The organism is Aeoliella sp. (genome assembly GCF_965227375.1).
GTDB lineage: Bacteria > Planctomycetota > Planctomycetia > Pirellulales > Lacipirellulaceae > Aeoliella.
Genome location: NZ_CBDDFX010000001.1, coordinates 403,700 through 865,072, shown reverse-complemented (window position 1 = coordinate 865,072; position 461,373 = coordinate 403,700). Strand labels below are relative to the sequence as shown.

Annotated in this window: 354 protein-coding genes, 4 tRNA genes, 2 other RNA genes and 4 pseudogenes (2 of these 364 only partly in view); 185 read left to right on the top strand and 179 right to left on the bottom strand. The window is 59.2% G+C overall.

Annotation, left to right across the window (positions count from 1 at the left end):
• The 7 genes from ACQK2L_RS03515 to ACQK2L_RS03485 form a co-directional block, all read right to left on the bottom strand.
• A protein-coding gene (locus ACQK2L_RS03515) for an endo-1,4-beta-xylanase (RefSeq protein ID WP_425395547.1) crosses the window boundary here: on the bottom strand, window positions 1-1,032 show its 5' portion. It extends 594 nt beyond the left edge of the window; the window shows 1,032 of its 1,626 coding nt (coding positions 1-1,032); it begins with the start codon at window positions 1,030-1,032; its stop codon lies beyond the left edge, outside the window.
• 99 nt (window positions 1,033-1,131) lie between these two features.
• Window positions 1,132-1,557 carry a hypothetical protein gene (locus tag ACQK2L_RS03510; protein ID WP_425395546.1) on the bottom strand — a complete coding sequence of 142 codons (426 nt, stop codon included), beginning with the start codon at window positions 1,555-1,557 and terminating at the stop codon, window positions 1,132-1,134.
• An 84-nt stretch (window positions 1,558-1,641) separates the two neighbouring features.
• Window positions 1,642-2,022, bottom strand: coding sequence for a DUF1559 domain-containing protein (locus ACQK2L_RS03505; protein WP_425395545.1), 381 nt, complete (start codon window positions 2,020-2,022; stop codon window positions 1,642-1,644).
• Window positions 1,980-2,735 (bottom strand): DUF1559 domain-containing protein, encoded by a 756-nt coding sequence (locus ACQK2L_RS03500; protein WP_425395544.1) that lies wholly within the window; start codon window positions 2,733-2,735, stop codon window positions 1,980-1,982. The genes ACQK2L_RS03505 and ACQK2L_RS03500 overlap by 43 nt, the downstream gene beginning before the upstream one ends.
• A 56-nt stretch (window positions 2,736-2,791) precedes the next feature.
• The gene (locus tag ACQK2L_RS03495; protein ID WP_425395543.1) at window positions 2,792-4,633 is read right to left on the bottom strand and encodes a hypothetical protein; all 1,842 of its coding nucleotides are present in this window, start codon (window positions 4,631-4,633) and stop codon (window positions 2,792-2,794) included.
• Window positions 4,634-4,912: 279 nt separating this feature from the next.
• Window positions 4,913-5,626, bottom strand: a complete 714-nt coding sequence (locus ACQK2L_RS03490) for a PEP-CTERM sorting domain-containing protein (protein WP_425395542.1) — start codon at window positions 5,624-5,626, stop codon at window positions 4,913-4,915.
• A 55-nt stretch (window positions 5,627-5,681) separates the two neighbouring features.
• Window positions 5,682-6,737 (bottom strand): LacI family DNA-binding transcriptional regulator, encoded by a 1,056-nt coding sequence (locus tag ACQK2L_RS03485; protein WP_425395541.1) that lies wholly within the window; start codon window positions 6,735-6,737, stop codon window positions 5,682-5,684.
• A gap of 416 nt (window positions 6,738-7,153) precedes the next feature.
• Between ACQK2L_RS03485 and ACQK2L_RS03480 the strand changes: the two genes are divergently transcribed.
• On the top strand, window positions 7,154-9,202 hold the full coding sequence (locus ACQK2L_RS03480; protein WP_425395540.1) for an endo-1,4-beta-xylanase: 2,049 nt from the start codon (window positions 7,154-7,156) through the stop codon (window positions 9,200-9,202).
• A gap of 53 nt (window positions 9,203-9,255) precedes the next feature.
• Here the strand turns inward: ACQK2L_RS03480 and ACQK2L_RS03475 are convergent, their stop codons facing one another.
• From ACQK2L_RS03475 to ACQK2L_RS03435, 9 genes are all read right to left on the bottom strand, one after another.
• Window positions 9,256-10,923: a GH3 auxin-responsive promoter family protein gene (locus ACQK2L_RS03475; RefSeq protein ID WP_425395539.1), complete on the bottom strand. Its 1,668-nt coding sequence runs from the start codon at window positions 10,921-10,923 to the stop codon at window positions 9,256-9,258.
• A 1-nt stretch (window position 10,924) separates the two neighbouring features.
• Complete coding sequence (locus ACQK2L_RS03470) at window positions 10,925-11,599, bottom strand: hypothetical protein (protein ID WP_425395538.1); 675 nt, start codon at window positions 11,597-11,599, stop codon at window positions 10,925-10,927.
• A gap of 71 nt (window positions 11,600-11,670) precedes the next feature.
• Entirely contained in the window at window positions 11,671-12,786 is a 1,116-nt protein-coding gene (locus ACQK2L_RS03465) for a hypothetical protein (RefSeq protein ID WP_425395537.1), read from the bottom strand.
• A complete protein-coding gene (locus ACQK2L_RS03460; RefSeq protein ID WP_425395536.1) occupies window positions 12,746-14,128 on the bottom strand; it encodes a B12-binding domain-containing radical SAM protein in 1,383 nt (460 codons plus the stop codon). The genes ACQK2L_RS03465 and ACQK2L_RS03460 overlap by 41 nt, the downstream gene beginning before the upstream one ends.
• Before the next feature lie 18 nt (window positions 14,129-14,146).
• Window positions 14,147-15,505, bottom strand: coding sequence for a B12-binding domain-containing radical SAM protein (locus ACQK2L_RS03455; RefSeq protein WP_425395535.1), 1,359 nt, complete (start codon window positions 15,503-15,505; stop codon window positions 14,147-14,149).
• A gap of 16 nt (window positions 15,506-15,521) precedes the next feature.
• Window positions 15,522-16,130, bottom strand: coding sequence for a YybH family protein (locus ACQK2L_RS03450; RefSeq protein WP_425395534.1), 609 nt, complete (start codon window positions 16,128-16,130; stop codon window positions 15,522-15,524).
• Window positions 16,123-16,857: an acyltransferase gene (locus tag ACQK2L_RS03445; RefSeq protein ID WP_425395533.1), complete on the bottom strand. Its 735-nt coding sequence runs from the start codon at window positions 16,855-16,857 to the stop codon at window positions 16,123-16,125. The genes ACQK2L_RS03450 and ACQK2L_RS03445 overlap by 8 nt, the downstream gene beginning before the upstream one ends.
• Window positions 16,835-17,740 (bottom strand): fatty acid desaturase family protein, encoded by a 906-nt coding sequence (locus ACQK2L_RS03440; protein ID WP_425395532.1) that lies wholly within the window; start codon window positions 17,738-17,740, stop codon window positions 16,835-16,837. Before ACQK2L_RS03440 ends, ACQK2L_RS03445 begins: the two co-directional genes overlap by 23 nt.
• Window positions 17,737-18,756: a Rieske 2Fe-2S domain-containing protein gene (locus ACQK2L_RS03435; protein WP_425395531.1), complete on the bottom strand. Its 1,020-nt coding sequence runs from the start codon at window positions 18,754-18,756 to the stop codon at window positions 17,737-17,739. The genes ACQK2L_RS03440 and ACQK2L_RS03435 overlap by 4 nt, the downstream gene beginning before the upstream one ends.
• Before the next feature lie 152 nt (window positions 18,757-18,908).
• On the opposite strand from ACQK2L_RS03435, the gene ACQK2L_RS03430 reads away from it, so the two are divergent.
• Complete coding sequence (locus ACQK2L_RS03430) at window positions 18,909-19,460, top strand: phosphatase PAP2 family protein (RefSeq protein WP_425395530.1); 552 nt, start codon at window positions 18,909-18,911, stop codon at window positions 19,458-19,460.
• Window positions 19,461-19,600: 140 nt separating this feature from the next.
• On the opposite strand, the gene ACQK2L_RS03425 is transcribed toward ACQK2L_RS03430, so the two are convergent.
• Both ACQK2L_RS03425 and rfbB read right to left on the bottom strand, forming a co-directional pair.
• A tRNA-Met gene (locus ACQK2L_RS03425) sits at window positions 19,601-19,674 on the bottom strand.
• 711 nt (window positions 19,675-20,385) lie between these two features.
• On the bottom strand, window positions 20,386-21,444 hold the full coding sequence (gene rfbB, locus ACQK2L_RS03420; RefSeq protein WP_425395529.1) for a dTDP-glucose 4,6-dehydratase: 1,059 nt from the start codon (window positions 21,442-21,444) through the stop codon (window positions 20,386-20,388).
• A 133-nt stretch (window positions 21,445-21,577) separates the two neighbouring features.
• Between rfbB and ACQK2L_RS03415 the strand changes: the two genes are divergently transcribed.
• The 5 genes from ACQK2L_RS03415 (at window position 21,578) to mch (ending at window position 28,027) form a co-directional block, all read left to right on the top strand.
• Entirely contained in the window at window positions 21,578-22,303 is a 726-nt protein-coding gene (locus tag ACQK2L_RS03415; protein WP_425395528.1) for a hypothetical protein, read from the top strand.
• A 7-nt stretch (window positions 22,304-22,310) separates the two neighbouring features.
• Window positions 22,311-24,587 carry a multiheme c-type cytochrome gene (locus ACQK2L_RS03410; protein ID WP_425395527.1) on the top strand — a complete coding sequence of 759 codons (2,277 nt, stop codon included), beginning with the start codon at window positions 22,311-22,313 and terminating at the stop codon, window positions 24,585-24,587.
• Window positions 24,588-24,719: 132 nt separating this feature from the next.
• Window positions 24,720-25,229 (top strand): TIGR03546 family protein, encoded by a 510-nt coding sequence (locus ACQK2L_RS03405; protein WP_425395526.1) that lies wholly within the window; start codon window positions 24,720-24,722, stop codon window positions 25,227-25,229.
• 5 nt (window positions 25,230-25,234) lie between these two features.
• The gene (locus tag ACQK2L_RS03400; protein WP_425395525.1) at window positions 25,235-26,989 is read left to right on the top strand and encodes a TIGR03545 family protein; all 1,755 of its coding nucleotides are present in this window, start codon (window positions 25,235-25,237) and stop codon (window positions 26,987-26,989) included.
• Between the two features lie 21 nt (window positions 26,990-27,010).
• The gene (gene mch, locus ACQK2L_RS03395) at window positions 27,011-28,027 is read left to right on the top strand and encodes a methenyltetrahydromethanopterin cyclohydrolase (RefSeq protein WP_425395524.1); all 1,017 of its coding nucleotides are present in this window, start codon (window positions 27,011-27,013) and stop codon (window positions 28,025-28,027) included.
• Between the two features lie 4 nt (window positions 28,028-28,031).
• Here mch and ACQK2L_RS03390 read toward each other — a convergent pair whose 3' ends face one another.
• From ACQK2L_RS03390 to ACQK2L_RS03370, 5 genes are all read right to left on the bottom strand, one after another.
• Entirely contained in the window at window positions 28,032-29,132 is a 1,101-nt protein-coding gene (locus ACQK2L_RS03390) for a prenyltransferase/squalene oxidase repeat-containing protein (RefSeq protein ID WP_425395523.1), read from the bottom strand.
• Between the two features lie 113 nt (window positions 29,133-29,245).
• Window positions 29,246-29,434: a hypothetical protein gene (locus tag ACQK2L_RS03385; protein ID WP_425395522.1), complete on the bottom strand. Its 189-nt coding sequence runs from the start codon at window positions 29,432-29,434 to the stop codon at window positions 29,246-29,248.
• Window positions 29,431-29,892, bottom strand: a complete 462-nt coding sequence (locus tag ACQK2L_RS03380) for a Minf_1886 family protein (RefSeq protein ID WP_425395521.1) — start codon at window positions 29,890-29,892, stop codon at window positions 29,431-29,433. Before ACQK2L_RS03380 ends, ACQK2L_RS03385 begins: the two co-directional genes overlap by 4 nt.
• Window positions 29,893-29,949: 57 nt before the next feature.
• A complete protein-coding gene (locus tag ACQK2L_RS03375; RefSeq protein ID WP_425395520.1) occupies window positions 29,950-30,816 on the bottom strand; it encodes a PSP1 domain-containing protein in 867 nt (288 codons plus the stop codon).
• A gap of 152 nt (window positions 30,817-30,968) precedes the next feature.
• A complete protein-coding gene (locus ACQK2L_RS03370; RefSeq protein ID WP_425395519.1) occupies window positions 30,969-31,565 on the bottom strand; it encodes a response regulator transcription factor in 597 nt (198 codons plus the stop codon).
• 499 nt (window positions 31,566-32,064) lie between these two features.
• Between ACQK2L_RS03370 and ACQK2L_RS03365 the strand changes: the two genes are divergently transcribed.
• From ACQK2L_RS03365 to ACQK2L_RS03355, 3 genes are read left to right on the top strand one after another with little or no spacing between them, the layout of a single operon-like run.
• Entirely contained in the window at window positions 32,065-32,424 is a 360-nt protein-coding gene (locus ACQK2L_RS03365) for a 4a-hydroxytetrahydrobiopterin dehydratase (protein WP_425395518.1), read from the top strand.
• Between the two features lie 7 nt (window positions 32,425-32,431).
• Window positions 32,432-33,439: a YhdH/YhfP family quinone oxidoreductase gene (locus tag ACQK2L_RS03360; RefSeq protein ID WP_425395517.1), complete on the top strand. Its 1,008-nt coding sequence runs from the start codon at window positions 32,432-32,434 to the stop codon at window positions 33,437-33,439.
• Between the two features lie 12 nt (window positions 33,440-33,451).
• Entirely contained in the window at window positions 33,452-33,862 is a 411-nt protein-coding gene (locus tag ACQK2L_RS03355; protein ID WP_425395516.1) for a hypothetical protein, read from the top strand.
• Here ACQK2L_RS03355 and gluQRS read toward each other — a convergent pair.
• The 4 genes from gluQRS to ACQK2L_RS03335 form a co-directional block, all read right to left on the bottom strand.
• On the bottom strand, window positions 33,855-34,802 hold the full coding sequence (gene gluQRS, locus ACQK2L_RS03350; protein ID WP_425395515.1) for a tRNA glutamyl-Q(34) synthetase GluQRS: 948 nt from the start codon (window positions 34,800-34,802) through the stop codon (window positions 33,855-33,857). The two genes, ACQK2L_RS03355 and gluQRS, sit on opposite strands and share 8 nt — an antisense overlap.
• Window positions 34,803-35,508: 706 nt before the next feature.
• Window positions 35,509-35,970 carry a dual specificity protein phosphatase family protein gene (locus tag ACQK2L_RS03345; RefSeq protein ID WP_425395514.1) on the bottom strand — a complete coding sequence of 154 codons (462 nt, stop codon included), beginning with the start codon at window positions 35,968-35,970 and terminating at the stop codon, window positions 35,509-35,511.
• 99 nt (window positions 35,971-36,069) lie between these two features.
• Window positions 36,070-36,987, bottom strand: coding sequence for an alpha/beta hydrolase (locus ACQK2L_RS03340; RefSeq protein WP_425395513.1), 918 nt, complete (start codon window positions 36,985-36,987; stop codon window positions 36,070-36,072).
• Window positions 36,988-37,034: 47 nt separating this feature from the next.
• Window positions 37,035-37,685: an RsmD family RNA methyltransferase gene (locus tag ACQK2L_RS03335; protein WP_425395512.1), complete on the bottom strand. Its 651-nt coding sequence runs from the start codon at window positions 37,683-37,685 to the stop codon at window positions 37,035-37,037.
• Between the two features lie 102 nt (window positions 37,686-37,787).
• On the opposite strand from ACQK2L_RS03335, the gene ACQK2L_RS03330 reads away from it, so the two are divergent.
• The 3 genes from ACQK2L_RS03330 to ACQK2L_RS03320 all read left to right on the top strand — a co-directional run bounded on the left by ACQK2L_RS03330 (window position 37,788) and on the right by ACQK2L_RS03320 (window position 40,744).
• On the top strand, window positions 37,788-39,002 hold the full coding sequence (locus ACQK2L_RS03330) for a peptidylprolyl isomerase (RefSeq protein ID WP_425395511.1): 1,215 nt from the start codon (window positions 37,788-37,790) through the stop codon (window positions 39,000-39,002).
• A gap of 194 nt (window positions 39,003-39,196) precedes the next feature.
• Window positions 39,197-40,252: a hypothetical protein gene (locus ACQK2L_RS03325; protein ID WP_425395510.1), complete on the top strand. Its 1,056-nt coding sequence runs from the start codon at window positions 39,197-39,199 to the stop codon at window positions 40,250-40,252.
• 57 nt (window positions 40,253-40,309) lie between these two features.
• Entirely contained in the window at window positions 40,310-40,744 is a 435-nt protein-coding gene (locus ACQK2L_RS03320) for a DUF423 domain-containing protein (protein WP_425395509.1), read from the top strand.
• A gap of 72 nt (window positions 40,745-40,816) precedes the next feature.
• Here ACQK2L_RS03320 and ACQK2L_RS03315 read toward each other — a convergent pair whose 3' ends face one another.
• Both ACQK2L_RS03315 and ACQK2L_RS03310 read right to left on the bottom strand, forming a co-directional pair.
• Window positions 40,817-41,392, bottom strand: a complete 576-nt coding sequence (locus ACQK2L_RS03315; protein ID WP_425395508.1) for an RNA polymerase sigma factor — start codon at window positions 41,390-41,392, stop codon at window positions 40,817-40,819.
• Between the two features lie 190 nt (window positions 41,393-41,582).
• The gene (locus tag ACQK2L_RS03310; RefSeq protein ID WP_425395507.1) at window positions 41,583-41,885 is read right to left on the bottom strand and encodes a hypothetical protein; all 303 of its coding nucleotides are present in this window, start codon (window positions 41,883-41,885) and stop codon (window positions 41,583-41,585) included.
• Between the two features lie 505 nt (window positions 41,886-42,390).
• Between ACQK2L_RS03310 and ACQK2L_RS03305 the strand changes: the two genes are divergently transcribed.
• Window positions 42,391-43,398 carry a DUF1559 domain-containing protein gene (locus ACQK2L_RS03305; protein WP_425395506.1) on the top strand — a complete coding sequence of 336 codons (1,008 nt, stop codon included), beginning with the start codon at window positions 42,391-42,393 and terminating at the stop codon, window positions 43,396-43,398.
• Between the two features lie 18 nt (window positions 43,399-43,416).
• On the opposite strand, the gene ACQK2L_RS03300 is transcribed toward ACQK2L_RS03305, so the two are convergent.
• A complete protein-coding gene (locus tag ACQK2L_RS03300; RefSeq protein WP_425395505.1) occupies window positions 43,417-44,367 on the bottom strand; it encodes a hypothetical protein in 951 nt (316 codons plus the stop codon).
• A gap of 472 nt (window positions 44,368-44,839) precedes the next feature.
• The gene (locus ACQK2L_RS03295; protein ID WP_425395504.1) at window positions 44,840-46,915 is read right to left on the bottom strand and encodes a carboxypeptidase-like regulatory domain-containing protein; all 2,076 of its coding nucleotides are present in this window, start codon (window positions 46,913-46,915) and stop codon (window positions 44,840-44,842) included.
• 323 nt (window positions 46,916-47,238) lie between these two features.
• Here ACQK2L_RS03295 and ACQK2L_RS03290 point away from each other — a divergent pair, with 323 nt between their 5' ends.
• Entirely contained in the window at window positions 47,239-48,393 is a 1,155-nt protein-coding gene (locus ACQK2L_RS03290) for a hypothetical protein (RefSeq protein ID WP_425395503.1), read from the top strand.
• Between the two features lie 48 nt (window positions 48,394-48,441).
• Here the strand turns inward: ACQK2L_RS03290 and ACQK2L_RS03285 are convergent, their stop codons facing one another.
• Window positions 48,442-51,402, bottom strand: coding sequence for a fused MFS/spermidine synthase (locus ACQK2L_RS03285; RefSeq protein WP_425395502.1), 2,961 nt, complete (start codon window positions 51,400-51,402; stop codon window positions 48,442-48,444).
• Window positions 51,403-51,662: 260 nt separating this feature from the next.
• On the opposite strand from ACQK2L_RS03285, the gene ACQK2L_RS03280 reads away from it, so the two are divergent.
• The 4 genes from ACQK2L_RS03280 (at window position 51,663) to ACQK2L_RS03265 (ending at window position 57,467) form a co-directional block, all read left to right on the top strand.
• Window positions 51,663-53,258 carry a hypothetical protein gene (locus tag ACQK2L_RS03280; protein WP_425395501.1) on the top strand — a complete coding sequence of 532 codons (1,596 nt, stop codon included), beginning with the start codon at window positions 51,663-51,665 and terminating at the stop codon, window positions 53,256-53,258.
• 128 nt (window positions 53,259-53,386) lie between these two features.
• Complete coding sequence (locus ACQK2L_RS03275) at window positions 53,387-55,207, top strand: HSP90 family protein (protein WP_425395500.1); 1,821 nt, start codon at window positions 53,387-53,389, stop codon at window positions 55,205-55,207.
• Window positions 55,200-56,285: a hypothetical protein gene (locus ACQK2L_RS03270; protein ID WP_425395499.1), complete on the top strand. Its 1,086-nt coding sequence runs from the start codon at window positions 55,200-55,202 to the stop codon at window positions 56,283-56,285. Before ACQK2L_RS03275 ends, ACQK2L_RS03270 begins: the two co-directional genes overlap by 8 nt.
• Before the next feature lie 96 nt (window positions 56,286-56,381).
• Entirely contained in the window at window positions 56,382-57,467 is a 1,086-nt protein-coding gene (locus ACQK2L_RS03265; protein WP_425395498.1) for a hypothetical protein, read from the top strand.
• Between the two features lie 138 nt (window positions 57,468-57,605).
• Here the strand turns inward: ACQK2L_RS03265 and ACQK2L_RS03260 are convergent, their stop codons facing one another.
• Complete coding sequence (locus ACQK2L_RS03260) at window positions 57,606-59,102, bottom strand: multicopper oxidase family protein (RefSeq protein ID WP_425395497.1); 1,497 nt, start codon at window positions 59,100-59,102, stop codon at window positions 57,606-57,608.
• 139 nt (window positions 59,103-59,241) lie between these two features.
• Window positions 59,242-60,642: a carbohydrate porin gene (locus tag ACQK2L_RS03255; RefSeq protein ID WP_425395496.1), complete on the bottom strand. Its 1,401-nt coding sequence runs from the start codon at window positions 60,640-60,642 to the stop codon at window positions 59,242-59,244.
• A gap of 458 nt (window positions 60,643-61,100) precedes the next feature.
• Between ACQK2L_RS03255 and ACQK2L_RS03250 the strand changes: the two genes are divergently transcribed.
• Window positions 61,101-62,078, top strand: a complete 978-nt coding sequence (locus ACQK2L_RS03250) for a UDP-glucuronic acid decarboxylase family protein (protein ID WP_425395495.1) — start codon at window positions 61,101-61,103, stop codon at window positions 62,076-62,078.
• On the opposite strand, the gene ACQK2L_RS03245 is transcribed toward ACQK2L_RS03250, so the two are convergent.
• Entirely contained in the window at window positions 62,069-62,482 is a 414-nt protein-coding gene (locus tag ACQK2L_RS03245) for a VanZ family protein (protein WP_425395494.1), read from the bottom strand. The genes ACQK2L_RS03250 and ACQK2L_RS03245 overlap by 10 nt on opposite strands.
• A gap of 95 nt (window positions 62,483-62,577) precedes the next feature.
• Here ACQK2L_RS03245 and tadA point away from each other — a divergent pair, with 95 nt between their 5' ends.
• The 10 genes from tadA to ACQK2L_RS03195 all read left to right on the top strand — a co-directional run bounded on the left by tadA (window position 62,578) and on the right by ACQK2L_RS03195 (window position 69,320).
• A complete protein-coding gene (gene tadA / locus ACQK2L_RS03240) occupies window positions 62,578-63,087 on the top strand; it encodes a tRNA adenosine(34) deaminase TadA (RefSeq protein ID WP_425395493.1) in 510 nt (169 codons plus the stop codon).
• Between the two features lie 268 nt (window positions 63,088-63,355).
• The gene (gene rpmJ, locus ACQK2L_RS03235) at window positions 63,356-63,469 is read left to right on the top strand and encodes a 50S ribosomal protein L36 (RefSeq protein ID WP_425395492.1); all 114 of its coding nucleotides are present in this window, start codon (window positions 63,356-63,358) and stop codon (window positions 63,467-63,469) included.
• A gap of 164 nt (window positions 63,470-63,633) precedes the next feature.
• Window positions 63,634-64,005 carry a 30S ribosomal protein S13 gene (rpsM, locus tag ACQK2L_RS03230; RefSeq protein ID WP_425397410.1) on the top strand — a complete coding sequence of 124 codons (372 nt, stop codon included), beginning with the start codon at window positions 63,634-63,636 and terminating at the stop codon, window positions 64,003-64,005.
• Between the two features lie 67 nt (window positions 64,006-64,072).
• Window positions 64,073-64,462, top strand: coding sequence for a 30S ribosomal protein S11 (gene rpsK / locus ACQK2L_RS03225; protein ID WP_425395491.1), 390 nt, complete (start codon window positions 64,073-64,075; stop codon window positions 64,460-64,462).
• Between the two features lie 173 nt (window positions 64,463-64,635).
• Window positions 64,636-65,265, top strand: coding sequence for a 30S ribosomal protein S4 (rpsD, locus tag ACQK2L_RS03220; RefSeq protein WP_425395490.1), 630 nt, complete (start codon window positions 64,636-64,638; stop codon window positions 65,263-65,265).
• An 88-nt stretch (window positions 65,266-65,353) separates the two neighbouring features.
• A complete protein-coding gene (locus ACQK2L_RS03215; protein WP_425395489.1) occupies window positions 65,354-66,346 on the top strand; it encodes a DNA-directed RNA polymerase subunit alpha in 993 nt (330 codons plus the stop codon).
• A 39-nt stretch (window positions 66,347-66,385) separates the two neighbouring features.
• Window positions 66,386-67,099, top strand: a complete 714-nt coding sequence (locus ACQK2L_RS03210) for a bL17 family ribosomal protein (protein WP_425395488.1) — start codon at window positions 66,386-66,388, stop codon at window positions 67,097-67,099.
• Window positions 67,100-67,265: 166 nt separating this feature from the next.
• On the top strand, window positions 67,266-67,619 hold the full coding sequence (locus ACQK2L_RS03205; RefSeq protein ID WP_425395487.1) for a PadR family transcriptional regulator: 354 nt from the start codon (window positions 67,266-67,268) through the stop codon (window positions 67,617-67,619).
• A 2-nt stretch (window positions 67,620-67,621) separates the two neighbouring features.
• Window positions 67,622-68,137: a permease prefix domain 1-containing protein gene (locus ACQK2L_RS03200; RefSeq protein ID WP_425395486.1), complete on the top strand. Its 516-nt coding sequence runs from the start codon at window positions 67,622-67,624 to the stop codon at window positions 68,135-68,137.
• Between the two features lie 52 nt (window positions 68,138-68,189).
• Window positions 68,190-69,320 (top strand): hypothetical protein, encoded by a 1,131-nt coding sequence (locus ACQK2L_RS03195; protein WP_425395485.1) that lies wholly within the window; start codon window positions 68,190-68,192, stop codon window positions 69,318-69,320.
• Here the strand turns inward: ACQK2L_RS03195 and ACQK2L_RS03190 are convergent.
• From ACQK2L_RS03190 to ACQK2L_RS03175, 4 genes and pseudogenes are all read right to left on the bottom strand, one after another.
• Window positions 69,289-70,218 (bottom strand): dockerin type I domain-containing protein, encoded by a 930-nt coding sequence (locus tag ACQK2L_RS03190; RefSeq protein ID WP_425395484.1) that lies wholly within the window; start codon window positions 70,216-70,218, stop codon window positions 69,289-69,291. The two genes, ACQK2L_RS03195 and ACQK2L_RS03190, sit on opposite strands and share 32 nt — an antisense overlap.
• 87 nt (window positions 70,219-70,305) lie before the next feature.
• A complete protein-coding gene (locus ACQK2L_RS03185) occupies window positions 70,306-70,986 on the bottom strand; it encodes a hypothetical protein (protein WP_425395483.1) in 681 nt (226 codons plus the stop codon).
• Between the two features lie 476 nt (window positions 70,987-71,462).
• Window positions 71,463-71,768: pseudogene (locus ACQK2L_RS03180) on the bottom strand (DUF1559 domain-containing protein); the annotation flags it as partial.
• Window positions 71,769-71,827: 59 nt separating this feature from the next.
• The gene (locus ACQK2L_RS03175; RefSeq protein WP_425395482.1) at window positions 71,828-72,439 is read right to left on the bottom strand and encodes a hypothetical protein; all 612 of its coding nucleotides are present in this window, start codon (window positions 72,437-72,439) and stop codon (window positions 71,828-71,830) included.
• A 181-nt stretch (window positions 72,440-72,620) separates the two neighbouring features.
• Here ACQK2L_RS03175 and ACQK2L_RS03170 point away from each other — a divergent pair, with 181 nt between their 5' ends.
• Window positions 72,621-73,631 carry an arabinan endo-1,5-alpha-L-arabinosidase gene (locus ACQK2L_RS03170; RefSeq protein ID WP_425395481.1) on the top strand — a complete coding sequence of 337 codons (1,011 nt, stop codon included), beginning with the start codon at window positions 72,621-72,623 and terminating at the stop codon, window positions 73,629-73,631.
• A gap of 10 nt (window positions 73,632-73,641) precedes the next feature.
• Here the strand turns inward: ACQK2L_RS03170 and ACQK2L_RS03165 are convergent, their stop codons facing one another.
• Window positions 73,642-76,212 carry a hypothetical protein gene (locus ACQK2L_RS03165; RefSeq protein ID WP_425395480.1) on the bottom strand — a complete coding sequence of 857 codons (2,571 nt, stop codon included), beginning with the start codon at window positions 76,210-76,212 and terminating at the stop codon, window positions 73,642-73,644.
• A gap of 218 nt (window positions 76,213-76,430) precedes the next feature.
• Here ACQK2L_RS03165 and crcB point away from each other — a divergent pair, with 218 nt between their 5' ends.
• The gene (gene crcB, locus ACQK2L_RS03160; protein WP_425395479.1) at window positions 76,431-76,835 is read left to right on the top strand and encodes a fluoride efflux transporter CrcB; all 405 of its coding nucleotides are present in this window, start codon (window positions 76,431-76,433) and stop codon (window positions 76,833-76,835) included.
• A gap of 66 nt (window positions 76,836-76,901) precedes the next feature.
• On the opposite strand, the gene ACQK2L_RS03155 is transcribed toward crcB, so the two are convergent.
• The 4 genes from ACQK2L_RS03155 to ACQK2L_RS03140 form a co-directional block, all read right to left on the bottom strand.
• Entirely contained in the window at window positions 76,902-77,336 is a 435-nt protein-coding gene (locus tag ACQK2L_RS03155) for an Hsp20/alpha crystallin family protein (protein WP_425395478.1), read from the bottom strand.
• A 232-nt stretch (window positions 77,337-77,568) separates the two neighbouring features.
• The gene (locus ACQK2L_RS03150) at window positions 77,569-78,126 is read right to left on the bottom strand and encodes a YiiD C-terminal domain-containing protein (RefSeq protein WP_425395477.1); all 558 of its coding nucleotides are present in this window, start codon (window positions 78,124-78,126) and stop codon (window positions 77,569-77,571) included.
• A gap of 54 nt (window positions 78,127-78,180) precedes the next feature.
• Window positions 78,181-79,182, bottom strand: a complete 1,002-nt coding sequence (locus ACQK2L_RS03145) for a DUF481 domain-containing protein (RefSeq protein ID WP_425395476.1) — start codon at window positions 79,180-79,182, stop codon at window positions 78,181-78,183.
• A 187-nt stretch (window positions 79,183-79,369) separates the two neighbouring features.
• Complete coding sequence (locus tag ACQK2L_RS03140) at window positions 79,370-80,890, bottom strand: hypothetical protein (protein ID WP_425395475.1); 1,521 nt, start codon at window positions 80,888-80,890, stop codon at window positions 79,370-79,372.
• 733 nt (window positions 80,891-81,623) lie between these two features.
• Between ACQK2L_RS03140 and ACQK2L_RS03135 the strand changes: the two genes are divergently transcribed.
• The 3 genes from ACQK2L_RS03135 (at window position 81,624) to ACQK2L_RS03125 (ending at window position 84,535) form a co-directional block, all read left to right on the top strand.
• Window positions 81,624-82,106, top strand: a complete 483-nt coding sequence (locus ACQK2L_RS03135; RefSeq protein WP_425395474.1) for a TadE/TadG family type IV pilus assembly protein — start codon at window positions 81,624-81,626, stop codon at window positions 82,104-82,106.
• A gap of 38 nt (window positions 82,107-82,144) precedes the next feature.
• Complete coding sequence (locus tag ACQK2L_RS03130) at window positions 82,145-82,648, top strand: TadE family protein (protein ID WP_425395473.1); 504 nt, start codon at window positions 82,145-82,147, stop codon at window positions 82,646-82,648.
• Between the two features lie 69 nt (window positions 82,649-82,717).
• Entirely contained in the window at window positions 82,718-84,535 is a 1,818-nt protein-coding gene (locus ACQK2L_RS03125) for a pilus assembly protein TadG-related protein (RefSeq protein ID WP_425395472.1), read from the top strand.
• Window positions 84,536-84,663: 128 nt separating this feature from the next.
• Here ACQK2L_RS03125 and ACQK2L_RS03120 read toward each other — a convergent pair whose 3' ends face one another.
• From ACQK2L_RS03120 to ACQK2L_RS03080, 9 genes are all read right to left on the bottom strand, one after another.
• Window positions 84,664-92,121 carry an SDR family NAD(P)-dependent oxidoreductase gene (locus tag ACQK2L_RS03120; protein WP_425395471.1) on the bottom strand — a complete coding sequence of 2,486 codons (7,458 nt, stop codon included), beginning with the start codon at window positions 92,119-92,121 and terminating at the stop codon, window positions 84,664-84,666.
• 237 nt (window positions 92,122-92,358) lie between these two features.
• Window positions 92,359-93,051 carry a PEP-CTERM sorting domain-containing protein gene (locus ACQK2L_RS03115; RefSeq protein WP_425395470.1) on the bottom strand — a complete coding sequence of 231 codons (693 nt, stop codon included), beginning with the start codon at window positions 93,049-93,051 and terminating at the stop codon, window positions 92,359-92,361.
• A gap of 485 nt (window positions 93,052-93,536) precedes the next feature.
• Window positions 93,537-94,310, bottom strand: coding sequence for an FkbM family methyltransferase (locus tag ACQK2L_RS03110; RefSeq protein WP_425395469.1), 774 nt, complete (start codon window positions 94,308-94,310; stop codon window positions 93,537-93,539).
• Between the two features lie 13 nt (window positions 94,311-94,323).
• A complete protein-coding gene (locus ACQK2L_RS03105) occupies window positions 94,324-95,160 on the bottom strand; it encodes a glycosyltransferase family 2 protein (RefSeq protein WP_425395468.1) in 837 nt (278 codons plus the stop codon).
• A 176-nt stretch (window positions 95,161-95,336) separates the two neighbouring features.
• Entirely contained in the window at window positions 95,337-95,693 is a 357-nt protein-coding gene (locus ACQK2L_RS03100) for a cupin domain-containing protein (protein ID WP_425395467.1), read from the bottom strand.
• A 163-nt stretch (window positions 95,694-95,856) separates the two neighbouring features.
• Complete coding sequence (locus ACQK2L_RS03095; RefSeq protein ID WP_425395466.1) at window positions 95,857-96,999, bottom strand: Gfo/Idh/MocA family protein; 1,143 nt, start codon at window positions 96,997-96,999, stop codon at window positions 95,857-95,859.
• A 54-nt stretch (window positions 97,000-97,053) separates the two neighbouring features.
• Window positions 97,054-97,380, bottom strand: coding sequence for a prepilin peptidase (locus ACQK2L_RS03090; RefSeq protein WP_425395465.1), 327 nt, complete (start codon window positions 97,378-97,380; stop codon window positions 97,054-97,056).
• 227 nt (window positions 97,381-97,607) lie between these two features.
• The gene (locus tag ACQK2L_RS03085; protein WP_425395464.1) at window positions 97,608-99,470 is read right to left on the bottom strand and encodes a UbiD family decarboxylase; all 1,863 of its coding nucleotides are present in this window, start codon (window positions 99,468-99,470) and stop codon (window positions 97,608-97,610) included.
• Between the two features lie 84 nt (window positions 99,471-99,554).
• Window positions 99,555-100,169: a class I SAM-dependent methyltransferase gene (locus tag ACQK2L_RS03080; protein WP_425395463.1), complete on the bottom strand. Its 615-nt coding sequence runs from the start codon at window positions 100,167-100,169 to the stop codon at window positions 99,555-99,557.
• 152 nt (window positions 100,170-100,321) lie between these two features.
• Between ACQK2L_RS03080 and ACQK2L_RS03075 the strand changes: the two genes are divergently transcribed.
• The 14 genes from ACQK2L_RS03075 to ACQK2L_RS03010 all read left to right on the top strand — a co-directional run bounded on the left by ACQK2L_RS03075 (window position 100,322) and on the right by ACQK2L_RS03010 (window position 116,369).
• A complete protein-coding gene (locus ACQK2L_RS03075; RefSeq protein WP_425395462.1) occupies window positions 100,322-101,482 on the top strand; it encodes a Gfo/Idh/MocA family protein in 1,161 nt (386 codons plus the stop codon).
• 106 nt (window positions 101,483-101,588) lie between these two features.
• Window positions 101,589-102,011, top strand: coding sequence for a hypothetical protein (locus ACQK2L_RS03070; RefSeq protein ID WP_425395461.1), 423 nt, complete (start codon window positions 101,589-101,591; stop codon window positions 102,009-102,011).
• A 285-nt stretch (window positions 102,012-102,296) separates the two neighbouring features.
• Entirely contained in the window at window positions 102,297-103,685 is a 1,389-nt protein-coding gene (locus ACQK2L_RS03065; RefSeq protein WP_425395460.1) for an MBL fold metallo-hydrolase RNA specificity domain-containing protein, read from the top strand.
• A 71-nt stretch (window positions 103,686-103,756) separates the two neighbouring features.
• Window positions 103,757-104,647, top strand: a complete 891-nt coding sequence (locus ACQK2L_RS03060) for a TIGR00730 family Rossman fold protein (RefSeq protein WP_425395459.1) — start codon at window positions 103,757-103,759, stop codon at window positions 104,645-104,647.
• A 352-nt stretch (window positions 104,648-104,999) separates the two neighbouring features.
• Window positions 105,000-106,196 carry a TlpA family protein disulfide reductase gene (locus tag ACQK2L_RS03055; protein ID WP_425395458.1) on the top strand — a complete coding sequence of 399 codons (1,197 nt, stop codon included), beginning with the start codon at window positions 105,000-105,002 and terminating at the stop codon, window positions 106,194-106,196.
• Window positions 106,197-106,243: 47 nt separating this feature from the next.
• Window positions 106,244-107,335 (top strand): M28 family peptidase, encoded by a 1,092-nt coding sequence (locus ACQK2L_RS03050; RefSeq protein WP_425395457.1) that lies wholly within the window; start codon window positions 106,244-106,246, stop codon window positions 107,333-107,335.
• Window positions 107,336-107,341: 6 nt separating this feature from the next.
• Window positions 107,342-107,743 (top strand): hypothetical protein, encoded by a 402-nt coding sequence (locus ACQK2L_RS03045; RefSeq protein ID WP_425395456.1) that lies wholly within the window; start codon window positions 107,342-107,344, stop codon window positions 107,741-107,743.
• 48 nt (window positions 107,744-107,791) lie between these two features.
• The gene (locus ACQK2L_RS03040) at window positions 107,792-108,457 is read left to right on the top strand and encodes a hypothetical protein (protein WP_425395455.1); all 666 of its coding nucleotides are present in this window, start codon (window positions 107,792-107,794) and stop codon (window positions 108,455-108,457) included.
• Window positions 108,458-108,598: 141 nt separating this feature from the next.
• Window positions 108,599-109,288, top strand: coding sequence for a hypothetical protein (locus tag ACQK2L_RS03035; protein ID WP_425395454.1), 690 nt, complete (start codon window positions 108,599-108,601; stop codon window positions 109,286-109,288).
• Between the two features lie 141 nt (window positions 109,289-109,429).
• Window positions 109,430-109,502, top strand: a tRNA-Gly gene (locus tag ACQK2L_RS03030).
• A gap of 295 nt (window positions 109,503-109,797) precedes the next feature.
• On the top strand, window positions 109,798-111,264 hold the full coding sequence (tig, locus tag ACQK2L_RS03025) for a trigger factor (protein WP_425395453.1): 1,467 nt from the start codon (window positions 109,798-109,800) through the stop codon (window positions 111,262-111,264).
• A 296-nt stretch (window positions 111,265-111,560) separates the two neighbouring features.
• Window positions 111,561-112,217 (top strand): ClpP family protease, encoded by a 657-nt coding sequence (locus ACQK2L_RS03020; protein WP_425395452.1) that lies wholly within the window; start codon window positions 111,561-111,563, stop codon window positions 112,215-112,217.
• Window positions 112,218-112,316: 99 nt separating this feature from the next.
• A complete protein-coding gene (locus ACQK2L_RS03015) occupies window positions 112,317-112,901 on the top strand; it encodes an ATP-dependent Clp protease proteolytic subunit (RefSeq protein WP_425395451.1) in 585 nt (194 codons plus the stop codon).
• Window positions 112,902-113,144: 243 nt separating this feature from the next.
• The gene (locus ACQK2L_RS03010) at window positions 113,145-116,369 is read left to right on the top strand and encodes a beta strand repeat-containing protein (RefSeq protein WP_425395450.1); all 3,225 of its coding nucleotides are present in this window, start codon (window positions 113,145-113,147) and stop codon (window positions 116,367-116,369) included.
• Between the two features lie 76 nt (window positions 116,370-116,445).
• Here the strand turns inward: ACQK2L_RS03010 and ACQK2L_RS03005 are convergent, their stop codons facing one another.
• Window positions 116,446-116,886, bottom strand: a complete 441-nt coding sequence (locus ACQK2L_RS03005) for a VOC family protein (RefSeq protein ID WP_425395449.1) — start codon at window positions 116,884-116,886, stop codon at window positions 116,446-116,448.
• A 274-nt stretch (window positions 116,887-117,160) separates the two neighbouring features.
• On the opposite strand from ACQK2L_RS03005, the gene ACQK2L_RS03000 reads away from it, so the two are divergent.
• The gene (locus ACQK2L_RS03000; protein WP_425395448.1) at window positions 117,161-117,754 is read left to right on the top strand and encodes a hypothetical protein; all 594 of its coding nucleotides are present in this window, start codon (window positions 117,161-117,163) and stop codon (window positions 117,752-117,754) included.
• 203 nt (window positions 117,755-117,957) lie between these two features.
• Window positions 117,958-118,731 carry a hypothetical protein gene (locus tag ACQK2L_RS02995; protein WP_425395447.1) on the top strand — a complete coding sequence of 258 codons (774 nt, stop codon included), beginning with the start codon at window positions 117,958-117,960 and terminating at the stop codon, window positions 118,729-118,731.
• A 32-nt stretch (window positions 118,732-118,763) separates the two neighbouring features.
• Here ACQK2L_RS02995 and ACQK2L_RS02990 read toward each other — a convergent pair whose 3' ends face one another.
• From ACQK2L_RS02990 to ACQK2L_RS02980, 3 genes are all read right to left on the bottom strand, one after another.
• A complete protein-coding gene (locus ACQK2L_RS02990; protein WP_425397409.1) occupies window positions 118,764-120,431 on the bottom strand; it encodes an alkaline phosphatase in 1,668 nt (555 codons plus the stop codon).
• An 85-nt stretch (window positions 120,432-120,516) separates the two neighbouring features.
• Window positions 120,517-122,136, bottom strand: a complete 1,620-nt coding sequence (locus ACQK2L_RS02985) for a DUF2961 domain-containing protein (RefSeq protein WP_425395446.1) — start codon at window positions 122,134-122,136, stop codon at window positions 120,517-120,519.
• Between the two features lie 216 nt (window positions 122,137-122,352).
• Window positions 122,353-124,491, bottom strand: coding sequence for a hypothetical protein (locus ACQK2L_RS02980; RefSeq protein WP_425395445.1), 2,139 nt, complete (start codon window positions 124,489-124,491; stop codon window positions 122,353-122,355).
• Between the two features lie 459 nt (window positions 124,492-124,950).
• On the opposite strand from ACQK2L_RS02980, the gene ACQK2L_RS02975 reads away from it, so the two are divergent.
• On the top strand, window positions 124,951-126,633 hold the full coding sequence (locus ACQK2L_RS02975) for an amidohydrolase (protein ID WP_425395444.1): 1,683 nt from the start codon (window positions 124,951-124,953) through the stop codon (window positions 126,631-126,633).
• 47 nt (window positions 126,634-126,680) lie between these two features.
• Window positions 126,681-127,442 carry a hypothetical protein gene (locus ACQK2L_RS02970; RefSeq protein WP_425395443.1) on the top strand — a complete coding sequence of 254 codons (762 nt, stop codon included), beginning with the start codon at window positions 126,681-126,683 and terminating at the stop codon, window positions 127,440-127,442.
• A gap of 134 nt (window positions 127,443-127,576) precedes the next feature.
• Here ACQK2L_RS02970 and ACQK2L_RS02965 read toward each other — a convergent pair whose 3' ends face one another.
• The 6 genes from ACQK2L_RS02965 to ACQK2L_RS02940 form a co-directional block, all read right to left on the bottom strand.
• On the bottom strand, window positions 127,577-129,334 hold the full coding sequence (locus tag ACQK2L_RS02965; RefSeq protein ID WP_425395442.1) for a HEAT repeat domain-containing protein: 1,758 nt from the start codon (window positions 129,332-129,334) through the stop codon (window positions 127,577-127,579).
• Between the two features lie 72 nt (window positions 129,335-129,406).
• Window positions 129,407-130,129 (bottom strand): hypothetical protein, encoded by a 723-nt coding sequence (locus ACQK2L_RS02960; RefSeq protein ID WP_425395441.1) that lies wholly within the window; start codon window positions 130,127-130,129, stop codon window positions 129,407-129,409.
• Between the two features lie 468 nt (window positions 130,130-130,597).
• The gene (locus ACQK2L_RS02955) at window positions 130,598-131,080 is read right to left on the bottom strand and encodes a DUF1569 domain-containing protein (protein ID WP_425395440.1); all 483 of its coding nucleotides are present in this window, start codon (window positions 131,078-131,080) and stop codon (window positions 130,598-130,600) included.
• A 2-nt stretch (window positions 131,081-131,082) separates the two neighbouring features.
• Window positions 131,083-131,415 carry a PAS domain-containing protein gene (locus ACQK2L_RS02950; RefSeq protein WP_425397408.1) on the bottom strand — a complete coding sequence of 111 codons (333 nt, stop codon included), beginning with the start codon at window positions 131,413-131,415 and terminating at the stop codon, window positions 131,083-131,085.
• Window positions 131,416-131,504: 89 nt separating this feature from the next.
• Window positions 131,505-132,062 (bottom strand): hypothetical protein, encoded by a 558-nt coding sequence (locus ACQK2L_RS02945; protein WP_425395439.1) that lies wholly within the window; start codon window positions 132,060-132,062, stop codon window positions 131,505-131,507.
• Between the two features lie 115 nt (window positions 132,063-132,177).
• Complete coding sequence (locus ACQK2L_RS02940; RefSeq protein WP_425395438.1) at window positions 132,178-133,479, bottom strand: sulfatase-like hydrolase/transferase; 1,302 nt, start codon at window positions 133,477-133,479, stop codon at window positions 132,178-132,180.
• 301 nt (window positions 133,480-133,780) lie between these two features.
• Between ACQK2L_RS02940 and ACQK2L_RS02935 the strand changes: the two genes are divergently transcribed.
• The gene (locus tag ACQK2L_RS02935) at window positions 133,781-135,193 is read left to right on the top strand and encodes a hypothetical protein (protein ID WP_425395437.1); all 1,413 of its coding nucleotides are present in this window, start codon (window positions 133,781-133,783) and stop codon (window positions 135,191-135,193) included.
• A gap of 97 nt (window positions 135,194-135,290) precedes the next feature.
• Here ACQK2L_RS02935 and ACQK2L_RS02930 read toward each other — a convergent pair whose 3' ends face one another.
• Both ACQK2L_RS02930 and ACQK2L_RS02925 read right to left on the bottom strand, forming a co-directional pair.
• A complete protein-coding gene (locus ACQK2L_RS02930; RefSeq protein WP_425395436.1) occupies window positions 135,291-135,818 on the bottom strand; it encodes a hypothetical protein in 528 nt (175 codons plus the stop codon).
• A gap of 289 nt (window positions 135,819-136,107) precedes the next feature.
• Window positions 136,108-136,950 (bottom strand): TIGR04255 family protein, encoded by an 843-nt coding sequence (locus ACQK2L_RS02925; protein WP_425395435.1) that lies wholly within the window; start codon window positions 136,948-136,950, stop codon window positions 136,108-136,110.
• Between the two features lie 847 nt (window positions 136,951-137,797).
• On the opposite strand from ACQK2L_RS02925, the gene ACQK2L_RS02920 reads away from it, so the two are divergent.
• A complete protein-coding gene (locus tag ACQK2L_RS02920; protein WP_425395434.1) occupies window positions 137,798-138,658 on the top strand; it encodes a hypothetical protein in 861 nt (286 codons plus the stop codon).
• Window positions 138,659-138,926: 268 nt separating this feature from the next.
• Window positions 138,927-139,290: a transfer-messenger RNA gene (ssrA, locus tag ACQK2L_RS02915) on the top strand.
• A 258-nt stretch (window positions 139,291-139,548) separates the two neighbouring features.
• On the opposite strand, the pseudogene ACQK2L_RS02910 reads toward ssrA, so the two are convergent.
• A pseudogene (locus tag ACQK2L_RS02910) lies at window positions 139,549-140,145 on the bottom strand (tyrosine-type recombinase/integrase); the annotation flags it as partial.
• Here ACQK2L_RS02910 and ACQK2L_RS02905 point away from each other — a divergent pair.
• Complete coding sequence (locus ACQK2L_RS02905) at window positions 140,068-140,697, top strand: hypothetical protein (protein ID WP_425397439.1); 630 nt, start codon at window positions 140,068-140,070, stop codon at window positions 140,695-140,697. The pseudogene ACQK2L_RS02910 and the gene ACQK2L_RS02905 overlap by 78 nt on opposite strands.
• On the opposite strand, the gene ACQK2L_RS02900 is transcribed toward ACQK2L_RS02905, so the two are convergent.
• The 12 genes from ACQK2L_RS02900 to ACQK2L_RS02845 all read right to left on the bottom strand — a co-directional run bounded on the left by ACQK2L_RS02900 (window position 140,614) and on the right by ACQK2L_RS02845 (window position 153,916).
• Complete coding sequence (locus ACQK2L_RS02900; RefSeq protein ID WP_425395433.1) at window positions 140,614-140,829, bottom strand: helix-turn-helix transcriptional regulator; 216 nt, start codon at window positions 140,827-140,829, stop codon at window positions 140,614-140,616. The genes ACQK2L_RS02905 and ACQK2L_RS02900 overlap by 84 nt on opposite strands.
• Window positions 140,822-141,067: a hypothetical protein gene (locus tag ACQK2L_RS02895; protein ID WP_425395432.1), complete on the bottom strand. Its 246-nt coding sequence runs from the start codon at window positions 141,065-141,067 to the stop codon at window positions 140,822-140,824. Before ACQK2L_RS02895 ends, ACQK2L_RS02900 begins: the two co-directional genes overlap by 8 nt.
• A 94-nt stretch (window positions 141,068-141,161) precedes the next feature.
• Window positions 141,162-141,566: a hypothetical protein gene (locus ACQK2L_RS02890; RefSeq protein ID WP_425395431.1), complete on the bottom strand. Its 405-nt coding sequence runs from the start codon at window positions 141,564-141,566 to the stop codon at window positions 141,162-141,164.
• Window positions 141,567-141,835: 269 nt separating this feature from the next.
• Window positions 141,836-144,148 carry a hypothetical protein gene (locus tag ACQK2L_RS02885; protein WP_425395430.1) on the bottom strand — a complete coding sequence of 771 codons (2,313 nt, stop codon included), beginning with the start codon at window positions 144,146-144,148 and terminating at the stop codon, window positions 141,836-141,838.
• Window positions 144,149-144,158: 10 nt separating this feature from the next.
• Window positions 144,159-144,899 (bottom strand): hypothetical protein, encoded by a 741-nt coding sequence (locus ACQK2L_RS02880; RefSeq protein ID WP_425395429.1) that lies wholly within the window; start codon window positions 144,897-144,899, stop codon window positions 144,159-144,161.
• Window positions 144,900-145,893: 994 nt separating this feature from the next.
• Window positions 145,894-146,139, bottom strand: coding sequence for a hypothetical protein (locus ACQK2L_RS02875; protein WP_425395428.1), 246 nt, complete (start codon window positions 146,137-146,139; stop codon window positions 145,894-145,896).
• Window positions 146,140-146,191: 52 nt separating this feature from the next.
• The gene (locus ACQK2L_RS02870; RefSeq protein WP_425395427.1) at window positions 146,192-147,211 is read right to left on the bottom strand and encodes a hypothetical protein; all 1,020 of its coding nucleotides are present in this window, start codon (window positions 147,209-147,211) and stop codon (window positions 146,192-146,194) included.
• Window positions 147,208-148,059, bottom strand: a complete 852-nt coding sequence (locus ACQK2L_RS02865; RefSeq protein ID WP_425395426.1) for a protein phosphatase 2C domain-containing protein — start codon at window positions 148,057-148,059, stop codon at window positions 147,208-147,210. Before ACQK2L_RS02865 ends, ACQK2L_RS02870 begins: the two co-directional genes overlap by 4 nt.
• The gene (locus ACQK2L_RS02860) at window positions 148,056-148,652 is read right to left on the bottom strand and encodes a hypothetical protein (RefSeq protein ID WP_425395425.1); all 597 of its coding nucleotides are present in this window, start codon (window positions 148,650-148,652) and stop codon (window positions 148,056-148,058) included. Before ACQK2L_RS02860 ends, ACQK2L_RS02865 begins: the two co-directional genes overlap by 4 nt.
• A gap of 1,230 nt (window positions 148,653-149,882) precedes the next feature.
• Window positions 149,883-150,716: an FCD domain-containing protein gene (locus ACQK2L_RS02855; RefSeq protein WP_425395424.1), complete on the bottom strand. Its 834-nt coding sequence runs from the start codon at window positions 150,714-150,716 to the stop codon at window positions 149,883-149,885.
• A gap of 2,155 nt (window positions 150,717-152,871) precedes the next feature.
• Window positions 152,872-153,636, bottom strand: coding sequence for an AAA family ATPase (locus tag ACQK2L_RS02850; RefSeq protein WP_425395423.1), 765 nt, complete (start codon window positions 153,634-153,636; stop codon window positions 152,872-152,874).
• 130 nt (window positions 153,637-153,766) lie between these two features.
• The gene (locus ACQK2L_RS02845; protein WP_425395422.1) at window positions 153,767-153,916 is read right to left on the bottom strand and encodes a hypothetical protein; all 150 of its coding nucleotides are present in this window, start codon (window positions 153,914-153,916) and stop codon (window positions 153,767-153,769) included.
• A gap of 662 nt (window positions 153,917-154,578) precedes the next feature.
• On the opposite strand from ACQK2L_RS02845, the gene ACQK2L_RS02840 reads away from it, so the two are divergent.
• Window positions 154,579-156,030: a replication initiator protein A gene (locus ACQK2L_RS02840; protein WP_425395421.1), complete on the top strand. Its 1,452-nt coding sequence runs from the start codon at window positions 154,579-154,581 to the stop codon at window positions 156,028-156,030.
• Window positions 156,031-157,042: 1,012 nt separating this feature from the next.
• On the opposite strand, the gene ACQK2L_RS02835 is transcribed toward ACQK2L_RS02840, so the two are convergent.
• The gene (locus tag ACQK2L_RS02835; RefSeq protein ID WP_425395420.1) at window positions 157,043-157,345 is read right to left on the bottom strand and encodes a hypothetical protein; all 303 of its coding nucleotides are present in this window, start codon (window positions 157,343-157,345) and stop codon (window positions 157,043-157,045) included.
• 1,856 nt (window positions 157,346-159,201) lie between these two features.
• On the opposite strand from ACQK2L_RS02835, the gene ACQK2L_RS02830 reads away from it, so the two are divergent.
• The 3 genes from ACQK2L_RS02830 to ACQK2L_RS02820 all read left to right on the top strand — a co-directional run bounded on the left by ACQK2L_RS02830 (window position 159,202) and on the right by ACQK2L_RS02820 (window position 163,744).
• Complete coding sequence (locus ACQK2L_RS02830; protein ID WP_425395419.1) at window positions 159,202-159,876, top strand: hypothetical protein; 675 nt, start codon at window positions 159,202-159,204, stop codon at window positions 159,874-159,876.
• 403 nt (window positions 159,877-160,279) lie between these two features.
• The gene (locus tag ACQK2L_RS02825) at window positions 160,280-161,266 is read left to right on the top strand and encodes an AAA family ATPase (protein WP_425395418.1); all 987 of its coding nucleotides are present in this window, start codon (window positions 160,280-160,282) and stop codon (window positions 161,264-161,266) included.
• Between the two features lie 15 nt (window positions 161,267-161,281).
• The gene (locus ACQK2L_RS02820) at window positions 161,282-163,744 is read left to right on the top strand and encodes a S8 family peptidase (RefSeq protein ID WP_425395417.1); all 2,463 of its coding nucleotides are present in this window, start codon (window positions 161,282-161,284) and stop codon (window positions 163,742-163,744) included.
• A 64-nt stretch (window positions 163,745-163,808) separates the two neighbouring features.
• On the opposite strand, the gene ACQK2L_RS02815 is transcribed toward ACQK2L_RS02820, so the two are convergent.
• Window positions 163,809-164,636: an ArdC family protein gene (locus ACQK2L_RS02815; protein WP_425395416.1), complete on the bottom strand. Its 828-nt coding sequence runs from the start codon at window positions 164,634-164,636 to the stop codon at window positions 163,809-163,811.
• Between the two features lie 299 nt (window positions 164,637-164,935).
• Here ACQK2L_RS02815 and ACQK2L_RS02810 point away from each other — a divergent pair, with 299 nt between their 5' ends.
• From ACQK2L_RS02810 to brxL, 9 genes are read left to right on the top strand one after another with little or no spacing between them, the layout of a single operon-like run.
• The gene (locus ACQK2L_RS02810) at window positions 164,936-165,166 is read left to right on the top strand and encodes a helix-turn-helix domain-containing protein (protein WP_425395415.1); all 231 of its coding nucleotides are present in this window, start codon (window positions 164,936-164,938) and stop codon (window positions 165,164-165,166) included.
• The gene (locus ACQK2L_RS02805) at window positions 165,156-165,719 is read left to right on the top strand and encodes a BrxE family protein (protein ID WP_425395414.1); all 564 of its coding nucleotides are present in this window, start codon (window positions 165,156-165,158) and stop codon (window positions 165,717-165,719) included. The genes ACQK2L_RS02810 and ACQK2L_RS02805 overlap by 11 nt, the downstream gene beginning before the upstream one ends.
• Window positions 165,716-166,495, top strand: coding sequence for a BrxA family protein (locus ACQK2L_RS02800; protein WP_425395413.1), 780 nt, complete (start codon window positions 165,716-165,718; stop codon window positions 166,493-166,495). The genes ACQK2L_RS02805 and ACQK2L_RS02800 overlap by 4 nt, the downstream gene beginning before the upstream one ends.
• The gene (locus ACQK2L_RS02795) at window positions 166,492-167,079 is read left to right on the top strand and encodes a BREX protein BrxB domain-containing protein (protein ID WP_425395412.1); all 588 of its coding nucleotides are present in this window, start codon (window positions 166,492-166,494) and stop codon (window positions 167,077-167,079) included. The genes ACQK2L_RS02800 and ACQK2L_RS02795 overlap by 4 nt, the downstream gene beginning before the upstream one ends.
• A 14-nt stretch (window positions 167,080-167,093) precedes the next feature.
• The gene (brxC, locus tag ACQK2L_RS02790) at window positions 167,094-170,639 is read left to right on the top strand and encodes a BREX system P-loop protein BrxC (protein WP_425395411.1); all 3,546 of its coding nucleotides are present in this window, start codon (window positions 167,094-167,096) and stop codon (window positions 170,637-170,639) included.
• 20 nt (window positions 170,640-170,659) lie between these two features.
• Window positions 170,660-174,745, top strand: a complete 4,086-nt coding sequence (gene pglX / locus ACQK2L_RS02785; protein WP_425395410.1) for a BREX-1 system adenine-specific DNA-methyltransferase PglX — start codon at window positions 170,660-170,662, stop codon at window positions 174,743-174,745.
• Entirely contained in the window at window positions 174,742-176,097 is a 1,356-nt protein-coding gene (locus tag ACQK2L_RS02780) for a hypothetical protein (protein WP_425395409.1), read from the top strand. Before pglX ends, ACQK2L_RS02780 begins: the two co-directional genes overlap by 4 nt.
• Window positions 176,098-176,118: 21 nt before the next feature.
• Complete coding sequence (locus tag ACQK2L_RS02775) at window positions 176,119-178,662, top strand: PglZ domain-containing protein (RefSeq protein ID WP_425395408.1); 2,544 nt, start codon at window positions 176,119-176,121, stop codon at window positions 178,660-178,662.
• A 16-nt stretch (window positions 178,663-178,678) separates the two neighbouring features.
• Window positions 178,679-180,730 carry a protease Lon-related BREX system protein BrxL gene (gene brxL / locus ACQK2L_RS02770; RefSeq protein WP_425395407.1) on the top strand — a complete coding sequence of 684 codons (2,052 nt, stop codon included), beginning with the start codon at window positions 178,679-178,681 and terminating at the stop codon, window positions 180,728-180,730.
• 66 nt (window positions 180,731-180,796) lie between these two features.
• On the opposite strand, the gene ACQK2L_RS02765 is transcribed toward brxL, so the two are convergent.
• Together ACQK2L_RS02765 and ACQK2L_RS02760 are read right to left on the bottom strand one after the other, a co-directional pair.
• Window positions 180,797-181,780 (bottom strand): tyrosine-type recombinase/integrase, encoded by a 984-nt coding sequence (locus ACQK2L_RS02765; protein ID WP_425395406.1) that lies wholly within the window; start codon window positions 181,778-181,780, stop codon window positions 180,797-180,799.
• A gap of 57 nt (window positions 181,781-181,837) precedes the next feature.
• Window positions 181,838-182,449, bottom strand: coding sequence for a hypothetical protein (locus ACQK2L_RS02760; RefSeq protein ID WP_425395405.1), 612 nt, complete (start codon window positions 182,447-182,449; stop codon window positions 181,838-181,840).
• A gap of 347 nt (window positions 182,450-182,796) precedes the next feature.
• Here ACQK2L_RS02760 and ACQK2L_RS02755 point away from each other — a divergent pair, with 347 nt between their 5' ends.
• Window positions 182,797-184,287 (top strand): PcfJ domain-containing protein, encoded by a 1,491-nt coding sequence (locus ACQK2L_RS02755; protein ID WP_425395404.1) that lies wholly within the window; start codon window positions 182,797-182,799, stop codon window positions 184,285-184,287.
• 375 nt (window positions 184,288-184,662) lie between these two features.
• Window positions 184,663-185,532 (top strand): class I SAM-dependent methyltransferase, encoded by an 870-nt coding sequence (locus tag ACQK2L_RS02750; RefSeq protein WP_425395403.1) that lies wholly within the window; start codon window positions 184,663-184,665, stop codon window positions 185,530-185,532.
• Window positions 185,533-185,909: 377 nt separating this feature from the next.
• Here ACQK2L_RS02750 and ACQK2L_RS02745 read toward each other — a convergent pair whose 3' ends face one another.
• The 5 genes from ACQK2L_RS02745 to ACQK2L_RS02725 form a co-directional block, all read right to left on the bottom strand.
• On the bottom strand, window positions 185,910-186,143 hold the full coding sequence (locus ACQK2L_RS02745) for a hypothetical protein (RefSeq protein ID WP_425395402.1): 234 nt from the start codon (window positions 186,141-186,143) through the stop codon (window positions 185,910-185,912).
• Window positions 186,144-186,410: 267 nt separating this feature from the next.
• Complete coding sequence (locus ACQK2L_RS02740; protein WP_425395401.1) at window positions 186,411-186,869, bottom strand: hypothetical protein; 459 nt, start codon at window positions 186,867-186,869, stop codon at window positions 186,411-186,413.
• A gap of 47 nt (window positions 186,870-186,916) precedes the next feature.
• A complete protein-coding gene (locus tag ACQK2L_RS02735; RefSeq protein ID WP_425395400.1) occupies window positions 186,917-187,591 on the bottom strand; it encodes an NYN domain-containing protein in 675 nt (224 codons plus the stop codon).
• 280 nt (window positions 187,592-187,871) lie between these two features.
• Entirely contained in the window at window positions 187,872-188,450 is a 579-nt protein-coding gene (locus ACQK2L_RS02730) for an MT-A70 family methyltransferase (protein ID WP_425395399.1), read from the bottom strand.
• A gap of 515 nt (window positions 188,451-188,965) precedes the next feature.
• Complete coding sequence (locus ACQK2L_RS02725) at window positions 188,966-190,876, bottom strand: GDSL-type esterase/lipase family protein (protein WP_425395398.1); 1,911 nt, start codon at window positions 190,874-190,876, stop codon at window positions 188,966-188,968.
• A gap of 337 nt (window positions 190,877-191,213) precedes the next feature.
• On the opposite strand from ACQK2L_RS02725, the gene ACQK2L_RS02720 reads away from it, so the two are divergent.
• The 7 genes from ACQK2L_RS02720 to ACQK2L_RS02690 all read left to right on the top strand — a co-directional run bounded on the left by ACQK2L_RS02720 (window position 191,214) and on the right by ACQK2L_RS02690 (window position 201,822).
• Complete coding sequence (locus tag ACQK2L_RS02720) at window positions 191,214-191,903, top strand: PEP-CTERM sorting domain-containing protein (protein ID WP_425395397.1); 690 nt, start codon at window positions 191,214-191,216, stop codon at window positions 191,901-191,903.
• A 173-nt stretch (window positions 191,904-192,076) separates the two neighbouring features.
• A complete protein-coding gene (locus ACQK2L_RS02715; protein WP_425395396.1) occupies window positions 192,077-192,766 on the top strand; it encodes a GntR family transcriptional regulator in 690 nt (229 codons plus the stop codon).
• 127 nt (window positions 192,767-192,893) lie between these two features.
• Complete coding sequence (locus ACQK2L_RS02710) at window positions 192,894-197,972, top strand: DUF1559 domain-containing protein (RefSeq protein WP_425395395.1); 5,079 nt, start codon at window positions 192,894-192,896, stop codon at window positions 197,970-197,972.
• A 22-nt stretch (window positions 197,973-197,994) separates the two neighbouring features.
• Window positions 197,995-198,423, top strand: a complete 429-nt coding sequence (locus ACQK2L_RS02705; RefSeq protein ID WP_425395394.1) for a hypothetical protein — start codon at window positions 197,995-197,997, stop codon at window positions 198,421-198,423.
• A 72-nt stretch (window positions 198,424-198,495) separates the two neighbouring features.
• Window positions 198,496-199,752, top strand: coding sequence for an SGNH/GDSL hydrolase family protein (locus ACQK2L_RS02700; protein ID WP_425395393.1), 1,257 nt, complete (start codon window positions 198,496-198,498; stop codon window positions 199,750-199,752).
• Window positions 199,698-200,816, top strand: a complete 1,119-nt coding sequence (locus tag ACQK2L_RS02695; protein ID WP_425395392.1) for a dihydrodipicolinate synthase family protein — start codon at window positions 199,698-199,700, stop codon at window positions 200,814-200,816. The genes ACQK2L_RS02700 and ACQK2L_RS02695 overlap by 55 nt, the downstream gene beginning before the upstream one ends.
• Before the next feature lie 457 nt (window positions 200,817-201,273).
• Complete coding sequence (locus ACQK2L_RS02690) at window positions 201,274-201,822, top strand: hypothetical protein (protein WP_425395391.1); 549 nt, start codon at window positions 201,274-201,276, stop codon at window positions 201,820-201,822.
• Window positions 201,823-202,005: 183 nt separating this feature from the next.
• On the opposite strand, the gene ACQK2L_RS02685 is transcribed toward ACQK2L_RS02690, so the two are convergent.
• A complete protein-coding gene (locus tag ACQK2L_RS02685) occupies window positions 202,006-202,230 on the bottom strand; it encodes a hypothetical protein (protein WP_425395390.1) in 225 nt (74 codons plus the stop codon).
• Window positions 202,231-202,767: 537 nt separating this feature from the next.
• Between ACQK2L_RS02685 and ACQK2L_RS02680 the strand changes: the two genes are divergently transcribed.
• The 5 genes from ACQK2L_RS02680 to ACQK2L_RS02660 all read left to right on the top strand — a co-directional run bounded on the left by ACQK2L_RS02680 (window position 202,768) and on the right by ACQK2L_RS02660 (window position 209,733).
• The gene (locus tag ACQK2L_RS02680; protein WP_425395389.1) at window positions 202,768-205,092 is read left to right on the top strand and encodes a transglutaminase domain-containing protein; all 2,325 of its coding nucleotides are present in this window, start codon (window positions 202,768-202,770) and stop codon (window positions 205,090-205,092) included.
• A 65-nt stretch (window positions 205,093-205,157) separates the two neighbouring features.
• Entirely contained in the window at window positions 205,158-206,957 is a 1,800-nt protein-coding gene (locus ACQK2L_RS02675) for a sodium:solute symporter family protein (protein WP_425395388.1), read from the top strand.
• Window positions 206,954-207,724: a copper homeostasis protein CutC gene (locus tag ACQK2L_RS02670; protein ID WP_425395387.1), complete on the top strand. Its 771-nt coding sequence runs from the start codon at window positions 206,954-206,956 to the stop codon at window positions 207,722-207,724. Before ACQK2L_RS02675 ends, ACQK2L_RS02670 begins: the two co-directional genes overlap by 4 nt.
• 110 nt (window positions 207,725-207,834) lie before the next feature.
• Window positions 207,835-209,064, top strand: a complete 1,230-nt coding sequence (locus ACQK2L_RS02665; protein ID WP_425395386.1) for a XylR family transcriptional regulator — start codon at window positions 207,835-207,837, stop codon at window positions 209,062-209,064.
• Window positions 209,065-209,088: 24 nt separating this feature from the next.
• On the top strand, window positions 209,089-209,733 hold the full coding sequence (locus tag ACQK2L_RS02660; protein WP_425395385.1) for an SGNH/GDSL hydrolase family protein: 645 nt from the start codon (window positions 209,089-209,091) through the stop codon (window positions 209,731-209,733).
• On the opposite strand, the gene ACQK2L_RS02655 is transcribed toward ACQK2L_RS02660, so the two are convergent.
• The 7 genes from ACQK2L_RS02655 to ACQK2L_RS02625 all read right to left on the bottom strand — a co-directional run bounded on the left by ACQK2L_RS02655 (window position 209,722) and on the right by ACQK2L_RS02625 (window position 225,130).
• Window positions 209,722-211,476 carry a sodium:solute symporter family transporter gene (locus ACQK2L_RS02655; RefSeq protein WP_425395384.1) on the bottom strand — a complete coding sequence of 585 codons (1,755 nt, stop codon included), beginning with the start codon at window positions 211,474-211,476 and terminating at the stop codon, window positions 209,722-209,724. The two genes, ACQK2L_RS02660 and ACQK2L_RS02655, sit on opposite strands and share 12 nt — an antisense overlap.
• Before the next feature lie 33 nt (window positions 211,477-211,509).
• Entirely contained in the window at window positions 211,510-214,263 is a 2,754-nt protein-coding gene (locus tag ACQK2L_RS02650; RefSeq protein ID WP_425395383.1) for an FAD-dependent oxidoreductase, read from the bottom strand.
• Window positions 214,260-217,094, bottom strand: coding sequence for an FAD-dependent oxidoreductase (locus ACQK2L_RS02645; protein WP_425395382.1), 2,835 nt, complete (start codon window positions 217,092-217,094; stop codon window positions 214,260-214,262). The genes ACQK2L_RS02650 and ACQK2L_RS02645 overlap by 4 nt, the downstream gene beginning before the upstream one ends.
• Entirely contained in the window at window positions 217,084-218,103 is a 1,020-nt protein-coding gene (locus tag ACQK2L_RS02640; RefSeq protein WP_425395381.1) for a zinc-dependent alcohol dehydrogenase, read from the bottom strand. Before ACQK2L_RS02640 ends, ACQK2L_RS02645 begins: the two co-directional genes overlap by 11 nt.
• 12 nt (window positions 218,104-218,115) lie before the next feature.
• The gene (locus tag ACQK2L_RS02635) at window positions 218,116-220,242 is read right to left on the bottom strand and encodes a hypothetical protein (protein ID WP_425395380.1); all 2,127 of its coding nucleotides are present in this window, start codon (window positions 220,240-220,242) and stop codon (window positions 218,116-218,118) included.
• 63 nt (window positions 220,243-220,305) lie between these two features.
• The gene (locus tag ACQK2L_RS02630) at window positions 220,306-224,244 is read right to left on the bottom strand and encodes a LamG-like jellyroll fold domain-containing protein (protein WP_425395379.1); all 3,939 of its coding nucleotides are present in this window, start codon (window positions 224,242-224,244) and stop codon (window positions 220,306-220,308) included.
• A 280-nt stretch (window positions 224,245-224,524) separates the two neighbouring features.
• Window positions 224,525-225,130 (bottom strand): PEP-CTERM sorting domain-containing protein, encoded by a 606-nt coding sequence (locus tag ACQK2L_RS02625; protein WP_425395378.1) that lies wholly within the window; start codon window positions 225,128-225,130, stop codon window positions 224,525-224,527.
• A 523-nt stretch (window positions 225,131-225,653) separates the two neighbouring features.
• Here ACQK2L_RS02625 and ACQK2L_RS02620 point away from each other — a divergent pair.
• From ACQK2L_RS02620 to ACQK2L_RS02550, 15 genes and pseudogenes are all read left to right on the top strand, one after another.
• On the top strand, window positions 225,654-226,616 hold the full coding sequence (locus ACQK2L_RS02620) for a DUF1559 domain-containing protein (RefSeq protein WP_425395377.1): 963 nt from the start codon (window positions 225,654-225,656) through the stop codon (window positions 226,614-226,616).
• Window positions 226,613-227,077 (top strand): carboxypeptidase-like regulatory domain-containing protein, encoded by a 465-nt coding sequence (locus ACQK2L_RS02615; RefSeq protein ID WP_425395376.1) that lies wholly within the window; start codon window positions 226,613-226,615, stop codon window positions 227,075-227,077. Before ACQK2L_RS02620 ends, ACQK2L_RS02615 begins: the two co-directional genes overlap by 4 nt.
• A 261-nt stretch (window positions 227,078-227,338) precedes the next feature.
• Entirely contained in the window at window positions 227,339-227,878 is a 540-nt protein-coding gene (locus tag ACQK2L_RS02610; protein WP_425395375.1) for a sigma-70 family RNA polymerase sigma factor, read from the top strand.
• On the top strand, window positions 227,878-229,452 hold the full coding sequence (locus ACQK2L_RS02605) for a hypothetical protein (RefSeq protein ID WP_425395374.1): 1,575 nt from the start codon (window positions 227,878-227,880) through the stop codon (window positions 229,450-229,452). The genes ACQK2L_RS02610 and ACQK2L_RS02605 overlap by 1 nt, the downstream gene beginning before the upstream one ends.
• Before the next feature lie 69 nt (window positions 229,453-229,521).
• A complete protein-coding gene (locus tag ACQK2L_RS02600; RefSeq protein WP_425395373.1) occupies window positions 229,522-230,463 on the top strand; it encodes a LamG domain-containing protein in 942 nt (313 codons plus the stop codon).
• A 136-nt stretch (window positions 230,464-230,599) separates the two neighbouring features.
• Window positions 230,600-232,876, top strand: coding sequence for a LamG-like jellyroll fold domain-containing protein (locus ACQK2L_RS02595; protein ID WP_425395372.1), 2,277 nt, complete (start codon window positions 230,600-230,602; stop codon window positions 232,874-232,876).
• A 54-nt stretch (window positions 232,877-232,930) separates the two neighbouring features.
• On the top strand, window positions 232,931-233,911 hold the full coding sequence (locus tag ACQK2L_RS02590) for a DUF1559 domain-containing protein (RefSeq protein WP_425395371.1): 981 nt from the start codon (window positions 232,931-232,933) through the stop codon (window positions 233,909-233,911).
• Window positions 233,908-234,543, top strand: coding sequence for a hypothetical protein (locus tag ACQK2L_RS02585; RefSeq protein WP_425395370.1), 636 nt, complete (start codon window positions 233,908-233,910; stop codon window positions 234,541-234,543). Before ACQK2L_RS02590 ends, ACQK2L_RS02585 begins: the two co-directional genes overlap by 4 nt.
• 234 nt (window positions 234,544-234,777) lie before the next feature.
• Window positions 234,778-235,875 carry a hypothetical protein gene (locus ACQK2L_RS02580; protein ID WP_425395369.1) on the top strand — a complete coding sequence of 366 codons (1,098 nt, stop codon included), beginning with the start codon at window positions 234,778-234,780 and terminating at the stop codon, window positions 235,873-235,875.
• Between the two features lie 90 nt (window positions 235,876-235,965).
• Window positions 235,966-236,868, top strand: a complete 903-nt coding sequence (locus tag ACQK2L_RS02575; protein ID WP_425395368.1) for a LamG domain-containing protein — start codon at window positions 235,966-235,968, stop codon at window positions 236,866-236,868.
• A 185-nt stretch (window positions 236,869-237,053) separates the two neighbouring features.
• Window positions 237,054-240,104 (top strand): LamG domain-containing protein, encoded by a 3,051-nt coding sequence (locus ACQK2L_RS02570; RefSeq protein ID WP_425395367.1) that lies wholly within the window; start codon window positions 237,054-237,056, stop codon window positions 240,102-240,104.
• A gap of 121 nt (window positions 240,105-240,225) precedes the next feature.
• Window positions 240,226-241,278 (top strand): DUF1559 domain-containing protein, encoded by a 1,053-nt coding sequence (locus tag ACQK2L_RS02565; RefSeq protein WP_425395366.1) that lies wholly within the window; start codon window positions 240,226-240,228, stop codon window positions 241,276-241,278.
• Between the two features lie 48 nt (window positions 241,279-241,326).
• Window positions 241,327-241,746 carry a hypothetical protein gene (locus ACQK2L_RS02560; RefSeq protein ID WP_425395365.1) on the top strand — a complete coding sequence of 140 codons (420 nt, stop codon included), beginning with the start codon at window positions 241,327-241,329 and terminating at the stop codon, window positions 241,744-241,746.
• 198 nt (window positions 241,747-241,944) lie between these two features.
• Window positions 241,945-242,724 (top strand): annotated as a pseudogene (locus tag ACQK2L_RS02555) (PQQ-dependent sugar dehydrogenase); the annotation flags it as partial.
• 742 nt (window positions 242,725-243,466) lie between these two features.
• Window positions 243,467-243,757 (top strand): zinc-ribbon domain containing protein, encoded by a 291-nt coding sequence (locus tag ACQK2L_RS02550; RefSeq protein ID WP_425397407.1) that lies wholly within the window; start codon window positions 243,467-243,469, stop codon window positions 243,755-243,757.
• An 18-nt stretch (window positions 243,758-243,775) separates the two neighbouring features.
• Here the strand turns inward: ACQK2L_RS02550 and ACQK2L_RS02545 are convergent, their stop codons facing one another.
• From ACQK2L_RS02545 to dxr, 8 genes are all read right to left on the bottom strand, one after another.
• Window positions 243,776-244,198 carry a hypothetical protein gene (locus tag ACQK2L_RS02545; RefSeq protein ID WP_425395364.1) on the bottom strand — a complete coding sequence of 141 codons (423 nt, stop codon included), beginning with the start codon at window positions 244,196-244,198 and terminating at the stop codon, window positions 243,776-243,778.
• 106 nt (window positions 244,199-244,304) lie between these two features.
• Window positions 244,305-245,075, bottom strand: a complete 771-nt coding sequence (locus tag ACQK2L_RS02540; RefSeq protein WP_425395363.1) for a hypothetical protein — start codon at window positions 245,073-245,075, stop codon at window positions 244,305-244,307.
• A 30-nt stretch (window positions 245,076-245,105) separates the two neighbouring features.
• Window positions 245,106-247,031 (bottom strand): sulfate adenylyltransferase subunit CysN, encoded by a 1,926-nt coding sequence (cysN, locus tag ACQK2L_RS02535; protein WP_425395362.1) that lies wholly within the window; start codon window positions 247,029-247,031, stop codon window positions 245,106-245,108.
• A 211-nt stretch (window positions 247,032-247,242) separates the two neighbouring features.
• Window positions 247,243-248,163 carry a sulfate adenylyltransferase subunit CysD gene (gene cysD / locus ACQK2L_RS02530; RefSeq protein ID WP_425395361.1) on the bottom strand — a complete coding sequence of 307 codons (921 nt, stop codon included), beginning with the start codon at window positions 248,161-248,163 and terminating at the stop codon, window positions 247,243-247,245.
• 150 nt (window positions 248,164-248,313) lie between these two features.
• Complete coding sequence (locus ACQK2L_RS02525; protein WP_425395360.1) at window positions 248,314-248,715, bottom strand: hypothetical protein; 402 nt, start codon at window positions 248,713-248,715, stop codon at window positions 248,314-248,316.
• A 57-nt stretch (window positions 248,716-248,772) separates the two neighbouring features.
• Window positions 248,773-249,831 (bottom strand): DUF1559 domain-containing protein, encoded by a 1,059-nt coding sequence (locus ACQK2L_RS02520; protein WP_425395359.1) that lies wholly within the window; start codon window positions 249,829-249,831, stop codon window positions 248,773-248,775.
• A gap of 192 nt (window positions 249,832-250,023) precedes the next feature.
• Window positions 250,024-252,165, bottom strand: a complete 2,142-nt coding sequence (locus tag ACQK2L_RS02515; protein ID WP_425395358.1) for a site-2 protease family protein — start codon at window positions 252,163-252,165, stop codon at window positions 250,024-250,026.
• The gene (gene dxr / locus ACQK2L_RS02510; RefSeq protein WP_425395357.1) at window positions 252,156-253,343 is read right to left on the bottom strand and encodes a 1-deoxy-D-xylulose-5-phosphate reductoisomerase; all 1,188 of its coding nucleotides are present in this window, start codon (window positions 253,341-253,343) and stop codon (window positions 252,156-252,158) included. The genes ACQK2L_RS02515 and dxr overlap by 10 nt, the downstream gene beginning before the upstream one ends.
• A gap of 365 nt (window positions 253,344-253,708) precedes the next feature.
• Here dxr and ftsH point away from each other — a divergent pair, with 365 nt between their 5' ends.
• The 3 genes from ftsH to ACQK2L_RS02495 all read left to right on the top strand — a co-directional run bounded on the left by ftsH (window position 253,709) and on the right by ACQK2L_RS02495 (window position 259,077).
• Window positions 253,709-255,793, top strand: coding sequence for an ATP-dependent zinc metalloprotease FtsH (ftsH, locus tag ACQK2L_RS02505; RefSeq protein WP_425395356.1), 2,085 nt, complete (start codon window positions 253,709-253,711; stop codon window positions 255,791-255,793).
• 134 nt (window positions 255,794-255,927) lie between these two features.
• On the top strand, window positions 255,928-256,605 hold the full coding sequence (locus ACQK2L_RS02500) for a hypothetical protein (RefSeq protein WP_425395355.1): 678 nt from the start codon (window positions 255,928-255,930) through the stop codon (window positions 256,603-256,605).
• A 144-nt stretch (window positions 256,606-256,749) separates the two neighbouring features.
• A complete protein-coding gene (locus ACQK2L_RS02495; RefSeq protein ID WP_425395354.1) occupies window positions 256,750-259,077 on the top strand; it encodes a sialidase family protein in 2,328 nt (775 codons plus the stop codon).
• Window positions 259,078-259,585: 508 nt separating this feature from the next.
• On the opposite strand, the gene ACQK2L_RS02490 is transcribed toward ACQK2L_RS02495, so the two are convergent.
• Window positions 259,586-262,162, bottom strand: coding sequence for a leucine-rich repeat domain-containing protein (locus ACQK2L_RS02490; protein ID WP_425395353.1), 2,577 nt, complete (start codon window positions 262,160-262,162; stop codon window positions 259,586-259,588).
• Between the two features lie 1,240 nt (window positions 262,163-263,402).
• Here ACQK2L_RS02490 and ACQK2L_RS02485 point away from each other — a divergent pair.
• Window positions 263,403-265,103 (top strand): S41 family peptidase, encoded by a 1,701-nt coding sequence (locus tag ACQK2L_RS02485; protein WP_425395352.1) that lies wholly within the window; start codon window positions 263,403-263,405, stop codon window positions 265,101-265,103.
• Between the two features lie 138 nt (window positions 265,104-265,241).
• On the top strand, window positions 265,242-265,994 hold the full coding sequence (locus ACQK2L_RS02480) for a hypothetical protein (protein WP_425395351.1): 753 nt from the start codon (window positions 265,242-265,244) through the stop codon (window positions 265,992-265,994).
• 13 nt (window positions 265,995-266,007) lie between these two features.
• Here the strand turns inward: ACQK2L_RS02480 and hemP are convergent, their stop codons facing one another.
• Window positions 266,008-266,169: a hemin uptake protein HemP gene (hemP, locus tag ACQK2L_RS02475; protein WP_425395350.1), complete on the bottom strand. Its 162-nt coding sequence runs from the start codon at window positions 266,167-266,169 to the stop codon at window positions 266,008-266,010.
• Window positions 266,162-266,887 carry a tetratricopeptide repeat protein gene (locus ACQK2L_RS02470; protein WP_425395349.1) on the bottom strand — a complete coding sequence of 242 codons (726 nt, stop codon included), beginning with the start codon at window positions 266,885-266,887 and terminating at the stop codon, window positions 266,162-266,164. Before ACQK2L_RS02470 ends, hemP begins: the two co-directional genes overlap by 8 nt.
• Window positions 266,888-267,233: 346 nt before the next feature.
• Between ACQK2L_RS02470 and ACQK2L_RS02465 the strand changes: the two genes are divergently transcribed.
• The 4 genes from ACQK2L_RS02465 to ACQK2L_RS02450 all read left to right on the top strand — a co-directional run bounded on the left by ACQK2L_RS02465 (window position 267,234) and on the right by ACQK2L_RS02450 (window position 271,950).
• Window positions 267,234-268,001 carry a PEP-CTERM sorting domain-containing protein gene (locus ACQK2L_RS02465; protein ID WP_425395348.1) on the top strand — a complete coding sequence of 256 codons (768 nt, stop codon included), beginning with the start codon at window positions 267,234-267,236 and terminating at the stop codon, window positions 267,999-268,001.
• 37 nt (window positions 268,002-268,038) lie between these two features.
• Window positions 268,039-269,301, top strand: a complete 1,263-nt coding sequence (locus tag ACQK2L_RS02460; RefSeq protein ID WP_425395347.1) for a hypothetical protein — start codon at window positions 268,039-268,041, stop codon at window positions 269,299-269,301.
• Window positions 269,302-269,303: 2 nt separating this feature from the next.
• Window positions 269,304-270,218 (top strand): DUF1559 domain-containing protein, encoded by a 915-nt coding sequence (locus ACQK2L_RS02455; RefSeq protein ID WP_425395346.1) that lies wholly within the window; start codon window positions 269,304-269,306, stop codon window positions 270,216-270,218.
• A 67-nt stretch (window positions 270,219-270,285) separates the two neighbouring features.
• Window positions 270,286-271,950, top strand: coding sequence for a kelch repeat-containing protein (locus ACQK2L_RS02450; protein WP_425395345.1), 1,665 nt, complete (start codon window positions 270,286-270,288; stop codon window positions 271,948-271,950).
• A gap of 5 nt (window positions 271,951-271,955) precedes the next feature.
• Here ACQK2L_RS02450 and ACQK2L_RS02445 read toward each other — a convergent pair whose 3' ends face one another.
• Together ACQK2L_RS02445 and ACQK2L_RS02440 are read right to left on the bottom strand one after the other, a co-directional pair.
• Complete coding sequence (locus ACQK2L_RS02445; RefSeq protein ID WP_425395344.1) at window positions 271,956-272,576, bottom strand: hypothetical protein; 621 nt, start codon at window positions 272,574-272,576, stop codon at window positions 271,956-271,958.
• 134 nt (window positions 272,577-272,710) lie between these two features.
• On the bottom strand, window positions 272,711-273,100 hold the full coding sequence (locus ACQK2L_RS02440) for a hypothetical protein (protein ID WP_425395343.1): 390 nt from the start codon (window positions 273,098-273,100) through the stop codon (window positions 272,711-272,713).
• Between the two features lie 323 nt (window positions 273,101-273,423).
• Between ACQK2L_RS02440 and ACQK2L_RS02435 the strand changes: the two genes are divergently transcribed.
• Together ACQK2L_RS02435 and ACQK2L_RS02430 are read left to right on the top strand one after the other, a co-directional pair.
• Window positions 273,424-275,568, top strand: a complete 2,145-nt coding sequence (locus ACQK2L_RS02435) for a GH25 family lysozyme (protein ID WP_425395342.1) — start codon at window positions 273,424-273,426, stop codon at window positions 275,566-275,568.
• Window positions 275,569-275,666: 98 nt separating this feature from the next.
• The gene (locus ACQK2L_RS02430) at window positions 275,667-278,360 is read left to right on the top strand and encodes an alkaline phosphatase family protein (protein WP_425395341.1); all 2,694 of its coding nucleotides are present in this window, start codon (window positions 275,667-275,669) and stop codon (window positions 278,358-278,360) included.
• 25 nt (window positions 278,361-278,385) lie between these two features.
• On the opposite strand, the gene ACQK2L_RS02425 is transcribed toward ACQK2L_RS02430, so the two are convergent.
• The gene (locus tag ACQK2L_RS02425) at window positions 278,386-278,805 is read right to left on the bottom strand and encodes an NUDIX hydrolase (protein ID WP_425395340.1); all 420 of its coding nucleotides are present in this window, start codon (window positions 278,803-278,805) and stop codon (window positions 278,386-278,388) included.
• Between the two features lie 129 nt (window positions 278,806-278,934).
• On the opposite strand from ACQK2L_RS02425, the gene ACQK2L_RS02420 reads away from it, so the two are divergent.
• Entirely contained in the window at window positions 278,935-279,210 is a 276-nt protein-coding gene (locus tag ACQK2L_RS02420) for a hypothetical protein (RefSeq protein ID WP_425395339.1), read from the top strand.
• Window positions 279,211-279,219: 9 nt separating this feature from the next.
• Here ACQK2L_RS02420 and ACQK2L_RS02415 read toward each other — a convergent pair whose 3' ends face one another.
• Window positions 279,220-280,119: a hypothetical protein gene (locus ACQK2L_RS02415; RefSeq protein WP_425395338.1), complete on the bottom strand. Its 900-nt coding sequence runs from the start codon at window positions 280,117-280,119 to the stop codon at window positions 279,220-279,222.
• Window positions 280,120-280,312: 193 nt separating this feature from the next.
• Between ACQK2L_RS02415 and ACQK2L_RS02410 the strand changes: the two genes are divergently transcribed.
• On the top strand, window positions 280,313-280,732 hold the full coding sequence (locus ACQK2L_RS02410; RefSeq protein ID WP_425395337.1) for an ester cyclase: 420 nt from the start codon (window positions 280,313-280,315) through the stop codon (window positions 280,730-280,732).
• A gap of 83 nt (window positions 280,733-280,815) precedes the next feature.
• Complete coding sequence (locus ACQK2L_RS02405) at window positions 280,816-281,742, top strand: DMT family transporter (RefSeq protein ID WP_425395336.1); 927 nt, start codon at window positions 280,816-280,818, stop codon at window positions 281,740-281,742.
• Between the two features lie 46 nt (window positions 281,743-281,788).
• On the opposite strand, the gene ACQK2L_RS02400 is transcribed toward ACQK2L_RS02405, so the two are convergent.
• The 3 genes from ACQK2L_RS02400 to ACQK2L_RS02390 all read right to left on the bottom strand — a co-directional run bounded on the left by ACQK2L_RS02400 (window position 281,789) and on the right by ACQK2L_RS02390 (window position 286,476).
• Complete coding sequence (locus ACQK2L_RS02400; protein WP_425395335.1) at window positions 281,789-283,534, bottom strand: ammonia-forming cytochrome c nitrite reductase subunit c552; 1,746 nt, start codon at window positions 283,532-283,534, stop codon at window positions 281,789-281,791.
• Window position 283,535: 1 nt separating this feature from the next.
• Entirely contained in the window at window positions 283,536-284,057 is a 522-nt protein-coding gene (gene nrfH, locus ACQK2L_RS02395; RefSeq protein WP_425395334.1) for a cytochrome c nitrite reductase small subunit, read from the bottom strand.
• Window positions 284,058-284,274: 217 nt separating this feature from the next.
• Complete coding sequence (locus ACQK2L_RS02390) at window positions 284,275-286,476, bottom strand: DUF2961 domain-containing protein (protein ID WP_425395333.1); 2,202 nt, start codon at window positions 286,474-286,476, stop codon at window positions 284,275-284,277.
• A gap of 300 nt (window positions 286,477-286,776) precedes the next feature.
• Here ACQK2L_RS02390 and ACQK2L_RS02385 point away from each other — a divergent pair, with 300 nt between their 5' ends.
• The gene (locus ACQK2L_RS02385; RefSeq protein WP_425395332.1) at window positions 286,777-288,471 is read left to right on the top strand and encodes a hypothetical protein; all 1,695 of its coding nucleotides are present in this window, start codon (window positions 286,777-286,779) and stop codon (window positions 288,469-288,471) included.
• A 23-nt stretch (window positions 288,472-288,494) separates the two neighbouring features.
• Here ACQK2L_RS02385 and ACQK2L_RS02380 read toward each other — a convergent pair whose 3' ends face one another.
• Complete coding sequence (locus ACQK2L_RS02380; RefSeq protein ID WP_425395331.1) at window positions 288,495-288,992, bottom strand: phosphatidylglycerophosphatase A family protein; 498 nt, start codon at window positions 288,990-288,992, stop codon at window positions 288,495-288,497.
• Between the two features lie 212 nt (window positions 288,993-289,204).
• Between ACQK2L_RS02380 and ACQK2L_RS02375 the strand changes: the two genes are divergently transcribed.
• Together ACQK2L_RS02375 and ACQK2L_RS02370 are read left to right on the top strand one after the other, a co-directional pair.
• Window positions 289,205-291,028 (top strand): NADPH-dependent assimilatory sulfite reductase hemoprotein subunit, encoded by a 1,824-nt coding sequence (locus ACQK2L_RS02375; RefSeq protein ID WP_425395330.1) that lies wholly within the window; start codon window positions 289,205-289,207, stop codon window positions 291,026-291,028.
• Window positions 291,029-291,222: 194 nt separating this feature from the next.
• Window positions 291,223-291,912 carry a PEP-CTERM sorting domain-containing protein gene (locus ACQK2L_RS02370; RefSeq protein ID WP_425395329.1) on the top strand — a complete coding sequence of 230 codons (690 nt, stop codon included), beginning with the start codon at window positions 291,223-291,225 and terminating at the stop codon, window positions 291,910-291,912.
• A gap of 363 nt (window positions 291,913-292,275) precedes the next feature.
• On the opposite strand, the gene ACQK2L_RS02365 is transcribed toward ACQK2L_RS02370, so the two are convergent.
• Window positions 292,276-293,523 (bottom strand): dockerin type I domain-containing protein, encoded by a 1,248-nt coding sequence (locus tag ACQK2L_RS02365; RefSeq protein ID WP_425395328.1) that lies wholly within the window; start codon window positions 293,521-293,523, stop codon window positions 292,276-292,278.
• A 275-nt stretch (window positions 293,524-293,798) separates the two neighbouring features.
• On the opposite strand from ACQK2L_RS02365, the gene ACQK2L_RS02360 reads away from it, so the two are divergent.
• Complete coding sequence (locus ACQK2L_RS02360; protein WP_425395327.1) at window positions 293,799-294,866, top strand: DUF1559 domain-containing protein; 1,068 nt, start codon at window positions 293,799-293,801, stop codon at window positions 294,864-294,866.
• 61 nt (window positions 294,867-294,927) lie between these two features.
• Window positions 294,928-295,395 carry a hypothetical protein gene (locus tag ACQK2L_RS02355; protein WP_425395326.1) on the top strand — a complete coding sequence of 156 codons (468 nt, stop codon included), beginning with the start codon at window positions 294,928-294,930 and terminating at the stop codon, window positions 295,393-295,395.
• Here the strand turns inward: ACQK2L_RS02355 and ACQK2L_RS02350 are convergent.
• The 8 genes from ACQK2L_RS02350 to ACQK2L_RS02315 all read right to left on the bottom strand — a co-directional run bounded on the left by ACQK2L_RS02350 (window position 295,385) and on the right by ACQK2L_RS02315 (window position 306,117).
• Window positions 295,385-296,107, bottom strand: coding sequence for a phytanoyl-CoA dioxygenase family protein (locus ACQK2L_RS02350; RefSeq protein ID WP_425395325.1), 723 nt, complete (start codon window positions 296,105-296,107; stop codon window positions 295,385-295,387). The genes ACQK2L_RS02355 and ACQK2L_RS02350 overlap by 11 nt on opposite strands.
• Before the next feature lie 236 nt (window positions 296,108-296,343).
• Window positions 296,344-297,453: a peptidylprolyl isomerase gene (locus ACQK2L_RS02345; RefSeq protein ID WP_425395324.1), complete on the bottom strand. Its 1,110-nt coding sequence runs from the start codon at window positions 297,451-297,453 to the stop codon at window positions 296,344-296,346.
• 78 nt (window positions 297,454-297,531) lie between these two features.
• On the bottom strand, window positions 297,532-300,795 hold the full coding sequence (gene mfd, locus ACQK2L_RS02340; protein WP_425395323.1) for a transcription-repair coupling factor: 3,264 nt from the start codon (window positions 300,793-300,795) through the stop codon (window positions 297,532-297,534).
• A 70-nt stretch (window positions 300,796-300,865) separates the two neighbouring features.
• Window positions 300,866-301,108: a hypothetical protein gene (locus ACQK2L_RS02335; protein WP_425395322.1), complete on the bottom strand. Its 243-nt coding sequence runs from the start codon at window positions 301,106-301,108 to the stop codon at window positions 300,866-300,868.
• Between the two features lie 406 nt (window positions 301,109-301,514).
• Window positions 301,515-302,906: an L-serine ammonia-lyase gene (locus ACQK2L_RS02330; RefSeq protein ID WP_425395321.1), complete on the bottom strand. Its 1,392-nt coding sequence runs from the start codon at window positions 302,904-302,906 to the stop codon at window positions 301,515-301,517.
• A gap of 194 nt (window positions 302,907-303,100) precedes the next feature.
• Complete coding sequence (gene folD / locus ACQK2L_RS02325; RefSeq protein WP_425395320.1) at window positions 303,101-303,964, bottom strand: bifunctional methylenetetrahydrofolate dehydrogenase/methenyltetrahydrofolate cyclohydrolase FolD; 864 nt, start codon at window positions 303,962-303,964, stop codon at window positions 303,101-303,103.
• A 194-nt stretch (window positions 303,965-304,158) separates the two neighbouring features.
• The gene (locus tag ACQK2L_RS02320) at window positions 304,159-304,371 is read right to left on the bottom strand and encodes a hypothetical protein (protein ID WP_425395319.1); all 213 of its coding nucleotides are present in this window, start codon (window positions 304,369-304,371) and stop codon (window positions 304,159-304,161) included.
• 354 nt (window positions 304,372-304,725) lie between these two features.
• A complete protein-coding gene (locus tag ACQK2L_RS02315; RefSeq protein WP_425395318.1) occupies window positions 304,726-306,117 on the bottom strand; it encodes a HEAT repeat domain-containing protein in 1,392 nt (463 codons plus the stop codon).
• 633 nt (window positions 306,118-306,750) lie between these two features.
• On the opposite strand from ACQK2L_RS02315, the gene mutS reads away from it, so the two are divergent.
• Together mutS and ACQK2L_RS02305 are read left to right on the top strand one after the other, a co-directional pair.
• Window positions 306,751-309,411 (top strand): DNA mismatch repair protein MutS, encoded by a 2,661-nt coding sequence (gene mutS, locus ACQK2L_RS02310; protein WP_425395317.1) that lies wholly within the window; start codon window positions 306,751-306,753, stop codon window positions 309,409-309,411.
• A 20-nt stretch (window positions 309,412-309,431) separates the two neighbouring features.
• Entirely contained in the window at window positions 309,432-309,779 is a 348-nt protein-coding gene (locus ACQK2L_RS02305) for a hypothetical protein (protein ID WP_425395316.1), read from the top strand.
• Here the strand turns inward: ACQK2L_RS02305 and ACQK2L_RS02300 are convergent, their stop codons facing one another.
• The 4 genes from ACQK2L_RS02300 to ACQK2L_RS02285 form a co-directional block, all read right to left on the bottom strand.
• On the bottom strand, window positions 309,780-310,379 hold the full coding sequence (locus ACQK2L_RS02300) for a peroxiredoxin family protein (RefSeq protein WP_425395315.1): 600 nt from the start codon (window positions 310,377-310,379) through the stop codon (window positions 309,780-309,782). It lies immediately after the preceding gene.
• 170 nt (window positions 310,380-310,549) lie between these two features.
• Window positions 310,550-311,176, bottom strand: coding sequence for a glutathione peroxidase (locus ACQK2L_RS02295; RefSeq protein ID WP_425395314.1), 627 nt, complete (start codon window positions 311,174-311,176; stop codon window positions 310,550-310,552).
• Between the two features lie 95 nt (window positions 311,177-311,271).
• Window positions 311,272-312,402 (bottom strand): 5-(carboxyamino)imidazole ribonucleotide synthase, encoded by a 1,131-nt coding sequence (locus tag ACQK2L_RS02290; protein ID WP_425395313.1) that lies wholly within the window; start codon window positions 312,400-312,402, stop codon window positions 311,272-311,274.
• A 105-nt stretch (window positions 312,403-312,507) separates the two neighbouring features.
• On the bottom strand, window positions 312,508-313,803 hold the full coding sequence (locus ACQK2L_RS02285) for a hypothetical protein (protein ID WP_425395312.1): 1,296 nt from the start codon (window positions 313,801-313,803) through the stop codon (window positions 312,508-312,510).
• Window positions 313,804-314,078: 275 nt separating this feature from the next.
• On the opposite strand from ACQK2L_RS02285, the gene ACQK2L_RS02280 reads away from it, so the two are divergent.
• Both ACQK2L_RS02280 and ACQK2L_RS02275 read left to right on the top strand, forming a co-directional pair.
• Window positions 314,079-315,707, top strand: a complete 1,629-nt coding sequence (locus ACQK2L_RS02280; protein WP_425395311.1) for a glycoside hydrolase family 43 protein — start codon at window positions 314,079-314,081, stop codon at window positions 315,705-315,707.
• A 93-nt stretch (window positions 315,708-315,800) separates the two neighbouring features.
• On the top strand, window positions 315,801-316,313 hold the full coding sequence (locus tag ACQK2L_RS02275) for a hypothetical protein (RefSeq protein ID WP_425395310.1): 513 nt from the start codon (window positions 315,801-315,803) through the stop codon (window positions 316,311-316,313).
• A gap of 2,088 nt (window positions 316,314-318,401) precedes the next feature.
• Here ACQK2L_RS02275 and ACQK2L_RS02270 read toward each other — a convergent pair.
• Complete coding sequence (locus tag ACQK2L_RS02270) at window positions 318,402-320,213, bottom strand: hypothetical protein (protein ID WP_425395309.1); 1,812 nt, start codon at window positions 320,211-320,213, stop codon at window positions 318,402-318,404.
• 688 nt (window positions 320,214-320,901) lie between these two features.
• Between ACQK2L_RS02270 and ACQK2L_RS02265 the strand changes: the two genes are divergently transcribed.
• The 3 genes from ACQK2L_RS02265 (at window position 320,902) to ACQK2L_RS02255 (ending at window position 323,971) form a co-directional block, all read left to right on the top strand.
• On the top strand, window positions 320,902-322,194 hold the full coding sequence (locus ACQK2L_RS02265; RefSeq protein WP_425395308.1) for a hypothetical protein: 1,293 nt from the start codon (window positions 320,902-320,904) through the stop codon (window positions 322,192-322,194).
• Window positions 322,195-323,252: 1,058 nt separating this feature from the next.
• Window positions 323,253-323,558, top strand: a complete 306-nt coding sequence (locus tag ACQK2L_RS02260; protein ID WP_425395307.1) for a hypothetical protein — start codon at window positions 323,253-323,255, stop codon at window positions 323,556-323,558.
• A gap of 212 nt (window positions 323,559-323,770) precedes the next feature.
• The gene (locus ACQK2L_RS02255; protein ID WP_425395306.1) at window positions 323,771-323,971 is read left to right on the top strand and encodes a carbon storage regulator; all 201 of its coding nucleotides are present in this window, start codon (window positions 323,771-323,773) and stop codon (window positions 323,969-323,971) included.
• Between the two features lie 86 nt (window positions 323,972-324,057).
• Here the strand turns inward: ACQK2L_RS02255 and ACQK2L_RS02250 are convergent, their stop codons facing one another.
• Window positions 324,058-324,183 carry a hypothetical protein gene (locus ACQK2L_RS02250; RefSeq protein ID WP_425395305.1) on the bottom strand — a complete coding sequence of 42 codons (126 nt, stop codon included), beginning with the start codon at window positions 324,181-324,183 and terminating at the stop codon, window positions 324,058-324,060.
• Between the two features lie 195 nt (window positions 324,184-324,378).
• Here ACQK2L_RS02250 and ACQK2L_RS02245 point away from each other — a divergent pair, with 195 nt between their 5' ends.
• From ACQK2L_RS02245 to ACQK2L_RS02200, 10 genes are all read left to right on the top strand, one after another.
• Window positions 324,379-325,683: a DUF1501 domain-containing protein gene (locus ACQK2L_RS02245; RefSeq protein ID WP_425395304.1), complete on the top strand. Its 1,305-nt coding sequence runs from the start codon at window positions 324,379-324,381 to the stop codon at window positions 325,681-325,683.
• A gap of 45 nt (window positions 325,684-325,728) precedes the next feature.
• The gene (locus ACQK2L_RS02240) at window positions 325,729-328,041 is read left to right on the top strand and encodes a pre-peptidase C-terminal domain-containing protein (RefSeq protein ID WP_425395303.1); all 2,313 of its coding nucleotides are present in this window, start codon (window positions 325,729-325,731) and stop codon (window positions 328,039-328,041) included.
• A gap of 30 nt (window positions 328,042-328,071) precedes the next feature.
• Entirely contained in the window at window positions 328,072-330,522 is a 2,451-nt protein-coding gene (locus ACQK2L_RS02235) for a DUF1549 and DUF1553 domain-containing protein (RefSeq protein ID WP_425395302.1), read from the top strand.
• A 27-nt stretch (window positions 330,523-330,549) separates the two neighbouring features.
• The gene (locus ACQK2L_RS02230) at window positions 330,550-332,958 is read left to right on the top strand and encodes a c-type cytochrome domain-containing protein (protein ID WP_425395301.1); all 2,409 of its coding nucleotides are present in this window, start codon (window positions 330,550-330,552) and stop codon (window positions 332,956-332,958) included.
• A gap of 42 nt (window positions 332,959-333,000) precedes the next feature.
• An RNA gene (gene ffs, locus ACQK2L_RS02225) (signal recognition particle sRNA small type) lies at window positions 333,001-333,099 on the top strand.
• 125 nt (window positions 333,100-333,224) lie between these two features.
• Window positions 333,225-335,063, top strand: a complete 1,839-nt coding sequence (gene dnaX / locus ACQK2L_RS02220) for a DNA polymerase III subunit gamma/tau (RefSeq protein ID WP_425395300.1) — start codon at window positions 333,225-333,227, stop codon at window positions 335,061-335,063.
• A gap of 131 nt (window positions 335,064-335,194) precedes the next feature.
• Window positions 335,195-335,566 carry a YbaB/EbfC family nucleoid-associated protein gene (locus ACQK2L_RS02215; protein WP_425395299.1) on the top strand — a complete coding sequence of 124 codons (372 nt, stop codon included), beginning with the start codon at window positions 335,195-335,197 and terminating at the stop codon, window positions 335,564-335,566.
• Between the two features lie 139 nt (window positions 335,567-335,705).
• Window positions 335,706-335,990, top strand: a complete 285-nt coding sequence (locus ACQK2L_RS02210; RefSeq protein WP_425395298.1) for a hypothetical protein — start codon at window positions 335,706-335,708, stop codon at window positions 335,988-335,990.
• 410 nt (window positions 335,991-336,400) lie between these two features.
• A complete protein-coding gene (gene rpoN, locus ACQK2L_RS02205; RefSeq protein WP_425395297.1) occupies window positions 336,401-337,945 on the top strand; it encodes an RNA polymerase factor sigma-54 in 1,545 nt (514 codons plus the stop codon).
• 161 nt (window positions 337,946-338,106) lie between these two features.
• A complete protein-coding gene (locus tag ACQK2L_RS02200; RefSeq protein WP_425395296.1) occupies window positions 338,107-338,367 on the top strand; it encodes a hypothetical protein in 261 nt (86 codons plus the stop codon).
• 14 nt (window positions 338,368-338,381) lie between these two features.
• Here the strand turns inward: ACQK2L_RS02200 and ACQK2L_RS02195 are convergent, their stop codons facing one another.
• From ACQK2L_RS02195 to ACQK2L_RS02165, 7 genes are all read right to left on the bottom strand, one after another.
• Window positions 338,382-339,947, bottom strand: a complete 1,566-nt coding sequence (locus ACQK2L_RS02195; protein WP_425395295.1) for a BNR-4 repeat-containing protein — start codon at window positions 339,945-339,947, stop codon at window positions 338,382-338,384.
• 34 nt (window positions 339,948-339,981) lie between these two features.
• Entirely contained in the window at window positions 339,982-342,471 is a 2,490-nt protein-coding gene (locus ACQK2L_RS02190; protein WP_425395294.1) for a BNR-4 repeat-containing protein, read from the bottom strand.
• A gap of 47 nt (window positions 342,472-342,518) precedes the next feature.
• Window positions 342,519-342,956: a hypothetical protein gene (locus tag ACQK2L_RS02185; protein WP_425395293.1), complete on the bottom strand. Its 438-nt coding sequence runs from the start codon at window positions 342,954-342,956 to the stop codon at window positions 342,519-342,521.
• Window positions 342,946-343,911: a DUF1559 domain-containing protein gene (locus tag ACQK2L_RS02180; RefSeq protein WP_425395292.1), complete on the bottom strand. Its 966-nt coding sequence runs from the start codon at window positions 343,909-343,911 to the stop codon at window positions 342,946-342,948. The genes ACQK2L_RS02185 and ACQK2L_RS02180 overlap by 11 nt, the downstream gene beginning before the upstream one ends.
• Window positions 343,912-343,967: 56 nt before the next feature.
• The gene (locus tag ACQK2L_RS02175; RefSeq protein ID WP_425395291.1) at window positions 343,968-345,731 is read right to left on the bottom strand and encodes a PEP-CTERM sorting domain-containing protein; all 1,764 of its coding nucleotides are present in this window, start codon (window positions 345,729-345,731) and stop codon (window positions 343,968-343,970) included.
• Window positions 345,732-345,798: 67 nt separating this feature from the next.
• Entirely contained in the window at window positions 345,799-346,833 is a 1,035-nt protein-coding gene (locus ACQK2L_RS02170) for a PEP-CTERM sorting domain-containing protein (protein WP_425395290.1), read from the bottom strand.
• Between the two features lie 57 nt (window positions 346,834-346,890).
• The gene (locus ACQK2L_RS02165) at window positions 346,891-347,940 is read right to left on the bottom strand and encodes a PEP-CTERM sorting domain-containing protein (RefSeq protein ID WP_425395289.1); all 1,050 of its coding nucleotides are present in this window, start codon (window positions 347,938-347,940) and stop codon (window positions 346,891-346,893) included.
• A gap of 466 nt (window positions 347,941-348,406) precedes the next feature.
• On the opposite strand from ACQK2L_RS02165, the gene ACQK2L_RS02160 reads away from it, so the two are divergent.
• From ACQK2L_RS02160 to ACQK2L_RS02145, 4 genes are all read left to right on the top strand, one after another.
• Window positions 348,407-348,958: a sigma-70 family RNA polymerase sigma factor gene (locus tag ACQK2L_RS02160; protein ID WP_425395288.1), complete on the top strand. Its 552-nt coding sequence runs from the start codon at window positions 348,407-348,409 to the stop codon at window positions 348,956-348,958.
• A gap of 4 nt (window positions 348,959-348,962) precedes the next feature.
• Window positions 348,963-350,729 carry a FecR family protein gene (locus ACQK2L_RS02155; RefSeq protein WP_425395287.1) on the top strand — a complete coding sequence of 589 codons (1,767 nt, stop codon included), beginning with the start codon at window positions 348,963-348,965 and terminating at the stop codon, window positions 350,727-350,729.
• 268 nt (window positions 350,730-350,997) lie between these two features.
• The gene (locus ACQK2L_RS02150; RefSeq protein WP_425395286.1) at window positions 350,998-352,380 is read left to right on the top strand and encodes a BNR-4 repeat-containing protein; all 1,383 of its coding nucleotides are present in this window, start codon (window positions 350,998-351,000) and stop codon (window positions 352,378-352,380) included.
• Window positions 352,381-352,987: 607 nt separating this feature from the next.
• Complete coding sequence (locus ACQK2L_RS02145) at window positions 352,988-353,848, top strand: PEP-CTERM sorting domain-containing protein (RefSeq protein WP_425395285.1); 861 nt, start codon at window positions 352,988-352,990, stop codon at window positions 353,846-353,848.
• A 77-nt stretch (window positions 353,849-353,925) separates the two neighbouring features.
• Here the strand turns inward: ACQK2L_RS02145 and ACQK2L_RS02140 are convergent, their stop codons facing one another.
• From ACQK2L_RS02140 to prfB, 3 genes are all read right to left on the bottom strand, one after another.
• Window positions 353,926-354,333 carry a hypothetical protein gene (locus tag ACQK2L_RS02140; RefSeq protein ID WP_425395284.1) on the bottom strand — a complete coding sequence of 136 codons (408 nt, stop codon included), beginning with the start codon at window positions 354,331-354,333 and terminating at the stop codon, window positions 353,926-353,928.
• 1 nt (window position 354,334) lies between these two features.
• Window positions 354,335-354,856, bottom strand: coding sequence for a hypothetical protein (locus ACQK2L_RS02135; RefSeq protein ID WP_425395283.1), 522 nt, complete (start codon window positions 354,854-354,856; stop codon window positions 354,335-354,337).
• A gap of 121 nt (window positions 354,857-354,977) precedes the next feature.
• Window positions 354,978-356,100, bottom strand: a protein-coding gene (gene prfB, locus ACQK2L_RS02130; protein ID WP_425395282.1) for a peptide chain release factor 2 whose coding sequence is annotated in 2 segments (ribosomal slippage) — window positions 354,978-356,030 and window positions 356,032-356,100 — 1,122 coding nt in all. Because the reading frame shifts where the segments join, the coding sequence is not laid out codon by codon here.
• Between the two features lie 152 nt (window positions 356,101-356,252).
• Between prfB and mnmA the strand changes: the two genes are divergently transcribed.
• From mnmA to ACQK2L_RS02115, 3 genes are read left to right on the top strand one after another with little or no spacing between them, the layout of a single operon-like run.
• Window positions 356,253-357,401, top strand: a complete 1,149-nt coding sequence (gene mnmA / locus ACQK2L_RS02125) for a tRNA 2-thiouridine(34) synthase MnmA (protein ID WP_425395281.1) — start codon at window positions 356,253-356,255, stop codon at window positions 357,399-357,401.
• A 12-nt stretch (window positions 357,402-357,413) separates the two neighbouring features.
• Entirely contained in the window at window positions 357,414-357,986 is a 573-nt protein-coding gene (locus ACQK2L_RS02120) for a hypothetical protein (protein WP_425395280.1), read from the top strand.
• A 40-nt stretch (window positions 357,987-358,026) separates the two neighbouring features.
• Complete coding sequence (locus tag ACQK2L_RS02115; RefSeq protein ID WP_425395279.1) at window positions 358,027-360,099, top strand: thioredoxin domain-containing protein; 2,073 nt, start codon at window positions 358,027-358,029, stop codon at window positions 360,097-360,099.
• A 295-nt stretch (window positions 360,100-360,394) separates the two neighbouring features.
• Here ACQK2L_RS02115 and ACQK2L_RS02110 read toward each other — a convergent pair.
• Together ACQK2L_RS02110 and nrdR are read right to left on the bottom strand one after the other, a co-directional pair.
• A tRNA-Ala gene (locus tag ACQK2L_RS02110) sits at window positions 360,395-360,467 on the bottom strand.
• Between the two features lie 70 nt (window positions 360,468-360,537).
• A complete protein-coding gene (nrdR, locus tag ACQK2L_RS02105; protein ID WP_425395278.1) occupies window positions 360,538-361,011 on the bottom strand; it encodes a transcriptional regulator NrdR in 474 nt (157 codons plus the stop codon).
• Between the two features lie 174 nt (window positions 361,012-361,185).
• Between nrdR and ACQK2L_RS02100 the strand changes: the two genes are divergently transcribed.
• Window positions 361,186-361,860 (top strand): PH domain-containing protein, encoded by a 675-nt coding sequence (locus ACQK2L_RS02100; RefSeq protein WP_425395277.1) that lies wholly within the window; start codon window positions 361,186-361,188, stop codon window positions 361,858-361,860.
• Window positions 361,861-362,098: 238 nt separating this feature from the next.
• On the opposite strand, the gene ACQK2L_RS02095 is transcribed toward ACQK2L_RS02100, so the two are convergent.
• A complete protein-coding gene (locus ACQK2L_RS02095) occupies window positions 362,099-363,211 on the bottom strand; it encodes a DUF1559 domain-containing protein (RefSeq protein ID WP_425395276.1) in 1,113 nt (370 codons plus the stop codon).
• Between the two features lie 271 nt (window positions 363,212-363,482).
• Between ACQK2L_RS02095 and ACQK2L_RS02090 the strand changes: the two genes are divergently transcribed.
• Window positions 363,483-364,352, top strand: a complete 870-nt coding sequence (locus ACQK2L_RS02090; protein WP_425395275.1) for a phosphatidylinositol-specific phospholipase C/glycerophosphodiester phosphodiesterase family protein — start codon at window positions 363,483-363,485, stop codon at window positions 364,350-364,352.
• An 18-nt stretch (window positions 364,353-364,370) separates the two neighbouring features.
• Here the strand turns inward: ACQK2L_RS02090 and ACQK2L_RS02085 are convergent, their stop codons facing one another.
• The 3 genes from ACQK2L_RS02085 to ACQK2L_RS02075 form a co-directional block, all read right to left on the bottom strand.
• A complete protein-coding gene (locus ACQK2L_RS02085; RefSeq protein ID WP_425395274.1) occupies window positions 364,371-365,318 on the bottom strand; it encodes a hypothetical protein in 948 nt (315 codons plus the stop codon).
• Window positions 365,319-365,525: 207 nt separating this feature from the next.
• Window positions 365,526-367,205 (bottom strand): tetratricopeptide repeat protein, encoded by a 1,680-nt coding sequence (locus tag ACQK2L_RS02080; RefSeq protein WP_425395273.1) that lies wholly within the window; start codon window positions 367,203-367,205, stop codon window positions 365,526-365,528.
• 234 nt (window positions 367,206-367,439) lie between these two features.
• The gene (locus ACQK2L_RS02075) at window positions 367,440-368,261 is read right to left on the bottom strand and encodes a class I SAM-dependent methyltransferase (protein ID WP_425395272.1); all 822 of its coding nucleotides are present in this window, start codon (window positions 368,259-368,261) and stop codon (window positions 367,440-367,442) included.
• 148 nt (window positions 368,262-368,409) lie between these two features.
• On the opposite strand from ACQK2L_RS02075, the gene gap reads away from it, so the two are divergent.
• From gap to ACQK2L_RS02055, 4 genes are all read left to right on the top strand, one after another.
• Window positions 368,410-369,429 (top strand): type I glyceraldehyde-3-phosphate dehydrogenase, encoded by a 1,020-nt coding sequence (gene gap / locus ACQK2L_RS02070; RefSeq protein ID WP_425395271.1) that lies wholly within the window; start codon window positions 368,410-368,412, stop codon window positions 369,427-369,429.
• 208 nt (window positions 369,430-369,637) lie between these two features.
• A complete protein-coding gene (locus ACQK2L_RS02065; protein WP_425395270.1) occupies window positions 369,638-370,240 on the top strand; it encodes a sigma-70 family RNA polymerase sigma factor in 603 nt (200 codons plus the stop codon).
• A complete protein-coding gene (locus ACQK2L_RS02060; protein WP_425395269.1) occupies window positions 370,237-370,527 on the top strand; it encodes a zf-HC2 domain-containing protein in 291 nt (96 codons plus the stop codon). Before ACQK2L_RS02065 ends, ACQK2L_RS02060 begins: the two co-directional genes overlap by 4 nt.
• A 233-nt stretch (window positions 370,528-370,760) precedes the next feature.
• Window positions 370,761-371,576 (top strand): spondin domain-containing protein, encoded by an 816-nt coding sequence (locus ACQK2L_RS02055; protein WP_425395268.1) that lies wholly within the window; start codon window positions 370,761-370,763, stop codon window positions 371,574-371,576.
• Window positions 371,577-371,666: 90 nt separating this feature from the next.
• Here ACQK2L_RS02055 and ACQK2L_RS02050 read toward each other — a convergent pair whose 3' ends face one another.
• The 7 genes from ACQK2L_RS02050 to ACQK2L_RS02020 form a co-directional block, all read right to left on the bottom strand.
• On the bottom strand, window positions 371,667-372,770 hold the full coding sequence (locus tag ACQK2L_RS02050; protein ID WP_425395267.1) for a hypothetical protein: 1,104 nt from the start codon (window positions 372,768-372,770) through the stop codon (window positions 371,667-371,669).
• A 299-nt stretch (window positions 372,771-373,069) separates the two neighbouring features.
• On the bottom strand, window positions 373,070-374,434 hold the full coding sequence (locus ACQK2L_RS02045; protein WP_425395266.1) for a DUF1015 domain-containing protein: 1,365 nt from the start codon (window positions 374,432-374,434) through the stop codon (window positions 373,070-373,072).
• A 65-nt stretch (window positions 374,435-374,499) separates the two neighbouring features.
• The gene (locus tag ACQK2L_RS02040; RefSeq protein ID WP_425395265.1) at window positions 374,500-374,832 is read right to left on the bottom strand and encodes a hypothetical protein; all 333 of its coding nucleotides are present in this window, start codon (window positions 374,830-374,832) and stop codon (window positions 374,500-374,502) included.
• A gap of 321 nt (window positions 374,833-375,153) precedes the next feature.
• Complete coding sequence (locus tag ACQK2L_RS02035) at window positions 375,154-375,666, bottom strand: hypothetical protein (RefSeq protein ID WP_425395264.1); 513 nt, start codon at window positions 375,664-375,666, stop codon at window positions 375,154-375,156.
• A 242-nt stretch (window positions 375,667-375,908) separates the two neighbouring features.
• A complete protein-coding gene (locus ACQK2L_RS02030; RefSeq protein WP_425395263.1) occupies window positions 375,909-377,219 on the bottom strand; it encodes an MBL fold metallo-hydrolase in 1,311 nt (436 codons plus the stop codon).
• A gap of 152 nt (window positions 377,220-377,371) precedes the next feature.
• A complete protein-coding gene (ahcY, locus tag ACQK2L_RS02025) occupies window positions 377,372-378,733 on the bottom strand; it encodes an adenosylhomocysteinase (RefSeq protein WP_425395262.1) in 1,362 nt (453 codons plus the stop codon).
• 139 nt (window positions 378,734-378,872) lie between these two features.
• Entirely contained in the window at window positions 378,873-379,550 is a 678-nt protein-coding gene (locus ACQK2L_RS02020; protein WP_425395261.1) for a phosphoribosylanthranilate isomerase, read from the bottom strand.
• A gap of 329 nt (window positions 379,551-379,879) precedes the next feature.
• Here ACQK2L_RS02020 and ACQK2L_RS02015 point away from each other — a divergent pair, with 329 nt between their 5' ends.
• The 4 genes from ACQK2L_RS02015 (at window position 379,880) to ACQK2L_RS02000 (ending at window position 385,250) form a co-directional block, all read left to right on the top strand.
• Complete coding sequence (locus tag ACQK2L_RS02015; protein WP_425395260.1) at window positions 379,880-381,628, top strand: ExeA family protein; 1,749 nt, start codon at window positions 379,880-379,882, stop codon at window positions 381,626-381,628.
• Between the two features lie 89 nt (window positions 381,629-381,717).
• Entirely contained in the window at window positions 381,718-382,656 is a 939-nt protein-coding gene (locus tag ACQK2L_RS02010; protein WP_425395259.1) for an SDR family oxidoreductase, read from the top strand.
• A 231-nt stretch (window positions 382,657-382,887) separates the two neighbouring features.
• Window positions 382,888-384,084 carry a 6-phosphofructokinase gene (locus tag ACQK2L_RS02005; protein WP_425395258.1) on the top strand — a complete coding sequence of 399 codons (1,197 nt, stop codon included), beginning with the start codon at window positions 382,888-382,890 and terminating at the stop codon, window positions 384,082-384,084.
• Between the two features lie 167 nt (window positions 384,085-384,251).
• Window positions 384,252-385,250, top strand: coding sequence for a DUF6807 family protein (locus tag ACQK2L_RS02000; protein WP_425395257.1), 999 nt, complete (start codon window positions 384,252-384,254; stop codon window positions 385,248-385,250).
• Between the two features lie 139 nt (window positions 385,251-385,389).
• Here the strand turns inward: ACQK2L_RS02000 and ACQK2L_RS01995 are convergent, their stop codons facing one another.
• Complete coding sequence (locus ACQK2L_RS01995) at window positions 385,390-387,003, bottom strand: PEP-CTERM sorting domain-containing protein (RefSeq protein WP_425395256.1); 1,614 nt, start codon at window positions 387,001-387,003, stop codon at window positions 385,390-385,392.
• Window positions 387,004-387,486: 483 nt separating this feature from the next.
• On the opposite strand from ACQK2L_RS01995, the gene ACQK2L_RS01990 reads away from it, so the two are divergent.
• The 3 genes from ACQK2L_RS01990 (at window position 387,487) to acs (ending at window position 391,941) form a co-directional block, all read left to right on the top strand.
• Entirely contained in the window at window positions 387,487-388,617 is a 1,131-nt protein-coding gene (locus ACQK2L_RS01990; protein WP_425395255.1) for a 6-phosphofructokinase, read from the top strand.
• Between the two features lie 42 nt (window positions 388,618-388,659).
• Window positions 388,660-389,862 carry an aldo/keto reductase gene (locus ACQK2L_RS01985; RefSeq protein ID WP_425395254.1) on the top strand — a complete coding sequence of 401 codons (1,203 nt, stop codon included), beginning with the start codon at window positions 388,660-388,662 and terminating at the stop codon, window positions 389,860-389,862.
• A gap of 120 nt (window positions 389,863-389,982) precedes the next feature.
• On the top strand, window positions 389,983-391,941 hold the full coding sequence (gene acs, locus ACQK2L_RS01980; RefSeq protein WP_425395253.1) for an acetate--CoA ligase: 1,959 nt from the start codon (window positions 389,983-389,985) through the stop codon (window positions 391,939-391,941).
• A gap of 244 nt (window positions 391,942-392,185) precedes the next feature.
• Here the strand turns inward: acs and ACQK2L_RS01975 are convergent, their stop codons facing one another.
• Window positions 392,186-392,551, bottom strand: coding sequence for a hypothetical protein (locus tag ACQK2L_RS01975; RefSeq protein WP_425395252.1), 366 nt, complete (start codon window positions 392,549-392,551; stop codon window positions 392,186-392,188).
• Between the two features lie 404 nt (window positions 392,552-392,955).
• Between ACQK2L_RS01975 and ACQK2L_RS01970 the strand changes: the two genes are divergently transcribed.
• The 6 genes from ACQK2L_RS01970 (at window position 392,956) to ACQK2L_RS01945 (ending at window position 402,286) form a co-directional block, all read left to right on the top strand.
• Window positions 392,956-393,813 (top strand): hypothetical protein, encoded by an 858-nt coding sequence (locus ACQK2L_RS01970; RefSeq protein WP_425395251.1) that lies wholly within the window; start codon window positions 392,956-392,958, stop codon window positions 393,811-393,813.
• A 145-nt stretch (window positions 393,814-393,958) separates the two neighbouring features.
• Window positions 393,959-395,140, top strand: coding sequence for a VWA domain-containing protein (locus tag ACQK2L_RS01965; RefSeq protein ID WP_425395250.1), 1,182 nt, complete (start codon window positions 393,959-393,961; stop codon window positions 395,138-395,140).
• A 167-nt stretch (window positions 395,141-395,307) separates the two neighbouring features.
• Window positions 395,308-395,556 (top strand): hypothetical protein, encoded by a 249-nt coding sequence (locus ACQK2L_RS01960; protein ID WP_425395249.1) that lies wholly within the window; start codon window positions 395,308-395,310, stop codon window positions 395,554-395,556.
• A 161-nt stretch (window positions 395,557-395,717) separates the two neighbouring features.
• Window positions 395,718-396,071: a BlaI/MecI/CopY family transcriptional regulator gene (locus ACQK2L_RS01955; RefSeq protein WP_425395248.1), complete on the top strand. Its 354-nt coding sequence runs from the start codon at window positions 395,718-395,720 to the stop codon at window positions 396,069-396,071.
• A 16-nt stretch (window positions 396,072-396,087) separates the two neighbouring features.
• A complete protein-coding gene (locus tag ACQK2L_RS01950; protein WP_425395247.1) occupies window positions 396,088-399,702 on the top strand; it encodes a carboxypeptidase regulatory-like domain-containing protein in 3,615 nt (1,204 codons plus the stop codon).
• A gap of 166 nt (window positions 399,703-399,868) precedes the next feature.
• On the top strand, window positions 399,869-402,286 hold the full coding sequence (locus ACQK2L_RS01945; RefSeq protein WP_425395246.1) for a sucrose synthase: 2,418 nt from the start codon (window positions 399,869-399,871) through the stop codon (window positions 402,284-402,286).
• Between the two features lie 20 nt (window positions 402,287-402,306).
• Here ACQK2L_RS01945 and ACQK2L_RS01940 read toward each other — a convergent pair whose 3' ends face one another.
• The 6 genes from ACQK2L_RS01940 to ACQK2L_RS01915 form a co-directional block, all read right to left on the bottom strand.
• Window positions 402,307-403,398 (bottom strand): DUF1559 domain-containing protein, encoded by a 1,092-nt coding sequence (locus ACQK2L_RS01940; protein WP_425395245.1) that lies wholly within the window; start codon window positions 403,396-403,398, stop codon window positions 402,307-402,309.
• 89 nt (window positions 403,399-403,487) lie between these two features.
• Window positions 403,488-403,691 (bottom strand): hypothetical protein, encoded by a 204-nt coding sequence (locus ACQK2L_RS01935; RefSeq protein WP_425395244.1) that lies wholly within the window; start codon window positions 403,689-403,691, stop codon window positions 403,488-403,490.
• A 68-nt stretch (window positions 403,692-403,759) separates the two neighbouring features.
• Window positions 403,760-405,757 carry a tetratricopeptide repeat protein gene (locus ACQK2L_RS01930; RefSeq protein ID WP_425395243.1) on the bottom strand — a complete coding sequence of 666 codons (1,998 nt, stop codon included), beginning with the start codon at window positions 405,755-405,757 and terminating at the stop codon, window positions 403,760-403,762.
• A gap of 5 nt (window positions 405,758-405,762) precedes the next feature.
• Window positions 405,763-406,662: a PEP-CTERM sorting domain-containing protein gene (locus ACQK2L_RS01925; protein WP_425395242.1), complete on the bottom strand. Its 900-nt coding sequence runs from the start codon at window positions 406,660-406,662 to the stop codon at window positions 405,763-405,765.
• A gap of 160 nt (window positions 406,663-406,822) precedes the next feature.
• Window positions 406,823-407,500 carry a PEP-CTERM sorting domain-containing protein gene (locus ACQK2L_RS01920; protein WP_425395241.1) on the bottom strand — a complete coding sequence of 226 codons (678 nt, stop codon included), beginning with the start codon at window positions 407,498-407,500 and terminating at the stop codon, window positions 406,823-406,825.
• Between the two features lie 154 nt (window positions 407,501-407,654).
• Window positions 407,655-409,202, bottom strand: a complete 1,548-nt coding sequence (locus ACQK2L_RS01915; RefSeq protein WP_425395240.1) for a matrixin family metalloprotease — start codon at window positions 409,200-409,202, stop codon at window positions 407,655-407,657.
• A 506-nt stretch (window positions 409,203-409,708) separates the two neighbouring features.
• On the opposite strand from ACQK2L_RS01915, the gene ACQK2L_RS01910 reads away from it, so the two are divergent.
• The 9 genes from ACQK2L_RS01910 to ACQK2L_RS01870 all read left to right on the top strand — a co-directional run bounded on the left by ACQK2L_RS01910 (window position 409,709) and on the right by ACQK2L_RS01870 (window position 425,031).
• The gene (locus tag ACQK2L_RS01910; RefSeq protein ID WP_425395239.1) at window positions 409,709-410,341 is read left to right on the top strand and encodes a sigma-70 family RNA polymerase sigma factor; all 633 of its coding nucleotides are present in this window, start codon (window positions 409,709-409,711) and stop codon (window positions 410,339-410,341) included.
• A 1-nt stretch (window position 410,342) separates the two neighbouring features.
• Window positions 410,343-412,142, top strand: coding sequence for a hypothetical protein (locus tag ACQK2L_RS01905; protein WP_425395238.1), 1,800 nt, complete (start codon window positions 410,343-410,345; stop codon window positions 412,140-412,142).
• A gap of 5 nt (window positions 412,143-412,147) precedes the next feature.
• Entirely contained in the window at window positions 412,148-413,167 is a 1,020-nt protein-coding gene (locus ACQK2L_RS01900) for a DUF1559 domain-containing protein (RefSeq protein WP_425395237.1), read from the top strand.
• Between the two features lie 12 nt (window positions 413,168-413,179).
• Entirely contained in the window at window positions 413,180-413,665 is a 486-nt protein-coding gene (locus ACQK2L_RS01895) for a hypothetical protein (protein ID WP_425395236.1), read from the top strand.
• Between the two features lie 133 nt (window positions 413,666-413,798).
• Entirely contained in the window at window positions 413,799-414,848 is a 1,050-nt protein-coding gene (locus ACQK2L_RS01890; RefSeq protein WP_425395235.1) for a PEP-CTERM sorting domain-containing protein, read from the top strand.
• Window positions 414,849-414,917: 69 nt separating this feature from the next.
• Complete coding sequence (locus tag ACQK2L_RS01885) at window positions 414,918-416,666, top strand: PEP-CTERM sorting domain-containing protein (protein WP_425395234.1); 1,749 nt, start codon at window positions 414,918-414,920, stop codon at window positions 416,664-416,666.
• Window positions 416,667-416,732: 66 nt separating this feature from the next.
• The gene (locus ACQK2L_RS01880; RefSeq protein WP_425395233.1) at window positions 416,733-417,611 is read left to right on the top strand and encodes a PEP-CTERM sorting domain-containing protein; all 879 of its coding nucleotides are present in this window, start codon (window positions 416,733-416,735) and stop codon (window positions 417,609-417,611) included.
• A 250-nt stretch (window positions 417,612-417,861) separates the two neighbouring features.
• Complete coding sequence (locus tag ACQK2L_RS01875) at window positions 417,862-423,516, top strand: DUF1553 domain-containing protein (protein ID WP_425395232.1); 5,655 nt, start codon at window positions 417,862-417,864, stop codon at window positions 423,514-423,516.
• 225 nt (window positions 423,517-423,741) lie between these two features.
• A complete protein-coding gene (locus ACQK2L_RS01870; protein WP_425395231.1) occupies window positions 423,742-425,031 on the top strand; it encodes a DUF1501 domain-containing protein in 1,290 nt (429 codons plus the stop codon).
• Between the two features lie 301 nt (window positions 425,032-425,332).
• On the opposite strand, the gene ACQK2L_RS01865 is transcribed toward ACQK2L_RS01870, so the two are convergent.
• Window positions 425,333-425,899 carry a hypothetical protein gene (locus ACQK2L_RS01865; protein WP_425395230.1) on the bottom strand — a complete coding sequence of 189 codons (567 nt, stop codon included), beginning with the start codon at window positions 425,897-425,899 and terminating at the stop codon, window positions 425,333-425,335.
• A gap of 32 nt (window positions 425,900-425,931) precedes the next feature.
• Window positions 425,932-426,141 carry a hypothetical protein gene (locus ACQK2L_RS01860; protein ID WP_425395229.1) on the bottom strand — a complete coding sequence of 70 codons (210 nt, stop codon included), beginning with the start codon at window positions 426,139-426,141 and terminating at the stop codon, window positions 425,932-425,934.
• Window positions 426,142-426,535: 394 nt separating this feature from the next.
• Between ACQK2L_RS01860 and ACQK2L_RS01855 the strand changes: the two genes are divergently transcribed.
• Both ACQK2L_RS01855 and ACQK2L_RS01850 read left to right on the top strand, forming a co-directional pair.
• Window positions 426,536-426,685 (top strand): hypothetical protein, encoded by a 150-nt coding sequence (locus tag ACQK2L_RS01855; RefSeq protein WP_425395228.1) that lies wholly within the window; start codon window positions 426,536-426,538, stop codon window positions 426,683-426,685.
• A 555-nt stretch (window positions 426,686-427,240) separates the two neighbouring features.
• Window positions 427,241-428,644, top strand: a complete 1,404-nt coding sequence (locus ACQK2L_RS01850; RefSeq protein ID WP_425395227.1) for a mechanosensitive ion channel domain-containing protein — start codon at window positions 427,241-427,243, stop codon at window positions 428,642-428,644.
• Window positions 428,645-428,710: 66 nt separating this feature from the next.
• On the opposite strand, the gene ACQK2L_RS01845 is transcribed toward ACQK2L_RS01850, so the two are convergent.
• Both ACQK2L_RS01845 and ACQK2L_RS01840 read right to left on the bottom strand, forming a co-directional pair.
• Entirely contained in the window at window positions 428,711-430,690 is a 1,980-nt protein-coding gene (locus ACQK2L_RS01845; RefSeq protein WP_425395226.1) for an ATP-binding protein, read from the bottom strand.
• On the bottom strand, window positions 430,677-432,194 hold the full coding sequence (locus ACQK2L_RS01840; protein ID WP_425395225.1) for an ATPase domain-containing protein: 1,518 nt from the start codon (window positions 432,192-432,194) through the stop codon (window positions 430,677-430,679). The genes ACQK2L_RS01845 and ACQK2L_RS01840 overlap by 14 nt, the downstream gene beginning before the upstream one ends.
• A 275-nt stretch (window positions 432,195-432,469) precedes the next feature.
• Here ACQK2L_RS01840 and ACQK2L_RS01835 point away from each other — a divergent pair, with 275 nt between their 5' ends.
• Genes ACQK2L_RS01835 through ACQK2L_RS01820 form a run of 4 tightly spaced genes read left to right on the top strand, consistent with a single transcriptional unit; the run spans window position 432,470 to window position 437,398 of the window.
• Window positions 432,470-433,099, top strand: a complete 630-nt coding sequence (locus ACQK2L_RS01835) for a biliverdin-producing heme oxygenase (RefSeq protein WP_425395224.1) — start codon at window positions 432,470-432,472, stop codon at window positions 433,097-433,099.
• Window positions 433,092-435,338 carry an ATP-binding protein gene (locus ACQK2L_RS01830; protein WP_425395223.1) on the top strand — a complete coding sequence of 749 codons (2,247 nt, stop codon included), beginning with the start codon at window positions 433,092-433,094 and terminating at the stop codon, window positions 435,336-435,338. The genes ACQK2L_RS01835 and ACQK2L_RS01830 overlap by 8 nt, the downstream gene beginning before the upstream one ends.
• Window positions 435,338-435,724 carry a response regulator gene (locus ACQK2L_RS01825; protein ID WP_425395222.1) on the top strand — a complete coding sequence of 129 codons (387 nt, stop codon included), beginning with the start codon at window positions 435,338-435,340 and terminating at the stop codon, window positions 435,722-435,724. The genes ACQK2L_RS01830 and ACQK2L_RS01825 overlap by 1 nt, the downstream gene beginning before the upstream one ends.
• Window positions 435,725-435,778: 54 nt before the next feature.
• Window positions 435,779-437,398: a response regulator gene (locus ACQK2L_RS01820; protein WP_425395221.1), complete on the top strand. Its 1,620-nt coding sequence runs from the start codon at window positions 435,779-435,781 to the stop codon at window positions 437,396-437,398.
• 69 nt (window positions 437,399-437,467) lie between these two features.
• On the opposite strand, the gene ACQK2L_RS01815 is transcribed toward ACQK2L_RS01820, so the two are convergent.
• The 6 genes and pseudogenes from ACQK2L_RS01815 to ACQK2L_RS01790 all read right to left on the bottom strand — a co-directional run bounded on the left by ACQK2L_RS01815 (window position 437,468) and on the right by ACQK2L_RS01790 (window position 442,257).
• The gene (locus tag ACQK2L_RS01815; RefSeq protein WP_425397406.1) at window positions 437,468-438,859 is read right to left on the bottom strand and encodes an alanine racemase; all 1,392 of its coding nucleotides are present in this window, start codon (window positions 438,857-438,859) and stop codon (window positions 437,468-437,470) included.
• A 107-nt stretch (window positions 438,860-438,966) separates the two neighbouring features.
• On the bottom strand, window positions 438,967-439,482 hold the full coding sequence (locus tag ACQK2L_RS01810; protein ID WP_425397438.1) for a hypothetical protein: 516 nt from the start codon (window positions 439,480-439,482) through the stop codon (window positions 438,967-438,969).
• A complete protein-coding gene (locus ACQK2L_RS01805; protein ID WP_425397437.1) occupies window positions 439,479-439,703 on the bottom strand; it encodes a hypothetical protein in 225 nt (74 codons plus the stop codon). Before ACQK2L_RS01805 ends, ACQK2L_RS01810 begins: the two co-directional genes overlap by 4 nt.
• Window positions 439,704-440,112: 409 nt before the next feature.
• A pseudogene (locus ACQK2L_RS01800) lies at window positions 440,113-440,667 on the bottom strand (FAD/NAD(P)-binding protein); the annotation flags it as partial.
• A gap of 8 nt (window positions 440,668-440,675) precedes the next feature.
• Complete coding sequence (gene sbnA, locus ACQK2L_RS01795; RefSeq protein ID WP_425395220.1) at window positions 440,676-441,710, bottom strand: 2,3-diaminopropionate biosynthesis protein SbnA; 1,035 nt, start codon at window positions 441,708-441,710, stop codon at window positions 440,676-440,678.
• A gap of 465 nt (window positions 441,711-442,175) precedes the next feature.
• Window positions 442,176-442,257: transfer RNA gene (locus ACQK2L_RS01790), tRNA-Ser, on the bottom strand.
• 305 nt (window positions 442,258-442,562) lie between these two features.
• Here ACQK2L_RS01790 and ACQK2L_RS01785 point away from each other — a divergent pair.
• Complete coding sequence (locus ACQK2L_RS01785) at window positions 442,563-442,859, top strand: hypothetical protein (protein WP_425395219.1); 297 nt, start codon at window positions 442,563-442,565, stop codon at window positions 442,857-442,859.
• Between the two features lie 138 nt (window positions 442,860-442,997).
• Here the strand turns inward: ACQK2L_RS01785 and ACQK2L_RS01780 are convergent, their stop codons facing one another.
• On the bottom strand, window positions 442,998-443,615 hold the full coding sequence (locus ACQK2L_RS01780; RefSeq protein ID WP_425395218.1) for a hypothetical protein: 618 nt from the start codon (window positions 443,613-443,615) through the stop codon (window positions 442,998-443,000).
• A gap of 287 nt (window positions 443,616-443,902) precedes the next feature.
• On the opposite strand from ACQK2L_RS01780, the gene ACQK2L_RS01775 reads away from it, so the two are divergent.
• Together ACQK2L_RS01775 and ACQK2L_RS01770 are read left to right on the top strand one after the other, a co-directional pair.
• Window positions 443,903-444,172, top strand: coding sequence for a Trm112 family protein (locus ACQK2L_RS01775; RefSeq protein ID WP_425395217.1), 270 nt, complete (start codon window positions 443,903-443,905; stop codon window positions 444,170-444,172).
• Between the two features lie 17 nt (window positions 444,173-444,189).
• Window positions 444,190-444,528, top strand: coding sequence for a histidine triad nucleotide-binding protein (locus tag ACQK2L_RS01770; RefSeq protein ID WP_425395216.1), 339 nt, complete (start codon window positions 444,190-444,192; stop codon window positions 444,526-444,528).
• Between the two features lie 135 nt (window positions 444,529-444,663).
• On the opposite strand, the gene ACQK2L_RS01765 is transcribed toward ACQK2L_RS01770, so the two are convergent.
• The 4 genes from ACQK2L_RS01765 to ACQK2L_RS01750 all read right to left on the bottom strand — a co-directional run bounded on the left by ACQK2L_RS01765 (window position 444,664) and on the right by ACQK2L_RS01750 (window position 449,299).
• The gene (locus ACQK2L_RS01765; protein ID WP_425395215.1) at window positions 444,664-444,954 is read right to left on the bottom strand and encodes a hypothetical protein; all 291 of its coding nucleotides are present in this window, start codon (window positions 444,952-444,954) and stop codon (window positions 444,664-444,666) included.
• A gap of 170 nt (window positions 444,955-445,124) precedes the next feature.
• Window positions 445,125-446,582, bottom strand: a complete 1,458-nt coding sequence (locus ACQK2L_RS01760; RefSeq protein ID WP_425395214.1) for an NADH:flavin oxidoreductase — start codon at window positions 446,580-446,582, stop codon at window positions 445,125-445,127.
• A gap of 107 nt (window positions 446,583-446,689) precedes the next feature.
• The gene (locus tag ACQK2L_RS01755; protein ID WP_425395213.1) at window positions 446,690-447,709 is read right to left on the bottom strand and encodes a lipase family protein; all 1,020 of its coding nucleotides are present in this window, start codon (window positions 447,707-447,709) and stop codon (window positions 446,690-446,692) included.
• 81 nt (window positions 447,710-447,790) lie between these two features.
• Window positions 447,791-449,299 carry a hypothetical protein gene (locus ACQK2L_RS01750; RefSeq protein WP_425395212.1) on the bottom strand — a complete coding sequence of 503 codons (1,509 nt, stop codon included), beginning with the start codon at window positions 449,297-449,299 and terminating at the stop codon, window positions 447,791-447,793.
• 128 nt (window positions 449,300-449,427) lie between these two features.
• On the opposite strand from ACQK2L_RS01750, the gene ACQK2L_RS01745 reads away from it, so the two are divergent.
• The 6 genes from ACQK2L_RS01745 (at window position 449,428) to smc (ending at window position 456,965) form a co-directional block, all read left to right on the top strand.
• Window positions 449,428-450,411, top strand: a complete 984-nt coding sequence (locus tag ACQK2L_RS01745) for a DnaJ C-terminal domain-containing protein (RefSeq protein ID WP_425395211.1) — start codon at window positions 449,428-449,430, stop codon at window positions 450,409-450,411.
• Entirely contained in the window at window positions 450,405-450,725 is a 321-nt protein-coding gene (locus ACQK2L_RS01740; RefSeq protein WP_425395210.1) for a hypothetical protein, read from the top strand. The genes ACQK2L_RS01745 and ACQK2L_RS01740 overlap by 7 nt, the downstream gene beginning before the upstream one ends.
• A gap of 28 nt (window positions 450,726-450,753) precedes the next feature.
• Window positions 450,754-451,086, top strand: a complete 333-nt coding sequence (gene rnpA, locus ACQK2L_RS01735) for a ribonuclease P protein component (protein WP_425395209.1) — start codon at window positions 450,754-450,756, stop codon at window positions 451,084-451,086.
• A 5-nt stretch (window positions 451,087-451,091) separates the two neighbouring features.
• The gene (gene yidD / locus ACQK2L_RS01730; protein WP_425395208.1) at window positions 451,092-451,328 is read left to right on the top strand and encodes a membrane protein insertion efficiency factor YidD; all 237 of its coding nucleotides are present in this window, start codon (window positions 451,092-451,094) and stop codon (window positions 451,326-451,328) included.
• Window positions 451,329-451,518: 190 nt separating this feature from the next.
• The gene (locus ACQK2L_RS01725; RefSeq protein ID WP_425395207.1) at window positions 451,519-453,279 is read left to right on the top strand and encodes a flagellar basal body P-ring protein FlgI; all 1,761 of its coding nucleotides are present in this window, start codon (window positions 451,519-451,521) and stop codon (window positions 453,277-453,279) included.
• Between the two features lie 86 nt (window positions 453,280-453,365).
• Window positions 453,366-456,965 (top strand): chromosome segregation protein SMC, encoded by a 3,600-nt coding sequence (gene smc, locus ACQK2L_RS01720; protein ID WP_425395206.1) that lies wholly within the window; start codon window positions 453,366-453,368, stop codon window positions 456,963-456,965.
• Between the two features lie 289 nt (window positions 456,966-457,254).
• On the opposite strand, the gene ACQK2L_RS01715 is transcribed toward smc, so the two are convergent.
• The 4 genes from ACQK2L_RS01715 to ACQK2L_RS01700 form a co-directional block, all read right to left on the bottom strand.
• Entirely contained in the window at window positions 457,255-457,572 is a 318-nt protein-coding gene (locus ACQK2L_RS01715) for a hypothetical protein (RefSeq protein ID WP_425395205.1), read from the bottom strand.
• 12 nt (window positions 457,573-457,584) lie between these two features.
• The gene (gene sdhB, locus ACQK2L_RS01710) at window positions 457,585-458,427 is read right to left on the bottom strand and encodes a succinate dehydrogenase iron-sulfur subunit (protein ID WP_425395204.1); all 843 of its coding nucleotides are present in this window, start codon (window positions 458,425-458,427) and stop codon (window positions 457,585-457,587) included.
• Between the two features lie 93 nt (window positions 458,428-458,520).
• Window positions 458,521-460,545: a succinate dehydrogenase flavoprotein subunit gene (sdhA, locus tag ACQK2L_RS01705; RefSeq protein WP_425395203.1), complete on the bottom strand. Its 2,025-nt coding sequence runs from the start codon at window positions 460,543-460,545 to the stop codon at window positions 458,521-458,523.
• Window positions 460,546-460,550: 5 nt separating this feature from the next.
• On the bottom strand, window positions 460,551-461,373 hold the 3' portion of the coding sequence (locus ACQK2L_RS01700) for a succinate dehydrogenase cytochrome b558 subunit (RefSeq protein WP_425395202.1). Its footprint extends 59 nt past the window's final position; 823 of the gene's 882 nt are visible here — the last part of the coding sequence; its start codon lies off the right edge, out of view; the stop codon is at window positions 460,551-460,553.

Below are 461,373 nucleotides of genomic sequence, written 5' to 3'. Positions count from 1 at the left end.
GCCCCAGAGCGTGATGGCTTCGACCGTAGGGTGGCTAAACATAACAGTCAGATAGTCGTTGACCAGCGTGCCTTGATACGCTTCGTTGCCGTCAACATCCACATCGAATTCCGTAACCCGCAATCGAAGTCCTTTGTCGGCAAAGCGATCGATGCGATCGAATAGCACGGCCGCCGGGGTGGCCGACACACGGCCCCACTCTTCGATAAAGTGTCCCTGGAAGCCAATTCCATCGGGCGATGCGTTGTTCGCAATGAGGTCGTCGATAATCCGTTCGTAGTCGGCAGCGCGGGAGTTGCCAGCGATGACGTCGTCCTCGTTGATCCACATCGGCATGCCCTCGGGCGCAACCGAACGTGCGTGATTCACAATTTCTGCGTAGAAGTCCAATCCCGATGCGATTCGGTTCTCGTACGTGTCGTTCAGCCATCCCACTGGGTGGTTGATCACGTCCCATTCAAAGACCCGGTCGCCAACGGTTGTTGCGACATCCGTAATATGGTTTTCCAAACGCGTTGGCAGGGTGGTGGTGTTCTGCGAACTGCCCCAGGCGTCGTTGCCGCTCCAGGTGGCCCACGACAGATAATGACCCCGCGCCGGAAGGTTGTTCTGATCCAACCAGTCGAGCGCCTGCTGTGTTTGCTGCCAGTTGAAGTTGTTCCCCCAAAGCCCGTCCCAGGCGGGCCACTTCATGTCGTTTTCGAAGACGACTTGATTGAAGTTCTCCAGCAGCTTCTCTCGAAACATGTCTCCATTCGCGGACTGTTCGACGATTCGCGCCGCGGGTACAGCTGTGCCGAAGCCAAAATCGTGAGCTTGCATCAGCACCTGCACCTGGGCGCCTTCAATCTTGTTGCCCAACGTGTCCACAACTTCGACGTTGAGATTCGCCTTGCGGTGCTGCTCGATGCGTTGATTTGCTTCCGTGCGCCACTGCTGAGCAGATGAATCAATGCCCACCGCGCAAAAGAACGTTACCAGCACACCGAGCCACCATGTAGATGTGTGGAAGCGATATCTAGGAGTGAGCATTTGGGTGTGGCTCCTAGTGCTGTGCTGAGACGCACGTAGCGAAAGAATCGGGTCGTGCTTCGATGTATCGCGCATTCGCTTGGTCGGTATGTAAGGACGTTAGCTGGATGTCAATGCCAGGTCGATGGTCTGTGTGCCGTTGGCTACGTCCTTTGTAATGCCCGACGTTTCTGTGCGAAGGTACTTTTTGGGCACCAGCGGTTCGGGGGTTTGCGTCGACCGCTGCCCAGCCGGCACCGGTTCCTCTGGCTCGTAGACCTTAATGGCCACTTTGTAGGTGCCGACGTTAAGTCCTCTCTCATGTTTGGTCATCAGCAGGTAGTTGCCGTCGTCGTCGATCGCCCCGACGGCCGGGTTCGACATTCCCTCCACGGGGGCGAACGTCACCACACCAGGTCCGATTGGCTGACCGTCTAGTGTTACTTGCCCCGACACGTCAGCGTCGTAGGGGCTGCCGCCGCAGCCGATGGCAGTAATCGCAACGAGCGCCAGCAAGCACCCATAGTTGGTCGATGAAATCATCATACGTTCATCCAGGAATCAGCATGCAGGAACGGGGAGGCCGACTTCAGGCGTACAGTCGCGACATCGGCTGTACGCCTAAGTGGGTTACTCGGAAGTCACTTCGCCGCCTTCGCGAGTCGACAGGGCGCGGTAGGTTGGGTGGTCGATGTCGTCGGATACAAAACTCACCGAACCATCGCACTTGGCGAAGTTCACCCCATTGGGATGAAAACTGCGAAAACCGCGAATCCGGGGCCAGCAACTCGATCCGCCGGTGCCGTTAGTGCCGGTGCAGTAGCCGGAATTTTCGAAGTCCCAGTTTAGTTCGATGCCGGTAATCGCCCAGTCGCCGTCGCTCGACCATGCGGCGCTGTTATTATCAATGGGCGATGCTTCGCCCACCATGAAGGTGTTGCTGGTGCCATCGGGAATCTGCTTGAGCTTCACGCCGCCTTTGTAGTAGCTAGTCCGCCAGAAGATTCCCATGCAGTTGGTGCGTTGTAACAAGCGAACGGCGGATCGTAGCTCCAGAAGCCCGCGGGTTCGTCGGGCTCGAATTCGAAGTGTCCGTCGCCCGCGTTGCCCTTGTAAGAGGTTGTCGCTACCAGCACTGGTCCGCCAACGATGTTCGATCCGGCTCCACCACTAAAGGGATACTGATCCTGTCTGGGGCCAGTGTTTGCATCGCTGGGGCAGTTCAACACCTTCGGTTGGCTAGCGAGCGCCTCGCGAAGTACCGGATCGGTGCTATTGAGTCCGGTGCGAAGGGAGGTCCACCTACCTGCCAAGAATGGTTCGACAATGTCGAACAAAGCTTGCTCTTCCAGATGAGGCAGTACCCGAACAATCCAGCCTCCACCATCCGTGCCACGAATGCCTGTCGCGGGATCCGGTGGAAGCACATTGTACGCCTCGGTAACGTTGAACCAGCCGCCCTCACTCCTGTCCGAAAGGTTCACGCGACGCATGCTACCTTGATAGTAGTCTTCATCGACAGGGAAATGTCCGTGCGTGTCGTGGTAGTTGAGGGCTGCCAGCGCAACGTTCTTCATGTTTGATACGCAATTCGCGCGCCTGGCGGCCTCTCGAGCCGCTTGCACCGAAGGCAACAGCAAGGCAACTAGTATGCCGATGATTGCGATGACAACCAGCAACTCGACAAGCGTGAAGGCACCGTTCTTGGTCGTGCGGAAGTTCATGAATCCCGTCCTCCCGTTTCCTTATGTAAGTTCCCCTGGCAATAGGAGGGCCAGGGCTAAGAGTGGTTGGTATATGCAAACGCGTACTTCCAAGTGCGAAATCCGCCCAGGGTCGCGATCACGATCGCCAGTATCGACAAACCGCCTGGTTCAGGCACACCTCCGCTGGACGACAGTGCGGCGGCGCCGGCCCCGGAGCCAAAGTTGTCTTTCCACAATTGATAGTCGCCTTGGTCGACGACTCCCGACCCATCGCCGGTGCCATTCAGCACGCTCTCGTCCGCGCCCAGTTGATTTCGCCAAGCCGTGTAATCGGCGAGGGTGACGCTACCGTCGCCATTGAAATCCCCAGGCAGTCCGCCAGGCACTCGGATCTCGATGTACTCGATTTCTACTCCCACGAGCCCGCCATCCTGTGCGGTCACGATACCTAAGTGGTAAAGGTTGAAATCAGTGAGCAGTCCGTCGCCGGCGAATTCGAACTCTGTGGGCGTGATCGACTCGTCAAAGTCCGTCAATGGAATCGATAGGTCGACGAAATCCGTTTCGTTCCACGTCGACGTGTCGATGTCGAAGCGGTACTCTTCGCCACCCACTCCTTCTTCGGAGTCGTCGCCATCGATGTCGTTCAGAACGATAGAGAACCCGTTGGCCCGCGTGTTTGCCTCTTGAGCATTGGGATTCAAGGGAACAAGCCTGGCGCGGATTTCGAGTGTCGCTTCCGTGCCGTCGAACGTTTGATATCCGGGTTCCTGCCAGATACCAAATCCACCGGTTTCGTCATCATCGTCTGTTTGGATGATGAGGTTCGTGAATCCGCTTTGATCAAATCGCTGCAACTGGTCGGTTTCGAGCACCGAAACCAGATTGCCTTCGTGCAGGAACGGGTTTTCGATGGCGCCGGAGCCGTCTGGGTTCGTCGTCGTGGCGAACGGGGTGCCAAAGCGTCGGCCGATGCCGCTTCGTGCATCGAGTCGCGCCACCAACGAGGGGTCCGGATTGATCGGTACGACGCTGATCCGCTTTACTTCGATGTGTAGTCGACCAAGATTAGGGTCTTCCGGGTCGTCGATAAAGGCGCTTTGAAGGTGCATTTGCCCTACACCGTTAGGGGTCAGGTCTTCGAAGGTTCCAAAGTCGACATCGCCTTCGCCCTGGATCGTATTGAGGGTTTGGAAGTTCTGATCACCGCTATTGAACAGGAACGTGGGTCCGGTGAAGGTCCAGTCGGGACCCGTGCCACCCATGCCATCTGTCAGAGGAGTGGAGATCGTAACAAACCCATCCGCGTCCTTTGCCCCAGCGTCGTACAGTTGCTGGATGTTCATTTCCTCGCCATAGCCGAACCCCCACTGCTGCTGCTCGCCCGAGCGCTTCCCTACGCCCGGCACGAACACGCCAGGGACGTCCCTGGTTTCTTCGATAAAACCATCGTGCGTATCGAACTGCACGTTGAATACGGGTGCTTCGTTGGTTGGCAACGGCTTATAGACAACTTCGAGTTTGTACGCATTGGGGTCGAAGTTGATACCAAAGCCTGCCCGGTCGAATACTGCGTAGTCCGACGAGTCGATATCGAGCATGTGGCCGGAGAGTTGATCGAAGGGCGACTCGGAATTGACGGCCACATTCCAGCCCGATCCGCTGCCGTTCATGGTGTCGCCTCCGCTGGCGGAGGCAGAGTCGTAGACAAACGCGGCATAGGGGCCCAGCGAGCTTACCTGCGCGTCGTCGGCGCCGTTGTAGGTAAACGAACCGAATCCGTTGACCGTGTTGTTGATAATGAATCCGTTGTAGGTCAACGGTACGACGCTATCGGCGGAAGCGGTCGCGTACCCGAGCGCGAGCGTTAGACTCAACGCCATGAACGAACGACCGGAAGAGAGTAAGCCTGTCATCGAGAACTCCAAATATGTCAATGAGATGCAATGTGCGATGAGCTACTGGCCGAAAAGTACTTTGCTCGCTGTGCCTTCTTCCCGACGTCCTGTCTCCTCGCCTCGGGCATCTCGGGATCACCCCTTGGCTGAAACATCCATCTGCCACAATCTGCCCGGTCGGCTATCTTGCCGCCGACCGGGCAAAGGACTTCCGTCTTCTCGCCCCCGTGCGGGCGAGAAGTGTGTGCCCCGAATCATATCGGGACGCCTTCAGGACTTTGCTGCCCTGCTACCGACTTAGCGGCGCCGACGAAGGAGGCATGCAGCCACGCCGCCAAGGCCCAGTAGCACAAGCCCTGATGGTTCAGGAACCGTGTAGATTCGCACCCAATCAACCTCGATGTTCAGGCGGTCGGAACTCCCGTAGACGCTCTGAATCTGGATCTGGTTCAAGCCAGGGTTGTTAACACCATCGGGAGTGCCGGCGGAAGTTTGGAAGAATCCGAAGTTGGTCGCATCGACTGAAATGATGTGAAACTCGCCATCGGAGGGGATACTGGTGAGGTCGAAGTTGAATTGGAACTCTTCAGCATTCGCGCCGTCGATGGTGTCGACATCGCGGTACACGGTATTCACAGTGCTGGCCGCGTTATTCTCGAGCAGGCGAACGCGCATCTCCCACCACGAAACGGCTGGGTCGAAATCAAGTGGCAAAAGCAGAAATACCTCCGGAGCGACTTCGGTATTGATGCCGTAATCCACACCAATGCCGCCGAAAAATCCATTATTTCCGTCATCGTCCGTCTGCACGTCAAAAATCAGGCTGTCCGGGCCGTCGGTTATGGCGCCAGCCACGCTAAAGTCATCAAACGTAAACGATCCATAACCGTTCATCGGATTTGTCGGAATCGTTTCTTCCGAGAACTCGGCAACCAACACCTGCGCGTTGCCAGGAGCCGCCGACCACAGGAGCACGCTCAGTGCCGCCAAACACATACATAGAATTCGCATTAGTGCTCTCCAATTCGCCAAGGGTGTAACACTTACAACAACACGGCCTCCTCGCTTACTTATTCAAATCCTTTGGGTGCCCAACTTCTCCGCCAAAGGTATTGCCAGCAGATGGCCTGACTGAAAGTGGCGCTGTGGTGCCGCGAACAACGAGCTTCTGCCGCAGCATAACGCTACTCGGTTTTTCTTCCTTGCTGGTTCCAATCTGCGAGACCAGCAAGTTGGCTCCTATGCGGCCGAGTTCCGCCGTGTCAAAGCCAACGGTTGTCAATGGAGGTGTCATGCACTCCACCATCCGCATATCGTTGAACGCGACGAGACTCAGATCGGTAGGTATCGCCAGACCATGTGACCAGGCCGCATGGGAAATGCGTAGGGCTTCCACATGGCAATAGCCGATCATCGCGGTTGGAGCGTCGGGGCCCAGCAACCGCCCCATGGCTTCATCCGTGTCGCAATGCCACACGGCGATCTGGTCGGCCAACCCAGCCTTGGCCATGGCCTGTTCGTATCCTTGGCGCCGTTCGTCGACACTGACGTGCGGGCGAATGGTATCCGCAATGTAGAAGACGATCTTCTTGTGTCCTAACCCGAGCAGGTGTCGGGCCGCCATGTAACCACCTGATACGTCATCGGGCACCACGTGTACGCGGTCGTCCATCTTGCCGCCCAGCAGGACAACCGGAAGCCGATCGCTTAGCACCACTTCTTTGGCTTGCTCGGGTACCTCCAGCAAAAAGGCGAGACCGTCCACCGCATTGCCATAAACCAACTCCCGCCAGTCGCTCGAGTCGGTTACAGGGATCAACCTTAGGTCGTAGTTTTGCTCTTGCAGGGCGCTGGTGAACGACACGGCGATATCGTTCATCGGATCCTCGAAGATCCACTGGGGATTCGAGTAGAGTAGCCCGATCGAGTGGGTTCGCTTGCGGGATAGTGCACGTGCTCGCCAGTCGGGGCTGTAACCTAACTCATCCGAAATCCGGAGGATCTCGGCCGACTTCATAGCACTGCGCTTCTGCACCCCCTTCACATCGCCACGCAGAACACGGGCGACGGTGGAAGCTGAAACGCCGGCGCGCTTCGCAATTTGTTCAATAGTAGCCGCCACTACCTTGCCCTCAGCCCTTTGCTATCTAATTGACAGCGCTGTCAATTTGAGGGGAAAAAAAGCCCCAATGCGAGATTGGGGAAGGCAACTGATAAGTCCTGCCAACGAATTGATGTAGCATTCCCTCGATGGCTAACCACAACTTATGCAGGCGATTCCGGAATGTCAACGCTTTTTTGCCGCTTTTTCCAAAACCCGCAATTTTTGACAGGGCTGGCAAATACGTGTAGCATTCTGCGAGCAGCGGTGATTCTATGCTTTCCGCGCAACTTGTCTTCAGGAGCCAGCGTCAACGGCCCTTTTGAAGTGCGGTCAACCAATCTGGGAAGCCGAAAATGGAACCGAATCGAGACCCTTCTCACAGTACTCTCTTGCGCACTTTCGGCCTTCTTTGTCAGCCTGGAATACTCGTGCTCTTGCTCGCGCTTCCTATTGGCACAGCAAAGGCGGAATTCACGCTCTCGGACTTCAACGGCACCGGATTCGACTGGACGTTTGATAGTAATACCTTCCAACAAACGATTGGCCCTGCATCCGTTCGTTTGACGGACAACACAACCGGTTGGGGAGGCGCGGGGATCGTCGCCCCAGGAGGCGGCCTCGACTTGAGCCCCTATGGGAGTGAGCGACTTGTCATCGACATGGTGGTCGAAGCTGGCAATGGCGTCAGCCAGTTTGATATCGAGCTGATCGATCAGGTCGGCAGCGGTGGTTCAACCCAACGTAGCGGTAAGTGGACTTTCAACGTTTCAGGCCTTACTCCTGGTGTTCCTTCGAGGCTTTTTTCCACCACCACTCTCGATAATCCCCCGTCGGGCATCGGGGACTATCAGAATCTTGACCTCACGGACATCGATAGGTGGCAAGTGCTGGGCCAGTACGGTTCGAGTCAGCCCTTCGACATCAGCTTCGATCGTATCGCGGTCTCCGGCGAAACGCCACCAGCCTATCCAGGGCAAGAACTCGATGCGGAGTGGAGAACTCAAGCCGCTACCCAAATCGACGCGATTCGCAAGGCAGATGCCACAGTGAAGGTGGTCGATCTCGCGGGTAATCCAGTGCCAGGCGCGAATGTGACGATCCACCAGCAGCAACATGAGTTTGGTTTCGGGTCCGCCGTTCAAGCCTATCGCCTGAGAGACAACGCTCCGCAATACGATCAGTACAAGGACAAAGTGGCCGAGTTGTTCAATGTGGCGACGCTGGAGAACAATCTCAAGTGGCAGCCTTGGGAAGGGGAATGGGGAGGTCAGTGGACTCAGCAGGGTGCCCTCAACGCACTGGACTGGCTCGCCAGTCAGGGGATCGCAGGTCGGGGCCACGTCATGGTCTGGCCGGGCTACAACAATCTACCTAGCGACATTAAGGCCATGCTCGACAGTGGCAACACGCTGACCCCAACGGAACAGAACGAGGTGCGAATCCGCATCGCCGAGCACATTGCCGAGGTCGGTGCGGCTACCAATGGAAAAGTCGTCGCGTGGGACGTGATCAACGAAACGCGGACTAACAACGACTTGATGAATCAGCTCAGCGAAGGAAACCAGGCGATGGTTACGTGGTTGCAGCAGGCCGAGGCCGCTACGGATGCAACCGACCTCTATATCAACGACTACGGCATCCTATCGTCGGGCGGGGGGACCAACACCTCCAACCAGAATCAATACTACAACACGATTGAGTATCTGCTGGACCAAGGAGCGCCGCTCGACGGCATAGGTTTCCAAGGTCATTATAGAGCCGGTGAACTAACAGGGCCCGAACAGCTGTGGGAAATTCTCGACCGTTTCAACGAGCTTGGGCTCGAAATGCAAGTCACCGAGTTCGACTTCGAAACGACCGACGAGCAACTCCAAGCTGACTACACGCGCGACTTTCTCACAGCCATGTTCGCGCACAGCGGTGTGAGCGACGTGATTCACTGGGGTTTCTGGGAGGGCGCCCATTGGCGGCCGGACGCGGCACTCTATCGATCGGACTGGTCGATCAAACCCAACGGTCAGGCCTATCTGGATCTGGTGTTTGGGGAGTGGTGGACCGAGACCGATGGCGTCACTGATGGTCTTGGAGAAGCTATCGCAAGGGTATTCAAAGGGGAGTATTTGGTGACAGCCTCGCTTGGGGGCACGGACTATAGCCTTCACGCAGAGTTTTTGACCGATGGCGACGAGGTGACTATCACCGTTCCCATCCTTGTCGGCGACTACAACGATGACGGCACCGTGAACCTGGCCGACTACACCCTTTGGCGGAACACCTTGGGCTCGGACACGGAACTCTCCGCCGATGGCGATGGTAGTGGAAAAGTCGACGCCGCCGACTACATGTTGTGGAAGCAGAACTTTGGCAGTTCCTTGCCTTCGACGTACTACTCCACAGCGATTCCAGAACCCACCACTTGTTCGCTTGTAGTAGCCGCATCGACCGTAGGGCTGCTCTGTCGCCGGCAGCGAGTTGGTCGCTAGTCGCCGCCAATAGTCGCACCTGCGATGATGGTCGACCTCCCCAGCAGTTGCGGCTATCTCTCATTTGCTACAGGAGATGCGTTGTTCGTCATAAGAGTAAGCGTACTTGCCTTGAACCTCCCATGATGTAGCTTGGCATTGCCGCCAAGCGATACCGAGTGTGGTCCCTCCTTTTCCTGTGCGGGACTACGCGTTTCGATCTGCAGGGGGCCGAGCTGGGCAGCGTCGACCGCGTAAGCGTACTGTCGGTTCGAACGCAGGCCGAGTTCGACCTTCGCTCGCAACCGCTCGCATAGCTGGTTATCATTGTGCAACTTGCTATCCACGATCCTGAGTAGATAGAACGGCTTCTCACTCCCTTGAGCGGCCAACTCTGCGAACTGAGGTGTGATTTCGAATGCGACGAAGGCCTTGTCCAGCACCGACTGAACGAACGCGGCGTGAAGTTTTTCGCCAACCAGATCGGAGGTGCGATCGCACTTGCCGACGAAGCGAAGTAGCGGTGCTTGGTTGTTGAATCCGACCACCTCGACCTGATCCATCGTCTGGTAGCGATACAAGCCCCCGGAAGTGGTGACGACCACCCGATACTGTGCACCTGGCTTCAGTTCGTGAGCCAAGTGGGTCAAGTCTTCGAGGGGGTCCCCATGAGGGTCGACGCTCTGGAACTCAAAGAAGTGTGATCGGAAGGCCAAACTCGCACCGGGGTGGGAAAGCAAAGGAAGGCTCGTAAAGGCTTCGGTGGAGAGCAACCCTTTAGGCTGAATCTCGATTCCGGGCAGCTGGTTCTGCAATTGGGTCGCATAGGTTGATGAAGGGCCATCGGTCCAACAACTCACCAGTGCCAGATTCGGCCAAACTTCTCGCGCCCAATGAGCGTTCCGATTGGAGCCCTGCAGGATCGCTCGCAGGTGGTCCGCACGGGCGGGGTCGGGAGCGAACTCCTTGGCCAGGCAGCTTGGTACATCTGCGGAGATTTTTCCTCGCGACAGGTCGTCGCAAAGTTGCTCGCATTGAGTTTGCAACAGGTGCAGCATCCCGCTGAGAAACGTGGGACTCCACACGGAGATGAGCGATAGTTGTGGGCATCGCAGCAGAAAGAACAGCGTGGCGTAGAGAGCTGTAGAGAGGTTGCTGCAACCGGCAACCTCCGGCGGCACAGCCATGGTCTTCGACAGAAGATATTTCTCGACGTTGCCGAGATAGCTGGCATCGTCGTCGAAGCCGATCGGAACACCGCCGCTTGTATGTCGTTTTTCGTTGGCCAGCGGCGAGATAGACCAGTAAGCGTACCCCGGACGGACCGCTGGGCGATGAGTAAACAAATCGCTGATCCAAACGCGAATGGCCCGTTGGAACTCCCGCCGCAAGCCGGCGGTGTACGGAATGAGCTTTTCGGCCGACGTGCTGCCGCTGGTGGGCTCGAGAAGCTCGACCCGCTCGTCTGTCAGCACGCCGGCTTCGCCCGCCGCGATCCGTTCGATAGGCTTTTGATAATCGTCGTAGGTCGTGAGTGGGACGAGCCGGCGAAACTGCTCGACGCCGCCGATTCGTGGGAAGTGGTGCTTGGTACCGTACCAAGTTGCCTGGTTGCGCGTGACAATCTGCCGAAGTAGTCGCTCCTGCGCGTGTTGTACTCTGCGGGAGTCGCGTCTATACGCTCGAGCTTCTCTGCTGCACCACATCATCCAGCAGGAGTTCAAAAACAGGGGCGAATGCATGCTAGTGAACCGGCTGGCTGGCGGTACTGGCGTTGATCACTCGGTACGCCAGGCTAGTGAAATTGCCACGCGTGAGCGGCGCAACGCAGCATAGTTCGTCGCCTCGCGCATAGCCGGGGTTCTGTTCGACGAAGTACTGGACGTGCGGGTCGTAGCGCACTCGAAGTCCCGGATCGACTGCACGCGGACGTGCAAAGTACCTGCTAGAATCGGTGCGAACGATACGCTGTTGGCAATCATAGGCGTCGCGGGCGACGAGCTTCCCGAGGGAATCTACAACTTGGTGGTAATGTCCGGAGCCCTCGGTCCCAAGCCTGGGATAATACTGCCGAAAGAACAAGGGCAAGTAGCGATAGGTACGAAAGCCCTTGGAGGTAAGGAACCAGTAGAGCGGATCGGGGTCCGCCTCGTCGATTAACTGCAAAGCCAGTTGGCCCCACGCATTGGCAAGCGACTTGTCTCCCCAGTACGAAGGCGCCATGACGGTGTCGCCGGAGTAGAGCGCGCGAATTGGTTCGCCTTCGACCTCGGTGTGAAGCACTACCTGCGTGGAGAACCCCACAAGCGTATCGGTCGCCGGATCGTGTACTTGGATGACAAGCCACTTCTTGTCCAGATCGCGATCGAACTGTGCCCGGTGGAGGTTTTCATAACATGCTTGCATGAGATCAAACATGCGGTCCCGTTCGTGGGGTGCGATCAAGCTTGGCTGGATGAAGGAACTGCGAAGTCGCATGGAGGGTGTCTCTACAGGCAGCCCAGTTCGAGGTAAGGCACGCGGGTTGCGAGTTGGTCGATGTCTGGCGTTTCATCAGGCCAATACACAAGATACATCAGTGTAACGTACTCGCGTCCCGATAGCAGGCGCAGTTGTGGCAGTAGTGGATCGCGCTCGTGCAATCCCAGCAAGAGCAGATCGGCCTGCGATTGTCGCAGGCTCGCAGCCGCCCTGCGGACCAGATCGCTGGCCACCGAGGAATAGTCTGGCCGAACGACTGGCACGGCCGCGTAACGCACGTTCATCGGCTGGCCGGCGGGGGGTAGGCCCGGCTTCCCACGCAGCCCCGCCATCGCGTTGTACAGCGGCCGAACAAGCGACAGCCGTCGCGAGTAGGCGGTGACGAGCGCCTGTTTGAATGCAGATTGATTCCAGATGCCAAGCGTGCCGACCAGCTGCCGGTCGGTCCAAGCGAGTAGGATCGACTTGGAGTCTAGACCTTTTAGCCGCGGTGGATGCCCAGCGAACTCCTGCTCGCCGAGAACAGGAAAGAACTGCCGACGCGGCCCCTGCTCTTGGAGGAACTTGGCAATCGCGTCCGCGTCGTCGGATGTTGCGAAGCGAAGGGAGACGCCACTAGTTGTCGTTGGCGCCGTGCCGGTTCTCGCAGCGAATGTGAGTGTGTGGTACTGTCCCCATGGATGGTATATTGGCAGGCCAGCACGTTGTGAGGTAAGCACCGAGAGTGCCGCGTGGTTGTCGGCAGCGATGGTGGTCAAATAGTAGGCGACCCGGCGATCGGCGTGGAGTTCGCGAAACATACGAAAGCCACGCGCCACAAGCCCCGCCCGACTGCGGTACTCTGGCAGCAGTCTCAGTCCACTAAGGTAGCCCACGTCGGTCGGTGTCCCATCGACGTAGGCCTGGAATACGGAGCGGGAGCCCATGCCGACGATGCGCCCGGCGCGTTTGTCTCGCGCGGTGACCACTTGTACGTAGTGCCCATCGATGGCCGTGGCAGCAAAGTAGCTCGGCTGCCGCGCGAAGGCAAGTTGGATGTCACCTGACATGGGGGTCGACTCCAATAGCAATCGCAGAGCCGCGTCATCCTCGGGCGAGGCCAGGTTGAATTCGTATCGGCTCATGTTTGGCTATCGTGCTCTCGTTTCCGACTCCCAGCTGCAGGCCCTGTCGCAGGTCGATGTCGAAATGCGATCCCAGGTTCAGGCCTAGATAAACGCCTAGCATGGTTGCACTGCGCGCGTTAGCCAGCGGGTCCCGAATTCGGTCGAACATGGAACGCCAGCCGTAGAATTGCCGCCGGGCCCACAGGCAACCCTCCTGCAACTCGGCGGGGGAGAGCTTCGCAGGTCGAAACACCACGTCGCCGACGCGACCTTCGGGGTCCAGCCACCACGGATCGGACAGCAGCCTTCCCTGTTCTTGCAATCGTCGATAAAGCGGCGTCCCCGGAAATGGAACCAGGTGATTGAAGGCGGCCAGAAACAACTTGTGTTCGCGGGCGAATGCGACGCTGTCCTTGATAACCCTCCAGTCGTCTTGGCCGTAGCCAAAGACGAACGTACCATAGACCGCCAGCCCGTGCTTGCGAAACTGCCTCAGGCTGTCGGCATAGCTCATCCGCGCGGTGTTCCACTCCTTGCCCATGGCCGACAGGTTGTCCTGATTGATCGACTCCATACCAATCAGCACACCGCGGCAGCCACTTCTGGCCATCTGCTCCAGCAGTTCGTCGTCTTCGGCAATATGGATGCTCGCCTGACCCACCCAGTTGATGCTCAACGGAGTGATCTCGCGGCACAACAAGCGGGCCTTGTTTGGCTCGCTCACGATGTTGTCGTCTACGATAAAGAACCGGCGACTACCCGACTCTTCCATTTCACGGGCAACGTCTCGCGCCGGACGGTGACTTTGCGAGGCTCGGTGAAAGGCCGTGATCGAGCAAAAGTCGCAGCGAAAGTTACAGCCGCGGGCGTACTCCACCAACGTGATATTCTGGTATCGGCGATTGCCAAAGATCGAACGATCGGGCATCACGTCGCGCAGTTCTCTCCTGCCCCGTCCGTCGTACCGCGACTGCAGCTCTCCACGCCCGGCATCGTCAATTACCTGCTGCCAGACCGGTTCGGCGTCGCCCACCACGATGGCATCAGCGTGCTGCGAAACCTCCTCGGGTAGCAGCGTCGCGTGGTAACCGCCCATCACCACAGGCACTCCCCGTGCACGAAACGAGGCAGCAATGCGGTAGGCTCTCAACGCCGTGAAGGTCTCGACGCTTACCACAACCAGGTCGGTCGGGGTGTCGTAGTCGATGTCCTCCATCCGGTCGTCGAAGAACGCTAATTCCACTTCGGGTGGCATCAAGCTCGCCAACACGGCCATCGACAGTGGTTGCATCTGCCATGCGCGAACGTAAGGCTTGCCCTGCTTGCGACCAACGGACGGATAGATGAGCGTCACATGCATGATATTGAGTCGATCGGCCTAGAGCTGAATCAGTTCCGAGGGTGTGTTTGCAGGTTTCGTCGACTCTCGGTACACTCGCTGAGCTTTGTCGGGCAGGTGCCGGGCGAAGAATCGATAGCCCAGATTTGTGGAGAGCCATAAAGGTAGAATCGACCAGGGCGCTCCCGTGAGCCGATGAGCGATGGACGACCAGCTGTAGCTTTGCTCCCAACTCCACTGCAGCCCTTCCTGCAAACGCTCCGGAGTCATGCGATTCGGCTCAAATACTACATGCTCGACGTCGTACAGCGACCAGCGACGGTGCAGCAGCCGCCCTTGTTCCTCCAGTCGACGGTAGAGTGGCGTACCCGGGAACGGGGTCACCACGGCATAACGCGGTAAGTCGATCTTTGCCTTGTCGACGAACTCAACGGTCCGCTCAAACACGCTCGAGTCTTCGTCGTCGAAGCCGAAGACGAAACAACCCTGAATGCCGATACCGTGGTCGTGCAATCGCTTAACGTATTCAGCGTAGCGATCGGCATGGTGGAAGTGCTTGCGCGTGCCATTAAGCGTCTGTTGATCGACCGACTCGAAACCAATGAGCACACCGCGGCAGCCGCTCTGGGCAGCCAGCTTCAGTAGCTGTTCGTCCTCGGCTAGTCGTGTTGTGGCGAGTCCTACCCAGCGAATCTTCAGCGGAATCATCGCTCGGTACAGCGACTTCGCGTAGGCCACGTCCTCCACGGGACTCAGGTCGATGAACACCGCGTGGCGGCCCTCAAAGGTCCGTAGCTCGGCGATGACCTCCTCGACCGGCCGCCGGGCGTACACGCCGTGCCATGCGGTGGGCACCACGCAGAACTCGCATTGATGCGGACAGCCTCGGGTGGCTTCGATACTGTTTACCGTGGCGTAGCTCCGTTTCTTGAGCATGTCTCGCCTGGGGAGCGGAAGGCCACGCAAGTGTCGATCGACTGGCAAGGCATAATGGCGATCCAGTCGCCCTTCGCTAAAATCGCGGATCAACTGTGGCCAGCTGGTCTCGGCGTAGCCCGTGACGACCGTGTCTGCATGCTCGGCGGCTTCGCGCGGCATCAGCGTCGGATGAACTCCACCAAGTGCGACAGTATGCCCCCGTGATCGCAGTTGGTCGGCAATCTCATAAGCGCGCAGCGAAGTGCCGGTAATGGCAGAGATCCCCACCAGGTCGGCGGAAAAATCCAGGTCCAGCGGCTGGACACCCTCATCCTGAATGGTCACTTCCGCCCCCACGTCCTCCGGCACCAGCGCAGCGAGGGTGGTGAGCGTCAACGGGGCGTAGCGCAACGAGCGCTTAAAAATGCCCGTCGTATTGCGATGGATATCGCCGGCAGGGGATAGCAGTTGAATCTTCATGAGGATGGGTAATCCGTCAGTTCGCCGAGGTGGCGGACGACCGTCGCCGCGCAAACAGTACGCAGACAATCGTGGCGACAAGGACGCCGAGGACACCACCTATGATTCCCGATAACGTCGAGGCTCCCGAGATGGCCGATTTTACAAAGACGTTAGTCACCGCATCCATGGATCCATGAATGCGGAGGATCTTCCAGCTGCCTCCCTCTCTTCGACAGACGGCTGTCCAGTAGCCAGTGAAATCGTATTGCTTTCCCGATCCCGTAACGACTTGATCCTTCGTGGTACCAAAGGCGTAGGCAAGGTCCCCGTCAATGGTCGCAGGTTCAGCAACTTCTACCTCGACGGTGTACTTGCCTCCATCGCCCATCAAACCTTGAATCTTGTCCCAATAGGCTTGCAGAGATTGCATGCCGTCGACCTCTTCACCGGTCACCATGACCCCGGTGAAATCCTCTGACAAATAGGGTCCCAGGACGGACGGATTGGCGTCGGCAATGGCCTTTTCGTACTCGCCAACCAGTCCGCGGAGTTCTTCCCGATCGGACGCCTCGTCGGCAAGGGCGGAATTTCCGAACGCGAGGTACAGCAACATCGAGAATAAATAGACTGCATGCTTATTCATTGTCCGTTCTACCCCTTGTGAAACGCTGAGTACGGTGGTGTTTTCCATCGCGAAAGTGACCAAAAGGCGCCAGCGGTCGATAGCCGGGGGTCTGCTCGCAGGGATCGACTCGAACTCCAGCGGGCAGAAGCGACATGCCGCCGACGAGCGCGTCGTGCCCGATCGAAACCACGGCCAACACCAACTCCATTTCGCCTGATGCCGAGCGAGCGAGATAGTGAGGGCAGATTTTGGTGTCGGCACCGATGACAACCCGATCTCCAATATCCAGGAAACTACGATCGTAGACAATCACGTTGGGCGACCAGTAGACAAGCGAACCCACTTGAGCGCCCCACAGTCGCATCCACAACGAATAGAGGCCCGGCACCAAGCGGAGCAGCTCTTCGAGCAGATGCACTCGATTGAAAACAACCTGACATTGTGCCGAGAACCACCAGCGCAAGAACCCTGCAGAGCCAACGCAGTAGTGGTGATCGGTCAACGAGCTTCGCGGGGTCGCGATGCGTACGATCAGCGGCGGCAAGAGATAGATGGCAGTGAGGGCCGTGACCGTTGCCAACCAGGCAGAGCTGCGACTGGCCACGAGCACGGTAGCCACGACCGTCAGAACGACGTGCAGCAACGGAATGTAGCCGATCAAAACCATGGCCAGCCGAGCGCGGATCGACAGGTCGAGCGCGGGATCGATCGCCTGGGGGCGACTAGCGGATGATTCGACCGGCATAGCGATTCTCCACGCGTTGTTCGGTGTATCGTGGCCCACGCCACATGCGAAGGTATTGCGGAATCAGGAATCGCCGCTCGCCGCCGAACTCTGGCAGGTACTTCCACGGAACGGTGGGATGTTCGTGATGCACTTGATGCCAATTGTGATGCAGCCACACCGCATCAATCGGCCAGCCCAGCCACAGGTTTCTCGCGCCGTGTACCACGTCCCGCTCGGTGCCAAAATGATGCACGTATTGCATGGCGGACCAGGTGAACCCAAAGCCAACGTACACCACCGCGTACGACACCCATGGAATCTGCAAGGCCCAGACAATAAACAGGTGAAAAGCGACGACCGCTAAAGCTTCGAGCCGAATCCAGCGCCAGTACTTGGGGTTCAGGCTGTCCACCAAAGCGGCCGAAGGGCGGTCGAACTCGACGGTGCGTCGTCGGATCAAGAAAGGGCACAGCAATACCAGCAGGTTGGTCAGAACAATCGTCAGCCAGAAGAAGCCCGTCAGGATTCCGTACAGCTGCAACCATTTCCAGAAGAAGTTCTCCCCCTCGAAGTAGAAGTCGAATGCTTCGTCGTCGGAACGATTGCGAAGATGGTGCCCCAGGTGCCCCTGGCGAAGCAAGTGGTAAGGAGCAGGGAAGAACAGGGCCAGGTAGACCCCCACGGCGTCGTTGTACCAGCGATTCGGGTGCAGGATGCCGTGCTCGGCTTCATGCATCATCGCGTAGATCGAGTTTCCGACGATGGCAAACGCCATCGCCAGCATCCCCAGTTGCCACCACTGACTGGTGTGCGCTGCTCCCCAGAACACCGCCAGCGCCGCCAATGACTGTAGCGCAACGATCAACAGGTTCAGTCGCCATGGAATGGGGTATTGCTTCATGGGGCCAACTCCTCATAGTCGCTACGAGGCAAATCGGCGACCCAGCGAAAGTACTCGATCAGTTCGGCGTCCTGCGGCGTCAATCCGGCGGGCTGATATCGCACACCGCGGAGTTTATCGATGTCGTACTGCAGGAACGCCTGCGTGAATCGCCGCCGAGTCCGCAGGCTGAGGTGGTCGAAGAGTCGGCTGCTGGACTTCTTGGCAAACACCATGACGTGCGAAAGTGTGTTCGAAGGATCGACGGGCCGACTGGCCACCAGCAAGCGGCTATGCGCGCGACCGAACTTCCCTTCCACCAGGACGAACGGCCCTCCCCAAGAGGTAATCGATACGCGGACGAACTTGCCGACGAACCGTTTCAGCAACCGATCGAAGATGCTGTGGCCTACCACCTCGGCGTCGAAACGCATCCGCCGCGCGTAGCGGTCAGGGCAATCGACCACGGGCGGGCCTGTCAGTTTGCGATCATGCACCGACTGAAAGTGCTGACCATCGAACCCATTGCCCACCAGCATGAACCACGGGGCGTCCATCGGGAAGGTAAACGTCTGGCTGGCAACGAACTCGTCGGGATCACAGTCAGAAAAGAACGGCAAGGGAAACAGTGGTTCGGAACCAAGGAAGAAAAACACGTAGCCGTGGCGCTCGACGGCTGGGTACACGCGCAACTTGGCCGAGTCCGGAATCGACGTGGCCTGGGGAATCGACACGCATTTGCCCTGCTGGGAATAGCTCCAGTGGTGGAAGGGACATTGCAGACAGTCGCCACGAACTCGACCGCGCCCTAGATCGGCTCCCAAATGCGCGCAATGGGCGTCCAGTATCGACACGTTGCCGTGCGAGTCACGAAAGGCCACCATTCGATGGCCGAGTATGGTTTTCGATACCGGCTTGTCTCTCAGCTCGCTCGAACGGCAGAATAGGTACCACGTGGCCGGCTGAACTGGAAACTGCGACGGAGTGGGCAGCGTCGCATGGAAAATCACCGGGTTTTCGATGGCCACCTGAGACATGGTTCCGTATCCGGAGAATCGATTCAACTCAGGTCGGCATTATACCGGCTTGTCTGGCGAATGGATGAATGAAAACGGTGAAAAGCGTCCAAACATCCTTGCAGTGGCCAACCAGGGAATGCTGGATAGCATTTGTGTGCTACGGAACATTGTTGACGGGGCTATGGATCGTTGTCTACGGCGGAGCCTGCTGGGTAACTTCGCTTCATACCTACCGCGTGCAACTTCATTGTCGTGTGGACTTGCAGATACCCTTTGTTCCCGAGGCAACCTTTGTCTATCTATCGCTATTCCTGATGCTGTGGCTGGCTCCCTTCGTCCTGCAGACGCCTGAGAGGCTCAGGTCTTTTGCCGTAGCTTCGGCGGTCCTCTTTGTATGTTCGGGTGTTGGATTCCTACTGCTCCCGAGTGAAGAAGTCCGCGAGACGCCAGTTGTCGACGGCCCTGTAGGTCAGGTGTTCCGTTTTGCAGACTGGGTGAACCTCTCGTACAACAACCTCCCCTGCCTGCACGTGGGGATGGCCTTCCTGTGTGCCAGCTTCTATTCCAAGTATTTGAGTTTCCATGCGAGTGCGCTCTTATGGTTGTGGGCGCTGGCGATCAGCCTCTCGACATTGCTGACCCACCAGCACTACATCGTGGACGTCCTCGCCGGAGCGGCGCTCGCCGTGCTGGTAGCAAGTGCCTGCCGAACAGGCGTGTAGCGCTCGCGGCATTGAGTGCCACTGGCTGCAGTTGCCGACTCCGATCGGCAAGAAGACGCTTCCGAGGAGCGCAAACAAAAACCCTTGCCAGAGCAAGGGTTAGGCGTCGTTTGTCATGATCTGACAGAGCCTGACGCAAGTAGCGGAGGAGGGACTCGAACCCCCGACACGCGGATTATGATTCCGCTGCTCTAACCGACTGAGCTACTCCGCCAGGAGGAGAACTGGCGTTCTCGCTGGTCACCTATTCGACACTCCAAGCGGGCTGGGAGGTTCGGGCGGCCAGTCGTGTAATTTAGACATTTCGCGGGGGTGGGACAAGGCGGCTAGCGGCTCGCGGAGAACCGCGATTTTGGCGAACAGCGGGGTTGGTGGGTGGGCAAACGCCGGGAAACTTGAAAGCCCGCTTCGCCAGAGGTGCGAAGCGGGCTTTAGGGGTTGGTTTCAGTTTCGGTTTCGATCGGAATCTTTCCTTTCTGTTGTTCGGGGATTAGGGAAGTGGACTTTGCGGACTCGAAACAACCATCTGCACGGGCGTTGACAACACTCGAAGAACTTGGTGCCCCGATGGGCTGGGCGAGGCTGGCCTCACGTGGGCTGACTGCTCGCGGCGTTCAGTTTCGGCATTGCCTACGGCAAGTGGCCAGTCATTCGTTTCCACACCTCACACAAAATAATAGAAGTCGAAAGAAGAGGTAAAGCGCGATCGGAAGATCTCTCCTTGTACTACGAGTACCGAACCAAGCGATGCATCGCAGTTGTTGTGATCAACTCGATTCACAACAGACATGGGTTTATCAAAACGCGGCCGCGCGATGCAAAGTTATTTTGGGCAAAATGGCGTTGCCTTAGAAAATTTGGCTCGTCGTCGTTCGGGTGGCGCCGGTTGTGACACCCATGCGGCCAATTGGCACCAAGAGTTAGGCTAACAGTCGAGCCCCAACCGCCCTCGGCGATCGTTTCCGCCGGTGATTTCGTCGACCCATGCGCGATTCTCCGCGTACCAGCGGACCGTTTTGCGAATGCCAACAGCGAATTCAGTCGTCGGTTTCCAGCCGAGTTGTTCATGCACCTTCGAACTATCGAGCGCGTATCTCCAATCGTGCCCCGGTCGATCGGCAACGAACTCGATCAGCTTGCGACAGGAGTTAGGTCCAGCAGTTCCGTTGAGTTGGTCTACCGCATCGCAGATCGCATGAACGACTTCCAAGTTGGAGTGCTCGCAGTCGCCACCGATGCAGTACGTTTCGCCGGGTGTGCCTTGGTCGAGCACTTTGCGCAGCGCTTGGGCGTGATCGGCTACGTGGAGCCAGTCGCGAACCTGGTTGCCGCTGCCATACACGGGAATCGGGCGACCATCGAGCGCGTTGAGCGCCACCAGCGGCACGAGCTTCTCGGGATATTGATAAGGCCCGTAGTTGTTCGAGCTATTGGTGGTGATGGTCGGCAGGCCGTACGTACGATGATACGCACGCACCAAGTGGTCGGACGAGGCTTTCGTGGCAGCGTAGGGCGAGTTCGGCTGGTAGGGAGAAAGTTCGTCGAACGTGCCGGAGTCGCCCAGCGCGCCGTACACTTCGTCGGTCGAAACGTGCACAAAGCGAAACCGCTCGCGCTGGTCGGCGGGAAGCTCACGCCAGTACTTCCGAGTTTCGTCCAGCAGGGTGAACGTGCCGACGACGTTGGTCTCGACAAACCGCTGTGGGCCATCGATCGAGCGGTCGACGTGCGACTCGGCGGCCAGATGCACCATCGCTGTGGGGCGGTGTTCGGCCAGCAGTCGGGCGACCAGCTCGCGGTCGCGGATGTCGCCCTCGACGAACGTGTGCAGCGGGCTATCAGCCACAGTTGCTAGCGACGTGCGGCTGCCGGCGTAGGTGAGCAGGTCGAGATTCACCAGGCGCAGGTCGCCCTGGGCGACCCATTGCCGGACGAGGCAACTGCCGATAAATCCCGCTCCACCGGTGACTAGGATGGTCTGCATACTCTCTATCATAGATTGCACGTGGGGTGCGGGCCATGCAAATCGCTCCCGGCGGTTCACCCTTCAGGTCGCGAGCGTGTACACTGGAGATTTGACGTACACGAAATCCATCGTCCAAACCAGAATAGTCACCATGAAACCCGCCTGCTTGTTCCACCTGTTGATTCCCGCCGTTGTTGTCCTGTGCCTGCCAGCGATGCACGCGGCAGCGGAAGACGAGCCCGAGTTTGAGCTGGTGGTGGAGGACAACTTCGAGAAGCCCGAGAACCACAAGCAGTGGCAGATGCTCGATCCCAAGTCGTGGCAGTTTACCGAAGTGGATGGGCGGAGCGTGCTGAGTCAGTACGCCCGCAAGAGCGAGTACAAGCCACCGCATCGAAGTCCCTTCCATGTCGCGCTCTTGAAAGAGAAATCGGTCGGCGACTTCGACATGACCGCCTCGGTGCGGAGCACGGTGGAGGATTACGGGCACCGCGATGCTTGTCTTATCTTTGGTTTTGTCGACGCGGCCCACTTCTATTACGTTCACATTGGCAAGAAGACCGATCCGCACTGCAATCAGATCTTCCTGGTCAACGGCGCCGATCGTAAGGCGATTTCTCTCACCACCACCGAGGGGACGAACTGGTCCGATGACTGGCACCGCGTGAAGATCACCCGCCGCACCGACACGGGGCGGATTGAAGTGTTCTTCGACAACTTCGAAAAGCCAATCATGACCGCCGAAGACAAGACGCTGCCCGCTGGTCGCGTGGGCGTGGGCAGCTTCGACGACTGCGCCGACTGGGACGACTTCGAACTTCGCGGCACGCCTGCTAAGTTGCCCGAAGAGAAAGCGGCGGATGCCAAAGACGAGTAGATTGTCGATGTCGAAGCCGATTCCAAACGCCGGTCGCCGGGGCAAGCTGTGGTTCTGGCTCGTGGCGCTGCTTTCGTTGGTCGCCGTGAGCGGCTACGCGGCGATTGATTGGTTCTCCGCCAAACCGCCCGATGCGTTGGCGACGGCCAAGTACGTTGGCCGCTCTTCATGTACCGAGTGCCACCAAACCGAACATAACGAGTTTCTGGGGTCGGACCACGATCGCGCCATGGAGTTGGCGACCGACGAGTCGGTGCTGGGTGACTTCAACGACACGCAGTTCGAGCGGCTGGGCGTGACCACCAAGTTCTTTCGCCGTGGCGACGAATTCTGGGTCAACACCGAAGGGCCCGACGGCGAGTACCACGACTACCAGATCAAGTACACGTTCGGCATCGATCCGCTGCAGCAGTACATGGTCGAGTTTCCGGACGGTCGTGTGCAGGTATTACGGGTGAGCTGGGACACGGTCGAGAATCGCTGGTTCTACGTTCCACCGCCCGATGTGCTCGACGAGCGAATTCTGCCGGACGACCCCACGCACTGGACCAACATCGCCCAGAACTGGAACACCACGTGCGCCGAGTGCCACTCGACGGACTTGAAGAAGAACTACGACCTCGCAACCAACACGTACCACACGACTTTCTCCGAGATCGACGTTAGCTGCGAAGCGTGCCACGGCCCGGCGAGTTTGCACGTCGAACTGGCCGAGAGCAATTCGCTGTTTTGGGACCGTCGGCACGGCTATGGGCTGGCGAAGATCAAGTCGCTTGACCCGACGCCGCAGATCGAAACTTGCGCGCCTTGCCACTCGCGGCGGTCGGAAGTGCACCCCGACTTTCGCCCTGGCAAGAAGTTTGCCAACTACTACAACACGTCGCTGCTGCGCGAAGGGCTGTATCATGCCGACGGGCAGATCGAGGACGAAGTGTACGTGTACGGTTCCTTCCTGCAGAGCCGCATGCATCGCGAAGGCGTCCGCTGCTCGGATTGTCACAATCCCCATTCGCTGGAGCTGAAGTTCGAAGGCAACGCGCTGTGTGGCCAGTGCCACGTGCCGGCCAAGTACGATACGCCGTTGCACCACCATCACAAGATGGACACGCCGGCTGCGTCGTGCGTGGAGTGTCACATGCCAGAGACCAGTTACATGGTGGTCGACCCGCGTCGCGATCACAGTATCCGTGTGCCGCGTCCCGACCTCACCGTGTCGATCGGTACGCCGAACGTTTGCAATCGTTGCCACGACAAGGCGGAGGAGACTCCGGAGTGGGCAGCCGCCAAAGTGGTGGAGTGGTATGGGCCGAATCGCCCCGACGATCCCCATTGGGCGCCCGCCATTGCGGGTGGTCGAAAAGGGGACCCCGAGGCGCAAGTGTTGATCGTCGAGGCGCTGCAGCGGAAGAACACTCCGGGCATCGTGCAGGCGACGCTCTGCGAGTTGTTGGGGCAGTTTCCTTCGCAGGAGACCAACAACGCCTTGGACAAGGCGATGAAATCGCAGGACCCCTTGGTTCGAGAAGCGGCCGTGTTCAACCGGCAGCTTAACCTGCGGGAGAGGGATGTGCAGAAGAGGATATTCCCTGCCCTTGCGGATCCGGTGCGTACGGTTCGCATTGCCGCGGTGCTTCGAGTGCTCGAGTTGCCGCGCCAGTACGTTCGGCAGGAGGGGCTGCCTGCCGATTTCGCGCCGGCCCTGGCGGAGTACAAGACCCAGTTACGGCTGGCGGACGAGCGGGCCGAGACGCACCTGCGCCTGGCTGCCATTGCCGAGTGGTCGGGCGACGAGCCCGAGGCCATTGATGAGCTTCGTACCGCAGTACGGCTCGAGCCGTATCGATCGGGAACGCGCGCGGAGCTAGCACGGCACCTTTCCATGCAGCCAGGCAACGAACAAGAAGTCTTGCAGCTGCGCAAGGAGGAAATTGAGCTGCTACGGCGCGACATCGAGCTTCTGCCCGAAAGCGGCGACATTCGCTATCGGCTTGGCATGCAGCTCTACCTGGTCGACAAGCTGGATGACGCCGAGAGCGAGTTGACCGAAGCGCTGCGGTTGTCGCCGCAGAACTACTCCTTCGCGCTGGCGCTAGCACTGTTGCAGCAAAAGCAGTATCAGTTGGGAGACGAGGAGGCCATCAATCGGGCGGCCAAGACCCTCAGAATCATGCACGAGCTGAATCCCGATAGCCCCGATGCTGCGAACATCACGCGGGAACTGCTGCAGTTGGGCGAACAGCGCCGCGGCAGCGGCAGTGCACCTTCCACCGAAGAGCCGCTGTAGCGCGCTGCGTGTGGCCGTCCGCACGCTCCGCACAATCGTTAAAGTCGCTCTGACCCGACCGCCGACTGAGACGGAGGAGGACCATCCTTGTATGGGGTCCCTACGCTCATTCAACCGTGCTAGCAGGTCGGCATGTTCTCGTTATTGCTCTACCCCGTTCGGCAACTATTTGGCGCCGTGCTCGCCAACGAGTCGCCCCGCCAGGTGGCTTGGGGCTTCACCCTGGGCATGATGCTCGGCATGGTGCCCAAGGGCAACCTCATCGCCCTGGTGCTGGGGATGCTGCTCTGTGCGTTGCGGGTGAACAAGCCGGCGGGTCTGTTGGCGGTGGCCATGTTCTCTGCCGTTTCGCCACTGTGCGACGGCCTGACCCACAAGATTGGTTACAAGTTGCTTCATCAGCCAGCGTTGCAGGACTTTTACGCGTGGTTGTACGACCAGCCGTTGGGACCATTCATCGGGTTCCATAACACCGTGACGATCGGCTCGCTGCTGCTGGCACTCTACATCAGCTATCCCTGCTACTACGGCGCGCAGCAGGCATTCACGAAGTTTGGTCCGCCATTGGGTCGATGGATCGTTCGCTATCGGCTCGGTCGCGCACTTGCCGGCGCACAGTTTGCCGCACGTCTACAGGGGTAGTTTCGATGCGATTCTTACGATTCAGCTACATTGTTCCCCGTCTGGTGATCGTGGTCCTGCTTCTGGTAGGCACCGAGATTGGCAGTGGCTACTTGCTGCAGTGGGCGATGGTCTCGGGCGGCGAAGCAGCGGTCGGCGCCAAGGTGGACGTGGGACGGGTGAAAGCTTCTCTGCTCGAAACCCGCGTTGCCATTCGCGACGTGGCGGTGACGAATCCTCGTTCGCCCATGAAGAACCTGGTAGAGGCCGATCGTATCGAGATCGACTTCGACAGCGCGGCCCTGTTGCGCAAGAAGCTGATCGCCGAGTACGGTGTGATCAGCGGCCTCGACTTCGGCACCGTGCGCGAAACGTCGGGCGAGTTGCCCGAGGCGGTTTTGGCCACCGACGAACCTTCCGAGCCCGGTTGGGTGGCTCCCATGGCCTCGCAATATGCCGAAGCGTGGCTGACCGACCTGGAGAATCGTTTCTCCACCGACGTGCACCAGCAGTTGGAGTCGGTCCGCCTGGCGGAGGAACTCGCCCAACGGTGGCCACAGAAATACAAGGACTTGCAGGCGCAGGCCAAGGCCATCAAGGCGCAGGCCAAGCAACTGGAGCAGGACGTTCGCAGCGCCAGAAAGAACCCGCTGCGTCACGCGGAGTTTCTCACGCAGGTGCCGCAGCGGGCCGACGAGTTGGAGCGTTCGCTTAAGCATCTGCAGAGTGAACTCACCACGCTGCCCGACCAGTTGAAGGCCGATCGGGCGCGCATTGCCGAAGCGCGGCGCAACGATGAGCAGTTGATCCGCGAAAAGCTGCAGTTGGGCCAACTCGATGCCAAGGAGCTGAGCACTTACCTGCTGGGCGAGAAGATTACCGGGCCGGCCACCGAGGTCATCGCCTGGGTACGTTGGGCTCGCCAGTTCGTGCCCGCTCGCAGCGAGATGATTGTGCAACCGCCAGCCGACCGCGGCGAGAACATTCAGTTCGCCGGCTGTCAGCAACTGCCCAACATGCTCGTCAAGGCAGTGCGCCTGGACGGATCGGCTCGCTTGGGCGGACAGCCTGTGGAGTTGGTAGGCGTGGTGCGCGACTGGACGAACCAGCCGTCGCTGCACAACAAGCCGACCACGCTGGAACTGACGACCAAGGGCGGGTTGCCCCTGTCGATCCAAGCGAAGTTCGATCGCTCGCAGCTCACGCCCCGCGATCATTTCGAATGCACCGCTCGCGACCTGCTGTTGCCGGAGGCTTCGCTCGGTCGCGAAGGCAAGCTGCAACTGGCGGTCGCCCCGACTCGCGCCGATGTAGTGCTCACACTGCATCTGGTCGACGACCAGCTGGAGGGCAAGCTCGAAGTCACCCAAGGGGCTCTCAAGATTGAGCCTACCGTGGCCGCTGGTTCGCTAGGCGAGCGGCTCGAAGCCGCGCTGACTGCCAGCATTGGGCGGATCGACCAGGCGAGCACGACGGTCGACATCCGCGGCACGTTGAACCGTCCGGAGTTCGACCTGCAATCCACGCTCGGCGAACAACTGGCCTCCTCAATCAGCCAGGCGGCCAAGGACGTCGTCGCAGCCGAGCGGCAACGCCTGCTCGCCCGAGGGCAGCAGGAAGTCGACGCCCAGCTGGCGAAGCTCGATAACGAGTTTGCCGCGTTCCAATCAAAAGTGGCCAGCGAACTGCAAGGCCCCGGCGACATCCTGGCGACGCTGCTGGGGCAGGGGGGCGACGACTCGCAGATCGGACGATCGCCGTTTGGGCAGTTGTTCAAATAGCCTGCGGTCTGCCATACTTGCTTGCGGACAGTCCAGGCGGCGGTAAAACACTGCTGCCTTTCGCTACTAGTTTCGCAGGGGAGGATCGTCATCGCCGGGTCATTGCTGCTCAATCGTCGCGCGCACGCGCATTGCGAATCGATCGTCGACCAGGCGGCCGAACTGCGAGTCGAAACGTCCCAGGTCGCTAGTGCCAGGATCATCGACTTGGGCATCACCGTTCCTGGCGGACTGGAAGCCGGGCGGCGTATGGCCCAAGTGTCGATGGCTGCGCTGGGCGAGGTGACGTTTGCCACCAGCCCGCTGACCGGTGGCCCTGCGGTCTTGGTACGGACCGACAATCCCGTGGCCGCGTGCATGGCCTCGCAGTACGCCGGCTGGGAAGTCAAAGGCGACGGCTACTTTGCCATGGGCTCCGGCCCGATGCGCGCGGCGGCTGGTCGGGAAGAACTGTTCGAACATATCGGTTGCCGCGAAACAGCGGACGTTGCCGTGGGGTTGCTCGAGACCGACACCGTGCCGCCTGAAGCCGTGTGTGCCGACCTCGCAGCGAAGTGCGGTGTCGAGACCAGCGCGCTAACGCTGTTGGTTGCACCCACCAACAGCCAGGCGGGTAACGTGCAGGTCGTGGCGCGGAGTGTCGAAACCGCGCTGCACAAGCTGCACGAATTGGGGTTCGACCTGGCGCGCGTCGAGAGTGGTTGGGGCCTCGCCCCGCTGCCACCAGTGGCCGGCGACGTGCTGTCGGGCATCGGTCGCACGAACGATGCGATTCTGTACGGCGGCCACGTGGTGCTCTACGTGCGTGGCGACCAAGAGAGCATCGACCAACTAGGCCCAAAGGCTCCGTCGAGTGCCTCGGCCGATCATGGACGGCCGTTCAAAGAGTTGTTTGCCGCCTACGATCACGACTTCTACAAGATCGACAAGCACCTGTTCAGCCCGGCTGTGGTCGAACTGGTGAATCTCGATACCGGCGCGAACCGCCGCTATGGCAAGTTCGCGCCGGAAGTGCTCGAGAAGTCGTTCGGTACCTGAGCGGCTACTTGCAGTACGACAAGGCCAGCAGCGCGTAACCGGTCACCAGATTGGGATCGGCTTCCAGCCACCGCTCGCTTCCGGTATTGAGCCAGCTGCCATCGTCCTGCTGCAGGTCGGCCAGCGTAGCGACCAGTTCCTGCTGCCAGTCGTGCGACTTGCCATCGGAGTCAGTCACCTCGTCGACCTCCATGGCATGCAGAGCCTTGGCGAACGTGTGGTAGTAATAGAACTGTCCCGCAGCGCCCATGCCGGGATTCTCTTCGAGCGTGAAGTGCTGCTTGATCCAGTTGTAGGCGGCCTTGACGCGAGGATCGTCCTTGTCGACGCCCGCGTAGATCATGCTCTTCAGTCCCGCGTAGGTCATCGAGCCGTAACTGCGGAGGCCACCGTTTTCGGTCTTGCCCGCCTGGCTGGTGCCGCCGGCGGCGGGCGTGTAGTAGAACCCACCGTCGCCCACCTTCGCGGCGAACGGTGTCGCGTTGTACTTCGACTCGAGGTTCTGCGTCCGCGACACGAACACCAAGGCCTTCTGGATCGCTGGATCATCGGGGCCGTTGCCAGCCGCCACGAGGGCGTCGATCAGGAAGCTGGTATTAGACAGGTCGGGCCGCGAGTGACTGCCGTAGCCGCCGCCACCGTAGTAGTAACTGTCGGGGCCATGGTCCTCTTCTTCATCCCACTGGATGCCTTTGAGGAAAGCCTGGGCCTTCTCGATCACGTCGTCGTACTTGCCGTCCTTGTTGGCTTCGGTCAGGCAGAGAATCGCCAGACTCGTCTCGTAGTTCTTGTAACGCGAACCTTCGCCATAGACACCGCCGTCGTCCTGCGTGAAGCCGAGCAGGTACTCCAGGCCTTTGCTCACGGCTGGATCGCTGGTGGTCAAGCCGCTACGCAGTAGACCTGCGGTAGCAATCGCCGTGATGCCAGGGCCAGCGTGGCTGCTGAACGAACCATCATCGGCCTGCGCCGCGCGAAGATACTCCACACCCCGTGCCGCGAGGTGCTGGGCCGTGGGCGCCGGCTTGGTGGCAGTCTCCTGGGCAAAGCTCAGCGTGGAGACCGCGAGCAAGAGCGCAAGGGGAGCGAGAAAACGAACACACATAGGAAGACTCTTTCTGTTTCGCAGAGCTAGCGGGAGCGAATCGCACGCGGCAGGCCACTAGTGCCTTGTTGCCAAAGCACTCAGTTATTATAGCCCGCAGGCGGGGCTGGAGGCTAGTTGCCGTAAGTCAGCCCGATATAGGCCAATACGGCCAACCATGCCAGCACGCACGTGGCGGACAGCGCCAGCATCCAGAACCGTGGTTTGGGAGGGGGCCAGCGCTCGGGCAGGTCCGACGGCGCAGCGGGCTTGGGTTCGACTTCGGGGGCGCTCTGCTTCGAACGCTTCTTTCGGCGACTCACTCCCCGCGTTCCTTGCTAGAATCTCGCATCGTGCTCTCGAAGCCAACGCGAAACGCTTTGTCGAAATCGTAGACATTGTTGAAGTCTTCGCGGCGATCGTGATCGGTCTTCTTCATCTGCTTGATGTCGATCAGATTGAAGACGATCTCGCCGAAGTCGGACGTGCTATGAACACCCCACTCCGACAAAACGCATTGAGCCACCAGTCCATACTGCTCGAGGGCATAAAGGCGGATCGCCTCGCAAAGTTCCTGCCCCGAGACGTGATGCTCCAGTTGGTCATCCAAGTCTTCGATGTCTTCAAACTCTTCCGGAGCGTACGGCTTGCCATACTCCAAACGATTCTGCGCGTATCCCAGCGCATCGAACACAAACTGGTACGCATCGAACTTGTAGCGTTTATCCCGTTCCAGCAACTCGACGATCGGGTGGCTGGGATTGAGCATCGACTTACTCATGGCAGAGGGGGCAGTGTCGTAGAAGTGAAATCTGAGGCGACCGAGGCACGTCTATCTCTATTGTTCCTCAGAATCGCCATTCGTGCGAGACGGGGGAGCCTTTTCTGCGGCAGATTTTCCCTTTCCGAGTACGGTTAACACCTCTGCAGCGTCGATAATCACCCGCCGCATGTCTTCGGTTTCCACCAGCAATTGGCCGGCCAGGATCTCGTGCCCCAGGACCTTGGCCCGGCCATTCTCGGTGATAATGGCCGCCCCGACCGGAGGCAGCTCCCGCCGCAGCTCCTGGTAGGTGTCGTATTCGTACCGCAAACAGCACTTCAGCCGCCCGCAACGGCCGGAAATCTTACTGGGGTCGAGCGTGGCCTTCTGCAGCTTGGCCATCTTCATCGACACCGGAGGCATCTCCGACAGGTGCGTGTTGCAGCAGACGGGCTTGCCGCAATCGCCATAGTCGGCCAGCAGCTTGGCTTCGTCGCGAACGCCGATCTGACGCATCTCGATCCGCGTCTGGAACTCGGTTGCTAGCACTTTCACCAACTGGCGGAAGTCCACGCGCTCGTCGGCCAAGTAGTACACGATCACGCGTTCGCCGCCGTACAGGTGTTCGACATCCACCAGTCGCATGTCGAGGCCGAGTTCCGCGATCCGCTTACCGCAGACTTCAAACTCTTCGCGTTGCTGACCGAGCAGGCGGAAGATCTCGCGGCGGTCTTCTTCCGACTGTTCGCGGACAATGCTGCCCCGCTGTGGGTCGGTAAGCTGCGCGACGGCCTGTTCGGTGGCCTCGCACAGCACTTCGCCCGACTCCATGCCACGGTTGGTGCGGGCGATGACATCGGTGCCGCGGCGGTAGTCGGAGCCCTTGCTGGAGAACACACCCAAGTAACGCATCGAACCGTAGCGCACGACGTACTTGGGCATGACAGGCGTGGGGCGTGGGGGGCAGCGGCGGAACAGCAGTGGCCACCCTACCAGGGGCAGCCCGATCTGCTCAACCATACCCGAAACGCCCGCCGGCGGCCAGACAAGTGTCCTGGCGGAGTTTGGAACGCACTACAGATACTCGTAGCGCTCTAGGCTTCCACGATTCCCAGCCGCACGGCCAATCGCACCAAGTCGAGCGACTTGTGGATGCCCAGCTTGCGCATCAGGCGCGACTTGTGGCTGTCGATCGTGCTTTCGGCCAGGCCCAGGCTTTCGGCCGCCTCGCGCACCGCCAGACCTTGGGCGATGAGCTGCCAGACCTCCCGCTCGCGCCGCGTAATACCCAGCGTCTCGATATCGACTTCTCCATCCGTGTCGACAGAAGCAGTTGATGGCTCTCCCCCTAAGAAAGCCACCAACTCTTGCTTCTGGGATACGACAGGAAGGTGCGACAGGGTATCAGTCGCTGTTGCGCCATCTTCCACGAGCGCCACCTGCGTGGCTTGCCCGTTGCCTAGCAGGTCGGCGAGTGACGTGTCGGCACACTCTTTGGCCAATCCAGTTTCTACAAGCACTACATTCGCGCCGGCCGCTGCCGCCTGTTTGGCAAGCAACTGACCGTCGGTGGAGCGTGCCACGACTTTGGCGTGCGCCACCGTTTCAATCAACAGGGAGTAGGCTTCTAGATCAAGCGGACGCCTGACACAGAGCGCGATCCGTAGCTTCTGTGGTTTCTTCGACTTCATGTTCCTTGCGTGGTTCGACGATAGTCTGACCCTAGTTGGTTCGACAACCGTATGCATTTCTTGCCCCCTGGCCCAGTGACTTTAGTGACGAGTGGTTGGCCATCCCACAAATGTACGAGTGAGCAGGCGAACAGTATCACACGCTTCGAGGTTACAGCTCTTATCGGCAATTGCAAACAGCTAAAGCTTTCCCCTGAGGTAGCCTTCGGAGTTAGGGTATATCACCCATAAACCCAGCACAGCGATAGACTTGTGAATGCGAGGAAATTGGGTTATCCACATCGGGAGTGCCAAGCGGGTGGCACGCAAAGTAATACGTAAATCCCAGAAAACCCCCGACATTATTCCCAGGAAACCACTAAAAGACGCTGCTCTCCATGGCCACAGCCGCCTGTTGTCGCTGCGACTGCGACGGGGATAATGCATAAGGCGGGACTTGAAGAATCGCCCATGCCATGGTCGCTCGAGATCGTAAACCCTTTGCAGTAAGGACTTTGCCGTGCAAACTCAATCTGTCGCCCAACTGACTGCCAAGAAGTGCCTGCCTTGCGAAGGTGGGGTCGATCCTTGCACTTTGGAGGAAGCAACGGCCCAGCTTGCCCAGCTTGACGGTTGGGAATTGGTCCAAGGTGGACAGCGCATCCGCAAGCAGTGGCGCGTGAAAAACTTCATGGCGGGTATGGACTTTTTCAACAAGTGTGCCGAAGTCGCCGAGGCCGATGGCCACCATCCCGACTTGCACATCGAAGGGTACCGCAACGTGGCCGTTGAACTGTGGACCCACGCCATCGGGGGGCTCAGCGAAAACGACTTCATTCTGGCGGCCAAGATCGACCAACTTCCTATCGCACTCGCGTGAGCCAATCATGCCTACAGTAGCCGAACCCTTTGTGGCACTCGTGGTCGACAAGTCGCCCGATGGTGAAGTGTCGGCCAAGGTTTCCGACCTCACGCTGGCCGACTTGCCGGCGGGCGAGGTGGTGATCGAGGTGGAATATGCCTCCTTTAATTACAAGGATGCCCTAGCCTGCCAGGGCCATCCGGGGGTGGTGCGATCGCTGCCCCACGTGCCGGGCATCGATTGCGCCGGCACGGTGGCCGCTTCCGATAGCGACGACTGGAACGTGGGCGACTCGGTGCTGGTGACCGGATACGGCCTGGGGGCCGAGCAGTGGGGCGGATATTCGCAATACGTTCGCGTGCCAGCGGACTGGGTCGTGGCCATGCCCGAGGGCCTCGACGCTCGTCGCGCCATGGCGATCGGCACCGCCGGTTTCACCGCCGCGCAGTCGGTCTCGGCCATCGTCGAGCGGAACATCCTGCCGGACAAAGGCCCTGTGGTGGTGACCGGCGCGACCGGTGGAGTTGGAATGTGGAGCGTGGCGATCCTCGCTAAGTTGGGATACGAAGTAACGGCCGTCAGCGGCAAGTCCGAACAGGCCGCGCTGCTCAGGCAGCTGGGCGCTGCAGAGGTCGTTGGGCGGGACGCGGTGAACGACTCTTCCGATCGGCCGCTGCTCAAGTCGAAGTGGGCCGCAGCGGTCGACACCGTGGGCGGGGTGCCGCTGGCGACCATCCTGCGTTCCACGCTGCACCGAGGTTGCGTGACCGCGTGCGGCCTGGTGGCCGGCGCCGACTTGCCGCTCACGGTGCACCCGTTCATTTTGCGCGGCGTAACGCTGGCCGGCATCGACTCGGCCAAGTGCCCTCGCGCGATGCGGCTGGAGATGTGGAAGCACCTTTCCACCGACTGGAAGGTCGACCTGCCGGAGGAGTGCCTCACGGAGATCACGCTTTCGGAGGTATCTGATCGAGTGCAGCAGATCATGGCAGGCAAAGTGGTGGGGCGGACGTTGGTGTTACCAAAGAAGTAAAGGACATACGCAGTGCAACTCGAAAGCGAACTAGGCGGCGCGACCAACAATCCTTCGTCGGCCGACATCGAGCGCGTGGTGCAGTCGCTCGACTCTGAGCAGAACACCTTTGCGATTCTCACCCGCCAGCCGCTCACCTACATGCAATGCCGCGTCGAAGGCGACCAGTTCGAACTGGAGTACCAGGACGGCGACACCGACCGGCACTACCAGTCCACTCGGCTCGTCTCGCGCGACGAAGTGGTGCAGGCCATGTCGCTCTACGCCAAAGGCGACGACGCTTGGCAAACCCTCGTCGAGTGGCAACATCTGGACCTCTCCAGCGAGCCAACGCACGGCGACGCTGCGCAGTCGTCCGGAGGCTGCGCGGGAGTCGTGTTGTTAGCGGTCATGATTGGAATCCTCTCGCTCGCAGTCATCTAGCATCCAGTAGCCACTGGTCGTCTTGCTCAGCGAATACCACGTCGTCGCCGGGCAGTGCATCGAGCCGGAACGACTTGGCAAATTCTTCCGCTGTCATTTCTCGTCGCGGTCCCAGACCGCACCACTCGGCCAACAGTCCCACCACGCGCTCGGCGGCGACACCTTGCTCGCGATAGTGCACCAGCCGGGTGTCGCCGTGGCGTTTGGCCAGGCGTCGGCCGTCCTCGCCGCGCACCAGTGGCAAGTGCCAGAACCGGGGGGCGTAGTCCAGCTCGAGTGCGGCGGCCAACAGCTGTTGACGCGGCGTGGAGGTCACCAGGTCGTTGCCGCGGACGATGCGATCCATTGCCTGCCGCGCGTCGTCCACTACCACGGCCAATTGGTAGCTGGGCAAACCTCCTTTGGTCCAAATCTGAAAGTCGCCCACGGTCTGCTGCACGTCGATCTGTTGCTGGCCGAGAAACTCGTCGACAAACGACTGCTCACCCACAGGCACGCGGAACCGCCACCCGCACTCGTCGAGTTCCACATCGCTCGCCGCAACGGGAGTCGGCTCTGCGGGGCGGCAGGTGCCTGGGTAGCGCAGCTCATGCTCGTCGGCGTGCGGCGCCGAGCGACTAGCCGCTTCGATCTCACGGCGCGTGCAGTTGCACGGGTACGCCAATCCGCGCGCGGCCAGCTGCCACAGCGCCTGCCGATACGGCTCGAGGTCACTCGTTTGATACACCGGCCCCGCATCCCAATCGACGTCCAACCACTCGAGCAGCTCGATCGCTTCGAGCGACGCCTGCTGCTTAACCCGCGGCCCATCGAGATCCTCAATCCGCATCAACACCTGCCACCCCTGCTGCCGCGCGAGCGCCCAGTTCACCAGAAACGTCCGCGCGTTGCCCAGATGTAAGGCTCCAGTGGGCGATGGGGCAAGTCGAGTACGAGGCATGGGGACCAGTGTTTTTGAACAGGAGATAACTGAGGGAACGGAGGATACCAAATCACGCGTTATGTGTAGCGCTGGAGGTTCGCCCGCCAATACACGCAAATCATCGCGAAACGGAAAACACGTTGTACCAATACTTCCCCGAAAGGGATTCGACTTTCAGCCCAGGGTTGCGTCCAAGCGAGTACCACGAGCTTGGACGCTACCCTGGGTAAGGAGGCCAGCGCCCGGCGGTCGAGGAGCACGCTCGCTACTAGTCGGAGCAGGACCGAGACCGCAATCCGCCCAGCCATGCGGCGCGAGTTTTGTCGCAGTTGTCGTAACTATCGATTACCTGCGACAAAACTCCTGATGTTGGTGTGCTCGGCGTTCTCCGTAACCTCTTTTGTAATAGCCACTTGCGTCATTCGATCCCGCACAGCGAAGGCGAGTTGTTGCGCTCAGTTCACCGCAGGTGCGACAAAACCCCCAACTGCGACAAAACTCACCTCCCCCAGTTTGCCACGATGGCCCGCGCAGCATAGCCGGACTCGCAAGAGTTCGGACCACCGCCAGTTCCCAGCGAGGAGCGGACGCAATCCGCCCACACCACCATTGTCCCACGCGTTTGTAAGAAAACCACTCACGGCAACAAAAAAGGTACGATGGCCGCCCCGGCCGTCGCCATGCGACAGGTTGGCAGCTGCTCTTGCGCTTCAGCCTGACACACCTACATCTCATGCGACAGTTGTCTGATGAGATTCTGCAGTTCCTTGTCGCTGAGCGAGCGGTTCTCGAAGTGCATTGCCACCTGGTCAAGAAAAACACCGTTGGGACGAGTTTGGCAAACAGTTGCCAATTCGCGAACGGCCTCTTCTAGCTTACTTCCACCGTGGCAAAGGTAACCAAGTACTACTGACGGGCTGCGGCTGATTGCCCCTTGGCAGAAGACGAGGACGCCGCCAGACCTCCGTCCATTATCGATAAACTCGCAGGCTGCATCCAAGCACTCCATTAACCCGCTGTCTGGATCTTTCAGATTCAATCGCAAGTAGATTAGCTCGTTCTCGTGGGACGAAGGCAGTTCCTTGGCACAATTCACAACATAAGAAACACCAAGTGACCGAAGCGACGTGACGTCTTCGGCGTCCTCTATTGTGCCTAGGAAGAGACCATCAGCAACCTTCCACATCGAACTTGTCCTACTCGCCTTCGGAGTTGCTCTTGTTCAAGGCTTCATTTAAAGCATCCGTGCCCATCCGTGTGCATCCGTGGCTAATAATCCCACCGACTATTCGTCCGACCCACTAACCTGTCGCCCCAGCCACACGTCGAGATCATCCAGCCACTGGTTCTGCTTCGACTCCAGCGTATTCATCCCGAAGCCATGGCCGCCGTGTTCGTAGAGGTGTAGTTCGGCTGGCACGCGGTGTTTTACCAGGGCTTCGAAGTAGCGGATCGAGTTGGCGGGCACGACTCCGCGGTCGTCGCTGGCGTGGGCGAGGAATGTGGTCGGCGTTTGCTTCGTCACGCGCTGGTCGGTCGACATCTGGTCGACCAGTGACTGTTCGGCCTTGTCGCCCAGTAGGTTGCGGCGCGATCCCATGTGGGCGATGTCCGGATTCAACGAAACCACGGGGTACACCAAAATTGAAAAGTCGGGACGGCTCGAAAGTTTCTCGATCGGGTCGTCCGACTCCGGATTGCCCATGTCCCACATCGTCGAAGTGCTGGAAGCCAGGTGCCCGCCCGCCGAGAAGCCCATCACGCCCACCTGGTAGGGATTGATTTTGTGTTCTTCGGCCATCGACCGAATTAAGCGCATGCCGCGCAGTGCGTCGCTGAGCGGTGCGGGGTGGGGGTTCTTGGCGCCGCAGCGATACTTCAACACGAATGCCGCAATGCCGCGATCGTTGAGCCACTTGGCGACCTGTCGGCCCTCGTGATCGATAGCCAGCACTCCGTAACCTCCGCCAGGACAAACCAGCACGGCCGGGCCGCCAGTGAATTCTTCCGGCAAGTACATCTCCATCGTCGGATGGTAGTGCACCACCAGGCGGTCGGGCCGGGGTTCGGTGACCGCATCGCCGGTGCCCTGGTTCGCCGCATGCCCTTCCGGCCACAACGGAATCTCCTGCTGCGCGACTGCAGGAGAACTGAAAGCCAACACCGCTACCACGCACACGTAGAGACTTCGAAGCCACATCATGCTGTCACCTGTTGTTTGAATTGCGAGAACTATAGGCCGCGCACCGCTTACTCTTTTCGCCACACGCCCACCACGGCCGGCAGGTAGGTGCGAATGTCCCAGCCATCGTCGCGGCGATGCTCTCTCACGGGGCCGGGCAGCAGCGAGAAGTCGAATCGCTCGTCGGCTTCCACCACCATGGTACTCGCGGGCGGGGCGTGTTGCAGCACGGAGGTCACCAAGTCGAGCATCTCCTGCTGGCGATCGACGAAGAACGCGTACGGCGGACTCACGAACACCAGCCACGGCCGCGACGCATCCGGCGTGTTCTTGCCGGTCGGTAGATCCCGCTTGGCCCACACGAAGGCACTCGCCTCGAGCACCGTGCATTCGTCGTCCACGTCCAGATGGGCGATGTTCTCCCGCACCACGCGGGCGGTGGGAATGTGCCGCTCGATGAACAAGGCGGAAGCGGCTCCGCGGCTCAGCGCTTCGAGCCCCAGCGCGCCGGTGCCAGCAAACAGGTCGAGCGCGTGGCGGCCTTCTGCCTCAAGGCCGATGAGGTTGAAAATGGCCTCGCGCACGCGGTGCTTCATCGGCCGAGTCACGGGGTCGCCGTGGTACGCCAGGCGGCTGCCGCGGTACTGGCCGCCAATGATGCGAATCTCGGTTTCGCGCCCTTCGCCGGCAGAATCGTTCGACTTGTGGCGCCGGCTCATAGCAATCGGGGGCGGTTGGGGCGGGGTGGGCTGGTGTGGTATCTTAAAAGGCTTGCTGGTTAGATGCTAACCTACCCCGTCGCCCCCGTGGAGGGAACCAACATGCGTCATCGCTCGCCTTTCTTGCTGTTGTTGTTCGTCATTTGCATGGTGTGCGTGCGGCCGGTCGCATCGCAAGAGCCAGCCGCCCCGCCGAAAACCGTCGAAGAGGCACAAGCGGCCTACGACAAGGCGGCGGCCAGCTACAAGGAAGTGTTCAAGGAGATCGAAGACCTGCGGGGCGAATTTCAGTCGTCCGACGAACAACGCCAGGAGGAAATTAACGCCGAGTTGCCAGCAGTCGTTAACAAGGCACGCGAGCGAATGGCCGCCTGGACCGCCGCGGCGCTCGAACTCTACAAAGTGGCGCCCAACGAAAACGCCGAAGTCACCGAGCTGCTCCTCGGCATGGCCAAGCACTTTGCGATCGGCGAAGAGCCCCCCAAAGCCACCGGCGGCGACTACTTCGGCGGCGACCAGTACGAACAGGCCTTGCCCATCATCAAAGTGCTGGTCGATGGCGAGCACCCCGAAAAGAAGCTGCTGATCTGGGGCGCGTTCTCGGCCGTGTGCGCTAACGATTTCGACACTGCCGAGAAGTACTTCGCGGCCGCCAATGAGCAAGGCGTCTTCGACCAGATCCAACCCAAGAACGAGCCTGAGGCTTTGTTCTATATGAAGTCCAAGCAGTTCGAAAACGAACTCGGCGATCTGAAATCCGCCTGGGAAGCGGAGCAGCAGATTCGCGAAGCGGAAGCCACCAAGAACGATTTGCCGCGCGTGAAGTTTACCACCTCCGAAGGCGACATCGTGGTCGAGTTGTTCGAGGATCAGGCGCCCATCGCCACGGCCAACATGATCAACCTGGTGAAGGACGGCTTCTACGACGGAGTGGTGTTCCACCGCGTCCTGCCGCAATTTATGGCCCAAGGCGGCGACCCCACCGGCAGCGGCAGTGGTGGCCCCGGCTACAACATCAAGTGCGAATGCTTCGAGCCCGACGCCCGCAAGCATTTCCGTGGCACGCTGAGCATGGCCCACGCCGGTCGCGACACTGGCGGCTCGCAATTCTTCCTGTGCTTCATTCCCACCACCAGCCTCGACGGCAGGCACACGGCGTTCGGCCGCGTGGTCGAAGGCATCGAAGTGCTGGGCAAAATCCAACGCCGCAATCCCCAAGCCCAGCCGCCGTTGCCAACGCCGGACAAGATCATCAAGGCCGAAGTCGTCCGCGACCGCGGCCACGACTACGACTTCGAGAAACTGCCGGAACGGTAGCGGTAGAGCCAAAGAGTCGCCCTCAAGCTGAAATCCTGATTTCTGGAGCCGGAGTTCCAGAATTCGGGTGCTAATGCGTTGCCCGGGGCTGTTGGCGGTGCATAATGGAAGTTCGGTAGCTCCGCTCCAGTCACGGCTGGGGACTTCGGGGGCATTCAGGAACTTCTTTTCTCCCAACAGCGTTGAGGCGGCACATGGTGCGTTCATCCTTCCGGCTAGCGGCATTGCTAGGTTGTTGTGCTCTTCTGTCTGCTCCTGCATTTGCATTAGATCCGTTTACGATCGACACGACACTCGACGTTGTTTCACCTTCGGCTCTTACCTTTAACGTAGGTATCTCAGCGTCGGGTGACTCCGACTCGGACTCGGACAGTTCGCCCCTCAGCGGAACGGCTGACGTACTGTTCAGCGCAGACTTCGAAGGGGGCAATCTCCGCATCACCGATTTCGAGTTCACCGGGGGTGAGATCGTGGTGGACCAGGCGCTGAATCTTGATTTTAGTTTGGGGTTTGGCTTGGTTACCATCGACGCGGATGGAACCGGTTTTCAAGGTGTGCCTTCGACCGACAATCCTCCCACAACCCTCTCCATTCCTGCCACCCCCGGAACTCTAGGGCAGTTCCCCGCCAGCGATGGAATCATCACCATCAACCAGGGCAACATCCATGTTGTGGTTAGTCCGCTAATCGGAAGCGATACGATCATCGACCTGGACTTGTCTGACCCAGGCAACCAGATCGAAGGGACCAGCACTTCCAGCGACCCAGGAACCGTGACAGTCACACAGGGCGCCATCGACACCCTGGCGAACACCACGCAGTACTCGCTAACGGTCAACCTGCCGGTGGAGTTCGATTCGCCTGCCATTGATCTCGATGGCCAAGGTACGGCAACCGTTTCGGTCAGTGGTCAGTTTCAATCCGTCGTCACCGACATCACCGTCGACTTCATCCCCTGGAACGGTCTTGTCGGCGACGTGAACCAGAATGGCTCGGTGGGCCAGGACGACATCGACGCGTTCATCGACGGGTGGCGCTCCACTAACGACACCCCAGGCAAGCTGGCTTACATGCTGGGCGACATGAACTTCGACGGCATCACCAATCTGCACGACGCCTTTATTCTTCACGAGGCGCTCAAAGGCCAGAACCTCAGCTTCCAGGTTGGTGGGGTGAACATTCCCGAGCCAAGCACCATGCTGCTGGGAGTTCTGGGCTGCGTGGCGCTGATGGCGGTGCGTCGTCGCTAGAGCGGAAAACGCTCTCGCCTGTTGAATCAGCGGCTCGCAAAAGAGTAAACTAACGGCATGAGTCCACATGCCCGTCGCTGGTTGTTCGTCGCCGCTATCATCGGGGCGCTTGCTGTCGTCCTGGGGGCGTTTGGCGCCCATGGCGTGCCGCACTACTTGGAAGGTCGCGGCTTCGAGGGCGACAACCTGGCCAAGCGGCTCGCCGATTTCGAAACCGCCGCTCGTTACCACATGTACACGGCGCTGTTCCTGGTTGCGGCCGCCCTGGTGGCCGACCGCCAACAGGCCTGCAAAGCGCTAAAGCTTGCCTACTGGGGCATGCTGCTCGGCGCGGTGCTGTTCTGCGGCTCCGTCTACGCAGTGGCCCTCGTACCCGACGACCTGCGCGGCACCTTCGGCGCCATCGCTCCCTTCGGCGGCATCCTGATGATCGTCGGTTGGGTGGCCCTGGCGATCGCCGCGCGAGACCACTCGACTCAAAACACTCAATAAAAAGAGCAGCCCCGACCACGCTTGGTCGGGGCTACTCGCGGACTTCAAGTTATCGCGATCTCGCTGCTTACCTCAAACCGCTTGCAGCGTTTCGAGTTCCGCAGCCAGACGCTTACGAGCGACGTGCAGACGTCGCTTGATGGTACCAACCGGCGCACCGGTTGCTTCGCTCATCTCGATGAGCGACTCACCACGCAGGTAGAACGCGGTCAAGGTGTCGCGGTCCATCGCGCCCAGTCGCTCCAAGCCATCGCGGACCTGAGCAACCTGCTCCACCCGCACCGCGTTGTCCAACGGGGTGTAGGTATCGCTGCAGGTCGCAGCCAGAGTCTGCGGCTCAGCCGAGATGGTAGGCGGACGTCGGACCTGTCGGTTGATGGCCATACGAACGGTAATCGCACGCAACCAACCACCGAACGCAGCCGGCTCCTGCAGCTGGTGCAGTCGGTCGATCGCCTTGACGAAGACCTCCTGGCACAGCTCCTGCGCCTCGGCGTAGTTGCCCAGTCGCTTCAAAGCGATGCTCATGACCATGCCTTCGTAGCGCTCCACCAGTTCGCCCTGCGCAGCTCGATCACCATCGAGCGCGGCAGCAACCAACTCGTGCAAGGTCGCGTCAGTCAAGTTCAAAAGTTCAGTAGCGGTCATCGTTCTCTTCCTATGAAAGCCATCCAACGACGAGTTGGACAGCAACAAGTGGGGCAACTGCCGGAAGGGCCGAATCGGAACGGATGCATGCAAACGCAGCATCAATAGCCGAGTAGGCACCGGGACCGGCTCGCTTGGGCTTGGTTCTGATTTCCGCTTCGAGGTCCTGTCGATCGACCTCTCAGGCGGCTCAGCCGGCTATGAATCTGCCGGAGCCCACCGGTGAGCCATGGCCTTGGGGCATCAGCCGTAGCTGTTTGCCTCCTAGGCCGAGCTGCCAGCGCTTTAAACTTGTAAAGCTGGGGCAACTCGCGGCTGGGCAGGGGGTGCAATAGGCATGCACGACTGCCACTACCGGTACCACTACGCGCACGAGACGCGCGGCCAGGCGTTCGAGCCCACGACAAATCATCGACGTGGTCACGACGTTGGCGTCCTGGCGATCGGCGATCGATCCAGAATTCATCGTGTTGTCGGCGATAATCGTAAGCATCTCACCCTCGCTGCGCGGTTTTGCGCTGCTAGAGAACAATGGGAACAAAAAATGGGAGCCGGAAGCTTTGGCTCCCGAGAGGTTGCGGAACGAGCCCCGGGCTGCTGACCCAAGGCACTCCCTAACCTAAAACATCCCACGGTGGGCGGGCCGGGTCAATAGATTTCCGGATGTTACCCGAAACCTTAACCCTGCCGTGCCCTGTTAGTATCGGTAAAAACGCCCCGATTGGGACACCGTTTTCGCCGGTACGAGCAGTTAGACAGCCGGTTCGCGGGAAAGGTTCACCAACGACTCGAAATTCTCTCGAATAGCGCAAAGTGTTTGTGGGTAGACACTTGAGGCCGATTCCCGCCCTGGATGCGGCGAAAAAAGGTCCGATTATCTGTCAATTCCACCTCGGTCTGCACGCTGCGAAATAACTAGCTGGAGCGCGGCGAACTCTGGAGCATCGTGAGAACCCGTGGCGGTTCTTGCCTCTCGGAACAGAGAAAGGGGTGAAGCCATGTATCGCGTTTCCAGGCCGATTCGTGCATTTACGTTAGTAGAGTTGTTGGTCGTCATTGCCATCATTGGCGTGCTGGTTGCCCTGTTGCTGCCAGCAGTCTCGGCCGCCAGGGAGTCGGGCCGAAAGACTCAATGCCTGAACAATATGCGTCAGTTGGGGCTGGCGACGTTGGCCTTCGACGAACGCATGCGGAAGTGGCCGGGGGCTATCGAGCCGCTTGACATCGACCGTCTGACGAGTCAGGGCAGCGGCGAGCTGTTTCGGACCTGGTCGGTCGCTTTGCTGGACGATCTTGAACTCCCGCAACTTAGCGACGCCTACACCGCGGGTGGTCGCCCTGATGCGTACATCGCGTTGTTCCTCTGCCCCAGCGAGGACTCGAAGCAGCGCGCCGATGCTGCTACCAGCATGGTGTGCAACGCCGGGATGGCAGGCCCGATCTCTTCTCAGTCCACTGCCAATGGTCCCTTTCTGAATCAAGCGATTAATGGCAAACTCGCCATGCTGGAGGGTCATTGGTTCGATGGGCGAGACAACACGCTGAGCCTGTCTGAGAACCTTGACGCCACTCGTTTTGACTACGCCGGGTGGAGTGGGTTCAAAGCGAATGGTGGGGTCGACAACCCGATCGATGCGGACTACGTATCCGATCAGTACGATCGACTCTGGAACCCTACTTTCCGATGGTATCCATCCGACAGATCAGGAAGGTACATCAACAGCGGCAATGCTCCCTGCCCTGGCCCGGAAAAGTGCATTGGCTCCGACGCCACTCCTCTGCGCGCGAGCAGCAACTACACGAGGGCCTACGGGATCCAGCTAGAAGGGGATGCTCGTCCTTCCAGCAACCATCCAGGAGGTGTGAATGTCGTCTTCGCCAGCGGCAGGGCCCAGTTCCTGCGCGAGAGTGTCGACTACAAGGTCCTTCGCGCTTTGATGACACCGAATGATCGTAAGTCGGACTCTCCCTACCGGGACATCATTCTCGAAAGCACCGCCTACTAGATAGTTCTCGGCTAACGCTTACCTCCATTCATCGTGACAGTTACTACAAGCCTTCTGCATATTGCCAATTGCCTCGCGGGCGGCTTCGAAGTTCTCCAGGTCGATCGCCTGAGTCAGGGCCACCGAGGCATCCCGTAGTTGGGTCGAGTGGTTGCGATACGATTCATCATCCGCGTAGTCGAAGCCCGGTTGCATGATCACTTCGGCCATGAGCGCCATGAGTTGGGCCTCGTGCCGCAGGTCCTCCGAGTTGTTTGACAGCGCCCGGCGGTCGGATGCCTTGGGCGAGATGCCTTCGCCCAGGCAGGACTCCATCCGCCGCATTAGCGGCGAGCGGTCGGCGATTTGATCCCAACCGACGTCCGGTTTGGCCTCCGGCGCATCGGGCCGGCCGCCGCGCACCAGGTCGGCCAGGTCTTGCACGCGAAGTTGCGACTCGCGGAACGACTGGTCGGTGCCCACTTTGCAGTTCGCGCCGGCGCGGCCGTACAACTGGCCAAGCGCGGTGGCCGTGTCCTGCCAGCGGACCCTTCCGTCGTAGTCGCCCGCCACGGTGAACAGCGTGGCGAGCCAGGTGAAGCGGTTGCGGCAATCGCGGTAGCCGCCCCCTTTGAACGCGGCCGGCGTGGCTACGAGTGGCTGCATCGGCGTGAGCTGGCGCTTGATCTCCGTTTCCAGCGTATCGGCGTCGACCAGTTTGCTCCAAGCGTAGTCGCCGCTGCCGCCGCTATCGCCGCCTGAACTTGTCGAACCGCCACTGGCCGCTGCCACCCGGGCGGCGGCCACTTCGCCGTAGTCGGGTCGGCCGCCCACCAACTGCTGTGCGGCGTCGTCGAAGAACACCTCCCGCACATCCCGCGGCCACTCACCGGGCGGCTTCGCGCGAGGCTTGCTCTTCTCGTCCGCCAGGACCGTGGCGCAGCAAACGCACAGCAAAGCAATGCACGATACAGACACCAATTGTTTCATCACGCTTCTCCAGTGTTCCGATTGGTCGAGCCACCTTGTTCGACTAGTGACCATTATAGCGAGCCGGCTCGTCCTCGAGCCCGGACCAGTTTTGCCCCAGAACACGATCCGTTGGCCCAAAACCCGCTGCGTATTGGTCACCTCCAGGTTGGAAAACCCCTTGTTTTTTAGGCCAATTCACTCGGGGGGTGCGACAAAACCCACCACGTTGTTCCCCGCATGTTTTTCGTTGGGGCAAAACGGTAGTCGCCGTTCGCTCCGCGCTCCGAGCGCGTAGCTACGCTCGCCCAGAGCGTGGATGACCCATCAAAAACGTATGGCGACTGGAGCAGCAAGCGTTGGCGGCCACGCATCCACCGTCTGGTGACGGTAGCTACATCGATCCGCAAGATTTATTAGATCACACCACTGCGCGGATTCAACAGCTACTTTTTTACACCTGCGGTTTTGTGGCGATTCGATTCGCGGCGCTTTACTCGCGCCAAGCGCCCTTCACGGCTTCGACTTGCTTCTTGGTCAACTCGATCTCCAGTGGTTTGTTGGGATCGTACTTTTCGGCGTCGAATTGCACGGGTGCTTCGAATCGCTTGCCCTGCGGTGGATGATACAGCACGGCCAGTTTGCCAGCCGACTTCGGCGGCACGTAGAAATGTACCAGGCCGTCGGCATCGCTGTTGTGCGGGATGGACCACGCCCGTTCGTTGGTCCGCACGATCAATCGTCGCACCGGCGCGCCTTCCACAGGTTTTCCGTCAGGACCCGTCACCCGTACTTCGATCTTCACGCCCGGTGAGAACGTTAGCTCGCCGAAATCGGCTTCGTCTCCTGTGGCGATTTGAAAGACTTCCGACCGGTTGTCGGGATTCCACTCGTCGTCGTAAGGCGTGCGGAACTCGATGCGAAAACGTACGTCGGCGGGTACCAGGATCGGCTGCTTTTCATTCAGCTTCATCCAATGCACGTAGTCGAATTGCCGGTCGCCATATTCGTGGTGAGCCTTCTGTAAATCGGAATACCAGGCTGGCTGGTCGCCTTCTTCAAATAGCCAATGCGGCGACAACGACACGTGCTGCCCAGTCGTCAGGTCGAACTTGGGGTGGACCGTTAGCCGTGCCGCCGGAAACAGTGGGATGGTTCCCGCGTCGGCTTCGGGTCCCTGCTCCAATTGCTCGCGCAACGGATGCACCCGCACGTAGTACGGCAACTGATCGCGGGCGAAGGCCAGCATGGCGTAGAACTCGCTGTCCGGAGGTTGGCTGAGTTCAAACCGCCCGTCCTCGTCAGTACGAACCACAGCATCGAAGGTATAGTGCTCCGCAAACGGCGCGAACGCTTGGCCGTTGAGGTCCACCTCGTCGGACTCCGCCTCCAGCGCGGTCCACTGCTGTGGTGTGATCAGCGCGAGATTCTGCCGTCTTGTGCCGCTCCGCCCACCCACAAACGCGCCGGCTACCGGCTCGCCGGTTGTTCCATCCACCACGCGACCACGAAAGACCACTGGTGGCGGGATCTTGAATCGCAGTATCTCCGGACTGTCGTCGGTGACCTGGAGGTTTTCCCAGCGAATGGTCTTCCCTGTCGAGTCGCGAAATTCTGCCGAGTACTCTCCCGCCACAAGCGATCCGCCGTCTCGAATCACCTCGCGAGCGACTGGCACGTGGGCGCGCTGCTCGCCCTGTTGGTGGTATTGAACCGTGATCCATTGCCGCAACTCGGGGTCGACAATCAGTCCTCCCTCGAGCGATTCGAATTCGAACTGATGCTCTCGCGTGGTTTGCGACAGCTCGATAGTGGCGGGCTTCACATTGTCGACCGACAAGGAGATCGGAAAGTACGCCGATCCACTGGGCGGTGTAACCTCGAGGAAGTACTCGCTGTTGAGCGGAATGAGTTGGCCACGCTCGTCTCCATGAGGCACTCGGGCCACTTCGTCGCTGAACATCGATAACGGGCGATTCGGCAGGTATAGCCGAAAGGTTCCATCCACACCCGACATGGCGCTGTGGTTTGGAAATACGGGGCTGACGAGACCATCGCCGGGCGTACGCACCGAAGGACAGTAGATCTCCGCGCCGGCGACCGGCTCGCCATCGGTGTTGACGACTTTGCCATGCACCGCGCGGTCCAGCAATTCCGAATTGGGGGACACCAGCGGCAGCCGCAGATGACTATTTCCGCCGCGCTCGATGTCGAACTGCGACAATCGAACTAGCGCGGTGCCATAGTCGGCCTGAGTGATCCGAATCGCGATGCCCGATGGTTCCTCCGGCAGGCGCAGGGCGAAACCACCTTCGTTGTCGGTCGTGATGCGGGCGTAGCTGACCGTGGGCAACGCCTCGCTACGTTCATCCATCTGGAAGAAGTGCAACCGCGCCCCGGCAATCGGCGCGCCCTCGACATCCGTGATCCAGTGATCGGCCGGTGGCGGCGGCGGACGCATCCACCAGGCGACCGCAGCGCATATCGGCACCAGCAGCAGCAAGAACCGCAAGCGAAATCGAGTGAGCGCCTTCCAGCGACTCATGTGGGCCCCTTCATCTTCAATCATCCCCCCTTACCTCCTTTACCAAGTGCAAACTGGCTAGAGCGGTTGAGTCGCTGCATGAGCTTCAAGGTTACATGAAACCACAGGCTAGCAGTAGCAATTCTTCGACTACGTAAACCCAAGCGTGTTTGGAATTTGGAATGAGTCCACCACCGATGGGGGGTAGGAATAAGGTTGGGAAAGTCCCTTGGATCAAGAAGTTAGATGATTGACTCTTCTTGGAAGTTCAGTACGTTACGGATAACCGATTCGTCGGACCTTTTCTGAAGTTGTGATTCGCATGAGCTTGGATCTTTCGCAACACCTTCTTGGGGGAGGGTAGTCTAATGAACCAACAGCTTTCGCGTCGCCCACTCTATTCCATTTCAATTGGCAGATTCTTACTGGCGACCATCTGCCTGCTCTTCACAGGCGCTTCAACCACGCGGGCGGCGGAATTTAACGGCACCGCCACGAGTCCCGACGGCAAGAAGAACGGTGCGACCAAGTTCTTCTACGACACGGGCAACGAACTGAGTGGCACGGTGCTCGATCAAGCCACAGCTGCCGCTTTAGGGTTGGGAGCGGTCGACAAAGCGGGTGTGTTTACCCCGGCCAAGGGCGGCACGCCCAGCATTCAACCGATGAACGGGGCCTACGATTTGTGGTGCTTCGACGACGTGACGGTCGAAGTTACCGATTCGCGTGGCAAGAAATGCAAATTGAAGCAGCGTGTCTATGTTGCCAAGAACAAGGTCAAGGGAAACGCGTCCTTGGCGGGCGAGAGCATTCTGAACGCCGCTTGGATCAATGGGGTCATGGGCGCTCAGTTTGGAGCCGGCAAGAAAGCGAAGGCCTTCTGGCCGCTGGCGCCTCCCAAGAAGAAAAAGGCGGAAAAGAAGGCCGTGATGCTGGCCGACACCAATACCGGCGCCATCCAAAACGTATTCTCGCTCAACGCCACAACAGGCCTGACCGGCATTCAGCAACTGGACTTTACCTATGAGAGTTTGAGCGAATACACCTTCCTGACCCAAGAGCATGCCGAACTGTTGGGCTTAACACCCTTTGGCATGGTGGACCTGGCGGCGGTTGATCCAGAATCGCTGCACTCGCTCGATTGGTCCTTCTCCAACGGCACCGGGTCTCAGGATACCGGCAGCCCCACGATGGGCCAGACGGTATTTCAAGCGGTTGATCCATTCCAATTGCAGATCCAACTGTTTGACGAACCCGGTATCCCACCGTTGACGTCGCAGAATTCGAATCCGGTGCTCATCCTCGATGGTTCGAATCCCTACGCGTCCGACTTCAGTGTGCTGGGGTCTGACTTCGCCGATACCTATGGAGAGAATCTCGGGTACTTCAACCTTCCGGACGGCGATCTGTTCGTCCTGGTGCCGGAGCCCTCCACGGTGATTCTGGGCTTGATCCTCGTCGGATCGTTCGCGGCGCGGTACTGGAGCATCCGCGGCCGGCCGAAAGACCTATCGTCCGCCTAGCGCGCCCTGACGCCCTTTTGTAAGAAGTGGCGTCAGGGAGCATCGGCCTCAGGGTGAATCGGGTCGAGTGGAGCTATCGCTACGCACGGGAGCCGGAGTGGTTTTGGGCCCGTCCCGAGTTGGCCGGTGCGTGCTGTCGATGGTGTCCTGCAGTTGCGTGGCGAACAGTTCCACCGGATCGATCTCCATGGCCCGATCGAGCGCCGCCTGCGCTTGCTCGTGCAAGCCGAGCGTCCGATAGTTGCTTGCCAGATTGGTCCAACTGGTGGCCGAGTTGGGATGTAGTTTGACTAGCTCGGTAAACAACAGCACCGCTTCGGTGCTCCGCCCGGCTCGCCATAGAGCAACCCCCGTCCGCGTTGCCTCGGCGGGTGAGATCTCGGCGATATGGCGGTACTCGCTCCGGGCGGTCTCCAGGTCGTTCATGCGAGCCGTGAGCAGCCTGCGACCAACGAAGAACGGATCGTCCGCATCCACCGACAAACCCAAGTCGATGAGCGTCTCCGTCTGATCCGCGCGGCCGTTGAGTTCCAGTATCCGCACGGCCGAGCGAATCGCTTCCAACTGCTCCGCGCCGCAGTTCATTTCGCCGAACAAATCGCCAATCCACTGCGGATCGACCGCCGCGAGAATCGCTTCGTCGGGATGCTCCTTGGCATCCAGTTCCGGCTCGTACAAACGCAGCGGCGCTAGAAACTCCAGGATCATGTTTTGATCCGTGATCTCACGCGATGTGCCCTGCGACTCCTCGAGCCGCTGCATGCCCTGTTCATCCAACAGCAGGTGATTGAGCAGAAGCGACTTCACGTCGCTGGAGGTGAGGTACTCCTCCAAATCGGCCTTGATGTCGGGATTGTTGTCGACTAGCTCCTGAGCGGCCGCCAGGTTCTCTTGGCTCAGGTCGAAAGGCTCCATGGACGCCAGGATCAGCGTATCGGCGGACGAAATACGGATCACGGCGTTGTGAGGGAACTCTTCCCGCACGGTCCGCACGATCATCGCGTACTCGCTGGCGGTGAGCGAGTAGGTTTGGGCCCATTGCACAAGAATGCCGCCCGGCTTGAGCCGCGCCTTGGCCGCTTGATAGAACTGCTTGGTAAACAGATTCGACACGCCGGCGATCCACGGGTTGGACGGCTCGGAGAGGATCAAGTCGTACTGCTGTTTGGTGGCTTGCAGGTGGAACCGGCCATCGTCGACGATCACGTGGAAGTGGGGCGAATCTTCCGGCGCATGATTCACGTCGTGAAAGAACCTCGATGCGCCGAGCACCGCGGGCTCGATCTCGCAACAGGTCACATTCGTATCGGGAAACAACAAGCTGCATCCACTGGTCACTCCGCTGCCAAACCCAATGACCAACACGTCCTCCGCGTGGGGATGCAGAATACGCGGGAAGAACGCCAGGCCCGACTGCATGTCCATATCGCCCTCGCTGGAAGCATCCACTTTGCCGTGCACGCGCAGCGAACGCTGATTCGCCTGGTCGCGAGTTACCATCACGTTGCACACGCGGCCTTCTTCGAAGTACAGCACCGAGCGGTCGCTTTCCTCCTTCTGCAGAATCGACAACGGTTGATACCCGTACATGTACATTCCATAGTCGGTCACTCGCGGATCGGCCTGCTTGCTCGAGAGCATCACGGCGCCGGCGCACACCACGCAGGTGGCCACCAGTCCGCCAAACGCCCGCGCGCTGCGACGCATGTAGAGTAGTGGCAGGATGCAAATGTAAAGCGACAGCGCGATGGCGAACGTCTGATCGCTGCCAAACGCAGGAATCAGCCAACTGGTGGTGAGCAGCGCGCCGGCAATCGAACCAATCGTATTGCACATGTAAACCGTTCCCACGGCGGCCCCGATGTGCTCGCCGCTGCTGCACGTTAGCTGCACGAATAGCGGAAACAGCACGCCCATCATCAGTGTCGGTAGCAGTTGAAGCACGGCGCTCGCGAAGATGCAAACTGCCGCGTTGCCTAACAGGTCCGACCGCAACGGGCCGAGCAGCCCGACGAGCAGCGTTAGTTGTGGTATCAGCAGTTTGCCCGCCGTGGCCGATACGACCAGTATCAGCACGATCACCAACATCTTCTCCGCCCCACCCGCGGCGCCCTTGATCCACAGGTGATACATCAGGCTTCCCAGCCCGATGCCGATCAGGAACACGAGCAACGTGGCCGAGAAAGCGTAGGTCGAACTGCCGAGCATCAGCGAAAGCTTGCGGGCCCAGACCATCTGCAGGACGAGCGACGCACACCCAGTAAGCCCAGCCGCGACGTACAGCAGGCGGGGAAAGCTGGCCGCAAGGTCTTCGTCCAGTTGTGGTTTCTTCGAGGCCTTTTTGGCATTCGTTGGCGACTCCGTCGCCGCGTCTCGGGTGCCGAAGCTCAGCCCGGCGGCGAGGAGGGCAATCACTCCGTTGGTCGCGGCGAACAGCAGATTGGTCCAATGCAGGCCAATCGCCGGCAGCAGGTGAAAACCCACCGCGTAGCAGCCCATCGCCGCGCCGGCCGTGTTGATTCCATAGAACCACCCGGTAACGCGATCGCGCGCGGCATCGTGCCCGGTGAACTCGCGCACGAACAGCGGCAGCGTGCCACCCATGAGCACCGCCGCCGGGCCAATCGCCAATAGCGTGGCGAGAAACTGCACCGCTGCGTAAAGCACCGGGTATCCATGAAGCTGTTCGTAGAACAACGCCGTGAACGCGGGCAATAAATCGAGCAACCACGGTATCGCCAGCGCAAACAGACCGATACCTGCTTCGCAGGCGGCGTACCACAGCAGCGGCCTCTTCACCCGGTCGGCGAACCGCCCAATCCAGTAAGCGCCGATTCCCAGCCCGCACAGGAACGACGCGACCACCATTCCCATGGCCATGGCCGAATTGCCCCACACGTGAGACAACTGTTTGAACCAAATGATCTCGTACCCCAGGCCCGTTGCCCCGGACACCAGGAACAGAATCGATGCCATAGCAAAACCGAACGACTTGTTAGGGCGCATCATCGATCTCGGCAATCAGGTTGTAGAAGAGATTCCCCCCTGGCTAGCTCCCGCGCTGCGTGAGGCCAGTGCCTGATGATAACACATCCCCCGGCGCGCACGACAGAACGGCGACGCGGCCCAGTTGGTTCGTTCCCCCACCAAGCAGCTAGAATCGTACGTTTGGGCTGCACGGGTGCCGAAAGTGTTTGACACCCTCTCCGACGCCAGCCAGAATCGTGACTGCAACGCTCTGAACTCGACTATCTCCTCTGGGGGGACGGATGGCAAAGCAAGGTTTGGCTAACATTCACGCGCGACTGCTCGCCGCGGTTGCCTTGTCGTCGTTGATCCTCAACGCACAACCCGCCGTAGCGGTCGTCACCGTTGTCGGCGACGTCACGCCCGATCCACTGGTGGACGACGTTGACGTCGTGGTGGGCAATACGGCGTACGGACTGGTTCAAGTTGACGGCGGCAGCACGCTTAGTTCGACCAGCTTGCGAATTGGTGATGGCCAACCATCGGCAACTGGGCGTGTGGAGGTCAGTGGAGTTGGTTCGAAGTGGACGGTCACCGGTAGTGTCGATCTGGCGACGCCGGGGCTTGGCTTCATCGACATCTCGGCTGGCGGGGTGCTTTCGGCGGCAGCAGTTCATGGTCTCTACGGTCCAGCGGGCTACGCCGAAGTGAACGTGACTGGCGATGGAAGCATGTTGGAGATCACTAACCAATTGGATCTCTCCAGGGGCGGACTGCTCGATCTGAATCTGTCGGATCGAGCGATCTTCAATGCGCCTCAGGCATACGTCCGCTTCTGGTCCGGTGCTCGAGTTGTGCTGGACGACGCCTTTCTTCGCGCAGGCGATCTGGAACTCCATGGGCGTTTGAGTGGCAGCGGTGTCGTGACAACCTTGCAGAACAACATAGAGATCCGCGGCACCATCGACGTTGGGCCACTCGACGACATGAGGTTTACCTCGGACCTGGGGAATGTCGGGCTCATCGAAATCGAACACGGTGCGCTCGAAGTAAGCAGCATCAGTAACGCGCAATCGGGATACGTCACGCTCCAGTCGGGTATACTGCGAACCATGCAGGGCGATAACGGCCAACCTGCTTTCATCAATCATGCTCACCTTGCCGCGATCGGCGGCACCAGCGACCTGTACAGCGACCTTCTCAACCTCAGTGGCACGCTGTCGGTGGTGAACAACAGCCTGATGCGCATTCACGGTGACGTCACCAACACCAGTGGCAACATTTCCATCGCGCCGGATTCCAAAGCGCTGGTGCTGGGCGATTTCCATTTCAACGGTGGCACGTTGCACGCCGATTTGGACGGGGACGGAAAAAGTCCCTTTGGCGAACTGGAGGTAGTGGGCGACGTCCACCTTGGCGGCAGCATGCGGCTGGAGGCTGCGTCGCTCTCCGCCTTCTCCGCCGGCGATCAGTTCGCACTGGTGTCGGCCACGGGAGAGATCTCCGGCGGCGTGCAGCTCCACGAAATGCCCGACTTGGGCGACGGCCTCGCCTGGAAACTCAAACGCACCGCCAACACCCTGTCGCTCTCAGTCGGCCTTCCCGGCGACTTCAACGGCGACAACCAGGTGAACCTGGCCGACTACGTCGTGTGGCGCAACTCGTTGGGCAGCTACGGGAACTTCCTGGCGGCCGACGAAGCCGGCGCTAGTGGCATGCCCGACGGATTCGTCGATCAGCAGGACTACGAACTCTGGAAAGCGAACTTTGGCCGCACCGCTGACGCGAGCATTGCGAGCGCTAGCTCGGCTGTGCCCGAGCCTGGGGCCTTTGCAATCCTGGCCTGCGGCGTGCTGCTTGCTGTTTCCACTGGAACATTCACACGATACTCGAAGTAGGCGAGTCTCCACCTCTCCCAGTATGTTCAAACGCTCGTCGCGGCGTTATTCTCAGGCAATACCCTTTCCACTTGCAGGAGGGCACGCACCTCCGTACACCCGATGAATGTTGCTCAGGGGGGAGAGTTTTGTCAGAGCGAGAACAGAACCGATTTCAGGTCGATTTGCGCGGACTGATCGACTTATTGTCTCAGCACCTGTACAGCGGGCCTGAAGTCTTCGTGCGCGAATTGCTTCAGAACTCGGTGGATGCCATTCGCGCACGCCAGCAACTCGATCCCGAGTACGACGGGGCGATTGAAATCGAGGTCGTTGAGTCGCGCAGCGGGCCGCCGACACTGCTTTTTCAGGATAACGGCATCGGGCTGACTCAGGACGAAGTACACCGGTTCCTAGCGACGATTGGACAATCGTCGAAACGCGGAGAGATCGCGCGCCGGCCGGACGATTTCATCGGGCAGTTCGGTATCGGACTTCTTTCCTGCTTCATGGTGACCGATCAGATTTCGGTTCTCACGCGTTCGGCGCGGGACGGTGGCCACCAGGCCGTGGAGTGGCGGGGCGCTACGGACGGTACGTACTCGGTGCGACCGCTGAGCCAAGAAATCCCCGTCGGCACCCAGGTCTTCCTGCAGCCAGCAGATGGATTCGAAGAGCTCTTTGAGTCAGAGCGTATTCTCGCTTTGGCGCGCGACTTTGGTGGATTCTTGCAGCCTCCCATCGTGCTCACCAGCGGCGGGCAGACTCACCACGTGAACACCGATGCTCCCTGGACCGAGTCGCCGGCGGACCCCACCGGGCGCGAGCGATTGCTCGACTACGGTCGGGGCGCATTCGAGCGCGAATTCCTCGACGTCATCCCGCTCGAGTCCCCCACGGGCGGTGTCGAAGGAGTCGCCTATGTGCTCGCGCAAGCGGTTCACGCAGGCGCGCGGCAGCGTCATCGCGTGTACCTGAAAGACATGCTGTTGTCGACCGAAGCGGACGATTTGCTCCCGGAGTGGGCGTTCTTCGTACAGTGCGTGATTAACGCTCGCGGGCTTCGTCCCACGGCTTCACGCGAGTCGTTCTACAAGGACCGCGTGTTAGAGGAAACGCGGGAAGAACTCGGAGGTTGTCTCCGCCGGTATCTGGTCGAGATGGCTCGCACTCAGCCGAATCGGTTCCAGCAATTAATAGCGGTCCACCATTTGGCGGCAAAAGCCCTGGCCGTGGACGACGACGAGTGCCTGGAACTGTTCGCGGACTGGTTCCCGTTCGAAACCACGCTCGGCACGATGACTTTGGGAGAGTTCCGCCAAAGAAGCCCTATCGTACGGTACGTACCTAGTCGCGACCAGTTTCGACAGATAGCCCAGGTGGCCGCTTCCGAATCTTTGGCGGTAATCAACGCCGGGTACGTGTACGAAGTCGACATTCTGCAGCGACTTGGCACGATCCGGCCAGACATCAACGTGGAAGTGTTCGATGCGGATCATCTGTCGGAGCGTTTCGAGGAACTCACTCGGCAAGAACGAGAAGAGACGATCGAATTCGAGCGGATGGCCGATTGCACACTGCAGCGGTTCAAGTGTGCTGTAGAGATCGCGAAGTTTCATCCCGCGGAACTGCCAGCTTTGTATGTGGCGGACGACAACTCCAGCTTCGTCCGCTCGATCGAGCAGGCCCAGGACGTTAGCGAAGGAGTGTGGACCGATGTGCTGGGTTCGTTCACCAGCGATCTACCTTCGGTCTACGCTCGACTGTACCTGAACTACTGCAATCCGCTCATTCGAAGGATTTGCGGTTTGGCCGACGAACGAGGACAGCAGCGTTCCATCGAGATGGTCTACGTTCAGTCGCTTCTGATGGGCCATTTCCCCCTGAAGCAAAGCGAGATCAAGCTGCTGAATGAAGGACTTCTAGGTTTAATCGACTGGGCGCTAACAACGGACCACAGCGATGAGTGACGAGAACTTCGAGCGTATCGGCGAATTGATGGACGAAGCCTGGGACCTGCCGCATGGTGTCGTCAAGGTTCGACTGATCGAGGAAGCCGTGAAACTGGCCGATGTCGTACGTGATTTGGACGCCATGTTCGAGACGAGAATGGAACTCGTCGACGCGGGCGTGTTTGCAGGTCACTGCGAAAAGGCGCTGCCCGCCTTCGCGTGGTGCTTGGCGCAGTTCGAGAAAGAACCCGATCGATTTGAGTATCATCAAGACACATTGCTCTGGTACTTCAAGAACATTTTGCACAACGCCGATGAACTGCCCCAACTGACCCGCGAGCAAGTGGAGGAGCTGCGCGAGCAGATGGCTTCGCTCTATCGTAAGTGCGGTTTCAACATGCGTCCGGTGCACTACACGCGGTTGGTATTTGCCACACGCATCGGCGACACCGAAACGGCGAAAGAGTCGTACGCCAGCTATCATGCGCTTCCGCGAGACCCGATGGCGGATTGCATGGCTTGCGAAGCCGACAGCGACGTCGAGTACTTCGAGTTCCTCGGCGAGTCGGAGAAGGCCCTGAAAGCGGCCGAGCCAAGCTTGAAAGGCAAGCAGGTTTGCGCCGAAGTTCCGCACCGCACCTACAGCTACGTACTACGGCCGCTCGCTCTACTGGGCCGTTACGATCAGGCCGACGAGTATCAGCGCAAAGGCTACCGCATGATTCGCAGCAACCCGGTGTTCTTGGGGCATGTTGCTTTGCACATGGCCTATCTGCTTCACCGGGGGGACGAATCGTCGGCGCTGCGCATGTTGGAGCAACATCTATCGTGGGCATTGGAGTCGTTTCACCTGCGCTCGCGATATCTGTTTTATCTTTCTTCCAAGCGAACGCTCAATCGCGTTGCTGAAAGCGAAGGCAAAAAGAAACTGAACCTGCCGCAAGCCTTTCCGGTCCACAACTCCACGGGCAGTTACGACACTGCCGAACTGGTTCAGTGGTTCGACGAAGAGCTGAGTACCCTCGGCGCGCGGTTCGATGCTCGCAACGGCAACCACTTTTTTACGCAGGATTTGGTAGAGCGGCTTCAGTACTGAGACGCAGCCGACTTGAAGACGGCACGGTAGAATCCAGCTGCTCATGCGAGGCGCTTCAGAGAACACCCGACCTGGCAGCAACACCTGGCGGCAGCAATGAGTGACGCGAACCTCGAGCGCATCGATGATTTGGTGGACGAAGCCTGGGATCTGCCACATGGCGAAGTTCAGGTGCGGCTGCTTGAAGAAGCCGTGAGGCTGGCGGACGTGGTGCGCGACTTGAACATCATGTTTCGCACTCGGATGAGTTTGATCAACTCGGCCGCGTTTTCGGGGCATACGGAAAAGGCGATGCCTGCGTTCGCCTGGTGCCTGGCTCAATTCGAAAAAGAGCCGGATCGATACCAGCATCAAGAGCATTCTCTGCTGTGGTCGTTTAAGTACATCCTGCACGCTGCCGATGAATTCCCGCAACTCACTCGCGGCCAAGTGGAGGAACTACGCGATCAAATGGCCGATCTTTATGATCGCTGTGGCTACAACATGCGCCCGGTCCATTACACGCGCATGGGATTCGCGACGGGCATTGGCGACCGGCAGTTGGCTCGCGAGTCGTACGAGAGCTTTCGCTCGGTGCCGCGCGACGGGATGGCCGACTGCATTGCCTGCGAGGCCGACGGCGAAATCGAGTACTTCGATCTGGTTGACGAGCCGGAGAAGGTCGTCAAGGCCGCCGGTCCAAGTTTGATCGGGCAGCGGAGTTGCCAGGAAGTACCGCATCGCACGTACGCGTTTGTATTGCGGTCGCTGGCACAACTCCAGCGCTATGAGGAAGCCGACGAGTACCAACGGAAGGGCTACCGGCTGATTCGCGACAATTCGAAGTTCCTCGTGCATGTTGCGTTGCATATGGCCTACTTGCTCCACCGCGGACGGCGAGAGCCGGCGCTGCGGATGTTCGAGCGGCATTTGCCGTGGGCGCTCGATACCTTCTATCTTAGCGCTCGATTCCTGTTTTATGTCTCCGCCAAGCGGACGCTAGATTGCTTTGCTGGCAGCAGACGCAAAAAGAAACTGAATCTGCCGCAGACCTTTCCCGCCTACAACCCCTCGGGTAGCTACGACCTGGCCAAATTGATCGGCTGGTTAGATGGCGAGGTGAACGCCCTCGGCGCGCGGTTCGATGCTCGCAACGAGAACCACTTCTTCACGCAGGATTTGGTAGAGCGGCTTCAGTACTGAGACGCAGCCGACTTGAAGACGACACGGCAAAATCAAGCTGCTCTACGTCACCTTTCGCATCGCAGTGCTCACCGCTGCCCATCCCAAGATTGCCAGTGCGATCATGGCTGGTTTCAGAACCGCGGCCCGTCCGATCGGTCATACTTCGTACTGAACCACTCGGGCCATACCGCAGGCGAGGTGGTAGAGGTTGTGGCAGTGGAAGAACCAACTGCCTGGGTTGTCGGCACTGAACTCGAAGTCGATCTGCTGCTTGGGGCCGACGCCAACGGAATCTTTCACCGGAGCCCACGGGTCGTCCCACGCGCCTGGTTGCCGCAACAGTCGGAAGAAGTGTCCGTGAAGGTGCATGGGGTGAAACATCATGGTGGAGTTCGTCAGGCGAACCCGCACCCGATCGCCATATTGGATGCCCAGCGGTGTAGCCTTGCCGTCGGGCGAGTAGATCTCGGGATAGTACTCGCCCTGCATCGACCAGAGGTACTTCATCATCTCGCCTCCCAGATCGATTTCGAACTGCTTTACGGGACCATCGGCCAACTTGATCGGATGGAGTGCCTTGAGTGCAGCGTAATCGGCCATTCCGCCGCTCTTGCCGGAGAACTCTGCGCGATTCAGGTTTGCCCTTGGGACGGCGTCGGCCGTGTGAATAACACCGACGGCCTGCTTGCTGGTGCCGAGCGCCGCGGCGTGCAGGGTAAAGCTGCCCGGCTTTTTGATTGTAACGAGCACGTCGTATCGTTCGGCCGTTGCGACGACAAGATCGTCGACATCGATCGGTTCGACGTACTGACCGTCCGCAGAGATCAGCTGCAGGTCGTGCCCGTCGATCGAAACGCGGAAGAACGTAGCGGTTGACGAATTGATGAGTCGCAACCGAACGCGGTCACCGGCTCGAACCTTCAGCGACCAGGGGCGCTCGTTCGAATGGCCGTTGATCAAATAGCCGGGGTAGTTGATGTCGACGTTGAACGCCTTGTCGGCCGGAAACTTGTACTCGCCTGGGGGAGGCTTGATGGCGGCGGTCGCCGGTTGCTGGCCGCGAATCTGAGGAACGATTCCTTCGGGCGCTTCGTCAAGCCAGTCGGACATCATCACAACCACGTCGTGGTCATAAGAGTAGAGCTCGTTGGTGGCGTCGACGATCAGGGCTCCACTCAGACCGGTTTGCTCTTGAAATCCGTAGTGCGAGTGATACCAATACGTTCCCGACTGGCGAATGGGGTACTCGTAGAGCACCGAGGCACCCGCAGCAATTGGCAGTTGTGTAACTCCCGGAACGCCATCCATGTAGTTGGGCACCAATATGCCATGCCAGTGCACGCTGGTGGGGACGGCCAGGCGGTTGTTGACCAACACGCGCAGCATGTCGCCTTCCCGGTATCGAAGCTCGGTGCCGGGCAATACGCCGTTCACCAGCGTGGCCTTCGTTGGTGTTCCGAGCGGCGCGATCGACTTCTCCTCAATGTTGAGTACGTGGTCTGGCTTGGCTTGAGATGGCAGCGAGACCGGAACCGAGTCTAATTCGCTTCCACTTGCAGCGGTGGCCACGCCGGGTGCGGCCATGACCAACGGCAGACCAGCGCCTGCTTGAAGAAGTTGACGTCGAGACAGAGGGCCATTTGTTTTCTGCATGGCGGTTGCTCCCCACAAGCAGATGCGAAGTCAGGGCGGAGGTTCGATGCCGTGAAAAGTAGCGCGGTCGCGTCGGTGATGCGATGTTAACTCCACTTGGACGGGAAGTCCAGCAATTCGCTCGCGGTCGGACGTGTAGCTAGAGTTCAAACCCGATCAACAGATACGTCATGAAGTCGTCGTCCAGCGCTGCCGGTTCGCCCCCGCCGGGAGAGTCGATCCACATGACTCCCGGCTGTAGATAGGACCAGGGCGTCCAGTACCAGATATAGAACGACTCGAGCGACAACTCATGCCCCCCTGCCGGACCGGCCAAGCCGTTTCGCAGCGTCGATTGATAGATGCTCGGATTGGAAGTGAAATCGGTATAGGCAAACATGATTCCCGCTGCGTCGGCGGGTGCATGCGGAAACACTCCCGTGGCCGAGAACCCTGTCATCAGCGACCAGTGCACGGGGTTCTTGTTTGGGTCGCTCCAGCCGAATTGGCCGTAGTAGATAAGTCCACCGCCATCAGCGGCCACGTCGGCGCTTGGCGACCAGACGGTCTGCTGCCATTGGGTGTACCAGCCGGGCACGTCGCTCACGCCGACGGTGTCGGCGCCAGCGGTGTCTGTGAGACCGGTTTGAACCCATGCCCCCACGCCTGCCGAGCCCGGTCGGCACGCGTCCAACTGCCACGACAGATCCCACTCGGTGATCAAAAACCAATTGCCGTCGTTGTTGAAAAAGGTCGATGGACCTCGCGGGCCGGTGGCGGGTCCGCTGTTGCCCGTGCCCGGATCATAGGCGGCCGTTGTTCCGTCGAACCAGCCGAACTTCCCCACCACGGCATCACTCATCTGCAGCGAAACCACCAGGGCGGTCGCTTCGTTCTGATAGGTTGGCAGGAACGGGTTCAGCGTCGAAGTGAACATTGCGATGCTGTTCTGGAACGCACCTGCCGCCTGCACTGCAGCGAATGGAACGTTGGCGTCCATCTTACCGAAGGACATTTCCACGGCGTCGTCCCACATCGACTGTTGGTAGTACAACTGAGCCACCTGATTCAGGTCCTTGGTGTCGCCGTCGAGCAGATTGGTGTTCACGCCGACGTAGGAGCCGGTGGGATCAAACTGATTGTTCGTGGTGAAGCGCCCGTTGTACCACGAGTAGAATTCCCAGTCGAAGAACAGCGTGCCACCTTCGATTCCCGCCAGGCGCTCGGTGTCGATGGTGGTCGTGATGCCGAGCGGCCCACCGCCAAAGAAGCCGGTGTCGAACCCGCCCGTGTGGTTGTCCATCAACACCGGCACGTAACGACCACCAAACACCACACCCTGTTGCGCCAACTCGCTGCGTAGTCCACGCCAGTCGCCGGTGAGCGTGTTGTCCTGCCAGGAGTAGTCGGCGTCGAACTGGTGACCCGCTGCGGGGACTTTCACCGTGGGCGAAGGATATTGATCGGGCCGGCGTGACGTCAGGTGCTGAGCGTGCACGTCCTTTGCCAACCCAAGGGCCAGCACACAGAGAACGACCACAGCCAGGTAATTACTTCGCATCGAGCGGGCTCGTCGGGGCGGGCGCCGGGCAGCAGTGCACCGACTGGAATTGACGAAGCGGAGGGAAGTGATAGCATCGCGGCAACGATTACATAGCTCACCATGTTCCTACTTCGGTCTCGCGAATCGGGCACCTGTAACAGCATTGCGGATGGATGCCCAAATACCGCGAAATACCACCGGCGCATGTATTCGATGCACCTTTGCCACTCGGGGGACAGCACGACGCCTTCTTCAACTCCAAAAAAGCTCTTGGAATTTGGCTCTAATGTGCACCAACACCGCGTTGGAAGTCACGAATGGGATTGCTGGACCTGGTGGATCTCGGGCGGCGTCGGCGGATTGAGCCGAGAGCATAGACTGGCGTGGAAACCTGCAGCGATAGCCAACCTCCCGCCCGATGACTATCATCGGTACTCTTGCAAGCGATTTCGACCATCGAGGGAGTTTCTGACAAGATGTCTCAGATACAACGCATTCTAGTAACCGGTGGGGCCGGGTTCTTGGGGTCTCACTTGTGCGAGCGGCTGGTTGCCGAGGGGCACGACGTGATCTGCCTCGATAACTTCTTCACCAGTCAGAAGTCGAACGTCGCCCACCTGCTCGACGAGCCGAACTTCGAACTCATCCGGCACGACGTCACGCACCCGCTGTTTCTGGAAGTCGACGAGATCTACAACCTCGCCTGCCCCGCCGCGCCGGGCCACTACCAGTACAATCCCATCAAGACGATGAAGACTTCGGTGATGGGCGCGATCAACGTGCTGGGCATGGCCAAGCGGTGTCGCGCCAAAGTGCTGCAGGCGTCGACCAGCGAAGTGTACGGCGATCCTGAAGTGCATCCCCAGCCGGAGAGTTATCGCGGCTCGGTCAATCCCGTGGGGCTTCGCTCGTGTTACGACGAGGGCAAGCGCGCGGCCGAGACGCTGTTCATGGACTACCATCGCATGAACCATGTGAATGTCCGCCTGGTTCGCATCTTCAACACCTACGGCCCGCGGATGCATCCCTACGACGGCCGCGTGGTGTCGAATTTCATCCGTCAGGCGATCAATGGCGAGGACATCACCATCTTCGGCGATGGATCGCAAACACGTTCATTCTGCTACCGCGACGACCTGGTCGAAGGCATCATTCGCATGATGAACGGCTCCGACGATTTCGTCGGGCCCGTGAACATCGGCAATCCGGGCGAGTTCACTATTCGCGAGTTGGCCGAGGTGGTGATCGAGCTGACTGGCTCGAAGTCGAAAATGGTCGAGCGGCCCCTGCCGGCCGACGATCCCACGCAGCGGCAACCCGACATCGCGCTGGCCACGCAACACCTGGGCTGGGAGCCGAAGGTTGCGCTGCGCGAAGGACTGAAGACCACCATCGAGTGGTTCCAGTCGATCAATCTGGACGAGTATCGCGCGCCGACGCCGAACTACGTTTGAGCACGCTCGCGCCTTCGAGACATCAGAGCGAAGGCTCCCAAGCCAATCGCCGCTCCCACCAAATCGGCCAACAGGTCGAGCGGGTCGCAGGTCCTGGCGAACCACGGTTGGGTGAGTTCGTCCAACACGCTGTAAGCCAGCAACACGCCCAGAATGATGGCCGCACGACGGAAGGTCAGCGGCAACCCTGCACACCAGCACCAAGCGAGCATCCACGCCAGGATGGCGAAACCAACCGCATGCGCCGGCTTGTCGATATGCGTGGCAGGGGGCGCGCCGGGGGTTGGTTTGGCTGGCCGGTGCGTGGCCGCCAGCATCACCAGCCAATAGGCCGCCAGCATCGCCCACCGCCAGCGATACCAGGGAGGGTGGATCGGCTCGTCGCCTTCGGGTGGTGCGGCCATGGTGGTTGACTGACGGTGTGGGGATTTCCGGCTTAGAATGGTTGCCGAGCTGGTGCTCGCCATCCAGTATGATCAACGGCCCGCCAGGAACGAAGATGACCACTGAGGAACAACCCGAAGAAATCGCCCTCCACGAGCATTTCATGCGCGAGGCGTTGCGCCAGGCCGAGCTGGCCGCGGCCGCGGGCGAGGTGCCGGTCGGTGCGGTGGTGGTGCACCAGGGGACGATCATCGCCGCGGCGTACAACCAGCGGGAGATGCTGCACGACCCCACAGCCCACGCCGAAATGATCGCGGTCACCCAGGCCGCCGCCGCCCTAGGGAGCTGGCGGCTGGCCGATTGCACGCTGTACGTCACCCTGGAACCCTGCCCAATGTGCGCCGGAGCGATCGTCAACTCGCGGATTCCACGGGTGGTATACGGGGCGGCCGACCCCAAGGCGGGGGCCGTCGACACGTTATACACACTGTTGGGCGACTCGCGGCTGAATCACGCGGCAGAAGTGGTCAGTGGGGTCCTAGCCCAGGAGTGCGGCGACATCCTGCGGCAGTTCTTCCGCGAAAAACGCCAAAAACCAGGGCCTGCGGGCGATCCCGGGCGGTGAGTCGGGTGTCGTTGAGGTGGGCGTTGTGGTCTGCTCAGCCGTCCTAGCTTGCCCGAATCGCACGAAGTTCCAGAATTGCTATCTCCGTAGGGCAAAAAACGTGCCGCGCGACCCTTGCAGGTCTCAGCGAGTCGCCATATATTCAAGCGTTTCCCCTCGCCGGAACCTCGACGCCCGGGCCGCGCATGTTCTTCGTGCCGCAGCCCCGCTCGGTTTCGTCGTCGGCGACCACCGCTTAATTGCCCCCCGGATTCGGAGGAACGGCACGATGAAAGTTCGAGCCAGCGTAAAACGTATGTGCGACAAGTGCAAAATCGTCCGCCGCCGCGGCGTGGTGCGAGTGGTGTGCGACAACCCCCGCCACAAGCAACGGCAGGGGTAAATGACCAATGAAGAATGTCCAATGACCAATGCGTTCCAACACCATTGGTCATTCGGGTTTGGACATTGGTTACTAAGGTGGAGCTGTGACTCCCCATTGCCAGTTTGAGAATCAAGACCGCGTAAACTTCAGAGCCAACCAGGACTTAAAGCATGCCACGTTTGTTGGGTGTCGACATTCCGGCTAATCGCCCCACGGCGATTTCGTTGACCTACTTGTATGGCGTGGGCAACCACACCGCCCGCGAATTGTGCCACAAGGCGGGACTCGACCCGCACCAGCGTGCTTCGGAGTTGACCGAAGACGAAGTGGCTCGCATCGCGGCGCTGTTGGACAAGGATTATGTGGCCGAAGGTCAGTTGCGTCGGCAAACCAGCCAGAATATCTCGCGCCTGCGTGACATCGGCTGCTACCGCGGCATTCGTCACCGCCGGGGCCTGCCGGTGCGTGGCCAACGAACCAAAACCAACGCTCGCACTCGCAAGGGCCCCAAGAAGACGGTGGCCGGCAAGAAGGGCGTGAAAGACCTGCGTTAATCGCCCAGAGTTTATTGCACTGAAACATTCTGCGTAAGCAATCAATCGCGACGGAGATTATTGGCGGATGGCCAAGCAAAGTACCAAGTCGAAGAAGCGCGTCAAACGCAACGTAGCCGTGGGCATCGCCCACGTGGTGGCCACGTTCAACAACACCACGGTCACCATTACCGATACCAAAGGCGATACGCTTTGCTGGGCCAGCGCCGGCACCAGCGGCTTCAAAGGCAGCCGCAAGAGCACGCCGTTCGCCGGTCAATGTGCCGCGCAGCAGGCCGCCGAGAAGGCCAAGAAGTTCGGCATGCGTGACGTGGACGTGAAGGTTCGCGGCCCCGGCAGCGGACGCGAGAGCGCCATCACCGCCCTCGAAGCCGCCGGCCTGAAGGTTAAGAGCATCGAAGACGTGACCCCGCTTCCGCATAACGGTTGCCGCCCCCGCAAGAAGCGTCGCGTGTGATATCTGGTCGAGCCGGACTTTTTGAATTGCGATCTTAGCAGTTACCAAAGAGGTCCGACCCACCACCAGATCGCAATTCAAAAAGATCCGTTCGACGAAATACTGATACTGATTCGGCCAGCGGCCTGAAATAACACAACTCCCAAAATCCCAGTTTCAACAGCTAACTAAGTATGGCCAGGTACACCGGACCCGTTTGCCGACTCTGCCGCCGCGACGGCATGAAGCTCTTCCTCAAAGGCACTCGCTGCGACACGGCGAAGTGCGCCTTCGAGCGTCGTGACTCGCCGCCGGGCATGCAGCAGGGGCGTCGTGGCAAGCCGACCGACTACGCGATTCATCTTCGCGAAAAGCAGAAGGTCAAGCACTACTATGGCGTCTTGGAGCGTCAGTTCCGCCGCTATTTTGCCGAGGCGGAACGCCTCAAGGGCAACACGGGCGATAACCTGCTCACGCTGCTCGAGCGCCGGCTCGACAACGTGGTGCATCGGCTCGGCTTCGGCCTCAGCCGCGCTCAGGCGCGCCAGATGGTGCATCACGGTCACATTACGGTCAATGGCCGCACCGTGACCATTCCCAGTTACCAGGTTCGGCCGGGCGACGTGATTCGCGCCAAGAACAAGGCCAAGAGCCTGGGTTGCGTGCGTCAGGCGTTAGGCGAAGGAACCGGCCGTGACGTGCCCGACTATTTGTCGGTCGATCCCGAGGGCGTGCCTGAAGGGATTGTGGGACGCATTCCCAGCGTCGACGACGTATCGTTGCCGGTGCAAACCCAGTTGATCGTCGAGCTCTGCTCGAGGTAGTCCATCGGAAGGTCGCTGACACCGTGGGCCCTCGATAGCCAGAAGGTGTCGCAAGTACTTCATTCAATTCCTCTGAGGGAGGCATTCGATGCATATTCGTTGGCGTGGCTTGGAACTTCCGAGCGTAGTGGAATGCGATCAGGAGTCCCTGACCGGCACCTACGGCAAATTTATTGCCGAGCCGTTCGAGCGTGGCTTCGGCACCACCGTGGGCAACGGCCTGCGACGTATCCTGCTATCCAGCCTGGAAGGCAGTGCGGTTACGCAAATCAAGATTCACAACGCTCAGCACGAGTTCACCACCGTACCGGGTGTGCTGGAAGACGTGACCGACATTGTGCTGAACGTCAAATCGTTGGTGGTGAAGAACCACAGCGAGTCGACCAAGGTACTGCGTGTCGAGCGAAACAGCGCTGGCGAGATCAAAGCCGGCGACATCCAGACCGACGACACCGTGGAGATCGTGAACAAGGACCACGTGCTGGCCACCCTGACCGACGACGTTCCGTTCGTCATGGAGATGGTGGTGGAGAATGGTCGTGGCTACGTCCCCTCCAGCGAGCACAGCGACAACGTGCAGGAAATCGGCATCATTCCGATCGATGCCATTTTCAGCCCCGTGTTGCGAGTTCGTTACCAGGTGGAAGAGACCCGTGTTGGTCAGAAGACGAACTACGACAAGCTGACACTCGAGATCACCACCGACGGATCGCTGGGCCCCGAGATGGCCGTGGTCGAGGCCGCGAAGATCCTTCGCAAGCACCTCAACCCGTTCGTCCAGTACTCGAGCCTCGGCCCGCAAATCCGCACGCCCGCTCGCACCACCTCGGTCGAAGGCGTCGATCCCGGCTTGGAAGCCAAGCTCAACCTGCCGATTGCTGAATTGAAGCTCTCGGTGCGGGCGAGCAACTGCCTGGAAAGCGAAAACATCCTGACTGTTCGCGAGTTGGTGACCCGCAGCGAGGACGCCCTGTTGGAGGTTCGCAACTTCGGCGAGACGACGCTCACGGAGGTTCGCGAAAAGCTCACCGAGCTCGGCCTGCACTTGGGCATGCGTGTTCCGCATACCGCCGGAGTCTAAGCTCCCCATCGCTCACCTTTATTTGCAAAGACCAGAGTCATGCGACATCGCCGCCGTGGCCGCAAGTTGGGCCGCAATCCGAAGCATCAACGGGCACTGCTCCGCAGTCTCGCCAGTGAGTTGATCCTCACCGAGCGCGACCCTGAGCATCCGCTGTTCGACAAAGACCTGTCGTCCACCGCGCCGGCTCCGCCGCGCGTCCAGGGACGCATCATCACCACCGTGGCCAAGGCCAAAGAGGTTCGCCCGTTCATCGAGCGGTGCATCACGCTTGCCAAGAAGGCGCAGGCTCCGTTGGAGGCCGCAGCCGCCTTGGAGAGCGGTTCCGATTATCGCAGCGATGGTTGGAAGTCCTGGCGCAAGAGCGATAAGTACAACGAATGGAATGCGGCCGTGGCGCCCGCTGTGGCGGTTCGTCGTCGTTTGATTCAGCTGTTGGGCAACAAGGAAGCCGTCGAGATTCTGATCGACGACATTGCTCCCCGCTTCGAAGATCGCGACGGCGGCTACACCCGCATCGTGAAGCTGGCCCAACCCCGCCTGGGCGACGCCGGTCCGCGTGCGATTCTGGAGTTCGTTGGCAAGAACGATCGCGTCGTGAAGAAGGCCGAACGCCCGACGTTCGACGACACCGAAGACGAGAAGGAAGAAGAGGCCGCCGCCGAAGCCCCAGCCGATGAGGAAGCTTCCACCGAGGAAGCGGCCGAGTCGACCGAAGAGTCCGCTGAGGCCGAAGAGGAAGAGAAGAGCTAACCGCTCGACTCCAATCCAGCAAACATTCCGACCCCCTGGAGGCACCTTGCTTTCAGGGGGTCGTTTTTTGTGCTTACACTTTTCCTTCTTTCCCCTTGACATTCTAGGGGAGTCTCGCGTACACTTCCCTAGAACGACAAGGGGAAGGCCCTGGAGAACTGATCCAATGCCCGCCAAGAATCAAAACAAGAAGGCCGAGCTGCTGCAGGGCACGCTCGACATGCTCATCCTCAAGACCCTCACGGTCGGCAAGCTGCACGGCTACGCCATTGCCCGGCAGATTCAGCAGGCCAGTGGCGAAGCGCTGGTGGTCGAAGAAGGTTCGCTCTACCCGGCGCTGCATCGCATGCAGCGGCGCGGCTGGATCGAGCACGAGTGGGGACTCAGCGAGTCGAACCGCCGGGCGAAGTACTACCAGCTCACGTCGGCAGGACGCAAGCAGCTCACCGCGGAAAAGAAGCGATGGAACCGCTTCGTCGAGGCGATCACCGTTGTCATGAATCCCGTGCCGGAGGCCTGAAAATGGACCTCGCTCACACGCTTGTCGAGTTCCTGCCGGCCGCCTGGACGCAGTCGACCGCGGAAGTCGACGCCGAGATTCGCGAAGAACTCGAGTTCCATCTCGACATGCGAACCGAGGAGAACATCCGCGCCGGCATGACGCCGGACGAAGCTCGCCAGGATGCGCAGCAGCGGTTCGGCGACTTCGAGTCAAACCACCGCGCGTGCCGGCAGATTGCGTTGGGGCCAAGGCTGCTGCTGCGGCGAGTGCAAACTGCCTTGCTCGCCGTGTTGGTAGGCGTAGTTGTTTACCAAGCGGTGGTGATGATGAGGATGCAGTCCGCCACCCAACATCAGATTGAATCGCTCAACAACACGATTCTCGAGCTACAAGCCGCACAGCAGACCGTTCCCAGTTCGCCCCCGGCAATCGCTTTGACGGCCGAGGAGATCGAACACTGGACGGCGGCGCACGGCGCGCTGCAGCACCCCTGGTGCGATTGGGCCGCGCTCAGAGAACCAGATGAGAGACCATAGGGGAGGCGTTCTGTCTCCGTAGTTGCATCTATCTACCGAAGGAGACCCTACGATGACCAGGCTCATTCTCTGCTTGGCGGCCGCGCTACTGACGGCCGTGTTGGCCACACCCGCGACGGCGCAGAAGACGGAACTGCTGAAGTACGACGACGGCACTCAGGAGGGCAAGCGTAGCATAACCGGCGGCATGCACGCCGTGCGGTTCGAGTGTCCCGACGATCAGAAGTGGTACGTCAATGGCATACGGCTGCACGGCTCGCGATACGGAACACGCCAGGCGCCGAATGAAGAATTCGAAGTCGTGATCGCGAGCGACGACTTCACCAAGCGTCAAGTGATCAAGAAGCCCTATTCGCTATTCGAACGTGGCAACGAAAAGTGGGTCCGCATTCCCATCGATCCAGTAGAGGTTGAGGGACCTTTCCAGGTGGCGGTGTTCTTTAATCCCACCCGCACCAAGGGTGTGTACGTTGGCATCGACACCGACTCGTCTCCCAGCCACTCTGCCTCGCTCACCGCCTCGGATCCTACCGGCGAGCAGACCGAGTTGGATGGCGACTGGATGATCCGCGCGTATGTCACCAACCAAATCGAGGGCGAGGCCAGATCGCTGCTCGACGACGCTGCTCGTACGGAGATGGCCGAGGAGCAAGAGGCCCAGCTCGACAAGGAGATTGTCGGCGACGCGCGCAGCTTGACGCTCAAGCAAGACGACGGCCCGACCGATGACCACATGAATATCCAGGGCGCGCTCTACACCGTGGAGTTTGAAACTCCCCAAAACGTGGAGGGCTATGTATGGCAGGTGCAGTGCTACGCTTCGCAGTTCGGACGAGAGCACGACGCCGAAGCAGTGAGCGGCGACGTCTACATCCTGGACGAGAACCGCAAGATTCTTAGCCGAACGACGTTCCCCTATAGTGTGAGTACGCAGCAGAAGCGGTGGATATCGATCCCCACACTTCCCACTCGCGTGAAGGGCAAGTTCTACGTGAGTATCGACACGCACGGCACCAAGTTCAGAGGCTTGTACATGGGCTACCAGGACGGCAATCCGCGCGGCGTCGGCTCAACCGACGAACGCAATGGCGACCGTATCGCACCGGCCGATTGGTCGAAGCGTTTTGAGAATATGCAGTGGCTAATCCGCGTTAAACTGGCCGACCGCCCAGTAACATACTGAGCGAAGGCAGAAATAGCCGGCGAGCTACGCCTCGCCGGAACCGTGCTCCCAACACCAACGCCAGGAGCGAAGTCACCACCGCGGCCGGCTCTGGAACCGCCGCGGTGGAAATCGTTCCGTGGGCCGAATCGATGGTCGACGCTCCCAGTTGATTCCGCCACACGGTGTAATCGGCTAGGTTCACGAGGCCGTCGCCGTTGCCATCGGCGCCGGTGCCAGGAGTAACACTGTTGCTGAACTCGTTTCGCCACAAAGCGTAGTCCTCGGCGTCGACGACGCCACTGTTGTCGTAGTCGCCCGGTAGATTCGCGATTGCCTGGAATCGAAACGTAACCTCGGCCGGCGTGAACCGATCGTCGGGCTCGCCGGTCGTATCGTCGCCGATGTAGACACGGTACTCGGCAAAGTACTCTGATTGCTGGGGCGACTGCACCGCGTACAGGTTGTGCGTCATGCTCAAACTCCACCGCCAACGCGGCGAGCTGCCGTCGGTGCCGAAGATCGGCTGCCCGACGGGCGAAGCCGGCGGGCGCTGGTAGACTTGCAGCTCGGGCGACGCGTCGAGTTGCTCGATCCAGACCCATGTTCCATCGGGCGGAAAAACGTCGAAGACGCCGGGGTTCCAGCCGTATTGGAAGTTGTAGGCGTGCTGGTTGATCATGCCCCACGTGCCAGCGGGGTCGAACTCGGCAGGTTCGTCGAGCGCCCGCAGCACCGGCGTGGCAACGGTTTCGTCGACGTGCACGCTTAGCACGCCGGCTTCGAACGAGATGTCGGCGTGCTTCATACCGGCCTCGCCCTGGCTCACTTGTCCGCCGCCCATCATTGGTTGGACATAGGCAGCCTCGAGCCGAACTGCCGGAAAAAGCAGCCAGCCAAGTAGCAAAATGCGAAACATGAGAGTCTCCCTTTTGGAGGTTGCGTGTTCAAGGTCAAAGGAGGCCGCGCAGGTTCGAGCTGCGCGGCCCCACGATCAAGAACCCGACTAACCGCGAAACTTTCGATACCAGAAACCCATCGCTCCTGCAGCGATACAGAGCACCGCGGCATCGGGTTCGGGCACCGGAGTAGTGAAATACAGCGTGGCGGTCGCGGAACCGTAACCGTCCAGCGGTTCGCCGGTGGTTGAGTCGCCGAGGTAGACTTCGAAGCTCATGCTGTACTCGCCCGGTAGGTCGGCCACGTACACGTCGTGTTGCATCATCCGGTCCCACTTCCAGGGTGTCCCAGCCTCGGTGTGGATTTCGTTCATGGTCCAAGCATTCATCTCCATACCCATCCCGCCTTCGAACACCCCGAGCGTAGCGCCATCTGGCATCGTGGCGCTGGTTCGCCGGATCCACACATCGCTATCTTGCGGCGGCACAATGGGAACCCCCTGCAGCCACCCATGCTGGCTGTTGAAGTAACGATCTTCAAGCACGTCGAACGCGGCGTCGAAATCGAAGCCGTGGCCCGACATCATTGTCACCGGCGAGGCGGGTGGCTCGTCGACGTGTGCGGTGAGATCGGTTCCATCGAAGGAAAGCATGATGTGCTTCATGCCGTTGTTGGCAGGGTTGCCATCGCCGTTGGTCATCGGCGGAAGCGGAGGCAACTGAGCCGACGCTACAACAGCGCATGACAATAGAGTGAATGTGAGAATGCAGAATCGTATGGCCTTCATATACTTTGGGTCCTTCGGGTTGTCTGGAATCGCTCACCAATCGCTCAGGGTTCACCGGCAGTGCCGGGGTCCCAGCGATCGACGCGCTGCGTCCAGTCGAAAGTCTCGTGGAACGGGTGGGACGATACATGCCCGTCCACCCACAAATAGTTGCTAGTGTTATGGTGGCGGTTGGTGGCAACCTCGGTTGCTCCGCCCAGTCTCCAGAAATGCGCCATGATGTGGTCGGTGGTCGAGCCCGACTCGAGCTCACCCACCAGCACGGTACGACTGGTGCTGGGAACGCTCCGCAATCGCGCATAGGTTGGGCCGCGCGCAGCGCCCTCCACTTCGCCCGTCTCCGCGCTGTTGAGTTCAAACCACACGTTCTTGCCGTAACTCCACATCCGCTTGTTGTCGCGGATGTCGTCAGGACATCGATAGACGCCCTGCATCAGCGCATCCGGCACCGGACCCATGGCGGGCTCGATGGTCGGATCGAGATGCGGCGCAATCTGCATTCCCCAGGACAGTTCGCGATGCGCGAACGCCGAGTGGGTGCTGCGCGGGAACCTGCCTTGGTTGGTGTCCAAGAACAGGTGAAACGCCAACCCGATCTGCTTCAGATTGTTCGTACACTGAGTACGGCGAGCTGCCACGCGTGCCGACTGCACGGCTGGCAGCAACAAGGCTACCAGCACGCCGACAATCGCCAACACGACCAACAGCTCGACCAGCGTTAAGCCGCGTCGAGGATGCATGCTGCTAGTGTCCGTGCCGTGAAACAGCTGCGCTGCAACCATCGAGGCACAGCGCTACCGCAGCGGGCGCAGTTATGAGAATACGGACGGAGGGTAGGAACTCACGCCGTAGGCTGCGGAGGTGGAGTAGGAGGAGCGGATGCCAAACGAATAGAGAGTTGCTCGCACGGAGTCGCGAGAGATTCGCAAAGCAGCCCGGGCGACTCGCAAGGCTCAATAGTGTGCGGCGTAACGGTGATCGACAGCCACAACTTCAGCACACCCTGGCATGAGGCCGTTTGCCAAACCGGGGTGCGAGGTAGAGTAGAGTTCTCGTCGGTTGCCCGCTCGGCGGGTGGTCGTTTGCAACAACAGCACGACTTTGATTTGGCGGGCGCAGGCGTTGTGCAGCACGTGGTCGTCTGTGGTGGTGCCGACTCCAGCCAAGGACGCACGTCGAGCCCTTGGGCGTTTGCGAGCTGCAACGCTTGTTGTGGCGGGCGGACTCCTTCACGCCGAGCCCACGCCAGCCGCTCGGCCATCGTGTGGCAGCAGCAGTTGGTCCAGCAAACCGTGGCTGAGTTACAGCCGCAGCCGCAGTTTTCACACGGATAGCGTTCCTGCAACCTGCTGGCGAGTCGCGGCACCGGCAGCGGCACACCCGTGGCTGCCGCGGTAAACACGATGAGCAGCAGCGTCGCGATACGTCGGCGTTGGCGATACAACCAGGACATGGCGGCGAAGGCGGTGGAGATACAAAGCCGCTCATTTTGGACTCTTTCGCCATGCGAGTCCACCACAACCCAACTGCGGCAGATTGTCGCACCACGCTCGCGCCCAGGTCGGGGGGCCGGTGTGGTATAAAGGAGGTTCCCCGCCACGCCCTACCCACCTTCCGCTTCGAGAGTTCTTGCCGTGACGCGCTTTTCCTGTTGTGTTCTGTCGTTGGTCTTCCTGCTTTCGATCGTTGACGTCGCCGAGGCTCAGCGGCGCAGCAATCCATTGCTTCAGCATGCGCCGGATCCGACGGTGGTGGCCACAACCGACGACGCGGGACAAACCGTGTACTGGGCGGCGGCCACTGGGCGTGGTGTGCAGCTCCTGAAGAGCACCGACCTGAAGCAGTGGCGCCGCGTCGGTCGCGTGTTCGATCAGTCCGTGCCTGAATGGGCACGTCGCGAAGTGCCAGGCGCTCGCAACCTGTGGGCGCCCGACCTTAGTTATCACGACGGGCTGTACTATCTGTACTACAGTGTTTCTACCATGGGCAGCCAGCGTTCGGTGATTGGGCTGGCGGTGAATAAGGCGATCGATCCGGAGAGTCCCGACTATGAGTGGCAGGATCGCGGCAAGGTGATCGAGTCGTCGCCCGAGACTACGGATTTCAACGCCATTGATCCAGCGCTGTTTGTCGACCAGCAAGGGCGTTGGCTGTTGTTTTGGGGTTCGTACTGGACGGGGCTCAAGGTCGTGGAGGTCGATCCCGCAACGGGCAAGCCCAAACCGGATGCCGAGATCCAGCCGGTTGCCGCTCGTCCCGATGTCGAGTCGCACGCCATCGAAGCACCGTTCGTTGTTTACCGCGATGGCTACTACTACTTATTCGTGTCGTGGGACAGCTGCTGCGACGGCGCCCGCAGTACGTACAACGTGCGCGTGGGCCGCAGCAAGAATGCCGCCGGTCCTTACCAGGACGCCGAGGGTAAACCGATGCTGGAAGGGGGCGGAACGTTGGTGCTGGAGAGCACCGATCGTTGGCGTGGGCCGGGCCACAATGGGGTGCTCATCACCGATGAGGGACAATGGTTCGTGCACCACACCTACGACATTCAGAACCTCCGCGCCCAGCGAATCTTGCAGGTCCGACCGATGACGTGGACCGACGAAGGTTGGCCCGAGGTCGGCGAGCCGTTGGCAACGCCATAGTCTTTGGGGATTATCGCCACAACGGGGCGTAGCGGTCGAGTTGCGCCGAGCGATTCTCAGTGGCCGGGCCGAGCGCCACGCCTAGCCAGCCATCGTCGATGACCAGTTGCGTGATCATCAAACCCGACAGCCTTGGGTCGTCGGCGTACTTCGTGCCCACAGCGACGAATCCGTCGTCGGGAAACACCTTGCCGAAGATCGTTTGCAGACGCATTCGCTGCGAGTTCCGCATGCTCCCTTCCAGGTACGGCCCCGCTTGGTGTTCGAATCGCGCGACCAAACCGTCCGCCACCGGCACGTAGTACAGGTGCACGGTGAAGTCGCGGTTCGATCGGCCGCGAACCACCAACTCGTTCACTTGCCATGCGATGTGCAGTTTGCCATCGGCCAATTCGAACGTCACCGGCGTCTCGTCGGCGAATTCGATAATCGTTTCGCGAGCGTCGTCGTCCATCTTGTCAGTCGACATGTTGGGAGCAAACTTCCTCACCCGCTGGGCAAACTGCTCGGCCGTAAGCCGCTCGCCCGCCAGATTGAGCGCCGCCACCAGGTTGGTGAGTCCCGATTGGTGCAGTTGAACGCTGGCGAGGCTATCGGACGGAGCGCGCGGACGCGGCGAGTGCGACGTGAGCGCCTGGCCATGCACAACTCGCGCCCGCGCGATCAATCGCTTGTCGGTAGTTCTCATCTCGACCGGCTCGATCGTCACGCCACCGGTGGCCAGCGGGTTGATCACGCGATTCTTCCATTGCTCCATGGCACGATCGGCGGCCGTCTGCACGGTGGTGCTCATTTGCTGCTCGACCCGTTGGCTCGCCTTCTGGGAGACTTCCTTCTGAGCCCGGCCGCGACGATCGGAGAACGCATCCCGCGCCTTGGAGCGAATTACTCCACCGACCAAAGGCAAGATGTCGTAGTCGCTACGCGCGTTGATGAAGCGGCTGGCGCTGTTTGCATCGGCCACCACCCGGCCCAGGTGCATGCCCTGCGGATTGATCACCACCTGTTGTCGCGCCGCGAAGTTGGTAGTGCCCACGGTTCGCACCCGCACGGTTCGCTCGAACGCGATGGTTTGCGAGTTGGCGTGGCCCCTCACCTCCAGTCCCAACCTCCAGGCGTTAGGATCGGGCAGCAGGGTCACCGAGGTTTCCGACTGCGTCGTCGCTTGCCCGCTGACCGGAGTCCCCATAATGCGATCGCGAACTGGTTCGACCCGCGGCTCCTCTGGCGTCAGGAAGCGATTCACCAGGTCCTTGCTAATGGCGACCCGCGCGTTGGCGTTGCGATACTGATCCGACAGCGTCTCGGCGAGTTGCTGCCGGCCGGCGCTGCCCGACTGCGAGAGTTGCGCCATCCGCACCGCGAGCAAGCGGCTGCTGTCCGCCGACGGTGAGCTTTCGTACTGCTCGACCTCGTTGAGCAACTGATCGAGCTGCACCGGCGTGTAGAGCGACACCTGCGCTGCGTGTCCGCTGCGGGGTGGAGCGGTGCCAGCCAGCGCGATACGACCGACCGGCGGCCTCGTCAGTTCGCTGGCCACATGCCAAATGGCGATACGCCGCCACATCGCGTACCGTGCCCGACGTAGTCGCGTCGCCATTGCAGGGTCGTCGGTTTGCTCCGCCATCCGCTCCGCCTGCTGCGACAACCAGGCCAAGCGTTCGAGCACGTCGCCCTCGGTCACAAAGCCCGGCAATTCACCAGTTGCCAGGGCGTCGATCCATCGCAGCGACTCCAGCGCCCACTCGCGGCACTCCGGCTCAACGGCCAGTTGCCGCAGCATCGCTACCAGCGACGTCGGCTCGGGGACCAACGCCTGGGGCTCGGCGTTCTCGTAACCCGACTCCAGCAACGGTCGCATCGCCAGCAACACTCGCTCGTCCCAACCACGTTGATGCGCGGCGAGGTCGCGCGTGGTTTGCGACTGCGGAATCATCGCCAGGCGATCGTGCGGGCTGGTGAGCATCGGACCGTTCAGCAGCGAAGGTGGCGACGCGTATCGCGGCGAAGCAGCAGAGTGCAACGCCGACCGATTGCCCTGCCGCCATTGCTCCAGCAACGATCGCGATCCGGCGCGCCAGCTTTGCGCGTGGGACGGTGCAAACAACAGCCACGCGGGGTGACCACCATCGACCTGTTGCAGCTTGCTGAACCACGGGCGTAGTGCTGGGTCGAGCGAGTCCAGCGAGTAGCGCGGCTCGGCGGGCCATTCGCGATCTACTAAGGGCTCGCTCTCACTCTCGATCACACGCACGAACGTGGGGTCTTGCAGCATCTGTCGCACCAGTGGGTCGTCGACAAGCACGATTTGCGGAGAGCCAGCCGGTTGGGACTTCGCCGCTTGCTCGACCAGCGGTTGCGGTGGCAGTTGTAGCCACCGGCACTTCGGAGGCCCGGCGACCGTCAGTGCGCCTGCGAAGGCAAGCTGGTGCGAAGGTCGGGCGACTTGCGGTGGGCCTGCAGCGGTCCGCGGCGAGTTCGGCCGCCAAGTGTTGAGCGTTGCCCATACCACCACCAGGACAAATGCCGTGAGCATCCATCGGATGGGAATTCTGCGAGTTGGTGTGTGGTTGCCGACCATGGCGCGGCGCCTCCTGCGCCGTAGTAAAACTCTCCTGCCCTCCAGCCGAACGCCTGTAGCCGTACCGCTAGCAGGAATTCGACCAGTCCGTCTGTGGACTTAAATTCGGTGGTCTGGGTAATATGATTGAGCGCCATCCGTCAAGCTGCACGAATTAGAGAAACAATGCCGCGCGCTCGCCGGCACAAACCCTGCAACCCGAACCCGATTGGTTTTCCGTGGATACACACCTGATACGACTGCTTGCCATTGCCGGCGGAGGCGCGGTTGGTGCGCTGCTGCGGTACGCCGTGGCGGTGCTGGCTGTGCACGTGCTTGGCGACAGATTTCCCTATGGCGTGCTGATCGTCAACGTGTTTGGCTGCTTCCTGATAGGCCTGTTGATGCACGAGGCGCTGGTGGAAGGCAAGTGGCTGCCGGTGAACAGCCACGTGGCTGTGACCATTGGCTTTCTCGGCGCGTTGACGACCTTCTCCACGTTTGGTTACGACACGTTGCGACTTATCGAACTTGGCCGACCGTTGGCGGCCGGAGCGAATGTGCTGGCCAACTGCATTCTAGGCATCGGCGCGTGCTGGCTGGGCGGTCAGGTTGGTTCGATCATCGAGCGCGGCGTCCAATAAAAAAACGCGACCGCACCCCGAAGGGTACGGCCGCGTCGGATGGGAACAACATCCACCAATCCGCGATTACGCGGACTTCACTTCAATGCGTTTGGGCTGCAGCTCAGGCCGCTTGCCGATGGAGACTCGCAGTACGCCGTCGCTGAGCGTCGCCTCGATGGTGTCGGGGTCGACCGTCTCGGGTAGCGATAGGCTGCGGGTTACTTTGCCGTAGCCGCGTTCGCTGTGCCACAGCGTGCCTTCGTACTCGGGCGCTTTGCGCTCGAGGGTGAGCGACAGCCGGCCTTTGTCGAACGTGATGTCGACGTCTTCGAGCGTCACACCCGGTGCGTCGACCTCCATGTGCAGGTGCTCTTTGCCCTCCCACACAGCGACCGGCGCACGCCAAGCGGCGCCGCGCGTTGCGGTGGGGCCGAAGAACTGGTCGACCAGCGAATCGACCTCGGCTAGAGCCGCAGGGAAGATGTTCTGCAGACGGTTGTTGGATTGAGTGGCTTTCATGGTAATTACCTCCTCTAAACACTGAACATAGGAATCTGGCTGCACCAGAAACTCGCAAATTCGGTGGTCTCGGCAGTTCCGACGACCACGCTCATAGAGAAAGCAACTAGAATGCCAAACGCGCTGTTGTTTTCGCAAGTCGTTTGTTTGCAATATCTTGCGTCGACCCAAAAGACTTAGCCGAATATCGAAGACGCCATAATGGCAGTTTCAAGTGTCCTTTAGATGCGGTCTAGATGATGGCGAAGACGCCAATTTGGCAGTCTTCGCGTGTGACCACATACGAACCAGTGAACGTGACGGCCGATCGGCCCTCGCCGGCGATTTCGACCGCCAGATCGAGCTTCGCCTGGCCCTTTTCCGCGTACATTTCGGCGAAGTGCTGCTGGGCCAGCGGGTCGACTGGTTGGCAGCGAGCGGTGACGTGAGTGGTGGCCACTGGGCGGTGGTACTTGATGCTGCTGCGGCGAATAACGATGTTGCCCGTGGTCTCCAGCCGACGCAGCAGCAGGTACATGGTGCCCCAGCCGACGATGGTGCACAGAGCGTTGAGGCTACCGGCGAAGGCGGTTTGCTGGTGGTTGTGGTTCAGCTCCAGCGGCATGGAGACCGACAGCCGACGGTCCGAGCAATCGGTTACCTGCATCGCCATCTGGGCGCACATCGGGATGTCGCGCTCCAGAACCTGCTGCAGATCAGTCAGGTGAGCGGACGGGACATCGGGCGGTGAGGGAGTAGCGCCGGGCACAGGGCGAGGAGTCTTGGAGTTGGCGGGGGACGTTGTGGCCATTCTACCTAACTCGGCGGGTTTCTGCTAACGAAGGTAAGGGCGGTCGGGCGGCGGTTATAGCTTCCAGAGCAGCAGCACCGAGTAGTTGAAGTTGTTGGGATCGGCTCCGTGCGGGTCGCTGTCGTGGCGGTTGTTGGCGGCAACCTTCAAGCTGACATTCGAGGGCACGGCCAGCTCGACTTCCCAGGCCAGTTCCGAAAGCATCCGATACTGGCCGAAATCTTCCCATTCCGGATAGTAGTCGACACTGGCGGTCAGCTTCTGCGTCTCCGACAGCTTCTGCTCGTAGTCCAGCCCGAACTGCGCTTCCGGCACCCACTCGTCATCGGGGCTGCCAAACTCCCGCACCGAACCAGCACCGAAGCGGCCGGTAAGCTCCAGCCAATCTTCGTCGACGAAACGATAGCCTAGACCGCCGTTGAGGTTCAGGCTCAAATCAAACGCCTGGAACTGGTCGTAGTACAACTGCGTCTGGGCGTAGACAGTCCAGGGCGAGTCGGGCATCAGCCACTCGTGGCGAAGTTTCGTCTGCGCGTTGTTCTGCGTTTCCACACCGCCGGCCTTGGTGCGGTTGTGGTACAGCTCGAAGTTGAATTTGCGAGCTTTGCTTTCGCGTTTGATGTAGCCGCCAGTGCGGACGCTCAAGCTTTCGCTGGTGCCACTCGATCCGTTGATGCCAAGCTCCACCGCGGTGTCCCAGCCGGGAAGCTGAATCCAATACGAGGGGTAGTACCAACGGGGCTCGTCCTCCACCGCCACGTTCAGATCCATCTCCTGGGCGCTGGATGTTTCGTCCACGTCGCCAACAGGAATCGGTTCCGCCAAGGTGGGTTCCGCCAATGCCGGTGCACCGAGTCCGAGAGGAACCTCCTCGGGGGCATTCACCGCAGGGTAGGTTGCGATCGACGTGGAAGGGTAGGGCGTTGCCGCGGCGGTGTACTCCTGCGTGTCCGTGGGAGGGGGAAGTCGCCTGGGAATCGACTGTGCGGCAGCGACACCCACCTGGGCCAGGGCCAAAGTGAGGCCAAGCAGCGCGCTGACGGAGTGGTTGTACATGGATGACGATTCGGCGGTCCGGGAGCTGGAAAACTCGTGGTTTCTAGCAGACCCCGCGAGCCCCAGCAAGTTGAGTCGCACGCCGGCGGCGAGTGCTAGCAGACCATGCTAAACAAGAAAAGCGGGCCGACTTCCCAGGGAAGCCGACCCGCTTTGATTACTTCAGTCGATTGCAGCTAGCAAACGCTCAGTTGCAGCAACCGCCACGATGGAACAGGCGGCAGCCACCGAAGCGACGGCAGCTGTAGCTTTCGCAACCGCAGCTGCTAGCACAGCCACAGCCAGTGCTGCAAGGCACAGTCACCTCTTGGGCAACCATCTTGCAGACCTTCACGGGCACTTCCTTGGTGACCTGGACGGGAACGCAAACCGTGTAGGTTGCGGTCTTCTCCTCGGGCACGCAATCGTAGTGGGTGACCGTGTAGGTGCGGGTGCGCTCTTCAGGCACGCAAACCGTGTAGTTCACTTCCTTGGTCATCGTCTCGGGAACGCACTTGGTTACCGTGTACTCGCGGGTGCGAGTTTCGGGGCGGCACTTGTTGACGGTGACGGTCTTGGTGCGAGTCTCAGGCACGCACTTGGTGACCGTGTAGGTGCGAGTCCGCTCTTCGGGACGGCACTTGTGTACCGTGCAGGTGCGGGTCCGCTCCTCGGTGGTCATCTTGCAGACCTTCACGGTCTTGGTGCGAGTCTCGGGCACCATCTTGCAAACCTTGTAAGTGCGAGTCCGCTCTTCAGGGCGGCACTTGGTCACGGTGCAAGTGCGGGTTCGCTCTTCAGTGCGGCACTTGGTCACGGTACAAGTGTAAGGCACCTCTTCGGTCACGCACTCATAGGTGGTGCAAGGAACTTCGCGGGTCTCGCAACCGGGAACCCAGCAACGCTTGCAGACGGTGCGGGTGCAAGGAGCACAACCGCAGTCGCCACAACCCGAACCACAACCACAACCGCAAGGAACCTCAACCATCTGGGTTTCCCAGTGGCCGGTGTTCACGGTAACGGTACGAGTCGACTGAACGGGAACGCGCTTGGTAACGGTGCGCGTGCCAGTGACTTCCTCGGTGTAAGGAACTTGCACTGTGTAGGTCTGCTCGACCTCTTCAGTGTAAGGAACCTGCACGGTGTAGGTCTGAGTCTTCTCCTCATAGGTCGGCACCATTACCGTGTAGTTCACTTCCTTGTCTTCGTAGACAGGGACCTGAACGGTGTAAGTTTGCTCAACTTCTTCGGTGTAAGGAACCTGCACGGTGTAGGTCTGGGTCTTCTCTTCCTTAACCGGCACCATCACCGTGTACTCCACGGTCTTCTCTTCGGTGTAGGGAACCATCACGGTGTATTCCGCGGTACGGGTTTCCTGCACGGGCTTCATCACCGTGTACTCAACCGTCTTGGTGCGAGTCTCCGGGACTTGCACGGTGTAGGTTTGAGTCTTCTCCTCGGTGCGAGGAACGCGCTTGTACACCGTGTAAGTGCGAGTTCGCTCTTCCTTGGTGTATTCGGTGCACGTAACCGTCTTCATCACGGTTTCGTAAGTGGGGACATAAATGGTCTTGGTCACCATCGTCGGACCACAACCACAATCGTCCGCCACGGTTGCAGAGCCGCAACCGCAATCGGAGCTTACTGGCGCTCCGCAGCCGCAGTCGGCCTGTGCCGACGAGACGGTCCACAGCAGCGCAGCTGTGACCATCACCATGTAACGCAACATACAAGTTCCTCCCATCCCACGGATGTAAAAGTTTAAACTCCCGCTGTTCCCGTCCTGCCTCATCGCGTTCGGTTTTCTAACCAGCGCGAGATCAACCCTTGGAAGAGTGGGAAAGTTGGGGAAGGATCCTCCAGTCCGGCACCATGCCGGACGATTCCCCCCCAACACACTTAAGCCAGGGCGACACCTTGCCCTGGAAACACGCCTTTTTTCTCGGTATTCGAGGGCTCTTCGGAGCCCTGCCTCCCGGATAGAATAGTACTCGTTCTGAGGGTTTGGAAGCCTCCGCCTGACAATTTCGGCAAAGTTTTTTGGCTGGGAATTTAGTGCAAAATGGGGTGAGTTTCGGGTGTGTCTCGAAACGCTAGCCGCAGGGTCGCCTGGGTGCACCCCGCAAAATCTACTAAACCCATGGCATCTTTCGGTTTGCGCCGCACAGAGACACTTCGCTCCTCTTTCGATGGGCCATGTGGACGCCTGGCATTCGGGCTAATCCCTGAGATGACGAACAGGCCTCCTAACCGGAATTCTTGCGGGATGCCGTCGCGCAAAGCCGTTCTGTGACCTAGGGTTTCTGTAGGCGAGTTTCGTACGTAGGCCGTCTGCCATTGCAGCAGCCATTACATGGAGCCGTCCACCCTTTTCCAGCGATCCTTTTCCAATTCCTCCTCCAGTTTTCTTAGCAATGCCATTCGTCCATTGCGACGCGGCAGGGCTGGGATCCCCGTGTGCCATGCAACTCTGCAGCCGCAATGCAGTCGATCGCCGCCGGCGCCGCGGTACGACGATTGTCGAGACCGCGTTTGTCCTACCAGTCTTCCTGTTGTTCGTGCTCTCGTTGGTTGAGTTCGGCCACGCCTTGATGGTGAACAACGTGCTGCGCAGCGCGACGCGTGCCGGTGCGCGGATGGGTTCGACCGAAGGGCGTACCACGGCCGACGTGGAGCAGTACGTCAAAGACATTCTCGACGGCGCCATCGATCCCGAACTGGCTGAGATCATGGTGAAGAACGCCGACGTGTACGACCAGGGATCTTCTACTCCCGACAGCGGACAAGAAATCGAAGCGCTGCCGGATATGGAAGTGTCGGGGGCCGAGCCTCGACAACTGTTCCTGGTGCGCGCCCGAGTTGCCTATAACGATGTCGCGTTGGTTCCGATGCCGTTCATGAGCGACGTGATCCTCGAGGGCCAGGCGTTTATCCGCCACGAATGATTCACTTCCCTTCTCTGTTCAAACGATGTGCCGCAACCATGTTCCACTCCACTAAGAATCTCACAAGTCGCTCAGGTGCAAAGTCGCTGATCCATCGACGGGGCGCAGTCGCCGTCGAGTTCGCCGTGGTGGCTCCCATTCTGGTCGGCGTGATGTTTGCCATGGTGACGTTGAACAGGGCATTTGAAGCGCAGAACCTGCTCGCGACCGCTGCACGCGAAGGAGCCCGGTTTGCTTCGATGGACCGAGACGGCATGCCCGACGTCGGCATGACCGGCAACGAAAAACTCGCTGAAGACATCAAGAGCTTCCTGGCATCCAACGGCTTGGAGAAAGACGGGGTCACCGTGGAAGTGAAGGACCACGAGAACCCATCGGCCGACTTCAACATTGACGACCCAGCCAACGACTTGAAGTTATTCGAAGTGCATGTATCGGTCGACTACTCCGCAGTAAGTTACACGCCGGTCAGCGGCGACAGCGACTACACGCTCAGTTCGGTGGTAGTGTTTCGCAATGGTCGCGCGACACTATCCGACTAACCCGCCACGTTCACTCCTCACTCCGCACGTTCCCTCCCTATCCGTCACGTTCTATACCCCGAGTCCGCCATGCGTCCATCATCACTCCGACAACCCGGCTCTCGTCCGCCAATCCGTTCCCCCCGAGGCTCTCGCCGTGGCATCATTGTGGTGCTCACGGGCTTCCTGTTGGTAGTTCTGTTTGCCTTCATGGCATTGACGGTCGACACGGGGCGTATCGTATTGACCGAAACCGAGATGCAAAACGCGGTGGACGCCGCTGCGCTGGCCGCCTCGCAGGAGATCGCCGCTGCGGTTCACGAAGCTGGGCAAAACGGCACGTCGGTGAACATCGACCCGAACAGCATCGCCGCCGAATCAGCCCGCCAAATGGCGGCTACCGTCGCCGAGGCCAACGGAGTGTACATTGACCCGGCATCGGACGTGAAGTTCGGCAAGCGCCGATATGATCCGGACAGCGGCAGCTGGCCCATCGAGTGGGGCGGAACGCCTGTGAACGTGGTGCAGGTCGTCGCTCGGCGCACCAATCCCGATAGCAACGCCCCCGATGCCCAGTTGCCAATGGCGTTTGGTTGGGCCGTGGGCCGCGACAAGGTGGCACTGCAGGCCACTGCCACCGCGTTCGTCGAAGCTCGCGACATGGTGTTGGTGCTCGACTTCTCGGGTTCGATGAGCGACGACTCGGAACTGCGCTCCATCGGCACCTTTAGCCAGGCAGAGATCGAGACCGGACTCGACAACATCTTCAACGCGTTGTACGAGTCGAATGTCGTGTGGCCCAATGTCACGCCCGTACGCGCGAAGTTCCAGTTAGCGTTTGGTGAGATCGATAGCGCCGAGGGTACGTACATCTCCAGCACGAACACCGACTACATCTTCTCGCTGCTGAAACTCGGCGAGAAGTACCCCAGTAACCACCCAGATTGGCCTGGGCAACTGAAGTACCCCTACCCGCAAGCTGGCCGCTACGGCGGTGGCAGTCCCAAGAACATGCCGAGCGAGTACACCAGCGCCAACCTGTGGAAGGGCTACATCAACTACGTGAAGAACTTGAGCGGCCCGTATAACAAGAAGTACGGGTATCGCACGCTGTGCGACTACATGCTGCAGAACAATCAGATGAAGTGGAACAAGTCGGAAGACCTGTGGCGTACGCCGCACTACCCGTACCATGCGGTGAAGAACGGCGCTTCGCTGTTCCTCGACTTCTTGGGCGACTTGGACTTTGGCGACGAGATCGGCCTGGTGAGCTACGGCACCTATGCAGTGTGGGAGACCGGTCACTACGACGGTGAAGTGAGTCTCGATACGTCATCCAACCCCATCACGTCAGACTACGGGGTGATCGATCAGATCCAGCGACGCCATCAAGCCGGCCACTACGACGTCTACACTGGCATGGGCGACGGAATGCTCAAAGCTCGCGAGATGCTGGTGGGCGCGGCGGGTGATCCCAGCGACGAAGGCTACGTCCGCTACGGTGCTCGTCCAACGGTGATCCTGATGACCGACGGGCAAGCCAACAAGAGCCCAGGCAACTGGAGTCTGCCCAGCAACTTCAACTGGGCCGACTGGACCGACTACGACGGCGACGGCAACGCCGACTACACCACCAGCAACAAGAACAAGCAGTACGCCTTCTACGAGGCGACCGAAGCCATCCAACGCGGTATCACGGTCCACACGCTGGCTGTAGGTGCTGGAGCGGATCGCGACATCATGCGAGCGATTGCGTTCGCCGGCGATGGCGTGTTCATCAACGTGCCTGGTGGCTCGACCGTTGCCGAGATGGAGTCGCAAATGCTGGACGCGTTCGCCCAGATCGCCGCGAAGGTTCCACCTGCCAAGCTGGTGTTCGAACTAGAGCAGCCTGAAGAGGAGGAGTAAACCATGTGGGGTCGTCCACTGGCGGCCCCGGCAATACACCCCGCCAGCTCGCTTTGCCCATGAGCGAGCTACCCCGCCTGGCCGCCGGTTGCCTCTGCAGCCGGCGGCCTTCTTTGGTTGGGTATCGCTCAAGACAGCATCAGCTTGTCGAGAATCGACGCGAGCTGCTCGGCGCCTTCGCCGGTCATCATGGTGAAGTGGTCGCCGGGGATGTTGGTGCGGTCGATGCGCTGCCCCACCAAGCTGTTCCAGCCGTTGTCCTCAGGCAGTTGCTGGTCGCTGATGTCTTCCAGTCCACCGCCAACCGCAGGTTGGAACAGGTGCATCTCGACGTCGATCGGCTCCGGCTTGTAACCTTGGCTGGCGCGGATTAGCCCACTGCCGACTTCGATCAATCGGTGGACGTACTCGTCGCTTACACTGGGAGGGAACATGCCTTGCTCGCGTGCTTGCTCGAGCGCCGCGGCGAATCGTTTCTCTTTAGGCAGTTCGGCCAGCTTGTCGACCGACACTTTGATGTTCGTGCCAGCAAACCGATTGGTGAATCGTACCAGGTCGCACAGGAAAACGACGTCGTCGTCGACATCGATGCCGCGATAGATGGTGGGAATCGGCGTGTCGAACAAAGCCAGCAGCTTCACCTCGTTGCCGCCACGCAACAGCTCTTCGGCCATCGCGAACGCACTCACACCGCCGGCCGACCAGCCCGCCAGGTAGTACGGGCCTGTGGGTTGCATCTCACGCAGCGCCGCTGCGTAGTCAGCGGCCATTTGATGCATGTCGTTGTGCGGCGGGTTGGTGTCGTCCATGCCTCGCGGGCGGAACGCCACGACAGGTCGCTCGCTCGACAGATGCTGCACCAGTTGTTGGTAGCAGCCCACGTCGCCACCCAGCGCGGGCAGCAGCACCAACGGTTCATCGAGCGTGCCTTCGCGCAGCTTGACCAGCGGGCTCCAACCTTCGGCTACCGCGGCCTCGGCTGCAGGTGCTTCTTCGCCGGTGATCAGTCCCACGGTGTCGGTCGCCAGCGAAGCTATGCTCGGGCCTTCCAACAACTTGGCCATTGGCAGCGTGAACGCTAAGCGAGCTTCCAGATTGTTTTTGAGCTCCAGCGCCATCAACGAGTCGAGGCCAAATGCGGTAAGCGGTTGATCGACGTCCAGTTGATCGGGATCGAAGCTCATAATCCTGGCTAGCTCGGCCTGAATATAGTCGCGCACCAGCGGCACGCGCGCCTTCGGTTCCGCCGTGAGCAGCTGATCGCGGAACTCATGATCGACTGCCGAGCCGCCACCTTCGCCGTCGCCATGTTCTTCGGCGCGGTCGTCCAACACGCTCAGCCGGCGTGTGCCCAGCAGTCGCAGCAGCGAGTCCCAGTAAACGTCCATCACGGTGGTTTGCGTCGTGCCGGCGTCGACCAGTTGCCCCATCAACTTCAGCCCGGCGTCGGCGGGCAAGAGATCCATGCCGCGCGATTGGATGCCCGACTCGCGATCGGTATCGGCAAACGTGTCAGCCGCCATACCGCTGCCGGCCCACGGTCCCCAGTTGATGCTGGTGGCCGGCAAGCCCTGGCCGCGACGGTAGTGCGCCAGCGCGTCGAGCGTGGCGTTACCCGCCGCGTAATTGGCCTGGCCGGGAGAGCCGATCACCGCGGCTACCGATGAGAACAACACGAACAGGTCGAGCGGCATCTCGGCCGTGACCGAGTGTAAGTTCCACGCGCCGACTGTTTTGGGCAGCATCGCGCGGTTGAGTTGCTCCAGCGACATGTCGGCCAACACCCCGTCGGCCAACACGCCGGCCGCGTGAATCACACCACGAAGCGGCGGCATCTTCGCGGGTAGCGAATTGAGGCCTTTCTCTAGCGCCGCGTAGTCGCCGACGTCGGCTTGCAGGGCGAACACTTGGGCGCCATTGGCCTCGAGCGCGGCGATGGCTGCTTGCTGAGTTTCGTTCGGAGCCCGGCGCGACATCAGTACCAGACCGCCTGCCCCCTGCCCCGCGAGCCAATCGGCCACCTGCAAACCGAGTCCCCCCAGCCCGCCGGTGATCAGGTACGAACCGTCGCCGCGCACAGTTTGCTTCTCTGGGGTTGCCGGCTCGTCGGTTGCCGACAGCGAATCGGCGATGGCCACCACCACCTTGCCGATGTTCTTCCGCTGCGACATGTAGCGGAAGGCGTCGATCGTTGCATCCAGTTCGAACCGCGTAAACAGCTCGGGCTGGTATTTCCCGGCTTCGAAGTACGGCATCATCTCGTGATACAGCCCGCGAATGTAGGCTGGCCGCTCGCGCAGCATCCGGTCAAGGTCGATCGCGTGATACGACAGGTTGTCCTGGAACGGCAACAAGCCAATCTTGCGGTTTTGGTAGATGTCGATCTTGCCGATCTCGAGGAACCGACCGTACGCCCGCAGAATCGACAGGCTCTTGGTGATCGCTTCGCCCGGCAGCGAGTTGAGCACCACATCGACGCCTTCGCGATCGGTGTCGTTGAGGATCTCCTCGGCGAAGTCCAACGTTCGCGAATTGTAAATGTGCTTGACGCCCAGCGATCGGATGAACTCGCGCTTCTCGTCGCTGCCGGCCGTGGCGAACACCTCGGCGCCGATCTCCTGGCAGATCTGAATGGCCGCCAATCCAACGCCACCCGCGCCGGCGTGGATCAATACCCGCTCGCCCGGTTGGATGTCCGCCAGGCGGATCAATCCGTAGAAGGCGGTGAGGAACACGATCGGCACGGTCGATGCTTCGTCGTGGCTGATGTTTTTTGGCTTGTGGACCAACGTGTAGTCGCGCGTCGTGGCGTGCGATGCAAACGCGTACGGCGCGACGCCCATCACCTCGTCGCCCACCTTGAAGCGATCGACCCCTTCGCCCACCGCGGTGACCACGCCGGAAGCCTCGATGCCAAGCGGTACGATCTCGTCCTTGATGCCCGGATACAGTCCCAGGGCTTTGAGCACATCGCTAAAGTTGAGGCCCGTGGCGTGCACCTCGAATTCCACCTCGCCCGGCCCTGGCGTCTTGCGATCGATGGCAACGTACTTCAGGGCGTCGAACGAACCAGGGTTCGAGATTCGCAACTGGAACGCCGAACCGCTGGGCACTGCGCCCGCAGCCGCTTCTTCCGCGGCGACCGCCTGGCGGCTGGCGTCGTCTTCCACCAATCGGGCGACCATTCGCTTACCGGCGCGGTAAGCGATCTGGCTATCGGTCGAATCGCCGCCAAGTTCGGCGAGCAGATCGGCCGCTTGTGGTTTGTCGGCATCCAGGTCGACCACCGCGGGACTTAGCTCGGTGTGTTCCACCGCTGCCACGCGTGCTAGTCCCACCAGCGGCGCTTCGGCGACCGAAGTCGAATCATCAGCCGCTACGGATTGCGCTCCAGTGGTGGCGAGCCACAGACGCGGCATCTTGGTTTGTCCGCACCGCGCGAGTTGTTTGATCGCGTACAGCGCGCTGCCTACGCCCAGTCGCGTCGACTCGCTCCAAGTGTCGCTAGCGTCGCCAATCGCTGGCGTGGCGATGTCGAGCGACCACAGATGCACCACACCTGCGATCGGATTCTGCTTGCCACCGACTTGGGCAATCAGTTCGGCGTACTGCGATTCGTCCGCCGGGTCGATCGTGGCCCTGTGTATTGCTTCGTCGAACGTGTATTTGCCGCTGGGCCGAACCACGACAACTCGGCGTTCGCCCGCGGCGAGCTCTTCACACAGCTCATCGGCCACGCCCTGCGAATCACCAAACACCAGCCAGGTGCCGGCGGCCGGCTCCGTCGTGGCGTCGAGCGGGGCGTCCTTCCACTTCATGTGGTAAAGCCAGTCGGCCGGTTCGTGGGTATCATCGCCGGCCGCGCCGCGACCGATACGCTGTACCTTGGCGGCCAGCATCTCGACCAGTACGTTGCCTTCGGCGTCCACCAGATAGACGTCGCTGGTCACGCTATCGGGGCTCGGTCGATCGTCCTCCGAGCGGCGGATCGCATAGCAGAACAACGGCTTGTCGAGCGACTCGATCGGCCGCACCACACGGACCTGCCCGATGCCAACCGGCATGTAGGTGTAAGGGCTGTAGTCGCCGTTTTCTTCCAGCGGCACCGTCGAGGCCAACGTCTGCAGACAAGCGTCGCCCAGCACCGGATGCAAACGGTACTTGGCCAGTTCGGCGATCACCGCCTCGTGCGGCTCGATGGACGAAATGGCTTCGCAGTCAGTCCGCGCCACGTCGCCGAGCACCTGAAACTGCGGGCCGTAGGCCAGGCCGCGGGCGGCCAGGATTTCGTAGTACTCCTCGCGCGTTTTGGGATCGAACACGCGCGCTCGCACGCCTTCCAAATCGATCACGGGCAGCGAATCGGTCGCGGGCAGTTGCGAGTCGTGCAGCAGCGTGCACGTAGCGTGGAGGTTCCACTCTGGTGGATCGGCGTCGGCCGGTGCGCTGTAGCTCTCCATCTCCGCGCGACCACCCGACTCGGGCTCGACGGTTACTTGCACCAGCCGCGCGCCTTCGGTCGGCAGGAACATGGCCGCCTGAATCGAAACGTCGCGGATGCCATGGGTGCCTTCGTCGAACGTGAGCTTCGCCGCAGCGAGCCCTTGTTCGATGAATGCTGCTCCGGGCACCACGACCGAGCCTTGCACCTGGTGATCGGTCAGGTAGCTGGGCGTGTTGGCGTCGACCACCGTTTCGTAGACCGAATTGGTCCACACGCTCGGCACGCGACCGCCCAACAGCGGATGGCCTCCACCGGCACGTCGGCGCGCTGCGCCGCCGCTGGCGCTGGTGTCGAGATCGAACCAGAATCGCTCGTGATGGAAGGGGTAGTTCGGCAGCAGCAGTCGCTTGGTAGCGAGCCGCTTGTCGCGCGCACGCCAGTCGATTCGGGCGCCGGCCGTGTAGAGTTCGCTCACCGCGGCGGCCATCGTCTGGTCGGCCGTTTGCCCCTTGCGCAGCGAGGCCACCGAAGCGGCTTCCATGTTTGGCAGGCAGCGTTTGGCCATGCCCAACAAGCTGGCCGCGGGACCCACTTCGAGCAGGATGCTGGCCTTCGACTCGCCAACACGCTGCACTCCGTCGACGAACCGCACCGCATTGCGAACATGGTCGCGCCAGTATCGGGCGGTCGGCGCTTCGGTCAGGACCTCGCCGGTGAGATTCGAGACCAGTGCGATCTTTGGCCGTTGGAAGTCGATGCCGGCGGCGAACTCTTCGAACGCGTCGAGCATCTCGTCCATCAGCGGTGAGTGGAACGCGTGTGACACCACCAGCCGCTGCAGGCCGACGCCGGACGACTCGAACTGGTCGACCAGCTCGTCCACGGTCTCCGCGTCGCCAGAGATCACGGTATTCTCGGGGCCGTTCACCGCCGCGACGGTGACCTTGTCCTCTTTGCCGGCGAGCCGCTTGGCCACATCGGCTTCCGGTGCGAACACCACAGCCATCTTGCCCGGCTTCGAGATTTGCTGCATCAGTCGCGCGCGTTCGCTGATTAGGCCGAGACCCTCGTTCAGAGTCATGCAACCAGCCACGGTGGCCGCGACGTACTCGCCCACGCTGTGGCCCAGTAAGATGCTTGGCTCGACGCCCCACGATTGCCACAGCCGCGCCACGGCGTACTCGATGGCGAACAAGGCGGGCTGCGTGAAGATGGTCTGGTTCACCAGCTCCGCGTCGGCCTCGTTGTCGGGGAACAACACCGTGAGCAGCGATTCGCTCAGGCCGGTGCGAAGTATCTCGTCGCACTGATCGATGGCCTCGCGAAACACCGGCTCGGTCTGGTACAGTTCGAGCCCCATCTGCGGGTACTGCGATCCTTGGCCGGTAAACAGCATGGCGACCTTCGGTCGAGCGATGCCTTTCACCTGGCCACGCTTCACGGTGGGACTCGCCTTGCCGGCGGCCAGCGTGGCGAGCGCTTTGTCGAGCGACTCGCGAGAGTCACAAGCGACGGCCGCGCGGAAGTTGAAGTCGGACCGCCCCGTGTTGGCCGAGTAACACAGCTCACCCAGTTTCGCGTCGGGATGGTCGCTCATGTACTCGGCGAGATTCGCCGCTTGCTGCTCGAGATTCGCCGCGTTACGCCCCGATAGTTTCAGCACATGGCGCGTGCGCGTCGATGGTTCGAGTGGCGACGTTGCGGTACCGTTGTCGATGCGCTCGACGGGCTTCGCGGCGTCGGCTTCGTTGGTTGTCTCAAAGGCCGAAGGCGCCTCGATCACGATGTGCGTGTTGGTGCCGCCGAAACCGAACGAACTGATGCCCGCCAAGCGTCGCCCCATGGTCTCGGGCCAGGGGGTGTGCTCGGTGGGGACGACGATTCGCGAGCCATCCAACGAGATGTGCGGATTGATCGACTCGAGGTAGAGTTGCGGCGCGATACGCTCGTGCTGCATCAACAGTACCGTCTTGATCAAGCCTGCAGCGCCCGAGACGGTCTCGGTGTGGCCGATGTTCGCTTTGACGCTGGTGACGTGTACCGGCCGATCCGAGTTGCCTTGGTTCTTGAATATCTCGCTGAGCGCCTGCATTTCGATCGGATCGCCGAGCGGGGTGCCGGTGCCGTGGGCCTCGATGTAGGAGATGTCCTCCGGCGTGATGCCCGCCTGGGCGTGCGCCGCGCGGATGCACTCCTGCTGCGATTGGCCATTCGGAGCACTGATGCCTGAGGTGCGGCCATCCTGATTCACCGAGGTGGCGCGAATCACGGCCAGCACCTGATCGCCATCACGCTGTGCGTCGGCCAGTCGTTTGAGCAGCACCAGCCCGCAACCCTCGCCGCGGACGTAGCCATTGGCCCCCGCGTCGAACGGTCGGCATTTGCCTTCGGGCGAGAGCATCCGCGCTTTTGAAAACGCGATGGTTGTCTCGGGCGTGATGATGGCGTTCACCCCGCCGGCCAACGCCGCATTGCACTCCTTGCGGCGGAGACTTTCGACTGCCAGGTGAATTGCCAGCGACGCGCTGGAGCACGCGGTGTCGACCGCTGCACTCGGTCCGTGGAAATCGAAGATGTAGGAGATGCGATTGGCGGCAATCGACAACGCGTTGCCGGTGCCAACGTGGGCGTCGATGTGGTGGTAATAGTCGGCGAATTGAGAGGGAACTTTAGAGTAGTCGGCACCACCGATGCCGACGTACACGCCGGTCTTGCTGCCGGCTAGCGAGTCGGCAGCGATGCCGCCGTTTTCCATAGCTTCCCAGGCCACTTCGAGCAGCATCCGCTGCTGGGGATCCATTCGCGCCGCTTCACGGGGAGCGATGCCGAAGAACTGTGGGTCGAATTGGTCGATCCCATCGACGAAGCCGCCCCACTTGGTGAACATCTTGCCCGACTGGGTACCGGTGGGGTCGTAGAGTTCTTCGAGGTCCCACCGGTCGGGGGGCACTTCGCTAACCGCTTCGGTGCCCTGGTCGATCACAAGCCAGTAATCGGCCAAGCTCTGCGCGCCAGCGAAGCGGCAGGACATACCGACGATGGCGATCGGCTCGGCGGTGGGTTTCTTGCCAGCGAGCCGTTGCTCGAGGAGTTTTCGCTGGGCTGGCGAGAGGCTCGCCATGCGTTGCGCTAGGTCGGACATCAACGGAGTAAGTTGGAGGGCGGGCGGCCGACGGCCAAGGAAGCCGGGGCGTTAGCGACGTTCCCTCGTCCGCAGATCGGTCGGCGAAACTCCCTAGAATACGTCAAATGCCGGGTGTTATTCAACCCGCGGCACTTTTGGGAGGCCCAAAAAAGGCAGGCCGAGCCTGGGGAGAGGCTCGGCCTGAGGGTGAGTTTTTTAGCGTAAATGCTGGACCGAAGTCCAGGAAATTGGCAACTAGCGAACGGCAAACCGCCGCACACCGGCAATTCCGACCAGAACCATGCCAGCCAGCACCAGGGAGGTGGGCTCGGGGACGTTCACGGTGATAGTCACACCATCGAAGTCCTGCTTGTTGATCAACGCACTGCCACCATCGTTGGCAGCCGCAGTCAAAGTGTTTTCGAGCAACACGTTAAGCTTGGTTGCACCAATGCTGAAGTCGATGCCTTGGTCGATCAGGTGCTGCCTGACATCAACCATCACGTCGCCACGCCAAATTGTATTGTAGGCCGTGGTCCCATCGACGCCGAGCTCATAGTCGCCATCGGAGGGAGTAAAGACCATGTCCTTATCAATATTGAATTGCGTCCCACCTACGGGTTGTCCGTCCACCTCGACAATATCAATGATAAAGTGGGCGGTGACACTACTGTAGGCCGAAGCACCACCCAGGCCAACCAGTTGCGTAAACCCACGTTCGGCGAATGACAGGTCGTCGATTGAGTTGTTTGGCTTGGCTACAACACTGAAGCTCAATACGCTATCCACAATCTCCGACGTGGATGCATCTGCCGACTGAATATCAGCCACAAAGTCTACCGGGGTGAAATCGATTGCGTCGTTACCAACACCGGTTGGAGCTCCAAATCGCTGGACGGTATCGGAGTTCGATTCCGAAACTCCTAGGAACCAGACTGAATCGGACATCCAGCCCGTTTCGCCCCCGGGGCCAACCATGGGGCCAGCATAGTCAATGGTTCCTGCGAAAGATGGCGCGGCAAACAGGAGCGCCAAAGCAGAGAAAGAAGAGGCTGCCACTCGAAATGATTTGAAAGCACCGCTAACAAGGGTGCTACATGCTGTGATCCGATTCATTAGTCACTCCCCGGTGTAAATCTCTATCGCGTACGGTTGTTGTAATGCAAGTATTGAGGCGCCTGCCAAAGAGACAATCCCCCGAAAAACCACCCTTATTGTGACAACCGCTTGGGCAGCAGAAACCGGCGTCACTTGGGTCGCACTTTCGCTTACGTGTCCTACTTTACCAGACTATCTGTTTTACACAATAGTTTTGCCGATTTTTCTTGCACGGAATCCTGTAGGAGCGGCCCCGTGGAAAACTCTCAGAAATACCCGAAAAAACGGGCTCCGATGACTCGCGAAGGAGTGGTCTTGTCCCAAAACAAGGCACTTCATGCGGCTTGCCGAGAGGTCGAATTTGCTTGAACAGCCACCAGATCACGATTTTGCACCAGGAACTGGTAGCCCTGCTCCGCCAGCTGGGCGATGCAGCGGTCGAGTTCGCGTGGCTCTGTGTGCAGGTATTCCAGGCGGACGATGCTTGGTTTCCAGCGGTCGAGGTCTAGCGTGGCGAGCACCGCCAGATCGTGCCCCTCGGCGTCGATCTGCAGCACGTCGAGCTGCGACAAGCCCGTTTCGCGTAGCAACAGGTCGAGCGGCAGGCAGGGCACGCGATGGCACTCGATGTCCGCGGCGGCCACGCCGTGACGTAGCAGGTTCTCGCGGTCGAACGAGGCCAGCCGCGAAGCTCCCCAGCGCGGGCGGAACATCTCGCGTTCGCCGCGCTCGGCGGCAATCGCCGCGTTCACCAGGTGCAGACGATGTTCGTCGGCGAACCGAGATTCGAGTTCCGCAAAGGGCTCGGGCTGAGGTTCGACCAGCACTCCGTGCACTTGGCCCATCGGCAGCAGGCGGGTCAGGTCGTCTTCGCTGGTTCCGTCGAAGGCTCCCACCTGTACAAAGCTCAGCGTGCCTTGCGACAGCAGGATGTCGGCCGCCAGGGCGCGGACCACGTTGGGCTGTTGCCAGTCGCGGCGGCGGACTAGTTCCATCGGCACATTCGAGCGGGCGAGTCCCAGCCGCCGCAGCACGATGTCGCGCCACCGCCGACGCTCGTCCACGGTGCCCAGCAGGTGATGATGCCATTTGGTGCGTCGCGCGCTCATAGGCGAGATTCCGCTAAGCTGCTTGCCGCGATTGCACGGGCTCGGGCAGGTTGTCGTCGGCTGATTCGATGTGCTGGGCCTGTTTGGTGCGGCTGTGCGAAAGCTCCCACAGCTTGGCGTACTTCATCAGGTTGTAGTAGGCCACGACGCCACACCACAGAAGCCCGGGCGTGCGGTCCAAGAAGCCCAGACGCAGAAAGTAGAATTGCAGGAACTTCAGCGGAGGTCGCAACGCGAGGCTCCAGAATCCGGCCCGCTTTCCGGAGTCGAGCGCGTCGAGCGCTGCCCAGGTGGAATAGCGGTTCTGTGTCTGCAGGAAGCGGTTCAAGCACTGGCACGTGTGGTGTTCGAGTTTGCCGTCGAGCGTACCGACCTTCTCGGCTGCCACTTCAATGTCGGCATGCACGCGGCGCGGCTGGTAACGCAAATGGCTGCGGAACAGTCGCGTGCAAGTGGCGCTCTGCGCGCCCGAGTAGCGAAGGCGATGCCCCAGCATGTAAGTGTCACGCCGCACGGCGAAGGCCTCGCAGTCGTTCGGCTCGGCAATCACTTTGCGGGCGCTCATCGCCACGTCGGAAGTCACCCGCTCGTCGGCATCGAGCACCAGCACCCACTCGTGCGTGGCTTGAGGGATGGCCCAGTTCTTGAAGTCGGCGCTGTTCACGTACTCGCGCTCGATCACCCGCACGCCAGGCAGGTCTTTCACCAGCTCGAGCGTTCCGTCGGTGGACCCACTATCGGCCACCAGGATCTCGTCGGCGATGTCGCGCACCGAGTCGATGCAGTCGAGGATGTTGTGACGTTCGTCTTTGCACGGAATGAGAACGGTAAGCATTTCTTGCGAGCTCATGGCTGAATTGTCGCGATGCCAATAGCCGACGAGCTACGCCTCGTCGGTCCGACGGGGACGTTAGCAGAACCGCAGCACGCAGCCCACAGCAATGAGTGCTAGCAATAGAGTTCCCTCTCCCCGTCGCGGGTGAGGGACTGGGAGAGGGAACGCCAGTTCCACCTATTTGACCCGGCCTAATCCAGAAACTCATCCCCGGGATCGAACGCTGGAGTCGCGCAATTCAAAACGCGCAAGACCCCGCCCTCGGCCGGGATCGCCCGGTGCCGGCAGCCCGGCTTGATGAGCACCGAGTCGCCTGTGGAGATATCGAAGCGTTCGCCGTCGAGTTCCATCTGGCCTGAGCCTTCGAGGACGTAGTACACCTCGGTGGTCTGCTTGTGGTAGTGCGTCTGGGAGTCGGCCGAGATGTCGACCAAATGCATCGACGCCAACTGGTCAGAATCGTCGACAAACCCCCGCCGCGACTGGCCACAGGGGCACTCCACGGGTGCGAGATTGGTAAGACGGGTGATTTGGTAGCGGACGGGCATCGTGAATTCCGTCTATTCTTCGGGGTCGGCAATTCGAGCGGCACGCCCCGGCAACATTGCCACCCACCCACAGCCTACAAGAATGGCGAAGGGCAAGCCAATGGATCGTGAGCCGTGCCATTCACCTATTCAGCCGCGGCTAGCGCCGTCGGCTCACGGTCGTTCAATACTCTACGTCCACCCACTTCCGTTCTTGATTGCTCTTGACCATTGCTTCGCAGATGGCGATTTCGTTGTGGCCGTCGATGAACGTGGCGAAGTCGCCGCCGGGGCGGGTGCCATTGAGGTGGCCGTAGACGTTGCGGAACAGGTTCTTCGGGCCGTCGGGCCAGGCTTCGTTGTGGCCGCCGGGGAAGTGGGCGTACTCTTTGGCCTCGTCGTGCATCAGGCTGGCGTCTTTCAGCATCACCTCGTTGGGCGTGTCGCGGTGGCCGATCCATAGTTCGTTCGGCCGCTGCTGGTCCCAACTGAGCGCCGCGTCGGCGCCGTCGATCTCGAAACTCAAGCGGTTCTTCTGCCCGGCCGCGCACTGACTGACAGTCATTACGCCATGGGCTCCGCTGTCGAACTCCAGTAGCACGCTGGCGTAGTCCTCGGTGCCGATCGGCATCACTTCGTACTCGCCCGGCTGCAGTTCGCGGCCCGAGTAGGTTTCCATTTCGACCGTCGGCTTCTTGCGCTCCTGGTGAATGGTCACCAGGTCGGCCATCACGCTCTTGATCTTCATGCCGGAGACGAACTGCACGATGTCGCACCAGTGGCTGCCGATGTCGGCGATCGCCCGCGAGTCGCCTGACAGCTCGGGCACGAGCCGCCAATTCCAGTCGGTCTCTTTCAAAAGCCAATCTTGCAGGTAGCTGCCATGGATGGTGTGCACCGGGCCGATGTCGCCCTTGGCGACCATCTGTTTGGCCTGCTGCACCAACGGCATGAAGCGGTAGTTGAAGTTAATCGCGTTCACCACGCCCGCCTCGTCGGCCAATCGCACCAACTCACGCGACTCGGTGCTGTTCATCGCCAGCGGCTTCTCGCTCACCACGTGCTTCGAGGCTTCGATGATCGCCTTATTCACCTCGAAGTGCAGATGGTTCGGCGTGCAGTTGTGCACCACCTGAATTTGCGGATCGGCCAGCAGCTCGTTGTAGTCGCCATAGGCCTTGGGGATGGAGAGCTCGGCCGCCTTGGCTTCGGCGAGTTCCTGATTGCGCTCCGAGACGGCAATCACGTCGACAAAGCCAAGCCGACGAATCGCCTCGACGTGCGCGGGACCAATAAAACCAGTACCAATAATGGCTGCTTTAATCATGGGAGGAAGTTGGGATCAGGTTTGAAAGTAAAGTGGTAAGCGCGAGCGCCCAGTCTAACGCATCCCCAGCGCGAGCGCCACCAGGACGAACGCGGTGGCAGTGGCGGCTTCGACCAGGGGGTATTTGGGCGAGATGGGCTCCTTGCAGTCGTAGCATTTTCCGCGGAGCATCAGCCAACCCACTACGGGTAGGTTGTGGTACGGGCGGATGGCGTGCTGGCACTTGGGGCAGTGCGAGCCGGGCCATACGATGCTCTCGCCGCGCGGCAGGCGGTACATCACCACGTTCAGAAAGCTACCTACGCAGCCGCCCAGGAACGCGATGAACACCATCACCACCCACCACTGGGCGTCGGTCAGATTGAGGGAGTTAGCAAGCATAGACAAATATCAAATGTAATAGCCGAACCGCCGCGCGGTCCGCGATACTCTCTGCAAAGTCCGAGGGATGGTTCGAGAATAACTTCCGCATATTTTGTTAACCCCCTCTCCTAGCCTCTCCCCGCAAGGGGGAGAGGGAAGTTAAGGAGGAAGTTATTCTCGAACCATCCCGTGAGCGAAGTGTTGCGTTCTTTGACTCCGGCTGCGGACTGAACTAGCAGACCAAGCTACCAGAGACCATGCAATGGTCCACCACTCACGGCAAGTTCCTCAATTCGCTTGGTGACTTCGGGGTCCTCTTCCAGCACCGGTGCGTGGTGCGGTTTCACCCGCGCGTCGAGCACTAAAGCTCCGCGGCAGCCCCAGTGCTTGTTGTGCGTGAACGCCGCAACTCCGTCGATGTCGGCCGCGGGGTTGGTCCTGGTGAACACGGCCCACAGGAAGTTGCCCAGCGACTCGGCCACGAAGTCTGCATCGTCGACCACCAACACCATGCGGAAGCGATTGATCACGTCGCTCTCGGAGTAGCTCTCGCAGAACCTACGCACTTCGGCTTGGGTATCGAATGGCGAAGTCGCGGGTTCGAATGTCGGAGCGGGGAGTTTGGGTCCCGTCACCGCAAGCACGCCTGGCAGCACGATGCGCGGATTGCTGAATCCATCCGGCAAGCGCAGGTCGCCGGGCACTTCGGTCACGAGGTCGAACCGTGGCGGGCCGACAGCGGCGACGACCAGCTTCGAGCCGGCGTTCAGGTCGCTGCCGGAGTAGTCGAGGGTGTCGATGGTCGTCTCGGTGTGGAAATGCAAGTCGCGCTTCCAATCGGCGCGGGCGAGCATGTGCGTGAAGAACGTCTCTATGTCGTGCAGGTCGAGCGTGGGGTCATCCTGCTCGGCCGCGATCCACAAGAACTTGGCCAGCGAGAGCTGCCCCTGCCCGAGGATCGCGCAGGCTTGGGTGAGCAACTCCTGCGGGCGGTCCGCTTCGCGGAACGGCATGTATCGTTCGCTGCCGATCGCCAACAGCAGCGGATGCACGCCGGATTCGTCGACCGCGTGCACCGCCTTGATGCCGGGCAGCACCGTAGGAATGATCGGGCCGGTCAGCTCGTGAATCAGCCGGCCGAACATCGTGTCTTCCTGCGGCGGGCGGCCCACGACCGTGAACGGCCAGATGGCGTCCTTGCGATGAAACACGTGCTCGACCTTCAGCACCGGAAACGGATGCTCTAGCGAGTAGTACCCCAAGTGATCGCCGAACGGACCTTCGGGCTTGAGCCCGCCGGGGACCACGGTGCCGCAGATTGCAAAGTCGGTGTCGGCGTGCACAGGCAGTCCGTCGGGCCGGCGAACCATGCGGATCCGCTGACCACACAGTGCGCCGGCGAACGTCAACTCGCTCATCCCCTCGGGCAGCGGCATCACGGCCGAAAGGCTCATCGCTGGCGGCCCACCGACAAAGATGTTCACGCGAAACGGCTCGCCGGCTTCCATCGCCACGCGTTGGTGCACTCCAATCGAGCGATGGATCTGGTAATGCAGCCCGATTTCTTCGTCCGGCTTGTAGTCGCGCCCGGCGAGCTGAATGCGGTACATTCCCAGGTTCGACCTCTTGAGCCCGGGCTGGCGGACGTCTTCGGTGTAAACCTGCGGCAACGTGACGAACGGCCCTCCGTCGCGCGGCCAACTGACCAGTTGCGGCAGCTTGCTAATGGTCGTCTCGTGTGCCATGACCGGCCCATCGCCCACGAGCTTCGGCAGCATGGTCATTGCCGAGAGCGGTGCGCTCGCGTACTTCAGCGGCGAACGGAGCGCGGCGGTCGGGTCGATCTTGAGCTGCACCAGCCGTTCAACGGCCGCGTACGTGTCGCGGAACAGGAACTGGCAGCGCTCCCACGTGCCGAACAGGTTGCTCACCATGGGAAACTTGCAGCCCACCACGTTCGTGAAGAGCAAAGCCGGCCCGCCGGCCGCGAACACCCGACGATGAATGGCCGCCGCTTCGAGGTTCGCGTCGATCGGCGCGTCGATGCGCACCAAGTGCCCGTGGCGCTGAAGATCGTCGGTGCATTGTCGCAGGGAGCGGTAGGGCATGGTGGGTGATGGTCAGTGGCGAGTAGGCAAGCACGTACGAGTATCGTAGCACTGCGGGCCACTGGTCGCCCACCGCCCACTGCATCACATCCTTCGTCGCAGGCGCATTCCGTCGCGACCATGGTAGCTTAGCAGCAGCGAGCCGGTTGCGCAGCAGTGGGCGAATAGTTCTTCGCTCAGGGCTTCTTCGCCGGGCCAGGGGTAGCAGTACACCACGTCAAAGTCGTCGGGCTCGAGGTCCAGCTCGTCGTAGGCGCTCACGGCGTCGGTTCGCACCCAGTTGAAGTCGCCGGTCAGGTCGAACAGGTCCACCTCGTCGAGCGGCACGAAGCTGCCTGCGACGAACTCGGCGTCCACTGCGTGGTCGGAGGCCAGTTCGCGAGACACGTCGACAAGATCGTCTTCGATTTCGATGCCAATCGCGTCGTAGCCGAGCATCGCCGCCAGACAGGTCACCACGCCCACTCCGGAGCCCCACTCCATGAATCGGCGGCCGGGCGCAAGGTTCAGTGATGCAATTGCGGCCAGCGACTGATACGCGAGTACAAAGTCGCTCGGCACGAACGCGGCGACCGGCGTATCCCGGTGCTCGAACTGGAAGTTGTCGATCCGCTCGTCTGCGTCGTCCAAGAGCGCGACGACGCGATCGGGCAACGGGATCGCCGGAGGTTCGAACGGAACGGTCTTCAGACGGGCCATGGTTGCGAGCGGTGTAGCGGTACCGGTATCCTTATTGCTTCAACGATCCAACGTTGACGAAGCACCTCGACGGCTTCGCATTATGACTTTACCACCGCTCGCGGCAATACCGGGCGGCAACTTGTCCCACGACAGCTTGGAGTTCCCCTTTTATGGCAGCGGATATCAATGTCGGACTGATTGGCTACAAATTCATGGGCAAGGCGCACTCCAACGCCTACATGACGGTCGACAAGTTCTTCGACACCACGGCCAAGCCGGTAATGAAAGCCGTCTGTGGCCGCGACGAGAAGGCGGTGGCCGAGTTCGCCAAGCGGTGGGGTTGGGAGAGCTTCGAAATCTTGTGGCAGGAGCTGGTTCAGCGGGACGACATCGACCTGGTCGACATCGGCACGCCTGGCAGCACGCACGCCGCGATGGCCATTGGCGCCGCGCAGGCTGGCAAGCACGTGTTCTGCGAAAAGCCGCTGGCCCCCACGCTGGACGAAGCCCGCCGCATGTTGCACGAAGTCCGCACGGCCGGCGTCAAGCACATGGTGAACTTCAATTATCGCCGGGTGCCTGCGGTGTCGCTGGCGAAAAAGATGATCGACTCGGACGAAATCGGCGAGGTTCGCCACGCCCGATTCACCTACCTGCAGGATTGGTTGGTCGATCCCGAGTTCCCCATGAACTGGCGGCTGCGGAAGGAGTCCGCCGGCAGCGGCGCGCATGGCGACCTCGGTGCGCACTCGATTGACCTGGCGCACTTTCTGGTGGGCGATCTGGCGAGCGTCGTAGGCCAGCAGAAGACGTTCATCACCGAGCGTCCTGGCGAAGGGACCAGCAGCGGAATCACCGCCACCGCCGGCGAAGGCACCGAAGAGGTGACCGTCGACGACGCTAGCATGTGGCTTGCCAAGTTCGCTAATGGTGCGTTTGGATCGTTCGAAGCCACGCGGCTCGCGCCGGGGCGAAAGAACTTCAACCGCTTCGAGATCAACGGCAGCAAAGGCACCTTGGCCTGGTGCTTCGAGGACATGAATTGGTTGGAGTTCTACAAGACGAGCTGCCGCGAGCACGTGCAGGGCTTCCGCAGGATCATGGCCACCGAAGGTTGCCACCCCTACGTCGGTAACTGGTGGCCCCCAGGACACATCCTGGGCTACGAACACGGTTTCGTTCATGCGGTTTATGACTTGCTCGAGGACATCGCGCTGGACCGCCCCTGCAGGCCCGACTTCCGCGACGGCGCGCAAGTGGTCGCGGTGCTCGAAGCGGTCGACCAGTCGATCAAAAGCGGCAGCTGGGCGGACGTGGAGCGAATTGAGTAGGCAGTAAGCTCTCGAACGTAGTCTTGGAGGACACTACCGTTACCAACACTTAGCCCCGCCGTTTACGGCGGGGTGACTTGGATGCAATCCTCCGCTGCGGTCGAGGATGCAGTTCACCATCCGTCGGCGGCTGACCGAGACCGCAACCAGCCGCGGCGTGCTGCACAGCCCTTCAATGGAGGTGAAACCTCTCATGCGACGGATCACCTGCGACCAAGATGAATTCGAGGTCCCGGAGTCAGAGCAGTCTCTGAGCCTAGCGGTCTCTGCTGCCTCGCGACGCTGCCCCGACCTCGAAGCGTTCTTAGCCGCTTGCGAGAAGTCGGATTTACCCCGCCGGGCGCTCCCCGCAAAGTGGCATCGTTGGCAGCAAGTCGCCTTGCATCTCCAGCGGATCGCCTTTCTGGATTTACCAGCCCAAGAGCACCTGCGCGAATCGCGGGTTGCAAGCGACGATTGGAACGACGTCGAACTGGTCTTGGCGTTCGACTCGGTCTTCGTGTGGTACCATTGGTGCACTTCGGCGTGAGCAAATCTACATGTTGTTTCCATTTCCCATTCCTAGATGTCGGCCCGATTGCGGGTTCGTCATCACTCCCTCCGATGGAGTATCACCTTCTCGACCGCCGGATCGCTTACTCCGTTTCCTTAGGGGGCGCTTGGCTCGCCATTACTTTACAAGAACCGGCGCCGGCGCTTACCTTGGGCTACGATGTGGTTCCCCTTCGGCAAACTTGATTAGCCCCCGACACTCGCCCTTTCGGCGCATCGTACCTTCTCTGACCCCTGAATTCTGACCCCCGACTTCTTCTCCATGGTTCAACTCACGTTTCACGGCGCGGCTCGTACGGTTACTGGTTCGAAGTACCTGTTGGAGGCCGATGGCTCTCAGGTACTGGTGGACTGTGGGATGTTTCAGGGGCTCAAGAAGCTGCGGCAGATGAATTGGGAGCCGACGCCGTTCGATGTGAAGTCGCTTGACGCGGTGATGCTCACGCACGCGCATCTCGATCACACGGGTTACCTGCCGAAGATCGTTCGCGAGGGATACAACCACCGAGTGTTCTGCACGCCGGCTACGGCGGAGTTGGCAGAGTTGATCATGCTCGACTCGGCGAAGATCCAGGAGAACGACGCCAAGTATGCCAACAAGAAAGGCTTCTCGAAACACAAACCGGCGTTGCCGCTGTACGAAGGGCGCGACGTGCTTTCGGCAGTGAAGCTGCTGCGCGAAGTCGAGCGTGAGAAGTGGCATCAAATCACCGGGCCGATCTACGCCAGGTTCCACGACGCAGGGCACTTGCTCGGTTCGAACATGATTGAGGTGGAGGTTCGCGATCGCGATCCGGCGCTGCGGATCTTGTTCTCGGGCGACGTCGGTCGCTACGACGGTCCGCTGTATCACGACCCCGCGCCGCCGCCGGAATGCGACATCCTGGTGTGCGAGAGCACCTACGGCAACCGCGATCATCCCGATAAGGACCTCTCCGACGGCTTGGCCGACGTGTTCAATCGCGCGGTGAAACGAGGCGGCGTGATACTCATGGCCTCGTTCGCTGTAGGTCGAGCGCAGCAGCTCATCTACTTGATGCAGGTGCTGAAGTGCGAAGGCAAGATTCCCGACTTGCCGATCTACCTCGACAGTCCCATGGCCTGCAACGCCACGGACATCTACCGCGAGTTTTCCGTGGACCACGACCTGTCCGAAGGCGAATTGTGCGGCGACCGGCCCGTGCTTGGTGGGCCGGCGGTGCACTTGTGTCGTTCGGTCGACGAGTCGAAGGCGCTGAACCATGTGGAAGGGCCAGCCGTGATCATTTCGTCCAGCGGCATGATGACCGCTGGGCGGATTCTGCATCACCTGAAGCGCCGCCTGCCCGATAAGCGAAGCACCATCGTGTTGGGCGGCTACATGGCCGTGGGCACGCGCGGTCGGGCGCTGGAGGAAGGAGCCCCCACAATCCGCATGCACGGCATGGATGTCCCCGTGAACGCGGCGGTGGAGAAAGTGCCCGGTCTTAGCGGTCACGCCGATCGTAGCGGCCTGTTGCGGTGGCTCTCTGCGATCAAAGAGCCACCCAAACAGGTGTTTTTGACGCACGGCGAGCCCGATGCGGCCGACGCGCTGGCCAAAACGCTAGCAAAAGATCGCGGGTGGAAAGTGACAGTGCCCGATCTGGGCGAATCGCATACGCTAGGTTAGATAGGAAGAACCTGCCGACGAGATGTAGCTGCTCGGCTTTCCGCCCCATCCAACCTCGCACCCCGCAAAAAATGTCCAAACCCGCCCCCGACGAATTCACACTGGATGCTCATCGCGAAGACCTCGAGGAGGTTGTCGAGCGCAATCGGCAAGCGATCCTCAACTCGCCCAGCTACAAGTTGGCTGAATACGATGTCGGTTTCCTGAAGCGTTCCGAGCAACGCCCCGTGCGAATGCAGTTGGAGTTGCAGAAGACCGAGCAACTGCTGCGGGACCACGAGATCGAATCGACCGTGGTGGTGTTCGGCGGCACGCAGATTGTGCCCAAGGAGGAAGCCGAAGAGCGCGTGGCGGCTGCCAAGGTCGATCTGGCCGAAGCACCCGACGACGAACGCCTGCAACGCTCCCTGGCGCGTGCCGAAGCGCAGATGGCGAAGAGCTTTTACTACGACCACGCGCGGGAGTTTGCCAAGCTGGTTTCGAGCAGCTGCCAGATGAACGGCAAGTGCGAATTCGTGGTTACCACCGGCGGCGGGCCCGGCATTATGGAGGCCGCCAATCGTGGCGCATTCGAGGTGGGCGCCAAAAACGTGGGCCTCAACATCGAGCTGCCGCACGAGCAGGAGCCGAACCCCTACATCACGCCGGAACTGTGCTTCCAGTTTCACTATTTCGCCATGCGGAAGTTCCACTTCATCCTCCGCGCAGCGGCGTTGGTGGTTTTCCCCGGTGGTTATGGAACGCTCGACGAACTGTTCAACACCCTGTGCCTGCGCCAAACCGGTCGCATGCAAGCGATCCCCATCATTCTGTATGGTCGCAAGTATTGGGAGTCGGTTATCAACTTTCAGACGCTGGCCGACGAAGGCGTGATCGCCGATGAGCACCTCGACCTGATCTCGTTCGCCGAGACGCCGCAAGAAGCGTGGAAGCTGATCTCGGACTTCCACGGCGTGGATTGAGTGCTGGCGGGCTGCGTACTCACTGCCAGCATTCGCGCCCTTGGTCTCCAGATTCCGCCGACCTACGCTTTCCCACATTTGGCCAATTCCAAGGCGTGGTCGCAGCGTTTTTTCCCTTGCGTTACGGGTTTGAATCCGAATACTTAGTGGGTAGCCATTCGATAGCGCTTGGCGCGTTGAGTGGTTCGTTGTGACGAATCCCAGGGCATGGCGGCTCTCCCCACCATTTGGCAAGTCTTGGCAAACCGGAATGCCAGACGATGCTCCTACCGAGTTGATCGCGACGCGACTCCGTGGTGCGACACACTACAGGCGGGTTGTCGTTGATCGTTACACTCACAAGGTGAGTTCCATGTTTGCTACAAGGTCAGGCTTGTTGCAGTTGGCCAGTGCCGCGCTGCTGGTTGGCAGCGCGGTTGCGCCCGGTGTTGTCACCGCGGACGAGGCCCAGGAGAAGGCTGCCGCCGATCCCTACCAGGTGCCCGATGGCGACGTCGACCAGTTGATGCAGTTCCTGCGGACCGGCAAGCAGAAGATGAACCCCAAGACCGTGCCCGACGCGCAGCGGATGTTTTGGGCGCTCGATGAAGCAGCCGAGCAGGTGTTCCGCTCGCCCGATGCCACGATCGAGCAGCGGCTCGAGGTGGCGCGGTATCGCACGTTCGACTACTTGCGTTCGCTGCAGGTGTTGAACGCCGATGGGGCCAGCGACAAGCTCACGAAGTTTCTTGAAGAAGCGTCCAACGATCCGGCCACCGAGATTCGGGACTTCGCCAAGCTCACCAAGTTTGGCCAACGCCTGGAACGCTGGCCGCGGATGCAGCCAGAGGACCGCACCCAGTTGATTGCCGAAGTGCAAGAGGGTGTGAATCGCGACGATGCGAAAGGAGCGGACGTGGCCGTGCTGTTGATGCTGGCCGACACCGTGGCGCAAACGCCCGACTCCACGCCGGTGGTGAAGGTGATTCGCGAGGCCCTGCCGCGGTTGGCCAAGAGCGACAACGAAGGCGTAACCCTGCGGCTCGATCGGCTGGAGGGAGTCGTGCGCCGGCTGGACCTGCCAGGCAACAAGCTGGAAGTCGAAGGCACCTTGCTCGACGGCCGCGAGATCGATTGGGAGTCGTACCGTGGCAAGGTGGTGCTGGTGGACTATTGGGCCACGCAGTGCCCGCCTTGCATCGAAGAGTTGCCCAACGTACTGGACGCCTATCGCGTGTACCACGACAAAGGATTCGAAGTGCTGGGCATCTGCCTCGATTCGGATCAGACGTCGGTGGAGCGATTTCTCGAAACCCGCAAGATTCCCTGGGAGACGATGTTTCACCACGAACTGGGCGACGACGCCACGTGGTGGGACCATCCGATGGCCAGCAAGTACGCCATCAACGCCATCCCCCGCGCCATTCTGGTCGATCAGCAGGGCAACGTAGTGCACATGAGCGCGATGGGCGACGAGCTGGACAAAGCACTCGCCAAGTTGCTGGGCCCCGCCGAAGCAAGCTCGGGTGCGGCGCCAGACACCGACAGCACTGTGCAAGCCGAGCCCTAGAGCTAACTTCCATAGCTTTTGACTGCCCTGGCCCCTAGAATGGGGCGATGAAGTACACGTCTTTGCCAGCTGCTGCTCTTCCTTGGTTTTCGCGGCTCGTTGTCTGCGCGGTGGTGGCCGCGCATGCTGGCTGCAGTTCGGGCCAAACGCCGCAGGAGCCTTCCGTAAAACCGGTGGCGGTCAAGCAGCCCGCGTCGATTACTCCCACCAGTCCCGCGCCGGAAAACCCGCTGAGCGCCGCGCGTGCGATGGGCTATCTCGAGCAGCTCTGCAAGCTGGGGCCGCGTCCCACGAATAGTGCGGGCATGATCAAGCAGCAGGCGATGCTTACGAAGTACTTCGAAAAGCATGGCGCGCGGGTCTCCAAGCAGGATTTCGTCTTCAGGCATCCGTTGACCAACCGTCGTATCACCGGCGCGAACCTCATCGTCGAGTGGAAGCCTGAAGCCAAAGATCGAGTGCTGCTTTGTGCGCACTACGACACGCGGCCGCTGCCCGATCGCGATCCGAATCCTCAAGCGCGCAAGAATGGAACGTTCGTCGGCGCGAACGACGGCGCCAGCGGCGTGGCGGTGTTGATGGAGCTGGCTCATCACTTGAAGGACGCCAACTTGAAAGTTGGCGTCGACATGGTGTTGTTCGACGCCGAAGAGCTGGTGTATGAAGATTACTACGGCCAGCGGGGCGAGTACTTCGAAGGCAGCACGCACTTCGCCCGCGAGTACCGCCGCAATCCGCCCGAGTATCGCTATCAGTGGGGCGTGCTGTTGGACATGGTGGGCGATGCGAACCTCGAGTTGCTGCAAGAGAAGAACAGCATGTCGTGGGCCAACACGCGCTCACTGGTGCTCGACATCTGGAACACAGCCACCCGGCTGGGCGTCAAGGAGTTCGTGCCGCGCACCAAACGTGGCCGAGAAGGCTTCATTAAGGACGACCACGTTCCGCTGAACAAGATCGCCCGCATCCCCACCTGCGACATCATCGACGCCGACTACCCCGACGCCCCGTTCGGCGCACCCGGCAGCTACTGGCACACCGAGCAGGACCTGCCCGAACATTGCTCGGGCGAGTCGCTCGCCAAGGTGGGCTGGGTGGTGCTGGAGTGGCTGAAGACCGTGGAGCCGAACGGGCAGTAAGCTGATATGGGCTTCCTTCCAATCATCGCCCTGGTGCTGTTGGCCCTTTCGGGGTTGTTGCTCGATGCGCATCGGCGGACCTGGCGAGCGGCCGAGGCGGATGCGGAACTCGACGAGCGGGGCCGCAGGGCGGCCAAGGCTCAGTATCTACGGCGAATGCGGGCGAGCGGCACCATTGGTGTGTTGGGGGCCCTGTTGATTCTGCAGCCACTGGTGCCTCAGGAGCCGTTGTGGTTTACACTGTATCTCTTGTTGCTCGTTCTGCTTTGTGGGTGGATGCTGTTGCTGGCGCTGGTCGACGGATTCGCCGCCGCCCTGCGCGTCCGCCGGGCTCGCCACGAGACTGAGTCGCTGGAAGCGAAGCTCGAGCGAGAGATCCAAGCCGCCCGCGATCGCTCGGACGACTGAGCGCGAGCGTGGTGCCCCCCTGCCCTTTCACCTCAAGCCCGAACTGCCTTGGACCCCGTACGTTACACGATCGCCATTGTTCCGTTGGCCGCCTACCTGGCAGCGCTGGGCTTGGTGAATTGCAGCCGTCGCCCTTTGGTCACCAGCGGCGCCTCCGAAATCGCCGCGCTGGGTATCGGGTTGTTGGGCTTGGTGTTTGTCGGGCCGATCGAGTTGTTTCGGCCACAGTTGGCGACCGTACAGTTTCTCAACTACGTGTGGTTGGTGCTGCTGGCGTTCTATCTGCTGTGGGTGGTGCTAGCCGCCATGATCACGCGGCCGCGGTTGGTGGTGTACAACATGACGCCCGATGAACTGCGGCCGTTGCTCTCCGAAGCGGCGGGCACGGTCGACGCGGCGTTTCGCTGGGCCGGCGACTGTTTGGTGCTGCCGAAGCTGGGCGTGCAGTTGTACATCGATGGCTTTCCCCTGCTGCGAAACACCACGCTGGCGTCGAGTGGCCCCCGCCAGAGCCTCGAAGGCTGGAACCGCCTGGCCCGGCAGCTCCGCGCCAACCTCCGCACAGCCGCGGTCCGCCCTCACCCGCCGGGCATCGCGATGCTGGTGCTCGCGGCGCTGCTACTGGCGAGCTGCGAACTACAACTCGCTCGCCATAGCGACCAGATTGCCGAGGCGCTGGCCGAAATCATGGCTTTTGGTTGGCAACGAAGCTAGGAACCACAGGGGCGTTCGGCGGATCTGTCTTCGAGTCGACGGGAACCATGGCTGCGGAGCGAGCGCCTCACTTTCCTCGGGGCGTGACGCACGGGCGGGTCCGGCCAATTTCCAGGGGAACGACAACAAAAGGGGTGACTAGTGACAACTCTCTCTAAGGTCTTTCTGCACCTGCTTGCAGGCGCAACGCTCTCCACCACGGCCGCATTTGCGTCGAGTTTTCCCAGCCAGTTCGGTTTCGTCGAAGTCTCGCAGGTGCTGCCCGGTGGCAGCGGGCCGTCGGCATCTTCTTCCCAGCCGGTGACGGAAACTTTGGACCTATCGGTCGGTGTTACCGGACTCGAGGCCCAGGTACGGACGTCCGATATTTTTCTGCCGCCCACCGTTGCGGGTGAAACTGGGCAGTTGTTCGTTCAAGCGACCTCCGTGTTCGTGCCCTCCTCATCGGCAATGGGACAGTACGAGTACGAGTTCCAACTCGAAGCGCCCAGTATGCTCCAGTTTCTGAGATTCACGGCCCAGACCGAAGCGGGTTCGATGGGGCAATTTTCGCTCACCAGGAACGACATCCCTCTCTACGAGTCCTCTGGCCCGGAGGTGATTGTCACCAACGAGCCGCTCGCCGCAGGCGATTATCATCTGACCGTGCTGGCATCGGCGTCCGCTTCCGACACGGTTGCGCGAGATTTCATCCACTCGCAGGTCGACTTCGCCCTATTCTATGTCCCTGCCACAGTAGCGGTTCCTGAGCCATCGGGCCTCTCGATCGGCTTGATGGCGTGCCTGGTCGCTGCGGTGGCCTGGTGGGGCCACCGGCCGCGGGTGGCCTAGACAGCCGTGGCAGCGTCCCAGGTGCCGAAAGCGGGGGCATCCTGCCCTTGAAAGCCCCTGGCCAAGGCATATAATCTGAGGTTCGGCAGCGGCGATGCCCCCTCTCCCCCATTGGTGGCCCGCCTGCTGGCCGAAAACGGTGCGGCTGTAGCTCAGTTGGTAGAGCATCACGTTGCCAACGTGATTGTCGTCGGTTCGAATCCGATCAGCCGCTCTTGTTTCTGGTCAAGCCGGACTTTTCGGCTAGCGATCGTCCAGCGTCCCGGATATTCCGGGCGTTTGTCGGAATCGCTATTCGAAAAGACTCGTTTGACGAAGAACCTGATCCCTCGCGCGTGCCGCGAGGGGCGATTTCCCCCAACGTGCGGCCCGCGCTACCTTTCATCGAGGGGTGCGGGCCGTTGCAGTTTACGCACGCGGAATAACACACAGGGCGGGTTCGAGGCCAGCGCACCAACGCAAACCACGGCGCCCTCGCGTCGCCCAGCCAGGAGAAAGGTGACATCCTTATGTCCGACGAATCCAACGTCCCCAACGAAGAAGCCGTCGCCGAAGAGACCGCGTCGCTCGATCTGATTGTGAACGTCAACTCGCCATCGGCTTGCGAGCGTCATGTCACGGTGACCGTTTCGCGCGCCGACATCGATCGCTACTTCGACGATGCCTTCAGCGAACTGGTGCCCACCGCCAGCGTGCCCGGCTTCCGCGTGGGCCGCGCTCCGCGAAAGCTGGTGGAAGGCCGCTTCAAGAAAGAAGTGACCGATCAAGTGAAGGGCAACCTGTTGATGGACTGCCTGGAGAAGATTGGCGAGGACAAGCACTTCGCCGCGATCAGCGAGCCGGAGATCGATCTCGAAGCAGTCGAAGTGCCCGAGACCGGCCCGATGACCTTCGAGTTCGACATCGAAGTGCGTCCCGAGTTCGACATGCCGAAGTGGAAAGGCCTGTCGATCACACGGCCCACTCGCGACTTCACCGAAGAAGACGTGGCCGATCAACTCGAGAACATGCTCACTCGCTACGCCCAACTGGTGCCCACCAAGGAAGCCGCCAAGCCGGGCGATTATGTAACGCTTGACGTGAAGACCAAGTTCGAAGGTAAAGTGGTAGAAGAAGAGGACGAGCTGGTCGCCCGCATCCGTCCGACCCTCAGCTTCACCGACTGCGACCTCGAAGGCTTCGACAAACTGATGGACGGCGCCAAGTCGGGCGACAAGCGGTCCGCTCAGGTCACGTTGAGCGAAGATGCTCCCAACGAGGAGCTGGCTGGCAAGACGCTCGACGTGGAGTTCGAGGTGCTGGAAGTCAAAGTACTGAAGCTGCCTGAGCTGGACGAAGACTTCCTGCAGGAATTGGGCAACTTCGAAAACGAAGACGCCCTGCGCGACGCGATTCGCCAGAACCTCGAGCGTCAGCTCGAATACCGCCAGCAGCAAAACTCCCGCGAGCAGATTACCTCGCTGTTGGTCGAATCGGCCGACTGGGAGCTGCCGCCAGGATTGCTCAAGCGACAGAGCGCCCGCGAACTGGAACGGGCGACGATGGAGCTCCGCCGCAGCGGCTTCGGCGAGGGGGAGATTCGCGCCCGCGAGAACCAACTTCGCCAGAACACGAGCGCAACGACCGCCACGGCACTCAAGGAACACTTCATCCTCGAGCGAATCGCCGAAGAAGAGAACATCGATGCGGTGGATGGCGATTACGAGCAAGAGATCTTCCTCATGGCCATGCAGAGCGGCGAGTCGCCGCGTCGCGTGCGGGCGCAGCTCGAAAAACGCGGCCTGATGGACGTGCTGCGGAACCAAATCGTCGAGCGGAAGGTGCTCGAGCTGGTGCAGAACGAGGCCAAGTTCAAGGACGAACCGTACGAGCCGGAAAAGAACGAAGTCGAGGCCATCCACATGGCAGCCGGCGGCCCAGGCGAGATTCCCGAAGCCACCGAGAAGGAGAAAGTGGCCGAGGAAGCCGACCAGTAGGCTTCGCAGCCAGGGTCGAAGTTTCGCGTAGCCGGATTCGCAAGAATTCGGTGCCTTGGTAGGACGTCCGAATTCTCGCGAATTCGGCTACCATTACGGGCTGCGTTGGTCGCACTTCCCCCCGTTCTGCCCTATCCCCAATTGTGGAGTTTGGGGTAAGTTGGAGATGACTTCGCGGGTGCGTGCGCGTACACTTCCTTGTTGAACTCAAGGGCTTGTTGCCCACGGCGGCCCGTGGTCGGTCCTCCCACCTGACAAACCTGCTATACAACATAAACTCGCATAAAGGACTGGCGATGAACCTGCCTTTTGGACTTCCATCCAGCGCGCTCGAGGCCCACGCCCGCGAGCCGCAACTCTCCTACCGCGACTATCAGCGGCAGCGGCAGATGACGCTCGGCGATCTGCTGTTGGAGAACCGCGTGATCTTCCTGCAAGGCGAGATCTACGACGGCAACGCCAACGAACTGGTGATGAAGCTCTTGTACCTGCAGAGCGAAAACCGCCGCAAAGACATTCACTTCTACATCAACTCGCCCGGCGGTAGTGTCACTGCCACGCTGGCGATCTACGACACCATGCAGATGATCACCTGCCCGGTGGCCACCTACTGCGTCGGCCTGGCTGCCAGCGGCGGCGCGGTGCTCTTGGCCGGCGGCGAGAAGGGCAAGCGTTACGCCCTGAAGCACTCGAAGGTCATGGTCCACCAGCCCCACGGCGGTGTCGGCGGACAGGTGTCGGACATCGAAATCCAAGCCCGCGAAATCATCAAGACTCGAGACCTGCTGGACGGCATCATGGCCGAACACACGGGCCGCTCGGTGGAAGAAGTGGTGAAGGAGCGCGACCGCGACCGCTACTTCTCGGCCCAGGAAGCCATGGACTTCGGCCTGGTCGACGAGATCATGGTCAAACCGCCCACGCCCGAGGGCGAAGACGACGACGATGATTGATCATTGCAAATTGCAAATTGCAGTTTGATCTCGAACATTCATTTTGCGATTTGAAATTTACATTTTTCAATTTGCAATCCACATCACGGAAGCCCAGTCATGCCCCTTATTCCTTACGTCATCGAGAAGAGCGGCCGCGAAGAGCGGGCGATGGACATTTACAGTCGCCTGCTCGCCGATCGCATTATCATTCTTGGCTCGGCCATCAACGACGAAGTGTCGAACAACATCGTCGCCCAACTGTTGTTCCTACAGTCCGACGATGCCAAAGCCGACATCCACCTGTACATCAACTCGCCCGGCGGTAGCGTGACCGCGGGCCTGGCGATGTACGACACCATGCAGTTCATCAATTGCGACGTGGCCACCTACTGCATCGGCCAGTGTGCGTCGATGGGCGCAGTGTTGCTGGCCGCCGGCGCCGAAGGCAAACGCCACGCGCTGCCCAACAGCCGCATCATGATCCACCAGCCGCTGGCCGGCATGGAAGGCACCGCCGAGGACATCATGATCCACGCCGAGGAGTACCTGAAGACCAAGAAGAAGCTCAACACGATCCTGGCCAACCACACCGGCCAGAGCCTGGAGCAATTGGAGAAGGACACCGACCGCGACAAGTTCATGAGCGCCGAAGAAGCGGCCGAGTACCGCATCATCGACAAGGTGATCGAAAGCATGGGTTAGGCCATGCCCAATTTCGAATGACCAATGACCATTGGTCCATGATGCAACCACAGCCCGCGACGAAAGTCGCGGGTTTTTTTGTGCCGCTGGCAAATCCTTGCACTGTCTGCACTGGCCACCTAGAATCCATGGCGTGCGGCCGCATGTGGGGAGGTCTTTTTCTTTTCTCCCTGGGGGATTTGGGGGTCGCAAGTCGCGCTGCGATAATCTGCACTGCCACAGCACAACTGGAGTGAGCCTCTCATGACGTTGCGTCCCCGAGATCGTCGTCCTGTCTACCATCACGGCACTTCGCTCGGCGTAGAGAAACTGGAGTCACGCACCCTGCTGGCGGTCACTGCTACGTTTTCGTCCGCTGGCGGGCTGCTCCAGGTGGTCGGCGACGCGCTGGACAACAACATCGAAGTGAGTCGCGCTGCGAATGGTCAAATCCTCGTCAACGATGGCGCAGTGGCCATCTCCGGGGGCGTGCCCACGGTGTCGAACACCACGGTCATGCTGATATCGGGCCTGGATGGAAACGACAGCATCGTGCTGAACGAAGCCCAAGGCGCCCTTCCCGAGGCCACTATTTTAGGCGGGAATGGCAACGACACGCTGATCGGGGGTGCGGGGGATGACACCATCCTGGGTGGAGCGGACAACGACTTCATCCGCGGACGCGACGGTGAAGACCGACTCTTTGGCGGCTCGGGCAACGACACGATCCTTGGCGACCGTGGCAACGACAACGTGCAAGGACAGAGCGACGTCGATTTGATGATCTGGAACAACGGCGATGGCAGCGACACCTTAGAAGGCGGCAGCGAAAACGACATCGTGCAAGTCAATGGAGCCAACGGTGCCGGCGACGATTTCTCGATCGACCCCAATGGAGACCGGGTTCGCTTCCAACGCAACAACCTCGGCTTGTTCCAACTCGATATCGGCGGCGTCGAAGACCTCGATGTCAACGGGCAAGGCGGCTCCGATGTGATCGCCGGCAGTGTGGGACTTGCTGGTTTGATTGAACTGGATCTCGACGGCGGCGAAGGGAACGATCTGCTGATCGGCGGCGATGGAGTCGACGTCCTCCGTGGCGGTGCTGGCAACGACACCTTGATCGGGGGCCAGGGCAACGACATTAAACTCGGTGAAGCCGACGACGATCTGTTTGTCTGGAATAACGGCGATGGCAGCGACTTGATCGAAGGTGGCGACGACAACGACACGGTGCAAGTCAACGGTTCCAACACTGCCGGAGACGACTTTTCGATCGATCCCAATGGCAACCGCGTGCTCTTTCAACGCAACAATCTCGGCTTGTTCCAACTCGATATCGGCACGACCGAAGACCTCGATGTGAACGGGCAAGGCGGCTCCGACGTGATCGCCGGAAGCGTGGGGCTCTCCGGATTGATTGAGTTGGATCTCGATGGCGGCGAAGGAAACGATCTGTTGATCGGGGGCGATGGAGTCGACGTCCTTCGCGGCGGTGCAGGCAACGACACCCTAATCGGCGGCAAAGGCAACGACATCAAACTCGGTGAAGCCGACGACGATCTGTTGATTTGGAATGACGGAGACGGCAGCGACTTGATGGAAGGCGGCGGAGAGAGCGACACGGTGCAAGTCAATGGAGCCAACGGCGCCGGCGACGATTTCTCGATCGACCCCAATGGCAACCGAGTAAAGTTCCAGCGCAATAACCTGGCATTGTTTCAACTCGACATTGGCACGACCGAAGACCTCGATGTCAACGGGCAAGGCGGCTCCGATGTGATCGCCGGCAGCGTGGGGCTGTTGGGTTTGATCGAGCTTGATCTCGATGGCGGTGAAGGAAACGACCTGTTGATCGGAGGCGATGGCCCCGACGTCCTCCGCGGCGGTGCAGGCAACGATACCTTGATCGGTGGCCGTGCCAATGACGTTCATCTCGGCGAGAGTGGCCATGACCTGATGATTTGGAACAACGGCGATGGCAGCGACTTGATGGAAGGTGGCGACGACAATGACACGGTGCAAGTCAATGGTTCCAACACCGCCGGAGACAGCTTTTCAATCAATCCCAACGGCAACCGCGTCCTCTTTCAACGCAACAACCTGGCCTTGTTTCAACTCGACATCGGCACGACCGAAGACCTTGATGTCAACGGGCAAGGCGGCTCCGATCTGATCACCGGCAGCGTGGGATTGGCCGGTCTGATCGAGCTGGATCTCGACGGCGGTGAAGGGAACGACCTCTTGATAGGAGGCGATGGCCCCGACGTCCTCCGCGGCGGTGCAGGCAACGACACCTTGATCGGGGGACATGGCAACGATATTCAGCTTGGCGAGAATGACGACGACCTGTTTGTCTGGAATGACGGCCATGGCAGCGACTTCATCGAAGGTGGCGCAGACACCGACACGGTGCAAGTCAACGGTTCCAACGCTTTCGGCGATCGCTTCTCCATTGGTCCCAACGGCAATCGTGTCGTGTTCCGCAGAAGCAACCTTGCTGCGTTCCAACTCGATATTGGCACCACCGAAGAGTTGGACGTCAACGGGCAAGGGGGCGACGACGTCATCAACGGGAGTGCAGGGCTCGCGAGTTTGATCGATCTTGATCTCGGAGGAGGTGAGGGCAACGACCTGTTGATCGGAGGCGATGGGCCCGACACCCTGCGTGGTGGCAATGGGAACGACATTCTGCTCGGCGGCCTTGGCAACGACGTCTTGCTTGGCGAGGGTGACAACGACCTGCACTTCTACGCTGGCGCGTCCGGCGCCGACTTGATCGGTGGATTCTCCGCCGGTCCGGCGCTGGCGGATGTAGTTGTGCTAAGTGGCTACGGTCCGGGCCTCGATAGCTTTCTCGATGTCGTCGACAACATGACGCAGGTTGGATTCAATACTCTAGTGGACATTTTGCCGGGCAGCACGATTGAATTTGCTGGCGTGACTTCGACCTTACTGTCGCCCAACGACTTCGCCTTCCACACGCCTGACTTCAATCTCGATGGCCATGTCAATCTGGCCGACTACACTGTCTGGCGGAACAGCTTGGGCGCTACGGTAACCCCGTTTACCGGCGCTGACGGCAATGGCAACGGCCTGGTCGACTCCGCCGACTACAATCTCTGGAAACTGTACTTCGGCATTTCGTACATTCCTGCGGCCCCCGTGGCCGCAGTGCAGTCCACAGCGGCCAACGCCTCGGGCGGCACTCCAGACCACACGGCTGCAACCATGCAAGCCGCGTTCGCCTCGTATCCGTCGAAGGCAGAACTTGCGAAGCCGAACTCCACGAAGTTGGAAGCCGACTCAACCGACGCCCACCACCATCGCAAACAATTGCTCTCGCTGCTCGGTCAACCATCGTCGGAATCGGCCGGTACCCCGGGTAACTCAAACCTCCGCAGGTCGCAGGATCCAAAGCCAAGCGACGCGCTGCAACTGGCCCTCGAAAACTCGGATGCCTGGATTCGCCGCCTGCCAACGATCTGATCGACGCGAACGCCAAAGTGCGATGTGATTTGCGACCGACGGCGACCTGTGTAGCGAGCCGATTCGTACGAGAGCACTACCCGCCGCCACACATTTCATCAAACCGCCGCTGCATCTCCTCCGGCGGAACATCTTCGATGTGCGAGCCAAGTAGCCACTCGTGCCCGAACGGGTCGACCACACGCGATGAACGTTCGCCGTAGAACTGATCGGTAGGTTCCATGGTGAGTTTCGCGCCAGCGTCTACGGCGGCTTTGGTCACTGCGTCGACATCGTCGACATGCAGGTGGACCGAACTGCCGGAGCCTCCAAACGCCTCGGGGCCTTGGATGCCGTACTCGGGATACTCGTCTGAGAGCATGATCACCTGCGAACCGAACACGAGCTCGGCATGCCCGATACGTCCGCTCGGCTCGGCAATTCGAAACTTCTCGGTGGCTCCGAACGCTTGCTGATAAAAATCGATGGCGGCCGCCGCATTGCGGACGCGCAGGTAGGGGTAAACCTCTTGGATCATGGCAACGCTACTCCAGTGGCAGGATGGGACTTTGGCCCGCGCCGACAACGTAGCACACGCCGGGTGGCGTCTTCAAGAAGAACCCGCGTCGTGCGGTTAAAAATCAACGCTATGCTCCCGTTGCGCCTCCCTTCTTGCGGCGAATTCTTCTACAACCGATAACTGGATCGACTCACGCAAAGGCGCAAAGACGCGAAGAGGTTTGCTCCTAGAATCCCTTTGCGTCTCCGCGCCTTTGCGTGAGACAAGCAGTCCGACCCGCTATAATCCCAGCATGTTTCGTTTCCGCCTCCGCACGTTCCTGATCGCGATCACGGTGTTTTGCCTGCTATTGGGCTGGCGCGTGGCGGCGGTGGAGAGTGTGGAGCGGCCCGTGCGGGAGTTGGAGCGGCTGGGATGGCAGGTCAGCTACGACGACGTCGACTTGTTTCCCGAGCTTCCGGTCCCGATGTACCCCGATCGGCGTCGCAGTTACTGGCAGAAAATGCTGATGGGGCACCAGGAGTACGACTTTCCCGATTCCGCATGGATCGGTAAACGGCCTGGAAACGGCACGAATGACGAAGTTGGACAGTTCTTGCAGCAGTCTTGCATTTGGTTCAACCGCCTGCCGACGATCACAGTTGTCGACTTCTCCGATACGCAACTGACGAAAAAGTCGATTGAACCGCTCGCAGATTGCGAGCATCTTCGTCACCTGCTTCTTAGTAGGACGAACCTCGATGATTCTGCGATCGACGGTCTCGCCCAACTCACGCAGCTCGACACACTTATCCTGTGGGAGACGAATCTAACTGCCGAAGGCGCAGCGGAGCTTGAGCGACGATTGCCAAACTGCGAGATCGATCACGACTTCAACGACGATTGAACAATAGCGAACAATAGCGAACAATCACGCAAAGGCGCAAAGACGCGAAGGAACTTGAAATACTAGCCTCTTTGCGTCTCTGCGCCTTGGCGTGAGATAGTCTGTGCGACCCGCTATAATCGCTGCATGCCCCGCTTCCGCCTTCGCACGTTCCTGATCGTGACGCCGGAGGAAGGATCAGTCAGTGAGCCAACGGAAGGACCATGAAGAAGTTGCTTAGCTACTTGGCGCTTATCGCCGGTGCGGTTGGCGTTGTGGCGTGCCTCGTCGCGTTGGTAACGACCTGGTCGATGGCCGGACGGGCGCAGCGCGTGACGCAGCGACTGTATGCGGCGATGGACGATTCCCTTGCCGGAGTGCAAGATCGTGTGGAGCAGGTCGAGCAGCGTGTGGCCGCGATGAACATCACGGCCGGAGAGATAACCACCGGCCTCAAGGATCGCACGGCTGAGGGAATCCGCGACCGCCTCGCCACGGAGCTTCAACTCGAGCAGCGGACCGCGGGGCTCGCCGCCGGGGTTGATCAGGCGGACGAGTGGGCCGCGGCGATCGAGTCCTCGGTCGAATCGGTGCGCACGATGGCCGAGTTGCTCGCGGCCACGGGGCTCGACGTCGACCCGACTGGCATCGATGGCGTGCTGGAGGAAATCGTCACGGTGCGAAGCCAACTTGCCGAAGCGGGCGAGCAAGTCGCCGCGCTCCGCCAGCGCGTTGCCAGCGACGAGGAAGACCACGACGGGCAGATCGCCAAGATCCTGGCCCGAGTCGTCGCGACGCTGACCTCGCTGGACGAGCGCATGGGGGACTTTGGCGATCGACTGTCGGCCGCGCAACAATCGATCGCTACGGCGGAAGGAGTGTCCCAGCGATGGATCACGACGCTGTCTATCCTCGCGACGCTGTTGCTGATTTGGGTGGCCGCCGGTCAGGGAGCGCTGGCGCGGGTGGGCTGGAAGAACGTGCGGAGTGGAAGTTAACCGCGCGAGGCGCGATGATTTCGTTCGATCCGCTACCGCCGGGCGGAGACGCCGCGCGGGGGGGCCAGCATCTCCGGGTGCTCGATCACCAGGAGGTGGCCGTGGTCGGCGGTGACGATCAGTACAGTTTCGTGCCAGTTGCTGTGCTCTTCGACCCAGTCGGTGATGACCTTCACCGCCGCGTCGCCGCTGTGAACCGCGCCGGCCGAGGCGTCGAGGTTGTTCGCGTGGTTGGCCCAGTCGATGTCGCCCGCTTCGACCAACATCCAGAAGGGCTGGTTGTCGGCCGATAGCACGGTGAGCGCCGCGGAGGTCATCTCGGCGAGCGTCGGATTCTCCTCGAGGTCGGCCTGACTGTACACGATGTCCTCGCCGCCACGGTGACGCGCGGGATCGTAATTGCCATCGGCCGACGCGAATGGCAGGTTGCCACTGGCGTTGCCTTGGTTTCCGCCGATGCCATAGAAGCCGAACAACCGCTGCTGGTTCCGCGCTGCTTGCCCAGCGGCGTCGGCCAGTCGCTTCGCACCATCGACGCCCGGCGTGCGGACGGCGGTAACGTACTTGCCACCGTGCCGAACGTCGATCTGCTTCAGCTCGCGGTCGGTCAGGTATTTGTTGCCCGGCACAAAGTTCTCGCCTTGGGAACTGTCGCTGTCGCGTTCCACGCCGTGCCCGCCGCCGAGCAGGACGTCGAGGCCGGGTAGCGGCTGCGGATGGCTGACCGAAGCGAGGCCCAGCAGGTCGCGGGCGATGTCCTGGTAGTCGTTGCGAGTGACGTTGTTCGCGTAGCAGGCGCCGGGCGTGGCGTGGCTGATCGGAACACTGGTAACCGCGCCTACTCGATAGCCTTCGGCCTGGGCGCGATGCGCGATGGCCGCTCGCGGCTCGCCGGTGGGTCCGACGCCAATGGAGCCGTTGTAGGTCTTGATGCCGCAGGCCATGCTGGTGGCCGACGAGGCCGAATCGGTGTAGGCGTGGCGCATGATGCCTCCGTCGGACGCAGCGATCACGTACCGCGGATCGGTCGGCTCCGACCAGGGAAACGGACCGGCAACCAAATGGCTGTATCCGCCGGGCAGGCCGCCGCTAGGTTTGACGGTCTGCTTGTTTACGTCGATTTGCGCCTTGCTGCGTTGGGGGCTGGTGACCATCCAACCGTACTGCGACGTGCCGTTGGCGTCGTACTGCTGAAAGTGCATGCCGACGCCGCGCCCTTTGGTGTAGGCGACACGACCCAGCTTGGCGATCGACGCCAGCTGAGTGGTTTGCCAGTCCATGCCGTCGAACACCACCATGATAATGTGCTTCTTGCCAGCGTTGAGTGCGGCAAGTTGCAGATCATGGATATTGGTCTGGTCGAGATACTCGGCATCGGGGTTCACCGAGTCGTCCATGTTGCCGTGGTACAGCTGCTCCAAACGGCGACCATCGCGGTAGACGCTGTCGGGCCCGGTGTAGCTTTCCAGGTCGATGCCCTGCCCTGCCCCATCGGTGCCGAAGGTGTAAACGGGAACCAGCCGATTCGAGTGGGTGGTCCAGCTGCTGTACTTCGACGCATCGGGTCCCCAATGCGCAGCCTCGCAGTGCCCCGTCTCAACGGCGCGCTCCTGTAAATCCCTGATCCAATCTCCTGCGGTCGCCGGTAGGGTCCACGGTAGAAACAGGACCCCCAACACCAGAATACGCAAACTCTTCATCAAGGTTGTACACTCCCAAGTCGCCATGCGCCGCTGAAAACAACCGGCGCCAAAACTCTACTGTAGTTCAAGTTTGGGAGGTGTGCTATTGTCCGGCGGGGCTCAGCATGAACACCCATGCGCGGAAATTGGTATTCGCCTGATTGGCCGCTTTGACCAGTACGCTGTTTTTCCCCTGCTTTAGCGGCAGCGAGACAGTTCGCGTCTGGAATCCGTACTGGCCGGGATGGTTGTGGACGAGTTGGCCGTTTACCCACAACCGCAGCGCGTCGTCGTGGCCCACCAGCACCTCGCGCGAGGTGTCGCTGTCCGAATCGATTGTCGTTGCGGCGTACGCGCTGGTCGCGACGGGAAGGCCAGCGTTGCGAGTGACTCGCGGACGGAAGTAGGGAGTCAGATCCACGAAGCCATCGCGCGACCGCACGCCGCGCGTCCAGCGAGCTTCCAGCGGCCCGTTGTTCCGGCGGTTCGCCTTCGTGGCGTACAAACCAAACTCAGCGGGCGCGGTGTCATTGTAATCGATCCGCTGTTCGGGGAACTCGGCGCGGTGAAACTGCTCGTCGCTGGCGGCTGAAAACGGTCCCGCCACGTCCCACACCAGACCGCCGGGCGGATCGACGTCGTACTTGCCCGCTTCGACTCGTGCGTTCGGCAAGCGATCTTCGTAGCTCGACGTGCGGACGAATCGCTCGGGCGCGCCGCGCTGGTACCAGTACAGCACCGACGACATGTCGTTTTCCAGCGAGCCGAAGTCGATGCTCGTCGAGTGACGAAACGCGATCGGATCCTTGTCGAAGAACCGGTAGGCGGCGAATTGCAGGTACGGTTCGTCCGATTCTTGATCGGCGCCGCCCGTGGGGCGTTCGGTCGCCGCGGCGGTCGACTCCTCTTCCTCGTAGTAGGGCGTACCAATCGAGCCGTTCAGCGCGGTCGACTGCCCCCACGCATTGCCAAAGAAATCCTCGCCGCCGATGCCGCTGAGCACCCTGGCGTTGGAGGTGCCGCCGTCGATCAGATGCAAGTCGCCGCCGCAGTGGTACCAGCGGTCTTGCCGATCGAACACCCGCATGCCGAGCGACAGGCCAACCACCACGCCGCTGCCGCGGACGTGGCCCACGTGGTACGGCAGGCCATACGATTCGGCGCGATTCACGCGACGGTACGCGGCGCGAAAGCGAAGGTCTTCGTTCAAGCTACCGGCGGGATACTCATGGAAGTCGGCTTGAAACCAAATGCCAATCGCGCGGGGCGATTGGTTTTCGATCGTCATGCGGATGCCCTTCTTGTACGGCATCGGAAAGTAGCTGTTGTAGCCGCCGCGATCGGTGACTTGCAGGTAGGGCGAGTTCACTTCCTCCGCCCGATGGCCGTGGTGGATGCCGAAGAACGGTGCGAGCGGCGTTTCGACGCTTGGCGTGGTTTCGCCGTCGCAGTACACTCGCAGCACCAGCGCGAGTGTCTCCAGCGAACTCTCCTTGGCCCCTTTGTTGGTGATCCAGAAATGCCGCAAGCAGCCCTCGCCATCGAGCTCCGCCACGGTGGTCTCTTCGCCCGGCGGCATGTTGTCGCGGATGGTGATCCGCTCGTTGTCGAACTCCGCCGGCAGCCGCAACAGATTAAACGGCCCTGGCATGTCGTCCGCACAGCATGGCGCGATGCCCAGCAATAGCACGAAGAAGGCAGCGAGAATCGATCGGTGGCTCACGGCGACGCCTTTGGTGTGGAGGGGGCACGAAGCCTCTCATTCTAGTTCGCCCGTTGTGGCCGGACCATTCAACCGGAGATCATCAACGCGTCGTTTTGGCGCAAAGAAGTTTGTAGCTCGACTCTCCGAGTCGAAACACCAACAAGAAAAATGTAGAGCGTAGGAAGCCAGTGGTACACAGATGTGATGCGACCTCCAGAGTCATCCACCCCGGGTTCAAGGAGCAATGAACTCAAAGATTAGTATTTTCCCCTGACCAGGCGAATCCGTTGTTGTCCGCCAGTCGGAGGAGGTCTTCAAGGTTTGCTCGAGATTGCCTTCCAGGTCGTACTGCTTCACCTCATACTCCCCCGAAGTCGACGACAGCCATGGCTGGAGGTCGGCCTTCAGCGAAAGCGTCTCTTCGTGCCCCAAGCTGTAGGCGATCAGCAACATCTTCTTGGGCAGCACGTAGGCGGTCACATACGCGTGCGGGCTCGGCTCGGCCAGCACGCACTCGCCGATCATGGTCCCTTCGACAAAGTAGGGCAGGAACTGCTTGCGCAGTTTCGCGCATTGCTTCAAGGCTTGGCTCACCTCTGGGTAATCGGCAATCTTGGCCGATCCGTTGATGTCGCCCGGCCGATTGGGCATCACGTTCAAGTAGTAGTTGTCCATAAACCCCCGCCACACGGCGGAGGGATCCTGATTGATGTTGATGTTCAATCGCGGCGCCGGGAACGCGCTGCTAAAGGCCCGGCGATCGTCCCAGGTCATCCAGTTCCAGGTGTAATCGATTTGGGCTGCTTCGAGTTCGAGGTTCGAACACGACTCGGCGGCAAACACCGCTTGCGGATCCTTCTGAACGGCTGCCTCTCGGATGCGCTGCGTCAGGTCGTAGACACTTGGCGTGATCTTCGCCGGTTGATGGCCGTAGCCATACACGTCCCACACCAGCGAGGGCACGCCCAGATCATTCATCTTCGACCAGTTTTCGAATACGTCGTCCTGCCAACGCACATCATCCTGATTCACCTGAATGGTCTCGTGAGCATCGGTGTAACCGGGATTGAACATGGGGATCATTTCGTGATGGTAGGTCCACCCTGAGAACGACGTCCTTTTGATGACCTTCAATCCGTAACGCTCCGCCGACGGGCTGGAGAGGATGAAGCATGAGATGAATGGCGACACATTCACTCCTACTTTGCGACAATCGTGAATCGCCGCGGCGAACGATTCGTCCGTTCCCAACAGCGGCAGTGTTTGGAACGGCAGTTGAAAGTACGGGCACCAGAACCAGGGCGACATTTCGTCCAGCCCGTGGGCTTTGGCCTCCGTGGCGACTTGGACCATGTCCTCGATTTTGTAGACCACATCCTCGGCCGTATTCGGTGGCATCCCCCGCGTCATAAAGATCGAGCGGAAGCCCAGCCCGTCGCGAACGTGATTGGGGATGGCGACCGGACGGGTGAGATTCTGCTGCACCCATTTCCGAAAGGGCTCGATCCCTTCAGCCCATCCATGGCTATGTGGGGTGATCAGGTATTCGCCGCTTTCCCAGCTGTCGTTGGTTGCAACGTTCACGTTGTGCACGCAGGCCAACCGCACTTTGCCATCGGTTTCATCCCGCCGCACCCACACGCCCCACAGCGGGTCCCAACCCCAAGCTCGCTGCCATAGACTGAAGCCATTCTTCAGGTCTCCAAAGTCCATCCACCGCATCAGATGAGGATGGTAAGCGTTGCGATAGTTGAAGAAGCGGCCGCTCAGAACGGGATCTTCGGCATAGAACGGCGCAGCGGCCGGATTTCGCTTCAAGCTCGTGAAGGGATTGACCACCCCTCCCCCCAGACGAAGCTGGGTTTGTTGCTCGCCGCCGAAGGGCAGCAATCCGTTGAGGTCCGGAAAGAGTATCTGTCGGATGGGCTGCGTGGTGTTGTTGTCAACACGACACTTCATCGCCACCGATTTGCCATCGTCGGCTGCCGCCAGAGTGACGACGACTTTCACCTCACCCGGCACGGGTAGATCTCTACTGGCCGGCAGGTGCGACCACTCGATGGTCACCGCCTTGTCCGACTGCGTGATCTTGGCATCCTGCCCGAATCGCGGAGCCAGGCGAAGTGCATGAAACTGCTCGATTGGATAGGCAATGTCCACGATGCCCCCACCACCGACCGCGTTCAGCATCTCCGTTCCACCAGCGGACAAACCAACCACACCGCCCGTCTTGGCGTCGAGCGTAATCTGCAGTCCATTCAGCGTCGCCTCAATCACCTCCTCGGAAGTATCCGCGGCCACGACTGGAGTCATCGCCGCGGTGATACACGCCGCGATCACCGCCATCCGTCTCGTCCCAAAAATCCGCAACATGGTGCTTTTCCCTGTGTGCAATTTGCCAAGTACGCATCGATGAATTGGTCTGCTATCTTAACGTTGGCGCAAACGCCACGCCACGCGCGCGTGCGACTCCATCGGAAGTGACAACTTGTACCGGCCGAGAAATATTGCCGGCGACGGGGTGAACCTACCATTCAACTATCAAGAACTGCATCCACAAAGAACGTAGGGTGGGTGGTTCCATCGGCGGTGACAATCCACGTTCGCCAAAGAACTTTGTCGCCGATGGGTTCACCCACCACACCGCCGCGATCGATGGGTGAAGTGCATCGGTGGAACTTCGTGCCGAGCTGCAACGCACGCTGCCGGCAGAGCGATCACCCCTGCGATTCTCTCCCCGTGTTCGGAGTCGTAGAGCCAGTCAACGACTCGGAGAGTCGTGCTACAATGGGTAGTGTCAGGCGTTGTACTTTCTCTAGTGGCAGTTGATTCATGTTCAAGCAACCGATCGTTCGCGCGGCGCTGGCCGCTGTGCTGGTGGGAGTATTTCATCGTGGTGCGCTGGCCGAAGAGCCCGCGACGTTGGTCGTTGTGGGGGGCAGGGTGTGGACCGCCGATGAGCAGAAGCCGTGGGCGGAGGCGGTTGCGGTGCGAGGCTCGCGGATCTTGAAGGTGGGCTCGCGCGACGAAGTCGAAGCGCTCGGGGATGCCAGCACGCGGGTGGTCGACGCCCAAGGTGGTATGGTGGTGCCGGGGTTCATCGACTCGCACGTTCATCTGCTCGATGGCGGATTGCAACTCAATCGCGTGCAGTTGCGCGGTGCGCGGTCGCGGGAGGAGTTCGTCGATCGCCTGGCCCGCTACGCCCGTCGGCTGCAACCGGGCGAGTGGATCCTCGGCGGCGAGTGGGACCACACCGTGTGGGGTGGTGAGTTGCCGACGCGCGACTGGATCGACAAGGTGACGCCTGACAATCCCGTGTGGATCGATCGGCTCGATGGTCACATGGCGCTGGCCAACTCGGCGGCGCTCCAACTCGCAGGCGTTGACGACTCGGTCGAAGCGCCGGAGGGTGGATCGATCGAGCGCGACGCGAATGGGCGGATCACCGGGCTGCTGCGCGATAACGCGATGGGGCTGGTCGGCCCAGCCGTGCCGGCGGCGACGCGGTCGCAGTTGGAGTCGGCGCTGGACGCGGCGAGCGACTATCTGCTGGCCAACGGTGTGACCAGTGTCGGCCACATGGGCAGCCTTGGGCAGTTGCGTGTGTTGCGTGAGGTGCACGCGGGCCGCGGGCTGCGCGTGCGTGTGCACGCGGCCACGCCGCTGGGGCAGTGGCGGCAGCTGTTGGACGATATCGAGCGGAACGGCCGCGGCGACGAGTGGCTGGCCGCCGGCGGGTTGAAGGGGTTCGTCGACGGTTCGCTCGGCTCGCACACCGCGGCCATGCTCGAGCCGTTTACCGACGCGCCGGACGATCGCGGACTGTTGGTTACCACGGCCGACGACCTGTACGAGTGGACTTCGGCCGCCGACAAGGCGGGGCTCAACGTGATGGTGCATGCGATCGGTGATCGGGCGATTCGCATCCAACTCGACGTGTACGAGCGCGTCGCCAAAGAGAACGGCCCGCGCGACCGCCGTTTCCGCATCGAGCATGCCCAGCACATTCATCCCGACGACCTTCCGCGCTTCGCCGAGTTGGGCGTGGTGCCGAGCATGCAGCCGTACCACGCGATCGACGACGGACGCTGGGCCGAAGCGGTGATCGGGCACCAGCGGTCGGAGACGACTTACGCGTTTCGCGACTTGCTCGACACCGGGGCGCATTTGGCCTTGGGCAGCGATTGGTCGGTCGCGCCAGCGTCGGTGATCGAAGGCGTCTACGCGTGCGTCACCCGCGCGACGCTCGACGACAAACACCCGGGCGGTTGGATTCCCGAGCAGAAGATCACGGTCGAAGAAGCCTTGCGCGGCTACACGATGGGTTCGGCCTACTCGATGTTCGCCGAACAAGACCTCGGCTCCCTCCGCGCGGGCAAGCTGGCCGACATCGTCGTGCTGTCGACCGACCTGACGAAGTGCCCGCCAGAGTCGATCCGCGATGCGAAGGTGATGGTTACCATCGTGGACGGAGAGGTGGCGTACGAAGGGCCGAACGCAACTGCCGAATAGTGCGCCGCTTTCGGCCAAGAAAGTCAAAGATACTTTGGAGGATTCAGATGGACTACGATCCCAAGCGAGCGCGGGAGTTGCCTCAGGCGTCGATGCCAGATCTCGAAACGTGGCTCGACAACATGAGGCGATTCATGGTGCACATGCAGTCGTTGGTCCATGCACGCCTAGAAGCAGGCATACTCGATGCAGATGATGCCGAAGAGTTTGAGACGAAACTTGCTGTGGATCCTCCACTCGCGGCGGAATCTCTTGGCGACTTAAAATCTTCGCTTTCTTGCGAGTTACCTCCGCCGCTGGAAGAGTTCTTCCTGACAGCTTCGAGTGGAATTGGTTTTCACTTCGCCATCGACCTTGGCGATGCAGCGCCAGAGGGTTGCCCATCGTGGGTTCGTGGCGGTGAATTACCCTACTTGCCCGACCCCATCTTTTCGGCTTCGAAGCTGAACGAATTCCAGGCCGATGCGAGGCAGTACGCCGCGACATCGGGTTTGGCAGACTTCCCTGAAGTGCAGGCGGTCTGGGATCGGTGCGTGCCGTTCTTTCGATTCAACAACGCCGACTTCCTGGCACTCGATCCAATAGACGATGCGGGAGATCCTTACGTGGTCCACTTAAATCATGAAGGCGATCCGCAACTGGTCTCCAGGAATCTTGCCAGCTTCCTGATCGAGTGGCCAAGAGTCTGCTACATCGGCCCTGGCCAAATCTCCGACTTGGAGCGTTTCTTTGATCCGAAACACCGGGTCTTGTCGGGCGATGTTCCCGCGGCCATTGCACTGCGAGAGGCCCTGGAGTGGGAGCCGTAAAAGCAAACTAGCTAGCGCGCAATCGGACCACTGCCGTGCGATGCTGGTGGCAAAGTAGATTCCTCAGTCGGCGAGCCTCCTCTCGGAATGACACGCAGGCTGTTTCCACTCGGCCACCGGCGGCTACTGTACTTTTACTCGCCGGAGTTTTCCGAGGCGACGATGATCGCCAGGTTGCGTACGCCGGCGTCGGGGTCCGACTTGGCCAGTTTGGCGACCTTCTCGTGGAGCGACTTACCGGCGTCGCCCAGATCGACCACGGCGGTGATGGACTCGAGGCGATCGACGCCCGAATTGCTGTCGAGGCCCTCGCTGAGCACCGGCACCACCACGGCGACCACTTCCTGATCCTTGTTCGCCAGTCGGGCGAGTGTCCACGCCGCGGCGAGTCGCTCGAATTTCTCCTCGGGCGTTTTGGCGTCGGACTTCGACTTCAGGTGGCCCATCAAGGCCGCTTTCACGGCTTCCGCGCCAGCGCCGACTTCACGCAGAGCGTAGAGGGCGCTTTGTCGCACCTCTTTGTTGTCGGACTTCAGTTCTGCGACCAGGTTGTCGGTGGCCTTCGCCGCCGCGGGACCAATGCGACCGAGCACGTGGTTGATCCTCACCTTCGTGGCCGCGTCGGCTTCCTTCATTGCGCCGACCAGGGCGTCGGTGGCGCCGGCGGCTTTCGCGCCCATGCGATCGAGCACGTCGAGGGCCAAATCGCGCGTGTCGGGCTTCGCCAGCGCCTTGGACGCATGCGGCAACGCTTTGTCGCCCAGGCCGGCGAGCGCGGAGACCATGTGTTCTCGGGCCTCGGGGTCTTTCGCTGCGGCGATCAAGATCGGCGCGGCCATGCCTTCGGGAATGTCGAGCGTCGCCAATCCGTGGGCGGCGGCGCGCGACATGTTGGCGTTGTCGCTTTTCAGTCCGGCCACCAACTGACGGATGGCGGCTTTCATCAAAGCGGCGTCGCCTGGGCTGGTTTTGGCGAGCGACCACGAAGCGACCATGGCGGTGAACGCATCGTCGCTTGCGGCGCTTACTTCCAGGGTCTCGCGAGCGTCGGTAGCGCCGATCGCGCCCAACGCGTACAAGCCAGCCAGTTGCACCGACTGGTCGTCGCTCCATTTTTCCATCGCGCCAGTCACGGCCTTTTCGGCCGACTTGGCTTGCGGGCCGATGGCCGCCACGGCCATGAGCGCTTGCGGGATCTCTTCGGCGTACTTGTTGGTGTTGATGAACTGCGTGAGCTGCGGCACCACGTCGGCGGCGTCGGGGCCGATCTCAGCGATGGCGACGCAGGCCCAGTAACCGGAGTTCGGCTGGTCGAGCAACTCTTTCAGCAGCGGCACGGCCTTCGCGCCGGCCTCGACGATGGCCTTCACCGCATGCACGGCCACGGCGCCGTTGTTGTCTTCGGCCAGTTCGCTATCCAGGACGGTGGCCAACTGTTGCGGCTCGACCTTCAACTCGCCCAGCGCGCTGACCGCAGCGCTGGCGACGCGGTGGTTCTCGGAGCCTACGGCCTTGAGCAGCGCGGCGATCGTGGCGTCGGACTTGTCGCCAGTTTTCGCCAAGGCGGCGATTGCGTGCAGTTGCATAATCCAGTCGTCGTCCGCGACGCCCTGTTGCAGCTTGGCCAAGATCTCGGGGCTATCGAGACCCAAGTGCCCCGCCGCGCGGGCGGCGCGCCAACGCACGGCGTCGGATTCCGAGTCGAGCGATTTGCTCACCAGGTCGTGGGCGGCTTGTGGATCGGCTTTGTCGGTGACCAGTTGGTCGACCGCTGCAGCGTCCTTGTCGATAGCCGGGGCGGCTGTGGTGGACTGGGCGTGCGCCAGTGGAAGCGACGCCAACAGCGCGATTCCACAAGCGATGGTCGTGAACGAGTGTCGTACGGATACCATTGTTCGTATTGCTTTCTTGCCGGAATGGAAGCGGTATAAGTGAGAGACTTGAAATCAAAGCTGCCGCAAGGCCTAGCCAAACTGGGCGTTCAGATCCTTGTGCATCGAAAGCAGGAATCGCAACGCCTGATCGACGGGTGGCTTGGGATACTTCTTGCGGTCGGCGGTGATCGCATACCGAAATTCCTTGATCTCGTTCTCCAGTTGCATGAATTGTTCCATGTTCAACTCGCCGTAGTGGGCGCGGGTGGCCAGCAACTGGTCGATCTTCTCTCGATGTTCCTTGTAGGCGGGGTCGGCGCACAGCATGGGCCAATGCACGACGCCGGTCGTGGGATTGTACTGGTCGACGGTCAGCGGCTGGAGTCGCTTCTTTTCCAGCCGCTTCATGCTCTCGGCGTGCATCTCGGCCAGCTGCTGTTGCTGGCGGGCGACGGCCGAGTCTTTTCGCCAGCGGTACTCTTCGACGTGCTTGGCGCGGTTGTCGATGTTGGCGCTACGCGCTTCCTCGACATTCCGCAGGGCCAGGCTGTCGTTCAGGTTCTTTGAGCCCTGAGCCGAAATCGCCGAGGCCATGCCCTGCAGCGCGTCGCCAGCGGCGGTCGACGAATGGTATCCACCGCCATATCCGCCCCATCCACCGCCAACGTAAGTGTTAGTCTGGGCGGGCTCCGATCCTGCGTACGGGGGAGCCTGCGGCGGCGGCTGGGTCTGCGTTTGTCCGTCGGCCGACAAGCCGGCAACCAGCATGCCCAGCGCGGCGATCGAGAGAGCGGTAGCGGGTAGGAATTTCATCGCGAGCCTCGTAATTGTTATAAATAGGTGCAACAGAGACTCTCACAGCCGACAGAGTCTCTCGTTAGAAAGCAGGTTCCGTTAATTAGAATAGTGACCACCAGAAGGCTTCCCCCGGCATCCCACAAGGGGAGCGAAGGCGTGGCTTCCCTGCCCAACTATCCTACCACCACTTTCCGTGGGTTGTCCAGCAATTCAAGCGTTTCGAGCGCCTTTCGAGGGTTTGCCGATGGGGTGCCACTGCTGGTTTATCGCCTGCAGCCGCCAATTGCAGCACGAGTCGTGGGAAACGGCTTTGCTACGCTCCCGCCATATTGCCCGCGCCAGCAGTGTTCATCACTTCATGACCCTCTTCTCATGCAACCAACACTGCACTGCTGGCCCACTTCCATCGGGCGGAGAATGGCCTGGGATGCTCGCATTCAGCACGCGAGAAGACGCACAGCCCGATAAACCAGCAGTGGCACCCTAACCCGAACCCTCGCCGGTTGCCGGCAGGAGGAAACTCAGGTGGTGGGCCGCATGGGCCGAGTAGATTCGCTCCAGATTCTCACGAGTGTTGAAGCCGAACCCTGGATGCGTCTGATACTTGCCCTCGTGGCTAAGAAAGCGGGCGATCTGCTCGCGGTACTCCTTGAGCCCCTGCTGGTCGTCGACATCGTCGGCAGGAACGTACGCCGCTGGCGCTCGGATGCCCGAAGGCGATTCGAACCGCAGCAGCTTCGGTAGCAGCAGCCACCGGACGAAGGGCCGCAGCGGTGCGAATAGATAGGTGTAGTTCGGGTAGCCGTCGATGCTCGAGCGAATGTCGAGCGCCAGATGCCGGCACGCTTGCCCCAAGGTCCAGTTTCCCACGCGCTCGTACGGCGCACCACTTAGCCGCGCAAGCTCCTGCTCCACAGCCTGCAAGCTCGTTAATTCGAGTGGACGACGTTCTCGGGAGTTGGGCATCTTCACTCGATCGCAAACGAGATCCCAAAGCAGCACGGTTTTCCCTCGAACTCGTCGGGCCACTTGCAGACACTCAAAGTGGCCCCTCCGCGGATCGACTGATCAACGCGCTCCCGCAAGTAGATGGGCGATCCGGAATCGAGGGCTCTCTTGTCCTCCGCCCGAAGCGCGTCCGCGTTTTCCTTCCAGACCAGTTCGTAGTCGGTCTTACCGACAACGTCCTCTCCCACCAATTGATAGATGGCTTGATTGCCCCACGCATAGGTGCCCGCGGTGTCTTTCACCCAGAACAGAAACGGCACATGGCTAAACGTCTCGAGGTCCTTGGCATTCATCACGAGGGTCTCCCCGGGGGTTGCGGTGGAAGTTGGTGCCCATTGTAGCTCGACTCTCCGAGTCGAAGAACCTGGCGCTGCAACAGGATTCACGCCCTCAGCCAAATCACCGCCGCGAGCAAGATACATGCCACCGTCGTCAACACCGACAGCGCCCGTAGACTGAATTGCCACGGCTTTTCTTTGCGTCGCTGGCGGTCGATGAACCACGCCGAGGGCAGCACTGCAAACAGGATGGTCGGCAGCCACAGCCGGGTGCCGAGGGTCCAGCGGCGTTGCTCGGCGCTTTGCCAGTAGTCGGCCTTGTAGCCGTGCGGCACCGAGCCGAACAGCATCGTTACGTCGTCGCCCGAGAAATCCCACTTCATGCCGGGGGGATACCACACCAGGGCGCGATCGAGTGTCTCCTGGCCGTGATCTTCAAAGTAGCTCGGCGGCAAGCTGAGTCGCGCGTAGATCAGTTCGATCGACCCGTAGTTCCAATGGGCCACCGCGCCATAGTGCTGCAAATCGTCGTCGGCCGCCCAGCGCGAGTAGCTTGTCCGCAACTGCTCGTGATGCGTACTGCTGCGCGCCCAGAGTCCGGCCGATACCACCAGCATCACTAGCGAGAAAGCCGAGAGCAGGTGAAACACTCGCCGCCACATGTTGGTTCTCTTCGAGCAGGTTCTGCAGACGCAACGACTGTTCGACGCCGTAGCACTTGAAGAAGTTCCGCGGAAACGATTGTAGCTCGACTCTCCGAGTCGAATTTTCTGGCACTCAATCCTCGAACTCGAGCAACGACTGCCCGGCGGAGGGAAACGTTGCAAGGGCGGCCGATAGCTTCTGTTTGGCGGCAGTCATCTCGTCGGTCATCTCGTCGTCGGCGATGGGCTGCTGTTCGAGCGGGTCGCTCATTACATCGAAAAATCGGCCGTCGGCGTAGAGCTTCCATCGCTTGTCGCGCACCAACTGCTTTGGCTGCGTCTTTTCGGGACGTGGGTTGTAGTAACAGTGCACCCACTCCCGCGGAGTGTACTGCTCGCCGACCAGCTGCGGATAGAAACTCACCCCATCCAGTCCATCCGCTGGCTGCTGGCCGGTTGCTTCGAGCAGCGAGGGAAGAAAGTCGGACATGTCGACCAGGTTCTCGTTCACCGCGCCGCCATTGATCTTGCCGGGCCAGAGGGCCACCAGCGGGACGCGCATCCCCGCGTCGGTGGTTTGGCCTTTGCCTCCCCGAATGGTCTTGCCGTCGAGTTGCGACTTGATGCCCCGGCCAGTGCCATTGTCGCCCAGGAACAAGATGAGTGTCCGGTCCGCGATGCCCTGCTGCTCGGTGGCCTGGACGATTCGCCCCACCAACTGGTCCATGTAGGCAACCATGTCCTCGAAGTTTCGCTGGCGGCCCTGGCGTCGTGCCTTGCTGTCGGGAGTACGCACGAATGGCGAGTGGACCAGGATCATCGGGTAGTAGGCGAAGAACGGCTCGTCGCGATGCTCCTCGATGTACTCGACCAGATAGTCGGTGCATACATCGGGTCCATACTTCTTCTTGTCGAACTGCTTGTCCTTACCATCGATTGTTAGCAGCGGCGCCTGATAACGCTCGCCTCGCCGTTCGACTTGCCAGAGGCAATAATTTTCGAAACCCGCATCGGCCGGCAATGAGCCTTTGCCACGGAACCGGGGAGGATAATCCTCCGAACCCAAGAGCTGCCACTTGCCAGCCACCACGGTACGATACCCGGCGTCGCGAAAGTACTGCCCGATGGTGCGGGCGGAGCGGGGCAGGATGGAGAACGCCGAGTAGTTGCGCACGTTCGACAGGCCGGTCATCAGCTTCACGCGCGTGGGCGTACAAAGCGGCTGGGCGTAGCAATGCGTGAAGCGCATGCCACGTTCGGCCATGCGATCGATATGCGGCGTCTGGTACTGCGCGCTTCCGTAGCACCCAAAGCACTCCGAGCCAATGTCGTCCGCCATGATCAGAATGACATTCGGCCACTGCTCGTCCGCCTGGGCGATGTTCCAGCAACCAATCGCGGTGACCAATGTAATGGCAAGTCGAGCACTCAGCATGCGCTGGTCCTTTCATCAATGGACAGATCCGAACGGCTTCGCACCGCGAGTATAACCGACCGCCTGCCAGCACGGATCATTGTAGCTCGACTCTCCGAGTCGAATTCCCGGAATCACGCTGCTGGTTTTTTACCAGTCAACATGGCGTGTAAAAACGGTACTTCGCGTCGACCGCGAAATTCATCCGCCAAGCGGTCGTTCCGTTGGTTGAATACCCGTAGCCAGCCGACTAGCATGTTGGGTATCCCGCCGGTGGCCGCCCTCTTTGGTCGCCATATTCCCGCCCGACTTGGAGCTTGTGATGTCTCTCTCTGCCCGCGCTGTCAGCTTGTGTTTGTTGGTTGTCGTTTCGTTGTCCAGTCATGTTGCATTCGCCGACGACAAGCTGGTCGCGCCGTTCATCGATGGACCTTGGACCCAGATCGCCGGCAACCCCGACCTGGGTGATTACACCAGTCCGCGACAGCAGCCGGTGGACTTCGCCGTGTGGCAAGCGGCCGACGGAACCTGGCAGGCGCTCTCGTGTATTCGTGGCACCAAGTGTGGCGGGCAGACGCGGCTATTGTATCGCTGGGAAGGAAAGAACCTGACCGACCCTGATTGGAAGCCGATGGGAATCCTGATGGAGTCGATCCCCGACTTAGGCGAAGAGCAGGGTGGGTTGCAGGCGCCGCACGTGGTGAAGGAGGGCGACACTTACCACATGTGCTACGGCGACTGGAACAACATCTGCCACGCGACCAGCAAGGATGGCAAGCACTTCGAGCGCGTCATCCAGCCGCACGGCGGCACCGCCGTATTCTCCGAAGGCCCGGGCTGCGGCACCCGCGATGTGATGCTGCTGAAGATCGACGGGCTGTGGCACGGCTACTACACCGCTTACCCCAACGACCAGGGCACCGACTTTGTCCGCACCACGCGTGACTTCGATAACTGGAGCGAGCCCACCGCGGTGGCCCTAGGCGGCATCGCCGGCATCGGCAAGTTCTCCGCCGAGTGCCCCCACGTGGTGTACCACGACGGCTACTACTACCTGTTCCGCACGCAGATGTACGGGCGGAACAACATCTCGCGGATCTACCGCTCGAAGGACCCGCTGATGTTCGGCGTGAACGAAGACGAACTGTACCACGTGGGGAGCATGGCCGTCGCCGCGCCGGAGATCATCCAGCACGAGGGACAGGACTACATCGTCGCCCTCAACACCACGCTCGACGGCCTGCGAATCGCCAAACTCGGCTGGCGCGAACCGCCACAAGTCGGCGAACCGGTCTTTGCGCTCGACGACGCGTCGCACCGCGAAGGCTGGAAGGTCGAGTCGGGCGTCATCCACACCCCGCTCATCGTCACCCGACGGATCTACTTCAACTCGCCGCAGTTCCACTTCGTCGGCACCGCCGAACTCCCCCGCCGCCGACTGGACGACAACCGCCAAGGCGTGGTGCGTTCGCCCGAGTTCACCATGACCGACGACCAATACTACGCCTACGTGTCCGGCGGCACCGACAAGGAGAACCTGTACGTAGCGGTCGTCGACGCCGACACCGACAAAGAACTGCTACGTTTCTCCAGCCCCGCGAGCACCAACGTGATGGAACCGATGCTGATCGACACCCAAAGCGCCCAAGGCCGCCGCGTGTACCTCAAGATCGTCGACAACGCCACCGGCAACTGGGGCCACATCAACTTCGGCGGATTGCACCGGGTGGAGTAGCCCTACACTCGCTACGGGAGCATGAAGGGAACTATACGCGTCGCCATTGACGCAGAGTCGAGGCGCCTCCGCGTCCTCCGTTGAAGGAAAGGCGACGTCACTTGAACGGAGCGATGCTAGACGGAAGTCCTACCCGCATGAAGAACCTCGCGAACGCTTGAGAGAAGTGCTCTAAAAACGGCGGCTGCAATCGCGATCGTCCACCAAGAGTAGCAGCGTGAGCAGTCAAGTATTCGATCGGGAGGCTCAGGATATGTCCGAAATCAACAACAAGCGATTTTGTGTTGTCTTCCGGAGCCTCCGGCGACGCCAGCATATGCAGAGATGCCTTTTGTCCTTTGCGCACTCCCTCCCAATTTTTAGGTGACTTGTAGTGTGCATTTGCTTCGGCAAACTCATCCAAGGTATGGATAGGGCAGAGGGCAACAAACTGAACCTTGCCATTCTCCAAGTCGCAACTTTGCGTGACAATTATAAGCCGCTGCGAGACTACTTCGACTTCTTTTGCCTCATCCTCGCCTGCAGATGGCGTGGGATCTACGACGATAGGTACGCTACAGTCCGCAAGCAGGTCGCCTTGCGCCAGCTGCTCCCCTTCGATCGACGACCACCAAGAATCACTCATTCGGTCTCGTCAAGCTCCGAATCGATAGTCCGCGGTTTCATCGGCGTCGACCGCTTAAACCGCACTCTTATCGTACCAACTTTCTTCAGCGGAACGTGCCTGATTCCGTCATCGTCTAATTGAAGAGTGGGTGCATTGCTAGGACGATCCAGCCAGCGGGCGAAAGCGCCACGGTACTGTTCGATCAAAGCCAAACCGTCCGCGCCTGAGGCGGGGGGCGAATTGTCCAGCGCGTAGATCACCTGTACTTCTGCAGCTGGACTAACTGGTGGTTCTAGGACAACGGACATTATTGGAAAAGCTCTCTTGTCTTATTGGTGATGCTCGCTTCAAACACTTTATTCTTGTAGATGTGGAGAGTCTCGAAGTAACTCCAAATTTCGGATTCATCCTGGGGAACGGCGACCGATCGGAAAACATCTACATCAAGTATAATAGATACTACACCCATGTCGGGCGGGGGGACAATCGTCTGGTTAATGACGGCTGTGGCCTGAATGTCGTCCAGGGGAAGCTGCACTTGCATGAAAAAACCTGCCATTGTTTGTGGCAGATCGGGCGAAATCTCGGGCGAGGTACGGAAATACTGCTTAAGATCGACATTTTCTTGCGGAACGTCGATTCGGTTGATGTATCTGACAGCAACGCGAGACACCGAAGAGATGTCCATTGCCTCCCGATAGTTGCACCATACCGACTGGGCGCGGTCACGAAATTGTCCCCAGGATTCGTAAGGAGCCAGCCAGCTATGGGCAACGCCTGTGCGGAGCAACTGGCAGATGTGCCGTCCGTCCTCTGACAGACACCGGACACCAGTTTGGGTTTGCTGAGCAGATGCAGCGGCCGTGACACCCGGTTCCACGTGCATTCGTCCAGTCGCCTCATATACCGCTCCAGACTTTGGATAGTCGTTTCGGAGATCGGAGGCCAAGTTTTGCAGCCTGTCGAGACTTATCTCGGTGCGTGGCTCGACACGAAGGTCGATAATCGCCTCCGTAATTGGAGCCTTATTGTAGTGAATGGTCTCGCCCATTGCTGAAAGTGTAGAGTAGTTTGCGCCAGGAATCCATTTCAATTTTATACGTATCGAACGGCGCCATTGTGCGGCAATGTCGATCTTGCGGCTATTCATCGGGCCCCAGACCTTCTTCGGATAGGGACCGTCTTTGTGTCTGGTGGTGTGCCCATGGTCCATATGGTCCAGTCAGGAAGTTCTCAAGAGGCTTCGGCTCGGGCGGTCCGCTAGGTGCCACTAGTGGTACCCAGAACCGGGCGTGTGGTTTTTCTCTGCTCACTCTGTTGCCTTCTGTTCAAACGCCCATGCTGGGTGCTCGCGGAGCTCGTCTCCAGGGCACCCCACGCGGTCCTTGGCACCACAAGATCGGAGCGCCGGGTGCCACTGCTGGTTTATCGAGCGTTGCCCTTGTGGTACCTCTCGCACGCGAGCGGCACAGGGTTCTTCGTCGCCCGATCGAATGGAGCCAGCAGTGCTTTGTGGACGTCTGCGTTGCGTGAAAGACACTGCTGGCTCGTTGCAACGTGGCGGTGGGTCCCGCGTCCGAGCCCTTGTGCCATGATGCTTTGGAACGGCGAACGGCGATAAACCAGCAGTGGCACCCAAATCGGCGGCAGTGCTTTTTTCTTCTCTGCTCACTCTGTTGCCTTCTGTTCAAACGTCTCTCGAGAATTGCCGTAACTGCGCTTAGCTTGTTACGGCCTACGTCTGGAGCTCTCTACGTAGATGCAGTTTCGTAGCTACCGTCGCCAGACGGTGGACGCGTTGCCACGCACGTTTGCAGCCCCAAGTGTCATGTGCTCTTGGTGGGGCGTCCACGCTCTGGCGAGCGTAGCTACGGGCGCTTGGAGCGTGGAGCGAATGGCTGTTTTCTTTTCCGCGGTTGGTGGTTTTCTTACACCCGTTTGCTACAACTTAGGTAGACGTAACTGTACACCCATATATCTATCTAAGGAGCCCGAAAATGGCGAGACCACGAGTACTAGACGAGGTGAAAAAAGGTGAAATTGCCGCCCTGATTTCGACTGGGATGAGCATGTCGAATGCCGCCCGATACGTGGGGTGCGATCGAAAGACGATTCGGCGGGAACGTGAAGTCGACGAGGCGTTTGACGAGCGGATTCGCCGGGCGCAGATGGGGGCAGAACTCAAACCGCTGCAGGCGATTCGCGAAGCGGCTAGCAAGCACTGGCGGGCGGCCGCCTGGCTCATTGAGCGGCAGGACAAGCAGCGAGCTGCGCGTCGAAAAGCCAAACAAGCCGACAAGGTGACCGTGTCTCGCAAACAGCTTGCCAAGGTGGCGGTGAAGGTCAAACAGGCAGCGTTATCCATGGTCGCGTTTCCTGAATTCGAAGCGGAGGTGGCGCAGAAGATCGACGAGGCGCTAGTCGAACTCGCGCCGGTGCTGGCGGCGCCGCGTCCACCCGCGCCTGAGCCGGTGGAAGTTCAAGCAGAAGTGGCCGAGCCGGTGAAAGCCGAAACAGAGCCGCAAGTTGCCAAGGAAGCCGCGAAGCCGAACGGCACGACGACCCCACCTGCGTGGCTGCCACCGAGTAATCCGACGTGGCAGCAGTCGGCCGCGTTTCTCGAGCAGCTTCTCCCTGAGCGATATGGTCCACCGTCCGAGCGGCCGACGGAGCCGCCGACGGGGAAGGAGCTCAAGTTCGCCGCGGCGCTACAGGACTTTCGCGACGACTTGTTCGGGGTGCTCCGAAAGGAACATGCGGAGCGAACGGGTGGGACATGCGGGGAACAACCTGGTGGGGCAGAGCCGGCCGAGGTGCGAAAAGAGTCGGGAAACACTGAGGTTCGCGATGAGTCGTAGGGGGTGAACTCCAGGGGTTTTGGGCCAACGGATGGAATGTTGGGGCAAAACTCGAGTTGGGGCAGAACCGAATCGTGGTGAGAGTTTCGCGGACCGCGTGGCGGTCCGGCTAGTGGAAGTGGGAATTAGCCGGATTGCCACGCGATCCGTGAATGGATGGGGCTACGCGTTCGCGCAGCGAAATTCGGGCAATTTTCGAACCTTCACTGGTCGATAGAGGTCGAATACAATAGAGAGTCCGCGGTTTCGCGGGTGCTTCTACTACTCTGGGGGCGAACAGGGTTCGACCGGATAGGCGAAGCGTAAGTGGCGTGTCGTGGTTGATCGGTGGCCCACGTTAAAAGCCGATCACAACCTTCAATTGCCGAAGGTAACTACGCTTTGGCTGCCTAGAACTAGGCTGCCCGTTCCCCAGTTGCTCGCCGGAAGCGGCTGACGGAACGTATAACCCCCTCCGGACCGCCGCGGTTCACTGCTGAGCACGGCCGCGGTTAAATAAGTTCTCGGCTAGTTCGCCGGTAGCCTTGCCTCGGAGGCGCCCGACGAGCGAAACCAAAACTCTGAGGACACACACGTAGAAGCTTGCGTGGAGATATTACGGGACGCGGGTTCGATTCCCGCCGCCTCCACTTTTGACATTCGCTGTCAGACGACGAATTTTCGCGATAACCCCTGTCACTGGCAGGGGTTTCGTCGTTTGGGGTCGAACTCTCCCCAGTGCCACCAGTTGCCACATTTTGACAGCCAGAGTCCCCTGGCGCGTGGCCAGAACGTGGACACTTTTTTGCGGGCTCTGATTGCGGGTCGGTCAAGACCTTCGACTGCTCAGCAGCCAGCCCCTTCAGCTTGGTCAGGGCCTTCGCCTGGTCCTTCAGTCCGATGTGGGTGTACCTCATGGTCATCCGCACGTCGCTGTGCCGAGCGAGTTCCCTGGCCTCGACCAGTGAGACACCGTTCCTGAGTAGTTCGGTGATGTAGGTGTGTCTTCCGGCAGAATGGAAGTCAGCAACACCATCAGCGTTCTTGTAGGGAATCCCTACCCTCTCCAGATCAAGCTTGACCATTCGCCATGTTCGCCGTTTCCCAAGTTTGGGAAAGAGTGGTTCATCGACTGCTAAGGTGGGCAACCAACTTTGTAGCATAGAAACCAATTCCGGATGCAAGGGTAGAACATCCTCACGCCGATGCTTCGAGCAAGCAGCATCTACCGTTAGGGTGGGCTCAGATGAGTCGAGGCGAAAGCTCTTCGGTGTGAGGCTCGCTAGCTCAAGTCTTCGTAGACCAGTGAAGTACGCCAGTATGTACAAGCGTGCTCGCGTTTCTCCATCAAAACACTGAATATCTTCCCCGCTCTCTCTGGCCGACTTGATCAGCAGAGCGACCTCGTCCGCCGAGAGTGCCCTGCGTTTATGTCGAATGTCTACTTCCGCATTCAAACGCTCCAGCCCCAGCAAGGGGTTACTAGAGATTCGCTTCGTGAGCAGCATCCAATTACAGAAGCCGTCAACCGCCTGCACGTAATGGTTATAAGTTCGCCTTCCAAGGTCTTTCTCCTTACAGAGCTGTTTGAGAAACGCCTCAATCTGCTCCGGGTCAAGATCGGAGATCGTTTCAAACGTGCAGCCATTCACGACGCGGCGAATGCGTCCCATGGTCAGTTTGATATGCTTGGGAGTGTTCTCACTCAGGCTTTTTTCAAACGCCTTGATATGAGTTTCCAGCTTGCTTTCTTGAACATCTCGCTCGCGTTCCTTTGCGGGGTCGATCAAACCCCGCTTTCGAAGCATGACGTCATGCTCAAGCTTTGCTGCCATCTGCTCAGTGGAGCGGCGATCCGTAAATCCCTTCACAGTTCGCCGTTTTCCAGAATGGTCCGTGTAGTTCACGTACCATGCGGCGTTCTTCTTATCCTTGTCACGCTTCTTCTTGTATATGCTGGCCATCGGAACCCTTTCTCACTTGGTTACCACGGGACATCCATTGTTAATCCATTCTTCCACGTCGTCGAGACGCCATCTCACACTTCCTCCAATTCGTAGCGGCTGCACCAGCTTGCCCGTGCTTAGTAGACGCCAAATAGTACGCGTAGAAACATCGAGCATCTTCGCAAGCTCTTCAGCGGCGATGAGTCGGACAGTTTGTCTCTCAGAAATCAGTTCCTGATTATTCATGGCTGCCTCCTTTCTCCGAGTTCTGCTGTTTGTAGATCCAGGTGTGGGCTAAATCTGTAGCCTTGGAGACGAGCAAGAGGTCATCTCGGCCAAAATGGGAGGACTCTACCCAGCGATCGCCATTCTTATAGAGACGACTGACGGTAATGTTGAATCGTCCACCGCTCTTAGTCTGATTTTGCCAGATAGAAGCCTTGATAAGTCCAAATCGGATCTCATGAACTGGCACTTTCGGCATGCTGCCCTCCTTTCACGGAAGTAACTGGGTAAAAGTGTCCTGAGCCTCTTGCGAGGCCCAGGACGGGTTGTGGTTACTTAACTGTCAAAGCATCTTAGACATCTCGAAATCCCCCAACTGTAATAAATTGCGGGGCTGTTCCGTCGGATGGAACGATCACGTCTCCGACTGAACCTGATCGAGCCTCAGTTCGCAGCCAGATAACGCGCTCGACTCGGCCAGGTTCTTCGCCGTTACAGTTCGTGCAGGCAAAGACGTCATCGAAATCCTTAGCGAATACAATTGCCGCTAAGAAGTAATCCGCCGGATACTGTAAGTACCATGAGAGGCACCATTCGGATGAATCACCATTAATCCGTTCAAGGTTGGCCCTACACCAAGCATCGGTGTACGGTTGCCAAACCTCAAACAGCTGAATATCGATGCCTTCTTTTATCAGTTGTTGAACCATGCTTTTTTTGACATCAATGTCGCGTTTTGTTAGTGCTAACTTAATCATGTCACTAACTCCTGTTGTATCCGCAGCCTTTCAGGGGGTCGGGCTACGGTAGGTTTCGAGCAGTCGCGGCCCGTATTAGCCGTGACTGCTTCCCCCTCGCTCAAGACCACACTGGTCCTCAGCGAAGAGTCGCTTCATTAAAATCAAAAAACCGAAAACAAGCCGAAGTCGCCCAAGGGCAACCGACTGAGCTGACGCACTCATCTCTGCGACGGGAGCGGTGGATTGATTTCTCCCAGGGGTTAAAGAAAGCGGTGGAATGTTTGAAGCTAGGTTAGCGGGGTAGGCACCCGTGGTGGGGACGTCTTTTTCTTTGGGCCCAATAGCGATGAACTAGGAGGCCCTGAGGATGGTCGATGAGCGCCGTTGACCAGCATTCCTGGCACAGCGCTCGGCCATGGAGCCAACGTCCGATCGATGTAGTCTTGAGCGGTCGCCGTGTGAAAGCCCATTTGAGCAACGAACATCTGTCCACCGTAGGCGGTGTACCCAGCATCATCGGTCAGTCTCAAGAAGTATTGATCGCGAGAAGAGTTTACGCGGTCAATCAAGCCTGTGGAGACGCGATCAAGTATGTGCTCGGTGGTGGTGAAATTCGTTTGTTGTCCGTTGCTGTTGTTAGAGACGGATTTCGAGTACAGAAAGTCGATATACTGGCCACCATGCTTTCGCACCTGCTCGACCCCCAAGCTGTCTGTTGCCTTGATCCAGGCCGACAGAGCCAAATTGCCTGCGAGCGTGTCTGCCATGTGTGGGTCAACAGCGACTAAATCAGCGGAGCTTTGATTGGTGAGCACTATGCCGATGCCTTGGGATCTCGCTTGCTGCAAAATGAGGTCTAGCTGTCGGCTAGTTAAGCGTTGGAACTCATCAATGAAGACTACACACTTCACTGAACGATCAGTTGTATGAGCGGCGGCAGCAAATAAGGATGAAAGGATGACTCGGCCAATTTCGGGGTTGCCTACCGGATCAGTGACCGCTGGCAGGCGGCAGTGAAGTACCGTAGGTACCTGGAATAGGCGATGAAGTTGAATTGCTCTATCGAGAACTTCTTGTGAGTTTGTAGAACGAGCATTGAGTGCATCGACCATGCCGAGACGACGGAGCATGAGGCGAGGATGCTCGCCATCTTGTTTTACTTGTCGAGAAAGTTCCCAAGGCTCTTGGGCGAACTGCAACTCCTCAGCCAATTTCTCAGCAGCCTCATGGAAGCTGAATAGAGACGGATACTTACCCGTAAGATGCTGCTTGACGGTCCACGCAGCATCTCTGTACCACGATTCACCGTATACTTGAGCCCCATTCAGCCCAAAAAAGCCGAGCATAATGCTCGCTTTTTCCTCCGGAGAGCGAGCACCCCAAAAAGGCTGTGAGTAGAGGTCAAACAAGTAACTTGCTTCACCGTGCACCGGAGTGAACGGATAAATTGGGACGTGCCTCCCCTGCCGCAATTGCACTCGCTCTACCGCGGCATGAGCCGACCAAAGGAGTTCGTCGCTGGTCGCTTTTAAGTCGAGAGTCACCACCGAATATCCCAGCGCGATTAACTGCTCCTGAAGCTGCATCACAGATAGTGTCTTTCCAGAGCCAGGAGAGCCTTGTATCCACCCACCTCTTAGCAAGCAATCTGCCGGATAGAGAATAGGAGACCCATCGCCATGCACACGCCCCAGGAAGACGCTCTTGGCTTCCGTGGGGTTACTTGAGCCATGCAGTTGCTCGATAAACGGAGTCCAATGCTTTGGCTCGAATTGGCAATCGAGTAAAGCATGTGCTTTACCCAAGATCCCCTCTGAGACGGCTGCCATGAGTAGCAATGGTATCGCTACAGGCATTACTAGTAGGAAGGGCAGCAATACGAGTAGCGGTTCACCACCACGGCTGAGAAATACTATGGTTTCGGGAGATACAAGAACCCCTGCCCATAAAACTGCTAGCGCAGATGATGCTGCGACACGACTCTGAGCATCGCCTGCCGGAGACTTCATGACTCCTAAGGCCTGCGAGTCATGGGGATCATAGGAAATCCAGCTCCTAAGAGCAGCAAGGAATGCTGGTACGGTTGGCTTAGAAGATACCCCAGCTGGGAGCGTAGCTGTAACACGAAAATTTCGGACAAGTTCCTTAGGAAGGATTCCGCATGATGCCCTGTAGATCCAGTGCTTTCGAAAGAGTAGAGCGACATAAATGGAATAGGCTAAGGTGGCAGGAAACAGTAATAGGTGAACTTGAGCTTCTGACTTGTAGCTCATCAGCAAAGAGAAGTAGGTGAGAAGGAAAACCGTTCCCGTTCGAGCTGCGACTTTGGTGCCGATGCGCCGATAGGTGCGGACTAGATAGCCCAGAATGAAATAGGCAACGATAATGCCTGCGATGAGAGCATCGAAATGCAAAGCTAGTGGGAGGAGAAAGGCTAGGATGGAAACGCAAAATAAGCCTGTGAAGAAACTCCGCAGCTTGGGTGGAGTTGTCAACTTCGTGGTGATTGGAAACTCGAAACTCAGACGCTGCGTAGGAAGCTTGTCAATTCGCGTCGGATTTCCATCGGCTGCAACCCGGTATAGATCTTCCTTACTCATCGTACTCCTTTCACAGAAACAGGGTGAGACTCTTATCGTGTGCAGTACGGAGAATTGCAGGAAACCTGAGTCGATCGGCGGCATCCCACAATGCCATCTCCTGTTCGGCGGTAGCAGTGACCACATGGACTATAAATCGTTGTTCGTCGAGTAAGCGATTAACGCATGGGTGTTGGCGATATCGATGGAGTTGCTCAGCTACTTTGTTGATAACGGCTTCGCCTCCTACTCGATACTCAACTCGAACCGTGACCAGCTTTGATGCTGGGCCACTTGAATCGAGGTAGTAGGCCCATTGATGAAGGTCGCGAGTGTTGGGGAAGTCCGGGAATGCCTGAGCGAGTTCTTCTGGCAACAGTCGCTGAATTGAAGGTTGGCTGTTCGCCATTAGAGACAAGCAGCCCAACTGGTAGGGCAACACTTGTGGGCCGAGTCTACGTGAGTACGACTGTGGGTACTGCCAGCGGGCAATTGCAGCTGAGCCAAGTCGCAAGTAGCTCTTGCTTGCATGCAGAGGCCAGCGCTTTAGTAAACCTCGCTTGATGAGTCGAACGATGAGCTTCTGAGCGGTAGGTTTTTGCACTTCTGGAACGACCACACGACGAATCGTCTCATTGGTACCAACATGGTTGCGGAGTAGAAAGCGAACCATCTCGTTGGAACGGTGATGCAGTAAGTCAGGCTGGGAAAGAATGGGTATTGAATGCATTTGTTTAGTAAATGGCGATAGGGACATGATGGAGCTGGGCATGCATCAGGAGTGCTTCAACTCGGTCAGGGCGATAGGCACCCGCATAGTCAATCATCAGTAGCGTCCTATCTCCGCGTCGCAGCATGGCATCTTCGACTTTGACACAACGGCCTCGCAAATGTGCGTATTCTGATTCATTGAGCCAACACTTAGCGGTGAGCTTTGGCCAACGGCGAAGGTAGTGAAGGTAGAGATCCGCAAGCCCCAGATCATGAGTGGCCTGGATGTCCTTCGGTGATTTGATGGGGCTGCAACCTAGCAATCCCCGCCCAAGGTCCGTTGCGTTGTAGATCCGGTTCACGACTACAGGTTGCGTCTTCCATCTTTGCCGAGCTAGGTACGAAACCTGTCCGCTATGAGGAGTGGCAATTCCTGGTTTCCAGATGCAAAGGGGCTTGCTTACGGGAGGCGGCTGACTTACCAGCACATTGCGTCCTTCCACCAAGCCGACCCTTTCGAGCTTCTGAAGGCGGCGTCTAGCAGCAATCACTGAGACACCCCAAAACTGCTTTGCAAACTCACATGTAAACTGAGCGACGCGACGAACCGCGGCGTCAAGTAATCTGAGGTCTGCACTGCTTAACTCTCTACTCATTCTTGTTTGGCTCCCTGCTGAGAAAATATTCTGCATACAGCTCAACAAGAATCCCACTGATAATGCCAGAGACGACTAATGCGACAACACCAGCCCACCACCCCCAAAGCCCGCCGCATATAAACATCAGTGCGATGCAGAGGTAGCTCATCAAATCCATTAACGTGTCCTTAAGTAGAAATGTGTCGAGAAAGGTGGCCTCACACACTTCATCCGTAGAATGCTCCGGCTCTCTACTCGATGTTGGTCGAGCACTAAAAGCACGGTCTACGGCTCTGCCAGGTCTTGCCTTGCGACTACTCGTGGATGCCCTTGAGCCTTGCACGGCATAATGCTTGGCTCGCTCATTTGGGTTTGGCTGAAACGGATAAATGGGCTTAGCATTGAGAGCTGCATCATTCATTGCGCTACCAGAGTCATGATGTACTTCAAGAAAATAGACCATGCAGAAAGAAAACAAATTGGGAGGCAGAACTTGATCGTGTTGTCGGCGTCAGCGTTCCAGTAAGCTCTCCACAGCGTCCCTGCCTCACTTGGCAAGTCACGAACGGTTAGAGATCGATCCTCAGCATCTGCTTGATTGCCTGCCGTGGCAGTATCAGGCTCGGTCAGGAGTTGGGGAGGACGATCGAGCGGCGCATTCATGAGGTTATCCTTTCTTGAGTGAGGATGGCTTCAGTGACTTAGATTCAACTACTTAGGAGTGTTTAAGGAAGAGCATCTGGTAGCATTTCTCCCAAAGCGATTTGGCTTGCTCCGATCCCCTGCCATTCAAGTGCAACTTCGGCATCTCGCAATGCAAAGTGATGGCGAGGTCTTTACTGCTAGGACGCTCGTGCTCGGCTGCTGAAAAGACTGCTGTATCTGACAGGTGCGTTAGACCTAGCGACTGTGCAACAGGAGCTACATTGGCTTGCGTGAGCTCCCTGTCTTCCCAGTGCAGGGGCGATTCGTCAAATGGATCACCCTCCTGATAGCTCAAGAGTTCGATCAACAACATGTCACGCGCAAATCGGTCGGAATAAGGAAACGCTTCTGGGCGCGAGGTCTCTTGCAAGTCGATGGGCATGTAGCCGGGGGTGCCCTTTACTCCCCCCTGTCCCACGCATAAGCGAGGTGCCTTGAGGGTCGTGGAACTCGTATAAACAAAAGCGTCGAAGTCTATGAGACAGCAATACCCTGTAGCTAAATCGATGTATAGATTTCCATCTGAGAGATCTCCATGAACGAAACCGTTAGGCCCAATTGACTCCAGAGTGGCAAGGACGGCGACGAACCGTTTGGCGATAGCACAGCGTTGAGTTTGAGAAGGCAATGGTTCACCAGCGTAGACGCTTGCCGTCTTAATTGCTCGCCAGCTTCTGCCTGGGGCGACGTGATGAAGCGTCGCAGCAAACTCAAGCTCAATCCCTTCTGGGCTACCAAACTCACGAGTAGTCGCCCAAGCATATGGAGCGGTAAGGAATACAGAACTTGCATGATGGAGCTGCTGGCCAATCAGCCAACTAGTGCGCTCGATGCGCTCAGGGATTACCGCGCGTTCTGACAGGAACCGCAAGACAGCGATTTCTTGTTCCCTATCATCGAGTAGAGGACAAACAAAAGCTTCAGACCCCATGTGGAATTTACTAGCGAAGCGGACGGTCTGCTCGCCAAGATTCCACTGCTTGTTGAGCAGTGCTCTAGACTGACCAGGCGTAATGCTTGGAATATTCATGGCACCGCCTTGCTAGCGGTAAATAGCGTCAGGTTGTCATTGATTAGGGCCTCATAATCACGATCAAGTCTTGTTAAGAAAGCTTCGGCCGAGGAACTGCGATCGGTATACTCCGAGAGCGCGTTTGATACAGGAGTAACTCCATCGGTGAAAACGTCCACCGTATACCAGGTAGAGTAATCGAGGCGAAAATCGGCTCGCTCTAGGGAAGCGTACGGTCCCAAGCAAATCACTCTCTTCTCGGCACCTGGCAAGTGAGAGACTGGGGGCGAATTCGCATCGAATCTTAGTAGATAGCCGCCGTCCCCCACTCCATTGATGTGTAGACGATGTTCTTGCTGCCACACCACCATCAGCGTGGTTTGAAGTAAGCAACCGTCTCGCAAGACTCGCTGCCAACCACAGCGAGGCATCCGTGGCGGTCGGTACTTCTCGGGCTCCGACAACAATTGTTGCCCAATTGCCAATAACTCACTTTGAGCCCGAGCGATGGGTTCACATTTCCCTAAAGAATGACGATTCAACTGAGCAAAAGCGGTCAGTGCTGCAATGCACGCCAAGCGACTTGCGACATCAGAGTACAACGAGGAACTTACACCATCGGCAATTGCAGCCGCCCAGCGAATGGGATTGGAGGATCGCTTGGGAATCAGGAGCGCCGCTGCGTCTTGATTCATGTATTTGCCACCCTCGTGGGTTGCAATGGACAAGCTTATATCATCAACATCTACTTTTCCGACTGGGTCATGCACCATGCCAACGGTCTCAAGGTAACGCTGAAGTTTGGCGAGACGCTTGTTGACCATAGCTAGTAATTCGTAACGTACACCACTGACAGGAACATTCATTTAACACCTCCTGGAGGAGGCAATCTTTTCTGATCATCAACAACTGTGGACACATCGTCCGGCGTGCATGCGGCAGAACTGCCCAAAGTTGCTAGCAACTCTTCAAATTGGAGCAGGTCGGTGACATCGAAATAGAGAGGTTGATTGTGGCGGCCTCGTGAGGCCATTGCTTTCAACAGTTCTTCATCTGGCTTGTCCCCCCCTAGCTCAAGTCCAATGGTGACGAGAATAGGAGGCACACCAATAGAGAGCGCAGTGGAGTTAATCTTCTTTGCAAGAAACACCGGGTTGCGACCGTTCATATGGCAGCCATCGCTGACGAAGAGAATCAACGGTGGCGGGACCTTTTGCGGCTCTTCTTGTAGAGTGAGATACTGCTGGTCGTACTGCTGAAGCAGCTCGTGGCAGAATCGTAAAGGGATGTTGAAATTCGTTCGTCCTGACGTTCCGTGAAACTCAATCTCATCTTCATTGATGTCAGATAGCGGACGTAATAAATGACGGTCTTCGGCAAAGTTGTAATCGCCGTAGCAGAAAATCGCGATGTCGAAGATATCGACCTCTGGGCTCTTCATCCGCATGAGATGACACATGTCGTGGACTCCCTGGGTCGCGGCTGCTGCTTTGCCGCATCGTGCCATAGACCTTGTGTCGTCTATTGCAATGATTACGAGCTGTTTCCGAAAAGGACTAGCAGAGCGTTCACCCGAAGTTGACCTGCGACGCCCCTTTGGAAGCGGCAAAGGCGCGTTCACTATTAGCTCTCGCGAACTTCCTTCGCCTATACATTCGACTGGTAATTCGTTGTAGTTTGCATGTGAGTTATTCATGTTCGCAACTCGCTGTTGAGAGACAATTGGGTAGTTCGATTGCTGCACTAGGCACATTCGACTTCTGACTGCCAGGGTGTAGTTAAAGGCCGAATCCAGAATGCTGGAACACCGTGCCGAGTTTGCACGCACTGAAACGGACGGACTGGCACTAGCAGAGATCGCGAGTCAGCATGCCTTTACTACACTGCTCGCTCGCTTTGCCGAGCACCAAACTCAATGAAAGCTCCGGCGATTCTTATAAAAGAGCGGGGCTTTGCTTTTGGCTTGATGGTTGAGTGTCGATCCTCCTTTCTTTGAATAGGAATTTCGAAGAGACATAAAAAAACGCCCTAACTGTCGGTCACGAGGACCTGCCAGCAGGGCGTTTCGGTTCGGCGTGTAGGCGAAAAAGCTTCGTGCGTTAGCTGCTTGTTTCCGTTCTGCCTCTTCGCCTCGCAGGGTCGTTACTCCTGTTGGCTAGCGTGCGACAAATCATTGGTACCAGTTGGTGCTGTTACCAAGTCTCCCCGCATGCTCGGTTTTCATTTTGTGAGAGGAAAATACTTTGCACAAGAAAAACCAGCGAGTTATGGATGCTTCGAAAATTCGAAAGTATCGCAATTTGCCATTAACCACATCGCGTGGTAGGGAAATGTTTCGTAAACGTCCATTCTCAATTCGATGCGAGTAAGTTCCTAATAGTGTTTTCCCCGGGCTTTGTGCCTAGTGCCGTTATTAGTCTTGGCGGGTTGAAGCAGCAGGATTCGTTACCCTGCTGTGGAGATCAAGTGCATGCTGCTGGAAGTTGGTGCTTCCTCAGTGTGACGTGCGAGACGGGGGCATCTGTCCTGCAAGTAGCGGGCGATATACCTATCGCTAGCCAACGCAGGCAGATGCCTTTTTATCTTTCCAATTAGAGAGCTCAACGAACGTGGCACCTGCCGCTATACAAGCAGGTTGCCCTTGATCACTTGAGCACGATGCTTGGCTCCTCTCCTCTTCCTCTAGGTTCTATGCGAACTTACTCTCTCTTTTTTCATACCCAAAGTCTTCATTGGAACTATCAAAGTGCTCTGTGACTGCTTCCAATATCTTCGCCGCAGAAGAAGTAGACTCTTTCGCTTTCACGGCTTCGATAATGCTTCTATGTTGCTCGAACGAGCTTGGAATTCGTCTAATAATCGTGGCACGGTTAGAGCCACTCAAGCGTATACGCTCCAATAAGATGTGCAGCATGTCGCAGTGCAGCTTCATGTCGGTTGCGGCAGCAGCTGCAAGATGAAAGCGACGGTCATATCTCCAAAAGTCGTCTGCCCATTCGCCGAAGACTGGATCGACAGCTACTCTTTCGCAAATCTCTTTCTCGTCATAGCTGGCCGTCAATTCCAGCACACTGCCGATGTGGAGATTTGCATGTGACAAGATTTCAACTGCACGCCGTTTATCCCTAGGGTCTGCTATGCAATGCACTTGGATGAGTGCCTCAACCTCCAGGCGTTTTCGCATGTCGTTAATCGATCGAAACTCTTCTTCCTTCGGTATGGCAGGCCGAAGCTTGATAGGCGAGCCACTCGCCGCCAGAAGTCCTAGTGTTCCACTAAGTCGAAAGATGGCATCGCGGATAACACTGGCGCCGTCGCCAAACAGCTCCGCAACGTCGCTCACTGAAGGCAAAATACCTCGTTCAATATGGCAATAGAGCGGGCACGTACTATCGGTAATGGCAAAAACTAGTGACCTAATTTTGTCTTCAGCGGTTCGACTAAATCTATCAGGATCTTGCATCATTAGCTTATAGGCGTCGTAGTAGGCTTGAGCTTCTGGTGTGTATGTCAATCGCGCCATAGGAGTGGTTCCTTTATTCTTGCGGCTTGCTTTAAGCGGAGTCGTCCCGCTTCATGGCGGAACGATCGTCTGTAGCGGCCAACGTTCAGAGGAGAACGTGAAGCCGCTAGCGTGTAGCTGCTGCAAATCGCGGATCGTGATGGTTTTTGTAAGTACGGCTAGCCAATCCCAGACAAAGCTACTTCGTCCTCCTGTCGTCGCCCTGGCTGATTACTGGCTAGTAGGATTGCAGTCCAATGACATAACGCTGAGATGTAGCGCGAACGTTCATAAACTCAACGAGGAACGCGAAGCCAAGCAACGTGATGGTCACGACATGCAGACTGCACGCAGTCGCGACGAGCTATGCTGAAGACCGTGGAGAAACCCACCGAGATACACTTCTAGCGGACCGACCAATTTGGACAGCTGTGAAGTGGTAGTTGGGAGAATACTCTAATGCGGAAAACCCACAATAAAGTGTTCGAGCATTAGTTCACGTACGACGCGAACCTTACGAGGGTTGAGACGAAACTCAGTCCTGCAAATTTCGGCGGTTGTTAAGCGCCCTTAGCGATAGTTGGCGACCTGAAGCCGCATCTTTCGTTGCATCTCATAGACAAAGCTATGAGAGCGTCAATATCGTGTACTCGTCTTTGTACCGTCCAATCAGGTAGCTAACCCGTAAAGACGGGGCTCGATTACGGCGAATTCCACAACCCCGTTTCGCCAGCTGACTCACTAACCAGGGACGAGTAGTAAAAACTGGTTACGTCTCGACAGCGGCGACGCTCGGATTCGTTGTGGCCGGATCGCCGTGACCCAAACCTGATGCATATTTTACCAAAATTGAGGTGGCAGTACAAATTGGCTCTGGTGCGAACAAGCCTTTACCTGACGGGAACTGAACAGCGATCTGCTACACGACATTTTTGGTCTAGGTTTACCGAGGTCTATTCGTGCTTCCCCCTGTCCACCAGCGTACCAAGTCAGCGAGGACCGCAGGCGGGGACGCCCCAGCGTCCCCGACGGGGGGACCCGCGAGCCGCCCTAGCGGCGAAGCGTGGGGGGTCGCGTCCTAGCGACCCTGGCGAAGCGGCTTGCCCCAGCAAGCCCGAAGCCGTGCCCGAAGGGTGCGAGTCCCACAGACGAGCACAGCGAGGACACGCCCCAGCGTGTTCTTGCTGCACTAAAGAAGACTCGCATTCGACGGTGGGCGTAGCGTCTCCCCGTGGGAACGCGTAGCAATTGGAAAGTGGAGGGGGTGAGTGTTCCTAGTGAAATGCGTTGTTTCACTGGGAAAGTCACAAGAGGCAACGTGGCATGAGAACCGATAGCTGCGGTGAAAGCCGCATTCGGTTTCTGCCGCCTAGCCGCTAACGATAATCAGGCAAAGGAGCAAAAGCGACTGAGTCGTTCTCTCAGGGGAATTTTTGCTGCTCTTAGCAGCGAGCCAACAAAGAAGTCTGAAAGACTTTCACCAGCGGTGGCGGTAGATTGGCGAGCGAAGGTGCCGCAGGTATCCCGGAAGACGGGCTTTTCAATATTCGGGAACCAAGAACCCTGAGCGGGTAAATCTGTCGAGCTTGTGCGAAGCGGGTCAAGGTGGATAGCGAAGCGGCCCTTGAGGCGTGAAAGCGGCAGCGAGTCTCTAAAGGCGCAGTGGAAGTAAGGTGAATCGTGGAGGTGCATGCGTCGCTGTAAGTTGCGACAGGATGACTCTTTGCAAGTCCGCTTCTCTGGCGGTGTGCAGCCGAGTATGCCTAGAGATGCCCTTCCCCTTCCAGCCAAGGTTCAAGAGCTAGTTCAACCAAGTCTTGCTGAGTGTATATCTCTTCCCCAGCGAGCTGACGCTCCAGGGATGCCCGCTTGAGGGCAGCCGCTATCTCTGGCTTCAATCGCACAGTGACAGGAATGAGGCCGACTGGTACTGGCGAGCGTTTCGACTTCCGCCGTTTGCCGCTCTTGGCATCTTCTGAGGGAGGAGCCACATCAACTGACTTTTGCTTTGGCGGAAGTTTCGCTTCCTCCGCTGGAGCTGGTTTGGCTTCTGGTGCTGGCTCTGGCTTTCGCTCTTGAGTGATGAACGACTTTACCGCATCTGCATTCGCGGCTCCTGGGGGAACGACAGCTAGTCCGGCAGTCAAAGGTCTTCTTTCAGCCATGGTTTTACTTCCTATGCATTAGCTCGCTTCTTTCCCCTACCCCGGCGCATCGGCACGACATTCTCGGTGCACGCTTCTGGAAGTAGCTCACGAAAGAGCTGATCGATTTCTATTGCGGCGTCTCGAGCTGAGGCTCCCATCTTCCAAACCACAGTCGATTGTCCCGGAGCATCAGCGTAAGCCTGTCTGAGGGTAATGGGAGTTTGTGCGAGCTGGAGGTCGAGAGCATCGGCTGCATCTCGCATGTCTTTAGTCAAACGGTAGTCCCGACCGACCATGGTCAGTACGGCCATTGCGTCCGGCTGACCGCTTCTAATAGCCTGAGCTTGCCGCACAAACGCGGTGTTGAGTGCCAAGGCACGAGCTTCAAACATACTCGCTTTGCACGGTATGATCGCCATATCGGCCCACATCAACAGCGCCCTACTCGTCTCCGTTTGACTCCCTGGACCGTCGCAAACAACGAAATCGGCCTGCTCACTTAGTATGGGCAGATTGTCTAGGATCTCATCGGAGGTGGCGAAAGTGAACGTTTGAATGTCGGGCTTCGCTTCCGAGATCCACTCAGAAGATGACTTTTGAGGATCGCAGTCAGCAAGGATGACGCTGTGCCCCTGCTCCAGAAGCCAGGCAGCTAAGTTACCAGCAAGTGTAGACTTCCCTACCCCGCCTTTAGAATTTACGAGTGCAATAATCATTACCCGCGAGATTAAATGAGGATTAGCAAAGCTGGCAAGAAATATTTCACGCAAGTCAGGTGCGTTGCTGACCTGCAAGCTTGCTTACATGCTTACAAACTTACTGACAGGCTTGCGGGCTGCTCAGATTGCGGGACTGCCAGCCAGTATGCCAGCCAGGCCGCTTACACATAAGCATGATGGCTGACTTGCTGCGCAACTTGCTAACCTACAACGCAGCAAACATGCCAACCAGCTTCTCATCCAGCTGGCTAGCCTTAGGTCTGGCAAGCTTGCTTGCAGACAAGCTTGCAAGCTGACGAGCCAGCAACAAGGCTATTACGAAAAATTGATGAATCGCATCGAGATTCAGAAACACGGCAATCTGGCTGGCGGACCTACCAGAATGTCAGCATGTTTGCTTGCAAGCATGCTGACTGGCCAGCTTGCTTGCTGCGGAGTACAAAAACTCAGTTGTCAGATTTGGGCGGTACTGCGAATGTAACTTAGGTTCAAAGCGCTTAAAGCGCCGAGGGCTTCGTGTGTCTGAGGTAGAGTGGGGGAGGTAAAATTTAGGCACAAAAAAACCGACTTTGCAGAGTCGGCTTTTTTGCAGAGACCGGCGAACGAATCACGCGGTGCTTGAGAATGTTGTGGTGACATTCACTCTAGCCCCCGCCACATCGTTACGTCAACGATTTCTTTTGCCCAAATGCAGATCCTCTTCGAGTAGCCACTTTCCTCACTACGCAACAGCGCGAAAGCTGGGCACGCTCCAGCTTTTCACCACCCGCAGAAGATCGCCGAAAGGCACCGTGAAATGAAACACGTTTCACCGTGAAACGAGACACCGTTCTACCGTGAAACGAAACATGCTTTACCGTGAAGCGAAACACCAGTTGGGTTGGTATTGCCGTGAAATGAGACACCTTTTAACGGGCTAACACGTTGAATTCACTTGGGAAAAGTTTCAGGTAACTCTTGTAGATAAAGTACAAACTACAACAACCGTGGTTGTTGCTTGGTGTGGGAATAGGGGATTTGGAATCAAGCGAAACGCAGAAGCGGCTTCACCGCCTAGAGACCTTCGAAGAGGGTCGGGACGAACTCAATCTGGCTGAGTTCCCGCTCGCTGCGATTTGCAACCGATACCTAGACGGCACCAAAACCGTAGTTTTTGAGGACACGGTATGGGACGACGAGAAGCGAAAACGGCTTCCACGAAAACTGACGATCTCTGGTTCAGATCGATTTGGACTCCCCACGGCGAAAGACGATGACGTGCTACTTGCCTGCGTGCAGCTTTCTAGCTTAGGAAATTTCACGCAAAGGGAGGTGCATTTTAGTCGTTACGAGTTGTTGAAGCTCCTACGCTGGCCAGATGAAACTCGCTACTACCGGAGACTTGCAACTTCACTGCGGCGTTGGAAGGGCCTGACGGTTTACTCAGACAGGGCCTTCTACGATAAAGCACGCCGAAGTTGGGTAAACCGAGATTTTGGAATCTTTGACAATCTCTACATCTATGAACGCGATGAAGTCGACAAGCGAGAGGCTTCCGCCGATTCATGGCTCGTGTGGAACGAGGTCGTCTTTGGTAGCTTCTCGGCAGGTTACCTCAAGAAGCTCGATTGGGATCTGTATTTGCGACTCAAAGATCCAGTGGCCAAACGTCTCTACCGCTTCTTGGACAAACGTTTTTACCACTCAGATCGCTTAGTGCTGGATCTCAATGAATTGGCATTTAACAAAGTGCGGGTAAGTCCGAACTACAATACAGCGCAGGCCAAACGGGCCTTGATGAAAGGCATTAGGGAGCTGGAACACTTGTGGGACTTGCGTCCCGCACCTGAGGAGAAACGTTTCTCCAAGATTTCACGCGGCAAGTGGGAAGTTGAGTTTCAGAAACGCAAACGCAAGAAGCCTACTAAAAACCAGATTGAAAGATCTCCCAATGAGTTGAGCTTCAAGTTAACCAAGCGAGGAATTGGTCCAGCAATGGCCAATGAGTTGACTGAGAAGTTTCCAGCAGAGCGAATCCAAACCATGATCGAGCTATTCGACTGGCACAACGAAAAAGGTGAGGAGAGGGGAGCCGGTTTTCTGGTGGCAGGTATTCGAAGTGCAGAGCCATACGTAATGCCCAAGGGGTTCCAGACGGAAGCAGTTCGAGAGCGAAAGCGGCGCGAGATGGCCGTGGCAAATCGAAAGCGAGAGGAGCAAAGACGGAGAAAGCAGCATAGCGAGCATCAGAAGATCAAAGAGGAGAACGCTCCGTTCGAGGAGTTCTGGAAGGGGCTCTCGTCCATAAAACAACAAGAGTTCTTAGCAGAAGCGCTGATCTCAACCGACCGGACGAAGAAGGAGGGTTTCTCAAGGCTCAAGACGCTAGGCGGTCCCGCGTATGAACACTACCGGCAGATGATTCTCAAGGAGCATTTTCAGCGGACGATTCGATTGCCTGACAAAAGCATTAGCATTACTGGCAGGTAATGGGACATACACGCCTGATCCTTGACTCCTCCAACTCCTTGCAGCTTCACTCAAGTATGACTCTTAATCGAGCCAGTGAAACTGCAGATGCGACAGGTCGTGGCTCGCCGCTCCAACTCGGACACGAACTAGATCGCCTTCTTTCGCAGAGGAGGGAATCTTGTCGCTGTTTGTGATGGGGCCAGCTGCAGACACTTCATGCACGTACGCTTTCCATTTACCGTTGCGAGTCTTAAATGGCCACAAGGTTGCAATTACGATCTGGCCAGTACGGAGAACTGGAACCGCTGGGCTTTCCGAACGCTCCTTGGCAGGCCTGGACCAACGGTTATTAGCCCATTCTTCAAGCCAAGCGATTGGCTGAGAGGAACTAAGATTGATCTTTATTACAAGCTCAGAGGCATACGCCTTGTTAGAAGTGAGCCAAAGAGGCTCCGGCTTCTGCCCTCTACACTTACACATGACGCGATATCGGTACTTAGGCGTTCCACGGTAGGGCTTATCAGAATGGAAAGATGGCGAAATCCGAGTCGAACGTCGAGCCATGATGCTTCTCCGTAACCACAGGAAGCCGAATGCTCGCGGGCTGCCACTGGGCACACCGGTAGCGCGGCATTTCGGTCGGTTACGGAAATGTCATCAAGTCTTTACATGGGTACAGAACGCCTTGAGATCGGCCAAACACGGAACTATTCTCTCCGACAGAGCCAAAGACAGGCTATCTAAGCCAGAGGTTCACGTAGTTCCAAAGTTTATTCAATTCAGGCGCTCCCTACCCCCTAGGGACAGTATGGGGTAGCGGCTTCCGACGAGGGCGACGGCTGGAGTCTATCTCTGCCGTCGCGTCTCACTAGCTCCAGGGCGCGATGGCAGAGGTAGACTACCTGCCAGAGCGTCCTCCACATGAGCGGAGGACGCCGCTTGGGGTCCCATAGTGTTCACTCCTCAATGTCAGCAGCAGAATTGAATACGTTGGCTACTTCCTCCAGCACAAGGGCGAGAGGTATGGAGCTTATGCTGCCGCAGATGCTCTTGCCGTATCGGGAATAGCGTCAGCAGCGTTCGGATTCTGCTGAATCCATGTTGCTGCCTGAGTGACGACATTCTGTAGGGACTCGCAGTTTCGCTCATAGAACCGATCTGAATATCCTTCGCGGTTGCCATTGGCAGACTTCCAACTACGGCTTAGCGAGAAGTAGAGATAAGCGTGCCCATCTGGCGTGACACCTCGGAAGATGTTGGCTGCAATCGCTCCTTCACGAATGGTGGTCACGTAATTGTTGGATTTGACTGAATCTTTGGTGTTCTTGGCCATGGAGAACCTCCGTGCTGCGAGTGACTCATGTTCGCTTTGTAGGCAACACCGAAATGCGTTGAGTGTCAAGCAAGCGTGGCATGTACGCTCAGTATTGTTGCGATTCTCTGCGGTTATCAAGTCATGCGTGACTAACGATAGTCTGAAGTGCTACGGTCTTGCGCATGCGAGCATTTGTAGAGTTCGCAGCATCGTGATTGACGGAAAATGTTGATGACGTTGTCGACGTGGGAAAGACGAACTCGGTAAATCTGATCTTACCAATCAGGCTAAGAGGGAATTGGCTTACCACCGATTCACCTTCGTCTTCTGCGTAGAGGCGGATTGCAGCGAGAGTTGCTTGTCCGTCTCGATGGGGGCTCATTGGAGTAACCCTTGGGCAAGATGCCTAAGTTCAATCCCAATGTTCGACCCAATGGATGACCGGGAACCGGGGCGACCGAGACATGCTTCGGTGCAGTACTTTGTTATTTCTCAACTGCACAGGAGTCGTGATAGGTGAAAGCCGGGATCAGAAATGATCTTGGTAGGTCAGCGCCCCAATGCTGACCACAGGGTGAGGTATAAGGAATGTACCAAATCCCGCACACGGGGCTTGGAGCCAGGTCGGTAAGGTCTAGAACTTGCTGACTGCGGTCTCTCTTTAGAGACCAGCTTCGTTCAACGTGTCTGGGTGGGGGACCTCTGAGCATCGCAAGGTGCCAGACCGAACGTCATGCGGCGTTCGGGCATCCGGTGATCTAAAGCCGGAGCGGAAATAGCTTAACCCATTCAAAGGCCCGAGAGGGCTTCCCAGTAAGAATCGACGGGCTAACGGAAAGCCCGACGCTTGGCCACATACTTCGGCCCAAGCGTCAGAGAGGGGGTCCAAGCACTTTTGCGAGGACCAGCAGCCAAACTGCAAAAAGTTGTAAGGGACGGGTAACCGGGTGCTTCCACGTTCGACCCGGAGAAATCATCTGCTCCATGGAGTAGGTGCAAACGCTGCCGGTGACGAGAGTCACTAGCAGACCCTTATGGCCTGACGGGAGAACCGTCTAGCGACCTGACTGTCGATTCGACACCTATCACTAATCGGGGAAGGTCCCTAGGTAGAGCGGAGTGGTATCCGCCAGATGGCATTCGTGCTGACTGACCTGGGGACTGGGAGTGTGGCCTTAGTAGGACTCCGGCGAGAGCTGGAGCGGTGTTTTGGGCGAAGGTCCAGACAGGTGAGGGGAGATTCCCCTGCACCTGCGCGGCAAGGCAGTCGCGACCCGTATGGCGTTTTGGCTGGTAACCAAAGCACCTTGCCATGAACGAAAGGGCTGACGCGGGCTACACCCCGCGCTGACAACGTGCGGAGGCTCTGCTTGCGGCAACTTGCTCAAGCAGAGCCGATGCCTTCGAGAGGAGCTTCGACGTGGCCACCCGCGAGAGGTCGAGAGACCTCTGGCCTGTGGCGACGTGATGACGGTGAACGTCCCCTGTTGGGGTTGAGTTCACCGACCGAGGTTTTGTGCATCGCTTGGCGCAAATTGCGACAAGCGAAACAGCGATTTCCAGAGCTGTTTCCAGCAAATAGCAGTCGAGCACGCTACGCGTGCACCTGTAATAAAGAATGTGGCAGCTGGAGCTGCCTATAATTCCTGGAAGTGGCCTCTGGAAGGAACAGGCAAATGCAGACGCTTGTAGCGATGATTGCCCATTAAGCCAAAAATACAGGAAGTATTTTTTGGTAGGTCACTCGGAACTCAAGTAGAGCGATGCCTTGCATCACAGCTACACGGTTTCTTGAAGTGTTTGGCTTTTTGAGGAGAGTTGTGCCGCAAACAAACTCCTCCAACTTCTAAAAATGTGTCAGTTGGGAGGTGCCCATGAAGAAAAGTACGGCCTATAGGTGCGAAGCAGCAACGCTTGATGGGTTCTTAGCGCAACTAGTTCGCTACGTGGCGAGTGGGCACTACTTCTACGTGACAGGCAAAGTCCCGGACCGTAAGCTCCCCGAGCAGGTCGACTGCAAGCTGATAGCTCTCTATGGTCTTGATCGATCCAAGTGGGAGCGTGCTCGCAGGCGACTCGGTGAACAAGCAGGTATGCACTACCTGCGGTATGAACGGTACTTCGTACTGATCGCTACCCATGGACGTCACCAATTCTTCAATGACCATCAGCAGAGTATCCGTGACATCCGTCGCACAGCACTGAAGGTGAGGGGATACTCCGTGCGTTACAGCTTTAGCGAGGTAGAGAAGCGATGGAGGGTGTTCGTCCGATTGGACAAGCCTACCTACCGCGCTATCAAGGCTCACCTAATTGCGATTGCCAAACGCCCTGGCTACCGCGATGCGCGGAGGCTCCAAGCCGAGATAGAGTTGCTACCGTTCCAGGGGTATGCACCTGTTCGGGGGCAGGTGCTGGCGATCATCAAAGCAGTGAATCGAGCACGTAGACAGGCAGGGTATTGTCAATTACCTACGGACATCGTGCCGCGCATGCGGCCAGTGCGTAAGGTCTTTGTTGGACCTGAGAACGGGCAGCAAGCCGCCTAGCTTGCATGTACGAGAACGAGAAACCGCGTTAGGGATGTGTAGGGTGCCAGAGCAGTCTCCGCATGAGACCGGAGCGTTTAGCGGAGCCTGGAGCGAGCCCGGCCCGAAGGGAAACGCCCAAGTGGATTTCAGCAGTTCAGGGACCAAGCTGGGCCTAAGCAGGGACCAAGCTGGACACGCAGCAAAGCGTCAATAAGGGATTTCTAGACCGTGAGGAGCGCCGCTAGCGTCAAAACAGAGAGAGTTGGCGGACTGTGCCGGCAATTGTTCACTGATCGGGCCAGAATGCCGATTTGACCTAAGTGACTGGCGGGTATGGATCAATTACGATACAGAGCAGGAAGGGTTAGCGTCCAAGACGTCAACAGAGCACGCTAATTCTTGAGTAATCAGGACGCTACTTATGGCAACAGGTGAGCAAGTAAAAGCATTGGTGAGGAGCTTTTCTGCGGGCGACGGGGAGCATTTTGTATCCGTCGCAATGCAGATTGCATCCCAGGCTGCGCGCACCGGGAAGGAGCGGCTTGCTAAGGACCTGCGTGATCTCGTGGACGAAATCAAGAAGCAGCAGGCGTCTGGCACGCTAACAAGGCCAGTTCCCATTGCTCGCCCATCAGGTGAACTAGCCGGGCTACTGACGGTCTCTTACCCGAAGACCCTCCTCAGTGAAATGGTCTTGAGCGAGGACGTGGAGCCGAGACTCAAACGAGTCCTAAGAGAGTATCGTCACCAGAATCGCCTCCGCGAACACAGTTTGTCTGCACGACGAAAGCTCTTGCTTGTCGGACCACCAGGTTGCGGAAAGACGATGACGGCTTCCGCCATAGCGGGTGAATTGAAGCTGCCTTTGTTCAGTGTGCAGCTTCATGGCCTCATTACCAAATTCATGGGAGAGACCGCTGCTAAGCTTCACGTGATTTTTGAGGCCATGCACGTAACTCGCGGTGTGTATCTATTCGACGAGTTTGATGCAATTGGTTCAAATCGCGGAGCAAAGAATGATGTCGGGGAGATCCGCCGTGTCTTGAATTCATTCCTCCAGTTCCTGGAACAAGATGACTCAGATAGCCTCGTGGTTGCCGCTACGAACTATGTAGAGATGCTCGACGATGCGTTGTTCCGTCGCTTCGACGATGTGATAGAATATGTCATCCCTAACTCTGAGCAGGTCAAAGCACTTATCGAGAACAGGCTTAGCGCATTTGGACTTGGACGAATCGCGTGGTCGAAAGTGAAAGACGTCTCTGTCGGGCTTAGTCATGCCGAAGTTGCCCGAGCCTGCGATGACGCCGCAAAGGACTGTCTTCTAGCGGGCAAAAGCAAAGTGACAACACAGTTACTGGTTCAGGCTTTTGCCGAACGGAGCCGAGGCGGAACTATCAGGCTTTAACGTGTGTAAGAAAGCATGACTCAGCATCCCCATCTTGTCCTCCGAAACACGGGAGAAACCAAGACTTACACCTCTACGAGCGGGGGTGGAAGCGCTCCGTTCAAAACGCCGCCACGGGATGACCGTCACAGCCACGGCACAGGGATTGTCAGTAGCATTCGCACAGCAGTCGCTGATTCTTCACCCGACATCGAGGACGACGACGAATCCGAGCGTCCCGAAGGTATTACATTGGAGTTTGAGAGCGACCCAGGATTTGCTCTCAAGATCGAAAGCCTCGAACGCGAACGAAGCGGTATTGAGCTGGTCAACGTTCGTGAAGATGGCGGCAAGATGTTTGCTGTTGTGTTTATGCCGACAAGCAAGGCGGCAATGTTCCTACGAATCTTCGAACGTTATATCGACGAAGAGGCAGATAGCGGCGCTCCTAAAAATCAGGCGCTAGTAGAGAGTATAAGTTTCGTACGGCGGGCAACGCTGCGTTCGTTCTGGACGGACTCAAAACCGTTCCCTAGTCAGGCGGACAGCATTTGGTGGGAGATCTGGCTGCGAAACGATGGCGAGGTTACGAGCGTCGTTGAGAAATTTCAATCCGAGGCGCAACGAATTGGAATTACGGTCAGTCAACGTTTAGTGCGGTTTCCTGAGCGGATCGTGCTTCTCGCCGAGGCGAGTGCTGAGCAATGGGAACAGTTTCACAATTTGTTCGATTTGCTGGCGGAGCTGCGGGCCGCGGCGAAGGTACCGACTGAGTTTGTTGAATTAACTCCGAAGGAACAAGCTGAAAGGATTCAATCCGCATTGGAACGAATGACGCTGCCTACTGAGGACGCCCCTGCGGTATGCCTCCTTGATACTGGCGTGAATCGTGGTCATCCATTGCTTGCGATCGCACTCGACGAAGAGCATCTGCTTACGGTTGACCCAATGTGGACGCCCGCTGATCGCAAAGGGCACGGCACGGAAATGGCTGGTCTAGCCTTGTATGGCTGCTTGACGGAAGTACTTGAAAGCGATGAGCCCTTGAGGCTTTCCCACCGCCTGGAATCGGTAAAAATCCTCCCTGATGAGGGATCAAACCAACCAGAACACTACGGAGCCATTACAAGCGAGGCAGTTGCGCGTGCGGAAGTGCAGTCGCCGACACGCAATCGTGCAATCTGTCTTGCCGTTACCGCTGAAAAGTGTGACGAAGGCTTGCCAACTTCCTGGTCCGCATCAGTGGATCAGCTATGCAGCGGCGCGTTGGATTCTAACCAACGTCTGATGTTTGTTTCCGCCGGAAACACCCCTCCCGAAACTCGTCACGAATATCCGGAAAGGAATTACCTGGAAGGTGTTGAAGATCCATCCCATTCCTGGAACGTCGTGACAGTCGGGGCCTACACGGAACGTTGCAATATTCGTTCGGAGGAATACGCCGGTTGGGAGCCTATTGCAAAAGCAGGATTACTAAGTCCTTGCAGCCGGACTTCTGTGATCTGGGAAAAGAAGGAATGGCCATTGAAGCCGGACATCGTAATGGAAGGGGGTAATAGCGCCCGCGAATCGGGCGGCGGGCATGCGGATTTCATTGACGATCTGGCGTTACTAACGACACGAGTAAGTCCTACGGGGGCGTTGCTGACGACAAGTGGCGAAACGAGCGGAGCGACTGCGCAAGCAGCTCGGTTTGCGGCAATGGTGCATGCCAAGTACCCGCACCTCTGGCCGGAGACAGTGCGGGCACTAATTGTTCATTCAGCAGAATGGACAGACGCGATGCTCGAAGAGTTTCCCTACCGAGAACGTCACAAACGCATTCGTTGCTATGGGTATGGCGTGCCTAGTCTTGAGCGAGCGCTCTGGAGTGTGTCCAACGCTGCCACGATGATCGTGCAAGATTCGTTACAGCCATTTGACCGAGTTGATGGGACGATGAAAACGAAGGACATGCGAATGCACGCGCTGCCTTGGCCGAAGGAGGTCCTGGAGAGTCTCGGAGAGGCACCAATCAAGATGCGAGTGACTTTGTCCTATTTCATTGAACCGAGCCCTGGTCGACGCGGGTGGCAAAAGAAACATCGTTATCAATCTCACGGCCTGCGTTTTGACGTGAAACGACCAGTTGAGACTGTAGAGCAGTTTGAGCAGCGTCTAAGCAAGGACGCCTGGGAAAATCGAGAAGAACGCCCCGATTCCGTTACTGAGGACCGCAGCTGGGAGCTTGGTAAGAACCTGAGAACGCGTGGCTCAATACATTCGGATACCTGGACAGGAATGGCAAGCGAACTTGCTGCGTGCGGAGTGATAGGGGTACATCCTGTCACCGGCTGGTGGAGGGAGCGTCCCCACTTAGAGCGGTGGAGTCGTTCGGCTAGGTACGCATTGCTTGTATCGCTGGAAACGGATGACACCGAGATCGATCTCTACACGCCTATTGAGAGTCAGGTGGTAACTGAGGTCGAGACGGAAGTCGAGATTGAAGACGACTTTTAGGCGATTGCTTGCAAATAAATCAGCATCGCCCCAGCATTTAGCCGAAGCGATGCTGCTATTCACCTCACGCCGCAGCTTCTTCTTCAACTACTTCAGCGGACTCCAACGCCTCAAGTATCTGTGCAGCAGCTTTCTGAATGCCATCTAGCGATCCAGCCAGCACGTCCATGTCACCGCTATAAAGCCGGATGTAGTCGGCACTATGCGTGGTAGAATCTAGCCCCACGGCTCGACATACGACGTGAGCTACTGCTTCCGCTTCCGTCTCGCGGATAGTCTTCGTCGTCTGCAATCGCTTCGACTTGTCCGTATGAAGCATCTCGTGTGCAAGCTCATGCGTAAGCACTGCGAATCGCTCGGCACCTTCCACCTTAGGGTCGACGATGATCTTTCCCTTGCAAGATACTCCATCAGCACCGGAGTCAAGCTCTTCATAAACAAGCTCGATTCCTTTCGCTTGTATTACTCGCTCTACGGCTTCGATGTAGTGCCCAGCATCCCCCGTGACGCTGGCAAACTCTGGCATCTCCTTGCCTTCAGTCTGGCTTATGTCGTAGACGTGCACGACCTTGAACCCTCGCAGGGCTCGTTCTTCGCCGTCTTCGGACGATTCCTCCTCCTTGTTGCGATAGACCATCGGCGCAACGATGCCGATGCCCTTCTCGCCCTTTGTTACCCAGCGTCCGAGCTTCTTCCAGGCGTGAAAGCCTTGCACCATCTGCGCGTCTGGTTTCTGCATCGCAATCAGTAGGCAGTTGTTGAAGCTGTAGCGGGGAAACTTCGCCATCACAGCCATGAACTGTTTCATCTGCTCGCTGTCTCCCATTGCCAGTGCATCGTTTAGCTCACGTACGCCTTGCTCGATTAGCTTCTTTACTTCGTCTTTCTTCATCGCTCTAACTCCTTACGTTCGCACTGCTCCCGGCACAGCAGTGATGTGCTGAATTAAGCGGCCTTGCCGGCGGCCAAAAAGACCGCAGGTACGGCAAGTCAAGGTGGAGTCTTTCGAGCAGCGAAAGCAGCAGAGAGGGCAGGAGCGAAGCGGAGGCCCGAACGGACCTTTACGCCGTGACACAATCCAAGAAACCGCAGGCAGGCAAAGCAATAGCTTTTTGATATTCTTCTCTGCCTTGTAATCTTCGTAGGGATTGGTAATGTTGGGGCATTCAATCTTCCGTTTGGAGAGCAGGAATGGCAGACCGCGAAGAAAAGTTCATGACCGTGAAGGAGGCAGCAGGCTTGCTCGGCGTATCGCCAAATACCCTGAGAAGTTGGGGGGCTGGGGGGAAGATTGCCGAGTATCGGCATCCACTAAACAATTACCGACTGTTCAAGCAGAAAGATGTGCAAGCGCTGCTTAAGCTCTTAGGGAACCCGACTCGCAATAAATCGAAAAGAGGGAGTGCAAAGCGTGGCAAGTGACGCAGTAAGAACTGCCCAACTGCGGATTGCCATTGCGCGCTTCGGCGAGATGGATCGCAGGAAATGGTGGAACACCAAAGGGCTGCTGAGCGACGTCGGTGAGCTAGCCCTTTCGCGAGGCTTTTCCAAGACTCACGTGTTCGCACGCTGCCGGGCTGCCTTCGCAGTGGCCGGCGTCCGTTCCGATGAAGTATTCAACCCTCCCGCGTCCTTCACATTATGGAGGCTTCCAGTTGAAATCGAAGATCGAATTGAGGATGCCTGGGCAACTTGGCTTGAAGAACCTGAGCCTTGGAAAGAGCTAGTGACGCGAGTCGACTCACATGCAAACTCGGAACCGCTGATCGCGTTGCAAGAGCTTGGATTGGTATCTGCCGCGACATGCGAGAAGGCTAGCAAATTACGCCGAGCTGATGATTTGCGATCAGTACCGCTCAAGATGGCCGGTGAGTCTGTTGAGGAGGCAATTGAGCTTCTAGCTGCAGCCTATAGTAGCAGCGAGACGGGAAAGCTGGCCGTTCCTTTCATTCGCGAAGAGGAGTTTCCGAAATGAAAGCGAATAATCAAGAACTCAGTTCCAACTTGGCAATCCGTGGACCATTTGTCGATGAAACCTTTCGGGCATTTTCGACATGGGACCTAAAGCAATCAGACTCGGATAACTTCGCCAAGATTGCAGAGACGAATTCTATCGGCGCCTCTTCCCAGAGCTGGCTCAAGAAATTCCTTCAGGTCTTGAGTCGTCGTTACGAATTCGGAGGCACGGATCGTCGCCTGATTGAACTCGTTCAGCAAGGATGGCCTATTGACGATTGGAGGCCTGTTCAACTGTGGCACATGAGCCGTCATGACGCGCTATTGCGAGTCTTTCTCACAGAATGGCTCTTTGGCAAGCTCGAAGAAGGCGTAGTCGTAATCTCCGCGCAGCCGGTAGTTGATTTCTTGCAAGGATTGGTCAAGCAACGTCTTGGTTCGATTGAAGCATGGAAAGAGAACACTTATCGACGTGTTGCTAATGGGTTGCTTAAGATTGCGGTCGAATTTCATTTGATGCGCGGACGAGTGAACAAGGAGTTTGAAGCGTATCGACTCCCAGAACGGAGTTTCCTATACCTCCTGCATGTCCTAATGGAACGCGAGCATAATACTCGAAGAGTTGTCGAAGCGAAGGACTGGCGACTGTTTCTAATGAAGCCCAATGACGTCGAGGAGGAACTTTTGCGTCTTCACCAATACGGCAAACTGCGGTTCGAGAGAGCAGGAAGTTTTCTAGAATTGACCCTTCCATGTGAAAACACGGTTGATTACGTAAGGAGTGCCGTCGGATGAGAGACTGGAAGGCACGATTGCGAGATGAGTTGGAACCGCTACTTTCTAGGGAAGATCCACGGCCCGATATCAGCGCATACAAGGATATGCCTCTTTGCATTTTCCTCTACGATCCAGCCGGTGAATTCGCCTTGCGCCAGGAACTGTCGCTACTGAAAACGCGTCTGGAGCAAAAAGGCAAGCGAATAATCACGATCTCCCTGATGGAATGCATGATGGAAGCGCTGGCAAATGCGGGTGTAACACCGGAGGATCTCGTTGAGAATGAAACAATGCTTGGTCGCAACGGGCACAAGCAGGTGGCTCAAACAATCCATCAGGTGCTCAGCGAGTATGCACCGCTTGATCAATTGGTGCTCAGCAAAGTCCCAGAGAGTAGCGATCCTCTGCGAGACGTCCTTTGGATCACAAGAGCCGGAGCGCTCTATCCATGTTATCGGACGTCTACTTTGATCGAGCATTTTCAGGCTAAGCTGGAGATCCCAGGAGTGCTCTTCTACCCAGGAGAAATAGTGCCGCCTGCTGGCCTCAGTTTCATGGGTGTGCACGAAGCAGAGCACAACTACCGAGCGAAAATACTGTGATAGGAACACGATAGATGACTGCTCAATACATCAAAGACATATTCGCTAGAGACATTCACCGCGATATTCGCGAAGTGATTAAGGTCGATCAAGCTGATGAAGAGGTTATCCGCAGTGAAATCGGTGAGTACATCGTTACCAAGACGATTCTAAGCAACTTTATTGAAATCCTTGAGGCATATAGTGCGTCACCGAACAAACCTAGTGACAGGATGGCAGTCTGGGTCTCCGGCTTCTTCGGTTCCGGTAAGTCCAGCTTTGCCAAGCTCCTCGGTCTTGCCTTGGCTAATCGTCAACTTGGTTCAGACACGACTAGTGAGCTGTTGGCTGACCACATCGGTGATTCAAAAGTTGCGGTGCTGATAAAGACCGTTGTGGAGAAGATTCCCACCGAAGCGGTCATTTTTGACGTTGCTACCGAGCGCGGCGTGATGCACGGCAACCAGATGTTGACGGAGATTATGTACCGACAACTTCTTGAGCATCTTGGATACGCATCGGACCTCGATCTTGCAGAGCTTGAAATAACGCTTGAAGGCGAAGGGCGACTAGAAGAGTTCAAGGATACGTATAAGGGTCTCTATCCGAAGAAAAACTGGGATAAGAGCAAGAACTTGATCGCCTTTGCGATGAACGAAGCAAGTAGGGTGATGCACGAGTTGGAGCCGGAAACGTATTCGTCGCCTGACTCGTGGATTCGTGGAGCCAAAGAGCGAGCTGACATTAGCCCGAATCACTTGGCTGACCGTTGTAAGGAGCTTACTGCACGCCGGGGTGAGAACCGAAACATCGTCTTCGTAATCGATGAGGTTGGACAGTTTGTTGCTCGTACAGTCAACAAGATGCTTGATTTGCAAGGCATTGTTCAAGCACTAGGCCGAGTGGGACAGGGTAAGTTCTGGGTAATAGCGACATCCCAAGAAAAGCTAAACGAGCTTGTCGGCGGCCTCGATGACTCGCGCGTCGAGCTTGCACGATTGATGGATCGCTTTCCACTTCAAGTCCACTTGGAGCCGAGCGACATTTCGGAAGTCACTAGTAAGCGCGTATTAGCCAAGAAAGCGGGCGCGGAAAAGCAGCTGGGGGAAGTTTACGAAGCAAATCGCGGAAGTCTGACCGCCAATACGAATCTCTCCGCCGATATTCGGTTGCCGCAAGTTGCTCGTGAAAACTTCATCGACCTTTATCCGATGTTGCCCTACCAAGTCGATTTCGTAATTCACGTTGTTTCGGGACTTCGCACTCAAGGTGGAGCTAGTCGACACGTGGGTGGCGCGAATCGAACCGTGATCAAGCTGGCTCAACAGCTATTGGCTCATCCCAAGGTGGGTCTCGGAGAGCATGAGGTGGGTCAGCTTGTAACGGTCGAGCACATTTACGACCTGGTGCGCGACAACATCGATAGTTCTATTCGTGAGAAAATTGATCGCTTAGCCACGGAAGTCGACCATCTTTTCGCTCAAAAAGTGGCCAAATCTATCTGTCTCTTGCAGTTCGTGAAGAGCATTCACCGCAACGCCGAAAACATAGCCGCGACGCTTTATCCCAGTGTGGGTGGCGATTCAGCTCGGGCAAGCGTAGATCAGGCACTGCAAGCATTGTTGGACGCGCACAAGATTCGACTCGGGGACGATGGCTATCGCATTCCAACGCCTACCGAGGACGACTGGGAAACACAGCGCGCGGCCCTGAAACCGAAACGCGCAGACAGTAACCAGATACTTCGCGAGACTATCGAAAAGCTCTGGCAGCCACAGCCCGTTCACACTCTGCTCGGCACCCGTGCTTTTAAGGGCAGTTTATTCCTTGATGGACGCGAAAGAGTCAAAGGAGACATCGACTTTCAAGTACGCTTGGCTGAAGACGATAAAGACGACTACGAGCGATTGAAAGCGGAGCTGAGAGAACAAAGTCAGGTTGAGCGAGGAACGATTTTTTGGATCATCCCCGTCGGGGAGCGAATCGAAAAGGAAGTAACCGAGGTGTTTCGCTCCAAAGAAATGATTAGTAAGAAAGAGCGTGGAGCGCAAACTGCTGCGGAAACGCGATTGCTATCGGAAGAGGGGAGACGTCGCGACACTCATCGCGGTGAGGTAAGGCGATTGCTAGAGCAATCCGCCTTGACCTCAGTCATCTACTTCCAAGGCAATGATCGCAGCCCCGATGAGTCGGATCAGTCGATCATCAGGGCAGCCGAGTCCACGATGGCCAAGGCTCTGCCGGAAGTGTTTGAACGTTTTGAGGAAGGAGCGGCACGGGTTGGCAAGAAGGACATTCAGGCACTGCTTGATAGCGAGGATCTGCGAGGTCTGCCTGCTGTCTTCACATCGCTAAAGCTGCTAAGAAACGAGAATGGTTCTATCGTGATGGAAACCGATACGGGGCCTCTCGCTGAAATGCTGTCATGGATCAACAACAAGAGCGACTACGGCATCAATCCGGCAGGAAAAGCAATCGAGAGTGAATTCAACTCTGCGCCGTTCGGCTGGGATATTGATGTCGTCAAGCTCTTCGCCCTCTCATTGCTTCGTAGCGGACAAATCACGGTCACCAGTCAAGGAGTCACGATTGAATCCGTGGTCGATCTCGGCGCTATCGACGCTTTCACGAACAACACAAAGTTTCGTTCCTGCACATTCCGCCCCAAGAAAGTGCTCGATTTCGCTGAGATCGTCAAAGCGGGGTCAGCGTACGAAGATACTTTTGGCGAGAAGATTGCGAGCCTTACGCAGGACGAAGTGGCTAAAGCGATTCGCGAAAAGGCTATCGCTTGTCAGCGCAACCTGCGCGGTGTCCTGGCAACGCTGGAACGTAATCAACTTCCCGGCTGCGAATTGTTCGCTACTGCCATTAGTCAGATGGAGCAAATCGTTTCAGCTAACGAAGAGGAAACCATTCTCAGTTTTGCCGGAGGCCATGCGAAGCTCAAGGACGCGATTTCCCGCGCGGCGGATATCTCGAAGTCAATTGGAGAGCCACAACTACAGTCTTTGTCGCGAGCCCAAACAGCCCTTCGTCGCTACTGGCCATTTTTGGTCGACGAGGAATCCACTACAGATGAGCACCGTAGTTGTGCTGAAGAGCTTGCGGATTTACTGGAACGCGAGACGTTCTATCGTGAGCTTCCAAAAATGGATCAGGCGGCTAGTAAGCTCTGCAAGCTTTATGAAGCCGTATTTGAAGCGACGGCAAAGAGCCGGGCAGAGTGCTACACGAGTGCTGTGGATCAGCTAAAAGGGACTCCTGGTTGGGAACAACTCGACGAAGAACGCCAAGTAAAGATTGGCGAACCGTTGACGAGTCGTGCAGTGGAAGAGGTGCCTTCAAGCACGCCGATACCGCAACTGCGAGCGGACATCGACGCCTGCGACAAGCGCTTGGCGGACGCGGTTGCCGAAGTGCATCGACTCCTTGAAGGGGATCGAGTTGTACGCGTCAAGATTGGTAGTCATTTTGCATCGGGCATCGATACCGAGGAGCAACTTGACGGGGCTTTGGGGAGCCTGCGTGAAGAGTGCCTCCATCTCATTGGCAAGAACAAACGCATCTTGATTCAGTAGCAACGAACGGAACTTCCTAAATGGATCAAGAAATACGCAATACACTGCAACGTGCCACTCAACAGATCCGACGCCTCTTGGAGGACGAGTTTGCCGAGCAGTTAGAAGGTACGTTTGATATCTTGCCGGGAGGCGAGATTCTTCCTGATCCAGGGAAGCACCTTGATGCACGTCAGCGATTGGCTCGACGCAAGTTGGTCGATGCCATCGAGCACATTAAGGCGTCTGGCAAGACGTCGCAGGAAGCGGTCGATGAATACACCCGCGAAGCCGCGTTTACGTTTCTCAACCGTTTCGTTGCGTTACGGATGCTTGAGGCACGGGGAATGTTGCAAGAGTGTGTCTCGAAGGGAGATCAATCGAGCGGATTCAAGGAATTCGGTGGACTAGCTCCGGGATTGTCGGCGCTGACGGACGGCGGGTATCGACTATATCTGGAATGCCTGTGCGATGAGCTGAGTGTTGAAGTCAAAGTGCTATTCGACCGTCGCGATACGGCCAGCATGCTGTGGCCTCGTCGAACTGCATTGACGGAGCTGCTGGGTATTCTTGGTCAGTCCGAATTGGCTGGCGTCTGGAGTGAAGATGAGACAATTGGCTGGGTGTACCAGTATTTCAACAGCGGAGAAGAACGCAAAAAGATGCGTGAGGAGTCGTCAGCTCCCCGCAACAGTCGTGAGCTGGCCGTTCGCAACCAGTTCTTCACGCCCCGCTATGTGGTCGAATTCCTGACGGACAACACGCTCGGCCGCATTTGGTACGAAATGCGAAAGGGTGAGACGCGGCTGGTCGAGGAGTGCGAGTATCTGGTCCGTCGCCCCAGCGAGGTCTTTCTTGCGGCGGGCGAAGAGCCACTTGCCGAAGATGTTGCTAATGAGCAGGATCTTCGGCAGGAAGAACTCCTGCAGAAAACGGTCTACATTACACACCGAGCGAAGAAAGATCCGAGAGACCTCAAGATTCTCGACCCGGCCTGCGGTAGCGGTCACTTCCTGCTGTATGCGTTCGATCTATTGATCTCGATTTACGAAGAGGCCTGGCAGGACGAAGAGAGTCCTGCATCGGAAATTACCGGCAAGCAATTGCGCGACGATTATGCCGAACTCACTCAGCTTCACGCTGCGCTACCCGGCTTGGTCCTAGCTTGCAATTTGCACGGGATTGACATCGATCCGCGGGCGGCCCAGATCGCTGCTCTCGCCTTATGGATGCGCGGGCAAAGGGCGTTCAACGAATGTCAGATTGCGCGGGATAATCGCCCTGCGGTTGACCGGTCGAACATTGTCTGTGCCGAGCCAATGCCGGGCGAAGCTGCATTTCTTGAGGAGTTTATCACTAAGCACCTGTCGGCAGACGCCGAAGGACAGTTTCTGGCGAGTCTAGTCAGGAAGGTCTTCGAGGCGATGAAACTGGCGGGGGAAGCCGGTTCGCTGCTGAAGATTGAAGAAGAAATCGCAGAAGAGGTTGCCAAGGCGAAGAAGCAGTGGTTGGAACGCCCAGAGTTCCAGCAGCAATCGCTTTTTGATGATGCCCCGAAGACTGTGCAGAAGGAACTCGATCTGACGTACGGCATAACCGATGAGTCGTTCTGGGGAGAAGCCGAACAACGAATCTATAACGCATTACAGGCGTACTCTGAACACGCGGAACGAAGCGGCGGTTTTCAGCGACGATTATTCGCGATTGATGCAGCACGCGGTTTTGCGTTCATTGACATTTGTCGCCTGCAATTTGACGTAGTACTGATGAATCCGCCGTTTGGTGAATGTCCGGAGACCGTAGCTGACTACATAGGCGCAGAGTATCCCCACCATGCATTCAATATACTATGTGCTATGCATGCGTCAGGGAGATCAAGACTAGCAGCAGGTGGCGCGCTGGGAGCTATTGTTGACAAGACGGTTTGCATTAAGTCGTCATACGCTAAGTATAGAGAAACGCAAATTCTGGACGAGCAGTGTTCGCTTTTAAACGTCGATCTTGGATGGTCCGTACTGGACGGCGCTCAGGTCGAGACGTGGTGTTTCGCGCAGAACGATACTGGTGGGAAGAAGTCGAGCAATTGGTTCTTCGATCTCACAAACGTAGATCGTACAACTTTAGGCAATGCGCTCCACAGTGTCATTAACGAACCGTCTTCAAAACACAGTATACGTATTTTTCAAACGACTTCGTTCCTTGAAATGCCCAATGCCTCGCTTGGGTTCTACAATCTATCTGATTCGATGAGAAAACTTTTCACGTCCACGAGCACGTTTGAGCCGGACGTCGCAGAAGTGCGTCAAGGACTTGGTATCGGTGGCTCTTGGCGGTACTTCCGACTTGTGCATGAGGCGCCATGCCAAGATTGTTGGGCACCTTTGGCCAACGGCGGTGGCTTCGCGCCGTATTTTCGAGACATTGACCTTAAAATTCTTTGGCGAGATCGAGGACGAGAAATAAAGGCAGAGCAGAGTGCAAGGTATGGCTCCGCCTCTCGCACAGTAAAGAATCAATCCAACTACTTCCGTGAAGGAATCAGCTTTCCTAAGAGGACCGACATCTTAAACGCCCATGTGATGCCAAGTGGCTGCATATTTAGTGTTGAGGGAATGGGCGTATTCCCGGTGTCAGCAGACAAAAGTGATTTGGCCCTTGCAATTCTCAACTCTCGATTAGCGTCATATTTAATTAGCTGCTATTCGGGTCAGCACAAACAGGCAGGTTACGTCAAACAACTACCGGCTCCGAGCAAAGGTGTCGAAGTCTCCGATGACGTAAACAAGATACTTAAGATTAAGCGACTTGTTGCGACGGGTGTTGAAACGAGCACGTCCTTTCAAGAACCTCATTGGCTGAAAGAATATCAAGACAAGAGTAAGGAAATCTGCACGATTGAGCAATTGCAACTGGAATTGTCCAAGCAATTCAATATTTGGAAGCACGAGATAGCGGATTGCCGTGAACGGATTGATGCAACTATATGTCAAGCCTACGAATTATCAGAGGCCGATATCGGGTTTCTTCACGCAGAGGCGCCGTATAGAGACCTTGGGTTATGGGACGGCATTGACGATAACAATGAGTCTCATCTCGCCGAGGGTATAGCGCGTCAAGTTGTGTCTTATGGGTTCGGTCTCGCACTCGGACGTTTTATGGAAGGGCGTCTATCAGAACAGCAAGTACTTTTCGGATGGCAGCCCGCCGAACTGCGTACGATCAGAAAAAATAGCAAATCTGTAATTCTCGTGGATGACGTAGGTCACCCGTGTGATGTGGCGTTGAAGCTTGAGCATTCGATTGAATCAGTTGTTGGCAAGCCACTCCAGAAGATTTGTCCCGACTTAAATCAATTGCTTGGGGATTCGCAGACGGGTACGAGAGAGTGGTTGCGACGCGATTTCTTTTCGTGGCATGAAGCACGTTATTCACGTGGCCGCCGAAAGGCGCCCATCTACTGGCAATTGGCGTCGCCTTCTACTTCCTATTCGGTCTGGCTTTACTTCCACGACTTAACCCGCGATACGTTTTTTCAGGTTCTCAACGAATACGTCAAGCCGAAGGTGAACCATGAGCGTCAGAAAATGGATCGCGTGCGGAGCGAAGCTGGAGCTGAGCCCACTCGATCGCAACGCAAGGAGATTGAAGACCAAGAGAGGTTTGTGACCGAACTGGCTGCAATGGCCGAAGAGATTGAGCGAATCGCTCCACTCTGGAATCCCAACACTGACGACGGCGTGATTATCAACTTTGCTCCCCTATGGCGTCTTGTGCCGCACAACAAGTCGTGGCAGAAAGAGTGCAAGAAGGTCTGGGACAAACTAGTCCAAGGCGAGTACGACTGGGCGCACCTAGCCATGCATTTGTGGCCTGAACGAGTCGTCCCCAAGTGCGCCAGTGACGCCAGTCTCGCCATCGCTCACGGCCTTGAGGAAGTCTTCTGGCAACAGGACGACCGAGAGCGTTTCCAACCCAAAGAAGAGCCGAAAAGTGGCTGGGACTCGATTGTAGAAGAACTTGTTGAAGCGAGAACCAGTCCCGCAGTGAAAGCGGCACTAGAGAGTTTGCTTAAAGCACCAGCTCCAGCTGGAACAACTAGGTCTAGACGGCGGAGGGCAACAACTTGAAGTTCCAGCCTAACGACATCCTTCCAGAATACGACGTTGAAGCTGTCGAGAAGTTGTTTTTTGTCCGGCAAGATCTATCGGATCTTGATGAACCGTCGAAGCAACAGTTGTTGACGAAGTTAAACAGCCTCGGTCTAAAGCAGACACGCTACGACAATGTGCAGATCCTCCTATGCACAATGCACGAGGCACGACAGCTAGATGAAAGCCGTTTTATCAACGACTTGTTTCTGCCTTGGTTTGCATTGCGTACAAAGACAGGCCCCCATCTAGAGCGAATAGCTCGCGAGTTGTCGCGAGTATCGGAGTTCGAGCCAGGAAGCGTGGAGGAGGCGACTCATCTCGTCAATATCTACCGGAACCAAGTTGCAGATTTATTCGATCCCTACATGACATTGCTAGTCGCCTGTTTTCAGTTTATTGAGGGGAAGTTCACAACCCTTTGTGATGCTGACTTAACCAATGGAGAAAGGACAAAGTCCGAATACCTCACAAAACGAATCAACAGTCTGTTCACTGGCGAGACATTCTTGTCCGGATACGATCCTCTAGTGCGCAATGCCATCTCACACGCTGGGTCTCGTGGTATTACCTATCTAAGCGACCGAGTGGTCTTTAAGAACATTAAGCGGGAAACACCGCCAAGAATTGAAACTGTTGACTGGACGTTTGATGAGTTGCAGAAGCGGATTCTGCAATTGATGGAATCCGTCGTATCGATAGAGGCAGGTGTAGAAATATTTGGTCTGGATTGTTCTTCGCTTATCAGCGCGGATTTTTCCACGCAACTGAACTTCGCTTTTCATGCCCTGTCGCCGCAACAAGTCGAGGAGTGGAAAAGTCGTGGAGAAGAGACTCTTGCAAAGATTAGAGACGCAGATAACGCTGACGACCAAGCGAAGCAGGAAGCTCTGTCTCACATGCTGTTTTACAACCTCAGAGTCCGAGATATGGAATGCATTGGGACTCGTTTTTCAAGCGAGAAATTGGCGGTATGCGTCGATGTGCCAATCATCGCTCTTGACGTAGATGATGATTCGCAGCTTCTCGCCAGGCTGTCTGATTTAATCCGGTACGCGATATTAGCACGCTCTATCTTCGGAGAGATGTATTCAGAGGTATTGGTAACAGAAACAAGCGCAGACCGGAAACAACATCGGATACTCGGACAATTCAAAGGAACGGAATTGTCAGATTGGATTGAAGAACATGCGGGGATTGTAGATCTATTGAACAATTCCGCATGGAGCTTAGATGGCAAGCCACTTGGGGTAGAAGTAGACTTCGAGAAATTGAGTGAGTCAGAGTTGACGAGCCCCGACATGCCATTTCCGCGGTACGATGCAAAATAGACGAAGTCGAACGAGAAACTAATGCACGACCTTCACAAACACCTGACTCAGACCCTCTCCGATAAACTCGCCAAGCGGCGGGTTGTGGTGTGGTACGACACCCGCAGTGAGTTCACGGGTTTCATAGGCGAACTTGTTGACGGCGAACTGCCCACTGAATGTCGACTTGATGAGGTTTCCATCGGAAGCCATTCAGCGTCGCTTTGTGTGATTCAAGATTCATTCTTTGCAGTTAAGTTTGCAGTGGAACAAATAGTCTCCGTCGATTCTCCCAATCCCGTGCTGGTTTATCTGCCGCATAGGAAACGTGACGACGATACAGCGGTGCTAATGGAGCTGGAGGCCGGTGGAGAGCGGTGGGAACCGCAACTCAAGCGTGAATCACGTCGTGTGCTGAAGCAGCAGTTTGGCGATGGCCAGATCGACAAACTGCTGAGTTCTCCGAGCATAACCTACGAAGACATCGTGAATGTCTTGGCGGGCGATAGCGAGCGGGGGTCTTCGGGATCACTGTTAGAAGTCATTTACGAGGCTCGTCACGACAACGTGTCCGTAGTGGCGGCATGGCTGGCGAGTTCCGAAAAAGACGAAGCGGTCATCGAAAAGGGAGCGACAACTGAGCTGTACCAATTGCTCGAATCGCGCATGGGATTAACGTTCAATGAAGGCATCGACCTTCAGGAAGCACGCCGCAAAGCGAGTCGCTACGTATTGCTGGCTGAGTTTCGAAACGATCTGGTTGGCGAGGCACCTTCCTCGCTCAATCTCGTTGAGCAACCAACAGCGAAGCAACTTGAACTGGTTTTGTCGGTTGCTAACACGCTTCGCAAGAAACACGCAGAAGCCTATGTGCTAATTGCGGATGCGATTGAGCAAGAACTGCATCTCAGTTCTCAAGGAATACTTCCTGAGCATCTCGGCAAGATCGATACGTTTCGATTCGAGGAGCAAGTATTGCTGGATCACGTCGGTCAGTTGATTGTCGCGGGCGAGTTCAACAAATCGCAAGGAATTGTCGATCAACGCAGACACAGTTTCTGGGCGCTGCATCAACTGCAACGACAGGAACAATGGCAGGCCTACGGGTTGGCAGCGGAGTTGGGATTGGCCGTGCAGGAAGTTGATACGCAACTGCCAAGTGAGACCAAGACTCCAGTGCGTTGGGTCGAAGGCTACGTGGCAGAGAAGGGATGGTATCGCGTCGATCTGCTCCATCGGCGCATGGAATCAACTCTGTCGGCAATGACCGATTCGATTGCTTCGGAGAAAGTGGTGCATCGAGTTCGCCAAGACTATGAAAGTCTAGTGGACCGAATGACAGACGGATTCGTCGCCGCGTTCAAAGGGTCCGATTGGGCAATTCCGGGGATTCTTCATCAGACGAATGTCTACAGCAAGCACGTTGCCAGTCCGGCGGAACCTGTCTGCTTCATACTCGTCGATGCGCTTCGCTACGAAATGGGAATTGAGCTAAAGGGGCTGCTCGAATCCGCGCAGCAATTGAGCATCGAGCCCGCTGTGGCGGCTGTCCCCACAATCACCCCTATTTGCATGGCAGCTCTGATGCCAGGAGCAGAGGAGTCGTTCTCCGTCGTCGAGAGTGGGAAAGACCTCGGCGGTAAGATTCATGGCTCCACTACAGGTTCATTGGCCGATCGAAGGAAGTACTGGAAGGGGCAGGTTCCTGACGTCGTTGATTTGGAGTTGGATAAGGTTCTCAGTCATTCGAGTTCTCAATTGGAAAAGCGAGTCAGCGGGGTGCCGCTGTTGTTAGTTCGTAGTGTCGAAATCGACGCGATGGGTGAGGGAGGAAATACGTCTCTTGCCCGACAAGTGATGGATACTACGATCAACAATGTGGCGCGGGCAATCAAGCGACTCGCGGTGATGGGGATCTCGAAGTTCGTGGTGGCAGCGGATCATGGCCACTTGTTTATCCATGAGCGAGATGAGTCGGAAAGAATCGAAAAGCCAGGTGGCGAGCAAGTTTCTCTGCATCGGCGATGCTGGGCCGGACGCGGTGGAGCGACGCCACCATCGACAGTTCGTATCTCGGCAGCACAGTTTGGATATGAATCTGATCTCGATTTTGTGTTTCCGACCAATAACTCGGTTTTTCGGGCGGGCGGCGACTTGGCTTACTACCACGGTGGGTTGAGTTTGCAGGAATTGCTCATTCCGGTTCTCACCGTGCGTATGCCAACCGAGACTAAGGCATCAAACGCAGAGATCAACATCTCACTAGCAAAGGTACCCGATCAGATCGTCAACCGCATTGTTACCTTTGGTATCAATGCTGAGGCATCCCTGTTCTCACAGGATGACTTTGCAGTTCGACCTGTGCTGCTCAGTGATGGCCAACATGTGGGGCACGTGGGAATGGTTCTAGATGCTACGCACGACCAGCTCACTCATTGTGTGAGTATTAGACCCGGCACAAATTGCACAGTCGGTGTACAGTTGCTCCGGGAAGATATTACTAGCGTCGAGATAGTTGTTCTCGATCCAGATACAGACCGAATACTCGTAAAGTCGAATAAGATTCCTGTGAAACTAGGAATCTGATGAGATAGGTAGACCTATGACTGAAGAACAAACGCCGATCAGCCAAGACTCGCTTGATCAAAAGCTAACCCAAGCCTTTGACGGTAAAGTCGTCCGCAAGGACTTGGTCCGTAAAGTCAAAGTTGGGGCAAATGTTCCAGTGTTTGTACTGGAGTTCTTGCTGGGAAAATACTGCGCTTCGTCCGACGAAATGGCCATTCAGATGGGCCTCAAAGTCGTAAACGAAACACTTGCGGAGAATTACATTCGGCCCGACGAGTTCATGAAGGCCCAGTCCAAAGTGGAGCAGCTCCAAGGCTCATCTCATACGTTCATTGACAAAGTGAAAGTGCGACTTGCTGATTCTGAGTACTGGGCAGAGCTTGTCAACTTCAATCACAAATATGTCCACGTCTCTCCGAAATACGTCAGAGAATACGACCGTCTGTTGACGGGCGGAGTGTGGGCTCAAGTCGAAATGAAATTTGAGTACGACGAGGAATCTCGTGGAAAGAATCCGTTTTGGATCAACAAGCTCCAGCCAATTCAAATCGCTTCATTCGATGTGGAAGAGTATCAACGGGGCCGAGCTGGATTTACCTCCGACGAGTGGATCGATGTAGTAATTCGCACTATGGGCTATGAGCCCAACGTCATGGACAAGCGTCTAAAGATGCTGTTTATGGTTCGACTGATCCCGCTTACTGAACGTAATTTCAATCTAGTTGAGCTTGGACCTCGGGGAACTGGTAAGAGCTACGCCGTACAGGAGCTTTCACCGTATGGAGCACTACTGACAGGCCCCACTACCGTAGCCAACATGTTCGGGCACATGTCCGGCAAGCAGAAGGGCATGGTGACCATATGGGATGTTGTTGCATTCGATGAAGTCGCTGATCTGCAAAAGATGCCAAAAGAAGTCATCACGACGATGAAAACGTACTGCGAATCCGGCACTTTTCAGCGTGGAAAAGAATCTGACACTGGCGATGCGAGTATCGCGATGTTCGGCAACACAAACCAGCCGATTGACGTAATGGTCCAACAAGGACACCTGTTTGCACCGATGCCGGATGTAATTCGGGATGACATGGCATTTATTGATCGACTGCATTTTTATCTGCCCGGCTGGGAAGTTCCCAAAATGCGACCGGATCTATTTACAGGTCACTACGGTTTTGTGGTTGATTATTTTGCTGAAGCATTACGTGCGCTAAGGAAGCACAATTTCACTGAGACACTTGATAAGCATTTCAATCTCGGCAGCCATCTGAATACACGCGATCAAAAGGCCGTGCGAAAGACCGTTTCAGGGTTAATGAAGATTATCTATCCGCACGGCGAAATCTCGAAGGAGGAACTGGCTGAATTAGTCGAGTTCGCCATTGAGGGGCGTCGTCGAGTAAAAGAGCAACTCAAGAAGATGGGCTCATTCGAGTACTACCAAACATCATTTAGCTACAGCGACCGAGAACTTGGCGAAGAAAAGTTCGTCGGCGTGCCCGAGCAAGGAGGCAAGGATTTGGTTGCTGCCGACCCACTGGCACCAGGTTCGGTATACACAGGGGCTATTGGAGCTGATGGAACTGTCGGACTGTACCGGCTCGAAGTCACGATTACTTCTGGGACAGGCAAGCTAAAAGTAGCTGGTGGTGTGCGAGGTACGACGAAAGAATCAATGAGCCGCGCTTTTAGCTATTTGCTATCGAAAAAAGTAGAATTTGGTATGGGACGAGAGATAGACGGCTCGGATTTCCATGTCGAATCCATCGACCTTCTCAACAATGGTGTAGAGGCCGAAGTAGGGGTGGCCTTTTTCGTAGCGGCATTCTCGGCGCTACGGCATTCGCCTATAACGGCGGCAACACTAATTCTCGGCGATATGAGCATTCAAGGAAACATCAAGGAAGTGCGTTCGCTTACCGAGCCCCTGCAGCTTGCGAGAGACAACGGCGTCAAACGAGCGCTTGTGCCTATCGAGAATAAGCGTCAGTTCTTGGAAGTAAGCGGGGATATCATGGAGCATGTTGATCCAGTCTTCTACGGAGACCCCAAGGCAGCAGCGTTCAAGGCGTTGGGAATGAACTAGGAGCGGTCAATCACGGGAGTCCAAGAGTGCAAAGTGTGTTTACCGCGGTAGGGTATCCAGCTTTCCTCAGATTAGGATACGTTCGATCTCATCAAGCGTGAGTTCATCACTGGTGCGGTCGTACAGTTTTGTGGTTCGCGGCGATTCGTGGGCAGCGATGGCCTGAGCATTCTCAATAGTTCCACCGTTCTCCAAATAAGCGGTAATCCCAGTCGCCCGAAAGGTATGGCAGCTAATCCGCTCGCTCAGTCCAGCCTGTCGCGCACGCCGTTTGACCATTCTGGCGGCATCCTGGCGACTCATCCGATTGCTGGTAATTTCGCCGGATCGCCCAGCCGCCGTACGGAAGAGGGGACCCGTCGCATCAGCTTCGTTACCAGCGGCGGCGATATAGGCATCAAGAAATTCCTCGGCCTTGTGATGGGCTGGCACTTCATGGAACTTGCCACCTTTCTCGTGAAGTCTGATGTAGCCGCGTTTTCCGAGGTGATAGTAGTCTTCGATATTCATTCGCAGGACGGCAGACACACGGGCAAAACTGAAAATCATCAGAGCGATAAGGGCACGGTCTCGAAGACCGAGAGTCGTTGAACAATCAATCGAGTCAAGCAGCTGCCGTGCTTCTTCGGCACTGAGGACGGGCGTCTTGCCGCGTTTCACAACGTGCTTCGGGCCGCGAACGGCGGATGCTGGATTTGTCGGCAGAATTTGACCGACAACGAGCCAGTCAAAGCACATTCGAATCGCAGCCAGATGCTGCTTAACGGTTGGGCTCGAATAGATGGTGCCTAGATACTCGATGTAAGCGGCAACGACGATTGGCTCAATTGCCAGCAGGTCGAAGTCGTGATCGTCACACCAAGCGAAGAAGTCCGAGAGGGCGCGTGCATACGCTTGTCTGGTGTTCTGGTTCCGAATCGTTGCGGTGAAGAACTCGAAGAAGCGCTTCTTTGCTCGCGGGCCAGCGGTCTCGATCAATCGAGGCGCGGGAAGATTAACGGCTAAAGATACCGTCGCCAGTTGGTTGGATTTAGCGTCGTCTGAGTCCACTTGAAGACTAGGTTTCGTGATACATAACGTCCTTTATGTATCACTAAATAGGGCGGCTCAACAAGCAGAAGTTGAGCGTAGAAAATCGCCTAGGGACTCCGCCGTTGCGTAGTCTCCAAGTCGATGGCCACCATGCCGCAAAGGTATAATCGACGCCTGTTCTCGCATCACAAGCCTAGCATAGAGTTCCTGATTGGCTAAATGGTTGCATACAGCGTCTTGCGGACCACAGTAAAGTTGAAGCGGCTGCACCCAGTGCTCGGGACACTCGAAGTTCGCTGGAATTGCGTCAGCTCCGAAGGCGGCGGCCCCCAAGCATCGTGGATCTTCGTGAATGCCGTTCAACGCGAGCGCTGCTCCTCCCGAGAAAGAACACACATAGAACGGTATTTCGTTCCAAATATCTAACAGCTCGGTCAGGACGTGCGCATTCCAGTCTGCCAACGCTTCAGGCTCGCTTGCAAAGCGATTATATGGCACGTCATACGGGGCACTAACATGCATAAAAGTGATCGGACTCTCACCGAGGCTAATCAACACCGAGTCAAAGACGGGTATAAGCGTCTTGCTACGTTCGATGTACTCTTCCTCATCAACCCCTGAACCGCCAAAGAAAACCACAAGTTCAACAGAAGTCTCTGCGAGTTCGAAAACGTCGGCATGAGCCATGCGGCCTAGGATACGACTATCGATTCTCTGCTTGTAAGAGTTCACAGGAATTGACCGGTTTGACAGCGGAATTAAGCCAGACTTGAATCAGATACGACAGTTCTTTCATCTTCTTGGAATTACCCGTATCGCGGTTGAGAGCAGCCACTCCCAGCATTGTATCACTTCCGAAGTTTCGGTGAAGCGGAGCAATGCCAAACGCGTACCCGCTGCGCGGCGGACAGTTCTATGGGTATTAGAAGAGTACCCAAAGTACCATTGGCTGTCCGAGAAGACACCAAGCACTTTACAAATGGATTATTCGATCAAAAATGACATGACACATTCGCTGTATCCACGATCAAGCCATGATGGATTCCACCGTTTCCCTCACCGACCTGAGTTTTCGGACACGCCCAGGTAGCTTTCGGATTGAAGCAAGGGGGCTGCCTGTGGTTGAAGTTGCGTTGCAAGAAACCGGCTTTAGCGTTCGACGAGTAATCGACGAATACCGGCAGCGGCGACTTTTTTCACATTGCGGGTTTGGCTGCTTGGCGGATTGCGACTGCCAGCCAAGGTGCAACTGTGCGGATGCAGCTGGAGAAACTACAGATTGCCGCGGCGAATGTAATCGGTGCTTCGACGCGATGGCCCCGGAGTATTGGTTCCCCTATTTAGGGCCGAGCCTTGTGTGTGTTCGCGATGTCGCCTGGAACATTGCTTGGGCTGCCTTCGGGCCGGAAGTCCGTCCCGATTCGAAATCAGTTCTAGAACTTTCCAAGTTGCTCCGTGGCCCGGTGGCCGAGCAAACAAAGCGACTTCTCCGCAAGGCGAGCCATACCGTCCTGGCCATACAGAAAACGGCTTTCCATACGGCGATGGAGGTCAGCAGCTTGTTTAAGGACACCAGGCTTTATCAGCATCCCTATTTAGAGAAGGATTTGCTGACTTATCCCGCTGCCGCTACCGTGCTTGCGATCGCACCACGAGCCCTTTGGAAACAAGGTGTAATTGATGTGACCAATAGGTGTCGGGCCGACCTCCAAGGTCTTGTGTTGCAGCATGCTCAGAACTGGCGAGCAGTACTTTCACCGTCAGGCCGATCGTATCGCAGTTTGAGCAGAACACTCGTACAGTTGCCAGGGCGTGTTCCCCTTTATTTGCTGCCCCATTTGGCGGAAGTGGAATTGGAGCGTCCCGTTGTGGATCGGGTCGAACTAATTGCATTGCTAGAAGCCGCCTGTTATCTCCACGACCTCCGCCCACTCCATGCAGAGCTTGTAGAAGCGCCGCAGTCGCCAAACCTTCGCGTGTTTAAGCATGCTAAGCGGGCAGAACTGACGCAAGCGATGCAATCGGTTGCTATGGCGTTGGGCTGCGAACTTTCGTCCCGCAGAGCCGAGAATATTGGTGCGATGGCTCGATACTTAATGGCCTACCCAGAACCTCACTACGGGCGCATAGGAGGGCTCACCCGTAAGTCAATCGCTTGGCATCGAGCGGGTGCTCGCGATCGACTCGTCGAGCTCCATAGCCAACATGAGGAGTATTTTGACACGGCGACGACCCTCCCCTCGATTGACCTCCCGAAATCTTCTCACCTTACCTTCCTCCGAACCGCTGGTGATGTTTATCAGGAGGGCAATCGCATGAAGCACTGTGTTGCACAGCTTGCAAACAAAGCTATTGCAGGTTCATGCTACCTATTTCACTGCAATTACGATGGGTGCCACGCAACAATCGAGGTCGATCAGTCTGGACGCATTATTGAAGCGCGTGGGCCGTTCAACCAGCATAACCTAGCAGTAGATTACGGGACTCGTTCCCTAGAAGTTTGGGGGAGTAAATTGCGAAAGTAAGTTAGCCCAAGATTTTCAGATGCCCTTGTGTAAGCATTATTCCCTCCTCTGTCGTTGTCCGTGACTTTTCAGCCAAGGCGATAAGATATAGCTGCCTATGCTATCCTTCGCTTTGGCACAATGACTAAACCGAATTCAGTAGTTATCTACTCCTCTTGTGCGTTATACCCGATTGCCCATGTAGACGCGCATTAGTCAGATTCAGCATTTTTATACCCAAGGTCGAGAAACTGCATGTGCACCTAAATTGCACTCGCACCCTGGGGGTGGCGAATGCCATTTCCTCCTTGGAATAGTTGTTTGAATTTCTTTCCAAGACCTGATAATCGAGCTTTATGACGATATTGTCAGAGACGTTGACATCCTGGAGGAACAGTGAGTGTAGATATAGCTTATACCGATGAGCGACAACATCCCAACCATCAGCAGCTCCTCAAGTCACTTAAGTCAGGAGAGTACTCGTTCATCGATCTAGGTTGCGGTACGGGCGAGTCAATCGCCCACTGCGAAAATCAGTTCAAGAGAGGGAAAGGAATCGGCTTCGACATCAGTCCTAGCAAGATTGCGGGAGCTATAGATAATGGCTATCCGGCAATCTTCGCAGATGTGACGAAGACGGACTTCGACGACGATCTCGTCGATTTCTGCACGATGATGGATTTTCTTGAACATCTGCGCACGGAAGAAGCCGCGGTTGCCATTCTTGAAGCCGCAGGTAAAGTCGCCAAGGACTTCTTGTTTATTCGTCATCCGAGTTTCGAAGACAGAGACTATTTAGAGTCTCTGGAGCTAAAGCTAGACTGGACGGACTGGTCTGGCCATCGAAACAGGATGCTTTTGAGTGACTTCCATAGAGTATTCGCTTCGCTCGGCTGGTCGGATTACATCATCATCCCACAGAAGCAGATACTATCTTCAGACCATCCGGCGATAGTACCGGTAACTGCCGCCACTGATACAGTGCGCTACAATGCAACAGTTCACGGCTCAAAAAGATTTCTGACGTTTAATCGGCCTTTATGGACGCAGTTCGATATCTACGTGAGGTTAAGTCCAGACTTCCTACAACAAGATTGGCTGAACGTAGTAAGTACTTCTGATCAGAACTCTATAAATGAACTTCTGTCCAAAGAGAACCGACGTCTCTTCCGGAAGCTATCTGCTTCGAAAATACTACCGGTTGAGCAGTCTCCAAGTGAACTCAGCATTATTAGTTCGATCAGACATCGTATTTTCAAGAGATAGTCCCATCCAGCCGATCCGTTCACGCCTCTGTTGTTCTACTGTTTTTAACACACCCAATAGGTGGCAAGTCCGTTTCGTCTAGGTCTGGAGACATTCGCGAATCGGCTTCGTTATTATTGATGGGTGCGAAATCGGAAACAACCGTCTTGGGAATCTGATACACAGCCAAGCCACCGGAGTAGTAATAAATAATAAGATCTACTACTGGCAAAGTTGATCGAGTAGCGAGAATACTTCTTGGGGAAAAATTCTTAAAGGTGCTGTCCTCGAAGGAAAGTCTTGATGCACACTCCTAAGCTGCGATTTCATCTAACAGTATCGGAAGTAGAATAAAAAGATGCCGGAGCGGCCCGAAGGCCGCCCGGCTCTCGCTTCGTTTAAGAAGGCTGGCGTTGTTCGTAGATCCAGGAATGCGCCTGATCGGCTACCTTGGCTACGATGAGCAAATCATCGCGTCCGAAACTGTCAGAGGTTTGCCACTCTTCCGACCCTTCTGGTCGATAGATCCGCTGAATCTGGACGTTGTGGCGAGTACCTGCCGAAGTTTCATTCTCCCAAATCACTGCCTTGATGCGACCAATTCGGATTTCGTGAGCGCTTTTCTTTGCCATTGTTTGTTCCTCCGTTTGAGAAAGGGTTAGTTTGTTTACTCACCAAGTGCTGGTGAACAACTAACACTTTCGTCGGAGGACTTTCCCGTTGTGATCTCCGAGACTGGCGAGAAACCGGATCTACTCAGGTCAAGTGACAGGCCCTGCTGGCATGCGACCTGACCGGTCGACAGGAGTGGCGAGTAACTCAGGGGCAATGGCTTTGAAAACGAAAGAAGAACAAATGGTCTGCCAAGAGCTGTGGAATGAACATCTTAGGCAAGGGCGTTATGCAGATTCAGCGACTCGCTCGGGAAAGACTGGCACAGCTTCTGTTCTTGGCGTGGTATGTAACGCAGCCAACTGGTAGCCAGCAGGTGTCTCCTCGAACTCGTCCGCGCTCAGGACTTCTTTAAGACGAAGCGACAAGCCCATGCGGGAGTAGCCTCGTTCTCTGAGGCGACGTTCGACTTCTGCTCGAAGCTCGTTAGCTTGAAGGGCACTAGTTTGCAAAACAGCAACCACGGCCTCCCTGACGACGGTCTTAACTGGCGAAGGCTTTGTCGTCCCCCTCTTGCCGTTAAGCTTTCCAGTGCTTGAAACTCCGAGGGCAGTGAGTGCCCCGCGAACGCGTTTGAGAGCGTCATCAAGCTCCGAGGCTCGTTGGTCTAGCTCGGATTTGCGCTCGAGCAGGGTCGTCTCTTCTTGCTGTAGCGTAGAGATAGCGGAGTTTAGACGTTCTAACATGATGGAGTCCTTTCAGTAGAATGGATAAGCGGAATGCATGATTGGCGTCAGGCGATATGCCTCACGCGATACTGATTGTCGGGAAAGTCTTGAAGCTCGAATTGATTCGTCGCCATGAAGACTTCGGAGATGCTCGCGAATCCCCAACGTTGCTGTCGGTAGAGCGTTGAGTGGATTTGCAGGTAGTCCTCGACTGCTTGAATCTTCGCCCAGCCGTTCTTATTCGCATGAGCAGTCACGGCGACGCGAAGCACCCGTATTTGCTGCTTCCGAATCGGACCGCTAACAGGCGAGCTGTCGCCGAGGCAGAGGAACTCAGAGCAGGAAGACTTCAGCTTCTTGGAAGCATCGTTTGGGCCTATTCCGAAGCAAGGATTGCCTTCCGCAATGAGTTCTTCTGCCAGAGCAGCGAAGTCGCCATCGGCGCTCACGATGCAGACCGCCTCAGCCGTACCTCTCCTCACCAAACGCTTGGCAGCACGGCAGATTGCTTCGTCGGTCGAGTTCGAGCACCTGAACGCCCTTTTTACGCGACAGAGGTCGAAGCCAAGGGCTTTGACCACTGGCGACTGCCACGGCGGCGTGGTCGTTCTTCGAAATTCTCCGTAGACGATACGCACGGAAACGATGCCAAGCGTGCCCGCTTTGTGGAGAATTTCCTCAGCGAATTCGGGAGCGATGTTTTCACCGTCGACCAATAGTGCAAGCTTTTTCTCGTTCATGATTGCAGTGCTCCGAGGGAGTTAAATGGCGAAACCGTGTGAATCACCCAGTGGTTGTGTCAGCAAGGCGGCCTTGCCGGTCCAGGGGACGTATCATCCTCACCCGGTGCTTGGGATGATACGACGCTGGAGAGAGGCAGGAGGGCCTGACCTAGTGGGTAATGCAATTCGCCATGAAAACTCCTCTCGGAAATGGGACATGAGAATAGATGCTAGAAACGAATGTAGGTCGGCGGATTCATCATCTTGGCAGCCGGGATGCTCAGTGAGTATCTGAGAGTCACCAATAGCTCGGCTGAACTTGGTCACCGAATACGGTCCATTGACCGTCGGGGATCTGCTCACGCCCGAACAGCTCAAGGTAGGGCCCCGGACTGACTTTCTCAACTAGATGACGGAAGACCCCCGGCTTCCGGCTATGCTTACGTCGTGCAGTGCAAAGCCAACTTGGGTGCTGGCGTTCCTGGAAACAGAGGTTGCCCTTGACGCCGAGAAGCATGTACTCGTGAGACATCCTCCAGTAGTTGCCAGTGCCGATTTGGTCTTTGATCCAAACAAGTCCAGACTTGTATTCAAAGCCCCACGCTTTGATGAGGTCGAACGCTTCACGGAGGAAAGAGCTGGTGGTCCAGAGATGAAGGTGAGCGTTAGGCCTCACCAGTGAAGGGACAGGGAGCGACAGGAGTTTCTCCATTGGCATCGCTCCGTAGTGATTGATTGCCGCACCGCGAGCGGCCGTATTCTCATACGGCCAAGGCGGGTCACAGTAGACGGTCGAGAATTGAAGGCCCTGCTCAACTAGTTCGGCGAGGTCTTCAGTCACTTGAGGATAATATTCCGCTGGGGCTGACCTACTCATGGCGCACCTCCCTCGGAAGCATCCGAAGAAGCAGCACAGTCCATCAAAGTGATGACTGCTTCGCGAACGTGAGGAGGTAGTTGCGGCCAACGCTGAGCGATATAATCGAGCGTGGGCGAGAACTCGGAATTGCCGTCCAATGCCAGCGAGTGACGCTCAGAGACGTCAGTACGTGGCCCAGATGTGGACGGCGTTTCGGGTGGTTCGCCTAAGTCGTTGGCTGGTTTCCCGTTGCGAATTTCAGCATTCGCATTCGATTCCCGCCGCCTCCACTTTTTGGGCTCCTAAATCGTTAATGCAAAACGACTTGCGTTAATGAGGGCGGCGGGTTTCAAACCCGCCGCCCTCAGCTCAATGCCAGTTGCCGGCACTTCATGACAGTGATTGGCAGATAGAAATCGCTTTGGGCCGCGCCAAGTGCAGACAATGTGCAGACAGGCTCACCCTCCACGCCATCTCCGTACTGTATCTGATCTCCATGCTGTATCTGCTACTTCAAATCGCCCGCTTTCCGACTATTCGCTCGCTTCTTTTGACAACTCGTCTATTTCTCTGAGCTTGAATCGAACACTGACAATGTATGGCGCCGTGTCCGCTTGCCAGTGGCCGTACGTGGTCGCCACGAAGGTGCCGTCGGGCAGCAGCTCTAGTCCGGGGTAAGCGGTGTCGCCGCCCTTCTTGTTGTCCATCAGACGCAAGCGATACTGCCCCTCGGTTCCTTTCACCAAGTCGTCGTATTCTCCGACCCAAGCGACCCAATCCCCTTCAGTGCGACTTATTTCACTTTGCTGATTTGAATCCTCCGCTTTGCTCAACGCATTGACAGGCGTACGGTCGCGAAACGTGACGACAAGCCGTCCATCGGGCGCGTAGCGGCAGACGTGTCGATCGCCGGTCAATGCTCGTGGTAGCTGGCGAGGTTCGGTCCACGTTTTCCCTTCGTCATTGGAGAAGATGATATGCGAGTTCTTGTTTCGGCGATTCTCTCGCAGCAGCACGGCCAGTTGTTTGCCGTTCGGTGAACGGATGCAGCCCGGCTCACAAAGGTGGACGCTGCTGCTGCTGAAGACCTCCTCCGGGAAGGACCATGTCAAGCCGCCGTCTGCACTGAACGTCTTGAACAGTCGCATCTGGGGTGAGCGTTTGCCTGCTGGTGAGCCCCAGAACGAACCGTCCCCTCCTTTGAAGAACCGCCCATCATCATGGAACATGGCAAGGTAGTGCCCCTTGCTCTTTAGTGGCTTCACGAATCCCATGACGACAATCCCGCCCCAATCGCCCGCCGAAGTCAGTTCCGACCATGTTGCGCCGTCATCTTCACTTACCGCCAGCCTGACTGGATACAGGCCTGACCATAGGATCAATCGCTTCTTTCCCGTCTCGTCGACAACTCGATGAATGGTCGGCACCTCTCTGGAAGTTGCCCAGGTCTTTGGCGTGGGTAACCGCTCCGACCAGGTGAGTCCTCCGTCGTCGCTGCGTTTCATGACGATCTGCCCCCGCCCATGCCCTTTTGGGTAGACAGCGAACATTGTCTTGCCGTCATCGAGCAACACCGTTGTTACGTGGCCCAGGTATTGCCCTTTCTCCCGGTCGACTACTACCTGCCGCTTGGTGTCGTCACTCAAATCGATCAGCGGGAGGCTCCAATGACGGTCAAGCGGAGCCGCCACTGCGTTGTTGGTGACCGGGCCGGCATGGACAGCGTCCTCGGTAGGTGTGGTTGTACCTGTAAGCTGATTCGTCAGCAGTTCAGCAACCATCGCATGTGCTGCATCGTTCGGATGCATGCCATCTAGCAGCAAGTCGTCGACCTGCTGGCCGGGCTGCTTGGCATAGGACTCATAGCCTTTCCACACATCGACTAGCTCCACATTCTCGCTAAGCGCTACCTCTCGAGCTGCCTCCGCGTATTGAGCCAGTCGTGTGTGTCTCCACTGTTCGAACCTGTTACCGAGCGGATTGGGTGTCATCAAAATAACCCGGCTTCCATCTTCCTTAAGCTGCGTAACGATCTGCATCAAGTTGCGACGGTAGTCCTCCGCAGGAATCCGTGAGGCTGCATTCGGCTCACCCGCATCGACCCACGAGTCGTTGATACCAAACTGGACGATCACAACGTTGGGCTGTTGTTTGCGGACGGCGCGATCCAAGCGGTCTAGCGCGTGCTGCCGCCGATGGCGGGCGTTGTCGCTCAATCTACCGGTGTGGCTGCCACCAACTCCAGCGTTCACGATGGTCGCTTTCATGCCGGCTGCGGCAAGTAGCGAAGGAAGTCGCTCCGCATACACCTGTTCCACCGTATTCCGGCGTGCAGTCGTGGAGTCTCCGAACGCGACGATTCTCAAGGGCTCCGCATGGGAGGCGAATCCAATGCCGGAAGCAATAAGGCAGACAACGAACAACAGAATTCGTGGCGATTTCATGGGAAGTCACTTTCGGTGCAGCGGTGCGCGGGGGCTTGGTGGCATCGAGATGCGAGGGTGCTGTCAGCGGTCTCCAGTGCAACGGCTAGGAGAATATTCCGCAATTTCACGAAGAAAGGATTGACAGGGATGTGATGATTTATCATGTTTATAACATGAGCAACCATTGGAAGCAACTGATTTATTCGGTTGCGTTGGCTGGTTTTTTCCGTGTCCCTCTTCGGCGGACGAGGCAGCGCCGGGAGTCGAGGGTATCGGGATTGGCCCGTTGCCGCGTGGCCGGCCCTTGGCCGCCGTTACTTTGAGTCGTTACCTGATTTTCACCGAGGAGAATGAGATGCTAATGAAAAGCGCGCTGTCGGCCTTCACGTTGGTGCTTGCTGTCTCCATTGGAGCAACTGCAAACGCCGCCCTCGTGACGTATGACGCGACCGACATCCTGGGTAATGTGGATGGGTGGGGCTTGCTGTTTGACAATGCCGCAACCGGTGATTCGTTTTCTGACAATGCAGGCGTGTTGGAGTATTCGACGCCAGACAATCCTGGCGGACGCATGCAGAAACTGGCGCCCATCTTTGGCGGAGAGGGTAGCTATTTGGTCACCGTCAGTGCCAACGTGGACGCCCCGCAGAACGGCCTGGACGGACTGCAAATCTGGATGGGCAACGGCTCCGCGGGCGGAATTTTCGCCATCAGTGCGACGGGGCTGTCGAACAACGGTGACGCGATCCAGACATCGGTCGACAACACGACTGGCTTCAATACCTACAGCTTCTTCTTCGACGAGAGCGATAGCCTGTTTGATATTGCCTACAACGGTTCGATCATCGCCACCGACGTGACACCAGGCGGCAACACTGGTGATCGGTTGTACGTAGGCGACGGGCAAAGCACGGCGCACTCTGGGAATGTTGCAATATCGCAGATTGGCGTCGACTTGATGGCAACCGCGGTACCCGAGCCTGCTTCGCTCGCATTGGCAGGACTGGCCGTGATCGGTTTCGTCTGGAGTAGGCGTTGTCGTTAGCAGGTTCCATTTTTCACGGGCGCCCGACTGCGAGGGCATCGATGCCTTGGTAGTCGGGAGCCTCGTTCGCACGATTCGCAGTACAATACGGAGTGACACGTGTTGGGATCAGCACGTTCGGCTAGCTGCGAGCCGATTAACCAGTTTCTACCTCTAGCTGAAGTGGATAACCCATGAGCCAAACACGGATGGAGTTTGCCTATGCGAAGCTGCGTGACAAGGTCTGCGGCGGGGAGTTCCCCCCTGGCCATCGCCTCGTCAATCGTACGCTCGGGAAGGAACTCGGCGTCAGTACGGTTACGGTTCGTGAGGCGATCCACAGGCTGGCGAGCGAAGGATTGGTGGAGCACATCCCCAATGCCGGCGCTTATGTCCGCGAAATCGATCGCAAGGACATGATCGATCTGCTGCGGTTGCGAAGCAAGCTCGATTGCTTCGTGGTGGAGGAAGTAGTCGGCAAGCCACCTCATGAGCTGAGATCGCTCGAAAACATCTGCCGTCAGTGGCGTGAATTGATCCTCGAAATGCGGGAACTCCCCGACCGCAGGCTCACCGGCGAGCAGCTTAAGCGCTGGCTGGAACTCGATTCGCGATTTCATGCTGTCTTGGTGGAAGTGGCGGACAACGCCTGGCTCAGCAAAATGGTTGACGATCTCGACCTCAACGCGCGGGCCATGCGCACGAAGGCACCGTATCTGGCATTCTCAGAAGCAGCTCAGACTTATCGGCACCATGCGTCGATTACCAGGGCGATTATGAACGAAGACCTCGAGGCAGCGCTGTTCTGGATGCGCAAGCATGGGGACGCGTCACTCGACTACTTGCTCAAGCACCTTGACGATATCAAACCGTCTGGTCGTTGAGCTGCGAAAGCGGCAGGGGGCTGGAATCTGTAGCGCTGTCATGCCTTGCAGTGGCCTGATAACGCATTGTTACCTGGATGTGCATCAAAACACCCCTATTACTTATCCCATGATTGGATTAGTCGAAATGTCAGTCATTAAGAGAATCGCGGCAGCGGTGCTGTTCACCGGGATGGCCGTGACCGTCGAGGGTCAGACGGTAGTGCTCGACTTCAATGATACACTGCACGAGACCGATGGCTTCGACACGGTGAACAACACGCATGGCGAGCCAAGCCAGTATTCTTACAGTTCCGATGGGCTGACACTCACGGTAGCCGACGCGACTGGCCTCGGTCTCGGCAACTGGGGCAACGCAAGCGCCAACTTCGCCGACGATCCGGTCATCGCCTCAGGCTCGTCAGGAACCTTCCTTGAACTCACTGCGGACAACGGAAACGTGTTTGCTGTCAATAGCATCGATGTCATCGATTTTCTGCCGGCTCACGCCACGGGTAATATTGGTAGCACGGTCACGTTTTACGGTCTAAAACCTGACAATAGCTTCGTGAGTTCGACCTTCAGCTTTCAGACCTCCGCGTACGACAAGGAGCTACACAGTTTCCCGGCTGAGTTTGCCGGGCTCAGTAGTTTTCTCTGGAATCAGAGTTCGCTTGGCGAGCCTCCGGCACCCATCATCGGTGCTCTCGCCAATCGCGTGCACATGGTGGACAACTTGTCGATCACGTTGCAGGGCCCTCCCCCGACGGAACCAATCCTCGAGATTGATCGAGCTACGGGGGCAATCTCTATCGAGAACATCAGCGCCGACTCTCTTCAAATACTCGGCTATTCCATCCTTTCTTCGAACGGTGCTCTCGACCAATCCGGTTGGACTACCATTTCCGGCAACTTTGACGCTACTCCAGCCAACGGTGGTACGGGGGATGGTACGGTCGACATGGATGACCGTTGGCATGTTCTATCCGACAGCGACGTCATGACGGATCTAAGCGAAGCCGAGTTAGTCCTCGGTGATGGCGGCACAGTCGCCAGTGGACAATCCATAGAATTGGGAACACCCTGGGTCGCCAACCCCTTTGGAACGGCGGATCTGACCGTTCAGCTGCTATTGGGGGATGGAACGCTCATGGATATCGACGTCGAGTTTACCGGCCCTGAGATCATCAGTGGCGATATTGCTGGCGCTACAATAAATGATGGGCCTGATGGTAGCTTGGACATCATCGATTGGCTTGATTTTCGCGCAAACCAGAATGCAGATCTCTCGGGATTGTCCATTGCTCAAGCCTACCAGCGGGGCGACTTGGACGGCGATCTCGATAGCGACTTGATTGACTTCGTCCTGTTTGCCGCAGCGTACAACTCTGTCAACGGGGCCGGTGCGTTTCAAGCCATGGTAAGCCGTGTTCCCGAGCCGAACTCCCTCGCCATCGCTTTGGTGACTGGCATGCTCGCGGTTGCATTCCGATATCACGGTCTGGGAAGAACAAGTATCAAGGTGTTCCTCGCTTTGATGACGACCTGCCTGCTCGGTGTGCTCCAAGCAGGAGATGCACGCGCGGCACTGGACGGATTCCTTCCTTCCAGCAGTTTCAATCATCTCTATACGCCGGCCGACATTGTTGGCGGCGTCGACGGGTGGAACGGCACTGGGTTGCTTGGCGGTGCCGTAGGCAACGGAACCGATTTCTTCGTGAATGGTGACGACCAGCTTGAATACAACACGTCGGCCGCCGGGGGGGGAGTATGGGTCAAGCAGGACTCGAGCCCAAGCGTGTGGATCGACGAGATTGGAGCGGATACTTCCTACACCTGGGAAGCAAGAATCAAGATGGAAGCTCCAGCCACCCCAGGCGACCATAGCACCTATATGTGGATGGAAAACGCTGCCAGCCAGGGAATGATCCTCTCGATTAGCAACAACGGCTCGAACATTGACGGGGATACCAGCGACAACACCGACGACTTCCACAACTACCGAGTTGCGTTCGACGCCGCGGACGATGTGTTTCACGTCTGGCGGGACGGCACCCAACTGACCGACGCTGCTGGCCTGCCAGCAGGCAATCCCAGTGGCGGTCAGCGATTGATCTTCGGCGACGGAAGCAGCTCAATTCTTTCGGGGACGGTGCTCACTGAATACCTCCGTATCGACACAACTGGCGCTTACACCGCCTTCGCCGAACCGGAGTTGAAGCTACTGGTCAATAAATCAACGGGTTTGGTCTCCATCGTCAACGACGGCACGCCAGCGACCGGCAACGTTACCTTTAACGCCTACTCGATCACGAGTGCCGCTGGCGCCCTCGAGTATAGCAACTGGACCAGCCTGCAAAGCATCGACCTGGACGGCAATGGAGTACCCGATGATGGAATCGGTTGGGAGCAATTCGAAACATCAAGCGACAGCTACCTTTCGGAAGCGTTCCTGACCGGCATGAGTTCACTCGGTGACCAGGATGCGCCGATCAGTCTTGGGCAGTCGTTCGATACGTCCATCTTTGGGGTTGGTGTAGATGGCGACTTGGCGTTCAGCTACACCGATGCGGACGGAGTTCTTCACCAAGGAGAAGTCCACTACGTGACCAGCGCCGGGCTGCTTGGCGATTTTAACGGAGATGAGATAGTCAACATCGCCGACTACACGGTATGGCGAAACAACCTGGGTGGAGACGAATCCGTCCTGCTAGGCAACGGAAACAACAATGGCACCGTGGACGAGGGCGATTATTCGCTTTGGAAGTCCAACTTCGGCACCGCGGGCAGTGGAAGTGGCAGTGTTTCTGCTGCCACGGTGCCGGAGCCGAGTAGCGGGATAGCCGCAGTCATCGCTCTGGCTTTGGGCGGCACCATGCTTGTCAGCCGCCGTAGGAACCTATGCTGGCAACGCATCGCGATAACGGCTTTCGCGATGTTCTTGCTATCAACGGCCCACGCTGCCACAACTCTCGACCGGGAGTATCGCTTGGGCGACGACGGCGAGGGGGCCAGCGACGGTAGCACGGTAGGCGCCGGCAACGGATTCGGCACCACCTTCGACAGTGCAGGCACGCCCGGCGCTGGCGACTTGCAGGATCTGATTCCGAGTGGGTTTCTGTTGCACACAAAAGTGGGTGGGAGCGGAGGGCGGCCTGGCGCAGCAACGGAAGATCTGGGGATTGTGTTCGACGGAACAGACGACCTGCTTTACACCCCATTCAGCATGAATGCTCCTACGCAAATGTGGGACAATGCCACGTTCTTTCCGTCTGGTTTTCCTCACAATTACGAAGGCATTTACTCGCACGGCATCCAGTTTTGGGCAAAACCAAACCAGACGGTGCTTACTGCAGGCCAGCGTCAGGATCTCGTCATTGATACACCAGAGAACGGAGTCTACATCACGAATTCCGGCAATTGGGGATTGCAGTTCGACGGCGGCGGAGACTCGGGTGTCGATGTCGCAGGGACGGTCGACAGCAATGGCTGGGCTCACGTCATGCAACTAGGTGGAATCGTTGATTTGAAAAACGGCTCATCTCCCTCGCAAGGAGCACTGTACGTCAACGGTGTCGCTGTCATTGCAACCCAGTCCAATCAGACTTTCGATGCCAGCAGCAGCCCCCTGAGCATCGGCGCCTCTGTGGCCCTCAATGCGGAGGGCGCTCTATCAAGCTCCTCGAATCACTTTACAGGAGTACTGGATGACGTGGGCCTCTTCTTCTGGGGCAACAATACCGGCCAGACCAACGGCGGCGCAGGACCCTTTGGCCAAGACTGGGGTGCCTTTAGCCTGCCCGAAGATAATGAATGGATCAGTATGGAGTTGGATCGACTGGCGTCGCTCGCCGGCGTCGCTTCCATTCCTAACGGTGATGTTAATCTCGATGGAATCGTGTCCGGCGACGGAACCGGCCCCGCAACCACCGACGACGTTACTGCGTTCATTGATGGCTGGTTGTTTACGACCGCTCCAAACGGCGTGCAGATCGGCGACTGGGTCAGTCGACAGAATGGCGATCTCAACTACGACGGCATCACCAACCTGGCCGATGCGTTTATCTTGCATCAAGGTTTGCTCGCGGCCGGTTCGGCTGGTTTCGATTTTAGCCTACTCGAGGGCATTGGTGTTCCCGAACCGCCCACCACTGTGATCGCGATGGTGGGGCTCATTGTAGTGGTCTTGGCAAGCCGCTACCGGTTCATTAATCCCAAGCCAACGACAGGCATCAATGTGCGACAGCAAATCCGAACTTGTGATGCATCGAACGGGACTCTTGGCAATTACTCGCGATATGCTGGGAGCCGCGCGGTTGCAGCTGCTTTTACACTGGTCGAGCTACTGGTAGTGATCGCCATCATTGGAATTCTGGTCGCACTGCTCTTGCCGGCGGTGCAGGCCGCTCGCGAGGCCGCGCGGCGAACCCAGTGTCAGAATCACTTCAAACAGGTGGGGCTGGCCCTGCACAACTATGAGGGAACCCACCGAGAATTGCCGTATGGTCAAGCTGCGAATTCCTGCGTGTCGGGAGTTGGCGGAGGTTCGATCACAGAAGCACGGTGGGCGTGGGGTGCGCAAATCCTGCCCTACATGGAAGATTCCAGCCTGCACGACTTGATTGACTTCAAGAAGAACCCTCACCAACAGCTCGACGCGATTCGAACCTTCGTCGATGTCTATCTGTGCCCCAGCGATCCGCAGGGACGTGAGTTGGTCAGTTTCACCAATTTCATCGAAGGGCTCCAGGATGCTGCGAAGACGAACATGGATGCCATTGTCGACTCGACCGACCACAAGTGCGGCGGAATCAGTGTGAAGCACAGCAGCGAGAAGCCGGACGGCGCATTCGCCAACTTCTCGTCCTTCAAGTTTCGTCAGTTCACCGATGGATTGAGCAATACACTATTCGTTTGCGAAGTGACAGGCGCCGGAGAGGGGACAAATTCCTCCCACTGTTGGCCCATTCTCAACTCGAACGACACCGCTGGTGGAATCAATGGACCCAACACCATTCCCGGCGATGGCACCTGGACCTATCACAATAACGGTCCCTCGAGCTTCCACCCTGGTGGTTGCCACTTCCTGATGGGAGATGGTTCAGTGCAGTTCTTGCAGGAGTCGATCGAACCGGGCGCACTGGGAGCCATGACTAGTCGCAATCGCGGCGACAATGCGGAGACTTTTACCCCTAACATACCGGTCATTGGGCCTCCGACACGTTAGAGAAAGAACCAGGATGCACAAGATGACCAAAATCCGTGATAGCCTACCCTGGATGCTCGGGTGCGTGGTCCTGCTGACGACCGGTTGCAACCAAGGCGACAGGGACACAACTTCCGTGTCGGGATCGGTTCAGTACGCAAACAAGCCGATCACCGTAGGCGAAATCCGATTCGTCCCGACTCTAGGAACAAAGTCTTCCACCGTCGGCGGTCAGATCCACGATGGCCAATTCGAAATCGCTGCCGGGCAGGGCCTCGCAGTTGGAGAGTACCGGGTGGAGGTATTAGGGTACCGTCCCAGGAATGGCTCGACCGGGCCGGTCGACCTGATGGACCCTGAGGCGGACTACGTGCAGTACGTGCCGGTGAAACATAATAAGAATAGCCAAGAGATCGTTGCCGTGCAGTCAACGGATTCCCCCCTGGCATTGGACTTTGCACTTCCCAAGTGACCCCTTGTCGCGTGGAGTAGGTTTTTTGGGATTTGGTTTCGGTAAGCACTCTTTAGTCGATGAGATACTTCTATGCGTTTCGGATCGGTCATTCTAATTCTTGCTCACATCGCGGCAAGCACAGCGGCTGTTGGAGCCGAAACGATTGTCGCCTTCGGAGACTCAACCACCGCGCCGCGCAGCGTCGGTGCAGCAAGCAATGGCCGTCCCGCGGGGTTGTCGAGCTATGGAATGAATCAATCTGACATCACCAACCCACCCCATAACACGGTCCTGTCAGTTAATGAGACCGATAGCCATCTCTACGTCTATGCGGACATGCTCAGGGATCGTTTGGCCGATTCCACTTATGGTCTGGAGGCAATCGACAACGAAGGGATCGGAGGCAACCGCACCGACCAGGCGTTGTCGCGTCTGAACGGGGACGTATTGGCCAAGACGCCACAGACAGTCGTCGTTCAGTTTGGTATCAACGATTCCGCCCACGACGCAGGCGCCGGAACGGCATCCCGAGTGCCATTGGATTTCAACGAGCAGTCTGGCGGAGACGGAATTCTGGATAACGGCAACGATCACCCGTTTGCCGGTCGCGGAAACTACACTGACAACCTGACACAGCTAGTGCAGACGATGCAGCAGAACAGTATCGATGTCGTACTGATGACCCCAAACCAAGTCGTCGATTACAGTGCGGTCACCAACGATCGGCTATCGCTCTATGCGGACGTGGTCCGCGATGTCGCGGTTTCCGAGAGCACCAAGCTTGTTGATGTCTGGCAAATATACGGTGACTTCGTGGCCGATGGAGGAACCATTAGTTCGCTTACGCTGGACGGCGTCCATCCCAATGCCGCCGGACATCAGTTGGTAAGTGACGCCCTGTTTAGTTTGATATTCAATGCTGGGCCTCCAAACGGCATCGTCGGCGACGTCAATCAAGACGGCAGTGTTTTTGGCGACGGTAGCATGGCGGCGGAGGTCGATGATGTAACAGCATTCATTGACGGCTGGTTGACGACCGGTCATGGGAACCACTTGCAAATGTATACCCATGGTGATCTCAACTTCGACGGCATTACCAACTTGGCAGACGCATTCATACTGCACCACGCGCTCGTCGCCACGGGGTCGAGCGGGCTTGACTTTCGGCTCCTCACGGCAGTTCCCGAACCCCGCGGCACCACGCTGCTGCTGATCGGTCTGTGCCTGCTGTACTGCAAGTCGCGACCCCAACGAACGCAAGAGTGCAACAATGCACCGCATTGCTCGACGAAATGCAAGACGATACGCCACCTCCAACCACCGATGGCACTGCTTTTCGATCACTGATGTTTGTTATTCGCCCGATGCCGCTCAAAAGGCGCGCAGACCACCCCTATTCATTCACGAACAAGTCCGCAATGAACCAACGATTGACAGCTACTTCCTCACCGCTTTCAACACGAGGTGAGCCGAATCCCTCCGTTGAATCTCCAACTAAAAAGTACGTCGAGCACATCAAGCGGTGTGGAATTATCGCCGCTGTCCATACGCCGATGCACTCCAGTGGCGACCTGAATCTCTCGATTGTCGAGCGCCAGGCGGAGTACTTCTTAAGTAGGGGTGTGAGTGGAGTATTCATCGCCGGCACAACCGGTGAGTGCCACTCACTGAGAGTTGAAGAACGTCTCGCCTTAACCGAACGCTGGGCGCAAGTGGCGGCTGGATCGGACCTGCAACTCTACATACATGTTGGTCACAACTGCCAACGCGACGCGCAGACACTGGCCGAACACGCCTCCAAGCTACCGGTCGACGCCATCGCGGCAATGGCTCCGTGCTACTTCAAACCACAGTCGATCCCTCAATTGTTGGAATTCCTCGCCCCCATTGCCGCTTCCGCGTTGCGATTGCCCTTTTATTACTATGACATTCCCTCATTGACCGGCGTGCATCTTTCGATGCTCGAACTGCTGCACCAGGGACCGATGCAAATCGCTAACCTTGCTGGCATAAAGTATACAAACGCCGACTTTGCACAGTTCGAAGATTGCGTGCTCTATGATGGTGAGGCGTTCAACATCATGTTTGGTTGCGACGAATGTCTTGTCGATGGTCTAGCACGAGGCGCTGCCTCAGCGGTCGGAAGCACTTACAACTTCGCTGCTCCACTCTACAACATGATCATCGACGAGTATGACGCAGGAAACGTGGAGGCTGCATCCGTACTCCAAGATCAATCGAAGCAGATGGTCGAGGTTCTCAGCGAGTACGGTTTCTCGGCCGCTGCGAAATCAGTGATGAAGATGATTGGCATTGACTGTGGTCCGGCACGTTCGCCTCTGAACAACCTGACAACACAACAGCTAGATGAACTAGAGCAGCGACTCACAGAGTTGAGCTTGCTCGGCTGACACATGTTCACGATCATCGGCTGCACACAGGTCGACACTCAGAGAAGGCAATGGGATGACTCCGTGGCGAGCACCTTTCCACTTCTGCTTGCTGCTGCTGATTTGGCCTGGCGCTGTGTACGCTGATTTGACGTGGACGCAACTCGCACCCCTACCGGATGAGTTCGGATTTGGTGGACCAAGCGTCGGCGTTGTCGATGATGCACTGGTTGTGGCAGGCGGAGCCAACTTCCCCGACGGTCCTCCCTGGGAAGGGGGCCAGAAGGTCTACCACGATCGCATATTCGCACTCGACTCGCCTACTGCCGAGTGGACTGAAACTGGCAGACTACCAGTACGCTTGGCGTATAACGCCTCGCTGACTACCGATGACGGCCTACTTATCCTTGGAGGAGAGAGCGACGGCAACGCAGTAGCCGACGTCTATAGACTCCGCAGAGCACCCGACTCAGGCAAGATGGTGATCGATGAATTACCAGCCTTGCCCAAACCCGCCGCTAACCTGAGTGCTGCTAGAATCGGCTCAACTGTCTATGTGGTTGCAGCAGGCCGCTCGGCAGGGAGTGATCGGCTGAATGAAAAGTACTTCTGGTCGCTCGACTTGGCACTACTTACCAACGGTCGCACAGCCACATGGAATCCGCTCCCAACTTGGCCAGGGCCGCCCCGTCACCAGGCAATCGTCGCCGTACAGGCTTTTGGTAATGGCCAAGAGAACCTCTTCCTATTCAGCGGCTCTAACCCACACTTCTTTTCAGACGGTTCTCCCGACCTCGAGAACTTTGAATATTATTCGGACGCTTATCGATACGATCCTACAAGAGAAGTTTGGACATCCGTTGCCGATCTGCCAGTAGTCGAGGATGATCGCGATCTACCCAATAGACAGCAGTTTGCTGGACAGAGACGGCCGGTAGCCGCAGGCGCTGGCATTGGTCTTTCCAGCATTTTCCCGACACAAAGTACGGGGAGTGGTTCGGCTATCTCCATCGAGATGGAAGGCTAAGCGTCCCACTCAAAGGGAACCTATGGAAAGGTCCATTTCACCTTCCGCGTATGTTGCTGAACTGCTGGAAGCTCCTTGAGCGTGGTAGCCTGCCTACTGGCCCGGTGGACTGAAACGCAAACCTGAAGCGCGGCCGCGGACCAAGTACCGCACTGCTCCACGGCAAACTGGGGCCTGAGGACCCTAACGATCCATGTCGTAGTCCATCTCCGCCCGCCGCTCACGCGAGAGCTTCTCGGCCAATGCTTGGCCTTTGGCGTTCAGTTGCCGGAAATGCTCGCCCAGGGCACCGCGGAGTTCCGCGGGCGTGCCCGCCCCGTTATCGGCCAGATGCTCTCCCAGGATAGCTTTCCGCAGATCGCTATAAGCCAGCCACCCCGCTTCGTTATCGATGTTATGGAACTTCATCGCTTTGGTTTTCCGAAAGTATGAATTCAGACAAAATGCTAAGAACTGGACACTTAATCGCCGGTTGCGATGGCATCCTTGGCAACCTCCACGCAGAGTGAGTAAAGCGCTTGCTGTGTGTGCGGTGGGAGATGCGGCCAGATCTCCACTATTCGCTCTAGTATCGCGTCACGCCCCGCCAGCAAATGACATCTGGCGACCCCACCGTGCAGACATAATGCAGACACGGTTTGAGGTGAATTTATAACCTCTTGCAGCGTAACGCTTTGTGAAGTCTGAGGCGATGGTTCGATTCCCGCCGCCTCCACTTGGTGCCGAGTTCGCAACTCGGCTTGAACGATCAGGGCCCGCCAGCCGTACTGGCGGGTGGGTGGTCTTTGACAATCTCATCGCAGTCACGAAGCCGCCACGCAGTTGAGTGCGCGGCCAGACGAAGATTGAATCTGGGGTGCGGGTGAGTTTAGAATACTGCACTCAAGCGATAGCTTGGCGTACCGTCTCAGATGTGATTCGCATTGCAGTCCGGAGTCAGCCCCCATGCACCATGCCGCCGCTCGCTGTGTTTGCTTCTTTCTCTTTCTGCTGACTACCAAAGCGCTGGTTGCTAGTCCGCTCGAAGAGCAGCTCGCCCTGGCGGGTGACAATGCGGGGCAACTGCAGCAGGCGCTCGACAAGGTGGCCGACGACCAACGCGCGGGCATGGAGTTCTTGATCGCCAACATGCCAGAACGGGATCTGCAGTCGTTGTCGTCGGAGTATCTATTGGAGAACGTGACCCTTGCCTATCGAGCGTGGCGCGAAGCGCCCTGGCATGAGGAGGTCAGTGAGCCGTTGTTCTTGAACAACGTGCTGCCTTACGCGAGCATCAACGAACGCCGGGATCGGTGGCGAGCGAAGTTCTTCGAGAAGTTACAACCGCTAGTGAAGGACGCCAAGAAGCCTGGCGAAGCGGCGGCCATACTTAACAACGAGATATTCAAGCTTTTTGAAGTTCGCTACTCGACCAAGCGGGCCAAGGCGGATCAGAGCCCGTTTGAATCGATGGAAAGCGGTTTGGCCTCCTGCACGGGACTGAGCGTGCTGCTGATCGACGCTTGCCGAGCGGTGGGAGTGCCGGCGCGATTTGTGGGGACTCCGTTGTGGAGCGACCAAAGCGGTAACCACTCGTGGGTCGAGGTATGGGACGAAGGTTGGCATTTCACCGGCGCGGCCGAGCCCGCCGGGATGGACCTCGACAAAGGCTGGTTCATCGCCCGCGCAGCCCGCGCGGAGCGCGACAACCCCAGACACGCCATCTATGCAACAAGCTTCAAACGCACACCACTGCAGTTTCCATGTGTATGGCGGCGGGGCGTCGACTACGTTAAAGCGGTGAACGTAACTGAACGGTACGTCGCGGACAAGACCGAACTGCCGGCAGGGCATGGATACGCTCGTTTCCGCGTGCTGGGTGAGAAGGGTGAGCGCGTGAGCTGCGATCTGAAACTCGTCGACGCAGAGGGCGACGTTTGCTTTGAAGGCATGACTCGCGACGAACGCTTCGATGGTAACGACCACCTCACGGCGGTGCTCGCCAAGGGCCAGCAGTTCGCAGCGACCGCCGTACACGATGGACAGAAAGTGACCCAACAAGTGACGCTCGAAGCGGACGAGCAGTTGATTACCATCGACCTATCTCAGGCGCCGGTAGACCCGGAAGCAGGCGCAGCAGACGATCCGATCGCTGGGCTCAAGTCGTACCTAGCAAAGCCGGGTAAGGAGCGCGGCGACATCGCTGAGCAAGCGTTTAGCAACGTCGCCTTGACTCGTCAGCAGGCCGACGAGGCAAGCGAATTGCTGTGGTCCGACCATGTCGAGCGAATCAAGCAGGAACGCGCCGCGGAGATGGAGGCCCGCGTACTGGAGGAGGGCGACTTGAAGATGCCGTTCTTCTACACCACCTACGGCGACAAGCCGGAAGGGGGCAGGAGCTTGTATATCTCGATGCATGGTGGTGGCGGAGCGCCGGCGCGTGTGAACGACCAGCAATGGAAGAACCAACAGAAACTGTATGAGCCGCCCGAGGGTGTTTACGTTGCTCCTCGCGCGCCCACCAACACATGGAACCTCTGGCACCAGAAACACATCGACCGCATGTTCGGTCGCCTGATTGAGAACCTGATTGTGTTTGAAGACGTGGATCCCAATCGCGTGTACCTCATGGGCTACTCGGCCGGTGGCGATGGCGCCTACCGCCTGGCACCAAGAATGGCCGACCGTTGGGCGGCCGTGTCGATGATGGCCGGCCATCCGGGCGGCACATCGCCGTTGGGGCTGCGCAACATCGGCTTTGCCATCTACATGGGGGGACGCGACGCCGCCTACAAACGGAACGAGACGGCGGCCGAATGGAAAGCGAAGCTCGGCACGCTGCAGCAAAAGGATCCCGAGGGCTACCTACACCAAGTGACCATCTATCCCAAGAAGGGACATTGGATGGACGGCGAGGATGCATCTTCCATCGACTGGATGCGAAAGCAACAGCGCGACACGCTACCAACGAAAGTCGTATGGAAACAGGACGGCGTTACTCACATGCGTTTTTACTGGCTGTCCACTGAGAGTCCCGTGGCGGGAACGCTGGTGATTGCCGAGCGAGATGCGTCGACGATCGACCTGCAAAGCGAAGATGTCGAATCGCTGTCGATTCGCTTGAACGACGATATGGTCAACTTGGACCAACCACTACGTGTAACCAGCGGCGAGCGCGTGCTGCACGAAGGCGTCGTCAATCGCACCATCGCGACGCTACATAAGACGCTAGTTGAGCGGGGCGATCCGGCGGCGATGTTCAGCGGCGAGGTTCACGTGTCGCTTCAATGACTGCGCTGGTCGGCCGCTGTTGGAATGTTACTGGCTACTTGCATCACCGTTGACCGCTGAGGCCTATGCAACTTGCACCTGTTGATTGGGCAATAATTATTGCCGTGATGGCGGTCGCCGTTGGTGTGGGTGCGGCAGTGGCTCACCGCGCAGGCAAGGACGCCAGCCAGTTCTTCCTGTCGGGCCGAAGCCTGTCGGGCGTGTGGCTGGGTATCTCGATCGTCGCCACCACGTTTGCGGCCGACACGCCAGGCCTCGTTACCGAGTTTGTCCGGGAGGACGGCGTTGCAGGCAACTGGCGCTGGTGGGCCTTTCTGTTAACGGGAATGCTCACAGTATTCCTGTACGCACGACTCTGGCGCCGATCCGGCGTGACGACCGACTTGGAGTTCTACGAGCTCCGCTATAGCGGCGCGCCAGCAGCGGCACTGCGTGCGTTTCGCGCTATCTACCTGGGCGTAGTGTTCAACGTGATTGTCATGGCCATCGTGTCGTTGGCTGCCATCAAGATCGGTCAGATCATGCTGGGATTCTCACCATTGGCTGTGCTACTGTGGGGTGGCGCCGCGACTCTTCTATTCAGCACCACGGGCGGGTTTCGTGCGGTTGTACTGACCGACTGCCTGCTGTTCGTCGTGGCGATGGGCGGCGCGATCGCCGCCGCCTACTTCGCCCTGGCGCATCCCGACGTAGGGGGCCTGGCCAACCTGCTCACTCATGATCGCGTCGCCAGTAAGATAAACCTCGTGCCCGCGTGGGACTGGTCGGACGCCAGCGCCCGGGAAACGCTGCTGATGGTGTTCATCATTCCGCTTGCAGTGCAGTGGTGGAGCGTGTGGTATCCTGGGGCAGAGCCAGGAGGCGGTGGCTATCTGGCGCAGCGGATGCTCGCAGCCAAAAACGAGAATCATGCCATGGGAGCGGTTATGCTGTTCAACGCGGCGCACTACGCGCTGCGACCCTGGCCTTGGATTCTTGTCGCCTTGGCGTCGCTGGTGGTTTACCCGACCGTCGCCGACTTGGGCATGGCGTTTCCTGACGTTGCTGAGGACAAGCTCGGCAACGACTTGGCGTACCCCGCGATGCTAACCTTCGCCCCGGCCGGGTGGCAAGGCTTGATCGTGGCGTCATTGCTGGCCGCCTACATGTCGACCATCTCGACCCACCTCAACTGGGGCTCTTCGTATGTGGTGAACGACTTCTACCTGCGATTCATTGAACCAGACGCCAGCGACCGAACACTGGTTCGTATTGGCCGCGCGTCGACCGCTGTCATGTTGGTGCTGGCGAGCGTACTGGCCCTGTGGCTCAACACGGCCGTGCAAGGATTCAATATTCTTCTGCAGGTGGGCGCTGGAACCGGACTGATCTTCATCCTGCGATGGTATTGGTGGCGCATCAACGCGATTGCAGAAATCGTCGCTATGGTTGTGTCGTTTGCCGTGGCGGTCTACTTCCAAGTTTGGCCCGATTCGATGTCGGACTCGCTACAACTCTGTGCCGGCGTTGCGATCACCACCCTCGCTTGGATGCTGACCACCTGCCTAGCGCCGGAGTCGCCCGAAACGCTAGAGAACTTCTGCCGACTGATTCGTCCAGCCGGTCCGGGTTGGGCCAAGGTTTACCGCGACGCCGAGGCAGCCGGCCGGCCGATCAGCGGCCCCGCTCCAGGTGAAAGCTTGTCACTCGGCATCCTACGCATGGTGCTGGGCTCCATTAGTGTCTACGCGGCACTGTTCGCGGTTGGCTACGGCCTGTTCGGCAACACTCTCTACTGCGTGATCTTGACGAGCGTCTGCTTTGTGGCCGCCGTGCTGCTCGTGGCCACGTATCGCCGGCTGCCAGTGGGGAGCACACCGACGTGAACCACCAACCACCGGGAAACATACTGCTTGAAGTGTGCGTTGGATCGCTAGCCGACGCGCAAGCGGCAGCCGCTGCTGGCGCCGACCGTCTGGAACTTTGCAGCGCGCTCGAGCTAGGTGGACTGACCCCTTCCTACGCGCTCATAGAACAAACGGTTGGCGAAATTGGCCTGCCCGTGGTTGCGATGATACGTCCCCGCAGTGGCGGATTCAGCTATTCGGACGACGAGACATGCTGCATGTTGCGCGATGCGGAACTTGCCATCACGGCCGGGGCAATTGGCGTTGTGTTCGGCTTCCTGAATGCCAGCGGCGAGATCGACGCACTGCGGACGAAAGCGATCGTCCAACTGGCGGCCGAGCACGATACGGTGTTTCACCGAGCCTTCGACTTTGTACCCGACCGGGCCGCTGCGCTCGACGAACTCATCGAACTCGGAGTGAAGCGAGTGCTCACCACCGGTGGCGCAGCGAACGCCATCGACGGCGCAGACGCACTTGGGCAGTTGATCACTCAAGCGAGTAGTCGTATAGAGATCCTACCCGGCGGCGGAGTGACGGCTGCCAACGTAGCGAATCTCGTCGCCACGTCCGGATGCAAGCAGATACATACCGGAGCAGCGAAGAGTGCCTTCGACGAATCCATCGCCGCCGTCGACGTGGCGCGCCTCTGCGATCTTGCACGACTGTCCGCCGGCGCACAGCGAGTGGTCGATCATCGGTCGGTAGCCGAACTCGCGCAGCAGTTGCAGCGCATTGCGACATAGCCGCGCCTAGCAGGCAGAATTTGACAACTGGTTCTGCTATACTGCGAATGTTGGTTCGTGCTATCTTGGCGCCACCTGGCAGGGTACCTCTTCCAAGAATTCGTCTGGTCATGCCGGCTACCTCGAAGAAATCCAAAGACCACGAAAACGCGACGCCACATGTCGCTTTGATCGTGGAAACCTCGACTTCGTTCGGTCGTGGCGTGATGAGTGGCATCGCTCAGTACATTCGCGAGAATGCGCCGTGGTCGGTCTATTTTACGGAACGCTCGGCGCTCGATCCGGTGCCCGCCTGGATACGCAAGTGGAAGGGGGACGGAGTGATCTCGCGGGCGCTGTCGCCCGATGTGGTGCGGAGCGTGATTGAGGCCGACATTCCGCTGGTGGACCTCAACGAGCAGTTTCGTGGTTTGGGTGTTCCGATGATCTCTAACGATCATGGGGCGATCGGCCAGATGGCCGCCGAGCACCTGATGGAGCGGGGCTTCACGCGGTTTGCTTACATTGGTCATCGCGGCGTGTTCTGGTCGGACGTGCGGTTTCAGGAGTTTCAGAACGTACTGACCAGTGAAGGGCATCGGTGCGAGCAGTTTGGCGGAAGAGCCAAAAGCCTGAGGGCGGTGCGGCAGGGCACCTGGGAGTTGGAACTGACGCAGGTGGCCAAGTGGATTGAGTCGCTCGAGAAGCCCGTTGGGGTGTTCGTTGGCAACGACTTCCGCGCGGTGCAGTTCCTGGCCGCCTGTCGGATGGCCGACGTGGCTGTGCCGGAAGAAGTGGCGGTGCTGGGCGTGGGAGACGACACGGTGGCATGCGAACTGGCCAATCCGCCGCTTTCCAGCGTGCTACTCAACGCCCATCGCATGGGCTACGAAGCGGCTTCGCTGCTGGAGTGCTTGATGAAGGGCGACAAGCCGCGGCAGATGGAGGTGCTGATCCCGCCGTTGAGCATCGTCACTCGGCAATCCACTGACGTCACGGCGATCGCCGACCCGATCGTGGCGAAGGCCATGCGGTACATACGAGAGAACGCGTGCAACGGAATCAACATCGACGATGTGCTGCGGCACGTGCTGGTGTCGCGAACCGCTCTGCAGGATCACTTTCGCAGCGTATTCGATCGATCGATCCACGAGATGATCATCGCGCAGCGGATCTCTCGGGCGAGAGAGCTGCTGTTGCAGTCGGACCTGAGTTTGGCCGACGTGGCCGAACGGTCGGGTTTTCGTCATGCGGAGTATTTGAGCACGGTGTTCAAACAGCGAACCGGGTGGACGCCGGCCAAGTACCGGCAGCAGCATGGCTACAGTCAGCCGTCTAATTTCCAGATCAAACAAGAATAACCACGTGTGGGAGGTCGCCGATCAATGGCGCTCGAGATTCGTCCAGGAAGTAAAGTGCTGTTTGTTGGTGACTCGATCACCGACTGCGGTCGGATGTTTGAGAACCGACCGTTGGGAGACGGTTACGTGTCGCTGGTTCGCGATTTGATCAGCGCCAAGTACCCCGGTCATCAGTTGCAACTCGTCAATCGCGGAGTGAGCGGCGACACGGTGATCGACTTGATGAACCGTTGGAGCGACGACGTCATCGCTCACCAGCCCGACTGGATTTCGGTGAAGGTTGGAATTAACGACGCGATAAGGTGGGAGCGACGCGACCCGGAGCGCGCGGTGAGTCCCGAGGAGTACCAACAGCGCTACAACCGCCTGCTCGCGCGGGCGACGGAGGAGACGGAGGCCAAGCTGGTGTTGGTGACACCGTTCTTCATGTCGCGCGACGACTCATCCGACTCGTGGCGGTCGAGCGTGCTGGGATTGCTGCCGTCGTACATCGAAATCGTTCGGAATCTGGCCCACCAGTATGGCGCCACGCTGATTGACATGCATCAAGCGTTTCAACAACAACTCGAGCACGTCGATCCCTACGAACTGGGCCCCGAACCGGTGCACCCGAACCGGCGCGGGCATATGGTGATCGCGCAGGCGTGGTTGGCGGCGTTAGGTTGGTAGCTGCTGGTCGGTCTGTTTAGGCGGCTTTCGGGCGTACCACCCCACGCCGGCGGCTACCGCGAGCAGCAACGCGGCGAACACCACCACGGTGGTGCGATCTTCGCTAGTCCAACTGGCGATGATGCCCATCACCACGCCCAGCATGGTGAGCGTGGCGGCGATGATCAATAGTGGCAGCTTCGACTTGGCTTTCGTAATCGGCCGCTGCTGGTGCGAGTCGAGTGCTTGCTGCATCCGCTGATAACCGGCATCGACGCCGCGCCGTCGACCGACGAGTTCCATCACCAATAAGACACCTACCGGAAGGGCGAGCCCCAGCAGGGCATCGGTCATGCGAACGTTGTCCGCCATCCATTCCAGTGCGGTAGCCACCGGAGTGCCCGACAGCACCGAAGGCAGCGAGTCCTGCATCAGAGTCAGTTTGATCGTACCGGAGACCACAGCACACGTCCCGAGCGTCGCCCATACCGCTTTTGCACTGATGTACTTGGAATACAAACCCCAGATCACCGGCAGGTACATGGGGCCCATCATCACCGTGACCAGAGGAATGACCACCGCTTTGGCTCCGCCCAAGTGTGGCACCAACAGAGCCAGGCCCACGATCAACGCACCGTACAACAGCGTGGCCAATCGCCCCACCCAGACGAGTTGCGACTCGCTGGCTTGAGGGTTCACCCACGGCCGATAGACGTCGCAAGTAAACACCGCTGCAAACACATTGAGGATGGAACTCACCATGCTGGCCGTGGCCGAGAACATGGCGGCCATCATGATGCCGAGCATGCCCGCGGGAAGCACCGCCTGGCACATGTACACGTAAGCTTGCTCCTTGTCGGCTTCGGGGTCGACCAAGCGATAGGCCATCGCTGGCAGCATCCACAGGAACGGGCTGATCACATACAGCCCGCCCATTAAGTAAGCCGTTTTGCGAGCGTCCTGCGGCGTCGGCACACACGTGTAGCGTTGGACGAACGCCCAATCGGCTGCGTAACGAAAGAAGCCAAGCAGGAACCACAACAGTAAGTACTCGTAAGGGAACTCGGAAGAGACCGGGGAGAAGAAGTTCTCCGGAGCTTGCTCCCACAGCACATCGAAGCCGCCGATCTTGGACAGCGCGAGCGGCACCGTGATCAACACCAGCAAACAAAGGACGATGCATTGAATCACGTCGGTCATCATCACCGCCCACAGGCCGCCGGCCATGGTGTAAGCGATGACCACGGCGCCCCAGATCAGCGTGCTCCAAACCTCCGACAGGTTGCCGGTCGCCGGATCGCGAAACGGTGCTCCTTCTGGCAAGGGAACCAACGCCGAGAGCATCTTGGCCAGCGCGTAGAAACCGACCGCCAAGCCGATGCCGCGGAACAAGAAGCCAAGCCAAGTGTACGCTTGGACGACCCGCTCGTTGAAGCGGATGCGGTGGTACTCGGTCGGGGTGGCGATGCCCATGGTCCGCCACCTTCCGGCCACGTTGAACCCCACCGCCACGGCGCTCAGGCCGGTGACCATCAGCAGCGAGGTCGCCACCAACCCGGAATTGAACGCGATGCCACCCCACATGACGAACGTGCCAGCAGAGAAGATGGTCATAAACCCCGACAGGCCGGCGATCCACCACGGCGACTCGCTTCCCGCCGAGTACATGTCGGCCGACGACTTCACTTGCCGGCTGAAGATGGCGCCGATCACCAGCAGCCAAACCATGAAGCCAATCAGGATGCAGTAGTCGAGGAGGATCATAGACTTAGTTGGTCGCGTGCACGGACCAAAGCACTATACAGGTTCGTTGTAGACTCGCACTTCGCAAACCGGAACGAGAGGACTCGGAGGTCGCAATGGACCTTGTTCGATCGTCAGCCGAAGCCGGTCACTGGTGCAAGGATTGAAATGGAGGATTTGTCGTCGCTGATCGTTTTGCTCGACAGCCGTCAGCTCGGTCCAGCGGTTCTCAATCATCGCTTCGATACGGAAGCTGCGCGGCGCAAGGGACGCGAGTTGATAAGTCACGTGGACCGTGTTGAAGGTGGTTTCGGCGGGGAACGTCAGTTCCAGCCATTGCGGCAGCGGGGCTTTCGGGTCGGGCGCCCAGGAGTGGGGCTCGCCGGATACCGCTCGATTGTAGCCATCGATCACGTTTTCGGGAGCGAACGAGTAGGGCTTGCCCGATGCGGCGAAGCCGGACGCGGCCGGTTCGCCACCAGGGTGCAGCCGAAACCTGTAGCAGCCCCACAGTGCTCCCCACTTGGGTCCATCGTAACCGCGCAGGGTCTCTGGCGCGTGATAGGGATAGAGTTCCCAGTCCAGCTTGGCGGTGGCCGGCAGGGTGAGGTAGTAGTACTCACCCGGTTGCAACTCGGCGGAGAGTGGAACCGATACCCAGCCGCGGTGGCTGGCCGGCACGACGCCCTGGCACTCGGCGACCCGTTCCGCGTCGGCGAAGTCGCCAAAGGTGTTCGCGTGGTAGAGCGCAAGGTCGATGGGGCGTGGCTCGGACGAATTGTTCCGCAGCCACAAATCAACCGAGTCGACTCGGTTTTCGCCCGCGCGGAACATCACTGCGCGGCGTGTGTCGAGTCGATGTACCGTGCCCCATTTCGAAACGGGGTTCGCGAGCCAGGCGTCTGGGATGTCGTTGGCTTCGGCAACACTGCTGGCGCGGATGGTGGCCGTGCGCGCCAGGTCGTGTTCGTCCTGGTTCGTCGCGCCCAGCAGGTAGGCTCCGTCTCGCAGCAACGCCTGTTGCAGTTCGGCGAGGTGGCTTTCGTACACTCCGCGCGGGCAGGTGCGCCCGCGACGCGCGATCGCTGCGGCTGTTCCGGCGGCCTGGCCCATCGTCGCGCAGGTGCGCATCACGCGGATGCCGGAGAAGCCCACGTGCGTCGCCGACACGTTGCGCCCCGCCATCATCAAGTTCGACACGTTGCGCGAGTAGAGGCAACGATAAGGGATGCTCACTTTGTGCAAGTAAGCGTGGTAGGCCAACGGGCCGGGGGCGAAGTAGCCATGCGGGTGATGGTCGTCGATGGTCCACCCGCCATAGGCAACGGTGTCCTCATGCACCACGTGCTCGCTGTAGTCGTGCTGCGTGAGGATGTAGTCGCCCAAGAGCCGTCGCGACTCGCGCTTGCCGGCAATGTGGTTCAGCTTCGCCAGGCGGCGTTTGGCATTGGTCTGCTGGAACTCGGGATCGTGATTCTTGACGTACCCCCACAAGCCAATGGCCAAGCGGAACAACTCGTCGCGGATGAACTCAGCATCGGCGATCGTATCGTACATGCCGCCCAATTCGGCGTACCAGCAACCGACGGGTCCCATCGCCGAGTCGGGCCGCCGGCCGCCGCCGCGCTGTTCGTCTTCGAAGTGGACCGGCAGCTTGCCGGTGCTCCACACGCCGGCGGTCGAGCGTTGTTCGAAGTCGTCGGGCGAACGCCATTGGTAGGCCCAGGCGGGCGTGGTGAACTCGGTGGGCTGCGGCTCGGTGACGATTTGGCCGCCGTGCAGCGTGTTGCCCATCGTCCGCTTGCTCGGCTCCGCGGGAGCGAGGCTCTCCTGATGCTCGTCGCGCGACTCCTTGCCATGGCGGAAGTTGGCGCCGGCGGCGTGGCCGATCGTGGCGTCGCCAGTGCAGTCGATGTAGGTGTGCGCGGTGAAACGCCACCGCTGTCCCGAGCGGACGTGCATCGCTTCGACCGATTCAATGCACGACTCCTTCGTATCGACCCGTGTGGCCCTCGTGTCGAGGTATACGTCGAGATTCTCCTGCCGGTCCACCAGCGACTTGAGATTGGTCGACCAACCCGACTTGCCGGTGAGCGCGGGGTCGCACTCTTCGATGATGCCGGTTTCGCGCGGGTCGAATGGTTCGCGAGTTTCGTCGCCCAAGGCGGGAACGCAGATTTCTTCCGACGTGTTGCCGCCCAACACGGGTCGATCCTGCAGCAGTGCCACTTTCGCGCCGTGCCGCGCGGCGGCCACGGCGGCCGAGACTCCTGCGAGCCCACCGCCGAACACCACCGTGTCGTAGCGAGCCAGTGCTTCCACTTTCGTCGAGATCGCCCCATAACGTTGACGTTGCAGTTGGAGTTCTTGCAGTTCGTCGCTGGGACGAAAGTCGGGATCGAGCGACAGAATGACCGCGTCGCACCGCGACCACCAGCCGGTCTGGTCAACCAATCGGACCGTCGCGGTAGGTTGATTGCACTCGAATGCGCCGCCGTCGACCCATTGCCATTGATCGGTATCGGCCCGCCCGAACACGACTGGAGACTGGACACCGTCGACGGTTACTCGAAACTGTCCCGGGCTGTGCGAGGGATACCAATCCTTACACCGCACCCACAGGCGGTACGTGCCGGGCGTGGACAGTTCGACGGTGGTCGTGGCATCCTCAACCGGCGTTCCCAGCCCGGTCGCGAGCAGGTAGGCGTAGCCCATTTGCTCGATGAACTGGCAGTCTTCTACCCAGCCTCCGGGCTCGTCGAACTGAACCGCCTGCTTCCACACCACGGCGGACGCGGCATCGTTCATGACAGGTCCTGTTCGGGCGAAGCCTTTTCGTCGTACACGCGGACTTCGCAAATCGGGGTGAGTGGCACTTCCGAGAAGCGGCTCCGTTTCTCCAGCACGACTCGCAGGCGTGAAGTGGTCGTTCGCTCGAATCGCTCTGTCGTCCGGCGATGCTCGTTGCCTTCGCGGCGAACAACCGTTTGCCAGCCGCTCGGAGTGTCGACCTGCAGCGAGTATTCACTGGGCGCGAGCATCCGCATCTGGAAGTACAAGCAAACCGTATTGAACGAGACTTCTTGGCCGAAGTCAAACTCCAGCCACTGGGGCAGGCTTGCCGTGGGGTCGGGCGCCCAGGAGTTGGGGGCGCCGTCGGTTGCGCGGCTGATTCCGTTGAGGACGTTCTCAGCGGCGAAAGGAATGTGCATTCCATGCTGCTGAACGAACTTGGACGCCGCCGGTTCGCCGCCGGGGTTCAAACTGAACTTGTGGCAACCCCATTCGCAACTCCAAGCGGGCGGGGTTTCGTAGCCGCGCCAGGTGTCGGGCGGGTGGTAGGTGTAGAGATCCCAGAACGCGTCGTCTGTCTTGGGAAGCGTCATCACGTACCAAGAACCAGATTGCACGGTGGTCTTGAGGGGAAACTCCAACCATCCTTCGAACCCGGCGGGAAGCTCTGCGCTGGTCTCGGCCACCTGATCGGTGCACTGCAAGTCGCCTTCCCAACGAGCCGAGTAGAGTCGCAGCGGCATCGTGACGGGAGTGTCTCGCTCGGAACGCAAGTACAGCGAGACGCTTTCGATACGATCCTCCGGAGCGCGGAACTGCGTCGCCAGACCGGTGCTCAGCGGGTGCTTCGACTTCCAGTAGTAGTGCGGCAGCGTTACCAGATACTCTGGGTCGGTGACGATGGCGGTGCTCGAAGCGGTAACCGACGCGTTGCGGGCCAGGTCGGTAGGGTCCTCGTTCGCAACGCCCGGCAGGTAGCCACCGTCGCGGAGCAAGCGTTGTTGCAGGGCTTGGATCTGCTCGCGGCCAACTTCCGCAGGCGTGATGTTTTGCAGCGACGCCATGGCCGCACCGACACCGGCTGCCCAACCCAACAGGCCGCAGGTGCGCATCACCCGCGTCTTTGCCAGGCCCAGGTGCGAGACCGAGATGTTCCTGCCCGCCATCATCAGGTTGTGGACGTTGCGGGAGTAGAGCGACCGGAACGGAATGGGAGCCCGCCCCAGGTGCTCCAGGTGTGCCTGCGGTCCAGGGCTGAAGAACCCGCCTGGGTGATGCACGTCCATCACCCATCCCGCGTAGGCGACCGTATCGGGGAAGGTCGACTTGTTGATGAAGTCGTTCTGCGTTACGACGTAGTCGCCCATCAGTCGGCGCGACTCGCGCTTGCCAACAACGTAGTTCAACCACACCAGTTCGCGGTTCTTGTTCAGGTCGCGGTATTCCGGATGGTGGTTCTTGATGTAGTCCCAGACACCCACGTTGATACGGAACAGCTCGTCGCGGATCCATTCCGCATCGGCAATCGTGTCGTGGTTGCCGCCAAACTCGACGTACCACTCCCGGACCGGAGCGCTGAAGTTTTGCGGGTGGCGGCCCTTGCCGGTCGAAACGTCGTTGAACTCGGCCACTCGAAAGCCGTTGTTCCAAACAGCGCCCTGCGATCGTTGGTCGAAGTCTTCGGGCGACTCCCAGCGGTAGGCCCAACCGGGGCAGACGAAGCTGATCGGTTTGTCGTGCGCCGTAAAACGCCCGGCGTTGAGCGAACTGCCCTGCGTTCGCCCGTCGGGTTGTTCCGGCGCTGCGGGCTCGTTGTACTCACTTCGCGATTCATGGCCATGGCGGAAGTCCGCGCCAGCCTGGTAGCCGAGCCACGCGTCGCCGGTGCAGTCGACAAACACGCCGCCCCGCAGACGCATCCGCTCGCCAGACACAGTGTCGATCGCTTCGATAGCGGCAATCTGGCCGGCGCTTTCCATTTCGACTTGCGTCAGCCGGGTGTTGAGCCACAGTCGGATACGCGACTCGGCTCGGATCAACTCTTCGAGCCTGCTCGACCAAGGACCATGCCCGGCGCCGCTGGGAACGACCTCTTCCAACAGTCCGGTTTCGCGGGGGTCCCACGGTTCGTAGGTCAGGTCGCCCATCACCGGCACTTGGATTTCGGTGGAGCCATTTCCTCCCAGCACCGGCCGATCTTGAACGAGCGCCACTTCGGCCCCTTCGCGGGCTGCGGCAATGGCGGCCAGCGAGCCGGCGATGCCACCCCCGACCACCACGACGTCGTAGTAGCCCACCTCTTGCGGCACGCTGGCGTGACCGCCGAACTGCGCGCGTTGTTCCTCCAGGAGCAAGCCGTCGTCGGAGGGGGCAAACTTGTCGTCGGACGTCAGCACGATCGCATCGCAACGGCCCCACCATCCGGTGAGGTCATGCAATCGGATTTCGTGATCGCCTGCGGAAAGTTGGAAGGTACTGCCATCGATCCACTGCCAGCGATCGTTGTCCGCTTCGCCAAACAGCACCGGAGCACTGACTCCATCGACCAGCACCTGAAATCGTCCCGGGCTGTGCGACGGAAACCAGTCCTTGCAGCGAACCCACAAACGATACGCGCCGGCGCGGCTGACGGAGAACTTTGTCACCGCATCGGCAACCGGCCGGCCCACGCCGGCGGCGAGCAAGTATGGAGAACCTACCGATTCGAGGAACTGCGGGTCGTTCTTCCATCCGCCCAACTCTTCGAATCGCTCCGCTTCCAGCCATATGGTCTGGGTCGCAGTGGTTGGTCGGACGGAATCAAGCGGCTTGCCTCCCGGTCCCGCAACATGAGGCTTAGTTGACATCAATGAATACTTTCATGCTGCGTTCTCCATGCTCCTCGATGTAGCGATAGGCGTCCGCAAACTGGTCTAAAGTAAAGTGTGTTGTTTCGAGCGGTTTGGTCGAAATCTGACTTCGCTCGATCAGGTCGATGGCTTGTTCGTAGTCTTCTCGCTTGTACATCAGCGAGCCGAGTAAACGGAGCTCCCGGTCTTGCACCAGTCCCACGTCGACGCGCGGCTTCTCGGCGAACACGCCAACCACGACGATGGTGCCGCCCTTCGAGGCGTTCTCCACCAGGGCCGACAGAGTCGGCTCCACGCCGACGCACTCAAACCCCACGTCGAACCCGTCGCTGCCAAAGGCACCGGCAATGGCCGCCGGGAGGTCGGCGTTCTTGGGATTCGCGGTATGCTCCAATCCACACGCTTGGGCGATTTCCAAACGGTGGTCGCTGAGGTCGACGATCAGCACGCGAGCCCCTTGCGCCTGAGCGACTTGTGCAGTCAGGTTTCCAATGGGCCCGGCGCCGGCCACCACCACGCGGCTGCCTTCGCCAACGGCCGCTTTGTTCACCGCATGGTGCGCCACGGCCACCGGCTCCACGAGGGCTCCCTGCTCGAACGTAAAGTGATCGGGCAGCTTCACCACGTTATGGGCGGGCACCACAAACCACTGCTGGGCACAGCCGGGCGCCTGGAATCCTTGCACGCGCAGTTGGTCGCAGATGTGGTAGTCGCCGCGGCGACAGGGGCCACACTGGCCGCAACAAAGCTGCGGCATGGCGGTGGCCTTCGAGCCAGGCGCGATGCCGCTCACCTCGTCGCCCACCGCTTCGACGGTGGCTGCGTACTCGTGGCCTTGGACCACGGGGTAGCCGGTGTAGGGGTGCCGGCCGTGGTACACGTGGACGTCCGACCCGCAGACGCCGATACGTTCGATGCGCAGCAGCACCTCGCTCGGCCCGGGAGTGGGGGCGTCCACTTCGCGCAGCTCGATTTCCCCTGGCGCGGTCATCACGACTTGCTTCACGGCAACATCCTCCTATTCCGTCGACCCATCGCCAAAGTCCACCGCGTAGGTATCGCCAAAGACGGTTACGGTCGCGGTGTCGCCGTGGACTTCGAACCGCACCTGGTTTCTGGCCTTGCGCGTTTGTGCCGCGTCGCTGTTCGGCAGCGCCACCACGCACGCCCAATCTTCCGTCGGCCCGGCGAGCGGCTCGTCGTTGGCAACCAGGCTCACCCATTCCTGTAGGTGGGGGCGTCGCGCGTCGAATTCGATCTTGTCTTGCACCAGGATCTCGTTGGGCGTTGTGGTTGAACGCTTGACGACATAACCAATCGACCCGCCGACGTTGAGCCAGTCGGACACGAATCGATGACTCTGTTTCTCGCCACCTTTGCTCAGCAGCTTGAACTCACCATCGGCCGTCTGGATGGAGACAGCTTCGTCTCCGAGGGAAGGCTGCACGCCGATCAAGCCAGTCCACCTGCGGTTCACGGTATGTCCCTCGGCGATGCGAATTCGCTCGACGTACACGGTGTAGTCGGCCGCGGGCGAGGCGAAGTAGAAGTCTTGCACCACCTTGTCGTCCGCTCGATCTAACGATCCGGTCACACGGAAGCTGTTCTCCTGCTGATCAAGCTCCAGGTGCCGCAGCTTCGAGTGCCGCTGGGAAGCTCCCCTGTTGTCGATCACACCCAGGTTGGAATGGTAATGGGGCCAAACGACCGTATCCTTCTTGGGCAGGGTCAACGCCATGCGCTGCTGTGCCCAACTGAAGGAAGCGAACTTGCTGGGAGTCCTGTGGACGACGGACTTGGCCGCCGTGAGATGTCGAACGCCAGAGGCAAACTGTTCGAACTCGTCCTCACTGGCCACTTCCAGCCCTGAGGTGGCCGTGGCGTGTGTCAGATAGCAGCCGATGAGCCTGGTGGCGCAAAGGCCACCATACTCCAGGTCGCGGCGGCCGTTGTAGAAGCCATCTTCGACTTGTTGACGTTCAGCAATGCTGTCGAGGGCCACGCGCTCCAGGTACGCCGCTTCGCGATTGCCCACAGTGCGGGCGAGCATGTTGTAGAGGATCACGTCGCTGCACTGCGTTTCGTACAACCGCCAGTCGTTGCCCGCAAAGTAGATCGCCGAGCCGCGCCAGCTCATGCAACTCGCCAGAACCTGAAACACTTCGCCCACGTGGTGATTGCACGCGGCGGGAACCGGCTCGCCGGTTAGCAACCAGTGACTCGCGTTCTCTTGCAGCATGCAAGCCGAGTTCTTGAGGTAACCAATGTGCACCAGGCGATGGTTTTCGACCGTGAAGTCGGGGTGGGCGTTGACTGTCGTGACCCACTCGGCGACAGGTTTCCCGTCGTCGCCCACGGTTTGATCCTTGGCGTCCGCTTCCACCGAGAAGGTGTTGTACATGTACTTTTTGGCGGCCGTGTCCCACTTGTCGGCTTGCGGATGCTCGGGGAACATGCAGCACGCCAAGGCGCAGATCGAGCCGTTCCAGGCGTTTTCTTCCGCCCCGGTGTCGTTCCGCAAGCTGCTCTTGGGCGCCTGGGTGATGAAGCGGTCGGCCTCGAACTCGATCACGTTCTCCGAGGCTTCGCGCAACTCGTCGCTCAAGTGCGGCCAAAGCTGCCAGGCGGTAAAGCCCACCGCGCGTGTCCACAAGGCCGATTGCCACTGCTTGCCCCACTGGGTGCCATCGGCGCAAGTGCCTTCGTTCGCCTGGTGACTCAGCACCAAGTACCGCAGCAAACCGGTAGCCTGCTCGCGCATGGTGTCGCGCTGCTCGGGCGATAGCCGCGGCGTCGGTGGATTGGCCTCGGCCAGGAACGCCAGCACCATGGCCGAATAGGCCGTGGCCCGGACGTCGTTCTCGCCGTTACGCGGTCGGCCGATAAACAGACTATCCGGCTGGCCGGGGACGGGAATGACCTTCGTCTGAACGATCTGTCCCCAGGCCAGAATCGAATCGAAGTAGTCTTCCAGCAGTGCGCGGGAAGCATCGTCGACCATATTTGGCGACTGAAGCGCGATCTGCAGTTCGGTAGCAGCCTTAGTGGAAGCCGATTGGTTGTCGGAAGCGATGCAGGCCGGTGCAATGCCGAGGGCGGTAGCCAACGCAAGCGTGAGTGACCGCGTATAAATCGAAGTAATCATAAAGCAGTTGAATCCGTCTCGTTGGTCGTGTGGTAGCCCAAACTGTCCTGTTCTGTCCACGTGCTACCTCTGACGACGCACGCTACGAACCACTGCCAGGCATGCCAGCAGTCCGCCGCCCAGCCACATGGTACTGGGCTCAGGTACCGCCTGCAGGTTGGCGAAGTAAGCGAGGTTCAACCCCACCGATCCATTGGCCTGCAGAGCGATGTGCAACTCATACGCGTCGAGCAGGTCGACGCGTCCGTCGAGGTTCAAGTCGCCCCATCCGCGCGTTTGCCAGTCGCCCACGTACATGGTGTTGTGCGCTCCTTCGATTTGTTTCTCCATCCGCCAGTTCTGGACCAGCACGTCGATATCGTCGGTGTTCACGAGTCCATCGAGGTTAGCGTCGCCCGCTTGCAGCGTGCCGCCCGGCAACTCGCTGATCGCTTGCGCGACGTAGTCGTTGTCGGTGTACAGATCGAACGCGTCGGCGGCGCTCGAGTAGATTTCGACCTCATCGATGACACCACTAAAGAAGTCGGCGGCTGCGGAATCGTCGCCGGAGGCCCCCAGCATAAAGTCCCCCGCCGGGGTGCCGCTGTTGTCGTTGTTCGCTGAAACTGCAAGCCCGTTCACGAAAATGACGCTCGTGAACGTTCGGGCGGCCCCCTCTACAAGGTCGGGGGCCGACGAGTCGGAATGCAAGTAGATGTGTTGAGCCACGTGATACCACTGGTTGGCCACGACCGTTTCGGTCGCGGGGATGCTGTTGCCAATGCCGGAGTTGATTTGCCCCCAGTTGCCCTCGGCCGTAACCGTGGGCCCGCCGGCGTTGTTGCTGTCGTATCCGATTGCTTGACGCGTGCTGCCCAGGTTCGCCGTTTCTGGCCGCACCCACATTTGCATGCCCTGGCTGCTGCCACTTCCCATGCTGTCGAGGATCGTGTCGCTAAAGAGAAAGTCGCTGGTGCCGTTGAATGCCACGGCGAACGTGCCGACAGGTCCGGGATGGCCTTCAGTTACGTCGGAGGCGGTAATCTGGTGGTACACGACTCCGCCCGACTGAGTCAGGTCAATATTGGATCCAGAACTATCCAATACATCGATTCCAACGCCGAAGGCACTGCCAACCAGACCTTGATCCGCGCCGTCTTCGTTCGGGTGGTCGCCCATCGAGTAGAAACGTTCGGTAGTGACCACCGCCAAAGCCGGCGAAGCAACCATAATCGCGACGATGGTCAATGCACCGGCTTTCGTCGCAGCGAACCGCAGCGAAAAACTCCGCCCGCGCCAGCCGAGGCAAGCCGCGACTCCCAACACCGCCATCCACCAGGTGGCTGGTTCAGGAACGGCCGCCGTGGCGACGCCCGCCAGGCTGCCTGAGGAATTGCCGAAGGTGCTTTTCCACAGTGCGTAGTCGGCTGCGTCGACCACTCCGGCGCTTCCGCCTGAGTTGTCGCCATTACCATTGAGGGCGGATTCGGGGCCGCCCAGGTTGTTGCGCCACACGGTGTAGTCGGCCAGATTTACACTGCCATCGCCGTTGAAGTCGCCAGGCAGGCCGAGAAGTTCTGCGAATTCGACATAGGCCGAAACGGTCTTCCCGAGGGCCAGATCGTAGTAGCGAAACGCCAGGTCCTGGTCGATGGAGCCGGTACTGTAGGGCGTGCCCAAGTCGATCATTCCCCCTGGAGCGATCATGGAGCTACCAAGCCAGAAGACTTCGCCGATGGAGTTGGCGTCCGAAGCTTCGCCTTCATCCCAACTCTCGCCATCGCCGGCGCCGATGGAGTCGATGTTGCTGTCGCTGAGGCTTTCCCAATTCACATCGTCTGTGAGCAAGCGCCCCGCGGGACTATCAATCTGGTAACTGGCGAGATCCACCGATTGCAGGGAGTCGTTGATCAACTGCACCGATCCGGTATTCGGATCGATGGAGGCTCGCAACGTTCCCACGCGGAGAAAGTCGCTTCCGTCGAGCGCCAAAGCCTGGTCCATGTAGCGGACCTCGTCGACGTGCAGACTACTGTCGGAGACCACTTCGCCAACCAGCACGGGGGCTGTATCTCCGCCAAACGTAGCCGCGTCATCCACGTTGCCCGATGCTTCGAGCTTGCCGTTGACGAACAAGTGGACGTCGTCGGATCCGTCGGTCGAGTTGCCTTCGAACACGAGTGCGACATGGTACCACTCTCCGTCCACGGCCTTGGTGGTGGAGTTGAGGTTCACGTTGGCGGCCGCTCCGGCATTGTCGGCACGGACCGTGACATTGAACGTCTCGAACAAGGCACTGCCCGAAGTGTTTGGCGCCAGTTGCATGAGAAAGCCGTTATCGCCGCTCCAATGGCGTCCAAAATCGTCGCCGTTGGAGACAGAAGTGTCTGCGAAACGCACAAAGGTCTCGTAAGTGAACGCGCCTGGGATCGTCTGGTCGGAGGTGCTTAAGCTTTGGGGAGTTTCCCCATTTTGCAGCGAGTAGATCGACCAATCATTGAGGCTCTTCGATCCGGTCATGCCGTCGACGATGGTAGCCCCGGGTACGAGGTTGGAGTACTGCGGTTCTACCGACGTGACTGGTAGTGTCAGGTTGCCAAACGTTCCGGTGTTGATGTCTGTTTGAAAGACGAAGTCGTCGAGGAACGGAAAGCTATCGTCGTCGCCCATTCGCCACCAACCAAGAGTGTCGGCGTTTGCGTTGCTGGCGATCGATGCGACGACCAGCAGGGCGGCCATCGGCACGGCGCGGCGAATGCGATAAAGGCCTACCAGGCCAATCATCCCTACTGCAAACCACGCGCTGTTTGGTTCAGGAACTTGAGTCGAGGCGACGAGGGCCGAGAAGGAACCCGCCCCAAAAGCCGACTCGTAATCGCTTCGGAAGTTCATCACGTCGTTGATGTCCACATCGCCGTCGAAGTCGGTGTCGCCCATGCGATGACGCAGCGCCGCGCTATCACCGCTGGCCAGGTCGGTCGGAAAACTTGACCGCAGGGTCAGGTAATCGAGCGAGTCGATCACACCGCTGGCGTCGAAGTCGCTGCGTGATAGAGGTGAGCCACCGTTGCCCGAGTAGACGACCGGCACGTCGAACCGCTCGCCGCCTGGCAGGATGAGTTCCATTTGGAGGTCGACTTCGTTGTTGGTAGATAACCAGCCGGCTCCAGCGCCGGTGGTGCCTTCGCTCAGTACGATCGAATTGCCGGGCGTGAGGGTGACTCCGTCGTTAGCGGTTCCCTCAAACTGAAACTCCGCCAGTTCGTTCAGATTTCCAGCCAGCTCGAACCAGGTGTCGTCGCCATCGGCCGACATGTCGCCACTGTCGGCATCGTAGTTATCAGCGATCGACTTCCAACCGCTGTTGTCGAGCGCGCCGAGATCGGAAGTGATAGAGTAACCCAGAAACTGCAAATTGCTGGGAGCACCGGCCGAGTGCGACAGTGTGAGCGAGCCCGTGTTGCGATCGACCACCAAAGAGGTCAAACTCGCCGCGCTGACCATCACTTCGACCTCCGCCAAAGGAAGCCATTCACTGCCATCGTGTGCGGGGTCTTTAAAGACGCGAACGAATTGACCAACAGCGCCAGATGGATCGAACGAGTGCGGGCCGGCTCCGGGATTATTGATGTCCGCCGCCAATCCCTCGCCGTCCCACGGATTGAAGATTGTGCTCAACCAGACTTCGGTGTCCGAGGAGTCCTTCACCTGGACGAACACGTTGTTCAGCCGGTTCCCAAAGTTGCCCGATCCGTCTGCCCGGTTGTACAGCAGAATGTCTTCAATAGGATACTCGGCCCCTAGGTCGACTTCCCAAAAGGGTGCGAAATCGTTTGTTGCCGAGTGGTAGAAGGTGCTGGAGCTTGTATCTCCGTCGACCGCGCGCTCGGGGATAAAGTTGCTGTTGAGTTGCGTGGAAGCGGTGACGGGTTTGTTCAGCGCCAAATTCACCAGTTGGGCTTGGCAAACACCGCCAAAAGCGGTGAGTAAACAAACCACGAAGACTCTCGAAAGGCAGCTCATGTGGGTTTCCTGTTTATCAAACGGCGTTCCGGGGGGGACATTCCTTCAAGCGATGGTCGCAGCGGGGTGGGGGCAGTACAGTCCAGTACAACTGATGGGGTGCTTTGGGGCCACGATTTTTTATGTTCGATTGATATGTTGCGGGGAACTGCAGGTTCCACCCCACCGACGCCAACTCGCCTTCCGAGGCAGCATGCTACCTTGGTTGGCCAGTAGGCGGCGGAGGGTGGCTGCTTAGCTGAGCACAAACCGCACTTGGGCGATTTGGCTGCCCGCTCGGCTAACGCCAACGGCGAGAAAGAATCACTGCGACCGACGCACCAAGGCCGATCAGGACGACGGAACTCGGTTCGGGCACGGCCATGGCCCACACTTGCACTTCGCCTAGACCCATGCCGTCGCCATCGGCCTGGATCTTACGAATGACGATGTTCTCGCCGACGATTCCGTCCGGAACATCAACAACGTGTGGTCCAAAGCCCGGATCGATCTTGTCGAGGGGATCCACGCCATCCCAGGGAAGGAGTACGTCGCTTTCCCACACCACGGTGTTGCCGACATCGCGAACCTGAACCACGATGTTGTTTGTTCGATTTCGCACGCTCTCAGTGCCATGGTCTCGGCCCCAGAAGATGACCTCGTCGATAAGGTGGTCACCCTCTAGGCTGATTCTCCAGAACGACGTGCCGGACGTATTGCTGGCGTACGGAGTTGAGAGATCGCCATCCACGGCGTTTGCTTTCGGTGTGCTCCCAAAGGAGCTAGTCGCACCAATCAAGGAATCATCGGTTCCCTCGGCCACTTCGATGAAAGCTGCGTTACCCACGGACGCGAAGCACATCGCGGACAGAACCACAGCAAGACACACGCGGTTGCTACACTTCATTAGATCATCTCCCAGGCGGTGGTGTGCTTCGTCATAAGCCAGCAATAATCGACCAGATTGTCGAGCGGTGTGCTGCCAATGACGAGTTCAATGGATGAGGGGAAGGCGCGAGCGACACGTTCGTCGCGCGGCTTCGGGACCCCGCTAGTACACCTGCGATGCTAGAGGCCCGCCGCGCGCGGTGCAATGAGTTTTTCGGCGGGCAAACTATGAGATACGGTGGACTCGTTAGAAACCCGATTTTTCCATGGTGCCGTGGTGCGTCGAAGTGTAGGATAAAGTGCGTTAGAGGCATGAAATACTGCGGTATCGCGCCATCTCGCGGCAAGTAAGCGCTAGTGCTTGTTCACCAACGAGCTAGCGAAGCCATTGGCGTTTATGAGCATTATCACATGCGTTCTAAGGTTTCCGGTGAAAGCATTGAAGCCTCTCAAAGCAGTGGCTAACATTCCGACTGGAGTCGCGACATTTTGATCCAAGCGCCGACATCCGATACCTCTTTTCAGATCTAAAGGAATGATGCATGCGAGCTAACCCTACGCAGGTCAACACTGAGCAACGTGAGCATCGCAGCGAAGGCCGCGCAAAGCACAACGGTTTCACACTTGTCGAACTGCTGGTCGTTATTGCGATCATCGGCATTCTGGTCGCTCTGCTGTTGCCGGCCGTGCAGGCGGCACGCGAGTCGGCGCGAAGAATGTCGTGCCAGAACAATCTGAAGAACTTGATCCTGGCGTGCCACAACTACGAGACAGCCAAAGGGTACCTGCCCCGATCGGGCGACTTCGACGACTGGTCGCCAAGTGATGGAAGCGAAAGCCTTTCGTGGCATGCGTTTGTCTTTCCTTACATGGAACAGTCGTCGTTGTACGAAGCCATGGAGGTGGAGTTAGGTGCGCGCGACGTGCCGAACATCCAGCTTGGTCAGACTCGTATTCCCGTCTTCGAATGCCCCAGCGACGAAGTGGAAACCGATCAAATCACCAGTTCGCTGGCCGAATACTGGGCGACATCCAACTACTCGGGGGTGATCGGAGCGTGGGGGCGGAACCGCGACTACCGTGTGTCTAGTAGTGGATGTGGAGTTTTCTACACCGATGGAGTTTTGGTGCCAGAGGACCCAGTGGAGTTTCGGAAAATCACCGACGGCACCAGCAACACGATTGCCATCGGTGAGCGAACCTACAACTTGAGAGGATGGATCAAGGGATCCTACCGCCAAACGGGCTCAAACCGCCTCTGCAACATCAGCAGCAAGATGGTGCAGGTCGAAATCAACGCCGATGAGGAAAAGTATTGCTACTTCCCCTGCGAAGGATCGCGCGGCATTAACTTCAACTCGCTGCAGTTCGGCAGCGATCATCCCGGCGGCGCTCAGTTTGCCTACGCCGATGGCAGCGTGCACATGCTGCAAGAGAACATCTCGCTTGATCTCTTCTACGATTTGGCAACTCGCAATGGCAACGAACCGCTGAGTACCGAATGAACACCGCCAAACAGCAACGTGTTATCGCCGGACGATCAGTCAAAGCTGGCTCACTTCTCGCGGTAGTGAGCTTGTTCGGCGCTGCCTTGCTTGCCGCGCCTGGATGCTCTTTGTCCAGCGAGGCAACCTATCCCGTCACCGGTGTGGTAACCGTGCGTGGCGCGGCCGTGCCTAACGCCATGATCACCTTCGTGCCGAGCGAAGGTCGATCGACGCGCGTCACGGCTCAGTCCGATGGCCAGTACACAGCAATGCTTCCCGCTGGGTCCTACCGAATTGCGGTCGATGCTTCTCTCGATTCGACCTACAGCGACACCTCGGTGGCGCCCGACCAAACGAGCATGACTCCCGCCCAAGCGCAAGGTGTCGCCGTGCCGGAGAAGTACCAGCAGCACGAGTCGTCGGGGCTGGAGTACGAGGTCGTTGAGCAGCAGAACAACACCTTCGACATCACGCTTTGAGGCAGCACTCTAAGCTGCTTTTTCTGAACTGCGATTCGGGATAGCCGGTATCGCAGCTCCGGCGAGTTCGTATATTCGCCTCTTCTCTTCCGATACTCGTCGCCCCTGTTTGCGGCATGCCGCAGAATGAAGATTTCTTCGGTTTTCCCCTTCCAGGATTTGCGGCTAACCAGGGTTAGATATCTGAGTCAAGTACTAAAGCAGCTGGGCTGGCTGTCTGCGCGAAGGCCGCAGCGGTCTTTCATCCGGGACTAGGTGACGTTGATCGAACCGACCGACAAGAACGATCGCACCGAGCAATTCGTGCGCCTCAGCGCGGAGCACCAACGCCACGTGTACCTGCATATTCTCGCGCAGCTTCCGAATCGGACAGATGCGGATGACGTGATGCAGGAGACGAGCTTGGTGCTGTGGCGGAAGTTTGACGACTTTCAGCCGGGGACAAATTTCCGTGCTTGGGCGTGTCGCATCGCTCATTTCGAGGTGCTCAAGTTCCTCGAGAAGAGTGGTCGGACGGGTGCCCATTTCGATAGCGATGTCGCCAAGTGCATTGCCCAGACCATGGAAGACCGAGCGGACGAGTTGGACGAGCGCCGCGCTGTGTTGGATGGCTGCCTGAAGAAGCTTCGCGATCACGATCGCGAGTTGGTAAGGGCACGCTACGTGGACGGCATGGCCGCCAGACAGCTTGCGCATCACTCGGGTCGGTCGGTAGATGCAGTTTACAAGACGTTGCAACGCATTCACCGAGCGTTGCTCAATTGCATCGAAAGGGCCATCGCCCGAGAGGAGCGGGTCTGATGCCGAACGACTTCGATGCTGGAGAGCTCGACGATCTGATGCTCCTGTTGCTGGAAGGGAGCATTTCCAAGGAGCAATTCGCTCGATTGCAGACGATCATCCAGCAGGATCCCGACGCGATGTGGTATTACATCAAGCGCGTCGACTTGTCCGGCAGCATTGGTTGGGGGCTGAGCTCCGAAGTGGAACTCGAAGAGCCGTGCGAGGTTCCTAATCTGTTAGACCTGCTAGACGAACTCCCGCCGTTGGATCAGGCACCGGTGGTCCCGAAAGTGGAGCGGCGGCGCAAGTCCCGTCGGGGGCGTCAACTGCAGCGGGCATTCGACCGTGTTGCCGAGGCGACCCAGACCATGACGCTCCGAATGCTTGCTGTAGCGGCTACGTTTGGCATCCTCTTAATCGCGGCGTCGTCGCTCTACCAGGCCATCGCCATCAAGGAGATGGCAGAGAACAATGCCGAAGAGGAGCGGTCCACCTCTCGAATGGTGGCCAGCGAACGAGCGGCCCAATTGGTGGACACATCGAATTGCACCTGGGGCCAAACGCAGCAGGCGCTGCAGGTTGGCAATTGGCTACGCACTGGTCAAGCGGTGGACCTGGAACAAGGTGTCGCGGAGTTCCTGTTCGAGAACGGCGCAAGGGTCATTCTCCAGGCGCCCTCCTCCTTGCGGATTGATTCATCGGGGCAGGCCACGCTGTTCGTCGGCACGTTGACCGCCAGCGTTCCGGAAGAAGCGATTGGCTTTTCGATCGAATCGGAACACTTGAAACTGATCGACTTGGGCACCGAGTTCGGCATGGTGGTCACGCCGTCGGGTGCGGTGCAAGCGGACGTGTTCGATGGGCAGGTTTCAGTGACCACCAGAGCCGAACCAGAGGCCGGGTGGAGCGAACCAACCCTGCTGCGTCGCGACGAAGTGTTATCGGTCGATTCGGCCGGCACGGTTGCGCGGGACCCCATTGTCGAACCGCAATACGTGCATTCGATCCCGGGGTCGCCTAAGCGGATCGCCATTCGTAATCCAAGTTTCGAACAGCCTGTACTGTCGCCTTTGAACGAGAAGGACAGCGACGGGCAATATCTCAATCATGGCCAGCCCATGGCTTGGAGGGTCACGAAGCGTTCCAGCGCGCATAGCCAGAATGGCTGCTTGCGGCCTCCCAACGGAGAGTTCACCGACGAACTACCCAATGGCAAACAGGTGGGATACACCAACCGCGGGGAGACGTTGTTTCAAGTGCTCGACGAAGTGTGCTCCGACTCCACGGAGTATCGCCTGGTGGCGTGGGCGGGAGTTCGGCGGCTCGAAGGCCAGCAACTGGATGACTCGAAGGTGGCGATTGGTTCCGCACAGTTGGTAGCCGGTGAGACGGTGATTGCCGAGACGGATCCGGCGGAGCTTGCCTCGCTGAAGCCAGGCGAGTGGAAGCGCGTCGAAGTGCACTATACGGTCCCTGATAACTCGCGGTTCGTCGGTCAGCCGCTTGCCATTCGACTCGTTGCCGACGCGAAGTCCGACTACCAAATCAACTACGACGCTTTGGAACTAGTGAAGGTCGACGTTCGGCCTTAACCAGCACGGAATGTACGTGACGCACCCGCGTGAAGTGGTGCAGAGTGACAACTCTGGAGGATTCGACTAATGAGACTCTTTGCTCTTCTCTCAATGGCCGCCGTTGCCCTGGCTGCGATCCCGACGATCGCAACTGCCGGGCTAGTGGGCCACTACGCCTTGGACGATGGCAGCGGACTCACCGCCGCCGACTCGGCCGCCAACCCGCTTCCCGGCACATTGACCGGCGACGCAACACCAGGCGGAAGCACCAGCGGCAACGGCACTTTCGACTCGCCCGATTGGGTTGGCGGTGTGTCGGGTACCGCGCTAAGCTTCGGCGATTTTTACACGAACAGCACCACCTTCGGCCCCAAGATCGACGACGTAGTCGAAGTGGCGAATAGCGGAGCGGGAAGCAAATACGAGATCACAGGCGCGATATCGATTTCCGCCTGGGTTAATCTCGATAGCAACTCCGCCAATGGCCGCAAGAGCACGCGGCACATTGCGGGTCGCGACACGGCCGGTGGTCCCACGGGAGACGTCTTTTCGCTTAAGCACCGGATGGGAAGTTCAGCAGACCTGCTGGAGTTCCTGATCGATGATCCGTCGACTGGAAACGTCAACTTGGCCGCCGCCGAAACCCTGACGACGTACCAGAGCGCCTCGACCCACAACGGTTGGGTGCACGTAGTGGGAGTGTTCTCACCGGACGATTACATGAGAATCTACGTCGATGGCAGCCTTGAAGGAGAGTACACCGAAGCGGTGGATGGTGTTCCAGCAGCGATTGATAACTCCGACGCCGGAGCAACACCATTGACGATCGGACGCCTGAACAACTCGGACGAGCATTCGTTCTACGGATCGATCGACGACGTGCAGTTCTACGACATGGCCCTCTCGGACGACGAGGTTGCCTACCTGTTTGCCAATCCGGGCGCGACCGTACCCGAACCTACGGCCGTCTTGACCATGCTTGGCATGGTGGGCGTCCTGGCGGCAGTGCGCCGCCACACTTGTAGCTAGCGACTACAAGGGCAGCAAAGCCCTGGTCGTGCGGCAGCACGGCCAGGGTGGTTTTTACCCCAGAAATGTATCTACCAGTCAACCGGCACTCCTCACACGCACTCCTCTTTAGAAGATCCTCGGAGAACCACTCACCATGATCCGCCCTCTCATCCACCAGCCATCGCCAGGAAATGGTCCCACAAGCTCGGTCCAGCGGACATCGAGGGTGCGCCATACGGTCGTGATCGCTGCGTTGCTATTGGGCAGCAGTGTTCTAACGCCGGTGCGTGCGGAGGACACGTTCAAGCTGGCTGTGATTGGTGATATGCAGCGCGTTACCGACCTGGTCACTTCGCCCACCGCCGACCACTATCCCATCTTCACCAACATAACCGACTGGATCGGCACCAACGCCCAAGCGGAGAATATCCGTTTCGTGTCCCAAATTGGCGACATCGTGGAACATGGAGATGACACCGACGAGTACGACTTGGCACTCGGCGCGATGAACACGCTGAGCACTGCGACCAATGCCGACGGTGGCACCGGTATCCCTTGGGCCGTGTCGTATGGCAACCACGAGAAGGAGGGCGGCAACACGGGTGATCCGCAAGCCTTCTTCAACAACACCAACTACCGCGACTATTTCAGTGTCAACTCAGGCAGTGGAACGCATCGCAACGAAGGCGACATCGGCTTTGGGGCCTACAGCTCCAACCACCTGAATTCGTGGCACACGTTCAAGTCTTCCAGCGCCGTTGGTGCTCGCGAGTACCTGATGCTCAACCTCGAGTACGACGTACCCGGCGGCTCGATCACCACGACCGCTGGCACACCGAGTTTCGATGCGGTCGCCTGGGCGCAGGGTGTGATTGATGCCCATCCCGGCATGCCGACGATTGTCCAAACGCACGTCTTCGAAGGTGATCGCTCGGGCCCACCCAAGAATCCGTACAACACCGAAGGGCCGGGCCGTAACAGCCAACTGCAGATCTTCGAAAATTTGATTGCCGGCAACTCGCAGATCTTCATGGTGCTTAACGGGCATTCCAAAGACGATACGCATCGGTTCCGACTGAACGACGCCAACAAGCCCGTGCTGCAAATGATTACGGACTTCACGAACGAGATCGAAGATGGAATCACGGGAGGAAACCCGCTGGCGGGCGGCTACTTCCGACAGGTTGAATTCGACGAGGACAACGGCCAAATTCGCGTCTCCACCTATTCGCCATCGACCGACGACTATCTCACCGACGGCAATGGCCAGTTCACCTGGGACGTGAACTGGGCAACACGTTTCGATGGCGCTGCTCCAGCGATGCCGTCGAATTCGTTGGTAGCCTATTTCAAACTCGACGAAGGGGAGACCAACTCGCTTGCCATGGTAGCCTACGATTCCGCTTCGGCTCCGCAACATGGCATCCTAACAGGCGCCGTGGTTTACAACCCGAACACGAACTCCTTTCGAAACGACAGCGTATTCGACGACGACGAGTGGCGACCAGGTATCTCTGGTGGAGCCCTCGACTTCGGGCACACGTATACCAATACCTCCAATCCGGGCGATCAGAACGACGACGTCGTGGAAGTACCCAACTCGGGCGTTGGGACGAAGTACGATCTGACCGGCGCGATCACGTTGTCGGCGTGGGTCAACCTCGACGACAATTACCTGAACGGGGTCAATAGCACGCGGCACATCGCTGGAAAAGACATGGTTGGTGGTCCGACCGACGACTCCTTCGGCTTGAATCACAATATGGCCGGCGACGCCGATCAGTTGCGGTTCATGATTGGATCGGGTGGAGTGAATACTACATTGATCGCTCCCACTCCTTTCTCTGAATACAAAGATCCCGAAACGAACGACGGGTGGGTGCACATCGTTGGCGTCTTCTCGCCCGACAACTACATGCGACTGTACGTCGATGGTGTGCTCGAGGCCGAGTTCACCGAAGCAGTCGACGGGGTTCCTTCGGCAATCGACTCCACCGACACTCCCTTCACGATTGGGCGGTTGGCCGGGGCCTACCGGCACGCTTTGCACGGCACCATCGACGACGTGCAGTTGTACAGCGAAGCTTTGGAGCTATCGCAGATCCTCGAGTTGTTTCAGAATCCGGGCTTCTCGCTCTTCTCCGGAACAGTGGGGGACTACAACCAAGACGGAATCGTCAACCTGGCCGACTACACCGTGTGGCGGAACAACCTGGGTTCGAACGTCGAGCTACCAAACCGCGATCCGGCGAACACCGGAGCTATCGGCGCGGCGGACTACGATTCGTGGAAGGCTCACTTTGGCGAGGGGAGCAGCGCACTCGGAGCTTCGCAATCCGCACAGCAATCCAACGTACCCGAGCCGGCCACCGCGGTCCTGTTGATGCTCGCCGGCTTGGTGGCAGCGGGAAGCATGCGGGCGCGGAGTTAGCTCGAACCACTTCACTATCCGGCCACTTCTTAACTGCCCAAGATTGTGGATGCCATGACCTGCAACGACAAACAACGCGGTTTCACGCTGGTAGAACTCCTGGTGGTGATCGCCATCATCGGCATTCTGGTAGCCTTGCTGCTGCCCGCCGTGCAAGCAGCGCGGGAAGCGGCTCGCCGAACCCAGTGCAAGAACCACCTCAAGCAGATTGCTCTTGGCTGGCAGCTACACCACGACACGCACAATGCGTTTCCGGCAGGTGGCTGGGGCTGGCGGTGGGTGGGTGATCCGGATCTCGGCTACGACGAGGGCCAGCCGGGCAGTTGGGTGTACAACATTCTCGACTTCGTCGAGCAAGGTGCCCTTCGCGAATTGGGCAGCGATAGCCCCGGCGCAGCGTTTGCATCCATGAGGCAATTGCAGGCCACGGCCGTTCGCGAGCAAACCGATTTGAGCTTCATGAACTGTCCGTCCCGTCGCACCGGACTGTTCGCACAGAGTAGGACCAAGGCCCTTCAGAATGGCACACCCAAGGAGCAAGTCGCCCGCACCGACTACGCGGCGAACATCGGCAGGTACGACGAACTGCTGACCTCGATGCTGGCGCGGTTCCCTCGCACCGTCCCTGAAGTCGATGGCTATTCCTGGCAGGACGTTCGCTACCTGAACGGCATTGTGACTCAACGCACACCCATCCCGCTGCGGAGGGTAACCGATGGAACCTCGCAGACGTTCCTGGTGGGCGAGAAGTACCTGAACCCGGATTCCTACCAGGATGGGTCGGATAAGTCCGACAACGAATCGATGTATACGGGGTTCAACAACGACTCGATTCGTCGAGTCGCCTACGACGCGCCACCGCTACCCGACACATCGGGGCTGGGAGAATACGAAGGCTTCGGCAGCGCCCACCCGGGTGTATTGCTCATGAGCTATTGTGATGGCTCGGTTCACGTGGTGAATTACGACATCGACATCGATTCGTACGTGGCTCAAGGAACTCGAGATAGCGGAGAGACGACACAAGCACCATGAGGCACTTAGGAATCCAACCCCACTTATTCACGGCCCTGTGTGCTATCGCGACTCTAGGAGTTCCGGCGCTCTCGGGCTGTTCGTCCCGTCCCGCACCAATCGAGCGGGCCGATGTGGATGTTGGCGCCCTGGCCGATGCATGGATCGCACGCCTCGACGGCGATGGCTCCGCGACACTCAACAAGAACGAACTGGCAGAAATCGCAGCCGTCGAGCAATCGATGGGCAGCTACGATCAGGATGGCAACGGGCAAGTCACTGCCGAGGAGATCGTAGCGCGTCTGGAAAGCGAAGTCTTCAACCCGCGCCTGGCGTTCATGCAGTACAAGTGCATCGTTCAACAGAACGGCAAGCCGATCGCCAACGCCGAGGTGCAGTTCACACCAATCGACGAACTCACCGGCAAGCTGCCAATCGCCAAAGGCACCTCTAACGCCCAAGGGCTCGTCCAGCCTGTTGTTTCGCCGGACGACCTACCTAAGAACGCTCCCAATCTGCCAGGCTTCATGGTGCCGGGCATCTACGTCATCTCCGTGGCAGCGCCGTCCTCGGGAAGCCCGAGCACCACGGTAGAAATCTCACCAGGGGCGATTCAACAGGGCGTTCCCGTTGTGAGCTTGCCGGCGAAATAAGCGTTGCACGCATCGCCCCCTGGCGGGGGATTCTGATTTGGGTGCTAAGCGTCGAACTGCGTTCCTTCTTGGTGGAAGTTCAGACTTTCTGCGCGAGGATTACAGCCTTTCGGTAAGCATCCAGAATTAAGTGAAATATTCCTTGCCTTCCAGGAATACAGGAATTAAACTCGGCCGCTGTGGCTCAAAACGTGGGGACTTTTCGGAAAATCCCGGTTCTAACGGGCGTGGTTCATGACTCGATATCGGTCAAATCTGTCGGAAATCGCCGAATTGGCGGACCAATTGGAGGAGGATATTCGCGCCCGGGGCTTGGAGCCTGGCGAACGGTATCTGACCACCCAGGACGCCTGTCGGATGTTGAGAAAGGGCACCACGGTTACCAACCGTGCGCTGCAACTTCTGGAGAAGCGGAACGTAATCGTCCGGCAGCACCGCCGTGGCGCCTACGTTGCCGAGTCGCAGCAATCCGAGGCACCACTCCGCCGCGTCCATCTCTTAGTGCACCAGCACTACTTGGAGACGGAAGGAACCGCGAACGATGGAGTGCTATTCGGAATCCAAGGAGAGCTACCTGGCACTTCGGTGAGCATCAACTACCTGCCGTCGGATGATGAGACAGCCTATGTAGATCGTCTAATCGCCGATTCACTCGATTCCAACGAACCTGATGGGTTCGTATTGATCAGGTCATCACTCGAGACACAGCGACATCTGGCGGCTTGTGGACTGCCAACGGTCTACTACGGAACGGTTTACGCTTCGGTTGAGAAGTTGCCATCGGTAAGCCGGGACATGTTTGAGATTGGCAGGTTGGCTGGGGAGTACTTGATTAGTCGCGGACGGACTCGTCTTGTTTACTTCTCGCGTTGCCGCACCATGGCTGGTGACCACCAGACCTTCGATGGAATTCGGCAAGCGCTCATAGATAACGGGCGCTCGCTGGAGGACTTGGAGTTTCGTTTTCTCCCTTCCGACAAGGCGGATGCCGCAGCGGCGGCAATGCAGCTCATGGCTTCGCGTCCGGAGGAAACGGGGTTCCTGTGTCGCAACGTCCCGTTGGCCGAAGGTGCAGCGTCGGTGGTGCAATCGGTGGTTGGCCCCGACGCCATCCACGATTCGGTTGTTGTCTGCGACTACTACCTCAAGGCGGGGGAAACTGCCAAGTACGTGTATCCGCGCCCCACGCTGAGCCCCGAAGAACAAGGAAGAGTCATGGGCCGAATGCTCGCAGCTCAGGCACGCGGGGAGGCAGTGGATCCCATCGCAGAAGTTGCGCCCGTCGAGATCCGCCGTCCTGGGGAAGGCGCCCGTGTGGAGGGGAGAGTCTGAGGAGACCTATTGTGTGGCTCGGAAGCCTTGTCCTGCTGAACGAACTCAATTGCCACTGCTTTTCTACTTGTGATTTGGGAGCCTGGTCTAATGTTGGTTGAAACGAAGAAATGGTGCTGCTTGCTGGCGATGTGTGTCGCCGCTGTTGGCATGTCGGAAGCAAACGCGGGATTGGTTGCCTGGTGGAACCTAAACGACGGAAGCGGCACCACGGCTGCGGACAGTAGTCCATCGCCGCTGGGCGGCAGTTCCAACGATGGCACGCTGGTTAACTTCGGCGCCCCACCGACGAACTGGAACATGGATCTCATGGACACCGACAGCTTAAGCATGCCGCACGGGCTGAAGTTCGATGGTGGATCCAACCAAAGCACGGGCGACCCGCCCGCCAGTCAGCATGTGGAACTGGACTCCCACGTGCCGGACTTCACCACGATGACTCAGGGAACCATCTCGCTCTGGTTCCGTCGCGACGCCGGGCTTGGCGACGGTGCTTTTCTCGGCATGGCGAACGATGCCGACAACAGCTACTTCCGACTTCAGTTCGAAGAGACACCGCAGGGCGCAACAGTCATTCGCGCCACCGAACGGATCATCAGCGGTGGAAACGACGATTCGGTGGAGATTGATGCACCCATCGACGACGATGGCAAGTGGCACCATGTGACTTACACGAGCGATGGCACGAACTCGAAGGTGTACGTCGATGGAGTACTGGGAGCTACCGGATTGCAGGGCATTTTCAACGTGCCCTCGGCCGACTTCCTTTCTTTGGGCTTCACCCGGCGGGCCAACCGGCCTTTGTGGTACTACAACGGCGTCATGGGCGACGTTCGCGTTTACGACGAAGTGCTTTCACTCGGTCAGATCGATTACATCAGCGACCCGGCGAACTACGGCAATGGACTGGCGATCCCGGAACCAGGCAGTATTTCCGTAGCTTTGCTCGCGTTATCCATCGGCGGATTCTGCTACAGGAACAAGCGAGGGTAGCAGCTTGTTCCAGCTTGGGGTCCGCTTGCTTGCGGCCCCAAGCTTTTTTAATTCGACGCTCCTGAAGAACCAAAGCAAGACGTGCTTCGTGAACCTCTGACATTACCTAACTGTGGAGCCATCCAGTGAATACCGCGGCGATGAATCAAGGCAGCCTCGAAAGAGCACTATGCAAGGGATTTGAGATGAAGTGTGCTGGTATGCTTGTCGTACTTCTGGCGTTGCCGATTGCGGTCGACGCGGTCACCATTCGTAATCTCACCACCGGCCAATTGCTGTTCGCCGATGACTTCGAGGGACTTGGCTCGAACGTCAGCCACACTGCATACCTTGACTTCAGCGGCGACTACGATCCAGTTGCGACGGTTGGCACCTGGAATGTTACAGGCGGTGGGTTGTCGGTTCCTCCGGGTACTCTCGACGAAGCAGTCGATTCCGACATCCAGGTAACCGATTACAACGACCTGACAAGTGTGTTTTCCGGGCCAGCCCAGGGAAACAACTACCTTCGCGTCGATCGCGCCGACACCAACAGTTCGGCCATTGCAACCCTGAGCAGCCCCATGACCACTGCGGCCAATATGGGTCACGTGCTCCGATTCGAAACCATGTTCGCCGTGCCGGCCGATGATATGCTGGGAGCCAACGGCGCCAACGGCGGCCCCAACAACTCCTCGGTTGGGTTCTCGCTAGTCGACGCGAATCCCGCCCACTCGGACACCACCACTTCCATCACCTTGCCACTGTTCTATACCGACGGAACCGTCAGAAACCGAATTAACCTCGAAGCCGGCGGGCAGGATATTTCCCCCACCAATCAGGTCTATTCCGACGGCACTGCCTGGGACTTCCTGGCCATTGAGTATGCGATCGGGTCCGATACGTATCGCTTGTGGGTGAACGGTGCACCTGCCACAGTAGACGGCAATCCCGATCTGCCGTTGGCCTCTGAGAACTTCATTCCCACGGAAATCGTGGGAATGCGTTTCACCGCGGGCGGGCGAACTGGCAGCAGTGGCAATCGCGTGGCCCAGATCCTCATCGACGCCCTGCCAAGCACGCTCAACATGACTGTCGACCGTACCACTGGCGAGATGGAACTACAGAATAACTCGGGCGAGTCGCTCAACATCATTGGCTACGAGATTTTCTCCGACCAGGGCGCGCTCGATTCGGGGCAATGGACATCCATTGCGGATACCTACGACGCCGATAGCAACAATGGTTCCAACACCGTCGACGGCAACGACGTCTGGGAAGTTTTGGAAGCCGAGCCTTTCGAACTGAGCGAGATGGAGGCCGGTGTGGTGAACGATGGAGCCACCATCGTCAACTCGCAGACAATCAGCCTGGGATCGTCGTGGCTCAAGAATCCTGTGGAGGACATCAGGGCCAACGTCATGCTGGGCGATGGCTCCGTGCTGCCGATCAGCGTGATCTTCAGCCCCGGTGCGAACAATCTCGACCGTTTTGCTGAGGGCGATCTCGACTTCGACGGCGATGTCGACTACGACGACCTGGCTAACGAGTTCGCATCGACCTACCTGACCGATACCAGCGGCATGTCGCCCGCCCAAATGTACCAGGCAGGCGACTTCAACGAGGACGGCATCACCGACAAGTTCGACTTCTTGATCTTCAGTCAGTACTACGCCGACGCCAATCCAGGCGCGCCGGCGCTCTCGTTCCCCTTGGCCGTGCCCGAACCGGGCAGCTTGTGGTTGCTGGCTCCCGTGGCCGGTGTCTTGCTACTGAGTCGACGCCGGTTCGAGCGAGTGGTGGGGTGGTTGCCTCGCGGCTGTGCGTTGCTCGTGTGCGTGATGATGCTGCAAGCATCGAGCGCCTCGGCCGATCTGGTCGCCTGGTGGAACTTGAACGACGCAAGCGGCTCCACGGCTGCCGACAGCAGCCCCAACCCCGCAGGCGGAACCGCCAACGCGGGTACATTGTCGAACATCGATAGCTCCAACTGGAACATGAACCTGACTGGGGCCACCGACGGAATCACCATGCCGTACGGACTCTACTTCCCCGGCGGCGGCAACGATCCTTCCTCGCCCTACGTGAACCTCGACGCTCACGTGTCCGACTTCAACACGATCGGCGCCGGCACGATCAGTCTCTGGTATCGACGCGACGCAGGAGCCACGCCCGACGACGACTCGCTGATCGGCATGGCGGGTATCGCCGGTGAAAACTCCTACTTCCGAATGCACCTGGAGAATCAAACCCAAGCCAGTCCAGTCATTCGTGTCAACAATCACGATGGCAGCACGGACAACCTGATGGAGGTAGGGAATGTCGACGATGGAAACTGGCATCATATGGCTTTCACCAGCGACGGAACCGACTCGAAGCTCTATCTCGACGGCAATCTTCTGCTGGAGGACGATCTGCCGTTCCTGAACATGAAGTCGTGGCAAAGAATGGCCTTGGGCCAAACGCCGCGAAACGAGAGCGACCTGTGGTTCTTCAATGGAACGATGGGCGATGTTCGTATCTACGACGAAGTGCTGACTCAGGGTCAGATGAGTTACCTGAGCAACCCTGACCACTACGGCGACGGTTTGGCGATCGAGCAGTACCTGCTCGACATCGAGGTCAATACGTCAACCGGATTGATCACCTTGGTCAACAACGGCGACGAGGCCGTGACGATCGACTTCTACAGTATCGAGAGCGACATGAACTCGCTGGCCCCAGGCGGATGGAGCAGTCTGGACGGCAACAACTACGGTGGGGCCAATGCGTGGGCCGAGCTTGGCGATTCCAGCAGCGAGTTGTCGGAAGCCAACTTCGAAGGCAGTGTCATCCCCGTGGGTGTCCCCATCCAGCTTGGCAATGCCTACAACACTTCGCTCGACGCACGCGATCTGGCCTTCGAGTTCCATTTGTTCGGAACCGAAGCCGCCTTCACCGGTGGTGGAATCACCTACGTCGACGACGCAGGACTGCCGGGCGATTTCAATGGCGACAGCGTTGTCAACCTGGCAGACTACACCGTGTGGCGTAACAACCTGGGCGGAAGTGAGTCGGCGTTGAACGATAACGGATCCGGCAACGGCACCGTCGGAGCGGAAGACTACACGCTCTGGAAGCAGAACTTTGGGTCGTCTGGCGCTGTATCCGCGGTGGCAACCGCCACGGTGCCGGAACCTCGCGGAGCGCTGCTGCTCGGGCTGCTGATGGCCGGCGCCGCAGTGGTACTTCGGAACAACGGATCCGCCAACGGATAGGCGGCGCACGAGCACCTCGCGATGCACTCGTCGAAGCGTGACGCACGTGCATCGTGATTGGCTCACCGATTGACGAACAGACTAGCGCAAGTGTCCCTAGAAAAGGTAGAAGAGGCAGAGGATGTTGTACCGTTCCCCAAACCGTAAACGGCCAAGTGCTTTCACCTTGGTCGAACTACTGGTGGTCATTGCGATCATCGGTATCCTTGTGGCGCTGCTGCTGCCCGCGGTGCAGTCGGCGCGCGAGGCCGCTCGCCGTAGTGCGTGCATGAATAGCTTCAAGCAGGCGGGCATCGGCTTGCAGAACTACGTCGACACCCACAAGCACTTTCCCGCCGGCACGGAAACTTCTCGCGAGCAAAATATCGTTCGCCTCGAAGGCGAGAGTGGGGAGCGTGTGATGAAGGCCGCCGAGAAACTCGGCGACCGATACGGCGAAAACTGGCACGACGTGAACGGATTCGGTTGGGCCGCGTTCATCCTTCCCCAGATCGAGCAGCAGCAGGTGCACGACCTGGTCGACAATTGGGCGCGATTCACCGAACAGGCCGGGTCCTGGGCGGCCGTGGGAAATCCCGTCCCCATCTATCGTTGTCCTAGCGACGTCAGCAACGAGTCGGGCTGGGTCGATTGTTGCAGCAACATTGGCCACGATGGCGAGCCGTATGATGTCCGCCCTACCAACATCGCGGGAGTAGCCGATAGTCACGATTCGCTGGTCATCGGGGGCAGCCGTGGCTATCAAGCGACAGGGCGCGGCAACGGAGTGCTGTACAACTTCAGCAAGATTGGTCCCCAACGCATCACCGACGGTCTGAGCAACACGGTGATCATCGGAGAAGTCACCGGCGGCAAAGGAGTGAACAACCAGTCGGATCTGGTCGACTTCGGCTGGTGGTGGTGCACCCGCAATGTGCAAGACATGAGCGAGGGATTAAATGGCCCCGGTTCGTTGCCGGGCGGACGAGACCCAGGCGGCGATCCGTTTGACGGCAACGGAGGGAACCGGCATGCGCACGTGTGGTGGGACACAGGCTTCTCCAGTTTCCATCCTGGCGGATGCCATTTCGGCTACTGCGACGGCCACGTCGAGTTCCTGAACGAAGACACCGACCAGAATGTGCTCTTCGCCATTGCCACGCGCGCCGGCGATGAATTGCCCACCAGTGATTGATCGCACCGAACTTCCACGCACACGTCTTTACGAGTTGGTTTGAACGAGATGGGAAACGCGCGATACAGCTTTAACCTCGCAGCCAGCTTGCTGCTGATGCTTCCGGTCCTGGGGTGTGGCCGCGGCTCCGAGATTCCCAAGGCCGTGGTGTACGGCACCGTGAGCTACGACGGACAGCCGATCTCCCAGGGGAAGATCTACTTCTACCCGATCGATGGCACCCCCGGCGGCGTATCCGGAGGTCCCATCAACGAGGGGAAGTACGAAGCCACCGGCAAAGGTGGCGTGCCTGTGGGCCGCCACCGCGTCCAGGTGCAGGGCTTCCGTGCGCCGGCCAGCTTGCCCGACGGCGAAGCCGGGGCGCCAGAGCAGTACGTGCCTGAGAAATACAATCGCAGCAGTGAATTGACATTTGAGGTGCCCTCTGGCCAGCGGCGTGTCGAGCACAACCTCGCGCTAACACCTTAAGCTACTTTGAGCGACCGTTTCTGCCATTGCCTTCGCAGCGCCACGCACCTCGCGCGTTGGGCCTTGCTCGCGTGCGTGTGTATCACCAGCACCGAATGCTGCTGGGCGGAGCGCGACTTGCTCCCATCCGTTTCGGTCAGCCCTAGCAACATTACCGTACGGCTGGAGCACGTGGCCGATATCCCCTTCGCCAGCGACATGGCCAAGGCGCCAGATGGTAGTGGGAGGTTGTTCCTGGTCGACCTCCGGTCGGGCGATTTGCGAGTGCTCGACAACAGCGGCGCCCTGCTGGCGACTCCCTACCATTCAATGCTCAGCAACCTGTCGGTGCTCGATCGCGACACCGGGTTTACTGCCATGGCTTTTCATCCCGGCTTTGGAGATTCCCAGTCGCCAGGGTACGGCAAGTTCTACACCCTTGAGCCGGAGTCCACCGCCACGGGGCCGGTCACGTACACTCCCCAGTTCGGCTCCAGCTCGACCCATCACTACGACGTGCTGTACGAGTACACGGTCGCCGATCCCACGGCCAACACGATCGGCAGCTTCGACAAGAGGGCCCTCATCCGCGCCAGGCAATCGAACCACAACCACAATCTCAACGACTTGGAGTTCGACGCCAACGAGTTGCTGTACATCTCGTCCGGCGATGGTAGCAACTCATCGCTCGAGCGCCTGAACGCGCAGCAACTCACCACCCCGTACGGAAAGGTGCTGCGGATCGACCCGCTTGGACTGCAGGGCGTCACCAGCAGCAATGGGCAGTTTTCGATTCCTGCGACGAATCCCTTCTTTGGCCAGGGCGGCGGCGTGTATGAGGAGATCTTCACGTATGGAAATCGCAACCCTTACCGCATCTCGATCGATGGGGTGACCAACGATCTCTACATCGCAGAGGTGGGGCAGGACGACGTGGAGGAGATCAACCTTGCGCCGAATGTCCTGGCGGAAGGTTCCGGTGGGCAGAACTATGGTTGGCACTACAAGGAAGGAAGCATCCGGTTTCCCAGTCTGCTTCCGGATGCGGATCAGGATGGTAATGGAAACGGCGACCTGGCCGACCTCAACGGCTGGCTGGATCCCGTGCTGGAATACGACCACCAGGACGGCGCGGACGTCATCGGTGGCAACGTCTATCGTGGCGACGCCATCCTTGGCCTGGAGGGGATGTACGTGTTCGCCGATCACCAAGGTTCGCGCGATCCGTCGGAGCCGATTCCCAATCTCGGGCGGCTTTTTTACGGCGACGTCTCCAGCGGCATCACCTACGAGTTCAACTTCTCTTCCACGAGCGAGGTGCTGCCACCTCGTGTGATCGGGCTCGGCGAAGGTCACGCCGGAGAACTGTACGTGATGGGCTACGACCAGAACTTCTCCGGCGGCCGCCTGCTGCGAATCGAACCGGTCTTGTACGGCGACTTCAATGCCGATGGCGTGGTGAACCTGGCCGACTACACCGTGTGGCGGAACAATCTGGGCGCAGCGAGCGAAGAGGCGCTCCATAGCGCCGGATCGGCCGATGGCATAGTCGACGTCGCAGACTACAATCTATGGAAGAGCCACTTCGGCATGACCCTGCCGCAGGCGGCCCAGCCGGGCACCGTCGTACCCGAGCCCAGCACCTGGGCGGTGCTGATGCTGGCGGTGCTTGTCGCACTGGCTCATCGGCAGCCTGGCGGACGGGTCCGAGTATTACTGTGGCCGAACAAACTTGCAGAAGATGGCCAAACGAAAACGCAAGACGACGAGCCACGGCACGGGAATCCCTCCCGGCGCGGTGTTCGCGAATCCTCGGCAACAGGTGCCCAACAACTCCTACTGTCCGGCTCCGACGTACTACGAAGACATCGAGTTCAAGTGCATCGACTGCGGGAAGCGAGAGGTGTGGCTCGCGAAAGATCAGAAGTGGTACTACGAGGTTGCCAAAGGTCCACTGTATGCCACGGCAGTCCGTTGCCAGGAGTGCCGGTACAAGCGGAAGCACTCCGGAAAATCCGATTCGGGTAACTAAGTTGTGCTTCCGTGTAATCTACTCGTCGGCGTCTACGACCTTTTCGTGATCGCGCTTTTCCGCCGCTCGCTGCAGTTGTGCCAGCAAATCGCGGATCTGGTTGTGTACGGCAGGCTTCTGGGAGATTACCAGCGACTGGGTTGAAGGATGCGGCTGGATGTACGCATCGGGGCCGCCGTTCACAACCCAACTGTCACTGGCGATTGTGCCGTAGATAGCGTCCAGCAGTGGGTCGAAGTCGGTTGCTACAAGTTCGCCATCCGACTCCATGACAACGAGATCGGATACGTCGTACACGATCGAGCAGACTTCTTGCTGCCGAATCGCCTCTAGCTTTGCCTCAGCGCCTAGCTGGTAACCTGCGAAATACCCCGCCAAGCAGGCAGTGAGGAACAATAGCGTTCCGATGCCAAACCGAAACCACGACTTCTTGCTTTTCATCGCCGGCCTCTGAGGTTCTGGGTGAAGAGTGCTAGATCACCCATCGCGATTCCAGCAACCAGCAGTGTTCATGCTAGTGGAAACATTCACGTAGGACCAGCTACTACTACCTCCCAGTCGCTTCGGCCACTGCGGGCGTGTAGTTCAGCGGGCGGATGGTGTCCATGCCAGCCTCGTGCCATCCCACCACCACCGCTTCGCCCTCGGGCATGACGTCCTGGAGAGCGAGATAGAGCTTGCCATCTCCTTTCTTCCAAACGGCCACTTTCTGAGCGGCGATCCACGTTGGAAAATCCTCGGTGTCGAGCGTGTAGGTCGCTTCGGGCCTACCCAGACGCTTCTTGAGCACTTCGAGACCAGAGTCGTAGTGACCACTGACGATGCGATGTACATCGGGATTCAAAGCACTATAGAGCTTCACCGCGTGAGGAGTAGCTTGTTTGCGAGCGGAAGCATCGCGCACCGCTGCCATCAGATCTTCCGTATCGAGTTCGTACGCGCCGCGGCGCAACTGTTCGAGGAGGTCAGCCGTTTGGTCATGCGTTTCGAGATCGCAAGTAATGACCAACGACTTGTGGCCGGGAAACGGACGGATTTCATTGACCGGCCCACCATTCTCGACCCATTTCTCGGAATTCACCGTGGAAACAATCAAATCAATCAGACTATCGAAGTCCGCTGAGGCGACCGACGCGTCTTTGTCGAAGGAAAGCAGATCTCCAACATTGTAAGTTGTTGTTACGACCGTCGTGCGTCGAATCTGCTGTTGCTTTTCTTCTACTCCGTATCGATAGCCTGTAAAATACCCCGCCACGCAAGCAGTGAGGAACAGCAGCGTACCGATGCCAAATCGAAACCAGGCCTTCTTGCTTGCCATCACTGCCCTCCGTGGGTTTAGCGCAGGGTGCTAAATTGCCCCTCGAGACTCCAAGAGCTCCACCACCTTTTGCGCACACTCGTCAATCGACAGCTCGTGCGTGCTGAGCACCAGGTCTGGCTCGGCGGGTATTTCGTAGTCGGCCGATACGCCGGGGAAGCCGGCGATTTCGCCACTGTCGGCTTTGGCGTACACGCCTTGGTCGTCGTGCTCGCGGCACCACTCGACTGGTGCGGCGACGTGGGCGACGACGAACCGCTCGCGGCCCACCACTTCGGACGCCTTCTGGCGGACCGCTTCGTGGGGGGCGACGAACGCGGCCACGGTGATCAGGCCGGCGTTGTTCAGTGTCTTAGCGACTTCGGCCGCGCGGCGGACGTTCTCGCTGCGGTCGTCGACCGAGAAGCCCAAGTCGCGCGACAAGCCGCGCCGCATGTTCTGTCCATCGATCACTGCCACCGCGCGGCCGCGGTCGAACAGCATTCGCTCCACCGCGTTGGCGATCGGCGTCTTGCCGGCGGCTGGCAGACCGGTCAGTAGTACCGTTACCGGCTTCTGCCCGTAACGAGCTTCGCGCTCCTCGGGCGTTACCGGGCTGGTGCGGGCTTCGAGGCCCTCGCGGGCTTCGTCTTCCCAGTGGTCGCTTTGCTCGGCCGTCTTGCGATCGAGGATCATGCCTGCGCCGACGGTGATGTTCGACACGCGATCGACGATGATGAACGCGCCGGTGCCCTTGTTCCGGCGGTAGTCGTCCAGCGCGACGGGCTGGCTGAGTTGCACTTGGCAGCGGGCGATCTGGTTGAGCTTTAGCTCGGCCGTCGGGCTGCGATGCAGCGTGTTCACATCGATCTCGTACCGCAGCGTGCTAATCCGCCCCGGCGTGACGCTGCACGCCTGCTTGATCAGGTAATCCTTGCCCGGTAGCAGCGGCTGCTCGGCCATCCACACGATCGAGGCGTCGAACTTGTCTGTAATCGTCGGTTGATTGTCGGGCCGCACCAGCATGTCGCCGCGGCTGATGTCGATTTCGTCCTCGGTGGTGAGCGTTACCGAAAGCGGTGCGAACGCTTCTTCCAGTTCGCCATCGTAGGTGACGATGCTCTTGACCTTGCTGGTCTTCTTCGACGGCAGCGCCATCACCGTATCGCCTTTGGAGATCGTGCCCGAGGCGATGGTGCCGCAGAAGCCGCGGAAGTCAAGGTTCGGCCGATTGACGTACTGCACCGGCATGCGGAAGTCGATCAGGTTGCGGTCGCTGGCGATGTGCACGTTCTCCAAATGGTGCATCAGCGTCGAGCCGTCGTACCACGGCGTGTTCGGGCTCCGCTCCAGCAGGTTGTCGCCCTTCAGCGCGCTGATCGGGATGAAGTGCTGGTCGGGCATTTCGAGTCGCGTGGCGAAGTCGCGGTATTCCTGCACGATCTCGTCGAACCGCTCCTGGCTGAAGTCCACCAGGTCCATCTTGTTCACCGCCACCAACACGTGCTTGATGCCGAGCAGAGAGACAATGAACGAGTGCCGCTTGGTTTGCGTCATCACACCATGGCGCGCGTCGATCAGGATGATCGCCAAGTCGCATGTCGACGCGCCAGTGGCCATGTTTCGCGTGTACTGCTCGTGGCCCGGGCAGTCGGCGATGATGAACTTTCGCTTGGCGGTCGAGAAGTACCGATACGCCACGTCGATCGTAATGCCCTGCTCCCGCTCGGCCTTCAGGCCATCGGTGAGCAGCGCCGGATCGAACCCGCCGGTGGTGCCATGCTTGACCGAGTCCTTCTCGATGGCCGCGAGGGTATCCTCGTAGATCATCTTCGACTCGTACAACAGCATGCCAATCAGTGTGCTCTTGCCATCATCGACAGAGCCACAGGTAAGGAAGCGCAAGAGTTCTTTGTTCTCATGCTGCTTGAGATAGGCGTCGATGTCAGTGGCGATTAGGTCGGACTGATGACTCATAGCTTCTAAAAACCACAGAGGGCGCGGAGGTCGCTGAGAAGGAGGGAACACTAATCTTCGCCAATATCAATTAGCACGGATTAGCGGAGATTAGTGTTCCTTCTGCAGGTCAATTCTCCGTGTTCTCTGTGTACTCCGTGGTTAGTTGTAGTGCTCGTGGCAAATTGTTGCGGGGCCACGGATTCCGCATTCCAAAATCCGCATTCCGAACTCAAAAGTATCCTTCCTTCTTCTTGTCTTCCATGCCGCCTTCTTCGTCGTCGTCCACTGCGCGGCCTTGGCGTTCGGAGGTGGTGGCCAGCAGCATTTCTTGGATGATCTGCGGCAGGGTCTGGGCTTCGCTTTCCACCGCGCCGGTCAGGGGGTAGCAGCCGAGCGTGCGGAAGCGAACCATCTTCATCTCGGGCTTCTCGCCGGGCTCGAGTTGCAGCCGGTCGTCGTCCACCATGATCAGTGTCTCGGAGCCCTTCACCTTGCGGCGCACGACGGGCCGCTTGTCGGAGAAGTACAGCGGTACGATCGGGATGTTCTCCAGGTGGATGTATTGCCACACGTCGAGTTCCGTCCAGTTCGACAGTGGGAACACGCGAATCGACTCGCCCTGGTTGACCTTGGTGTTGTACAGGTTCCACAGTTCGGGCCGCTGGTTCTTGGGGTCCCAACGATGGAACTTGTCGCGGAACGAGAACACCCGCTCCTTGGCGCGGCTCTTTTCTTCGTCGCGGCGAGCGCCGCCGAAGGCCGCGTCGAAGCCGTGCTTGTCGAGCGCTTGCTTGAGGCTCTCGGTCTTCATCACGGTGGTGTGCTTGCCGCCTTGGGTGAGCGGGTCGAGGCCCAGCTTGCGACCTTCCTCGTTGATGTGGACGATCAGGTCCCAGCCGAGTTGCTCGCGGATGAGATTCTCGCGGAACTCGATCATCTCGCGAAACTTCCACGTCGTGTCGACGTGCATCAGCGGGAACGGTGGCTTGCCGGGGTAGAACGCCTTTTCGGCCAGGCGGACCATGACCGACGAGTCCTTGCCCACCGAGTACAGCATGACCGGATTGTCGAACTCGGCCGCCACCTCGCGAATGATGTGGATGCTCTCGGCTTCAAGCTGTTTGAGGTGCGTAAGGCTGTAGGAAGACATCGGCAGGGAAAGTGGGGGAAGGAGTGGAGCGCGACAGGGGCTGCGAATCCACGTGGTGCAGACCTCAGGCCGACCTGGGGGAAACCGCAAGGCGACGGAAAAACCGACCCCCATCATCGGCAGAAACCGACGCCGAGTCCAGGGTGGAAATCAGGAGCCAGAATCGCCCCGGCGGAGCAGGGCCAGGCCGGCGGCTGCCAGCACGGCGCCGATAATAGAGACAATGCGCCCTGTGTAGGTGTGCATGGTCTTTGCCCGATTCAATCGCTCCTCGGCTGCGAGCAACCGCTGGCGTGCTGCCTCGAGGTCGTCGGAGCCGTGCGAGTGGTCGTGAGTGTGCGACTCGCCGGGGCCATGCGGGGGATGGCTCGTCAGGCTGTGGGCCGCATCGTAGGCCTCGTTGAATTCGCGGGCCTGCTCTTCCGACCAGTAAACTTCCTTCGGCAGCACGCGATTCCACGTCAGCCCCAGCACCACGGCGATCAGGCCCGCGGCCACCAGCACATAGCCCGCGGAGGGTCGCAGTGGCGGCGAACTAGATTCGGCGGACATTCGGAACTGGCTTGCTGGGTGAAGGGGCTCTTGTCGAAGAGACTCAACCTTTGGACATCAGTTATCGTGGCGCGAAAACTCGCCGTCATTAATACCAATCAGATACAGCATCGTGTACTCATCGACATCGTCCCGAAGGAACGATACATGACCGTCGACATAACCCGCATTCACTCCGCCAGGGTGCTGACTGCGAGGGGCAGCCGAAATGTAACCTTCGTACTCCGTGTTGCAAGGCATCCCTTCGAGCTGGGCTGCCGCCAGATCGGGGCAGCCATACAGCACATCGGGATGTGGTCCGTTTGGCACTTGGGTAAAGCCTAACGACATGCTGTTGGCCTCATTGATGTAGCCGCTGGGCGAATCATCTTCACCTACGCTGCCATAGAACTGGGGGTGGAAGTCCATCGAGATCAGCGTTGCCCCCGACCACGGCAGCAACCAAGCACCCCGCTGATCGCCGGCGTTCTCTCGCGAACGAACTTCCGACAGCAGCAGCGTATTGCTTGCACCGTCGATCACCTGACGCAGCGAGATGCCGTAGATAGCCAGCGGTCCCGACTGGTAGACCGAGTCGATGTGAAACGGGCTGGCGTAGCCGGCGTAGCTGGCTTTGCCGATGGCGACCGACCGCCTGCCAAACCCGCGGGGCGTGTTGTACACCCGGCCTGCCGTGTCGCCGCTTGGACAGAGTAGCGTCTTGGGCGGATTTGCCAGCACCTCGTCTGGTGCTTCGGTGACGTGGCGCTTGGGATCGATCGCATCGTATGTCGCCTGCTGTTCCATCTGCGGCAAGATGTCGTAGACCCAGTTCTGGTTGGTTCCCGATCGCAGGTCGACCCGCCAATCGCTTGCATTCCAAGTCACGGCCGTTTCGCGCGGGCCGAAATGTCCAGCAGCCGGTAGCTTACCCTTCGCGCCAGCGTAGTTATGCACGGCCAGCGCCAGTTGCTTCACGTTATTCGTGCAGCTGATCTTCCGCGCCGACTCGCGGGCCTGTTGCACCGCGGGCAAGAGTAGGGAAACCAGGACGCCGATAATGGCGATCGAGACCAGCAGCTCCACCAGGGTGAAACCGCGGGACGTACGTCGATGGGGAATTGAGTTGAGATGCATGTCTAGCGCAGCGCCTCGCGGCGATGGTGAAGTCTCAAGCGTGAACGCCCCTGTGGTGTCAGTATAGCCGATGTCGCGGGACTCGGCACGAGTTTGTCTCCGCCTGTGCAAGGAAATCGCACAGTTTGGGCGGACTGTGCCGCGTGTGGACTTCCGATTGTGGGTGGCCAGCTGGGCCCCGTCCACCGAGGCCTACAGATTCCGGTCAATAAACCCCAGATCGAGGCCAAATACGAACAGCATCAGGCAGACGATGAATGCCAGTCCGGCCAGATTCAGCGCGCCGGCCACCCAGTCGGCTGGCGGTCGGCGGGTGATGCCTTCCCAGGCCAGGAACACCATGTGCCCGCCATCGAGAACCGGAATCGGCAGGAAATTCACCACCGCCAGGTTGGCGCTGATGAGCGTGAGGAAGATCAGCAACCGCCCTGGTCCCTGCAGCGCGCCAAAGTAGCTGGCCTTGGCGATGGTGATCGGCCCGCCGAGCAGCCTCGGATCGATGTCGCCATGAATGATACGGTTGAGGAACCGGTACACGCTGGTGAGCGAGCGAGTGGTCTCGGTCCATGCCATCGACGCTTGTTCGCCAAAGGTCTTGCCAATGCGCATTTTTTCGATCGGCATTAGCAGCACGCCGCGTTCCGGCATGTAGGTGTCGCTGTCGGTCGCAATGGCGACCGTTGTCGTTACCTTCTTGGGCTCGCCTTCGCCACGCAGGAGTTCGAGTTTCAGCTTGCTGCCGGGCGGCGTGTCCTGGATTCCGTTGACCAGGATGTACGACCACGATTTCACCTCGTCGCTCAGTTCGAACGGCTCCTTGAAGCCTTTGTATTCTTCCTCGTACTTCTCGTCGATCACCAGATCCACGGTTGCCAATTGATCGCCGATCTCAATGTCGGCCTCTGCGGCTGGCGAACCTGGTACGATGCCGACGACTTCGTTCAGCAAGTAGTAGGCAATGCCGAGCGCTGGCGCCGACATGGGACTCTTTTTCGATAATGGCATCTCGTACCACTGGGCATGGCGCAGCGGCACGCGAATGGTCTCTGTCGTCGGCGACTTGTCGTCGCTCGCCCGGCGAACCGTTAGTTCCACCGTCTCTCCACTGCGGCCCATCTCGCCCAAGCGATCAGCAAGCGTTCGCGGATCCCAGCCCACCGTGGTTTCGTCCACCATGCCGATGGGTTCGCCGTTGATGGCCGTGATGGTGTCGCCCGTTTTCAGTCCTGCTTCTGCAGCCGGCGAACCGTCTTGCACGCCGACGATGGGGCCCATCTTCATGACCAGACCGACGTACTCGGCGCGGTTTGGCTCGATGGTCACATCCACCGGCTCGGGTTTGGTCTTTTCGCCCTTCTTGGCTTTGGGCTGCAGGGTGAGGGTAATCGGCTCCTTGGCCGAACCAGCCAAATGGGCCTGGAAGTCGCGCCACAGTTTGACGGGCTGGCCATCCACCGCGACGATCTGGCTACCGCCAGGGATCTTGTCGCCAACTTCCGCTGCAGGTGTGAACTTCTGCGCGGGGTCTTTGGCGAACAGATCGAGCGACCATGGATTACCGATGCCAATCTGGGCGATCTTCCTTCGCTTGCGGGAAGGCTGAATCGAGTACGTCTCCAACTCGCCGGAATCGGCTCGCTTGATCTCGAACTCAACCGGCTCGCCCTTGCCGCTCAGGGTGACTTCGCTCTGCAGTTGCTCGAACCAGGGACTCTCGATGTCGTCGATCCGCACGACCACGTCGTTTGCACGCCATCCCGCCACCCAGGCAGGCGCGCCGGGATCGGTGTTGCCCACCACGCAGGGGATGCTCGGCACGCCGATGCGGAATGCGATCAACGCGAAGACGAACGCGAAGATCACGTTCATCACCACGCCGGCGGAGATGATGGCCATTCGCTGAGGCACACTCTTGGCGATGTAGCTGCGGGCATCGACCTGGTGCATCTTGCCATCGGGGCCTTTGATCTCCTTGGTGACCACGCCTTCGTCGCCAGCGGTGGCTTCCGACTCGCGGATCTGTTCGGCGCTCATTCGCGGATCGTCGTTCTGGCCCATCATGCGGACGTAGCCGCCAAGCGGCAGGATGCCGATGCCGTAGTAGGTCTCGCCGACTTGCTTGCCGATTTTGTAGCCGCCGATGTCGAAGCCGATCATGAACTTGTCGCACTTCACGCCGCATGCCTTGGCGACCAGGAAGTGGCCCAGCTCATGCACAAAGATAATGAATCCCAAACCTGCGGCCGCGGCCAGAATGGCGAGCGCTCCGGTCAGGTAGCCGGACCAGTCGATCGATCCCAGCACCAACGACGCCGAGGTGAAGTCTACGCACATACCCAATTCTCAACTTCCCGCCGCGCCCACTGGTCGAGCTGGTGCAGCTCGTCGAGCGTGGGCGAAGGACTAAAATGATGTGACTCGAGCACGCTGGCGCATGCCGGTACGATTTCGGTAAAGTGTAGCTCGCCATCCAGAAACTGGCTGACGGCCGCCTCGTTCGCAGCGTTCACCACCACGCCGGCGGTGCCTCCTTCGCGAGCGGTGCGGAATCCCAGTTCGAGCGCCGGAAATCGGTCGAAGTCGGGCGGCTCGAACTCCAGCACCATCCGCTGCGTCCAATCGAGCCGCTCGGCAAGCGCGTCGCGGCGGTGCGGATACTCCAAAGCGTACTGGATCGGCAGCCGCATGTCTGGTGGGCTCAGTTGGGCGATTACCGAACCGTCCACGAACTCCACCATCGAATGCACTACCGATTGAGGATGAATCATCACCCCCAATCGCTCGGCGGGCAAGTCGAATAGCCAGCGGGCCTCGACGATCTCCAGGGCTTTGTTCATCAACGTAGCCGAGTCGATCGTGATCTTGGGGCCCATATCCCACGTGGGATGAGCCAGGGCCTCATCGACGGTCACTTGGCGTAGCGCTTCGGGGTCCCAGGTGCGAAAAGGCCCCCCGCTGGCGGTAAGCACCAACCGCTCCACCTCGTCGGGCGAGCCGCTTTTCAGCGCCTGGAAAATCGCACTATGTTCGCTATCGACCGGCAGCAGCGTGGCGCCGCGCTGGCGGGCGAGTTGCTGAATCAGCGGGCCCGCGGCTACCAAGGCTTCCTTATTTGCCAAGGCCACCGTCTTTCCCGCATCGACTGCGGCCCAAGTGCTCTCGAGCCCGGCGGTGCCGACAATGGCTGCTAGCACGGTGTCGACGTCCTCGTGGCGGACAGTTTGCTCCAGGGCCTCCGGGCCGGTGAGCAGCTCGGTGCCAGTGGGCAGTTTCCGCCAGCTCTTCTTCTTGGCCGCCTTGGCGTCGGTGGCAATCACCCATCGCGGCTTGAGCAGCTTAGCTTGCTCGATCAGCCGATCGAACCGCTGGTGGGCCGACAGGGCGATCGCTTCGAGCCGGCCGCTAGCAGCGATCACTTCCACCGCGCCCGCTCCTACGCTGCCGGTGGCCCCCAACACGGCCACGCGTTTGGCTTCGCGGTGTTCCGTAGTCGAAGTAGGTGGCGGGGCCATGAGCTTTGGTTCCAGGGCGGCGAGTGGCTGGGTGGAAATGTCCAGCTCGTGGTCGCGGGTTAGCCGTTGGTGGCGGTTGTGCGGATTGCACCGCAAGTGGCCAATGGGCGGGGCTGGTGCAGTGCCGGATTGTTTGTTTTAAGCGCTTGGCAAATAGACGGTTACGGAATCGCAGGTCATTCTAGGAAGGGTGGCTGGCGCGAGCAACCTGGCATGCGTTGCGGGTAGGGCCCCAGCGCCCTACCATGAACCATGGGCGGACTCGCTGCGTTAGCTAACAGTAGCTTATGCTCGGTCCGCGCGCCCGCTGATACGAGTTCCCCCCCGGCTATTTCGCCGCTGACCGCGAGATATTAAGAAGACCCATGGAAAACCCTTCCGGCCCCAATAATTCCGACCGCAAACCTGCAGGCCAGGGAGGTGGCAACTTCGTCTGGTACCTGGTAGCGGTGGGCCTCGCGCTGTTGCTGTTGGTCGGTATGCTCACCACCGGCAGCCAGCAGGAGATCAGCTGGAGCGACCTGGAGGAGCTGATCGTCGCCAGCCAGAACGTCGAAGAGGACTACAAGGCGGACGAACATCCCGGTTGGATCGAAGTCGAAAAGCGCGACGGCGAGCAGCTCACCAAGGTCAAACTCTCCGCGCTCCGCGACCTGGTGGTCAGCGACGAGAAAGTCCGCGGCAAGGTCACGCGCCAATTGATGGAACGCACTGGCCCAGGCGCCAAGCCGTTGACCGACGAAGAGAAGAAAGCCGAAACGGTTAACTTCGTCACCTACCGCGTGGCCGACGACGGGCTGATCGAGGTACTGCGCGACAACAAGTTCAGCGATTGGGAAGCGGTGCCGCCGGAGAATCCGTTCTTCAGCGTATACTTGCCATTCTTCGCGGTCATGGCCCTGTTGGTCTTGCTGTTCGTGTTCATGGTCCGTCGTCTCGGCGGCGCCGGTTCGCCCATGGCGTTCGGTCGCAGCCGCGGCAAGCTGTACGCTCAAGAAGACATCGACATTACCTTCGACGACGTCGCCGGCATCGAGGAAGCGGTCGACGAGCTTCGCGAAGTGGTCGACTTCCTCAAGAACCCTGAACGTTACCAACGACTCGGCGGACGCATCCCCAAGGGCGTGCTGCTGGTCGGCCCTCCCGGTACTGGTAAGACACTGCTCGGCAAAGCCGTGGCCGGCGAGGCGGGTGTGCCGTTCTTTTCGATCAGCGGTTCGGACTTCGTCGAGATGTTCGTCGGCGTTGGCGCTGCTCGGGTGCGGGACATGTTCCAACAAGCCGAAGGCCGAGCGCCGTGCATCATCTTCATCGACGAGCTGGACGCCTTGGGCAAAACGCGCGGCAGTGGCAACCTCGGTGGCCACGACGAACGCGAGCAAACACTCAACGCCCTCTTGGTGGAGATGGACGGTTTTGGCACCAATAGCGGTGTGATCGTGATGGGCGCGACCAACCGCCCCGAGACACTCGACCCCGCGCTATTGCGTCCTGGCCGCTTCGACCGTCACGTGCTGGTCGACCGTCCCGACGTTGGTGGCCGCGAGGAGATCCTCGAGGTGCACCTGCAAAAAATCAAAGTCGACGCCGATGTCGACGTCAAAGCCCTGGCCGGCATCACCGCTGGTTTCGTGGGCGCCGATCTGGCCAACATGGTCAACGAGGCCGCTCTGCTGGCGGCCCGTAACGGCAAAGAACTCGTTGGCATGGAAGAGTTCAACGAGGCGGTCGAACGCGTGAGCGTGGGCCTCGAGAAGCGCAGCCGCATCATCCAGGAAGACGAAAAACTCCGCCTGGCGTACCACGAGGCGGGGCACGCGTTGGTGGCTTACTCGCTACCGAACACCGATCCGGTTCACAAGGTCTCGATCATTCCCCGCGGTCTCGGCGCGCTGGGCTACATGATGCAGCGTCCCGAGAAGGACCGCTTCATGATGACCCGCGGGCAGTTGGAGAGCGACATTCAGGTTTGCCTCGGCGGCACGCTGGCCGAAGAGCTTGTGTTCGACGACGTCGGCAACGGCGCCACCAGCGACCTGGAGCGCGCCACCGAGTCGGCCCGCGCCATGGTGATGGACTACGGCATGAGCCGCTTGGGCCGCATCAAATTCCGCGAAGGCGGGCGTGGCATGTTCCTGGCCGGAAGCGAAGGCCCAGCGACGCGTTACTACAGCGAGCAAACCGCCCGCGAGATCGACCAGGAAGTCAAACGCATCATCGACGAGCAGTTGGACCGCTGCCGTAGCATTCTGGAGTCCCGCCGCTCGGCGCTCGACGCGATTGCTAACTCGCTGATCGAACACGAAGTGATCGACGGCGAGCAGCTCAGCGACATCATCGAGCAATCGAACCCCAGCCCCCGCATCGTCCCGGGCACCGGCGAGCGCAAATCGACCTCGCCCGCCCCGCCCGCCAGCAACACTGGCGACGGCGAAACGGCCGAAGGTTGAAGGTAGCTCGACTCTCCGAGTCGAAAGTTCGCTGGTAGCCAGATCCGGGAAAACAGGTTTCTTCGGCGCTCGATGCGAAGTACGATAGGAGGCACCTATTTACTCCTGGTGCCCACCGTCGCTACAGGTTTGCAATGACCGTCATCCAAGTCACTTGCCCCGGCTGTGGAAAAGACTATTTGCTCAAGCCAGCGCTGGCGGGCAAGTCGGCCAAATGCAAATGCGGAACGCGCATTCAGGTTCCAGAACTCGTTCCCGTCTACGATTCCGGTGAACTCGAGTTGGAGCCACCCATCGAGGCTCCCACTGCAACTCCCCCACCTATCGTCGAGGCCCCGAGAACCAAGGACGATCTCCCGTTTTCGCCGACGATGGTCGACCCGTCCGAAGAACAGGAAGACTCCGAAGGTAACTTCTCCGAAGCAGGGTTGAAGTTTGTAAGTGTCTATGGGGTCTTGGTGATGGGCTTTGCCGGTCTGGTTGGCTTGGCCAGCACCGTGTTTATGATTCACATAGCGTTTAAGATGAGCGAGCAACCGCTATTCACTTTTATCGGGCTACTTATCGCAGCAGCCAATGCGATGGTCTGGTTCATCGTGTACCGGATGGGGGAGGGACTCTCTCATTGCGAGAGAAACGCCGTCCAGGGAATGGCAGCCTTCTTCGTGCTGTGTCTCGCCATTTCCGCCCTCGCCGCCTTGAAGGGAGTCTATGACGTTGCCGTCTTGTTTGCTTTGACCGCTATCTGCGTGTTCCTACCGCCGATGATCGTCGGCTATCTCAACTGGGACGGCTTCCACACCGACGACTGATCGCCTGTGCGCCGCTTAAGTGGCAAGTGACTTCTTCAGTTAGTAGGATAGGACGTTCGGTACGCCCATCCAATTCAACTTTCAGGTGACGACATTAGTACATTTCTTCATCGATATTCGCAATTTGCCCTGTTAGTTCTTTCATTGATCCCCATCGCAGGTCGTGCGAGCGCGGAGCCGCTGGTCACGTTAGAGGAAGTGTTCGAAACCACCGCGTTTCCTGCTGCCCCGGGAACGGATGACAAAGCGGTTCCGAACTATCGCATTCCCGCGCTGGTGATGGCTCCCAACGGCGATCTGTTGGCGTTCGTCGAGCGGCGCAGCTCCACGTTTGGCGACATTGGCGACACCGACATCGTCATGCGGCGAAGCACCGATGGAGGGCGCACCTGGGGCGACATTCGAGAACTCTACACCGAGCACTTTTACGCCAACTCCGACGCTACGCCGCTGGTCGATTCCAAGGGCCGCATCTGGTTGTTCTTTGTTCGCGACCGCCGCGATTTCGTCGTGATGCATAGCGACGACAGCGGCCATACTTGGTCGGACTTGCGCTCGATTCACGACCAGTTTGTCGAGCCCGAGTGGGACCGCTTCGCGGGTGGTGAGAACCCTGGCCCGGAGTCGGCCGCCAACCAAAAGGAGAAGTCCCGCCGGTGGAAGCACAATTGGCACCAGCGGTACGGCATCGGTTGTGGGTCGGCGGCCGTCGAGATCAGCGAGGGCCCGCACACGGGGCGGATCGTGGTGCCGTTTCGTTTGAACGTGATGCGCGACGGCAAACCGGCTCAGGAAACGTTTGCCCTGTACACGGACGATCGCGGCCAATCGTGGCAGCACAGCAAGTCGTCGATTCGCCATGGCAACGAGGCGCAGATCGTCGAACTGGCGGGCGGACGGCTGATGCTCAACTCGCGCGACAGCAACAACCGTCACCGCCCCGATCGCATCGCCCGCATCATTGCCTATAGCGACGACGGGGGCGATACCTGGTACGATCGACGCGACGATCGCACGCTGGTGAATCCTCAAGTACACGCCGCCACGCATCGCTACACGCACGACGGTCGCGACGCACTGCTGGTAACGCTGCCATCGAGCCAGGTTCGCGAGGAGCAGCATCCGTACGGTCGCCGCAATCTGTCGATGCACGTCAGCTTCGACGAAGGCCGTACGTGGAGCGAGCCGCAAACCATTTATCCTTACACCAGTTCCTACTCGGACATTGTCACCTTTCCCGACGGTACGATCGGCATCATCTATGAGCGCGGCCCCGAAGGGAGTCCCGCCTACTGGCGCGAGCTGGCGTTTGTGCGGTTGAAATTGCATTGGAGCGATGCGGCCGGTCTGGTCAGCGCGGCGTTCCCACTTGGCGTTTCCGAGCCGGTCGACTTGTACGAAGTGGGCGTCGGGCCGGGCAAGGAGTACACGTCGATACGCATTCCATCGATGGTCGTCACCGGTGATGGCAGCATCCTGGTGTGGACCAGCGCGCGGCGGAAGACCAGTGACTGGGCCGACATGGACTTGCTGCTGCGCCGCAGCACCGATGGCGGTCGCACGTGGACACCGCCCGAGGTGTTCGTCTCGGGCCAGGGCAGTGTGGTCGACAACGCCACGGCCATCGTGGCCCGCGCCGATCGGCAAACGGTGCACTTTCTCTACCAGACCGACTACGCCAAGCTATGGCACCGCCAAAGCACCGACGGCGGCAAGACCTTCAGCCCGCCGCGCGACGTGACGACGGCGCTCGACAAAACGCGCGACGAGGACGGCTACCAGTGGACCATCCTGGCGCCCGGCCCGGGCACGGGTGCGCAGCTCGCGTCGGGTCGGCTGGTCGCGCCGGTGTGGTTGTCGAACTCCGGCACGCACGCCCATCGGCCGTCGGTGGTCACCACCGTTTACAGTGACGACGACGGAAAGACTTGGCAAGCTGGCGACATCGTGGTCCGCAACACCGACTACACGCCGAATCCCAGCGAGTCGATCATCGTCGCCACGCCCGACGGCGGAGCGATGCTGAACATCCGCAGCGAGTCATCCGAGTATCGCCGCGCGGTGAGCTTCAGCCCCAACGGTGCGACCCAGTGGACGGAGCCGGAACTGGTCGACGAGTTGTACGACCCGATTTGCCACGCCAGTATGACGTGGCTCCCCGCCGCGGCCGGGAGCGACCAAAGGCAGCTGGCATTCGTCAATCCCAACAGCCACACGAAGACCCAAGCCATCCGCAAATGGGGCGGCCGCCCCCGCGAAAACCTGACGCTACGCATCAGCAAAGACCGCGGCCACACGTGGCCCATCTCCAAACAAATCGACCCCGGCCGCAGCGCCTACTCCGCCACGGCCGTCGGCCCCGACGGAACGCTCTACATCATCTACGAACGCGGCTACATGCCCGAAAACGACCTCAACACCCGTTGGCTGAGTTTCATCCGGATTGATTTGGAGGAGTTTCTCGGCGAGTGAGGACTCGCCCGTACTATGGCCGCCCCGGCCGTAGCTCCTGGTGTCATTTCTAACGCCGGACCAGTAGCCGTAGGGTGGGTGGTTCTGCCGGCAGGGTGCTTTGCCACTATTTACGATCATCCACCGGCAGGTTCACCCACCATGTTCTGCCGTGGTGAATGGTGGGTGAACCCATCGGCGACAGAGGTTCTTGGCCAAGACAAGTTGACTTCGCCGATGGAACCACCCACCCTACGTTGCTACGCACGCCGGTGGCCGTAGCACTGGTGTCATTTCGAAGGGAGGCTCGCCGACCGAGAAATCTAGTCTGCCCCACGCCGACGTTTTTCTGGGTGCCACTGCTGGTTTATCGACCGTTGCAGTCCTATCGCCAGTTTGAAGACCAAGTACTGCTACGGAATTGCCGCCCGTTAGAACCGAGCCAGCAGTGCCAGTGCCACGATGAGAAGTGCGTACCGGTGCGACATACCCCGCGAACACTGCTGGCCTGCTTCCATGTGGCGGCCAATCAGACGACCGAAACCTCCCGCAATCCTGCATCGGTAGGCAATCGGCGATAAACCAGCAGAATACATCCGATCAAAAGCAGCAGCACGGCTGAAGGCTCGGGCACAACGATCACCCGGTTGCCAGGCTTGGCCGCGAATGCATCAAACTCATTGGCGTACAAATTGTAAAGCAAGGGATCGACCCAGACGTTGTCGAGTGTGCGGATGCCGAGTAGTGCATCCAGGTTGCTGGGGTTCTCGTCGGTGAACGTAAGTCCGATCAAGGATACGTCAATAATGGACGTCGTTTCTCTGACGATTACATCAAACGAAAGACGTGACAGTTTGGCCTCATCCAGCACGAGCGATGTTATCTGGTCACGGTCCAACGAAAAACTACCCAGCCAGAGTGTCTCAAACGTGGCCGCAGTGAGATTCAGTTTAGTTAGTTGATTGGAACGAAGATCCAGATCATGCAAGAAGGTAAAACCTTCAAATGCTCCGGATTCGATGCTGGCAATGGCGTTGTCCTGCAAGTAGAGGTAGCCTAAGTTGGTCAGATCGGCAAAGTCGTCCTGCTCAATGCTGGCTATCGTGTTGCCGCTCAAGTCGAGGTAATACAGTTTGGTCAGCCCAGCGAAGTCCCCTCTCTCGATGCTGATGATGGCGTTGTCGTTTAAGTAGAGGTTACCCAAGTTGGTAAGTCCGTCGAAGTCCCCATGCTCAATGCTGGCGATAGCGTTTTCACCTAATTTCAGCGCTTGCAAGTTGCTCAGCCCAGCGAAGTCCGCTTGCTCGATGCTGGCGATCTTGTTGCCGTCTAGGGAGAGTAGCTTGAGAGCAGGCAGCCCGTCAAAGTCACCCTGCTCGATGCTTGTAATGACGTTGTTCTCCAAGTAGAGGTTATGCAACGTGGATAGCCCGTCGAAGTCCCCTTGTTCGATACTTGCGATCTTGTTGCTGTCTAAGTGGAGATACCGCAGATTGTTCAGCCCGTCGAAATCTCCAGGTTCGATACTGGCGATGGCGTTGCCGTCCAAATCGAGTGACCGTAGCCCACTCAGACCATCGAAATCTTCGGGTTCGATGCTGGAAATAACATTGTTGTGCAAGAGTAGTGTCTGCAAGTTAGTTAGCCCAACGAAGTCCCCTGGCTCAATGCTGTCGATTATGTTGTCGCCTAGATTGAGCGTTTGCAAGTTGTTCAACCCTTCGAAGCCACCATGCTCAATACTAGCGATGTCGTTGCCCCACAAGTTGAACGCCTGCAAGTTGCTCAGCCCTTCGTAGCTCCTATACTCTATGTTTGCGATGTGGTTGCTCGATAAGCTGAGCAACTGCAAATCAGTCAGTCTGACGAAGTCCCCCTTCTCAATGCCAGTGATGGCATTTCGATCCAAGTAGAGCTCCCCTAGGCCGTTTAGCCCTACGAAGTCGCCCTGTTCTATGCTGCTGATGCCATTGCTACCTAGGTTGAGCGTCTGCAGTTTGTTCAGCCCGTCGAAGTCTCCCTGTTCGATGCTCTCGATGGTGTTGCCGTCCAGGTAGAGGTGCAGCAGGTTGTTTAGCCCCTCAAAGTCCGCTTGCTCGATGTCTGAGATGGCGTTACGCCTTAAGCATAGCGTCTGCAGTTTGTTCAGCCCGTCGAAGTCTCCAGGTTCGATACTGGCGATGGCGTTGCCGTCCAAATAGAGTGACCGTAGCCCACTCAGTCCATCGAAATCTTCGGGTTCGATGCTGGTAATAACATTGTTGTGCAAGAGTAGTGTCTGCAAGTTCGTTAGCCCAACGAAGTCCCCTGGCTCAATGCTGTCGATTATGTTGTCGCCTAGATTGAGCGTTTGCAAGTTGCTCAGCCCGTCAAAGCCCGCCTGTTCGATGCTCGCGATGGCGTTGCCATCCAAGTAGAGACGCTGCAGATGAGCAAGTCCGTGGAAATCCCCCTGCTGGATGCTGGTGATTGTGTTGTCCCGTAATTGGAGGACCTGCAGGCTGTTTAGCCCATCGAAGTCCCCCCTTTCGATGTTGGTAAGAGTGTTGCCGCTTAGGTCAAATTCTTCCAGGTTGGCGAGTCCTCTAAAAACTCCCTGTTCGATGCTGACAATTGCGTTGTTGGCTAGGTCGAGATCCTCCAAGTTGTTCAGTCCGTCGAATCCTCCCAGCTGGACGCTGTTGATGGCATTATTGCCCAAGTCGAGCGTCCGCAGGTTAGTCAGCCCGTCGAAGGTCCCTAGCTCGATGCTGGCGATAGAGTTGCGTTGCAAGCCGAGGACTCGCAACTCCATCAGCCCATCAAAGCTACCCTGACTAATGTTGGTGATAAAGCTGTTTCCTAAGTGGAGAGTCTGCAATTTGTTCATTCCATAAAAGTCTCCCTGCTCGATGCTAGCAATGTAGTTACTCCCCAGGTAAAGGCGGCGCACTTTGATCAGCAGATTGGTCCCATCAAGGTCCTCGATGCCAAGGTCATCTAAGAACAACGTCTGGATGAACCTGCCAGGATCGGTCGGAAACCCCGGCGCCTCGCCCACGTCGAGTAGGCCATCGTTGTCGTTCGTGAACGCTTGAGCGAGAAGAGGCTCAATGGGGACCGCCATGGAGAGTGCGGTGGCAAGCGCAAGTAGTAAGATTCGCATCCGTGGTTGTTTGATGGGAGTCGGTGCGCTGCCCCAGATGGCGCTGCCGACGACAGTCACTATAGCAGGATCTTGGCCGCTGGTAAATGTTTGCTAGTAGGCGAAAGACACTAATGTCGACCTGAAGGGATTGTTGCGTTGCGTACTATGGCCGCCTCGGCCGTAGCGGTCGCGGGTTGGGTTTCTACGGCCGAGGCGGCCGTAGTACGGTTTCGACTCGGAGAGTCGAGCTACAATGGTGGTTGAATTCTTACAGGGGTTTGGTCTAATGGGGGTGAGTGAACTTGTGTATAGGTTGGTTGGGTGGAGTAGGTGAGTAAGCGGGTAGGGTGAGTAGGTCGTCTCATAGCCGAGGATCTACTGGTCGTCGGAAATGAGCGTCGTGGTGATGTTGGAGCTTGTTCGGCGGAGCGAACGGCTACTATCGTTTTGGTCCACCTGCGGTTAACCGGGGCCCAAAACTCTTTGGCTCTTAGATAGGAAGTGTTTTGTAACTTGTTGATTTGAAAGGAGTTATGGAAACGCTAGGCGGATTTGTAGTGGGAGTTTTGGGCCAGTGGATGAGTAACCGGTTGTGGGGCAATTGGGGCAAAACTGTAACTGCAAGCGGTGTAACGAGATGCGCGAAGCGACTCGGGGGTGTTTTGGGCCTAGGGTGGACCAAAACTCCAAGTGCTTGCGGAGTAACGAGTTACGCTGTAGTGCCCCAGTTAGCCGGAGCTACACTTGGCTCCGCGTTGCGAACGCGCGAACCTTGGTGGACAGTTGGGCGTACTATTAGGCACAGCCACGGAGCGGCAACTTCTCAGCTCCGTCGGCATCGAGGGCCGGGGATAGTGACGTCTCTGGCCGTTCTGGCACGACGCCTTTTCAAGAGCGGTTTTGTCGACAGGTTCGGTGGAATCCGGACAATCGATAAGGTCGGCAGGCTCCGGCAAAGTGGCACGGGACCACTAATCTGCAGTTCGGACAAGAGCAATAAGGCGCTTGTACGGATCGTGCGGCACACTGCATGAAAGAGCTGTGAATTTTGTGGTGGCAGTTTTTTTGACCACCCCCATTTCGTGGCCTATATTCGCTTGTGCCCCCGGGTTATGTCCCTAGCTCCGGTCTGGCAACCTGCCCCGCTCGGTTGGACTCGCTGTGGCCCCTTGGCCATCGCTGCCCAGCCATTCGCGATTAATAGACGGAACGAAACAGTATGCGTCAAACGCTTCCTAGCGCGATCACCCGACTCTTCGCCGCTCTGGTTGTAGGCCTCACAGTCCTTACAACCACGAGTGTGGTTCGGGCTCAGGGCGACTCGGTCGCCATTAGCAGCGAGGCGATGCCTCAAGCGATTTCCAAGCTCCTTACGCAAGGTAAGGAGTTGGAAGGACAACACCGTTGGGGCGACGCCCTGGCGCTGTATGAAGAAGCCGTGCGGAAGCACCCCGAAGACCGCAAGCTGGCCGAGCGATTCGGCATCGCCCGACTGCATTATGGTGTGGAGCGTCGCTACGTCGATCACAGTTTCCTCGACGCGGTGACGACGCTCGACGTGACGCAAGCCAACGACTTGTACGGCGAGTTGATGGGCAAGATCGAATCGCACTACGTGGATACTCCGCCGTGGAGCATGCTGGCGCAGCGCGGTGTGCAATCGGTCGACGTGGCGCTCACCAAGACCAACTTTCTGCGTCACAACGGAGTCAACGCCGACACGGCTACCATCCTGCAAGCACGCCGGGCGATTTACGGCCCGCTCCGCAATCGGCAAGTTACCACGCGAGAAGCAGCCATCGCCGTGGAGCAGCAAGTTGCACAGATTGCTTCGCAGCAACTCGGTTTGAGCCGCACGGCGATCGCCATGGAGTTCACCGCGGCAGCCGCTGGCAGCTTGGATCACTACTCGGCGTTCCTGTCGGGCGATCAACTGCGTGAGATCTACTCGCAGATCGAAGGCAACTTCGTCGGGCTGGGTGTCGAGCTAAAGGCCGCGGCCAGCGGCGGCTTGGAGATCGTAAGCGTGATTCCCAACAGCCCGGCCGAGCGTGCCAACATTCAGTCGGGCGACACGATCACCATGATCGATGGCAAGAACATCACCGCGATGACCACCGACGAAGCGGCAGGCATGTTGACCGGCGAAGAGGGCAGCTACGTCCGGGTGCATGTGGAGCCAGCCAAGACCAACGGTCTCGGTCGTCCGGCGTTCGACGCGGACGTGCGTCGCGAGCACGTGGATGTGCCAAGCCTGGAGGACGTGGAGATTGTCGACGCGTCGTACGGCGTGGCTTACGCTCGCGTGCCGGTGTTTCAGAAGACCACCAGCCGCGACCTGGAGCAGGCCCTGTGGGATCTGCACGCCAAGGGAATGCGGACGTTGGTGCTCGACCTGCGTGGCAACCCGGGTGGATTGCTGACCTCGAGCGTGGAATTGGCCGACAAGTTCGTGGCCCAGGGACGAATCGTCTCGACTCGCGGTCGCAGTGCCGGCGAGGACTTCGACTACCGGGCTCACCGGGCTGGCACCTGGCGGGTTCCGCTGGTGGTGCTGATTGACGATCAGAGCGCCAGTGCGAGCGAGATCTTCGCCGCGGCCATCCGCGACAACCGCCGGGGCACGGTAGTGGGCGAGCGGAGCTTCGGCAAAGGCTCGGTGCAGGGTATCTTTCCGCTTGGCTACGGCGGGGCCGGTATTCGCCTGACAACCGCCAAATTTTTCTCTCCTAACGGAAAGCCCATCAGCCAGGTCGGAGTGCAACCCGATATCGTCGTGCGACGGGCCAACGGCTTGCCGGAAGGAGCCCACGCGGCCGCCTACCGCGGCACCGATCAGGACACCGCCCTGAGCAAAGCCCTGGAAATCGCCCGCAGCCAGGTGGTCAAAAGCACCACGGCCGACAACTCGCACCGCTAAAACGTCGATAAATGGCAGCGGGCATCCGGGTGCCACGTTGACGGCGCGGGCGAATAGCCAGATACTGTTGGTTTCTCGCGGGGACAGGGTAATATCTGTTCGTCCCCACCTCCAGCCCTCAGCCAAAAGCTGCTTGCTATGCCAGCCGAAGACGACGACGACCTGTACGATGGCGACTACGAATTCGTTGACGACGACGAATACGAAGACGGCGAAGAGTACGAGTACGAGTACGAAGAGGAAGATGAGTACGAAGAAGAGGACGAGGCTGAGGTAGCCGAAGAGCCCGAGGAAGAGGAAGTGGTGGAGAAGAAGCCGAAGTCCAGGGCGAAGAAAGCCCCAGCGAAGAAGGCCCCCGCCAAGAAAGCTCCCGCGAAGAAGACTCCGGCCAAGGCGAAGACCGACACCAAGAAGGCTGCGCCAAAGAAGTCGAAGACCACCAAGGCCAAGGCGGCTAAGGAAGAGGCTGCGGACGAAAAGCCGGCGGAGACGAGCAAGAAGAAAGCTCCCGCCAAGAAGTCGACCCGCAGCACCAAGAAGCAGAAGGAGATCTTCGACGACGAGCCGCCAGTAGAAGAAGTCGCGGAGAAGGTCGAAGAGCCCGTGGAAAGCTCGAAGCCGGCCGACACGCCTGCAGAAGCACCGGCCGAGGCAGCCGAAGCGCCTGCGGAGGGCACGGAAGCGGACGAGTACGGTCGCACCGAGCCCGTGGCAAACTACGTGGTGCACGTGTACGAGTTCAAGGACTTCAAACGCACCATCGATCGGCAGTTCACGCCAGAAGATGCCGACGCATTCGCCACGGAATACAACCGCTGCAGCAAGAACTACGGCCGCTTCGCGGTGCCGGGCAAGGCGGACGTGGAGCCCGGCAAAGTGCTGGCGCAGTAGCGGTTTTTGCAGGTCACTTCTGCAGGATGAGTTTGTCGTTCTTGGTCACCAAGAGCCGATAGCTCTGGCCGGCGTGGACGATGATCACTTCGCGCGCGCCGTGGAGCAGTTCGGCAGACTCGATCTGCCGAGGGGTTTGCTCCGCTGGGTCGTTCGCCTCGGGTGCGTCAGTCATGATGGGAGCCTCCATCGGCGGTCGACTGCGGAACGAACGAAGCAAGCTGCGCCGCAAACGCCGCGGCCCTTGGCGAATCGCCATAGGCCATGGCGAGTTCGAGTAGTCGCCGCAAGCAGCCCTTGCAGCAGATGCCATCGAGCGCGGCCACCGGCAGTTGGCGCAGCTGGTGGTAGGCTTCGTCGCAGCGTCGTTGCTCGACCAGCTGCACCGCCAGCGCGGCCCGGTAACGCTCCACCGCCGGTGCCAGGTACACCGCTCGGCGCAATAGCGGGACCACGGCGTCGGCCGGTTGCCCCAAGTGCAACGAAGCCCGGCTGAGCAGGTACAGCTGCCAGTCGTCGTCGGGGGTGTGGTCGAGTGCTTGTCGGCAGAGTCGGGCAACGTCCTCCCAACGTCCCAGCCGACCCAAGCCGCGCTGCACCAGCGGCAGGAAGTCGTCGCCGGGTTCGCACCGCTCGGCCAGCGCAAGGTAGGCATCGCCGGCCAGCTCGTGGTGGTCTTCGTGCACCAGGCACTCGGCGTAGACGAACTGCGTGGCGCTATCCAGCGGCACGAGCAGCTGCGCCTGCTCGACGTCGCGAAGCGCCTCGGTCAGCCGCCCCAAGTGGTAGAGCAGCAAGGCCCGCACCTGGCGCAAGTGCCCGTCGTCGGGCGTTTGGGCAAGCTGGACTTCGAGTACATCGATGGCTCCACGGGTGAACCCCCGGCGGTGCATTTGGACTGCTCTGGAGCAGGTGGACGAATCCGCACAGGATTTTTCACACAGAAATATGAGTTTTTTGGGCGGCTCCATCAGGAAGTGCCTTGTTTTATAGGGTGCATTGGGATCTAAGGACCAGTTGACATGTGGTGAGCGGTCGTTATCTTATTGCTATTGAGACGCAGTCGCAATACCTAGCCAGCTAAGTGAATCGGATTCGCTCGCCAGCGACCGCACCCCTTGGTCCACCTGTCCGTGAGAGATCAGCTCTGCCTCGCGGATCCCGCCTTGGTTGGATGCTTAAGACGTTGAAGCTGTGATGACCTCCCCGTTTAGCAGAGCTCAGTTTTGGAGAAGTGTAATGAGTCGTTGTTTTGTTGCTGGCGTTGGTTTCTTACTGAGCGCGGTCGCCGCTGTTAATGTTGCTTCCGCAGCCTCGATCGGCTTCGTCGAAGATTTCCCCACCGATCACTCCTACTGGCTCAACTCGCCTGGCACCGGCGGGTCGGCGCTCGTCACCCATCAGGCATCGGGTGGTCCGGATGGCAGCAGCTATGCCTCGGGCACCTATAACTTCGTGAACAACGAGCCTGGTGTGGGGGGATCGGCGATCGTCTTTCGGGGTAAGGAAGTTGTGGAGGGAGAGCCTTCGACGCAGGCCAGCGGTGGCAATTTGTTCGGCAATTGGATTAACGATGAGATTTCCGATATCTCCATGATGGTCCGGCACGACGCCACCGACCCGATCACCGGCGCTCCGCTGGCGCTGAACTTCTTCGCCCGGCTTGCTACTCCGGCGAACCATCCCGCGGCCGTGATCATCAAGCCGGTTCCCGTCATCGCTGGGGAGTGGACGGAGCTTAGGTTCTCCGTTCGCCGCTTCCACAACCCCTTCTTGATTCTCGAAGGTCCACCAACCTTTCAATTCTACAACAGCGTGTTCAGCGACATCGGTCGCGTGCAGTTGGGCGTTTCGGTGCCGGATGCTCTGGGCCACGTCGACCAAGTGGTGACATTCGACATCGACAAGGTTCGCATGATTCCCGAACCGTCTACCATCGCCTTGTTGGGCGTCGGTCTCGTAGCGCTGGGTTTCGTGCGTCAACGGCGCGCCCGGCTGCAGTCGTAGTTTCACCACTCCCAGGATCATTCGTGGAGAATTGAAGATGTCACGACGGGTTTGGTGCCTTACTTGGTTAATGCAGTTGGGGATGGCTTCGGCCACCGCTGCGGCAACCAGCGCCTATTGGGACACCCCGCAACTCGACCGCTGGATTCACCAGGGCGAGTCGAGCCAAGGGTTCAAAGACTCGATGTCGACCTTCGCCTCACTTGGGGTGGGGGGCACACAATCGGGTGGGCCGCTGCAGTCGCGCAGCGGTGTGTTCGCGCTGGCGTTCGACACCTCGTTGCCGGAGGTCGCGATTCCGCAAGTCGCCCCTGGCCAGTACCAGATCGACTCGATTCGCTTCACGGCGCAGTTGATCGACAACGGCGCCGAGGTTTACTACGACCCGACGCGTGACTACGTCGACCAGATCACCGGCGGCACGGACGACGCCGGCCGGCCGATCGAGTTGTACGGAGTAGGCTTCGGCAACGGCTACACGAAGTTCGGCTTCGGCCCGAACGATGCGCAGACGCCGGAGTTTGAAGAAGCGAGCCCCGCGACTAGTAGCGGTTCGTTTGCTTACAACATCTATCCGCTCGGCGAGCGCCCCGATGGTTCGCTGGGCAACGTGTTCAATAGCCCCGGCGGCGAAGGCATCTTCGTCGAGCAAGGCGGGGAGTACGAGCTGGTTGAGCTGACGACCCCCGCTTGGAACCCCGCGCCGTGGGCCATCGGTACGGTCGAGGGAGCCTCGGCGGGGCAGTTGCTTACCGGGATGCCGACCTTCGAGTTCGACATCGACCTCGACGTGCCGGGCGTGCGGGAGTACTTCCAGCAAGGTTTGTCCGAGGGGCAGGTGAGTGTGATGATCTCGTCGCTGCACGAAGTGAGCAGTGGCCACACCGGCGACGATGGCGACTTTCCCGCTTTCTATTCCAAGGACCATCCCGCGGTCTCCTTGGGCCTTCGCGACGCGGCGACACTCACCATCGAGTATTCGATTCTTGCGCTTGCCGGCGACTACGATGGCAACGGATTCGTCGACCAGCAGGATTACCTCGAGTGGAAGTCGAGCTTCGGCGCTAGCGTCGAAGCGTTCTCCGGAGCCGATGGCAATGGCGACGGACTTGTTGGCCTGGCCGATTTCTCCGTATGGCGAAACAACCTGGGGGCGGGCACACCGCCCGCCGGGGCAGTGGGCGCAGTTGCCGTGCCCGAGCCGTCGGGCGTGCAGCTGTGCGGGATTGTGGGACTTACCTTGGCGTTCTGCAGTTGGGTAAATTGGTTCGCCAAGCCGTCACTAAGATCAAGGAAATAGTCGTGCTCGCCAAACGAAAGATCGACGGATTTACGCTGGTGGAGCTGCTGGTGGTGATCGCCATCATCGGCATCCTGGTGGCCATCTTGTTGCCGGCCGTGCAGGCGGCGCGCGAGGCCGCGCGTCGGATGAGTTGCCAGAACAACTTGAAGCAGATCGGGTTGGCCACCGCGCTGTACGAATCGACCAATGGCCACTTGCCCCCGCCCAACACGGGGAGCACGTTCGAGCAAGCGGGCAGCACGTTTGTCATTCTGCTCCCGTTCCTCGAGCAATCCGCGGCTGCCGAGTTGTACGACGAGACCAAATCGGTAGTGGCCGAGCCGAACCTGCAGATCACTTCCAACACGTTGCCGGTTTACTTGTGCCCTTCGATGTTCCTCCCTCGCCCCAAGCCGGCGATCGATTGCGACGAAGTGCTAGCAGCCGGCAGCTACATGATTAGCACCAGAACCGAGTACGATGCCAACAAACTGGACGAGATGGACGGTGCGTTCGTCATGCCTCGATCCGACGGCTCCTATCGTTTGGGGATGCGGCGCATCACCGATGGGGCTTCGAATACCCTGCTGGCGGGTGAGACCAACTACCGCTTCGAGAAGTTCAAGTGGGATAACTGCGCCAAGCGGGTGGGCGATGTCCGCTGGGGCGATCACCAGTGGGCCGAGGGCTATTGGGCGCTTTCCTGGGGCCACATCGACTGGCAATACTACCGCGATTACCAGTTGGTATCGTACAATCAAACCGAGTGGTTTCAGAATCGGAGCCGCCGTGTTTTCGGAAGCGATCACAATGGGGGAGCACAATTTGTGCTGGTCGATGGATCGGTGCACTTCATCGCCGACACGATCGATTATGATACGTTGCATGCCCTAGTGACCCGCGCTGGGGGCGAGACGCCTCCGGTACTCGACTGACTTCGGCAAGCTACTCGCCTGCCAATCCCCTCCTGCCCGTTTACAATCTTCCTGTAGAGAACAGACTATGCTCACTCGTATCCTCCCGGTTGCCGTTATCGGATTGATGCTTGTTGCTTCTTCCTCGCACGCGCACTTCCCCTGGCTCTCCTCGGATGAGGAAGGTCGGGCGTTGTTGTTCTTCAACGAATCGCCGCATGCGATGGACTACCGCATGCCCGAAGTGGTTGGCAAAGCCGAGGTGCTGCTCAAGGCCAAAGGCGACGAGCCCCAGCAACTGGAGCTCGAAGCGGTAGAAACCAAGGAGTACGTTGGCCGCAAGAGTCAGCCCGATACCGTTTCGACCGGCGTGCTGACCACCACCTGTAACTACGGCAACTATCACGGCACGCTGCTCATCTACTACGTGAAGCACTACGCGGGCAACGTGACGCAAGCGGCGAAGCTCGAAGCCGACAAGGCGGCCAAGGGTTTTGCGATCGACGCACGACCTTCGCTCATCGACAAGGGCATCGCGATCACGGTGACCCGTGACGGCAAGCCAGTGGCCGACGCCAGTGTGATGGTCGCCACGCCCGACGGCGAGAACGCCGACAAGAAGACCGGCAAGGACGGTGTTGCCAAGTTCTACAACCTGGCGGAAGGCAAGCTCGGTTTCACCGTTGGTGTGACCGACAAGAAAGAGGGCGAGGTGGATGGCGAGAAGTACACCACCGTGTCGAATTACCTGACGCTCACGGTCGACACTTCGGCCAAAGCCACCGAAGAAGAGGAGTCGGACGAGAAGGAAAAGACCGCCAGCAAGGAGCCACCCGTGCCATCGGCCTTGAAGCCGCTACCCGAAGCGGTCACTAGTTTCGGCGCCGCCGTGGCTGACGACTACGTGTACGTTTACAGCGGTCACACCGGCAAGGCTCACGCTCACTCGAAGGAGCACTACTCGCGACGCTTTGTCCGCATGCCGCTGGCCGGTGGCGAGTGGCAGGAGCTGCCGATGCAGGATCCTGTGCAAGGTTTGGCTTTGGTGCCCCACGAAGGCCGCGTCTATCGCGTGGGTGGCGTGTTTTCGCACAACGCTCAGGGCGAGGACGAGGATATGCACTCGGTCGACAAAGTGGCCGTGTTCGACCCAGCCAGCAAAGAGTGGAGCGACCTGCCATCGATGCCCACCGCCCGCAGCTCGCACGACGCAGTGGTGATCGACGGGGTGCTGTACGTGGTGGGTGGCTGGAGCCTCGAAGGCACGCCCGACGGGGTGTGGAGCGAGACCGCGCTGAAGCTGAATCTCGAACACCCTGAAGAAGGCTGGCAGGAATTGCCGCAGCCGCCGTTCGTTCGCCGCGCGCTGGCTGCCTCGCACGTTGGCAACACGCTAGTCGTGATGGGCGGCATCGACGAAGCCGGCGCCATCAGCCGACAGGTCGACGCGCTCGATCTAGAATCCGGCGAGTGGCGCACCCTGCCCGAGCTACCCGGCGACGGCATGCAGGGCTTTGGCGTTTCGGCCTGGAATCACGAAGGCAAGCTTTACGTCAGCGGCAGCTCGGGCATCGTGTACACGCTGTCGGACGATCTCGACGAGTGGCAAGAAGTGGCCAAGCACGCCGACAAGCGTTTCTTCCACCGGTTGCTTCCGGCCGGCGAGGGCCGCCTGCTGATGATCGGCGGCGCGTCGATGAAGCGTCAATCGCACGTTGCCGACAGCGAGTGGGTGAAGCTCGACGCCGAGTAGCAACGCTACTTCATGCGGCCGGGTGTAAACACCAACGATGCGGTGAGGCCACAGGCCACGGCCACCGGTACGCAGAGGAACAGCAGCAGAGAAGGGCTACGGCGATGTTCGTGCCATCCCGCATGGATGCTACCGCTGCCATGGTCGCCCGGGGTCACACTCATCGGAGTCGTGCTGTTTGGACCAGGGCGAAAGAACCCGTCGCCGCACGGAACCAACTGGTCTTCGTTCAGATTGAACATCACCAACTGTAGCTGGTCGCTTTGATACCAGTTGCCCATGTCGGTGTCCTGAAAACAGAATTCCCCGTCCGGCGTTACCAGTACCTGCTGGGCGTCCATGGGAATCGATATCGGTGGCTGTAAGACCCGACCCGACTGCTTGTGGACCAACTGGCCGTCCGCGTTGACGGACAGTCGCCCATCGCGGGAGTAGACCTTCCCCGAATCGCCTTCAGAGAATTCAAAGAGTCCATCGCCGATGATGGCGATGTCGAGGTCTCGGCCCGTCTCGGTGAGCGTGCGATCGCCGCGCTGGCGGACCGCGTAGGCGGCTACGACCGCCAGCAACGTGATCGCGACCAGCAACGTACCAATTGAGAAACGGAAAAGACGTACGGGAACCATCCGTGGCAAAGCTCCAATCTACGTGGGATACCTACGTAACCTGTGGAGCCGTATTCTACGCAAGTTGCCGAAATGCGAGAACGTCAATCGCACGACCTACCGGCCCGATGCGAGTGCTGGCAGCGAGGCCCGGGCTACTGCGCGGCTTGAATCTGCCGCACGCCGACTTGCAGGCTGAGAATTACCAGCCACAAACTTGCGCCAAGGTCGGTGAGCCGGAACCAAGGCGGGGCGATCGGCACCCACAGCGTGGCCTGGTGCACCAGCGCGCCGAAGAACAGCCCGTACAGCAGCAGGTAGACGATCAGATTCGTGCTCATCGCCAAGAGCCGCAACTGCGGCGGCACCCGGTCGCGCACGGCGAGCGTGGAACCAAGCATCAGCACGGCCACGCCCAGCATGACCGGCACCATGGTAAAGAACTGCGCGGCGGTCACCAGCGAGAGGCCAACAACCAGCAACCACCCCACGGTGTTGTGCGGCAGTTGTTCGAGAAACGCGGGTAGAGAATCATTGCGGTCCATACGACCCATGCTGATTGAGCCCGATGCGACCGTAAAGCTCTCGCGTAGCAAGAAACGCGAATTTGCCGGAACGGTTGTACCGATTGTGCGGCAGTGGCAAGACGTGCTGAGTGCGACCACCTCGAACGCACATTTTGAGGGGATTCGAGTTGCCACGTACCGCTCGCGAGGCTTGCCGCAAGTGGCAAAGCGACGAGTTCCGTGCGCGTCTTTGCATAGTCCCGGCGTGATCGTCCAGGATAGAATCAAAGGTCACCCCGCAGTTCGGCAACTCAGTGAGAGGCAACCATAATCCAATGGGTTCGATGGCGGAAAGAGCTTCCGTGGGCAAACAGGCACCAGCGCGGTGCCTAGTAGTGCTAGTGCTGGTGATGGGACTGTTGGGCGCGGGCTCGGCCGCCGCTCAGGATCGCGTGCTGGGACTCGATGTGTCGCGGTGGCAGGGCACCATCAGCCAGACCACCTGGAACAACATCTACAACGTCGAGAACCGCCGGTTCGTGTTCATTCGATCGAGTCGCGGCGGCACCACCGGCGTGGACAAACGACAGGGCGGGTACCCGTCGAACGACAACGACGACTTCACTCTCTCGCAGCGGTACGACGATCCCTACTTCGCCCGCAACATCAACCGCGCGACGACCGCCGGGTTGCTGGCGGGGCCGTACCACTTCGCGCGGTTGGACGTGGTGGAGTCGACGCCGAATACAAATGGCATCGCCAACACGGGAACCGACGAGGCGAATCACTTTCTCGAGATGGCCGGCGCGTGGATGCGGCCGGGTTACTTGCTGCCGGTGTTCGATTTGGAAAGCGGGCAGAACGAACGGACCGCTACCGAGATCGCGCAATTTTCCATCGACTTCTCTGATCGAGTTTACCAGCAGACGGGCGTCCGCCCCGTGATGTACATCAACGGCAATTACTCCGTGCTGCTGCAAGGTGTTTCGCCTTCGCTTCGCCAGCAGGTGGTCGATTCGTTTCCCGTGTTGTGGGACGCCCGCTACGCCTACCAAAGCTCGCCCAATTCCGGCGAAGTGCAAACAGCCCACCCCAAGGATTCCTTCAACGGTTTTTATGGTCCATGGGACGACGGCGGCACCCAACACCCGTGGGCGTTCTGGCAGTACGCCAGCACCGGCCGGCTCAACAGCTTCAACAACGGCAACAGCAACCTAGATTTCAACGTGGCCCAAGGCGGTATGGAGTTCCTCAAAGACCACCTAGTGCCTGCGCTGTGGATGGACGACCAAAATGGCCAGTGGACCGATCTGGCCAACTGGAACAGCGGCACTCCGCCCACCGCGCCGGTGCAGGCTCCAGGACAGCTCGCGCCGGCTTCGCCAACCACGCTGCCGACCGTTCGACTACCAGCTGCCGACGATACGGTGATCCTCGACCGTCCCAACGCGGACATTACCGTGACGCTCGCCTCCGGCGCGCACACCATTCGCAAGCTGCAGGTGCACGAGTCGCTCGATATCACCGGCGGATCGCTCACGGTGGGCTACGTGCCTTCGGAGGATTCGACTCCCTACTCGGCCGAGTTCTACGCGCCGGTTACGCTCGCCGACGGAGCGAGCTTGAGCGTTCACACCCTTTTGGTCGACGCGACCGAGACATTTTCGATCGGCGGTACGCTTTCGTTCGACACCCTGATGCTCGCTCGCATCGCTAGCGAGGCGGCGACGGTCGACGTGCTGGGCGACATCGCTTTGAATCCTCTCGACGGCGCTGCGGCCGTGATCGAGGCGAGCGGCCTCGCCGGTCCGGCAGCGCAGCTGAACTTGGGCGGCGTCGACCGCACGCTGCACATCGGCAACGGTGCGGCCTTGGTCGATCTCTCCGTCGATGTGCCGATCGTAGGTGGCAACTTCACCAAAGACGGGCCGGGCGCACTGCGGCTCACTTCGGCGACACAATACGCCGGCGACATCGACGTTGCCCAAGGGACGCTGGTGCTGGACGACCTGATGGTCGACGACGAAGCCAACGTGCTATTGTCGGCCGGCGCGACGCTGCAACTCGACTTCGCCGGCACAACCACAGTCGCCTCGCTACTGATCGACGGATCGCCCGTCGCGGGTGGCACTTGGGGCGGCATTGGATCAGGCGCGGACAACACGACCACGCAACTCACCGGCGCTGGCCTATTGCTGGTGCCGCCAACAGGCGTGCCCGGCGACTTCAACGACGATGGCGTGGTGAACCTGGCCGACTACATCGTATGGCGCAACCAACTGGGCGCCGACGACTCGGTGCTACCACCCGGCAGCACCACCGACGGCTCCGGCATGGTCGATTCCGGCGACTACGACACCTGGAAGGCCAACTTCAACCCCACCGCAGCCAGCCTGGCCGCGCACTCGTCGCAGCAAGTGCCCGAACCACGGACTGTGCTGCTGGCGCTAATGCTTCTGCTGCCGCTCGCGACGCGGCGCTGGTCGCTCGCGATTTTCGGCGTATGAAGAACGGGTGAAGTAGTTTCCTCCCGGCTCGCGGTGCACTAGACTCTCGGTTGCGAATAGGTCCTTGCTTTGTGCTCCAGCGGAGGTGGTTGAGAATCATGGATTTCGCCAGGCGAGTCGGTTGGTCGTTGGTGGTTGCTTCCTCGTTTTGCGTCTCAGCATCCGCGGCGCCGGATACGGACGAAACCGTCGGTCACAAGCCAGATGGACGGGTGGTGACGCCGGTGAATCAGGTGCTCACTCCGTACGGGCGGCAGTTGGACCTGCCCGGCATGCGGCCGCAGGCGGTCGCGCTCTCGCCCAATGGCCGCTTGCTGGTGACCGCGGGCAAGACGAACGAATTGCTGGTGGTCGACCCCGACGAAGTGACGATCCGCCAGCGCGTGGCCCTGCCCGGCGTGGTGCCGGAGGATCGCTCGCAGCCAGAGTCGAAGCAAGCCGCTCCGCCCACCGACACGCGGGGGCAACTCAGCTACACCGGGCTGGTGTTCTCGCCCATCGGCGATCGCATCTACATGAGCGACGTGAACGGGTCGATCAAAGTGTTTCGCGTCGAAGACGACAAAGTCACGCCGGCGCAAGCCTGGAGCTTACCGCCGGCCAATGCGCCGCGCCGCAAGGCGGAGATACCAAGTGGCTTGGCGGTGAGTAGCGACGGAACTCGACTCTACGTGTGCGGCAACCTTTCTAATCAGCTGTTCGAACTGGACGCCGAGACAGGCGAAGTGCTGCGGACCTTCGAGGTGGGCGTCGCGCCGTACGACGTCGTGCTGGTGGGCGAAAAAGCCTACGTGAGCAACTGGGGCGGCCGCCGACCCACTGAGGGCGACCTTACCGGACCAGCAGGGCGGGGCACCGTGGTCCGAGTCGATCCCCAGCGGCACATCGCCAGCGAGGGCTCGGTGAGTGTGATCGACCTCGCGTCGGGCGAAGTGGTAAGCGAACTAGTGACCGGTTTGCACGCCAGCGGTTTGGCGACCTCCACCGCGCATCCCTACTTGGTGTGCTGCAATGCCGCGAGTGACTACCTGAGCGTGATCGACACCCGCAACGACACGATTGCCCGCCGCGTGTGGGCCAAGTCGACACCAGCCGACCTGTTGGGCGCGGGTCCAAACGCGGCCGCGTTCGACGCCAGTGGCGAGCGATTGTACGTGGCCAACGGTTCGCAGAATGCGATCGCAGTGTTCGAGTTCGAGGCCGACGAAATGGAGGAAACGAAACTCGAAGGCATGATTCCCGTCGGCTGGTACCCTGGCGCGCTGGTGGTGGACGACGCGCGCGGGCGGATCATCGCGGCGAACATCAAAGGACTGCCCAAACAGCCCAAACCCTACAATGGCGGCGCCACGCCCGACGCCCAGGGGTTCAACACACACCATTATTTCGGTTCGCTCTCGGTATTCGATATTCCCGGCGAGGACAAGCTACCGGGGCTTTCGGAGCGCGTCTCACGAAACCTCCGCGCGCCGCGCATCGCCGAGGCGCTGCTTCCGCCGCGCAAAGATCAGCCACCTCGCGCGGTGCCTGAGCGAATCGGCGAGCCGAGTCTCATTAAGCACGTGGTGTACATCATCAAAGAGAATCGCACCTACGATCAGGTGCTTGGTTCACTGGAACGCGGCAACGGCGACGCGTCGCTCTGTATCTTCGGGCCGAACGTCACGCCGAACCACCACAAGCTCGCCCAGGAGTTTGTGCTGCTCGATAACACCTACTGCTGCGGGATCCTCAGCGCCGATGGCCACCAGTGGAGCACCACCGCGTTTTCGACCGACTACATGGAGAAGAGCTTCGCGGGCTTTCCGCGGAGTTATCCCGACGGGATGGGCATCGACGAAGACGACGCCCTGGCCTACGCCCCGTCGGGCTTCCTGTGGGACTCGGCCCTCAAGCACGGTGTGTCCATCCGCAACTATGGCGAGTTCATGGGTCCCTCCGTGCGCTGGCGCGACGAGCCGGACGCCGGCACGCCCGACTTCATGTCGTGTTACAACGCGTGGAAGAACAACACCGACGACGTGGTATTCGGTTGCTGGCCTAGCGTCGAGAGTTTGCGGGCGATCTCTCCGTTGAAGTACGTCGGTTGGGAAATGTCGGTGCCCGACCAGTACCGCGCCGACTTCGTGCTGCGCGAGCTGGCGGAGTTTGAGAAGAAGGGCGAGTACCCGCAACTGGTGATCATCTGCCTGCCGAACGACCACACCAGCGGCACCTCGCCCCGCTGTCCGACGCCGGCCGCATGCATGGCCGACAATGACCTGGCGTTCGGAAGGATTGTCGAAGGGCTGAGTCGTTCGCGGTTCTGGAACGACATGGCAGTGTTTGCCATCGAGGACGACCCGCAAGCCGGTTGGGACCACGTGAGCGGCTACCGCACCATCTGCTTCTGCGCGAGCCCTTACGCCAAGCGCGGCGCGCTAGTCAGCACGCAGTACAACACCACCAGCGTGCTGCGAACTATCGAGCAGATCCTGGGGCTGCCGCCGATGAACCAGTTCGATGCCAGCGCCACGCCGATGTTCGATTGCTTTACCGACGAACCTAACGCCACGCCCTACGCCTCGGCCGCGGCGCAAGTGGCCCTCGATGAGATGAATCCCGACCCGGCGGCCATCAACGATCCGGTGCTACGCAAAGACGCGGTGGTCTCGGCCTCGCTGAATTTCCGCGAAGTCGATCGCGCGCCAGAAGATGTTTTGAACCGCATCCTGTGGCGGGCGGTACGCGGCAGTCAGGTGCCGTACCCAGAGTGGGCCATTTCGCCGGATGCAGAGGATGACGACGATTGATGCTTCAGGGGCAGCGCGCAGATGTTTAGCCTGCTTCCAAGAATCGCTCGAGGCCGTCAAGGATTTCGACAATCCGCTCCGAGGCCACTTCCCGCGCTTCGTCGAGCGGTCCGATGAACCGGTTGCGGCTCGACTGTTCGTCCCAGTCGTCCAGCACTTCGTCGACCTCCATGGGGAAGATCTCCACCCGGGCGACGCCACCCCACTTCGGCTGATCGAAATGGCCGAGGACTTCTCCAGCGATGGTGCCCACCACCCCGGCCTCCTCGTAGGCTTCCTTCACCGCAGTGCTCTCCGGCGTTTCGCCAGGATCGATCACCCCCTTGGGCACAATCCACTTGCCCGACGACCGGGAGGTAATCAGCACTACCTCGAGCTCCTCTCCCTTCCACCGATACGGCACGGCGCCGGCTTGCTTGAACAACCAGTCTGGCTTCTTTGCCATGGGGGTCTCCTTAAAGTCCATACTGCGGGAGTTTCAGCAAGCATACCTCACTTGTCTGCGGCAGACGAGGGCAGGCGGAGAATACAGCGGTTCTTTCTTCCCAGTAAGCTACACTTGAAGAATAGCCGCATGCCAGCCTCCACGCGGCAACTGCCCGACGAAGCCTCCACTCCCACCAGAGCCATGGCCCGCGTATTCATCTACCTGTTTCAAGTTCTCATCTACACGCTGCTGTTGTGGATGGGATTCGACCACGCGGGCGTGGAGCTACCCACGCCCATCGAAGCACCGTGGGTGTGGCTGGTGGTGTTCGTGGCGCCGCTCATCCCCTGGCGGTGGGGCGACTACCACGGCGACGGATCGAGCTTCGGGATGGACGGTGGCTTTGGGGACGGCGGGGACTGACGGCCCCCTTCACTCCCTCCCCGGCAGCAACCGATCCAGGTACTCCGTCGCCGCGTCGGCGAGAATGTCTTTTTGTAGGCGCGAGCGGTAGCCGAAGATCATGGTCGAGGCTTGTTGATCGATGATGTGCCGCGCCAAGAGGTCGAGCGCGCCATCCAGTTCGCTGACGTTTTCGGCGAACACGATGCGGTCCTCCGACTCGGCGCCGATGCCGGGGTGTTCGCCCAACAACCGGTCGAAGTATTGGTTCGCTGCCTGGCGGTAGCGGGGCTGGTGGTTGCCGCATAGCACCACGTAGATGTGCTGCCATGCCTCCTCGCCCAGTTCGCCTCGCCAACGACCGACCACCTCGTGCAGCGAGTCGAGTTCGAGTCGCACCGCCGCGCGGGCCATGTTGAGAACGTGCGGCGCGATCCACTCGGCGTACTCCTGCGCCACGGGGATCTCCGCCACGCCGGCGGTGAGCACGCGATCGATATACTCCAGGTTGCCTTCGAGCAATGTCTTGGGCGTCGGCCGTTCATCGGGCGGGAGGCTATCGAGCGCGGTGAGCGAGTTGCGCAGTACTGTGGCGGTTGCCACGAGTTGTGCTCGCATCTTGTCGTCCAGCACACGCGAGCGATGCGCCATGAGCCACAGTTGCAGCCCAAAGCCAGAGTGGGCGATGGCTTTGAGCCGATGGTAGTGTTCCGGGACGACTCGCGCTTGCTGCTGAGTGTCTCCAGCAACCAGCAGCAGATCGTCGTGCAGCATCACGATTACCGGGATCGAATGGCCAAGTTGGTCGAGCGTTTCGCCCAGCAGCGTATTGTAGCTCTCGTGAAAGCCGCGATTCGTCGCTGCCAGCGGCCCGGTTTGCGGCGCGTAGGTGTCGGCCTCGGCGATTCGTTGCGCGGTGTAAGGATTCATGGCGACCTCGCTGCCAGCAGTGGTTCGTGCATCTAGTTGCCCACCAGTCTACAGTTGTGCGGGCGGCGGCCAACATGCAATTCGTGTTTTCTCGACAGAACCCCCTCTGCCGATGGTTGCAGGCGTTCTCTTGCCGGTATAGTTTCACGTGGTGGGAAGTGCATTCCGTTCACTCGTGCCTGGGAGAATTACCGTGACAGCAGACAACAAAGCCTCGTCGAAGAAGCTTCTCGAACTGTGGGGCGATAACGCGGTGCATCAGGCGGCGGATTATCTCTCGGTTAAATATGTGAACCACCAGAAGCCCGACGCCAAAGAGGGCGTGTCGGACCTGTCGCTCGAGGATTGGAAAGGCTTGGTTAGCGATTTTCACAAAGGCTTCACCGAAGTGAAGATGGAAGTCCTGCACCAGGTTGCCGAGGGAGACTACGTTTGCTCGCGGTGGAGAATGACCGCCAAAAACACGGGTCCGTTTCTGTGTTACGAAGCGACGGGCAAGACCACCACTTGGACCGGGGTGCATACCGACCGCTACGAAGGCAGCATGCTTGTCGAGAGCTGGGTCGATTGGGACAAGTACAGTTGGCTGGAAGGCATGGGACTGGTGGGCTGAGGCGGTGGGTCGAATTTTGATCGGCACTCCATGAATGAGTCGAGCCAACCCTGGCGAATCGGCCGGCTCATCGCGAGAATACGATGATTCCGCCCGCCATCGATCACGCACGCATGTTCGCCAGCCATCTTGGAGAGTTCGCGGGGCTGGGTGCGGCCATGTTGTGGGCGGTGACCGCGCTGCTGTACTTTCAGATCGGCCGCCGCGTCCCGCCGCTGGCGCTGAATCTATACAAGGGAGTACTCGCCAGCGCGATGCTCGCGATCGCCCTGGCGGTGCAGGGAAAGCTATGGCTCACCGGCGAGACCACCGCGCTATTGTGGCTCGCGACCAGTGGCGTGGTGGGAATCGGCATTGGCGACACGGCCTTCTTTGCGGCGCTCAACCGCTTGGGCGAACGCCGCACGGTGCTGATGGCCGAGACGCTCGCCCCGCCACTCACGACACTGATCGCCATGGTGGTGCTGGCCGAGTTACTGCCGCTCACCGCCTATTTGGGCATCACGCTGACGCTGTTCGGCGTGGCGTGGGTGATCGTCGACAAGGGAGTTGGCGAGCCCCGCGATCGAGAGCACCTGAAGTTGGGCGTGGTGTACGCCACGATCGCAGCGTTGTGCCAGGCGATTGGTTCGGTGATCTCGCGCGGCGTGTTGACCACCACCGACATTACTCCCATGCAGAGTGCACTTATTCGCATGCTGGGCGGTGTGGCCATCTTGCTGGTGTGGCTCCCAGCCAGCGGCCGCGCGCTGCTGCCAGCCGGCGCACGTCAGGCGAGCATTTGGCGGTGGATTCTGCTAGCGACGTTCATGGGCACGTTTATCGGCATCACACTGCAGCAGGTCGCGCTGCAAAACGCCGACGCGGGCATCGCGCAAACCTTGCTGGCCACCAGTTCGCTATTCGTGATGCCGCTGGTGGTGGTTCGCGGCGAAACGGTATCGCTACGGGCCATCTGTGGCGCAGTGATGGCGGTGGCCGGAATCGCGCTGTTGTTCGCGGCAGGTTGATTGACCCTCGTTCCCACGCTCCGCGTGGGAACAAGGTGTGGAGGTACTACGCCTCGTCGGACTCCGATGCCTCGCGCTCGCCTTCAGCCGACTCCTCGTCCGCCGCGGCACCGTCGTCTTCAGCAGGCGGGGCTCCGTCGTCCGGTGTGACGCCCACAACGTCTTCGACTTCGATGTCTTCGGTGCTGGGGGCTTCGGGGGCTCGCAGGCGGAGCGCGGCCACTTCGGCCTGGCGGCTGTAGTCGATCGACTCGGCCAGGATGCGGGCCGCTTCCTGCGAAGCGTGAAAGCCGCGGGAGTTCTCGCTACTGATGTAGTCGAGACGCCACATCGACTTGCGTTGCAGGTCGAAGATCTCTTGCAGGTCCTCGTCGGTAGCGCCGGCGGCCTTGGCTTCGAGAATGGCGTCGAGCATCTGCGTCATCGCTTCGCCCGCTCGCTCGAGTAGCGCCTGGTTTCGCTCCTGGATGCCTTCGACGCGGCTTGCCAGTTCTTTTTCGCTTTGGTGGTGGCAGTTCTGGCACGAGGCATTCACGTTTTCCAGCGGCGAACGCACGTTGTGGCTGCTCAGTTTGGTGGCCCCCACTCGCTGATACGGCATGTGGCAGTCGGCACAGCTCACGCCACTGCGGGCGTGGATGCCCTGGCTCCAGAGTTCGAACTCGGGATGCTGCACTTTGTAGATGGTAGCGCCGGTCTCGCCGTGCTTATAGTCGATGAACTCGGTGCCGTCGGGGAACGTGGTTTCTTCCCAGGTCTTCTCCAAGTCTTCCATCTTAAGGCCATTCTTCCAGGGGAAGGTCAGCGTCATCTTATTCGCGCAGTAGTACTCCACGTGGCACTGGCCGCACACGAACGACCGCATTTCCTGGCGGCTGGCGTGCAGGTTGGGATCGTATGGTTCTTTGCGGTCACCATTACGCCATTTCTCGATGCTCGGCAGGTGTGGTGCGGGGGCATCGCCCTCGGCCAAGTCGCGGATACCGTTGATGAAGCCGGGACGCGTAACGCGAATGGCCATCGTTTCGGGATTATGGCAGTCGATGCACGTCACAGGGTGCGCCTCGCCCATATCGGGATGGTCCTCAGGCACCGGCTGCCCGGCGAACTCCCCTTCGAATCCACCCACTGGTGCTTGCGGGAACACCGGCTCGTTCTCGTCGGGCGTACCGTCTGGCATTTGCTTGAGCATGCCGAGCACTTCCGCGTAGCTCTTGGTGCTCACCTCTTCAAAGCCCTTCTGCACCGCTTCCATGTTGAAGTCGGCTGCCAAGGCCTCGTCGTCGGCATCCTGGCCCAACGCTTCCAGGCCCACCTTGCGATACAGCACCGTGGTCGAGCCGTGGCAGTGCAGGCACGCACCGGCCTGCGGCTTCTTGGTCACGCGTTCGGTGACACCTTGGTCGTACAGCATGTAAGCGTGGCCGCGAGCCTCGCGGTAGTCGATGCTGAACGCGTAGCCTGCGTACAAACGTTTGAGCCAGGGGAAGGTCTCCAATTTCGACTGCGGCATGGCGCTCGAGCCGCCATAGAACTTGTCGCCAGCGGTGGACTTCCAGCCATCGAAGTGGTGCGGCCAGTTGAGTTTCCAGGGCTCGGGGTCGACCGAGATCTCATTCAGTTCCGCCACCCGCACGAACGGCACCCGGGCTTCCTGCTTGCGGGTGAACATCTGGATCAACACCCAGGTTACCAGGGCCGTGGCGATTGCGGCCACCAAGAACGTGAGGACGAGCGGGCCCGCTTTACCGTGGCGCTTGCGGCGAGGCTTCGATTGGTTTGTTCGTTGCATATCAATATCCTTCATATCGTCTTGGCGCAACCGATTGAGCATGGCCGACGCTGCGGTGACAATGGACGCAGCTTGCCATGTCGCCTCCGGCTTCGGTAGGCAGCATGTGGTTCACCAGGTCATGATGGCAGTCGATGCAAGCAGCCTGAACCACGCGGCTGTTGCGTTCTTTAATCTGAATCGGATCCTTGAAATCGCCAGTGGTGAACGCCAGCGAATGAAAGAAGCCGTTGTCCGCCTTGGTGGCGTATTTGGCGATGAGATTGTCGTGCGGCGTATGGCAGTCGTTACAGGTGGCCACCGCGTGATGGCTCGACTTGAGCCACGAGTCGTAGAACTCCTGCATCACATGGCAGTTGGCGCAACTCTCGGGGTTGTTGCCCAGATAGGCGTGGCCTTCGCCATAGCCAAAGGTAAACGCGCCCAATCCCCCTAACACACCAAACGCCACGGCCACCAGAACAGGCCAGAACCAGCCAGCCTTTTTCTTCTTGTCAGAGTCAGTGTTGGAAGGTGCAGCCATGCGCCTGGGACGTCCTGCTGGGGAGTGAGAGGTTCTCGCTCGCCGAGCCAGAAAAGTACGGAAAAGTCCTCATCGAAACGTACGAGAAAACATAACGCAAACCACCATGCACCACAACTAGCGGTAGCCTCTGAGAAGCGACTGCAACCAGCGCGCCGGAGGTGCAGAGAATGTTGACAACCGTGTCATGATTCTAGGCGAGCGAGCCCATCCTTCGTCATTTCAACGACGGCAGCTTGTACGAGTAGATCCAATACCGCGACTCCGACCACAGCGACGGTGCGGGGAACGGGTGGCCGGGGAATAGTTCGCGGTTGTCGGGCAGGTGTTCCAGGCGAATCTCGATTCGCTTCAGGCCGCGCGTCAGGTGCGCGGGCAGCAGGAACTCTTCCTCGCGCCAGCGACGGTTTGACGTGACGATGCGATGCTCGGCCGCGCCCAACTCTCCAGCCTTGCGCGGATAGCTGTAGACGCAGGTGTTCGAACCGGCGGTCCGCCAGATGCCCACTTCCTGCCACTCGCGTCCGGAAGCCGGTCGGACCGACACGCGGGCCTGTTGGTTGGGATAGAGGTAGTCGAACTTGCGGCGGAGCAGTGCACCATGGTTGTTAGGGTCGAGCCGCATCTTGAAGGTTGTCGTACCATTCATCGTACGTACTTCGTCTTCCTGCGCGGGGAAGTGCATTCGCGCGCTGCGATGGTCGGGGCCCCACTCGTAACGCGACACTAGCGTGTAGGGGTCGCTGGCGGTGGGGCTTTGGTACTCGTGCTCGCGGACTTCGTTGTCGCGGCAGGCGAAGAAGTGGTCGCTCATCACCAGCGTCGGTTGATCGATCCCGTACCAGTACACCACGCCGGAGTAGTGCTGGTCGTGCAGGTTCACCGCGCCATGTTCGAGGTTGATCTTCGCGTTCTTGCCAAACGGGAAGTGGTCGGCGATCAGGAACCGATAGGCGGAGTTCACCAGGTCGTGCTCCGACTCGATCTTGTCTTTCTTCTTGCCCACCGGATGTCCGGCAAACGGCAGCGTCATGTTCCGCCCGCCCCAGTAGTCGCCGCCGCCGCCCCACTCCTCGGTGCCGGTGCCCCAGCCTTGCGGCGTCTGCGAGTCGTCGAAGAACAACCGCGGATCGCCTTCGAGCGTGGTGAGGTTGCCGTCGCGGCTGAAAGTCCAAGTCATGCCGACGAAGTTGCCGGACCAGTCGCCGCCTCCTTCCACCTGGGTGGTGTCGAGGAACGTCATGTCCTGCCCCAATTTGGGATGCGGGTGATCGGTGTACGTCGCGTGGAAGTACGTCTGGTGATTCGCCGGGCCTTTGAGTTCGGTGACGCGAATCTCGCAATCGACCGTTAACTCGTTCAGCTCGCCGAGCGGTTGAATCTCCAATTTGGCCGACTTGAAGAATGGCATCGGCCAGTAGCAATCCAGGTGCACCTGATCGTCGGCGTAGCGAATCGACAACGGGAAGCCCCGCACCAGGTACTCGCGATCGTTGTCGTTGTGGATCAGCCCGGTGCCGAAGAACAAGTCGACCGGGGCGTCGACCGACGCGTACCAGCGGTCGTCCCATGTGATCCGCAGCCGCGCTTTGCCAAAGTCCATCGCCTGATCCTTGGGTACGGTGAACTTGAGCGCGCGGATGTTGCCCGGCGAGTCGAGTTCCGCCAGCGTGGTCCACTTGTTGCGCTCGAGCGTGATGTCCTTGAGCTCGATGGTCTCGACCCCTTCGCCCCGCGGAGCAATGTCGGTGCCCGCGCGGTCAATCAGTTCTAACACCTCCGGATCGGGCGGCGTCTTGGACCACGACGCGATGGGCTGCGAGAGGTTCGCAATGCCGGGCGCGTAGCGGTGGTAGATGTAGTAGCCGGTGCCGTAGTACGTGCGGCCGTAACCGATGCGGAACGTCTCTTCAAACGCTAGTGGCACCCACATCAGGTCGGCCCCTTTGGTAGTCGACCAGGCCCAGGTCAATGGCTGCGGGAACAACTCGTGAGGAATGAACGTGGTCTCCTTGAGATTCCTCTTGGCGTTCACCGGATCCGCCGTGGCGGTCTCTGTCACAACAGTGTCTTCGCCATCGACCTCGTAGTGCCACGGCGAGCCGTGCCAGTGGTTGGTGCGCTTGAAGTACAGCACGCCTGGACCGGTGATGTCCAAGGTGGTGTTGAAGTCTTCCGTTTCCTGGTACAGGAAGTGGCTGGCGTCGGCGCTGCGGTTGTTGCCCTCGCGGTCGTAGGTGCTTCGCATGTACGCTCGCGCGCCGATCCGGTGTTGCGGCAGCCGGTCCCACATGCGGTAGGCGTCGAGGCCCACGGGAATCACCGGTGGCTCGTCCGATTGCGGCAGCTCGGCCACCGCACTCGCCATGAAGTACAGCACGGACAGAACGAACGCGGGCAGCAAGAGTCGTGAGGTCATCGTACGCCTGATCTGTGGAGGAAACACAAGCAAGCCTAGTGTTCTTGACGGTAATCCCGGGAAAGGCTCCACTCAACTAGCAGGTGCGCAGAGGTTGTCCGATTTTTCGTAGCCGGTCTCGGCAATTCCCTGAATTGTGGTTTACTTGCCCTGCCCGGTGTCAAGCGAAAGCGGCACCCGCCTCCTGCCAAACCTCCTTCATCAGCACTTAACCTTGCTTACCTATAAGACTTACAGCGTTCTTCGATTCAAACGAAGTTCATTTACGGCCTTGTATGGCGATTTCAACGGAGATGTCTAATGAAGCCTTCCCTTATTGCAGCAATCGTGGCGGCCTTCGCGTTTGGCGTGACGCCCGCACTTGCCATGTTGCCCGCGGTAACCTCCGGCAATCTCGTGGCGCACTTCGAGGCCACTCCTGGCTCTCTGACGCTTGACGGTGCAGACAACGTGCTGGCTTGGCAAGCTAAGAACAACCCGGCGATCAATCTCGCGGTGGGAGGCACCGACGATCCGGCCAACATCCGGTTCAACCCGACTGGTATGGGACCGCTGGGCACGATCGAAGTCAATGACTTCTCCGGTGACAACCGCTACCTTCGCGGTAGCTTGGGCAGCGATCTTAACGGCGCTACGATCTTCTGGGTCGGCTACTATCAACCAGGTCGCGACGGCTCTCTAGGCGATGGCTCGGGGCAGTATGCGTATTCACTCGGCCGTGCTGGCGGTCAGGGGGCGCAGATGGACCACCAGATCGACGATGGTCGCTTCGAACTGTATGGCGGGGGCGGCACTCAAGGCGGTAATCACATCGACTACTTGAACGGAAGCTACTCCGTCTTTCAAACCAACTACTATCCTGGTGATCCCGGACATCAGGCGTTTGCCAATGGCTTCGATCTGAATGTTCCCAGCGACGGCGGGTACTTCGTTCCGGCGGCCGAGGATTTGCTGTTGTTCGGATGGCAAAACGGCAGCGCCGCTGCCGGAGGCTACAACTTCGTCGGCAACATGTCGGAGTTGATCATCTACGACGGAGTGCTCGATGGACCGGAAGCGGCCGCTGTCTACAACCACTTGGCCTCCAAGCTACCATCCGCACCTCCCGAACCGCCCACCCCGCCCGAACCGGTGACGCTCTATGCTCCCCTTGGCGGTTCGCCCAACACACAAGTGCCCGGCTTTGTTCCTCACGGAAACGACGAGGTCTCGGGATACGCTAAGTTCACCATCTATCCCAACAACACGATGGACTACGAAATTGTAGTCGACGGCAACGAGTACGAACCCACCCAAGCTCACTTCTATAACATCAACAAGACTTCCGGGACCTCCGGTAATCCGGCGTTCGGCGATTCGATCATTTGTTGGGGAGGGCGGTGGGAGAGTGGCGGCGACTCCGACGAGTATCTGCAAGGAACCGGCTACTACAATGGTCGATTGCAGGAAGTGATCGCCAACCCGGAAGACTGGATGTTGATCGTTCACACTGAAGGCGGGCACTTTGCCAACGACGAATCCGGCGGACTCATCCCCTACAACTCTGCCGTGCATGAAACCAACGAACTCGGCGTTCCCGAGAGCGAACGTCCCACCCGTTTCAATAACCGCGTTGGGCGCACCCTGCTCGACCTCACGCTGCGGCAGGACAACACCAACGACCCATCCGCGCCGTATTACGACCCCAACGACCCGCTGAATATGGCTAGCAGTCCCTTCGCCGACGCCAATGGAAACAAGTGGGTGGAATACGACAGCAATCTGGGAGAGTACGTACTTACCAGCGAAGCCCTGTCGCGAGGTTATGACTTGCAGACGGAATACCTGTTCTTCTTGTACGATGATCAGGGGCCGACTTGGGACTTTGGTGGGCCAGAAGGAGCGTTCGGTGGATTTCTCACCACGCAACCGATCCCGGAACCGTCGGCTGTGCTGCTGATGTTAACGGCCGTAGTTGTTCTGTCAGCATCGGCGCGGCGAAACGCCATCGGCTGACCGGACCGCAAGCTCGCAGACGCTTAACTGCACCAAGTGCAGAACGCCCACTGCAGGGCGTACAGCGTGACCGCGGCGTACAGAGCGGCGGCCACGTCGTCGGCCATGATGCCCCACCCGCCGGGTAGGCGTTCCAGGCGGCTGCAGGGCCACGGTTTGGTGATGTCGAACAAACGGTGCAGGCCAAAACCTAGTACCGCCGTCCAGAGACCAAGGTTCGGCGTCAGCACGAACACCAGCGGCACGCTGGCGAACTCGTCCCACACCACCGGGCCGGGGTCCTTCATGTTCAGGTCGCGTGCCGCCCGATCGCAGATCGGTACGCCTACCAGCAACACCACCGTGGCTGCCACCCACGGCCACACCGCACCCGGAAGTTGGAAGTAGGCCCACGTTAGCGGTAAGCCCCATAAAGCGCCGAACGTGCCCGGCGCCGGGGCCAACAGTCCAACGCCCAAGCCCGTAGCCAGCCATACGGCCAGAGTATTGCGGCGAGGTGGAGTGGGCTCTTCAGGCGTCATTTGGGGCCAATCGTGCTAGTGGTCGATGATTAGTCGGCTGAAATGGGGGCAAGTCTCCGTTTCCCATCTTCCCGCGGCCAGCTATGATTGCCAGATAGACAGGGCAATGTGGAGAATGTTTATCAACTTGGTAAACATTGTCGATCCGCTCGGCTTCATCAGCATCCCACTCGCCCGTTCCATCCAGCTTCCCCCTGCCCCCATTGTGCGCGATGTCTGCTTCCTCCGACCAGCCTCAAACTACCCCCAAAGCAAAGCCCAGCCCTCTCGATCAATTGAAGAAGAAGGCCAAGCCGGCAGCCCCATCTGCTAAAGAAGAAGAAGCGAAGCCCAGCAAGGCCGAGGGCATCAAGCTGGCGAGTAACTATCTGCGCGGCACGATCGCCGAAGAACTCGTCAACGGCGAGCCCAACTTCAGCGGCACCAACGGCATGCTGCTCAAGCATCACGGCAGCTACGAGCAAGACAATCGCGACCTCCGCGCGCAGGCCAAGGCCGACGGCGTACCCGGTGGCAAGTACTACAGCTTCATGGTCCGCACCGCCATTCCCGGTGGCAAGCTCACCAGCGGTCAACTGCTGGAGCACCTGAACCTTGGCGGCGAACTGGGCGACGGCACCCTCCGCATCACCACCCGGCAAGGTCTGCAACTGCACGGCGTGCTGAAGGGCAACTTGAAGCAGGCGATCCGTCGCATCAACGACGTGCAACTCACCACGCTGGCCGCCTGTGGCGACGTGCGGCGCAATTTGATGTGCTCGCCTGCGCCGTATAAGAACGATCCGGTGTACGACAAGATGCAAGTGCTGGCCGACCAATTGGCCGCCGAGCTGAAGCCAAACACCACCGCCTACGCGGAGATCTGGCTGACCGACGAAGAGACGGGCGAGAAGACCAACGTTGCAGCCAGCAACGGCTCGAAGAAGACCGTAGACACCGAGCCGCTATATGGCAAAGCCTACCTGCCGCGGAAGTTCAAACTGGGTGTCGGCCTGCCGGGCGACAACTCGGGCGATGTTTACGCCCAGGACGTCGGACTGTTGGCCGTGTGCGAGAACTTCGACATCGTGGGTTACGACGTGCTGGTCGGCGGCGGAATGGGTGTGACGCCCAGCGCCTCGAAGACTTACGCCGCCGTGGCGTTGCCAATGGCCTTCGTGCCGGTCTCCGACGACAACACCCCGGTAATCGACGTTGCCAAGGCGATTCTTAAGGTGCAGCGCGACTTCGGCAATCGCTCCGACCGCAAGACAGCACGACTCAAATACACCGTGCGCCGCTGGGGCCTCGAGAAGTTCAAGAACAAGGTGGAAGAGTACCTGGGAAGCGACCTCGAGCCGCCCCGCAACGTCGAAGTGCAGGAATACAACGACTCGCTCGGTTGGCACGAACAGGGCGATGGTCGGTATTTCTACGGGCTGTTCGTAGAAAACGGCCGCGTGAAGGATACTGACGACATACAACTGATGTCGGCCTTGCGCGAAATCTGCACCACCATGGCACCGACCATCCGACTCACGCCGCACCAGAACGTACTGTTCTGCGACCTCGCCGAAGAGGATCGCGAACGCATCGAAGGCACCCTGGTGCACCACAACGTCATCTTGACCGAAGACATCTCAACCTCGCGGCGTTGGAGCATGGCCTGCCCTGCGCTGCCAATGTGCGGGCTGTCGATCACCGAGAGCGAGCGAGTGCTGCCAACCATCATGGATCAGATGGAAAAGGAACTCGCCGCACTGGGTCTGGAAGATGAAGTGTTCACCACTCGCATGACCGGCTGCCCCAACGGCTGCGCGCGGCCTTACAACAGCGACATCGGCTTGGTGGGCAAGGCCAAGGGTAAGTACACGATCTTTCTCGGCGGCCGCCGACAGGGCGATCGACTGAACTGGATCTACAAAGACCTGGTGCCCGAAGCCGAAGTGATTTCGACGCTGGTTCCCGTGTTCCGCCAGTTCCGCGACACTCGCCAGCCTGGCGAGGCGTTCGGCGACTTCTGCCATCGCGTTGGCAAAGAAGGCTTGCCGGCGTAGTGCTTCGCGCGTTTTTCATCGTACCTTCTTTCCTTCTTAACGCGGCCTTCATCTGAAGCCACGTGTAACCCATTAGACTGACGCCCGATCCATTTTGGTAAATGGATTTCGTTCTGCGTTGTCGGTCTGCCCGCCCTATGCCGGCAGGCCTCTTTTGGTTCCACGATGTTCAGCAAGAGAGAGGTAGTGTTCCAATGAAGGTACGTGCGTTTAGATTGGCCACTGTGGTGGCAGTACTGTTTTCTGGCACCACGTCGTTTGGTGCCTTCGATCTCCAAATCACCGAAATCTGGCCCGGTAACGAGCCTGGTGAAAATCTGTCGGAAGATTGGTTCGAACTGACCAACTTCGGCGACATGACTTTTGATTCCTCGGTAGACGGCAATCTGTACTTCGAAGACGAGTCGGCCGACTGGACTACCGGCGACCAACTCTTTTTTAACACCTCCGATCCCGTGGTGATTCAGCCTGGGCAGTCCGTTGTGTTTTCCGATGGTGGAGTGCTCGAGGCTTTCAACCTGTTCACGTTGTGGGACCCCGAGCTGTCGTTTCCCCTTGGGCAGTACAATGGTTCCGGTCTGGGCCAAGGTGGGGATACCGTGGTTCTCTTCCATGATGCCGATATGAATGGCCTCGATGCAGCGGATCCGATCATTACGCAAGGATCCTATCCGGATGCAGAATCGTTTGGTGGACGTTCCTACGACTTGGTGATTGGCGCATTCAGCCATCCCAGCTTCGCCGTTTCCACCATCGACGTGAACGACGCTGGCCAAAGTGCAATAGGCACTCCGGGCTATGTTCCCTCGGTTCCCGAGCCAAGCAGCGTCCTCCTGATCCTGCTGGGTGGCTCCCTGGGCGTGGCGATGCTCCGCCGCCGCTAAGCGGGTGGGCGCCTACCTCAGTTCTCCAAGCGACCGCGTCGGACTGCCGGCGCGGTCGCTCCTTTCTCCCTATCCGTAAGGGACAACAGTGGTCATGAAACCTCACCTGGCTGCGTCGCGTGTTATCGCTGTGTGTTGCGGCCTCATCGCGGCCGGATACGCGGAGGCCGAGACAATTGTTGACTGCAGGGAATCACCGTGGTAACAGTGCCCGAGCCCTCTGGAGGGCTGGTGGTACTTTGCTTGGCAACGGCCGCCGCCTGCTGGAAAAGCATCCGTCGGATTTGAGCCGACCAACAACGAACGGCAGGGCTTTCCCCCGATGAAAGCCCTGCCTTTTGATCCGCGATAGGGTTTATCGCATCAACGCCGCAACGATTGTCGGGCACCCACCAGCAGCAAGCCACAACAGCAGAGCAGCGCTGCAGATGGTTCGGGCACCATCGTGCTGGCGCCAACCAGCCCCGACATCATGGCTTCTTCGCTCGAGTTGAACGGGGCGCCGTAGTTGGCGTTCCAAATATCGTAGTCCAGACTGTCGACGACGAAGTCGTGGTTCGGATCAGCAGGCGGGTGGGCAGATTCCAGTCCTGTTTGTCCCAGCGAGTTTCTCCACACCGTGTAGTCGGCCAGATTCACATAGCCGTCCTTGTTGAAGTCACCCGCAATGAAGTTGGGAGCTCCCAGCGTGTCGGTCAGCTTCGTACCGTACGGCACATTCTGGTTGCTTTCCAACGTCACCTGTGGCGGAGCTGGGGTCGTGTCGTCGCCGTCGGTGGGCGGATGATCGCCGGGGAACGACTGCCGCCAATCTGGAACTCCAGCAGATCCAGAGCCCGTGTCGTCGGTCAGATTCGAAATGTGCCAGTCGGCGGCCGTTTGCCCTGTCGAGTTGCCCCAACGACCAATGTACTCGATCTCATAACCAACATCCGTGTAGGTGGCTCCCTCGGGGATGATCGGATTGTCCGACGCGTCGGTGCCGAAGTTCACCATAGCGTAGAGCCGACCGTTGTCCGTTTCGCCGGTCTCGCCGTGAATGCCGATGGCATCGAGAATCGTCCAGTTTTCTCGACCGTTGGGCACGTCGAGCCCGTCGTTGCCGACGTCCAAATCGTCCCCAATCATTGGGGCTACGCCGCCGTCGTTGCGAATCAGCATGGCCGTAAAGCCGCTGCCTTCGATGGCGCCTTCCGGCACCGGGTACGACGAGCTTATCCCGTCGCTAGCTCCAATGGTGCTGTTCGCACCGTGACCGTAGCCGGGGGGGATTCCTGTGAACGGTCCGAACGAGATGTCGGGGCCATCGTTTACCAAGTCGGTTGTTCCGGCGGCCACTGTATAAGGGCTGTACTTTTGGCGGAGCGTCAGAAAGCCATTGGAGCCCATCGAAAAGGCTCCCAAATCGAACATGATGTCGATCACGCCGGCCTCGCCGTCGTGCTGGGGAGTATCTTCATTTTCCAACAGCAGCAGGTAGTGATTTTCGAGCGACATCGACGGAGTTCCCCGCAGCTCGATGTACTCGTCGGTCTGGTCGTCACCCGAACCGCCAGGGTTAAAGAAAATCTCATTGATGTAGAGTTCCGCGCTGGCAGAGGATGCCAGCAAGAGCACTATCGCCAGTGTTGCTAAACGGAGAGTATTTGGCCGGGGTACTGAATTCACAGATACTCGCTCCCTTTCAAGGTGCATGTTCAACGAACGGAGTCGCCACAAAAGGGGGGAGTATCTCACCGCGTCATTAAGATTGCGTGAATATCGTGTTAGTATCTCGCGTATCTCGTTGTCCTCTATCCATTGCTTTGGTAGCCTTCAACGTTCTGAACGGAACCGCCACACGTACGTGGCGGGCGTTGCTAGATTGTTTACTGGATAAAACCGCAATGGTGTCGCGCTACCGAAACGGATTCACACTTGTCGAGCTGTTGGTCGTCATCGCGATCATCGGCATCCTGGTTGCCCTGCTACTGCCCGCCGTGCAAGCGGCCCGCGAGGCTGCACGTCGTGCACAATGCCAAAACAATCTCAAACAGATCGCGCTGGCGTTGCTGGGGCATCACGATACCTACGGAGAGTTTCCGCGGGGCGTGTACAGCGCCGAGCCAAAAGCGCAGGAAGACGGGCTCGGGTGGGCGTCGCGATTGCTGCCGTACATCGAGCAGATAGCGATCCACGATCAACTGAAGAACAATCAGATTCCCAAAACCAGCGGCGGCGGAACCTACAATGGCGATCCCTGGCAGCCCGGCATTTTCGGCGCTGCCAAGGTGGCGAACATGACCCCCATCGCAGGCGGCGACGCCGTGCTTTCCGTATTCCTGTGCCCCAGCGTTGCGGAGGGGTCGCTGCCCTACCGCGTGCCCTCGCCCGAATTCTACGGCGCCAGCACCGCGAGCAGTTCGAGCACGGTTGGCTATGGCGCGGCCCACTACAAGGGTTCGCGTGGCTATTGCGACAACGGCATGTTCTGGAGAACCGGCGAGGGACTTCGCGATGGCGTGTTCTGCTTCGACATCGACATGAATGGCGACGGTGTTTTGGACTACGATGACATCGTCTTGAAAACGAAGTACACCAGCGTCAGCATCCGAAAAGTGCCGGATGGAACGACCAACACCATTGCCGTAGGCGAATCGGCCTACACCGTGACCCACCTGGACTTCCCCATGTGGCTCGGCAGTTCGAGCGAGGATGGGACGACCTTATTCAAGACGCAGGACCTGATTAACTGTAACCTGGGAGGTGCGACCACCTATCCGCTGGATGAGTTTCAGTTGCAGCGACTCCCTGGCGGCAGTGCTCGAGACGACTGTGCCATCAGTTTTCACACCGGTGGCGCCTTCTTCGCGTTTGTCGATGGCTCGGTTCACTTCCTGACCGAGAATATCGAACTTCGCACCTTTGCTCTGCTTGGCAATCGCCAAGACGGCTACATTGTCGAGTCGCTCTAAGCAGGCGTCAGGCCAGACTTTTCCTGTGCTCCCCCTCTCCAAGTAAGTCAAGGATCACTCGATGCTTCGAAGCTCACTTGCATTGTGCGGTGTTCGAGTAATGTGTGTGTTCGTGCTCGCCGCAGTCGCTGGCTGCAATCGCAGTCCCTATGAAATGGCGCAAGTCCACGGTGTCGTGACCGTCGATGGCAAACCGCTGCCAGCCTGTCAGGTGATGTTCGCACCGCGAGCGAAGGATGGCGCGATCGAGTCGGGAAAGCCCGCCATCGGCTGGCTCGACGAACAGGGGCGATTCAAACTGTCTACGTACAGCGATGGAGACGGTGCCGTGGTTGGAGAGCACTTGGTCACGCTCTACGGTCCGGCCAACACAGCGGACCTGCCGGCTGGTATTCCAAAGTTCAAGCGAGTGGCGATCCAAGGCAAGGCAATCCAGGTCGAAGCTGGCAAGGATAACGAGGTGAAGATCGATCTAGCGCTCAAGGACTTGCAGCCACGCACTTTCCAAGGCCGGAAGCTCAAGCAGTAGTGTTGCTTTCGCGCCGCCACTCCACCCCGCCAGGCAAAGCTTCACTGGCAAACTCCAAGTGCACCACGCGGCGATGGCGCGGAGTGCCCGCTGGCCGCGAGGCGTGCAAGAGTAACGGTCGCATCACGAGCACGTCGCCAGCCGCCGCGGTGCAAGCGATCGCCTGATGTTCGTCGGCCGTACTGCGAACGTCCGATTCTGGTACGATGCCCAGCCGATGCGTGCCCGGCAGCACTTCTAGTGGCCCGTTGTCGGCTGGGCAGTCGTCCACGTGCACGCGGAGCGTGAGCATCGCCGCGAGCACCTCTTCCGGCGGGCGAACGTGCACCACGCCCTGTTTGATGCTCCACGCCGAGTAGCCAGGCGCGTCAACACGCTGCTCTACCGGGATCATCAAATCCTGATGCCACCCAACGCGCCAGTTGGCCGATTCAACCTTGTCGAACAGCAGCCCTCGCACTGCAAATGCCGCGGAGCCCAACACCGGCTCCACCAGTTCGCGCACCGACCGACTGGCGGCCAGTCGCCGCACCGCTTCGCAACACTCTAGCAGCCGCCGCGCATTGCTCGACTTCGCCCGCACCGTGCCCACGGTCTCGACAAACTCCACGAGCGCCGCACGCAATGAGTCGAGCTGCGGAGCATCCAGCACACCGCGGACGATGGTAAATCCGTCGGCGTCGAGTTGGGCGAGGTGAGGGGCGTTTAGCATGCCATTATTCTAACGCCACGGGTGCGATGGAGTGCCACTGCTGGTTCATCGCAGTGCGAGTTGCCGCTTTAGGTGATTCCCCAGAGTTCACATCCGAACGGCACTGCTGGCGTGCTTTGAACGCGCGGCGAAAGAAGCTACCCGTCCGCTTTCGGCACGCGACGCAAGGGCGACGCGCGATAAACCAGCAGTGACACCTGAGACCAGGTTCCACACGGAGTGTGGAGGTACTATGGTTAACGCTGCAACTGCTGTGGGGGCGATTCGAGGAACGCCTGGGCGGTGGTGTCGCCGGAGTAGATGGTCCAGATGCGGGTTTCGCGGCGCAGTTTGCCGAGGTGTTCTTGCATCTTCTCTTGGAACGACTCGTTCATCATCTGCTTGCGAATTTCGTCCTGAAGATCAGCAAACTGCATGTAGCCGGCTTCGCGGCGTTCGATGACGCGCACAATGTGAAGTCCCGAACTCGATTCGATAATGGGACTCAGCGCACCAACTGGCAGCGTAAACAGGGCGGTGTCGAGTTTCGTGTCGACCAGGGCGCCCTTGGTCGTCCAATCGTACAGACCGCCTTCCTTGGCGTTGTACCCCTCGGAGTACTTCGCAGCGATGTCTTTGAAGATTGGCTTGCTGGCGTCCGTCTGCTGTTGGGCACGCTGCCACAGCAGGTTGCCCGCTTGGGCCAGCTTTTCGCGGGCCGCTTGTTCGTTGGGGTGGTTGCGCAGTTGTACGGTCAACTCTTCCCACTTTGCCTGCGTCGGGTAGGCGTAGTCTTCGCGGTGGGCGTGGTAGTAGTCGAACATCTGCGTGTAGGTTGGCCGCGCAACGTTGATTTGTTCCTGCGCCCAGGTCTGAGCGATCGCCTTCTCGATGAAAGCTTCCTTACGGTCGGCCAGCGAGGTGCCCAGTTGGAGCAATTTCTCTTCGAGTGCCTGATAGTCTTCGACCTCCAACGCTTCCATCAGTCCGGGCACGCTGCCGGGCGACTTGCCGGAGTTGCCGCCATTGAGGAAGGGATCATTGAGCTGACCGCGGATGGCGTTCATGTCGGCGCCGGGAGCGTTGCGGCGGAAGTCGGCGAACATCAGCTTCGTGTCGATGTAACCGCGCAACTGTTGCTGCATCAGGAACTCGGTCGCCTGATCGACTTGCTCAGGCGGAACGTTGTTTTTCTCGATCAACAGTCGAATTTCCCACAAGATGTCACTGGCCAGGACCACTTGTTTGTCGATGCGGGCAATGACTTCCGCGCCCTTGAGCTTCTGAGGCGCTCCGTCGGGAGGCGCTTGTGCCAAGCACGCGGAGGCCGTCGTCAGTACGAGCGTAATGAGTGAGAATCGAAGCACGGTATTGATTCAGCAATAAGAAAAGAGTGTCCGGCCGCGAGCGACCCGGACGGAAGGGAAATCGTACGCGGCGGGAGTTTACGCAGCCGCCGCCGCAGGCCGCAAGAGCGATTTGATCTCTGCCAGCATCCCCTCGGGCGAACCGTCGGGATCGGAGAGCAAGAAATACGCGCTTACCGCATCGGCGACGCGCAGATCGCCGCCGGCGCGTTCCACCAGTCGCCGCAGCTTCGCTCGATTGCCGTATGCTAGCACCACGTATCGCCCGTCGCGGTGTAGCGAGTGAATGCCCCAGCCGTGCGCCCAGATGCGCAAGCGGCTGCGTTCCAAGAGGCTCTCCACCACCTCCGGCACGGGGCCGAAGCGATCGGAGAGCTCGACGGCGAACTCGTCCACTTGCTCGATCGACGTGAGCCGCGCGAGCCGCCGGTAAAGGTCGATCTTGGTTCTCGCGTCGGCCACGTACTGCGGCGGCAGGTACGCCGCGCCGGGCAGGTCGATGTTGACGTCGATCGATTCTGGCGGCGGCAGGTTCTTGAACTGCCGCACCGCCTTCTCCAGCATCGCGCAGTACATCTCGTAGCCCACCGTGGCGATGTGGCCGCTCTGCTGCGTGCCAAGCAGGTTGCCGGCGCCGCGAATCTCGAGGTCCCGCATTGAGAGGGCAAAGCCGGCGCCCATCTGGCTGAATTCCTCGATTGCCCGCAACCGCCGGGCGGCCTCGGGCGAGAGGTGGCGGTTCTCGTCGACCAGCAGATAGCAGTACGCGCGGTGCTTGTACCGTCCCACCCTGCCCCGCAGTTGGTGCAGGTCGGCCAGGCCATAGCGGTCGGCGTCGTCGATGAACATCGTGTTGGCGTTGGGGATGTCGAGGCCGCTTTCGATGATGGTGGTCGCCAACAGGATGTCGTACTCGTGGTTCACGAACTTCACCATCACGTCTTCCAACTGGCCCTCGGGCATCTGCCCGTGGCCGATGCAGATGCGGGCTTCGGGCACGATTTGCCCGAGCCGTTCGGCGACGTTCTTGATGTCGTGCACGCGGTTGTGCACGAAGTACGCTTGCCCGCCGCGGTTCAATTCCCTCAACAGCGCGCTGCGGACCAGCTCATCGTTGAACCGCGTGACTCGGGTCTCGACCGCCACGCGATCGGCGGGCGGCGTTTCGAGGTTCGAGATCGCCCGCACGCCGAGGAGCGACAAGTGCAGTGTCCGCGGGATCGGCGTGGCGGTCATGGTCAATACGTCGACCACCGCCCGCATCGCTTTTAGCCGTTCTTTGATCGCCACGCCGAACCGCTGCTCTTCGTCGATGATCAACAGTCCCAGGTTGGCAAACTGCACATCGCCAGAGGCGAGTCGGTGCGTGCCGATCAGGATGTCAACCTTACCCTCCTTGGTACGCTCGATAATTTTCTTCTGCTCGCCAGCGGTGCAGAACCGCGACACCGCGGCGATCTCGTAGGGAAACTCCGACATCCGTTCGGCGAACGTCCGGCGGTGTTGTTCGGCGAGCACCGTGGTGGGGACCAGTACCGCCACTTGATAGCCCGCGTCCACGGCCTTGAACGCGGCGCGGATGGCCATCTCGGTCTTGCCGAAGCCGACGTCGCCGCACAACAAGCGGTCCATCGGCCGCGTGGTTTGCATGTCGGCCTTGATGTCGGCGATCGCCATCAGCTGGTCGGGGGTCTCCTGGTAGGGAAACGCCGCGTCGAACTCCTTCTGCCACGGCGTGTCCTCGGGGAAGCGAATGCCGGGCCGGGCGTCGCGCTTGGCGGCCAGCTCGATCATCTCGGCGGCCAGGTCGTGCACTGCCTGCTCGGCGGCCTTCTTTTGTCGCACCCACGCCTTGCCGCCAATCTTTGCCAGCGGCGGCCGGAGCTTCTTGCCGCCGACGTACTTCTGTACCAGCTCGATGCGGAAGCTCGGCACGTAAATGCGTGTGCCGCCGTCGTATTCGATCTCCAGGTGCTCTTCGGCGCGGCCTTCTTTCTCCAGCAGTTTGATGCCGCGGTAACGACCAATGCCGTGGGCGACGTGCACCACCAGGTCGCCCTGCTTGAGTTCCAGGAAGCTGTCGATCGCCCTGCCCTGGTAACTCCGCGACGTACGCGCGACGCTGGCGTGGCGGTGGAACAACTCCGCGCTGGAGAGCAGAACCGTCTTGCGCGGCACGATGCGAAAGCCTTCGTGCAGGCGGCCAGTGACGAACTCCAACCGGTCCTCTTTCAGCAGCGCCGACTCGGCGAACAGCTCGTTCAGCCGTTCGATCTCAGCCGGCGTCTCGCACACCAGCATCACCCGCTCGTCGCCGGCAACGCTTTCGAGTTCCGCGCGCACTTTTTGCAGGTCGCCACTGAACCGCTCGACCGACTCGAAGCCCAAGTGGCACGTGGTCTCGTAGCTGCCAGCCGGGATGCCCGCGGCCGTGACCGATGGGAACTTGTAGATCTCCGCCAGCGTCGTTTTGGTGCTGTGCAATAGGTCGGGCGACTCCTGTCGCTCGTGGAAGAACCGCCCTTCCTCGTCGACGTCGCTCGGCTCGACGATCACAAACCAGCTTCCCTCGGGAATGTAGCTCGTGAAGTGCGACCGGCCGGGTGAGTTGGGATCGAGCATCGTCACGGCCACGCTGTCGCGCTTTGCCAGGCTTCGCTGCGTGGCGACGTCGAACTCGCGAATCGAGTCGATCTCGTCACCGAACAACTCCAGCCGCACCGGCGCCAGCGCGTCGGGTGGGTAGAGGTCGACAATGCCGCCCCGCACGGCGAACTCGCCTGGCAGCTCTACGGCCGAAGTGCCATGGCATCCGCGGGCGGTGAGCCACTCGCGCAGTTCTTCGACGTCGAGTACTTGGCCGGTCTTGAGCTCGCGGGTCGACTCGGCCAGCACGTCGCGACTGGCAACCGGCTGCATGAGTGCTTGAATCGACGAGACCACGATTCGCAAATCGGCGGGCTGCTCGGCCAGTTGCTTGATGGTGCGGAGTCGCTCGCACTCGATCTCGTCGATCACCACGGTTCGCGACGGGGAGGCCTCCGATGGGCGGAAGCAGGTGACCGGCGTGGAGGTGAACAGCGCGAGGTCGTCGGCCAGCGTGTCGATCATCGCCGGCCGCGGAGCAATCACGACCAGCGTCGCGGGGCACTGCCGCACCAGCGATGCGGTGGCCAGCGCGCACGAAGAGCCCCAGACTCCGCCCAAAGTGGCGCTGTGGCCAGCGGTGAGGCTGGCCTGCACTTCAGCGAAGCCGTCGAGTCGTTCAAGCTCGGCGGTCAGCTCGGCGAGCGGCCCGGTATCGGACGCCGCCCGGTCGGCGACCACAGGGGTTGCTTCCATGGTCACCCGCTATTGTAGCGCTTGGCCGGGAAACCAGCCAGCCGAGAATGCGTGTCGGTTCGGCCGTCCGCTACTCGTCGGCGTCGAACAAGAACCGGTCGACGCACGCCAGCCCGCCCAAGGCGAGTGCGAATCCGACCGCCGCGCCGGCCGACTTGGCCGCGTCCCGCAGCAGGTACCAACCGATTTCGTCGGCCTGCAGCGTGCCGCACCAGCGGCAGAAGTAGTAGATCGCCATCGCGATCGACACCCAGGTCACCAGCAAAGCGATCCAGGCGGCCGTTTCCACAGTGCGTTCAAAAAGCCAAGCCACGACAGACGCCCCTCAAGTTGAAACGGGAGAAAAGACAAGCCGACAGGGACTTCCCAAACCGGCCTTATCCTAGCGGCGGGCCGGCAGTTTGTAAATCAACCGACGGTGCTCAGCCGCGGATTGACACCGATGAAACACGGACAATCCACATTCGAGCCGCGGGCCAGTTGCGGTCTCGGTCATGCTCCGGCTAGTGCGTAGCATACTCCTCGACCGCTGGAAGAACGAATCTCTATCCTGGGGCGGCATTTGCCTCGCCATTTCTCCAGAAAGAAGTGGCGCCGCTTGCCCCAGACTGACTTGTTTCGCTCCTTCGGAGCTGTTTGCCCGCTTCGCAATCACTCAATTCTATCCGTGCCTATCCGTGTTCATCCGTGGCTAAACAGATCTTCGACCAACCAACCCCCTAGCACTCGATCACGTTCACTTCGATCGCCAGGCCGCCGCGGGCGGTTTCTTTGTATTTGGCTGACATGTCCGCGCCGGTGCGGCGCATCGTGGCGATTACCTTGTCGAGCGACACCTTATGCTGTCCGTCGCCGGCCAGGGCTAATCGCGAGGAGTTGATGGCAGTGACCGCGGCCACCGCGTTGCGTTCGATGCACGGCACCTGCACCAGGCCGCCGATTGGATCGCAGGTCAGACCCAGATGGTGCTCCATGGCGATCTCGGCCGCTTGCAGCACTTGCTCGACGCTGCCGCCCAGCACCTCGGTCAGCGCGCCGGCCGCCATCGACGCGGCCACACCCACTTCGCCCTGGCAACCGACCTCCGCGCCGGAGATCGAAGCGTTCTCCTTGTACAACAGCGCAATCGCGCCGGCGACCGACAGGAATCGCACCACGGTGTCGTCGCACGCGCCGTAACAGAATCGCATGTAGTAGTGCAGCACCGCGGGAATGATGCCGGCAGCGCCGTTGGTCGGTGCAGTGACCACTCGGCCGCCGGCTGCGTTTTCTTCGTTGACCGCCAACGCAAACAGGTCGACCCAGTCGAGCGCCGCCAGCGGGTCGGGCGACTGCCCTCGCTCCTTGAGCTTCTCGCAGAGCGCTGGCGCGCGGCGGCGCACTTTCAGTCCGCCCGGTAGGATGCCCTCGCTCTGGCAACCTTTCTTCACGCAATCCTGCATCACCTGCCAGCGACGTAGCACTCCGCTGCGAAACTCCTCTTCGCTGCGCATGGCCAGCTCGTTGGCCAGCACCACCCCGCTGATCGGAAGCCCAGTTTCCTTGGTGCGAGTATGGAGCTGCTCGCCGGTGCGAAACGGGTAGGGGCGGCAATCGGGAGGAAGTTCGCCGGAAGCTTCGGCCGCCTGCGCGGCCTCGATATCGGCCGCGGTGAGTACGAAGCCGCCGCCCACCGAGTAGACCACGTCCTCGGCTAGTACCTCGCCTTGGTCATCGCATGCCACCAGCCGCAACTGGTTGGGATGCACTTTGCACTTGGTCTTGCGGTCGAACTTCAGGTCGGTCTTTGGGCGAAACTTGATTGTGTGCGATCCAGCCAGGGAGAGTTGCTCACTGGTCTCGATTTCCGCGACCCGGCCGTCGATCGTATCGACGTCCACCCCGTCGGGCGTTTCGGCCATCAGGCCCAGCAGCACCGCCTTGTCGGTGCCATGTCCACGGCCGGTGAGTGCGAGCGATCCGTACAGCGTCACCGCGATGCGATCGACTCGGTCCAGAAGTTGCTGTTCGATAAGGCGATCGACAAACGACTTGGCAGCCCGCATCGGTCCCACGCTATGCGAGCTGGAAGGGCCGATGCCGATGGTGAAGAAGTCGAGAATGCTAATCATGGCGGGACCAACACCGAGGGGAGCGTGCTGGTGAGCGAGTCGTAGGGCGTACAACTGCTAGTAGAATCACTTGCCCGATGGAAGCCAACCATCCAGGGCAAAAATCAACGGACCATTGCGCAAAGCCTGTTGTGATCAAGTACCCTCTCCCGGGCCCTCACCCAGGGTGAGGGACCGGGAGAGGGTACATCCAGCTACTGCTCCAGCGCTTGCGCTGCGCGGAGGGTGTTCACCAGCAGCATGGCGATGGTCATTGGGCCGACGCCGCCGGGGACGGGGGTGATGTGGCTGGCAACCTGCGCAGCGGAGTCGAACTCCACGTCGCCCACCAGGCCCCCTTCGGTGCGATTCACGCCGACGTCGATCACCACCGCGCCGGGCTTGATCATGTCGCCGGTGATGAAGTCCGGTTTGCCAATCGCTGCGATGAGAATGTCGGCCGCACGGGTGTGCGCGGCCAGGTCCTTGGTGCGGCTGTGGCACACGGTCACGGTGGCGTCCGCGCCGCGCGCCGCCAGCAGTACGGCCAGCGGCTTGCCCACGATGTCGCTCCGCCCGACGACTACCGCGTCTTTGCCGGCGGTGTCGATGCCGGTTCGCTTCAACAGCTGCATCACCCCATGCGGCGTGCAGGGCAGGAACCGTGGCTTGCCTTGCACCAGGCGGCCGACGTTCGTGGGGTGGAACGCGTCGACATCTTTGGCCGGCGAGACCGCCAGCAGAACCTGATCGGCATCCAGCCCTGCCGGCAGCGGCAGCTGCACCAGGATGCCATGCACCGCGTTGTCCTTGTTGAGCTTGGCCACCAGTTCGAGCAACTCATCCTGCGTGGTGTCGGCCGGCAGCCGGTGCAACTGGCTGTCGATGCCGACGTGATCGCACGCCTTGCGCTTCGCGCGAACGTACACCTCGCTGGCCGGGTCGTCGCCCACCAACACGGCCGCCAGGCAGGGCACGACGCTGTTGTTCTGAATGAACTCCACCACTTCGACCGCCAGTTCGTCGCGAATCTGCTTGGCAATCGCCTTGCCGTCGATGATTTGAGCCGTGTCGGACATGCTTGCGTACTGCTGGATCGGTTGGGGAAGCGAAACCGCTGAGTATAACGCCAGACCCGCCCCAGCGGCAGCCAGGGAGCGCGCGAAGCCCCATCGCCAATTTCACCCTCCCTTTGGGAGGGTCGCGGCTGCATTTGCCGCGGGGAGGGTGAATTGCCAATAGACCTTAACGAGCTAGAAGAACTACCAAGCCTTCAATGCTCTATCCTATCGCGCCCCCTTGTCGGGCGGTCGCTGAAGACCGCCGAGATCAATCGCCCGATCGTCGCCACCAGCAGCACGACCAGCAGCACGGCGATCGGAATCAGCGGCATCGCCGCCAGCAGCGGTTCGATGCGCCAGGCGGTCAGCTCCAGCGCGACAAAGAACATGAGCAACAACAGCCCGGCGATCGTGTAGCGTGGCATGACCTTACTCCCGCCCCAGCACTACGAGTCTACCCACGCCGGCGCATGCGCGATCAACGCGACCGCGACGCACAGTAGCGCGGAGAGCTCGAGCAGTCGGGTGATGGTAAAGCGTTTCATGCACGCCAGTATACCGCCGAGTTGCGGAATGGAGCCACTACGAAGCCACAACGGTTGGTCGCGCAACTCTTAGCCCCGCATTGGTGTCGGTGTACTTTGGCAAACTCGTTGGAGCGGTCGAGGATCACACTATCCACTAGCCGGAGCGTGACCGAGACCGCATTCGGGCAGCGAGTTGGCCAATATAGGCCGCGGCTCAGACCGAAGTAGCCAGACCGTGGCGTTGTCGCCCTCTTAGCTTGAGTCTTCTTCCCCCAACAAGTCGGCCAGATGCCAAGTCGGGTCGACTCGTTGGGCGAGCATGGGATTGATGGCGACCGCTCGTTGATAGGAATCGAGTGCGCGTTCGGAATCGGTTTCGGCGAAGGCCTTGGCACAAAGCAGCCAGCATTCATCGGGCCCTGGTGCTCGGTCGATCGCCGTGGCATCCAATTCGATGGCTTCGAGGATGCCTTTGCGTGCCTTGGCGAGAAAAACGCCACCCAGGTGTGCGTACGTCAACGCTCTGCGGAGAGTCTCTAGTGCCCTGTCTTCCGTGATTTCCATATCTACCAATTCGGCGCACTCTCGTCGGTCACGCGGTAGGCCATGCATCTCCAGATTCCGTTTTACGTTGCCGATAGACCACAGCTCTTCACAGTTCACCAAACGAGTTACGACTTGGGTTTGTAGGGTGTCCAACTTGGTAAGCTTGTCCCGTTGCTGCGGAAACGCAGCCACGAGTAGCGCATGGACCAGTGGCATCGTGTCGAACGATCGTGCGTGACCCAGTCGATCGCAGATTGTGGGAATGGCCTTATGCTGGACTTCCGGCGGCAAACGAGAAATGGAAAATGCAGCGTCTCCCGTGGATTTTCCACCTGCACCCGGGATGCCATCGTACCCTTCAATCGGCTCGGTCACAAACTCTAGCAGCGGTTCGAGCAGACTGTCGGCTGGCTCGACGCGGGCGAGCTCGCAGGCGGCCATGCAGCGCGCGGCAGGGAATGGATCTTCGGCCAGCACGAACTTCAGTTGTTCCGCAGCATCTAGTTCACCGAGCGCAAACGCTATCGCGGCTCGCACCCATCCTGACGGTTCAACCTCCATTTGCCTCGTCAGCTCCGGTACCGACGCATCCGCTTCCGTTGGCAAGCAGGCCAGCACCCACGCGGCCCCCAATCTCACGCCTTGATCATCGTTGGTGAGCAGCTCACAAGCGAGCTCGTGTCCCTTGAGGGACTCCTCGTAGACGCGATGGAGTGTGATAACGTACTCTCCGGTAGCCTCTTCGACATCGGGAGTGCGAACCTCTCCGTAGTGATGAATTTGCTTCCCGTCTCCCCAACAGGGACGCTCTTGAATACTGAAGTACCCCATGATCAAACGACCCCAGTATTGAAGCAGGTCGGCCCGTTCAGGAACTTCTTCGCTTGCGCACAGCTCGATCAAAAAAGGAACCACATCCACCGCGGCCGGAAAACGTGTGCCCTGGTGAAATACATTGCCATACAGCGCGTGAAGTGTTTCGCTGCGCACCTTCGGATCGGGATCCAACAGGGCACGCAGCAGGTCGGGGACATCAGTAGCTGGACCGTATGCGTGTTCGCGGTCCGCCCACGGAATTGTAACGAGACTGTCCAGCACCTTAGATACCTTGTCGAATCCTCGGGTTATCCAGAAACTCAGAATCGAACTGGTAGTCTACCCGGTCCAAGTAGCCCATGCGAGCATTGCACCTTAACGATCCCCGGCTCACTTGCGGTCTCGGCCACACTCCGGCTGGTGGAGAGTCTGCTCCTCGACTGCAGAGGGTGATGATCAACCAACCCAGGGCGGCACTTCGCTCGTTCCTCGCTACGTTGGCCCTGGGCTATCCTATTTCGCTCCTTCGGAGCTGCTCTCGTTCAATGCTTCTCCGTCAAATCCGTGCCCATCGGTGTTCATCCGTGGCTCATCTCGCTGCGCGACCACGAACGTGTGGCTTCGTAGCTCTGTTCTCTCTGTTTGCTCCTGTTCAGAACATCTTTGGTTGCGGCTTCGCTTCGCTGGGAAAAACCTGTGTTCCGTGGCTAAACCACTCTGTGACCGGCATTCACGGTTTGCGGTTTCAGAACCTGCCGTAATGGCGCGGAGCTTGTTGCCGCCTTTGTTCTCCGCGAACTCTGTGATCTCTGTGGTGAATCCCCATTTTCTCCAGGCCGCAGTGCCCCCTGCTTTCGTTGCGGCGGTTCGGTAGCATAGAGGGCCTTAAGACCTTCACCGCGGAGCACCGAAGCGATGGCGCTTAGTCCCATGATGCAGCAGTACCACCAGGCCAAGGAGACGGCCGGCGATGCGCTGTTGCTGTTCCGCATGGGCGACTTCTACGAGCTGTTCTACGACGACGCCAAGACGGCCGCCCGGGTGTTAGGGCTGTCGCTCACCAGTCGCGACAAGGGCGAAAACCCCGTGGCGATGGCCGGCTTCCCTCACCATCAGCTCGACCAGTACCTGGCGAAGATCATCGCGGCCGGGTACCGCGCGGCGATTTGCGAGCAGATGGAGGATCCCAAGCAGGCCAAGGGCATCGTGAAACGCGACATCACCCGCGTGGTGAGCCGAGGCACGGTGACCGACGATTCGCTACTCGATCCTTCGCAGAGCAACTACCTGGCCGCGCTGGTGCTGGACAAGGACGCAGCCCGCGTGGGCCTGGCGTGGGTCGACCTGTCGACCGGCGTGTTCATGGCCGCCCAGCTGGCGGCCAATGAAACGGCCGACCAACTCGCCCGCATCGCGCCGACCGAACTGGTGGTGAGCGAAGACCAGCGAGAAGAGCTGCCAAAGATCTGGACCAGCGAGCGGGTGGTGACCACGCGGCCGCCGTGGGCGTTTGGGCAGAAGCAGTCGATGGAGCTACTGGCGAAGCACTTCGGCACGCACTCGCTGGAAGGATTCGGGTTCAATGCCGAAGACGCTGGCGATCGGCAAGCGCTGGCCGCGGCCGGGGCGATTCTCGAATACCTGACCGAGACACAAAGGACCGACCTGTCGCACATTGCGGCGCTCACTCCCTTGCGGGAAGGCCAGTCGCTGGAGATCGACGCAGCCACCTGGCGGAGCCTCGAAATCACGCAGACGTTGCGCGACGGTCGCCGCGATGGAACGCTCTTGGACGTGCTCGACCGCACCACCACGCCGATGGGCGCGCGGCGACTGGGCGAGTGGCTCGCGCATCCGCTGGTCGACACCACGGCCATCAACGCCCGACTCGACGCGGTGGCGGAGCTGGTCGCCGAGACGAAGCTCACCACCGCGGTTCGCGAGGCTCTCAAGAGCATTTATGATTTGCAGCGACTCATCGCCCGGGTGACTACCGGCCGCGCGGGTCCGAGGGACTTGTCGTGCGTGGGAAGAACGCTGGCGGCATTGCCGGCCCTGAAAGCAAAGCTCACCGGGCGGAGTAGTGCGCTACTGGCGGACATCGAGTCGCGCGTCGATCTGTGCCCCGAGCTGCGGAGCAAGCTCGAAGCGATGCTGGCCGACGACTGCCCGCTGGCCGCGCGGGATGGCGGGTTCATCCGCGCCGGCGCGCACGCGAAGCTCGACGAACTGCGCGAGCTGATGAGCGGCGGCAAGCAGTGGATGGCCAACTACCAGGCTTCGGAGATCGAGCGGTCTGGCATCCCCAGCATGAAGGTTGGCTTCAACAAGGTGTTCGGCTACTACCTGGAAGTGACGCACGCCCACCGCGACAAGGTGCCCGAGGAGTACATCCGCAAGCAGACGCTGAAGAACGCCGAGCGGTACATCACGCCGGAGCTCAAGGAATACGAAGAGAAGGTGTTGAGCGCCGAAGAACGCGTGCTGGCGCTGGAGTTGGAGTTGTTCGCCGAGCTCAGGGAGCTAACCCACCAAGCCGGCCCGCGATTGTTGGCGACAGCTGCGGCCCTGGCGGATCTCGACGCGCTGGCGAGCTTGGCCGAAGTGGCCAGAGCACGCGACTACGTCCGCCCCGAAATGGCCGATGAGCCGGTGCTGGAAATCGAAGCCGGCCGCCACCCGGTGGTCGAAGCCACCGAACCGGCTGGCACGTTCGTGCCGAACGACACAAATTGTGCCGGCAGCGAGCCCCCAGCCACCAGCCCCCAGTCCCCCGACTCGTCCCTCGCCCCTAGCCCCTCGATCCTCCTCATCACCGGCCCCAACATGGCTGGTAAGAGCACCTACATCCGCCAGACGGCGCTGTTGGTGCTGATGGCGCAGGTCGGCAGTTTTGTCCCGGCTCGCAAAGCGCGCATCGGTGTGGCCGATCGGCTGTTTGCACGCGTGGGCGCGAGCGACGAACTGGCCCGCGGGCAGAGTACGTTTATGGTCGAGATGACCGAAGCCGCGCGGATTTTGAACACGGCCACGCATCGCAGTGTGGTGGTGCTCGACGAGATCGGCCGCGGCACCAGCACCTACGACGGGCTTTCGCTCGCTTGGAGCATCGTGGAGTACCTGCACGACGTGATCGGCAGCCGCACGCTGTTCGCGACGCACTACCACGAGCTGACGCAGCTTGCCGACCAGCTATCGGGCGTGGCGAACCTGAACGTGATGGTCCGCGAGCACTTCGGCAAGATTGTGTTCCTGCACCAGATCGTGCCGGGCTCGGCCGATCGCAGCTACGGAATCCACGTCGCCCAACTGGCTGGCGTGCCGAAGGCCGTGAGCGCTCGGGCCGAAGAGATTTTGGCGGAGCTGGAAGCCTCGCACCGCATGGACGAACCGCACGCCGAGTTGCCGGAGCCACACGCCAAGCAAAAGACGACGAAGAATGGCTCGCTACAGCTCACGCTGTTCGAAACAGCCGAGCATCCCTTGGTGAATGAAATCCGCGAGCTGGACCTCAACTCGATGACACCGCTGGAAGCAATGGCAACTATCGACCGGATGAAGAAAGAGCTGAAGTAAACTCCGACCAGCGAGCCGCGATGAAGAACCTTTTCGATCGAGAGGCACCACTAGGACCAAAGCTCATTGCGGTATCGGTGCTGGGCATTGGCGCTGGGATCTACTCATTCATCGGCGATTCCTCGGAAATATCGCTTGTATTTCGGCTGGTAGTTGCGTTAGTTAGCGCAGGAGTTGTCGTTGCCATCTGTTTGGGTTTGATTCTTCGCGACCGGACCGCGTCACGCATGGCTAACGGGCAAGAAGTCAGCAAGATTGAGCGACTACTCTTTACGCCCAGCTGCATCGCGGTCAGCATCTGGCTGATTGTCGGACTCGTGGCGCTGGCAGTGCTGATGTTACCGCTGGTGTTCTTGCCAGAAGGATAACTACTCGGCTGGTTTCTTAACCAGCGCGGCGACCGCCTGCTTCATCTCGCGGCGGGTAGAGAGAGAGTACTCGATGTCGAGCCAGACGACCTGGCCTTTGCTGTCGAGCACGTACACGCGTGGCAGGCGCTGGGTGCCGAGTTGTTCGAACGCTTCGCCCGACTCGTCGAGCAGCACGGGCCCGGTGTATTTGGCGCTGGTGCTCTGGGCGATGGCTTCGGCAGCTGGCGTGCCGGTGGCGATGGCCAGCGTAGCGACCTGCGGCTTTTCGCCAGGCTTGGCTTCGACCTGCTTGGCGATGTCGAGGCTAAGATCGCGGAGCAAGGCCTTGGCCATGGCGCCGTCGTGGTGCCACACGGCGACCACCGTGGCGTCGGTGCCGAGCTGGTTGTCCAATGGCTGGGCCTCGCCGGCGGGTTGGTCGGCCTGCGGCAGCGTGAAGTCGGGGAATTCTTGCCCGACGCCCACTTTCACCATCTTCTTGTGCTGGTCGGAAAGCAGCACCTGGGGCACCTTCGGCGCCTTGGGCTTTTCGTCCTGTGCCGAGGCCACAGCAAACCACCCGCCACAAACGAGCAATGCGATAGCGAAGCGGGTCACGGCAGGGTACCTCCATGCGGGTGGCGAGCGATTCGAACGTACCGCACATTCTCGCCCCGTTGTGCCGCCGAAGTCAATCCGGGAAACTGGCACAAGCGGGGGGTAATGCGGTAAGCACTGGGTAATCTACGCCCGCGGCGCGGCGGCGGTTCACGCTAGCATGCGGAGCCCTATTCCTTCTCGCCCGCGGATTCCTCCGGCTTGGCGGCCAGGGCTTCTTCCACGGCTTTGACCATCTTCTTCGATTTCGGTCCGGTCATCGAGCGATAGTGGGCAATCACTTCTCCGTCGCGGCCGACGAGGAACTTTTCGAAGTTCCACTTGATGTCGCTACCAATGCCCGGCAGCTTCTCTTTGTCGGTCAGGTACTTGTACAGATCGCACTGGTCGTCCTTCCCCCGTTTGACGTTCACTTTCTCGAGCATGTCGAACTCGACGCCGTAGTTGGCCTCGCAGAACGTGGCGATTTCCTCGGCGGTGCCAGGTTCCTGGCCGCCGAACTGATTGCACGGCACGCCCACGATCGCCAGACCCTCCTCGCCGTACTTCTCGTGCAGTTCCTGCAAGCCGGCGTACTGTTTGGTGAAGCCGCACTTGCTGGCCACGTTCACGAACAGCACCACTTTGCCTTCGTACTTCTCGGCCAAGTGCACTTCCTTGCCGTCGAGCGTCTTCATAGTGAAGTCGAGCGCGGCGGGCCACTCTTTGTCTTCCTTTTCGGTCTCGGCGGCGGTGGCCATGGTCGGCATACTCCAAAGGAGAGTGAGCGCAATAGTAAACGACAGTAGCGCTTTCATGGATCGGTTCCTTGGGGAAAGGACAGGGGAGGGGGCGTAGCGGGCTCCCCAAGAGTATAGACGATCGACTCACCCTGGCCACAAAATTCTTGCCCTCACCGCACCAACGCCGCGCGCGCCTCCCGCACCAGGCGTTCGGCCTCCTCCGGCGTGTCGGCTACCGCGGTCAGGTGGCCCATCTTGCGGCCTTCGCGTGCGGTGTGCTTGCCGTACAGGTGCAGCTCGACGCCGGGAAACTGCTTGACCGCGTCCCAGTTGGGCTCGCCGCCGCTCCACAAGTCGCCCAGCAGGTTGGCCATCGCCGCAGGGCGGGTGGCCGTCATTTCGGCCACTGGCATTCCGGCCACGGTGCGGGCTTGCTGTGCGAACTGACTCGTGCCGCACGCTTCGATCGTCAGGTGGCCCGAGTTGTGCGGGCGGGGGGCGATCTCGTTGACCATCACCTCGCCGGTGGGGGTTTCAAAGAACTCCACGCACGCGAGTCCCACCAGGTCGATCTCCACGGCCACTTGCCGCGCGGCCTCCACGGCCGCTTGGGCGGCGCTCGCGGGCGACTTCGCGGGGTAGACGCTCACGTCGAGGATGTGGTTGGCGTGGGCGTTCTCCATCGGGCCGAACGTCGCCATGTTGCCATCGACGTCGCGGGCGACCAGCACCGAGATCTCCCGCTCGAACTCGATGAACTGCTCGAGCACGCACTTGTGCCGGCCCAGGTAGCTCCATGCAGCCATGGCGTCATCGGCCGACTCGATGATGGTTTGCCCTTTGCCGTCGTAGCCAAACTTGGTGGTCTTGAGCACCGCTGGTGTGCCGAGTTCCTGGACCGCGGAGTTCAGCTCCTCGTCGGACCTCACGTTGCGGAACGGAGTCGTCGCGATGCCGGCCAGCGTGAGAAAGCCTTTCTCGCGACTGCGATCCTGCACCGTGTAGAGCGCGTCGCCAGCTGGCCGCACTGGTATGAAGTGAGCGGCCGCTTCGGCCGCGGCCACCGGCACGTTTTCGAACTCCAGCGTCGCCGCGTCGATCGACTGGGCGAACTTGGCAATCGCCTGAAAATCGTGATAGTCGGCCACGGTGTGCTGGTCGGCCACCTGCGACGCGGGGCAATCCGACTCGGGACAATAAACGTGCACGCGATACCCCAACTCGCGGGCGGCAGCGGCGAACATCTGACCAAGCTGGCCGCCACCGAAGACGCCGAGCGTAGAGTTAGGAGGGAGGGACATCGGCTCTGGGGCTAGGGGCTTGGGGCTGGGGCGAAGCTCGCAACCTAAAACATCTGGCCGCCGGCGTCCATTGGCCGGGGCGCTCCCGATTGCCCTTGTGCCGAACTAGGACTCCGCGCGAGTCCTACGCATCGCCACCAAAAACCCAGCGCCGCAGGTCACCAGTAGCATCGCGGCCGAAGGCTCGGGCACCGTGAGCACGGCCACCCACGCGGCCCGCTGCCCATCGGGAGCGATACCCTCGCCGGCGATCACCTGCCCGTCGTCGGAAATGGTCGTGGCCGATGACAGGCGCCAGCCCTCCAGCTGGCTGCCGAGTCCATACTGGTCGGCCAAGAGATCCTTAATTCGGTAACCTCGACCGCTGCGCCACAACATGGCTTCGGGCCGGAAGAATGCATCGGTAAGGGGGGTGGTCGGATCGAGCTTGCCAACGACCGATGTTCCGTCGGCCGAAACATCCAGGGCCGATGAATTGCCCGATGTTGTTTCCAAGGCGATTGCCTCCGAGCCGATCCATGCAGTGGCCCTGCGTGTTCGGGACCCGAGAGGGTTTGATTCAAAGGAAGGAATCGCATCAGAGCTGCCCACCACTACCATTCCGTCGTGCGACAGCGCCGTGGCGATTGAAACGTCGAACCCAGCGAGTGGCGTCAGCTCGACAGCGCCGCCGGCGGTCCAGCGAAGCGCGTTGTGCGGTCCGTCGGGGGAGGACAGCCCGCGGGGCACGGGCAAGTAATCTAAGAGAATGGTCGACGCGTCGGCCGAAATGGCGACCGCATCCAAATGCACGTCCGGCAAGTTCGGAATCGGCTCTAGACCCTGGGCCGCATTCCACATGAACGGCTCCTCGCCAACAGTGCCCACCACGACCTCAGCATCCGCCGACATGTCGCGCGCATGGAGTGGTCCCTCACCAGACATTGGCTGTTGGAACTGAGTAACGACATCGCCGTGATGAAGAGCTGATTCGATGTAGAACACGCTGTCATGCGAGACGAGTGATGTCGATCCGTCGTTGGAGAAAGCCGCGACGCCAGTTGGATAGATGTATTGGTTTGAGAGGAAAGGCAACCGACCCAGTTGGAGCAGCTCTGACGTGTCAAGCGACAAGACGAATGCGCTCACACCGCACGGTCCCCCTGCACAATCGAAGTCGCCAGCTTCCATGATCGTGCCGCCGATGGTCGAGCCATCGCCGGAGATGGCGGTCACCTCGATGCTCGTCGGGAAGTATCTCGGACGCCCCAACAGCGTGCTCGCTGGTAGCCCCCGAAACTCGGCGCCCAAGCTAGGCGCCATCAACGATATGGTGACTAGTACGGTTAAGAACTTCATCGGTCCGCCGGTAGATAGAAAGGTCGATGTGTCGGGCCACTGCCCGACGTGACCGCGGATCATAGAATCCTACCGCAGACCTTCCTACCCGAATGTTGCGACGAAACGTATCGGTTCGCTAGCAGTGCTAACAAATTGAGTAGGTGCTTTACACTACGACGACCGAAGCCGAAGGTCAGTAAGCCGAACCTTTAAGGGTTCGAGTGCTCTGCCGCTCCTAAGAATGTCTCATTATAGCACTACTTCTTTCGCTGCTACCGGGATTCAGGTGATCTATAATCGCACTTGCTGTCACTTGGATTACTCTCACCGCCTCATAAGATCCAGTCCTTATCGTCATGCAAGCTCTTCGATCACTTCTCTTAGCCGCGACGTTTGCTGCTTGCTCTCTCGCGCCCGCAGCCGCTCAAGACACTCCCAAGCCGCAGGCACCGTGGGTGCCCGACAATGGCGATGGCACCTATACCAACCCGGTGCTGCATGCCGACTATAGCGATCCCGATGTGGTGGCCGTCGACGGTGACTACTGGCTCACTTCGTCGTCGTTCAATTGCGTGCCGGGTTTGCCAATCTTGCATTCCAAGGACCTCGTGAACTGGAAGCTGGTTGGTCACGCGCTGCCGAAGCTGTACGCCCCGGCGTTCGACCGCCCGCAACATGGGGGTGGCGTTTGGGCGCCGTCGATCCGTTATCACGACGGGTGGTATTACATCTACTGGGGCGACCCCGACCGTGGCATCTACATGGTCCGCACCACCGATCCACGCGGCGAGTGGAGCGAGCCAGTCCTAGTGAAGAAGGCGTACGGCAACATCGACCCCTGCCCGCTGTGGGACGACGACGGTCGGGTGTACATGGTGCATGCATTCGCGCATTCGCGGGCCGGAGTGAAGAGCTTGCTGCAGGTGGTGGAGCTGAACTCCGAGGGCACCAAGATCGAGGACAAGGGTTGGATTGTGTTCGACGGCCACGCCGAGCATCCCACGATCGAAGGCCCCAAGTTTCATAAGCGGAATGGTTACTACTATATCTTTGCCCCCGCCGGCGGAGTGCCGACTGGCTGGCAGACGGTGCTGCGTTCGAAGAACGTCCGCGGCCCCTACGAGGCGCGGATCGTGATGGACCAAGGCAACACCGAAATCAACGGCCCGCACCAGGGAGCATGGATCGACACGCCGGACGGAGAGTCGTGGTTCATGCACTTTCAGGACACTGGAGCCTACGGCCGCATCACGCACTTGCAGCCGATGAAGTGGGTGGACGACTGGCCGGTGATCGGTGAGGACCCCGACGGCGATGGCAACGGGCAGCCCGTCATGGTGCACGCCAAGCCCGCTCGCGCGGAACTTGCCAACCCGGCGACCAGCGACGACTTTTCGAGTAGCCAGCTTGGTCTGCAGTGGCAATGGCACGCCAACCCGCGGCCCGAATGGTACTCGCTTGCCGCACGAGAAGGTCACCTGCGCCTGGCCGCCGTACCGCAGCCGGACGACTACCGCAACCTGTGGGACACGCCGAACCTGTTGCTGCAGAAGTTCCCCGCCCGCAGCTTCGAGGCCTCGTGCGCGCTGGATATCGAACACCTCGAACCCGGCAGCCGCGCCGGTCTGCTGGTGATGGGCAACCACTACGCCTATGTAGGCGTTGAGCGGACCACCGACGGCGTGCAAGTCGTCCAGCGGACCTGCAAAGGCGCCGAGCGAGGCACCGCCGAATCGACCAGCGACGCCCGCACGATCGAAGCAGACCAAATCGAACTGCGGGTCGCGGTCGACGCGGAGGCCAAGTGCCGCTTCAGCTACCGCACCGGCGCGGCGAAGTGGACACCCATCGGCGCCGAGTTCACGGCCAAGGAAGGCAAGTGGATCGGCGCGAAGGTGGGACTGTTCTGCACGACGTCGACGCCTACGGATTCGGCTTCGTATGTCGACGTGGAGCGGTTCGTGGTGGATAGACTGGCCGAGTAGGCTGCCAATTCCCTCCAGCGAAGTTGCCCACGGCAGCGGGCATTGATAAGCTGTCGTGGTTGCTCGTCCGTTGAGTTGTGAAAGGAACTTCCCATGGCTCGATTGCTTACGTTCTGTCTGCTGCTCTCCATCACGGTCTCTTGTTTGAGTCTGTTCTCACTGGCCTTTGGAGAAGACCCGCAACCAGCCACTGAACCCGAGGAGCACACGGCGCACCAGCGCGAGCCAAAGATCTTGCCGCTGGTGATCGTCCAGCCAGGGGAAACCAAGGAACTTCTACTCTCGATGTGGTGCACTGTCGACATCACTCGTGGCGGGGGCTTGGGTCTGACGGAAATGCGCGACGGCAAGCCCCTCGGCACCGACTCCGAAGTCAAAACCTATTCGCGGGACGGTGTCACCATGACGGTGCCTGACTTTGAGCAAGGCGTGGCCTTCGCTAAGTCGGAGAAGTTCGCTCTGCTGGAGGAGCACGACCTCCACGCCTTTAAGGTCACCATCGAAGCCGCCGAGGATGCCAAGCCCGGGCTAATGGAGATGCACCTGATCGACTCCACTTGCTCCGGCCGCTGCGAAACCGACTTCCGGGTGCTGGTGGTGGAGTGATTTGCAGTTAGAGCGCTTTCAGCTTTAGCGTGCCGACTTGGCTTGTTGTGTCGTCCCGCTGCTTTGTCGGCCTGCATCGGCGGATACCAATTCGCCTGCTTCGGCCTCCGCGCATCGAGCCAACACCACGGCGCCAATCCGGCACGCTAATTCTGAAAACGCTCTAGCTCCGCTTTGTCGCTAGCCGATGTCGCCGGGCGTGCAATAATACTGGTGAGACATCCGGCAGCTTGGCGTGATGGTTTGCAAAAGGATGGCACTTGGTGTTACGGAAGTGCAAATGGATGGCCGGGGCTGCCGGGTTTATTCTTTTCTGAACGGAGACTGTCGCTCGACTTTCTGGAGCGGATGAAGGCTGTCGTGCGTTGCCTCGCCTCGGTTAACCACCATCTGCTTTTGTCGAATTGACAATGCGTGCTGGTTACGTGCGGGTCAAACATCCATTTTTTCCTTGACGCTTGATGGTTGTTTGATAGGGTGTGACTGACACTGGCGGGGGGCAACCGTCGGAGTTGTGTGATGCGGGGGGCTGTCTCTTCTACTGCATCACATTCGTCGTTTATCCAGTATCAAGAGGGGGGAGAAGATGAAATCTTCAGCGTGGGTTGTATGCGCATTGGCTGCGCTAGACCTTCCTGAGCGGGTGGTTCACCTGAGGGGTGAACGATGACCACACCGCGGTGGACTGCGTTATTCGTCTACTTCACCATCTCGGCGATGTGTTGCCAGGTGGATGCCAGTCTGATCGTGCCAAAGTTTGGCGGTCCCTCGGTAGAGCAACTTCTGGCCGCTACACAACAGTGTTCCGCAGAGGAAGAGGACTCTCCGAACGAACAGGCGAAGCAGTTGCCAGAGCTTGCGCTGCGCCAGACCCCTCACAGTGGAAACACCGCCACCATGACTAGCCATGGTTCGCCGTCATCAACTGGCGGATATTTGGTTGCGGATTGTCCTAGTGCTCTCCAACTCGACGACCCTCGCCTTGGCTGGTTGTGTCAGAGTCGGTGGCTAGAGATCCTGTTGCCGCCTTGCTCCTTTCTTCTACGCCCGCCCCAGGTGGTTTGAACTTGGGGGCTGACGTTTAGGTGTTAATACGTAGCATCAGGCGTTTGCCCTTCTTGTCGCGTTAATTCAGTCATTGATATGCCTGGGAACTCGGAGTGCATTCTTGCTTCGAGCCAACCACAGTGCCTAATCCACATTGGGAGTAGAAGAATGTTTATTGCAAGACGATTTTTTTCGGCCGCAGCGTGTCTGACGGTGTTTGCCTGCTACACCTTGGAGAGTACCGCCGCGATACAGTCCTACACTAACCAAGGGGCTTGGCAGTCGGCAGCGGGACCTACGATCGTGGAGACATTCGATTCGTCCCCAGTCGCCCCGTTCCCCGGCGCGCCCGGCGCCGGTGCCATTCCGTCGCAGGCGTTTAATGGGTTTTCTGTTTCAGGAAGTTACAATGGAGACTACGTCGGGATTGCTTCCGGAGGTTCACTCTCAAGTATCAACGGCACAAAAAGCCTTACTTGGGTCCAGCATCCGGGTACACCCGGGTGGGGTGGTCCCGCAGGCAACGGAGGCATTGGCCCCCTGGTGACCCTCACCTTCGATTCGCCCATACTCTCGTTGGGATTCCTTTGGGAAGATACCGACGGTAGCGACTCGTACACACTGGAGGTGCCAGGTCAAAGTGCCTTCACGAATCCTCCCTTTGTAACCAGTGGTTCGGGCGTAGGGTTCTTCGGTATCGTGAGCGACACCCCGTTTACAACTGTGAATTTCCGTTCAACTCGGCAGGGCGGCGTAGTCGGAAGCTTCTCAATCGACAATGTGCAAACCGGGGGTGGGGTAGTCCCCGAGCCCACTACGCTCTTAGTCTGGTCTCTCTTGGGGACGACTGGAGTGGTAGTCTACCGACGGAAGGCAATGGCATAGCGCAGGACAATCGGTTCGCAGGGTGGCCTCGGCCACCCTGCGTGCTGCGCTGCGAGCCAGTTGCTCTTGCGCAGTCATCGTTTTCCCCATCATCCATCTCTTCCTTGATTAGGTTTCACCACGTCCTACGGCCAAAGCCTCCCAGCTGTGCAGTACTCACTTGCGCGCCTTGGCGATTGCGTAAAACTGCGAGGCGTAGTACTTATCGACGATCTCCTGGTATTTTGCCTTGGCGGTCTCTCGATCTCCCTTGCGCAAGGCAGCGAGCGCCTCGGCGTTTAGCGGTTCGGCGGCAGCGTTGTGCTCTTGCCGTAGCGCTGCGAAGGCGGCCATCGTGTCGGTGCCGGACTCCGAGAGGGCAAACTGCTCGGACCACGGGTAAAACTCGTCGACCCACTGGCCATTCTCGTTGGCCTGGATCGTCTTCAAGAGTGGGCCCGCCTTTGCTTGGGCCGCCTGTTCGTACTCGGTGCGGGCCTCCTTGAGTTGTGCTTCGGCCTCGCCCACCTGCGGCGCGCGGTCTAGCAGCGCGCCGACCACCCGCCAGTTCTTGGCCTCGGCTTGCTGCTGGGTGTACTTGACCAGTCGCTGCTGGTCGGTAGTACTCATCGCGTCGAGGTAGTCGACCGCGTCGCCGACGGGCAGGAAGTCGTATGGATGTCCGGCGTTGGGCGCTAGCAATATCGTGCGGTCGAATTCATAAGTTGTGAATCGCTGGTAGACGTACTCTCCCGTGGCGAAAGGCACCACCGGGTCGCGGCGGCCGTGCACGATGACCATCGGCGTGACTCGCTGCGCACGTTGGAGTTCCGCGTCGTCGAACACATTGGGCTCGGCCTGCATCACCAGCCCGCCGGACATAGGAAACGTGCCGGCGAGTTGGTCGGGGAAATGCATGTGCAACAAGCTGGTCAGGAATCCGCCTTGGCTGTGGCCGCCGACTAGCACACGCTCCAGCGAGTAGACCTCCTGGAGTTCTTCCAGCACCTGCATCACGAGGTAAGGACTCTCGCGATCGGTGAACGGGTAGCCTTTGTAAGTGCTTTTGCCCATCCAATTCGCATAGGTGTAGTTGAATCGCAGGTTGTCGGGGTCGCTCCAACTAGCCCAGTTCTGGCCTTCGATGCCAAGGATGGCGAAGCGCTTGGCGATCTCCGGCCAGTTGGCCGCAGTGACCGGCACCATCCCCCGCGTGGTCCAATTACTGCCATGCAGCAGCACGACCACATCGACGGCCTCTCCCGGCTTCCACCCGTCGGGCATGCGCAGGTGATACAGCATGCCATTGTCAGCTCGCCCGCTCACCACCTTGCCCGGTTGAGCGTCCGCATGCTTGGGGTATCCATCGACTCGCACGCCAAGCCAAACTTCCGGCGGTGTCGCCTGCGTCGCGCCGAAGAGCCGCTGGCCGTCGGGCGATTGCTCGAGCCAGGCCGTACCGGACCATTGGAGGCGTTTCCATTTGAGCTGCAGGCGCCGCCCGACGACCGTGCCCTCGACGGTGGCCCAACCCTCAGCGCCGTAGGTACCGGTGAGGTGTTCGTCTTGCTGAGTGAGCTGCAGCGGCCCAAAGGAAGTGAGCCACATGCCAGCGAAGTCTGCGGTCGGCTGTTCTTCCGCCGCAGGATCCTTACGCCAGCCCCTCCAAGCGCCTGACTGACCACCGCGGATCCACTTGCCGGCAAACGAACCGCCATCTTCGGCGAGCGTCCACTCGAGTTTCCCGCTGGCGTTACCGACGCGGTACGTACCGGTGAGTAGGTTGCCATCGAGTGAGCCCTCCACCGCCCCGTTACGACCGTACGTGCCAGAGTAGCGACCTTCGGATTCGGTCAACTCCATGACGCCCAAATCGGTAACCCACGTTCCTTGCCACTGTGGGGTCTCGGTTTCAGCCGCGGCAACTGCTGCGCAGCAGACCAGATGAACCACTAGCGGCACGGCCACCAGGCTGATTGGAGATGACATGGCAAATCCGCTTTGGCGTGGAAGTGCGAGGATTGAGGTAACGTGGGAGCATTGTAACTCAAATGTCCAGGTCCAATTCTAATCATATTGTTGTGGACACTGCAGCATCTTGCATCCTTCGTCAATGTCTTGTGAACGTCGGCATGGGCTTTCGACGGCCCGCGGCATGCGGCCTGGAGCTGTTCTCGCCGCGGCGCACACCACCAAAACAATGGACAATTTGTTCGCCAAGCGGAAACGGGTCTACAACTTGCACAAGCATCCACCCCAAGGCTGCCGGACTCGACTTCAATGTGACGTCGAAACCGAGACGAGGCAATCAGCTTCCCACGCCCCTCACCATAGCGAGCGTGCGGAGAATAGTAGTTTCGCATGGTCACTCATTCTCTCGGGTAAAGACACGCATTCGGTAGCACTGCTATCCGTCTGCACTTCAATTATGGCCGTTTCTGCTGTAGCGGTTGCACGCATTTTGCCGACTAATCCTCAAGCCCCCCTCACTATCCTGTACCTGCATGCTACTCATGGGGGCGTCATGAACGGTTGTTCGATATCGAAGGGCCTCGCACATGTCTTTGCACTAGCGTGTATCTGCTCGCTTTTCCAGGCTCAAACGGCGATGGGGCTATCACCGACCTTCCAGCGTGAGGGCCCCGCTCCATTTGATGACTCAGAATTTGGGCCACGCTTGGAAACGGACGTATACGACATTGATGGTCAGAAAGTGCGCCTTTCAATACCGGGCTTTCCCAACATCGGCACCAGCTATGTTGGGCGTGCCGCCGCCATCTTCGACTCGACTCGGCTGGCCGATTTCTCGGCAGGAACCTTTATGCCGTCCGCGATTCCCGTGCAAGGAGAGGCCTTCCACGACTTTGGGTCGCGGGCGATGCTGCAAGGAAGTGGGTCCGCAGCCAAGGTCACCTTGCAGCAGGACGACGACAATGATCTCGATAAAATCCGCGCCGAGGCAACGTTCATTGCCGAAGATCTATCGACTTCCGAAACCGATTCATTCGGTTTAGCGACACGCGTTTACTTGCAATACAACAATCTGGTTGTCGGTATTACGGAGACAGCATTTGCCGACCAAGACGTCACGGTGCCGATCTTCGACCTGGTTGGACCAAACGCGACGGCCACGGTGCTCAGCCCAACCGGCGGATCAGGTCAGGGCAGACTCAGCTACTACATCGACCCTTACGATACTGGCAAACGCGGTCTGCTAGGAAACGTGAGTATCGAAATGCCCACGCCCGAAATCCGCTTTGTAAGCGGCGCAACCATACCGACGACTTTTAGCACTTACTCCCGTGTCCCCGATTTCATTACGACGTTGAGGTACGGGGACGGACATACTTATTGCAAGAACGCGAAAGAAACCTACAACGAAGTATGGCACGTGCAACTGGGTTCGGTGTTTCGCGACCTCGGGCTGAAGAATGGCGATAAGAGCATCGACGACAACGTCTTTGGCTGGGGCCTGCAGTTAAGTGGGGCAACGCAACTGTTTACCGACCGACATCCAGAGTGCCGCGATGCCATCGGGTTTTCCGTTACCGTGGGTGAAGGAATTGGCCATTATATTAACGACCTTCACACCACGGCTACTGGTCAGAAGACGGGTGGCAACGATGCGATCTTGAATGGCGGCACCCTCGAAGTGCTGCCTGCCCAAGCGTATTACGTCGGTTACGTACACCGGTGGAACCGCTCCTGGCTGTCATCTGTCGGATACAGCCATGTTCGGCTCGACACCGCACCCGGGCAAGTCGACAAGGCCTATCGATGGGGCGACTACACGGTGGTAAATCTCATCTACCAGCGGCCCCTCGACGTAGTGCCTAGTTCTACCGGTACACCGTCTCCGATTAAGAACTTTTACACTGGAGTGGAGTACCTCTTCGGACGTAAGGAGACCGTGGACGGCAGCACGGGCGACGCTCACCGAGTTATGTTTGTGGTGAACTTCTCAAAATGAGCGACTTGAGTGCCGCCGCTCGACTCTCCGGGTCGAATGGAGCCAAGCTGCCGCTCGGTACTATGGCCACCGGTGGCTGTAGCCCTTGGTGTCATTTCGACGTGAGCTCCGCGACCGAGAGATCTACATTGTGACGCAACCTTACACACTTCGGGCACACTTCAGGAGCTTCGAGTTTCTTCCTCCCCGAATGGCCAGTTCCCGTGGTCCGGCCACACAGATTCCTAAGTCGGCGAGCCTCCTTACGGAATGACCCACCTGCTGAGGCCACCCGCGGCCGTAGTACCGGAAGTGGGGCAGGGGATTGGTAGTTATGCACTAGTTGGAGCCGTCCGAGCGATATCCGCGGGGCTTTCGACTCGGAGAGTCGAGCGGCGAAAAACTGCCGTTGTAAACGCACGGTGACTTGGTCTAATGGGGGAGTGAACTGGTGTATAGATTAGGTTGGTAAGTGAGTAGGTGAGTAAGTCGCGTGGCGAATCTCCGGCTGGGGTTTTGTCGCAGGTACGGAGTTTTGTCGCACCCGCTGGGGTTTGTCGCATTAGTGCGACAAAACGTTCGGGGCGAAGACCGAGGCCGTTGGTGTAAGTGGCTCTGGTGTAAGGGGTTAGCAGGTGCGTTGGGGCGAGGAGTTTTGTCGCAGGGAATCGATATGGGGGCAAAACCCGCTGCGACAAAACTCCACTGCGGCAAAACGACGAGAGGATGGCGAACGTGTGGAAAGCTTGACGCCGCTAGCTTGGGGGGGTTCGGCAGCGCGGTGCGAGTGGTCGATAGTGGGATGTCGAGTGAGTGGTGCCCATCGTGTGATGGGTCAACTTAAACAACCAAGGCTATCTATTTTACCAACTCAACCAAAGCCTCCCGGCCTGCTGGACCGATACTTTTTATTGCCAGCAGCCGTTGATGGTGCTTGGCGAGTGGTCGCTGGAGGCGACCCATCGCCGAGGGCTGTCGTGTGGCCGCCAGGGGTTGCTCTCCCTTCGACTTCGAAGGGCGCAATCGACCAGCGGTCAGTGCGGGACGGCAGGCGTTACTCGGAAGGAACGATTAGCAGCATGCGGACTCGAGAAGAGCGACTGGACGACCCCCAAGATGTCCGGACCCACGTCAACCAGATTTTGTGCGAACTGGAAGATCTAGAACCCAACCACTTTCCCTTAAGCGAGCGCACGTTGCAGCGTAACGGTCAAGCGTGTGCAGCGATGTTCGTCTTACATGGCCCGCGTCAATTACAAGTGACCGCCGTGTGGGAGTGGGAGCGGGGTGTGATCTGGTTCTACAATGCGGTTGGCGAGCGGTGCGCAAAAACCCAGTTGCCATGTACCGTGCGCCCCATGGCCGCGGCCGCCACTGCTGCTTAAGTTCCATCCTTTCAAAGTTAACGCCGTCTGACCGCCAAAAGGACACGACAGCCACCGATCGACGTAAGTTCCCGCCGCTTCGTACAGCGCAGGTGCGACGCGAAAAAAGGAACCAGTCTGGCACAACCTGTATTGACCCGCCAACCGCCACATGGTATACAAGATTTCAGTATCCTTGTTTGGCGATTTGAAACACGGAGGTGCCCCCCAACATGCTAGTTCTTTCCCGCAAAGAGTCGCAAAGGATTCGACTTGGCGATTCGATCGTAGTGACCATTGTTAAGATTGGCGGCGACAAGGTTCGCGTCGGCATCGACGCTCCGGACAACGTGCTGGTGCTTCGCGACGAGTTAGAAGCGTGGGAGACGCCCCCCACGCCAGGCAGTCCCGACGCGGCAATAGCCGCTGCGTAACGCCTGAACTTGGCCTCGGCAGTCTGGTCCTGCGGCCAGCGAACCCTGCCGAGGCCTGCGGATTCCTGCAGGCATTTGCACCGCACTCAGCAGCGATCGACCCAATCGCCCAGCAGTGTGAGACGCAGCGACCAGTAGCTGACAAAGAAGTACGGATTCAGCCGCCGATTCTTCCGATTTTTGGAGGGATCGGCGGCTGCTTTTTTTGACAACGGGGCTTCGGGCCGCTAAGATGCGTGCCACCAGGGGGGAGTGCGATTCCCGCCTGATTGCTGGTTTTTACCACACCCGCCCACCCCGCCCGCGGCACTCAACGCCCACCTTCGCCGCATCGCTCTGCCGACCCGCCCGTGGCCACCCGCGCCGCGATCTACTTGATGCCATCTTGCAAACCAAGGAGCATTGGCATGTCTCACGTTCAAGGCCTTTCCCGTCGTAACTTCCTGGCAGTCGGCTCGCTGGCCGGCCTGGGTTTGTCGCTCGGCGACTACTTGTTCCTCCGCTCGGCGCAAGCCTCGGAGCCCGGCGCGACCGTGCTGCCCGAGAAGGCCAAAAGCGTCATCCACATCTTCATGCCAGGTGGAATGGCCTCGCAGGAGTCGTGGGACCCCAAGCCCAACGCCCCGATTGAGTACCGTGGCGAGCTGCGGGCGATCAACACCAAGATCCGTGGCGAGCAGTTCAGTGAACTGTTGCCGCAGACCGCCCAAGTGGCCGACAAGATGACCGTTGTCCGCTCGCTCACCCATGGCGAAGCGGCCCACGAGCGCGGCGTGCACAACATGCTGACCGGCTACCGTCCCAGCCCGGCGCTGGTGTACCCCAGCATGGGCAGCGTGGTGAGCCACGAACTCGGTCCGCGCAACAACCTGCCAGCCTACATCTCGGTGCCCAACCAGTTCGATTCCTCGGCGGGCACGGGATACTTGAGCTCCTCGTACGCTCCATTCAGTCTCGGCGCGGCGCCAGAGCGGAACGGCTTCAAGGTCCGCGACCTCAACCTACCCGGCGGCGTGGACGACGCGCGTTACAACCGCCGGCGTGAGCTCTTGGACCTGGTGAACTGCGACTTTAACGATCGGGTGGCTGCCGACAACGTCGGCGCGATGAACACCTTCTACGAGCGGGCGTTCGACATGGTGAACTCCGCCGAAGCCCGCGAAGCGTTCAACCTGGAAGCTGAAGATGGCAAGCTCCGCGATCGCTACGGACGCAACCAGGCTGGCGCGCGGATGCTGCTGGCGCGGCGGCTGGTGGAAGCCGGCGCACGGTTTGTCACTTTGACCTACGGCGGCTGGGACCATCACAACCAGATCACCAACAACATGCGTCGGTTGATGCCCGACTTCGATCGGGCGTACGCGACGTTGCTGTCGGACCTCGACGAACGTGGCCTGTTGGACTCGACGCTGGTGCTCGTGTCCAGCGAGTTCGGCCGCACGCCGAAGATCAACCAGGACGGCGGCCGCGACCACTGGCCCAAAGTGTTCAGCGTCGCCCTGGCGGGCGGTGGGGTGCACCGCGGAGCGATCGTCGGCTCCAGCGGCGCCACGGCCACCGAGCCCGACGACGTGCCCATCAGCCCCGAGGACCTGGCCACCACGGTGTATCACCAGCTTGGCATTCGGGCCGAGAAGGAACTGATCGCACCCGGCGCACGGCCCATCGAGATCGTCAACGGCGGGCAGGTCCGCCATGAGATCGTCGGCTGATCCTACAACTCACTCCCCCTCCAGCCACCACGGGCGAGGCCTCTCATGCGTTGGCTACTGCTGCTTGTTGTCACACTGTCGACCGCCACGGTCGCGTCGGCCGCGTCGCCGCGGCTCGACCAACTGGCGCCCCAAGGTGCCCAGCGCGGCACCGAGGCGGTCATCTCGCTCCGCGGCCCGCGGCTGGGCATGGACCCCTTGGAGATCCTGTGGCACGAGCCCGGCATCGAGGTCAAAGCCCTCGAGCGAGTCGACGACAACCAAACCAAGGCCACGGTGTTCGTGCCCGAAACCACGCAGCCGGGGCGCTACCCGCTGCGGCTGCGCACCAAGACCGGCATCTCGAACGTCCGCACACTGCACGTCGGCGCGCTGCCGGAGAGCAACGAGACCGAGCCCAACTCCGATCCCAACGCCCCGCAGGCCATCGAGTTCGGCACCGTGGTGAATGGCCTTATCCAGCGCGAGGACATCGACTACTTCACGTTCGAAGTGAAAGCCGGAGAGGTGATCGCGGTGGAGGTCGACGGGCTGCGGCTGGGGCGCACGTTCTTCGATCCGGTGATTACGCTCTACGGCCCCGACGGGGCGGAGCTAGCCAAGTGCGACGACTGGCCGCTGGTGAAGCAGGACGCCTGCTTGTCGCTCGTCGCTCCGAGTGATGGCAAGTACCTGCTCGAGCTGCGCGAGTCGGCCTATCGTGGCGACGGCAACTGCACCTACCGCTTGCACGTGGGCAACTTCCCGCGGCCGCTGGCCGTCTACCCGCCGGGTGGGCGCGTGGGCGAGACGGTGAACATCGAGTGGCTGGGCGACGCGGCCGGCACGGCGAGCCAAGAGGTCCAACTGCCCGACGTACCGACCGACGCGCTGCCCTACGTGCCGAACGACCAGCGCGGCTGGGCGCCTTCGCCGCACATGCTGCGAGTAGTCGACATGCCGGTCGCTGGCGAGGTCGAACCGAACAACAAGCCGCAGGAAGCCACCGCTGGCGAAGCGCCCGGCGCGTTTTATGGTCGGCTCAACGAGCCGGGCGAGCGCGATCACTTTCGCTTCGCTGCCAAGAAGGGCCAGGTGCTGCACATTCGGGCGCACGCCCGGCGGATTGGCTCGCCGGCCGACATGGTGATGCGAGTGCTCGATGCCAACGGCAAGTCGCTCGCCGGCAACGACGACGACCGCGGCTACCCCGACAGCTACATCCGCTTCCAGGCGCCCGAAGATGGCGACTACATCATCCAGGTCGAAGAACGACTGCGCCGCGCAGACGATGCGAACATCTATTGGATCGAAGCGCTCGCACCGGTTCCCACGGTGGAACTGACCATCGACGAGCAGGAGCGATACATCGCCAAGCTGCTCGACGTGCCGCAGGGCAATCGCAACGGTGGTGTCCTCCGCGTTGGCCGACGAGACACTGGCGGAGCGATGGCCATCGACTGGTCGCAGTTGCCGGCGGGCGTGTCGGTCGAGATTCCCGAGCTGCGTGGCGACTTCGACCGCGTTCCGTTCGTGGTGTCGGCGGCCGAAGATGCTCCCCTGGGACAATCGCTCTCGGTGCTCACGGCCAAACGCACCGACGACGATGTGCCGGTGGTGGCCGCATTCAAACAAACGAACTGGATGGTCCGCGGCCAGAACAACGTCGACATGTGGAACTTCAACGGCACCCGGCCCGTCGTGGCGGTCACCGAGAAGGCCCCGTTCAGCATTCGCATCGAGCAGCCGAAGTGCCCGCTGGTTCAGCGCGGCAACAAGGACCTGAAGATCGTCGCCGAGCGGGCCGAGGGCTTCGAAGGGGCCATCCTGGTGCGGATGCTGTACAACCCGCCGGGTGTGTCGAGCAACAACTCGCGACGCGTGACGCAAAAGGAAAACGAGGCCATCATCCCGATCACCGCCAACCAGAACGCCCGCACCGGCGAGTGGCCGATCGTGGTGCGTGGCGAAGCGGAAGTCAACGGCAAGCTGGTCACGGTCACGCCGCTGGCAACGCTCACCGTGGCCGAGCCGTACGTGGCGATGGAACTACCGCGTCCCAACGTCGTGCAGGGCGGAACGCTCAACTTCCCGATCACCATCGAACAGCGGACCCCGTTCGAAGGCGAAGCCAAGGTCGAGCTGATCAACCTGCCGCCGGGCGTGACGACCGAGCCGATCATGATCACCAAAGAGACCACGGAGATCGCCTTCGAACTGAAAGTGGCCGACGACGCCCGGCCCGGCCAGCACAAAGGCCAGTTCTGCCGCGTGACGGTCATGGAGAATGGCGAGCCGGTCATTCACTCCGTGGGTTACGGCGAGCTCCGCGTCGACAAACCACTCCCACCACCCACCGAAGCAACCGCTTCCAAATAACAGTCCTTAAGCACTGTAAAAGGTAACAGCATGCAAGCTGCACTTGCTTCAATGCTCCACCGACATAGCCTCACCGCTCTGGCGCTCAGCGTGTTCGCCACCTCGGCCGTTGTTGCCGAGGAAGCGAGCTACGTCGAGCTAAGCGTCTTTCCCCCCGTCGCGTCGCTTAACCACGCGGCCGACTATCAGTCGGTCGTGGCGGTGGCCAAGCGCGCCGATGGTGTGTCGGAAGACGTGACCGACCAAGTGGAGTGGTCGCTCGACTCGGAGGCCGCGCTGCTCGACGGCAACACGCTCCGCCCGGCAGTCAACGGGCACGGCACGCTGCACGCCAAGCTGGGCGAACTGGCCTCGCAGTGCGACGTATCGGTCGCGGGTGTCGAGGTGATCAAACCCATCAGTTACCGCCACGATGTGATCCCCGTGCTGGTTCGTGCGGGCTGCAACTCGGGTGCGTGCCATGGTTCGGCCCGCGGCAAGGACGGCTTTCGGCTGTCGCTGTTCGGCTTCGACCCCAAGGGCGACTACGAGCGGCTGACTCGCGAGATGACCACCCGCCGGATCAACCGCGCCCTGCCCGACGACAGCCTGCTGCTGGTCAAGGCCGTGGGTGGCGTGCCGCACACCGGGGGCAAGCTGTTCGAGCACGACACGGTGTACTACGAGAAGCTCCGCGAGTGGATCGAAAGCGGAGTGCCCAACGACCTGGAAGGCGCGCCGACCGTCGACAGTGTCGAGTTCTACCCACCACGCGTCGTGCTCGAAGGTGCCGGCACCACCCAGCGATTCGTCGCCGTGGCCAACTACAGCGACGGCAGCACGCGCGACGTGACGAACCTCGCCGTGTTCAGCTCGAACAACGACTCGGTGGCCAAGCTCGATCCCTCGGCTGTGTCGACCGCCGGCATGCGGGGCGAGGCGTTCGTCATGGCCCGCTTCGACACCCACACCGTAGGTAGCCAGGTGATTGTGCTGCCCAAAGGGCTGGAGTACGAGCCGTCGACATTGCCGCCGGTGAATTACATCGACGAGTTGGTCGATAGCAAGCTGGCCGACCTGCGGCTGGAGCCTAGCGGGCAATCGACCGACGCGGAATTCCTTCGCCGGTTGTACGTCGACACGATCGGCAAGCTGCCCACGCCCGAGGAGGTCGACCAGTTCGTGGCCGACACCGCCGTGGACAAGCGGGCGAAGAAAATCGACGAACTGCTGGAGCGCGAAGAGTTCTCTCAGATCTGGGGTATGAAGTGGGCCGAGTTGGTGCTGGTGCGGACCGAAAACAACCGCGTCGACTACAAGGCCATGTTCTTGTACTCCGAGTGGCTCAAGGAGCAGATGGAAAGCGGCGTGCCGCTGAACGAGATGTTCAAGGAACTGATCGGCTCGAGCGGCAGTTCGTTCGACGACCCGGCGGTGAACTTCTATCTCGTGGAGCAAGACACCAAGAAGATTGCCGAAAACGTCGCTCAGTCGTTCCTCGGCATACGCATGCAGTGTGCCCAGTGCCACAACCATCCGTTCGACCGTTGGACAATGGACGACTATTACGGTTTCACCGCGTTCTTTACGCAGATCGGCCGCAAACGCGGCAGCGACTATCGCGACTGGCTCGTGTTCAACCGGGGCGGTGGTGAGTCAAACCACCCGGTGACCGGCCAGGCGGTGCCACCGAAGTTCCTGGGCGGCGACCAGCCGGAGACCAAGGGCCGCGACCGCCGCGAGGTGGTTGCTGAATGGGCAACCAGTCCCGAGAACGAATGGTTCGCTCCCAGCATCGCCAACCGCGTGTGGGCGCACTTCATGGGCGTCGGCGTGGTGGAGCCAGTGGACGACTTCCGCGTGAGCAACCCCGCGTCGAACCCCGCGCTGTTGGACGCGATTGGCACGCACCTGGTCGACTACAAGTACGATCTGCGACAGTTGGTGCGCGACATCTGTAACTCGAACGCCTACCAGCGCTCGACGGTCGCGAACCTTTCGAACGAAACCGACACGGCCAACTTCGCCCGCGCCCAAACGCGGCGAATGCCGGCCGAGACGCTGCTCGACTGCATTTGCCAGGTGACCCAGTCGCCTGAGAAACTGCCCGGTTTGCCGATTGGTTCGCGGGCGGTGGAGATTGCCGATGGCCGTTCGAGCAACTACTTCCTCACCACGTTCGGCCGCGCCCGCCGCGACTCGGTGTGTGCTTGCGAAGTCCGCAGCGAACCGACGCTGTCGCAGGCGCTGCACCTGTTAAACGGTGGCACCGTGCACAGCAAGATCTCGCAGGGAAAGCTGGTGAGCACGATGCTCGACCAAGGCAGCACGCCCGAACAGGTGATCGACGAAATCTATCTCCGCTGCCTGGCCCGCAAGCCCAACGATGCGGAGCGTGAAAAACTACTGGCGGCCGTGGGCGACGGCGAGAAACCGGTGGCCGAACTCGAAGACGTGTTCTGGGCCGTCCTGAATAGTCGCGAGTTCTTGTTCAACCACTAGGGGTGAATGGTGCTGAGAATCGAATCCTTGACGAAGAACCGAATTCCGAACTCCGCGATTGCCTTGCTGGTGATGCTGGTGTCCGCTTCGAGCGCACGCGCTGAAGTGCCGGCGAAGGTGACGTTCGTCGATCACGTTGCGCCGATCTTTCGCGAGCACTGCCTCGCTTGTCATGACTCGGGCGGCAAGAGTGGCGACCTGTCGCTCGAATCGTACGGCGACACCATGACCGGCGGTGCCAGCGGCAAAGTGGTCGAGCCCGGCGCGGCGGGCGACTCGCGGCTGTATCAGTTGATGGCTCACATCGAAACGCCGATCATGCCGCCGGGCTCGGACAAGCTGCCCGAAGAGCAACTCAACCTGGTGAAAGCGTGGATCGATGGCGGTCTGCTGGAGAACTCCGGCTCGAAAGCATTGAAGTCGAGCAAGCCGGCCGTCGAGGCGTTTGTTCCTTCGGCCGACAACCGCCCCAGCGGCGAACCCGCCATGCCCGGCGGCTTCTTCCGCGAACCCGTGCTCCGCACCGAAACGACCGGCGCGGTCGCCGACATTGCGGCCAGTCCTTGGGCGCCGCTCGTGGCGCTCACCGGGCAGCGGCAAGTGCTGCTGTACCACGCGGAGACGCGCGAATTGTTGGCAATCGCTCCGTTCGTCGTGGGACAGCCCGAAGTGGTGCGCTTCAGTCGCAACGGCGACCTGCTGATGGTGGCCGGCGGCCGTGGTGCGTCGCTCGGCGTGGTGCATCTATGGGACATCAAGACCGGCGAGCGAATTACCGAGGTGGGCGACGAACTCGACACCATCCTGGCGGCCGACATCCTGGCCGATCACTCGATGGTGGCCATGGGCGGCCCGCGCAAGCGAGTGCAGGTCCATCGCACGGCCGATGGTTCGGTCGCTTACAGCATCACCAAACACACCGACTGGGTTACCGCCCTGGAGTTCAGCCCCGATGGCAAGCTGCTCGTCACGGCCGATCGCTCCGGCGGCATCCACCTGTGGGAAGCTCCCACCGGCCGCCCGGTCGCGGCGCTCAACGGTCACAAGGCGGCCATCACTTCGGTCTCCTGGCGTGGCGACTCGAAGCTGCTGGTCACCGCCAGCGACGATGGCGACATACGCACCTGGCAGCCGCGCGGCAACCAAGCGAAGCAGTGGCGAGCCGGGCCCGGCGTGTTGGACGTGGCGTTTACCAAAGACGGACGCGTAGTGACCGTGGGCCGCGATCGTGTCGCCCGACTGTACAACACCGACGGCAAGGAACTGAAGAACCTGGGCCGCGGCGATGACATCACGCTGGCCGTGGCCGCCACGCACGACGAGACGAAGGCCGTGTACGCCGACTGGACCGGCGCGGTGCGCGTGGTGAACCTCGAATCGGGCGAAGAAGCCGGCCGCCTGGACGCCAACCCGCCGACGCTCGCCATGCGACTCGACGCGGCTAACAACGCATTGGCCGAGGTTGTGCCAAAGATCGAACCAGCCGAGCAAGCACTGTCCGCGGCGACCATGACGCTTTCGGGCGCCACCGAAGTGGTCGAGAAACACAAAGCCGCCAAGCAAGCGGCTACCGAGGCACTGGCGAAGCTGGAAAAGACCCGCGCCGAGCAGCAAGCGCAATTCGATCTGCGGAAGAAAGAGATCGACGAACTGAATAAGGCGATCGATCTGGTTGTCGACGAGCAGCATGCTGCGGAAGGAAAGTTGGAAGAGCTCAAACAACAACTGGCTGCCGTGGGTAATCAGGAAGGTGAAGAGGCCGACGCCAAGGCGGCCGCCGAGATCGAAGGCAAGATCGCCGAGCAGGAGTCGGCCCTCGAAGGCATCCTCGCCAAGCGCGAAGAGACCGCCGCCAAGAAACCGAAGCTGGCCGAGTCGCGCAAAGCGGCCAAGACCACGCTCGACGCGCTCGCGGGACAACTCAAGGAGCATCGCGAGACTCTAAAGAAGCTGGAGCAGGAAGAGAAGAAGCTGCCCAAGATCGATGCGCTGGCCGCTGAGCGCGATCGTCTGCAGAAGGAACTCGATAACCAACGAAACGCCAAGTCGGCGGCCGAGCAGCAGATTGCCTCAATTGCTGCCGAGATCGAAGCCTATGCGGCCGCGCAGGTGAAGCTCGAAGCTTCGTTCGCCGAGCAGCAGAGCACCGTGGAAGCCAAAACTGGCGAACTCGGCAAGCTCGAAGAGCAGTACGCGGCCGAGAAAGCCAAGGTCGACGAAGTGGCCGCCGAACTCGAAGCCCTCCGCCGCCAGATGGCCGATCTGGAGGCCAAACGTAAAGAGCTGGCCACCGTGGCTGGCGCTGCGGAGCAGGCCGCATCGACGCTCGCGGCGGAGCTTTCCGAACTGTCGAACGAAAAGGCGAAAGTCGAAAAAGCCCTGTCCGACTTCCACGCCACTGCCGAGCTGCGCAAGCAGTTCCAGCCGGGCGATTGACGCAAAAGGCCGACTCGTCATACTTGTAGGTGGCGGCGCCAAGCGAGAGGCCCCTGCGACTGGGGCCTTGCGAACCTGGTCAGGGTGGAAACACAGCAGCCATAAGCTTGTGCTCCTTTGTGTGGGGGTCTCTCGCTCGTCGTCGCCTGCGATGTCTCGCCAAGGCGTTTGACAACGCACTAGCTCGTGGCGCCGTCGTTTGCCCCTCGCGGTGCGAGCCTTTCATTCATCCAAAACTGTCTTTCAGTGGCCTCGCAGGGCACGTCATGGCCGACCCCGATACGCCAGTCGAAGCACAATCCCCCGGGCTGGAAGCGGGCCAGGCTGTCGGCTACCAGGTGGTCGCGCGGCGGTATCGCCCGCAGACATTCGACGAGCTAATCGGTCAGGAGCACGTCGCCAAAGCGCTCAAGCAAGCCATCTCCAGCGGCCGCGTGGGCCACGCTTACTTGTTCACCGGCGCGCGCGGCGTCGGCAAGACTTCGGCCGCCCGCGTGCTGGCCAAGGCGCTCAACTGCGTGAACGGTCCTACGACCGAGCCTTGCAACAAGTGCGAAATCTGCCAGGCGATCACTTCGGGCGACGACGTCGACACCATGGAAATCGACGCCGCCAGCAACACGGGCGTCGACAACATCCGCGACCTGCGGCAGAACGCTAATGTGCGAGCGAGTCGCTGCCGGTACAAGATCTACATCGTCGACGAAGTGCACATGCTCTCCAAGAGCGCGTTCAACGCGCTGTTGAAAACGTTGGAAGAGCCGCCCGAGCACGTGAAGTTCATCTTCGCCACGACCGAGCCCGACAAGATCCCGATCACCATCCTGTCGCGGTGCCAACGATTCGACTTCGCGGGCATCGAAGCCTCATCGATCGCTTCGCGGCTGTCGCAGATTGCTGAAAAAGAGGGCGTCGAGATCGACGACGAGGCGCTGGCGGTGCTTTCGATTCGCGCAGCCGGTTCGATGCGCGACAGCCAGTCGCTGCTCGAACAGCTGCTGGCCGTGGCGGGCAGCAAGATCACCGCTCAGGAGGTCTACACGCTGCTTGGCACCGCACCAGGCGAGCGGATCGCGCAGTTGGTCGAGTCGATCATCCACCGCGACGCGGCTGCGGCGATTGCCAATCTCGATTCGGCGATCGTGGGCGGCGCCGACGTCGGGCAGCTCGTCGATCAACTGCTGGGCTACTTTCGCGACGTCATGGCGATGGTCGTGGGCTGCGACACGTCGCAGTTGCGGTACGTGCTGCCAAGCCAGTACGAGCAAACCCGCGAGTTGGGCTCGAAGCTCGGTATCCATACGGTGCTGGCGATGATTCAGGTGCTCGATCAAACGGTCTCGCGAATGCGGGGCAGTTTGCACACGCGAACGTTGGCCGAAATGGCCGTGGTGCGGCTCGCACACCTGGACGACCTCGACAACCTGGCCGCCGCGGTGGCCGAGTTGCGTGCCACGGAACCTGCGTCGGCCGGCGCGACTGGCGTAAAAAAAAACGTTAGCCCGCCCCCAGTAACCCCACCGCAGTCGACCGCACCGCCAACGCCTGCACCCGCACCGCCAACGCCAACTCCCCCGGTAGCTCCAACGCCAGCGACTCCTCCCCCCGCGCCTGCGGCGACCAACGGCAACGCGGCGGCGCATCGCGTCGATCCTCCCGCGCCCACTGCCCCGCGCGCTCCCGTGACGCTCACCAGCGAAGCGGTGAAGGCCGCGTGGGAGAGCGTCGCGGCGAACCTCGAAGGCTTGCTCGCCTCGCAGGTCGAGCAGGCGCACGAAGTGAAGCTCGAAGACGGCGACAAAGTGCTCGTTTGCTTCGCGCCCGGCGATCAATTTTCGCTCGACATGTGCCAGCAGCCGGCCAATCAGCAAAGGCTCGAACGCTCGCTGGCCGAGCAACTCGGCGCAGTGGTGTCGCTGAAGTTCGAGATCGATCAGTCGATCAAGGTCGAAACACCGCAAGCCAAGCCTGTCCGCCCAGTGTCGCAACGACAACTGCAAAGTGAAGTTGCCGAGCGACCTTTCGTGGTCCGCGCGATGGAGCTATTCAATACGGACATCAGCAAGCTCAAAGTCACCCCGCCCCGCAGCGGCAAAAAGCAATAGATGTCCAGGGGCTCCTAGCACACAAGTCGCCGTCGTGCGCAGTGAAAATCGACGGCCACGGAGGCCATCGCAGGATGGTGTGCTAGAATAACTCGGGCCAATTCTCAACCAAACCAATCACGGAGTCAGCCATGCTCAAAGGACTTGGACAGCTTGCCAATCTCGGCAACATCATGAAGCAGGCGCAGGAGATGAACTCCAAGATGCAGGCGTTGAACGAGCAGCTCAAAGGCAAGCGCGTCACGGGCTCTGCGGGTGGCGGACTGGTGGAGGTCGAGGTCAACGGCCTCGGCGAAGTGATGGCGGTGCGGTTGGACGAGGACCTGGTGGCCAAGGGCGAACGCGAGATGCTTGAAGATCTGCTGCCCACCGCGTTTAACTCGGCCAAGGCGAAAGCTCAGGAGTTGCACCAGCAGGCGATGGGCGAAATCACCGGCGGGTTGAACCTGTCTGGACTGGGCGACCTGCTGGGCGGCGAGGACGACGCGCCCACCGCGCCGTGACCGCCCTGCCGGCGACGAGCACGAATTCCAAAGGTGAGCCAACTCGCATCACCGAACTCGACGGCCCTGCGTGGCCCTGTTGGCCAATGGGTTTGGCAGTCTGATAACCTTGCTGGTCGCCACCGTTGCACTGCCTACCGTGCGACGAGTCCTGCAGTCGCGTTTCTTGCGATCGTTCGGAAAGTACAGTTTTGCGATCTACCTGACGCACACGGTGGTGCGTTCGGGAATGCTTGAGTTCGTCATTGGCCCCTACAGCGAAGGAGACGCGCCACTGGTTACGTTTCAGCAACTCAGTTCCCCTTGGGTGGGGCAAGCTGTTTACTACCTGCTAGCAACGACGGTTGCCTGGTGTATCGGTTGGCTGAGTTGGCAATTGCTGGAAAAGCGGTTCCTCAGCCTCAAACGGTACTTTCCGTATTGAGCGGTGTTCCCTCGTTCGTGGTACTCGTTCCCTTCGTTGCAATGCGGGTTCCGGAAATGCGGGTTGCGCATGGGGCAACAATTTTCCCGGCCCCCTCGCCACATAGTGCGGAAACTCGTTAGAATAGGAGAACCGGAACCACCGACTGGGGGCCTCTTCTGCCCAATCCCCCCGCGCGGCATTTTGCCGCCGCGCGCTGTACGAAGAACACAGCGTACACTTGGATGTCCCGCTACCTTTCGGCGCGGAAGGTAGGCTAAGATTAACATACCTGCACGTTGCAGGTTTGGTTTGACCGTTAGCGGCAACCAGCGGTATGCTAGATGCCATGGTGGTGCGTCGCTGACGCCCACCAGTGGTTTGGTCCCCAAGCTTCAATTCCTACATTCACAAGTCGGCAGTTTAGTTTCATGCGTCTTTCGCTCGGCCAACAAATGCAACTGGCTCAGAAGCAGGTGCTCGCACCGCGGATGATCCAGTCGATGGAGATCTTGCAGTTGCCGATTATGGCTTTGCAGGAACGCATTGAGCAGGAGATGGAGGACAACCCTACGCTCGAGCAGACGGAAGTGTCGAGCGAAAGCGACTCGGATAACGACAGCGACTCGCGGGAAGAACGGGACGAAGAGAATCCGAACGCTCCCACCGAGTCGGAAAAGGAACTGGTTGTCGACGAGGAGCACAACAACGAGGACGACTTCGAACGCCTGTTGAACATGGCGGACAATCTGCCGGACGACTACGAGGAGCGAAGTCGACCGTCCCGCGATCAGATTGAATCGGAGGGCGACCGGCAGCACGATGCGATGGCCAATATCTCGGCCCGCCCGGAATCGCTTGCCGACTACCTGCATCACCAGCTCAGTTGGTTCGAGATCGAGCCCGCGGTCCGCCAGATGGCCGAGCGGGTTGTCTACAGCCTCGATAGCAATGGCTACTTGAAGACACCGCTGGAAGAAATCATCCCGCCGGCCGCCAGCGACCTGAACGGAAACGCTCAGCAGTATCGCGAAGAGCAGTTGGCCATCGCCGAGCAGGCGCTGAGCGTTGTGCAGTCGCTCGACCCGCCCGGTGTGGGCGCGCGAAGCTTGCGTGAGTGCTTGTTGCTGCAACTCACCGACTCGATGCCGCATCACGAGCAGTTGCGGACCCTGATCGAGAACCATCTGGAAGACCTCGAGAACAACCGGCTGCCGCTGATCTCGAAGAAGACCGGCTTCTCGATTGAGTTGATCAACGAATTGTGGGCCGAGCTTCGCAAGCTGAAGCCCAAGCCGGGCGCCGATTACGGCGACGTCAGCGTGCCCAGCGTCACGCCCGATGTGTTCGTCGAACGGGGCGAGGACGGCAAGTACACCGTTCGACTGGAAGACACCCAGATCCCCTCGCTCTCCATCAGTCCTTATCATCGCAAGCTACTGCAACAAGCGGCGCAGCAAAAGGACACGGAGACCCGAGAGTACATCAAGAAGAAGATCAACGCGGCCCAGTGGTTGATCGACGCCATCGAACAGCGGCGCAGCACCATCTCGCGCGTCTCTCAGGCGATCGTCGACCACCAAACACGCTTCCTCGACGAAGGGCCCGAGTTCATCGAGCCACTGAAGATGCAGCAGATCGCCGACAAGGTGGGCGTGCACGTCACCACGGTCAGCCGCGCGGTGGACGACAAGTGGATTCAAACACCCCGTGGCATCTTCCCGCTGAAGCGTTTCTTCGTCGGCGGCACTACCAGCGCCGATGGTGAAGAAGTGGCCTGGGATCGCGTGCGGTTGAAGCTGCAGGAAATCGTGGACAACGAAGACAAGAGCAAGCCGCTAAGCGACGATGCCCTGGTTAGCGCCCTGGCCGATGCAGGGATCACCGTCGCCCGACGCACGGTGACGAAGTATCGCAAGGCGATGAACATTCCGAGCAGCCGCCAACGACGCGACTGGGCCACCGCTGAAAAGTAACAGCGCTGGGAAGTTACTCGAGAAGCAGTGCCATTAGTAGTACGCAGTGCCAGCATTGCAGCGAAGCAGTTCCTTCGGCCTTCGAGGTCTGCTGGAACTGTGGTGGCGCGGTGGATGGCTCGGCACCTCCTACTCGCGAGGTCAGTCCCTACGCTCCTCCCGTGTCGAGCGACGAACCGACGCGGCCCTTCCGCTTTCGTCTGGCGCACTTGCTGCTGTTGGTCACCTTTGTGTGCATCGTCCTGGCTTGTACCAAGAGCGAGCATGCAATGTTCATCATCGTGGCAGCGCTGATTACCAACCTCCTAGGGGTAATCGTGGGTGTGATTATCACCAGTGTGTTCCGACTGCCCAACGACGGATCCGCTCCCCCAGGCTGCGATGCAGACGACGATCTCGAAACGTCTGAGCAGGGCGGGTAGCGTCGCCATCGCTGCTAAGACGCATCGGCGGTGCCGCTTTCGGGCATGCGGATTGGCTCGACCATCTCCTTGCCTTCCGGAATCTCGGGAGGAAGCATCCACACGGCCGAACCTTGCCGGTCGGTGAAGTAGAGCCGGCTTTCGGAGGGCTGGCGGGCGTGGCCATCGGCCCAGAAAGCGAAGAAGTCGTCGTTCGCGTCGACAGGCTTGCGGGGATAGAGGTGATTGTACTTGGAATTGGACGTCAACTGACGAACCAGCTTCCAATTCTGTCCCTGGTCGGTCGACTTCCACAAGGCAATCTCACCGCCCGTGTTGTACGCCTGCGGCCCCGGTTGCGTGTCGCCGAGTAGTATCCACTCGCCGTTGGGCTGGATGTCCAAGGAGGCAAAGTCGTAGTTGTTGTCGGCGGGCATGGCTTCCTGGAAGTCCCACTCCTCGCCCGTCCAACGCGCGGTGGTAAAGGTGCGCGGATCGTTCTCGGGTCCGGACTTGTAACCGTTGCTGGTCAAGTGCAGGATGACCGGATGGCCTTCGGGCGTGAAGCGGAGGCACTTCATGTAGCACAAGCGCCCTTCGGCGCGGTAGTCCTTCACCAGTGCCGAACTGTCCCACTCGGTGAGCGGCAGCTCGAGTTTCTCACCCTGGACGTTGTGCCAGGTCTTGCCGCCATCGTCGCTCTGGATGTAATAGAGATTGGTCCGCCAGTTGAGGCCCTTTCCTCGAGGGTGCAAGTTGAAGGCCGAAGCAATCGAGTTGTTAAACGGCTGGGTGACTTGATAGTGTCCCGACTCGATGTGCGCCAACTTGAGCGGATCGCTCCATTGCCTTCCATCCGGACTGGTCATGATGTGCAGCACCCGCTGCCCCTTCAGGTATCGCGTGTGCATGAACAGGAATCCATGCTCGGGGACATGCCAAGGTTGCGTGTAGGAGAAGTTGGTCGTCAACAGGTGTTCGAACTCCGAAATGTCGTAGGGACGGACGGAGCGATGGATGTACGAGGGACGCGCGGTGCCGTGCGCCGACGAGAAGATGAAGATATGCCCATCGTCATCGATGCTGATGGTCGGGTTATCGTGAGCGTCGGACGTATGCTTGTCGAGCAGCACCCGGGGCCTGGCCACAAGTTTGGTCTTGTGGTCGAAGTAGCTGATCATGTGCAGCAGGGTGTTCTCATCTTTGTACCGGCCGCCCCACACAAAGAAGGTCTTGTCGACTTCAGGGCGATAGATGGCGATGGGATGGTGCTGGTGTGGGTAGGTGGCTTTGCCGCCGGAGTACTTGTACTTGTACTCGTCGTTCGACTTCTGATTCGCGTACCAGATGCCGCGGAACCCATCTGTGGTGGGAAGCACACCCGTGACGAAGTCCGGATAGGCGGGCTCGTCGCCATGTTGGCTGACCGCTGCTTCGGTGGTCTTGGGACCACTGGTGGACGCTGCGACCTTCGCAGGCTCATCGCCTGTGGCGAAGTCGGCGTAGTAGCAGCCCAACGCACACAAGAGTGCCAACAGCATCGGCCGTGTGAAGCCGTAGCTATTCGAAAATGATCTGGTGATGCCCCAGTTAATCAACATAGTATCGTTCCTCGTCCTATCTAACGCCTGACGTTCAGGTAGTAAGTTTCTTCGAGCAGCCGCGTCGACGGCATAACATGCAGCCCGCAAAAACGAGCGCAGCCGCCGTTAGCAAAATGGCTGAATGTGGCTCGGCGACCACCGCCGAACTGCTGTTTGTGCTGGTATTGATCGTGCGGCCAAAATACCGCTTCCAGATGTCGTAGTCGCGCGAGTCGACGACCTCGTCGAGATTCGCGTCGGCCGCCAAGTCCGCGCCCGACTGTCCAAGGCTGTTGCGCCATACGGGGTAGTCCGCCAGATTGACCACCCCATCGCCGTTGAAGTCGCCGATGGTTTTTGGTGCGCTCAGCAGCAGTGGGGTATAGGCAAGCTCTGGAGTCGCAAAGTCGGCGTCCTCTTCCATTGTCCAAGGAAGTTGCCACACGCCAGTGCCATCGCGATCGGTGTAGTAGAAACGCGATTCGGACTCTTCCAGAGGATTGCCATCGGCCCAGAAGGCGTAGAACTCGGGATGGGCGTTCACCGGCGCTCGGGCGAAGGTGTGGTTGTACTCGCTATCGTGCGTCAGTTGCCAGTTGGCGATCCAGGTATCGCCTTGGTCGTGACTGACCCAATTGACCATGTCGCCGCCGGTTCCCCACGCCTGGGGACCGTCGGCGGACGGAGTGATGATTCTCCAAGTGCCATCTTCTTCGACGTAGAGCGAACCGAAATCGTAGTTGTGGTCGCTGGTGAATGCTTCCTTGATCTCCCACTCGCCATTCACGTGGTGGGCGATGGTCCAAGTGCGCGGATCGCCGGTCGGGCCTGGATGCCAGTCGTGGGAAGTCTGGTACAGCAGGATGGGGTTGCCATCCTGGTCGTAGTCGATGTCCTTCAGGTACACCAGCTTGCCCTCGGCTGCATAGTCGTGCACCAGGGCAGCGTTGTTCACGGTGGTTACCGGCACCGTGAGATTCGTACCGTCGATGGTTTGCCAGGTTTGGCCGAAATCGGACGTTTCCATGTAGTACAGGTTCGTGCGGTCGTTCACCACGCCGCCAGGGTGCCGATTGAACGCCGTGCCCACGGTTTGACCGTTCACTTCGCTTACCTGGTACTGCCCTCCTTGGATTTGGGCAATCGTGGGTCGCGTGCTCCAGTCGTGATCCCAGTTGATTCCGTCGGCGCTGGTGTTGAACTTCAATGTTCGCCCGGAACTGGTGTACTCGGTGTGAAGGAACAGGAAGCCCTGACCTTCCACATAGTGCGGCTGGCTGTACGAGAAGTTGTCGGTCCTGGGCAGCGCCAGTACTTGCTCGAACGAATCGATGGAGTAGGGCTCGGTGCTGCGATTGATGTACGCCGGGCGTGCGGTTCCATGCGAAGCGGAGAAGACGTAGACGTAGCCCTGATCGTCGAGCATGATCGTTGGATTGTCGTGCGCGTCGGTGGTGCCCTTGGCCAGAATTTGCTTGGGCCGCACGACTTGTCCCGTCTGATGGTCGTAGTAAGAGACCATGTGCAACAAGTCGCTGTTGAACTCGTCGGTACCGCCGAATGAGAAGAAGGTTTTGTCGACCTCCGCGGCGTAGTAGGCCTGCGGTCTCATCTGCTGAGGATAGGTGCCAAATCCGCCGGAGTACTTGTACTCGAACTCTTCGAACTCTCCGGATAGCGGCTGGTTGGAATACCAAATACCGCGAAACCCCGGTGCGCCGGGTACTTCTACATCGTTCGATCCGCCGGTGATGGCAACCGAGTCGAGCGAGTAACTCAGGGCGTCGTTGCTGCCACTGGAGACCTTTCCACCGAAATGCAGATAGGTGCTGGCGAAGCTCGGGCTTCGGAAGGTCAGGTCGTCGGCACTGAATTGATGGACGCCATCGGAAATCGAAGCACTGTACGTGCCTGCGATGGGGTTCAAGTCCACCGAAAAGGAATAGGTGACTCCGTGGGTCAAAGCCATCCCGGTATTCACCGCGTTCTGAGGCCCAAAACTGTTATCTACTTGGCGATCGTAGAAGTACCAGGTGTCGAACCCCATCCCGACCGGCGCGACGCCGATGATCCAGCTATTGCTGCTCGTCGTGGAGGTCGTGGCCGGTGAAGCGTTTGCAAAGAAGTTGATCCTGTCGAATTGGCTGTTCACCTCGAACGGCTCGTCCAATCTCCACTCCCAGGAGATGGTGTGATTGGAAGCGACGTTGAAGTCGGGCGTGTTGCCATACTGACGGACCACGTTGCGATCCCCACCGGTGAGGTCCACATGCAGATAGTCGCCGCCGCCGGGCGTCAGGGGATTGGTGTTGGTGACCAGCGGAGTTCCGGAAGCGCCGGGCGAAGTGGTCCACGGCGTCGACCATCCGCCACCCAATGTGCCGGGAAACGCATCCACCACGCTAGAGCTGTTGCCACCGTCGAAGTTCAGCGCGTCGGTCGCCTGCGCGCTGTTGCCGACGGCAACAGCGGCGAGGCACAGGACCGGCAGGTAAGCACCGATCGAGGGCTTGGCACGGCGGATATGGAAATGAGCGCGCATAAATATCGTGCGATTGTACGGGAGGTGTCAGTCGGAAGGTGGGACAGTCAGTCGGACAGCTCGATCTCGTAGGGTGGGTTCTCGCCCGCCTTGACCTCAATTGTTAGTCCACTGCTGCTGAAACGTGAGTAACGCTCAGGGATGAGCGCTTTGCCCAGCGAAGCTTCTCCATCGCCGGCTTGTGCGGCCCCCGGTTTCTGGTTTGCAAAGCAGGTCACACGGACATTGTTCATGCCGATCGGTGCGCCGGTTCTGCCGTCAGTCGTCAGTTCGAAGGTGCCATCCGGCTGAATCTGGGCGCGAGCAATCGCCCCGCCAGCTGCTGGCTGAAACGTAACGCTGCCGAACTCCAGAGGCTTCCCGTTGTAGGTCACAGTTCCCGTGAAGGGGGCGATTGTTGCTGACTCATTGCAACCAACACTCAGGCCAAGAGTAGCGAATGCGGTGGCAATGGCCAGAGCCGAACTCCATACGTTATCGCTCACTTACGACCTCACTTCCATCGATAGTTCCCCGCGACTTATAGACAATAGGCTCAATGTCATCGGCGACAAACGTAACGCTGCCATCACCCATAAGCACATTGATGCCACCCGAATGGAAACTGCCCATGGGAAGGTACATGAACTTCACGCCATCGGCTGTGCGATCAACCTCCGAGTTGGGGGTCCAGTCGAGTACCTTCATGCAGTAGGCCGACTGTGAAGCATTAGCACCGAAAATCCAGGGTCGAACATTTCCGGGTGGTTCGGCATAGGTGCCTCCCACTTGGTCGATATGGACAAACTCGAGAATCGAATAAGTATTCGATAGGCCATCCGTTATTTCTCGAATCTTACGGCCATCGCCCCACTCGAACATGCCGTTGTAGGGAATGTGACCGTGTGAATCCCCCTTGTGATAATGGACGTACGGCGCCCAGGTCCGGTCGGACCCGAAGTTCCCCGTCGCCGTGTTCAGGGTACCCCACACACCACCATTGCCTTGATAAGTGGTTATTGCCCCCTCTTTATGTTGAATGTCCTGGTTGTCATAGACCTTGGGGAATGACCACTCGGGACAGACAAACACGGGAACTTCGACGAACCGTGCCGGCTGCCGCGTCGCCCATGGCACCTCCAACTCCATCGAGTCGAACAGGTTGTCGCCTTCGAGGAACTGCAGGATGTAACCGAACATGCCCGGCTGCAATGCATCGTTGTAGCCCGGTGCGTCACCGTCGGTGCAGCCGGCGGGGAAGTAGCCGAACGTCGACTCGTGGTTGTGCAGCGCGAGCCCGATCTGCTTCATGTTGTTCACACAGGCGGTGCGGCGTGCTGCAGCTCGGGCGGCTTGCACTGCAGGTAACAACAGGGCAACGAGAATCCCGATAATGGCAATCACCACGAGCAACTCGACAAGGGTAAACGCCGGTCGCTTCAGTTTTTGGCTCTTCGTCATTCTCTTGCAAGCCTTTGCAGTTGTTGAGGAAATCGCGCCACGCAGGTCGCCTAGGATCAGCTGCGACGGCGCCAAGTGCATCCAATCAGCGACAACAAACCGACGAGGGCAACCGTGCTGGGCTCCGGTACGGACTGCACCGTCGCCACACTGGCGGCCCCGCTGAGGGTCTGGCCGAAGTTGGATTTCCAAATGTTGTAGTCTTCGGTGGTAACGCTGCCGGGAGTCACGTCGTTTGGCAGCCCCGACCCACCCAGGTTGTTTCGCCAAACCACGTAGTCGGCCAGATTCACTACGTTGTCGTTGTTGTAGTCGCCGGCCAGGATGGGCGTGACAGTGGGAATGTCGCCGTAGATCACGGTTCCTACCCGTGCAGTCGGGTCCCCTGCCACGGTGTACAGGAACTGCAGATCCTCGGTGCCCGCTGGCGTGAATATCTGGCCAAGGTCGGCCATTACTCCAAGACCAAACGAGAACGACCCTTCGAGGTTGGTCTCGGTCAATGCTGAAATGAGAGCCGGCGAAGCATCCCAACCGCTGCCCGCTTCGCCTGAGCTCTCAAGTGTGTTCCACGTACCTGTCGTTAGCTGGTCACCAGGTGACAGAACAGCATAGCCAGTCACATCGGGGGCCGTGATGAAAGGAGAGAGGTTTCCGAGGGCCGCAGACCCGTCGGTCGGATCGACAAACAGTACGAAGTCATTTACCGGCCCCGTGTACTCCACAATGCCCGAAAAAACCTCGCCACCGGTGGTGGTGAAGTCCAAGGTCAGGTCATCGCCGCCCGGCGGAAGGCCGACAGTGTAGGCGGCTCCCAGTCCGACCGATTGGCCCATTCCCATGGTGTAGGTGCTACTCGGCTTGACCTCGGCAATCAACTGATTGGTGGCTGGGCTACCGAGCCATCCCGTGCCAGAGACTCCATTGTCGTTGAAGCTGATGGCACCGGCAGGGGAGAGCGCTCCGCCTGCGGAGCGGAGGGCGTAGCTGGCGATCTCGAATCCCGTGCCAACGGGGTTGCTGATGGTTACATCGCCACTCAGCCGGTCGACGGTAGCGACCAATGTCGCTCCTACTCGCAACTGTGCCGTGTTGCCCGACTGCACCGCCTGGTACTGAAGGCCGTTGGTAAGAGCTGGAGTGTTCTCTACCACCACTTGTTCGAACATCTTCTCGATGCCGCCGGTTGCGGTAACTAGATCCCAGGTCATGCCTTGAGTCGGGGTGACACCAGATACGTCGACCAGCAGCGTGCCACTCAAGTCGGCTGAACCTGCTGTGGTGATCGTGCTATGCGAAGCGCTAGTGATGTGAGCGCCCAGCGTTCCTCCGTTCATGAGAATTCCAGCGGCGGCCGTTGCGGTGACGCTTGGGCCGTACACATGAAACTCTCCGACACTGGACAACACCGTGCCGACGTTGAGCGTAGCTGAGTCTCTCATCTCCAACACGCTATCGGGTCTAGCCAGGATTACAGCGCCTGAGCTGCCCAAGCTGATAGCCGTATCGAGCGAGCCATTTTGGTCGATGAGCACGCTGGAGCTGTCGATGTTGAGCTGCCCTACCCTTGGTGCGAGGGACGAAATTTGGGCAGTGGCGTCCGTGCCGACGTAAGCCGTGTCGCCGGCTCCCCCGACGGCATCGATGTCGGGAACGAATACAAAAGTGCCATCACCCAACCAGTTGGAATCCGTGTTCCAGTCGGCAATACCCTCGGTTGGCTGAAATTCGTATTCTACTTGTCCAAACGACTGGTTGGCCAAAGCGAAGAGAGCCACCAGTGTCGCGTAGGAGCAGAAGGTGCGATTAAACAAACTCATGATGATTTTCACCTGATGACGAATATGACTGATGAGGTATGAGGTTCGTTGTTTATCTAGTTCGCGATCAATGGCCGCTGCGGATCCTGATGAAGCCGGCCAGTCCAACTCCAAGAGCAAGCAAGGCTAGCGCGCCCGGCTCTGGAACCTGAATGGCTTCGAGCGTGAATCCCGCGTTGAGGTAGATTTCGCGGAAGGCGTTGTAGTCGCGAAGGTCGACGATGCCGTTCTGATCAAGATCGCCTTCTTGGTAGGAGGTTCCAACGAATAGGCCTTCGACCAAGGCGTCGAGATCGCCGGTATCGATGTCACCGCTCAGGTTGAAGTCGCCGAGTAGGAAGCTCGTGCTTGATGTCACGTCGTCCCAGGTGTCGCCGATGCGTATTTCGTCGTACTCCGCTCCAGCGACACTTGAGTTGATGTGCAGCCGGACACCGTTGTAGATGTGATCGACCGCTTCGCTGAGCATCACATCCCACGTCTCAGGCTCCGTGGTGGGCACGGTGTCTCCAGGCGTGTAAACGTTGGCGAAGAACTGGTCGTCGCCGTCTGCAGAAGAGACCGCCTTGAACACGAAGAACTGCGTATCACCTACATTAAGGGTTTCGCTGCCAGTGGTCGCTTCGGCTCCGGAATCGAAGAAAACGGTCTCGCCACTACCAATGCCCAAGCGAAGAGCGGCCGTGGTGGTCAGATTGCTGATCAGTCGGAACTCTACAGCGTCGCCACTGGTTCCGCCGTCGGCGACTTTTCGCATTAGTAAGCTGCCAAAGAACTCGTTGCCATCCTCCGTGAAGTCGAACGTCGTACCCAGCAAGCGGTTTGCCTCGCCAACGCCGGGGGCGCTAATCCTGTCTCCAATCGGAGTGAAAGGGAATGCCGGAGAAGTGAGGCTCGTGTCATCGGCGCTCAGGTTTCCGTTGAAATCCATATCGCCGTCCGCCCAGCCCCCGGCCCAACCGGTTCCACCAGCACGGTTGTGAACCAGTGTCGAAGAGTTCGAGTAGTCGAAGCCTTCGTAGGCCACGAGGATTGCATTGGCGTGTGGCGCGGAAACGAACGCGTAGATAAGCAAGACGCCTGCTAGCTTTGCGCGAATCATTGCATCATCTTTCATGTTGCTTCAGGTATTGCGAAGGAAGTGTGTATCGAAGAAGAGTTACTTGAGCGGGAGCCGTCTGGTGTAGAGAATCGCTGCAACGGATGCCAAGCCAACTAGCATCGCCGTGGAGGGTTCGGGGACCGAGACGATGCCGAGGTCGCTTAGGCTCCCACCTTGTGCAACGTAGGCCTCGCGGAACAGTGCGAAGTCAGCCAGATCGACCAGACCGCTGAAGTTCATGTCGCCCTGCTCGTAGGTGGTGCCTGTGTACATGTTGTCCGACAGGGTCTGATAGTCGGTAAGTGTGATACCGTCCATCAAATCGAAGTCACCTAACAAGAAGTTTGGATTGACCGAAGTCACGTCCTGCCAAGTGGAGCCAAAACGCAACTCGTCGTACATGCCTGACGCGTTGGTTCCAATCCAAAGCTGGGCTCCGTTGATCGTCGCGCTACTGCTGAAGTTGTAAGTAGCATCAAACGCACCGGGATCTGTCCCTGGGATCGATTCGGTGGAGTCGAAGACGATCATGCTTGCCACATCATCGCCGCTCTCCACAGCCTCGACCTTAACAACCACGAAATAGGTGTCGTCGAACGTAATTGGACCGATTTGGTTGGATGAGGTACCGAGCCAGAATAAGTCGGAGCTAGTGCTTCCGAGACGAAGGGTTCGACTTCCTCCGGACATCATGTCCATTTCCATGTTGTCGGAGGAACCGCTTTCGCTGCCGGACTTCACCATCAGGTAGCTTGCGTAGAACGTTTGATCGATGCCCAGGTCGAAGCCGCCGGCCATCGAACGAGTGATGGTGTTGTTGTTGGAGCCCGATCCCGGGCCCGCCGCGATCACACTATCTCCCACTGGATCGAACGGCAGCATCGGCAGGTCGAGGCTGGTCTCTGCCTGGGTAAGGGTAAAGTTGTCCCCGGCCCCATCCCCGGCCTCGGTCCAAGCGCCAGACCAACCGTACCCCCCCTCTTGGCCACTCAGCGGGGATCCATCGTTCGCGTAGTCGAAGCCGTCGTAAACGCTTGGTATGCCATGTACTTCGCCTGCCAGGATGCAGGTGCATAGAGCGCCGATGAAAAGTACGACTCGGTTCATGGTTTTAACCACTCCTGCAGAAAATCATGTTGTCGTGAAAACCCAACTAGCGCAGCGAGTCTGCTGCCGGCTAGCGAATCATTGGAAAAGAATGCTGCCTGAATCCCTTTTCGCGCCCCGAACAGCAAGGACTGAATAACCGCTTGTTTTTGACGAGCCAATTAACGAGCAATCCACAGATGGAGGCCCCCAGGTGTGTCGTTACCGCACACTGAACTGCCTCGCACTACTAACGGGCATACGAGGTGAAAATTGGTACCGCGAATCTACATAATTCCGCAAAAAACACCTAAGACTTCACGGACAACCGTACGCGCGTTACCGCAATGGCGGGTTATTGGCGGATTTTCATACCAATAGTCGTTGGTACTGACCGTTTAAATCTCGGTAGGCAGTGCTTGCACATCGAGGTAAGTTCGACCTTCTCAACGTGCGACTCTCATGAGCGGTGACCTGGGGATCAGCGGTGACTAGCAACGGATCGGCGGGCGACAGCAACAACAAGACGGAGCAGTTCGTAGCGCTCTTCGCTGAGCACCGCGACGAATTGTTCCGATTCATCCTTGCGCTGCTGCCTCACAGGGCAGATGCGGAGGATGTGTTCCAGCGGACTAGCGTGGTGCTCTGGAGAAAATTTGGAGACTTTCAGCCGGGCACCAACTTCTACTACTGGGCGGCTCGCGTAGCCCAGTTGGAAGTTCGCGACTACTGCAAGGTTCGCGGCCGGGAGAAGCTCGTATTCTGGACACAGGAATTGGTTGAATTGATCGCTGATACTCGCCACGAACAGCAAGAGGCCCTGGTCCGCCGTCGGGCCGTGCTAAAGGACTGTATTAAGGGACTTAAGCCCCAGGATCGCGAACTTGTGGAATTGCGGTACTCCAGTCATACTACTAGTAAGGCACTCGCCGAGTCTTTGGGAAAACCGTCCGTAACGGTCTACAAAGCACTCGCACGCATACGTCGATGGTTATTTGAGTGCGTTGAACGCAAACTTGCACCGGATCAAAGGGGCTAGATCCATGCATGCACACCAACGACGTAAGCTATTCAAGCAGTTCTCTGATTTGTGCGACGGCCGCTTGTCGGATGAGGAGTCGCGTCAGCTAGCGGATCTACTTACCAATAGCGACGAAACGAGGATCGCCTATGTACAGTTCCTCGATATTCACGCCAGTCTCGACCGCGATTCGGCGACTCGAGTCACCGCCTTGGAGTCGCTGCCTGGGCTCGATAGGGCTAGTCTCGAGCAGCTAACCGCGGATAGCTCGACTGAGCGTGCAGCGCAGTGCCAAGTATCGCGTGCTGAGTCGAAGCCCCGCTATCGACGACTTCAGGAGTTCGCGGCGGCCGCAGCGGTGGTGCTGCTGCTCGGAGCGATCGCCTGGAAGGCGCTGCCGCAGGCTGGTTCCGATGTGCCCCGCCCTGACATTGTGGCGAGCATCGTTTCGGATCTCGATTGTACGTGGGATGGCCTATCAGCGTCGTCGGATGGTCGGACGCTTCGAGCCGGACAGCAATTGACGCTCACATCGGGTGTTGCGAAGTTAAGGTTCGGCGACGAAACGGTTGTCTTGATCGAAAGCCCGACCAGTTTTGAGCCTTTGTCCGATTCGTCCATGCGCGTCCATTCTGGCACCGTAGCGCTCCGCGCCGAGGGGGAGAAGAACGCCTTTACGGTCCTGGCGCCAAATGCTTCGATTGTGGATCTCGGGACGAGTTTCGGCGTGCACTGTGGTCCCAAGGGAGTGGACGTGGAGGTGTTTGAAGGTAAGGTCGAAATTCTACCATCGTTCAACGCAGGGCGTTCTCAGGTCCTGGGGTTGGGGGCTTCGGCTCGCATTCATAACGACAACGGTCAGGCGGACATCGATATGTTCGCGGCGGACGAAGGTCGCTTTACGGACCTGCTTCAGTTGCTGTGGGAAGACTTCCACGACCGATCTCCGGCGGTGGCGGGTGACTTGGACCCGGAATCAGAGCCGGTATTTCCCCATCAGGAGTTTGAATTACCAGGCGGAGTGCAGCAGACCGACTCCTTCCATAATTCAAGAATGGGCGGGGGCTGGATTACCCCCTGGGTGGCCACGGGACACCCCATCGGCGAAACTACGGTGGAAGATCCTCTGACGGCGGCCGGCAACGCCTATCTGCGGCTGCACTTCAGTTACTCCTACAGTCGTGCCATCGCCCGCGAGTACGGCGCCACTGCTGCGTTGGATCCGAATCGTCCCCATGTTATCTCGTGGATATGGCGTTTCGATGGGCAGGACGAAGACTTTGGCGGCAGTTTCCACGATCGAATCGCTTTTTACGGGAACGAGTACTTTCGTTCCAACTCGTCCAGCGATATTTCCTGGTTCATTGGCTGGGCCGGAGATCACGAAATGGTGGGGCAGCGACGCAAGACCATCCCCAAGCGGTGGTTCGTGTTCGATGGCAAGAACGGCTCCAACTATGGTCCTGAGAACCTGGTTGACACTGGGATGGAGTTAAAGCCAGGCGTTGTCTATCGCATGGCGGTCGTGCTTTATCCCAAATCGAAGCAATACGACGCCATCATTCAGGATGACGAGCAAACCTTCATTCGCGCGCGGCTTGGCTACCGCAATCCCAGCACCCACGGGGCTCACGTGATCCACTTCAGTGTTGGCGACGATAGCACGGAGGGAGACGCGTCGTTTTCGATCGACTCGATACGAGTCGAGCCACTTCGCCCCGATTTGGTTCCCAAGCACCTGCGTTTCAACGTGCCAGTGGACCCGGCTACCGAGGGATTCTCGACTTAGGCCCTTTCAGTGCGTTCCGTTTGTGCGCGATCTGCAATCGCGTGCTACAATGACACTTCGGCAGGTATCCGACCTCTCACCTGCCGCCGGCTGATTGCATTCTTGTTGCCTCATCGCGAGGTAATATTCGGCTCATTCCCGCGGGTTCATGTTCATGGCATCTCTCCGACGATCCGTAGGCCGCGCAGCACTTCTGTCAGTAACGTTGTTGCTTTCGATGGTTACACGAGCGCATGCCCAGGATATTCAGGATCTCGAAGGGTCGGGCATGTCTGTTGTCCGGCCATTGAACTTGAACGAAAAGACCGATGGATACCGCGGGATTTGGTACTGTATCCGCCAACCTCATGGCGGTGCCAAGTTCAAATACAGCGGTGGCTTGGGTACCTACCCGGCAAAGCATCAGGAATTCGCGGTCTACAGCCCCGAAGCCAACAAGACGTTCTTCTGCTTTGGCGGTGCAGCCAAAGACAACCAAATTCACCTGCTGCACATGGTGTCCTACTACGACCATGAGACAGGCATGGTTCCAAAGCCAACCGTGCTACTCGATAAACACACGTCCGACGCGCACGACAGCCCCACCATATCCATCGACCAACAGGGCTTCATTTGGATATTTTCACCATCTCACGGGCGGCTCAGGTCGAGCTACATTCATCGCAGCGTTGAACCTTGGAGTATCGACAAGTTCCGCGTGGTCTATCCACACTACAAGGACGATGGGCGGAGACGATTCGTCGACAACTTCTCCTATGCGCAGATCTTCAATACTGCGCCGGGGAATTTCGCATTCTTCTTTACCCGCTATGGCGAAGGATCCGCTCGAACTAGTCTCTACATGACCAGCAAGGATGGCGTCACCTGGAGCCGGCGCCAACGCTTGGCCACCATCGAGCGTGGGCATTACCAAGTGGCCGGCGTGAGTTCCACCAAGATCGCCACGATGATGAACTACCATCCCGATGAAACGGGATTAAATGGGCGGACCAACTTGTACTATATCGAGTCGACCGACAACGGCGAGTCCTGGCAAGCGGCCGATGGTACTCCCGTCAAAGTTCCGTTGCTCAGTTCGCAGAACCCAGCCCTTGTGAAAGACTACGAAAGCCAGCAGCGGCTTGTGTTCCTCAAAGACTTGGTGCTGGACGAAAACGACCAGCCCGTGTTGCTCTATCTCACGAGCAATCATCCCAGCCATGGACCCGATGGCGATCCTCGAACTTGGACGCTGGCGCAGTTCGACGACGGCCAGTGGCAGTTCTCCGAGATCACCACCAGCGATCACAACTACGACATGGGGTCGATCGATATCCGTTCGACACCCTGGAAGCTGATCGCCCCCACCGACCCGGGGCCTTACCCGGGCTTCGCGGGAGGCGACATGGTGATGTGGGAAAGCGACGATCGTGGAGCGACCTGGCGGCGCGTCAAATCGCTTACCGCCGGGCATGGCGGCAACCATACCTATTGCCGACTCGTCTCGAACGCGCACCCCGATTTCTATGCTTTGTGGGCCGACGGCGACCCGACGAAGATATCCTCCAGCAATCTCTACTTCTGTAACGCTCAAGGCGACCTGTTCCAACTGCCCGCCAAGATGGACTCGGATTTCATGCAGCCGGAAAAGATAGACGTTCTCGCGGAGTAGCCGCCGCCATTTTTCTCTTCGCCGCACCTCACCTCCTGGAGCTGCCCGCTGGGTAGACGCCCCGTGGGTACGCGGCATCTCTAGGTTTCCGCGCCGGCCTGCCAGACGGCACCCCATATGGGGGGTACGCGATTCGCCGTTCCTTGGTGAGTCGGGATTCAAGGCCTTTTTCTAGCCCAGAAAATTGGAGTTTTAATACAGAATATAAGCGCAATATTTCTTGACTATCAGAATCATCAGCTTTATTCTCAAATTTGACCGCAGCCATGCACGCGGTTCGATCATTCGCGCGCACTCCTCTAGCAGCCTGAGCTAATGACACGGTACGAGTCTTACCAGCCGCGATCCAACGCCGTTCGCGAACCCACTTCTCGCTCTCGTTTCCGAGTGCCTCCTGCTCATAGGAATGGCCGCGGGCCAGATCTCCAAGGTTGCCGCAGACAAGAATCCCACCGCGATATCCGTCAGGGTTTCGACTTATCCAATTAGCAAGCACGTTGTCTTAGGAGGTACACCCACGAAACACGATTACCATCTCAACTAAGGGGGGCGCGCCCCATTCGCACTGATTTCTACTTACTTAATTTTGCAACAGGGAGATGTTCTAATGCGATTGAGTCAACTTTTCACTCTTGTCGTCGCCTCCGTGGCGTCAGTGTCGGCCCACGGCGCCGTGCTGTTTGAAGACGACTTCGAGTCTTACACGGCCGGCGATCCACTGCCCATCACCGGTCCGTGGACCGGCTTCAGCGACATCGACAGCGGCGCTATCACGGTTCGCGAGGACACCGTGCCCATCTTCGGCGCGGGCAACCAGTATCTCGACTACGAGGACAACAATTTGGACGGCAGTGGCGGATCCGTTTCCGACCACCCGTCGGTCTATGGTGAGTTCACCGGTTCCAGCTCCGAAGTGTTTACCGCTTCGTTCGACTTCTATGAGCCCGACCTCGGGCCGGAAGGTCGCTTTAAGCTTCGCTTCGGCGAAGGAAGTGGTAGCATCAGCACCAGTTCCGAAATCATCTACGAGATTCAACTCGAGAACGGCGACGTGCGTGGAAGTTGGGGCCTCGACAACGACAACAACGTGAATGATGGCGACGGAGTCGAGGACCTTGTGCTGACCGGCATGTACTCGCTTGACGAGGTCCATCACATCGACCTGATTACCAACCTTAGCGACTCGCCCATCTCGTACGGCGGTGCTCAAACGCTGGGCGCCAAAGGCTACGACATCTGGCTCGACGGCGTCCTCATTGCCCAGGATGTCCTGTTCCGTCGCACCAGCGAGACCGAGGTCAACCAGGTTCAAATCGAAGGCGAGAACAACGAGACTCAGCAGATGTTCGTCGACAATCTGGTGATCAGCGATGAGGTGGTGCTGCCAGAAGGCGTGCCCGAACCAAGTTCGATCGCGCTGGTGGCCGCCGCGATCGGCTCAGCCCTGCTGCCGCGTTCGCGTCGCTAAAGTAACAAGACGGGGGAACTCTGGGGACACCCGCTGCCGCAGTGCGGTAGCTGGGTGTCCTTTTTTGTTTTAGGGCCCTACAAGAAGTAAGTACGGTACGCGGCAAGTTGACTATCTGGCGTAAAGCCATCAAAGTCTCCTGCTTCTTCGCACGCTCGTAGGTAATCGAGCGCTATTCTGGCAGGCTCAGATTCCTGCTCAGTCAGATACTCCTTCGTTTCGTCCAGACCGGCTCCACACATCAACTGAACATCAATCAAACTGCCCAGATCAAAGCAAGATTGCTTGGCGCTCCAGACAAACAGCACATCCTGCAGTTCTCCAGCGCTGAACAATTGCACGCAACATAGTAGCGCCACGTCTTCCTCGCTTGGACGCCCTTCACGCCCGCAGGCGATTTCCTGCTGCAGCAGTGTGCGAATGGAGGGCAAGTCGGCCTTTGCCGGTACCAATCCGTAACGTGCGAGGCTTTCTTCGGCAGTCATGCTACTCAACCGGCAACCAGTAGGTCGCGTACTTGTAGCGCAAAGTGGCAGGCAGGCTATCGAACGATTCGGAGGGAGGGATGCGATTGCCCGGCGCACTTTGATCGATGCACACCCCGCTGCCGTCCATGAAGTGGGCGCAAGCGATAGGGGCAGCACCTTCAAACTCGCAGTGATACTCGATTGCTCGTTCAACGGGCTCCTTGGCAACCCGTGCAGCTACATCAAATAAGAGCTCGCACTTCGCCGTGGCAAACTCCACACTCGCCGACCAATGCGCGCCAGCGCTCGCGCCGCTTAGAAAGACAATCGTGCGGCCGTCGTCAGTCGATTGTACGTGCAGCTCCTGATACACCGGGCCAAGCTCATCGTCGTCGACGCTTTGCCACACGATGGTCGCCTCTCCGTCGCGCAGCGCCGAGATCGTGTGGCCAAACCGATCGCCGAGCCAGTAGAAATCGACACGAATACCGCGCTCGTGTTTAGCGAGCTTTTCGAGAGTGGTGTGCGGCTCTGGAAGCATGGTAGCGGTCAGCTATTTCCAATCCCGGTCAGCCTTCGACGGAAGTCGAGGGTTCTGAAGTTTGAACGCGGATGCCATTCCGAGAAACCCTCGGCTTCCGCCGAGGGCTGCAGGGAGCACGCTAATCGTCATCGTCGTCGTCTTCGATTGGCTGCCCCGCTCGCCAGCGGAGCGTGCTTTCCAAGAACCCCTGGATGTCGCCGTCGAGCACGGCGTGGAAGTTGCCCATCTGAAACTTCGTACGAGCGTCTTTCACGCGTTGGTCGGGGTGCAGGAAGTAGTTGCGGATCTGCGAGCCGAAACCGGTCTTGGCCTGCTCTCCGTACTTCGCCGCGTCAGCGGCTTCGCGTTTTTCTTCCTCTGCTCGGGCTAGCTGCGCACGGAGCATCTTCCAGGCGGTCGCGCGATTCTTGTGCTGCGAACGTTCGTTCTGGCACTGCACGACGATGCCGGTTGGCTCATGGGTAAGCCGTACCGCGGAGTCGGTCTTGTTAACGTGCTGACCGCCGGCGCCGCTCGCCCGATAGGTATCGGTGCGAACGTCGCCTTCGTTGATTTCAACTTCCACTGAGTCGCTGATTTCGGGCGACACGTCTACCGCTGCAAAACTGGTCTGCCGTTTGCCTTCGGAATTAAACGGACTGATCCGCACCAAACGATGAATGCCGGTCTCGCCTCGCAGGTAGCCGTAGGCCATCGGGCCGCGAATCGCGATCGTGGCGTTGTTAATGCCCGCCTCTTCGTTGTCTTGACGATCGATCAGTTCGACCTTGTAGTCGTTCTTATTCGCCCACTGGATGTACATCCGCAGCAGCATCTCCGCCCAGTCATTGGCGTCGGTGCCGCCGTCGCGGGCGTTGATGGTGATGATCGCGCCGGCCGCGTCGTGCGCGCCGGAGAGCAGCGCGCTGAGTTTGAGCTTCTCGAGCATTGTCTCGATCCGCTCGACCTCGCCAGGCACTTCGGCGGCGAGTTCCTCATCCTCTTCGGCCATCTCGACCATCGCGGCCAGGTCGTCCGCCGCCGAGATGGCCTCGTCCAGTGGTCCGACCACAGAATTCAGCGACTTGAGCTCGCCGATCTTCTGCTGCGCCATCTCTTGATCGTCCCAAAAGCCAGGCTCGCCCTGCTCCCGTTCGATTTGCTCGATGTGAGACTTCTTTTGAGCGTAGTCAAAGAGAGTCCCTGAGCTGAGTCAGGGCCTCGTGGATGCCGGTCGCACGGTCGACAAATTCCTTTTCCATGGCTTTGAGCTTCTTTCTTGGGGGTAGCAGGACTCGCAAGAGTTCTGAGGTCCGAAGTCTTGCGACTCCGGCTACGGAATTATAGGGGTAAGAGTCAGGACCCGCGAGGGCGGGCTGTTGTTCGCGGGCAGCCGTGCGCCTATGCTGCAAGCATGGCACGCGTGGTCCTGGCAATGAGCGGGGGAGTCGATTCGAGCGTGGCGGCCCATTTGCTCACCGAGGCGGGCCACCAGGTGATCGGTGTGTTCATGCGCCACGGCGAGCAGAGCCCCGCGGTTTGCAGCACGGCGAGCGATGCTGAGTCCCATGGCGGACAGTCCGGGGTCGGGGACGACCCGGCTCGCTTGCAACTTCCGATCGTGCGGCTCGACCACAAGCAGGGATGCTGCACCGCGGCCGATGCTGAGGACGCGCGGCGCGTGGCCGATCGGCTGTCGATCCCATTCTACGCTATCGATCTGAACGAGGAGTTCGGGCGGATCATGGACTACTTCACCGCCGAGTACGTCAGTGGCCGCACGCCCAACCCGTGCGTGCAGTGCAACAACTGGATCAAGTTCGGCAAGCTGTTCGACTACGCCGACTCGGTGGGCGCCGAATACGTCGCTACGGGGCACTACGCTCGCTTGGTCCGCCGCGTGGGCGAAGTGGCGCTGGTCCGCGGCATCGACGACGCCAAGGATCAGTCGTACGTGCTGTTTGGCATCGAGCGGCAGTACCTGGAGCGGATGATGCTTCCGGTGGGCGACTACCGCAAGCCGCAGATCCGCGAGTTGGCCGCCAAAGTCGGCATGAACGTCGCCGAGAAGAAGGACAGCCAGGAGATTTGCTTTGTGACCAGCGGCCGCTACGACGAATTCGTCAAACGCCGCCGCGAAGGAACCTCCACGCCGGGTGAGTTCGTTACCACTTCGGGTGAAGTCGTTGGCAAGCACGAGGGCATCGAAGGATTCACGGTCGGCCAGCGCAAGGGCCTCGGCGTGGCGCTCGGCGAGCGGAAGTTCGTCGTGCGGATCGAACCCGACACCAACCGCGTCGTGCTAGGCGACCGCGAGGAACTCGGCCGCCGAGAGCTCACTGCCGCTGAGTGCAATTGGCTCACAGACGTGGCCATCGACGAGCCAATCCGCGGCTTAGCCCAAATCCGCTACAACGCGTCTGCCGCATCGGCGGAGTTTACGCGACGCACCGATGGCCGCCTGAGCGTGGTGTTCGACGAGCCGCAGTTCGCAGTGGCTCCGGGACAAGCGGTTGTTTGCTACGAGCGTGATCGCGTCCTTGGGGGCGGGTGGATCGATTAGGGGGCAAATCAAATGCCAAGCTCTGCAAACCCACACAGTCTGCCCTGGTGGTTTTGGATAGTCTTCGCGCTGTATATGTTGATTGCAGTATTGTGGGTGACGTTGGCATTAATTTGTAGTCTACTTGTTTCACCTTATTTCATGTATAGAGCTTGGAAGCGAGACCAATTGCGGCGTCAGTATCTCAAGGGTCAAGGTAGGCTCATTGCTTTGAAAGAGGCAACTCAGCGGATGCAATCAGGAGAAGGCGTCGGTGTCGTCGAGTTTGGCCCTAAAGGTCCAGAAGAACTGTGGTATTTAGATCGCCGATGGGAAGAACTGGATGTTCCGGAAACATATCCCACTTTGCTTAGTTGCCTAATAGAGACTGAAGTATCTCTAAGTCCGACAGACATCGACGAGGAGCGAAATCGCGATTGGCTTCAAGCCACACTTGCGCCGCTTTTTCCAAAGTTGCAGCAAGTGCAAGGCGGATCCCATGAAGTTTTAGATTGGGCAGACAACTTGACGTCACGTGTACTCGTGATCGGTTGGGGGGACAAGCCAAGGCCGACATCGCATCTCCTTGAAGAATGTGGCGTCTAGGAAGAATAGCACGTAAATTCGTCACCGAATAACGATTCAAATGCCGAACAAACTCTCCAAAGAAACCTCTCCTTACCTCCTCCAACACAAGGATAATCCCGTCGAGTGGTATCCTTGGGGGCCGGATGCTTTGGAGCGGTCGCGCGCTGAAGAGAAGCCGATTTTTCTTTCGATCGGTTACTCGGCATGTCACTGGTGTCATGTGATGGAGCACGAGAGCTTTGAGGATCCGCGCATCGCCGCGATGATGAACGAAAAGTTCGTGTGCGTGAAAGTCGATCGCGAGGAGCGGCCCGACCTCGATCAGATCTACATGAACGCGGTGCAGTTGATGACCGGGCATGGTGGCTGGCCGATGAGCGTGTTCCTCACGCCCGAGCTGAAACCGTTCTATGGCGGAACCTACTGGCCGCCGACCGCCTCGCGCGGCATGCCTGGGTTCGATCAGGTTTTGGCGGCTGTGGACGATGCTTGGACTAATCGACGCGATCAAGCGCTCAAGGGAGCGGAGCAGCTCACGGCCGAACTCGAACAGATCACCCGCAAAGGGGCCGAAGGGATCTCGGTGCCGCTCGACAGGAGTCTGTTGAACGCCGCTGCGCACGCGCTGGAGCGGATGTTCGATCCCATTCACGGTGGGTTTGGCGAAGCGCCGAAGTTTCCTCACCCATTCGAGCTGCAGTTGTTGCTCCGCTGGTGGCAGCGCAACGGCAACGACCAGTGGCTGCACATGGTGACCGCGTCGCTCAACAAGATGTTCCAAGGCGGCATGTACGACCACCTGGGCGGCGGCTTCGCGCGGTACAGTGTCGACGCCCGCTGGCTGGTGCCGCACTTTGAGAAGATGCTGTACGACAACTCGCTACTGGCCGTGGTGTACCTCGAAGCGTACCAGGCGACCGGCGACGAGCAGTACCGGCAGGTGGTTACCGAGACGCTCGACTACTTGCTACGCGACATGACCGACCCGGCGGGTGGGTTCTATAGCGCCGAGGACGCCGATAGCGAGGGCGTGGAAGGTAAGTTTTACGTCTGGACTCCAACGGAAGTCCAACAAGTGCTGGGCGACGCGGCCGACGTGTTCTGTCGCGTGTACGACGTGCGCGATGGTGGCAACTTCGAGGGCCAGAGCATTTTGAATTTGCCCAAGACCATCGAACAGCAGGCCAAGCTGCTGGGTCGCGAGACGGAGGAGCTGGCAGCCGAGCTTGCCGAGTGTCGGCAGAAGCTACTGGCCGAGCGCAGCAAGCGCACCCGGCCCGGGCTTGATGACAAGGTGCTGGTGAGCTGGAACGCGCTGGCGATCGACGCCTTCGCCAAGGCAGGAGCAGTGCTCGGCGAGCCGCGTTACATTGCCGCCGCCAGGAAAGCGGCCGATTTCATCCTGGCCGAGATGCGCGATGAGCGAGGGCGGCTGCTGCACACCTGGCGTGGCGGCACCGCCAAGCTGGCCGCGTACCTGGACGACTACACCGCGCTGGCGAGCGCCCTGGTCACGCTGTACGAAGCAACGTTCGACGAGTCGTACATCACAGCAGCGATCGACCTGATGGACACAGTACTCAAGCATTTCGGCGGTGCCGATGAACAGGGGAAGTGGGAAGCGGGCTTTTATTTCACAGCCGACGACCACGAAGAACTGCTCACCCGCAACAAAGACCTCACCGACAACGCCACGCCGGGCGGCAACTCGATGGCCGCCTTGGCCTTGCTGCGGCTTGGCAATCTCACTGGACGAAGCGAGTACCTCGACACGGCCGAAGCGATCCTTGCGGCAGCCGCGCCGTTGATGCAGCAGATTCCGATGGCCACCGGGCAGATGCTTGTGGCGTTGGACCTGTACGTTGGTCCCACGCAAGAACTCGTCTTCACCGGCACCGGCGCATCGCAGTTAGCGTTGGAGGCATGGCAGCAACTCCTGCCGCGCTCGGTCTTTGCCGTGAGGGAGGAAGCGAAGACCAGTGGACCACTCGACGCCTTGTTCCAAGGCCGCGACGCGGGCGACGAGGTTGCACTTTACGTGTGCGAGAACCAAGCCTGCCAGGCACCGGTAACGGGACGCGAGGCGATTCGATCGGCGGTGAATGAGCTGGCCGCCGGTGAACGCGGTTAAGAGATAAGCTACGAGATCTTGGCGCAGCCAAGTCGAGTAGCAGAAATGGCACAGCGTCACGAGATCTTGGCGCAGCCAAGTCGAGTAGCAGAAATGGCCAAAGTGTCACGAGATCTTGGCGCAGCCAAGTCGAGTAGCAGAAATGGCCAAAGTGTCACGAGATCTTGGCGCAGCCAAGTCGAGTAGCAGAAATGGCCAAAGTGTCACGAGATCTTGGCGCAGCCAAGTCGAGTAGCAGAAATGGCCAAAGTGTCACGAGATCTTGGCGCAGCCAAGTCGAGTAGCAGAAAATCAGTGGAGCGGAGGAGAGTCGAACTCCCGACCTCTGCATTGCGAACGCAGCGCTCTCCCAACTGAGCTACCGCCCCAAGTAATTCTCCAATTCTACGACATTCCCGTCCGCTTTCAACCAAGGCCCGACTCCGGTGGACGGGGCGGCTAGCGCGGGGTGATGGGGGGGCGTTTGGCCAGCATGGGACGGAGTTCTTCGAAGAAGTCCTGCACGTCGTTGAATTGCCGGTAGACGCTCGCGAAGCGGACGAAGGCCACCTCGTCCAGGTGTTGCAGGTGCTGCATGACCAGCATGCCTAGCTCGCGTGACTCGACCTCGGTGTCGAACTGAGCGTAGACGTCGTTCTCGATGGCGGCGACCGTCGTGTCGATCTGGCGGCTTGTGATGGGCCGCTTCCAGCAGGCCCGCTCCAGGCCGCGGCGGATCTTGTCCCGGGAGAACGGTGCCCGCGAACCGTCTTTCTTTACGACCTTGATGGTCGTTTCCTCGGGCCGCTCGTAGGTGGTGTACCGTCGGCCACAGCCCAAGCACTCGCGACGGCGGCGGATGGCCGATCCATCCTGGCTGGCTCGCGAATCGATGACGCGGTCGTTGTCAACGCGGCAAAAAGGGCACTTCATGGAGGTTGAGTATACACGTCGGCTTGTGGCATCCACAACTATCCCGCGACCTCGTATTCAGAAGTTTGCCAAGATTGGGAGCTTGCTAGCGAAGTAGGTTTTGGGGCAAACTGAGGGCTTGCCTGCGTGGCGCTTCGCCGAAACCAATAGGTCCCGTACAACGAGTGTTCGTCGATGAATTGTCCGAGCTGTGCTAGCGAAACCGATCCTAACGCCACTTTCTGCCAGCATTGTGGAGCCCGTTTGGCGGGCGATGACGCCCAAGCCGAACAGGCGGAGAACGATGCGGAGTTTCCCGTGCCGGTCACGGGTACCGACCCCCGCAGCAAATTTCAGCAGGCGGCTGCTGCACGGCAAACGGACGACGACCACCTGGAAGAGGACGTGTGGAACGGCTGCTACTCGCCCAAGGCGATGATTGGCTGGTGGATCGCCGCTGGCGTGATTACCATCCTCGCCCTGGTAGCAGGCGTTCTGTACCTGTCGAACCACTTCGGCTGGCTATTCCTGGCTTTGTTGATTGGCTGGGCGGCGCTCGGCGGGCGGTACGCCTATCGCCGATTCGGCGTGCACTACTATTTGACCAACCAACGCTTCATCCACGAAGCCGGCATCTTATGGCGGCGGATCGATCGCATCGAACTGATCGACATCGACGACGTGACGTTCCGTCAGGGCCCAATTGAGCGGATGTTCAACGTCGGTACGATCCACCTCTTGAGTAGCGACGTCACCGATCCGACCATGAACGTGCCAGGCATTGACGACGTGCGCAGGGTTGCCGATTTGATTGACGACTTACGGCGCAAAGAACGCCGGCGCCGGGGGCTGCACATCGAAGCGGTGTGACAAAACGCTCTAGTTGGCTACGTCGACGTCTGGTGAGGATGTAGAATCCGTATCCCCGAACGATTGAACCGGCCCCGCCTCGGGCAATGGCTGCGCATTGTCTGGAATCTTGGCTTCCCGAGCCTCTTCGACACAACCGGTTACACCGCAGAAAGCCGTGGTGACGACCAAGCAGTGGAGTCCCATACGAAGGATACCAGTTGAACGAGTATGCATTGGGGTGCCGTTGGCTTTCAATTTAGAGTTCTGAGCTATCAATGACCTCGCCACCCTTCATGCTCGCAAGAAAGGCTAACACATCAATGCCGATATCTTTCTTCAGCTGATGCACCGAACCATCCACATAGCAGAAGTTGACAACGTCTCCCTTATGAAGGCTGCCAAACCGGTTCAGGTATACATCGGTGTCCGGACCTCCGTCCAAGCCTCTCCAGGTTGGCAAGGTAGCGTTGCTTGCCCAGGGGATGCCCACGACGTGTCCCCCAAAGTCCTCGCTACCTATGGTGAAGCGGCTTGTGACCATGCCAGGTGCTTCGCCGAACATCAGGGTATTGGAAGCGCCGTCGGTCACTTGCCCCAGTTTGGTTTTGCTTCGCACAAAGAACACGCCAATCCAACCATCGTCGATTGAGTTGGATACGTCCTTCTCGATGAACCGAAGTAGCGGTTCGCCTCCACCAGGAAGGAAATTGCCCTGCTTGCCGCACAACCCTCGGACGCCTTGATAGTGAGTGAGCCCGACGGGAGGAGCACCGGGAGGGGGAGGGATGAAATAAGTATCCAGTGCACCCGACGGTTGGAACTTCTCCCACTTCGCCCAGAGCGCGCCCCACGACGGCTGTTCCACTAGCATCGAGGGGCAGAGGAATCCAGGAATGTTGGCCTGGGCAGCAACGGATGCATCGGGATCCTCGTACCAATGGGTGGGGCCGTACTGGTCGGGGTCCATATTCAGGCTAGTCGTGAAACGGTCGTAGACGGCCGTGGCCTCGACGTAGGGAAGCAGGTACGTCAACACTCCGTTGAGCTGGTAGATGTATTGCTGACCCGAGATGGTATGGCCGATGGCGCCCATCTGTTGAGGAAGTTGAGTACCTGCCAGGTAGCCTGGGGGAAGGCGTCGGTTGGTACTCTCGTAGTTCAGCGCCGCTAAGCCAAGTTGCTTCAGGTTGTTAGTGCACGATGTGCGACGGGCGGCTTCGCGAGCCGATTGCACTGCCGGCAAGAGCATCGCGACTAGAATGCCAATGATGGCAATTACTACCAACAACTCGACCAGCGTGAATGCCAGGCGGTACGTCGACCAGGCGCGAGGCAGTTCGCTGGCTGCTGGACGGCGTCGGATTCTCATGGAATCACCGCGGGGGCAGGTTGTCGCCTGTGTGGAAGAACGAGAAGTGAGGTCTGCATGACGTTTCCCGCACCAATCGTAACATCCTATATAAATCCTCTGCGCCGGTCAATCTTATTGGTCCAGACTCCTTTGGAAGCTCAGAAGCCGCCAAAAAATTCTGAACCCTCGCCCGCTGATGGGAGGTCGTTTAGCACTCGTCCGTCGTTCTGCGCCGCAGGAAGTTCCGGTTCGATGGTTCTGGTACAATTTGCACTACGTTGGGTAGGGCATGCTTGTACTTTGGGGAGGTTCGGACGTGGTTGAGACCAAGCACGCTATGTGGCTGATCGTGGTGCTGCTCGCATCAGCAAGCTCGCTGGCGGCGGATGAGACGCGTAAGCCAACGCCACTTCGCCACGCGCACGCTCATAACGACTACTACCACCAGCGACCTTTGCTGGATGCGTTGGACCATGGCTTCAACAGCGTCGAGGCCGACATCTATCTGGTCGACGGCCAGTTGTTGGTAGGGCACGACCGGCACGAGCTGCGGCCCGAGCGCACGCTGCAGAACCTCTACCTCGAGCCGTTGGCCAAGCGAGTCAAACAGCAGGGCGGCTACGTGCACCAAGCCAAGGTCCCGTTCTACCTGTTCATCGACGTCAAAGAGCGCGCCAGCGCGACACGCGAAGTACTCGGCAAGCAACTGCTGGAGTACAAGTCGATGGTAGGCCGACGCACCGGCGAAGACGCACCGCCTGCGGTCACGATTGTCCTTTCTGGCGCGGAGCCGCGGCGCGGCATTATGATCGATGGCGTCCGGCTCGCCGGCGCCGATGGTCGGCTGTCGGAGCTGGAGTCCAACGCCTCGGCCGCGGCGATGCCGGTGGTCAGCGACCATTGGGGCAAGCACTTTGGCGAAGACGAGTTGACCTCCGCCCAGCTTCGGAGGCTCCGCGAAGTTACCGGGGAGGCTCACGAATCGGGACGTATCGTTCGCTTCTGGGCCACGCCCGACTCCGAACGCTTGTGGGGCACTCTGCTCGACAACGGGGTCGATCTGATCAATACCGACGACTTGGAGCGACTATCCAAGTATCTGCAAAACCGCGCAAGCGAATCCCAATCAGGCTCGGACGACAAGTCGAAGCCGGATTGAGTCTCTAGGTGCGCTGTATTACTTCGCCGCCCGACTGCGACGGTGTCGCCATGCCAGCGCCAAGCACGAAACGATCGTCAGGCTCATAGCGGTGCCTGGCTCGGGGATCTGATTCACGACAACGTTGTCGACGATGCCGAAGGTCAGATCGGGACGCGAGGTAACCGACGAGAAGAAGTCGGCATAGACGACGCCGATGTTACCGTCGGACGTGTAGGGTCGTGCGCCGTACGCGTTGATGGTTGTGATGTGGAGACGATCTCCACCGGGTTTCTCAATGAACACAGCAGACCTTCCATGTGCAGTGTTCACCTCGAACGTGATCCACTGAAAGCCGGGTGAGCCGGCCGTGCCTGCGGGGAACGCAGCTTGAGCTTGGCCGGCCGGCGGCGCCACGCCCGGCAGGAAGTCGGAATAGTGACTATCAAAGCCGTTGCGGCTGCCGGCAATCATTTCCGAGGGATCCAGGAAAGATCCGTCGCCGAAGGCCCGCCAGTCGCTGCCCGATCCGCCATCGTTGGTTGCAAGGATCTGCGCGCCGATGCCAATGTCGGCGGCGACGTTGTCGTATCCGATACCACCACCGAGGAATTCCGTGGTGCCGGCCGATCCTCCGTTGATCCGCTCGTTCGCGTCGTAATTCATCCACGCGTCGAACCGCAGTTGGTAGGAACCAGAGAAACTCTCACCGATGGGGTACAGCGTAAACACGTCCAACGCACCAGCGGTTATGTTGGCCTCAAGCTTCACGCCGGTCGTGGCAGTGTCTCCCCCCTGGCTGTTGGGTGCTTCGGGTATGTCGTCGGCGCTGTAGTTGTAGCCAAAAGTGGCCGCGGAATCGCCGCTGCTTGCGTTCACGCCCCAACCGGCGCCGCTGGTCATTTCGTCGCGAAAGAGCTCTTGGGCCGTGACGGTGGATTGGACAACACAGCCAGCAGCGAAAATCAGGAGTATCAGACGGTTCATTGCAACGTCTCCGGAGACTGAAGTGCTAAGGTAAGTCCGTGAGGTGAGATGCAAGAAGCATACGGACCGTGCACGCCGCGAAACCGGAATGCATAAACCCCTCCCACCAAAGTTCAAACTACAGACGACACCCGCGATGTGCAAGTATTCTGCGCGGAATTCTGGGTATTTATGCGTTCTATCGATTGATTCGCACAGCGTGGGGACCTATTCCGGCATACTACTTACCTCGTCAGCGACTTTCAGTCGACAGAAGCACGAACGATTAATGACCACGTCGGCTCGCTCGCAGGCTTTTTCAAATTCCGCGTTGTACTTGCGGGCTTCGTCGAGTTTGCCCTGTTTCATCAGCGACTCGGTCAGTCCCTGTAGCGCCCAGGGGTTTTTGGGATGCCGCTCGAGGTCTTCGCGGTACACCTCCTCGCACTCGGCGTAGCGGCCTTGCTCGGCGAGCAGTGCTCCTAGGGCGTGGCGGGCCGGTTGCATCCATCCCCATGGCTCGTCGTAGTTCAAGCCGTCGTCCAACTCCACCGCTGTGCGAAGGCGCTCGAAGGCCTCGTCGATATTCCCCTTACGATAAGCGACTTCGCCATCGACCATTGCTCGGGCGACTTTCAGGATGCTCAAAGAGTCGTTCTGAAAAAGGAAGCTGGTCTCGGGTACTTGCTTAACGGCCTCGATGAACTTCTCGCGCTCCGCTTCAGCCTCCGCCACCCGGTCGGTCGCTGCGTAGGCGATCGTGCGGGCGTATAAACGGATGGCTTTGGTCATCGGTAGGTACTCGGCCGGCTCGGGCTCGTTGAGAATCTCCTCCCACTGACCGAACCGCACCATCACATGCAGTGCGGTGGGCATGAACGCGTCGAGGAAGTCGACCTGCGCCTTGAGCAGGTCCTCGGGCACTTCGCGGTTGATGGCCCGCGCTGCATCGAGGGCCACCTTGCTCTGCCCGTCGAACATCGCGCCGTACACGACGAAGTGATAGTTGTGAATGCGATACAGCGTGTAGAAGTTCATCGCTCCTTCGCGATCGAGAAACTCCTTATCGACTTCGATGGCCGCCAGGTTGGTTTTGATTAGCCGGTCGTACTCACCGAGCAGCACGTCGATGTGCGTCGGCATGTGCGTCAGGTGGCCGCTGCCCGGCACGGCGCCGCGGAGTCGGTCGGCCGCGGGAAGGGCTTTTTCTGGCGTGGGCGAGGCCTCGATCACGTGGATGTACATGTGGCACAGTCCGGGATGATCGGGGTGTGTCTCGAACGCCCGCTCGATCACTTTGATGATCTCTTCGGTATGCTCGCCTGGCGTGCCCTCGGGCGTCCAGTGCTTCCATGGCTGCAGGTTCATCAACGACTCGGCATACATCTCAGCCACGTTGGGATTGTCGCCGTACTTCTTATACACCTCTCCCATCGAGTCGGCGTACGCTTGGTTGTAGGGGCCACGCTCTTCAAAGTCCTCGGGAATGTCCGGCCCCGAGCGCTTGGCAATCGCGCGAATGATGGCTGCCTCCGGCGGCCCCGCGTGCTCGATTCGCTCCAGCGCCTGTTCGATGCAGGCGTGCGCCTGGAGCATCTGCTCGCGGGTGATTTCCATGTTGTTGAAATTTGGCCCCAGCGCGTACGCCTTGCCGGCGTAGGCGATCGCCAAATCGGGATCGGCCGCAATCGCTTTGTCGAAGCACCGCACGGCCTCTTCGTGATTGAAGCCGAAGCACATCGCTAGTCCACGATCGAACCACGGTTGTGCTTCTTCCGATTCGGTTGAAACCTGTTGGTGGATGTTGCCAATGTTGTAGTAGTCGTCGACCAATGTGTGGTCCCGCTGAGCGAGGGCCAGCGCGGGCAGACACCAGACGAGCGTGAGTAACCAGAGTTGCTTGCACATAATCTTTAACTTGGAAAGGTGAGTTGAGATGCTGTTAGTGTTGTGTTGCGGATTGGATTGGTGGAGGAGAATTGAGCCGCGGTCGTTTTTTAACAGGAGACAACAGAGGGAGCAGAGGGTAGAAAAACGAACTACTCTGTTCTCTCTGTTGTCTCCTGTTCAAAACTGCTTCCATTGGTGTGCGATGTGCCACCGACGACTTCGACCTTACCCCGAATTCGCCTGTTCATCAACTTACGCGCTTGCCGGTTTCTGCCCCACGACGATCCAGCCGTTGGCCCGCAGCGACGGAAATAGCCACGGACGCTGGAGTGCATGGCGGCGGGCGACTTCCAGCGGTACCCAGCGATGGATTTTGAATCCCACTTCGGTGAACAGCCGACGCAGCTCGCGGGGGCGGAACACGTGCAGGTACATATCGGTCACACCGCGGTAGGCGAAGAACTTGTCGCCCACTTCGACACGGCGGCCGAAAGTCCCTTCCAACAGATTTCGCGCCAGCCAACGCGGTCCCCCAGGGTCGTACAAGTTGAACCAGAAGTTGTGAACGTGCACCACCAGCTTGCCGCCGGGCTTGAGCATCCGCAGCGTGTTGACCATCACTCGCTCACGGTTTACGTGCCCCTGAATCATGCCGAGCGTACTGAACATGCACATCGCGTAGTCGACCGAGGCGGTGGGCACCACGTTGTCGTTGAGTTCCACCAGGTTGGCTTTGACGCAGCGGATGTCGAGCTCTTCCTCGGCGGCCTTATCTTCCACAATTTTTAACATTGGCTCCGACAGGTCGATGGCCAGCCCGCGATGCCCGTTTTTCACCAGGGGCACCAGGGCTCGCGCGGTGCCGCACCCCAGGTCGGCTACCAGGCCGGGTGGCTGGAACTCTTCTGCCAGGAGCGCCTCGTCGAACTCGAACAAGGAATTGAAGGCGAAGTAGTCGTCGTAGTCCGTAGCGATGCTATCGCGCTGGGTGTATTCCCAGGTGCCGTGCGAAACGCCAGGGGGGAGCTGCCAATGGGGGATCTGCATTACGACAAGATACTCCGAATTACCCATGACGGAAGCCGCAGGGTGCGATTGCGGCCCCTTTTGACCACTTAGGCCGAGCACTATAATTCTGGTTCGGCCTTAGAACGAAACAATTAACAGGCGAACCCTGCCACGGCCGTCTACCGTGGCGCCTCATTTTGTAGGAGAACAACTTATGGCTATCAAAGTCGCAATCAACGGTTTTGGCCGGATCGGTCGTCTGACCTTCCGCGGCCTGGTAGAGCGCAGCGACGAGTTCGAAGTGGTCGCGATTAACGACCTGACGGACAACCAGATGCTCGCCACCTTGCTGAAGTACGACAGCACTCACCGCCGTTTCCCCGGCACGGTGGACTACGACGACGAGAACCTGATCGTCAACGGAAAGAAGATAAAGGCCACCGCTATCCGCAATCCGGCCGAGGCGCCGTGGGGCGACTTGGGCGTGGACGTTGTGGTCGAGTCGACCGGCGTGTTTGCCGCCCGTTCGACCGCCGACAAGCCGGGCTACGATACCCACCTGAAGGCCGGCGCCAAGAAGGTGGTGCTGAGCCAGCCCGCGAAGGACGGTGCCGACCTGACCTGCGTGATGGGCGTGAACGACGATCAGCTCACGTCGGATCACAAGTGCATTTCGAATGCCAGTTGCACAACCAACTGCTTGGCGCCCGTGGCCAAGGTGCTGCACGAATCGTTCGGCATCAAGGAAGGCCTGATGTGCACGATCCACGCCTACACGAACGACCAGAACGTGCAGGACCTGCCGCACAAGGATCCCTACCGTGCTCGCGCGGCCGCGATGAACATCATCCCCACCAGCACTGGCGCGGCCAAGGCGGTTGGTTTGGTGATTCCCGACCTGAACGGCAAGCTCACTGGTTACGCCATGCGGGTGCCGGTAGTGACCGGTTCGGTGGTCGACCTGACCGTGAACCTGGAGAAGGCCGCTAAGCCTGCGGACGTGAACGCCGCGATGAAGGCTGCCGCCGAAGGCCCGCTAAAGGGCATCCTGTGCTACACCGAGGACCCGATTGTCTCGACCGACATCATCGGTGATCCGCACAGCTCGATCTTCGCTGGTCCTTGGACTACCGCGATCAGCGACAACATGATCAAGGTTGTCAGCTGGTACGACAACGAGTGGGGCTACAGCTGCCGCACCGTCGACCTGATCGACAAGCTGGCCAAGATGTAAGCAGCTTGCTCCGCTGAGCGCCAGGAAACTCCACGGGACGCTCCCACTTCGGTGAGAGCGTCCCGTTTTTTCTTGCGCGCCCCTCTCGCGGCTGGTGTAGAATGGGAGTCGGCGTCGGCTTTTGCCAAATCTCTTCGCTTTGACTGTAATCGTGAGCCGCGAGGAACGACTAATCGTAGACGTACCTGTTCCAACGCGGAGACCAAGCGTGGACGAACCCACGACAGCAAATAACATGCGGGCGACCGAGTCGCCTGATGCGTGGGTCGAGCGGTACGGCGACATGCTGTTTCGAGTGGCGATCTCCCGCATCGCCGATCGCTCCGCAGCCGAGGACGTGGTGCAGGAAGCCTTTCTGGCGGCTTGGAAGAGTCGAGACAACTTCGACGGCCGCAGCGCCCGAGGCACGTGGCTGGTGGCCATCCTGCATCGCAAGATCGCCGACCACTTTCGCCGCGCTGGTCGCTTACGTGAAACGCCGACTGGCGGCGATAGCGATGCAGCGTCGTCCGATATGTTTGACGAGCACGGGATATGGCGACGCGCGGTGAGCGAGATCGCCATCGATCCGAATAGCCCAGCGGAACGTAGCGAGTTCTGGACTTCGCTCCAGCATTGCATCCAAGGGTTGCCAGCAACCATGTCGGTGGCTTTCCAGATGCGAGAGGTGGAAGCGGAGCCCATCGAAGAGACCTGCCAGCGGTTGGGCATCACGCGACAAAACCTGGCAGTGCGGTTGCATCGGGCGCGGTTGTTGTTGCGAGAGTGTTTGCAAGGAAAGTGGCTCGGTAGTCGCGAGTCAAATCCATGAAATTTCCCGATCTGAAACTCATCTTGAAGTGCCAGTGCCAGCAAGCCTCGCTGCTTGCTTCGGAGGCGCTCGACCGCGATCTCACGTTCAGTGAACGGTGGGCCGTGCGTATGCACTTCCTCGTCTGCAAGCCATGCCGACGCGTTGCCCGGCAGCTTCGCCAGTTGCAGCAGGCAGCCAGGCAGATGCCCGACGAAGTCCGGCGTGCGCTGGGCAAGTCGTGCGAGGGCCTCTCGCCCAGCGCGAAGTCGCAAATCATCGAGTCGATGCGTCGTAGCGATAGCTGATTCGCACTTTTTCTGGCTATTTCTCCAGCCGCTTGTAATCGCCGCTTTCCTTGCGCGACTAACGGGACAGGCAGCAGGTGTTGCTGCCGATGGCCCCGGAATCCTCAGAGAAAGCAAGTGACCCGAACAGCTTGAGTTGCGCACCAGCGACCCGTTGGTCGGCTGGGCGTTGGTAGATCGCATCCGGTCTTCCTTTTGTATCACCTGTGTATTAGTAACCATGGAGTTTCTCAATGTCCCGATTTCTCCCTCTCATCGCCGCCGCACTGTTGCTGGCGATGGCCCCTGTTGCCGAGGCGGTGTCCTTGCGTATCACCGTCGAAAACTTGGCGCCAGAGAACAGTGTTTCCCTGGCTCCATTGCGGTTTGGCGTCGGCAATGGCACGTTCGACGCGTTCAACAACAACGAAGTAGCTTTCTTGCTCGGAGAGGCTGATATCGCCAGCGCGCCCATCGTATCGGTTGCCGAAGGCGGTTCGGGTTCGACCTGGTTCCCGGCTTTTGTAGCAGCAGAACCCGACGCAAACCTCGGAAGCGTCTTGCCACCCCCGGGCGGTCCGTTCCTTCCAGGCGGAGTGTCGTCGACGGTCGTCGAAGTCGACCCCACCAATCAGTACTTCACCTTCGCCACGATGGTCGTGCCCAGTAACGATCACTTCCTGGGCAACGCCAATCCCACCGCATTCCAGATCTTTGACAACGCCGGCAACTTGATCCTCGACCAGATCGAAGAGGACGCTTCACGCATTTGGGACGCGGGGTCGGAACAAGAAATCCCTGAGAACGCAGCCTTCCTCGCCATCGGAACCAACGCTAACCGAGTCGACGAGGGAGATCCCGTTCAGTTCAACTTCAGCGATCTGTCCGCTTTCAACGGCCTCGAAACCGCGGCGGGCTACAACTTCGATAGCTCGCTGCTGGCGTCCGATACGCCCGTACTGCGGGTTAGCTTCGCTGTCGTCCCCGAACCGGCCAGCTTCGCAATCGCTGGCGTTGGTGCACTCGGCTTGCTACTACTGCGCCGCCGAGTCGCTAAGAAAATGAGTTGAGTAAAAGAATCACTTCGTCTTCTATCCCTCTCCCACTTGCGGGGAGAGGCTAGGAGAGGGGGCATGAAAAACTGCCGAAGTGATTCTCGCCTACCGAAACGGACTCCATCCCGGGGCTCGTCGGGCAACATCGGACGTACCACTGCCCCGCCCATCCTTGGCCTCCGCTCGCGCGATCGCGGGCGGGGGCAAGCGGGTGGCGGCTTGCCACGTGGATGGCGACTTCTTCTTCGGCTGGGCTGCTGGCGTACTCAAGTCGTCGGCCGCTTGCCAGCCGCTGGTAACCAGTGCGGTGGGATCGGTACTGCTCTCGCCGCCGCTCACCGGCACGCCCAGCATGGCGATTTCTTCGGCCAGCGTGATGGTGGTCGAGCACAGTATCTTGCGGTCGCCCTCGGTGGGGATCAGTCGCACCCACAGTTCCAAGTGCCGCCCTCGCGGCGCGGAGCTCGGCACCGCCAGCGGCAAGTCGAGCACTCGGCGCGAAACATCGCGCCACGCGGCTTCCACTTCCTCCGGCGTGTAATCCCAGCGGGCGAGCTCCCAGTTCTCTTCGCCTGCCACGGGGTCGATCAACATCAGCGACACCTCGCCGGCGAAGTAGCCGTTCGCGCCGGTGCCGGTCAGCGGTTCGACAATGGCCATCAGCCCGATGCCGTTCTCGCCACTGGTGGCCGATGGTTCGATCGGCATTTGCTCGGCGTAGATCGCGCACGACTCAGCAGGCGTGCTCGGTCGAGGCGGCGGGGCGAACACCGTGGCCGACGCCAGTTGCGTCTGGCCTTCGCCGGCGCGCATTGATAGGTCGCCGCTCGCTTCGGGCGGTCCCTCCGGCTCGCCAGCATCGGGTACGCCGAAATCGACGTTGGGCAGCTCCTCAGCGTCTGGAGGTCCATCCAGCAAGCTTCGCTCTACGTCCTCGACGTCGTCCTCCAGCAGTTCGGCCTCCAACGTCTCGCCGCTCTCGAGTTTCTCGCGAAGCTGGGCGTTCTCCATTCGCTGGCAGCGGAGCAACTGTTGGTACTCCGACATGTTGCTTTGCAGCTCGTAAATCCGGTCCTCGTGCAGCCGCAGCTCGCGAATGTACGCATCCCGCTGCGACGCATCGTTGCGACAGCCGGCCGAGAGCACCAACAACAGCATCACCAGGATGCTGGCCGCGGGGCGCGCAAATTGGGCGAACGAGACTTTCATGCGGCGGTGAATACTGCAAATCGCCAGTGGGGGTCAAGGTTGGTCCGGAATGTCGCAGTTCCGCGAATATCGACTACCTGCGACAGAACCCCTTCGATCTAGAGGTGCGACAAAACGCGTAACCCTATTTGTGTAAGAAGGTTACGTCAATCGCCACGTCCGTTTTGCCGCGAGTTGTTGCGCGTGGTTCATCGCAGGTGCGACAAAACTCCAGCACCTGGCAGCCCGAAACACCCGCTGCTAGCGCCGTCGGCTCATATTTCTCGCTGGCAAGCGCTGCTGGAATACCGGCCACCGGCTCATTCCAGGGGGTTGATCACCAGACCGCTGAGCACCTTGGGGTAGAAATACGTGCTCTTGGCGGGCATACGCTCGCCGTTGGAGCTGATTTGGCGGATGTGCTCCACGGTGGCTGGCATCACCAGGCAGCCGATTTCGAAGCGGCCGCCGCTACCCTGCTGGCCGGTGAGGTCGCGCCCCGCCGAGTCGCCTTCCTTTAAGCCGGTGGGCACCTCCTCCAGCGCGCGGACGTACTTCGGCGCCGGCAGGTTGGGCGCGTCGAGCAGCGTGTCCATCACCAGGCGGTGCAGGATGCTCACCCCAAGCCCGCGCCAGTCGTCGGAGCGATCGCTGGCCACCTCGGCCAATTTCGCCTCGCCGGTCTTGGTCAGTCGGGCGAGGGTCCAGGCGTCGTCCTCGGCGGTGTAGAACGCCATGGTGCCCTGCTCGTCTTCCAGTTCGATTTCCTCCCACAAGCTGATGGCGCGATCAGGTCCGTTGCCAGCAGCTTCGGTTTCGAAACAATCTCCCAGCTTCTCGGTCAGGTCGGCGGCGGTCATCGCCGGCAGGCCGCGGAACAGTCGATGCGTCGGCAACACCTGCATGCCGGGATCCGACATCGATACGCACATCATTAGCACAAAATTCGCTGGATGATCGTCGGGCAGGTCTTCGCCGTGCTGCTCGCGCCAAGTGGCCGCTACCTCGTCGCGATAGTTGCACGCGGTCTCGTAGCGATGGTGACCGTCGGCGATGTAGATGGGAAGCTGTGCCATGGCCGCTTCGAGCATGGTGATCGTCTCGATGTCGGTGACGGGCCACAGCTGGTTCACCACGCCCAGGTGGTCCGTTGCTTCCAGCGGCGCATGACCTGCCACCGCGCCTTCGAGGATCACTTGCGCCTGATTGAAGTTGTCGGGGTACAGCCCGAAAATCTGGCTGAGGTTCGCGCGGCACGCCTTCCACAGTTTCAGGCGGTCGGCCTTGGCGCCGCCGTGGGTCTCTTCGTGGGGGTAGATGTTGCCCTCGCCGAACCGCTCGAGCCGGCAGCGGCACATGAAGCCCCGCCGCGTGTACTCCTGCCCATTCGCGGTGTAGTGCTGGTGGTAGACGTAGATCGCCGGGTCCGACTCGGTGACCAAGGCTCCGTCGCGATGCCAATCCTTGAGCAGTCGGGCGGCGCGGGTATAGCGATTTTGATGATCGTCGTCGCCTGGCTCGTCGCGGTTCAGAATCAACCGCACTACGTTGTGCTCGTTGGCGTCGTACAGTTGCTGCTGAAGTTCGGGGTCGATCACATCGTACGGCGGGGCCACGACGTTGGAAAGCGAACCGACCTGGCCGAGGTTAAATCGCAGGCCGCGAAAGGCACTGATCTGGGGCATCTTGCTCGAGGGGGGTAGAGTGTAGGCTGATCTGGGAAATCGGGCCTACGATGATACCAAATTCCCTATCGCCCTATCAGCCCCGCGAGCGCCGAGAACAGGCCGATGACGGCGATTATCGCTGGCCAGTAAAACAGATAGCCTGTGGTAATCACCAACACCACCGCTATTCCGCCAGCGATGACGAACGTGGCCAGGCCGCCCCCAACCTTGGCCCAATCAGCGCCCCAGCTGAATCCCGCCGACTGCTTTTGTTTCTTCTTTTTCTTCTTCGGCGGGGCTGTCGAAACGTGTGGGGCCGGCGACGGAGTCGGAGCGGTCGGACCAAGCATGCTCGCGCCAGTGTTCCCGGCGGGCAGAGGTTCGTTGAGCGCGTCGTCCCAAAACGAATCGCTCACCTTGGCCGGCTCGCCAACCTTGGGGGCGTCGGCTTAGGACGAGGCGCCCGCGCGGACTTGGCTTGCGCACTGGTCGCCGCGGCTGCCATCGCCGGCTTCTTCCCAAGGCGAAACTTCTTGCCGCACTTGCACGTGGCTACACGGCCGAGCGTTTGCTCGGGCACGTTGTAGATTCTCTAGCACTCCGGACACGCCCACTTCGCCATGGGGTCCCCTCAACACGAAGTCCGAACTAACGGCTCCAGTATAATCGTGATCCACCTCGAATTGGGAAGCGAGTAATCAAACTTCCAGTTGGCCTTGGCAGCCTAACCCACGGGTTCAAGCTGCCTCGGGCATGGGGGCGCGGCCTGTTATTACTTGCGCCAGGCCAAATAGCAGCAGCACGATGCCTGTGAGCACCAAGCTAGAAGAAATGTAAAAGACCCACGAAATCGAAAGAGGCACTACCGCCAGCAGCACCAGCCCTATCGCTGCGGTAACGACAGCAAAGGCGAGCAGCTTAAGTCCGATCACCCGCTGCACTGTGGCTCCAGGTCCAAAGCTGACCCCGCGCTTGGCGATTACAACTCCAAACGCGAAGAAGGGAAAAAAGATGGCAATACTGTATAGTATTGGCCCACCCAGGGTTTCCGGATCCATAGTCGCAGCAAGCCATACATAGGCCAATCCGCTAACAACAAAGGGAATCACAAGGGCGAGAACACGGACCGCGATGTCTACCTTTCTCTGCCAGCGCTCTGAACCCCCGCGTCGACTCAATTTGCGTCGAGTACTCGCTGGCGCCTTGGGCACGACATGCGGAACTTCTTCGGTCTCGGCAGGTTGAGTCACCTGAGGCACGCTTGGCGATCTGGTCTTGGACTTAGCAGGCGATTCTTGGCCCAGACGGAACTTCTTGCCGCACTTGCATGTAGCCATCCGCCCAAGCGCTTGCTCGGGAACGTCATACGCCTTGTTGCATTGTGGACAACTAACTTTCGGCATTCACACTCCCCCCTCGATACAACCTTCAGATTTCGACTCCAGTATAGTCGTGGGTCGCACGCAATGCGGAGCGTTGCTGAATTCCGTTTCTACTCCGCGGGCCAGCCTTCGAGCTCGAACTTCTTTTCCACGTTCGACGTGTGCTCGCCGAAATGGCGGTCCATTTGCATCAACAGCCGACGGAGCGTCCAGCGGCTGCCGGGCGCGGGTTTATCGAGGTCGACCCCGTCCAGCAAATACGCGAAGCGGCGCACATAGGCGTTCGCCCGCTCCATTTGGCGAGCTTCCTCCGCGCCGTCCCAATCGGGGTGAGCCGCTTTGTAGTCGGCCGGCATCTGGGCCGGGTTCAGATTGATGTGCGCGAACGAGTCGGGATCGATCGCCGCGTAGATTTGTGAGAAGAATCCGAGCTGCCGGCCCATCATGTGCTCGGTGTTCCAGCGGGGAGTGTGCGTGCCGTTGGGCGGCTGCCAACTCATCTGATTGGCCGAAAGCGGCGCGAACACCTTTTGCGACGCCTTGCACGCGGCGTCCATTTTTTCGATGAGTTCACTCAACTCGCCAGTGGGTTGCCACGGCTTGTAATCGAGCACCACCAGCTGGTGCTTCTCTTCCGCATCGTCCGCCTGCGCGGTGACCGCCAGGGTGTTGTGCGACACTTTGTCGAGCTCCCACCCAGCCGGCATGTGCTCGACGAATTTATCCACCGGCTCGAGCGGAATCTTCAGCTTGTCGGTCTTGTAGTGAATTGGAACGACAATGCGGGGATTCACTTGCTTGATGATGTCCCAGGCGGAATTGCCATCGATCGTGTACACACCGCCGACAGGGAGGAGCATCACGTCGATCTTGCCGAGCGTCTGGACCTGCTCGTCGGTGAGCTTCGATTGGCCCAGGTCGCCACAGTGCAGGATGCTGACCCCGTCGACTTCGATCAGAAACATGGCCACCGCGCCGCGCTTGGCTCCCTGAGCGTCATCGTGCCAGGCGGAGATGCTGCGGACGAAGACCGAGTGTTCAGTTTGTTTGGCGGAGTCTGCCTTGGTGTTGCCCCAAATTTCGGTACCGTCCGAGTTTGCGAAACGGTCGAGGTAGATGTTGATCTCGCGGACCTTCCCCGTTCCATCCAGGCCACGCCGAACCGCAGGCTCCGCCTGGATAGCCTCGACGTTGTTGTGATCCCCATGCTCGTGGGTCACCAGCACCAGGTCGGCGGTCAGTTCCGGCACCTCGTACCCAATCTTGTCGTTGTACGGATCGATCACCACGGTGAGGTTCCAGTACGTCTCGATGGAGACCATCCCCTGCCCCCACCAACGGATGGCGACGGGCGGATGCTCCTGTGCGAATGTTGTCGCGGTGAGCACTAGGCCTAGAACCAAGCTGGCGAGGTAACGCATGGATTTGCTCCGTAGAATGGGCGCGGCAATGGAGCGCTTGATTGTACGGGATTTACCTCACGCGGTGCGCATAAAAAAACCGCCGGCCAAACGGCCGGCGGTTGTGAGTTGCTCGATGGGGTACGGCCGAGGTGGCCATACTACTTCATCGCTTAGTAGCGGTAGTGCTCGGGCTTGTACGGGCCTTCGACCGGAATGCCCAGGTAATCGGCTTGCTCCTGGGTGAGCTTCGTGAGCTTCACGCCGATCTTCTCGAGGTGCAGGCGGGCGACCTCTTCGTCCAATTTCTTGGGCAGACGGTAGACCTTGTTTTCGTACTCGCCACTGTTCTTCCACAGCTCCATTTGAGCGAGTGTCTGGTTGGTGAACGAGTTGCTCATCACGAAGCTGGGGTGGCCCGTGGCACAGCCAAGGTTCACCAACCGGCCCTTGGCCAGTGTGATGATCGAGCGGCCGCTGTCCTTGAAGGTGTAGCGATCAACCGCGCCTTCCTTCTCGGTCTTGATCACCTCGCTGGTGGCCTTGCCGGCCTTCACCTGGCTTTCGAGCCAGGCGATGTCGATCTCGGTATCGAAGTGGCCGATGTTACAGAGGATGGCGTCCTCCTTCATCTTCACCATGTGCTCGCCGAGGATGATGTCCTTATTACCAGTGGTGGTAACAAACAAGTTGCCTTCGGTGCAGGCGTCTTCCATGGTGGTGACTTCGAAACCTTCCATCGCTGCCTGCAGGGCGTTGATGGGGTCGATCTCCGTCACGATCACGCGGCAGCCGTACGACTTGAGGCTGTGGGCACAGCCCTTGCCCACGTCGCCGTAGCCGCACACCACGGCAACCTTACCAGCCAGCATCACGTCGGTGGCGCGCTTGACGCCATCGGCCAGCGACTCGCGACAGCCATACAGGTTGTCGAACTTGCTCTTGGTGGCCGAGTCGTTCACGTTGATCGCCGGCACAGCCAGGCGGCCCTGCTTCAGGAGCACTTCGAGACGATGGATGCCCGCGGTGGTCTCTTCGGACAGGCCTTTGATGTCGCCGAGCAGTTCGGGGAACTTGTCGTGCACCATGGCGGTGAGGTCGCCACCGTCGTCGAGGATCATGTTCAGCGGCTTGCCCGAGGGGAACGCGAACAAGGTCTGCTCGATGCACCAATCGAACTCCTCGTTGGTCTCGCCCTTCCAGGCGAACACGGGGATGCCGGCCTTGGCGATGGCCACGGCCGCGTGGTCCTGGGTGCTGTAGATGTTGCAACTGCTCCAGGTGACCTCGGCGCCGAGCTCGACCAGCGTCTCGATCAACACAGCGGTCTGGATGGTCATGTGCAGGCAGCCGGCGATACGGGCGCCCGTAAGTGGCTTTTCCTTGCCGTACTTCTCGCGCAGCGACATCAGGCCCGGCATCTCGTTCTCGGCCAAGCGAATTTCCTGGCGGCCGAAGGCGGCCAGACGCTCAAACTCTTCCGGCGTACAATCCAGGACCTTGTAGGGCAGCTTCTCGGTTTCGACTTGGGACACGACAGCGAATCTCCTAGGATGATTGAATAACCCACATGGGGGGTGAAACTCAATTCGGTTCAGACTCGTAAGTGTAGTTTGCCAGCCCGCTAGTCGGCAAGCGGCACGCACCGCTGAAACGAGACTTTTCACAAGCACACTAGAGCGAGTCGAACGCCGTTTTGGCGGCCGCCACGAAGTCGCGGACCTTCTTGGCATCTTTGACGCCTGGAGCGCTTTCAACGCCGCTCGCGACGTCGACGCCCGCCGGGCGGACGATGCGGATGGCCTCAGCCACGTTGTCGGGCGTGAGCCCGCCGGCCAGGATCAGCGGCACGTCGCCGAGCCACTTGGGATGATCGGCCAGCCCGGCCCAACTAACCGTCTCGCCGGTGCCGCCGTAACGCCCGGGGGTGAACGCATCCACCAACATCGCATCGGGAACCCGCCCAGCAGAGCGGCAGGCTTCGATGTCCTCGGCAATCGCGGCCACTCCACGATCGTCCATCCGCCGGGCACGGATAATAGGTAGGCCGGGAAGTTCCGTGAGGAACTCGGGCGGTTCGTCGCCATGGAGTTGGATAGCCTCGATTTTGGCGAGGTCCATGCGTTCGCAAATCTCGGCGACCGTTGAATTGACGAATAGTCCCACAGTAACGAAGGGGCGATATATGGAACGATGCAATTGAAATAGCTGGACAGACGACGCCTTCAGGTAACGCGGACTCATGGGATAAAAGTTCACCCCAATGGCATCCGCTCCCGACGCAAACGCAGTCTGCGCATCTTCAGCTCGCGTGATCCCGCAAATCTTGATGCGAAAGGGCGATGCTGTCATCGATAGCAAACCAGTCGATAGCCGGACCGCCACGCGGTCCGTGAAACAACGAAGTAGCACATACTTATTCGCGGACCGCGTGGCGGTCCGGCTATATGAGCCTTCATTGTACCACGCAGAGCCGTTTTCGACTCGGAGAGTCGGGCTGCAGTTCTCCATTTCGACTCGGAGAGTCGAGCTACACTGCTAGCGACCGCAATCGCTACACTCGTCCGAGTTTAACCTTTTAGCAGGACTGGAGTTACCCACGCGTCGTGGTCGATGGAAACGACGAGGTACGCCACGGAGGATGTGCCTCGACTACCACCGCGATTGTCCAAGGACGTGTCATGCTCACCATCGCCGAACTCGCCCGCGCCACCGAGCGCGTGTTCCCGACCCACGCCCGGGTGGAACGCTATTACCCGGCAGGAGCAACGCAGCAGGCTCGCGATATCCTGGGCCGTTGCCTCGATCGCGGCGAAGGTCCCGCGCTGCTGATCGGCTCGCCCGGCACCGGCAAGTCGATGCTGCTGAACGTCCTGGCCGACGACCTGGGCCAGAGCCGCCCGGTGGTGTTTCTCACCAGCGCCCAGCTCTGCACCCGGCGGGCGTTGCTGCAGTCCATTCTGTTCGAGCTTGGTCAACCGTATCGACAGCGGGACGAAGGCGACCTGCGGCTTGCACTGATGGACTACTTGAAGAACGGCGACGTCACCACCACAGGCGTGCTGCTGTTGGTGGACGAAGCCCAGTCGCTGCCGATTAAGCTGCTCGAAGAGCTGCGCATCCTGGGCAACGTCGCGCATCGCGGAGTGCCGATCGTGCGATTGCTGCTTGCCGGCTCCGCGCCGCTCGAAGAGACGTTTAGCGAGCCGGCAGTCGAGGCGTTCAACCAGCGGATCGCCGCGCGGTGTTATCTCTCTCCTCTCAATCATCACGACACCGCGCAGTACGTGCGTGGACACCTGGCCGCGGCGGGCGCGAATCCGGACGAGGTGTTCACAGCCGACGCGCTCGATGCGGTGTACCACGCCACCGATGGCATTGCGCGGTTGGTGAACCAGGTTTGCGATCGGGCGTTGGTGCTCGCGGCCGCGCACAACCAAACGCAGGTTGGCAAAGACCTGGTAGAAGGAGCGTGGGCCGATCTGCAGCAACTGCCAACGCCCTGGAACCTGCCCGAAGTGCCGGAGACGACCGCCACCGAAGCGGAGAACGACTCGGAGATCGTGGAGTTCGGCCCACTGTCGGAGGATCACGCGGAAGAATCGGACGGCGAGTTCGTCGAAGCGACGTTCGAGCCGCCTTCCCCCGCCCGGCTGCACGAACCGGAGGAAGAGGCCGAACTGGAACTCGAACTGCAGGACGAGCTGGAGCTGGAGTTAGAGCAGGAGGAAGTCGCCGAACAGCCGCAAGAGGAACTCGCAGAGCAGCCGATCGAGCAGCCGCTGGTCGATGAAGTCCCCGTCGAAGTAGCAGACGAAGCCCCTGTCGAAATGGCGACGACGATCATCGAGGCCACACCCACTGCTGTTCGGCTGGAGGCCAACGACAACCCGCCTGCCTCGACGATGGACGACTTGTTCGGCGGGGATGAGTTCGAAGAGGAAGTGGTGATCGACGAGTTCAAGAGCTTCGAACAAACCATCCCGCCCAGCCGCCCGCGGGTCACAAGCGCCTGCGAAGCCGAGCTGAGCCAGATGCTGCACGACGTGATGCAGGCCAGCGGTGTGCATGAAGAGCGAGCGGAAGCCGCGCCGGCTGCCAGCGAGGATGTCGTGGCCGTCGAAGAAACCGCCACGGCGCTTCCAACTTTCGGCATCGTGGACGTCGACTCGCACGAGTACCACGAAGCGGACGACATCGCCCCCGATGGCACGGAGCTCGACGACGAGACCGACCAGGTGCTGGCCGAGATCAACGCGATTGCCGACGAAGCGCAAGAGGTGGCCGAAGCCGACGCCCAGATAAAGTCGTGGCACGGCGACGATCTGGAGATCTTGGTGATCGAAGACGAGATGTCGAGCCCGGTCGACACCGCGGCCGCACACCGCGCCGACTATCGTCAGTTGTTCAAGACGCTTCGCGAAGAATAACGCGTTTGGCGTCCGTTGTGTAAGCCGTTGGGGTGGGGTAGGCTTGCGAGTTCCTTCCGACTACTTGCCTCTACCGATCGCTTCACAACATGACCACCTATCTGGTAACCGGCGGCGCAGGGTTTATTGGTTCGCACATCGCCACCGCGCTGGTGGAGCGTGGCGACAAGGTGCGGGTGGTCGACGATCTATCGAGCGGGTTTGAAAAGAACCTCGAACATCTACGCGGCGACATCGAGTTTGTTCAAGGCAACGCGGCCGATCCCGCGCTGATGTTGCAACTCGTCGAAGGCGTGGAAGTGGTGTACCACGAGGCGGCGCTCGCTTCGGTGCCAGCCAGTGTTCGCGACCCGATGGCGTCGCACCAGGAGTGCGCGACCTCCACGGTGAACGTACTCTCGTGTGCCCAGCGCGCCGGCGTGCGTCGCGTGGTGCTGGCCGCCTCGAGCGCGGCGTACGGCGATCGACCCAAGCCCGTGAAGCAGGAGACCGACCCGCTGGACCCGCTGTCGCCTTACGCGGCGGCGAAAATTGCCAGCGAGTACTACTGCCAGTCGTTCACCAAGAGCATGGGCCTGGAGACCGTGTGCCTGCGGTACTTCAACGTGTACGGTCCGCGGCAAGATCCGGCCAGCGAATACTCGGCGGTGATACCGATCTTCGTGAGCAAGATGCTTGCGGGTGAGCGCCCCACGATCTTCGGCGACGGTCAACAGTCGCGCGACTTTGTGTTTGTGTCCGACGTGGTGGCCGCCAATCTACTGGCGGCCGACTCCGAGAAGGCGGTTGGCGAGTCGATCAACATCGCCTGCGGCCGCCAGTCGACGCTGCTTGACCTGGTAGCGGCCATCAACTCGGCGCTCGGCACCAACGTGGAGCCCGAGTTCGCCCCGCCAAGAGCCGGCGACGTCCGCAACAGCATGGCCGACATCTCCAAAGCGCGCGAGTGCCTCGGCTACGAACCGCAAGTCGACCTGGCCGAAGGGTTGAAGCGTTCGATTGAGTATTACCGCTCGATCGTTGGCTGATGGTAGCTCGACTCTCCGAGTCGATTTGTTACGGGTCGACTCGGAGAGTCGAGCTACATTAGGCGGCCATAGTACGGTTCTACCGCGTAAGTCAATTGTGCGGACTGTAACTCCCCGTCTTCGGCCCCTGCGCGGATTTCCGAGGAATTCTCTCAAGTCGCAAGACCTATATTTCTGGGAGGCCGCCGGGGGAGGTGGCCCGAATTGCACCTCGAATTGGGATCTTGAGACATGTCGAAGCGGATTGGGATACTTACCAGCGGTGGCGACTGCCCTGGTTTGAACGCGGTGATTCGGGGGGCGGTAAAGTCCTGCGTTCAACTGGGCTATGACTGCTTCGGCTTCCTGAAGGGATACGAAGGGCTGTACGCGCCCGTGCAATACGTGCCGCTGACCGGCGAGAGCACCAAGGGCATTTTGAACCAGGGCGGAACCATCCTGGGCTCCACCAACAAGGGCCGCTTTGCCGCCATTCAGGGCGTGAACGATCGCGTCGAGATTTCGCAGCACCTGATCGACGGGGTGAAAGAGACAGTCCGGCATCTGGACCTCGACGGACTCATCTGCGTGGGCGGTGACGGGTCGCTGGCCATCGCGCAGCAGTTCCACGAGAACGGCATTCCCGTCGTCGGCGTGCCCAAGACCATCGACAACGATCTGACCGCCACCGCGTTCACGTTTGGCTTCGATAGCGCGATTGAGTGCGCCACCGACGCGCTCGACCGATTGCACACCACGGCCGCCAGTCACGAACGGATCATGGTGCTCGAGGTGATGGGTCGCCACGCGGGCTGGATTGCCTTGCACTCCGGCATTGCAGGCGGCGGCGACGTGATCCTGATTCCGGAGATTCCCTGGAACTACGAGGATGTGTGCCACAAGATCCTGCACCGCGAGAGCCAGGGCAAGAAGTTCACGCTGGTCGTCGTGGCCGAAGGAGCTCACTTGCCGGATGGCGAGATGGTAGGCGAAGAGCAGGAAGGCCAGCAACTGAAGCTGGGCGGCATCGGCAAGCAAATCACCCAGGAGATCGAGAAGCGATTGCACCGCGAAGCGCGGCTGTGCGTACTCGGTCACCTGCAGCGCGGCGGCGCTCCGACCACCTTCGACCGGGTGTTGGCCACGCAGTTTGGCGCCCACGCGGTGCGGCTGGTGGTGGAAGGCCGCTTCGGCGAGATGATCTGCTCGCGTCCGCCTGAGATGACCAGCGTGCCCATCGCCGAGGCAGTGAGCAAGATTCGCCAGGTCGATCCGATGGGCCCCGCGGTGCAAGCCGCCAGGGCGCTCGGCATCAGCTTTGGCGATCGCCCTGCCGACGAGGTGTCGCACGGCGTGTTCGACCTCAAGCTCGAGCACGTTCCCGACCTGCACGACACCGAGGGACTGCTGGAGAGCACCGAATCGGCCGTCGAAGCGGCGATGGCGTAAACCGTCGCTAGCAGCCCCCCATTCCGACCGTAGTTCAAGGCCCAAACGCGGCCTCGAATCCTGTGTTCTTGCATGCCGGTATCCGGTTTTCTTGAGCGTTGGCGGTCTGCCGTGGGAAGTTGTTGCAAGACGTTGTCACGGGGCATAGGCCTAGCTAAGCTGGGGACATGAAAACTCTCCCCAACTTCCGATCGTTTGCACTGGCGGCTCTGTCCACCGTGCTAGTTGCTCCCATCTCCCAAGCCGATGAGGCTGCGGCCTATTCGTGGAATAACAACGAGGCCGAGCACTACGCCGAGTTGAGCCACAACGGTTCGCCGCTAGTGCGATACATGTACACGCCGCTCGACGAGTCGTCGGACGAGAAGCGAGCGGAGACCTACAAGCCGTACCTGCACGTGTACAGCCCCGACGGATCGCAGATCATTACCAAGGGGCCGGGCGGGCTCTATCCGCATCACCGCGGCATCTACTTCGGCTTCAACAAGATCACCTACGGCGATGGCAAGAAGTGCGACACTTGGCACTGCACGCAAGGTGCCTATGAGCAGCACCAAGATTTCGACTCAATGGAGGCCGACGGCGACAAAGGCTCGTTCGTCTCGGAAATCACCTGGCATGGCCGAGGTGGAGAGCACTTCGCCAACGAGCACCGCAAGCAGACCATCTCCCAAAAGGACGGGATGACGCAGATCGACTTCGAGTCGAAGCTCGAGTGTGCCAATGGCATCGACAAGATCAACCTGGACGGCGACCCCCAGCACGCAGGCGTGCAGTTCCGTGCCTCGCAGAAGGTGGCCGACGATACCAGCGGGCAAACGTACTACGTACGCACCGATGGCAAAGGCAAGCCGGGCGAGACCCGCAACTGGAACCACCGCCAGAAGGACGACCCCATGAACGGCGAAACCACGAATCGCCCGTGGCTCGCCATGTCGATGGTCATCGACGGCTCGCGTTACACCGTGCTGTACCTCGACCATCCCGACAACCCCAAGCCGGCCCGCTACAGCGAACGCCCCTACGGGCGGTTCGGTTCGTACTTCGTGACCGACGTCACGCCCGACAAGCCGCTGGAAGTGGAGTATCGCTACTTCATCAAGCCGGGCGAAATGACCGTCGAAGAGTGCCAGAAGTTGGCCGACGAGTTCGTCGGCGGGCGCTAGGTCGCCGTCGCCATTCCGATGGCATTTTTAGCCACGGATAGACACGGATGAAACACGGATTCTGACTAGGGTCCGGCGTCTCCTATTGATTCGCGATCTAACCCGGCGTAAACGCCGGGCCTAGAGCGGCGTTTCGGGTCTATCGCCTCCTGCGATAGCCGGCGCCGCCCAGTAGCACCGCGCCCAGGGTGACCAGCCACACCGAACTTGGCTCGGGGATTTGTAACGCGTCGAATGTGCCCACTGATGCGCCTGCGGCGATCAATGCCTCGCGCATCAGGTACGCGTCTTCCAGGTCGGTGATGCCATTGAAGTTCATGTCGCCGTGCAGGTACTTGTCGACGCTCGACATGTTGGTGGTATCGGTCCGCCACCCGGCGATGAACAGGTTGAGGTCGGTTTCGTTGACCAACGTGTCCTGGTTCAAGTCGCCGTCGATCCCGTTGAGCGGACTGACCGCTTCAAATGCTAGTTCGATCCAACTGCCGATGGAATCAACCCCGGTATCAACGGCCGAGATGTTCCACCAACTGCCAGCCAGCAGCGTCGGGTCCGGGGGATTGAACGCAAGGAAGTCGTAGTCGGGATTCGACTGCCCGATCGAACCGGAGTCGACGATGAAGGTCGACATTCCGAGCGTGGTGTCCTCGATAGAACGCCCGACTTCCAGCAATCGTTCCGTGTGGCTGGTCTGCGGATCGAGGTCCATGAGAATCACGTCGTCACCGCTGCCACCATCGGTGCCATCGGCATGCAGGTAGAAGTAGGCCCCGTCGGCACCCGATCGGTACTCGATATCGATCCGCTGACTGTCGGACGAGAAGGTGTTATTCGACACATTGTACTTCTGGCCAAGGCGAGTGTAGGTCAGGCCGTAGTCGACGGATGGATCGTACCCGTCCGCCACCCCGTAGTCGCCGCCGCCGTTGGTGACCGCTTGCAGTTCGTCGTGGGCGTAGATGCGATAGGTTCCGGCTTGGTCGACGGTTTCGACCTGCGAACTGGGGATCCAGCCCAGTTCGACCTTTCCGCGAATGTGGAAGTCGCCCTGGCTGCTGCTGCTTCCCATCGTGTCGAAGGGGTTCCCGTACTCATCGTTGGCCACGCCAAACGGAACCGCATCGAAGGGCGACGATCCGTTGGGGTAATCCAGGTACTCGCCTTGCACTCGGTCGAATGTGTACGCGTGGAAGTCGGAGTTGTTGCGCGTGACCAACGCCGTGGCGTGGCCCAAGCCCACCTGGTGACCAATCTCGTGATTGATCAGCCCCTGACTGGTCGACTGCAAATAAATCCTGTCGCCAGCAGAAAGCCCACCCCACCCCTGATCGGGCCATGGCGAGGAACTGGTGACGTCGAAGGCGGTCATGTAGTAGTCGTCCATATCAATGCCGTAGGTCGCCTCGGCGTAGTTCTCGACCAGCGTATTGAACGGGCCGCGGTTGCTGCTGCTGCCTGGTCGCGTGCCGTCGGCATTGAAAGGGATCGCGATGTCTAGAATCTGATCGTAGTAGATGTCGAACTTGCCGCCGGAGTTCTCGGCGAAGAAGTCGCGCGTGCCGGCCTCGCGAGAGCGAACGGAGTTCACTTTGCTGGTCCACGCCGATGGCGAGATGGGGATGTTCTCGTCGTGCACCACCAAGTACACCGCCCGCTTCAAGCCATTGGACCGATGGCTACCCGAGCGGCTGTGCTGCGGGATGCTGGGGTTGGGAAAGACGTCCGCCCAGGCGCACTGGGTGACGATCGACACAAGACACGCCGCTGCAGTTACGCAGCAGCACCGCCTGAAACATTGTTTCATTGATCCACCTGTTTCTCTGTTCGAGTGCTCGACAACACGCGGCGACCCGCTGCCCCTTTGCGGGTTCTCCGTCCTTCGATCCAACGACCCTAGGCCCGTTGCGGGTTGTAGCGTAAGTTCCGTAGGCCTCATGATAGAGCAGCGACGGGCTACGCGAGTCCGTTTTCTCGCACCGTTCGACCGCTTTTACGCAATTTGCCGGGTGGCGTAGGGGGCGACCCCGCCGAATTGGGGTGGCGCCGGGGCGGTTCCACCCCCTGGACGAATCAGTAACATAGAGTTGAAAGTCCCAAAAAATCGGCGGTGGAAAGCTAGTGCTTTGACCGCTTCGTTTCTAGGGATTGGCGACGACGCTAAGCCTGTCCGCGGGTACAGGTGAGACTGTCGCCAACCCCAAAGTCCTCATGAATGTGACAAAGCACTAGGAACTCTATGGCAAGCGATCAGTGTATTGGCGTACTCACCAGCGGGGGCGACTGCCCTGGGCTGAATGCTGCGATTCGCGGGCTTGGCAAGGCCGCCCTCGATCGATACGACATGTCGATGATCGGCTTTCGTGACGGGTTCCGCGGCTTGGTGCAGGACCGCACACTGCGAATCACCGGCGAGAAGCTGTCGGGCATTCTGACCGACGGCGGCACCATCCTGGGCACCAGCCGCGACAAGCCCCATAAGATGCCACTGGGCGACCGCACCGAGGACATGACGCCGGCCATCGTCGAGACCTATCACCGCCACGGCCTGGAAGCGGTGGTGTGCATCGGCGGCGGCGGAACTCAGAAGAACGCCATGCGGCTCATGGAGGCAGGCCTGAACGTCGTGACGCTGCCCAAGACCATCGACAACGACATCGCCAAGACCGACGTGTCGTTCGGTTTCGACACGGCGCTGCAGATCGCCACCGAAGCGATCGACCGCCTGCACAGCACGGCCACCAGCCACCATCGTGTGATCGTGGTCGAACTGATGGGCCACCGCGCAGGTTGGCTGGCGCTCGGGGCCGGCATTGCCGGCGGCGCCGACGCGATTCTCATCCCCGAGATTCCCTACAGCGCCGACATCGTAGCCGACGCCATCAAGCGTCGCGCCAAGCGCGGACACCGTTTCAGCATCGTGGCCGTGGCCGAAGGCGCTGTGACCGTCGAGCAACAACAGCAGATCGACGATCTGGTGCAGCAGAAGAAGGACGCCCAGGACAAGGATGAAAAGAAGGTCGCCTCCGATGCGCTGAAGAAGTTCCACGAAGAGCACGTCGACCACACGCTGCGACTCACCGGGCAGCTCGAACAATCCACCGGCATGGAATCTCGGCTCACCATTCTGGGCCACCTACAGCGCGGCGGAACTCCCTCGGCCGCCGACCGCCTGCTCGCCACGCGCCTCGGCTCGGCGTGCGCCGAAGTGCTGGCCAAACGCCAGTACGCGGTGATGGTAGCCGCCCGCGGCGACGCCACGGAGATCGTACCGCTTCCCGAAGTCGCCGGCCAGAAGAAGCTGGTCCCGCCCGACCACCCTTGGATCCAAGCCGCCCGACTGGTGGGCACCTGCATGGGCGACGAATAGCACGCGCTGCGATCCTCGACGGAATGGGGTATCCTAGCCAGCATGATCTATCGAACCTTCGGCCGCACCGGCCTCCAGATGCCTGTGTTCAGTTGCGGCGGCATGCGCTACCAGCAGTCGTGGACGGACATGCCGCTGGCGGACGTGGAGCGCGAGAATCAGCGCAATCTGGAAGCCACCATTCGCCGCGCGGTGGAGCTGGGCATCAACCATATCGAGACCGCGCGTGGTTATGGCTCCAGCGAGCGGCAGTTGGGCGTGGTGCTGCCGACGTTTGAGCGCGAGCAACTGATCGTGCAGACGAAGATCGCCCCGGAAGCCGATCCGGCGGTGTTCGAAAAGCACTTTGCCGAGTCGCTCGAGCGGCTCAACCTCGAGTACGTCGACCTGCTGGCCATCCACGGCATCAACAACCACGAACTACTGTGGCAGTCGGTGCGGCCCGGCGGTTGTTTGGCGAGCGCCCGACGACTGCAGGCCGAAGGCAAGGCGCGGCACATCGGCTTCTCGACGCACGCGTCGACCGACACGATCCTCGAGACGCTCCAGCATCGCGGCGATGGCGGCTTCGACTACGTCAATCTGCACTGGTACTACATCAACCAGATCAACTGGCCCGCGGTCGAGTTGGCGAATCAGCTCGACATGGGCGTGTTCATCATCTCGCCGAATGACAAAGGCGGCATGCTCTACCGCCCCAGCGAGAAACTCGCCCAACTCTGCGAGCCGCTGCACCCGATCGTGTTCAACAGCCTGTTCTGTTTGTCCCGCCCCGAAGTGCACACGCTGAGCCTTGGCGCGTCGAAGCCCAGCGATTTCGACTTGCAGATGTCGAGCCTGGAGCTGTTGCCTCAGGCGGGTGACGCGATTGCGCCGATCGTCGCGCGGCTCGATTCTGCCATGGTCGACGCGGTGGGCGCGGACGTCGCCCGGCGCTTCGCCGAGGGCCTGCCCGACTGGGAGTCGTCGCCCGGTTATATGAATATGCAAACGATGCTGTGGCTTCGCAACCTGGCCTTGGCGTACGACCTGACCGAGTACGGCCAGATGCGGTACAACCTGCTGGGCAACGGCGGTCATTGGTTCGAGGGCCTCAGTGCGGCGAACCTCGACCGCATCTCCGACGAGCAGTTCGACAAGGCGGTAGAGTCCTCGCCGTTCGCCAAGCAAATTCGCAGCTGGCTGTCCGAAACGCACGCATTGCTCGGCGGGGCGGAACTGAAACGCCTTAGCCAGAGCGAATAGCCCATCGCATTGCGAATCCGCGGGTCCTGAATGCGGGTTCGCGGTTTGACACGCGAGCCCCGGTTCGCGAAACTTTGGTTCTACCTCGAACACACTTCTCTCGGGCTGGAGACCCTAAGTATGGCGGATGAACATGGTGGTGAGCTGGATACGGTGATGCAGGAATCGCGGCTCTTTCCGCCTGCGCCGGAGTTTTCGGCCCAAGCGCGGATCAAGTCGCTCGAAGAGTACCAGCAGTTGTGGGACCGTGCGGCTGCCGACCCGCCCAAGTTCTGGGCCGAGATCGCGAGTGAGGAACTGCATTGGTTCGAGCCGTTCACCGAGGCGCTCCGCTGGAACGAGCCGGTGGCCGAGTGGTTCGTCGGCGGCAAGACCAACGCCTGTTACAACTGCGTCGATAAGCACGTGGCCGAAGGCCGCGGCGATCGCACCGCGATCATCTGGGAAGGCGAGCCTGGCGATCAGCGGACGCTTACCTACGCCGAACTGCAAACCGAAGTCTCGAAGTGCGCCAACGCGCTCAAATCGCTGGGCATCGGCCAGGGCGACGTGGTGAGCTTGTACATGCCGATGACGCCGGAGCTGGCCATCGCCATGCTGGCGTGCGCGCGGATTGGGGCGATTCACTCGGTGATCTTCGCCGGGTTCTCGGGCGAGGCCATCGCCGATCGCAACAACGACGCCGGCGCGAAACTCGTGATCACCGCCGACGGCGGCTGGCGGCGTGGCAAGGTGCTGCCGCTCAAGGAGACCGTCGACGAAGCGTTGGCCAAGAGTCCCACGGTCGAGCACTGCTTGGTGCTGAAGCGGGCCGGCGACGCGCCGAATATGCAGGAAGGTCGCGACGTGTGGTGGCACGACGTCGTGGACAACGCATCGGCCGACTGCCCGGCCGAGCCGCTCGACAGCGAGACACCGCTGTTCATCCTCTACACCAGCGGCTCGACTGGCAAACCCAAAGGCATCAAGCACACCACCGCCGGTTACAACCTGTACGCGAAGAAGACGTTCGAGTGGGTGTTCGATCACCGCGACGACGACATCTTCTGGTGCACGGCCGACTGCGGCTGGATCACCGGGCATAGCTACGTGGTCTACGGTCCGCTGTCGGCCGGCGCGCAAGTGCTAATGTACGAAGGCGCGCCGAATTTCCCCGAAGGAGATCGCTTCTGGGACATCGTCGAGCGTCACAAGGTCACCGTGTTCTACACCGCGCCCACGGCCATTCGCGCGTTCATTAAGTGGGGCGACGAGCTGGTCGACAAGCACGACCTGTCAAGCTTGCGAATCCTGGGCACGGTGGGCGAAGGCATCAATCCCGAAGCGTGGATGTGGTACCACAAGAAGATCGGCGGCGAGCGCTGCCCGATCGTCGACACGTGGTGGCAGACCGAAACCGGCGGCATCATGATGAGCCCGCTGCCCGGCGCCATCGCCACCAAACCTGGCAGTTGCACCAAACCACTGCCCGGCGTGGTTCCGGCGATTGTCGACGACCACGGCGACGCGGTGCAACCCAACCACGGCGGCTGGCTCACCGTCACGCACCCCTGGCCTGGCATGCTCCGCGGCATTTGGGGCGACATGGATAGATACAAGGACGTGTACTGGTCGGCCGTGCCCGGCAAGTACCTGGCCGGTGACAACGCCCGTTGCGACGACGATGGTTACTACTGGATCATGGGCCGCATCGACGACGTTCTGAACGTGTCTGGGCATCGGCTGAGCACCATCGAAATCGAAAGCGCGCTGGTCTCGCACCCGGCCGTGGCTGAAGCCGCCGCCGTGGGCCGCCCGCACGACCTGAAGGGTGAAGCGGTGGCGGTGTTCATTACGCTCAAAGACATCGACCCCACCGAGGAACTGCGGGAAGAGCTGAAGCACCACGTCCGCAAGGAAATCGGCGCGCTAGCGCAACCCGACGACATCCGCTTTACCGGCTCGCTGCCGAAAACCCGCAGCGGCAAAATCATGCGCCGCTTGTTGCGCGACATCGCCGCCGGCAAAGAAGCCGTGGGCGACACCACGACGCTGGAAGACTACACGGTGCTGGCAAAACTGCGCTCGGGGCAGGAGTAGGGTTCAGCCACACTGTCGCGACCACACATAGCCCGGGACGGAAGTCCCGGGTCTCGAGCAACTTTCTATGTAGCCACCGTCGCCAGACGGTGGATGCGTTGCCACAAACGTTCGCCGCCCCAAATGTCATGCGTTCTTGGTGGGGCGTCCACGCTCTGGCGAGCGTAGCTACGGGCGCGCTCGGAGCGCGGAGCGAACGGCTACTTTCTCTTCCGCGTCTGCAGGGCAATGGTGGGTGAACCCACTACGCTGTGGGACCGAACTGCGGCAGTGAATCCTCGAAATTCGCACAAAGCACAAACTTATCGCTGATTGAATCGGCAATGAGCTCGCACATGCCCCTGGCAACTTCGATTTGATCGACCATTGGCTTATTCTTCAACGGAGTGACCTGCAACTCATACTTGTAGTGGAAAAATCCATCGGGTTGCGAGACCAAGTCGGAGTCCGCTTCGTCGTTGACCAGAAGTTCGCACGAGTTTCCTTTATAATCAAACGAATTTGATTTGACGCGGACAGCCTCAGTCAAGCCCGCGACAACTAGATCGACAATCGTGCTTGCGTGTTGATCTGAGTCAATCATCACGATGAACTGTCGAGTAGGGTCCATAGCTCAACTTGCGTTGTATTCTCGGCACAGCTCGTTGAAAGTGATATCACCACACTTTGCTAAGTGCCGGCCAGTTTAAGGTCAATTCCAGTTCTTTGCTGGAACAATCGTAAGGGTGAGTGGTTCTGCTTTGTCCGGTGCTTGGCCATTATACGCGATGTTCCACCGGCAGATTTACGCACCGTTCGCAGGGCAATGGTGGGTGAACCCATCGGCGGGAGAGTTCCTTGGCCGAGACACGTTTTCCTCGCCGATGGAACCACCCACCCTACGATTTGCGGCATCGTCTATGAGCTTGGAGCGCGGAGCGAATGGCTACTTTCTGGCTGGTTTTCTTACACTCGTTTGGTAGAACCTAGGTAGACGTAACTGTACACCCATATATATACCCAAGGAGCCCGAAGATGGCGAGACCACGAGTATTAGACGATGTGAAAAAAGGTGAAATTGCCGCCCTGATTTCTACCGGGATGAGCATGTCGAATGCAGCTCGGTACGTGGGGTGCGATCGGAAGACGATTCGGCGGGAACGCGAAATCGACGAGGCGTTTGACGAGCGGATTCGGCGGGCGCAGATGGGGGCAGAACTCAAACCGCTGCAGGCGATTCGCGAAGCGGCTAGCAAGCACTGGCGGGCGGCGGCCTGGCTCATTGAACGGCAGGACAAGCAGCGGGCTGCGCGTCGAAAAGCCAAGCAAGCCGACAAGGTGACCGTGTCGCGGAAGCAGCTGGCCAAAGTGGCGGTGAAGGTCAAGCAGGCGGCGTTATCCATGGTCGCGTTTCCGGAGTTCGAAGCAGAGGTGGCGCAGAAGATCGACGAGGCGCTGGTCGAACTCGCGCCGGTGCTGGCGGCGCCGCGACCATCCGCGCCTGAGCCGGTGGAAGTTCAAGCAGAAATCACTGAGCCGATGAAAGTAGAAACAGAAACGCCAGTCGCCACCGAAACTGCGATTCCAAACGGCGCGCAGACCACGTCAAAGTCATTGCCAACCAAACCGACGTGGCAGCAGTCGGCCGCGTTTCTCGAGCAGCTTCACCCGGAGCGATATGGTCCACCGGCCGAGCGGGCGGCCGAGCCGCCGACGGAGAAGGATCTCAAGTTCGCCGCGGCGCTGCAGGACTTTCGCGACGACTTGTTCGGGGTGCTCCGAAAGGAACATGCGGAGCGAATGGGTGGGACATGCGGGGAACAACCTGGTGGGGCAGAACCGGCCGAGGTGCGAAAAGAGTCGGAGAAAACCGAGGTTTGTGAGGAAGCGTAGCGCAAAGGTCCACGGGGTTTTGGGCCAACGAATCGACAGTGGGACCAAAACGGACCAAAACGATTCTGGGCCGTGGGAACTCCCCGGGCGCGGGCTGCGTCTATTTGTGTGAGACCATTTTGTTCCCCCGGACAGGAGCCGACCCATGCGCGCGCTTACGCTTTGTGCCATTTTGCTAGCTTCGTTTGTTGTCTCGCCGACGGTCGTTGGCGAGGAGGCCGCGGTTCGGCCCGCGACGCACGAAATTGCGGTAGCTCCGCCCGCGGAAAAGAAGCCGCGGATTGAGGTGGCTTTGTTGCTCGACACCAGTGGTAGCATGAGCGGCTTGATCAATCAAGCGCGAACGAAGTTGTGGCGGATCGTCAACGAGTTCGAGGCCGCACGCCGCGACGGAAAGCGTGCCGACGTGTACGTCGCGCTGTACGAGTACGGCAACGACAGTGTGCCGGCCGACAAGGGTCACATCCGCCAGGTGGTTCCGCTGACCTTGGACCTCGACAAGATCTCCGAGGAGCTGTTCGCCCTGACTACCAATGGTGGCAGCGAGTACTGCGGACAGGTGATCGAGCAAGCGGTGCGAGAGCTAAAGTGGAGCGACGAGAAGGCCGACCTGCGGTGCATCTTTATCGCTGGCAACGAGCCGTTTACGCAGGGTTCGGTCGACTACAAGGACGCATGCCACGCGGCCGCGAACAAGAACATCACGGTCAGCACCATTCACTGTGGCGACTACGACACCGGCGTGAACACGCAATGGGCCGACGGCGCAAAGCTGGCGGATGGCAGCTACATGAACATCGACTCCGACCGCGTGGAGCCCCACATCGTCGCCCCACAGGACGAGCAGCTTGCCGAACTGAACAAGAAGCTCAACAGCACCTACTGCGCGTATGGCGGTGAAGAAGAACGTCAAGTCGCTGCAGCTCGACAAGAGGCTCAGGACACGAACGCTGCGAAAGCGGCGCCGGCGGTTTCGAGTCTTCGCACGCTCAGCAAGGCGGGCCGTTTGTACCGCAATTCCAACTGGGATTTGGTGGATGCGGTGGAGGAAAAGAAGGTCGACCTGGCGAAGATCGAGAAGAACCAGTTGCCCGAGGAGCTTCGCGAAATGTCGACCGAAGAACTCCAGGCGCACGTAAAGAAGCTGGCCGACCAACGGGCGGAGATTCAGCAGAAGATCAAGTCGTTGGGCGCCGAGCGGGCCGAGTACGTCGCTGCCGAGCGGGCCAAGTTGGCCGAAGAGGGTGTCGACGCACTGGACGATGCGATCGTGGAGTCGGTTCGCAAGCAAGCTACGGCAAACTCGTTCGAATTCGTTGAAGAGTAACGTAACGGCCACCTCGCACGTGGTTCACCGCAGGGAGCGCGCCGCCAACCGCATGAGCACCACCGACGCCATTGGTGCTCTTCGGGCGGCCGACTCCCGCGGGTGGATTGTGAGCTATGCTTAATTGGTAACTTTTCCAGCAAGCATATCTCTCGCGGGGCGATGCGATGGCGGCCACTCAATCCACCTTACCGTCAAAACTGATTCAATCGGCCCACCAGTGGTGGCGTCGCCATCGCCATGAGTCGAACCACTGCAGCGAATGCGACGAGCCCATTGGTTCGTTCGACAAGGTCTGCCAGAACTGCGGCCAAGGCAACCCCGCCCGGGTGTCGCCCTGGCTGGCAGTGTATTTGTTCGTATGCGTCGCGATGATCTTCATGATGTACTCGGCATTCAAAACACTGCTGTCGTAAGTGGATTCGACACTCGCAGTGCAGTGGCATTGGCGCGATTCGCTGCCAGTGAAGAAGTACCGCCAAGCAGCATTAGCTGACCACCGGCGGGCACGCGTCCAGAATTCGCTTGACGCTTCCACCAATGTGCAGTATATTCTGCACATTCACGGGAGCAAGTCATGCCGAAATTCACACCGGGCGAACTGGCCGTCATGCGAATCCTGTGGGAGCATGGCGAACTGAAGCCGGCCGAGATTCAGGCTCTGTACCCAGAGCCGATCAAGAATCCCGCGCTCCGTTCGTACCTGGCGATACTGCTCGAGAAGGGGCATGTTGCCCGCCGCAAGTCGGGCAAGGCCTACTTTTACAAGGCGACGACCCGTCGGCACTCGGCGTTTCGGTCGACCGTTCGAGAGATCGCCGACGCTTACTGCGAAGGCTCTGCGAAGAACCTGATCCTGCATCTCATCCGCAGCGAGAAGCTCAGCGAGGATGAACTGCTGGAACTCAAACGCCTGGCCGACGATCGCTAACTTTGAAGGGGATACCATGTTGTCCGACACGTTCTGGCTCGCAGAGACCGAGGGCGGATGGTTCGCGTGCGCGGCGGCGGTGCTCGTGCGGATCACGCTGCTCCTGGCACTGGCGTGGATGGGACATCGTGTGTTGGGGCGACGCAGCCCCTACCTGCGGGTGTTCTACTGGCGTGCGGTCGTCGTGGGATTGGTCGTGGTAACGAGTGTCACGCTGCTGCCGTACCGCATGTCGCTTCCGCTCTGGCCATCAAGCGCCGATACGGTTCCCACCGCAACGACTCCCCACGGAGCAACCGAGCCAGCGATCATCGCAACGACCCATGAAGCACCCGTCGAAGCACTCCCCGCGCCCGATGCGGTGCTGGACGATCCCATCGATTGGCAAGCACCGATGGTCAAGCAGTCGTCGACGCCGGTGGCGGATCCGACACTAGCTGTAGCACCTGCCACGCCGTCCACTTCCACCTTCGGTCTTTCATTCTGGTTGGCCAAGCTGTGGATAGCGGGCGGAGCGGTTTCGATGGTCTCGTGGTTGCTCGGCAACTGGCGGCTTCGCCAACTCTATCGCAAGGCCGCGCCGGTCCCCGCGGAGGTCGAATCCGAACTACGCCAGCTGGCAAGCTGGTTTGGTTACCCGACGACCATAGCGGTCCGCCAGACCAGCGACCTGTCCACGGCCATTAGCTTCGGCGTTTGGAGGCCGCGCATCTTGATGCCGACCCACCAGATCATCGAAGGCGAGCCCGTGGAGCAGCGAGCGATGCTGGCGCACGAGGTGGCACACGCAGTAGGCAACGACCTGGTGTGGAATCAATTGATGGTGCTGGTGCGGGCGGCGTTGTGGTTCCATCCGTTGGTGTGGCCCATGCGACTGGCCCACGCCGACGCCTGCGACGAAGTGTGCGACGCTCGGGCGGCTGAGTTTCTGGGCGACAGCAAGCTGTACGGTCGGGTGCTTGCGCGATTGGCCCTGAAGCTGGCGGGTCGACAAACGTCCTTGGGCCTGGCCTTCGCGCGGCGCTCGCAAGTTCGCAAGCGCGTTGAGTTAGTTAAGGAGAACGTCACGCGCCAAAAGCCCAAGCAGCACAGAACTGCCTTGCTGCTCGCGAGCGTGTTGGGTGTGTCGGTCGTCACGGGCTTGGCGACTACCGAACGAGCCCCAGCGCAGACGCCAACGGCCGAAGCGGAGTCGGCGCCTGTGGCGCTCACCGCTACCACCGAGCCCGGTGCCGCGGTGGAGTTGTATCGCTACGCCGACTGGTCGGCCGAACCAACGCTGGAGTTGGAGACCACAGCAGACTCCAAAGGCATCTTCACCTTCGACAAGCTGCCGGCTCGGGACAAGGACACGCAACTATACGTGGTCGTTAAGAAACCCGGGTTTGCTCCGAAGAGCAGCCTCATTCGTGACGACCATGAGGGGCCGATGGAGATCGAGTTGCACTCCGAACCCGTCTCGCTGAGCGGCGTGATCACCGACAACACCGGTCAGCCGGTTGTCGGAGTCCAGGTTACCACGCAGTATCGCAAGCATCCAATGCCTGGACTACACATCGCGACGACTGACCAACAAGGTCGGTTTTCCATCGACGACCTATCGCCCTGGAGTGTGGAGGAGACCAGGACGTTCGATCCGAAGACCGGAATGGGAACCATGGCCTCGGCTTTCCGGTACTACGTGACGCATCCGAACTACGTCCGCACACATGGCGAGTACACGCGCATCCCACAGCAAGTGAAACTGCAACTCAATCCGCCGGCGATCATCGGGGGCAGGGTGTTCGACTTGGTGACCGGTAAGCCGATGGCAGGAGTTGAAGTGCAGGCACAGGGCATTGGCCCCGGAGGTTGGCATACCACCACTTCCGACGCCGAAGGCGAGTACGAACTCCGATTGAACGGCGACCACTACAACATCTGGGCCGTGGCGCCGGAGCGGATGCCGCTAGCCATCAAGGCCATCCATGCTGCCGCTGGCAAACGACTGATCGGGCAGGACATCCGCATGACGCGCGGTGGTTATGTCGAAGGCAAGGTGCTCGACGCCAACAAGCGGCCGATCGATGGCACGCAAACCAAGCTGAGGGTCGCGCACTACGGCCCCGCTCGACCGAAGGTCGGGGCGGCGGTCACATCCACACTCGTAGGCGACGACGGCAGCTACCGCCTGCACGTGGCCCCCGGCCGCAACTACATCTACCTGATGGGCGGCAACGCATCAGCCTACGTCGAGGTGGGAGACGGACAAACGGTTCAGCACGACATCCTGCAAGGATCGTCCGACACGTTGACGCCAAGGATGATGGACGACGACGATCGCCTGGCTCAGCAAATCCGGGAGGCAGCCCGGCGAGCCAAGCAGGCGAAGAGCCCCCAGCAGCCACAGCCCGACGCCGCGACGCTCCGCCCCGACACGCCGGTCAATCAGCTCATCACCGTGCTGGACGACATGAACCAAGGCAGCGAACAGTTCACCGACCTGTGGGCGAACCAACTGCGTACCATCGCGGCGTTTGGCGAAGATGCGGTTCCCGATTTGATCGCGGAGGTCGACCGCACCGACAACGACATGATGCTCCGCAGTACAGCGTTTCTCTTGCGGGCGATTGACGACAAACGTGCGGTGCCGGCCTTGATTCGGGCGATTCCCAAAACGCTCCGATCGCCAGGATCCGACATGGGGCTGAGGATTCGGGGCGCCGACGAGTCGCTGCTGGAGTTCGTGCAAGCGAATGATCTTGATCGAAGGAATTCCGGATCGGAGTACGGTTTCGGACGCCCGGTGCGAGAGGTGTTCGGTGCACTCCAATCGCTAACCGGTCAGAAGTTTGGCGAACAAGAGCTGTACTCGATCTTCCTCAACGACGACGACCTCCCCGGCCAAAAACGCGCCAAGCGTCTGCTCTACCACCGCGTGGCGAAGCAGTGGGCCGAGTGGTGGAACGAACACGCCAGCGAGTACACCGACGACCCCGCTTTCCAGTCGGTCGAGATTCCTACCTTACCCGAGTCGACCAAAAAGGAAGTAGCACTTGCAGCCGACACTCCGCTCGAGACCGCAAGCGGTTCCGGCAACTGGATTCTACAATCCGCGCGTCGCTTGCGTGGGCAGGTGTTCTACGATCTCGATACGGGTCGCGCGACCTCACTACCGAAGCGCTGGCACGATCAGCAGTTCACACCCGAAGTACTCGAGCAAGTCACTCAGTGGGCCGGCGATGCGGGCTACGACTTGATGGGCGACGAACTACCTTCGGATAGCGGCGAACCAGTGTTCGTACTCCGCGGTATTGGACTCGATTGCTGGGAGCTACCGAAGCAGCGTTGGAAGAACGCACCAAGTCCTACGTCCATCGCTCAGTTGCAAGCGGAAGGACGAGCCCTCGATGGCGATCTGCTGTTGCACTTCGACGGCGACAAAGAGCAGCCCGAGCCTGAAGCCGTGGCCACGTTCTTCTATCAAACACGCGAAGGAACGCCTGGCGTCTTGTACGTTGGCATTCCGGTTTACGACGACAGCTTGAAACCTGGAGGTGTCTCCGAAGGAGACGACGAACTGAATCCGGTCGCTTTCAATAAAGGTCGCCGCTTTGGTTTCTCGCGGCTTGTCGTAACGGAGAACGAGTAGATGAGTCGTGGACAATGCCAGACGCCGGGACACGCGTTCACCACTGCCACGCGCGTCGCGGGTTTGAATCACCGTGCAACCGTGCTAGATTCACGTAGACGAGAGCGTCCGCTTCGACGCGCACTCGCTCCTCATCCGCACGACTTCGACGCACGGACGGACTGTTTTGAAGAACACAGAGCTGGAACAATCGCTTGGGCAACACCGCGATGCGGTCTACCTCCTGCTGCGGAAGTACCGCGACGCGGGGAAACCGTTCCTCCTGCGATCCGATATCGTGGCGGTGCTGGAAGAATTTTGCGACAGCGAAATCGGCGCCCCGCTTCGCAACACACCGGTCTACCAGTTGCTGCACGCTGCACAAGAGGCGTTCTTTCGCGACTCGGAGATGTACCTTGACGTGCGGTGGCGCGTATCGCGGCGGACGTTTTGGCAACTGCACTGCGAACACCTGAGTGTGCGCGAAATCTCGGTCAGCCGGTTCCTGAGGAGCAAGGAACAGATTGTCGAACCGCAGGCGAACTACGACGCGGTGCTCGAGATCGACTTACAGCCGTTCGAGCGAGGCTTCCCTCGCCTGCGCGACGCGCGCTCCATCGGGCAGGGCGTCGAGTTCCTCAATCGTCACCTTTCCAACCGTTTGTTTCAGGAACTCGACAACGGCGGGCAGCGGCTGTTCGAGTTCCTTCGTTTACACCGCGTGCAAGGCCAGCAACTGATGCTCAACAGCAGCATCGCCGACCTGGCCGCATTACAAGAAGCACTACAGGAAGCCGATGAGGTGCTGGCCAAGCGCCCGCAAGATGGGCAGTGGGCCGACGTGGCAGCGGAGATGGCGAAGCTAGGGTTCGAAGCCGGCTGGGGTAAAACGATCGACCGCGCGAGAGAGACGATGGGCTTTTTGAGCGACATCCTCGAAGCGCCTGGCCCGGAGAGCATCGCGCGGTTCCTGGGCCGACTGCCGATGGTGTTCACGATCGCCATCCTGTCGCCGCACGGTTACTTCGCCCAGTCGGGCGTGCTGGGCCGGCCCGACACTGGTGGGCAGGTCGTCTACATTCTCGACCAGGTGCGCGCGCTGGAAGAGGAAATGTACGACTTCATCGAACGCCAAGGCCTGGAGGTCGAGCCGCAGATTGTTGTGCTCACGCGATTGATTCCCGACGCCGAGGGAACTACTTGTACGCAGCGGCTGGAGCCAATCGCCGGCACGCGGAACGCGCGCATCTTGCGGGTGCCGTTCCGCAACGAGACCGGCGAGGTGATCCCGCACTTCATCTCGCGGTTCGACATCTGGCCCTATCTGGAACGCTTCGCCGGCGAGTGCTCGCGCGAGATGGTGGCCGAATTGGGGCAGCGGCCCGACTTCATCATCGGCAATTACTCCGACGGCAATCTGGTGGCCAGCATGCTGGCGCACCGCATGGGCGTGACGCAGTGCAACATCGCGCACGCGTTGGAGAAGAGCAAGTACCTGTACTCCGATCTGTATTGGAAGGAGCACGAAGACGAACACCACTTCGCCTGCCAGTACACAGCCGATTTGATCGCCATGAACACGGCCGACTTCATCATCGCCAGCACCTACCAGGAGATCGCCGGCACCAGCGACACCGTGGGCCAGTACGAGAGTTACCAGGCGTACACGATGCCCGACTTGTACCGCGTGGTGTATGGCATCGATGTGTTCGATCCGAAGTTCAACATCGTCTCGCCAGGCGCCGATCCGCGGGTGTTCTTTCCGTACTCGCAAACGGAGCACCGCTCGGACGAGATGCGCGACATCGTGGCCGAATTGGTTCACGGGGATAGCGTCGAGGAGGCCCGCGGCCGGTTGGCCGGTAAAAAGAAACCAATGTTGCTCGCCATGTCGCGAGTGGACTACATCAAGAACATCTCCGGCCTGGTGCAGTGGTACGCCGAAAGCGACACCCTGCAGAAAGAAGCCAACCTGGTGATCGTCGGCGGCCACCCCAAGGCCGAGCCCGGCGGCGACGAGGAAGGGGAGCAACTGCGGCGGATTCACGGCCTGTTGGACGAGCACCAACTCGACGAACGCGTGCGGTGGATTCCGATGCAGACCGACAAGCACATCGTCGGCGAGTTGTACCGTTACACGGCCGACTTCCGCGGTGCGTTCGTGCAACCGGCATTGTTCGAAGCATTCGGCCTGACCGTCGTCGAAGCGATGGGCTCCGGCCTGCCGACTTTTGCCACGTGTTATGGCGGTCCGCTCGAGACTATCGTCGACGGGGTGTCCGGCTTCCACATCGACCCCAACCAAGGCGCCACGGCCGCTCAAAAGATGGCCGACTTCCTCGCCCAGTGCCGCGACAACCCGGGACATTGGGAGCAACTCTCCCGCGGCGGCTTGACCCGCATCGAGCAGCACTACACCTGGAAACTGTACGCCAACCGCCTGATGAAGCTTGCCCGAATCTACGGCTTCTGGAAGTACATCTCGAACATGGAACGCGCCGAAACCACGCGGTACCTGGAGATGTTCTACACGCTGATGTACCGCCGACTGGCCGACGCAGCCAACGGCAGCAAGGCGGAAGAGGTTTCGGGGGAAGAGACGTGACGGGCTTCGACAGGGCGCGGCTATAGATCGGACTCGTTGACCTGTTCGCCGTTTCCGCGTGTGGAGAGAGACTCGAATGCCACCAGGTCGATGTCCTTGCTGAGGGAGTGCACCGAGCCATCGACGAAGCAGAACTGCGCGATGCCCGGATGGGTCGACCCATAGTAAAGCCACATGGTTTCATAGGATTCGCCGTTTCCGGTGAAATCGTTTTCGCGAGTAACGTCCATCCCATGAGAGGAGGGCAATACCCCCCAACCTGCCCACATGTGCGCGTAAGCGACTCCATCGACGCCACCCCCGTCGGGCGTTGGGATGTTGCTGCCGATGGTGCCGGGTGCTTCGCCGAACATGATGGTGTTCGACGTTCCGTCGGATACCTGAGCAAGGCGGGTCTTGGATCGCACGCTAAACACACCGATCAGGTCTTTGCTGACACTTTGATTTCCAAAACCCATATCGAACTGCAGCGTCGGACCCATCCATCCCCATACGCCAGTGCAGCCCAGGTAGTGAGTGCGCCCCATGTCGCCGACCGCATTCACCCAACCATCGGAGAACATCCTGTGGTTGCCGCCAACGTAGCGCGCGTACACCTTATCCATGTACCCAACTTGCGGTTGCTCTAGCGGAACCGATGGGCACAGCAGAACAGACAAATGTGTTTGAGCGACGGCCCATGCTGGATCGCTCTGCACACTGGCGTAACTGTAGTCGTAGCTGTTGACTCCCAGGTCCATCTGCTGGGTAAACTCATCGGCCACCGCAGTTGCTTCCAAGTAGGGAAGCAAGTAGACGAACACGCCCGTCATCTGATGGAACTTCTCGGGGCTACCGGAAGACTCTTTCTCGGCTTTGGGATCGAAATAGTTGGTATCGGTGGCAAGGTAGCCGGGCGGAAGTCGTTTGTTGGTCGATTCGTAGTTGAGAGCAGCGATACCGAGTTGCCGCATGGAGTTTTTGCAAGTCGTGCGCCGCGCCGACTCACGTGCCGCTTGCACTGCCGGCAACAACATGGCAACGAGAATGCCGATGATGGCAATCACCACGAGCAGCTCTACCAGGGTAAAGCCACGGTGTCGGGCGGATGCCAATGGTTGGTTATCGTTCATGGCTGAGGGGTCTCGCTTTCTTGCCACTGGCAACTTGCTGCGGTGTTTGCATCGCTGCCGCCCACAGCAACTGCAATCTCGCCTGCGATCTAGTTTCCGCGCTTGGTCGGTTGTGGTGGAGGTGCGTGCGACGAATCCGTGCTCAACCTCATGCTCTCGTCCGGCACCGACGTGGGATTGTCGGGTCGAGTAATCTTGGGGCGATTGTCTCCGCAACCAAGCGAGGTGAGTGCAAGCGTAATGAGCACCAAGCCAACACAGGTAAACACGCCAAGTTTCCAGCGATCGAACATGGGTCCTGCCAGTTTTGCATGAATAATGGCGACTAAAACCTATCGAAAGGATAAAGGCTCAAATGGTGTTAGACAATAGTTCCCTTGCTTCGCAAGTCGGCTGCCATCGCTTTGTCCGCGAGGCCCATGCCGCGATAGGCGCTCGCCAAGGATTTGTGAGCCGCCGACATTTTGGGCGCCTGTTTGACGCACAACTCGAGCGCCTCCACAGCTCCTGTTGGGTCTCCCAACGCCAGCAGCGCCTTGCCAATAACGAAGTGAACGCGGGGGAAAAAGTGAACCAATTCTGCCGCAATCAGCGCTTGCTCTAAGGCTTGCTCAGGATTTCCAGCCTCTAGTTGCGCCCGAGCCAGGCCGGCGAAGGCAACCGGGCTCTCGCTATCAATCTCCAGCGCCTTTTCGAACGCGGCGATGGCTTCGTCGTACCGCTTCATCGAGATGTAGACTTCGCCAAGCTTGTTGTGCACATGGGGCAAGCGAGGTTCGACCTCCATGGCGCGTTGGAAGTAGCTCAAAGCGTTTTCTGGATTGCCTTCGGCCAGCTCGAGCACACCAAGAATCATGTTCACGCGGGGATGCTCTGGCAGCTTCTCAGACAGCGACTGTAGTATCTCGCGCGCTTGCTCTTTGTTTTGCGTTCCGATGTAGCAAGAAGTCAGCATCAGCTGCATGGCGGAGCTGTTCTTCTGCTCTTCTTCGAGCTGCTCAATGACCTCGATCGCTTCGGCGTACTTGAACGAATCGACCAGCGACTCCGCCAGGCTGATTTGGTTGCTCGCCATGGTCTGACGAATAGCCTTGTCGGCGTCGTCGCCGGGTGGATTGATGTATCCCAAGGCAATCAATTGTCGCAGCACGGCTTGTGATTCGGCCGGATCGACGCGCGCATCGGGCGGGTGCATGCCGCACTCGCCATCAATCTCCTCCCACGACTCGATGCGCTGGATGGTCTCGGTTTCCTCGAGCACTTCGGACAGCACCCGGCCAGGCATGTCGTAGGCAGCAGGCAGGCCCAACAAGTGCAGCACCGTGGGCGCGATGTCCTGGATGGTCGCACCATAGAGGCGATTGCCCGCGTGGAATCCCGGTCCGCAACCAGCCAGGATGCCAAACGGTCGATGCCATTCAACAGGGCCCGACTTGCCCTCGCGGGGATCGGGGCGCAGGTGATCGTTGTAGTACCCGTGGTCGGACATCAGAATCACTGCGGTGTCGTCGCCCGCCAGAGTCAGCAGCGTGTCGAGCAGCATATCGTGGAAACGATAGATGCCAACCATACAGTGCTGATAGACGTCAAAATCCTCTTGCGACACTTCGTCCATCTTCGGAGGATGAAACTCCATGAACTCGTGACCAAACCGATCGATCCCTTCGTAGAAGACGGCCGTGAAATCCCACTCGGATTTGGTCATCAGGTGGGTGGCGACCGCGTGGATGGTGGCCGTTTGAGCGAGCATGTGGCACAGCTTGCCGACCCGCTGACCTTCCTTCTCGATGAGCTCGGCGGCTTGCGGGATGAACGGCAGGACTGCCGTGTGGTCGATTTCGGACGGCAGGACTCGTAGCGAGGCGAGTTCGTCGGCCATCTCCACAGGGTGGACGCATCCAGCGGGAAGTGGCGAAGCGACGCCCTCTTCCACCTTGTACTGTTCGAACTGGTTCGACACCATGACGCCGTTGATCGGCTCGGCCGGGTGCGACGCATACCAGCCAACGATGTTCGATTTCAATCCGCTCTGCGTGAGGATGTTCCAAATCGCCTTGCACTTGCGGCTGGTGCTGCTCGACGGCTGCACGCCGGTTCCGTCGGCGTTGGGCTCGGTGAATCCGTGGATACCGTGATATAGCGGGCGTTTCCCAGTGGCGATGGTGTTCCACAGCATGGGAGAGAGAATCGGGCGAGTCGTCGCCAGGTTGCCCCAGGCACCGCGCTGCAACAGTGCGGCGGTCGTGGGCATTAACCCCTGCTGAACCAGCGGATGGATCATTTGCCAGTCGGCGGCATCCCATCCCACCAACAACACCCTGGCAGGCGAGTTCTCTGAGCGACGACGTGTGGGCTGCATCAACTCTACCTTAGATTGCGGCGACGCAGGACGCCCAGGCCCAACGAACCGGCTGCCAGCAATCCCAGCGCTCCCGGCTCGGGAATGGGTGACGTTGCCGCAGCGGCCTCGGAGCTTACGTGCCCGAAGTTGGCCTTCCAGATCGTGTAGTCATCTTCGTCGACCACGTCGAAGCTATCGCCGTTTTCGTCTCCGTGCCCACCGAGAATGTGATTCGATCCCAGGTTGTTCCGCCATACCACGTAGTCGGCGATATTCACCACGCCATCGTCGTTGAAGTCGCCAGCGTCGCCCTTGTCACCGGTAGTGATGCCCACGTCCGGCTCGGACTCGTACGCCCAGTCGTGCACTACAAACGTGCCCGCCAGATTGTCGACACTCACACGGACCCAGGCGTAGTGCAGTTCGCGGTCTGGTATAGCGGGTGGAGGAAAGCTCGGGATATTGGGGAAGCTGAAGCCGATGTAGGCGTTTTGAACGTTGTTGAACTCTGCGTTGGGATGGTTGTCCTCGTGAGCCATCGATCCAACGAAAACATTCGGATTGATGCTCGATCCGTCGACCATGAACCCTGTCTCCAAGGCGCGGACGTAACCCAGATTGTTGGCTCGTTTCCCCACCAATCTCCCGGGCGCCCATCCTAAGAACGCGCCCTGAAAGTTACCCACCAACCCTTCGTAAGGATCGATATAGTTGTTCAGATAGATGTCGGGCACGTCGTCCGCATTCATCTTGAGCGGCAATTGGTTCCCTTGATCGATCACAAAGTCTTCAATGCCCGAATACACGACTACCGCGTCTGCATCGGTTGCGACCGTGGCTGCAGAACCGGCCGCCAGCGCGTAGGCCAAGCGACGGCGTGAAGTGGATCTATCGTTTGCCGTTTGGCTGGTGGATTTTGCCATGTTGCCTTTGCTCCGACATGGTCGACTGTTCAACGTGTCGAAGTTGTCCCGTAAGAACTCGTAGAATTGGTAACGACAAACGACCGGCAGGTTCGATTGCCTACCGGCCGTTTGTGAACATCAAATGTAACAACAGGCCGTCGATTTGGCTGCTTGGCGACTACGCCACCTTCTTGCGGCGACGCATGGCGGCCACGCCGGCTGCGCCGGCGGCCAGCAGGCCTAGCGTGCCTGGCTCCGGAATCTGTCCCGCGCGGATACCGACGCCAACTTCGGACTCATACGCCCAATCCTTGATGGTGAAGCTCGCCGACGAATTGTCGATGCCTACTCGAATCCAACCATAGCGGATATTGGGGCTCGTGCCGAAACTCAACCCGATATAGCCATCGTCGGCGGTGTCGAACTGCGAGTTAGCGTTCAGCGGACTGGCCATCGAACCAAAGAACGTGGGACCAACGGTCGTGGCGTCGATCAACGCGCCTTCGGTGAGGTTGCTGACGTAAGCGTAGTTGTACGGTCCGGCGTTGAATCCGACCACTTGGCCGTTGCCAAATACGGAAAGGCCCTGGTAGGGAACGCCACCGAACAGAGCATTCTGCAGTGCCAGGTCGGAAAGGAAGTCTCCGTCCAAGTCCAGGTAGAAGCGGTAGGGATCCGGAAACGGAGGGTCATTGGACGGATAGTTGGTGAAGTTTTGGATGCCCGAATACTCGATAGTTGCTTCGGCATCTTGGCCAGAGTTGGCGGCCAGGGCGGCGGCCCCAGCAGCCAGGGTGTAAGCAACTTTGCGTTTGGCGGTGGCTTTGGACACACCACGAGACTTATGTGCCTTCATGAGCAGAACTCCCGGAGATACATCAATGTTAAGAAAGCCTCAACCCTCGGCAGTTTCACCGAGGCACGGTATCGGTGCCCGCCTGAAAGGCACACGGCATTATGAGAAATGCCACCTTGCAACTAGGCGAGTATAGGAACCGCCTCATCGGGGGTCAACCATTTTCGCAGCATTTGAGGGCCCCAGTCGACGGGGAGCGGTATGCCGCCACCTGGCCGGGAGTCTGGGAGGATGCCCTTTGGCGACGAACGGCACCAGAGAGCAGGCTCAGAAGGACCATAAGGGCCGCAGTTGGCTCTGGGATGGTGTGGCTCGCGGTTCCGCTCTCCCCGTATGAAACGCCTAGGTTTTCGACCCAAACTTGATAGTCGCCCGCATCGATCCCCGGGACGCCATCGCCTCGAAACAATAGCGACGAGTCGTCCGCCGCGCCGAAGTGATTCCGCCAGACCACATAGTCGGCCAGATTCACGGTGCCATCGTCGTTGTAATCGCCAGCGTAGGTTTCGGCGTCCTGGACATCGAACGAAAGCGTGTAGAACTGCACGGCGTCGTCGGCGGATGCGACTCTCGCCAGGTAGGTCCCGCCTGCAGGGAGATCGAATTCGACAATCGACTCTGGATCTCCAATTCCGCCCTGGTTGACTGTGGCCAGCAGATTGAACTCGCCTCCGCTCTCGGCATACAACTCCAGGCTCAGATCGCCCAGCATCGAGGCATCGATGTCCTCTATGCCAACGCCGAAGATGAATTCGTTGTACGTGGGGCCCGCTGGCGTAAGAACCAAGTCGAGTTTCGTCGGGCCGACGGTGGTGAAAGAGAAGTAATCGACGTCGCTGGAGTCGCTGATACTCACGAAGTCCATTGCCTCTGGCGCGATACCGACTCCCACGGTTGCGTCGATACCTACGACCTGCGGGGCCATGGGCGCAATGCTACCCAAAGGGTGCGCGGTCTCCGGCGTGTTGTTCCCACCTGCCGTTTCAAGTCGATCGCCATACAGATAGTGCGCTCCCAGTATGTCGTCGAACTGCGGCCCATCGAACATGGAACTGGCGCCCGACTCCATCAAGAAACCCGAGCTGGGAGAAACCGTGTGGCCAAGACCGAGCGAGTGACCGATCTCGTGGGTCAACGTGTTGCGCAGGTTAAGATACGTGTTGCCCGCCCCAGCGGTGCCATAGAAGACCGCATCGTCGGTGTCGATCGTGATATCCCCGTTGGGAATGAATCCCGTTTCGGCGTAGGCCTTGGCCGGCCCATCCAGCGATGTCCCCCCCAGTCGTATGTCACCCCGCACTCCGACGGCTCCCAACCAGTTTCCATGCGGATGGCCCGTCAAGCCATCGTCGAACGGCTCATACTCCAGCACCACGCCACTCACTTCGCTCCAGCGTTGGAAGGAACTGTCCAGCAGATCAAACCAAGGTCGGGCTTGATAGTCGCTTCCGCCTTGCTCGACGTCGAAGATGTCGTCCAGGAACGAGACTAAATCACTTGGCTGTGATCGATGGCTGATCGTTGTCCCGTCGGGCACAATGCTCCAGGTCAAAGTGACGGGGTTCCCATACGGGGCGGTCAAACCATCGGTGGCAGTGAACGCCCACCGGCCGTTCACCACGTAGGCACACACTCGACCAGGCAGCAGCGCATAGGTGCAGCACGCCAGCAACACGTAGAGGCCAAGTCGTAAGCAATTCATCTTCCTCAATGCCGTACCCAGTATGGCGGTGCCGTTTGACCGTGTTGCCAGCAGTTTCCGCCATCCACTGGAGTCTCCAGTCTAAATCGCCAGCGCACAAGACGCCAATGATTCGCTCGGAGCCCATCGGCAGCGAGGCCCATCGTCGCAAGTCCAGAGCGGACAAGAGTTAACGCAGCGCGGTGCGAATCGGTGCGACACGGTGATAAAGCGGAGGGCAAGGGACTCGAACCCTCAACCCCTTGCGGGGCAACTGATTTCGAATCAGTCCGAGACGGCTGGAAATACCGACGAAAACAGCATGCTGACCCGAGCGTAGCACCTAGCGCAGCAGACAGGTTCGAGATGGACACTCAACTGGCTGAAGTTGTCGATGGCCTCATGTTCCTGAACCGATCCGCCTGGCAATCCTCGCACTGCTGCAAAGCTGGGTATCAACTCGAATTTCGTATCACACGTTCTCGATTTCTGCTACGAATCGGGAAAATTCTGAAATATGGCTATTATTGTTTCCAATTATTAATGCCTCGAACGTTACCTTAGCAACGAACGACTTTTCTAAAATCATCTGTTCTCTGCAGCTGGATTCCGGTGTGGCTGGATTGTATACGGACTTGCCTGAAGATCGGACAAACACCGAATTCCACGACCTGTTCATGGAGAATCGGCGTCGAGTGTTTGGTTACATATTGACGTTGTTGCCAAAGCTCGAGGACGCCGAGGAAGTCTATCAAGCCGCTTGCGTAGTCATCCTAGAAAAATCGGAGCAGTTCAAAGCTGGTACGGATTTTGCGAAATGGGCATGTCAAATCGCCCATTTCGAAGTACTCAACTACCGCCGCAGAAAGCATAGAGAGTTTATGGTCTTAGATGGAGCGGTTCTCGAGGCTATGGCGGCTAGGCAGCTGGCCGCCATCGAGGGGGAAGACCTCCGTCAAACGGCCCTTCAAGGTTGTCTAGGCAAGCTCAATAAAAACGATCGCAAACTCATTGAATCGCGATACCGCCGCAATGTGACGACAAGGCAGCTGGCAGCCGAGATCTCTCGTCCAGCAGAAAACGTCTACAAGTCACTGCAACGCATTCGCCGGCAATTGCAGCAGTGTATCGAGCGGACTCTTGCCGCGGAGGGGCGATAGCGTGTCCGAAACGAACTGGAAAGAACTCGATGATCTGATCAACGCGCAGCTCGAACGCGAGCTGTGCGTGGAAGATGCAGAACGGCTTGCCGTTTGGCTGTCGATTGACGAGGAAGCACAGGCTTACTACGCCGACGCTTTGCGGTTGCACGCCTCGCTAACGCTCGAACTCTTCGATGAGGATTTACTCAGCCCCGTTAAGAGTTCTGATGCACCGAGCCCCTGCCATCTGTCGCTTTCGGCTGGCAAACGCGAGCCGCCACCTAGGTATTTGGCGAAAGCCCACATAAACGACAAACAGGGGCAGGCGGAGGCAACGCAAAGGCAATCTACCGCCTTACGCGGATGGTTCCCCGGATTGACGGGCATATTGGCTGTGTCTTGCTTGGCCATGATGCTCTCGGTGGTTGCAGTTTTCGGATCTGAACTATTGATTTCTGCGGTGTTTTCCACGCGGCGGGCAAGCACTGCCGACTCGTCCAGCGGGATGATCGTCGCCCACGGCAGCCAGAGAGAGGGCGCAGTTGTCCAGAAGGCGAATGCCAAGAAAGGGACTCGCCGTATCGGAAGTAGCGGGCATTCGCAAGGCGCATTGGCCAGCGTGTTTCTCTTCCCGCTCCCACCCAAACAGCAAATGGAGCGTATCGAGTCGGTTCAGCTCGAGTGGACCTACAAGCGAAAGGACCGCGATCCCTGTTTTGACGTCGACTTGTACGGCTTGGGATTCGTTGAGCCGGTGTCCCTTCGAAAGATCGGATTCTGGGAGGGTCCTGTCGACAAGTCGTCTCGTCACGCATACGGAATGGCTGGCTCCGCAGAGAGGAGCGTAATGCTTATCAATCGCGGTGTAATGAAGCCAGAAACGCCCTGCGGCCGGATCTCGATTGAGAGTCGCCAACTTGTTCGATTTATCCAGTCGCTTTACGACGACGGGGCCAAGGAAGGCGATTTTGCCGTTTTTCGTCTCAACGCTGATGAGTCTACAGTGGGCATTGCACGTGAAACCGGCTACGCCGTTGTTCACCCGCCTAGTATTGAAGAGTTGACGTCTGACGATGAACTGCCGGTGTTGAACATCACCACTACCAGCGGACCGCGCAGCGAAGAGCGCGTGTTTGCCAAGGCGGGCACGGCCTCTCATTCTTTTTCAGAGCATTGGTCAGGCGGCGTGGTCAGATCCTTCAATAACGTGGTGCAGTCGGGGCCGAATCACGATGGAACTCGACGCATCGGAAGCAGCGTTGTCCAAGGGGTGGGACTCGTGAACGTGCTTGCATTTTCATTGCCTTCGGTCGACGAACTTGAAGGTCTCGCTTCAGCTCGCCTGAGGTGGACCCTCGCCTCGAAAGACAACTCGCCTGATTTCTCCGTCGATCTTTACGGGTTGGGTTACCTTCACGGTGAGTCGTATCGAGGTCCCTGCTTCTGGGAAGGAGAACACGATCTGCTTTGCCCATCCGACTACGGCTTGCAGGGCGATCCGGGCCATGTATTCCTTATCTCGCGCCGTGTAATGATGCCAACGACGCCGTGCGGGCCGGTTACGATCGAGAATGCGGCACTTGTTGACTTCCTGCTCTCCTTGTACGCCAACGGAGCTCAAGAGGGCGATCTGGCTGTGTTTCGCTTGAATGCTGACATATCCACCTTGGATATCACACGCGGTACCGGCTACTCCGTCATTCACGCACCGGTTACGCAAGGCAGAACCGATGACTTCGATTTACCTTCGTTGTCTTTAAACATCATCGGCGAATGGTCTTCCAGTGATATGCTCCCCGTCTCTAGCAAACAGGAATAGTTGCAGTGAGTACGACGCCTATTCGTTGTTCTGACAGTACTCAGCCATGTAATCGCCAGCGTGCTTTTACATTGGTGGAACTCTTGGTTGTCATTGCCATCATTGGGATTTTAGTCGGATTGCTCCTGCCGGCTGTCCAGGCAGCACGGGAAGCTGCCCGACGATCACAATGCACGAACAATCTTAAGCAGATCGGGCTGGCACTGCAGAATCACGCATCCACTTACGGCGAGTTTCCGGCGGGACGACTCGGCTGCGACAATTGGCCGGGTCAACCGTGCCAAGGAGTTCCTACAGACGAACGTGTTGGCGCCAGTTTCTTCGTTACCATTCTCCCCTACCTCGAAGAACAGAGCCTCTTCGACGATTTTAGCAAGCAGGACTTTGTCGGCGGCCCGTGGGTGACTGCGAGTGGTGGAAGTTTGACGTGGCTCACCAACTACTCCGATGCAATCGCTGCGAGGCCTAATGTCTTCGTGTGTCCTTCCGACGAGGCCCCGCCTTGCGCAGTGCCCGAGGGAACCTTGATTGTAGGAGAGTCACACTATCTCTCAGGTCGCGTGACGTGCGCGGCGACTGGCAACTACGCGGGAGTCATGGCCAGCATGGAGGGGCCGCCAGACAATAGTTATCTAGTGAAACTGGGCAGCGGCGCATTTAACTATAAGAAGACACTTGGGAATCGCCAGTTCACTGACGGATTGAGTAACACACTCTTCGTTGGCGAGGCCGTTGTGTCAGACACGAAAGATGGTGGTGCCATCGTGTGGAATCTCGGCTATCGCTTCAGCACACTGCGAACAGCAGCAAATCCCATCAACACTCCGACGGGCAAAGGCATTGTTACCACGGCGGCCAATCGCGTGCCAATGAATGGTGCATTTCAGAGCAAACACCCGGCTGGTGCGCTGTTCGTGTTTGGTGACGCACACGTGGACTTTATTGGCGAAAACATCGACCACCTAAGAGTTTTTGCACCTCTGGCCACGCGCAATGGTGGCGAGGTTTTCGGGGAATACAACTAACAGGTGTTCAAATTGAATCGAATCGATAAAGAAGATCGTTCACCGACGCCGCCTCGGCACGTAAGGTCTGGGCGGCTCTGTGTCGCTTCGTTGTTGGTTGGCGCCTTCGCGATGGTCGGCTGCAGCGACGGTCGCCCCGAACGAGTTCCTGTGTCCGGTACGCTGACCATCGATGGTCAGCCACTGGCTGGTGCATTCGTCAATTTCTACCCGGCCTCCGGCCGACCATCCAATGGTCGGACCGACGAGTCCGGGCGGTTTGTACTCGGCTGCTTCGAAGACGATGACGGCGCCCAAGTTAGTACGCATGAAGTAAGTGTAATCGCCGTGGAAGAGATCGCCCCGAACACCATGAAGTGGTACGCACCGAAGAAGTACTCGCGTGTCGATACGGCAGACCTGAGCTACACCATTGATCAGCCGGTCGACGACTTGTCAATTGACCTCACGTGGGACGGTGGAAAGCCGTTCGTCGAACGATACGCAGGAGGCGATTAACTGACCTATTCCCTTCATTCCTTTGATGGAGACGCAGCGAGCCGCTCTGCGGCGTCGCTGCATGCTTGTGACGCGGTACCTTATCTCACTTATTGTGCGTGTGAGCACAAACCTTGGCATTGAGGAATTCTTGATGAGAAAAACACCTTTGAGTCGATTGCCGTTTGAACTTCGCGTAGGCGGTTGGGCGACTATCGTTGTCTTGTCCTTCGGGATTACACCCACCACGGGATTTGGCTACGACGAAACGTTCGATGGCGGGGCAGTTCCAGGCAACTGGACGGCACAGAACGGTTCGGCGGGTACGGCAACACTCGGGATTGTCGACGATACCGCGGGAATTGGTGCCGGCAACGCCCTATCTGTTGTCAGTGCGACGCGCCAGGGAGTTATTGGCCAAATACCCGAGTTCGCCTTTGCGAACGTCGGTGATAGCATCGAACTGCGATTCGACGTTCGACTCACCGATTTTCCAAACAATGCGGGCGGCTTCCGCTTCGGACTCTATCACGACAACGGCGGTAGTGGGTTCAGCAGCGGGTATCGTGCACTTCTTGGTACGGGAACAAGCTACCTTAGCACCGATATCCAAGCGGACGGTGGCGACACTGATATTGGGTTTGGCACGAATCGCGAGAACCCGCCGGGTTATCAAAGCAACCTACCAGGCATCAACGACAACAACCCACATTCAATGGCGTTTATCCTTAACCGCACGGCGAACGGCGTGGAGATGAATGTGCTTCAGGATGGAACACCAAACTTCTCTGCCCCGGTCGAGCACGTCATGGGCGAAGGCACCGGCACGCCGATCGAAGCGCAAACTGCCTTCAATCAAATAATGTTCACGACGAACGGCGGTTACGAGGGATTCATCGACAACGTCACGGTCAACTACTTTGTACCTGGCGATGTCACAGGCGACGGATTCGTGAACGACGATGACTTCGACGTCATCCTCGGCGCTATGTTCACAAACGTCAGCCTGCGGACTCAGGGCGACCTGTCGGGGGATGGCTTCGTCGATTTCGCCGACTACAGAATCTGGAAGGATACACCGAAGACAAACCCGGGCGCGATAGTGGGGTCCATTCCGGAGCCGAGCGGAGGGGCGTTGATGGGACTGTTGATTGGAATTGGAGTCGCTGCACGCAAGCGCTGGAAGGTGCGGGATCTTGGTTGAAGGCCATCCTGCAAGACAACACTTCACAGACTATGCCGACTTGTCAATTCACTATGAGGCCTCATCGACATGCGTTATTTACTCCTCTATTCGATTGCCGTTGCGATTGCGCTGATCGGGTGTGCCAACGCAACGATCGCGCAGAACTACCTGTGGATCCCAACAGCTGAAGATCCTGCTGGAGATTGGAACGATAAGGCGAATTGGACCGACGCTGGGGGCGATTTCGTTCCCGAAGGAAATGTAGGTGAGACTGCCGAAATCAGCAGTGGCGGCACCGCCTTCGTACAAGACTTCATCAACAACACCGGTATCACTGGCGGAGGAATGCTTGGTCCCGGTGCGATATCGCTTTCCAACGAATCTATCCTGGAGATTCAATCCAGCAGCTTAATGTCGACGGACAGTAGCGGCGGCGCCAATGGCGAAGTGTCCGTCAACTCGGGAGCAAGCCTTCGCTTTCTGGGCAGTGGTGCGCTCGTAGCCGATTCGATCACGATGGGAGCCGGTGGAATCTTCGATTACCGCGTGACTCCCGCATCGCCGTTCGGCACCGCGCGGGCGACTATTGATGGTTCGGCACAATTGGGCGGCGTGTTGCAAGTTAATTTTGGCAGCGGAGCAAGCTTCATGTCAGGTGACGTCGTTCAACTGGTCAACGCCGCTTCGGTCGACGGAGAGTTTGCAGAGGTTAACGTGACGGGCAATGTAGTCGGCGGCCTCGGTATGGGACAGCGGTACGCCGTTCAGAAAGTCGCGGGTGGCAATGGCACGATCGCGCAGCTTGCGGTCGAGCAACGACTGATCCTCACCGTTGATCGCGACACGACGAACGTATCCATCAGCAATCCCAGTTCAACGTCGATCGCCATTGACGGGTACTCCGTGGGCTCAGCCGTAGGCTCGATCAATGACAGCAACTTTACCGGCTTGGGAGCTGGGTGGAGCACATCGCCTACTTCGTCCAGTCGAGTCACTCAGTTGAGAAACTCTGGGACGACCGCTTTTGCGAACGGAACGCTCGCTTCGATTGGTACTATTTTCGACCCGCCTGCACCGACCGAGTTCGGCGTCGACTCTGATGACATCGAATTCTCCTACACCCTGTCCGGCAATATCGAACAGACAGGATTTGTGAACTATGTAGGCGACAAGCGCGAGAACAACCTTGTTCTCACCATCGACGACAACGGCATGGCGGCGATTCAGAATGAGTCGACACTTTCAGTTGACATTGAGGGATATACGATTAGCTCCGCCGGTGGACTGCTCGACTCCGATGGCTGGAATAGCCTCGACGAACAGAACGCTGAAGGAGGTCTATGGGCGGCGTCGCCAATCTCTGATGAGTTTCGCATCACCGAGCTTATGAATGATTCAGCAACCACCTTCTCGCCTCTAAAGGGCTTCAACTTGGGACAGCTCTACGACAATTCGGGCGCGGGAAGCGTGAACGACTTGACCTTTCAATTCCTGGTGGCGGGAGAGACGGAGCCGATGACCGGCATTGTCGTGTTCGGCGACCTGCCCGATCTAACACAAGGCTTGGAGGGCGATTTCAATGGCGACGGATTTGTGAACCTCGCCGACTACGTTGTGTGGCGAAACAACCTCGGGGCTCCCGACGAGTCGGTCATCAACAATGTCGGCGATGGGTTGAATGGGGTGGATGCCGGTGACTACGTGATATGGAAAGACAACTTCGGCATCTCGACAGGTGCGGCGATCTCGGTTGGACCGTCGAAGGTTCCAGAGCCGGGCAGCGTCTCGCTGCTACTAATACTGGGAGCCATTATCAGTCTAATACGCAAACGCTAGAAGCTACGAAGTCGGAACACGAGTGGGCAACTGGGTTTTCTTCTTCTTTTCGCACGGGAGAGTCTAATGAGTCGACATACTTTGAATCCAACACAGCTGAGGCCTCGCACATTCGCGACGAGCAATCATAACGGGCGCTGCGTTGCCTGGATCGCATTGGTGGTGGCAGCACTATGGGCAGCACCAGGCAATGCAACGCCTATTTACTCCGAGACATTTGACGGCCCAGCGGTTCCATCCAACTGGACGGCACAGAATGGAACTCAAGGATTGGCTACGCTTGCCATTGCTGACGATACGGGTGGAATCAATACAGGCGACGCGCTGTCCATTGAAAGTGCGACTCGGCAAGGTGTGATTGGCGAGTTCTCTGAACTCTCCCTGGTGGACGTCGGCGATACAATCGAACTGTGCTTCGACTTGAGGCTCACTCAGTACGCAGACAATGCCGGCGGCTTTCGCTTTGGACTTTATCACGACAACGATGGACTGTCGGATAGCAGCGGCTACCGTGCCTTGTTGCGCACGGGTTCATCCGGCGGCAGCCTAGACGTGCAGGCCGACGGCGGCGACACAGATATCGCGTTTGGTACGAATCGCCAGAATCCTCCCGGTTATGCTACCCATGTACTTAAGATTGACGACACCCTTCCTCATGCACTTGGAATGACACTCACTCGAACAAGTGGTGGCGTAACAATCAACGTGTCGCTAGACGGCGTACTCGCTTACCAGCCCGATCCCTTGGAACATGCTACGGGTGGAACTATCCCTATTCAAACAAGTTTCAATCAGATCGCTTTCACGACAAATGGCGGTTACACGGGACTGATCGACAATGTGCAAGTCAAGTACACAGCCATACCGGAACCGGCCTCGCTGGCTCTTGTAGCGTTGGGAACTGCATTGCTAGCGATCGCGAGTGGTCGTTCACGTAAGCGGTAAGTAATGGAACCAACCCGGTGCACAGTCGGTAGCTCTACGAGGCTGCCGACTGTGGTCGGGGGAAGGGCTTGCCGCGGATGTGCACTCATGACAAATCGATCTGCTGAAAGTCTGGCAACTCGACGACTTGCTGTATCGATGGGGCATGCCCTACTAAGACAACACGAAAGAGAACATGCGAAGAGCGTTTCCCCACCGGAACTTCATTCAGATATCGATAGTCATCGCAGGTTTCCTCGCCTGCGCTTCGGTGATTCGTGCGTCTGACCCGCAAGACTACCTACAACTCATTTCCGTAACTGATGGCGACCCGAGCACCAACGATCTTGGTTGGGCACACGGGCACATTAATGCGGTGCCATTCAAGCGGCAAACGGTGACTACGTCCGGAGATTATCAGTTCACTTCTTACTACGGTGCCGATGGCAAGCTGATCTTCGGGAGACGCAACTTGTCGGACGCCACGAATACATGGAGTCTATTGCAAACGGAGTTTACATCGTTCAATATCAACGACGCCCACAACACCAGCTCCATCGCGATCGATGGCGATGGATTCTTGCATGTGGCGTGGGGTGTTCATGGCAATCCGCTTCTCTATTCACGATCGACAACCTCCGTGGTGAACGACGATCCGTTTGAGATGGTCGGCGGAACGGTGGGAAATGCGGCGAGCATCACCGACGCGTTGCCGTTTCAGAGTGCTGGAGTAACCTATCCTGAGTTTACCAACATTCCTGGAAGTGGTGACTTGCTGATCAACTATCGCCGTGGCAGTTCTGGCGACGGCGAGTGGCAGCTTGTCCGCTGGGACAATCAGAACGACGTATGGAATGGAGTTCATACGGCACTCAACTCAGGCGACACCGGCCCCCAACCCTGGTTCGACGACGACTATAGCGGCGACAGCCTGCCCGATACCAACGCCTATCCCAATGGCCTTATGACGGACTCGAAGGGGCGAATGCACATTACATGGACGTGGCGGACCGGTGGTGACTCTCCGTCGGGCTTTGGCGACTACCAATCGAACCACAATGTCATGTACGCGTATTCGGACAATCAGGGAGTCGATTGGTACCGAGACGATGGCACCATCTACCAGCGCAACAACGTGCACGACATTGATGAAAACAACGCCGTTCCCGTAGTACAGATTCCCGAAGGCAGTAGTCTTATCAACGCGACCAACTCTGCAATCGGGCCGGATGACAACTACTACATGACCACCTACTGGGCCCCTGGAGCCAGCCAGGGGAACCATCTGCGGCAGATCATGCTCGTCGAATACGACGGAACGCAGTGGAAGACTCACCAGGTGAGCGAGCGGAACCCTGAAAACGGAAACAATAGAATTCACGAGTCGCAGTTGCGCAATTTCTCGCTCCGCCGTCCAACGGTCATGGTTGATGATGAAAATCGCGTTCTCGTTGTATACGCCGACCATCAACGCGGAGGTGGCGTGACAGTCGCCTACAGTGAACTTGCTAGCCGCGATGACTGGGTTACATTCGACCTTACGCAAGAGGACCTTGGCTCCTGGAGTCCGATGTACGATTTGAATCGCTGGCAAACCGACGGCGTACTCAGCATGTACTATCAACCGACGGGACTCGGTTCGGCCGCATCCGAGGTGTCGATACTCGAATGGGACGCTCGGGCGTACTTCGACGCGAATCCTCAACCCTCTGATCGCCTTGTTTTGACGGTGAACCGAGAAGCGAGGGATGTATCGATCAGCAATCCCCTCTCGACGCCGATTGAAATTGACGGCTACTCGGTGACCTCAAAGCAAGGACTAATCGATGAGGCGAGTTTCGCCGGACTTGGAACTGGATGGTCCAGTTCGATGGTTTCGGCAACGCGGGTTACTCAGCTAAGAGATGAGGGAACGACCGCGTTTGCCGACGGGGTCCTGCATGCGCTTGGTGCTCTCTTCGCACCCGCGGAGCCAACTGAGTTTGGCGTCGAGACAACCTCAGGAGATCTCAAATTCAACTATACCCAACCCGGGTTCGAAAACGTCGTTGGCCTGGTGCAATACGTGGGCGACGTGCGGAAAAACAACCTGGTGCTCACCATCGACGAGAACGGCATGGCGGCGATCCAAAATGAATCGACACTTTCGGTCGACATTGAGGGATACACGATTACTTCCGCCGGCGGACTGATCGACTCCGATGGCTGGAATAGCCTCGACGAACAGAACGCTGAAGGAGGTCTATGGGCGGCTTCCCCCATCTCCGATGAATTTCGCGTTACCGAACTTATGGATAGTGGAGCAACGACCTTCACATCTCTGAAAGGCTTCAATCTGGGACAACTCTACAACGATTCCGGCGCGGGAAGTGTCGAAGACCTGACCTTTCAGTTCTTAGTCGCGGGAGAGTCTGAGCCGATGATGGGCATTGTCGTGTTCGGCGATCTGCCCGATCTAACACCCGGCTTGGACGGCGATTTCAATGGCGACGGGTTCGTGAACCTCGCCGACTACGTCGTCTGGCGGAACAACCTCGGGGCACCCGACGAGTCGGTCATCAACAATGTCGGTGATGGGTTGAACGGGGTGGATGCTGCGGACTACCACCTGTGGAAAGTCCGCTTTGGCGAAGCTCTTTCTGCCGCTTTGGAAACCAATGAGACGCAGGTTCCCGAACCGAGTACGTCCTTGCTGTGCCTGGTGACCTTCGCTGCGATTGCACTCAATGAATGCTGCAGAGGCAACTTTCGTTCACTGCGCAGCTCGATTTTTGCCGTTCTTTCCGTCGCTTGTTCACTCTCCCTTGCGATCAAACCGACGCTGGCCAAGGTAGTCGCCGAAGACTCCTTTGTGTACGCGGAGAGCAACGTCAAAGACCTACAGGGAGGGTCGGGTTGGGCGCAGGTCGGATGGAAGTCGCCAACGGGTATCTCACAGTATCTTTGCGACGAGAACTTGACTTTCCCGTCCGCTGATGGTGAGCAAGTCGGCACTGGAAGGGCTGTGGCCGTGCACGGTACCGGCAATCGCAATAATCCGCTACGAAGGGAACTCAGTACACCCTTTAGCGGCGATGAACTCTATGTTCGCTTTTTGTTGCGGTACGACGCGACCTCTCTCGACAATCCAGGGCGGCATGGTAACGGCGAGTTCTTCGTCCTCTGGCTCGACGACATCGATGGAGGTGATGGAGCCGGCCACAATCCGAACGTGCCCAACATCGGCATCAATGCCTTGCCTGCCGACGATAATGGCGAGCAAGGCAAGAATGTCTTCATGGTCCGCATTGGAAGTGAAAATACCTCCTTTAGCGAGATCGAAGTCAAAGGCAACCATACGTATGTCGTTATTGCAAGACTCTCGAAGACTCAGCCGGGACCGTTGGGTTCATACGACCATTTGGAACTCTGGATCGATCCTGAAGATGGCATGCAAGATGTTCCAGATGCAACAGCCTACGGCCGGGGGTCCAATCTAGTTCGATGGGTGGGGTTTGCTACGGGTAGGAAAACAGAGTTGAGCGATTTCGTGCTGATTGACGAACTGGTGCTCGGCGAACGATGGGCCGATGTGATGCCAGGTGGCGAAAAGGAACAGACGCCTGAACCTGAAGACATCACGCTTGCGCGAAATGCGAGCGGGAGAGTCGATTTTCGACGGGACGTTTATCCCATTCTGTCAGACCACTGCTTTGCATGTCATCAAGGGCACGATGCCGAATCGGGTTATCGTCTAGACATGCGTGATGAACTGCTGGGCATGTTTCAAGGCAAACCGCTAGCTGTCCCAGGCGAGAGCGAACAAAGTCCGATATACACTTTACTGGTAACTGATGATGAAGACCTGCGAATGCCGCAAGGAACTGATCCTCTCCCGGATGCCGACATCGAGGTGATCCGCCGATGGATAGACCAAGGCCTGGATTGGGACGACAATCTGCTACCATCGCAGCCGCTCCAAAGCAATCACTGGGCGTATCAGAAGATTCAACGACCAACAGTACCAGGAGTTCAGAATACGGATCAGATACGCAATCCAATTGATGCGTTTATCGATGCTAAACTCAAAGAAGAGGGACTGGAACCATCCCCACGCGCCGATCGTCGTACGCTGTATCGGCGGCTCGCTTTAACCTACACAGGTCTGCCGCCAACGCCTGAAGAGATCGAATCGTTTCTGGCCGACGACTCTGAAGACGCTTATCGCAAGGCCATCGACCGGCTATTATCTTCACCGCACTACGGTGAACGATGGGCGCGTCATTGGCTAGATCTTGCCCGTTGGGCGGAGAGTGATGGTCATCAGCACAACGAATCCCGGCGCGACGCCTGGCGCTACCGAGATTATGTCATTAACAGCTTCAACACGAACAAACGACACAACGATTTTCTACGCGAGCAGATTGCGGGCGACGAAATCGAGCCGTATGAAGATGAAAACCTGATTGCGACAGGATTTCTCGCATCGGGACGCTACAGCGATAATGAGCTCGACAAACCACTTCAACGAAATGACATTCTGGTTGATATCACGAATGCAACCGGATCAGCCATATTGGGGCTGACGATTCATTGCGCACAATGTCACACCCACAAGTTCGATCCAATAACTGCCCGTGATTACTACCGATTCGGTGGATTCTTTGTTAAAGGTCAACCTGGAAGGCTACTGCTTCGCGGTGACGCATCACAAGCAGAGTACGAGAAAGCGATTGACTACGCGGACGAGCAGTACGAAATCATCGGAGCGGTTCGATCACGCATCGAAGCCAAGAAGCGGATCGCTGGGCAGCCTGTCTTTGCCATTACCAGCGATCTGAAGAACGGAATGTCTGGCGAGCAGAAGAAGCGATATGGCGAACTCAAAAAAGAGATTGAGACGTTCGAGACCACTTGGGGTTTTTACTCTCCCGTCACCAGCCCAAATTCTGTTGCGGTACCTTTTCACGATGTAACGTCACCTCTCGAGTACGCTCCGTCTATGCTGGAGCGGATGAAGCCCGTCCTTCTCATTCGTGGTGATATCGATGCTCCCGGCCAGGAGGTAGATGTTGGATGGCCGGCGATATTTGGAAAGTCCTCAGACGATGCTGGCATTCGCCAGCGACCACGTAGCGCACTGGTCGATTGGCTGGTCAGCCGCGATAACCCATTGGTCGCGCGGGTCTGGGTCAATCGCATTTGGCAATATCACTTCGGCACTGGACTCGTGTCGACTCCCGATGACTTTGGGACCCAGGGTGACCGGCCAAGCCATCCGCGATTACTCGACTGGCTGGCGGTGGAGTTGATTGAAAGCGGTTGGAACACGGGGCACATCCAACGGTTGATCGTCGAGTCTGATACTTTCCAGCGTTCGTCGCAGTTCGTCGAGGATTCTGCAGTGGTGGATCCTGAAAACAAGTACTATTGGCGATGGAAGCCGAGACGTTTGGAGGCCGAGACGATTCGCGACGCGATGCTGGCAGCTTCCGGGCTTTTAGATCCCACTGTTGGAGGCCCGAGCGTACCGCTGAAGGAGTGCCAAACTTCCCTTCGCCGCACAATCTATTTGGAGCAAAAGCGTGGCGAATTGCCGGTCGTCCAGCAACTCTTTGACGCACCCACTACATTAACTTGTTCAGGACAGCGATTGACTTCCACCGTGCCACTCCAACCCTTGTTCTTGCTGAACAACCCGGAGGTATTCCGGTATGCCGAAGCGTTAGCGGAACGCGTCAGTCGCGATGTTGGCGCTGATCCACGGCATCGCTCACTCCGGGTATTTGAGATTGTTTTGGGTCGGCCACCGACCGATCGTGAGCTCGACATCCTGATCGACTTTCTGCAATCAGATTCCGTTAACCCAGATGAAACACCAAACAATCGATTCGTGCAATTCTGCCACGGAATGCTGAATCTAAATGAGTTTATCTATATCCCATAACGCGCAATCATGGGACCGCTCGCTAACCTTGCGCTGCCGCGTTCCGATGAAGTTGACGGAGTGAATTCCATGCAACCATCGCACATCTCCTCCCAAGCGAACAACCGGGGCACTTACATCGTGTCTCGACGAGATATCCTCCGCGGCAGCCTAAGTCTTGGTACGGTCGCCCTGACTGGGCTACTCGCCAACGACGGACTGCTGTATGCCTCCACAGGTTCACCGGTGGAATTGCACGGCCCAGACTTTGCTCCACGAGCAAAACGCGTTATCTGGCTCTACATGGCGGGTGGTCCTAGTCACATTGATACGTTTGATCCCAAACCGGAACTCAATAGTCTCGATGGGGGCGACGTTCCCGAAAGCATTGCGAAGAATGTGCCCAGGCTCAAACGGGGTGGCGGCTTGAAGAATCTGATGGGCTCGCCGTTCAAGTATAAGAAATATGGGCAAAGCGGCACTGAGGTTTCGGAACTGTTTTCTCATACTGCCGCGCACGTCGATGAGTTGTGTGTGATTCGGTCGATGCACCACCGCAATCCGGTCCACGGCCCGGGTGAGTGCGTGATGCTCACCGGCACGGGCGTGGGCGATCGCCCCAGCATTGGTTCGTGGGTTACTTATGGACTGGGAAGCGAGAACGATAACCTTCCTTGGTTTATCGCCATGCACCTGAACACCCACCCCCGACAGCCGGCTCAAGCGTCGGGTTGGGGTTCGGGTTTCTTGCCTCCCAGCTATCAGGGCACCGTCGTGGATGCCAAGCAGGGAATCCGCAATATTACTATGCCCCCGGCTTACGACTCGACTTCTCGAAGGCAGCAACTTGATATGCTTGCCGCGCTCAACCAGGAACACACAGAGGCAGTCGGGGGACATCCCGAGCTGGAAGCACGCATCAAGTCTTACGAACTCGCGTACCGCATGCAGACAGCTGCACCGGAGCTCTTCGACATCAGTCAAGAATCGGCCTACACGCAGCAACTCTACGGCTTAGACAATGAGTCTACAGCTAGTATGGGCAAACATTGCTTGTTGGCTCGACGATTGGCCGAGGCGGGAGTACGGTTTATTCAGATTCGGTATGCGGATTGGGATGCCCACAGTAAACTCCATTCAAACCATGTCAAGAATGCAGCCGGTTGTGATCTTCCAATTGCAGCATTGCTTACTGACCTGAAACAACGCGGATTACTCGATGATACGCTCGTCATCTGGGGAGGGGAATTCGGACGAACACCAACGATGGAAGGAGGGAAAGGAGGCCGCGATCATTCTCCTACAGCGTTCACGTATTGGCTCGCCGGTGGCGGAGTCCAAGGCGGACAGGTTATAGGAGCTACTGACCCCATTGGATACACGCCCATTGAACGCCCGATTCGTCCAAGCGACTTTCACGCAACGCTCCTGCACGCTCTGGGGATTAACCAACACGAACTCTACTACATGCACCACGGCCGCAAGGAACTCGCTACAGTACTTGGTGGCGATATCGTGCACAGTGTGTTCACGTGAACTTGATTCAAGGGTCGCATCGCTGCACATGCCAAATCGCGGCGTGCATGGATAATTGTTATCCTCGGCGATGAATCGTCGCCATGCGATGCTGCACCGTTCGCTTATCTCGTCGAAGCAACTTTCGGCGGGCCGATGCCAACGGCTCAAAGCTGCATGGTGTAGACGTCTTCCGTCAGCTTTTTGTCCGAACTAGCGATTTGACTTTGCCTTGACTCAGTTGGCTAATTCCTACTCTTGCCTGCCAAGTTGATAAAATCTGCATTCCGTCAAGCGACCAGTGCTCGGCGAATTCCTAGATTCATGCCTCATCGGCGTTGCAGTCTCCGTCCACACGCAGATGATGGTCTTGCTCCAAACCAAAGATGCAGATGAGATCTCGAATGGCCGCGTAGAGCATCACTACAACCGCTGCCGTGGCTCCAGCGAGCCCTGCAGCGATGCTGAGCATTGAGTAGTAGACTGCAGGCATCCACCAGTCTGGTAACTCATCTGCCTTCGCCACTGGGATACAGTGCAACACCAAGAAAACCGCCGAGGCGATCAATGATAGCATCGCATAGAAGGCAATCTGCTGGATACGCTTGTAGAATGTTTCGCGAAGTTCTTTCTCAGCGTTCATGCTGATGCTAAGAAGCGTAAGCATCAGCGCCAGGATGGTTGCCAAAGCGCCCATAACCGATGAACAAAGGAACCGGCTTGTTGGCATCGTCGCCTCGACAAGTGATTTCGCCTCGCCGCCGCTGAGATTGCCAATCGCAAACGAGCCAGCGGCGATTGCCGAAGCGACTGCGATGCCCGCGCCCAGGGCGATACTGGCGTCCCGCCGCCACCGACTGGTGTCGCAGTCCCGGCGCTCTTTCGACACTTTGCATCTCCTTCCTTGTTTCTGGTACGAATTCAGCTGGCGCAGCGGAGCCCGTCCCGGGAGTCGCTCAAAGTTGCCATGCTGAGGTACTGCAGCATGAAAGCCGCCGCCCGCTTGCGGCGCGCGCGTTCTTCGCGTGACCAACAGTTGCGAATGGCACGGCGACGTGCGTCTTGTTCCGGCGAGAGCGTGCATTCCTGCTCACCAGGGTTGATTGCCGACGGACTCAACGTCACGCACATATTGATCTCCTTACTGAGTGGGATGGAAGTGTGTCCGAGCCTCCGGCTTAAGCAACTCTTGGGCCACTTGCAACAGAAGCCTGTAGCGGGGCGGTAAATTCGCGAGAGTGTTGGAATATCCTGGTTCCCATTCAAGTGGTAAGCGTTCGACTCAATAGGCGCGTCCATTGGTTGCGAAGCGATCAGCTCGGTCCTGCTCAAACCAATGGAAGGGTATCCGATGTGAGCATACGCACAGGCGGGCAGGCGGAAAGGCCCACGAATGGTCGTCGAATCGACTGGGCGAGTTTTCCAATTAGATCAAACTGCTTGGTACGAGAATTGCCCATGCAGGGTTGCGATCGGGTGACAAACGCCTATTCCAAACAAGGCAACCAGTGAGAGTTCGAACCAAATGACAAGGCTCGTTGACACTTCGACTACCCAGATGGGATCGGTACTTGTAGATGGGGGCGTTACCTTCCGAGTATGGACACCGAATGCCGATCGTGTTTGCGTGATTGGCGACTTCAATGCATGGTCACCTGAAGCACACCCGCTGTAATACCGATGCGAAGGTCTACGCACCCGAAAATGAGGAGAATGCTAGCCCACCGGTGGACACTGCGTCGTTTGACGCCGAGTCGATACCCTACGACGGAAAAGCTGACTCGGCGGCGATCACGATACCACCGTACTCATTGCTTGTCTTCTCACAGGATGTCGATAGCCCTGTCCAATAGCCGATGCAACCCGCGGCGACCCCAGTCATTGCGTCGACGCCTCGTCTCTGTAAAACCGCTTTAAGTAGGAAGAAGAAAACGATGGAGCTTAACACGATCAAAGAACAACTAGCACAACTGGGCTATGGGCACCTTGCCCCTCACATTGAAGAGGTGAATCAGGGCGTAGTTGTGATCGCCAAATCATCGGAGCCTATCACTGCTAGGCTAATGCTCCCGAATGTCTTGCGGCGTTGTCCAGGTGTGACTCGCGTTGAGTGGTGCCCCGAAGATGCGAACAAGTCTTACCGAATGGCTAGCTCCAGTTGATTAGTGCCATGGACTACAAATCTGCCATACCGCCCCAATATACCCTCCACTTCGCATGTATTGTGGTGATGTCTGTGGCATTCTCCTCAGGGGACGCGATCGCCCAACCGGCGGAGAACTCTGAGGCTGCAACCACTCCCTCGGACGACGCTCCGCCGATCGCTCCCCAGGAAGTCGATGTAGAACCCACCGCCAGCGATGAGGCAATCACACGCCGGTTGGAGCGTATTCTGCAGGCGACCGACTGGTTCGAGTCTGCCTCCGCTCGAGTCAATGAAGGTGTCGTATTCCTCGAAGGGGCAACCGACACCGAAGACCACAGGGACTGGGCGGGGCAGCTCGCGCGTAACACGGAGGACGTCGTTGCCGTCGTCAATCAGATACGCGTAGTCGAGCCGAGTATGTTCGACTTTTCACCAGCTTGGCAACAGATGCGCCAGCTAGCACGCGACGCGATTCAAGGTGTGCCGACGCTGATCGTAAGCCTGACCATGATGGTCTTGGCATGGTGGGCTGCCGCGGGCACTAGCCGGGTCGCCGACCATGCTGTGAAGCACCGCGTTGCGAACGGTTTGTTGCGTGGAGTTCTCTCGAAGGCGATCGCTTTGCCCGTGCTGCTTGTCGGCGCATACCTTGCATTGCAGGTGTCGGGGCTCACTCGGCTCGCCGCCACAGTGCTCGGCGGTACCGGATTAATCGGTATCGTCATCGGCATCGCTTTCCGAGACATTGCTGAAAACTTCCTGGCGAGTGTATTGATCAGTGTTCAGAGACCGTTCCAAGTGGGCGATTTAGTTACGATCGACGGCAAGCAGGGTTATATTCAGGGTGTTACGACTAGAGGCACGCAACTGATGACGCTCGATGGCAATCATTTGCAGATTCCCAACGCAATCGTTTACAAGAGCGTGATCGAAAACGCTTCGGCAAACCCGAACTTGCGTTTGTCCTTTGTAGTAGGCATCGACTATGGTGACTCGTCCTCCGAAGCTCAAGAATGTGTTCTACGGGCACTCCAATCACACGAGGCGGTCTTGGCCGATCCGGAGCCTCTAGTGCTTGTCGAGGAACTGGCGTCATCCACGGTGAACCTGCAGGTGTACTTCTGGATAAATGGTGAACAGCACAGCCCTCTCAAGGCGAGGTCGGCAGTGCTTCGGCGGGTGAAGCAACGATTGCAATCCGATGGTTTCACCCTCCCTGACGAGTCGCGCGAGATGATCTTCCCGCAGGGCGTTCCGGTGCGAATAACCGATAAGGGGACAACATCGAATGAGACGAAAGTTCGCGGAGATGCTGCGACCGCCCCGACGGCCCCGGCGTCAACCGAGTCTGACGATACAGCCACCGAAGCAGAAGGCGGGTTACTACCAGAGAAGCGAGAACTCGACCGCCAAGCGTCACATTCTCGGCAATTGAATGATGGCGCCAATCTCTTACCCGATAATGAACTCACAGACAGTGCTGCGTAATTGGCCTCTACCGTAGCCACCCTTTTGATAGACTCGGGTGGTTGGATTCCAGCGAATGTCTCGCAGTTAAGCTGAACGACCGACATGCTTAGACACGACCTGCAGTAACTGCTGCGTGTCGATTGGTTTGCTAAGATAAGCGTTACAACCAGAATCGAGGCATTTGGCCATATCGCCGTGCATCGCGTCGGCTGTGAGAGCGACAATAGGACCTCCAAAACCACTGGCCCTAAGTTCTTTGGTAGCGCGATACCCATCCATCACGGGCATCTGCATATCCATTAGCACGATGTCGGGCGCGACACCGTCGCTCATCTTCAAGTGTATGAGCTGAATCGCCTCCTCGCCGTTTTCAGCATATTCTACTTTGGCGCCGGCCCTACCCAAGATGTGTCCCGTCAGGAAGCGGACATCGCGCCGGTCATCCACTACCACAATGTTACAGTTCTGGGGAATATCAGTCCGCGCGTCTTCTACAATGACGGCCGGCGCAGAGAGCGGGCTCTCTATAGAATTGATCGCAGGGGCGGAGATCTCGAGAGTAAACGAGCTTCCTTGTCCCAGAACGCTCTCCGCTGTAATGCAACCACCGAGCATCTTTGCGAGTCGCTGACTTATCGCTAGTCCGAGCCCAGAACCCCCGTAACGTCGCGCAACGGACGCATCGCCCTGGTTGAAAGGCTTGAACAGTAGTTGGAGTTGGTCATTGGTCATGCCAATACCGGTGTCGCTCACGACAAATCGCACGACTTCATCAGCGCTTGAAATATGCAGGGCAACTTCACCCTCGTCTGTGAATTTAAGCGCATTTCCAACCAAATTTACCAGTATCTGGCGCAATCGCTTGTCATCGCAATGGATCGCGGCAGGCGCTGATTCCGCAACTTCGACCGTTAAGACAACGCCTTTCTCTTGAGCCCTTACATTGAGCAAGTCTTTGATTTCGGTGGCGAAAACGCGAAGATCTACAGCAAGCGTAACGAGTTCGAGTTTGCCAGACTCAATCTTGGAAAGATCCAATATGTCATTGATGATGCCTAGTAAGAATTCGCCATTTCGCTGGATGACTTCGATCCACTGCCTTCTTTCGTCGTCGAATTCAGACTCGCGTAGGACCTCCGTGTAGCCCAAGATGGCCGTCATGGGGGTCCTGATCTCGTGACTCATATTAGCCAAGAATTCACTCTTGGCGACGTTGGCGGCTTGCGCGGCTTGAAGGGCTGAGTCGAGAGCTTGCTCTCCGAGCTTTCGATCGTGTATGTCGGTGCATGTTCCGTACCAACGGTATATGCTCCCGTCGGCCCCGATAGCGGGTTCAGCTCGTGCCAACTGCCATCGGTGCTTTCCAGTTACGTCACGGCGTGCGCGAAATTCGCAGTAGAAGCTCTTGCCTGTATGAAGGGACTTCTTCCACTTGTCAACCAAAGCCTGCCTGTCACCCGAGTGAACTGCCAAACTGAATGGAAGCTCAGAACTGGTTAGCGCATCCTCCTGTGAGTATTCTCGGGCGCGATCATTGAGAAACTCGACCCCTCCCTTGCGATCCGTCACAAACACAATCTGGGGCATCGAATTCGCGAGTTGTTGAAACTCTCGTCGCTGCTCCTCCAAGGAGGTCAGTAGTTTCTTCACGACATACTGTCGTTTGCGATCGCGAATCCGGGAGTGAATAACAGCAACTAGGTGCTCAATATTGACGGGACGGGGAGCGAGTGTCACGTTGGCTGACTGTTGCCATGCACGCAGTCCAGCAACCCGACCTTCGTTCCGTGCTGTCAGCACGACGATAGGGATATCTGACCAAGGAGATTGCTCATCCAGCAGCGAACGGAGAGATCCGTTCGCATTTTGCAGCAAATGTTCTTCGGCGATGAGGATCACTCCAACTCCACGCGTTACCTCATCACAGAGTCCTTGCATGTCACGACAAAGATGCGTGTCGATATCGTGTTCCGCCAAGATTCCAGCGGTAATTTCACCGTCTCTTGCGGTGGGCAACCAAGCGATCACGCGCGTTGGCCCTTTGGCTTTTTCAAGGCTTGGCATCGCCCCCCCGTTCGGCAATCAGCTTGCCAATGTCCCCCGTAAACTGTGGGGAGCCAGCCAGGATGCCATGAAAATCTACCAAAGGTTCTCCAACAATGATTTGCCCATCCGTCATCTTGAATTCACGAATCGTTCGCTCGTGCCGACCGTCTCGTTTTTTGACGACTGAGATTGCTTGACGTATTTGCCCCGCAGCTTCAAAGTAGCGGAACAGGACCACCGTATCAGCCAGGTAGCTGGCGTCTACCGGAGAGTGCATCGAGGTGCCGAGCATTCCCTGTTGCGCCACTACAAGAAACGTCGCCACGCCGCGACTGCTTAAGTAGTTAAGCAGCTCATGCATCTGGATTTGCAGAAACCGCTCCTCTGGCATCGCGCTTAGATAGCCATTTAAGCTGTCGACTACAACAACGGATGCGGCTTGCTGTCGTTCGTCGGAACGGACTGCGTTTCTTACCATGTCGGCGAATTGGCCCGGAGTTACATCGCCTGGATTAACTTGGACAATATCTAGCAGCCCTGAGGCTTCATACGCCCCCAGGTCCATTCCCAGTCCCTGAGAGCGGGCTAGCAAGGTCTGCTTTGTTTCGTCGAACGCAAAAATCGCCGCCCGTTCTCCACGCTTACAGGCGGTAGCTGCAAATAAGGTGGCACAGGATGATTTCCCGACGCCTGCAGGACCCAGCAATAGTGTACTCGTCCCCGGCTCAATTCCATCTCCGAGTAACTCATCAATGGAGCGATTACCGCTAGCCAAGCGTTCGCGAGGTTCCACCATCGGCGTTTCCACTTCAGAAGCAATTCGCGGGAAGACCTTCACTCCCCCTCGCTCGATCACAAAATCGTGCCATCCACCAATGAACCTCCTGCCCCGATACTTGACGACACGGAGCCTCCTCCGCTCGTCTCCAAACTCCAAAGGTACGCGATCCAGCGTCACCACCCCGTGAGCGATACTTTGCAGCTGCAAATCGTCATCTGCCGAAGTCTTGTCGTCCAAGAAGATAGCAGTGCAGTCGCGGGCAACAAAGAACTGCTTCAAGGCAAGAATCTGACGGCGGTATCTCAACGGGTTCTGAGCGAGAAGTCGGAGTTCGGAAAGGGAATCGATGACAACGCGCTGTGGGTTCAGTCTCTGCACCGCCTCTATCATTCCGCGGGTCGTTTCACCTAGTTCGACCTCTGATGGTTGGAACATCGTGTAGTTCGATTCGTTGTCGAGCGACTCAGTTGCATCGACCAATTCGTAGATGTTGAGGCCGTCGATAGACCACCCATGCGAATCAGCGATGCCCGCCAATTCCGACCGCGTTTCGGAGAGGGTTACGTACAGACCGGGCTCCCCCTCCTTTATGCCTTGAAGCAGAAATCCAATACCGAGCGTAGTCTTCCCCGCACCCGGCGGGCCATCGATGAGGTAAATCCTGTTCCGAGTCAAGCCACCGCAAAGGATCGCGTCGAGTGTTAAGTTGCCTGTGCTGATGTCTACTGTAGAATCTTGCATATTCAGTTTCCCACCCTGTGGTAGGCCAATTCCAATCTCACGTCGCAGGATGCATTCTAGCGAAACCCCTCTTGGTTCGCAGCCACGCCCTTCCAAGTTTTTGATGCCGTGCTAGTGCTCCTCAGGAACTTCCTGCGGAAGATCCAGCCGCAAAATTGACGCGGGCGAGGCATTCGGAGAAAATTCACTGTCACTGCGGTGAGCGAGGCCAAATAGTCCCGCCGGGTGACCTAGCCAGAAGAAGTGTCCACCCCCAACTAACAAGAAACGAATTTGTGAGTAAGTCAGTCAGCTATTCCACTGAAGGTGAAGGTCAAAATACCGCGCCACACGCCATCCTCAAACATGCGACCGCGCGCGCCCACACAGAGCTGGAAGCCCGGGCTGACTGGGATATGGTCCTATCTTCGAAGGAGGCATACGCGAACCTCCTTCAACGATTGTTGTTCCTCAACGAGGCCGCCGACCAATCTCTCGATCGGTGGCTGGGAGGGTCTGTCGCTTGGTTACACGAAAGGCGCAATGCCGCGTGGATCCGGGAGGACTTGAGACATTTTAATTCTGGCCCCGCTTCACACGACAGTTGTTTCTCGACCACTGGAGCCACACTGGAGCATGTCAACTCGAGGGCTGCTGCGGTCGGAGTATTGTATGTGATGGAAGGATCATCTCTAGGCGCCATGGTCATTGCACAACGACTCAATGTCGACCTGGAACTGACAGCCACATCTGGAGCGAAGTACTTTTGTGGATACGGTCATAACACACGGAAGATATGGAAGCGTACCGTGTCGACGATCGATGCCGTTCTCTCACAGGAGCAACTCATCGACGAAGCGATTACTTCAGCGAACGAGACTTTTGACCTCCATCGAGAGTTGCTGGAGGACTGTGCTCATGCCTGACGACATCGACACAACCGACCCCTTGATCGATTGCGACAAGGAACCGATTCATATTCCTGGAACGATTCAGGACCATGGTTGCTTACTCGCTTTTGACAGCGCGAACCTTGAGTTATGCCAATGGTCACAAAATGCGGAACTGCACACCGGGATTCGGCCCACGACGGGAGCCCCGTTCGATCGCTTCTTTGGCGACAACTCCTTGATGGGTGTTCAGGAGGTAGTGGAGGGGCCCGAGTCGCTGGTTCACACTTCAAGGTTGCAACTTACAAGCACAACTAAGTTAGTATCCGCGTCGCTACATCGGGTCGGACCAATTGTGATCGTTGAGTTTGATGGTGCATCTGAGAGCAGCGACACGTTGGGCAATCTGCCGCTGGTCTTGAACTCTACCAATCAACGTCTGCAAGCGGAGAAGGACCTAAGCTCGCTCTATGGCCTCATCGCCACAGAAGTCCGTTCGTTCAGCGGGTTTGATCGTGCAATGGTGTACCGTTTCCAGCCAGATGGTCACGGTGAAGTAGTTGGAGAGTCAGTCGAAGCACAGCGCGAGTCCTTTCTCGGACTACACTATCCCGCCACCGACATACCGCAGCAGGCTCGCCGCCTTTACTGCCTTAATACAGTGAGGTCGATAGCGGACATTGAGTCGACGCCCTGTCCACTGGTGCCCGAAATCAACCCACTAACCAAGGGCTCCCTTGACCTCAGTTTTAGTCGTTACCGATCCGTCTCACCCGTACACGTTGAGTATCTGCGCAACATGGGCGTGCGGGCGTCGATGTCGATCTCCATTCTACAAGAAGGCGAACTGTGGGGGCTGATCGCATGCCACCATTACTCAGCATTGCCCATGTCAATCGAGCGGCTCGCAGCCTGTGAGATTATGGGTGTCATGGCTGGGACTTACCTGACGGCAATGGAGTTAGCAGATCACAACTGGCAGCTCGCGTCGCGACGTTCAAGCCTATCCAAATCTCTGCAGAGTATTGCTGCAGCCCGGGAGTTTGAGCAAGGCATTCGCGACGAGCTAGCCACAATGTGTGGCCTTGTCGACGCGGACGGTGTGGCCGCTTGTTGGAACGGGGGTGTCGACATACACGGCTCCACTCCGTCGCCCAAAGTTCTCCAGAGCATTGTGGAAGAACTGCAGCACACTCAATCCGACGGCATCAAGGCGACGACTAGCATTGCGGAGGTTGGATCCGAGACGAAGATGGATTCATCCCTTCACTGCGGCGCGTTAGTAGTTCCCATCGACTCGGACAAACTCAGCTCTCTTGTATTCCTGCGCAAGGAATTTGAACACGAGGTGAAATGGGCGGGAGATCCTCATGCAAAAGCCGTTGAGACCGAGGTCGGGATCAGGTTATCGCCTCGTTTGTCCTTCGAGGCGTGGCGAGAAACGGTTCGTGGCCATAGTAGAGACTGGACTCAAGTCGATCTTGCTATGGCGGAAGATCTCCGCTCAGGCCTAGCTGAACTTCTAGGACGCCGAGCCTCGGAACTCGAACGGATGAATCGTGAGCTGTCACGTTTGAATGAGGACCTGGATTCGTTTGCGTATGCGGCTTCACACGACCTGCGCGAGCCGCTGAGAGGACTCAACCAAACTGTGCACATGCTGCTTCAGCATCTTGGAGACACGCAGGACGAAGAACTTGTTCGGCGATGCGATGCACTGCGCCGTCTAACGGCCAAGCTCGATCAGCTTGTACAGGGACTTCTAAGGTTGTCACGTGCGGGTCGAGGAGACTTGTCAATAGCAGAGTTCAAACTCAGCGAGGCCGTTGAGCGGGCGGTGGAACTGAACCCCGAATTTGCTCAGAGCGGCAGCCTAGAAATCTCAGTGTCCGAACAGGAGTCAATTGTTGGTGACTTTGATTGTATTACTGAGTTGCTCTCTAATCTTATCGCCAACGGCATCAAGTACAACGACAAGCAATCAAAGAAGGTTGTGATTGGAGTGGAGACTTGCCACAAGACAGGTCCGGCTGGCCAAGGACATTCGCCTTACATCTATGTGAGAGACAATGGCGTAGGCATCGATCCCGGACAGGTAGATAGGGTGTTCGATATCTTCCGCCGGTTGCCTAATGCAGACAATTTCGGAGCAGGATCGGGAGCCGGGTTGGCTATCGTGAAGAAGATTGTGCAGCGACACGAAGGCGAAGTATGGATGGAGTCCACACCCTCCATCGGCTCGACCGTGTGGTTCTCGCTTGGTAAGGAAATGTAATGGACTCGGTAGTCGTAGTGGGCTTCGTAGAGGATTCCGATCTCGACTTCGAGATGTCTGCGCAGGCGGTAGCTACGCAACGGGAGGGAGTGCAATTGGTCAGGGCGTCAAGTATTGCCGAGGCTGACGTGTTGCTGACTACAACGGGATTGCGGGGGCTAATCGTCGATGTGAACCTGCCGGACGGTTCCGGCATAGAATTTGTCCGCCGGATCAAATCAGACGGAAGGTACGCTGACCTTCCCGTCGCCGTGTTCTCGACCTCCTTCGCCAACGCGGACCGGGAAGCAGCCCGTAAAGCTGGCGCGGTTGCTTACAGCGAGAAGCCCTTCGATACCGAAACGTTTGTCCGGCGCGTACTGAGTTTGATTGATCGGATCGTCTGAACCTAACGCCTTGAATTGGTAACCGCTTACAGTTTGTCAAGGAGATTAGAGATCGTGCGTCGTGTTCTGCTTATTGACGACAGTCCTGAAGATCGAGAGATGATTGTGCAGGCGCTTCGTTCAGACCGAGAGACCCGGCACGATATCACCGAGGCTGCCTCCGCGCAGGAAGGCTTATCGCTGCTTCATGGAGATTACGCCTTTGACTTAATCGTGCTCGACTACCGACTGCCGGACATGGAGGCGCCTGAGTTCATTCAGAGATTCTTGGGGAACGACCGTGTCCCTAAACTGCCGATCCTTGTACTGACAGGCAGCTTAGAGGGAGGGCTTCCAATTCAGGGCGCGATGAGGAGCGGAGTACAGGAGTTTCTTTCCAAGAGCCAAGTGTCGCCCGCACTGCTTTCGCGGCTCACAGCCAATGCGATCGAACGCCATAAGTTAGTCCGCAGGCTCGACGCGAGTGAGAAGGCAGCGAGTTCAGCACGCCAGAGGGAAGAGACAGCTAGGCGTGCGGCGGAGGAAGCGAGGTCCGCAGCGGAGCGTGCCGACCGCGCTAAGACGCAGTTCTTAGCTCTCATAAGCCACGAACTGCGGACACCTCTGACTGCCATCGTCGGCTTCGCCGATATCCTGAAGGACGATCCAACCAACAAAGACGCCTCGCACATGCTCTCGATGATGGCCGATAGTGGCAACCATCTCGCTGAGTTGCTCAACGACTTAATCGACATGGCCAAGGTAGAAGCCGGCAGTATTGACGTGGAGCCGGCGTCCTTCGATCCGGTCGCGCTGCTGAAGTCTACTTGCGAACTGATGTCCATGAGGGCAGCGGAGAAGGGACTTCGACTGGAATCCAATATCGATGAATCACTTCCTGATCTTGTTTGGAGCGACCCGGTGCGGCTGAGGCAGATTGTCATCAATCTGCTCGGCAACGCCATTAAGTTTACATCGCAGGGAGTAGTCAGCATCGTGGCAAGACCTTCCGACACTGCCAACCAGTTGGAGATCCGCGTCGCCGATACTGGGCCTGGTGTGCCTGAGGACGTCCGCGACACGCTCTTCACACCGTTCGTGCAAGGGGGGAAAGGAGGCGGCTCCAGACGCGAAGGAATTGGTCTGGGCCTCGCAATCAGCAAACGGCTAGCCCAATTGATGGGAGGCGACCTGCTCCTCGAGTCGACTTCTACCGAAGGAACCGTCTTTCGACTGGAACTGAGCTTTCCTGCAGCAACAGCTACCGGCGGTCCACCCCCGGGCTTCGCGCCAAACGAAGTTGTCTCGAATGACGGGCCACCAGACCTGACTGGACGAAGGCTGCTGGTCGCCGAAGACACCCGTGCCAACCAATTCTTAATTCGCAAGCTGCTCGAACCGACTTCTGCGGAGGTCATTCTAGTTGAGAACGGATTGGACGCTGTGCGTGCAGTGAGCGACGGAGAAACTCCTGCTCTCGTGCTCATGGATATGCTCATGCCAAGGATGGATGGCTACGAGGCGGCCCTGGAGCTGAGGAAGCACCGCTATTTCGGCCCAGTGGTGGCATTGACCGCCGCGACAACCGCGAGCGACCATGATCGATGCCGGAAGTCGGGCTGTGACGAAGTGCTCACAAAACCGATCGACACAAGTGAATTCTATCAGACATTGCGACGGCTCTTAAACGCTTAGGCCATAGTCCGTGAGGCTACTGAGAAGCGGTCTCCCAACCGGTGTCGACGCTGGAGATGATTACGGTCGCTACCGTATCTCGTTGGACCCTGCGCTTTCGATAGCATCCAACTTGGGTTCTGCGGCTGGCCCTTGCCATACCAGGTTCCGTGCGAGGGGGAACTGATGCGAACGGCACTCATAAAAGTGCATGAAGTAACCGGCCGTGTTTGGGAAGATTAGCAAGTCCCCCGGCGCAACACCGAGAGGAAAGCGAAGTCGTCGCTTGAGAATTGCGTCGGTTTCCGTACAGTAAGCGCCCAGCAGGTAACCTCGGTTCACCTCATCTGCACCGGGGCGTTCGCCTGGTTTCGGAATGAGCAGCGGATCGACCAGAAAATCTTCACTCCCTGTTCGACATTGAGTGCCGTTCATCGCGAGTCCTATGAGCCACTCCTCGCCCACCTTCTTCCGGTGTACCACCTGAGCAATGGTGCAGCCACAACCATCGAGCAAGGCTCGCCCCGGCTCGCAGCGGAGCGTCAGGCCGCGCTGAGCGATGGCGCTAGCAATGGTGTGGCCGTTGCCGGCGTCCGCATTCAGTATTGATGCGAGCCAGTTGTCGAGCCGCTGGGTTTGATGGAAGGGGTAGCAGGCTGGTGTCCCGTGCAGCCGTCCCTCGCCGCTCACCAACCCTAGTCCGTGCCCTCGGAAGGTATGTGGCTCATTACCTCCGGCAAGCGCTGCGCGGTGCGTTTCCCAGAAAACTCTCCACTGCGCTTCGAACTCCAAATAAGACATTGGAAATCCACCACCAATATCGACGTGCTCGATCGGGCATTCGATGCCGCGCAAGCTGTCGACGAGGCGCAGTACCTGAGCTAGCGCATCGACCCGATCATAGGCACCATAGCCTTCCAGGTGAAAATGCAACCCTTCCACACGTAGTGCACCGTTTGCACGATGGAGCAAGCGTGAAACCCTATTCTCGACCTGCTTCAGTGGGAAGCCAAAACGCGAAGGCCACGGCACGTTCCGAAGTGAGAATCCTCCGACGCGTATCGCTATCGCAGCGGTGGTGCGAGCCGCTTGTGCAACCTCGGTCAGTAGTTCCGCCTCGTCGTCATTATCGACAACGATGGTAACGCCATGCCTTACGCAATCCCCAAGAAGATCTGGTTGCTTAATCGCCGCTGTACACACCATTTTTCCAGGGTTAATGCCACTAGAAAGTGTCTGACGAAGTTCCACTTCACTCGCCGTATCTACTCCCAGATCTAACTCTTGGCACGCTTCAACAAAGCACAAGCACTTATTCGCCTTGCGAGCAAAGTAGACTTCGAGCGGCAATCCTAAGCCATTTGCGGTGGAGGTCAGACGTTGCCCCGATTCTCGAAACGGCACCGGTGAGACCAGGTTTAACGGCGACCCGTAGCGTTCTACCCATTGAAACAGGCGAGGATCGGCCGCCGCCTCGACCATCCAAGGGGCGAGCCGCGCCGTTAATGGGGTTTCTCCGCAACACCCGGACCTTAGACGAGAAATGGTATCATCCGCGCAGGCAAGGTGATTGTGGGGCAAGTTGCTATTCAAGGTAGTCTATCCCAGGCGTATCGTGCCTTAAGTTCTGCTATCCAGTTATCCGGCTCCTGGTGGAGTTGCCGGTTTAAGGTGTCGTGGCCAATGATCAATCCTTCCGTCGCTCGCCCGAGGACATACAGGCCTTCTAGCGGTTGGTGGTCACCGCTAAGTAACTGGCCCGCTTCAGTTGTAACGAGGCTATCTTCAGTCCTACTATAAAGGGGATTGATCGCCGCGAGCATCTCATCGCACAGTTCACTTCTGGCTGTCTGGCTGCCACTGGGTAACACGGCGTCGATTAAGCAATCTACAGGTTGCGAGCGCCCTTGAGTTTCGATGGCTAAACCCTTATTTCGTCGAACCTTGCTAGCTTTTCCCCAGAATTCAGTGCATAGCACCCCGGCGTCGACTAACGCCAGCAGCTTGCCCATGTTTTCCGCCGGCGGGCCGAACGCGATTCGTTCCAGTTCCGCCGATATCACTTTGAAATCAGGAAACGTAGGAGTCCAATGATGATGGCTCATCTTCGCGACAATCGCAGGATAAAGCCTTCGCCAAACCTCGCCCAATGCCCATCCTGCGTCGAGTCGACGTCGTCCGACTGCTGTTTGGTAGGCCTCGGAAAGACGCAATCGCCACTGGGCTGGAGTGACGGGAGCGGACCATCGTGAGTACCATCGTCGAGTCGTACCATCAGCGATCCGTTCTCGGCCACTAGACACAGCATACGACCGCAATAGAGCATCGGAGGTTTCGCAGACAAGACTGAGAAATGATTCGCTTGTAAGGTCCCGGAGCTTATTTAAGTTCTCAACGGCGCATTCGAGAATTGAAGCCGTAGTTGGTATAACCTCTTCGGAGTCGAACTTCGGTTTCGGAAGCATCAATCTGCCGGTGCGTGAGTAGGGAACAATCACGCGCGGCTCGTTTCCCCCGGGTTGATATCGGTAGTGGTAATCCTCCGTAAGTTCATACGTCCCACCTCGCCCAACCGTCAGCGCCAGGCAGGCGTCGATGAATGTCAACGATTGCCCGCGGACACCCACGCGGCTGTTCGGTGGTACGCGTCGAGTTGAGAGATTTCGTTGGATTGGGAACACCTTTGACTGCCCCTGCGATCCTTCGCAGCGCCAACGGGAACCGTGCCCTACGGTCACAACGCACACTTCTACCCACTGTTCTCCACTCTTCGATGAGACGAGCCAGCCATTTCCGGCACGAACAATTCTCTGAACCGGCTCTCGACGGCAGTGGCAGGCTGCCAGGTCATCGATCTGTTTTTTGGCAGTGAGAAAACGACTGTACAAGTACTTGCCAACTAAGTGTCTCGCAGGATAGTCGCCTGCCCCGAGTTGGACGCCAACATTGGTTGCAACCCACTTGCGGAAACTCTCCATTCCTCGCTCACCCCATCGCGGACTACCCAACGCTTCATCAACCCGCCCCGCAGCGTAGTTCATAAGCAAGTATTCTGGGTCGCGAGGGTCATAGACCGCCCCTGCGCCGGGGTACTCAGCAGGATCGTAGATATGAATGCTAAGGGGCGGTGCCTCGCCAGATCGAAGCCAACCGATCAGCAATTCGAGGCAGTGCAGTCCACGCGGGCCCAAACCAATGATTGCAATAGGGAGCGTTGTTTTGGAGTCACGATCGGAGCAGTGAACCGTCGACGCTTGCCCAACTACTTCCGTCGGCTCTGTATGTGTCATTAGTACCATCAGGCAACTGCCTCCCGGGTCCCACAGGACCATGCAGCAGCTTCTGACTCCTCGAGAGCGTGGCTGCCCAGAGTTGCTTCCACCCAGTGGTCGTCATAAACAGTGTCAAGATACCGCATTCCTGAATCGTGAAGAACGACGACCACCTCACCGTATAGATTCGTCGCCAGCTTTGCTACGGCTTCAACCACTCCCCCACCTGACGCTCCAGCAAGCACCGCTTCATGTTTTGCTAGGCGCCGGCATCCACGCACGCAGTCAACCTCGGACACCCTTACTACGCGGCACGGGCTTACACTACGTGAAAGTGGCGGTTCCCGGCTTGCTCCCATCCCAGGAAAGAGCCGTTCGCCTTGTACCCCACCGAAAAGTACGCTTCCAACCGCGTCCACCGCAACGATTTGAGTGCGTCGATGACGCTCAGAGAAATAATGCTGGCAGCCGGACAATGTGCCCGTACTGCTAGTCGCGACGAAAAGCCAGTCGACTTCACCGGCAAGCGCGTCATCGATTTCACGTGCGGTAGTTTCCGCGTGTGCCGCTCTGTTCAACGCGTTAGCGTACTGATTGGGCCAGTATGAATTTTCTGTCTGTTCCAACAGTTGGCAAACCCGTCGGATCCGAGCCGCCAAATAGTCTCCGTCTGGTGGTTTGTTGACGATCTGCACTTCCCCTCCGAAAGCGCGGATGATTGCCAAATTCATCGGCTGTGCTTTCTCATCCACGACGCAGATGAATCGCAGGTTGTGGTAACGACAGACTTGCGCAAGCCCGACACCCAAGTTTCCGGACGACGATTCGATAACGACGCCACCTGGACGCAGCACACCCTGCTGCAACGCATCCTCCACCATTCGCTTAGCGGGTCGGTCTTTTGCGCTCCCACCCGGATTGAGCGCCTCGAGCTTGGCGTGGAGGCGAAATGGACAGCCTTCGTATAGTCGACTGAGGCGCACCAGTGGCGTACCGCCAATCGCTCCCAGTATCCCATCGGATTCCACCAGCCCATTTGTTGTCGCTAACGGTTGATACATTCTGGTATGTCTGCATCCTTAACTGCTGTTGAGTGATTCTTTCTATTCCGCGAATCAACGATCTAGTCCGCCGATGCAAATGGCGTGCCTCGCTCTTTATGCTCTCACAGCGGTGAACAATAGAGACACTTCTCGTACATCAGTTGGCTGTCTGTTGGGCTAACTTTGGCTCCCGATCAGTCAGGCTGCGCGGGCAGCGACCAACTTCGTGAACTTGTATATTGGCAATCCACGCAGGGCACTTGGTTGCCGAACAGATGGACCGCTAGCTTGCGAAGAGGGACAGATGCTTTCGCAGCGCCTGGCGCAGCGCGCAGGGTGCTTACGGATGCATCCGAGTGCAACGGCATGCAAGATACTGACGGCAAGGTAGGTGCGCGAGGGCAGCGAGACCCAACGTCGCAAGTCCAGAGCGGACAAGAGTTAACGCAGCGCGGTGCGAGTCGGTGCGATGCGGTGCAAAAGCGGAGGGCAAGGGACTCGAACCCTCAACCCCTTGCGGGGCAACTGATTTCGAATCAGTCTGCTAGCCATTCGCATACCCTCCAGGGCGGGACTCGCCGGATACCGCTTGCGGACTGGCGAAGCCCTCTAGATCAGCAAGTTTACCGGCCTCTCGAGGTCGAGGCAAGCGCGGCCGGTGGGCTGTAAAACCGGCAATTCCCGCAGCAAACCACTTCGACCGCGCCGGATGTGCCGGCCGTGCGCGGCACGATGAATCTACCGGATTACCGAATGACTCGCCTCACGGCAGGCAGGTTCGCTGTCGCTTAGCTTGCTAGCAACTCATGGCCGATAGATGGTTTATCCGACCTCTCCCTCCCGTCCCCCTCCCGTAAGAGCCACCCCCGCATGGAACCTACGATCCGCATCGTCACCCGCGGCAGCAATGGTGAAATCCGCTCGAAAGACTACACGCACACCGAATCGGTGCTGAAGATGCATACGCAGATCGGCATCGACGACTGCAGCACCGACCTGGCGCTGCGCGGCATGCCGGTATTCCGCGGGCTGATTGGCCCCATGCCCGAAGCCAAAGGCATCGTGCGTTACGAGTCGCCCGAGGTGTTCGAGACGCTCACCAAAGAGTGGAGCGCCTCGGCCACGCCGAAGAATCGTCGCCGACGCCGACGCACTGCCAGCGAGTAGTTTAGAACGAAAACTGGGGTGGCTGGGGACGAGCTCTGCGAGCCCCCAGGACCTTTAGCACTGGGCGCTCGTTGCACTCGTCCCCAGCCACCCCGATGAAGTAACACCGAATTGACTGGCTTAGCTAGTCTGACTGCGCTAGCGGTAGCGACCCGGCGTGGTAGGCGAAACCCAACGGGTCGGACTACGGGGCGGATCGCCAGTCATCTGGGTGCCGCCGATCGTTGTCGGTCGGCTGGCGATGGCCGTGGCGGGCTGCGTGCCGAGTGTGGTGCTCGCAGGCGTGTTGAGTGCCACTTTGTGCGTGGTCTCCTGGGGAACCGCTTTGTAGGTCACGACCGGCGAGGAAACCGTCCGCGTGCCAGCAACCCACTGCGTGCTGGTGACCGGCACCTGCACCGTGGTGGGACGATTCTCCCAACGCGTGTGCGGCTCGAGCTGATGGGTCCAGTACGGCTGTATGAAGGGATTCAAAATCCCCCGTCGCCGCGACACCCAACGGTACTCGGTGACCGGCGTCAGGTAGTTCTGCTGGTACGCCTGATAGGTCGTGGAAGTTTGTGGCGTGTAGACCTGCTCCTGGCGGGTCTGGTACTCGGTGGTCGGCACCATCTGCTGGGTGACCGTCTTCGTCTCCTGCCAGGTAACGCCGGCATCGTCGACGTAGGTCCTTTGGGAGGTCTCGCCGCTAGCCGTGGCAGCCAGCGTGGCAAGACAAAGCGAAGTGAGAGCGACTGTTCTGTTCCGAAAGCTCATGGCCCGATTTCCCTCCGTGGATATCGAGTTGTAGGGAGAAGCACCTCTTGGCCCGCGCGTGGCTGTTCCGTCGGCCGGAGCGCGAGCGATACGCATCAATCTGAGTATCGGTCCTGTGGGTAGTCGCTCATTAGCCGCACCTGGGTCGGAATGCCACCAAAACGGCCGAGAATCTGGCAAATCGTTGGCTCCTTTGAGGTTACCGACCATGCAGGCGGCTTGCGATTTTTTGGCCAATCGATCAGCCTATTCGGTACGCTGTCACCGCAATCCCCAACGCCGCTAGCATGACACACGACCTGCCCCTTCCGCTGCTTCGCTGCCCCGTGTCGGGTGGGGAGTTGGAATGGCTCGCCGACGATCGGCTCGCGCGGCTGCAGCAGGCGGTCGAAGCCTCCGAGGTGGTCGATCGCGACGGCGACCTGGTGACCGACGTGCCGGAGGCCGCGCTGTTGTGCGAGACCTCGGGCCTCGTGTACCCGGTGCTCGGCGGCATCCCCGCCCTGGTGCCCGGCGCGGCGATCGACGTCGACCAGTTCACTGCCCCCAGTCCCTAACGCTTCGGCCTACTGCCATGTCCACCATCTTCAAGAAGATCATCGACAAAGAGATCCCCGCCAATATTGTGTACGAGGACGACCAATGCCTGGCGTTCCACGACGTCGCCCCGCAAGCGCCCACACACGTGTTGGTGATCCCCAAAAAGGAGATCGCTTCGATCGACGACTTGGCCGACGACGACGAGGCGCTGGTAGGTCACATGTGGATGGTGATTCGCAATCTGGCCAAGGAGCTTGGCCTCGGCGACGGCTACCGCGTCGTCGTCAACTGCGGCCGCGACGGCGGCCAATCGGTCGACCACCTGCACTTTCACATTCTGGGCGGACGGAGTATGACGTGGCCACCGGGGTAGAATGACGAAATACCCAATGACGAAAGCCCAAACTTGCGAGCCCAATAGCCGGTGAGCTACGCCTCGCCGGAACCGGAGTTTGGTAGACCATTCTGCCGTCGCTTGTTCCTCACGCAAAGACGCGAAGGCGCGAACTCAGCTGACTATAGTCACAATCCCGCCGAGCGGTTTGCCTTCGCGCAATACCAAGTAGCCTTTGCGCATGCCGAGGTACCGCCGAACATGGAATTCGAATGGCCAAATCTGGTCGCCCGGCAGCATCCGCGATTTCAAGGCCTGCCAATCGTCCTCCAAGTGGCTGCCGTTAAACTGACGATCCAACACCTCCGCACGAATCGATCTGCGGAACCACCGAAAACGCGGAATTCCTTTGCGGGCGGCGATGCTCCAAAAGTCGCGGTCACTGATTGGTGAGTTGGAATCCATGGCGAAGTTTACCACGTTCCGCCGCAGCTGATTTCTCACGCAAAGGCGCAAAGACGCCAAGTTTGGATTCAGAACACTAATTCACGCGAATCAGATTTAGTGATGATTAGTGCAGATTAGTGTTCTTAACCTCTTTGCGCCTTTGCGTAAGATAAATAAACGCTACGAAGCTACCCCTTCTTGATTTCCCCCTTAATCTCCACCAACTGCTTGTACTCCGGCATCGCTTTGTAGTGGGGATCGAGTGGGTAGCAGCCAGAGACCAGGCCGTTTCTCGGCGCGGTGGTGCAGTCGCTGAAGGTGCGGCAGATTTTCTTGTTCGCCAGGGGCTTGCCGGCCAGGACGTCGGCAGGCATGTCGGGGTAGCTGAGCACCATGCGGCCCAGGCCCACGAAGTCGGTCTTGCCTTCGCGCACGGCCGCCTGGCCGACGTTGGGCAGCCACTGCTGCAGGTAGGTGTAGCCCGAGCCAACCACCACCGATTTGGGGCTCGCGGCCTTGAGCTTGGCGGTGATCGCAATCTGCCGCGCGACGCCGACCAGCGGATCCTCGGGCGGCGAGTAACCGTCCGACGGCGGGAACAGCGCGGGACGCTGGTAGTGGGGATTGTAGTAAGGGCTGCCGACCGAGATGCACACCAGCGGCACGTCCAGTTCTTCGAGCAGTTTGAGAAACGCAATCGGCTCGGCCAGATTGACGTCGAGCCCGGTGCCGTCGCCACCGAACGCGTGATGGTACTTTCCATCGCCTTCGAACTGCGGCACGCCGGCGCCGTCGTCGCCCGGCTTAAACGGGGGCCAGTCGACCGCGCTGACGCGGACCGACATGATCAGCTCGGGCCGCTTGGCGCGGAGTCGCGTGACCAGTTCGCGCAGGAATCGCGTGCGATTCTCGAAACTGCCTCCAAACGGGCCGGGGCGGTCGAACGCGCTGAGGAACTCGTGTCCCAGGTAGCCGTGGCAATGCTTCAGGTCGACGAAGTCGTAGCCCATGTCCGCGGCGATCACGCCGACTTCGACGAACCGCTCGATGAGCGTCTCGATCTCCTCGTCGGTCATCACGTGTAGCGTGTTCTCCATGCCGAACTTCTTGTCGAGCACCGGGTGGCGGTACAGCACCTGGGGCTCGAGCCGCTTCTTGTCGTTCGGTCGGGCGAAGCGTCCCGAGTGCGTGAGTTGCAGCCCGACCAACAGGTCGTCGGTCGAACCGCACTGCTCGGCGTGGGTGTCGACCAGCAGCGTACGCAGGTCGGCGATGCCCTGAGCGCTGTCGTCGTTCATCCACACCTGGTTGGGATTGGCGCGACCTTCGTGCTGCACGGCCACCGCTTCGCCGCCCCAGATGAGCTTTGCACCGCTGAGGCCAAAGTTGCGCCATCGCCGCCGCGTGAGATCGGAAGGCGAGCCGTCGAGTTCGCCGTCCCAGCCTTCCATCGGCAAGATACAGAACCGGTTGCCGATCGTGCGCCCCGCTACTTCGAGCGACGCACCGAGTGGCGAATCAGCGCCCGACTCCAACTCGGCATCGAACGGCATCTCGACGCCCAGAGAGGTAAGATGAGCTTGAAAGTCTTCGGCGGTTCGGAGTTTGGCGACGCGGGGATAGTTCTTGGCAGTCGAATCAGACATAAAGTTGAGTTGCTTTCATGAGTCTTGGTTTCTAGCTGTGTGTGACGTGTGGCAGGTGGCAAATGGCGAACGACACGAGCGCGCGTTCGCCATTTGCCATCTGTCACCTATCCCTGCTTTGGCGCCTTGGCCGTGTGGTCCTTGGCCTGCTTGTGATCCACGAAGTGCGGGTACGGGACCGAACTGGCGCGGCGTTGCTGGCGGAGTTCGGCCAGGTTCTCGCGATCGTGCACAGGCTCCTCCTGCTCGATGGCTCGCCAGATGCCTTCGATGTAACCGACCAGGTTGTGGTCGGAGAAGTGGTCGATGCGAAAACGCGTGAGGCCTTTCACAAAGCCTCGCACGCGGTCGCGAAAACGCCACCAACCGTGCAGGTTGCGAACCTGACCGCGATTGTCGAGGTAGATTTCTTTGCCTGCGTGGCGATAACCCATCCAACGAGGCGGCACGCGCGGCACGATGTCGTTGTTGTTCACCCAGCGGTAGTAGTCCATGCGGACGTAGTTCACGTAGCGATGGTCGCCCACTCGCGGCGCGCCATAAGTAAACAAGCCCGAAGGATTCGAGGGAATATGCGACAGCTTGCAGCGTCCCGCACAAATGGCGGCCATCGCCCCGCCCAGCGAGTGCCCGGCGAACCATAGCGGCCGTTCGTTGCTCAACAGAGCCTGTTCCAACCGGGGCCAGAGGTCGTCCACTTCGCGTTTGAACCCGCGATGTACATGGCCCACGGTCTCGGCCACGGCCGAAACCGCGTCGAGGTCGGCCTGGATGTCGTTCCACTCGTGAGGCTCGGTCCCGCGGCACACCACGATCGCATCGTGTTCGCTGCCGAACACGTAGGCTTGGGCGCCGTCGCGATCGTAGTATCGCACGTCGTCGAGACCCATCTCGTTGGCGAACACGCCCGCCTCGCCGCGCGACATGTAGGAGATGTACGACAGTTCGGCGAACAACAGCGACTGCCGCAGCAGGCTCATTTCGGCGATGGGCCCGGTGACGATCGAACGCAGCGTGAACGTGTTCGCGTCGTCCCGTTCGGCGTCATCCCGTTTGGATTCATCGCTTGCCATGCCTGTCGCACCCTCACCCCAATCGAACCACACCATGCCCGCGACCATTCCCATGGCCGCCAGAAGGCTTGATTTTAGCTGCTGGAACTAGGGTTCTCAACCACAACGAGGCGTTCCGATGGGGCGAGATAGAAGCTACTGGGCGCTGGCCTTGCCGAGCAAGTCGCGATAAAACTCGCGGGCGGTGGCCAGTTGCTCGGCGGTACAGGATAACGACTGGCCGATGCGCGGCTCTAGCTGGTCGAGCCACGCCAGGAAGAACTCCACCGACGCCCGGCTGATCCGCGGGCCGGCGGGCGACTCGACGTAGTACGGAGCGGTGAGGGCGAACTGGCGGATGTCGGCATTGTTGGTCTTGGCTCGCACTGCAAACCAGCCGCTGGTGTCGAACGAAACCGGCGGCAGCTTGCCCCCTTTCGACGCCCAATCCGACAGGCGGACCTCGACGTCGACCTCGCCGTTCTTGAGAATCTCCAGGTACTCGACCGTCTGGCGGCTGGCCATGTTCAGCGCGATCTGGAAGTCCAAGGTTTCGCCATTGTCGAGCCGGAACTTGGTGCCCGGCGGCTCGCCGCTCACACTCGGCCGAAGCAGCGGGCCATTGGTCACGACGACCGCACCGCGATCGACTGCATCCCACCACGCAGTGGGAGTGAAAGCGTTCGTCAGATAGGCGTAGGTGCAGTTGGTGCCCAGCGGGCTTTCGTTCGCACCAGAGCCGCTTCCCGCGAGCGGCGACAGCTCGATGCCACAGTTCACCGTGTGGAAGTAGATGTCCTCGCTCCACCGCACGAGACCCGTCTTGCCGGGATAGAGACTCTTATCCCACGGGCGGCCATTCGGATCTTTGCCGACGACGCGTTTCAGCTCGCTTTGCCGCGTAAGCAGACACACCCCGTCGAGTTCGCCACTGGCCACCCACAGGGGATACTCCCAAGCGGTGGGCGACGCGGCTACGACATGCAATCCAGCAGCGCGGGCTTGCTGAATGACTTCGAGCGACGTGACGCCTGGCTTCAGTTCCAGCGGCGCGGCTTCGAGCGGCTGGTCGCTGATTAGCAGCAGCGTTCCGCCGGCCAGTTCCACTCGCGCAGTGTAGGGCCCCAGCGTGCGGCCGGCGGCGAATGGATCGTTGCCATCCACTGCTTCCAGCATGAATTTGTTCGGCTTCGCCCACTTCTGGCCATCGAATGTCCAGGCGGTGCTGGGGGCGTAGTGGACTCCTTCGGTGGCGGCGACGATCGGCAGGTCGCGACTTAGTCGCTGCGAGTCGAGGTCGCCCGCATACCAACCCTCGTCCGCCAGATTCGCAAACCGCCGCATCTCGACGCTCTTCTCGTCGTCGGCGTAGCGGTCGATGGTAAAATTGCCGGTTTGGGTGCGGAACTCCGGCCCGGCATCCATCGTAAACAAATAGTCGCCCCGCCGCAGACCGAGCGTGGCGGTGCCCGACAGATAGAAGTGAGTGCCCAACTCGGCCGCGCCCACGCGTTTCAGTCGCACCGGGCGGCCGCGGGAATTGGATAATTCCACCCGCACCGGTACCGGCTGATGCGTCTTGCTATCGACCGCCTGTAGGCGCAGCTCGCCGTCGGCGGCCCAAACCGCGGCCGGAGCCAGCAGAATCGACGCAAACAGAACCATCCGCCTAATTGCTGCATAGTACATCATGCCTCAAGTCTAGCACGCGGCCGCGACTGGGCTCGGGCGTTCTACAAAACCGCAGCAAACCGGTTAGAATTAGGAGTCCCCAACCCACCCCCCTCTCCGTCATGCCACAGTCCACCACTATGCCAACTGATCCGTATAAGACCCTGGGCGTCGATCGTAAGGCGTCGCACGAGGAGATCAGCAAGGCGTATCGCGAGCTGGCTCGCAAATACCATCCCGACCTGAATCCGGATGACGAGCAGGCCAAAAAGAGTTTTCAGGAAGTGCAGTCGGCGTTCGACGTGCTGGGCGATGAAAAGAAGCGGAAGATGTACGACCGCTACGGCGCCGGGTTCGAGTCGATGGGTGGCGGCGCAGGAGGACCTCGTCCGCAAGGTTGGCCCGGCGGTGGCGCAGGTGGCAATGTCGAGTTCGACCTGAACGATCTGTTCGGCGCGGGCGGCGCTGCCAGTGGCGCGGGCGGCGGCGGCTTCGCCGACCTGTTCAAGCACTTTGGCGGCGGGCGCGGCGGCACGCAAGCTCCCCCTCGCGAGCAGCAACGCGGCGCGGATCTGGAATATGAGCTCACCGTTCCGTTCAACACGGCGGTCAAAGGTGGCGAGGCTTCCGTGTCGCTTCGCCGTGGCAGCGGCAAGAACGAAACCATCTCGGTGAAGATTCCCGCCGGCATCGACGACGGCAAGAAGATCCGACTCAAGGGCCAGGGCGAAGAAAGCCACTATGGCGGTCCACCCGGCGATATTCTGATCACGGTGCGCGTGGCGGGGCATCCCTGCTTCGCGCGCGACGGAAAGCGGCTCGACATGGTCGTGCCGATCACACTCGCCGAAGCGATCGAAGGTGCAAAGATCGACGTGCCGACGCCGCACGGCACCGTAGCGGTAACCATTCCGCCCGGCACGTCGAGCGGCAAGAAACTGCGACTACGCGGCCAAGGGGTAAAACCAGCCAGTGGCGATCCGGGCGACCTGTATGCCGAGGTGCAGATTGTGCTGCCAGACAATCTGACCGACGAGCAGAAGAGCGAATTGGTCTCGCTGGCGAAGCACGACACGCGGAACCCCCGCTCTGATCTACGATGGTGAACCTGCTCGCTCAAATTCCAATCCTACTGGCCGACGAAGCCAAACAAACCGCCCTGGAGCGACTCGACCCCGAGCGGCGGGCCGCGGTGGTGCTAGCGCTCGTGGGGCTGTCGCTGTTGGGCGTGCTGCTCGTGGTGATTGTCCTCTTGGGCGGCCGCTGGGCGCGGCAACGCCGACCGCTGCGCGGTACCCGGGCGGGCGCAAATTCGGATGTCACCCTCGACACGTACCCTCGGCCCAAAGTCCGCGACGGCGAGTTCCGTAGCGGCGAGACCATTATCAACCGCCCGGGCGACCAAGACACCAAAGCGTGAACGCGCGAGATGGGCGAAAGCACTCCCATTGTCACACACCTTCCCCAAGACGCACCGCCTGCTTAGCTCGGCTGAGTTCGATCGGGTGTTTGCTGCGCGGAAGAGTCGGGCGGACCAGCGGTTGGTGGTGTACTCTCTGCCCAACGGCCTGAAGCATCCGCGGTTGGGCCTGGTGGTGTCGCGCAAGGTTGGCAATGCGGCCGTGCGGAATCGCTGGAAGCGGCTATTGCGCGAAGCGTTTCGCCTGGCGCAGCACGATCTGCCGGCGGTGGACATCGTCTGCCTGCCGCGGCCCAAACACACGCCGACGCTCGAGTCGCTGCGCGAGTCGCTCGAAAAACTCACCCGCCGCAAGCGCTGATGGCCATGAAACTACTGCGACTGCTAGCACGCGTGCCCGAGTTCGTCCTGGTGACGCTGGTCCGCGGTTACCAGTTGGGCATCAGTCCGCTGATCGGCCACCACTGTCGCTTTAAGCCCTCGTGCAGCCAGTATTACATCCTGGCGGTAAAGAAGTACGGTGCAATTCGTGGCAGCTGGCGCGGGATCAAACGGATCGCCCGCTGCCATCCTTGGAACCCCGGCGGGTACGATCCGCCTTAGAGTTGCGGCCGGTGCTAGCAGCGACAGTGACTGCTGGGCAAACATCGCCTTGACCCCCTCGTTGGGTGTAGCTACTCTCCGCACGCCAGAATTTAACTGGGGCTGGGTTTGCGCGCAGGAAGCGCGGCAACCTGGTCCCCAACACACAACGCCAGTGCGGGCGAAACAGTCGCCCGATGGAGCTCCCAGCATGACGCGACGAGCCAGCTTATCGTATCGATCTTCCTTTGTGCGCAGCCTCTCGTTGTGCATGGCGCTCGTGGTGTTGAGCACCACGGTGGGCTGCATGAGCTTGATCTCGCTGCCCGGTATGCCGGGTCGGAAGAAAAGCAATGACGAGCATACGCTCGAGGAGTTAGCCGACGACACGCCCGACTTGATTGCGAAGTTCACGCACCCGTACGGGATGGACTACGTGAAGGTCGAATCGATCTCGATTGTTACTGGCCTGGCAGGCAACGGCGAGGATCCACCTCCTACTCCGCAACGTGCCGCGATAATGGCAGAGCTGAATCGCCAGCAAGTACCCAATCCCGAGAAGTTCCTCGCCTCGCCCGACACCGCCCTGGTGCTGATTCGCGGCCTGCTGCGACCTGGCATTCAGGAAGGCGACCGCTTCGACGTCGAAGTACGTGTACCAACGCGTAGCGACGCCACGAGTCTTCGCGGTGGTTGGCTGCTGTCCGCTAGGCTCACCGAGTTGGCCGTGCTAGGCGGACAGATTCGTCAGGGTCACGTACTGGGTGTGGCCGAAGGCGCCATCCTGGTCGACCCGAGTGCTACCGAGGAAGACGGAACCTATACCACGCGTGGCCGCATCCTCGGCGGAGCTGTCGCCACCAAGTCGCGTCCCATGGGCCTGGTGATCGACGATCGCTACAAGTCGGTGCACCTCTCGGCGGAGATTGCCAAGAGCGTGAACGATCGTTTCCACATGCGAATCGACGGCCACAAGCGTGGCGTGGCCAACGCCAAGAACGACGAGCTGATCGAAGTTGCCTTGCATCCGCGTTACAAGGACAACGTGGGCCGGTACATGCGGGTGCTGCAGAGCATCTCGGTGGCCGAAACAGCCCGCGCCCAGCAAGAGCGTGTCAAGCTTTTGCGCGAGCAAATCAACAATCCCCTCACCGCCGCAGCGGCCGCGCTGCAGCTCGAAGCGATTGGCGACCAGCAGGCGCAGGAGATCCTGCTCGCCGCTACCCAATCGCCCGACACGGAAGTTCGCTTCTACGCCGCCGAGTCGCTCGCTTACCTGGACGACACGTCGGCCGTGGAAGTGCTGGCGCAGGTCGCTCGCGACGAACCAGCCTTCCGTGTGAACGCCATGGCCGCGCTGAGCGCGATGGACGACCTGACCGCGTTCGACGCCCTGCACGGGCTGCTGTCGGTGGCCAGTGCCGAGACCCGCTACGGCGCGTTTCGCTCGCTGTGGGCGATGAACCCGCACGATCCGCTGATCGCCGGTGAAGACATGAACGGCAACTTCACGCTGCACCAACTGAGCGTCGAAGGCCCACCGATGATCCACCTCACCAACAGCCACCGGCCCGAGATCGTGCTGTTTGGCAAGCAACCGCCGCTGAAGTTGCCGCTGATGGTCGACGCGGGAACCGGCATCCTGATTAACGGAATGCAAGGCAACGAGCTGGTGGTGAGCCGCTTCAACACCGGCACCGAGGCCGATCGCCGCACGGTTGCGGCGGAAGTCGACGAACTGATTCGCGCCATTGTGGAACTGGGAGGCAACTACCCCGACGTGGTGCAAGCCTTGCAGGAAGCCAACAAGCAAGGCGCGCTACTCTCGCGAATGCGTGTCGACGCGTTGCCGCAATCGGGGCGCATGTACGACCGCAGCGAAAGTGCCTCGGCGACCGAATCGGAAGAAGAGGAAAGCTCGTTCGACCTGGCGACGCCGCTGCCCGATTTGTTTGGACGCAAGTCGCGATAGGACACCTCCACCCCGACAGCGAGTTCGCCAGCCGATAGTGATTTTCGCAGTGCTCGCCACCCGACCCTCGATCCGTCCGCCCTACGATGCTCAAAGCGCTCGAACTTGCCGGCTTCAAGAGCTTCGCGGATAAGACGCGCTTCGAGTTCCACGATGGGGTGACCGTCGTGGTGGGCCCCAACGGGTCTGGCAAGTCGAACGTGGTCGACGCCATCAAGTGGGTGCTCGGCACGCAGAGCGCCAAGTCGCTCCGCGGTTCGGAGATGACCGACGTCATCTTCAACGGCTCCGGATCACGCGGCGCGCTGAACGCCGCGGAAGTGTCGCTGGTGCTCGACAACTCCGACGGCAAATACGGCGGCGAGTCGCACGGCCGCGAAGTGGCGATCACCCGCCGAGTCTACCGCAGCGGCGAAGGCGAGTACCTGATCAACGGCGCAGCCTGCCGACTGCGCGACATCCGCGATTTGCTCGCTGGCACCGGCATCGGCACCGAGGCCTACAGCATTATCGAGCAAGGCAAGGTCGACGGCCTCTTGCAAGCCTCGCCACGCGACCGTCGGGCGATCTTCGAAGAGGCGGCCGGCATCAGCCGCTTCCGCGCCAAACGCCAGGACGCCGCCCGCCGCCTGGCCCGCGTCGAACAGAACCTGCTCCGCCTGTCCGACATCGTCGACGAAGTCGAAAGTCGCTTGCGAAGCGTCCGCATGCAGGCGGGCAAGGCGCAGCGGTACCGCGAGGGCGTCAAGCGGCTCAAGGAGCTGCGAACCGAGATCGGCATCGCCGATTGGTTTCGCTTGACCCAACGAATCGACAACGTGGCGGGCGAGTTGGCAAACTTTGCCGACGAAGACAACCAGCGCCGCGAGTGGATGGAGTCGGCCGAACAGGAGCTGCCCGAGCTGGAGCAAGCCGTGTCGGCCGCGCAGGAGGAGTGCGAGAAGGTCGAAAAGCAGATCGCCGGCATCCGCGAGCAGGTGGTCAGCAGCCAAGCGACGATCGACGGCCTCACCGGGCGTGAGGAAGACCTCGCCGCGAACATCACGGCCCTCGAACAACAATGGCAGGCGGCCTCCGCGCCGCAACCCGAGAAGTCGGACGACAACGACTCGGTCGCCGCGCGACTCGAAGCAGCCCGCAGCGAGTACGACGCGCACTCGCGCAACCTGGCCGACGCCAGCGAGAAGCTCTCACACCACACCACGCTTGCCGAGCGGCTGGCGGCACAGGTAGACGAGCTTGCCAGACGACTGGCGACCACCGATAACCGCCTGGACCTGATGCGCGAGAAGCTCACTTCGCTCGGTGATCGCCGCGCGGCGAGCCAGGCGGAGCTCGATTCCGCCCAGCAGCAACTCGCACCGCTGGAGCGGCAACTCGATTCGCTCGAGCATTCGGTGTCCGACACCAAGCAGCAGTTCGCCGAGGCCGAGACACACTGCACCGCGTGCGAAGAGCGGCTCGAGTCGGCCCGCAAGGAACTGAGTCAAAACGAAGAACGTCTGGCCGAGGTCCGCCGCGAGTGCCAACAGGCGCAGACCGACCTGACGGCCGGGCTGCATCGTATCGAGCTGATTGGCGAACTCGACCGCCAGCAGCAGCACACTAACGAAGAGGTGCAGCGGTTCGTCACGCAGTCGCTCGGCGCCAAGCCGGTGGTGGTGGCCGACATCTTGCATGTCGACGTCGACACCGCACCGATCATCGAGGCCGCGCTGGGCGTACTGGCCGAGTACGTCGTGGTTCCGTCGACCGAAAAGCTGCTGGGGCACGCCGACCAGATACCTTCCGACGCCCGTCTGATGCGTCTTGACTGCCGCACTCCGATCGCGGCCATCGACCAGGTCGACCTGTCCGGCGAGCGCGGCGTGTGGGGCCGGGCCGATCAGTTTGTCGACAGCGAAGCGGTATACCAACCGCTCGTGCGGCGGCTGCTCGGCCGCACGTGGGTGGTCGACACATTGGCCACTGCTCATCGCCTGGCTCATCACACCGGTCACGGGCTGCACTTCGTCACCGCCGACGGCGACGTGCTGGGCGCCGAAGGCACGCTGGTTACTGGCCGCCGCGATCAGGCCCGGGCGTCGCTCACACGCCGGCACAACTTGGACGAACTCCGCCAGCAAGTCGCCGCACTCGAGCCGGTCGCCAAGAAACTGGCCGACGAGCAAGATAACCTGGAACAAGCGTGTCAGCGGTACCGAACCGAGGTTGCCACGGCGCTCGACCGCGATCGACAAGCGCGGGAACAGCTCTCGCAACTACGAGAACAAATGGCTTCGGCCTGCACCGCCGAGAACGTCGCCGGGCAGCGGATCGGTGAGCTTCGTTCGCAAACGGAAAAGCTCACCGCGGCCATCGCACAGCTCACTGCAGACGACAACGCGACGCGCACGGCCATCGCCACGCTCGAGTCGCAACGCGCCAGTCTGGCCAGCAGCTGCGGCGAACTCCGCCAGCAGCACACCGAAGTCAGCGCCGAACAGTCACACCAGCGAGAAACAGTAGCCCGCCTGGAAGTCGAAACCGCCAAGCTGCAACAGCAGATCGACTTGCTGGAAGAAGCCGCGGTGCCGTCGTCGGGCGGGCCGTCGGCGGTTGAGTTGCGCAAACAGCTCGAGCAGCAGCGCGAAGCCCTCCGCGAGCGGCTTGCCAAACTGCACGAGCAGCGCGGCGAGGCGGAAGCCAAACTGGCCGACCTCAAAACCACGCTCGAGGAGCAAACCCCGCTTCGCGAAGCGTGCCTCGCGAAGCGCAAAGAAGCCCAAGCCCAGCGCGACGCCCTGCAGCAACGACTGTCCGCCGCGCGTCGGCACGTGGACGAGACGCAGTCGCGGCGCTCTCAGCTCGAAGTGACGCTCGCCAAACTCGAACATCAGCGACAGTCGCTCGTCGACCGTTTGAGCGAAGACTATGAGATCGACCTGCCGGAGGTGGCGGCCACGGCGCCGCAGGAACAGCCGGAGATCGACCGCAAGCAGGTGGAACAAGAGATCAACCAGATTCGCGACAGCCTGCATCGCATCGGCGCGGTGAATGTCGACGCCTTGGAGGAACTCGAAGAGATCGAGTCGCGTTTCGAAGCCATCTCGGCCCAGTACAACGACTTGTCGCAGGCCAAGACGAGCCTCGAGAAGTTGATGACCAAGCTGAATACCGAGAGCCGGCAGATGTTCCTCTCGACGGTCGACACCGTACGAGGGCACTTCCAGGAGTTGTTCCGACGATTGTTCGGAGGCGGCGAGGCCGATTTGATTCTCGAAGAGTACGAAAGCGAAGACGCCCTGGACTGCGGCGTCGAAATCCGCGCCTGCCCGCCGGGCAAGGACACGCGAACCATCTCGCTCCTCTCGGGTGGTGAGAAGACAATGACCTGCGTGGCGCTACTCTTGGCCATGTTCCGCAGCAAGCCCAGCCCGTTTTGCGTGCTCGACGAAGTTGACGCCGCGCTCGACGAAGCGAACATCGGCCGCTTCACGGGCGTGCTCTCCGACTTCTTGTCGAGCACCCAGTTCGTTGTGATCACTCACTCCAAGAAGACCATGACCGGCGCCAACACGCTGTACGGCGTGACCATGCAAGAGTCGGGCATCTCGAAGCAGGTGTCGGTGCGATTCGACGACGTGACCGACGATGGGTTTATCAAGCCCAGCGCGATGGCCAACAGCGCGAAGAAGGCGGCTTAAGCGAACAGTCTCGGTGTTCGGTGCCACTGCTGGTTTATCGCGACTTGTGCAGGTACAACCTGTCGAACGCCAGTGAATCTGTTTCGTCGCCGTACGATCGAAGCGAGCCAGCAGTGCCCTTAGGGGTCTTAGTTACGCGGCGGGGGTGAAGGTGCCGAGAACACTGCTGGCTATCGACAACTTGGCGGAGAGTCGCAAAGCGGTTGCCTAGTTCCAAACCACTTCGCGTGGCGAGTGGCGATAAACCAGCAGTGGCACCCAAGAATGGGCGCACTTCGAACTGGTGGCTTTACTCCTCGACCTGCTCTTCCGCTTCGACCCGCCCCTCAACCGATTGTTCGAGCACCGAAGTCGGCAGGCCGATGGGGGTCATGTCCGAGCAGCAACCTCCGGTGGAGCAGGAGCCGGTGGTGCAGGTCTCGCCGCTGCAGCAAGCGGGGAGCGACTCCCGGACTGAGGAGAGCCAGTCCGGTGCGGCGGCGACCAGCAGGTTGCCTGCCATTACGCCTAAGAGCCCGATGCCAATCAAGTTACGTAGGGCCCGCATGCCGCTCGACATGCCATCGGTAGTGGGAGTGGGCTCGGGAGTCGTGGGTTCGTCGTTCATCGATTGTACGCTCTAACGATCGAAGATCTTCTTAAAGGTGTGCACCGTGGCCTGGCGTCCTGCACGCGCGATCGAAGTTGTGAGCGGGATTTCCTTCGGGCAGACCGCCACGCAGTTCTGGGCGTTACCGCAAACCTGAATGCCGCCGGGGCCGGTGAGTGCGTCGAGTCGCTCATCGGCGATCATCGCACCAGTGGCGTGGCGGTTGAACAGCATCGCCTGACTAATGGGCGCGGCGCCGAGAAACTCGGTCGCTTCGGCTTCCGCCTGGCGAGCCTCGTGATCCTCGATCGACTCGTTGGGTCGCTGGTCGACTTCCACCTTGGCGTATTGCGGGCATGCTTCCACGCAGCAGCCGCAGGTCATGCACTCCGAGAGCGGATAGCGCTCTTCCTGCGATTCCTGCGACTCCTTCGGGCCGGCGCCGCGGTCGTAGTAGTCGTCGACCGGCACCCAAGCTTGCACCCGCTCCAAGGCGCGGAACATTCGCCCGCGGTCGACCACCAGGTCGCGTACCACGGGGAACTTGGTCATTGGCTGCAGTTCGATCTCGCCATCGTGCTCCTCGAGCAACCGGTCGACCAGTGCCGAGCACGACTGCCGCACGCGGCCGTTGATCACCATGGTGCACGCACCACAGACTTCTTCCAGGCAGTTGCAGTCCCAGGCCACCGGCGTGGTCGCCTGGCCTTCGGCCGTGCGTGCCATGGCGGCGATCTTCTGCAGAACGCTGATCACGTTGAGGTTCGGCTCGTACGGGATGCGAAACGTCTCCCAACGACTCGGCTCGCCGGGGGCGGCTTGCCGAAGAATTCGCACGTCGAACGACTCCCGCTTGGAGGAACTTGCGGTCATATCTCTTGGAATTCCGTTAAACTACTGGCGGACATTCATATTCTAGGTTGTCGGCCGGCATCGGCCAACTCGAGTAGCACTCGTCAGCGTCGTTTATTTCGTCGGCACGGGGTCGCGGGACACGTCGGCTGCGCCGTTGGTCGGTTTTTCAACTCCCTGGGACTCCGCCGCCTTGGCTTGTCGCTCTTTCCACACGGTTTCGATGATGTCGCCACCAACGATGCCGTACAGACGGGGCCGCGGCGGGATGAGCGAGGTATCGACGTCCTCGTAACTGAGCGTCGGGTCGCCCTTGGAGTCGAAGTCGGCCACGGTGGTCTTCAGCCACTTGCGATTCTTCTCCTCGAACTTGTCGCACCATGCTTCGGCCTGATGGCGACGCTCGGTGGGGTCGGTCGACTCGATGCCCGGCATGTCGAAGGCCGGCTTGTAGTGGGCGCCGCGGCATTCATCGCGAGCCAGCGCGCCCTTCAGCAGTGCCTTGGCGATGGGGAACATGTCCAGCAGGCTCTTGGTGAACATCACATTCTGATTGGTCCACATGCCGGTGTCCGAAAGCGAGCACTTTCTGGCTCGCTCGTGCAGCTCGGCCACTTTCTCGATGGCGGCCGTGAGCTGCGTGTTTTCGCGCACCACGGTGGCGGCCTTGGTCATCTCCTGGCCCAACTCTTGATGAATCAGGTAAGGGTTCTCGCCACCGGTGGGAGCTTCGAGCAATTGCTTGTGCTCCATCTCCTTCTTCGACCGCTCGGCTCGCAACAGCAAATCGAACTCGGGGTCGGAAGCAGACTTGTCCAGGCCGCTCAACGCGGTCTCGATGCAAGGACCGACGAACAAACCGGTGAAGATGCACGACAACAGCGAGTTCGCCCCCAGGCGGTTGCCGCCGTGGTACTGATAGTCGCACTCGCCAATGGCGTACAGGCCGGGGATGTTGGTCTGATGGTTGCGCGGCGAGCCCGGCATCAATCCGCCGGCGGCGGTTCGCTCGTAGTCGGCCCACAGGCCGCCCATCGAGTAGTGCACCGCGGGGAAGATCTTCATCGGCACGTCCCGCGGGTCGACGCCCTGGAACTTCTCGTAGATGTGCAGGATGCCGCCCAGTTTGCGGTCGAGTTCCTCGCGCGAGATGTGTGTCAGGTCGAGGTACACGCACTGCTTGTCGGCTTCGACGCTGAGGCCCTCGTTCACGCAGACGTTGAAGATTTCTCGCGTGGCGATGTCTCTCGGCACGAGGTTGCCATACTTGGGATACCGCTCCTCGAGGAAGTAGTAACGCTCGCTCTCGGGAATGTCGCGCGGTGCGCGAGTGTCTTGCGGGGTGCGGGGCACCCACACGCGGCCGCCTTCGCCCCGGGCGCTTTCGCTCATCAAACGGAGCTTGTCCGCACCGGGAATGGCGGTGGGGTGCACCTGGATAAATTCACCGTTGGCGTACTTCGCGCCGTACTGCACGCTTCGGCTGGCGGCGCTGCCGGTGCAGGCCATGCTCATCGTGCTGCGGCCGAAGATCAGCCCGCAACCACCGGTGGCCAGCACCACCGCGTCGGCCGGGAAGGCGCGAATCTCCATGGTCACCAGGTTCTGGGCGGTGGCTCCGCGGCAGCGGCCGTCATCGTCGATCACGGGGCCCAGGTAGTCCCAGCCTTCGTAGATGTTCACCTTGCCAGCGGCGTGCTGGCGGCGGACCTGTTCGTCGAGGGCGTACAGCAACTGCTGCCCGGTGGTGGCACCGGCGAACGCGGTGCGTTTGAACAACGTTCCGCCAAAGCGGCGCTGGTCGCGATAGCCTTCCTGAGTGCGGTTGAACGGCACGCCCAGACGGTCCATCAAATCGATGATCTTCGGCGCCCAGTTGGCCATTTCCTGCACCGGCGGCTGATGCTGCAGGAAGTCGCCACCGTACACGGTGTCGTCGAAGTGCAGGTACTCGCTGTCGCCCAGTTGGCGAGTGGTGTCGTTCACGCTGTTAATGCCACCCTGGGCACACGCGCTATGCGAGCGCTTCACTGGCACCAGGCTCATCAGGTCGACCGCGATGTCCAACTCGGCCAGCTTCATCGCCGCGGCCAAGCCAGCCAGTCCGCCACCCACTACTAAGACACGTTGCTCTGACATTTCGTCTATTCTCCACTCTCGTCTTCGTCGGTCTGGTTTGTCGTGTCCTCGTTGCTGACGGTCTTGGCCGACATCGCTGCAGGCTCTTTCGAATCCGCGTGATGCGACCGCTTGTGCTCGTCAGGAGGAATCAGACCGGCTTCGACCTGAACGGTGTACATTTCGTCTTCGATCGCCTGGGCTTGTTCGATCGACTCTTGGCTGCTGCCGACCTTGCGAGCACCCCAAATGGCGCCGAGGCCTACCACGCCCAGCAGCACCGACGCAGCCAGGCAGACCTTCAAGGCGTTGGCCTGGGCGTGAGGTCGGGTCCAGATGCCCCAGGTGATGCCGGCGGTCCAGATGCCGTTGAACAAATGGAACGCCGCGGCCAGCACGCCCAGGGCGTACAGCAGCGAGACCAGCAAGTTCTGCATGATCAGCCCGATTGAGGAAGCCGCGTTGTACGGGCTGAACTGGGCTCCGCCCCATCGCTCGGCCACGCTGAGCCACCAGTCGAAGTGGAACCATCCGTGCGTTTGAAAGACGTGCCACAGGATGAACAGGAACAGGTAGATCCCCGTCACCCGCTGCATCGTGTACCGCCAGTTGGCCTCGTAGGCATAGTTGTTGTTGTTGGGAATCATCCCCACCGTGATGCCGATGCCCACGAACATGTGGAACAGAATGGGAATGAAGATGAAAACCCACTCGACCAACGGCAGAATGCCGCCCAGCGAGTGGATGGCGAGCACATTCTTCTGGAACGCCTGGGCACCGCCTACGATGCTGGCGTTGACGAATAGATGCACACAGACATACCCGCCGAAGATGATGCCGGTTAAGGAG

Coding starts and splice junctions, on each gene's coding strand:
- ACQK2L_RS02290 (WP_425395313.1), bottom strand. CDS start 312,402: ATGTCCCTCCCTCCTAACTCTACGCTCGGCGTCTTCGGTGGCGGCCAG.
- gluQRS (WP_425395515.1), bottom strand. CDS start 34,802: ATGCCTCGTACTCGACTTGCCCCATCGCCCACTGGAGCCTTACATCTG.
- ACQK2L_RS03140 (WP_425395475.1), bottom strand. CDS start 80,890: ATGTTGCGTTACATGGTGATGGTCACAGCTGCGCTGCTGTGGACCGTC.
- ACQK2L_RS02885 (WP_425395430.1), bottom strand. CDS start 144,148: ATGAGTAAGGAAGATCTATACCGGGTTGCAGCCGATGGAAATCCGACG.
- ACQK2L_RS02875 (WP_425395428.1), bottom strand. CDS start 146,139: ATGAATGCGCCGCTCGATCGTCCTCCCCAACTCCTGACCGAGCCTGAT.
- sdhA (WP_425395203.1), bottom strand. CDS start 460,545: ATGTCAGAGCAACGTGTCTTAGTAGTGGGTGGCGGACTGGCTGGCTTG.
- ACQK2L_RS02045 (WP_425395266.1), bottom strand. CDS start 374,434: ATGCCCCAGATCAGTGCCTTTCGCGGCCTGCGATTTAACCTCGGCCAG.
- ACQK2L_RS01880 (WP_425395233.1), top strand. CDS start 416,733: ATGAGTCGACATACTTTGAATCCAACACAGCTGAGGCCTCGCACATTC.
- ACQK2L_RS02585 (WP_425395370.1), top strand. CDS start 233,908: ATGAGGCACTTAGGAATCCAACCCCACTTATTCACGGCCCTGTGTGCT.
- ACQK2L_RS02890 (WP_425395431.1), bottom strand. CDS start 141,566: ATGATTAAGTTAGCACTAACAAAACGCGACATTGATGTCAAAAAAAGC.
- ACQK2L_RS02690 (WP_425395391.1), top strand. CDS start 201,274: ATGGTGATCGATGAATTACCAGCCTTGCCCAAACCCGCCGCTAACCTG.
- ACQK2L_RS03315 (WP_425395508.1), bottom strand. CDS start 41,392: ATGACCGCTACTGAACTTTTGAACTTGACTGACGCGACCTTGCACGAG.
- ACQK2L_RS02415 (WP_425395338.1), bottom strand. CDS start 280,119: ATGAATCCTTACACCGCGCAACGAATCGCCGAGGCCGACACCTACGCG.
- ACQK2L_RS02255 (WP_425395306.1), top strand. CDS start 323,771: ATGCTAGTTCTTTCCCGCAAAGAGTCGCAAAGGATTCGACTTGGCGAT.
- ACQK2L_RS03120 (WP_425395471.1), bottom strand. CDS start 92,121: ATGTCCGACCTAGCGCAACGCATGGCGAGCCTCTCGCCAGCCCAGCGA.
- ACQK2L_RS03245 (WP_425395494.1), bottom strand. CDS start 62,482: ATGGCCGCACCACCCGAAGGCGACGAGCCGATCCACCCTCCCTGGTAT.
- ACQK2L_RS03260 (WP_425395497.1), bottom strand. CDS start 59,102: ATGCAGAAAACAAATGGCCCTCTGTCTCGACGTCAACTTCTTCAAGCA.
- ACQK2L_RS01930 (WP_425395243.1), bottom strand. CDS start 405,757: ATGCAGCCCACACGTCGTCGCTCAGAGAACTCGCCTGCCAGGGTGTTG.
- ACQK2L_RS01960 (WP_425395249.1), top strand. CDS start 395,308: ATGGCGGCCACTCAATCCACCTTACCGTCAAAACTGATTCAATCGGCC.
- ACQK2L_RS02445 (WP_425395344.1), bottom strand. CDS start 272,576: ATGGTTCCCGTACGTCTTTTCCGTTTCTCAATTGGTACGTTGCTGGTC.
- ACQK2L_RS02590 (WP_425395371.1), top strand. CDS start 232,931: ATGACCTGCAACGACAAACAACGCGGTTTCACGCTGGTAGAACTCCTG.
- ACQK2L_RS03195 (WP_425395485.1), top strand. CDS start 68,190: ATGACCAGGCTCATTCTCTGCTTGGCGGCCGCGCTACTGACGGCCGTG.
- ACQK2L_RS02930 (WP_425395436.1), bottom strand. CDS start 135,818: ATGAGTGATTCTTGGTGGTCGTCGATCGAAGGGGAGCAGCTGGCGCAA.
- ACQK2L_RS02565 (WP_425395366.1), top strand. CDS start 240,226: ATGTTGTACCGTTCCCCAAACCGTAAACGGCCAAGTGCTTTCACCTTG.
- ACQK2L_RS02675 (WP_425395388.1), top strand. CDS start 205,158: ATGCAACTTGCACCTGTTGATTGGGCAATAATTATTGCCGTGATGGCG.
- ACQK2L_RS02285 (WP_425395312.1), bottom strand. CDS start 313,803: ATGATCCGCGGTCACGTCGGGCAGTGGCCCGACACATCGACCTTTCTA.
- ACQK2L_RS02755 (WP_425395404.1), top strand. CDS start 182,797: ATGATGGATTCCACCGTTTCCCTCACCGACCTGAGTTTTCGGACACGC.
- rfbB (WP_425395529.1), bottom strand. CDS start 21,444: ATGCAGACCATCCTAGTCACCGGTGGAGCGGGATTTATCGGCAGTTGC.
- ACQK2L_RS02625 (WP_425395378.1), bottom strand. CDS start 225,130: ATGAAGTGTAGCAACCGCGTGTGTCTTGCTGTGGTTCTGTCCGCGATG.
- ACQK2L_RS01785 (WP_425395219.1), top strand. CDS start 442,563: ATGGAACCTACGATCCGCATCGTCACCCGCGGCAGCAATGGTGAAATC.
- ACQK2L_RS02190 (WP_425395294.1), bottom strand. CDS start 342,471: ATGCGCGCTCATTTCCATATCCGCCGTGCCAAGCCCTCGATCGGTGCT.
- ACQK2L_RS02740 (WP_425395401.1), bottom strand. CDS start 186,869: ATGTTAGAACGTCTAAACTCCGCTATCTCTACGCTACAGCAAGAAGAG.
- ACQK2L_RS02665 (WP_425395386.1), top strand. CDS start 207,835: ATGCCGGCTACCTCGAAGAAATCCAAAGACCACGAAAACGCGACGCCA.
- ACQK2L_RS01845 (WP_425395226.1), bottom strand. CDS start 430,690: ATGCCAAGCCTTGAAAAAGCCAAAGGGCCAACGCGCGTGATCGCTTGG.
- cysD (WP_425395361.1), bottom strand. CDS start 248,163: ATGTCTTCCTACAGCCTTACGCACCTCAAACAGCTTGAAGCCGAGAGC.
- ACQK2L_RS02050 (WP_425395267.1), bottom strand. CDS start 372,770: ATGAAAGTCTCGTTCGCCCAATTTGCGCGCCCCGCGGCCAGCATCCTG.
- ACQK2L_RS03015 (WP_425395451.1), top strand. CDS start 112,317: ATGCCCCTTATTCCTTACGTCATCGAGAAGAGCGGCCGCGAAGAGCGG.
- ACQK2L_RS03135 (WP_425395474.1), top strand. CDS start 81,624: ATGCAACTCTGCAGCCGCAATGCAGTCGATCGCCGCCGGCGCCGCGGT.
- ACQK2L_RS03060 (WP_425395459.1), top strand. CDS start 103,757: ATGTCCAAACCCGCCCCCGACGAATTCACACTGGATGCTCATCGCGAA.
- ACQK2L_RS02830 (WP_425395419.1), top strand. CDS start 159,202: ATGAAGAAAAGTACGGCCTATAGGTGCGAAGCAGCAACGCTTGATGGG.
- ACQK2L_RS02465 (WP_425395348.1), top strand. CDS start 267,234: ATGAGTCGTTGTTTTGTTGCTGGCGTTGGTTTCTTACTGAGCGCGGTC.
- ACQK2L_RS03400 (WP_425395525.1), top strand. CDS start 25,235: ATGCGATTCTTACGATTCAGCTACATTGTTCCCCGTCTGGTGATCGTG.
- ACQK2L_RS03340 (WP_425395513.1), bottom strand. CDS start 36,987: ATGATGTGGCTTCGAAGTCTCTACGTGTGCGTGGTAGCGGTGTTGGCT.
- ACQK2L_RS03250 (WP_425395495.1), top strand. CDS start 61,101: ATGTCTCAGATACAACGCATTCTAGTAACCGGTGGGGCCGGGTTCTTG.
- ACQK2L_RS03090 (WP_425395465.1), bottom strand. CDS start 97,380: ATGCTTGCTAACTCCCTCAATCTGACCGACGCCCAGTGGTGGGTGGTG.
- ACQK2L_RS03050 (WP_425395457.1), top strand. CDS start 106,244: ATGAAGTACACGTCTTTGCCAGCTGCTGCTCTTCCTTGGTTTTCGCGG.
- ACQK2L_RS02370 (WP_425395329.1), top strand. CDS start 291,223: ATGAAGGTACGTGCGTTTAGATTGGCCACTGTGGTGGCAGTACTGTTT.
- dnaX (WP_425395300.1), top strand. CDS start 333,225: ATGGCCGACCCCGATACGCCAGTCGAAGCACAATCCCCCGGGCTGGAA.
- ACQK2L_RS03205 (WP_425395487.1), top strand. CDS start 67,266: ATGCCCGCCAAGAATCAAAACAAGAAGGCCGAGCTGCTGCAGGGCACG.
- ACQK2L_RS02595 (WP_425395372.1), top strand. CDS start 230,600: ATGATCCGCCCTCTCATCCACCAGCCATCGCCAGGAAATGGTCCCACA.
- ACQK2L_RS02075 (WP_425395272.1), bottom strand. CDS start 368,261: ATGGGTAATTCGGAGTATCTTGTCGTAATGCAGATCCCCCATTGGCAG.
- ACQK2L_RS03125 (WP_425395472.1), top strand. CDS start 82,718: ATGCGTCCATCATCACTCCGACAACCCGGCTCTCGTCCGCCAATCCGT.
- ACQK2L_RS02795 (WP_425395412.1), top strand. CDS start 166,492: ATGAGAGACTGGAAGGCACGATTGCGAGATGAGTTGGAACCGCTACTT.
- ACQK2L_RS03265 (WP_425395498.1), top strand. CDS start 56,382: ATGAGTGACGCGAACCTCGAGCGCATCGATGATTTGGTGGACGAAGCC.
- ACQK2L_RS03500 (WP_425395544.1), bottom strand. CDS start 2,735: ATGAACTTCCGCACGACCAAGAACGGTGCCTTCACGCTTGTCGAGTTG.
- ACQK2L_RS01855 (WP_425395228.1), top strand. CDS start 426,536: ATGACAAGGCTCGTTGACACTTCGACTACCCAGATGGGATCGGTACTT.
- ACQK2L_RS02405 (WP_425395336.1), top strand. CDS start 280,816: ATGATTCCGCCCGCCATCGATCACGCACGCATGTTCGCCAGCCATCTT.
- ACQK2L_RS02520 (WP_425395359.1), bottom strand. CDS start 249,831: ATGCATCTCAACTCAATTCCCCATCGACGTACGTCCCGCGGTTTCACC.
- ACQK2L_RS02730 (WP_425395399.1), bottom strand. CDS start 188,450: ATGAGTAGGTCAGCCCCAGCGGAATATTATCCTCAAGTGACTGAAGAC.
- ACQK2L_RS03210 (WP_425395488.1), top strand. CDS start 66,386: ATGCGACATCGCCGCCGTGGCCGCAAGTTGGGCCGCAATCCGAAGCAT.
- ACQK2L_RS03065 (WP_425395460.1), top strand. CDS start 102,297: ATGGTTCAACTCACGTTTCACGGCGCGGCTCGTACGGTTACTGGTTCG.
- ACQK2L_RS02645 (WP_425395382.1), bottom strand. CDS start 217,094: ATGTCAACTAAGCCTCATGTTGCGGGACCGGGAGGCAAGCCGCTTGAT.
- ACQK2L_RS02020 (WP_425395261.1), bottom strand. CDS start 379,550: ATGACAGCATCGCCCTTTCGCATCAAGATTTGCGGGATCACGCGAGCT.
- ACQK2L_RS02660 (WP_425395385.1), top strand. CDS start 209,089: ATGGCGCTCGAGATTCGTCCAGGAAGTAAAGTGCTGTTTGTTGGTGAC.
- ACQK2L_RS02100 (WP_425395277.1), top strand. CDS start 361,186: ATGAATTGTCCGAGCTGTGCTAGCGAAACCGATCCTAACGCCACTTTC.
- ACQK2L_RS03000 (WP_425395448.1), top strand. CDS start 117,161: ATGTTTCGTTTCCGCCTCCGCACGTTCCTGATCGCGATCACGGTGTTT.
- ACQK2L_RS02935 (WP_425395437.1), top strand. CDS start 133,781: ATGTCTCTCTCTGCCCGCGCTGTCAGCTTGTGTTTGTTGGTTGTCGTT.
- ACQK2L_RS02010 (WP_425395259.1), top strand. CDS start 381,718: ATGACCACCTATCTGGTAACCGGCGGCGCAGGGTTTATTGGTTCGCAC.
- ACQK2L_RS02120 (WP_425395280.1), top strand. CDS start 357,414: ATGCCAAGCTCTGCAAACCCACACAGTCTGCCCTGGTGGTTTTGGATA.
- ACQK2L_RS02260 (WP_425395307.1), top strand. CDS start 323,253: ATGCGGACTCGAGAAGAGCGACTGGACGACCCCCAAGATGTCCGGACC.
- mutS (WP_425395317.1), top strand. CDS start 306,751: ATGGCGCTTAGTCCCATGATGCAGCAGTACCACCAGGCCAAGGAGACG.
- ACQK2L_RS01745 (WP_425395211.1), top strand. CDS start 449,428: ATGCCACAGTCCACCACTATGCCAACTGATCCGTATAAGACCCTGGGC.
- ACQK2L_RS02090 (WP_425395275.1), top strand. CDS start 363,483: ATGCTTGTACTTTGGGGAGGTTCGGACGTGGTTGAGACCAAGCACGCT.
- brxL (WP_425395407.1), top strand. CDS start 178,679: ATGACTGAAGAACAAACGCCGATCAGCCAAGACTCGCTTGATCAAAAG.
- ACQK2L_RS03325 (WP_425395510.1), top strand. CDS start 39,197: ATGGTGCGTTCATCCTTCCGGCTAGCGGCATTGCTAGGTTGTTGTGCT.
- ACQK2L_RS02955 (WP_425395440.1), bottom strand. CDS start 131,080: ATGCCCAACTCCCGAGAACGTCGTCCACTCGAATTAACGAGCTTGCAG.
- ACQK2L_RS03410 (WP_425395527.1), top strand. CDS start 22,311: ATGTCGAAGCCGATTCCAAACGCCGGTCGCCGGGGCAAGCTGTGGTTC.
- ACQK2L_RS02215 (WP_425395299.1), top strand. CDS start 335,195: ATGCTCAAAGGACTTGGACAGCTTGCCAATCTCGGCAACATCATGAAG.
- tadA (WP_425395493.1), top strand. CDS start 62,578: ATGACCACTGAGGAACAACCCGAAGAAATCGCCCTCCACGAGCATTTC.
- ACQK2L_RS02655 (WP_425395384.1), bottom strand. CDS start 211,476: ATGATCCTCCTCGACTACTGCATCCTGATTGGCTTCATGGTTTGGCTG.
- ACQK2L_RS02605 (WP_425395374.1), top strand. CDS start 227,878: ATGCCGAACGACTTCGATGCTGGAGAGCTCGACGATCTGATGCTCCTG.
- ACQK2L_RS01780 (WP_425395218.1), bottom strand. CDS start 443,615: ATGAGCTTTCGGAACAGAACAGTCGCTCTCACTTCGCTTTGTCTTGCC.
- ACQK2L_RS03085 (WP_425395464.1), bottom strand. CDS start 99,470: ATGCCCTACCGCTCCCTGCGACAATGCACCGACGATCTTCAGCGCCAC.
- ACQK2L_RS01755 (WP_425395213.1), bottom strand. CDS start 447,709: ATGGGAATGGTCGCGGGCATGGTGTGGTTCGATTGGGGTGAGGGTGCG.
- rpsD (WP_425395490.1), top strand. CDS start 64,636: ATGGCCAGGTACACCGGACCCGTTTGCCGACTCTGCCGCCGCGACGGC.
- ACQK2L_RS02835 (WP_425395420.1), bottom strand. CDS start 157,345: ATGGCCAAGAACACCAAAGATTCAGTCAAATCCAACAATTACGTGACC.
- pglX (WP_425395410.1), top strand. CDS start 170,660: ATGGATCAAGAAATACGCAATACACTGCAACGTGCCACTCAACAGATC.
- ACQK2L_RS03255 (WP_425395496.1), bottom strand. CDS start 60,642: ATGCGAAGTAATTACCTGGCTGTGGTCGTTCTCTGTGTGCTGGCCCTT.
- ACQK2L_RS03285 (WP_425395502.1), bottom strand. CDS start 51,402: ATGATGCGCCCTAACAAGTCGTTCGGTTTTGCTATGGCATCGATTCTG.
- ACQK2L_RS01740 (WP_425395210.1), top strand. CDS start 450,405: ATGGTGAACCTGCTCGCTCAAATTCCAATCCTACTGGCCGACGAAGCC.
- ACQK2L_RS02715 (WP_425395396.1), top strand. CDS start 192,077: ATGAGCCAAACACGGATGGAGTTTGCCTATGCGAAGCTGCGTGACAAG.
- ACQK2L_RS02705 (WP_425395394.1), top strand. CDS start 197,995: ATGACCAAAATCCGTGATAGCCTACCCTGGATGCTCGGGTGCGTGGTC.
- ACQK2L_RS02685 (WP_425395390.1), bottom strand. CDS start 202,230: ATGAAGTTCCATAACATCGATAACGAAGCGGGGTGGCTGGCTTATAGC.
- ACQK2L_RS03270 (WP_425395499.1), top strand. CDS start 55,200: ATGAGTGACGAGAACTTCGAGCGTATCGGCGAATTGATGGACGAAGCC.
- ACQK2L_RS03130 (WP_425395473.1), top strand. CDS start 82,145: ATGTTCCACTCCACTAAGAATCTCACAAGTCGCTCAGGTGCAAAGTCG.
- ACQK2L_RS03080 (WP_425395463.1), bottom strand. CDS start 100,169: ATGGCCCGTCTGAAGACCGTTCCGTTCGAACCTCCGGCGATCCCGTTG.
- ACQK2L_RS02995 (WP_425395447.1), top strand. CDS start 117,958: ATGAAGAAGTTGCTTAGCTACTTGGCGCTTATCGCCGGTGCGGTTGGC.
- ACQK2L_RS02490 (WP_425395353.1), bottom strand. CDS start 262,162: ATGGCGGTCCCCATTGAGCCTCTTCTCGCTCAAGCGTTCACGAACGAC.
- ACQK2L_RS03390 (WP_425395523.1), bottom strand. CDS start 29,132: ATGTGTGTTCGTTTTCTCGCTCCCCTTGCGCTCTTGCTCGCGGTCTCC.
- ACQK2L_RS01765 (WP_425395215.1), bottom strand. CDS start 444,954: ATGGATTCCAACTCACCAATCAGTGACCGCGACTTTTGGAGCATCGCC.
- ACQK2L_RS02560 (WP_425395365.1), top strand. CDS start 241,327: ATGGGAAACGCGCGATACAGCTTTAACCTCGCAGCCAGCTTGCTGCTG.
- ACQK2L_RS03175 (WP_425395482.1), bottom strand. CDS start 72,439: ATGTCCTGGTTGTATCGCCAACGCCGACGTATCGCGACGCTGCTGCTC.
- ACQK2L_RS02390 (WP_425395333.1), bottom strand. CDS start 286,476: ATGACCTCACGACTCTTGCTGCCCGCGTTCGTTCTGTCCGTGCTGTAC.
- ACQK2L_RS02135 (WP_425395283.1), bottom strand. CDS start 354,856: ATGCTTCCAGAGCCGCACACCACTCTCGAAAAGCTCGCTAAACACGAG.
- ACQK2L_RS03320 (WP_425395509.1), top strand. CDS start 40,310: ATGAGTCCACATGCCCGTCGCTGGTTGTTCGTCGCCGCTATCATCGGG.
- mfd (WP_425395323.1), bottom strand. CDS start 300,795: ATGGAAGCAACCCCTGTGGTCGCCGACCGGGCGGCGTCCGATACCGGG.
- ACQK2L_RS02945 (WP_425395439.1), bottom strand. CDS start 132,062: ATGTGGCGGCGAGTGTTTCACCTGCTCTCGGCTTTCTCGCTAGTGATG.
- brxC (WP_425395411.1), top strand. CDS start 167,094: ATGACTGCTCAATACATCAAAGACATATTCGCTAGAGACATTCACCGC.
- dxr (WP_425395357.1), bottom strand. CDS start 253,343: ATGGCCCCGCCACCTACTTCGACTACGGAACACCGCGAAGCCAAACGC.
- ACQK2L_RS02180 (WP_425395292.1), bottom strand. CDS start 343,911: ATGACGAAGAGCCAAAAACTGAAGCGACCGGCGTTTACCCTTGTCGAG.
- ACQK2L_RS02350 (WP_425395325.1), bottom strand. CDS start 296,107: ATGCTAAACGCCCCTCACCTCGCCCAACTCGACGCCGACGGATTTACC.
- ACQK2L_RS02195 (WP_425395295.1), bottom strand. CDS start 339,947: ATGTTGATTAACTGGGGCATCACCAGATCATTTTCGAATAGCTACGGC.
- ACQK2L_RS03335 (WP_425395512.1), bottom strand. CDS start 37,685: ATGAGCCGGCGCCACAAGTCGAACGATTCTGCCGGCGAAGGGCGCGAA.
- ACQK2L_RS03075 (WP_425395462.1), top strand. CDS start 100,322: ATGGCAGCGGATATCAATGTCGGACTGATTGGCTACAAATTCATGGGC.
- ACQK2L_RS02680 (WP_425395389.1), top strand. CDS start 202,768: ATGCACCATGCCGCCGCTCGCTGTGTTTGCTTCTTTCTCTTTCTGCTG.
- folD (WP_425395320.1), bottom strand. CDS start 303,964: ATGTCCGACACGGCTCAAATCATCGACGGCAAGGCGATTGCCAAGCAG.
- ACQK2L_RS02485 (WP_425395352.1), top strand. CDS start 263,403: ATGCGTCAAACGCTTCCTAGCGCGATCACCCGACTCTTCGCCGCTCTG.
- ACQK2L_RS02170 (WP_425395290.1), bottom strand. CDS start 346,833: ATGATTCGCGCAAAGCTAGCAGGCGTCTTGCTTATCTACGCGTTCGTT.
- ACQK2L_RS02900 (WP_425395433.1), bottom strand. CDS start 140,829: ATGAATAATCAGGAACTGATTTCTGAGAGACAAACTGTCCGACTCATC.
- ACQK2L_RS03165 (WP_425395480.1), bottom strand. CDS start 76,212: ATGGTCGGCAACCACACACCAACTCGCAGAATTCCCATCCGATGGATG.
- ACQK2L_RS02400 (WP_425395335.1), bottom strand. CDS start 283,534: ATGCAACGAACAAACCAATCGAAGCCTCGCCGCAAGCGCCACGGTAAA.
- ACQK2L_RS02095 (WP_425395276.1), bottom strand. CDS start 363,211: ATGAGAATCCGACGCCGTCCAGCAGCCAGCGAACTGCCTCGCGCCTGG.
- ACQK2L_RS03055 (WP_425395458.1), top strand. CDS start 105,000: ATGTTTGCTACAAGGTCAGGCTTGTTGCAGTTGGCCAGTGCCGCGCTG.
- ACQK2L_RS02895 (WP_425395432.1), bottom strand. CDS start 141,067: ATGCCGAAAGTGCCAGTTCATGAGATCCGATTTGGACTTATCAAGGCT.
- ACQK2L_RS03370 (WP_425395519.1), bottom strand. CDS start 31,565: ATGAAGTCGAAGAAACCACAGAAGCTACGGATCGCGCTCTGTGTCAGG.
- ACQK2L_RS02420 (WP_425395339.1), top strand. CDS start 278,935: ATGCCAGCCTCCACGCGGCAACTGCCCGACGAAGCCTCCACTCCCACC.
- ACQK2L_RS02980 (WP_425395445.1), bottom strand. CDS start 124,491: ATGTTGCGGATTTTTGGGACGAGACGGATGGCGGTGATCGCGGCGTGT.
- ACQK2L_RS02005 (WP_425395258.1), top strand. CDS start 382,888: ATGTCGAAGCGGATTGGGATACTTACCAGCGGTGGCGACTGCCCTGGT.
- ACQK2L_RS02545 (WP_425395364.1), bottom strand. CDS start 244,198: ATGAAAAGCAAGAAGTCGTGGTTTCGGTTTGGCATCGGAACGCTATTG.
- ACQK2L_RS01935 (WP_425395244.1), bottom strand. CDS start 403,691: ATGTTCGATCGCTGGAAACTTGGCGTGTTTACCTGTGTTGGCTTGGTG.
- ACQK2L_RS01715 (WP_425395205.1), bottom strand. CDS start 457,572: ATGAACGACGAACCCACGACTCCCGAGCCCACTCCCACTACCGATGGC.
- ACQK2L_RS01915 (WP_425395240.1), bottom strand. CDS start 409,202: ATGAATTGCTTACGACTTGGCCTCTACGTGTTGCTGGCGTGCTGCACC.
- nrfH (WP_425395334.1), bottom strand. CDS start 284,057: ATGGCTGCACCTTCCAACACTGACTCTGACAAGAAGAAAAAGGCTGGC.
- ACQK2L_RS03005 (WP_425395449.1), bottom strand. CDS start 116,886: ATGATCCAAGAGGTTTACCCCTACCTGCGCGTCCGCAATGCGGCGGCC.
- ACQK2L_RS02275 (WP_425395310.1), top strand. CDS start 315,801: ATGGCTCGATTGCTTACGTTCTGTCTGCTGCTCTCCATCACGGTCTCT.
- ACQK2L_RS01990 (WP_425395255.1), top strand. CDS start 387,487: ATGGCAAGCGATCAGTGTATTGGCGTACTCACCAGCGGGGGCGACTGC.
- ACQK2L_RS01925 (WP_425395242.1), bottom strand. CDS start 406,662: ATGGCAAAATCCACCAGCCAAACGGCAAACGATAGATCCACTTCACGC.
- ACQK2L_RS03045 (WP_425395456.1), top strand. CDS start 107,342: ATGGGCTTCCTTCCAATCATCGCCCTGGTGCTGTTGGCCCTTTCGGGG.
- ACQK2L_RS03445 (WP_425395533.1), bottom strand. CDS start 16,857: ATGCCGGTCGAATCATCCGCTAGTCGCCCCCAGGCGATCGATCCCGCG.
- ACQK2L_RS01890 (WP_425395235.1), top strand. CDS start 413,799: ATGAGAAAAACACCTTTGAGTCGATTGCCGTTTGAACTTCGCGTAGGC.
- ACQK2L_RS03155 (WP_425395478.1), bottom strand. CDS start 77,336: ATGAAAGCCACTCAATCCAACAACCGTCTGCAGAACATCTTCCCTGCG.
- ACQK2L_RS03310 (WP_425395507.1), bottom strand. CDS start 41,885: ATGCTTACGATTATCGCCGACAACACGATGAATTCTGGATCGATCGCC.
- ACQK2L_RS02965 (WP_425395442.1), bottom strand. CDS start 129,334: ATGGTATCCGTACGACACTCGTTCACGACCATCGCTTGTGGAATCGCG.
- ACQK2L_RS03510 (WP_425395546.1), bottom strand. CDS start 1,557: ATGATGATTTCATCGACCAACTATGGGTGCTTGCTGGCGCTCGTTGCG.
- ACQK2L_RS01805 (WP_425397437.1), bottom strand. CDS start 439,703: ATGCTCTATTGCGGTCGTATGCTGTGTCTAGTGGCCGAGAACGGATCG.
- ACQK2L_RS02175 (WP_425395291.1), bottom strand. CDS start 345,731: ATGAGTTTGTTTAATCGCACCTTCTGCTCCTACGCGACACTGGTGGCT.
- ACQK2L_RS02240 (WP_425395303.1), top strand. CDS start 325,729: ATGCGTTGGCTACTGCTGCTTGTTGTCACACTGTCGACCGCCACGGTC.
- ACQK2L_RS02630 (WP_425395379.1), bottom strand. CDS start 224,244: ATGAGCTGCCTTTCGAGAGTCTTCGTGGTTTGTTTACTCACCGCTTTT.
- ACQK2L_RS03435 (WP_425395531.1), bottom strand. CDS start 18,756: ATGTCTCAGGTGGCCATCGAAAACCCGGTGATTTTCCATGCGACGCTG.
- ACQK2L_RS01985 (WP_425395254.1), top strand. CDS start 388,660: ATGATCTATCGAACCTTCGGCCGCACCGGCCTCCAGATGCCTGTGTTC.
- smc (WP_425395206.1), top strand. CDS start 453,366: ATGCTCAAAGCGCTCGAACTTGCCGGCTTCAAGAGCTTCGCGGATAAG.
- ACQK2L_RS03505 (WP_425395545.1), bottom strand. CDS start 2,022: ATGGGAATCTTCTGGCGGACTAGCTACTACAAAGGCGGCGTGAAGCTC.
- ACQK2L_RS02825 (WP_425395418.1), top strand. CDS start 160,280: ATGGCAACAGGTGAGCAAGTAAAAGCATTGGTGAGGAGCTTTTCTGCG.
- ACQK2L_RS02950 (WP_425397408.1), bottom strand. CDS start 131,415: ATGAATGCCAAGGACCTCGAGACGTTTAGCCATGTGCCGTTTCTGTTC.
- acs (WP_425395253.1), top strand. CDS start 389,983: ATGGCGGATGAACATGGTGGTGAGCTGGATACGGTGATGCAGGAATCG.
- ACQK2L_RS03455 (WP_425395535.1), bottom strand. CDS start 15,505: ATGAAGATTCAACTGCTATCCCCTGCCGGCGATATCCATCGCAATACG.
- ACQK2L_RS02695 (WP_425395392.1), top strand. CDS start 199,698: ATGCAAGACGATACGCCACCTCCAACCACCGATGGCACTGCTTTTCGA.
- ACQK2L_RS02000 (WP_425395257.1), top strand. CDS start 384,252: ATGAAAACTCTCCCCAACTTCCGATCGTTTGCACTGGCGGCTCTGTCC.
- ACQK2L_RS02970 (WP_425395443.1), top strand. CDS start 126,681: ATGGACTACGATCCCAAGCGAGCGCGGGAGTTGCCTCAGGCGTCGATG.
- ACQK2L_RS02540 (WP_425395363.1), bottom strand. CDS start 245,075: ATGGCAAGCAAGAAGGCCTGGTTTCGATTTGGCATCGGTACGCTGCTG.
- ACQK2L_RS02380 (WP_425395331.1), bottom strand. CDS start 288,992: ATGACGCCTGAAGAGCCCACTCCACCTCGCCGCAATACTCTGGCCGTA.
- ACQK2L_RS01955 (WP_425395248.1), top strand. CDS start 395,718: ATGCCGAAATTCACACCGGGCGAACTGGCCGTCATGCGAATCCTGTGG.
- tig (WP_425395453.1), top strand. CDS start 109,798: ATGTCCGACGAATCCAACGTCCCCAACGAAGAAGCCGTCGCCGAAGAG.
- ACQK2L_RS01860 (WP_425395229.1), bottom strand. CDS start 426,141: ATGTGCGTGACGTTGAGTCCGTCGGCAATCAACCCTGGTGAGCAGGAA.
- gap (WP_425395271.1), top strand. CDS start 368,410: ATGGCTATCAAAGTCGCAATCAACGGTTTTGGCCGGATCGGTCGTCTG.
- ACQK2L_RS02060 (WP_425395269.1), top strand. CDS start 370,237: ATGAAATTTCCCGATCTGAAACTCATCTTGAAGTGCCAGTGCCAGCAA.
- rpoN (WP_425395297.1), top strand. CDS start 336,401: ATGCGTCTTTCGCTCGGCCAACAAATGCAACTGGCTCAGAAGCAGGTG.
- ACQK2L_RS02925 (WP_425395435.1), bottom strand. CDS start 136,950: ATGAATAGCCGCAAGATCGACATTGCCGCACAATGGCGCCGTTCGATA.
- ACQK2L_RS02460 (WP_425395347.1), top strand. CDS start 268,039: ATGTCACGACGGGTTTGGTGCCTTACTTGGTTAATGCAGTTGGGGATG.
- ACQK2L_RS03490 (WP_425395542.1), bottom strand. CDS start 5,626: ATGCGAATTCTATGTATGTGTTTGGCGGCACTGAGCGTGCTCCTGTGG.
- ACQK2L_RS02430 (WP_425395341.1), top strand. CDS start 275,667: ATGGATTTCGCCAGGCGAGTCGGTTGGTCGTTGGTGGTTGCTTCCTCG.
- ACQK2L_RS03295 (WP_425395504.1), bottom strand. CDS start 46,915: ATGATTGAAGATGAAGGGGCCCACATGAGTCGCTGGAAGGCGCTCACT.
- ACQK2L_RS02155 (WP_425395287.1), top strand. CDS start 348,963: ATGCATGCACACCAACGACGTAAGCTATTCAAGCAGTTCTCTGATTTG.
- ACQK2L_RS01920 (WP_425395241.1), bottom strand. CDS start 407,500: ATGAAGGCACATAAGTCTCGTGGTGTGTCCAAAGCCACCGCCAAACGC.
- ACQK2L_RS03115 (WP_425395470.1), bottom strand. CDS start 93,051: ATGTCCGATTCAGTCTGGTTCCTAGGAGTTTCGGAATCGAACTCCGAT.
- ACQK2L_RS03280 (WP_425395501.1), top strand. CDS start 51,663: ATGGCAAAGCAAGGTTTGGCTAACATTCACGCGCGACTGCTCGCCGCG.
- ACQK2L_RS02865 (WP_425395426.1), bottom strand. CDS start 148,059: ATGAATGTTCCTGTCAGTGGTGTACGTTACGAATTACTAGCTATGGTC.
- ACQK2L_RS03305 (WP_425395506.1), top strand. CDS start 42,391: ATGTATCGCGTTTCCAGGCCGATTCGTGCATTTACGTTAGTAGAGTTG.
- ACQK2L_RS03360 (WP_425395517.1), top strand. CDS start 32,432: ATGCCTACAGTAGCCGAACCCTTTGTGGCACTCGTGGTCGACAAGTCG.
- ACQK2L_RS02375 (WP_425395330.1), top strand. CDS start 289,205: ATGTCTGCTTCCTCCGACCAGCCTCAAACTACCCCCAAAGCAAAGCCC.
- ACQK2L_RS02015 (WP_425395260.1), top strand. CDS start 379,880: ATGCTCACCATCGCCGAACTCGCCCGCGCCACCGAGCGCGTGTTCCCG.
- ACQK2L_RS03330 (WP_425395511.1), top strand. CDS start 37,788: ATGCGTCATCGCTCGCCTTTCTTGCTGTTGTTGTTCGTCATTTGCATG.
- sdhB (WP_425395204.1), bottom strand. CDS start 458,427: ATGACCGCAAGTTCCTCCAAGCGGGAGTCGTTCGACGTGCGAATTCTT.
- ACQK2L_RS01810 (WP_425397438.1), bottom strand. CDS start 439,482: ATGAGCCATCATCATTGGACTCCTACGTTTCCTGATTTCAAAGTGATA.
- hemP (WP_425395350.1), bottom strand. CDS start 266,169: ATGACTGACGCACCCGAGGCGAACGACCCAGCGGAGCAAACCCCTCGG.
- ACQK2L_RS02800 (WP_425395413.1), top strand. CDS start 165,716: ATGAAAGCGAATAATCAAGAACTCAGTTCCAACTTGGCAATCCGTGGA.
- ACQK2L_RS02030 (WP_425395263.1), bottom strand. CDS start 377,219: ATGCGTTACCTCGCCAGCTTGGTTCTAGGCCTAGTGCTCACCGCGACA.
- ACQK2L_RS01750 (WP_425395212.1), bottom strand. CDS start 449,299: ATGGTTCTGTTTGCGTCGATTCTGCTGGCTCCGGCCGCGGTTTGGGCC.
- ACQK2L_RS02775 (WP_425395408.1), top strand. CDS start 176,119: ATGCACGACCTTCACAAACACCTGACTCAGACCCTCTCCGATAAACTC.
- ACQK2L_RS02165 (WP_425395289.1), bottom strand. CDS start 347,940: ATGAACCGAGTCGTACTTTTCATCGGCGCTCTATGCACCTGCATCCTG.
- cysN (WP_425395362.1), bottom strand. CDS start 247,031: ATGAGTCATCAGTCCGACCTAATCGCCACTGACATCGACGCCTATCTC.
- ACQK2L_RS03290 (WP_425395503.1), top strand. CDS start 47,239: ATGAACCAACAGCTTTCGCGTCGCCCACTCTATTCCATTTCAATTGGC.
- ACQK2L_RS02245 (WP_425395304.1), top strand. CDS start 324,379: ATGTCTCACGTTCAAGGCCTTTCCCGTCGTAACTTCCTGGCAGTCGGC.
- ACQK2L_RS02425 (WP_425395340.1), bottom strand. CDS start 278,805: ATGGCAAAGAAGCCAGACTGGTTGTTCAAGCAAGCCGGCGCCGTGCCG.
- ACQK2L_RS01840 (WP_425395225.1), bottom strand. CDS start 432,194: ATGCAAGATTCTACAGTAGACATCAGCACAGGCAACTTAACACTCGAC.
- ftsH (WP_425395356.1), top strand. CDS start 253,709: ATGGAAAACCCTTCCGGCCCCAATAATTCCGACCGCAAACCTGCAGGC.
- yidD (WP_425395208.1), top strand. CDS start 451,092: ATGAAACTACTGCGACTGCTAGCACGCGTGCCCGAGTTCGTCCTGGTG.
- ACQK2L_RS01850 (WP_425395227.1), top strand. CDS start 427,241: ATGTCTGTGGCATTCTCCTCAGGGGACGCGATCGCCCAACCGGCGGAG.
- ACQK2L_RS03200 (WP_425395486.1), top strand. CDS start 67,622: ATGGACCTCGCTCACACGCTTGTCGAGTTCCTGCCGGCCGCCTGGACG.
- ACQK2L_RS02940 (WP_425395438.1), bottom strand. CDS start 133,479: ATGCTGAGTGCTCGACTTGCCATTACATTGGTCACCGCGATTGGTTGC.
- ACQK2L_RS02700 (WP_425395393.1), top strand. CDS start 198,496: ATGCGTTTCGGATCGGTCATTCTAATTCTTGCTCACATCGCGGCAAGC.
- ACQK2L_RS02330 (WP_425395321.1), bottom strand. CDS start 302,906: ATGATTAGCATTCTCGACTTCTTCACCATCGGCATCGGCCCTTCCAGC.
- ACQK2L_RS02815 (WP_425395416.1), bottom strand. CDS start 164,636: ATGAAGAAAGACGAAGTAAAGAAGCTAATCGAGCAAGGCGTACGTGAG.
- ACQK2L_RS01950 (WP_425395247.1), top strand. CDS start 396,088: ATGTTGTCCGACACGTTCTGGCTCGCAGAGACCGAGGGCGGATGGTTC.
- ACQK2L_RS02480 (WP_425395351.1), top strand. CDS start 265,242: ATGCCAGCCGAAGACGACGACGACCTGTACGATGGCGACTACGAATTC.
- rpsK (WP_425395491.1), top strand. CDS start 64,073: ATGGCCAAGCAAAGTACCAAGTCGAAGAAGCGCGTCAAACGCAACGTA.
- ACQK2L_RS02270 (WP_425395309.1), bottom strand. CDS start 320,213: ATGTCATCTCCAATCAGCCTGGTGGCCGTGCCGCTAGTGGTTCATCTG.
- ACQK2L_RS03145 (WP_425395476.1), bottom strand. CDS start 79,182: ATGTACAACCACTCCGTCAGCGCGCTGCTTGGCCTCACTTTGGCCCTG.
- ACQK2L_RS03380 (WP_425395521.1), bottom strand. CDS start 29,892: ATGAGTAAGTCGATGCTCAATCCCAGCCACCCGATCGTCGAGTTGCTG.
- ACQK2L_RS01825 (WP_425395222.1), top strand. CDS start 435,338: ATGGACTCGGTAGTCGTAGTGGGCTTCGTAGAGGATTCCGATCTCGAC.
- ACQK2L_RS03185 (WP_425395483.1), bottom strand. CDS start 70,986: ATGAAGGCCATACGATTCTGCATTCTCACATTCACTCTATTGTCATGC.
- ACQK2L_RS02650 (WP_425395383.1), bottom strand. CDS start 214,263: ATGAACGATGCCGCGTCCGCCGTGGTGTGGAAGCAGGCGGTTCAGTTC.
- ACQK2L_RS02745 (WP_425395402.1), bottom strand. CDS start 186,143: ATGGCAAAGAAAAGCGCTCACGAAATCCGAATTGGTCGCATCAAGGCA.
- ACQK2L_RS02440 (WP_425395343.1), bottom strand. CDS start 273,100: ATGGACCGCAATGATTCTCTACCCGCGTTTCTCGAACAACTGCCGCAC.
- ACQK2L_RS03300 (WP_425395505.1), bottom strand. CDS start 44,367: ATGAAACAATTGGTGTCTGTATCGTGCATTGCTTTGCTGTGCGTTTGC.
- ACQK2L_RS03415 (WP_425395528.1), top strand. CDS start 21,578: ATGAAACCCGCCTGCTTGTTCCACCTGTTGATTCCCGCCGTTGTTGTC.
- ACQK2L_RS02975 (WP_425395444.1), top strand. CDS start 124,951: ATGTTCAAGCAACCGATCGTTCGCGCGGCGCTGGCCGCTGTGCTGGTG.
- ACQK2L_RS02115 (WP_425395279.1), top strand. CDS start 358,027: ATGCCGAACAAACTCTCCAAAGAAACCTCTCCTTACCTCCTCCAACAC.
- ACQK2L_RS02635 (WP_425395380.1), bottom strand. CDS start 220,242: ATGATTACTTCGATTTATACGCGGTCACTCACGCTTGCGTTGGCTACC.
- ACQK2L_RS02575 (WP_425395368.1), top strand. CDS start 235,966: ATGTTGGTTGAAACGAAGAAATGGTGCTGCTTGCTGGCGATGTGTGTC.
- ACQK2L_RS02720 (WP_425395397.1), top strand. CDS start 191,214: ATGCTAATGAAAAGCGCGCTGTCGGCCTTCACGTTGGTGCTTGCTGTC.
- ACQK2L_RS02615 (WP_425395376.1), top strand. CDS start 226,613: ATGAACACCGCCAAACAGCAACGTGTTATCGCCGGACGATCAGTCAAA.
- ACQK2L_RS02355 (WP_425395326.1), top strand. CDS start 294,928: ATGCTTCGAAGCTCACTTGCATTGTGCGGTGTTCGAGTAATGTGTGTG.
- ACQK2L_RS01775 (WP_425395217.1), top strand. CDS start 443,903: ATGACACACGACCTGCCCCTTCCGCTGCTTCGCTGCCCCGTGTCGGGT.
- ACQK2L_RS02080 (WP_425395273.1), bottom strand. CDS start 367,205: ATGTGCAAGCAACTCTGGTTACTCACGCTCGTCTGGTGTCTGCCCGCG.
- ACQK2L_RS01975 (WP_425395252.1), bottom strand. CDS start 392,551: ATGGACCCTACTCGACAGTTCATCGTGATGATTGACTCAGATCAACAC.
- ACQK2L_RS02550 (WP_425397407.1), top strand. CDS start 243,467: ATGGCCAAACGAAAACGCAAGACGACGAGCCACGGCACGGGAATCCCT.
- ACQK2L_RS02820 (WP_425395417.1), top strand. CDS start 161,282: ATGACTCAGCATCCCCATCTTGTCCTCCGAAACACGGGAGAAACCAAG.
- sbnA (WP_425395220.1), bottom strand. CDS start 441,710: ATGTATCAACCGTTAGCGACAACAAATGGGCTGGTGGAATCCGATGGG.
- ACQK2L_RS03010 (WP_425395450.1), top strand. CDS start 113,145: ATGACGTTGCGTCCCCGAGATCGTCGTCCTGTCTACCATCACGGCACT.
- ACQK2L_RS01885 (WP_425395234.1), top strand. CDS start 414,918: ATGCGTTATTTACTCCTCTATTCGATTGCCGTTGCGATTGCGCTGATC.
- ACQK2L_RS03450 (WP_425395534.1), bottom strand. CDS start 16,130: ATGAATAAGCATGCAGTCTATTTATTCTCGATGTTGCTGTACCTCGCG.
- ACQK2L_RS03020 (WP_425395452.1), top strand. CDS start 111,561: ATGAACCTGCCTTTTGGACTTCCATCCAGCGCGCTCGAGGCCCACGCC.
- ACQK2L_RS02515 (WP_425395358.1), bottom strand. CDS start 252,165: ATGTGCGTAGACTTCACCTCGGCGTCGTTGGTGCTGGGATCGATCGAC.
- ACQK2L_RS02580 (WP_425395369.1), top strand. CDS start 234,778: ATGACTCGATATCGGTCAAATCTGTCGGAAATCGCCGAATTGGCGGAC.
- ACQK2L_RS03105 (WP_425395468.1), bottom strand. CDS start 95,160: ATGAGCTCGCAAGAAATGCTTACCGTTCTCATTCCGTGCAAAGACGAA.
- ACQK2L_RS01770 (WP_425395216.1), top strand. CDS start 444,190: ATGTCCACCATCTTCAAGAAGATCATCGACAAAGAGATCCCCGCCAAT.
- ACQK2L_RS02990 (WP_425397409.1), bottom strand. CDS start 120,431: ATGAAGAGTTTGCGTATTCTGGTGTTGGGGGTCCTGTTTCTACCGTGG.
- ACQK2L_RS02810 (WP_425395415.1), top strand. CDS start 164,936: ATGGCAGACCGCGAAGAAAAGTTCATGACCGTGAAGGAGGCAGCAGGC.
- ACQK2L_RS02055 (WP_425395268.1), top strand. CDS start 370,761: ATGTCCCGATTTCTCCCTCTCATCGCCGCCGCACTGTTGCTGGCGATG.
- ACQK2L_RS02320 (WP_425395319.1), bottom strand. CDS start 304,371: ATGCCACGCTACACGATCGCCGGGCTGTTGTTGCTCATGTTCTTTGTC.
- ACQK2L_RS03100 (WP_425395467.1), bottom strand. CDS start 95,693: ATGCCCGTCCGCTACCAAATCACCCGTCTTACCAATCTCGCACCCGTG.
- ACQK2L_RS02140 (WP_425395284.1), bottom strand. CDS start 354,333: ATGACTGCCGAAGAAAGCCTCGCACGTTACGGATTGGTACCGGCAAAG.
- nrdR (WP_425395278.1), bottom strand. CDS start 361,011: ATGAAGTGCCCTTTTTGCCGCGTTGACAACGACCGCGTCATCGATTCG.
- ACQK2L_RS02870 (WP_425395427.1), bottom strand. CDS start 147,211: ATGAATATTCCAAGCATTACGCCTGGTCAGTCTAGAGCACTGCTCAAC.
- ACQK2L_RS03375 (WP_425395520.1), bottom strand. CDS start 30,816: ATGCCCAAGTACGTCGTGCGCTACGGTTCGATGCGTTACTTGGGTGTG.
- ACQK2L_RS02385 (WP_425395332.1), top strand. CDS start 286,777: ATGAAGCCTTCCCTTATTGCAGCAATCGTGGCGGCCTTCGCGTTTGGC.
- ACQK2L_RS02860 (WP_425395425.1), bottom strand. CDS start 148,652: ATGTGTCATCTCATGCGGATGAAGAGCCCAGAGGTCGATATCTTCGAC.
- ACQK2L_RS03405 (WP_425395526.1), top strand. CDS start 24,720: ATGTTCTCGTTATTGCTCTACCCCGTTCGGCAACTATTTGGCGCCGTG.
- ACQK2L_RS03190 (WP_425395484.1), bottom strand. CDS start 70,218: ATGTTTCGCATTTTGCTACTTGGCTGGCTGCTTTTTCCGGCAGTTCGG.
- ACQK2L_RS03460 (WP_425395536.1), bottom strand. CDS start 14,128: ATGCATGTGACGCTCATCTATCCGTCCGTTGGTCGCAAGCAGGGCAAG.
- ACQK2L_RS02760 (WP_425395405.1), bottom strand. CDS start 182,449: ATGGCTCATGCCGACGTTTTCGAACTCGCAGAGACTTCTGTTGAACTT.
- ACQK2L_RS03495 (WP_425395543.1), bottom strand. CDS start 4,633: ATGACAGGCTTACTCTCTTCCGGTCGTTCGTTCATGGCGTTGAGTCTA.
- rpmJ (WP_425395492.1), top strand. CDS start 63,356: ATGAAAGTTCGAGCCAGCGTAAAACGTATGTGCGACAAGTGCAAAATC.
- ACQK2L_RS03345 (WP_425395514.1), bottom strand. CDS start 35,970: ATGTGGAAGGTTGCTGATGGTCTCTTCCTAGGCACAATAGAGGACGCC.
- ACQK2L_RS02735 (WP_425395400.1), bottom strand. CDS start 187,591: ATGAACGAGAAAAAGCTTGCACTATTGGTCGACGGTGAAAACATCGCT.
- ACQK2L_RS01965 (WP_425395250.1), top strand. CDS start 393,959: ATGCGCGCGCTTACGCTTTGTGCCATTTTGCTAGCTTCGTTTGTTGTC.
- ACQK2L_RS01725 (WP_425395207.1), top strand. CDS start 451,519: ATGACGCGACGAGCCAGCTTATCGTATCGATCTTCCTTTGTGCGCAGC.
- ACQK2L_RS02145 (WP_425395285.1), top strand. CDS start 352,988: ATGCGATTGAGTCAACTTTTCACTCTTGTCGTCGCCTCCGTGGCGTCA.
- ACQK2L_RS02570 (WP_425395367.1), top strand. CDS start 237,054: ATGAAGTGTGCTGGTATGCTTGTCGTACTTCTGGCGTTGCCGATTGCG.
- ACQK2L_RS03215 (WP_425395489.1), top strand. CDS start 65,354: ATGCATATTCGTTGGCGTGGCTTGGAACTTCCGAGCGTAGTGGAATGC.
- ACQK2L_RS02905 (WP_425397439.1), top strand. CDS start 140,068: ATGTCGAATGTCTACTTCCGCATTCAAACGCTCCAGCCCCAGCAAGGG.
- ACQK2L_RS03465 (WP_425395537.1), bottom strand. CDS start 12,786: ATGAGCCGATACGAATTCAACCTGGCCTCGCCCGAGGATGACGCGGCT.
- ACQK2L_RS03440 (WP_425395532.1), bottom strand. CDS start 17,740: ATGAAGCAATACCCCATTCCATGGCGACTGAACCTGTTGATCGTTGCG.
- ACQK2L_RS02960 (WP_425395441.1), bottom strand. CDS start 130,129: ATGAAATTCCTACCCGCTACCGCTCTCTCGATCGCCGCGCTGGGCATG.
- mnmA (WP_425395281.1), top strand. CDS start 356,253: ATGGCACGCGTGGTCCTGGCAATGAGCGGGGGAGTCGATTCGAGCGTG.
- ACQK2L_RS02880 (WP_425395429.1), bottom strand. CDS start 144,899: ATGCCCAGCTCCATCATGTCCCTATCGCCATTTACTAAACAAATGCAT.
- ACQK2L_RS03150 (WP_425395477.1), bottom strand. CDS start 78,126: ATGGCCACAACGTCCCCCGCCAACTCCAAGACTCCTCGCCCTGTGCCC.
- ACQK2L_RS02280 (WP_425395311.1), top strand. CDS start 314,079: ATGCAAGCTCTTCGATCACTTCTCTTAGCCGCGACGTTTGCTGCTTGC.
- ACQK2L_RS02235 (WP_425395302.1), top strand. CDS start 328,072: ATGCAAGCTGCACTTGCTTCAATGCTCCACCGACATAGCCTCACCGCT.
- ACQK2L_RS01940 (WP_425395245.1), bottom strand. CDS start 403,398: ATGAACGATAACCAACCATTGGCATCCGCCCGACACCGTGGCTTTACC.
- ACQK2L_RS03110 (WP_425395469.1), bottom strand. CDS start 94,310: ATGAGCGCGCGACGCACCAAATGGCATCATCACCTGCTGGGCACCGTG.
- ACQK2L_RS01760 (WP_425395214.1), bottom strand. CDS start 446,582: ATGTCTGATTCGACTGCCAAGAACTATCCCCGCGTCGCCAAACTCCGA.
- ACQK2L_RS02295 (WP_425395314.1), bottom strand. CDS start 311,176: ATGAAAGCGCTACTGTCGTTTACTATTGCGCTCACTCTCCTTTGGAGT.
- ACQK2L_RS02150 (WP_425395286.1), top strand. CDS start 350,998: ATGTCTGTTGTCCGGCCATTGAACTTGAACGAAAAGACCGATGGATAC.
- ACQK2L_RS02855 (WP_425395424.1), bottom strand. CDS start 150,716: ATGGCGCGATTGACATACACACCAGAAGCTCAAGCCTACTACGACGCC.
- ACQK2L_RS02085 (WP_425395274.1), bottom strand. CDS start 365,318: ATGAACCGTCTGATACTCCTGATTTTCGCTGCTGGCTGTGTTGTCCAA.
- ACQK2L_RS02525 (WP_425395360.1), bottom strand. CDS start 248,715: ATGTCCGCCGAATCTAGTTCGCCGCCACTGCGACCCTCCGCGGGCTAT.
- ACQK2L_RS01815 (WP_425397406.1), bottom strand. CDS start 438,859: ATGGTCGAGGCGGCGGCCGATCCTCGCCTGTTTCAATGGGTAGAACGC.
- ACQK2L_RS03095 (WP_425395466.1), bottom strand. CDS start 96,999: ATGATTAAAGCAGCCATTATTGGTACTGGTTTTATTGGTCCCGCGCAC.
- ACQK2L_RS03475 (WP_425395539.1), bottom strand. CDS start 10,923: ATGCATTCGCCCCTGTTTTTGAACTCCTGCTGGATGATGTGGTGCAGC.
- ACQK2L_RS02725 (WP_425395398.1), bottom strand. CDS start 190,876: ATGAAATCGCCACGAATTCTGTTGTTCGTTGTCTGCCTTATTGCTTCC.
- ACQK2L_RS02620 (WP_425395377.1), top strand. CDS start 225,654: ATGCGAGCTAACCCTACGCAGGTCAACACTGAGCAACGTGAGCATCGC.
- ACQK2L_RS02360 (WP_425395327.1), top strand. CDS start 293,799: ATGGTGTCGCGCTACCGAAACGGATTCACACTTGTCGAGCTGTTGGTC.
- ACQK2L_RS02470 (WP_425395349.1), bottom strand. CDS start 266,887: ATGCACCGCCGGGGGTTCACCCGTGGAGCCATCGATGTACTCGAAGTC.
- ACQK2L_RS02305 (WP_425395316.1), top strand. CDS start 309,432: ATGAAGAACCTTTTCGATCGAGAGGCACCACTAGGACCAAAGCTCATT.
- ACQK2L_RS02500 (WP_425395355.1), top strand. CDS start 255,928: ATGACCGTCATCCAAGTCACTTGCCCCGGCTGTGGAAAAGACTATTTG.
- ACQK2L_RS02710 (WP_425395395.1), top strand. CDS start 192,894: ATGTCAGTCATTAAGAGAATCGCGGCAGCGGTGCTGTTCACCGGGATG.
- ACQK2L_RS03070 (WP_425395461.1), top strand. CDS start 101,589: ATGCAGTTCACCATCCGTCGGCGGCTGACCGAGACCGCAACCAGCCGC.
- ACQK2L_RS01970 (WP_425395251.1), top strand. CDS start 392,956: ATGGCGAGACCACGAGTATTAGACGATGTGAAAAAAGGTGAAATTGCC.
- ACQK2L_RS02450 (WP_425395345.1), top strand. CDS start 270,286: ATGCTCACTCGTATCCTCCCGGTTGCCGTTATCGGATTGATGCTTGTT.
- ACQK2L_RS02600 (WP_425395373.1), top strand. CDS start 229,522: ATGAGACTCTTTGCTCTTCTCTCAATGGCCGCCGTTGCCCTGGCTGCG.
- ACQK2L_RS03470 (WP_425395538.1), bottom strand. CDS start 11,599: ATGTTTGATCTCATGCAAGCATGTTATGAAAACCTCCACCGGGCACAG.
- ACQK2L_RS01830 (WP_425395223.1), top strand. CDS start 433,092: ATGCCTGACGACATCGACACAACCGACCCCTTGATCGATTGCGACAAG.
- ACQK2L_RS02920 (WP_425395434.1), top strand. CDS start 137,798: ATGGCGAGACCACGAGTACTAGACGAGGTGAAAAAAGGTGAAATTGCC.